The following is a 461,373-nucleotide window of genomic DNA, read 5'->3' on the forward strand; positions in this document are numbered from 1 at the left end:
TACTGCTCGACGTATAAAAAAGATAAATGACAAGGTCAGTCTGATTGCAAGGTGTTGATTAACCTGCCTCCGTGCAATCAGGCTACCTAGTAGGCTTCGGCCCATCTCAGACCTTATATGGATAGAACATCATGAATTTACACGAATATCAGGCAAAACAACTGTTTGCTCGGTATGGCATGCCAGCGCCAACTGGCTACGCTTGTACTACACCGCGTGAAGCAGAAGAAGCCGCATCTAAAATCGGTGCTGGCCCGTGGGTGGTTAAATGTCAGGTGCATGCGGGTGGTCGCGGTAAAGCGGGCGGCGTGAAACTGGTTAACAGCAAAGAAGATATTCGTGCTTTCGCTGAACAGTGGTTGGGTAAAAACTTGGTGACCTACCAGACAGATGCCCACGGTCAGCCGGTTCACCAAATTCTGGTTGAAGCTGCGACTGATATCGATAAAGAGCTGTATCTGGGCGCGGTTATTGACCGTAGCTCCCGTCGCGTGGTGTTTATGGCATCCACTGAAGGCGGTGTTGAAATTGAGAAAGTTGCCGAAGAAACGCCTGAACTGATCCACAAAATCGCATTGGATCCGTTGACGGGGCCGCAGCCTTATCAGGGCCGCGAGTTAGCCTTTAAACTGGGCCTGACCGGTAAGCAAGTCACTCAGTTCACCAAGATCTTTATGGGCCTGGCAACATTGTTCTTGGAACGTGACTTGGCGATGGTTGAGATCAACCCGCTGGTGATTACCAAACAGGGCGATCTGATCTGTCTGGATGGCAAGCTGGGTGCTGATGGTAACGCCTTGTTCCGTCAACCAGAACTGCGTGAAATGCGTGATAAGTCGCAGGAAGATAAACGTGAAGCTGATGCGGCGCAGTGGGAACTGAACTACGTGGCGTTGGATGGCAACATTGGTTGCATGGTTAACGGTGCCGGTTTGGCAATGGGAACCATGGACATCGTGAAACTTCACGGTGGTGAACCGGCTAACTTCCTCGATGTTGGCGGTGGTGCAACCAAAGAGCGTGTGACTGAAGCATTCAAAATCATTCTGTCTGATGACAAAGTGAAAGCGGTTCTGGTTAACATTTTCGGCGGCATTGTGCGCTGTGACCTGATCGCTGACGGCATCATTGGTGCGGTTGAAGAAGTGGGCGTAAACGTGCCAGTGGTGGTTCGTCTGGAAGGAAATAACGCTGAACTGGGTGCCAAAAAATTGGCAGACAGCGGTTTGAATATCATTGCTGCGACCAGCCTGACAGATGCGGCTCAGCAAGTTGTAGCGGCAGTGGGGGCTAAATAATGTCTATTTTAATTGATAAAAACACCAAAGTTATTTGCCAGGGTTTTACCGGTAGCCAAGGGACTTTCCACTCCGAACAAGCTATTGCCTATGGTACAAAAATGGTTGGCGGCGTAACGCCAGGTAAAGGCGGCACCCAGCATCTGGGCCTGCCAGTATTCAATACCGTACGTGAAGCAGTAGAAACTACCGGTGCTACGGCATCTGTTATCTACGTGCCAGCGCCGTTCTGTAAAGACTCCATTCTGGAAGCTATTGATGCCGGTATCAAACTGATCATCTGTATTACTGAAGGCATCCCAACACTGGATATGCTGGTAGTAAAAGTCAGATTAGAACAGTCTGATGCACGGATGATCGGTCCGAACTGCCCAGGTGTTATCACCCCAGGTGAATGTAAGATTGGCATCATGCCGGGCCACATTCATTTACCGGGCAAAGTGGGTATTGTTTCTCGTTCCGGTACTTTGACCTATGAAGCGGTAAAACAAACCACGGATATCGGTTTCGGTCAGTCCACTTGTGTTGGCATCGGTGGCGACCCGATCCCAGGTTCTAACTTCATTGATATTCTGAAGTTGTTCCAGGAAGACCCGCAGACTGAAGTTATTGTGATGATCGGTGAAATTGGTGGTAACGCTGAAGAAGAAGCCGCTGCTTATATTAAAGATCACGTGACCAAACCTGTTGTGGGTTACATCGCCGGTGTAACTGCACCAAAAGGTAAGCGTATGGGTCACGCAGGCGCCATCATTGCGGGTGGTAAAGGAACTGCGGATGATAAGTTCGCGGCGCTGGAAGCTGCCGGTGTGAAAACAGTCCGTAGCCTGGCTGAAATCGGCAATGCCGTTAAAGCTGTGTTACCGCAGTAAGCCATTAGATACGATGTTAGTTTGATAACTAACTCAAGATAGAGGCCACCTTGCGGTGGCCTTTTTTGTGGCTAATCAGAACGTATTCAGGGCGGTGATTAAGATAATATCTGTTTGCGCTTGTTGCTTAGCCTGCTCAGTGCTGGCACTGGTAGTTTGTTGCTGCAACGTAGCCAATGCAGCATCATAACTGGCTCTATCCTTAAACAACTTATCTTTGACGTTAATTGACGCAATATTGGTGTAGCGACCATCTGCTGTTGCTGGTACTGCAATTTTGCCACTATTAATCAACTGTTTGACAATCTTCTGCTGTTTGTCAAAACCTTCCAACCCGATTAAATGCCAGCGCTGCTGAACTTTACCCTCATACTTCCCGGCCTTAATATCAGTCAAATAGCGAATGGTCAGATTACGTATTGTGCCGTCTTCCTCACCGTATTGTGCTTTACTGTCTGATAACACTTGGAATTTCTGTCCTTCCAATGCGCCACCTTTTTGCGTCAAATGCCCCATCCGGTAACTGTTCATTCCCAGATGAATAGGAGTGCTATCGGTAACAGGCGTGCCGTCATTGAGGCGTAGGTCGGTGATGCGCGAACCTGCTGGTTTACGCAAATCGATGGTGTAGGTCACACCATCGAAGAAGTCATTGGTCGAATATTTTGAAGCGCGACGTTGTGGATTAAAACTGTAGGTGACATCACCCGCTTTAACCTGATTAAAGTAATCAGCCGACCACTCCATGTACTGTTTTAACGCTTTACCGGTCAGAGCATAAACGGTGATTTCACCGCCGGCATATTGATAGTTAAATGCAATGTCTTTAGCGGTGATATCACCGACATCCAGTTTAGGATGGTCGTTATCAATCTGTAAGGCAATAACCTGCGCCTGAGGAGCATAATAATGTGCCGCCTCCTGATACAACGCGCTGATACCGGTATCCTGAATATGAACCTGAGGAATACCTTTAATCTCATCGGCCGGTACCAGATTACTGCCGCTCAAGGTTGCAATCACCCGATTAGCATTGGCGCGCAAAATATCATGATAAGGCTGGTAAATCGCTTCCAGCTTTTTATCAGACTCGACTCCCTTGATCGGGTAGGTATAGCTGTCTTTATCCACCAGATGATATTTACCCTCACGCTGCTCAAATTTCAGATCAATGCGGGAGAGCGCGCGGCCATACTTATCTGGTTCAGTGATAATGACACCGTTAACCACTGCTTTATCAATCTTCACATGCATATGACCTGCGACAATGGCTGCCAGCTCTGGATTGGCCTTGGCGATATCGCCAACCCCGGTGCCAGGGCGCTGATTCTCATTATCGACTCCCATATGGGCAACCAGCACGATGGCATCTACTTGTGGCTGGATTTGCTGAATAACCTTTTTCACTTCTTGTACTGGATCGGTGAAATGAATGCCATTGATACGGTCGGTGCCTTGTGCAAACTCCGCAGTCATTGGGGTATCCATGCCAATAATGCCGATTTTCACCCCCTGACGTTCGATGATTTTATAAGAGGGGAGGTAAGGTTTACCTGAATCCCAGAAGATATTCCCCGCCAGTGCCGTGCCATCAAATTGTTTTAGTGAAGTGGAAAGGGCTTTAAGGCCAAAATCAAATTCGTGGTTGCCCATCACCCAGGCATCATATTTTAAGGCATTGAAGCCGAGAATCATCGGGCTGATCGGCTCATTTTTAAAGGTTTCAACAAAGTTGCCCTGAAGGGTATCACCGGCATCGACCAGAATCACATTCGGCTGTTCAGCCCGTATTTTTTGCACTTTCGTGGCTATCTGGCTCAGGCTACCGGCTAAGTTTTCACTGTCACTGGCATAGTCCCACGGCACAAAAGTACCATGTAAATCAGAGGTGCCTAAAATAGTGATATCAACTTGTTGCGCGGCGATGGAAGTGGTACTGACACAGAGTAATGTGGTGAGCGCTATTTTTTTCATTGTAGAGGATTCAATATTTTATCAAGAAATAGCATTTCATCATGCAACAAAATGGCAACACTTGCGAACGCTTCCCTCAAGTTAGACTAATATATTTATATAAAACTCGGAATTGTGATTTAACTCTCTCTGAGTGTAATAAATTTAAACGTTAATCTGGATCGCATAATAACGCAGTAATAAAGCATTAGAGAAACCATAAAATTACATTTCATTAACAGATTGGGGTTATATAAAAACAATCAAACTTTTAATTAACATGAAAAAGAATTAATTGTTCTAAATCAAGTTTTGAATATAGCAATAATGTTCATATGAGCTTAAATTGTTCTAGATCAAACTACGACGGGATGGGCAAATGGCCTGTTTGTTGACCTGTATCCAGAACTCAACGCTGGGTCACGTAAAATCCTATTTATTGTGTGGGATTAGAAGCGTACTATTACCGCGGTGTAATACTGGGTAGTTGATATTGTTATTTTTGTTGTGTTTTTTTGGGCATTCACTGCGGGGTAATTTCAGGGCTTCCAATTTAGTTAGCGGAGGCTCGGTTGCCGCAAGTCGGAGTCTTCCTGCGAGGAGCAAGGAGTCAAGATGTTTGATATTGTCGAACTGTCACGGTTACAGTTTGCCTTAACGGCAATGTACCATTTCTTATTTGTCCCACTAACGCTGGGTATGGCGTTTATGTTGGCAATTATGGAATCGGTTTATGTGCTGTCTGGTAAACAAATCTATAAAGATATGACCAAATTCTGGGGCAAGTTATTTGCTATTAACTTTGCTCTGGGGGTTGCTACTGGTTTGACTATGGAGTTCCAGTTCGGGACTAACTGGTCATATTTCTCACATTACGTCGGTGATATCTTCGGTGCCCCTCTGGCAATTGAAGGTTTGATGGCGTTCTTCCTGGAGTCTACTTTCGTCGGTCTGTTCTTCTTCGGATGGGATCGCCTGAGTAAACATCAGCATTTGGCTGTAACCTGGCTGGTTGCATTAGGCTCTAACTTCTCTGCGTTGTGGATCTTGGTTGCCAACGGTTGGATGCAAAACCCGATTGCATCTGATTTCAACTTTGAAACTATGCGTATGGAAATGCTGAGCTTCTCTGAACTGGTTCTCAACCCGGTTGCACAGGTGAAATTCGTTCACACTGTAGCGGCAGGGTATGTGACTGGCGCGATGTTTGTGCTGGGTATCAGTTCTTACTATCTGTTGAAAGGCCGTGATATTCCGTTTGCCAAGCGTTCCTTTGCCATTGCGGCGAGCTTTGGCTTGGCTGCCGTATTGTCGGTTATCGTGCTGGGTGATGAATCTGGTTACGAAATGGGCGATGTGCAGAAAACCAAATTGGCTGCAATTGAAGCTGAATGGGAAACCCAACCGCCTCCGGCAGCCTTTACGCTGTTTGCTATCCCGAATCAAGAAACCATGGAGAACCGATTTGCGGTTCAGATTCCATTTGCCTTGGGGATAATAGCGACCCGTTCATTGGATACACCGGTTATCGGCTTGCGTGATTTGATGTCTCAGCATGAAGTCCGTATCCGTAATGGTATTCATGCTTACAGTCTGCTAGAAAAATTACGTTCGGGTAACACTGACCCTGAGGTGCGTGAAGCCTTTAGTAAGGCGAAACAAGATCTGGGCTACGGTCTGTTACTGAAGCGTTATACCCAAAACGTTACCGATGCGACTGAAGAACAAATTCAGTTGGCGGCTAAAGACTCAATCCCACGTGTTCTGCCACTGTATTTCGCTTTCCGCATCATGGTTGCCTGTGGCTTCCTGATGTTGCTGATTATCGGTCTGTCCTTCTATAACGTAGTTCGTGGCCGGATTGGTGAGAAAAAATGGTTACTGCGCGCAGCATTGTTTGGTATTCCGTTGCCGTGGATTGCAGTAGAAGCAGGTTGGTTTGTGGCGGAATATGGTCGTCAGCCATGGGCTATCGGTGAAGTGCTGCCGACAGCAATTGCAAACTCGTCAGTCACCGCTGGGGATATTCTATTCTCCATGGGGTTGATCTGTGGTCTGTACACGCTGTTCCTGGTGGCAGAAATGTACCTGATGTTCAAATTCGCGCGCCTTGGGCCAAGTAGCCTGAAAACGGGCCGCTATCATTTTGAACAGCCGACTGCCCCAGTGCAGGAAGCACGGTAAACAGGAGTCCACTTATGTTTGATTATGAAGTATTACGATTTATCTGGTGGCTGCTGATCGGTGTGCTGCTGATTGGGTTCGCAGTAACCGATGGTTTCGATATGGGTGTCGGTATCCTGCTGCGTATCATCGGTAAGAATGATACAGAACGTCGTATTATGATTAACTCGATTGCCCCTCACTGGGATGGTAATCAGGTTTGGTTGATCACTGCGGGTGGGGCGCTGTTTGCTGCCTGGCCAATGGTGTATGCAGCCGCATTCTCCGGCTTCTATATTGCGATGATTTTGGTATTGGCTGCGTTATTCTTCCGTCCGGTCGGTTTTGATTACCGTTCTAAGGTGGAAGATAACCGTTGGCGCAATATGTGGGACTGGGGCATTTTTGCTGGTAGCTTCGTGCCAGCGGTAGTCTTCGGTGTGGCATTCGGTAACTTGCTGCAAGGTGTACCGTTCCACATGGATAGCTACATGCGCCTGTTCTACACCGGTAACTTCTTCCAGTTGCTGAATCCGTTTGGGTTACTGGCGGGTGTTGTCAGCTTGACCATGCTGGTAACGCAAGGTGCTACTTACCTGCAAATGCGTACCCGTGGTGAGTTGCATCTGCGCTCCCGTACTGCGGCTCAGATCTCTGCGTTGGTGATGAGTGTGGCCTTCCTGTTGGCCGGTATCTGGTTAGTTAAAGGTATTGATGGCTTCGTTATAACCTCAGCTTTGGATACGGCGGCTGAATCTAACCCGATGCGCAAAGAAGTTGCACATCAGGCGGGTGCATGGTTGATTAACTTCAATAAGTACCCAAGCCTGTGGGCGCTGCCTGCTCTTGGGGTTATTCTGCCACTGTTCACCATTTTGCTGTCGCGCTTTGAAAAAGGGGCTTGGGCCTTCCTGTTCTCATCACTGACTATTGCCTGTGTGATTCTGACTGCCGGGGTAACTATGTTCCCGTTCGTTATGCCATCAAGCACGGTACCAAATGTCAGTCTGACAATGTGGGATGCCACCTCTAGCCTGTTGACGCTGAAAGTGATGACCGTTGTTGCGATAATCTTTGTTCCTATCATCCTGCTGTACACCAGTTGGTGTTACTACAAGATGTTCGGGCGCATTGATAAAGACTTTATCGAAAACAATAAGCACTCACTGTACTAAGGAGCATAAAGCATGTGGTATTTTGCCTGGATTCTAGGGACACTTCTGGCCTGCTCCTTTGGTATCATTACTGCTCTGGCGCTGGAGCAGAGTGAAGCCAATGCAGCGGCGAAAGCCGCTAATAATGGCAATGATGATGTTGTCTGATAAGTTATACGATTTACTGGATAAGGGCCCGTTCAGGGCCCTTTCACTGGTGCTCGCGTTTGCTGTGGCATTCTGTGTGTTTTGGGACCCTTCGCGTTTTGCGGCGGCAACCAGTTCACTTGAGGTCTGGCAAGAGGTGTTTATCGTGTGGGCGGTTTGTACCGGTGTGATTCATGGGGTAGGTTTTCGCCCTAAGCGGATATGGTTGCGTGCTTTTTTCTCACCACTTCCCGCAATTGTGATCTTGTGCGCGGGATTATTCTACTTTTTTGTCTAATCTGTACACGTTTCGTCTAATCTGAACACAATCTATCCTTATGGGCCATTCGGCCCATAATTATTTTCGTTCTATTCCCTCAAGTGATTCCAAAGCTTAGCGCTCTTCAGTATAGTGTGTCCGTTAACTGCATTACTGGGAAGTAGAGTGAGTAATACGTTGTTTCGATGGCCGGTACGTGTCTATTTTGAAGACACCGATGCTGGCGGCGTGGTATACCACGCACGCTACGTTGCCTTTTATGAAAGGGCGCGCACTGAAATGTTGCGCCAACGCAATTTTCACCAGCAGCAATTGCTCAGTGAGCATGTCGCTTTCGCTGTCCGCCGCATGACGGTAGAATACCTGGCACCGGCACGTCTTGATGATATGCTGGAAGTACAGAGTGAAATTACCGCAATGCGTGGGGCTTCTCTCACGTTTGCTCAACGAATTCTCGACACACATGGCAATCTTCTGAGTAGTGCAGAAGTATTGATCGCATGTATCGATCCACACCAAATGAAGCCAAGAGCGCTTCCTAAGTCTATTGTCGCGGAGTTTAAGTAGTGGCTGACATGAACATTCTGGATTTATTCCTGCAGGCAAGCCTATTCGTTAAGCTTATCATGCTGGTATTAATGGGCTTTTCTATTGCTTCATGGGCGATCATCATTCAACGAACGCGTATTCTGAATGCTGCCACCCGCGATGCAGAAGCCTTTGAAGATAAGTTTTGGTCCGGTATTGAGCTGTCTCGCTTGTATCAGGAAAGCCAGGCTCGTCGCGAGACTCTCGGGGGCTCCGAGCAGATCTTCCATTCTGGATTTAAAGAGTTTGCCCGTTTACATCGCGCAAACAGCCATGCACCAGAGGCGGTGATTGACGGTGCCTCCCGTGCGATGCGCATCTCAATGAACCGTGAATTAGAAGCTCTGGAAACTCATATTCCATTCCTCGGTACTGTTGGTTCCATCAGCCCGTATATTGGCCTGTTTGGTACAGTATGGGGGATTATGCATGCCTTTATTTCTCTGGGTGCAGTAAAGCAGGCGACGTTACAAATGGTCGCACCAGGTATTGCCGAAGCACTGATTGCTACCGCGATCGGTCTGTTCGCTGCGATCCCTGCTGTTATGGCCTATAACCGCCTGAACCAGCGCGTGAATAAACTTGAACAAAACTATGACAACTTCATGGAAGAGTTCATTGCTATTCTGCATCGTCAGGCTTTTGCCAGCGCCGAGAGCAAATAAGTAGGGGGTTGTATGGCGCGAGTACGTGGTCGTAAACGTCGCGAGCTTAAGTCTGAAATTAACATTGTTCCCTTACTGGACGTGTTGCTGGTGCTATTGCTGATCTTTATGGCGACCGCGCCGATCATTACGCAAAGCGTTGAGGTGGACTTGCCCGACGCGACGGACTCAAAAACCGTCTCAAGTGATGATAATCCACCAGTGATTGTGGAAGTGTCAGGGGTGGGGCAATACTCGTTGGTGGTAGATCACCAGCGGATGGAGCAACTGCCTTCAGAACAAGTTGTGGCAGAGGCTCAGGCCAGATTGAAATCGAATCCGAAAACTGTGTTCCTGATAGGTGGTGCTAAAGAGGTGCCTTATGATGAAATTATCAAGGCTCTGAATATGCTGCATCAGGCGGGTGTGACGTCGGTGGGCTTAATGACTCAACCGATATAAATTTGCGTTGATATTGGTTGGATTGAGAGTCACTCCAGCCAGTAGATACCTTGTTTTTAGCAGTTCCGTTTTTTAGCAATAGATGCGGACATCGAGTGTGGAAATCGAGCGTGGGTAAGGCAACCGAGCAAAATGATAAGCTGAATCGCGCCGTTATCGTGTCGGTGGTTCTGCACATCATATTGATTGCCCTGTTGATTTGGGGCTCTCTGACGCAGAAGACTGAAATGGGCGGCGGCGGTGCTGGCGGCGAAGTTATTGACGCCGTCATGGTCGATCCGGGCGCAGTAACAGAACAGTATAACCGTCAGCAGCAACAGCAGACTGACGCTAAACGCGCAGAACAACAGCGCCAGAAAAAAGCCGATCAGCAAGCAGAAGAATTGCAGCAAAAGCAGGCTGCTGAGCAACAACGGCTGAAAGAATTGGAAAAAGAGCGTCTGCAAGCGCAAGAAGATGCCAAGCAGGCGGCTGAAGAACAGAAAAAACAAGCCGCTGAGCAGCAAAAAGAGGCCGCTGAGCAACAGAAAGTTGCTGCTGCCGCTGCTGCAAAAGCGAAAGAAGAGCAGAAACAGGCAGAGGCCGCAGCCGCACAAGCAAAAGCAGAAGCTGATAAAATCGTGAAAGCACAAGCTGACGCGCAGAAAAAAGCAGAAGCCGAAGCCAAAAAAGAGGCGGCTGTAGCAGCAGCAGCGAAGAAACAAGCTGATGCTGAGGCGAAGAAAGCGGCTGATGCTGCCGAGAAAGCAGCAACTGCCGCCGCTGAGAAGAAAGCTGCGGCTGATGCTGAGAAAAAAGCGGCCGCAGAGGCTAAAAAAACCGCTGCTGCTGATGCCAAGAAAAAAGCGGCTGCAGAAGCGGCGGCAACAACCGATGTTGATGATTTATTTGGTGGTTTAGCTAACTCCAAAAATGCACCGAAAAGTGGGGCCGGCGCGGGCGCTGCTGCTGCGGGTAAAGGTGGTGGCAAGAAGAGCGGGGCATCAGCGGGTGATGTTAGTGGCTATTTGGGCCAGATAACCGCCGCGATCCAGAGTAAATTTTATGATGCAGATCTTTACAAAGGCCGTACCTGTGATCTGCGAATTAAATTAGCACCAGATGGTCTATTAATTGATGTTAAAGCAGAAGGGGGTGACCCGGCACTGTGCCAGGCTGCTATCGCTGCTGCAAAACAAGCGAAGATTCCTAAGCCTCCAAGCTCGGACGTTTATGAAGTGTTTAAGAATGCTCCGCTTGTATTTAAACCTCAATAAAGGTTGATTAACAGGGGTATAACTTTGTTGATCAACCGTGGATTATGTAGTTTTGTTTGCGTTGGTTTGTTAAAATTCTGCTAATTATCGCGGGCATCCCGCTCGGATAAGGGAGATAAGATGAAGCAGGCATTTCGAGTTGCGCTAGGCTTTTTAGTTTTGTGGGCTTCTGTGTTACATGCAGAAGTTCGAATTGAGATTACCCAAGGGGTAGACTCTGCTCGTCCAATTGGTGTTGTTCCGTTTAAATGGATGGGGCCGGGTACACCACCTGAAGAGATCGGTGCTATTGTTGGCGCAGATTTACGTAACAGCGGCAAATTTAACCCAATTGATGCGGCTCGCATGCCACAACAGCCTTCAACTGCGGCAGAAGTAACGCCAGCAGCCTGGACTGCGTTGGGTATTGATGCTGTTGTTGTTGGTCAGGTTCAACCGAGTGCTGATGGTAGCTATGTGGTTTCTTACCAGTTAGTCGATACTTCTGGTGCAGCCGGTAGCGTTTTAGCGCAAAATCAGTATAAAGTAACTAAACAATGGTTACGTTATTCAGCGCATACTGCCAGTGATGAAGTATTTGAGAAGCTGACTGGGATTAAAGGTGCTTTCCGTACCCGTATTGCTTATGTTGTGCAAACCAACGGCGGCAAATTCCCACACGAATTGCGGGTTTCTGATTACGACGGCTACAACCAGTTTGTCGTTCACCGTTCGCCAGAACCTTTGATGTCACCAGCCTGGTCTTCAGATGGTAGCAAAATTGCTTATGTCACTTTCGAGAGTGGTAAGTCAGCACTGGTTATTCAGACGCTGGCTAATGGTGCAATCAGACAAGTGGCTTCATTCCCTCGTCATAACGGTGCGCCTTCTTTCTCACCGGACGGGACTAAACTGGCTTTCGCGTTATCTAAAAGCGGTAGTTTGAACTTGTATGTTATGGACTTAGGGTCTGGTCAAATCAGCCAGGTTACTGATGGTCGTAGCAATAACACTGAACCAAGCTGGTTCCCGGATAGCCAGAATCTGGCCTATACCTCGGATCAGGGCGGTCGTCCACAAGTGTATAAAGTGAATATTAATGGTGGTGCACCACAGCGAATCACGTGGGAAGGTTCTCAGAACCAGAACGCAGATGTGAGTCCTGATGGTAAGTTCCTGGCATTGGTTAGTTCTAATGGTGGGGCACAACACATCGCCAAACAGGATCTAGAAACGGGAGCCGTTCAAGTATTAACGGACACGTTCCTGGATGAAACGCCTAGTATCGCGCCTAACGGCACCATGGTTATCTATAGCTCGACACAAGGGCTGGGAGCTGTGTTACAGCTGGTCTCGACTGATGGGCGTTTCAAAGCGCGTCTTCCGGCAACTGATGGACAGGTCAAATTTCCTGCCTGGTCGCCGTATCTGTGATGCATGTGTAAATACGTATGTATGGCAAACTATAAAAGGATCAAAGAGATGCAACTGAACAAAGTGCTAAAAGGGCTAATGTTGGCTTTGCCAGTTCTGGCAATCGCTGCGTGTAGTTCTAACAAAAGCGCAAATAATGACCAATCTGGCATGGGCGCTGGCACTGGTACAGAAAATGGCAGCAACTTGTCTTCAGAAGAGCAAGCTCGTCTTCAGATGCAAGAACTGCAAAAGAACAATATCGTTTACTTCGGTTTCGATAAATACGATATCGGTTCTGACTTCGCTCAAATGCTGGATGCACATGCTGCATTCCTGCGTAGCAACCCATCTTACAAAGTTGTTGTTGAAGGCCACGCGGATGAACGCGGTACGCCAGAATACAACATCGCGTTGGGCGAGCGTCGTGCAAATGCTGTGAAAATGTATCTGCAAGGTAAAGGCGTTTCGGCTGACCAGATCTCTATCGTTTCTTACGGTAAAGAGAAACCAGCAGTACTGGGCCATGACGAAGCAGCGTTCGCTAAAAACCGTCGTGCAGTTCTGGTTTACTAAGAGAATCGCATGAACAGTAACTTCAGACGTCACTTAGTGGGTCTGTCGTTACTGGTTGGCGTAGCGGTCCCATGGGCCGCTACTGCCCAAGCGCCAATCAGTAATGTCGGCTCCGGCTCGGTAGAAGATCGGGTCACTCAACTTGAGCGTATTTCCAACGCTCACAGCCAACTATTAACTCAACTTCAGCAACAGCTATCCGATTCGCAACGCGATGTAGATAGTTTACGCGGTCAGATCCAAGAAAATCAGTACCAGCTCAATCAAATTGTTGAGCGGCAAAAACAGATCTACCAGCAGATGGAGAGTCTGAGCGGTGGTCAGGGGGCGCAGGGTTCAGCTTCTGCGGCTACTGGTGCTGCGACAGATAATTCTGCGGCTGGAAGTTCCGCTACTGCTGCCGCAGGCGCAGCGGCTGCTACAGCGGCACCTGCAGCAAGTACTGGTGATGAAAACAGCGATTATAATGCAGCCGTTTCTTTGGCTCTTGAGAAAAAGCAATTCGATCAAGCGATCACTGCTTTCCAAGGTTTTGTGAAACAGTATCCAAAGTCGACTTACCAGCCTAATGCCAACTATTGGTTAGGGCAGTTGTATTACAACAAAGGTAAGAAAGACGACGCTGCATATTATTATGCTGTTGTAGTAAAAAATTATCCAAAGTCTCCAAAAAGTTCAGAAGCGATGTTTAAAGTTGGGGTGATCATGCAGGATAAAGGCCAAAGCGATAAAGCGAAGGCGGTTTATCAACAAGTGATCAAGCAATATCCTAATACTGATGCTGCTAAACAGGCACAGAAACGTTTATCTGCTCTTTAGCCATTTTCGAGTCCAGGAATTGGTCATATTGACTAATTTCTGGACTTTGGCGAGCGAAGAACAAGCAGTTAAACGCTTCAACAGAAATTTAAGTTGCACTGTGAAGAGAAATTAGTAATATATGCCGCCGTTGCCAAGACAACTTGTAAAACGTTAAAGCAGCAGGAAATTATAGTAAGCAATGCACATAATGGGTCGTTAGCTCAGTTGGTAGAGCAGTTGACTTTTAATCAATTGGTCGCAGGTTCGAATCCCGCACGACCCACCATTATGCAGAGTTATTAGGGTATCAAATCGTAGGGATGAGAGCCGTAAAGGTTCGAGCCGAGCGAAGCGAGACAGCAACGCGTAGCGTTGACCCGAAGGGCGAGTCCGCAGGACGAGTAATCCCGCACGACCACCACTATGTTAAGCAGTACCGCATTACAGCGGGTCGTTAGCTCAGTTGGTAGAGCAGTTGACTTTTAATCAATTGGTCGCAGGTTCGAATCCCGCACGACCCACCATTCTCCCCGCACGCCGGTTTGAATGTAAGAAGTTGAAATCAGCGCAAAGATTTTTCTTCCTGTTTTGTACTAAAAAGTACCCGAAGTGCGAGTAATCCCGCACGACAGGCACTAAATTGTCATTAGTAGCATACATAATGGGTCGTTAGCTCAGTTGGTAGAGCAGTTGACTTTTAATCAATTGGTTAAAGGTTCGAGCGAAGCGAGACAGCAACGCTTTAGCGTTGACCCGAAGGGCGAGTCCGCAGGACGAGTAATCCCGCACGACAGGCACTGAATTGTCATTAGTAGTACACATAATGGGTCGTTAGCTCAGTTGGTAGAGCAGTTGACTTTTAATCAATTGGTCGCAGGTTCGAATCCCGCACGACCCACCATTATGTCAAGTAATCCCGCACGACAGGCACTGAATTGTCATTAGTAGTACACATAATGGGTCGTTAGCTCAGTTGGTAGAGCAGTTGACTTTTAATCAATTGGTCGCAGGTTCGAATCCCGCACGACCCACCATTATGTCAAGTAATCCCGCACAACCTACCATTATACCCCCAGTGATACCTTTTCCCTGCAATGTTACATATACTGCTAATCTCAGTGTCCCAAAGTTCCCCCTATAATTCTCTGACATCCCATCTGTATCTCACTTTTTCATCTCATTTTTAACTCCATTAAACATTTTCACCATTATCAGACAATTTTGGGCGACTTTTAGCTGGATATTGGGTATTTTGTTTAGGATAAAAAACAAATGAAGTCTTACTGGCAGCCAGCAACGTTTGCTGACTCTGGAATAACTGGCAACAGAGATGTGAGCGATGAGTGAAACTTTTGATGTAAATGCGGCTATTTATCCATTTCCTCCACGGCCTGTCCTTTTGGATGAAGAGGAAAAAGCCTTTTACCGTGAGAAGATCAAAACACTGCTGAAGCAGCGCGATGCAGTGTTAGTCGCTCACTATTATACTGATCCCGAAATCCAAGCTTTAGCCGAAGAAACCGGCGGTTGCGTCGCCGATTCCCTTGAAATGGCACGATTTGGTAATAACCATCCGGCATCGATATTACTGGTCGCCGGCGTGCGTTTCATGGGAGAGACGGCCAAAATCTTGAACCCTGAGAAGCAAGTGTTGATGCCAACCCTGAATGCAGAGTGTTCACTGGATTTAGGCTGCCCGGCGGATGAATTTGCCGCATTTTGTGATAGTCATCCAGACCGCACCGTAGTGGTGTATGCCAATACCTCTGCGGCGGTTAAGGCCCGAGCTGATTGGGTAGTGACCTCCAGTATTGCGGTTGAGCTTATTGAGCATCTCGATAGCTTGGGTGAGAAAATTATCTGGGCGCCGGATCGCCACTTGGGCAATTATGTGCAGAAGAAGAGCGGGGCCGATGTATTGTGCTGGCAGGGGGCCTGTATCGTCCATGACGAGTTTAAAACTCAGGCACTGGCTCGCATGAAAGTACTGCATCCTGATGCTGCGGTGTTAGTTCACCCGGAATCACCCCAGGCCGTGGTTGATATGGCTGATGCTGTCGGCTCGACTAGCCAACTGATTCAGGCTGCAAAAACGTTGCCACAGCAAAAACTTATTGTGGCGACTGACCGTGGCATTTTTTACAAAATGCAGCAGGCGTGCCCAGATAAAGAATTATTCGAAGCCCCGACGGCGGGTGAAGGTGCGACGTGCAGAACATGCGCTCACTGTCCGTGGATGGCAATGAATGGTCTCAGAGCGATTGCTGAGGGGCTGGAGCAGGGAGGTGTAATGCATGAGATACATGTCGATGAAGAATTGCGTCAGCAGGCGCTGATACCGCTGAATCGGATGTTGGATTTTGCCAACCAGTTGAAGTTACAGGTCAAAGGCAATGCCTGAGTCGTAAATGACACCGATTGACCTCAATACTTATTATTTCTCCCCAATAAAAGGATTGCCAGATGGATTTCCTCAGTACAAGCAATATATTGGTGCATATTCCGCTGGGTGCGGGGGGGTATGACCTTTCATGGATAGAGGCGATTGGTACCCTGTTTGGATTACTCTGTATTTGGTTTGCCAGCAAAGAGAAGATAATTAACTATTTGTTTGGCCTGATTAACGTGACGTTATTTGCGGTAATCTTTTTCCAGATTCAGCTCTATGCCAGCCTGCTATTACAGTTGTTCTTCTTCGTCGCTAATATCTATGGCTGGTATGCCTGGAGTAAGCAAACGTCTGATAATCAAGCTGAATTGAAAATTCGCTGGTTATCATTGCCGAAAGCATTGATTTGGGGCGCAGTGTGCGTGGCTGGTATCGCTTTAATGACCTTGCATATTGATACTGTTTTTGCCGGGTTGACCCGTGCCGCAGTGGTGGTGATGCAGCGTTTGGGCGCTAATGTGCAAATGCCTGAACTGCAACCTGATGCATTCCCATTCTGGGATTCCACCATGATGGTGTTATCAATTGTGGCGATGATCCTGATGACACGCAAATATGTTGAGAACTGGCTGATTTGGGTGGTGATTGATGTCATCAGTGTAGCGATTTTCGCCTATCAGGGGGTTTATGCGATGGCTCTGGAATACGTGATACTGACACTGATTGCCCTGAATGGCTCTTGGTTGTGGATGAAGAGCGCGGCAAAAAATCATTCACGTCCGTTATCAACTCAGAGTCACTAGCGGCTAAGTCAGGCCACTGTTTTATCGGGCTTATCTCCGTTGAAACAGTGGCCTGTTTGCCCTCAGTGAGGGTGGTAATGGTGCGCGTCGTTACTGGCGGTCTGATTGATACCACAATCGGGTGCGGCGCAATGCTGATATTCCATTTGAATGGTGGCATGCCCAATATTGTAGTGATGCAGTAAATGGTGCTGGATACGATGCAATAATTCATCGTTATCCCTCGGAGGGATCACTTGCACATGCAGCGTCATTAGCCGTTTTTCGCCAACTTGCCATAAGTGAACATGATGAACGTCCCTCACTTCATATATGCTGGCACATAAGTCTTTGCGCAATTTGGTGATATCAATCTCTTGCGGCGCGCCCTCTAACAGTTCGTGAAAACTCTCTTTCAGCAGCCGCCAGGCGCTGCGGAGCACCAACACTGAGACCAATACCGACAATATCGGATCAATAGGTGTCCAGTCGGTAGTCAGAATGACCACGGCAGCCACTATCGCCCCAACGGAACCTAATAGATCTCCCAGCACATGTAAGGCTGCGGCGCGCACATTGATATTCTTTTCTTCCTCGCCACGATGCAGTATCCAGAAGCAGAAAATATTCGCACATAATCCAGCGATGGCGATGAATAACATCGGCATCCCCATCACTTCATGGGGAGAAAAGAAACGCCGTACCGCTTCCCAGACTATCAATACCACAATCAACAATAATGCCGCCGCGTTGACGAACGCCGCCAGTGTGGTCAGGCGCAAATAACCAAAGGTATGGCGAGAGTCAGGTTTTCGCTGCGAGAAATGAACTGCCATCAATGCGATGAATAATGCGGCCGAGTCTGTCAGCATATGTCCGGCATCCGCCAATAATGCCAGCGAACCCGATAGCCAGCCACCAATGGCTTCCACCACCATAAACAGAGTGGTAACCACAAAAGCTATCAGTAGGCGTTTGCTGTTGCTGTCTTGGGGGAAAAATGAAGATACAGCCATAGTTATCCTTGGACCATAAGATGTGTGCACCGAACTGTCGGTTTATGTTAGCTCTGACAGGGTTTGATTCAAACCTTTAATCAACTGTGCTAATAGATTCTGCAGTTGAGTATAGGCCGCAGGAGCGATTTTTCCTTGCTGGCATTGGCTAATTAACTGCTGACATAATGCGGCACCTGCGGCATTTTGCAATATCAGAAAACTGCCCTTAATGCGGTGTAATACCTGTGCACGGGCCGCTAGCGGCTGTGGTACCAGTGCAAGTTGTTGGCGGTCATGCACCATGGAATCAAGCAGCGTCACCACTAATTTGCGCACCATAATTGGGTCTTGATTACCCAATCGTAATAGTATTTCCCGCAGGTTATCGTAAACCGGTTGCTCTGTGGTCATAACGGTTTGTATGCGTAATACCCGCTCAATATCACTGAGTGTCACCGGTTTGGTCAGCCAATGGTCGATAACGATATTCCCAGGCCGGATACGGGTAAATTCTTGTACATCGGCCGAGCAAAGGATGATTTTTACCGCCTTAGACTGAGATGGGCGCTCTTGTCGGCGAATGATTCGCGCCAGGGTAAAACCATCCAGAGTGGGCATATTGTAATCGACAAACAGCACATCGAACGGTTGCTGAAAATGAGCGTGTAATAGCTGGCGGCCATTATCAAACAGCTCGGATTCAATACCAAAATGCCTGAGCTGTTGTTGCATCAATAGGAGGTTACTCGGGTGGTCATCAACCATCGCGACACGAAGAGGAGACCGGCATAACGTGTCTGTAATTTCTGTTGCGGGCCTCAGGATTGGCGGCGATACCGTCTCCATGGCAAGCAATAATTTGATGGTGACCACGGTGCCTTTATTCAGCTCTGAGGCCAGGCTGATAGTGCCATTCATTCGGTCAATAAGCTCTTTGCAGATCGATAAACCCAAACCACTGCCTGGGATCATCAGATTGTTGCTGCTCTCAACCCGATAAAAGGGCTGGAACAGGTGGGGTATTTCCGCAGCGGCTATTCCGCAACCACTGTCCTCCACCTGCAATATCAACTCTCCTTGCCCTTCGTGCTGCGGTTGCCACGCCATCCGAACATTAATTTCGCCTTGGCGGGTAAACTTAATGGCATTGTTAATTAGATTGTTCATGACCTGAAGTAAGCGACCGCCATCAAGCAGAACTGTTTCAGGTAAGTTATCACTGTAACTGACATTTAAGGTTATCGGCCGCATACCCAACAGCGGTTGATAAACCGCGCGAATATGATTAATCCAAGGAATCAACGCAGTAGGTTGTGGTAAAAGCTGTAACGAGCCAATTTCCAACTTGGCATAATCTTGTAGGTCATTGAGTAGACTTAATAACGATGATGCTGAGCTGTAAATAACGGGCAAATTACCCTGCGCGATAGTGTTTTTTTTAAGCTCCAGTTCCAACAAACCAAGGATGGCATTCATTGGTGTTCGTAGCTCATGGCTGATAGTTGCCAGAAATTTACTTTTCATCTGATTAGCGGTTTCGGCTTGCAGGCGCGCCTGTTCCAAGACTTCTCGCTCACGTCGCTCTTTGCGCCGCTGAATAAAACGGCGGACCATCACCACCAAGAGCAGTATCAATAGCCCGCCAAGGGCGCTAAACAACCAGGTGGCAGGGGGCATCATGCGATTTTCATTTACCGCATCAATAATATTGCGAGGATCGGATACCCATTCATCACGCAGTGATTGTAGGGTGGCGGGGGGGATTTGTAGCAAGTTTTTATTGAGAATCGACAGCAGTAACGGTGAATGTTGGGCGACGCCAAAGGCCAGTGGATAAGCAATGTTATCTGCCGCAAATGCCAGTTTGATGACCCCGGAATAGCGGGAAAGAACCATAAAATTGGCGGAGATGACATTATCAATCAACCCGTCCAACTGCCCATTAGCCAGTGCATCATACATTGCCTTACGGTTAGCAAAGACAGTGGCCAAGGTCTGGGGGGGGATCAGTTGCTGACCTAAATCCCCTTCCACCACACCGAGACGCTTGCCAGATAGATCTCCCCACGTTGAGACGTTATGGGTGAACGCGTTGGTATACACCCCCCACAAGGCACGGTGAATGGGCATCGAGCTGTCATATTGCGCTTTGAAACTACCGGCTAGCGGCAGTAAAGCCCGCATCATGGCCCTATTTTGTTGCACCAGTTGATCGGCCAACCGTGGGTTACTGCTCCAGACAGGCGAAAATTGCAGGCCAGTATTTTGCGCAATGGTATTGAGAATATCGACAATATAGCCGCGTGGTTGTTTATCGCTGCCACGATAAGTAAAGGGATAGTCATCATCGATGGCGGCGTAATACACCACGGGATGGGCCTTAACCCATTCTTGCTCCATGCGGGTAAGATCAGCATTACCGGTATCGAGATAGCTGGGAATTTTTTTACTCCAGCGGCCCTGAATGGTATTAAGAACGTCCATAGGGACGTTGCTGATAACGTGATCAAGCGTCTCTATCAATGCCGGATTGGTTGCCGCAAACACCAAAGAGATACTGCCGGGCTTTATATCATTCTCAACCTGATAAATTTGCCCCAGTTGCAGTTGATCAATAATAAAGCTGGCACTGGTTTCATCGGCAATAAAGTAGTCATTAAGGCCGTTTAATAAGGAGTAAATGGCTTGCAGATTATTATCAAACAGCTGGTTATGCGGGGTTTTATTCTGAATTTCATCGACCAACTGCATACCGGCCATTTTACTAATAGCAATGCGCGCATCAGCCGAGTTTAACATTACCTGACGGCTATTTTGGCGGCTACGTAACACCAGTAACTTACTGACATAGTAAGGTTTTGATATATATAAGTTGGGATTTAATGCGCTGCGAGGTAAACCAAACAGTAGGTCGATATCACCTTGTTTTAATGCCTGATTCAGGGTTGTGGTGTCGGAGAAGCCTATCACCTCCACATTGGCCCCGGTTGCTTGCTTAATATAGTTAAGGTAATCGGCATTCAGACCGTACAGGTCACCATCGACAATAATATTATACGGGCTCACATTGTCGTTGAGGATGCCAACCCGCAAAGTGGCATTACGCCATGGATTATTAGGTGTGATAAACGGTGTGCTGGCCGGTATGTTCAAGCTGCTAACTAAATTGTAGTGCAAAGTAGATGTCGCTTGTGCGGGTAGCAGCAGGCAGAATTGGACAATGAATAGCAATACTAACCCGCATTTTCTCATGGTTGTAGCTCGTTAAATACGGCAATTAATGCCAGTAAATTTGCTGCACCGGTTTTATTGAGAATATTTTTCTTATGTGTGCTGACAGTTTTATTGCTGATATTCAGTAACTCAGCAATATGTAAATTAGAATGGCCTTTACTGAGTAATCCCAATATTTGCAGCTCTTTCTGGGTTAAATGGTATTTTTCATCGTTAGGTGTGGAGCTGCTATCCAGCGTACTGGCGGGGAATACTCGTTGGCCGGCAATAACGGCATCAATGGCTTGCAATAGGTTATCCATCGGCTGCCCTTTATGCATAAAACCCTGTGCCCCAGCGGAATAAGCCATTTTGGCATAAACCTCTTCTTCCTGGGCGGTGTAAATCATGATGGACTGCTGTGGATAGTGGCGGCGGATTTTGCGTAAAAACTGCAAACCGTCAAGCTGTGGCAAACTGATATCCAAAATTAACAGATCAAAGTGATATTCCGCCAATAAGGCCAATGCCTGCTGGTCATCAGCAGCGCAATGCAGATGATAACGTGGTGTCGCGCGCATCAGTGCGGCTTCAAGGGCAACATGCACCACGGGGTGATCATCAACTAACAGTAACCTAGGCATAAACCGTATTAACCTTTAGGGATAAGAGGGGGGTGATAACCGAGTATGACTCTTATTAATGATTTTATAACAAATAACAATCCAGATAAAAATTGATGGCTTCATTCAATAAGTTGATACCTAATCGAGTAAACCGCATTATTGCTGTTTATCTGCACAGAACACCAAATGTAATAAAGTAGATTTACAGCGTTCAATTCACCAGCTAGATTGGTTCAACTAGATTGGTACCGATAGACGTTGTGCGATGACCGTCACAAGACTTAATGGAAGAACTATGAATTACCTGAATGATGACCTACGGATTAATGAAATTAAGGAACTCCTGCCCCCTGTTGCTTTGTTAGAGAAGTTTCCAGCCAGTGAGAACGCAGCAGAGACGGTATCCAAGACCCGCACAGCTATTCATAACATCCTGCGTGCCCAAGACGACCGTTTGTTGGTTGTCATCGGTCCATGCTCTATTCATGATACCCAAGCGGCCAAAGAGTATGCGGCCCGTTTGCTAACCCTGCGTGAAGAACTGCAAGGCGAGCTTGAAGTGGTGATGCGGGTTTATTTTGAAAAACCGCGTACCACGGTGGGTTGGAAAGGTCTGATTAACGATCCGCATATGGATGCTAGCTATGACATCAATGACGGTCTGCGTATCGCGCGTAAGTTATTGTTAGATATCAACGAGAGCGGGCTGCCAGCAGCGGGTGAGTTTTTGGATATGATAACCCCGCAGTATTTGGCTGACCTGATGAGCTGGGGTGCCATCGGCGCCCGTACCACTGAATCTCAGGTTCACCGTGAGCTGGCTTCAGGTCTGTCTTGCCCGGTTGGGTTTAAAAATGGCACCGATGGCACTATCAAGGTCGCTATCGATGCCATTAATGCGGCTAGTGCACCGCACTGCTTCCTGTCAGTGACCAAATGGGGTCATTCAGCGATTGTAAATACCGCCGGTAACGACGATTGTCATATTATTCTGCGTGGTGGCAAAGAGCCAAACTACAGCAGTGCTCATGTTGCTGCGGTTAAAGAAGGGCTGAGTAAAGCGGGCCTGGAACCACAGATCATGATCGATTTCAGCCATGCTAATAGTAGCAAGCAATTTAAAAAGCAGATGGACGTCAGTAAAGATGTCTGCAACCAGATTGCTCATGGTGAAAAATCGATTATGGGCGTGATGATTGAAAGTCATTTGGTGGAAGGCAATCAGAATCTGGAAAGTGGCGAACCACTGACTTACGGCAAAAGTGTCACCGATGCGTGTATCGGCTGGGAAGACACCGAAACGGTATTACGTGAGTTAGCAGATGCCGTCAAAGCGCGCCGCCAATAATAGCGAGCAGGCAAATAAAAACCCCCGGCATTGATCATGTTCGGGGGTTTTTTAATGGTACTAATCAGGGATGATTACTTCGCTTTGCCTTGGTTGGCAACAGCGGCGGCTTTAGCCGCGATTTCATCAGCGTTACCCAGATAGTAGCGTTTGATTGGTTTGAAGTTTTCATCAAACTCATACACCAAAGGTACGGCAGTTGGGATGTTCAGCTCAAGAATTTCATCTTCGCTCAGGTCATCCAGATATTTTACCAATGCTCGCAGAGAGTTACCGTGTGCGGCGATAATGACACGCTCACCACTGACAATGCGGGGTTTGATCACTTCATTCCAGTAAGGAATAACGCGTTCGATGGTCAGCGCCAGGCTTTCTGTGGTTGGCAGTTCTGCATCGGTAAGTTTTGCGTAACGTGGGTCATTACCAGGGAAGCGCTCATCGCTTTTTTCCAGCGCAGGTGGGGTGATAGCAAAACCACGACGCCACAATTTAACTTGCTCGTCGCCATACTTGGCCGCAGTTTCTGATTTATCCAGACCTTGCAGTGCGCCGTAATGACGCTCATTCAGTTTCCAGGTTTTTTCCGTTGGCAGCCAGGCCTGATCCAGTTCATCCAGCACACTCCACAAGGTGTGGATAGCACGTTTCAGTACTGAGGTATAAGCAAAATCAAACGCGAAACCTTCGTCTTTTAACAGCTTGCCCGCCGCTTGTGCTTCTCCACGGCCTTTCTCAGATAAATCAACATCATACCAACCGGTGAAGCGGTTTTCATTGTTCCACTGACTTTCGCCGTGTCGTACCAGAACCAGCTTAGTTACTGCCATAGCGTTAACTCCTTTAATGTGAAACTCAATCTCTATACCCCTCGGACTTGAAGACGCTGTCTAACCACGCAATTACCTGAGGGTATAGATTAATATTCAATGATAACTATTATCATTATATTGCGGGATTGCCGCCAACAGCAATGGTTTGTGTTTAACCATAGCCAATTTTTTAGCGGAAGTTAAGCTCATTGGGGTTCCCTCGCTTACCGCCTTCCTGGATCTTGATATTTATTAGGTATCGGTTTATATCCAATTAAAAGAGGGGTACTAAATACCCCTCCGGCTGCGGGGATTAGGCGGCTTTCTTCAGGCAGGTACTCATAAAGGTTTTACGCTCATCACCTTTTAACGCTTTGGTCGCTGCGTCGGCATTGCAGCTTTTCATTTTCTGCTGTTGTGGCGTCAGGGCTTTTTCATCGGGATGAATCTGCGCTTTCAGGCACTGACTCATAAACTTCTTCCGATCATCGCCTTTCAGTGATTGGGTCGTTGCCTGCTGATTACAGTCAGTCATCTTCTTCTGTTGTGCGGCCTGAGCGGGTGACGGTGTTTTCGCCGTATCTGCTGCCATCACATTGACACTAAGCAGTAATCCCGCACAGAGTAACCATAGGGTAGTTAGGCGCATAAACATTCCTTAAATAATATTGAGGGTCGGAAAGGGCGGGAAACAGGTCAGTATCACCGCAGATAGATGCTGTTAAGCGTAGTCGGCAGTGCTCAATATGGGTAGTTATCCCCGTCATCTTTCAAACAGCGTTCAAATCGGTTCCCGACCGATATGTCACCCGAATCACTGACCTATGTCAGCTCATCGGGATCTCGTCTTCCTGCATCTTGAAATCTGTTGGGTATATAGCTTTATAGCGCGATAAAGTGATAAACCGTGGTGGCGCGGTAGGTTTTCCCCGGTTTTAGCCAGCAATCAGGTTGTGGCCATTCGGGGTGGTTAGGGCTATCAGGTAGGAATTCACTTTCCAGCGCTACGCCGGTGTAGCTGGCGTAAGTGCCCCCTTTGCGGGCCGGTGTTCCGCCAAGGAAGTTGCCACTATACAACTGCAACGCAGGTGCGGTGGTATAAACACTCATTTGTACCCGGTTATCAGATGACCACAGATGAGCCGCCGGGCTTTCCGTTGCACCGCAAGTACGATGGAGCAGGTAAGCATGATCATAGCCTTTAACCCGCTGCTGACAACGGTCTTGCAGGAAGTCGCGTGCCAATGTTTTTGGTTGTCGGAAATCCATACCGGTTTTCTCAACATTAGCCAATCCGCCGCTTGGGATCCCCTCACTATCAACCGGTAAGTAACGATCCGCAAATAGCTGCAACCGATGCGCCCGTACGTCCAGCCCTTCACCATCAAGATTAAAGTAAGCATGATTGGTCAGATTCACCGGACAGGTTTTATCGACCTGAGCCTGATAGTGGATCTCCAATCGGTTATCTTCCGTCAACAGATATTGCACTTCGGCGGTCAGATTACCGGGGAAGCCCTGATCACCATCAGGTGAGTGCAGTTGATAAGTCACCTGCCTCTCATCCTGCTTAACCTTTTGCCAGCGGCGAGCATGGAAACCTTCAGGACCACCATGCAGTTGGTTAGGTCCCTGATTAGGTAACAGATTGAGGGTTTGACCCTCCACCGTGATTTGGCTGTTAGCAATACGGTTGGCATAGCGGCCAACGGTGGCACCAAGATAAGCGGCTTGACGTAGGTAGTCTGCGGGAGTCTGGCAGCCCAGCAATAGCTCGCGCTTTTCGCCATCGGTCAGCGGCAGGACCGCAGATAGCCAGGTTGCGCCCCAGTCCATCAGCGTTACACTCATACCGGCTTTATTATGCAATTCGGTCAATTCAAAGGGGTGACCATCTGGTGCTAACTGGTCAACACTGCTTGATGATGCAGCGTCGTTTTTCAGCATAAACCCGCTCCTTGTGAAGCCTGACATACGTAGAAGGTCTCTTTCCTACCGCCGCTATGAGCCGGATACTCCTGGGCTACGGCTGCACGAACCTGCTCAACCAGCGACGTTGGCATCAGTGCGACAATGCAGCCACCGAACCCCCCGCCAGTCATACGAACACCACCTTGCTCCCCAATAACGGATTTCACAATATCCACCAAGCTATCGATCGGCGGAACTGTGATCTCGAAGTCATCACGCATCGAAATATGAGACTCCTGCATCAATTGCCCCATCAATTTCAAATCACCGGAGGCCAGGGCATCAGCTGCCGCTAGCGTGCGTTCGTTTTCGGTAATTACATGGCGTGCACGCTTAGCGACGACGGGATCCAGCTCATCCTGAATAGAGAAGAACAGGGTTGGATCCACATCACGCAAGGCTTTAACACCAAAGAAACGGGCGGCAGTTTCACATTGCTGGCGGCGGGTGTTGTATTCGCTATCAACCAGACCCCGTTTCACATTGGAGTTAATGATGACGACCGCAACGTTTTCCGGCATTGCCACGGCACGGGTTTCAAGGGTACGGCAATCGATCAGTAGTGCATGATCTTGTTTACCCAGCGCTGAAATGAGCTGATCCATAATGCCGCAGTTACAGCCAACAAACTGGTTCTCTGCCTCTTGCCCATTTAGCGCCAGATCGACACCGCTAAGGGGCAATTGATAAAGAGACTGCAACGCTTGCCCGACCGCGACCTCAAGTGATGCTGAAGAGCTGAGACCGGCACCTTGTGGCACATTGCCACTGATCACCAGATCTGCACCACCAAAATCGGCATGGCGCAGTTGCAAGTGTTTCACGACGCCGCGCACGTAATCCGCCCAGCGGTATTCGGCATGTGGGACGATTGGCGCATCCAGTGAGAATATATCCTGCTGATTTTCATAATCAGCAGCAATAACACGAATCTGGCGGTCATCACGTTTGCCACAACTGATGACGGTTTCATAATCAATAGCACAGGGCAGCACGAAACCGTCGTTATAATCGGTGTGTTCGCCAATAAGATTGACGCGACCCGGCGCTTTGATAGTGATGTCAGGTTCTTGATTAAACTGTTGGCGAAAAATAGCCTGGGTATGCTGTTTTAAACTCATTATTTGACTCCGGCTTCTCGATAATGAACATCACTTACTGCCCGCAGGTGTTCAGCCGCCTGTTCTGCTGTAAGGTCGCGCTGGGTTTCAGCCAACATCTCATAACCCACCATAAATTTACGTACCGACGCCGAACGCAGCAACGGCGGATAAAAATGAGCATGCAATTGCCAGTGTGTGTTGTCGCTTGCGTTATACGGTGCGCCATGCCACCCCATCGAATAGGGAAAAGAGCACGAGAATAAGTTGTCGTAGCGGCTGGTCAGCTTTTTCAGGGCAATGGCGAGACAACTGCGTTGTTCCACAGAAAGGTCTTCTAACCGCAGCACATGGGCTTTGGGCAGTAATAATATTTCAAACGGCCATGCTGCCCAATAGGGCACTACCGCCAGCCAGTGCTCGGTTTCAACTACCGTCCTGCTGCCGTCACGACGCTCACGTTCAGCATAATCGACCAGCATGGGGGACTGATTTTGCTGAAAATAGTGCTGTTGCAGGCTGTCTTCCCGTGCCGCTTCATTTGGCAAAAAACTATTGGCCCAAATTTGGCCATGGGGATGCGGATTTGAGCACCCCATCGCCGCGCCTTTATTTTCAAATACCTGCACCCATGGGTAGGTTTGGCCTAATTCGGCACTCTGTTGCTGCCAGGTCTGAATAACATCTTCCAACGCAGGCAAAGAGAGTTGCGGCAGCGTCTTACTGTGGTCAGGTGAGAAGCAAATAACCCTGCTGGTGCCGCGCGCACTTTGGCTCCGCATCAAGGGATCATCACTTTGCGGCGCATCAGGTGTATCTGGCATCAGCGCGGCAAAGTCATTGGTAAACACATAGGTTGATGGATAGTCAGGATTGACATCGCCGGTCACCCGAGTATTACCAGGGCACAAGAAGCAATCAGGGTCGTGCGCCGGTAAATTCTCCGTCGCCGGGGCCTCTTGCTGGCCTTGCCATGGGCGCTTGGCCCGATGAGGTGAGACCAGCACCCATTGATCACTTAATGGATTGTATCTACGGTGTGGATGATCCACAGGGTTAAAATCAGTCATAACAACACCTTAATCGGGATAGCCCTGAGGATTATTGGATTGCCAACGCCAGGTATCTGCCGCCATTTCATCAAGCGAGCGGTGTACCCGCCAACCCAATTGTGCGGCAGCTTTGCTCGGATCTGCCCAGTAAGCCGGTAAGTCACCTTCGCGGCGCGGGGCAAAATGGTAGGCCAGCGGCTTGCCACACGCCTTGCTGAATGCCTCGACCACTTGTAAAACACTGCTACCCACGCCGGCACCCAGATTGAAAATATGCACGCCAGGCTGATTGTGTAGTTTTTTCATCGCCGCCACATGGCCATCGGCTAAATCGACCACGTGAATATAATCGCGTACCCCGGTGCCATCAGGTGTCGGGTAGTCATTACCGAATATGGCCAGCGATTCACGACGACCAACGGCAACTTGTGCAATAAATGGCATCAGGTTATTCGGGATACCTTGTGGGTCTTCACCCATGGAGCCTGACGGATGTGCGCCAACGGGATTGAAATAGCGCAGAATGGTCATATTCCATTGTGGGTCAGCCAGTTGCACATCTTGCAAAATTTGCTCAACCATCAACTTGCTACGGCCATACGGGCTGGATGGCAAGCCGGTCGGGAAGCTTTCGACATACGGAATTTGTGGCTGATCACCGTAGACCGTGGCAGAGGAACTGAAGATAAAGTTTTTGATCTGTGCAGCACGCATGGCCTCCAGCAATACTAAGGTGCCGAAGACATTATTATTGTAATATTCCAGTGGCTTACTGACCGACTCACCCACGGCTTTCAGGCCAGCAAAGTGAATGACTGCATGGATAGACTGCTCAGCAAATATTCGGTCGAGTAAAGCGCGGTCACGGATGTCACCTTGATAAAGCTTCGGTGTATAGCCGCTAAGGGCATGTATCCGGGCTAATACGCTGGATTTGCTGTTGCAAAGGTTATCGAGGATGACCGGTTGGTAGCCAGCTTCAATCAATTGCACACAGGTATGGCTACCGATGTAACCGCTACCACCTGTTACCAGAACGTACATAAAAGACTCCTCGAATGACTTTAGTCTAAGAAAGATAGCACGCCATTATGTGAGAAAAGGTGATCTGCGCTCAATAATGGAATCGTTTACATTTAAATTTCTCCCAGTTTAATCCCAGTAAAAGCATAAAGACAGGGGAATAAGCAAGGATAGGCAAAAACAAGAGATAAATAACAGTCACCACATAGATAACTGGATTGGTAGCGTTCTCATCCATTAATTCAGCAGAAATGTCCTGCCTGTTATGCACCGCCCGATTCCAGTTAAGAATGCTAGCCTCGGGTCGGTAGATAACAGGGTAGATAAAGATTAGTGCGATGAATAAAGAGGATAAGTGAAGAACAATAAATGCATCAAATTCAGGGCGAAGTGAAAGGCAACCGCCACCCATAAACGACCACTCCACAGCCATGCCAGGCCGTAAATTAACCCTGCCAATGCGGCGAACACCATCAATAGCGGGCCGCCTGCAATATGTGCTGCGCCAAATAATAGGGCGGTGAGCAGTAGGGCCGGATAGTTACCCAACCACTGACTTAACCTTTGTTGCAAATAGCCACGAAACAGTGCTTCTTCTGCCAGACAAACAAAAAACACATTAGCGACCACAAAGGAACCTATCCATGCTGGGGTGTGCATCTCAATTTTCAGGCCGCCTAAGGCAACAGCCAGCAACAGCAATGCAGGGATACTGACAATCAATACCAGCCAGCTTGCACGGCTCACTGATGGATGCTTTTTCGCGACAAATAAGGTTGGCAGGCAAACCAGTAAAATAAAAGGTATTAATGCTTTATCAAGATTGTAATACAGGCTGAAGGGTGCGCTGAGTGGCCCTGTCTTCACGTCTTTCAATACATTTAGATTATTAAAACCGGGTACCAGATGCAGAAACAGTGCGATTGCTGCCATCACCAGCAGCAATTCCAGTGCGACGGCCGGCCATTTCCGGTGACGATATTTTTTCAGTAGTAGTGCCACAATCAATGTTAGAAGCAAGAATGCGGCCGATGGTAGAGTCAAAACACCGTGATACAAGGCAATTGACAGTGACGACAGCAAGAGAAACAGGGAAAGTACCCGGTTAATTGATAAGAAAAGTAACGAAGCAGCAAGTATGCCCCACATAAATATCCCTTTAATGTTATGCCCGTCATCTTTCAAATCGCAGGTGCGGTGGCCGCTTGATTCGCTCGGCTTATAGGGCTATACCCCTTTTGAGACTTAGCCTGCGGACTCACGTACATGCAGTTCAAATCGGCTTATGAGCGCTTTGTTTCTTGCGGCTGGCCTGCACCTGAAATTTATAGGGTATAAATCCTGATGGTGGCTGAATATGTTAAGTTTATCGCCGGCTCTGATAGGGGCTGGCAGTAAGAATGATAGCATAAGCCCCCGCCAATAAACGCCGCTTCCGTTGAGGATAGCTCTCATTATCCTCAACGAAATGCCTGAAGAGTTTTAACCTGCTAACTTTTCCTGTTGGTAGTGATAAATATCGCCATCAGGAACAAAGGTCAGACGGTGGGTAATGCACTGTGGTGCATCTTCAGCATGGTGAGAAACGAATAACAGTTGCGTGTCACCCTCACTGATCATTACATCAATAAAACGCCGTACCAATAGGCGATTAAGCGGGTCCAAACCCTGCAAGGGTTCATCAAGAATCAACAGTGCAGGATGCTTAACCAGTGCTCGGGCGATCAGTGCCAACCGCTGTTGTCCCCAGGAGAGACTGTGGAAGGGCTGATTAGCGGTCACGGCGGAAAAACCGAGTAAGTCTAACCATTGATTGGCTAATTGTTGTTGGCGATCAGACACTGCCTGATAAATACCGATTGAATCGAAAAAACCGGAGAGAATCACGGTACGTAGATTGGTGCTGACGCGGTAATCCAGATGCAAACTACTGCTGACATAACCAATATGGCGTTTAATATCCCAGATAGTTTCCCCACTGCCACGGCGGCGGCCAAACAGTGTCAAATCATTACTGTATCCTTGCGGATGGTCGCCAGTAATCAGGCTGAGTAAGGTTGACTTCCCAGCACCGTTTTGGCCAATAATTTGCCAGTGTTCACCGGGATTAACCTGCCAACTCAGGTTATGAAGAATAGGGCGGTCATTGTATTCAACCACGCCATTACGCAAGATAATTAGTGGCTTATCTGGTGCGAAAGGGGCCTGCTGTTGCGGGTGTTCTGTTTCTGGCAACAACATACCATCAAGGTTTTCACTGTGCGCCAGTTGGGCAATCAATGCCTCGGAAAGAATCTGCTGGCGGGGGCCAGTATGGGTTAATTGGCAATCTGCCAGCACACCGACGTATTGCACAAAATCAGGGATATCATCAAAACGATTTAGTACCAGCACCAGCGTGACACCTTGTGCTGAAAGGGTGGATAGCATACCAGCCAACTGCGTGCGGGCTGTCACATCCAGACCATCAAAGGGTTCATCCAGAATCAACAGATCCGGTTGTGGCATCAGCGCTCGGCACAGCAATGTTTTGCGGGTCTCACCAGTAGAAAGATATTTAAAGCGACGCGAGAGTAACTGGCTGATACCAAACTGCTCTGCCAACTGCTGACAACGTTGCGGATCAACGTATTCTTCCTGAATGATCTCTGCGGTAGTACGCCCGGTATCGTCTTCATCTGCGCTGAGTAAATCAGTGTTATTGCGCTGCCACTCTTCGCTGACTAACTGCTGAAGTTGCTCGAACGACAAATGCACGCTGTGGCGAAAATGGTTGTGGCGGCTGCCGCTCAACAGGATTAATTCCCCTGCTAATGCCTTTGCCAACGCGGATTTCCCGCTACCATTGGCACCGACAAATGCCCAGCTATCACCCGATTGAACATGCAATGCTGGCAGGATGAGTGTCCGGGTGTCACTCAGGCGAAAACAACCTTGCGATATTTGCAACTCCGACATCATTCTTTCCATATTTTGCAACACAATAAGGGTGTTAGGGATAATCGGAAAGGGGCAAAATGTCAACAGTAAATACTAAGGTTGTTTTGCATAACTAAGCTGAATTATTTAGCAAAGTGTAGCGATAATGACCCGATCTGCATTGAATTGGGCAATGACGTGACTACCAACATGCAAATTCAGCTTATGTAATTCGCTATTGTTTTGTGTCGAACACAAGCTGGCTCCCCCAGTTAAGGTCACGATAACTTCACTGTGATCGCTGCCGGGTTCAATACTGGCCACGGTACCGGGCAGAGAGTTATCAGCAGCCCCCGCCAGTGCCTGATCAGTAACCAGTTTTACCCAAGGGGCTTTGATCAGTGCCAATACTTCTTTGCCCGCCGAAAGTTGCAAGCGATCAGCACTCTGTTGAGTGAGTGCCGCAGATAACCGGGTTTTGCCGTCTGATAATAGGATATTGACGTGTTGTTGAACCTGCTGATGATCCCGCTCAATCAGGGTGCCGAAAAATTGATTACGGGCGCTGGTTTGTAAAGAGAAGCGCGAAATAGCTGCCAATAAACTATCGAGTGGCAGCGAATCATCTTTCAGCGTGTCAAATGCCTTTTGCTGGATCTTGGCGAGCAAATCATAAAGTTGAATTAAACGCTCGCCGTAACGAGTCAGGTGCGCGCCGCCACCGCCTTTACCACCTGTTGCCCGCTCAACCAATATTTCCTCGGCTAAGGTATTCATTTCGTTAATCGCGTCCCAGGCACTTTTATAGCTAATCCCAGCCAGTTTTGCGCCCTGGCTGATGGAACCGGTATGCTGTATTTGTTTCAGTAATGCGATACGCCGGGGATCAGCAAACAGCCGTTGCTGAAGTTTTAGGGTAAGAAGAATTTCAGCCTGCATGATTTTTTACTCCGGCGGGAAAGGATTATTGCTATCTAAGTGCTTGTATACACCTGAATCGCACGTTTGGCAGGTTACATTCTTTTGCTGTTAGTTAAAATAACAGGGTTCATTCATCGCTGATATAATTTACAGTAAATGATAGATCCTAGTTATTGTGATAACGTAAGTTATCGCTCAATGAGCAGTAATGAGAGGCTGATATGTTGGATTTATTGAAAAGTCTGGTCTTTGCCGTGGTCATGGTACCGGTGGTGATGGCCGTGATTCTGGGGCTTATCTATGGACTGGGCGAGGTGTTCAACGTCATCTCTAAGACCGGTCACACCAAAGAACGCTCTTAATCTGATTTCTGAATGCCCGGCACATAGACGCTGGGCATTTTCGTTTTTCTCCCTCATTTCCTCCACTCCCCCACTTGTTACCACAGCTCAAGATACCTCACATCTTGCCGATAAACTGCATGACCTGCTTATAATGTTGCGTTATATTCCAATGTATATAGCGATTTCATTAATGCGGAGAACAACATGAAGAATCAATACGGTAACGCCAAGGTTTGGGTAGCGAGTGCAACACTGCTGGCAGCATTTTCCGGCACCACGTTAGCGGCGGACAACATTACAGTGTTTGCTGCGGCTTCATTGACCAATGCATTACAAGATATTGCCGTACAGTATAAAAAAGAGAAGCAGGTTGATGTTGTTGCGTCGTATGCTTCATCTTCAACGTTGGCACGCCAGATTGAGCAGGGCGCACCGGCTGATATGTTTATTTCTGCCGATCAGCAATGGATGGATTATGCTATTGATAAACAGCAAATTGTTGCCAATACTCGCTACACCTTATTAGGTAATGAACTGGTATTAATTGCTCCGCAAGACAGTAAAATAGATAAAGTCGTAATCGATAAAAAAACCGACTGGAAGAAATTATTGGATGGTGGCCGTTTGGCGGTGGGCGATCCTGATCATGTTCCTGCTGGGATTTATGCCAAAGAGTCACTGGAGAATTTAGGTGCCTGGTCAACTTTAGCCCCTGAAATGGCGCGGGCCAATAACGTGCGCAGTGCAATGGCACTGGTCGAACGGGCAGAAGCGCCGCTGGGTATTGTCTATGGTTCAGATGCGATAGCCAGTAACAAAGTTAAGGTTGTGGGGATATTCCCGGAAGCAAGTCATAAGCCGGTTGAATACCCGATGGCAATTGTTAAAGGTCATGAAAACCCGACCGTGAGTGCTTTTTATGATTACCTGAAAAGCCCAGCAGCGGCGGTTATTTTCAAAAATTATGGATTTACCCCACGCTAATGATATTGAGTGAGTATGAGTGGCAGGCAATTATTCTTAGTCTGAAGGTTTCAGCGGTTGCGGTGGCGTGCAGTTTGCCGTTAGGCATTTTAATGGCGTGGATTTTAGTGCGCTGCCGTTTTCCCGGTAAATCGTTGTTAGACAGTATTATTCACTTACCACTGGTGCTGCCACCCGTGGTGATTGGCTATTTATTGTTGATAAGCATGGGGCGGCGCGGTTTTATTGGCGAGTGGCTCTATAGCTGGTTTGGCATTAATTTCAGTTTTAGTTGGCGTGGTGCGGCGTTAGCCTCGGCGGTGGTGGCCTTTCCGCTGATGGTGAGGGCTATCCGGCTGGCGTTGGAAGCAGTTGATACGCGTCTGGAACTGGCGGCCCGCACGCTAGGAGCCAATCCGTGGCGGGTGTTTTTCACCATTACGTTACCGCTCTCTTTACCGGGGGTGATTGCTGGCACCGTGCTTTCTTTTGCCCGTTCACTGGGGGAGTTTGGGGCGACCATCACTTTCGTCTCCAATATTCCCGGTGAAACCCGCACTATTCCACTGGCAATGTACACACTGATTGAAACCCCTGGGGCGGAAGCTGCTGCTGCGCGTTTGTGTGTCATTGCCATTATTCTGTCGTTGGTGGCGTTGCTATTATCCGAATGGCTGGCCCGCTGGGGTAAAAAACGCATGGGGGCACCATGTTAGAGCTGGATTTCAGTCAGCAACTGGGCGATTTGGATTTACGCGTTTCCACCAATCTGCCCGCCCAAGGTATCACCGCTATTTTCGGGTTGTCGGGGGCCGGTAAAACCTCATTAATTAATGTTATTGGTGGCCTGACCCGTCCGCAGCAAGGCAAAGTGGTGTTAAATGGCCGGGTGCTGGTGGATGCCGAGCAGCAAATCTATCTGCCACCGGAAAAACGCAAAGTCGGTTACGTATTTCAGGATGCGCGCTTATTTCCCCATTATCGGGTGCGGGGCAATTTACAATACGGCATGGCCCCGTCAATGCGTGGGCAATTTGACACAATTGTCGGTTTGCTGGGTATCGAGCCACTATTAAGTCGTTTCCCACTGACCCTCTCTGGCGGCGAGAAACAGCGTGTTGCTATTGGGCGCGCATTATTGACCGCCCCCGAACTGTTGTTGATGGATGAGCCACTGGCCTCTCTGGATTTGCCCCGCAAACGTGAGCTGCTGCCTTATCTGGAGCGGTTGGCGCAAGATGTTAACACCCCTATTTTGTATGTTAGCCACAGCATGGATGAGATCCTGCGGCTGGCAGATCAAGTGGTGGTTATGGATGGTGGCAAAGTGCGCGCGGTCGGCGGGCTGGAGGAAGTGTGGGCCAGTAGTGCATTGCGCCCGTGGCTGCAACGGGAAGAACCGAGCAGCATACTGCGGGTCAGTGTCATTGGTCACCACGACCGCTATGCCATGACCGCGCTGGCGTTAGGTGATCAGCGATTGTGGGTGGGTAAGCTTGATGCGCAAGAGGGTAGCTCAATGCGTATTCGGATTAATGCAGCCGATGTTTCGTTGGTATTACAGCCACCGCAAAGCAGCAGTATCCGTAATATCTTGCCGGTAAAAATTGCCGAATGCCTTGAGGTGGATGGGCAGGTCGATGTCAAACTCGCGGTTGGTGATCAATGGTTGTGGGCGCGGATCACGCCGTGGGCACGGGATGAATTGGCGCTTAAACCCGGTCAGTGGGTGTATGCACAGATAAAAAGTGTCTCGTTTAACCGCAAGAATTGAGGGCGATAACCGCTGGGTTCACCCGACGATAAAACGCCCGTCAGCCGGGCGTTTTTTACTATCAAGCCAGGACATGCTGTCGGATGACGCCAGCAATACCGGGTTGTTCGTTATCGGCAATCACCAGGTCAGCCCGCTGTTTGATAGCATCGGCGCTATTCCCCATCGCCACTCCCAAACCAGCGCTTTCCAGCATGCTCAGGTCATTAAAGTTATCACCAAAGGCAACCACATCTTTCATGCTCAAACCCTGAGATTCAACCCATTGCTGTAGCCGCTTACCTTTGCTGTTACCCGCCTGTGCGATATCAACTTGATCATGCCATGACCATTCGCAAGCCAACCCCATGTCATTCTCAATCTGGGTTGCGAGCGCTCTCAGTTGCTCAATATCCGAGTGTGAAGTGGCGAATTTCCAGATAGAACTGGCAGTGTGAGCAGCATCAAGCAAGCTATCAACGTGGAGTAGCGTTGGGCGCTGAGCGGGTGGTAATGACTCAGCCCAACTGAGTGAGCGAATCACATGCCCGCTGGTTTGCTGATAGAGCATGGCATCGTCCACATACATTAGCCCGTGGATACCGGTTTGCTCCAGCAACTGCAACACCTGAACCGCTTGTTGAGGCTGCAAGGGGTTTGAATCTAATACCTTTTTGGCATGGTAATCATAAATATAGGTACCGTTACAGCAAATTGCAGGTGTATCAAGTTCTAGTGCCTGATAAAACGGGTGAATAGCAACATGATGGCGGCCGGTCACCACTACCACTTTGATGCCTTCAGCACGGGCTTGCGCCAGTGCGGACAAGGATTCTGGCAGAATACGTTTTTTGTGATCCAGTAGCGTTCCGTCTAGATCCAGTGCAATTATGCGATAGGTCATGGCAGCAATAGTCTCGTTAATAAGGGCATTAATAGTATGGTTACATAGTATTACCCGATGGTACACCGGATGGCGGGTTGATTAAACCAAGCCTGGGAGTGGGTAGCATAATCAGCTAAAAATAAGCAGGATAAGTTTTAAACAGCGCGACAGCAGACTGTTGTTATGTCCGCCGAGTCAGGTAAGCTAGGCTAAAGAGTGTTGCCTAATAGGTTCGACTAAGGAGTAGAGATGAAGCAAGTGGTTTACGTGGCAAGCCCAGACAGTCAGCAGATCCATGTTTGGCAATTAGATTCCGCCGGTGCATTAACCTTATTACAAACGGTGGAGGTGCCGGGGCAAGTGCAGCCGATGACAATCAATCCAAACCAGCGCCAGTTATATGTAGGGGTGCGCCCCGATTTTGCCATTATCAGCTACAACATCAGCGACGATGGCACATTGACCGCCGCTGGCATGGCACCACTGCCAGGCAGCCCAACGCACATTGGCACTGATTTACAAGGCCGCTTCCTGTTCTCTGCTTCATATAGCTTTAACTGTGTCAGCATTAGCCCTATTGATGAGCAGGGTGTGGTACAGGCACCTATTCAGCAATTGGATGATTTGCCTGCTCCACATTCGGCGAATATTGATCCGACCAATCAAATATTACTGGTACCTTGCCTGAAAGAAGATAAGGTGCGGTTATTTGATCTGAGCCTTGAGGGTAAACTGACCCCACACGTTCAGGCGGCGATACCGGTTGCTGCCGGTGCGGGCCCACGTCATATGGCCTTCCACCCCAATAAACACGTCGCCTATTGTGTTAACGAGCTGAATAGCTCGGTAGATGTGTATCAAATCAATAAAAACGGCCAAGAATACCAGCTAATACAGACGCTGGATGCGATGCCAACAGACTTTACCGGCACTCGTTGGGCGGCTGATATCCATATTACGCCAAATGGCCGTCATCTCTATATCAGTGACCGTACTGCCAGTCTGCTGGGTATTTTCAGTGTTTCTGACGATGGGCGTGAGATTACGTTGGTCGGGCACCAACAGACTGAAGCACAGCCACGCGGTTTTAATATCGATAACAGTGGTAACTTCCTGATCTCTTCCGGCCAGAAGTCGGATCATATTGCCGTGTATCGTATTGATCAACACAGCGGTGAGCTAACCCCCCTGAAGCGCTATGCAGTAGGGAAAGGGCCAATGTGGGTCACTATTTTGGCACCAAGAGCTTAAAAAATAATATTGCAGGGCGGGGAAATGTGTCGAAGGGGTCGTAACGGCGTAAGCCGTCGCAGCGCCCATCGGTGCAGTTGCCCGCCAATTTGCGAACGATATTGTCCACCACTGCTTTAGTGGATATTTACTATCGCAGCTTTCACCGCATCCGTTAACCGCGTCAGTGATTGCGGCGAGATAATATAAGGCGGCATCAGGTAAATCAGTTTACCAAACGGGCGGATCCACACACCGTGCTCGACAAATTGCCGTTGCAAGCGCGCGACGTTAACCGGCTCTTTCATTTCCACTACCCCAATTGCCCCTAATACCCGCACATCGGCTACTGCTTCATGTTCTGCAAGTGGCATTAACGCGTGTTTCAATTGGTTTTCTATGGCGGCAACCTGCTGTTGCCAGTGATTCTCAGCCAACAGACTCAAGTTTGCCGAGGCGACAGCGCAAGCCAATGGATTAGCCATAAATGTCGGGCCGTGCATAAAGCAACCCGCATCACCGTTACTGATGGTTTCTGCCACCTTACGGGTAGTTAAGGTAGCCGATAAAGTCAGGTAGCCGCCGGTCAACGCCTTACCCAAACACAGAATGTCTGGCACGATTTGCGCATGTTCGCAGGCGAAAAGTTTACCGGTGCGGCCAAAACCGGTAGCAATTTCATCGGCAATCAACAAAATCTGGTGCTGATCGCACAATGCTCTGACCTCACGCAAATAGGCGGGGTGATAGATACGCATTCCACCGGCACCTTGCACTATCGGTTCCAGAATGACTGCGGCTATCTCGCTGGAATGTGTGGCTATCATTGCAGCAAAATCAGTGATGTCTTCCGGGTTCCACGGCTCGTCGAAGCGGCATTGTGGCGCGCGGGCAAACAGATTTTCAGCTAAATACCCCTGATACAAACTGTGCATTGAATTCTGGGGATCACAAACTGACATCGCACCAAAAGTATCACCATGGTAGCCGTGGCGCAGGGTTAAAATCCGTTGCCGCCGTTCACCTTTGGCCTGCCAGTATTGCAATGCCATTTTCAATGCCACTTCAACGGCCACCGAACCCGAATCAGCGAGAAAAACACACTCTAGTGCCGAAGGGGTTAGAGCAACCAACTGTTGGCAGAGTTCCACGGCGGGCGGGTGGGTGATACCTCCAAACATCACATGGGACATTTTATCCAACTGCTGATGTGCCGCGTGGTTCAGTACCGGATGATTATAGCCGTGAATGGCCGCCCACCATGATGACATGCCATCGATCAGACGTCGGCCATCAGCCAGTTGCAGCTCAACGCCATCGGCTGCGACCACCGGATAGCAGGGAAGCGGGTCAGTCATTGAGGTGTAGGGGTGCCAGATATGACGTTGATCAAAAGCCAGGTCAGAAGGTGTCATGAGGATTGTTGTAAACCAATTCATTGCAAGAATGGTTGACAGTATATCGAGTTTATTTACACTGGCGAAACTTTTTTCTCTTCCTTGGAGAAGCCGTAATGGCAAATTATATTCGCTGGACAGTCGGGCAAGCCCAGGCCTTGTTTGAAAAACCACTGCTGGATTTATTGTTTGAAGCGCAGCAGATTCATCGTCAGCATTTTGACTCGCGTCAGGTGCAAGTCAGTACTTTGCTGTCGATTAAGACCGGTGCTTGCCCGGAAGATTGCAAATATTGCCCGCAAAGCTCGCGTTACAAAACTGGCTTGGAAAGTGAGCGCTTAATGCAGGTTGAACAAGTGCTGGCGTCAGCGAAAAAGGCCAAAGCCGCCGGCTCAACCCGTTTCTGTATGGGCGCGGCCTGGAAGAATCCCCATGAGCGTGACATGCCTTATTTGGAGAAAATGGTTGAAGGTGTCAAGGCCATGGGGATGGAAACCTGTATGACGCTTGGCTCGCTGGATAAACAGCAAGCTCACCGGTTGGCAGAGGCTGGGCTGGATTATTACAACCACAATCTTGATACCTCGCCGGAATTCTACGGCAGCATCATTACCACCCGCAGTTATCAGGAACGGCTCGATACCCTCAGTGAAGTTCGTGACGCCGGTATCAAAGTCTGTTCGGGAGGCATTGTCGGGTTAGGCGAAACTGTTCGTGACCGCGCAGGGCTACTGGTACAACTGGCGAATTTGCCCAAACCGCCTGAAAGTGTGCCGATCAATATGCTGGTAAAAGTGAAAGGCACGCCGATGGAAAATAACGACGACGTCGATGCTTTCGAGTTTATCCGCACCATCGCTATCGCACGTATCATGATGCCAACCTCTTACGTGCGTTTATCTGCCGGTCGCGAACAAATGAACGAGCAAACGCAGGCGATGTGCTTTATGGCAGGGGCTAACTCTATTTTCTACGGCTGTAAATTGCTTACCACGGCGAATCCTGAAGAAGATAAAGATCTGCAACTGTTTCGTAAATTGGGGCTGAATCCACAGCAAACCGCCACCGAGCAAGGGGATCGCGAACAGCAGCAAGTATTGACTGAGCAACTCTTGCAGCGTGACTCATTGCCCGGTGAGAGCACACAATTTTATAACGCGGCAATCTGATGAACTGGCAAAGCAAGATAGAGCAGGGGCTGCAACAGCGACGCGACGCCGCGGCCTACCGTAGCCGTCAGGTTAATGAGGGGGCGAGTGGGCGCTGGTTGCAATCAGCAGAACGGCGTTATCTCAACTTCTCCAGCAATGATTATCTGGGGTTAAGTCAGGATCCCGACGTGATTGCGGCGTGGCAGCAGGGGGCGCAACGCTATGGTGTTGGCAGTGGTGGCTCTGGCCATGTTACCGGCTATAGCCGGCCTCATGCCCAACTGGAACACCAATTGGCGGACTGGCTGGGTTATCCGCGTGCATTGTTGTTTATCTCAGGCTACGCGGCAAATCAGGCGGTGTTGGCGGCGTTAACTGCCGCCGACGACAGGATACTGGCCGATAAACTCAGCCACGCCTCTTTGCTGGAGGCGGCTGCACACTCTCCGGCTCAATTGCGGCGCTTTGTGCATAATCAGCCCGATGCGCTACAAAACCTACTCGATAAACCCTGTGCGGGCCAAACATTGGTGGTCACCGAAGGCGTTTTTAGTATGGACGGTGATAGCGCTCCACTGGCTGCTTTGCAGCAAAAAACTGTGGCGGCGGGTGGCTGGTTACTGGTGGATGATGCGCACGGAATTGGGGTGTGTGGCGAAGGTGGCCGTGGTAGTTGCTGGCAGCAAGGGGTAAAACCTGAACTGTTAGTGGTCACTTTTGGCAAGGCATTCGGCCTAAGTGGGGCGGCAGTGTTGTGTCAGGAACCGGTTGCCGAGTATCTGCTGCAATATGCCCGCCACCTGATATACAGCACCGCGATGCCGCCAGCACAGGCTTGTGCGCTGCAAGTGGCACTATTACGTATTCAGCAAGGTGACGACTTGCGACAGCAGCTTCAGCAACGTATTGCGCAATTTCGGCGTGGAGCGGCAGACTTACCGTTGCAATTAGGGGCATCTGAAACCGCTATTCAGCCACTGCTGGTGGGTGACAATCAGCAAACACTGACACTGGCGGAGCAACTACGCGCCGAGGGGTTATGGGTAACGGCGATTCGCCCTCCAACAGTCCCGCCGGGGGGCGCCAGATTGCGTATTACCCTGAGTGCTGCGCATCAATATGATGATATCGACAGATTGCTGGAGGTGCTGTATGGCGTTTGTCGCTGATAATCCACGATTACCCTTGGTTGATAAACCGGCGATTGCGGCTGCATTTAGCCGGGCTGCTGGCAGCTACGACTCAGCGGCAAGTTTGCAACGGGAAACGGGGAATACCTTATTGGCGCTGGGTTATCAGCACCCTGGTGCGTCGGTGCTGGATGCCGGGTGCGGTACTGGCTATTTCAGCCGCCGTTGGCGTGAACGAGACAGATATGTTACTGCGCTAGATTTGGCCGCCGGAATGTTGGATCACGCCCGGCGACAGCAGGCTGCGGACAGCTATTTATTGGCTGATATTGAGAATATACCGCTGCCAGATCAAAGCGTTGATATTTGTTTTAGTAATCTGGCGCTACAGTGGTGTGCTGATTTACCGCAGGCGCTAGCTGAGTTATATCGCGTCACGCGAGTTGGCGGCATCATTCTGTTTTCTACCTTGGCAAAGGGGTCTCTTGACGAGCTGGGGCAGGCGTGGCAACAGGTAGATGGCCAGCGCCATGTGAATGATTTTCTCCCCTTTCAGCATATCAGTAACGCTTGTCAGGGGTATCGCCATCACCTGACAACCGAGTTATATCAGCAACAGTTTCCTGATGTAATTGCGCTTATGCGCTCTCTGCAAGGCATTGGTGCTACGCATTTACATCAGGGGCGTCAGTCTGGGTTAAGTGGTCGCCAGCGGCTGGTGGCCCTGCAACGCGCTTATAGCACCCAATCTGGCACCTACCCGCTGAGTTACCATTTAGTTTTTGGGGTTATATATCGTGATTAAACGTTGGTTTATCACTGGCACGGATACCGATGTCGGTAAGACAGTTGCCAGTTGTGCCCTACTGCAAGCCGCAGCCCAGCAGGGCTATCGCACCGCCGGTTATAAACCGGTGGCATCCGGCAGCCAGATGACGCCTGACGGATTGCGCAACAGTGATGCTTTGGCGCTACAAGCAAACAGCAGTACGGCACTTAGTTATTCACAGGTGAATCCGCTCACATTTCTGGAGGCAACCTCGCCCCATATTGCCAGTGCCAGCGAAGGGCGTGAGATTGATTTGTCAGTTTTATCGCAAGGACTACAGCAGCTTGAGCACTCAGCAGAATGGATATTGGTCGAAGGGGCTGGCGGCTGGTTTACCCCACTGTCGCCACAGGCAACTTTTGCCGATTGGGTTTTACGAGAGCAACTGCCAGTAATTATGGTTGTTGGCATCAAATTGGGATGTATCAATCATGCTTTGTTGACCGCTTTGGCTATCCGACAAGCTGGGCTGAAACTGGTAGGGTGGATCGCTAATGAGGTGATACCTGCGGGGGGGCGACAAGTTGAGTATATGGCAACATTGACACAGATGATCAGTGCCCCGCGATTAGGTGTCGTCCCCTATCTGACGGACCTTGACGTGTATCCCATCACCCAGCGGCGTGATCTTGGTGGCTATTTGGATTTAGGACTTTTGGCTGAGGTGCCACTGAGCTGAATTTTTGACGGCGATATGACCCTAAAGGGCTAATAGACATTATTAGCCCTGAGTTTTTTGCGGAGTATGGCCGCTATCATCGGCTTTAGTTTGCATGAGGGAGAAACCACTCTGCGCCATATTAACTGGCCAAATGCGTAATAATCATCTCTTCATCCAATTGCGCCAATGTTCCTTGTGCCACATTTCGGCCATCGGCCATCAAACAGAATCGATCTGCCACATGCTGAATAAAGGGTAAACGGTGTTCAACCAAAAGTACCGTCAAACCCAGGCTACGACTGAGCTGATGTAGGATATTGCCAATATCCTCAGTCAACGGCGGTAAAATACCACTCCCCGGTTCATCAAGAATCAACAGTTCTGGCTCTGTCACCAGTGCTCTGGCAATGGCCAACTGCTGTTGTTGATTACGGGTTAGCTCCCCACCACGTTGGGTGCGTTTGTCATACAGTTGCGGGAATATATCAAAAATCCAGCCCGGAATTTGGCGCGACTTATGGCGGCCCGCCAGCACGGCTATCAGCATATTCTCCTCTACACTCAGTTGAGAGAAGATCTGCTGCCCTTGTGGTACATAGCCAATACCCAGAGCAGTACGCCCCTCAACCGGCTGCTGTAGCAAATTCTGCGGCGGTTCATGATTAGGTTGCCAGGTCATGGTGCCACTCTTAATTGGCAGATGCCCCATGATGCAATTAATTAACGTCGTTTTTCCTACGCCATTACGGCCAATCAGGCAGGTACACTGCCCACGGGGGATCTCGAGATTAATATCCCAAAGGATATGATTCTGTCCATAGTATTGATTCACAGCGGTTAAACTCAGCATCAGTGCTTCTCCTCAGTCGATCTCAGTAGTTCACAGGTGGCCCGGTGTTCTGTAACGGCTAGTGAAGGATTAACCAGCAAATCTGCATACTTGGTAGCGGCAGTACAGCATAAAACACCACACTTCTAACGGGTGGTTGTCGGTGTAAATTGAGGTGAAATGGGCGAATTGCGGCATTAAATGGCATCAACAGGCTATTTTTATCCTTAATCACCCTGCGATAGGATGATTTTTAGTCTATTAATGCGTTGCACCGCTTTAGACCATTTCCCCTTTAATCTCTCCGTTTCACAGAGATATAAAGCAACTCTTGGGCCAAGTTGCTATACAGAGAGTAAAATCTGTTTGTTAACAGGCTGTAAATGGTTTTAACGCGCAGCGTGGGGTAAAAATAGCTCAGCCTGGCGGGGGGCGAGCGTAGAGTGATGGCTAGCTTGCACTTAAGCGGTGCTTTGGTGGAGAAAATGGTGCAGTAGAAAAAGAGAGAGGTCAGAGGTCATTAGATACAGGTGTTAACTAGTGAAAATTATAGAATTAGCAAGCTACATAGTTAGCACTAATTGAAATATGCGGTGAAATAAAAATGTAAAAAAAACACTAAAAAAGCCAGTTAGTCCCCATTTATCCCCCAAGCTTTGCTTTTCGCCAACTCCCAGCCGCTGTGGGGTTGAATGAGTTATCCACCATTCCTGTGGATAACCTTGTGCATTAGCCATAGAAAACTGATGGCAAGCGAGAGCGGGCGCGGCTTGCGCTCCTGTTGTCCGCATTCTCTACTTTTTAATAATTTATTTTACTTTCAATGGGTTATTTAAAATCAAGCGCTGAAAAATCATAACTGGCGATGATGAGTGATCTTTAATCGATTAGTTATCACTAATGTGTTTATGTTAACAGTTGGGGATAAAAACGCTTTTACAGTGCAGCTGTCGTTTAGATGTCACTGTAACGAGGCAAACAATCTCCTGGTGAAAGACATTCCTACATTTTGGTGCTTGAAGCTGGTTTTATATCCAGTATCATAGAGGTGGCAAAATTCTATGGGGCTTTCATAATTAGCCTCCTGATAGTGTGTGTTTCTCCAGTGGGTAGCAAATTCATGAGTAAATTATTCAAACTACATTCTGAGTTTAAGCCAGCAGGCGACCAGCCTGAGGCCATCCGTAAACTGGAAGAAGGGCTAGAGAATGGTCTGGCTCATCAGACACTGTTGGGGGTAACGGGGTCAGGTAAAACCTTTACGATAGCCAATGTTATTGCTGATTTGAATCGCCCAACCATGGTGCTGGCACCCAATAAGACATTGGCAGCACAGCTTTATGGTGAGATGAAAGAGTTCTTTCCCGATAACGCGGTAGAGTATTTCGTCTCCTACTATGACTACTACCAGCCTGAAGCCTATGTCCCAAGCTCTGATACGTTTATTGAAAAAGATGCCTCGGTAAATGAGCATATCGAGCAAATGCGGCTATCTGCGACCAAAGCACTGCTGGAAAGGCGTGATGTTATCGTGGTGGCGTCGGTTTCTGCGATTTATGGTCTGGGTGATCCTGATTTATACCTGAAAATGATGCTGCATCTGACTAAGGGTATGATCATCGATCAGCGCTCTATTTTGCGTCGCTTATCCGAATTGCAGTACAGCCGTAATGATCAGGTATTCCAGCGCGGTACCTTCCGGGTGCGTGGTGAAGTTATCGACATCTTCCCCGCAGAATCTGATGAATGGGCGTTGCGGGTAGAGTTGTTCGATGAAGAGGTCGAACGGTTGTCCATCTTTGATCCATTGACAGGCCAGTTACAGCATGAAGTACCGCGCTTTACGGTCTATCCTAAAACGCACTACGTTACCCCGCGCGAGCGTATTTTGCAGGCCATGGAAGAGATCAAAGTCGAATTGGCCGACCGCCGTCAGGTGCTATTAGCCAATAATAAGTTGTTGGAAGAGCAACGTATTAGCCAGCGGACCCAGTTTGACCTTGAAATGATGAATGAGCTGGGCTATTGCTCCGGTATTGAAAACTATTCCCGCTACCTTTCGGGCCGTGGTCCAGGCGAAGCACCACCGACGCTATTTGACTATCTACCGGCTGACGGTCTGTTGGTGGTTGATGAATCCCACGTCACTATTCCGCAAATCGGCGGGATGTACAAAGGTGACCGCTCACGCAAAGAAACATTGGTGGAATATGGTTTCCGGCTGCCATCGGCACTGGATAACCGGCCAATGCGGTTTGAAGAGTTTGAAGCACTGGCACCACAAACTATTTATGTTTCAGCAACTCCAGGTAAATATGAGCTGGAGAAATCCGGTGGCGATATCATCGATCAGGTCGTGCGGCCGACGGGCCTGCTCGACCCATTAATTGAAGTACGGCCGGTAGCCACACAGGTTGATGACTTGCTGTCAGAGATCCGTATTCGTGCAGCGATTAACGAGCGGGTGCTGGTGACCACGCTGACCAAACGTATGGCTGAAGACCTGACCGAGTATCTTGGAGAGCATGGCGCCCGTGTTCGTTACCTGCATTCGGATATTGATACCGTTGAACGGGTAGAGATCATTCGTGATCTGCGTTTGGGTGAGTTTGATGTATTGGTGGGAATCAACTTACTGCGCGAAGGTTTGGATATGCCAGAGGTTTCTCTGGTCGCAATTCTTGATGCTGATAAAGAAGGTTTCCTGCGTTCTGAACGCTCTTTAATCCAGACCATTGGCCGTGCGGCGCGTAACCTTAATGGTAAAGCAATACTGTATGGCGACAGAATTACCGCCTCAATGGAAAAGGCTATTGGTGAAACGGAACGGCGCCGTGTCAAACAGCAAGCTTACAACGAAGAACGTGGCATCATTCCGCAAGGGTTGAACAAGAAGATTGGCGATATTCTGCAATTGGGCCAACCCTCTTCCCGTGGTAAAGGGAAAGGGCGGGGCGGCAAAGTGGCCGATCCCAATAATTATCACGCCTTGCCACCAAAAGCGCTTGATCAGAAAATCCGTGAGTTGGAGTCTAAAATGTACACCCACGCGCAAAATCTGGAGTTTGAGCAGGCAGCAGAACTGCGTGATCAAGTCCATCAGTTGCGCCAGCAATTTATCGCGATATCTTGATGCTCATCAGCCCTGCATTATGTGGGCGGTAAGCAATGGTGCGACAAATCGGGAATTTATGCTTGTCGCATCAACCTATCCTGATTAAGGTGTGCGACTAATAAAATCATCACCTAGATAGACTCAAATAACCTGGCGTTGCAGGTTGGTGGCAAACCCACAATTCAGCAGCCCCAAGTCGGAGAGTAAAAGTGCGAGATAAATAATGAGTGATCACTTGTCGAAAGATCCATTACACGGTATTACCCTTGAACAACTGCTGACCAAACTGGTTGAGCATTATGGCTGGGAGGAGTTGGCATACCGTATCAATATCAACTGTTTCATCAGCGATCCCAGCATTAAATCCAGCCTGAAGTTTTTACGCCGTACACCATGGGCTAGAACTAAAGTGGAGGCGCTGTATATCCATATGAATGACAGCGCAAGGTTGCAAGCTCAAACTCAAGCTAAGCCTCTTAGCTAGTTTGCCCCACCGAGCTGTTGCAGGGTGTTTTCCAGTGCCTGGCGCAGTAGCTCACGGTCATGGCGGTAAGGGATATCTTTTGCTTCCAGTGGCTGCTGGATAATAATCCTGTCTGTTACACCACTGATATCAATTTGTGGACTGACAATTGCCGCATCAATAATTTTGCGGCCAATCTTGCTTTCCATTATCGCCAGTTTTTCTTGCAACGATAGCGCGGCCGCCGCCACACTGAGTTCACGCCCCAGATTACCGATATAAATCATACTGGCAGAGCTGCGTCGTAAGGCCTGAGTTAAGTCATCTAGCAGTAACAAGGGCATCAGACTGGTTAAGAAACTACCTGGCCCAATCAAAATAACATCGGCCTGGCTAATTGCTTCCACGGCTTCCCGCGTGGCGTGAACGTGCGGTGACAACAACATCTCTTGTGGCATTTTTGCCAGTTGGTCGATATTCACCTCACCATAAACGGGGTGCCCTTCATGATCGATGGCCAGCAGATCGACCGGCTGCTCAGACATTGGGATGAGCCATGCCTCAACCTTCAGCAAGCTACGTACCAGATTGATTGCCTCGATAGGTCTGATGCTGAGATGGTCTAACGCTTTGAGCATTAAATTGCCCAGATTATGGCCCGAGAGTTCGCCATTACCGCTAAAACGGTATTCAAACATTGCCGAAGCCACACTCGGCTCAGTGATCAACTGATTAAGGCAATTGCGGGTATCACCCCAGGCAATCCCTCCTTCTGAACGGCGAATGCGGCCAGTCGAGCCGCCATTATCGGTGGTGGTAACAATACCTGTCAGGCGTGAACCCAGTGGCGAAAGGGCTGACATCACGCGCCCCAGGCCATGGCCTCCCCCTAAAGCAACCACTCGATCGAGATCCGCTAATGTGCGATTTCGCATATTTTTCCTGTCTAAATATTGTTGCCTGGCTCTAATAGCGTAGCTAAGGGTGAAATTGCTGCATAAGTTAACGGATTTGTCGCGAAAACGCGATAAAAGCCATTGTTTTAGTGATTTTAAACAAAGTATTAGCAACGGATTACAATAGACTGAATAACAGTGAGTTTTGTTAGATAAGTCGTTGTATATAAAAATATATAACGAAAAACAGCCATTGGCTATCCTGCCGTTTTAGCGTTAGAATCTCTAGGAAAAGTAGGGTTTTTAGCGACTCATCTGCCACTAAGCGCTTTACTTTTTAAACCATGGTTCGGTGGGCAGTAGGTAAACTGTCACTGAACATAAACTCCTAGCCTTGGCGTCTACGTTGTCTCGTCCGCGAACAATATGATGCTCTGGCCGTGGCTTTAAGCCGCCAGGGTGCGAGGTAGAAATGCCTGCATCTCCCGTATTTGGAAAGGTGTTATGGTACAACTCACTGACGCATTTGCGCGCAAGTTCTATTATTTGCGCCTATCAATCACCGATGTGTGCAATTTCCGTTGCACCTATTGCTTGCCGGATGGCTATCGCCCCGACGGATTAAAAAGCTTTCTGAGTCTGGACGAGATAAGCCGCGTCAGCCGCGCCTTTGCTCTGTTGGGAACAGAAAAAATTCGTCTGACGGGCGGCGAACCTTCTATGCGGCGCGACTTCACCGATATCATCGCGACTATCAAACAAAATCCGGCGATCCGCACACTGGCAGTCACCACCAATGGCTACCGTTTAGCCCGTGACGCCGCCCAATGGCGGGAGGCTGGATTGACAGCCATTAACGTCAGTGTCGATAGCCTTGACCCGCGACAATTTCATGCCATAACCGGGCAGGATAAATTTCATCAGGTCATGCAAGGCATTGATGCTGCTTTCGATGCTGGTTTTGAGAAAGTCAAAATCAATGCCGTACTGATGCGTGATGTCAATGATCGCAATCTGAATGCCTTCCTCAGTTGGATAAAATCGCGACCGATTCAACTGCGGTTTATCGAATTAATGGAAACCGGCGAGGGGGGGAAGCTGTTTCGTCAGCATCATGTCTCCGGTGGTGTCATCCGCCAGCAATTACTCCAACAAGGTTGGCAACAGCAAGCGCGGGCGCGCAGTGATGGCCCGGCGCAGGTGTTTTATCATTCGGATTATCTGGGAGAGGTCGGGCTGATTATGCCGTATGAGAAAGACTTCTGCGCCAGTTGTAACCGCTTGCGTGTTTCAGCGCTGGGAAATCTGCATTTATGCTTATTTGGCGAGCAAGGTATTACGCTACGTGACTTACTGGGCAGCGATGACCAGCAAGATGAGTTAATGGCACGCATCCAGAGTGCATTGCAAACCAAGAAACAGACTCATTTTCTGCATCAGGGCAACAGCGGTATTACCCAGAATTTATCGTTTATTGGCGGTTGATAGCGGGCAACGTTAAGAACAGAAGAGAATATATGACCCAACTAACTCACATTAACGCCGCAGGCGAAGCCCATATGGTGGATGTTTCCACTAAAGCAGAAACTGTGCGCGAAGCACGGGCAGAGGCTTTTGTTGAAATGCAGGCCGCGACGTTGGCGATGATTATCGAGGGCAGCCACCACAAAGGTGATGTCTTTGCCACTGCGCGTATTGCCGGGATTCAGGCGGCTAAAAAAACCTGGGAATTGATCCCACTGTGCCACCCACTGTTGCTGACCAAAGTTGAAGTTCAACTGGAAGCACAACCAGAACACAACCGTGTGCGTATCGAAACTTGCTGTCGCTTGACCGGTAAAACCGGCGTGGAAATGGAAGCGCTGACGGCAGCTTCCGTTGCCGCCCTGACAATTTACGATATGTGCAAAGCGGTACAAAAAGACATGATAATTGGCCCGGTGCGCCTGTTAGCAAAAAGTGGCGGGAAATCCGGTGATTTTAAGGTGAACCCATGATTCAGATTCTCTTTTTTGCTCAGGTGCGTGAACTGGTCGGAACCGACAGCCTGCAATTGGCGGCGGAATTTCCCACTGTCGAGGCACTGCGCCAATCCCTGTGCCAACGGGGCGAACGCTGGCAATTAGCCCTTGAAGAAGGCAAATTACTGACTGCAGTGAATCAATCACTGGTCAATGTTCACCATCCGCTGGTGGCGGGTGATGAAGTGGCGTTCTTCCCGCCGGTGACCGGAGGTTGATAATGGAGCATACCCGTATTCGTGTGGGCACTGAGACCTTCAGTGTGGGTGATGAGTATCACTGGTTGTCACAGTGTGATGAAGATGGCGCGGTGGTGACCTTTACCGGCAAAGTCCGTAATCACAACTTGGGTGATAGCGTCAGTGCACTGACGCTGGAACATTACCCAGGCATGACAGAAAAGGCGTTAGCTGAGATTATTGATGACGCCCGCAGCCGTTGGCCTTTACAGCGTGTTAGCGTTATTCATCGGGTAGGGCCACTGTTCCCCGGCGATGAAATCGTCTTTGTCGGGGTGACCAGTACCCATCGCAGTATGGCGTTTGATGCGGCTGAATTTATAATGGATTACCTGAAAACAAAGGCACCATTTTGGAAACGGGAAGCCACAACGGATGGCGAACGTTGGGTTGAATCACGCGACAGTGATCATCAGGCGGCCAGGCGTTGGTAAATTGAGCGTAAACCAGTGTAAAGATCACTGCTAAATGTCTATTTTTACTCCCTTGTTGACTGTACTTCTGTGGTACCCTTAAAAAGTCGGTGGGCTGTCAATTTAGATGGCCTGTATCATTATTTATATGCATAAGGTAACTACCATGGATCGCTATCCACGCTCTAATGGTTCGATTGTCGAACGTGCCAACACAGGCATTCAGGCATACATGGCGCAGGTATACGGCTGGATGACCTGTGGTCTGTTATTAACGGCGGTTGTCGCTTGGTACGCAGCGAATACCCCTGCGATACTCAACTTTATATTTTCCAGTCAGATCACTTTTTTCGGGCTGATTATTGTTCAGTTAGGTCTGGTATTTGTTATTTCTGGCATGGTTAACCGCCTGAGTGGCTCGATGGCTACCTCGCTGTTTATGCTCTATTCCGCATTAACCGGCTTGACGATATCCAGCATTTTCATCATGTACACCAGCTCTTCTATCGCCAGCACATTCTTGATTGCTGCCGGTATGTTTGGTGCCATGAGTTTCTACGGCTATACCACCAAGCGTGATTTGAGTGGTATGGGCAGCATGCTGTTTATGGGCCTGATCGGTATCGTGTTGGCATCGATTGTTAACATCTGGCTGAAAAGCACGGCGCTAATGTGGGCAGTGACCTACATCGGGGTGTTAGTGTTTGTTGGTTTGACTGCTTATGATACCCAGAAGTTGAAAAACATGGGCTCACAGTTGGATGCCAATGATAAAGATAACTTCCGCAAGTATTCCATCGTGGGTGCTTTGACGCTGTATCTTGATTTCATTAACTTGTTCTTGATGTTACTGCGGATTTTCGGCAACCGCCGTTAAGCTGGCTGATTCAGGGCTGCGACGCGGCAAACTTGCTCGCCGTACGCTGCTCGAAATGCTCATTGACCGATGTCAACTGCGCTTTCTGCGCTGCGGGCGTCGGTCAATTTTTTGGTCTCGCCACTGAATCAAACTCAGCTTAAGCTGGCTGATTCAAAGTTGCGATGTGGCAAACTTGCTCGTTGTATAAGTTGATCAAAATTTTAAAGGACACCCCTGTGGTGTCCTTTTTGCTTTTTGGTGAATGCAGGTAAGTCTTGCTACCGTTTAATGTCGCTATGCAATTTTCCGCCTAAACATCCCATAGGCGGCACTCCCCGTGGTGGCGGTTATCACGAGTAACGGCCACAAACTGTGCCAGATAATATCGAAACTGGCATCCTTGAGGTAAATCTGTTTGGTGATATCTGTAAAGTGGCGGATAGGGTTGATCCACGTAATATTTTGCAGCCAGATAGGCATATTCTCGACCGGCGAGACATAACCGGACAGCAAGATAGCGGGCATCATAAAAACAAACACGCCAATAAAAGCCTGCTGCTGAGTGGAACATAACGAGGAAATCAGCAAACCGAAGCCAACGAGCGACAAGCCGTAGAGCAGCATGGTGCCATAAAACAGTGCCAACGAACCAGCAAACGGAATTTGGTAAAAAAAGATACCGATAAACAAGACGATACTTGCCTGGAAAGTCGCGACAATCAGTGCCGGGACAGCTTTACCAATAAAAATCTGCCAGGTGGTTAGCGGTGAAACTAACAACTGCTCGAGTGTCCCTTGCTCCCGCTCACGAGCCACCGACAGTGATGTCACAATAAGCACCCCGATAGTCGTAATCATCGCAATCAATGATGGCACCACGAACCATTTGTAGTTCAGATTCGGGTTATACCAATTGCGGATGACCAACTCGCTGTTGTTGGGCTTTATCTGGCCTTGGGTTAATTCTAATTGATAATTTTGTACGATTTGCTGAATGTAATTGGCGGCAATTTGCGCGCTGTTGGAGTTACGCCCATCCAGCAATAATTGCAACTGAGTGGTTTTGCCATTAGCCAGGTCAGCACTGAATTGCTCTGGGAAACGTATCAAAAGCAGTGCTCGCTGGTTATCAATCACTGGCTGAATTTCTTGCGGGCTGTGGAGCAGTAAGACATGAGAAAAAGCCTCTGCTTTGGCAAAGCGTTGGGTCAGCTCTACAGATGCTTTCCCGCTGTCTTCGCTATAAATAGCAATGGTGGCATTGGTCACTTCCAATGTAGCGGCGAATGGGAACAAAATGACTTGTAATATGACCGGCATAATTAATATTGCACGTGTCTGTGGTTCCCGCAGCAGTGACTGCAACTCTTTGATAATCAATGTGTAGAGGCGGTGAAACATATCTTGCTTCCTTCCTTTAATCTAATCGGCGCCTAATCTAATCGACGATTAGTTTTCCATGCCGTCAGGCCGATAAATACGGCTGCTGAGGCGACCAGGAACAACAGGTTAATCACCAGCACGGTGCCGATATTCCCCGCCAGAAACAGGGTTTGCAGACTGCTGACAAAATAACGGGCCGGAATGATATAGGTTACGGCGCGCACGATAGCGGGCATGCTGTCAATTTCGAAAATGAAGCCAGACAGCATCACAGCCGGCAGGAATGCGGCATTCAAGGCCACCATTGCGGCGTTAAATTGATTGCGGGTAATGGTCGAAATTAGCAATCCCATACCCAGAGTGCTGGCCAAAAATAGGCTGGTCATAACAAATAGTATCCACAATGAGCCACGGAAAGGCACATCAAGGATAAATACCGACACCGCCATGCAGAGTGTCATGGCTATCATGCCCAGGACGTAATAGGGGATCAGTTTCGACAACAGCAACTCGCTGCGCGTGACCTGGGTCGACAGCAGCGCTTCCATGGTTCCGCGCTCCCATTCACGGGCGATCACCAGCGAGGTTAGAATCGCGCCGATAACCGTCATAATAATGGTAATGGCTCCGGGAATAATAAAATGTCGGCTGATGGCGGCAGGGTTAAACCAATAACGGACCTGAATCTCAATCAGAGGATCGTTTTTTTGCCCTAGGTTTTGTGCCTGTTGTTGTTGCCAGATTTGCCACACCCCTTGTGCGTAGCCTTGCACAAAGTTGGCGGTATTGGGTTCACTGCCATCAGTAATCACCTGAATGGGGGCTTTACTTTCGGGGCGCGCAAGCTGCTGCGCAAAATCATTGGGGATCACAATTAGCCCACGAATTTTTCCGGCTTGCATCGCCTGAATTAGCGCCTGGCGATTATCACTGATTTGCGGTGAAATATAAGGTGAACTGGCGAAGGCGTTAGCCAGATCCTGAGCCGGTTTGCTCTGTTGCTCCATTAAAATGCCGACGTGCAGTTTGCTGGAGTCCAGATTGATGCCATAGCCAAAGATAAACAGCAGCAACAGCGGGATGACGAATGCGATCAATCCACTGCTCGGGTCACGCAGTATTTGCCGGGTCTCTTTACGGCATAAAGCCCGTAGGCGACGCCAGGAAAACCCCGTGTCCTGATAAGTTTCGCTCTCATTTACCGACGATTTATCCACTGGCAATAGATGTGGCTCGGTCATGACTGTTGCTCCTTATCATTTTGCTGATCATAGCGCTGCACCAGCCCAATAAAGGCCTCTTCCATGGAGGGATTAAGATTATTATCACTGGCAACCTGTTGTTTTAACTCATCCGGTGTGCCGGCTGCGATAATTTTGCCACGGTAAACCAGCCCGATACGATCACAGTATTCCGCTTCATCCATAAAGTGGGTGGTAACCATGACGGTGACACCTTTATCTACCATCCCATTGATATGCAACCAAAACTCACGGCGGGTGAGGGGGTCGACACCGGACGTTGGTTCATCCAGGAACAGAATGTCTGGTTCATGCATTAACGCGCAGGCCAATGCTAAACGCTGTTTAAACCCCAGAGGCAGTGAGTCCGGGGTTTGTTTGAGGATTGGGGTAAAGTTAAAGGCTGAGGTCATGTCAGCTATTTTATCGCGTTGTGTTTTGCCTTGCAGACCATAAACGCCGGAGAAAAACTTCAGGTTTTGTTCAACGGTCAGATTGCCATACAACGAGAATTTCTGCGCCATATAGCCCAAATGTTGTCGTGCTTTACCTGAACTGGTTTTCAGATCCATTCCCAGTACCAATGCTTTGCCTGAGCTGGGGACTAACAAACCGCACATCATTTTAAAGGTAGTGGATTTACCCGCCCCATTCGGACCGAGTAGACCAAATATCTCACCGCGTTTGACCTGAAAATTTACATGATCGGTAGCAGCAAAATCGCCAAATTTTTTGGTTAACTCTTGGGCTTCAATCACGGTCTCCTGATGGCTACCTGCGACTTTGGGCATGATCTTCGCCAACGCGGACTCACTGGCGGGGCCGCCCCCCAACAGGTCGATAAAGGCATCCTCAAAGCGCGGTTCTGCTTCAGTTATCTCGGCATTCGGTTGATTGAGTAGTGGCAATAGTTGGCTGTGATCCACGTCGGGTTTGAGGATTAACCGCACATACTTCCCCTGAATAACCCCATCACTCACTTGGGGCAATGCCAGCGCATGTTGTAACAGTTTACGGTTGGTCCCGGTTTGCGCTGCCAGCAAAATTGTGCGCCCACTCATCCGTTGTGTCAGGCTTTGAGGTGCACCGCTGTACAGCAACTTCCCTTCATTTAGCAACAACACTTCGCGGCATTGCTCTGCTTCATCCAGATATGATGTGCTCCACAGGATAAGCATGCCATCGCTCGCTAACTCATGCACCATGCGCCATAGCTCGCGGCGTGAAATCGGGTCAACGCCGACACCCGGCTCATCGAGCAACAGTACTTTGGGCTGACCGACCAGAGTACAGGCCAAGCCCAGTTTTTGCTTCATCCCGCCGGATAGTTTTCCCGCCAGCCGGTCAGTAAAGCGGGTTAAATCGGTAAACGTCAGCAGGCGCTCAAATGTTTGGCGGCGAAGCTCACCGGTAACCCCGCGTAGATCGGCATACAGCGTCAGGTTCTCCATCACCGTGAGATCTTCATATAAACCAAATTTTTGTGGCATATATCCGAGAATAGAATGTAACTGGCGATCGTTTTCTAACGGGTCCAGCCCGACCACCGTCATCTTGCCTTGACTGGGTTTGAGTAATCCGGCGAGCATACGGAGTAGGGTGGTTTTACCGGCCCCGTCCGGCCCAACCAAACCAGTGACTGCACCACTGCGGATCTCTGTCGTCAGGCTGGCGACGGCGGGGTTATCCAGTCCGGGGAAGCGTTTTTCAACACCCTCCAAAGTAATAAGATGCTGGATTCCATTCATAGCTCATGCCGCCTTAAGGTTGTGCGAAACGAACGGTGACGGGCATACCTTGTCGTAACGATTCATCGGGATCAGTGATAATGATACGTAAGCGATAAACCAGATCGGTACGCAGCTCAGGCGTTTCGACACTTTTAGGGGTAAATTCCGCCGTGGGTGATACGAAACCTATTTTGCCGTGATATGACTTGTCCGGGCGGCCATCGGTAAATACGTCGACTTCGGTACCGGGAATGGCCTGATTCAAGTGGGGCTCACTGACGTAGGCCCGTACCCATACCGGATCGGTCAGTGACAGGGTAAATACGGTGTTACTGGCGGATAAAATGGTCCCCGGCTCAACCGCGCGAGTGAGTACGGTACCCGCTGATGGCGCGAGCAGGGTAGTGTCTTGCAGGTTGAGTTGAGCTTGAGCCAGTTCAGCTTCACTTTGGGCCAGATTTGCTTCGGCTTGCGCAATTTCCTGTGGCCGGTTACCACTCAAATATTGTGCGAGCTTATCTTTGGAGGCTTGCAGATTAGCCTGTGCTTGATTACGAGCAGTTCGAGCATTCTCTAGCTCGTTGGCCGAGGTGGCTTTACTTGCCCACAACCCTTGTTGACGTTTTAGGAAGCTATCGGCATAGCCAAATGCCGCTTCTCGCTGAGCAACTTCAGATTTTACCTGTGCTATCTCCTCGTCACGGTATCCTGCCTTCAATAAAGCCAACTGTGCTTGCGCGCTTTGAACATTGGCTTGCGCTTGTTTGAGTGCATTGAGATAAGGGCCGTCATCCAGTTTCCCCAGAACTTCCCCTGGCTGGATTTTATCCCCTTCATCGACAGCCAGAGACGCCAGCCGACCACCGACTCGAAAGCCTAAATTCACTGTGCGAATATCCACATTGCCGTACAGCGTCAATGATGCGTCGTGTTGTTGACGGTAGTAGTTCCAGCCATAACCTATCGCCGCCAGTAGGGCAACAATAACGACGGCCACTATAATCTTCTTGCGATTCATAATGCTCCCTATCGACCATGTCTATAGCTACAATTTTATAACGACCCCTTCAATACGCTCACCGTACTGATTTGTCCCGCAATCCGTAAAGCAGCAGGTCAATGTGTTCGATAAGTACCTGATTGATCATTTCACTTTCAGCCTCACCAATATCCAACCAACCGGCCTGGCGGCGGATAGTCTCGCGCCCCATGCGAAAGGCCAACACTTCACCAATCAAGGCATGGGTATGAAGAATCGTTTTGGTTGCACTGGCATCAGCACCAATAAATGCGGCCAGCAGCAGATTGAGTTTTTGGTGTAATGGCGCAATAGCCTGCACATGAATCAGTGGGTAAGCATCGCTAGGGGAGAGTTGCTCACGCGCCATGATTTTGCTCATATTCAACGTTTCTGGCTGGGTCATTAGATGGCTGAATTCCAGTAACCCACGGCGAATAAAATGCAACTGTTGCTCGGCGGTTTGTGCGTGAATCGGTTGTTGGAGAAACTGGTCAATCTCTTGTGCCAGCGGTGAGAAGGTCTGCTGAATGAAATCCGCTATTTGTTGCGCGACCGCCAGATACAACCCTTCTTTAGAGTTGAAATAGTAGGTGATGGCCGCAATGTTCTGTCCTGCCCGCTGGGCGATATCCCGAGTTGTTGCCCCTTTCAGGCCTAACTCACCGAATAATTCGGTAGCCGCCTGAATCAATTGTTGGCGGGCTTGCTCACCACGACTGGTAACGGGCGTGGATAATATTAAGGAATGAGGTGTGGAATGAGACATCGTCACCATACTTAATAAATTGAAATTAGTTAAATGCTAAGAGGTAGTCGAACAATTAATCAATCATATGATTAACTTTAGGTCGTCCCAAAGAATATGTAAAGTTAGCGCGGATAAAAGCCTGGTTTTTGCGATCGGGGATGGATAAATGACAAGTAATAAATCAATTCTCTTGATGTTTGCGCTAATAAAAATCTTAAGAAATGTGTAAATATCCCTTTTCTTGCTAAAGATCTGCTACAATCAGCCGCAATGGTGCACTGCAGTTTGTGCCAATCCTCGTGGTAATGCCTCAATTCATGCCTCGTCTGATAATCTTCCCTTGAAACTGCACCTGACGATATCGTTGGGATTGGGAAGATCTGGAGCTTCTTGTAATATGTCATTTGATTCTCTCGGCCTAAACGCCGACATCCTGCGTGCTGTTGAAGAGCAGGGCTACCTTGTGCCGACACCGATTCAACGTCAGGCAATCCCTGTGGTACTGGAAGGCCGTGATTTAATGGCCAGTGCGCAAACGGGTACCGGTAAAACCGCTGGTTTCACCTTGCCATTGCTGCAACTGCTTAGTCAGGATCAACAGCCAATTAAAGGCCGTCGCCCGGTACGTGCGTTGATCTTAACGCCTACCCGTGAGCTGGCTGCGCAGATTGACGAAAACGTACAGAGTTACAGTAAATATCTGAAGCTACGTTCGCTGGTGGTATTTGGCGGCGTTAGCATTAACCCCCAGATGATGAAACTGCGTGGTGGTGTTGATATTTTAGTCGCGACGCCTGGCCGTTTACTGGATCTGGAACATCAGAACGCAGTAGATTTGTCCAAGATCGAAATTTTGGTATTGGACGAAGCTGACCGCATGCTGGATATGGGCTTTATTCACGATATCCGTCGCGTATTAGCCAAACTGCCCTCTAAGCGCCAGAACTTGCTGTTCTCCGCCACCTTCTCAGATGAAATTAAAGGTCTGGCGAGCAAGCTGTTGAACAACCCGGCTTCCGTTGAAGTAGCGCGCCGCAATACAGCTTCTGAACAAATTGCGCAAAGTGTTCATTTTGTGGATAAAAACCGTAAACGTGAATTATTGTCTCAGATGATTGGTGAGGGCAACTGGCAGCAAGTGTTGGTGTTTAACCGCACTAAGCATGGTGCTAACCATTTGGCTGAACAACTGAATAAAGACGGCATTACCTCCGCGGCAATTCACGGTAATAAGAGCCAGGGCGCGCGTACTCGTGCATTGGCTGATTTTAAAGACGGTAAAATCCGGGTTCTGGTAGCCACTGATATTGCTGCCCGTGGTCTGGACATTGATCAGTTACCCCATGTGGTTAACTATGAATTACCTAACGTACCAGAAGATTACGTGCACCGTATTGGTCGTACGGGCCGCGCGGAACGCACAGGTGAAGCGATTTCACTGGTTTGCGTTGATGAGCATAAACTGTTGCGTGATATTGAGCGTTTACTGAAGCGTGAAATTCCGCGCATCGCGCTGGATGGCTATGAGCCGGACCCAAGCATCAAAGCTGATCCGATTCAAAATGGTCGCCAGGGCCGTGGCGCACAACGTCCAGGAATGGGGCGTGGTAGCAGCGCAGGCCGTCCACAGAATGGTGGTGGTGCAGCCGGTCGCGGCGATAGCCGTAACAGTCGCCCACGTAGCCAGGCTGATGGTCAACGTCGCCCGGCTGGCCCTTCTTCACGTGGCCGTAGCAGTAAACCAGGCGAATAAGCGGTAATCCCTTTCGCTGATCAAACCGCTTCTTTGAGGCGGTTTTTTTTCATCTGAATTGGCGTTCCTGCTGGGTTATTCCTTGTTTTACACCTCAATTCCCCCGTATCATTGCCGATCTTTTTTACGTTTATACTGGGCGAGTGCGGATAATGGATCAGGGTAATTAGCATGCGGGTATTATTGGCGCCGATGGAAGGGGTATTAGATTCACTGGTGCGCGAACTCCTCAGCGAAGTGAACGATTATGACCTTTGTATCACTGAGTTTTTACGGGTGGTCGATCAACTTTTGCCAGCAAAATCCTTCTATCGTCTCTGCCCTGAATTACATCATCAAAGCCGTACTCCCTCCGGCACCTTAGTTCGTATTCAATTATTGGGTCAATATCCCGAGTGGCTGGCGGAAAACGCGGCTCGCGCGGTAGAACTTGGCTCATACGGTGTCGATCTCAATTGTGGGTGTCCTTCAAAGTTGGTGAATGGCAGTGGCGGTGGTGCCACATTGCTGAAAGATCCTGAATTGATTTATCAGGGAGCCAAAGCGATGCGTGAAGCCGTGCCTGCGCATTTGCCAGTCACAGTCAAAATTCGTTTGGGCTGGGATTCTGGCGCTCGTCAGTTTGAAATCGCAGACGCAGTGCAACAAGCGGGCGCGACTGAACTGGCAGTACATGGCCGCACCAAAGAAGATGGTTATCAAGCCGAACGAATTAATTGGCAAGCGATTGGCGAAATACGCCAGCGGCTGACTATCCCCGTGATTGCTAATGGTGAGATCTGGGATTACCAGAGCGCGCAGGAGTGCATGAAGGTGACGGGCTGTGATGCCGTGATGCTAGGGCGCGGGGCATTAAATGTACCGAATCTGAGCCGGGTGGTGAAGTATAACGAACCGCATATGGCTTGGTCTGAAGTGGTAAAACTGCTGCAAAAATATGTGCAGTTGGAAAAGCAGGGCGATACCGGCCTGTATCATGTTGCCCGCATCAAACAGTGGTTGGGTTATTTACGTAAAGAATATGCTGAAGCAACAGATTTATTCAGTGAAATCCGTGCGTTAAAAAACTCAAAAGATATTGCGTTGGCTATTCTGCGGGTATGAATTTTCTATTACTTATATATTAGCCATATAAATCCTAACCCTAAATATAGCTTAAACAAGAATAGTTATTCTTTTGATTTGTTTTAAGTATCGCGTTTATAGTGTGCCTGCATTTTAAATGCAGTATCTCGTTAGGCGAGGCTCCTATACAAACACAGGTTACTGATCTGACGACGTCCAGAGACGCCCAAGGTTAGGACAGGTTATATCGGATTAAGGTATAACCCAAAGTAACTTCTGAGAAATCAGATACGTTGTATAGTGCTAAAACTTAGACACGGAGATAGCCATTGAGCACTCTCTAATCTGGTTACGCCCCTATGTGAGGACTGTTTAGTTAATTTATAACAGTAATAGGGTCATTTATGAGTTCACATTTCGATTTAGCAATACCAAAGCAATCCAATCAAGGCGAGGATAAAGAGTCCACCTTAGGTGCCTATATGAGCGATACTTATATTACGGTATCGGCTGATATGTCAGTCACTGAGGCTAAAGCCTATTTCTTGCAGAATATCTCAGATAGTGAAATACCAACGCAATTGTTGGTAACAAATGGCAATCGGCATTTGGTCGGCTTACTCTCGGTTAAAAATCTACTGACGGAAGAACAGCCTGATATAAAAGTATTTCAAATTATCAATCAGAGTTATTTCTCGGTATCTCCAGAGCAGGATCGTCATGAGGCGGCAAGTTTACTGGCAAAAAGCGGCCTGGATATTGTTCCGGTATTAAGCCACGGAAAATTAGTGGGGGTATTACGGGCGAAAGATATTGCCGAATTGATCGAAGATGAAAATACTGAGGATGCCCAACGGCAAGGAGCCAGTTTACCTCTCGACGAGCCTTACTTGCAAACTAGTCCGATAACATTATGGCGTAAACGCGTTATATGGTTATTACTGTTATTTGTGGCAGAAGCTTATACCGGAACAGTATTGAAAGCGTTTGAAGAGCAATTGGAAGCCGCTATCGCGCTGGCTTTCTTTATTCCATTACTGATTGGAACCGGTGGTAACAGTGGTACGCAAATTACCTCGACTCTGGTACGGGCCATGGCTTTGGGGGAGGTGAGTCTGCGCAATGTGGGGGCGGTATTGCGTAAAGAGGTCTCTACTTCTCTGATGGTGGCAACGACGATTGGGCTGGCGGCCTGGATCCGCGCTTGGTTCCTGGGCGTAGGGATGGAAGTCACCATTGTGGTGAGCTTAACTGTTGTTGCTATCACCGTGTGGAGTGCCATTGTCTCTTCTATTATTCCGATGGTATTAAAACGGATGTCAATTGATCCTGCGGTGGTCTCCGCACCTTTTATTGCTACCTTTATTGATGGTACCGGCCTGATTATTTACTTTGAAATCGCACAATTAGTGATGAGTGATTTGGTATAACAGGCTGACAATGAAAAGGCCGTGCGCGGCCTTTTCTGATAAATATCACTGCTATTTCTTCTTACGCCCGATAAACTTTGCAATACCCAATAGGAATACTGCACCAACAAGAATCAGCAATGCGTCAACCCAGAAGGTTAGTGATGCTAGATTTTCATCATGAATATCCGCTAAACCTGCCGCTATTAGAAATACACCAAAGAGAATACCAAAGATTGTTGTTCCCATATAAATACCTATGAATCAGTTTTATATCCGTCATACTTCAAGCTGCATTGGCTACGTTCAATCACCCGAATCACTTACTCATGTAAGCTCATCGGGGTTAATGAGCCTCACCCTGCGGGCAGCATAAATGCTGTTCAAATCGGTTTCCGACCGATTTGTCTCTCGCTTGCCGACTTCCTGCAACTCGAATTATTTAGGGTATATCTAAAAATTATGTTGGCAATTATAGGGTAATAATTAGTCTAGCAAGCGTTTTTTTTGTCATTATTGATAATCTGTTTAGATTTATAGCGCTAATCTTTCCGCCAATTAACGTCACATCCCGCGTAATTTAGCAAAATTGAATTATCCTGACCTAAATTGAGCCACGATGGCTGCTTGCTTATTTTATAAACAATCACTATCTTTCAAAATAATGCTCACAATAAGTCTTTGTTCCTTTCTTTGAAAAGTGTTTACCGGTGAGTAGCAATTAGGCAGCTTTAATCTTTGTAACAATCATTTGAAGAATGTGTGGTGCGCCGTGCATTACTGTAATTTATAATGCGCCAAACCAACCACAATCACTCCCGACAACCTATCTAAGCTGACGAACATGCATGTGAAAATCCGTTTTGCACTATTAAGTTTTTTGCTTTTATCTACCGGTATCAGTGTTGTTCCTTTAGCCTCTGCCAGTGGTGGGACGGCTGAAATTAAAGGGAAAACGCCCTTGGAACTGGCATCCGGCAGCGCGATGGTGGTTGATTTACAAACAAATAAAGTGATTTACGCTAACAATGCTGATGAAGTGGTACCCATTGCGTCAATCACCAAACTGATGACCGCAATGGTGGTGTTGGATGCCAAATTGCCACTGGATGAGATTATCTCAGTAGATATTCATCAAACTAAAGAAATGAAAGGGGTATTTTCTCGGGTTAGGGTAAACAGTGAAATCAGTCGCAAAGATATGCTGCTATTAGCATTAATGTCATCGGAAAACCGCGCTGCGGCGAGTCTGGCGCATCACTATCCCGGAGGCTATAACGCATTTATTAACGCAATGAATGCGAAAGCGAAATCTTTGGGAATGACCAAAACACGTTATGTTGAGCCAACAGGTCTGTCGATTGATAATGTCTCGACCGCGCATGATTTGACCAAGTTGCTGGTGGCGACCAAACAATACCCGCTGATTGGGCAACTAAGCACTACCACTGAGAAAATGGCAACTTTCCGTGACCCTGATTATACGCTGCCATTTCGTAACACTAACCATTTAGTTTATAACGATAAATGGAATATTCAGCTCACTAAAACCGGCTTTACGAATCAAGCTGGGCACTGTTTGGCAATGCGGACCGTCATTGGCAATCGTCCTGTAGCTCTTGTGGTGTTAGATGCCTTTGGTAAATATACGCATTTTGCCGATGCAAACCGCCTACGCAGTTGGATGGAAACCGGTAAAGCCGCGCCGATCCCTGGGGCTGCCAAAAGCTATCGTCAGCAAAAAGATGGGCAAGGGCGTTTAGCTCAGGTGTCGGAATAGGTAGAGAACACAGTCAGTAGATAGCAGAATTTGCAGACGGGCTGCAAATTCTGCTTAAAGCAATTGGCGGATATTTACATCTCTCTGATAATCATTAGAAAATCAATTTAAACACACCAGTAATCGTCAACAACCCGACAATAAAAATAATGGCGATAATCCACAGTATTATTTTCATTCTGTCTCCCAGACTTAGCATTAATACCGACTAACATTTGTTAGCCGCACCAACCTCGTTGGCTCTAGACTATGACTATAGTTTGTTTGGCAGAATTCAGGAGATAGAGGACTTGAATTCAGATAATGCCTAATTCGACTTGATATGGAGCCCAGTATCGGGGTGATATTATTCTTTCTGCCAGGATTTACGTTTTGAGGTTTTACCAATCCCAGGATTAAAGCTGTTGGTTGGGTCTATCTGTTGGTAAAAATCCTTTAAGGCAGGTTTGGCTATATAGAGATGCCCCACATTGTGCTCAGCCGGATATTCCGCCCCTTTGTCATTCAGCAGTGCCAGCATTTTTTGTTTTAATGCCTGAGTATCAACACCTTTTTTCACAATATAGTCCTGATGGAAGACATGGCACAAGAAATGGCCGTAATAGAGTTTGGCGACCAGGCATTGGTCTATTTCTGCCGGGAGGGTCTCAAACCATTGTTCTTCATTGCGCGGTAGCGCAATATCCAGAGCCAGAATATCCTCCACTTTATCAGCGTGAACAGCGTGATAGCGCACAGCAGCACCTGCTGCGGCAAAGCGGTGTAAAAAGGCTTTCTTGCCTTCATCAGCGGTACAGGTAATGAAGTTACCTTCCGCCGTCGCAAAAAAGTCCTTCAAAAACTGCTGTGCTTCAGGAATACCTGCACCTGACATTTTAAGCATCAAATGATGCTCATATTTACTCCGATATGTTTTGAGGCGTTTAGGTAAATGGTTGGGCAGTACCTGGCTGAAGCCTTGCATTATTCGATCAGTTAAATGGTCGATTAAAAAAGGAACTTTGCTAAGCCGCGCATCAATTTTGCCCTTTAGGGTAAAGAAACGAGGCATATTATTGGTACCCATGCTATTTATCATGACAAAGGTATCTTTGCCGTACACTTCAGCAATATCAAAAATATCGCGATGCATATATTCACCAGCGACGGGCAAATGTTTAAAGTCACGTAAAATTGCACGGCGTAATTCAGTCAATACCTGAGTCTGATTGGTGCCGATATAAAAGACTTGCTGTTGTTTTTCACTGGGAAAAGTGTCAAGCCGTACTGCAAATACGGCCAATTTACCGGCACATCCCGAGGCTTCAAATAATCGTCTTGGATCGGCATTGAAACGTGAAGGGGTTGGCGCATCAATATCTCTTACTCGCGTAGCATATTCGTGGTCGGAGGTTTGTTGTGTACCTTGTGCAATATCGCTGGCACGATATTTACCCCGTTCCAGCCGTTGCAAAATCTCTTCTGGCGTATTGCCTAAATTAATCCCTAAATGATTGATTAACTGTAACTCACCCTGAGCATCAATCTGTGCGTACAGTGCCATTTCGGTGTAGGCAGGGCCTCTTTGAACCAATGACCCCCCTGAGTTATTACAAATGCCCCCCACCACCGAGGCACCGATGCAAGAGGACCCAATGACCGAATGGGGTTCACGATCATAAGGTTTCAGACGTTTTTCCAATTGATTCAGCGTACTGCCAGGAAAACCAATAACCTGCTTTCCATCATTTAATAGCTGGATTTGATTGAGGCGCAAAGTATTTAATATAACAATGGGTCGATCATAATCATTACCACTGGGGGTTGAGCCTTCTGTCAGCCCGGTGTTCGCTGCCTGCATGATAACAATGGTATCGGCGGCCACACAGGCTTGTAGCAACTGCCATTGCTGTAATAACGTTGAAGGAAACACTACCGCAAGAGCAGATCCTGTTCCTGAGCGGAAACCCGTACGATAACGCTCTGTCTGCCGTTCGCCGGTTAGCAAGTAGCGCGCACCCACAATCTGCTGCAACTGGTTCAGCAAGGTTTGCCTTTTTTCATCATTGGATTGATTCATTGGTGCCGCTCCCTGTAATGGCATTGACTTTTGTTAGCATTCATCCACGTATCGGCTGATAGCAAACCGCTCTTCGGATGCCATGAAGTAAACATGAGGGAGGAAAGGGTTTCCTGATGAATCGTTTGCTTTGTGAGCTAGCTCTCGTTATTAGTGCTTAAATTGTCTTCAACCTTCATCATTCCCGCCGTTTAAACATTACTAACATTAATGATTTATCAGAAAATTATTCAGCGTATCAAGGCTAGGTTGAGTCATTGGGATATTGATAAGTATTTTGATCATTACGTGATGAGGTATAGGATCGAGTTTAATGATTACACTGATTAGTAAGGCATTTATGAGTGAGCATTTTGTTGGTAAATATGAAGTTGAGTTAAAGTTCCATGTATCGAACATCAGCCAATTACATGAACAACTAGCATTACATCAAGCATTGCCATTTACCCTCAATAATCATGAAAAAGATATCTATCTGGAAGCCAACGGCGGTGATTTAGCGGCTAAACAGGTCAGTATGGTTTTACGTGAGATGAACCCGTCAGGTATTCGTTTATGGATAGTAAAAGGGCCGGGAACTGAACGCTGTGAGGCCAGCAATATTGAGGATATAACCAAGGTTCAAAGCATGCTGGCGACGTTAGGCTATCAGCCAGCATTTATGCTGGAAAAAATACGGAGTATCTACTTTATTGGGAAGTTTCATGTCACAGTTGATAGCTTGGCGGGTCTTGGCGACTTTGCCGAAATAGCCATCATGACTGATGATGCTACGGCCCTGGATAGCCTTAAAGTCGAATGCCAACAGTTAGCCGATAAATTAGGGCTATTGCCACAACAACAAGAAACTCAATCTTACCGGCAGCTATTAGGTTTTTAGTCCGATGGTGATGTCATGTCGGCCGTGTTGCATACCACGGCCAGACAGCGTTATTTCTTCATCAAAGACTTTAGGTTGGCGAATGGATTATGGGTAGCAACACCCTGATCATTCTGGGCATCATCCCCGGCAATCACAGTCGACCCATATTGGTCTGCTTCGGTGTATTTAGAGTGTTCATGATCATGGCAAAAAAGGCATAACATCTCCCAATTGCTGCCATCTTCTGGGTTATTGCTATGATCATGGTCAATATGGTGAACCGTCAGCTCTCGCAGATTGGAATAAACAAACTCTCGTGAACATTTACCGCAAACCCACGGAAAAATTTTCAGTGCTTTCTCCCGATAGCCACTTTCCAGCCGGGTGTAATTCTTCGGTATATATGCCATGTGAACCCTCAATTCTGCGAGAAATAATGGTTTTATTTTAGCGTGAATTCAGGCTGTAGACTATCAACTATTGGTTATAGGTATTGAGGTGACAGTCTATAATTACGATCGGTCACTATAGGATCATATTGAATCGATTATAAAAAATAAGATTCAAATAATAATCGCATTCGGCGTATTTTTGAGACTTTTGCTGATGATTTAAAGGGATAAGACGTTTTACACTATGCCATGCTTTACACTATCAGTATTAAAGTTATTAGCATGAGATTATCTGTGTTCCGCTAATAGGCTTATTTTACAGCAGGCAATACAGTATGTTTCGCCTGAAACCCTTTGCCGATACAGTTGAGGCGATATGAAAGAATCTGAGGTACTGGCCGAAGTCAGTAATGAAAACCAGACATTGGTTGCTGTGGTGCAACAGGATAATCGGGTAGTTTACTTCTATATTTATCCGCAGGAGGCATTTGAAGAGCGTTTTCCCGTGCGTGCCTGCTGGGTGAGAAATCTGGTTGCTGCGCCACCATCGGCTGATAATACCGCCCTTGAACAAGGGTTGGCCCCACGATTAGCCGCAGAGTTCTGCCGTAATGTGGCGGGCGAGGCGGAGCTGGTTGCGCAGTATATTACGATAGTCTGGTCTGAAAGTGACGACGGTGCGGCATTGTGGTATCAGGGACAACTGTTGGCAATTATTCCTGGCTGGAGCCTCTATATTGATCACTCAATTTGCTATTCCGCCAGTTGTATTAAAGATAATCCACTGACATTACCTCTGGGGTCAGCTTCAACCAATACACAATATGCCAATGCGCAACATACTCGTCAATTTTGGCGGGCCTGGCAACAGGAAGAGGGAAATCCGTGGCCTGCATTACAAGCTGAATATATTCAATATTATGAGCAGCACTTCGGTCCATCGGTAAAATATTATGCCATCGATCAGGGGACGTGGCCGCCAATGGCCATCTCCCAACATGAGAAAGAGGGAATATATTACTTTCTGACCGTGGGGGTCAGTATTCGTCCTCAGCCATGGGTTGAAATATTATTTAATGATGATGCAGCTAAATACCGGCGCTTGGAGATGGCGATTGCAATTGATAGCCAATATGTCAACGAAGACAACGCTATTCACATGGCCAGTGCGCTGGCAGGATTTGCCCACGTTCCCTGGAGTAAAATAACCTGGCTTGGCGAAGGGCATACACTGGAGTCGGCTGTCGCCCCTAAGGGTTATGAAGGCTATATTTTATCATCAGCGTTATATGCTGATGCAGACAATCTTACTCTACCTCTTCAACAAGGTGATCCGGTTAATATGTATTGGGTCAGCCCTGTGTTTACAAGCGAACGAGAGTTTGCGCATAGTGTGCCAAATGGTGGATATGATTTATTGAAAAAGCTACAACAGCAGGGAATTAATCATGTTTTCACCCCGCGACAGCCGGTTATTTGATTTATATTTAACTTGGCTGGTCTGATTTGCAGATTTTGTTAATCGGGTCTTAACTTAATGATGTTAGCTGTTTTAAGACTGTCAGGTTAAGCCCGTTATGTTTACCTGAGACCTATGTTTAAGATTGAACGCAAAGCTGAAAGGCGGATCAACAATAGTGGGTAGTCAAATCAGTTATCAGCAAATATTAATTTTATGGAGGTGTTTATGGGCATACTATCTTGGATTATTTTTGGTCTTATCGCCGGTGTTTTGGCTAAATGGATTATGCCCGGAGAGGATGGCGGTGGCTTTATTATGACCGTAATCCTTGGCGTGGTCGGTGCCCTGGTGGGGGGCTATATTAGTGTCTTCTTTGGTATGGGCAAAGTTGATGGGTTTAATTTTGGCAGCTTTGTCGTGGCGGTTATCGGTTCACTGGTTGTGCTGTTCGTCTACCGTAAATTAAGAAGTTAGATACTCATCAATATCCTGTAATTGAGTAAAGTATAAGAAAGGTGGCTATTTTTTGTCACCTTTCTCTCATAAAACTTTCATCAAGATGCAATAGAATTATCCGTTAATAGCTCATGACGACAGGCAATCTGAGAGACATGTTATGGGCCAGGCATTACGTAAATTCACTGTGGCTGACTATCCGGCTGCGGTGCAAGAACCGCGTAAGAAGGTACTTGCCGTTAAGGGATTAGTTAAAGCGTACCAATCACAACACCGTGTGCTGGATGATATTAATTTTGAACTCCATGCAGGTGAGTTTGTTGCAATTATTGGCCGCTCCGGTGCCGGAAAATCAACATTGTTACATGTTTTAAATGGCACTATTCCCAGCAGTGCGGGTGAAATTATTAATTACCATGACAATGGCGATACGCAAAATATTGCAGCACTAACAACCAAGCAGATGCGTAAATGGCGCGCAAAATGCGGCATGATCTTCCAAGATTTCTGTTTGGTCCCCCGTCTTGATGTTATTACTAATGTTTTGTTAGGCCGCCTGAGTTACACCTCCACGTTTAAATCATTTTTCAAAATATTTGCTGATGAAGATCGGGCTAGAGCAATTGAGTTATTACAATGGCTTAATATGTTACCCCATGCGTTGCAGCGTGCAGAGAATCTCTCTGGCGGCCAAATGCAACGGGTGGCCATTTGCCGCGCCATGATGCAAAACCCCAAAATATTATTGGCTGATGAACCTGTCGCTTCTTTAGATCCAAAAAACACAACCCGCATTATGAATACATTACAGAAAATAAGTGAAAACGATATTGCTGTAATTGTGAACTTACACTCTGTTGATTTGGTGAAAGACTATTGCACCCGAGTGATTGGTATTGCCCACGGGCGGATTGTCTTTGATGGGCATCCTTCACTGTTAAATGATTCTATTATTCAAGATATTTACAGCGATGAATCCACTGAACTTTTGCATTAATCCCCACTTATCCCTTTATCAGAATAGGTTATTTTAATGAAAAAAGTACTTTGTCTTACCTCATTAGTGGCAAGTTTTATGGTATTTAATGCTACAGCAGCGGATGCACCAAAAGAAATTAATCTGGGTATTCTTGGTGGGCAGAATGCGACACAACAAATTGGCGATAATATGTGTGTCAAAGAGTTTTTAGATAAAGAGTTAAATGTAAAAACAAACTTGCATAATGCATCAGACTATTCTGGCGTAATACAAGGCCTATTAGGTGGGAAGATTGACTTGGTATTAAGTATGTCTCCTTCCTCTTTTGCCTCTGTTTATATTAAAGATCCTAAAGCCGTTGATATTGTAGGTATTGCTATCGATGATACTGACAAATCACGCGGTTATCACTCTGTGGTTGTGGTGAAAGCGGATAGCCCTTATCAGAAAATTGAAGATTTGAAAGGTAAAGCGTTCGGTTTTGCTGACCCAGATTCAACCTCTGGTTTTTTAATCCCTAATCAAAGTTTTAAACAGAAATTTGGTGGAACACCGGATAATAAATATAACAACTTCTTCTCTAGCGTGACATTCTCTGGTGGTCATGAACAAGATATTCTGGGTGTCATTAACGGGCAATTCGCCGGTGCTGTCACCTGGGCTTCCATGATCGGTGACTATAACACCGGTTATACCAGTGGTGCATTTACGCGCATGATTCGTATGGATCACCCGGATTTAATGAAACAGATCCGTATCATCTGGCAGTCGCCACTGATCCCCAACGGCCCGATTCTTGTCCGCAGTGCATTACCGTCTGAATTTAAAGCGCAATTAGTCGCTGCGGTTAAAAAACTGGATAAAGAGGATCACGGTTGTTTCATTAAAGCGATGGGTGGCAAACAGCATATTGGTGAAACATCCCTCAGCGAGTATCAAACTATCATTGATATGAAGCGTGAATTAACCAAAGGTGATCGTTAATTCGGTCCGGCGGATAAAACGAAATAGCTCTGGCTTGCCGGAGCTATTGCTTTTAGGTGGTAGCTTATTTTGAATACTGATTTTAACCACTACTACCAGCAGATTCGCGGTAAACAAAAACGTGAAACGTTGATTTGGTCATTAACGCTGGCAATTATTTATCTGGGTGCTGGAAGTATTGCTGAGTTTAATTTACATACTGTTCTTATTTCCATCCCACATTTTTTTGATTATCTAGCCGAAACGATACCGGTACTCTATTGGCACAATTTATTTGCCGATGGTCACACGGAGGGGTCTCTGGCTTATTGGGGTTATCGGTTACCTATACAGTTACCGCTGATTTGGGAAACGCTGCAATTGGCGGTGGCAGCCACTATTTTATCCGTGGTGGTTGCGGTTATCCTGGCCTTCCTGGCTGCGAATAATACTCAAAGCCCGCCTTGGTTACGGTTATCTATTCGAACTTTTGTGGCATTTTTACGCACCATGCCGGAATTGGCATGGGCAGTGATGTTTGTTATGGCTTTTGGTATCGGGGCAATTCCCGGTTTTCTGGCACTGGCATTACATACGATTGGCAGTTTGACTAAGTTGTTTTATGAATCGCTTGAAACGGTATCTGATAAACCGGTGCGTGGGCTGGCGGCCTGTGGTGCGGGTAAATTACAACGAATGCGTTTTGCGCTGTGGCCACAGGTAAAACCGATATTTCTCTCTTATAGCTTTATGCGTCTGGAGATTAATTTCCGCCAATCGACCATTCTAGGACTGGTTGGTGCTGGTGGGATTGGGCAGGAACTGATGACGTCAATAAAATTGGACCGTTATGATCAGGTGAGCATGACATTGCTGCTGATTATTATTGTGGTATCGCTGTTGGATTATACCTCGGGTAAATTACGTCAGCACGTTGTGGAAGGAGCTTCATAATGTTGGCTCATCATTTAACACCGTCACAGATATTGACTTTAAAACAGCAATATCCGCAATTTTTCTTACAGCAAAAACGGTATATCAGGTTAGTTACCGCCATTACTGTCGGTATTTTTTTATATTATCTATTTTTCTTTAAAGTCTTTGGTATCCCTTGGCAGACATTTGCTAATGGAAGCCAGCAAATAAGCCGCTATTTTTTGCGTATGTTTGTTTGGCATGATTTCATTAATTGGCCATTTAAATACTATTTCAGTCAGATATTTATTACCTTGGCAATTGTATTCGCAGGGACTTTAACCGCGACGGTGCTGGCTTTGCCGCTATCATTTTTAGCCGCACGCAACGTAATGTCGACACCGGGATTACGTATTATTTCCTTTATAATTCGGCGCTTTTTGGATGTTTTTCGTGGCATTGATATGGCAATTTGGGGACTGATTTTTGTTCGTGCCGTTGGTATGGGGCCGCTTGCCGGGGTGTTAGCTATTATTATGCAAGATATAGGGTTGTTGGGTAAACTCTATGCTGAAGGGCATGAAGCTGTTGATAAATCGCCTAATCGCGGCTTGACCGCCATGGGGGCTAATGCTTTGCAAAAACACCGTTTTGGTATTTTTACTCAGTCCTTCCCAACACTGTTAGCGCTAAGCCTTTATCAAATTGAGTCAAATACGCGTTCTGCCGCAGTATTAGGTTTTGTGGGGGCGGGAGGTATTGGCTTGGTTTATGCCGAGAATATGCGTCTATGGAACTGGGATGTTGTGATGTTTATTACCTTAATAATGGTTGTGGTAGTTATGATTATGGATAAAATATCTGCCACATTACGTAGAAAATACATTTCCGGTGAGGATATCGCCCTTTATCAATCCAGCTATAACAGTAAGATGAATAGCTGATCTTTAATAAAGTAGAAAGATGAAGGGAATATTAATTTATCTTAGCCCTTCAAATTTCATTATTATTGAGTTTTATGTATTCTACCGGAATGCATACTTTTCTCATTAATCAGATTTGCATTGAGAAAATCAACGTAAATCTATACAATACTGCCCGCTAGACGTGAAAGAAGCCTTTTGTTTTTCTTGCGATATTCGCCCACGTCTACTCTAAATAATAGGAATAGGGCAGTAATATGATGAACAACGATGTGCTCCGTAGTGTTCGCTACATGCTTAACGTAAACGATATCAAGATAGCAGAAATCATTAAGCTGGCTGATTTTGAAGTGAACAATGCGGATGTCGTTAATTTTCTTAAAAAAGAAGATGAGGCCGGTTATCAAGATTGCCCTGATCTGGTAATGGCACATTTCCTTAATGGTTTGATCTTCTTTAGACGTGGTAAAGATGACAAGTTCCCGGCCCCAGCGGTAGAGCCAGTCATTACCAACAATATTGTATTGAAAAAACTACGTGTGGCATTTGAGTTGAAAGATACCGATATGCACGATGTTTTTAATGCGGTTGAATTCCCAGTATCTAAACCTGAGCTAAATGCACTGTTCCGCAAAGAGGGCAGCAAAAACTTCCGCCCATGTGGTGATCAGGCTTTGCGTTATTTTCTGAAAGGTTTGACGCTACGTATACGTGGCCCTAAAAAGTAAGATTGATCATATCGATATAACTATCTGATATAGATTATTAATAACAAAACAGGAGTGGCAATTTGGCACTCCTGTTTTTCGTTAAAATTAAGCTACACTCTTCTCACCAATCTCTGAATTAACACCATTCTGTTTTTTAATTACCTGCCCACATACTTCCTCTCATTGTTGCACTATCTGTGCCCGTGCGTTGTGCATTATTGGTGCAGACAATTAGGCCGTTTATCCGGTTATTTGGTAACGTTATCTATAATCTTCAATTAAATTATTAAGATATAAAACTGGCATGGCGATTGCGCAGAGTAATCCGATCTTGTGTGTTTTACTCAACGACCAGAGGTTAACGCTATGCAACATCGTAACTTGATTAAGGTTTTTGCTCTTTCAGCTTCAGTTATCAGTATGGGTGTGGCTTTTGGCACGCTGGCTGCCGACACCATCAAAGTGGGTATCTTGCACTCGTTGTCCGGCACGATGGCTATCTCTGAAACACCATTGAAAGATATGGCTTTGATGAGTATTGATGATATCAATGCTCATGGTGGTGTATTGGGTAAACAACTGGAGCCGGTTATTGTCGATCCGGCCTCTAACTGGCCACTCTTTGCCGAGAAAGCGCGGCAATTATTAACACAAGATAAAGTCGCCGTCGTATTTGGTGCCTGGACGTCGGTTTCACGTAAGTCTGTCTTACCGGTATTTGAAGAGTTAAATGGTCTACTGTTCTATCCGGTACAGTATGAGGGGGAAGAGATGTCGCCCAACGTCTTCTATACCGGTGCGGCACCAAACCAACAGGCTATCCCTGCTGTGGAATACTTATTAAGTGAAGATGGGGGTGGTGCAAAACGCTTTATTTTGTTAGGGACGGATTATGTCTACCCGCGCACTACCAACAAAATCCTACGTGCCTTCCTGCATACCAAAGGTATTCAGGATAAAGATATCGAAGAGATTTATACCCCGTTTGGTTACAGCGATTACCAAACTATTGTGGGTAATATTAAGAAATTCTCTGCCGATGGCAAAACCGCCGTTATTTCCACCATCAACGGCGATTCAAATGTTCCCTTCTACAAAGAATTGGCCAACCAAGGTATCAAAGCGACTGATGTGCCTGTCATTGCGTTCTCTGTGGGTGAAGAGGAACTACGTGGCATTGATACCAAACCACTGGTGGGGAATCTGGCGGCCTGGAACTACTTCCAATCGGTGGATAATCCGACGAACAAGACGTTTGTTGAACAATGGAAAGCCTATGCCAAAGCGCATAAGTTGCCGAATGCAGATACTGCTGTCACCAATGATCCGATGGAAGCTACTTGGGTAGGTATGCACATGTGGGCCCAGGCAGTAGAAAAAGCCAAATCAACCGATGTGGATAAGGTTCGTGCTGCGATGGCCGGACAAACCTATCCAGCACCATCAGGATTTACGCTGACAATGGATAAAACTAATCACCATCTGCACAAACCGGTGATGATTGGCGAAATTGAGGCTAACGGACAATTCAACGTGGTATGGCAAACCGATGCGCCAATTCGTGCTCAGCCATGGAGCCCGTTCATCGCCGGAAATGACAAGAAACCGGATCATCCAGTGAAAAGCACTCAGTAGCGATGACTCTCCAGGGCCAGATTTTGCTGGCTCTGGATCTTTTTTGCCATATATCAGTGATGAGCGGGCCTATGAAATTGTTAATTCCTGTTTGGAGTAGAGCAGTCAATCTTTTGCTCAGGCCGCTGATAGGCCTGTTACTGAGCTTTTCAGCCTTGGCAACAGCAGGGCCAGCCCATGATTTTGCTGTGGCTAATCGTTCACAGCAAGCCGCTATGTTGCAGCAATGGGCGACCGAACCGGATGCTAGCCGATTACCCTTATTGCAGGCACTGAAACAAGAAACGTTGGTGGTCGATAGCACAGGGCAGGCATTCATCCAGCATAATCAGAGTTTCACCCCGCTGGAAGGGCAGTTACAACCTGTCGGTACACCAAAGAAAATCTGGCTCAATAACCGCTTACGTATTCTGATTGCTAATGCACTGACGGCTCAACGGCTGGCAAGTGAAGACGAATCAGTGCGCTTGCAAGCGGCACTAGAGTTACAGCAGCAAGCGCAAAGTGATCAATTACCGTTACTTAATCAGCGTCTTAAATTGGAAACAGACAGTAAAGTCAAAGAGGCGCTAAGTATTGCTTTGGCTAATTTACAACTGACCGATAGTAACCCTTTGGTGCGCCTGAATGCTGTGCAATTGCTCGGACAATCAGGTTCGCCACAAACCCAATCTCGTTTGCAAAGCTTAACCGATGCTAAAACCGAGCCTGATGCACAAGTGCGTGCCGCGGCAGCCAGTAGTTTGAAACAGGTACAAAATCGGTTGATGGTCGGGGATATTATTGGGCAAGTATTCAGCGGGTTATCACTAGGCTCTATCTTGTTGCTAGCAGCTCTTGGGTTAGCCATCACTTACGGCCTATTGGGTGTTATCAATATGGCCCATGGTGAAATGCTGATGTTGGGAGCCTATTCAGCTTACTTGGTGCAATCACTGTTTCAGCAATTAGCTCCGCATTGGCTAGCCCTCTATCCGTTGGTCGCCTTGCCGGTCGCGTTCTTTATTACGGCTGGAATCGGCATGGCTTTGGAACGAACGGTAATTCGGCATCTTTATGGCCGCCCGCTGGAAACGCTGTTGGCAACCTGGGGAATTAGTCTAATGCTGATTCAGAGCGTGCGTATGATTTTTGGCGCGCAAAACTTGGAAGTCGCTAACCCTGCGTGGCTGTCTGGCGGGGTACAGATTTTGCCAAATCTGGTTTTGCCATGGAATCGTATCGCCGTTATCGCCTTTGTGATCATTGTTCTGTTACTCACTTGGCTGTTGCTAAATAAAACCCGCCTCGGTCTACAGGTACGGGCAGTGACGCAAAATCGCGCCATGGCTGCTTGCTGTGGGGTGGCAACCGGCAGGGTTGATATGCTGGCTTTTGGTCTGGGTTCGGGTATTGCCGGATTAGGAGGGGTTGCCCTGTCACAACTGGGAAATGTTGGTCCGGAATTAGGGCAGGGCTACATCATCGATTCCTTCCTGGTTGTTGTGCTTGGTGGTGTCGGACAACTGGCTGGCAGTGTTGTTGCAGCACTGGGGTTAGGCATGCTGAATAAAATTTTGGAACCGCAGATTGGCGCAGTATTAGGTAAGATTTTGATTTTAGTGCTAATCATATTATTTATTCAAAAACGGCCGCAGGGTCTGTTTGCCCTCAAGGGCAGGGTGAGTGATTAATGAATCAACCTTTAGCTATAACCTTGACGCAAAAAGCACCTGTTATCAGCTTATCATTGGGGGCTGTAGTTGTTACTGCACTGATTATTTTGCCTTTTTTAGCACTGCTGCCGGCTGATAATCCCCTCGCAATATCAACCTATACCTTAACGCTTATCGGTAAGATTCTATGCTATGCAGTAGTGGCTATCGCACTTGATCTGGTATGGGGATATGCCGGTTTACTGTCTCTTGGCCATGGCCTATTTTTCGCACTTGGTGGTTATGCCATGGGCATGTATCTGATGCGTCAGGCGGCTGGTGATGGCCTGCCTGCATTCATGTCTTTTCTATCCTGGTCTGAGTTGCCGTGGTTTTGGAGTGGTAGCCAATATTTTATTTGGGCATTGTGCCTGATCGTCTTGGTTCCCGGTTTACTGGCTTTTATTTTTGGATATTTCGCCTTTCGTTCCAAAATAAAGGGCGTCTATTTCTCTATCATGACGCAGGCGCTGACTTACGCGGGGATGTTACTGTTTTTCCGTAACGAAACGGGCTTTGGCGGTAACAACGGTTTCACCGGATTTACCACTATGCTGGGCTTCCCGGTATCGGCAACCTCTACCCGTATTGCCCTGTTTCTGGCCTCACTCGCTTTGTTAATCGCCAGTTTGGTATTGGGCTTTGCATTGGCCCGCACCAAGTTTGGGCGAGTGTTGACCGCCGTGCGTGATGCTGAAAATCGCCTGACATTTTGTGGCTATGATCCGAAAGGTTTCAAGCTGTTTGTCTGGACATTATCAGCCGTACTCTGTGCTCTGGCGGGAGCGTTGTATGTACCTCAGGTTGGTATCATCAATCCAAGTGAAATGTCGCCAACCAACTCTATTGAAGCTGCTATCTGGGTAGCACTTGGGGGGCGCGGGACATTAATTGGCCCGGTATTAGGGGCTGGCATTGTCAATGGCGCAAAAAGCTGGTTCACCATGGCAATGCCAGAATATTGGCAGTTCTTCCTCGGATTGATATTTATTTTGGTTACGTTGTTCTTACCTAAGGGTGTTATCGGGTTACTGCGGCGGGGGAAAGACAAATGAGCCGGTTTCAAATTACGGAACAACTGATTTATCCCGAGATAATTGCTCAGGAACCCGGTGCGTTAGAGCATGCGGCCGACAAGCATCGCCAGCAACGGGATCCGGTGTTAACCCTCGAAAATATTAATGTTAGTTTTGATGGCTTTCATGCTTTGCGTGATCTCTCATTGCAAATAGGTGTTGGCGAGCTGCGTTGCATTATTGGCCCGAATGGTGCGGGTAAAACCACGCTGATGGATGTGATAACCGGTAAAACACGTCCCCAGGCCGGTAAGATGACCTATGACCAACACCATGATCTCTCAATGATGAATACGATAGAGATTGCTCAAGCAGGGATTGGCCGGAAATTCCAGAAACCGACGGTATTTGAAGCGCTAAGTGTGTTTGAAAATCTTGAGTTGGCACAAAAAAGCACCAAAACGGTCTGGGCCAGTCTGCGCGCCAAGTTGAACAGTGAGCAGCGGGATCAAATTGATGAAACCCTTACTATGTTGCGCCTTAGTGAGATGCGACAGCGGCAGGCAGGCTTGTTATCTCATGGTCAAAAGCAGTTTCTTGAAATTGGGATGTTATTGGTGCAAGACCCGCATTTGCTACTGTTGGATGAGCCCGCCGCTGGGATGACCGATGCCGAGACCGCCTATACCGCCGAGTTGTTTAATCAATTAGCCGGGAAGCATTCACTGATGGTCGTGGAGCACGATATGGGGTTCGTCGAGTCTATTGCTGATCATGTCACGGTGTTGCATCAGGGCCAGGTGTTGGCCGAGGGGTCATTGGCAGAGGTGCAGGCCAACGAGCAAGTGATCGAGGTATATTTGGGGCGCTGAGCCGTTCTGACTCGGTGTTGCTTCCCCCCTCATTTGGGTTGACCAAACTTCGGGGGATTGCGCCTTGATTCATAGCGGCTGATCGGCGTTGTTTCTCCTGCCATATCATGTGATCGGGTTTTGGTGACTAACAGTTAACTGGATATTTAAGGTCAATATATGCTGCAAGTGAATGAACTTGATCAATATTACGGTGGCAGCCATATCTTGCGTGGTTTGTCATTCGAGGCTGCGATAGGTGAGGTTACTTGCTTATTGGGCCGTAATGGCGTTGGTAAAACGACATTACTCAAATGCTTGATGGGACTGGTGCCGGTCAAAAACGGTAGCATTACATGGGAAGGTAAAAATATTAGCCATCAGTCACCACACCAACGGGTGAAAGGAGGCATTGCTTATGTGCCACAAGGTAGAGAAATTTTCCCCAGATTAACGGTTGAGGAGAACATTCTATTGGGGCTTTCTCGTTTTCCCGGCGCCCAGAGCAAGTTAGTACCTGAAAGTATTTATCAGTTATTCCCAGTGTTACAAGAAATGAAACATCGCCGTGGTGGGGATCTATCTGGTGGGCAGCAGCAGCAGTTGGCGATTGGGCGCGCATTGGCTTGCCAGCCTCGTTTGCTCATTTTGGATGAGCCAACTGAGGGAATTCAACCTTCGGTTATCAAAGAGATAGGTATAGTTATCAAAAAACTGGCTGTTCAAGGGGATATGGCTATCTTGTTGGTTGAGCAGTTTTATGATTTTGCCGCAGAGCTGGCGGATAACTATTTAGTGATGTCCCGTGGCAAAATTATCCAGCGTGGCCACGGCACTGATATGGAGTTAGACGGTGTCCGTGGCCTGGTTGCTATCTGACAGGCTCTTATGGGAGGCGGGTATCCTCGATGGGCAGTGAATCGAATGCCCCCCATTGCGCCCAAGAACCATCATAGAGTGATACTGATGGTGCGTTTAATGCCGCCAGCCCCAAAGCTACCACTGCGGCTGTTACGCCAGAACCACAGCTGGTAATAATGGGCTTGGTTAAATCCACGCCTTGAGCGGCAAAAATACGTGCCAGTGCTTGTGGCGATTTCAAATTACCATTTTCTACCATGCTCCCCCACGGGACATTAATACTGCCGGGGATACGGCCAAGGCGCAGACCAGGCCGAGGCTCAGGCTCTTGGGCTTTAAATCTGTTGGCTGGCCGAGCATCTATAATTTGTACTTCACTATTTCCCAGTACGGCGACAACCTCATCAACGTTTTTGACCGCAGCACTATTGAAAGCCACATTGAACACTTGCGGGGTTGATTTTGCCTGGCCGCTTTCTAATGCATAACCCGCTTGCCGCCATCCGTTGATACCACCGGCCAATATACGCACATTTTTGGCACCAAAAGTACGGAACGTCCACCAAACGCGTGGTGCGGAAAACAGGTTACCGTCGTCATAAATCACTAAAGTATGTTGCTCACTTCCCCCTAATTGACCAACCCTCTCACTGAATTCCTGTGGCGATGGCAGCATATGTGGCAATTCAGTACTGTGGTCTGCAATTTCATCAATATCAAAGTAAACGGCTCCCGGGATATGCCCTTGCTCGAACTCAGCCTGAATGTCTCTTTTAGGTATCAATCCCGGCGGTGACATTCTGGCATCCAGAATAACGATATCGGCATCATTAGCATGTTCTGCCAGCCATTGTGCTGTAACCAGAAAAGGTGAGTTCATAGCAAGTTACCTGTCAACATTATAAAGGAGCGATGGGATTTATCGCTTCATCTTGATGCCCACTATATAACGAAATTACGCTATTGAAACCCCGACTTGCTCATGATGCGTGACGCTTCGCATTTATTGAAATTTATTATTCAATAAATTACATAATGAAAATATATAATTAATTAATTTAATTTGGAATTCAATCTGTGAACTACATTCTGATAGAAGTATCCTGCTTGTGTAAGCTTTCATTAGCTTGACCCTTTTCTTCGTAGCGCCTCGCAAAAATAACTTTTAATTTCATATTGACTTGATAGTGAAATTTTAATTTCGTATAACCAGTGGCAAGTAAAGCTACCTTATCGGGGCTTTAATTTATAAACAGGTAAGGGGAATAAAATGAAAAAAGTTCGAATTGGCCTTATTGGTACTGGTTATATCGGCCGTTGCCACGCCATTGCTTACGCGCAGGTTGCGACTGTTTTTCCACTCAAGGGTCAGCCAGTATTAGAGATGTTGGCAGAAGTGACTCCTGAATTGGCTCAAAAACGTGCTGCAGAATTTGGTTTTTCCCGATCTACCTCCCATTGGCGCGAACTGGTTGCCGATCCTGATATTGATGTGGTGGATATTTGTGCACCAAATTTCTTGCATAAGGAGATGGCTCTAGCAGCAATTAGCCACGGCAAACATGTTTATTCAGAAAAGCCACTGGCGCTGAGTGCTGCCGATGCTAAAGAAATGGTCGATGCTGCACGTGCAAAAGGGGTAAAAACGTTGGTGGGTTTCAATTATATGAAAAATCCAACGAGTCAGTTAGCGCGAGAAATTATTGCAAACGGTGAGATTGGTGAGGTCGTGCATTTTTATGGTACTCATAATGAAGATTATCTGGCTGATCCACTCACACCTTTGGACTGGCATTGTACCAAGGCGCAGGCAGGTCTGGGGGCCTTGGGGGATTTAGCCGCACACATTGTTAATATGGCTCATTATCTGGTCGGCGATATCACCCGTGTCTGTGGCGATATGCAAACTATCATCAGACGGCGCCCTGACCCGAAAGATCCCTCATCGCTTCTTGCGGTGGAGAATGAAGATCAAGCCAGTGCATTGGTGCATTTTAGCAATGGTGCTATGGGGACCATAGAAACTTCACGGATTGCTTGTGGCCGTAAAATGGGGCTGACATATGTAATCACCGGCACTAAAGGTGCGATCAGTTATTCTCAAGAACGCATGGCGGAATTACAGCTCTATCGCCATGATGATCCACAGGCCAGACAAGGGTTTAAAACATTACTTATAGGGCCACAGCATCCAGACTATGCGGCTTTTTGTGTCAGTGCAGGACATGGTATTGGATTTAACGATCAAAAAACGGTTGAGATCCGCGATTTGATTAACGGCATTGCTGCCGATGACCGTATGTGGCCGGATTTTGAAGAAGGTTGGAAAGTATCGAAAGTATTGGATGCTATTGCCGTTTCTGCCGAGGAACGATGCTGGGTAAATGTCTTAACAGATTGACCATTCAGCTACAGCTAACATTTTTAATTTCTACAATGTCAATGCGAAGAGAGGTTATCTAATTCTCAGATTTACATAGCACCTTAAGTTAGTTAGTGGTGAGCATCATTTAGCTGATACTGGCCCGAATTAGGCCATGTATGAGTTTTAAATATGCCCACTGCTGACACTAAACGTAATAATCACGCGACAACTACTGCTCATTATCTTAGTGAGCAGCAACGGGCAAAGGTAAAGCAGTTGTCCCGTTCTTGGCTATGGCGTCTGGAGATCCCTACTTGGATATTGATCGGTGTCATTTACACTGGGTGGTTTGTTGGTGTTATTCATTGGCAGCAATTAGGGCCAGTGATGGGAAGTGTTCTGCTGATCTTGTTGAGTGCGTGGTATATGTCTTTGCAACATGAGTTGATTCACGGCCATCCAACCCGTTGGCGGAGGGTAAATCAGCTATTTGGAACTTTGCCACTGGCGGTATGGTACCCCTATGGCCTTTATCGTGATTCTCATATTCAACATCACCGCGATGAGGATTTGACTCACCCAGAAAAAGATCCAGAGTGCTATTACTACACGGCAACACAATGGCAATACTTCCACATATTACTCAAAGGTATTATACGTGCGAGTAACACCTTTGTGGGGCGGCTAGCCCTCGGGCCATCACTAGACATCATTAATACTCTTCGCAGCGCAGCCCGGGCTTTTATTTCCGGCGATCGCTCGGCCATATTCATGTGGCTGATTCATTTAGGGCTACTTTACGGGTTACTTCACTGGATGGCAGGCTATGGTATTTCTGCCGTTTTCTACCTACTGGCGATTAGCTATCCGGCACTTAGTCTGACTAAAGTAAGATCTTTTTTTGAACATCGTGCAGCGCCAGAGAGTTCGGCGCGCTCAGCCTTGAATGAAGCTGCATGGCCATGGCGTCTGTTATTTCTAAACCTCAATTACCACTTGGTGCATCATGATTTGCCAGCCTTACCTTGGTACGGGTTACGCCAGATTTATCTGGAAAACCGCGTTCAATATCAGCAGCGCAGCGGGCAATTTGTCGTGAACGGCTATACTCAATGGTTTGACGCATTTGCTTTTACTGCGTTGGAAATAGAAGTACACCCATTTTACGATTGCGAGAATAAAACTGTTGCGGCAGAAGAGCGGTATGGTGTGATTAAAAGTAGTAGCCAGCATTCTGAATCAACCTAAATCAGCCCGCTGAGGTTAAAACGGCTATGGATTCAGGTGAAAAAATTCTTAGCGATCTCTTCTGTTATTTGAAAATTGCTGTTGTTATATACAGTATTTAATGTAATCTTAACTGAAAATTTTGCTGTTACAACACAGCTTAAATACTTAGCTATCAAACTGTTACGTATTATAGATACAAACCTACAAGCCTAATGTAACGCTAATAATATATTTAATATCAATTGGTTATTTGGTTTGTTTTGGACTAAATCTAATATGGTTACTCATCTGTTAAAGATGTCTTGGCCGCACACCCTGTAAACATTCAGCTACTACAAGTATGCAAGAATGAACGTTAACTCACCCTTGAGCACATGAGAGGTAAGCATGGCAATGACCCTAACCCGTGGCCGGATTTTTGCATTGGCGGCAATGGTGCTAACGGCATCAACCGGTATATCACAGGCCGCAGATACTGTCCGAGTTGGCTCAAAAATTGATACTGAAGGTTCATTGCTGGGCAATATTATTGTGCAGGTACTGGATGCTAACGGGATAAAAACCACCAATAAATCACAATTGGGCACCACCAAAGTAGTGCGTGGTGCTATCACTGCGGGTGAGATTGATATTTACCCTGAATATACCGGTAATGGGGCTTTTTTCTTCTCGGATGAAAAAGATCCCGCTTGGAAAAATGCGAAAGCAGGCTATGAAAAAGTCAAAGCGTTAGATTACGAGAAGAACAAACTGGTGTGGCTCTCACCTGCTCCAGCGAACAATACATGGACCATTGCAGTACGCCAGGATTTAGCCCAAGCGAATAACTTGAAAACGCTGGAGGATTTGGGGAAATGGATTAATGCTGGTGGTAAATTCAAATTAGCGGCCTCCGCCGAGTTTATTGAACGGCCAGATGCCTTGCCTGCTTTCCAGCAAGCTTACGGCTTTAAATTGAATCAAGACCAATTGTTATCATTAGCCGGTGGTGACACTGCGGTGACGATTAAAGCTGCGGCAGAACAGACCTCTGGTGTTAATGCTGCCATGGCGTATGGCACTGATGGCCCGGTTGCTGCTTTAGGCTTACAAACACTCGAAGACACTAAGGGTGTGCAACCTATTTATGCGCCGACGCCGATCATTCGTGAGGCCACACTGAAAGCGCATCCAACGATACCTGCTTTACTCAATCCTGTATTTGCTACCCTTGATGGGCCGACGCTACAAAAACTGAATGCCCGCATTGCGGTTGAAGGTCAGGATGCGAAAAAAGTGGCAGCTAATTATCTGAAAGAGAAAGGGTTTGTTAAAGGATAGTGGTGGGTGTCAGAGATGGCGCTGTAGGCATCTGATTTATAGCGCTATTAAAGAAACAGGTCACTCGTTATTACAACAAAGGTTACCTGTCATGGAGATGGATTTTTATGGCTGTCAAAAACCGGGTCCTGCTAGTACTGGCTATTTTATTGGTTTTATCAGGTGCTGGGCTGTCTTTTGTGAGCCATGCACCTAACCGATTGATTTCCGGGCAAGGGATCTCGTTGTTATCGCTGATAAGTGGATCAAATGGGGCAGTGCTAATTCCTATTCTGATCCTGCTTATTTTTGCGTTCTTAAAACAAAATATCGTGCTGTATTGGCTAACAGTATTATTTGCCGAGTTGCTGCTTTTGGGTTTGTTGTTATTGGCTGGCACGACCGCCATACAGCTTGCCGGAGGTGGCGAGAGTCTGGCACGTACCTCATTAGGTGGAGGGTTCTGGCTGATGAGTGGGATGAGTCTATTGATTGCCGTCGATAGTTTATCTCGTGCCATTGTTAACCCTGTGTGGCGCAGTGTGGCTAATGTCTTACTGCTTCTGCCGGTAGTGATATTGCTCATGATGGGGCAGTTGGATCAACTATCGTTAATGAAAGAGTACGTTAACCGGCAAGACGTATTTAATGATGCGCTATGGCAACATCTTCAGATTTTACTCGCAACATTGATACCCGCCACCCTTTTGGGGGTCCCACTCGGCTTACTCTGTTTTCGTTCTCGTCATTTTCAAAGCACCATTTTTTCGACATTGAATATTATTCAAACCATTCCATCTATTGCCTTATTTGGCCTGCTAATTGCACCTTTAGCGGGGCTGGCTGCGGCTCTTCCCTGGTTGGCAGAGCATGGTGTCAGCGGTATCGGCCTGGCCCCGGCTATTGTCGCGTTGGTGCTTTATGCATTGTTGCCATTAGTGCGTAATGTGGTCGCAGGGCTAGAGTCGGTGCCTGACAGTGTTGTCGAGTCGGCCCGAGGTATGGGGATGACTCGCAGCCAGTTGTTCTTTCAGGTGCAAATACCTATTGCGATGCCACTTATTTTATCCGGTATCCGCATTGTCGCGGTACAAACAGTAGGGCTGGCTGTCGTGGCTGCATTGATTGGTGCGGGTGGGTTAGGAGCGATTGTGTTCCAAGGTTTGCTTAGCAGCGCATTGGATCTCGTGCTGCTTGGCGTTATCCCCGTGATTGTGATGGCGGTTGTGGTTGATTCGCTGTTTAAATTTATGGTTATTTTTATGGATACTTCACGTCGATGATTCATTTCCATCAGGTAAGTAAATATTTTGCCGGTAAACGAGCGGTCGATAATCTGACGTTGCAGATAGCCAAGGGTGAGTTTACTGTACTCATCGGTACCTCTGGCTCCGGTAAATCGACCACATTAAAAATGATTAACCGCCTTATTGAACATGATGAGGGGGAGATTCATTTTGCTGGTGAAGAAATTCGTAACTATAAACCTGAAGATATTCGGCGGCGGATGGGATATGCCATCCAATCGATAGGTTTATTTCCACACTGGACGGTGGAGCGCAATATTGCCACTGTGCCACAGTTGTTGAAATGGCCCCAGGACCGTATTCGCCAACGCGTCATTGAATTACTTGAGCTACTGCATCTGGAACCAGAACAATTTCTCCACCGCTATCCTCATCAATTGTCTGGTGGGCAGCAACAGCGTGTCGGTGTCGCTCGTGCCTTGGCAGCAGATCCTGAAGTCTTATTGATGGATGAGCCCTTTGGCGCGTTAGACCCGGTGACGCGCTCGGCACTCCAGTTTGAAATTACCCGTATTCATCAATTATCGGGTCGGACTATCGTGCTGGTGACTCATGATATTGATGAGGCGTTGAGTCTGGCTGATCGCATAGTTCTGATGGATGAAGGCCGAGTCATTCAGCAGGGAACGCCTCTTGAAATGCTAACTCAACCCGCCAATGATTTTGTTCGTGATTTCTTTGGTCGCAGTGATCTCGGAATTAAGCTGTTATCACTGGGGTGGGCTGAACAACGGGTCAGGCGCGGTGAAACGTTGATAGGGCCGCCGATTCTCGGTACTACCAGCCTGCGCGAGGCGCTTTCCCTGTTTGTGTCTCGTCAGACCGATAAACTGCCGGTGGCTGATGAATATGGGCAATCACTAGGTGTGCTTTATTTTGCTGATTTGGTGGCAGATAAGGGGAGCGTGTGAAACCTGATACCGCTCATACCCGTGATACGGCCCATACTTATAAGCCAACAAAGAAAGCGTTTAAATGGGTAGTGTCCGATGTACTGCGCTGGCTAAAAGACCCTCTGTGCTGGGCGCTGCTGCTGTTGACCGGTTTGGTTTTTGGTATGACCTCTCTACACGGTTTCTTTGCCGCGTTATTTCCTGATCTCGATCGGCCTGTCTACCTGCAAGATACATTCTGGTCACTGGTGGTTGCTCATGTCTTATTGGTGCTGGTTTCCAGTGTTATCGCTGTTTTGATAGGAGTGATTGCGGGTATTGCTGTGACACGTCCCATGGGGAAAGAGTTTCGCTCAGTGGTGGAAACCGTTGTTGCTATGGGGCAGACTTTTCCACCGGTGGCGGTGCTGGCTATTGCCGTACCGGTGATGGGATTTAGTGAAAAACCCGCCATTATCGCTTTGGTGCTTTATGGTTTATTGCCGATTTTACAAGGAACCATCACCGGTATCGAGTCTGTCTCCCGCGGCATTCATGAGGTGGCAGAAGGGGTGGGAATGAGTGCCAGGCAGATTTTGTGGCAGGTTGAATTGCCACTGGCAGCACCTATTATCGTTGCAGGTATCCGAACCTCGGTCATTATCAATATAGGTACTGCCGCAATAGCATCAACTGTTGGGACGAAAACCTTGGGTTCTCCGATCATTATCGGACTTAGCGGTTTTAATACGGCTTATGTTATCCAGGGGGCGGTTGTGGTCGCACTATTGGCTATTATTACGGATATGATTTTTGCTCGTTGGGCCAGGCGGCTGTCACGTTGGCGGGAATTACAATCTCTTCCGATAGACCGGCACGATTAATGTTTTGGCTGTTTTGCGCTCTGATTAGTAACAGGTGCCTATGCTAATTTCACTTCCTATGTATGGTGTCGAGCCGCAGGATGTTTTGCCTTTTTGGCGGTTATTATCGCAACAACTGCACCGTCATGGGGTTATAGGGGTAGATGGTGCTCCAGGGATAAGTGATCAACTCATCTGGCCTACTGATTTACTGCAACATTGGCGTGATCCTAATTTGCTGTTGAGCCAAACCTGCGGTTTTCCTCTAGTGACGTTATTGCAACAGCAGGTGCAATTGATTGGGGTATTTAGCTATCAATCACCTTACTGTTCGGGGGAATATTACCGTAGTTTGGTTGTGGTCCGTGCTGATGAAAAAGGCCAACAACTGGCAGATTTTCGCCATAGAATAGTTGCCTATAACAGTATGGATTCTCAGTCTGGATACAATGCACTACGTGCTTTAATTGCACCATTGGCGATCAATGGGCATTTTTTTTCTCACAGTTTGGCCTCTGGCGGGCATTATCATTCGATCTCGATGATCCAACAGCGACAGGCCGATATTGCCGCAATAGATTGTGTCAGTTTTGCACTATTACAGCGGGCCAATCCCTCAGCCGTTGCCGGATTAAAAATAATAGCGCAAACCGACGCGGCTCCTGGTCTGCCACTTATCACTTCATTGTCAACTTCAGCACAACAGCTTACCCAGATCCGCCAGGCTATTACGGCTACCGTTAATTCTCCTGAAGCCACGTCTGCCAAAGATAGGTTATTAATAAAATCATTTAGTGTTTTACCAATTTCGGCTTATGACGTAATTAGAAGGATGCAAGAAAAAGCGTTCTCCGCAGGAGTAATAACACTTTGATAAGACGTGTTATTAGTGTGAGTAAACAAGCCAATCTCCTGCTGAAGCAATCGCCGAGATAAGCACTTTACTGTTCAGTACACGAGGCAGTGATTGCCCCGTGTATGGCTCAATAGAAAAACTAAGTGATATTAATTACAACAAGCCGCCACCTTCAACATCAATCACGCTACCGGTCATAAAACTGTTTTCCAGCAATAACACAAAGGCACCCGCAATATCAACCGGTTGGCCGACTCGACCGACAGGTAGTGAGGCTGCCATTTTTGTAAACATAGCCTGTCGCTGCTCATTACTCATACTATTATAAGCTTCAGTGGCGGTTACGCCTGGGCTGACTACATTGACCCGTCGTGGGGCCAGTTCTTTGGCTAACTGCTTACCGACTGCTTCCAATGCAGCATTAATAGCTGTTTTGATGAACTGGCCGCTGACAAACTTACGTGACAACAAACCTGACGTCAGGGTTATCGAACCCTGTTGGTGCAGATAAGGTAACGCTGATTGTATCGCCCGCAGTGCTCCCCACAGTTTTACATCAAAATTTTCCTGAGCTTCGCTTAAAGAGGTGTCCGCCAAAGCGTGTGCTTGCACCGCAGGCCCGGCGGTAATAACCAAGTGATCAAAGGCTCCGATCTGTGCAAACAGACGCTTGAGTGATTCTGCATCAGTCATATCAGCAGATAAGCGGCACATAGCACTATCGTGATCGATAGATTGTGAGCCTGCCGAACGGCGCGAAACCAAGACGACTTTGGCACCTCGACTGATGGCGGCATAAGCCACGGCTGCGCCAATACCACTGTTGCCCCCAAGAATAACCAGTTTTTGTTGATTGAGTGGAGAACTGAATTGATGCTGAGATAACGTTGTGATGTCCATAATGAGTCCTGTATTTAAATAAGGGTTTCACTCTTCATCTATAGTCATCTATTGAAAGTTGTCTAACAATCGACTAAAAAGACAATCACCTGTAAAGGAAATTTACTAATGATCTCATTTAGTGATCTGGATGTTTTTGTTCGAACGGTTGACTGCGGTAGTTTGTCTGAAGCTGCTCGTCGGCTCGATATCACACCCGCAGCAGCCAGTATTGCGGTAAAACGCCTGGAGTCTCAACTGGGTGTGCGTTTGTTGGTCCGCTCAACTCGCAGTTTGCGCCTAACAGAAGCAGGGGCCAGCTATCTTGATAGTGCACGTATTGCGTTAGGGGCATTAGTTGAGGGAGAACAGGCAATTCAGAAAAAAATGACGGGCTTATCTGGAGTATTACAACTTTCAGCCCCTTCAGACTTTGGCCGTAATTTATTAGTCGATTGGTTGAATGATTTCAAACAACAACATCCGCATATTCAATTGCATTTGTTACTCAACGACCGCCACGCTGATCTTTTCCGCGAACCGGTAGATATTGCTTTGCGTTTCGGGGTGCCTACCGATTCCAGCTTGGTGGCATTGCCCGTTCTAACTCAACATCGGCGTATGTTATGTGCCAGCCCTGCCTATCTTGCCCGTTACGGCGTGCCGCAGACACCAGCTCAATTGGCCGACCATCATTCGGTGTTATATCAGCGCAATGGTCGACTTTATAACCAATGGCGGTTAATGCGACAGGGGGAAGAACAAGAGGTAACGATGTCCGGTGAATACGTCAGTGATGATGGTGAGATAGCGCGACGTTGGGCACTGGCGGGGTTGGGTATTGCCAATAAGGCTGCTATTGATGTAGTCGATGATATCCGGTCAGGGCGTTTGGTTCAGGTATTGCCAAGCTGGCAGGGCGAAGTCTTACCCTTAAATCTATTGTGCCCCCACCGCTCGCAGGTGTCAGAGCGGGTCAGGGGTTTACAGACTTTTTTGCAACAACGATGCCGCGATTGGATGGGCGCTTACGGTGATTCCTGACCATTGTTGGATAAGCCCGCAGGGCCAATATCAGACAGTGGGGAGGATTCGGTCGTTTCAGTTTCATGTGGGGTGGTTGAACGAGTATAGATGTTCAACCCGGCGAGAAAAACGCCACCTAATGAACTCAGTGCCATTATCGCAATCAGGATAATGAGTGCTTTTCTTAGCATAATTTTTTCACTTTTTATCGAAACAGAGGGAATTATAATCTGTTCACTGAATGAAACAACCATGTTACATGGTTGATGCATCTATATTCTGGATAAAATAAACACGTCGGCCGTTGCAGCTTAACGAGGCTTAAACAGAAATTTCCCCAATGTGACCAATATTACCGCAGAAACAATCACCGCTAATGCACACCATTCAGTAGTTGATAAACTTTCACCGGCAAAGCCAATACCGAGCAACACCGCAACAACCGGGTTCACATAGGCATAACTGGTGGCGACCGCCGGGCGCACATTTTTTAGCAAGAACATATAAGCGCTAATGGCGAGCATTGAGCCGAAAACAATCAGGTAAAGTAACGAGAGAATGCCACCCATGGTCGGCATTTGTTCCAGTTGTTCACCACTTAGCGTACTGGCAAGTAACAACACCACACCTGCAACCAGCATCTGTGCGGCACCGGACATGGCACCACTGGGGAGCGCCAGCCGTGAAGCCCAGACCGAGCCAAATGCCCAACTGGCTGAGGCCAATAATATCAACATTGCCCCCACCGGATTACCTAATAAGTTGCTACCAGTATTGAGCAAGATGATACCTACCAACCCGAGAGCAATCCCAGACCATTCCAGTTTTGTGTTACGCATCCCCCATAACATACTGAAACACAAAGTGAATAGTGGAACAGTCGCCACCATGACGGCGGCAATCCCTGAGGGAACATGTTGATGTTCGGCGATGGTAACCAGCCCATTACCGATAGCCAATAATAAGATACCTATCGCACTGGCGCCCAGCCATTGGCGGAATGTGGGCAGGGCGTGACCACGAATGGCTAAAAAGCTGAACAGCAATACACCCGCAATCAGGTAACGTAAGCCAGCCATCATCAATGGGGGCCAGCTCTCTACCCCGATACGTATGACCAGGTAAGTCGAACCCCAAACGAAGTATAAAGTGAAAAGTGAACCAACCAGCAACCACAGATTACGGCTATTTTGCTTAAGCATAATTATTCAATAAAAAAGGGAGCGGTGAAACATCGAGGTATCAGTAAACATGAGAATAGCTGCCATTAGCAAAGGTTTTTATCATTTTTTTACGTTTTAATTTTTCGTCTGAAATTTACGCAAAAACAGTGAGTTATTCTTGAATATAATAACTGATGAGTTAATAAACAACTGATAGTTTCAGTGCTTCCCATGCAAGCTAAGGTTGCTTCAGGCATGATGCATAAAATCCGATGCTTATATTGTTAATTATCAGATAAGGTGAATTACTTATGACATCAACAGCTTTGCCAATCACTCGCCGGTTTGATTTTCGAACACTAAATCCGGTGCGGAGATACGCCGGGTTGATGGTGCTATTTATTTTGCTCGCAATCCCGTTTGCCGATGCAGCGCAGAGTAATTCGCTAAACAGTGACTATGCTTTTTTGTCTGCCAGTGAATTGCAGCATAACCAGCAGAGTATTGCGCAAAACCAGGCGCCAAAGGAGACCATACGGGCTTACCAGCAGTTATTACAGCAGGCGGATAAAGCGCTGCAACGGCCCGATCAAAGTGTCACAGACAAGAGTATTATGCCGCCCAGTGGTTCGAAACATGATTATCTCAGTCTTAGTGCCTACTGGTGGCCTGATAGCCAAAAAAGTGATGGGTTACCTTGGATGCGCAAAGATGGGCAGATAAATCCGGCCAGTAAAAATGCGGATAGCGACGGGGTGCGTCTGGCTGATTTTACCGCTCAGGTACAGGCGTTGACGCTGGCCTGGTATTTTTCTGGCCAGCAGAAATATGCTGATAAAGCGATTAGCATGATTCGAACCTGGTTTATCAACCCGCAAACGCGCATGAACCCGAACCTCGATTATGCTCAGGGCGTGCCGGGTATTGCTGCGGGACGTAGCACTGGTATTTTGGATGGACGCTACTTTGCCACTCGTATTGTCGATTCACTGATTATGTTGCGGCAGAATAAACGTTGGACGGCGCAAGATGAAAAGCAGATGCAACAGTGGATGACGGAATACTTACACTGGCTACAGCACAGCCCGGCAGGTAAAAAAGAGGCGGCGGCGCAGAATAATCACGGTAACTGGTACACAGTCCAGGTGGCTGGAATTGCCTGGTATTTGCAACAACCACAACGGGTTACCGAGATGGCTGAATTATTGAAAACCAAACTGGATACTCAACTCGCTGCGGAAGGCTCGCAACCCCTGGAATTGGCGCGGACCCGTTCTTTTCATTACAGTTATTTCAGTTTGCAGGCGGCGACGCTGATGGCGCAGTTGGCGGATAAAGTGCAAATCGACTTGTGGCGTTATCAAACACCGAATGGCAGTAGTTTGATTAAAGCGCTTGATTTTATGGCTCCCTATTCTGATGAACAGACAAAGTGGCCCTATCGCAGTCTTGATCACATGGGAGTGCGGTTGGTACCACTGATGGTTCAGGCAGATAAAGCGCTAGGCGAGAATCGCTATCAGCGGTGGATCAAACAAGCCGACTTTACTGTTATGCCGAGCAAGGAAGGGGCGAAGCGCAAAGGGGCGGTAACTGAAGCGCGGCGAGATATCTGGTTATTGGCCGTGACTACTCAGCAAAGTGAATAGTTAATTAGAGTATAAATAACAAAAAAAGCCGGGAGTTATCCCGGCGTAATAACAGGTAATAAATTCACAATGAAGCATTCAAACAGTAAATTAATGAGGGTCATACTAAGGCGAAAAATTTAGAACTGATAAACCAAACCAACCGCAACAACGTTGTCAGTATTAAGTTTCAGTTTATTATCATCACTCAACTGGTTAATTTTATAATCAACATAGGTGGACATGTTTTTATTGAAGTAATAAGACGCACCGATATCAACATATTTAACCAGATCAGTATCACCGATCCCTTCGATATCTTTCCCTTTAGATTGAACATACGCCAGCGATGGTTTCAAACCGAAATCAAATAAATATTGTGCCACTAATTCTACGTTTTGAGTTTTATTAGCAAAACCACTTACACCAGTTGACACATTATTAATGGTTGCCGTACCTGAGATAGGGGTCATATTACGGGTTTCAGCATAGGTTGCGGCCAAATAAACACCGTTGTCATCATATTTCAGACCCGTTGTCCAAGCATCAGCTTTATCGCCTTTACCAAAGTTGCCGTTCTTCTGCGCCGTAGTTCGGTTAGAAGAAGCATATGCAGCAGCCACGCTCACGCCAGCACCAATTTCATAACTGGAAGACAAACCGAAACCGTCGCCATTTTGTTTGGTGGCATCTGCGCGGCCGTTATTGCTATCGGCTTCGCTGCCATTTTTGCCTTGGTATTGTAGCGAGAATTTCAGCCCATCAACCAGACCGAAGAAATCAGTGTTGCGATAAGTAGCCACACCGGTAGTACGACCGGTCATGAAGTTATCGGTTCTGGTGTAGCTGTCGTTACCGAACTCAGGCAACATATCGGTCCAGGCTGCCACGTCATATAACACACCGTAGTTACGGCCATAATCGATTGAACCTAATTTGCCGTAACGTAAACCAGCAAAAGCTAAACGTGTCTTATTGTCTTTTGTTTCCTGGCTTTCTGCGTAGTTAGCGGCAATGTTATATTCCCACTGGCCATAACCGGACAGTTGGTCAGTAATTTGGGTGGCACCTTTAAAACCAAAACGCACGTAAGATTTATCGCCGTCACTTTTATTATTATCAGAAAAGTAATGCAGTGCTTTGACTTTTCCATATAAATCAAGTTTATTACCGTCTTTGTTATAAATTTCTGCTGCATGTGACGTAGTGGCAACTAATAAAGCCGGTACCAGGATTGCCAGAAGATTACGTTTCATATTTTTGCCCTGTTTCTCTTATTTAAAAAGACGCGAGTAGAAGATTTTTTTGCTGTATTCAATATCTATCTGAATTCGGCCAGCGCAGAATTTTTACCGCATCTGTGTGATATATTTATGACAAATCATAAATAACTGCGACATTGCGTAAATTTCATCACGCGGTGATTTGCCAGGTCAGAGGATTTCAGCTACTACGGCGGTGCTTTCGGGCTGACGCCAGCGTTGTGGTGTGGGACAATAGGGCAACACTCAGTTTAGATAAGATATGCATGGCGTTGTCCCCGGCAGTAAAAGAACAAATCAGTCAGTGGTATAAGGCTCTCCAGCAGCAGATCCCGGATTTTATCTCCCGGGCACCGCAGCGCCAGATGATCGCCGAAGTGGCGAAAACGCTGGCCGGTGATGCTGGCCGTCATTTGGCTATTGAGGCGCCGACCGGTGTTGGCAAAACGCTGTCTTATCTGATCCCTGGCATTGCAGTCAGCCGAGCAGAAAGCAAACCATTGGTGGTGAGCACCGCTAATGTGGCGTTACAGGATCAGATTTACAGTAAAGACTTGCCGCTATTGAAGAAAATTATTCCCGACCTTAAATTTACCGGTGCTTTCGGGCGTGGGCGATATGTGTGTCCACGTAATCTGGCGGCTATGTGTACGGATGTTTCTGGCCAAGGGGATTTATCGCTGTTTCTCGGCGATGAATTGGCCCCCGCCAATGGTGAGGAACAAGCAACTTGTCTGACGCTGTCTAAGCTACTGAGCAGCCATGTCTGGGACGGGCTGCGTGACCATCATCAGTTGGCGCTTAGTGATAGCCTGTGGACTAAATTGAGTACCGATAAGGCGAATTGCCTTGGGCGTAACTGCCATTATTATCGTGAGTGTCCGTTCTTTATTGCGCGCAAAGAAATCGAAAGTGCCGATGTTGTGGTTGCCAACCATGCATTAGTGATGGCTGCATTGGAAACTGAATCGGTGCTACCCAATCCGAAAGAATTACTGTTGGTATTGGATGAAGGCCACCATTTGCCTGATGTAGCGCGCGATGCGCTAGAAATTGAAGGTGAGATCACCGCGTTCTTTGCCAATATGCAGTTGGATATGATTGTGCGGCTGGTGGATCAATGCATGGTGCAATACCGGCCTAAAAATCCGCCTGGTTTAGCTAATCCAGAGCGCTTGAAAGACCATTGCGAGCAGTTGCGCGAGCTGATGTTGAGTGTGGAACAACAAGTCAGTCAACTGCTTCCTGCCGATGCCAATCCGGCGGTGTACCGTTTTGAAATGGGTGAGTTACCGGGGAGTTTGACAGAAGATTGCGCCAAATTATTCAAACTGACCGATGCTTTGCGCGGTTTGGTCGAATTTGTACTGAACGATTTGAGTGAGCAAACCGGTAAGCACGATATTGTGCGTCTGCATCGCGCCATCCTGCAAATGAGCCGTACACTGGGTTATCTGGAGGCCATGAGCAAACTTTGGCGGCTTGCGGCAATGGAAAAAGCCTCGAATGCGCCGATATCCAAATGGGTAACCCGTGATTATCGCGAGAATCAAACGCACCTCTATTTCCACTGTGTTGGCATCCGTGTCAGTGACCAGCTAGATAAAATGTTATGGCGCAAAGTCCCCCATGTGATTGTGACTTCAGCGACATTACGTTCACTCAACAGCTTTGCCCGCTTGCAGGAGCTCAGTGGCCTGAGTGAGAAGGCCGGCGACCGGTTTGAAACACTGTCATCCCCGTTTAACCATATTGAACAGGGGAAGTTGATTATTCCCAAAATGCGCTTCGAGCCAACTATGGCCCATGAAGCTGAACATCTGGCTGAAATGGCGCAATTTTTCCGTGCGCAGCAGGCCAGTGGGCGGCATAAAGGAATGTTGATTTTGTTCAGTAGTCATCGGGCGATGCAAACCTTTCTCAGCCATGTGACCGATCTGCGTTTGATGCTGTTGGTGCAGGGGGACCAACCCCGTTACCGACTGGTGGAAGAGCACCGTAAGCGGGTCAATAACGGTACTGCCAGTGTATTGATTGGTCTGCAATCATTTGCTGAAGGGTTGGATTTGAAAGGTGAATTGTTGACCCAGGTTCATATTCACAAAATTTCGTTCCCACCGATTGATAGCCCGGTGATTCTCACTGAAGGGGAGTGGCTGAAGTCGTTAAAACGTTATCCGTTTGAAGTGCAAAGTTTGCCAAGTGCCTCGTTTAATCTGATCCAACAGGTTGGTCGTTTGATTCGTAGTAATCAATGCCACGGTGAGATCGTTATTTACGATCGGCGTTTATTGACTAAGGGTTATGGTTCACGATTGTTGGCGGCACTACCGGTCTTCCCAATTGAACAACCGGAGATGCCGGCGGAGGTGATTATGCCGGCTGCGGTAATAAAAGCCCCGGCGAAGGCGGCGGTAAAAAGAGGGCGGCGGAAACGGACTGTTTTATAAGTATGTTTTCTTTATTCATTAAAACGATATGTTTTCGCGAAGACCAAAACACTCGGTATTCTGTTGAGATAAAAGGCCGGCATCACCGGCCTTAACCTTTAGTTAAACAGTCGGAGTACGTGATCTAGAATTAACGAAGACAATGTAAAGTCTGGATCGGCGAAAGTAACCCCCTGAGCGCCCAAATGAGAGAACAAAGGCAATGTTAGTGCTGGTAGCACGCATAAAAGCAGCCCGTTAATACCACTGGCGATAAGTGCTCCACGGAACCCCCCCGTCGCATTGCCAAAAATAGCGGCTGCACCGCCGGTAATAAAACTGGCCATAATGCCTGGTACGATAATGGGCAATCCAATAAATGGGAAGATAAGGATACAAACCAGCTCGACGGAAAAACTCATCAAAAATCCGATTAGTGTCGCATTAGGTGCTTTGGTAAATAGCACCATAACATCAACGGCAGGTACAGAGCCTGGTGCAAATACTCGCGCGAAGCCTTTAAAGGCAGGGACGATTTCAGCGGTAAATAAATTAACTCCAGCCTTAGCTAAATAGAGTCCGCATGTAAAAATAGCCGACTGCTCCAAGATGAAGATAATCACATTTTTATCAGCAGCACCGGCCCCATAAACCAATTTCATTGCATCTGTAATCTGCGGTTGTGTCGCAAAAATACAAGATATCAATAACAAAATTAACATGGTTAATAGTGTGGCAATATTGGGTTCGCGCAGGAAATCAAACTTATTACTGATTTTAATGTTTTCAGTATCAGAGTTTTTATTACCGAACCATTTCCCCATGTAAGATCCTATTACGTAAGAGGAAATTGCGGCATGGGAAATAGCATACTCATTTGAACCAATGATTTCACGACTGAATCGGCTAAGAATATAGGGTGATACGGCCATATAAAAACCAATAATAATTGTGGCGATAATAACTATTGGATAATGGCTGTAGCCCAGTTGCATAAGCACGGCAGTCAATGCAAAAGCCATAAATAAAACAAGGTGTAATGATAAATAGATAAATTTGAACCGGGTAAATCTTGCCAACAGAATGTTGAGTATCATAGAAAATAGCAGAATAAGTGCTGCTGTTGCACCAATTTTATCAATTGTTGCCGCCATGATAGCTTCATTACTGGGTACGACACCGACAATATTAAATGCACTGGAAAATAGTGTGCTGAATGCCGTAAGTACCTTCATTAAAATACTGCCACCGACTTTTATCATCGTAAACCCGATAAAAGAGAGGAAAGTACCGGTAATTAAACGAGAAACAGATGCTTTTTGAAAGAGTAAACCTAAAAATGCCACAATGGCAATTATTACTGCTGGCGTTTTTACTAAACTAAGCAATATATCCAACTTACCACCTCACCCCGAAGATATGCATATCGTAAAATATGTTTTTATTAACATTTTTATGACAAATGATGTTGTCACAAATAAAGTATCCCTTTAATGCTAAAAGTTATTCGAGCTGCGCATCACATATTTAAAACATAATTCCATTTTATATGGAATGCTATTTTAATTTTGTTTTTATTGTGTTCTGAATTTGTTGTGAAAATGCATATAAATACAGTGAAAACTGTTTTCATCTGAAATCTTTTTCTATGCGTATAAATCCAATGACTAAGATTATATAAGCCGCTGGTGAGCTGACTCTAACAAGTCATGCCTGGCAGTACCTCCGGTGTAAATTGCTGGTTATTGGTTAGCGGCAACGTTAACTGTTATCGACATGTTTAGCAGGCAGGGGTAAAGCAGAATGAAACAGCTAATGGCAGAGTTTATTGGCACTTTCTGGCTGGTGTTAGGCGGGTGTGGTAGCGCAGTATTGGCTGCAATGTTCCCGGTGGCGGGTATTGGATTTTTGGGGGTGGCATTGGCGTTCGGGCTGACTGTCGTCACGATGGCGTATGCACTGGGGCATGTCTCAGGTGCGCATTTTAACCCGGCAGTGTCACTCGGTTTATGGGTGGGTGGGCGTTTCTCTGGCGCACAATTAGTGCCTTATATTGTAGCGCAAGTGCTGGGGGGGCTGGCCGGGGCCGCCATTTTGTATTTAATCGCCAGTGGCAAAGCCGGGTTTGATGTTAGTGCCGGGTTCGCCAGTAATGGTTTTGGTGTTCGCTCGCCGGGGGGATATAACTTACAAGCGGTACTGGTGGCTGAAGTGGTTCTTACCATGGGGTTTGTGATGGTTATCATGGGGGCGACCGATAAACCTTCTCATGCAATTGCAGCGCCGTTGGCTATTGGGCTATGTCTTACACTGATCCATTTAATCAGTATTCCAGTGGATAATACTTCGGTAAATCCTGCACGTAGTACCGCTGTGGCTATTTTTGCCGGTGGAATAGCATTGCAGCAGTTATGGGTATTCTGGCTGGCCCCGTTGGTAGGAGGAGCCTTAGGTGGCGCTATTTATCGGGTATTGTTTAGCCCACCGGAAGAGTTAAACAAACCACTGTAGTTTGCCTGTCACTGCCGCAAGTTGTTCTGGCAGTGGCGGGTTTCACCCGCTAGCCTACCATCAGTACGACTCATCTCTATTAGCCTAGCCGCGCAGTTCTAATTATTTCGGGTATCGATATCACTATTAGTGATAAAGTTTCAGCAATAAGTTACCTGATTTATGTTTAACCGCGACGGACAGGGGAAATGCCGCACCATGGATTACAGTAAAATTATTAAAGAGATTGGGCGCGGTAAGAATCATGCGCGTGATCTGGAAAAGCTTACCGCTTATGAACTGTATAAAGTCATGTTGGCAGGGCAGGTCCCTGAGTTGGAGCTAGGGGGGATCCTGATAGCCTTTCGTATTAAAGGTGAATCCGAACAGGAGATTCTGGGCTTTTATCAGGCGATGCAAGAACAGGTGATGCCACTACGCGCGCCAATGGATTATCCACTCCCCGTGGTGATCCCAAGTTATAATGGTGCACGCAAACAGGCTAATCTGACCCCGTTATTGGCATTATTACTTTCACGCCTAGGGTTACCGGTGGTGGTACACGGCGTGACTGAGGACAGCAGCCGGGTAACCAGTGCCGAGATTTTCCAGCAACTGAATATTCCGTGGTCACTTGATGCCGCTGAAGCCCAACAACGGCTTGATAGCGGGTTGCCGGTATTTATCCCTGTATCAGCATTATCGACTCAATTAGACCAACAATTACAGTTACGCTGGCGGATGGGGGTTAGAAATAGCAGTCACACATTGGCGAAACTGGCAACACCGTTTATTCACGATAATGCATTGCGTCTTGCCAGTGTTTCGCACCCAGAATATATGCAAAAAGTCGGCGGCTTCTTTCAGGCGATCGGCGCACCGGCACTGCTACAGCAAGGGACCGAAGGGGAGGTTTATGCTAACCCATCGCGTTGCCCACCAATTCATTACATCAATGGGGGGGAACAGCAAATTTTACTGGATCGCCAGTTAGAGCAGGGCGAACTGGTGTTACCCTCGTCGAAAGATGCCGCCATAACGGCCCGCTGGATTGAAGGTTGTTTGGCTGGTGAATGGCCTATTCCTGATGCTATCCAAAAACAGTTAGCATGTTGTCTGGTGGCAGTCGGGCGGGCTGATACCCTCGAGCATGCGCTGCAACAGATTGAGACTATGTGAGTTTTTGCGCGAGCAACGGGGTAAAGTGGTATCAGAGAGTGGCACTGAACTAAGCCCATTTATTCTGAGTAAATCGTGGTGATGACATCAAATGAAGTCGCCTACCGATAGGATTCGCTTTTATTTTGATGGCAATACCCACCACCCGTTCTGCGGCAATTTATGCTATCTTACGCGCCAGAAAATGCCGATCAGAGAGCCAGACGATGGAAAACAAAAAAATATTCCCCAAAGAAAAAAGCGGATTGCATCCCCGAAATCGTCATCGCTCACGCTATGATTTTGATGCTCTTTCAGTAAGTTGCCCGGAGTTAGTTCCTTTTCTGGCAGCTACCGCCTATGGTGATATTTCTATCGATTTTGCCGATCCTCTGGCGGTCAAAATGCTCAACCGGGCATTGCTGAAGCATTTCTACGGTATTGAATATTGGGATATTCCAGCTGACTTTTTATGCCCACCGATCCCAGGTCGTGCTGACTATGTGCACCATCTGGCCGATTTATTGGCCAGTTGTAATGACGGGGTTATCCCGCAGGGTAGAAATATTGCGCTGCTGGATATTGGCGTCGGTGCCAACTGTATTTATCCGATTATTGGTCAGCGGGAATACGGCTGGCGTTTTACCGGGACTGACATTGATCCGCAAGCACTCAGTGCGGCAAAAATGGTGGTGTCAATGAACCCGACGCTGAAAAACACCTTGCGACTTAAACAGCAAAAAGACTCACAAGCTATTTTCGACGGTATTCTGGCGGTGAATGAACGTTACGATGCCACACTATGTAATCCGCCGTTCCATGCCTCCGCAGAAGAGGCCGCAGCAACCACGCGTCGCAAGTTGCACAAACTGGGTAAAAGTGAAGTTGCCGCTAAACCGGTACAAAACTTTGGCGGGAAAAATAGCGAATTGTGGTGTGAAGGTGGAGAAGAAGGGTTCGTTAGTCGCATGGTGGCAGAGAGCGCAACTAAGGCGCAAAACTGTTTTTGGTTCACTTCATTGATCTCGAAGAAGACCACCTTACCGGCAATCTATCATGCCCTGCGCTATGCCAACGCCGTTGAGGTCCGCACCATTGATATGGCACAAGGGCAAAAAGTCAGCCGGTTTGTGGCATGGACGTTCCTGACGCCGGAGCAGCAGGCGGCGTGGAAAGTTGAACGTTGGTAATACCCTTCGTCCTTGACGCCGCAGGGGTGTTGGCTGCGCGCACTTACCCGAATCACTGACTTGAGTCAGCTCATCGGGGTGCGTTTACTGGCCGCCTACCTGCAACGTCAATGACTTTGGGTATGTCCTTCTTCGTCCTTGACGCCGCACGGGTGTTGGCTGCGCGCACTTACCCGAATCACTGACTTGAGTCAGCTCATCGGGGTGCGTTTACTGGCCGCCTACCTGCAACGTCAATGACTTTGGGTATGTCCTTCTTCGTCCTTGACGCCGCACGGGTGTTGGCTGCGCGCACTTACCCCAATCACTGACTTGAGTCTGTAATATCTATGGGCAATATTCTATTATAGGGATATTGCTCTATTTCCCACGGTTTTATTTCCCTCTCATTGCACTAACAGCAAACCCCCATATTTTCGTCTATGCTAATTAAGATAAATCTTAGTCAGGCGCTATAGCTGACAAATCTTGCTTATATTGTGATGATTTTTTCTTTTTGATTTTATTAACTCAGCTACCTCATCGTCCAGGGTGAAGAATAAAACTTACACCTGCCCTCTTTCACGGGGCAGGGGTTTTATTGTGCAAATAGGTTGATAGCCACATGACTTATTTGCTGCTTAATCATTCGCCATAAGGACTCAATTTATGTTGTTCAATTTCAGCTCATCTCAGGCATCCCCTCGTGCCGAACTGACATCGATTGATAGTGCTGTCCCGATGATTATTTTCAAGCCAGATGGTACGGTAAAACACGCTAATACATTATTTTTACAAGTAATGGGATACCAACAGGATGAGGTGGTCGGCAAACATCATAAACTGTTCTGTGACCCACAATATGTACTCACTGATGCCTACCGCCGCCACTGGCAACTGCTCAATGAAGGGCGACCGATTACCGATAATATTAAGCGTATCCGCAAGGATGGTAGCATTGTTTGGTTGCAGGGAACCTATACACCGGTACTCGATAGTAGTGGAAATGTGATTGAAATTATTAAGCTCGCCAGTGATGTGACCGAGCGTATTTTGCAATCTCAGGAGCACCAGAGTTTGCTAAAAGCACTTAACCGTTCAATGGGGATGATCACTTTCACACCACAAGGCATTATTTTGGATGCCAACGAGAATCTGCTGAAGGTTATTGGTTATTCACTGGCAGATATTCAACATAAATCTCATCAGATACTCTGCACACCAGAATTTGCACATAGCGATGAATACTACCAGCACTGGCAGCGGTTAGCCCATGGTGAGTTTATTATTGGCCGTTTTGAGCGTCTTAATAGACATGGCAAACGGGTATGGCTGGAGGCCAGTTATAACCCGATTATGGATAACGAGGGACAAGTGATTAAAGTGGTGAAGATTGCTCAGGATATTACACAATTGATGTTGCAGCAGGAGCATGAGGAGAACCTGATCCGCGATGTGCACTATTTATCATTAACCACCGACCGTTCAGCGTCACAAGGGGCTGAGATTGTTCAACAGGCTGTTCGTGGTATGCAAGAGGTTGAGTCTATTGCACGCGAAACCTCTGATGTGGTCAGTGATTTGGGCCGCTGCTCACAAGAGATTGGTACCATGGTGGAAGCGATTCGTAAAATATCGTCTCAAACCAATCTATTAGCGATCAATGCCTCGATTGAAGCGGCTCATGCCGGTGAGCATGGCAAGGGTTTCTCGGTGGTGGCAAGTGAGGTCCGTTTATTGGCGGACCAGTCACGCAAGGCAGCGACTGAAATCGAGCAGATGACAAAGAGCATACAAAATGGGGTGATGGCGGCTATCAAGGGTATGGGGACTTGTGTCGAACAAGCGGGGGGCGGGGTGACGCTGACCCAAGATGCCGGTGAGGTTATTAATCAGGTCAATATTGGGATGCAGGATGTGGTGAAACTCATGACCGCATTTGCTCAGGTCAAGAATCAACAAGCGCCGGTATGATTGGCCTATCAGCATAAAAAAATCTGGCGGGGATCATCAAGATGCCCGCCAGAGGTATTTTAGGGTAATGTCAGCCTGCGCCTCAGGAAACGTGTTGGAGGAATTCCCGTAAACGTTCACTTGGCGGATTTGAGATAAGGCTATCCGGGTTGCCATCCTCAGCGACCCGACCTTTATCAATGAAGATAAGACGCGATGCCACTTTCTGGGCAAAACCCACTTCATGGGTGACGATGACCATGGTCATGCCTTCTTCGGCCAAGTCCTTCATTACCGTCAATACTTCGTGACGTAATTCTGGATCCAGTGCCGAGGTCGGCTCATCAAACAACATCAACTTGGGTTTTACCGCCAGCGCACGAGCGATAGCGACACGCTGCTGTTGGCCACCCGATAGCTCTGCGGGAAAATGATGTGCGCGTTCTGCCAATCCAACTTTGGTTAACAACTCCATAGCGAGTTTGTTGGCTGCTTCTTTAGAAGCACCACGAACGCGAATCGGACCAAAGGCGACGTTTTCCAAGGCCGTCAGGTGGGGGAACAGATAAAACTGTTGGAACACCATGCCAGCTTCCTGACGGATCAGGCGCTCATCGACTTTGGGGTCATTGACATTCAGACCATCGACAATCAACTCACCACTGGTGATAACTTCCAGCTTATTGATACAACGCAGCAGGGTGGACTTACCCGAGCCGGAAGGGCCAATAATAACCACCACTTCACCCTTGGTGATATTCAAATTGATGTCGTGAAGCACTTGGGTTTTACCAAAGTGTTTAGAGACGTTTTTGAATTCAATCATATTATTTTCAGCTTTCTTTCTAACCGGCGCAGAACGAAGCTCAGAGCCAAGGTGATAATCAGGTAGATCACCGCCACCGCACTCCATATCTCCATGGCGCGGAAGTTGCCGGCAATAATTTCCTGACCCTGACGAGTCAGTTCTGCTACGCCAATCACGATAAACAGTGAGGTGTCTTTAATACTGACGATCCACTGGTTACCGAGTGGTGGCAGCATACGGCGCAGAGCCAAAGGGGCTATTACGTAACGCAAGGTATCGCGTTTGGATAAGCCGAGAGCCAGACCGGCCTCGCGAAATCCATTGTGGATTGACAGCACCGCACCACGGGTAATTTCTGCGATGTAAGCCCCTGAGTTAATAATAATGGTCACAACGGCTGCTGAGAAAGGATCGATGCGCACCGGCATCATCATCGGCAACGCAAAGTAGATAAACATCACCTGCACCACAATCGGCGTGCCACGGATCAGTTCAATAAAGACTAATGCGATATTTCTGCTCAGCCAACCGCCATAAGCGCGGGCAAACCCTGCTATAACCCCAATAATCAGGCCGCCAAGCAACCCCAGGACCGAGATCCATAGGGTTAACTTGGCGCCTTCAAGCAGGATTGGGATGGCGGGCCAAATAGCGCTCCATTCAAACTGCATGGATATTCTCCTGGTCTAAAAACGGCAAAAATGAATTACTTAGGTTCTACGCCGAACCATTTTTTATAGATTGCAGCGTAAGTGCCGTCTTCTTTCAGAGATTTCAGAGCAACGTTAACTTTGTCACGCAGGTCACTGCCTTGTGGGAATGCAACACCATATTGCTGAGCTTTGATAGATTCACCCACCGCTTTGAACTGGCCATTGCCGGCAGTTTTGATGAAGTAAAGGATGTTTGGCGTGTCATGCAAAACGGCATCAGCGCGGCCAGTACCTAACTCCAAATAGGCGTTATCGATATTCGGGAATTGGCGCAGGTCTTTGGTTTTGATGTTGGCTTTAGCATAATCGACAGAACCGGTGCCGCTTTTTACTGCCAACACTTTACCTTTCAGATCAGCTTCGCCTTTGATGTCATTGTTGTCAGCTTTTACCATCACCAGCAGGCCGCTGTTGTAGTAGCCATCAGAGAAATCAACGGCTTTTTTACGTTCGTCGGTAATAGTGATACCGGCTAGTGCCAGATCCACGTTCTTGGTTTGCAGTGCTGGAATGATACCGCTGAAATCCATTGGTTTCAGGGTGTATTTCAAATCCAGTTTCTTCGCGATGGCATCCCACAAGTCGATATCAAAACCGACATATTTATCCCCTTGTTTGAATTCAAAAGGGACGAACGCGGTGTCGGTAGCAACGATCAATTCTTTTTCTGCGGCGTGAGAACTAACAGCAAAGGCCAGCGTAAGTGCGACCAATGAAACTTTGACAAGTGACTTCATAAGTGGGAGTTCCTTTGTACTTTTGTGGATGGAGATCCGTTTTTTATATTTCAGATAGCAATATGAAAAGATCGTGCCAGAAATGCAAGTTATTTAAAAATAACGAAATTATTCTAAGTGATTAGCATGCAATTACTTAGCTAACATTGTTTGCACCATCATGACTCACCAAAATAGTGCGTTAATATCATTTTGGTGCAACTAATCCATTATTTACTTATTATTAACTAGTTCGTTAATAATGTACAATCGATAATCAACATCAATGTAACAATATTGTTAACTATCTCCGATTTTTGTTCGATAATGGTGCAATAAGGGGGATGAAGGGGAGGGATTGCTATCTGAGTTGGCTATCTTTACTGCCACGGCGGTTATATCCGGCATGGCTGGCCTGATGCTTGTCTAATTGATTCTGGCAGTTCAGGCAATATTTTACCCCCGCCAGAACTTTACGCCGTGCTTCTGGAATGGCTTGACCACATTCAAGGCAATATAGCTCACTTTCACCACTGCCAAGCGCCTGTCTTGCGCGTTGTACCGCATCTTCAACGGTGGAGTCAATTTGATCTTGTACTGCGCCGTCGCCGGCCCATCCACTTGCCATATGACCTCCGTGCGTAGGGCCGGATAACCGGCCCTGTACCCATCTTCGTTAAAATTGCAGGTGTATTGGCTATTCTCATTACCCGGTCTATCTTTCTGCCATTTTACGATCTATTGGGTATCATACTGAGGATTACTCAATATTTGACTCGATAAACCACAGGAATTTATCCAGATCACGTGATGCGGCAGTAAACATATCAGCACTGTCTTCATCTTCTACTTCTGAAATTGCCTTACGAATATCATTAGCAACCACGGCGTAGCGGTCTGCCAGCGCTTTAAGATGTTCTTGCACGCTATGGATATTGGTTGGGTAACTTTTCAGCGGTGTTTTATCATTAATGACTTGTGTGGTTCCGAGCGCGACACCACCGAGTTGTACCGCTCGTTCTGCGAAGGTATCTAGGTGATCAGTGAGGGCTGTGCGGAAGCCATCCAGCATTTCATGCACCGCGATAAAGTTGGCACCGCGCATATTCCAGTGAGCCTGTTTGGTCATCAGCGACAGATCAATAAACTGAATAACCATACGGTTTAATACTTTCACTGTGTCAACTTTGACATGTTCTTCAACATCGTTGCGAGTGTAGAGCAGTTCGGAAGATTTTGTTTTTACCAGTTTTGCTGTACTCATAATAGGTATCCCTTTATTGAGTTGATTACCAATTTCTTCACCGCAATAAGTATAACAAAGATATTTAAGTTTGTAGGGTAGATTCGGCCTATCAATTAAATAGTTGATAGTGGTGTTTATTTGTAAATGTAATTTATTGTTTCTTTTTAATAATATTATCATCGCGGTGTTTATGGCTAATTGAAAATAACTATTGCTGTGATTTGTATGGTTTTTATGAGACCAATATCCATTTGGATGCTTTCAATAATATTTAATGCCACGGATGAGGCGAAGGTGTTATTAATTAATAGCTTGGCGAACATGAGTAATATATATAATGCGATGAATAGTTCCATACCGGAACGAATCAGCAGGTATGCCAGTCAATAAATTCAACCAGCATACCCGGTATGACTACTGAGCGTGGGCAACAATAAACAAGCGGGGGAATGCCAACAAACGGCGACCATCGGCCTGTTGCGGATAGGCCACATCAATGATTGCCAGATAGTCTTGCAAAAAATCCAATCGCATTGCTTCAGAGAGCGGTTCAAGAAAAGGCCGTAAACCTGTGGCTCGCAGCCAATCGACGATGGCTTGCGCTGAAGGCATCGGGTGGTAATAGGTAGTGCGCCAAATATCTATCCGCTCTGCATTGGGGGCCAGTAAGTCATAATACTGATTGGCTGACAGAACCTTCGCCCGTATTGCCCCCGCCTCTTGTAGTGTTTGCTGCCATGGACCGTTTTCTGCAACTTCACGCATAGCTCGATGGCTGGGCTCCTCCAGATTATCTGGCATCTGGATCGCAAGTATGCCGTGGGTAGCCAATTTGGAGAACAAATAGGGAAAGAGTTGCTGATGATCGGTTAGCCATTGTAACGATGCGTTAGCATAAATAAGATCTTGTGGCTCAGCGGGTTGCCACTGGCGAATATCCGCTTCAAGAAATGCACATGCCGGCAGGCGCTGTTGCGCACTGGCCAACATCGCCACCGAGTTATCAATCCCAACCAGCTGCGCCTGCGGAAAACGCTGGTGCAGCAATTGGGTAGAGTTGCCTGGCCCACAACCTAAATCGCTGATGCGCTGTGGCTGGGTAGTGCTGATATGTGCGAGCAAATCACCGGCAGGGCGGGTACGTTCTGCTTCAAATTGGCGGTATAAATCAGGATCCCAGTCTTGCATGGATAACCTCCGGTAGAAAAAGATCAGTAATGCGGATAAGTGATAGCCGCTGACGCGTGCATATTTATCTATTATAGATTCTGCAATGGCCCGCTAAACAGCACCGCACCGGTTGGCTGGCCAGTGGGCGAGCCGCCGTGAGGCTCCAGACTGATTGCTAATAACGAATTCGCCATTAACTGGTTTTCAGTCAGAGTCAGTTGTGTTGGCCCATGGGTATTGAGTAACCCCAGTGAGTGCGGTTTTTCACCCGCCGGAATACTCCATAATTCAAGGCTATTACGCTCACTGACTACCACGGGGTTAAGGGGAGTTAATGTCAGGCTACGAGTCGATTTCTCCAGACTGACCACCCATTGACCACTTTGCTGACTATTGGAGAGCACGGCCACCGGGACGGATGTTGGTGGCTCTACCAATAAACGTGGGATCACCAGGACTGCGGCCAGTGCGGCGGCGACAGCCCACCCCAAATAAGACCAACGATTACGTTTGATATGGCGCAGGTTGATTGGTGGTAACTCTAACTCCAGCCGCTTCCATACGCGTTCAGGAGGCTCCAGCGGGGCCAATTGATTATCCAGTTGGGTAAACAGACGCTGCCAACTGGCAACATCTGCCGCCAACTGTGGGTCACGACGGAATCGGCGTTCAAAATGCAGCCGGGCAAGTCCGCGCAGGGTTCCCAGCGCATATTCAGCGGCCAATGCTGAGTCATATTCGCGTCTGTTTTTCATAAGCCTACGCAGCCCTTCAAGTGATCGAGTGCACGACGTATCCAGCTTTTTATCGTACCAAGTGGTTGTTGTAGATGAGTAGAGATCTCCCCATGAGAAAGCCCCTGATAATAAGCCAACATAATACTTTGTCGTTGCTCAACCGGCAGATGTGCCAAACAGTCTGCCAATTGTTTAGCTTCACTGTCTTGCTGCAATTGAGCCAGAGGCGTCAGTGTGTCATCGGTCAAATAATCGGTTTGGTCATCGTTCAACGTTTGCAGACGATTATCACTGCCGCGCATCAAATCGATGGCCCGATTACGCACAATATGGGTCAACCAGGTTAATGGGGCACTGAGTTGCGCATTGTAATTATCGGCCCGATGCCAGACGGTGAGGAAACAGTCGTGCAAAACCTCCTCTGCCCGAGCAGGGTTGCGCAGCATTCTTAAGGCGACCGCGAATAGTCTGGGGGAAGTGAGCCGGTATAGTTTTTCAAACGCGGACTGATCACCTTGAGCAATGGCATCGATCAGCCCGATTTGTTGTTCCAGTGAGTATTCATTCATGCGCCAATCCCTAAAAAAGCCGTCAGGTGCAGTGAGACACTGCACCCAGTATAGACGGGTTTTATTTAGGCATCAGAACAGTATCAATCACATCGATCACGCCATTTTTCTGTTGTACATCATAGGTGCTGATATTGGCGATGTTCCCTTTTCCATCTTTAAGCTGAATGTTATGTGGCCCGTTGTTCATAATCCATAGTGATTGGCCATTGACAGTTTTCAGCTCGGCAGTACCCCCTCCGGCTTTAATTTTACTTTCTAACTGTTTCATATCGTAGTTCCCGGCCACCACGTGATAGGTCAAGATTTGGGTGAGCATGGCTTTATTTTCTGGTTTGACCAGACTTTCAACTGTACCGGCGGGCAATTTTGCAAACGCGGCATTGGTGGGCGCGAACAGGGTAAATGGCCCAGGGCCTTGCAGGGTATCAACCAACCCCGCAGCTTTAACCGCAGCGACTAAGGTCGTGTGATCTTTTGAGTTAACCGCATTCTCGATAATATTTTTACTCGGCAACATCGAAGCACCACCTACCATAACAGTTTCGGACATCATGGCGGCCATAGAGACAGTACTGAACAGTAAGGAAGCACAGATAGCAGAACGAAGAAGCGTTTTCATAATGTATTCCTTTTAGGACGGTTGAGGTGAAGTCTTGCCTCACATCTACCTATACGAATCAGCCTGGTGTTTTGGATGCAAAAAAAAGGAAAATAATTAATAAAAAACGCCAACCCGTGCAGTGCTGGGCTGGCGTTTGATAAATAACAATAGGATAGAAGGTGAGAGGGCTGAACTAGCCCTGATGCGCGCAGCACCCTTCAGGCAATTTGATCCAGTTGTGGCTTGGGTTTGATAGTCAGTGTGGCCCCGATAGAGGCACTGATAATTGATGCCAGAGCCAACCATTGAACCCATGTCAGATGTTCATTTAAGAATACCAACCCTGAAATGGCCGCCAGTGCTGGCTCCAGACTCATTAACGTGCCAAATGTGCGCGTAGGGAGCCGGGTCAGTGCGACCATTTCTAGTGAGTAGGGTAATGCCGTCGACAAAATAGCGACAGCCAGAGCAACGGGGAGAATGGCGGGATCGAACAGGGCAAGGCCGTTATATGCTACGCCAATTGGGCAAAATACCAGTGCTGCGATCAGAGAACCTACCGCGACAGTCCCAGGACCGTGATCACCGCCGGCTTTCTGCCCTGAAATAATATACAGCGCCCAACAGGCTCCAGCACCCAAGGCACAAGCCGCGCCAAATAAATCAATGGTACCAATGTTATGTCCCAGCGGTAATAAGAACCATAGCCCCAGAACGGCCAACCCTACCCAGATAAAGTCCACCGGGCGGCGAGAAGAGAACATGGCAACCGCCAACGGGCCGGTGAACTCCAATGCGACGGCAATACCCAATGGCACCGTTTTTAGTGACAGGTAAAACAAAAAGTTCATTCCACCTAATGTCACACCATAAATAAGCAGGGGTAAGCGGCTGCCTGAGGTGAATCGCATTCGCCAAGGTTTAAAGATGACAAACAAAATAAGTGTGCCGATACCGAGCCGCAGCGAGGTTATTCCTTGCGCGCCAACCAGTGGGAACAAACTTTTCGCCAACGATGCACCACTCTGGATGGAGATCATGGCAATCACCAGTAACAGAATAGGGACTAAGGGAAGTGAATGTTTGGATGAAGGAGACAAAGACATCCTGTTAAGCCTCAAAGAAAATTATTAGGTAGCTATTTTTGCCAGTGTAAATGAAATGTCAGCCAAGTGTTTGAAAATCACCAAAGGAGCGAAAAAAGAAACGGAAAGCAGTGAAAGAAATAATAAATTTTAAGCATTGCGGTTTTTTAACGCTATTTCTGCTGGTTATTTAAGCGCTAAAACTAAGAATAGTCTGGAATGGCTTTTGGTGATGGGAGTCACAAAAAGGTGTAGAATGGCGGAAATTCGTAAGCGTATTAGTAAGATGGAAGATTCTTGAAACCCTTTGTTACACCAAATAAATGATTAGACAATCATATGTAGGCAGAGTTTCCTACTATTTATTGTTATAATTTCATGGTGTTTTTGTTTCATCTAAAAATTTGCGTCTTTCGAGGTGGTTATGAATAAAATTGCATGTCTTTCAGCAGTAGCAGCTTGTGTATTAGCAGTGACCGCAGGTTCAGCCTTTGCCGGTCAAAGCACCGTTTCTGGTGGTTATGCCCAGAGCGATTATCAAGGTGTTGCTAACAAATCTTCAGGTTTCAACCTGAAATACCGTTACGAGTGGAGTGATTCTCAACTGGGTTACATCACCTCTTTCACTCACACTGAAAAAAGCAGCTTCGGTGACAGCTCGTCGGTATACAACAAAGCACAATACAATGCTATCACCGGTGGTCCAGCTTACCGTATCAACGATTGGGCTAGCGTTTATGGCCTGGTAGGTGTGGGTTACGGTCGTTTCAGCCAGAACTACCCAACTTCTGCTAGCGATAAAAGCAGCACCAGCGATTACGGCTTTACTTACGGCGCAGGTATGCAGTTCAACCCAATGCAAAATGTTGCCCTGGACGTTTCTTACGAACAGAGCCGCATCCGCAACGTTGATGTCGGTACTTGGGTTGCTGGCGTAGGTTACACTTTCTAAGCGACCGCTTAGAATAGTTAGCACTCATCTTTCACGGTGTTATGCTGTGTCTGATAAAAATCCGCTTTCGGGCGGATTTTTTTCGCCTGTCATATGATGCCGATGTGAGGCTGGCGTGTGATAACTATTTAACCGCATTTACGGCATCGACAATCAGCGCGATTATCTGCTGTGGATGAGAGAGTATCGAGGCGTGGCTGGAGGGTAACTCAATCACCTTTTGGGCCTGAATTCGAGCAGCAAAACCGCGTTGTGTTTCGACCGGCAGCATTCTGTCTTCCGTTGAAACCTGATACCAGCAAGGTTTGACCCGCCAGGCAGGCTGAGCAGACTTATCAGTAAAAGCGCGAGTTGCTAAGGGTTTTTGCACCATAGACATCACCAGTGCTTCATTCTCATCAATGTCCTGACACATATTTTCGTGGAACTGGTCAGTGTCAATCCATAGAAATCCATTATCATCCGGGCGAATATAAGCGGCGCCAACAGGCGGTTCACGCAGTGCAAAAGTACTGGATAAGCTCTCTCCCGCATCGGGGGCAAAAGCGGCGAGATAGACCATACCGACCACATTTTGCAGATGCCCGACTTGTGTAATGACCATGCCACCATAAGAGTGGCCCACTAATAGGGTAGGGCCATATAAGGCGGTAGTTAGCTTAATGGTCCGCTCCACGTCATCTGCTAATGATGTCAGCGGATTTTGTATTGCAATGACCCGGTGCCCCATGGTGTGCAGGGCTGGGATAATATAGCGCCACTGTGAGCCATCAGCCCATGCGCCATGGACCAATACAATATTAAGTTTTGTCGCCATATTTCCTCCTGAACGGGTATTAGTCCAAGCGGTGCATAATATCGTTATGCAGAAATAGCATTCTTGACGAATAACAACTTCTACTCATTTACCTGCATTAATGAAAAATCTTGTTTATAGCCAGATGTTATTAAAATTAAACAAATCTGTTATTAGGTTTAAAGTATAAAGCGCTGAGCGCTGATGGCTTTAGGATAAGGATGAAAATGAAGTACCGAATAATCCATTTGGATATCAATTGGCGATATAAAATTCCTGCGAATAGGATTCGCTATATTTTAAATTAATAAAAACAAGAGATTAACAAGGTTCTCTGTTTGGGTGTTACTGCGTAATTTACTGGTAAAAATGAGATAATATGACACACTACTATTAGTGCGGATTAACCTTCAGGCTCTTATCGTGATTCACGCATTAAGCTAAATAAAAAAATTGATGGTCATAAAACAGTTGGTTGTAATAAACGATAGGTTGTAATAAAACAATAGGTTGTAATAAAAAATGGGTTTAAATCATGACGACACTCAGTGAACAGGCTCCACCTCTGTTACATGACACCAAGCTTGAACAGCAGATTTTAAGACGTTCAATTTTTTGCACTTTGTTTATCGCCATTATGGGGATTGTTTTTGGTATCGTATGCGGTTCGATGTCGATTATTTTCGATGGTATGTTCTCTGCTTTAGATGCTGGAATGTGCAGTTTATCGCTATTGGTTTCCCGATTACTTGGTCAGCCGCACAGTCGGCGTTTTCAATACGGTTTCTGGCATGTTGAACCACTGGTTCTGGCTTTCAATGGCAGCTTGCTGGCCTTTCTTTGTCTTTACGCATTCGTCAATGCCATTAAGGGGATTTTCGACGGCGGCAGGGAATTGGAGTTGGGGTGGGCGATTGTTTATGCATTAGTGGTCAGTATTTTCTGTTTCACCCTCTTTTTAAAACAACGTCGTTTAAATAAACGAGTCAAATCCGAGCTAATTGCATTGGATACCAAAAGCTGGTTAATGTCGGCCTGCATCAGTTCTGCGTTATTAGTAGCCTTCTTGCTTTCATGGTGTATGGAAGGTACCCGCTATGCGCATTTGATTGTTTATACCGACCCCGCTGTATTGGCCTTGTTAACCTTGGTCTTAATACCTGTGCCAATAAAAACAGTCATTTCGGCAGTTCGTGAAGTATTACAAATGACGCCAGACAATCTGGATAATGCCATTGAGAGCTTAATGGATAAGTTAATGGCAAAATATAAATTTATTGATTACTCCCACTATGCCACCCGCATGGGGCGGGGGTTGTTTATCGAGATTCATGTGGTTATTCCACCAGAGATGGAGACGAATGGTGTCAGTTATTTTGACAAATTACGCGATGAAATAGCCAAAGAAATTGGCGAGTCCGGCCCTCATCGGTGGCTAACGATCTCCTTTACCCGCGATGCAAAGTGGTTATAGCATCAACATCAATAGCGGGTATGGCGGCGTGTAAATAAATTAATCAAGGTAATGATTCTTATGAACAAGATGATTATTAAGCGTCAGATAAAACTTAACGCTATTGATACGCCGCCAAGGTTTGATGCTGTTACTAAGGTAGCCATTAATGATGAAACCATCGAATATCGCAAAGCTAAAGTTATTAGTAATATGCGCCGTGCCGCTATCGATTATTTATTGGTGTATGCGGACAAAGAGCATGGGGATAACTTTGAATATCTGGCGGGGTTTATTCCCCGTTTTGAAGAAGCGGCTCTGGTGTTACATGTCTCGGGCGAGGTCTATTTATTATTAGGTAACGAGAATTTAAAGTTATCTGACTATGCCAGAGTCAGAAATACCGTGATTCATGTCCCCTATTTTTCATTGCCAAATCAACCAATGGACAACAGTAAAACGCTTACTGAATTATTGGCAGCAACCGGGATTCAGCAGGCTAAAAAGATTGGGGTTGCAGGATGGAAACTGTTTACCAGTAAGCTGGACGATAACAGTCAGCTATTTGATATTCCCCATTTTATTTTGGATGCGATTAAAAAGTCTGCTTCACCGGTAGCAACGATTATTAACGCTACCAGTCTATTTATTGGCAGTGATATTGCAGCTAGAGTGACCAATAATGCTAATGAATTGGCGCACTATGAATATGGCGCTAATTTGGCGTCGAATTGTATTCTTAATGCATTGGCTGCGGTTGATATCGGCATAACAGAAAAGCAACTGGGCAGTTATCTGGCAGATGAAGGCCAACCAAACACTGTTGTGATAATTGCTGCGACTGGCGCCAGATTTGAACAGGCAAATTTATATCCCAGTGATAAAGCGGTACAACTCGGCGATAAAATATCATTGACCACTGGGTTTAAAGGCGGTTTGAGCAGTAGAACCGGCTATGCGGTTCATCATGTAGATGAACTACCGCGCGCGGAAAGAGATTATCTTGATAAGGTTGCGCTACCTTATTACACAACAGTCGTCGCTTGGCTGGAAAATATTCGTATTGGTATGCCAGGAAAAGAGATGTACGCATTAGTGGAAACGGTTTTCCCTAAATCACAATACCATTGGTCGCTAAATCCCGGCCATTTAGTTGCTGATGAAGAGTGGTTGTGCTCTCCCATTTATAGCGATTCTGAAGAGATAATTCGCAGTGGGATGATATTCCAAATCGATATCATTCCTTCGGTAAAAGGTTATGCCGGAGTGAGTGCTGAGGAGTGTATTGCACTGGCTGATCAGCATTTACGTAATGCGCTCGCTACACAGTACCCTGATGTTTGGCAAAGAATACAAAAACGGCGTAGTTATCTCAGCGATATCCTGAATATCCATCTCAGCGAAGAGGTGCTACCGATGTCTAACACAGTTGGCTATCTGCGGCCATTCCTGCTGGATAAATACAGCGCATTGCAATGTATTGATGAGTAACAGCACGAATAACCTAGGGTTTAGGGTATTTATTTAAGGGGCTAATAGTCCCTTTTAGTAGCATCAAGCTTTTATTGCCGCAGCCACTTAGCGTCAGATTTAAGCGCTTGCTGAGATTTCGTGCAAAACTGAAGGCGATACTCTTGCCATCTTGTGGCATAATGCGCGCCGAATCACATTTTCTATAATTCTTGAATATCCCTATTCAGTAATCCAATCGAGAGCGAGCTCTGTGCTAAGTACTAACAATATCACCATGCAATTCGGCAGCAAGCCGCTGTTTGAAAACATTTCAGTAAAATTCGGTGGCGGTAATCGCTATGGTCTGATCGGCGCTAATGGCTGTGGTAAATCCACCTTCATGAAAATCCTTGGCGGTGATTTAGTTCCTAGCGGCGGTAACGTATTCCTTGACCCGAATGAGCGTCTGGGTAAGTTACGTCAGGACCAATTCGCCTTTGAAAACAACACAGTGCTGGACACCGTTATTATGGGTCACGGCGAGCTGTGGGAAGTAAAAGAAGAGCGCGACCGCATCTACGCTATGGCTGAAATGAGCGAAGCAGACGGCTATAAAGTGGCTGATCTGGAAGTTGCCTATGGTGAAATGGATGGTTACAGCGCAGAAGCCCGTGCCGGTGAATTATTGCTTGGTGTAGGTATTCCGGTTGAACAACATTATGGCTTGATGAGCGAAATCGCTCCTGGCTTTAAATTGCGTGTATTGCTGGCGCAAGCCCTGTTCTCAGACCCGGAAATTTTGCTCCTCGACGAACCGACCAACAACCTGGATATTGATACTATCCGCTGGTTGGAACAAGTGCTGAACGAACGTAGCAGCACCATGATTATTATTTCCCATGACCGTCACTTCCTGAACATGGTGTGTACCCACATGGCGGATCTGGATTATGGCGAACTGCGTGTTTATCCGGGTAACTATGACGAATACATGACGGCGGCGACGCAAGCTCGTGATCGTCTGTTGTCAGATAACGCCAAGAAAAAGGCCCAGATCTCTGAGCTGCAATCTTTCGTTAGCCGCTTTAGTGCCAACGCCTCTAAATCCAAACAGGCGACGTCTCGCGCCCGTCAGATTGATAAAATTCAGCTTGATGAAGTGAAAGCATCTAGCCGCCAGAACCCGTTTATCCGCTTTGATCAGGATAAAAAACTGTTCCGTAATGCGCTGGAAGTTGAACTGTTGACCAAAGGTTTTGATGACGGCCCGCTGTTTAAAAAACTGGATTTGCGCCTGGAAGTGGGTGAAAAAGTGGCTATCCTCGGGCCAAACGGTATCGGTAAATCGACTTTGCTGAAAACCTTGGTAGGGGATTATGAGCCGGATTCTGGCACCGTAAAATGGTCTGAAAACAGTAAGATTGGTTACTATGCACAGGATCATGCCAGCGATTTTGAAATCGATCTGACGGTATTTGACTGGATGAGTCAGTGGAAACAGGAAAAAGACGACGAGCAGGCTGTGCGCAGTGTGCTGGGCCGTTTACTGTTTAGCCAGGACGATATTAAGAAGAAAGTACAGGTCTTGTCTGGTGGTGAGAAAGGGCGGATGTTGTTTGGTAAGCTGATGATGCAGCGCCCTAACATCATGGTAATGGATGAGCCAACCAACCATTTGGATATGGAATCGATTGAAGCGCTGAACATGGCATTAGAAATGTACGAAGGCACGCTAATCTTCGTTTCCCATGACCGTGAGTTCGTCAGTTCTTTGGCGACCCGAGTGATTGAAATGACACCAGGCAAGCTGATCGACTTTACCGGTAACTACGAAGACTATCTGCGTAGCCAGGGTATTCAGTCCTGATTAGTTGATGGTGTGTTGATAAGAGAGCTGATGCATTGCATCAGCTTTTTTTTTGCGCTAAATAGGCGGCTAATCTTTGCCACAGACTTCACAGTGGGCATCTTTGGCTAGCTTCATGGTCCGAAACTCTGCCGTTGCGGCGTCATACATCAATATGCGCCCAGATATCACCTGACCATAATCAGCTAACAGCTTTATGGTTTCCATCGCTTGTAAATTACCAATAATCCCCACCAAGGGCGACATTACCCCGGCTTCAACACAGGTCAGTGCATTGTCACCGAATAACCGACTGAGGCAGCGATAGCAGGGTTGGTTTGGCTGATAAGTGAAAACACTAATTTGCCCCTCCATGCGAATTGCTGCACCTGAAACCAGTGGTTTACGTTGTGCATGACACAGTCGATTGAGTTGCTCGCGGCTGGTGACATTATCGGTACAATCCAACACCAACTGATGTTCAGCAATGGTTGCCGCGAGTTGTTGGTCATCTAACTGACCATCAATGGATTTCAGTGCCAAATGAGGGTTCATTTCAGACAGCGTCAGTGCCGCAGAGGCCACTTTTGACATTCCGATACGATTATCGCGATGCAAAACCTGCCGCTGCAGGTTGGAAAGCGAAACCGTATCAAAATCCAGCAGGGTAAGGTGGCCCACGCCTGCTGCTGCCAGATATTGTGCGGCTGCGCATCCTAGCCCCCCTAATCCAACGATTAACACCTTGGCAGCATTCAGTTTTTCCTGGCCGTCAAAATCAAAACCGCGCAGCACGATTTGCCGGTTATAACGCAGGGCTTGGGCATCGGTCAGTTCTGGCAGCATCTCAGCCTCTCCACCATGTACAATTTATTGCCCCAATAGCCCGTTAAACAGTTCGATTTCAACTGTTTCACCGACCGAGACAGAACCGCGTTCTCGTTCCAGCACAATAAAGCAGTTACCTTGGCTGAATGAACTGAATACGTGAGACCCCTGATGACCTGTGGTGCGTACTTCCAATTCACCGTTAGCATTGGTGGAGAAAATACCGCGTTGAAAATCTAAACGGCCGGGGGATTTCTTCAATTTTGTCGCCGCGACCGCGTTGAGGCGCAGTGGTGGACGCCACCCCGCATGGCCGGAGAGTTTAGCAATAAGGGGTTGTACCAACTGATAGAATGTTAGCGCCGCCGAGACCGGATTACCCGGTAAGCCGCAGAACCAGGCGTTATCCAATTTGCCGAAAGCAAACGGTTTGCCGGGTTTTATCGCCAACTTCCAGAAACCGATATCGCCTAACTCTTCCAGCATCTGTTTGGTGTAATCCGCTTCACCCACCGAGACACCACCACTGCTGATAACAAGGTCAGCGGCGGCATCGGCTTGTTCAAATGCTTTGCGCAATGCGAGTTGATCGTCACGGATCACGCCAAGGTCAACTATTTGGCAGCCTAACTGTTGCAGCATCAACCGTACCGCGAAGCGGTTAGTATCGTAAATCTGTCCTTCGCCTAAGGGCTGCCCGACTGGTTGCAATTCATCGCCGGTAGAGAAAATAGCCACTTTCAGTGTGCGAAACACGGCAATCTCTGCAATGCCTAATGAGGCGAGTAGCGGTAATTGCGCCGCGCCTAATTTTACCCCCGCGGGGAAAACGGCAGCACCCTGTTGGATATCTTCACCCGGCAAGCGGATATTTTGCCCAACCTGCACCTGGCTATTGAATATGACACCTTGTTCGCCAGCCACGGCCTGTTCTTGCATGATGACGGCATCGGCTCCCTCAGGAATTGTGGCACCGGTCATGATTCGCACGCAAGTATTGGCTGGCCACTCACCTTTAAACGGTGCACCGGCAAAAGCCTTGCCGGCCACCGGCAGCGGTAATGTGCTGCTAAGCTCATTACAACGCACGGCATATCCGTCCATGGCTGAATTGGCGAAGGGGGGCACAGCAATCGGTGATGTAATTGCACTGGCGGTGATACGTCCCGCCGCTTCGGTCAATGCGATGATTTCTGTTGCCTGCAATGGCGTAACCTGCGACAGCATTTTAGTCAGAGCTTGTTCGAGAGAGAGTAAATCCGAGGTATTACTGTGATCCATGCTGGACTCCGTGGTCAGTGTGCACCGTTAGCTAGAGATAATTATGGGTGCTGAGCTACCATCAAATAATGAAACCATTATGGCAGAGATTGTCAGGTGGGTGAATGGATGGCGGCGCAAAGAGACGATAGATTGATACTGCCTTGATCAGTGCTATTATTTTCATGGGTATAAACCTTCGGCAGGCAACACAGGGGTGTGACATGGAGTATCAATCGATTCTGGACTTTTGGTTTAACGAGATGGACCCGGCGTTGTGGTTCAAAAAGGATGAGGATTTTGATGCTCTGCTACGCAAGCGGTTTGGCCCGGTTTGGCAAGCGGCATCAAAGGGGGAATTGGCCCACTGGCGGTTTAAAATTGAAGGGCGTTTGGCGGAAATATTGATACTGGATCAATTCAGCAGAAACCTGTTCCGTGATTTACCTGCATCATTTTCTTGTGACGGGATGGCGCTGGTGCTAGCGCAGGAAGCAATCAGCAGTGGTCAGACGAAACAATTATCTGATATTCAACGCGGCTTTCTTTATCTTCCTTTTATGCATTCCGAATCGGCGCTTATTCATAAACAGGCATTAGAACTCTTTACCGAATTGGGTAATGACAATCAGCTTGATTATGAGTTACGCCATAAAGCGATTATTGATCGCTTTGGCCGTTACCCACACCGCAATCATATCCTCGGGCGAGTCTCAAGTGCAGAGGAACAGGCTTTTCTTTTACAGCCAGGATCTGCTTTCTAGACAGAAAAGGGCAGACGAATACAGGGTCAGCAAAATCGCTGTGCTGGCCACTTATCGTCACTTTGACTACGTACTGTTCCCGTTTTTTTCTGTCGTGCCGCTCACAAAAAAACCTTCACCAAACAGTCGACTTAACATATTTATGTAATTGACATCACAAAGGAAATTGAGGTTTTTCCTAAACTACTCTCTGCGCTATAACTCTCATTGAAACGATAATGTTACCAATATATAACAATCTAACAATATAAAAATGAGAGTTCAGTGTCTGTGATTTCTCGGTTCTGAGCTTATATGGCATGGACGTTTAACAATGTGGCAGACGCATCATTATGGTTGAAACAACTTCATTAGACACTACTGTGGTAGAAGGTCAGGGAACATCAGCACGTCTGACAGATAAAGCAGATACCCGGCAACGGATACGAGCCATTGTTGGGGCCTCTTCTGGGAATTTGGTTGAATGGTTTGATTTCTATATTTACTCTTTTTGCGCGCTCTATTTTGCCCCGCTTTTTTTCCCCAGTGATAATCCAACCACCCAATTAGTGCAGACTGCCGGTGTTTTTGCTGTTGGTTTTTTGATGCGGCCGATTGGCGGCTGGTTATTTGGTTATATTGCTGACAAACATGGCCGCAAGTTATCCATGTTGATTTCGGTCTATATGATGTGTGCCGGTTCGTTGATGATTGCTTGCCTGCCAACCTATGCGTCAATTGGTAGCCTGGCACCGGTCTTACTGTTAGTCGCCCGTTTATTCCAGGGGTTATCTGTTGGGGGCGAATATGGTACCAGTGCCACCTATATGAGTGAAGTCGCAGTGAAAGGGCACAAAGGGTTTTATGCTTCGTTCCAATATGTCACATTAATTGGCGGCCAATTGCTGGCATTATTGGTGCTGGTTCTATTACAGCAAACACTTTCATCAGAGGTATTGCACAGTTGGGGCTGGCGTATTCCTTTTGTTCTGGGCGCACTGTTGGCAGTGGTTGCTCTTTACTTACGCCGTTCACTGAATGAAACCTCGGATGAGAAGAACCGTAATAAGAAAGATGCGGGTAGTTTGAAAGGGCTATGGAAGAACCGTCGCGCATTTATTATGGTACTAGGCTTCACCGCGGGTGGCTCTCTTTCTTTTTATACCTACACCACTTATATGCAAAAGTATTTAGTCAATACCGCCGGAATGGATGTAAAAACCGCCAGTTTGGTAATGACGGCTGCATTATTTATTTTTATGCTAGTGCAGCCCTTATTTGGTGCATTATCCGATCGTATCAGCCGGCGTACATCTATGTTAACGTTTGGCCTATTATCAATGTTATTAACAGTACCTATTCTGCACGCCCTTAAAGGGGTAACCAGTCCATATATTGCGTTTATGCTGATTATTACCGCCCTGATTATTCTCAGTTTTTATACCTCTATTGGCGGATTACTAAAAGCAGAGATGTTCCCACCGGAAGTGAGGGCACTGGGTGTCGGCCTGTCTTATGCAGTTGCAAATGCCATGTTTGGTGGTAGTGCTGAATATGTGGCGCTGTCTCTTAAGTCTTTTGATATGGAAAACAGCTTCTTTTGGTACGTTTCGGCAATGTGCTTCGTCACCTTCCTGGTTTCATTGCGCCTGCACCGCAAAGGGCAAGAGGTTGAGTTATAGTGCGAAACCTACATTAATTGCTTTTACCTCCATATGATGAGTTAACTCTTTATTAAATAGAGTTAACTCATCACCAGCCAATAATTGGCTAGCAGGGATCTTCCCGATGAGATAGGCCGATAATGCTTTATATTCATGCGAGGTTAATTCCTCCAGTTTTCTAATATTTACGTCTCTAATATTAACGCTATCTATGTTTACGATGGGTATTATATCACGCATGTTGCGCTCCTATTTTTAAGTTAATTTTCCATCTCTCATGGTTATGATTCTATTACCATATGTGGCGGCTTCATCTGAGTGTGTAACCATTATTATGGTTGTTCCGGTCTGATTTATTCTGCTTAATTGTTCAAGTACATTTCGGGTGTTTTTACTGTCCAAATTACCGGTTGGTTCATCAGCTAACAATAATGCTGGATTGGATACCATGGCACGGGCAATGGCGACTCGTTGTTGCTGACCACCCGATAATTGCATTGGTTTATGATCTCTACGATTCTCGATAGCAAAAAGGTTTAAAATCCGATTAACGCGTTCAATACGTTCTTTTTTTGCAACATGGCGATACTTCAGTGGTAACTCAATATTATCGAATATTGATAAATGTGGAATAAGATTAAATGATTGAACAATATAGCCTATCAACTCACGCCTTAATATAATTCGTTGTGAGTAACTTAGGGATACGACATCCTTTCCTGTTAAGGTAAGTGAGCCACTATCAAGTGAGTCAAACATGCCTATAATGTTGAGCAGAGTCGATTTCCCCGATCCTGATGGACCCATAATTGATACGAATTCACCTTGTTCCACAGCGAGGTTCAGGTGATTAAATACCCGGGTTTTAATCGTTTTTGTTATGAAACACTTTTCTGCATTTTGTATGTTTAGCATATTATTTAAACTCAATTATATTATATTGGTTACTGTTTGAATATGAAGGGATGATAATACGTTGACCTGAATTTAGTCCTGCTGTTATTTCTGTTTTTTCTGCGTTGCGGCGCTTAATTTCTACTTTAGTTTTAATCGCATGATCATGTTTTTGTTGGTAGATATAGAGGTAGTTACCCCCATGTTTATCTGAAGTAATACTTTCATTGGGTACTAATAATATCTTCTCTTTCTCATCTTGCAATGAGATTTCTATTTCAATAGATTGGCCTCTTTTTAGCGGGACTTTGTTTAATTGAGTCGGTGTCAGCTTTGCCTTAAACTTGCCATTATCAATAACTGTGGAGACCGATTCAATAAGCAGTACAATATCCTGGCCATTTATTTTTGCAATAACACGAGTTTGTGGTTTTATCTTATCCAAGTAATATTCACTCAAAAAAACATTGAAATAATATGAATTGAAATTATCTACGACTGCTATTTTTTCACCAGGCTTTATTTGCTGGCCTAACTCAATGTCCAAAACAGATAAAGAGCCGTCAATAGGTGCAGTTATTACTAATTGATCGATGCCCGTTTCAATCATTCCCATCATTCGTTCAAGTAATAAAATAGAGTCATTAATATTATTTAATTGCTTAGGAAGTGATTTTTGGTTTTTGTTATTATGTTCTAGTAATATCTCACTCTTAGTTTTCCAATTTTTCAGTATATCTTTTTGGTTTTCTAACTCTGATTTTGCAATCATCGATTTTGTATCGAGGACTTGATGCCTGACAAGGTTTTTGCTAACAACCTCGATCTGGTGTTGAGCTTCTTGTAGGCTGAGTTTGGTATCTCGATTATCTTGTTCCAATCGCATTTTCATATTACGCAGATTATTTATTTGTTCGGCGATATCTGCCATTCTGGAGGTTGTTTCTAACATGAAATCATAATTGGATAAACGAACGATAACATCACCTTTGTTAACCGCTTCAAAAGCTTTTTTGGCAATTTCAATGACTTTCCCCCCACGTTCACTTGATATAATCGTGCTTTCCTTCGGTACCGTAATGGCACGTGTAATTAATACGTCCTGAAATTCCTCAGGCTTAACCGTAATGAAAATAGTGTTTTCCCGCGCAACTAATAACGTATTTTGGCTTGTGAATAAAGAGTAAATGTAAAAAAAACAGGCAATCAGTATAAGTGATACACCTATAATAATTAACGTTATGCGTAAGTTTGTATGTGCATTTTTTTCAATTTTTATATCCATGTATTTATTGTTTCTTTTTGGTATTTATGTTGTCATTATTAAAGATCAGCGTAATAGTCATAATGACAACTATGCTAATTATGAAAATAAAAAGTGTAGCAGTGGCATTGACGTATGAAAGATTATCCACAGCATGGTATTGAACCAACCATCGATGCAATAAAAAGAAACCCATCGAGAATGCTATTATAGCAGCAAAAATAATGGGGGCGATATTTTGCTGTATAAAGAAAACGATATGGGTATAAATAGAACCACCAATAGACTCCATTATTCTTAATGTCTTACCGATTTGTTTGGTTTCGGATATACTGATGATTACCGTGCTTATTAATAAAATTGAAAGTATGGCAACAAAATTAGCTGTTTTTTGCATAAGTCTATTCGTATTGAAATATGCTTGATGTAAATGTTCCACTGTTTGTATTTGCGTGGGGTTAACCCGATATCGCTCAAGTGTTTTTTTAACTTCCCCAAGATCCTGTATATATTGCAATTTTAATGCGCCATATCGTTGGGACTTGTTTTCAATAAATATCAATAGTGGTGTGGTGTTTTTATTGACATCTGCAAGATAAAAATCATTTATTATTCTAAGGATTCTTATTTTATGTTCAGAGTCATTATCATTAATGTAAAATATGCTATTCAATGTTTCATCATAGGAATGTTGCCCCATTAAAGTCATAAAGGATTGAGTTGCTACCGCATGGACAATATTATTATCATCACTCGGCATTAGCACATTATCATACCCTGCTAATACCTTAACTCCCCAGGTATCAAGGAAGTGTTTATTAGCATTAAGTGTATTTACTGTTACTAACTTATCTTTCTCTTGCTGATTAAGATGAAATATTGACGTGTTTGTCCTCGACATGTCAAAGGGTTGCCAGCTACTAAGTGCGATAGACTCTATATTTACAGTATTCTTCAATTCATTTTGTAAACTATTTATTGCTGCTTGATCAATTAACTCATCACTTAAAGTAAATGTCACTATATTGTCTTTTTCATAACCAAAATTATGATGCTGCATAAAATCATTCTGTGTCAATATTCCTGCCCATAAGTAAACTATTATGCCTGCGATTGTTATTTGTATGCACAGTGCTCCTTGATGGACGTAGCGTGATATTGGCTGTTGATTATAAATATTATAATGGCCAGATTGATTGGGAAAAACGGTAACATATAGATATGTTATATGAGAATTGCTGTATAAATTGAAATCAATGTAAAAAAGAAGGAGGCTAGTAATGTTTTAGTTTCTTGAATGAGAATTAACTCTTTAACGCCTGTAGATAGCTGTATTAAAACAATCAGAAAGAGGATTGCTAACAGGAGTACAAAAAAGGCTTGAAGCAGTGCGATGGAAAGTGCTTCAGTCAATAGTTGATAACGAGAGGCTCCGAGCGATTTCTTTATCTGGAAACTGTTTTTTTTATTGGTATTTATTACATTGTTAACATTAAAAAAGTTCATGGTGGTTGTTAGAAATATAAAAATACCGGCTGCATATAAGCTGTATAAATAGGATTTTGCAATAACTGTGCTGATCTCATCAGGTAACCCATTATCGTAATGGATATCGGTAATATTACGTGCAGATAATTGAATGAACTCTTCGGGGCTGAATGGTGCTCCAGGGAGTTGGGGGGCGTAACGGGTAACGAGTGTACCCAATTGTTCAGAATCGGGTTTTTCTCCTGCGTCCATTGTAATAAAGGCATAAGCGTGCATATCGTACCAATCATGCCTTTTATCATGATAGCCATCTATGAGTTCGGGAGAAAATGCAATCACGGCGTTGGTTTTAAAACGGCTATCCTTATGCAAACTAACCATATCTTTAATGACGAATTGGCCTTTGTTCCCTAAGGTGATAACGTGCCCGACCGGATTATCCAGATGAAGATATTGACGATTAAATTCTGGCGTAATAATAATTTCATTCTGGGTCAGATGAGGACGGTATTGAGAAGTATTTGGTTCATATAGATTAGGTTGATCATTACTCAGTTTATAGGGATTAATGACATTGAAGAAATTCGGACTAACGGTATAAATCTCTACTTTGCTGTGAGTTTGGTCATTCACTTGTAAGTCTGTAAATAGACGTAGTGCATAGATAACCTCTTTAATGTTCTTTGCATTCTGCAATGCTGGAATCAATGGAAAAGGTACTTGTGCTGATTTTACATCGTCACCGTTTGGCAAGTTAAACTGAGTTTCTATGCGATATATTTGTGCGTGGTCATTGTGGTAACTTTCAATACTTCTATCCGTTAAATAAAGCAGTAATACTAAAAATGATGAGAGCATACCTAAAGCCGTTATTATTATCGCTAATATACTTGCCATCGGGCTAAGCTTTACATCATTAATGAATTCACTTGTAAACATACAAGAATATCTCAATTTATTTATCCCCATGATTTCAAGACGTAAATGTGTTGGATGCGTTTATTTCTGCCTTCCTTCCTACATATTGAAACCTATAAGGTGTATTGAATTGCTTTCATTGTTACTGCTATGTGGAGCAAGGTTAGGCCATTAATGATTTATGGCCTAACCAATAATTTCTGAATGGTTCATGTTTTTCTATTCTTCAGCAAAGCTTCTTGACCAGTTCCATGCTGTTATTTTGCTTCGCAGGGTATTGTTTTTTATTTTTTCTATTTCATTGTCATTTATATAAAATGCATTACTCTTAAATGATTCTTCTAATGATTGCAACTTACCTTTTAGTGCTATTAAGTGGCTGTATTTTATTTCTTTATCATCTGATTGCTTTGAAATATTCATATAATACTCCATTTAAATAATTATCTTTGAATGTAATTAAGTACCAAAAAGATTCTTACTGTTTATTTGTAATTCTATTTTTGGAATTTATCAATATTTTTATTTATAGATATGTTTGTATGGAATGTGATTAGCTATCATGTTTTTTTAATTTTTCGATTGTTAATTAGCTATAACTGTAACGGGAATAACTATGCATTTCTACGTTAAAATAAAAAAGCCCCGTAGGGCTTAAAATAGTTATGATTGATAGTCACGTTAATTACATCGATTACGGATGTAAGAATTCCGCATGGAAGCGTAAGTGATCTTCAATAAATGTGGCTATGGTGAAATAGCTATGGTCATAACCCGGTTGAATACGAAGTGTCAGTGGCCAATCGCGCTGTCGCGCCAATTCAGCTAATTTTGCCGGTTGTAACTGGTCAGCCAGAAACTGATCACCATCACCTTGATCTACCAGCATCGGCAGTTGGGTGTGCGCATGTGTAAGTAAGTGGCAACTATCATATTGCAACCACTGACTCTCATCGGTACCCAAATACGCAGTCAAGGCTTTGCGCCCCCAAGGCACCTGACACGGATTGACTATCGGCGCAAAGGCCGAAGCTGATTGGTATTGCTGCGGGTTACGCAGTGCTAGCATCAATGCCCCGTGCCCCCCCATTGAATGGCCACAGATAGACTGACGGTCACTCACTCTGAAATGTTGGGCGATCAAAGCCGGTAACTCTTGGCTGATATAATCATACATCTGAAAATGTTTAGACCAAGGGGCTTGTGTTGCGTTGAGGTAGAACCCCGCGCCTTGTCCTAAATCATAACCTTCGTCATTCGGCACATCATCGCCACGTGGGCTGGTATCCGGCATAACCAGTACCAGACCCAACTCAGCGGCCACCCGCTGAGCACCGGCTTTCAATGTAAAGTTTTCATCATTACAGGTCAGACCCGACAGCCAGTAAAGCACCGGTGGCGGGTTGTCATCCCGTAAGGGGGGCAGATAGATGCTGAAGGTCATATTGCAATTCAGGCTGCTGGCGGTGTGGCGATAGCGTTGCTGCCACCCGCCAAACATCCGGTGCTCTTCGAGAAGTTCAAGTGACGTATTCATGCGTTGCCTGCCTCCTTGCCTTATTTGTTTTGTGAAGAATGATTAAAATGGATCACGGTACGGATAGATTTACCTTCATGCATCAAATCGAAGGCTTCGTTGATTTGATCTAGCCCCATGGTATGGGTAATAAAATCATTCAGAGCGAATTTACCGTCCAGATATTGCTGCACGATGCCCGGTAACTCGGAGCGTCCTTTAACGCCACCAAATGCTGAGCCACGCCATACGCGGCCTGTGACCAATTGGAATGGACGAGTCGAAATCTCTTCACCGGCACCAGCAACACCAATGATGACTGATTCGCCCCAGCCTTTATGACAGCACTCAAGCGCTGAGCGCATAACATTGACGTTACCAATACATTCAAAGGAGAAATCTACGCCGCCATCGGTCAGCTCGACGATCACATCCTGAATAGGTTTATCATAATCTTTCGGGTTAATCAGGTCTGTTGCGCCCAGTTTGCGGGCCAGCTCGAATTTACTGGTATTGAGATCAATACCAATGATGCGGCTAGCGCCAGCCATTTTCGCCCCAATCACTGCCGATAAACCAATGCCACCCAAGCCGAAGATGGCGACAGTGTCGCCCGGTTTGACTTTTGCTGTGTTCATCACAGCCCCCATGCCGGTGGTGACGCCACAACCGAGCAGACAAACTTCTTCTAATGGCGCTTCTTTATTGATTTTTGCCAGTGATATTTCCGGTACCACTGTCAGTTCAGAGAAGGTTGAAGTCCCCATGTAATGGAAGATCGGCTGGCCATTTTTAGAGAAACGGGTGGTGCCATCAGGCATCAAACCCTTGCCCTGAGTGCTACGGATCGCCTGACACAAATTGGTTTTACCGGAGCGGCAGAATTTACATTCACCGCATTCTGGTGTGTACAGCGGAATGACGTGATCACCCACAGCAACGCTGGTAACACCTTCGCCGATTGCTTCTACAATCCCACCACCTTCATGGCCGAGGATCACTGGGAATATCCCTTCGGGATCTTTGCCTGACAAGGTGTAGGCATCGGTGTGGCATACGCCACTGGCGACAATCCGTACCAGCACTTCGCCTTTCTGCGGTGGCATCAAATCAACTTCTTCAACCGATAGCGGCTGGTTTGGCCCCCATGCGACTGCGGCGCGAGTTTTAATCATCTGCATGGTGTTGCTCCTATAGCTTCTGTGTGGTGACTGTTATATAAATTAATTGTTTATGTGTCTAATATGTTGCATCTGGCTGTCTGGACGTAAGTCAACATGGTTTGTATAAATTATGGCCGATAAGCGGCAAGCCGTCAGATAAGTCACTGAATTTCAATCTGCTCGATAATCAGTTCTTTTAAGGTGCGGACATTGGGGCTAAAGGCATCTTTACGCCAGATAAGCCAAGTTGCGGTATCGGCAATATCAGCCGGTAAGGCATGAACTTGTACCCGTTCATGGCCCGGCAGTAGCGCCAATACGGAATGGGGTATCAATGCCAGCCCGGCACCACTGGCAACACAGGCCAGCATGGCATGGTAAGACTGGATTTCCATAATATGGCCCGGTAAGACACCGGCCTGACGGAACCAACTCTCCAGGCGCAAGCGGTAAGAGCAGCTGGGGCGAAAGGCAAACAGTGTCTCATCCACCGCATCGCGGGCTTGCATAATCGGAGGGTGGTCCAAACAAGAAATGATCACCAATTGTTCGTCGAAAGAGCGACAACCGTGCAGTTCATCATGTTGAACTGGCCCATCAACGAGTGCTGCCGCCAGTGTTCCGGCCCGTACCTGTTCAATGATTTCACCCGATGTCCCGGTGATCAGCGATAAGGACACCTGTGGGTAGCGCTGATGATAGGCCGCCAGCAAATTAGGCAGACGGGTGGCAGCAGTGCTTTCCATCGAGCCTAACGGGAAATTACCCGCCGGTTCGCCAGCATGCGTAATGCGCATTGCCTCTTCGCTTAGCGCCAGGATCCGGTTGGCATAGCAGAGGAAGTTATGTCCCATCGGGGAGAGCCGCAGGCGCTGTTTTTCACGGATAAACAGGTCGGCACCCAGCTCAACTTCAAGTTGGCGCAGGCGGGTCGTCAAATTTGACGGGACGCGGTGCATCTGCTCCGCTGCCCGGGCAACGGAACCGGTTTCTGCTACACAGCAAAACATGCGTAGCTGGGTCAGGTCCATAGGTGTTCTCTTTTTGTGATGAACTTAGTTAGTATTATTCATTTTTTGTGATTCTAATGCTCAGGCATGATATTGGCAACTTTCTTTTAACCGTCTGGCAGGAATTATCTGTCAGCAAACAATGGGCAGGGCAGATGGCATTAAGAATTGCATTAAGTGGTTTTCTCGCGTTAGTGGTGGCGATGGGAATTGGCCGTTTTGCTTTTACGCCGCAAGTACCGCTAATGATCGCAGAGCATCAGTTCACCCTAACCGGTGCCGGGCTGGTGGCAGCCTTTAATTATCTGGGATACCTGTTTGGCGCTTTTGATGCTATGCGTGCCAGCCGCCATGTGGAGCGCCGTTTATGGCTCGGATTGTGGGGAGCGGTAACGCTTACGCTGCTATCCGCAGTAGTTGATGGGCCGTGGTGGCATGGCGTGGTACGTTTTGCCATTGGCTGGGCCAGTGGTTGGTCGATGGTACTTATCGCCGCCTGGACCAATGAACGTCTGGCCCACTTTGGCCGTCCGGCACTCAGTGCCGCAGTATTTGCCGGACCAGGCGCGGGCATATTCATCAGCGGTATGTTGGCAGTGGTTATTCATAGCTATGGCTTATCGGCCGCAGAAGCCTGGCTGGTCTATGGTGTATTGGCGTTAGTTATTATTGCCATGATCAGTATTAATCTGCCGCGAAGTGGGGAACTACATCGCCCGCATATTACTGCGGTTCCGCTGACCTTAACGCCAGCACTCAAGCGCCTGGTGTGGAGCTACAGTCTGGCGGGATTCGGTTATATTCTGCCCGCAACATTTTTATCGCAAATGGCAGCAGCGCGCTTCCCAGAGAGCCTGTTTGCCCAGTTTGTCTGGCCGGTGTTTGGTGGCGCGGCGGTGATAGGGATCACTATCGGTATTTTGACCCGCCATTGCCTGAGTTCGCAAACCCGCTTGGCATTAACACTCTGGGTACAGGCATTGGGGGTATTGTGTGCGGAGCTAGTGCCGGGAGTTAGTGGGTTGGCATTAGGGGCATTACTGACCGGTGGCGGTTTCCTGAGTGTGGTGCAACTTTCATTGCAGCATGGCCGGGAGCTGGCACCGCAACACACCCGCTATATGGCTGGTTTACTGACCACCGGTTATGCTATCGGACAACTGGTTGGCCCAATATTATCCGCTATCTCAACAACCTTGACTCACCGGTTAGAGCCTGCGCTGTACGTGGCAGTGGTGGCACTGTTCATTGCTGGAGGGTTGGTTATCAAAACGCCACGTCGCGCTCAGGAAACAGTTACCGGTTGATTTACGCTACAGTGGATGCACCAAATGCAACTATTTCATCATGATGTAAATAACGATTCGATATGAATAACAATCACTGGATAATCATTTTGCTCTCAACTAAAGTGGGGAGCAAAATCCGAACGTGATCTACATCATGTTTATACTGTTCGGATGTGTACGCCTGCTGGAGAAAAGAATGTCATCGCTAAGTAAAGAAGCTGAGTTGGTTCATGAGGCATTGCTGGCCCGTGGTCTTGAAACCCCGCTGCGCAAACAAGAGTTAGATGCCCAAACGCGTAAAACCAAGATTCAAGCGCATATGACTGAAGTCATGCAATTGCTGAATCTTGATTTGTCTGACGATAGTCTGGCGGATACGCCAAGACGTATTGCCAAAATGTATGTTGATGAGATTTTCTCTGGACTGGATTACGAAAATTTCCCCAAAATCACCCTGATTCAGAATAAAATGAAGGTCGATGAAATGGTCACGGTACGAGATATCACCCTGACCAGTACCTGCGAACATCATTTCGTCACTATTGATGGTAAAGCCACTGTCGCTTATATTCCCAAAGACAGTGTGATTGGTTTATCTAAAATCAACCGTATCGTGCAGTTCTTTGCTCAGCGCCCGCAAGTGCAAGAGCGGCTGACACAGCAAATCCTGTTGGCACTACAGACACTGTTAGGCACTAATAATGTCGCAGTTTCTATCGATGCGGTGCATTATTGCGTTAAAGCGCGCGGTATTCGTGATGCTACCAGTGCGACCACCACGACATCATTAGGCGGGTTATTCAAATCTAGCCAGAATACGCGCCAGGAATTCCTGCGTGCTGTTCGTCATAATAGCTAACGTCACAACGGCTAATTAGCCTTTTCCAGAGAGGGTACCAGTGGGTGCCCGTACACAGGATGTCGGGTATGCGTCAACGCATCGCAACGTTAGACAGTGCGCGAGGGCTGGCCATCCTTGGCATTCTGCTGCTTAATATCAGCGCCTTCGGTCTGTCAAAGGCTGCTTATCTTAATCCGGCCTATCTGGGCCTTCCTTCGCTATCCGATGCCTGGACTTGGGCCATTCTCGATATTGTGGCACAGGCCAAGTTCTTATCTATTTTCGCCATTCTGTTTGGTGCGGGCCTTGAGCTATTACTTAAACGCGGCAAGAGCTGGATTCGGGCGCGACTTTCCTTATTGCTATTACTGGGATTAATTCACGGTATCTTTTTCTGGGATGGAGACATTCTATTTGCTTATGGTTTGATCGGTCTGGTGTGTTGGCGAATGATTCGTGATGCCAAAGATGCCGCCAGTTTGTTGCGTACCGGTGCGGTGCTTTATTTAGTGGGTGTCGCGGTATTGCTGTTACTGGGGTTTATCACTAATGGCGAACCGGGGCGATTTTGGCAGCCGGGGCCTGCGGATCTGCAATATGAGCAATTTTGGAAGTTGCAGGGGGGCATGGAAGCCTGGAAGAATCGGTTAGATCTGTTGTCATCCAATTTGATTGCTATCGGCGCCCAATATGGCTGGGAGCTGGCTGGCTCGATGTTATTTGGTGCTGGGTTAATGCGTTCTGGCTGGCTACGCGGTGATTTTAGCTTGCGCCACTACCGTTTGCTTGCGGCATGTTTGATACCGCTTTCATTAGTTATCCAAATACCGGGGGTGGCACTGCAATGGGCAGTGGGCTGGGATTACCGTTGGAGCGGTTTTTTGTTGCAAGTTCCCCGTGAGTTAGGGGCTCCATTACAGGCTGTGGGCTATCTGGCTCTGCTGTATGGCTTCGGTCCCACAATATCCGGTTGGCGTGTCAATCATTGGTTGGCACAGGTAGGGCGCATGGCTCTGAGTAATTATTTACTGCAAACATTGATATGTACGTTGATTTTCTATCACTTCGGCTTATATCAACAGCTTGACCGCCTACAACTCCTCGCGATTGTTCCACTGGTCTGGCTGTGTAATATCCTATTCTCCCTGCTATGGCTGCATTACTTTGCCCAAGGGCCACTCGAGTGGTTATGGCGAAAATTGACCGCCTATGCTTGCGGTCAATCGTTACAACCACGCAACACTAAGCCCTGAATGCGTCTGTAAAGTAAAAATGATCGAGCGGGTTGCAAATTTGTATGTAAACGTTTTCTTTCTTGTGACGCATTTCACGTGGCAAATTCAACAAACTGGGTAGGATAAGCCACCTGCCATGCCCAGTTCACATCAACACGCGCATGGTTACTTATTCACAGGATAAGGTCATGGCTGCTCTGCATTCATCTGGAAATAGTATCACCATTCGTGATGTGGCCTCGCGGGCTGGCGTTTCGCTGGCTACGGTATCCCGTGTCCTCAATAACAGCGCTGCTATTCGGCCAGAAACGCGCGCCGCAGTGCTGAAAGCGGTGTCAGAACTGGGCTACCGCCCAAATGCTAATGCACAAAAACTGGCAACACAAAGTAGCGATACTGTCGGTGTGGTGGTGATGGATGTCTCTGATCCCTTTTTTGGTGCCTTGGTGAAAGCGGTAGACACCGTAGCCCAACGACATCAAAAATATCTGTTGATTGGTAATAGCTACCACCAGGCCGATAAAGAGCGTCATGCCATTGAAGTGCTACTGCGTCAACGCTGTAATTCATTGGTTGTTCACGCTAAGGCATTGAGTGACGGTGAGTTAATCGCTTTTTTAGACCAGGTTCCAGGTATGGTTCTGATTAATAGGATTATTCCTGGGTTTGAGCACCGTTGTGTAGGATTAGACAATGTTAGCGGTGCGCAAATGGCATGCCGTTTACTGCTTAAACAAGGGCACCAACGTATCGGTTTTCTCGGTTCCAACCACCCCATTGATGATGTTATCCAGCGTCAAACGGGTTACCTAAATGCGCTTGAGACCGCCGGTATCACTGCTCCTGACAGTTGGCGAGCATTTGGTACTCCTGATCTGGTTGGGGGGGAGCGTGCCATGATTGACTTGCTGGGGCGCAATTTACAGCTCAGTGCGGTGTTTGCCTATAACGACTCAATGGCTGCTGGTGCGCTGGCGGTGTTGAAAGAAAACGGTATCAGTGTCCCTGAGCAGTTTTCGCTGGTGGGCTTTGATGATATCCCTATAGCCCGCTATACCAGCCCCAAATTGACCACAGTGCGTTATCCTATTGTTTCTATGGCAACTTTAGCCACCGAGCTGGCACTTGAAGGGGCCAGTCATCCGCCAGACCCGCACGCGGCTTATTGTTTTAAACCCACATTGGTACCGCGTCATTCTGTCGCAATTTGTGGGGTCGCTCACTAGTTACGTATTTATTCTTGTGTAACCGTTTTCAATCTGTGAGAAAATTCACAGATTCTTAACAACGGCCCGTCTATGCTCTAGTTGTTTTCTACCTGAATGTATCAATATGTCATCGGTTACCGGATAAAAAAACACACGGTAGCGGGTTTTAGAATAGTAATTTACAAACACGCGTTCCGCAGATGTTGAGTTTGTAAGTGGCATGGTTTTTGACGACTCAGGCGGCTTTCTCGGAGTGGAGTGCGCTCAAGGACGATAGATATTCAGTGTCAGCAGCTTTGAACGATGGGTCTTTCTCACGTTAAGGCGACGGTGTTATCACCCTGTACTACCCTACATAAACCCGGAGATACAAATGAATAAGAAGGTTTTCACATTAGCGACCCTGGTTGCCAGCATGATGTTTGGCGCGGCTGCTCAAGCTGATACCCGTATTGGTGTCACTATTTATAAATATGATGACAACTTTATGTCCGTGGTCCGTAAAGCTATCGAGAAAGATGCTAAAGCATCTCCTGACGTTACCTTACTGATGAATGACTCCCAAAATGACCAGTCCAAGCAAAACGATCAGATTGACGTATTGCTGGCTAAAGGTGTGAAAGGGCTAGCCATTAACCTGGTCGACCCAGCAGCAGCACCGGTTGTTATTGATAAAGCACGCGGCAACGATGTGCCGATCGTGTTCTATAACAAAGAACCTTCACGTAAGGCATTGGATAGTTACGATAAAGCTTACTATGTAGGGACTGACTCTAAAGAGTCTGGTGTTATTCAGGGTGAGCTGATTGCGAAACACTGGAAAGCCAACCCAGCATGGGATCTGAATAAAGATGGCAAAATCCAATTTGTGCTGTTGAAAGGCGAACCGGGTCACCCAGACGCTGAAGCACGTACAACTTATGTCATTAAAACGTTGAATGAAAAAGGTCTGCCGACTCAACAATTGCAGTTAGATACTGCAATGTGGGATACCGCGCAAGCTAAAGATAAAATGGATGCCTGGTTATCTGGCCCTAACGCCAACAAGATCGAAGTGGTTATTGCTAACAACGATGCGATGGCGATGGGTGCAGTAGAAGCCTTGAAAGCCCATAACAAAACCAGTATTCCAGTATTTGGTGTTGATGCCTTGCCAGAAGCGTTAGCGCTGGTGAAATCAGGCCAAATGGCCGGTACCGTATTGAACGATGCCAACAATCAAGCTAAAGCAACTTTCGATTTAGTTAAAAATCTGGCTGCCGGTAAACCTGCTGCTGAAGGGACTAACTGGAAAATCGAAAACAAAATCGTACGTATTCCGTATGTAGGTGTTGATAAAGATAACCTGGCTGAATTTACTAAATAACAGCCTGTCGTGATAGGTGGTGCCCAAAGCCGTGTCAGTGCTAAGGGTAAAGCAGTAATTATTAACCTTCTGGCCCCGATATTGGGTAACCAGCACCGGGGCCGAAGGTTTTTTTGCATTGATCCTTATTTTGAATATGCACTTATCGGCGAATAAGGTATTTATTTCGCAGGTGAGTGGCAATTCTTAGCCAGGTATAACTATGGCCGATATTAATACAGCACAACCCCGTGAGTGGTTGCTGGAAATGAGTAATATCAATAAATCATTTCCGGGTGTAAAGGCGTTAGATAACGTAAATCTTAAAGTGCGGCCAAGTTCGATCCATGCATTAATGGGAGAAAATGGTGCAGGTAAGTCAACGCTATTAAAATGTCTGTTTGGTATCTATAAAAAAGACTCCGGGAGTATTCTCTTTCAGGGGCAAGAAATAGAATTTAAAAGCTCTAAAGAAGCATTAGAGCACGGTGTCTCTATGGTTCATCAGGAATTAAACCTGGTGTTACAACGTACAGTGATGGACAACATGTGGCTGGGTCGTTACCCAACCAAAGGTTTTTTTGTCGATCAAGATAAAATGTACAAAGATACCAAAGCTATCTTTGATGAATTGGATATTGATATTGATCCCCGCGATAAAGTCGCAACATTATCAGTATCTCAAATGCAAATGATCGAGATTGCCAAAGCATTCTCTTATAACGCCAAAATCGTCATTATGGATGAACCGACCTCTTCATTAACTGAGAAAGAGGTTAATCATCTATTTACGATTATTCGTAAATTGAAAGAGCGTGGCTGCGGCATTGTTTATATCTCTCACAAGATGGAAGAAATATTCCAACTGTGTGATGAAATCACTATTTTGCGTGATGGTCAGTGGATTACTACCCAGCCGCTGGAAGGGCTGACCATGGATCAGATAATCTCAATGATGGTGGGGCGCTCACTGAGTCAGCGTTTCCCTGATCGCCTGAACACGCCGGGTGAAGTCATTCTGGAAGTGAAAAATCTGACCTCGCTGCGCCAACCCTCGATCCGTGATGTCTCCTTTGATTTGCATAAAGGCGAGATTTTGGGGATTGCTGGCTTGGTTGGGGCCAAGCGCACCGATATTGTTGAAACCTTATTTGGTATCCGCGAAAAAGTGGCCGGGACCATTAAGTTACATGGCAAAAGTATTAATAACCATAGTGCCAATGAAGCCATTAATCATGGGTTTGCACTGGTAACTGAAGAGCGCCGCTCAACCGGGATTTACGCTTATCTCGATGTGGGTTTTAATTCCCTGATCTCTAATATCCGTAACTATAAAAATAAATTTGGGCTGCTGGATAATACGCGCATGAAGAGCGATACCCAATGGGTTATCGATGCGATGCGTGTAAAAACGCCCGGTCACCGTACCAGTATTGGCTCTTTATCCGGTGGTAACCAGCAGAAAGTAATTATTGGCCGTTGGCTACTGACTCAACCAGAAATATTAATGTTGGATGAGCCGACTCGAGGTATTGATGTCGGTGCTAAGTTTGAAATCTATCAGTTAATGACTGAATTAGCGAAGAAAGACAAAGGGATTATTATTATCTCCTCTGAAATGCCTGAGCTACTAGGGATCACTGACAGAATTTTAGTAATGAGTAATGGTCAGGTTGCGGGAATTGTTGATACTAAGCAAACCACGCAAAATGAAATATTACGTCTTGCATCCTTGCATCTCTAATCTAGTCGAAGGTTCTTATTATGAATGCGTTAAATAAGAAAAGTATGCTCACTTACCTTAAAGAGAGCGGGATTTATGTGGTGTTGTTCGTATTACTGGCAATTATTATTGTTAAGGACCCGACGTTTTTAAGTCTGATGAACTTAAGTAACATTCTAACCCAATCATCGGTGCGTATTATTATCGCACTGGGTGTGGCAGGGCTGATTGTTACCCAAGGGACCGACCTGTCAGCCGGGCGTCAGGTAGGTTTGGCGGCGGTAGTTGCGGCGACCATGTTGCAAGCAATGGATAACGTTAATAAAGTTTTCCCTGATTTACACACAGTGCCGATTCCGATTGTTATTTTAACCGTCTGTCTGATTGGTGCGATTATTGGTTTGGTCAACGGTATTATCATTGCTTACCTGAATGTGACTCCATTTATTACCACATTAGGTACGATGATTATCGTCTACGGGATTAACTCCCTGTATTACGATTTCGTTGGCGCATCACCGATTGCAGGTTTTGATCCGGCATTCTCAACCTTTGCTCAAGGGTTCTTACGATTTGGTGATTTCAAACTGTCTTATATTACCTTCTATGCTTTGATTGCTATCGGCTTTGTCTGGGTGCTGTGGAATAAAACTCGTTTTGGTAAGAATATTTTTGCCATCGGCGGTAACCCGGAAGCGGCAAAAGTTTCTGGTGTGAATGTGCCACTAAACTTGATCATGATCTATGCCTTGTCCGGTGTGTTCTATGCTTTCGGCGGTATGTTGGAAGCAGGCCGTATCGGTAGTGCGACTAACAACCTTGGCTTTATGTACGAGTTGGATGCGATTGCCGCCTGTGTGGTGGGCGGTGTGTCCTTTAGTGGTGGTGTTGGTACCGTTATCGGCGTAGTGACAGGGGTAATTATCTTTACCGTTATTAACTACGGATTAACTTATATCGGTGTGAACCCTTATTGGCAGTATATTATTAAAGGTGCGATCATTATCTTTGCCGTCGCATTAGACTCACTGAAATACGCTAAGAAGAAATAATCGGTTATTGTGAATTAACGTAACAGCCAGTCAGGGGTAAACCCGACTGGCTGTTCTGTTATGGGTGTCACTTTTATTCATGTCATTTCGTCAAATTTGTCGATATCAATGGCGCTATTGACTCAATGAGCTGGATTGCGCAGATAAATAATCCAATAGGTCAGGCCAACCAATAACCCACCACCAATAATATTGCCGATAGTCACCGGGATTAGATTATCGATAATAAAGTTATTTAGGGTCAGCGCAGAAAATTGATCCGGGGTAGCATTAATTGATAGCCAGAACCCCGGTGATGCATAATCGCGGATGACAATAGCTAATGGGATCAAAAACATATTGGCAATGCTGTGTTCAAAACCGCTGGCGACAAACATGCCGATAGGCAGTAACATCACCACAATTTTATCCGTCAAAGTATGGCCGGAATAGCTCATCCATACTGCCAGACAGACCATTAGATTAGCCAGAATCCCCAAACACACCGCTTCTACAAACGTATGATGCAATTTGTGTTCGGCAGTTTGCAACACATTCAAGCCCCATAAACCATTTGCCGCCGTATGCTGACCGGCAAACCAAATCAATGCCACAAAGAACAGTGCACCAATAAGATTACCGAAATAGACATTCACCCAATTACAGATTAATTGCCGCCAACTGATTTTGCCACTGGCTTTAGCCACCACAATGAGTACTGTGGATGTGAATAAATCAGCCCCACAGATAATCACTAAAATCAGACCAAGAGAGAAACACAGGCCGCCTACCAACTTTGCCAACCCAAATGCCACCACGCCAGCAGTGCCGGTTGTTGCTGTAATGTAGAAGACAAAAGCGATAGAGATGAATACACCGGCAGTCATGGCTAAATAAAAGGTGGAGGCCGGATTCTTAGTGGCCTTATATATACCGACTTGCTCTGCCAGTTTTGCCATATCAATCGGAAGCCGCAGATCAAAGGGATTTTCAATGCTCATTGATAACTCCTTACTTATTATTTTATCGGTGTAGGGGAATGAAAACTAAATATTAATAAATTATTTTCCTGACCTAAATGTAATGCATTTTTCATACCAGGCATTCATTGAGCGGTTTTTACTGTTGCATTTTGTATTTTTCCTAAAATTGCTTTTTTTCGAATCAGATATTAATACGTATCTTTTATTTCGATATGTATTTATTTATATAGCGCCAGTTGTGATTTGATACTCCATATGTGGTGAGTATCACATGTAACTTAATGTTTTTATTTATCTTACGATGAAAATGAGACGTAATTTCAACTGATTGGTAAGATGGATAAATTGCGGAGAAATAGTTTGTTAACCCAGATCAAGCTTATCGGCTGTTGATATATATTTGTTCAGTTTAATACCTTAAAGTAGTGATCATTTTTCTGGGCTTAATAACGACGTTTATGGATAGAGCAAAAAAACTACCCCGTCCCACATTGGCTCAAGTTTGGCAAGATACACTGTTCACGGTATCAAAAAAGTTATTATTGCTACGGGATATAACCGATTTAGTGAATGAACTCAGAAAGCTCTCTTTTTCTGTGGTGCGTTTTCAGCGGGTCAATTTATTATTGCTTAACCCTCTTTATAACCAAAATACCCTTTATACCCATGACGATGCGACCAACAGGGTGCAGGGATCGCAAAATATCTTGTTTGCCGAAGGCCCCGGTGGCTTAGCCTGGCAGCAGCAGACGCCTTTGCAGACTGACCATCGCCGTATGCAAAGGGAGTTTTCTGCTGTTTGTGATTTGATTCCCTATCAGGAATTGCACTCTGGCTGCCATTTTCCCTTGGGCCATGACAATCATTGGTCAGGCTGTATTGAATTTATTAAAACTGATGACAGTGAGTTTGATGAACAAGCAGTTACTTTTCTGGGGTTACTGGCAGATGTAGTGGCAATTGCCGTTGATAATATTGCTGAGATTAATCGGGCATTTTCTGAGCGTGAAAAACTGCGCTTTGAGCGCGACCATTATCGGATTTTAGTGGATGTGACCAATACGGTTATTTCTAAGCTGGAATTGGATGTATTAGCGGCAGAGGTTTCAAAAGAGATACATCGATTTTTTAATATTGATTACATTAGCTTAGCGCTGTGCGGTACCCATAAGGATAAAAATAAGTTAAATGTATTCTCTACCCGCTACCAGAGTGGTAAGGCCGTACAGTATCAGCAGGCATGGGGGGATATTACCGGCACTTTGGCTGGGCAGGTTTTACAGAGCAAAGCGTTATTGTTGGTTAATTTGGCTGATATCTCTCTTTTAGCACCGGATGATAAGCAACTGGCAAATATGCTGGATGAAGGGTTACAAGTTGTTTGCCTGTTGCCGCTTTTTTTCGGTCACAAAATGTTAGGTGTTTTGAAACTGGCACAATGTCAGAGTGATATTTTCACTGATAGCAATGTAAAACTGTTGCGCCAAATTGCAGCGCGTATTGCCATTGCGGTTGATAACGCGCTGGCCTACAACGAAATTACCCGCCTAAAAGATTCGTTGGTAAATGAAAATCTCTATCTAACGGACCAGATTATTCATAATGAAGAGTTTGGCGAGATAATAGGTAATAGTGCAGGGATTAAAGCAGTACTGGAACAAGTTGAGATGGTGGCTTCCAGTGATTGTACCGTATTGATCCTGGGGGAAACCGGCACCGGCAAAGAGCTGATTGCCCGGGCTATTCATAATTTGAGTACCCGCAAGAATAAACGCATGGTGAAAATGAACTGTGCAGCCATTCCATCGGGTTTGATGGAAAGTGATCTGTTCGGTCATGAGAAGGGGGCTTATACCGGTGCATCATCACAGCGTATTGGCCGGTTTGAAATGGCTGACGGCGGTACACTATTTCTTGATGAAGTGGGCGATATTCCTCTGGAACTACAGCCTAAATTATTACGTGTATTGCAAGAGCGGGAAATAGAACGCCTTGGCGGCAGTAAAATTATTCCGGTGGATGTTCGCCTAATTGCTGCGACCAATCGTGATTTAAAATTGATGATGGTGAATCGCGAATATCGCAGTGACCTCTATTATCGGCTTAATGTTTTTCCGATTGTGATCCCTCCGCTGCGTGAGCGGCCGGAAGATATTCCGTTGCTGGTAAAATTCTTTACTCAAAAAATAGCCAAACGGATGAATCGCACTATCGACACAATTCCTGGTGAAACATTACGTTTGCTCAGCCGTTTACCGTGGCCGGGCAATATTCGTGAATTGGAAAATGTTATTGAGCGGGCGGTCATCCTTAGCCGTGGCACTACGCTGAATTTGCAGTTACAAGAGCTGGAATATCATTTGTCGCCGCTAGAGGTTACTAAACCCGTGGCAGAGAGGGTTGTGCATAAAACCTTATTACCCGAAAGTGAAGAGCCTGAATCTTCAGAGTCTGAGCGCGCGCGAATTGTTCGGGTATTACGTGAAACCAATGGCGTGGTTGCAGGCCCCAAAGGGGCCGCCATTAAGTTAGGGCTAAAACGCACCACCTTGTTATCACGGATGCAGCGGTTAGGAATATCAGTAAAAAGTATCGAAGATGAAGATGGGATGGATTAACTCATTTATTTGCTTCGAATAAAACTAATATCTATTTACCGAATACCGTGTTGAACCAAGCAGTGCCAAACCCTTCTACCTGAACGCGGCGTCGCGAGCAAAGCCAGTCTGGGCGCGCTCAGCGCACAGCCACCGGAGTGTACATATAAGTACATGACGGTGGCGAGCACTGCGTAAACCCAGAATGGCAAAGCGCAGTAGCCGTTAACCGATCACCCCACTTCGGCTTCTCTACGTAACCGCGCCTTCAACTGACTGTATTCCTGTTGCACATAGTTTTCTGCCCACGTTTGATCTGGGATGGCTTCCAGCTTCACCGCGCAATATTTATATTCCGGTGTTTTGGAAATCGGATCCAGATGGTCCAGCGTCAGCTCATTACAGGCACCAATCCACCACTGGTAGGTCATATATACCGCACCGATATTAATGCGTTCACTGACTGAGACCCGCGTGATAACTTTACCGCGACGCGATTCTACCCACACCAGTTGTTGATCCTGCAAGCGCATTTTATCCGCATCCTGCGGGCTGATTTGCACATAACCTGGTTCATCGGCCAGTGTTTGCAGTGCGGAACAGTTGCCAGTCATCGAACGGCAGGAGTAGTGGCCGACTTCACGCACGGTACACAACACCAGCGGATATTGCTCATCCACCAGTTCCATTGGCGCACGCCATTCACTGGCAAATAACAATCCTTTGCCGCCAGGGCGGTCAAACTTATTACCGGCATACAACCAGGGGGTTCCGGGACTGTCTTCAGTGGTACATGGCCATGGGATATAGCCCAAACCTGCCATTTTCTCGTAGGTTGCGCCATAGTACAGCGGGCACAACTCACGCAGTTCATCCCAAATCTCTTTGGTATTGTTATATTTCATCGGATAGCCGAGTGCGGTCGCCATCAGACTAATAATTTCCCAATCTGGTTTTACATCACCTTGTGGCTCAACCGCTTTTTCAAACCGCTGGAAACCACGGTCTGCTGCAGAATAGACCCCTTCATGTTCGCCCCACGAGGTGGCGGGGAAGATAACATCCGCCTCGGCTGCGGTTTTAGTCATAAAGATATCTTGCACAATCAGCAGTTCTAATTCGCTGAAGGCTTCACGCATCATGGACAAATCCGGTTCGGTCTGGAGTGGATCTTCGCCCATCACGTAGTTGGCTTTAATTTTCCCCTCTTTCACTTTATGTGGAACATCGGTCAGCGAGTAACCGACTTTATCGGACAGGGATGGTACCCCCCAGGCTTTGGCAAATTTTTCCAGTGTGGCGGGATCGGTCACAGATTGATAACCCGGATACATATTTGGCAATGCGCCCATATCGCAGGCACCCTGCACGTTGTTTTGCCCGCGTACCGGACCAACACCGACATTCGGGCGCCCCAGATTACCGGTTAACAGTGCCAGTCCTGACAACCCTTTCACGACATCTACGCCCTGGCCCCACTGAGTGACACCCATCCCCCACAAGATGGTGGCTGAAGGGGCGGCGGCATAGATACGCATGGCTTCACGAATTGATTTCGCCGGCAGGCCAGTAATGCTTTCGACATATTCCGGGGTGTATTTGGCGACGATTTCACGGTACTCGTCGAAGCCCTCGGTATAGCGGGAGACATAATCTTTATCGTACAGCTCTTCAGTGATCAACACATTGGCAAAGGCATTTACCAGTGCCATATTGGAGCCGTTTTTCAGGGGTAACCAGAGATCTGCAATACGCGCCGTTTCGATATGGCGTGGATCGCAGACAATCACTTTCGCGCCTTTTTCTTTGGCTTTCAGAATACGGCGGGCCACGATCGGATGGGAGTCAGCGGCGTTGTAGCCAAACACTAAAATACATTTGGTATCTTCAATCTCACAGATTGAATTACTCATCGCGCCATTACCCAATGTCACTTGCAGCCCGGCGACCGACGGGCCGTGGCAAACACGGGCGCAGCAGTCAATATTGTTGCTGCCGGTAACCGCACGGGCAAATTTCTGCATCACATAGTTGGTTTCATTGCCTGGGCCACGGGATGAACCGGTATGCATAATGGCTTCCGGGCCATATTTTTCTTTGATTGCCCGCAGTTTACTGCTAGCAAACTCAATCGCTTCATCCCAGGATACCGCCTCCAGCTTGCCGCCTTTTTGGCGACGGATCATCGGCTGTTTAAGGCGCGGAGTTAGCAATTTGGTGTCATTGAGAAAGTCCCAACCATAGTAGCCTTTCAGACACAACTCACCCTGATTGGTGACGCCATTTGCGCCTTCAGCGCCAACCACTTTGCCATTCTCAACCAGCAAATTGATTTTGCAGCCGGAGCCACAGTACGGGCAGACCGTTAATGCTTTTTTCATAATAATTACCCTTCGTTCTTGGAGCCGCAGCCTTATTGACTAAAAGCTCATTTCGTTGGCTTCATCTAAAGCAGCACGCATCTGTTTTTTGCGCAGCATGGCCTGCATGGTGTCGCGGCCAATCATGTGCAGCGCCTGCGTTGGGCAAACGGAGATACACGCCGGGCCGGAGGCTTGCCCTTCGCACAAGTCACATTTCTGTGCTTCGGCTTTCAGGCAGAATCCTTGTGAGAGGCCGTTAAACATCACTTCGACCTGTTTGGTCACAACGCTCATCGCACCATACGGGCAGGCAACGACACAGGTTTTGCAGCCAATGCATTTTTCCTGCAACACTTGAATACTGTCCGCTGCCCGAACAATTGCGCCGTTCGGGCAAACATTGGCACAAGGGGCATCTTCACAGTGCCGACACATAATGGCGGTACTGACATTTAGCCCTTTAACCACCTTCAGCCGAGGCGCGAAATTGGCTTTAGTTAGCGTGTCCAGCTTGCCACCGTTGTGTGCCAGCACGCAGGCCACCTCACAGGTGCGGCAGCCAATACACTTTTTGGGGTCTGCGATTATGAACCGGTTCATTGTGTTCTCTCCTTCCCCTTCATCTTTCAAGTTGCAGATGTGTTGGCTGCACTTGCTTACCCGAATCACTTACTTGAGTAAGCTCATCGGGACTCACTCGCTTGCCGCCTTCCTGCACCTTGAAATCTATTGGGGATAAATATCTTCATCTTTCAAGTTGCAGATGTGTTGGCTGCACTTGCTTACCCGAATCACTTACTTGAGTAAGCTCATCGGGACTCACTCGCTTGCCGCCTTCCTGCACCTTGAAATCTATTGGGGATAAATATCTTCATCTTTCAAGTTGTAGGTGTGTTGGCTGCACTTGCTTACCCGAATCACTTACTTGAGTAAGCTCATCGGGACTCACTCGCTTACCGCCTTCCTGCACCTTGAAATCTATTGGGGATAAATTGATAGATCTGGCAGATTCACGTTTAGAACAGCTAATCTGGCTCATTACCTTACATACTGCATGGTTTATGCCAACTTGAAGTGGTCAGGTAAAAGTGAATAAATGTGATTGTTTTATAAAGGATTAGTGGATATTGATGCGGGAGGGAAGGTTAACGGGAAATTGTCGGCAGGCATGACGTCGGCAAATTTGACGACGCCATGCCGTCATTTAGCTATAAATGCGCGAAACCGCCGTCACCTTGCCAGTGTGGCAGTTGTTGATACACCGTTTCTACCGCCTGTTTTACTGGCTCGGTCATTGGGAAGTAAAACGCTACTAAGGTGGGTTGAATCCCTACAAAAATGACTTCACTAATATCTTCCTTTAACTGATCAATTAGAAAGTTGAGCGGTAAATTATGGGTGCTCATGATAAACATTTCGGCAATTCGCTCAGGGTCAATGATGCGAATCTCACCCGGCGGCAGCTCCATATCGGCAGCATCGACAATAACTAATCGCGTCGGTTGCAATGCGCGAATACGATGCACCACATTTTCCGGTGCCGAACCACCGTCAATCACCTGCCAGTCAATCAGTGGTTGTTGTGTCATGCGTTCAGCCAGTAGTGGGCCTGCGCCGTCATCGCCCATCATGCTGTTGCCAACGGTTAACACTAGATTGAGGGCGGTGGTGTGAGTGGCGGGGAGATGTGGCATGTTCATGGGCGGCGTTTCACCATTAAATAGATGGCAGGTTCCTGCTCGATATCGTACAGGGTTTGCAGCAGTTGTTGGCTCCATGGCTGGTGGAGTGAGGCGGAGTTTTCAGCCAGTGGTGCGAAGGCTTTTGCCAATAACTGGGTATGGGTACTGTCGATGGTGATTTCACCAAACTTCAGTAAACCGGCCATCTTGCGGTGAGCCTCGCCGGCGGGCAACTGACCAAACCATTGTTCATATTCTGCCAGCGGGCATTCCATGATGGCTTTTAAGCAATCAATCACCCCCACATGGTGGCCGATAGCCAGTGAGTAATACATCACTTGTTGTGCTTGCTCGGGCATATCGTCATCACTGTCGAGGAATTTCTGATTCAGTGCATAGAAAATAACCTTAGCGGACATCAGCTTTGCCTCCCGCCAATTGTATCAGGGCAATGTGTTGCAGGTTGGCGAATATCTCGCTCAGACGCGGATCATCTTGTTGGCGCAGGTAGTTCTGGCAGCGCTGTTCAAATTCCGGTAATGGCTGATTGACCAGCAGCGACAAGAAACTGTCGGTGATTTCCCGCCCCTGGCGATAGCCGGCCATACGGCGCGCTTCACGCTCCAACAGCACTCGCAGATTGAGCGGTGCATCGGGGTGAATCAGCGCGACGCGTTCATCGGCACTCTCCTGATGCTCTTCGCCTTTCAGTTTTTGCTCCAGCAGACCCAATGCCACGGCAAAACCATAGATGGTTGCGGCTGGGGTCGGCGGGCAACCGGGAATGTACACATCAATCGGTACGATGGTATCGCTGCCACCCCAGACACAGTACAGGTCATGGAAGATGCCACCACCACAACCACACGCGCCGTAAGAGACGCAGATTTTTGGGTCCGGTGCCGATTCATAAGCGCGCAGTGCCGGTGTGCGCATGGCGCGAGTAACCGCACCGGTAAACAGCAAAATATCCGCGTGGCGGGGGGAGGCGACTACTTTGATACCAAAGCGCTCGGTGTCGAACAGTGGGGTGATTGAGGAGAAAATCTCAATCTCACAGCCGTTGCAGCCACCACAATCCACCCGATAGACATAGGCGGAGCGCTTGATATCTTTCAATAATTTACTTTTTAACTGGGCAACCGAGGGATCAAGTGCGATCGGCTGGCTAACATGGTGCCCCCAGCCCGGTTTTAATGAATGTGGTTGGCTCATAGCTTGCCCCTCCCTTCGCTATGCTGATCCAGCATGACGTTGTTATTAATAACGATATTCTGTTTGCGCTTACACTCAGGGCAAGTTTCAAAATGTGGCCGCTGCTGCTCGACATCCTCGGCCGCCATCCCGGAATGAATCAGCAGTGCCATGACATAATCCACTTCTTTTTTCGGTGCAAAGGGTTGCTGGCATTGCTGGCAATGGGCAAGGGTAAAACTGGCGCGCTGATACAAATCCGCTTTGTTGAAGACGGCCAGTTCAAACTCTTGTGATAACACAATGGCGCGGGTCGGGCAGACCTCCTCACAGCGGCCACAAAAAATGCAACGCCCGAGAAATAACTGCCACTGACGAGTGCCGCTAGCAAGATCGGTTTCCATGGTTAGCGCATTGGCAGGGCAGGCCATGGTACAAGCACCACAGGCGATGCATTGCTCGGCATCATATTGCGGTTTGCCGCGAAAACCGTGGCTGACCTCAAGCGGCTTAAACGGGTATTTCACCGTGGTGTCGCCCACTTTCAGGATGGTTTTAAACAGTTTGAACATTCTTCATCCCTCTATTTGAGCGGCGAATGGGTGCGCTCAATGCCATAACGCTCGATCTCTTTGTACGGCACAGTGACGGATTTTTGCTTGCGCACATCCACCAGAGTGACCCGGTCAGTACAGGAGTAGCAGGGATCGAGGCTGCCGATAATCAGGGGCGCATCGGAGACGGTATTGCCGCGCAACATATAACGCAGCACCGGCCAATTGGCGTAAGTTGCCGCACGGCAACGCCAGCGGAATAGCTTCTGGTTGTCGCCGGTCATGCTCCAATGCACATCTTCGCCACGTGGTGCTTCCGAGAACCCGAGGGCGAACTTGTAAGGTTGGTAATTGACTTTTTCTTCCAGCAGCGGCCCGCCAGGCATATGGTTCAGGCCATATTCAATCATCACCAGCGAGTCAAAGAACTCGCGCACCCGCACCAGCAGGCGGGAGTGGACATCGCAGCCATCAAGGGTAAACAACTCTTTGGGCACATTGGCATAGTTGGCGTAGCTGTGGTCATGGCGCATATCACGCGCATAGCCACTGGCGCGGATCATTGGGCCGACCGGACTGAAATCGCGGGCGATTTTGCGATCCAGCAGGCCCACCCCCACGGTACGTTGTTCGATATTGGCGGTGCTCATCAACATATCCACTAACTGGCCGATATCGGCACGCATCTCCGAGACCAATTGCAGCGTTTTGATGCGATCCGCTTTCAGGATATCGCGGCGGACGCCACCAATCAGATTCAGACCATAGGTTTTACGTGCGCCAGTGAGCATCTCAGCAATCGTCATCGCTTTTTCACGCACGCGGAAGAACTGCATAAAACCGGTATCGAAACCAACAAAGTGACAAGACAAACCGATATTAAGCAGATGGCTGTGCAGCCGCTCTACTTCAAGCAAAATGGTGCGGATCATCTGCGCCCGTGGCGGCACGATAATGCCCAAAGCATTTTCAATGGAAGAGGTGTAGGCCACGCTGTGGGTGAAGCCACAGATGCCGCAGATGCGATCTGACAGGAAGGTGACGTCGTTGTAACCCATGCGAGTTTCGGCCAGTTTCTCCATGCCACGATGGACATAAAATAGGCGGTAATCGGCATCAATAATATCTTCGCCGTCGACAAACAGCCGGAAGTGACCCGGTTCGTCAGAGGTAATATGCATTGGGCCAATAGGCACCACCCGGCTACTGCTGCCTGCTTCGTTTTCAAACTGATAGGTTTCTGTATCGCTGGTGGGCATGGGGCGCTGGCGATAGTCCATGGTGTCTTTACGCAACGGATAGAGGTCATCTGGCCAATCATCGGGCAGCACTAAACGGCGCTCATCAGGCAGACCAACCGGTTGCAGACCATACATATCGCGTACTTCACGCTCGCCCCAGACGGCGGCAGGTACCCGAGGTGTGACTGACGGGAACTCCGGTCGTTCGGGGCTGATAAGTGCTTTGACAATCACCCAGCACTTATCGCCATACTGCTTACCGGTCTCTTCGCCATATTGTTCACGACCTTCCATCGACAGCACATAGTAAATGGCAAAATAGCCATTCAGGCTGCGTTCATCATTACCAAACAGCACCGACAACCAGCCACCTTGTTGATAATAAAGGTGCTCTACCACATCGGGCAGGCTATTTAGTTTGATGGTAATGGTCAGTTGATCAGGGGTTTGCCACTCTTCATCTAAAATCGCCGCAGGAAATTGTTCACGCAGGCGGGCTACATAGGCTGCACCCAGCTTTTCACCGCTGTGTGGATGGCTTGACACCGGCTGACCTGAACCCGGAATAGCTGAAATAGGGGTTTCGCGAGTCACGTTACATCTCCTGACGATTCGGGGTTAGTTGCACCGCACTATGGCTCTGTGCAACGGATGGAATGGGCTGAGTTACGGGTTGCGGTGGAGAGAGGTGCTGCCACGGCAGCATAAATTGTTGCTGGGTTGGCTCACTGCCATCGTTATTGAGAACAATCTGGGCCGCATCGGTCAATAAACGGGTCACTGGAGCCGGAATATGCACGCCAAGCAACAGCATCAACAACAACAGTATCGCCATCGGCGCGGTGGTCAGAATACCCAGTTCGCCTTTGCTGACCGCTGCCGGTGGTGTTCCCAACACGGTGTTGGCTATCATGCGTACCAATCCGGCCAGTACCAGTGTTAGTAGCAAGAGCAGGGCGATAACCAGCCAAATATGGCCGGCGCCAATCGCGGCAGCCACCACCATAAACTCACTGATAAATACGTTAAACGGCGGCATCCCGGCCAGCGCTAATGCGCCACCAGCCAGTAACACCGCAGTCAGCGGTGCGACGCGGATAATGCCTTTAATCGCGCCCATATCCCGCGTGCCGTATTTCAATAACACATTGCCGGAACCACAGAACAGCAAGGTCTTAGCCAGGCTGTGATTCAAGGTGTGGAACAGTGCTGCCAGCACACCTAGCGGGCCGCCAATGCCCAGCGCAACCGCAATTAACCCCATATTCTCGACGCTGGAATAGGCCAGTAAACGCTTCATATCGCGCTGAGCCAGAATAAAGAAGGCGGATACCGCAACCGACATCATGCCGAACACCAACAGCAGCATTTGTGGGAAATGTGGCCCGATGGCGGCGCTGATAATGATGTAGTAACGGATGATAACCAGCAGGGCGCAGTTAAGCAGTACGGCGGATAACAGGGCGCTGGTGGGGCTAGGAGCTTCACTGTGGGCATCCGGTAGCCACGAATGCATTGGGAACAGCCCGGTTTTGGTACCGAAGCCAATCAGGATAAAGACAAACGCCAGATGCATCAGGCTGGGGTCCAACTCTTTAGCGTGTTCAGAAACCACGGTCCAGAAGATAGCACTGCCCGGATCTGCCAGCACATTCGCGGCATTGGCATATACCAGCACTGTGCCGTACAACCCGAATGCCACACCGACGGTACAGATAATAATGTACTTCCACGCCGCCTCCAGTGAGGAGCGCTGCCCGTATAATCCCACCAAAAAGGCTGAGCTGAGGGTAGTGGCTTCAATACCAACCCACATCAGGATCAGGTTATTACTGGTGACCACCAACAGCATGGTGAACAGGAACAGATGGAAGAAACCGTAGTAGTTGCACAGCGTGCCAACTGTGATTTCGCCATTATTCACTTCATGGCGCATATAGCCAAGGGAATAGAGACCGGTGATAAAGCCGATAATGCCCAGAATAGCGAGGAACAGCGCGCTGAGACTATCGATATGCAGCCAATTATGCGCCGCCAGAATCTCCCCGCCCAGCGCAACCCGACACACTACCGTCAGCGCCACCACTAGCAACACAGTGATGCCGGTAAAATGCACCCAAGTGGTTGCCATCCGTGCGGCACTGCCTAACGCCCGGCAAGCGAACGCGAGCAATGAGGCTATTAGAGGTATCGCCAGCAGCAACAACAGCAGGTCAGTATTACTCATTTCATTACCCCTTTAGCGCCGTCAGTTGTTTAACATCCAGCGTGTGCAGCGTGCGGTAAATCTTGCGCGCCATGAGCGTCATCACAATCACCGCGAAGATGGCATCGGTGGCAACGCCAATCTCGACCAATTCCGGTGCGCGGAAGGCCAGCAGCGCCAGCATCAGATGAGCCCCGTTCTCCATCAGGCAATAGCCAAAGATATTTTTCAGAATATTGCGTTGGGTGACGATACACAGCAGGCCAATCAGGAAATGCCCCAATGAGACGGCCAGCGCCGGTTTCAGTGCGCTGACCATGGGCAGTTGCACCGGTTCAACCACGAAGTAGCTCAGCAAGATAATGATGGCGGCGATAAAAATCAGGCTGGCGGTACCAATGATGCCGCCATTGGCTTTGGGATCGTCCATTTGGCGAAAAGCGCGATACATAATCCACGGCACCAGCACCACTTTGGTGACAAAGGCACTCAGCGACCACAGGTACAGCTCGTGGGCACCCAAGGTTTCAGCCAGTACCAGAAAAATCAGCACCAGTACCAGTGACTGCAAGGCATAAAGCAGCGCCGAAGTGGCGGGTTTCTTGGCGATGATTACCAGTAGTGAGGTAATGATCAGCAGCCCTGCGAGGTTATTTACGACCAAATTATTGACAAGAAGTGTTCCGGTCATTTTCTACTCCCTTATCCGAGCCAGGCGACAGCAATAAAGCTTGAGCACACCGACATAATCACCAGAATCACCAATACCCCCTGCATCGCCAGTGGCAGCGGTTTGGCGCAGGTGACCTCTGGTGATGGTTTACCGGGTACGGTTTGCCCGAACCAGTAGAGGAACCAGCCAAAGCTCGCTACCGATTCAAGTAGTGCCAGCACCAGCAGAGGTATCAGTAGCCAATGTTCGTGAGAGAGCGAGAAGCCAGCGGCAAAAATAGGGAATTTGCTGAAGAAGCCATTAAAAGGTGGCACCCCAGTGATTGCCAGTGCAGCGACACAGAACCCCACGCCCAGTAGTGGCATTTTGCCCATGATGCCTTTGAGTTTGGGTAACATACGAGTACCGCAGCTATAGCTCAGCGCACCTGCCACTAAAAAGAACAGACTCTTGGCAAACGCATGGTTAAAGATGTAGGCAATGCCGCCATCAAAGGCCATTTTTGAGCCATAGATAGCCAACGACAGAGCGAAGAAGATGTAAGACAACTGGGTGATGGTGGAGTAGGCCAGCAGCCGCTTCATATCTTTTTGTGGCAGATACATAAAGAAGCCATAGATCAGCGTAATCACTGCCATCACCATGCCCACGGTGCCAATTATTTGGGGTACATCGCCAGCGGAATAAATAGCGCGGGCAAAGATATAAACCCCCACTTTGACCATCGAGGCGGCGTGCAGGTATGAACTGACCGGCGTCGGGGCTTCCATCGCATCCGGTAACCAGATATGCAGTGGCAACTGGGCGGATTTCCCCCAAGCGGCAAACAGGATGCCGCCGAACACTATGATTTTGGTGCTGTTGTCTAATTGCGCCAGTGCCGTTAGGGCAAAGGTGCCGGTATTAACCAGTAACACCGCGGCCGCCAGATACAGGCCGATAGCCGCAACATGGGTTACCAGCAGCGCTTTGAGTGCCGAGCGCAGTGACTTCTGACTCTGGTAGTAACCAATTAATCCCCACGAACAACCGCCGGTGATTTCAAAGAAGAACAACTGACCCAGCAGAGTGGATGACAATACCAACCCGGCCATTGCACCGATAAATACCAGCAACAGGGCGTAGTAGCGGTTAGTGCCTTCGTGCGGGTGCTCGCGATTACCCAGGGTCAGATAACCGGTAGAATAGATACTGACCAGCAGCCCAAGAAAGACGACGGCGAAAGCAATCAAGGTACTGATGCGGTCGATAGTCAGGCCAAACAGCGCCATATCGCCGTAGTGAATTAGATCAACCGTGACATCAATCTTCCCGCCACTTAAGTAGATATAGGCCAGCAACAGGGTTCCGAGAGTTGCCAGTAGTGAAAAGAAAGTACAGGACCATTTTGCCCATTGCTGTGGCAAGCAGGCCGTGAGGATGGCACCGGCAAATGGGACCAGAATGGTCGCAAGGGCGATGTTCATTAGGGCGATATTCATAAGAGCCATGTTCTCCATGATGGGTTTATTAGCTCCTTAAAGACCTGTGAGATAGAAAACCAGGGACAAGGCAGCAACACCAAACCCCAGCCAGGTAACACGGGAGGTCAACAGGAAGCGCCCACGGGCGATACTGTTTTCCACGATGGAGGCCAGTACAAACACCACCACCAGCTTGATAATGCAGGCCAGTAGCGCCCACAACAGGCCAAATCCAGTGAGTACTGCCAGCTTGCCGAACGGGATAAACACGGCGAGGAACAGTTGTGCCACCACCACTTGTTTCAGGCTGATGCCCCATTTGACCAGACCCAGCGCGGCACCTGAGTATTCGGTTAGCGGCCCTTCTTGTAACTCTTGCTCAGCTTCGGCGACATCAAACGGGATTTTGCCCATCTCGATAAACACGGCGAAACCACAGGCCAGTAACGCCAGCGCGGTTGCGGTCGGCGATTGCCAGTGGCCGGTCGAGAGTGCAGTACTGATGGTGCCGATATTGGTCGAACCGGCGATTAACCCCACTACCAGTAGCGACAGAATCAGTGTCGGTTCCACCAGCACACCAAGGGTTAACTCACGGCTGGCACCGATACCGGCAAAGATGCTGCCGCTATCCAGACCGGCCAGTGAGAAGAAGAAGCGGAACAGCGCGAACAGATAAAGCAGGGCTATCAGGTCTCCTGCCACGCCAAATGGCGATGCTAGCGTGAAAATGGGCAGCGCCATCGCAATCAGCAACATGCTGCCTAATAACACATAAGGCATCAGACGGAAGATAATGCCTGCATTCGCCGGTGCTACATCCTGACGTTTTAACAGTTTGGCTAAATCACGATAGTCTTGTAGCACGCCCGGCCCGCGGCGTGAGTGCATGCGGGCTTTTACCATGCGCGAAATACCCGACATCAATGGTGCCAGCGCCAGCATGAAAAGCGCCTGCCCAATGGCGAAGGCAATCATAGAGACCGCAGGCATATCAGTAGTTGGCATTGCTCGTCTCCTTAAATAGCCGCGATTATCAGCAGGGTAACCAGTGCGGCGACCACATACAGACAGTAGAGGCGGAAATCACCCTGTTGTAGCCATTGAATACGCTGGCTGAGCCATTGGATCAGGCGAATAAGCGGGGCCACAATTTTGTCGTCCCATAGCGGCTCTACCCGCCCGGCACCACTGATCGAGTGCTCAAGAGCACGTTGCATCATCGGTGCGGGGGAGAGGGTTTTACGCATTCGATAGAGTGGGGCAAACATCATCCGCAAGGGTTGAGTAAAACCACCGGCGGAGACGGTCATTGCTTGTTCGTAGGCATAACCACAGGCCCATGGGTCACCGCCATGGCGAAATGCCAGACGGCTGCCTTTGTAGAGACTGGCTATCAGTAAAATCACCAGTGGCAGGATTAATAAGCCGAAGAAGATGTAGAGGGTAGACAGCATCGCTTGAGAACTGTGTTGTGGGAACAACAGCGGCCCTTGTGCAACCTGTAAAGTCTGTGCCGCAGGGGCCGCTATCAGGCTACTGGCAATGCGGGCAATCACCGGTGCTACCTCGGTGGCACCAATCCCCAATGCCAGGCACAGTAGGGCCAGCAACAGCATGGCTGCCGTCATTGGCCACGGCACTTCCCGCGCCTGTGCGGCTTTTTCCGTGCGCGGTAGGCCGCAGAAGCTAATGCCGTAGACTTTAACGAAGCACATGGCCGCCAGCGCGCCGGTAATTGCCAGCATGACGATGGCAATCGGTCCGGCCAGACGAATAATAAATCCACCATCTTTGGTCATAGTAAATAACGATTGATAGGTGAACCATTCACTGACAAAACCATTGAAGGGCGGCAGCGCTGAAATTGCCATACATCCCACCAGAAACGCCAGTGCGGTATACGGCATCATCCTTGCCAGCCCACCCATCTTTTCCATATCTTTGGTGTGCACCCGGTAGATAACGGCGCCAGCGCCAAGGAACAATAACCCTTTGAATACTGCATGGTTAAGCAGATGGTAGAGTGCACCCAGTAGGCCAAGGGCGGCCAATATAGGCTGGTGGCCCGCGATACCTATCATGCCAACCCCAACGCCCATCAGAATAATGCCGATGTTTTCAACTGTGTGATAAGCCAGCAGCCGTTTGATATCGTGTTCGGCTAATGCATACAGCACTCCCAGTACCGACGACACTGCACCAAAGGCCAGCACCACCACTCCCCACCATATTTGGCTGGCACCGAGTAAATCGATACCAACCTTGATGATGCCGAAGATACCAATTTTTACCATCACGCCGGACATCAAGGCCGAGGCATGAGATGGGGCTGCGGGATGGGCGCGTGGGAGCCAGCCATGTAATGGCAGCATCCCAGCTTTGGCACCAAAACCGAAGAAAGCCAGCAGGAAGATAACGGAAGCCATCACCGGCTCTGGATGCACCTGCCGGAAGGCGGAAAATTCCAGGCTGCCGCTCTGGCGGTACAATAAGAAGAAGGCAATCATGATTAACACGGAACCGGCGTGGGCAATCAGAAAGTAGAGTAGGCCGGCGCTGATAGCATCGTCGTCTTGATCGGAAATTACCAAGAAGTAGGAAGCCAATGACATCATTTCAAAGAAAATAATAAAGTAGAAGGCGTTATCCACCACCACCAGTGCCACCATCGAGGCGATGAACAGGTTCATAAATACCCCCATTCCCCATGCCCCACGCCCTTTGTATTCCTGCACATAAGCCAGTGAATACAGCGAAGTGACCACCACTAGCAGTGAGATGACCATCAGCATAAAGGCCGCCAATGGATCAAGGCGCAGACTGAAGGCCGCGAAGGGGAAGGGTCCGGCGGTGATAAAGGTAATGATATCGCCCCCCAGTAAGGTTGGCGCGGCGGCAAACAAGCCAGCAACCCCACCCAGCAATGAAGCCAGCCCAGCGGCATAAATCGCCAGCGTTTCCCGGCGAGCCAAAAGTAGCGAAAGTAGCGCACCAGCCAGATAGAGCAGTAAGGAGAGCCACAGTAGCTCCAGAGAGTTCATCATCTTTTCTGCTCCTCGTGAGAGAGGGTGGGCGAGCTGTCCCCGGTGATAAAGGGCAGGTCGTTGGCAAACCCACGGGCCGCAGCGAGCCGTTTAGCCTGATTGGCTTGCTCGATGCTGTGTTCATCCACCAACATCAGTGCGTTAGTGGGGCAGACCCGTACACATTCCGGTCCCTGTGGTTGGAAGCTACATAAGTCACACTTCACCGCAATGGCACGAACACCGGCGGTCCAGGCCAGGAACGGGTTCATATTGGCCGGGCTGAATGGCACATCAGACAGCTCGGTCATCGGAATATATTCAGGAAAGCTCTCCGGCACGGCTAATGGCTTACTGCCAGCGGGCGTAATTGCGCCAAACGGGCAGGCGATACCACAGAGCTTGCAGCCGATGCAGGTGGTTTCATCCAACTCAACGGCGTTATTGGTCAACGTGATGGCATTGACCGGACAAACTCGCGCGCACCATGCATCCTCGCAGTGGCGACAGAGAATCGGTGCTGTGACCGTGGCATTTCGCATCACGGTCAATCTGGGGTGCTCTTGTAAACCCTTGGCTTTATGCACCTGGCTGCAAGCAGCCATGCAGGTATTGCATCCAATACAAAGCCTCGACTCCGCAATGACAAAGCGGTTCATAGCCATACCCTCCGGGACAAAAATCTGGTGACAGTCAGGCTGATAGCAATCATTTCTAAGCTGCAAAGCATATTCTGTGCCAGCACGCCTGCTGCTGCTGTAAAAGAGCGGTGAAGGCACGCCTGCTGTGCATTGGGGCGGGGGGAGTAAATAGCGGAGATTTAAACGGCAGTGAAAATGGCGTAATTACGGTGGTTAAGTGTCGACATTAGTGACGAAACCGCCGCTCATCAATGACACTTCGACAGTGATTGCTCACCTTAATCATCTGGTCGCGGCCACATCTAAATAATAGTGTTATTTATTAGTTGTTTAGATGATTTTTCGAACAAGTGAAAATCAGCGCGTGGCTGGCATCTTCTTTGCATCGCTATTGTCAGGGATACGCCACAGGAGCAGCACGGTCATGCATGAAATAACCTTGTGCCAACATGCTATTGCCATGATGGAACAGCAGGCTCGCTTACATGGCGCGCAGCGAATTACGGGGGTGTGGTTAGAAACCGGCGCATTTTCCTGCGTCGAACCGCAGGCGTTAGAGTTCTGTTTTGAGTTGGTATGCCGAGGCACGCTGGCGGAAGGTTGTGTGCTGCATCTTAGCCAGCAGCCGTCACAGGTGTGGTGCTTTGATTGCCAGCAGCAGGTTAATTTGCTGAGTAGCAAAGTGATACGTTGCCCATTGTGTGCCGGGAGCCATTTACGCATCGGCGCATCTGATGATGGCGTCATACTTAAGCGACTGGAGGTGGAATGAGTTTACTTTTTTTAACTGAAATTGGGCGATTGAATAACGCAGAGGCTAGGCTATGTGTATAGGCATCCCCGGTCAAATTGTCGCACTGGATGAAACTCAGCCCGGTACTGCCTGGGTGGATGTGTGCGGTGTGCGGCGTTCGGTGAATATTATGCTGGTGGCTGCCGACTCGCAGGCCAGTCTGGCATTAATCGGCCATTGGGTGTTGGTGCATGTCGGGTTTGCCATGAGCAGGCTGGATGAAGAGGAAGCACTGGAAACCTTGCAGTTGTTACAGCAGATGGGGGAGGTTGAGAGTGATGTAGGGGCATTCTTGGGGCAAAGGGGTTAACCGGACGGGTGTATTATTAAAAACAGGATCGGATTAGATTTCGGTTGTTAGTGCCTCATAGCTCACTTGACCTTTGATAAACCCAATCCAATAGCAAAAGCTAATTCAAAATCATGGTGCTGGTGCAGGATTTTTCTGCTTTTCTTCTGCCAGCCGGTGTTCCAGTTCAACCAATTGTTCCGGTGAGACGGCCGGATAACCTTGTGCGTCATCGGGGATCACATGTATCGCAGGGATAGGGATTAATGGCCCAAGAAAACGTGGTTCGCGTTTCAGAATATAGAGATCCGACAATGCGCCGAGACGGGCAAAAATCTCACGCACTCGCACATTGAGCATATCTTTGGGGGACGGGACGGCAAAACACTGCGCCTGAATCCCCATATGGAGGGCGATAAACAGTGCCCGTTCGCAGTGGAAGCGCTGGGTAATGATAATAAAATCGTTGGTGTCGAATACCTTACGGGTGCGCACGATGGAGTCCAATGTACGGAAGCCCGCGTAATCCAGCACGATATCAGCGGGGGCGACACCGGCGGCGATCAGGTCGCGGCGCATGGTCATCGGCTCATTATAACTTTGCAGCGCATTATCGCCGCTAAGCAGTAAATAACTGACTTTGCCACTGTTATAGGCGTTTATCGCCCCTTGGATCCGATATTGATAAAACTGATTAATACCACCAGTGCGATAATATTTAGCTGTACCCAAGACCACACCGACCTGCCGGTGGGGCAAGTCTTGTAGCTCATCATAGATAAAGGGGGCTGTTTTCCAGCTAATCCAGCGATCGAGCGCAATAGCAGTCACCATCAGCAACCCTACGATGGTAATCAAGCTAATAATCAGGCGTTTCCACATTCTCAGGCCTTTGATGCATTCAATCTACTGGTCATATTTGCAAGGCTACTTTACCTGCGCATGCGGCGCAAGCCTTATACCCTTCGTCCTTGAAGCTACAGCGTTGTTGGCTGCGCGTGCTAACCCAAATCACTGACATGAGTCAGCTCATCGGGATTATTTCACTGGCCGTCTAGCTGTAACTCCAATGCCTTTGGGTATTATCTTCGACCTTGAAGCTACAGGGGAATTCGTTATTCGGCCCATACCGAAGTACAGGCCGAATAATAACTAGAACGATGTGCGCTTATAAGTGCGGTACTGCGGCTGCCAATAGTTATGCTCAATGGCTTTTGCCAGCGCTTCTTCTGAGGTAACAATGGCGACACCTTGCAACTGCGCCGCTTTGCCCACCTGCATTGCAATGCTTTTTGACACAGCCTGAATATCGTCGATACGCGGCAGCAATGCCCCTTCACCGTTCGATGCTAGTGGTGAACAGTCAGCCAATGCACGACTGGCTGCCATCAACATACCGTCGGTCACCCGCCGGGCGCCCGATGCCAGCACACCCAAACCAATCCCTGGGAAGATATAAGAGTTATTGCATTGTGCAATCGGATACAGCTTCTCCTTATAACTAACCGGTGAGAATGGGCTGCCCGTGGCAACCAGTGCGGCACCATCGGTCCAGTTAATAATGTCCTCTGGCCGTGCTTCAACCCGTGATGTCGGGTTAGACAATGGCATTACAATCGGCCGTGGACAGTGCTGGTGCATCTCGCGGATCAGCTCTTCAGTAAACAACCCCGGCTGGCCTGAGACACCAATCAGCACGGTCGGTTTAGCATTGCGCACCACATCCAGCAGTGAAATTGAGTCACTGGCCAGATTCCAGCTTTGTAGCGAATCACTCTTTTGCACCAGTTTACTTTGGAAATCCAATAAGTTAGGTAGTTTGTCAGTCAACAGACCAAAACGGTCAACCATAAAGACTCGCGCCCGTGCCTGATCTTCACTCAAACCTTCTGAAATCATCTGTGCAATGATCTGTTCAGCAATACCGCAACCTGCTGATCCGGCGCCGAGGAAGGTGACGGTTTGGTCGCGTAACTGGCTGCCTGCGGCATGGCTGGCCGCAATCAGGCTACCCAGCGTGACCGCCGCGGTGCCCTGAATATCATCATTGAAACAACATAGCTCGTCACGGTAGCGGTTCAGCAGCGGGGTGGCATTGTTCTGCGCAAAATCTTCAAACTGCAACAACACATTTGGCCAGCGGCGTTTGACCGCCTGAATGAATTCGTCAACAAAAGCATAATATTCATCACCGGAAATACGCGGATGACGCCATCCCATATACAGCGGGTCATTCAGGCGTTGCGGGTTGTTGGTCCCGACATCTAACACTACCGGCAATGTATAGGCTGGACTGATACCACCGCACGCGGTATACAGCGACAATTTACCAATGGGGATCCCCATGCCGCCAATACCCTGATCGCCAAGGCCGAGAATTCGCTCACCGTCGGTTACCACGATAACTTTCACGTTCTGTTTAGTGGCGTTTTGTAACATATCGTCAATGTGTTCACGGTTTGGGTAAGAGATAAATAACCCACGCGCACGACGATAGATATCAGAGAAGTGTTCACAAGCCTCGCCAACGGTAGGCGTGTAGATAATTGGCATCATCTCGCTGAGATGGGCGTCCAGCAGGCGGTAAAACAGAGTCTCATTGGTGTCTTGAATGTTGCGCAGATAGATATGCTTGTCGTCGTCATTTTTAAAATCTTGATACTGGCGGTAAGCGCGCTCAGCTTGTTCTTCAATAGTTTCAACCGCTTCAGGCAACAATCCGTGTAAGTTAAAGTGGTTGCGCTCATCATTAGTAAAGGCGCTGCCTTTGTTAAGGAGAGGGAATTCTAACAGGATCGGACCAGCGTAGGGGATATAGAGGGTGCGCTTACTTTCGTATTCAAGTTCCATGAGTTTTACTCTTATATGACTATGGGTATTGATAGCAATTGTTGCCCTGATCCTAAAAGATAAGAAGAATATGTACAGCTTTTGTTAGTTAAATATGTCTGTAATCGGTAAAAGTGCGAGTTAACTTGCAGATTTAGCTGAGCAGTTTATTGGAACTAGGCGTCATTCGTTGCGAGGTCTTGGTGCTATGATCGGCATCGCTCAGGCCAGCTTATGGCTTGGAATACCAGATGACTTATCAGGTCGTACACGCGGGAATGAGTTTCACTGCTATTTAGGGGAATCGGTAGGATTAGCGTGATAACTGGGGGTTAGCCATGTAACCCCCAATTAGTTGGGTGTTATTTAGGCAAAAATGTCACGTGTTTTACATCATCGCAACCTAAGGCTGCCAGTGTTGCCAGTGTGGCATCCCACTGAGTCAGTGTCGGATTACTGCCCTCAATTAGCACCGCACGGCGAATGGCCGCGCAATCCCCACCGGTAATGTTGGTCAGGATCAATGCAGCTTGCAGCGGTGGTAGGCTGGGGTTGAAGGCGGCATTTTCTGCATAACGGCCCACATAGATAGCACCATCAGCCGCTTCCAATGCAACACCGCTATGAGCATTGCTATAAGGAGCATGACTGTGGTTCGCACCTTCGAGGGCTGCCTGAGTCAGTGCATCGGTTTCAGCTACGGTGTAGCCATGAAACACCGGATCCATCAGCAGCGTGGTGATATCCAAATCTTTCGGGCCGAAAGAGTCAGGCAAATAGTGACCCAGGGTTGCGGCAGGGCGGCCCGGCAAATGGATATGCAGGTCGGTTCCGCTATTCAGCTCATTCATAAACTGGCGGCAATGACCACAGGGAGTGTAATTAACAGTAATTGCGACCAGGCTGGCTTCGCCGCGTAACCAGGCATGAGTAACCGCACACTGCTCGGCATGAATGGTTTGTTGTAGCGGTACACCGCTAAACTCCATATTGGCGCCAAAATAGAGGTTGCCGCTGCTCCCCTGAGCGATAGCACCAACCATAAAATGAGAGATTGGCGCCAGCGCACACGCGGCAGCCAGCGGCAACAACGCGAATGCCAGCGCATTGTCATCCAACCCACTGATGCTTTTTACCGTTTCCACTTGCTTCGCTGTCAACATGGCAGGGAAATCGTTTGCGCTCAGAATAGGTTCAAGTGCTGATTGCAGTGAAGCGGGTAGCTTAGCCCAAGGGGCATGAAAACGTGCTTGCATAGGGAGTCTCTCCAAGAGTAACGGGAAACTATTTTAGGCAGCTTAGGGGCTTCTTGATGTGATTAAGATCTCATTACCAATGAAATCGATGCAAGTAAAATCTCAAATGAGAGATGTATCTCAAATTTAAACCTGAAAACAGGCGCTATTTCACCTTGTTACTGTAGACCCTGATATGCGTTTGCGCGTCAGGGTCTCACGCCATTAGCCGAACAAATGGAGTAACACCGGGAATAGGAAAGGAGCCAACAGTGAAGTGATAATCCCGCAGATTACCAGTGCCAGTGAGCTAAATGCACCTTCCTGAAAGTCCATTTCAGCACAACGGGCGGTGCCCAGTGCATGGGAGGCGGTACCCATGGCTAAACCTCGCGAGGCCTTAGTGGTTATCTTTAATAAATTTAGCAAGCTATGGCCAAATACCGCACCCAAAATACCGACAAAAATGACGCATACTGCGCTGATGGCGGGTAAGCCATGGATAGACTCAGCGACGGCCATGGCAATAGGTGTGGTGACAGATTTAGGCAATACCGAAGCCGCAATCTCCGGGGTTGCTCCCATCCACAGGGCGACCGCCGTACCACTAACCATGGCGGTAATACTGCCAATAAAACAGATACTGATAATGGATTTCCAGCGGGCGCGAATTTGATGCAATTGTTCATATAGCGGGAAAGCTAGCGCCACCACGGCGGGTTGCAGTAAATCATTCAATACTTTGCTGCCAGCAAAATAGTTGGCATAGGGCATATGCGTGACCAGCAGCAATGGAATGATAACAACCATCGATATCAATAATGGGTTAAGCAGTGGCATTTTCAGCCAGCGGGCTAAGCGACGCGCACCAAAGAATACGATTAAGGTGAGTGGCAGTGACCACCATAAATTGCTGATCATTTGTCGTCCTCGGTATGGGTAGGAGAACCAATGACTTTGCGTTCGCGGTGAACATAATGAGAACTGTAAGCCACCACCAACATGACAATTAGGGTGCTGACAAAGCAGGAAACTACGATGGGACCAAACTGTTTAGTCAGTTGGTCGTAGTACTGCATCACACCGACACCAATCGGCACAAACAACAGCGCCATATAACGGATCAGTAGGTGGCAACCGGGTTTCACCCAGATTGAAGGCAATATCTGGGATGCCAGCAGAGCAAATAGAATCAGCATCCCAATGATACTGCCAGGGATGGTGATAGGCAGCAGCAAAGCCAGTGCTTTACCCGCCCATAAGCACAGATAAATAATGGAGAAAGCCCGCAGGTACTGCCAGCAAAGTGAAGTCACATTGCGCATAGAAAAGGTCCTGAGTTACGGAGTGCATTCATCATACAATTAAGTTTGATTATGTGCTAGCTGTCACACTATGAATAATAGACTCATCATGTATCAAACTGTGAGCGTGTTGATTTGCTACTACACATAACTTATTCGCAGCCCGCCTTGCTGCATCTGGGCGCCTATTGGGTATGTTCTGATACCTGATGGGGTTGAGCCGACTGCGTCTTAGCCAATCGATAGCCACGATAGAAAAATGCCAGCCCCAAAATAGCCGCGATAATCAGCATATAGAACATCATCTGCGGTGCGGCCCAGGCTAGCAAGAAGCCACAAAGTACCGGATTAATCGCTCCGCCTAACTGACCGAGATTTTGTACCCCATAGTAACTGCCTTTGAGATTCGCTGGAGCAATAAAATCGATAAACAAGTATTCGACTGGGATAACAATAATTTCGCCCAATGAGAAAATCGCCATTGCCAGCATCCATAGTGGAATTGAATCTTGAGCCGCCATAAATCCGAGTAGGCCAATGATAAAGAACAGGGTGCCAAACATCAGCCAGCGCATTAAGTTCTGCTGATTCATACGGCGACTTAATAAGTATTGCAGGGTAATCACAATAGTTGCATTAACGGTCATTACTGCACCGATCACCTGATAGGCAAATTTAGCATCTGACACCGTAATCAGATATTGAGATAAATAACCCGAGAATTGGCCAAAGACAATGGCACTGAGCATACTGCCCAGGGTGAAGTAAATCAGCCGTTTATCACAACGTAAGATAGTAAATGTTTGGCGGAAATCCGGTACTGATTCGCTGGCTGAATGTTCTGTTGCTAACATATCGGTACTGCTTATTCTGAATTTCAACGCCACCGCGACCAGCAACGCCAATACACCCGAAATGATAAAAGGCAATTGTGAGCCAAAACCAACCACCAAAACCCCCATCGCCGGCCCCACCGCCCAGCCGACATTGACCAGTGTGTAGTTAGCTGAAAAGGCTTTAATACGTTCATTTACTGGCAGCCAATCAGCAAAACAGGCTTTGAGCGCGATACTGTAAACCGAGTAGGCCGAATGCAGCAGCGCCAAAATCAGAATGATCCAGGCCGGATGCTCAATCCATGGCAAAGTAAAAAATGTGGCAGAAAACAGACTTATTGCGAGCAAAATCAATAGCTTTTTATTGAATTTGTCCACCAGATAGCCACCATATAGGCTAGTGAAAATACCTAACGTCAAACTTGCCCCTAACACCAGCCCGACTTTATCGGGAGCCAACTGAAAATGCTCAGCCAAATAGATAGTTATAAAGGGCAGGGTGATAGCTCGCCCAATAGTCAGGACCAGCGAAGCAATCAATAAATTGGTGACACGTGATGGAAATCCTTTCATGGCATTTTCTTTTTTAATTATTTGGATAATAAGATATATCTATGCGGATTATTTCTAATAAAAAGAATGACTCGCACAGCGCTACGACAGTGGCTCAACCAACTACATTAGACTATTGCGGCGATAAAGAGAGGGGGGAGGGAGGAAAAATTTTTGTAAGCAGCAGATCGGCCTGAATCGATCTGCCAGTAATTGATATCGCCAAGGTCATGGGCGTTACCGCTAACATAGCAGTAACGTCAAGGACGAAGAGGATAATTAACCTAAATATTCGATGATTGACAGCCCAGCGTTATAATCGGTGCTGTAGATAATCCCTTGTGCATCAACAAACACATCACATGACTGAATAACTTGTGGCCGACCAGGGCGTTTATCCACCATTTTTTCCGGGGCTGCAGGCACTAATGCACCGGTTTCCTTCGGTTGGTATGGGTTACTGATGTCGTAAGCGCGCACTCCGGCATTTTGATAGGTAGCAAAAATCAGTGACGAACTGATAAAGCTGCCTGGGCGGTTCTCATGCAGGTTGTGCGGGCCGAAATGCGCCCCTTTTGTGACGTAATCCCGCTCATCAGGTACCGGAAAAGTTGAGATACTCACCGGATTGCTTGGCTCACGAATATCGAACAGCCAAATATGCTTTTCACCATCTTCCTGATTATCCAGCACCGCCTCATCCAGCACCACTAATAGGTCGCGGTCTGGCAATGGGAGTGCGGTATGGGTACCGCCGCCAAAGGGAGGGCTCCAGTTGCGATGACTTATCAGTTTCGGCTCATGCCGGTCAGAGACATCCAGCAGGGTCAGTCCACCATCGCGCCAACTGCCATAGGCTGTATCACCGCTGATAATGGCATGATGCAATGCGTAACGTTTGCCTTCTGGCCAGCTTGGTTGCTCACCCGCCGCAGTGTGCATGCCGGGTAAAGCATAACGCCCCGCCACCTGTGGTTTTTGCGGGTCAGCCAGATCAATGGTCAGGAAAATATAATCACTGTAGCCATCCAGCAATGCAGAAACATAAGCCCAGCGGCCGCCAACATACCAGATGCGATGAATACCAATACCATCAAGCGGCAGGAAGCTAATTTCACGCGGTCTATCCGGTATCGAAATATCAAAAATACGTAAACCGGCACTCCAACTGCGACCTTCCTGCCGGGTACTGACGGTTTGTGCCACGGAGCGGGTGTAATAGACTTTCTCTTGCGCAAAACTGGCGTCGGCAAACAGGTCGCGTGCGTTAATCACCAGCAGCAGGTCATCATGGACTTGTAAGTGTACGTTCCAAGTATTGGGGGGAGCGGCGATAAAACCTGCCGGGCGCGGATTTTTCGCATCCCGCACATCAATAATTGATACCCCTTGCGATACCATATGGCCGACATAGGCATAGCCACGGTGCACCATTACCTGTACACCGTCGGGTTTTCCGCCCTGATTGCTATGGCCAATCAGCCGCATATTGCGGCTGTATTCGGGTTGTGGCAAGGAAGCTTGCGTTGCCATCTATTTCACTCCCAGTCGGTTAGATTTACTGGCCGTTTTTGGCGGCAAGGGTGGCGAACCAGGGTGAGTTGAAATCATCGGATTGGCCCCAGCCCGGAATGATTTTACTCAAGCCTGCCACGTTAACCGCGCCGGGTTGACTGGCCAGCAAGGCTTGTGGAATGGATGCAGCACGGAACTCATAACTGGCAGGCGTCTCTTCCCCAGCAATCTTCTTGGCGACCAAACGTAAGTTAACGGCTCCAATCAGTTTAGGATCGACGGCAACACTGACTTTCCATGGGCTATTGGCTTCACGCATCAGTTGTAAATCCTGATTCGATATATCAATGCTGTAGAGTTTGATCTCGGTACGGCCATTTTCCTGTAAGGCTTTATAAGCGCCTTGAGTAAAGGCATCCCAAGTTCCCCAGATTGCGTCGATTTTGCCTTTCGGATATTTTGCCAATACGGCACCGACTTTATTGGCGGTATCACCCTGCACATCAGAAGACACGGCTCCGATAGACTCCAGTTCATGAATACCCGGATTCTGTTTTAGCAGTGCCTGATAAGCGGCCTGGCGACGTTCCATCGGTGGGAAACCGGCAACCCAAAGCTTGATGATATTGGCTTTACCGTTGAAGTCTTTGACCAATTGGCCAAAGGATTCATTGGTCAGGGATGCATCATCCTGCTGAGTGACGGTCAGGCCGGGAATCTCGCCCTGAATAGCGGTATCGAACACCGATACCGCAATGCCGCTGGCTGCAATCCGTTTAACCAGTTCGGTTGAGTACGGGTCACGCCCCTGAGAGAGAATGATGCCGTCATATTTTTGGCTGATGGCCTGATTCACAAAGTCTTGAAAACGGGCGTCGTCACCGTTGCTCAAGAAGGTATCGACTTTGAAACCGAGCTTTTTACCTTCTTTTAATACACCGGACAAAAATTGAGTGGTGTTGTCATCAGATCCCAGGTTACGGATCACGGCAATTTTAATCTGCCCTGGATGTTTGGCGATAGCATCTGGGATCGGGGCTACCGTGGCGGTGTTCGCTGCGAATACCGGCAGTGCTGTCAGTAGGCTCAGGGCCAGTAAAGGGGAAGCAATTTTTTTCATCCAAAACTCCGTCATGGTGTCGATAAGTTATGCAAAGTGAGTGGTGTTGTCGTTGTTATGGCTATCTTTATGTCTAGACGTCTATTCGCCGCTGTACAGCATCATAACCATAACTATTTTGATTAGGAATTAACTTTGTTATGAATTTTTGGATTGGGTTATATCTTTTAGTTTGGATGGCTTAAATAAGCAGCAAAATAGGGCTAATGGATTATTATGCTGCGAGGAAATAGGCTTAATAACCTTTCTATTGCAATGGTTTATTCTTGCGTTGAGTATTCCCTTATTTTTATTAGGATTAATTTTTTATTTCGTTGTTTGCTCAGTACTGATACCCTAATGAAAATGTGTAGTAATCAATAATAGAGGTTCAATTCCATAATATAGATAGGTTTTGCAATTTTAAAGTTAATGATATTTAAAGGATTAAAGTCACTATGGAAAAAGTTAGCAGTCTATATAAATTCAGGCAGGAGAGTGCTGATAGAACACAACTGAGTTTGTGCTGTTTTACCTATAAGAATATCTATTTTTATCTGTCACGCAGTGAGTTTTTATTTCTATTTATTCGCTATTTATTAGCATTGACGGTACTCATTTTTTTAATAATAATACTATTTCCTGATTTAGCAGATGAAGTCTTGTCTTTATCGATTCAGGTTTTCCCCGCAGTCTACTCATTAGTCTTATTGCTGCCTTGCTTCAATCGGTTAACCTACCAAAATCTGACGCCTTATTGGTTGGTTTTTCATCTTTTCCCCATTATTGAAATGGTTATACACAATACAGTTACCTCATTCTTATCAGATTTATTTTTACTGTATCTGATATTTATAAATATTTATGATGTGAAGCTGCCAGATTGTGAGCGAAAAAAACAATTTGCTGCTGTTATAACGGAAGAGTATCCGTTTGGTCTCGCTATTGCTTGCTTTAGTGCATTATATATAAGTTTCTTTCTATTATTTGAACTGGATGATGCCATTATTTCCCTGATGTTACTGTCGTGGATTTTCTTTTTACTGGCAAGGTGGCATTGGCCGGTTGTGATGTTAAATTTATTAGGCGCCATCGGCGTATTTTGGTTTTTCGCATCAGGTTTTGTCGAGATGAAACATCATAAGAATATTATTATTAATGCGCTAATTAAGGTTTCTTTGCTGGACAGTATTCTGTTTCTTATTTTCTCATTAAGCTTATTTATTAATATGCTGTTTTGGTTGGAGGCATGGCAACGGGAGCGGTTGTCCACCATTACCAATATTGTGCGATAAAAAATGCCGGTTAGGTTTCCCCTGACCGGCATTTTTGCTATTTCCTGACAATTTAGTTATTCCCTGACAACCACTTTCGTCAGAGAACACTGTCATACATCAAATCATTTCACTTGCATGCCGGGTTGGGCACCACTGTCTGGGCTAAGCAGGAAGATATCTTTACCGCCAGGGCCTGCCGCCATCACCATACCTTCTGAAAGACCGAAGCGCATTTTGCGTGGTGCCAGGTTAGCCACCATCATGGTCAATCGGCCTTCCAATACTTTCGGGTCAGGATATGCAGAACGGATGCCAGAGAAGACCTGGCGAGTTTGGCCGCCGATATCCAAAGTCAGTTTCAATAACTTATCAGAGCCTTCAACAAATTCTGCCTGCTGAATCAGCGCAATACGCATATCCACTTTAGCAAAATCATCAAAACTGATGGTTTCCTGAATCGGAGAGTCAGCTAATGGCCCGGTGGCTACCACTGTTGGTGCCATATCCGCTTTAGACGAAGTAACCATTTCGTTAACTTTATCTAACTCGATACGATTGAACAGGGCTTTAAAGGTATTGATCTGATGGCCTAACAGCGGTTGTTGAATGCTATCCCACGTTAGTTCGGTATTGAGGAAAGCCTCAGTACGTTCAGTCAGCGATGGCAATACCGGTTTCAGGTAAGTCATCAGTACGCGGAACAGATTGATACCCAAGGAGCAAACCGCTTGTAGGTCGGCATCGCGACCTTCCTCTTTCGCTATCACCCACGGGGCTTGTTCATCAACATAACGATTGGCAATATCAGCCAGTGCCATAATTTCACGGATAGCTTTGCCTGATTCGCGGCTATTATAGGCATCTGCAATGCTGATAGCCGCATCAGTGAAGGTTTTATACAGCACTGGATCTGCCAACTGGTCGGCTAATTTACCGCCAAAGCGTTTATTGATAAAACCTGCATTACGCGAAGCCAGATTCACAACTTTATTGACGATATCGGTATTAACACGCTGGACAAAATCTTCCAGATTTAAATCAATATCATCAATGCGCGAAGAGAGTTTCGCGGCGTAGTAATAACGCAAGCAATCGGCATCAAAGTGTTGCAGGTAGGTGCTGGCTTTAATGAATGTGCCGCGTGATTTCGACATTTTCGCGCCGTTTACCGTGACATAACCATGAACAAAGATATTGGTCGGTTTGCGGAAATTGCTGCCTTCCAACATGGCAGGCCAAAACAGGCTATGGAAGTAAACAATGTCTTTACCAATAAAGTGATAAAGATCGGTTTCAGAACCCTCACGCCAGAACTCATCAAAGTCCAGGTCGCCGCGCTTGTCGCACAGATTCTTAAACGACCCCATATAGCCGATTGGGGCATCCAGCCAGACATAGAAATATTTACCTGGCGCGTCCGGTACTTCAAAACCGAAGTAGGGCGCATCACGGGTGATATCCCACTGTTGTAGGCCAGACTCAAACCATTCCTGCATTTTGTTCGCAACTTGCTCTTGCAGCGCGCCAGAACGCGTCCAGGCTTGCAACATATCGCTGAAGGCCGGCAGGTCGAAGAAGAAATGTTCAGATTCGCGCATCACCGGAGTCGCACCAGAAACTGCCGACTTTGGATCGATAAGTTCAGTCGGGCTGTAGGTTGCGCCACACACTTCACAGTTATCGCCATATTGATCTGGCGCTTTACACTTCGGACAGGTGCCTTTGACAAAACGATCGGGCAGGAACATGCCTTTCTCAGGGTCATAGAGCTGAGAAATGGTGCGATTCTTGATATAACCGTTTGCTTTCAGACGGCTGTATATCAGGCTCGACAGTTCACGGTTTTCATCACTGTGAGTGGAGTGATAGTTATCATAACTGATAGCGAAACCGGCGAAATCCTGTTGGTGTTCCTGGCTCATTTCGGCAATCATCTGCTCTGGTTCGATACCCAGTTGCTGAGCTTTCAGCATGATCGGGGTGCCGTGGGCATCATCTGCACAGATAAAATGAACCTGGTTGCCGCGCATTCGCTGGAAACGGACCCAGATATCTGCCTGGATGTGCTCGAGCATGTGGCCGAGATGTATAGAACCGTTAGCGTATGGTAGCGCGGACGTCACCAATATTTTTTTCGCGACTTGAGCCATAGTGGGAAATTGCTTTCTTTATGTCGATTAAAGGGTCTTTGATGTTAACCGATATGCTGGCTTGCCGCTAGGGTAAGGCAACCTGCACTTTGCCTTAAGTCATAATCGGTTTACTTTGGTGACACAGGGGCAACTGAGTTCTGGTACACTATCATTGGTTAATAACGATAAATTCAAGGAGCCGGGATGAGCCCAAAATCCCCCGAGCAGACCACCCCTGACCTGCTGCAATCACAAATTTCAAAGGTTCTTACGGCCTTTACTCACCCAACCTTGCAAAAGGATCTCCATACCCTGCGTGCTATTCACCATTGCGCCTTATTGGACAATGTGTTGCATATCGAGCTGGTGATGCCGTTTGCCTGGCAATATGGTTTTGATGCATTGAAAGAGTCGGTCAGCGGGGAATTGCTGGCAGTGACTGGTGCTAAAGCTATTGATTGGAAGCTGTCACATAATATCACCACGCTCAAACGTGCCAATGATCAGCCGGGTATCAAAGGCGTGCGTAATATTGTGGCTGTCAGCTCGGGTAAAGGTGGTGTGGGGAAATCCAGTACCGCCGTTAATCTGGCACTGGCATTGGCGGAAGAGGGGGCCAAAGTCGGCATTCTGGATGCCGATATTTATGGCCCTTCCATTCCCAATATGCTTGGAACCATGAATCAGCGACCAACGTCCCCTGACGGCAAGCATATGGCACCGATCATGGCTCACGGTCTGGCGACTAACTCGATTGGTTATCTGGTCACTGATGAGAACGCTATGGTGTGGCGCGGCCCAATGGCCAGTAAGGCATTGATGCAGATGCTGCAAGACACCTTATGGCCGGATTTGGATTATTTGGTGATTGATATGCCACCGGGTACCGGTGATATTCAGTTGACGCTGTCGCAAAATATTCCGGTGACGGGAGCATTGGTGGTGACAACGCCACAAGACATTGCCTTAATCGATGCCATGAAAGGCATTGTGATGTTTGAGAAAGTGCATGTGCCAGTGTTGGGTATTATTGAAAATATGAGCATGCATATTTGCAGCAATTGCGGCCATTTGGAGCCTATTTTCGGCACCGGCGGGGCGGAGAAACTGGCGCAGAAGTACCATTGCAAACTGTTGGGCCAAATTCCATTGCATATTTCTTTGCGCGAAGATCTTGATCGCGGCGAACCAACGGTTATTAGCCACCCTGACAGTGAATTTGCTGATATCTATCGCCAACTGGCATCAAATGTGGCGGCAGAGATGTACTGGCAAGGGGAAGCTATCCCAACGGAAATCTCATTCCGCGCGGTGTAACAGCCGCTAACACCCCTGCGGCGTCAAAGACGCAAAAATATGCCCAAAGTCATTGGCGTTGCAGGTAGGCAGCAAACGAATAAATCCCGATGAGCTGACATAAGTCAGTGATTCGGGTGCGTGAGAGCCGCTAACACCCTTGCGGCGTCAAAGACGCAAAATTATGCCCAAAGTCATTGGCGTTGCAGGTAGGCAGCAAACGAATAAATCCCGATGAGCTGACATAAGTCAGTGATTCGGGTGCGTGAGAGCCGCTAACACCCCTGCGGCGTCAAAGACGCAGGGTATAGTGCTGGCATCAAACCCGCTAACTCCTTATAATTGCCGCGCTCGAAGCACCTAGCGTGCTTTGTCTCCCCTCACACTTCGTAATCAGGTCTTTAATTTTATGACTGACAAAGCACACCAGTGCGTCATTATCGGGATAGCGGGTGCCTCAGCCTCCGGAAAAAGTCTTATCGCCAGCACGCTGTATCGCGAATTACGCGAGCAGGTAGGTGACCAACATATCGGCGTTATCCCTGAGGATGGCTATTACAAAGACCAGAGTCATCTGTCAATGGAAGAGCGGGTCAAAACCAACTATGACCATCCCAGTGCCATGGATCACAACTTATTGCTGGAGCATTTGCAATCGTTGAAAGCAGGCCGGTCGATTGAGCTGCCGCTTTACAGTTACACTGAGCACACCCGCAAAAAAGAGACCGTCCATTTAGAACCCAAAAAAGTGATTATTTTGGAAGGGATCTTGTTGTTGACCGATATCCGTCTGCGTCAGGAGATGAATTTCTCGATCTTTGTTGATACCCCGCTGGATATCTGCCTGATGCGCCGTATGAAGCGTGATGTTAATGAGCGTGGTCGTTCGATGGATTCTGTGATGGCGCAATATCAGAAGACTGTGCGTCCAATGTTTCTGCAATTTATAGAACCGTCCAAACAATATGCTGACATTATCGTTCCTCGCGGTGGTAAGAACCGAATTGCGATCGATATTCTAAAAGCGAAAATCAGTCAGTTCTTTGAGTAATGTTCGTCTGGACCTTTGCTTCTTAATATGGCAGCTTGCGTAGTAGATAAGCTGTAACATACGAATTTTGATGGAGATTTTAGCAATGAGACTGTGCGATCGTGACATAGAAGCCTGGCTGGACAGCGGTAAATTAGGTATTGATCCTCGCCCACCGGTAGAACGTATCAATGGTGCCACAGTCGATGTTCGCTTAGGCAACCAATTCCGTGTATTCAATGGTCACACGGCGGCATTTATTGACTTAAGCGGCCCGAAGGATGAAGTCAGCGAAGCGCTGGAACGCGTCATGAGCGATGAAATCAATCTGCCGGAAGGGGAGGCATTCTTCCTGCATCCAGGGGAGTTGGCGCTGGCAGTGACACTGGAGTCGGTGACAATCCCTGATGACTTGGTCGGCTGGCTTGATGGTCGTTCCTCATTAGCTCGCCTTGGATTAATGGTGCATGTTACCGCACACCGTATAGATCCGGGTTGGCAAGGCAGGATTGTGCTGGAGTTCTATAATTCAGGTAAGCTGCCATTAGCGCTACGCCCAGGGATGTTAATTGGCGCGCTGAGTTTTGAACCACTCTCCGGCCCGGCAGCGCGCCCTTATAATAGCCGTCAGGACGCAAAATATCGCGGTCAACAAGGCGCTGTAGCCAGTCGTATCGATAAAGATTAGCCATTTCTTGCGGAAAGTTTAGCCTGTTTGGACTTTTTAGCCTGATTAGACAAGAGGATGTCATGAGACGATTACTGACGACGTTAATTATCCTGCTGGTTGTGTTAGTTGCAGGGATGAGCGCATTAGTATTGCTGGTTAATCCTAATGACTTTCGCGCCTACATGGTCAAACAGGTAGAGAGAAAAAGTGGTTATCAGTTGCAACTGGAAGGGGATTTGCGCTGGCATGTCTGGCCCCAGCTTAGCATTATTGCTGGCCGGACCGCGCTGACTGCCCCCGGTGCGGCGGCACCGGTTGTCAGTGCTGAAAATATGCGCCTGGATGTCAAACTTTGGCCTCTATTATCACATCAACTTGAAGTAAAACAGGTGATGTTGAAAGGGGCGGTTATCCGCTTGACGCCCGACAGTGAAGCCCAACAACAGCCTGACGCTCCTGTTGCACCATCCGGTAATGTGCCTGTTAATGAGCACCGTGCCTGGAAGCTCGACATTAATAAAGTACAAATCGCTGATAGCCTGTTGATTTGGCAGCGGGCAGACAATGATCAAGTCAATGTACGTGATATCAATCTTGAACTTCAACAAGATGCCCAACGCCAAGTACATATCTCTCTCTCCAGCCGTGTTAACCGTAACCAACGTGATGTGACTTTCTCAATGGTCGCGGATGCAGACATGCGCCATTATCCACAGCAGTACAGCGCCAATATCAGCCAATTCAGTTATAAATTGGAAGGTGCGGATATTCCTGTTGGCGGCGTGAGCGGCGAAGGGACACTACAAGCCAGTTATCAACACGATATTCAACAATTATTGCTGAACCAACTGAGCTTCTCAGCTAATAACAACCAGTTGACGGGGACCGCCAAGGCCACCTTGGGGAAGGTACCTGATTATGTTATCAATTTGGCTGCCGACAATCTTAATCTGGACTCTATTTTTGGTTGGGAGTCTAAAAGTACGGTTGTCAGCAAAGAAACGGCCAAACAGCTTGCCGTGACAGCGCCGGTGATTGCGATTCAGGCTGAGGATGATGTCGGGCAGGACTTGCAAGCATTACGCGACTTTACCGCCCAAATATCGCTAACGGCGAATAACCTGGTCTATCGGGCGATTAAAATCAGTCAACTCAATCTTCAAGCCTCTAATCAGCGCGGGAATGTAGAGATTAGCCGCTTAACCGGTAGTGCGGTTGAGGGCGATTTTTCGTTGCCAGGCTCACTGGATGTGACGGGCAAGAGGGTTCTGGCTACCGTTAACCCAGTGATAAACCATATGGAATTGGGGCCGGTTCTATTGGCCGCCGGTTTGCCGCCGATGATGACGGGCAAATTTTCCATGAAAGCGCAGTTGTCTGGTGATGGTCTTAATGTTGAGGCATTCAACCACCGTTGGCAGGGGGATGCGCAGTTCGGCATGACTAATGCGCGGCTGGAAGGGCTGAATATTCAACAGCTTATTCAACAGGCGGTGACTCGCAGTTCCAGTGATGTGAAAGGTCAGGATCGTTATGAGCGTTATACTGAGGTTACACAGCTACAAGCGAGCCTGGCTTTGCACCGAGGATCAATGAAAGTCAGTAATCTTAGTGCCGATTCGGCGTTGATTTCCATTAAAGGTAACGGGTCACTTAATTTACCCGAACAGCAATGTGATATGAATCTGGCGGTACGGGTTATGCAAGGCTGGAGCGGGCAAGATAGCCTGGTAAAAATGTTGCAAGGTACTGATATCCCTCTGCGCATTTATGGTCCGTGGACTCAGCTTAGCTATCAATTGAATGTCGAACAGTTGTTGCGTAATGAATTGCAGCAACGAGCTAAAAAAGCACTCAATGACTGGGCTGAGCGTAATCAACAAAACCGTGCTAGCAAAGATCTTAAAAAGCTTATCGATAAGCTTTAATTACCCATTATCTCCGATAGGCATGGCTGTTTATCGGAGATAATGACGGCATACTGTTATCTATTTGTTGTGTAATTGTTCGCCAATCTCGCCATTCAAAACATAAAATCCTCTCTCTTGCTCACAAACTACTATTTGTTTCTAAAATCTCTGCGAATCATTGATAGATGTCATAAACTCGCCGATGGACTTTGGGCAGAGTGCAGAGCCATTTAAGTATTTTAACGATAATAATGCTGAAGCAATATTTAGCAACACACAGCAACAGGCAAGATTCAGAGAGGGTATATGTTAGATCTTTTGATTGGGATAGTCGTGGCCGTAGGTGTAGGCCGTTATATTATTAAAGGCTATTCAGCAACAGGTGTGCTGATGGTCGGTGGTTTACTGCTATTAATTATCAGTGCCTTAATGGGCAAGAATGTATTACCTGCCAGTGCGACCTCAACCGGCTGGCGGGCGACGGACATTGTTGAATATGTCAAAATCTTGCTGATGAGCCGTGGTGGCGATCTTGGCATGATGATCATGATGCTATGTGGCTTTGCGGCTTATATGACCCATATCGGTGCCAATGATGTCGTGGTTAAGATTGCCTCTAAACCACTGCAAATGATCAATTCCCCATACTTACTGATGGTTGCGGCTTATCTTGTGGCCTGCTTGATGTCGTTGGCGGTATCATCGGCAACCGGGTTGGGCGTGTTACTGATGGCGACCCTGTTCCCAGTGATGGTTAACGTCGGTATCAGTCGGGGTGCCGCAGCTGCAATCTGTGCATCACCGGCGGCAATTATTCTCGCGCCAACCTCAGGCGATGTGGTACTGGCAGCGAAAGCCTCTGAGATGCCATTAGTCGATTTTGCTTTTAAAACCACCTTACCTATCTCTATTGCCGCGATTGTCTGCATGGCTATCGCTCACTTCTTCTGGCAGCGCTATCTGGATAATAAAAGTCAGGAAAAGCATGAGATGATGGATGTTAATGACATCACCACCAATGCGCCGGGTTTCTACGCCATTTTACCCTTTACCCCGATTATCGGCGTGTTGATATTTGACGGTAAATGGGGGCCGGAACTGCATATTATTACGGTGTTGGTGATTTGCATGCTGATTGCCGCCGTCATTGAATTCTTACGCAGCTTCAGTGCTAAAACGGTATTTACCGGCCTTGAGGTGGCTTATCGTGGCATGGCCGATGCGTTTGCTACTGTAGTAATGCTTTTGGTTGCCGCCGGGGTATTTGCACAAGGGTTGAGTACCGTTGGTTTTATCAGTGGTCTGATTGGGCTAGCTCAATCTTTTGGTACCGGTGGCATTATTATGATGCTGGTACTGGTGGTGATTACGATGCTGGCGGCCATGACCACCGGGTCAGGCAATGCGCCGTTCTATGCGTTTGTTGAATTGATTCCAAAACTGGCAGCTCAGATGGGGATAAATCCAGCCTATCTGGTTATTCCGATGCTACAGGCTTCAAATTTGGGGCGTACTTTATCCCCGGTTTCAGGCGTGGTGGTTGCTGTTGCTGGTATGGCAAAAATTTCACCATTTGAAGTGGTGAAACGCACCTCGGTACCGGTTTTAGTCGGGTTGGTGGTGGTGATTGTTGCCACTGAGATTCTGGTGCCTGTGCACTTGTAATCACAATCTATCACGATAAAAAAGCCGGGCGAGTTTACCCGGCTTTTACGCCAAATCACGACGGTTTATTACACTTCATAATCTGGGTCAGGCACTTTCAGCGGTGTTATTTTTACCTTCAAGATACGATGGCTGCTGACTTCCAACGGCTCAAATAGGTAGTCACCAATTTTCATCTGTTCACCGACCTGTGGGATGCGCTGGGTATACTCCATGATTAACCCGGCCAAGGTGTGATATTCACGTTTATCATCGATAGGTAGCGGCAGATAGAGCACCAAATCTTCCAGCGGCATATAGCCATTCGCAATCCAGCAACCATCCTCGGTTTGCTGAATATCATGACGGGCATCCAACTCTTCACCGGCCACGGGCAGATTACCAGCAATGGTTTCCATCACATCGGTCAGGGTAACCACCCCTTCGATGGAACCGAATTCATCCACGACAAAGGCAAAATGCGTCTGTGCCTGACGGAACTGCTCTAATGCCATCAACAGCGAAACCTGCTCGGGGAAAATCAACGGTTGGCGAATCAATGCGCGTAAGTCGAGCTTTTCATCTGCTAACTGTTGCCTTAATAAATCAATGACGTGAATAACGCCCAAGGGTTCATCTGTCGAACTATCTTCAGTAACCACAATTCGGGTATGCAAATTTTTTGTCAGCAACTGAGTCAGTTTCTCTGGCGGATCGTTAAGATCCAGATACTCAACATCATGCCGTGATGTCATGATGCTGCTCACGGTACGTTGCGCCAGCCCCAACACCCGTTCAATCATGCGGCGTTCCTGCTCATTGAACACCTCTTGGCCGACACTGGTATTATCAGCGATCAGGTTAGCAGTATGGTTATCCAGCTCGGCCTCTTCGTGTTTGCCACTTAGCATACGTAACACTGCTTCTGCGGTTCTTTCACGTAACGGTCTAACCGTTGACAAAAAGCGACGGCGATTGAATTGTGCGAATTGATTGAGCGATTCAATAATGACGGAGAAACCAATCGCAGCGTACAGATATCCTTTTGGAATATGGTAACCAAAGCCTTCAGCCACTAAGCTGAAACCGATCATCAGTAAGAAGCTCAGACAGAGTATGACAATGGTTGGATGCGCGTTGACAAAACGGGTTAATGGCTTACTGGCCAACAGCATCAAACCTATGGCAATACAGACCGCAGCCATCATGACCGCGAGGTGGTCTACCATACCGACGGCAGTAATAACCGAATCGAGCGAGAATATGGCATCCAGTACCACAATTTGTGCGACGACCGGCCAGAACCGTGCACCTTTGCGCTGCTGACCTTGATGCTGGTCCTTGCCTTCAAGCCGCTCGTTTAACTCCATGGTGGCTTTAAAGAGCAGGAATACCCCACCGACCAGCATGATTAAGTCACGGGCGCTGAACGGGTGGCCAGATAAGGTGACCAAGGGAGCCGTTAATGTGGCCAGCCATGAAATACTGGCTAACAGCACCAAACGCATCAACAGTGCGCACAGTAAACCGGTAACTCTGGCTTTATCTCGTTGATGACGTGGAAGCTTTTCTGCCAAAATGGCGATAAATATCAGGTTGTCAATGCCTAATACAATTTCGAGCACTACCAGCGTTGCCAGTCCTGCCCAAATAGTAGGATCTGCGATCCATTCCATATATCCAATTTCACCTTTGATTTCTACGGCTTATGCCGCCAAAGTGAATAATGGGCGCTGATAAGCTAAAATTCAACATCCAATCATGTAATAACCTACACTGATTGCAAATGGCGCAAATAATCAACAGTAACAAAAAGTGGAAAATTATTGCTTAAATAGATTGAAAAACAATCAATTAAGCAGTTAAAGCATCCAGTCATGAAATATATTTGTTCGGTTTATTCTTAAAATAGCTAAAAGAGTCTTATAAATCGGCAAATTACGGAAGGTTGGCTGAACAAAATGTTAATGTGGAATATAATACGGCATTAGGGCGTTAATTTTTTATTTTTCCTTGTTAACATGTATTAGTAACACATTGAAATAATATATAAATATAGGATAAGTAGGATTTGGAATACAGTCTTGCGCGGTCATATTGCTCGTATTACCAGATCGTATTTGTATCTATTCAAAGGCCTGCTTAATGGCCACCCCAGAAAAGGTATGGTAGATGGAAAAGAAATTGAAGGCTGTGATCCCTGTTGCCGGGCTTGGTACCCGAATGCTGCCAGCGACTAAAGCGATCCCAAAGGAAATGCTGCCGGTGGTGGATAAGCCTCTGATCCAATATATCGTTAATGAATGTGTGGCCGCCGGAGTAAAAGAGATAGTGCTGGTCAGCCATTCCTCTAAAAATGCAATAGAAAACCATTTTGATACATCATTTGAGCTGGAAGCTGCACTGGAATCACGTGTTAAGCGGCAGCTATTGCAAGAGATTAAAAATATCTGTCCGCCGGATGTCACTATCATGCAAGTGCGCCAAGGCCATGCCAAGGGCTTGGGGCATGCGGTATTGTGTGCCCAACCGATGGTGGGTGATAACCCATTTATTGTGCTGCTACCAGACGTTTTACTTGATGATTCAACAGCAGATTTATCTAAAGAAAATCTTGCCAGTATGATTAAGCGCTTTGAAGAGACCGGGCGTAGCCAGATCATGGTGGAGCCGGTGCCTAAAGCTGATGTTTCCAAGTACGGTATTGCTGATTGTGATCATGTGGCTTTGTCTCCGGGTGAAAGTACCCTAATGACGGCAGTGGTAGAGAAGCCCTCACTTGCTGATGCGCCTTCTAATCTTGCCGTGGTTGGGCGTTATGTATTGTCAAAAGACATTTGGCCGCTGTTAAAGAAAACGCCACGCGGGGCGGGTGATGAAATTCAGCTTACTGATGCCATTGCGATGTTAATGGAGCAAGAGGATGTTGAGGCTTTTCATATGACCGGTAAATCGCACGACTGCGGGGACAAATTGGGTTATATGAAAGCCTTCGTCACTTATGGCGTGCGCCATAACACCGAGGGCGAGAGCTTTACCGCCTGGCTGAAACAGCAAATTGACTAACTTCACCTTAGCGGCTGAGTAGGAATAGATTTTAAATTCGCTTCAAGAAATCAGTAGGTTAATTATGACCAAATTGAAAGCAGTGATCCCAGTTGCCGGTTTAGGTATGCGAATGCTTCCCGCGACTAAAGCCATTCCAAAAGAAATGCTGCCTATTGTCGATAAACCATTGATCCAATATGTGGTGAACGAATGTGTTGCTGCTGGTATTAAAGAAATCATTCTGATAACCCATTCTTCGAAAAATGCGGTAGAAAACCATTTCGATACGTCTTATGAGCTGGAAGCCATGCTGGAAGCGCGTGTGAAACGTCAGCTATTGGATGAGGTACAATCTATCTGTCCACCGGGTGTGACTATCATGCATATCCGTCAAGGGCATCCTGAAGGTTTGGGGCATGCGGTGTTATGTGCCAAACCGCTAGTGGGTGACTCACCCTTTGCAGTATTGTTGCCGGATGTCTTGATTGATGACGCCAAGTCGGATTTAACCCGTGATAATTTGGCTCAGTTAGTTAAACGATTTGAAGAATCTGGTACCAGCCAGGTATTGGTGCATGCCGTAGAACCTGAAGCATTATCCAACTACTCGGTTATCTCCTGTGAAGTGTCAGATTTAGCACCTGGTGAAAGTAGCCGGATTAACGCGATGGTTGAGAAACCGCAAAGCCCGGCTGACCTCAAATCCAATCTGTCGGCTGTAGGGCGTTATGTTTTGTCTGCTGATATTTGGCCAATGCTGGAAAAAACCAAGCCTGGTGCTTGGGGTCGTATCCAACTGACTGATGCTATTGATGCATTAGCCGCTGAGAAACAGGTAGATGCCGTCGCTTTAACCGGTCAATCCTATAACTGTGGTGAGAAGCTCGGATATATGCAGGCTTATGTCGCCTACGGTCTGCGCCATCCAAAGCAAGGTGCAGAATTTAAAGCCTGGTTGAAAGAGTTCGTGGCATAAGCCAATTTCAGCAGCAATGAAAAGCAATCCATGGGGTTGCTTTTTTTGTATATAAGCCAGCCAGGTCAATTGAGTCAAATCGGTTTGCACTTTACCAAAGCAAACGTGTGCGAACAGCAACTGGTCAGTTGTGCTATCTATCGCACCAATCACTACCCAGCTGACATAATCCTGAGTTAACATGTTTCCCACATCAAAAACCTGTTGGCCTCAAGGCCGGTAACAGGTGTCATCCTTCAGACAGGAGTTTTTTAATGTCCAAACAACAGATTGGCGTTGTCGGTATGGCGGTGATGGGCCGTAACCTGGCGCTCAACATCGAAAGTCGTGGCTATTCCGTTTCTATCTTTAACCGTTCATCAGACAAAACCGACGAAGTGGTTGCCGAGAACCCAGGTAAAAATCTGGTGCCGAGTTATACCGTGGAAGAGTTTGTTGATTCATTGGAAAAACCGCGTCGCATCCTGCTGATGGTGAAAGCGGGTGAAGCCACTGATAAGACTATCGCTTCACTGACTCCACATCTGGATAAAGGTGACATTCTGATTGATGGTGGTAATACTTATTACAAAGACACCATCCGCCGTAACCGCGAACTTTCTGCACAAGGCTTCAACTTTATCGGTACTGGTGTTTCCGGTGGCGAAGAGGGCGCATTGAAAGGCCCATCTATCATGCCAGGTGGCCAGAAAGAAGCCTACGAACTGGTTGCGCCTATCCTTGAGAAGATTGCTGCCCGTGCTGATGACGGTGATGCTTGTGTGGCGTATATCGGTGCCGATGGTGCCGGCCATTACGTTAAAATGGTTCACAACGGCATTGAATACGGTGACATGCAATTGATCGCAGAAGCTTATTCCCTGTTGAAACAGTCTTTAGGTTTAAGCAATGAAGAGCTGGCTAGCACCTTTGCTGAGTGGAACAAGGGAGAGCTGAACAGCTACCTGATTGATATCACCAAAGATATCTTCACCAAAAAAGACGAAGCCGGTAAATATCTGGTCGATGTGATTCTGGATGAAGCGGCGAACAAAGGCACCGGTAAATGGACCAGCCAAAGTTCTCTGGATTTGGGTGAGCCATTAACACTGATCACTGAGTCTGTGTTTGCCCGCTATTTGTCTTCTCTGAAAGATCAGCGCGTAGCTGCCTCTAAAGTACTGACTGGCCCTAAAGTGCAGCCTTTTGCCGGTGATAAAGCTGAATTTATCGAGAAAATCCGTCGTGCGTTGTATCTGGGTAAAATCGTCTCTTATGCTCAGGGCTTCTCTCAACTGAAAGCCGCTTCTGACGAAAATAACTGGGATTTGCATTACGGTGAGATCGCCAAGATTTTCCGTGCGGGTTGTATTATCCGTGCACAGTTCCTGCAAAAAATCACTGATGCATATGCAGAAAATGCAGATATTGCTAATTTGCTGTTGGCACCTTACTTCAAGCAGATCGCTGATGAATACCAGCAAGCACTGCGTGATGTAGTGTCTTATGCAGTTCAAAACGGTATCCCAACACCAACATTCTCTGCGGCGATTAATTATTACGATAGCTACCGTTCAGCCGTACTGCCAGCCAACTTGATTCAGGCACAGCGCGACTATTTCGGTGCGCATACCTATAAGCGTATTGATAAAGAAGGTGTGTTCCACACTGAGTGGCTTTAAGTTAACGGCTACTGCGCGTTCGTATTTTGATATTGGGCAGTGCTCGTCATCCTCACGTACTGAGTGTACGCTCCGGTGACTGTGCGCTGTCTGCAATCAAACTCCTTTCGCTCGCGACGCCTCAGGTGGATAAGTTGTTAAATTAAGTGAGTCGCCGAGGTGACTTTAGGTAGGGTAGGTTGGAGTAACCCGCTCGCTGATTTAAAAAGTTTGTCCTAATAAAAACGCCCTCGATGCTAAGTCGAGGGCGTTTTTATGCCAATAAGAAAGCTAACTCGAAAATTACTTCTCGTGGCGTTCGCGCAGGCGTCCAATCACTTTACTCAGATTCAAATCTTGGTCTTGCAGCAACACCAGTAGGTGATAGATCAAATCCGATGCTTCGTTGGTCAACTCTTCACGGTCATTCACTGTTGCGGCGAGGGCGGTTTCTACCCCTTCTTCCCCCACTTTTTGTGCGATACGCTTAGTGCCGCTGGCATATAGCTTGGCGGTGTAAGAACTCGCTGGATCGGCTGATTTACGTGAGGCCAATAACTGTTCTAACTGGTACAAGAAGCCCCAATCGCTGGCCGCCGGGGAGAAGCAACTGTTATTGCCTAAATGACAGGTTGGGCCAATAGGATTAGCCAGAATGAGCAGGGTATCATTGTCGCAGTCGGGATAGATATTAACTACATTCAGCACGTTACCGGAGCTTTCGCCCTTGGTCCACAAACGTTGTTTGGTGCGAGAGAAAAAGGTTACCTTGCCGGTTTGCTGTGTCACCGTCAGTGCTGCCTGATTCATATACCCCATCATCAGAACTTCACCGGAAATGGCATGCTGAACGATGGCTGGCATCAGATTGTCGACTTTATCCCAATCCAGTTGGGCAATTTGTTGTTCGCTTAACACACTCTTATCTCCACGCCTTGTTCAGACAAATACTTTTTCAATTCGCCGATATTAATGATTTGTTTATGGAACACCGAGGCTGCCAGCGCACCATCGACATCTGTGTCACGGAAAGCCTCAAGGAAGTGTTCTGGGGTACCTGCACCGCCAGAGGCTATCAACGGAACATGGCAGATGGCCCGCATCTGTTTCAACTGACGTAAATCGTAGCCGTTGCGCACACCATCTTGGTTCATCATATTCAGCACAATCTCACCGGCTCCACGTAACTGGACCTCTTTGATCCAATCCTCGGTCTGCCAGGTGGTGGCTTTGGTCCGTTTTTCATCGCCAGTAAATTGATAAACCTGATAACTGTCACTTTCCGCGTCATACCAAGTATCAATACCGACGACAATGCATTGTACGCCATAGCGGTCGGCCAAACGGGTAATTAAGGTCGGATCTGCCAGCGCCGGTGAGTTGATAGAGATTTTATCGGCACCGAAGGTCAGGATCTGACCTGCATCTTCAACGCTTTTAATCCCACCCGCCACGCAGAAAGGAATATCAATCACTTCTGCGACCCGCGATACCCAGCTTTTATCGACCACACGGCCGTCAGATGACGCAGTAATATCGTAAAACACCAGCTCGTCGGCACCTTCTTGTGCATAACGCTGCGCCAGTGGCACGATGTCGCCGATGATTTCGTGATTACGGAACTTGACGCCTTTGACCACTTGGCCGTCTTTCACATCCAGACAAGGGATTATACGTTTTGCCAGCATGCGATCGCCTCCTTCACGTTAAACTTGCCGTCCAATAGCGCGCGGCCCACAATCACACCTTGCACACCACTGCCACGCAGGCGGGCAATATCATCCAGACAACCGATACCACCGGAAGCCTGGAATGCCACTTGTGGGTAGCGCTGGCACACTTCCTGATACAGTTCTACATTGGAACCACTCAGGGTGCCATCGCGGGAAATATCAGTACACAACACATGTTTTAGGCCAAACGGCAGGTATTGCTCGACGATTTGTTCCAGCGTAGCATCTGAGTTTTCCTGCCAACCGCTGATAGCCACCTGTTTGCGGCCCGCCTCATTAATTCGGACATCCAGCGCTAATACGATGGCTTCAGCGCCATAGCGCTCAAACCACTGTTGCACCATTTCTGGCTGCTTAACGGCTGTTGAACCCACGACAACCCGTGTTGCACCGGCTTCCAGCAGTGCGACCACATCTTGTTCGTTACGGATGCCGCCGCCCACCTGCACCGGGACATCTACACCGGCCAGTAACTCGCGCAGCAAGGGGATCTGACGGGCTGCCGGATCTTTGGCTCCGGTAAGATCGACCAGATGTAACACCTGAGCGCCTTGCTGCTGATAATCCTGTAAGCGGGGCAGTGGGTGATTACCGTAATCACGCTGCTGGCCGTAATCGCCTTGATGCAAACGCACTACCTTGCCTTCGATCAAATCCAAAGCGGGAATAATCATGGTGCTCACATCTCCAGAAAGTTTTTCAGCAATTGGGCCCCAGCCGCACCGGAACGCTCCGGATGAAACTGCACGCCAAAGAAGTTGTCTTTTTCTACTGCGGCGGTAAATGGCTCGCCGTAATTGGCCTGGGCGATGGTATCTGGGCATATTGGCATTGCATATCCGTGCACAAAGTAGAAATAGGTCCCATCCGGGATCCCACGAAACAGATGATTACCCGCCTGTGGGGTAATCTGATTCCAGCCCATGTGTGGCAGCGGTAAACCAAAATCCATCATCTGTTTTACCGGCGTATCAATAATACCGAGAGTTTCAATACCGCCACTCTCCTCGCTGCTGGTCGCCAGCAACTGCATTCCCAGGCAGATACCCAATACCGGTTGAGTACAGCTCTTAATCAGTTCGATAAGTTCGCGTTCTTTTAACTGATCCATTGCCGCATGGGCAGTACCGACACCTGGCAGGAAAAGCTTATCTGCACGCAGTACAATCTCAGGGTCACGGCTGATAACTGGCGCGTACCCCAAACGCTGCACCGCATAGGTGACAGAGGAGAGGTTGGCGCACCCCGTATCCAGAATCACCACATTCATTACAGTACTCCTTTGGAACTTGGCAGGGTATTGCCCTCAACACGGATCGCCTGACGTAAAGTACGACCAAACACTTTAAACAGGCTCTCGACCCGGTGGTGATCGTTACGGCCTTTGGTTTTCAAGTGCAGAGTACAGGCCATGGCATAGGAGAGGGAGCGGAAGAAGTGCTCGACCATCTCAGTGCTCAGGTCACCCACGCGCTGGTAATTAAATTCCGCTTTGTATTCCAGATGCGGGCGGCCAGAAATATCCAGCGCGCAGCGCGCCAGGCACTCGTCCATTGGTAAGACAAAACCAAAACGGCCGATACCGCGTTTGTCACCGAGCGCGTTGTTAATCGCTTCGCCCAGTGCCAGTGCCGTATCTTCTACGGTGTGGTGGTCATCAATGTAGAGATCACCGCTGACCTGAATATCCATACGGAAACCGCCGTGAGTGGCGATTTGATCCAGCATATGGTCGAAGAAGCCCACGCCGGTTTTGATCTTGCTGCCCCCTTCGCGATCGAGCCACACATTTACGTCAATGGCCGTCTCTTTGGTGACACGGTTAACATAGGCATGACGGTCTCGCTGGGTTAGCTGTTTGGCAATCTGCGACCAGTTCAGGCCATCACGCTGGTAACGCAAACCGCTGATGCCCATATTGTGAGCCAATTGCAGGTCAGTTTCGCGATCGCCGATAACATAGCTATTGGCACTGTTCATCACGCCTTCAGCCAGATAACTTTCTACCAACGCGGTTTTCGGCTTACGGCAAGTACAATTATCCGCAGGCAGATGCGGGCAAATTAGCACTTGCTCGAAATTGACGCCCTGCGAGCTAAATATTTGCATCATCAGGTTATGGGGAGGATCAAACGTTTCCTGTGGGAAACTGTGGGTACCTAAGCCATCTTGATTGGTGATCATCACCAAACGATAATCCGCTTTTTGCAGTGCCAGCAAGGCCGGGATCACTTCTGGCTCCAGCGCCAGTTTGTCCAGCCGGTCAACCTGAAAGTCTTCCGGTGGCTCGGCAATCAAGGTGCCGTCTCTGTCAATAAAAAGAAATTTCTGGCTCATATCGTTTCCTTACGGAGGCTGGAGGTATTAGTGCTATTGGGGCTATCAATACCGGGCAGGGGAGCAAGGGCGGCAATCACTCGCTCACATTCCTGACGGGTGCCTACCGTAATGCGCAGGCAGTTGGATAACCCCGGTTGCTTATTTTGGTCACGCAGAATGATGCCTTGATCCCACAGTGTTTTGAACACGCTGCTGGAGGCGGTAAACCGGGCCAGTAAATAGTTACTTTCACTGGTAAATACCTGCTCAACACAGGCACAGTCTTGCAGCGCGCTTTGTAACCATGCACGGTTAGTTCGTACTTCGTTTACCCGCTGGCGCATTTGCTCAAGACCTTGTGGGCTGAGCGCTTGTGCAGCAATATCGGCCACCGGTGTAGATAACGGATAGGGCGCGATCACTTTAAGCAACAATTGGATAATATCGCTGTTGGCCAAGGTAAAGCCACAACGTAAACCGGCCAATGCAAAAGCTTTCGATAAGGTGCGCAAAATGACTAAATTCGGATAATCTTTTAGCCAACCGCTTACCGAGGCCTGTGGGCAGAACTCGATATAGGCTTCATCGATAGCCACGATAGCGCGACCTTGCGCCAGTTCCAGCACTTCACGCAGAGAGGCTGGGTTGATTAAATTGCCAGTTGGGTTATTTGGGCTGCAAACATAGATCAATTTCACTCGATCCAGGTTTTCTTTAATTGCTGGTAGATCTAACTGCCAGTCCGTGGTGGTTTGCACGGTACGCAGTTCCACACCAAAGGTTTCGGCGCTAACGGCGTACATACCATAGGTTGGCGGGCAGAAGAGTATCGCATCCTTACCTGGTTCACAGAATGCACGGATCAGCAGCTCAATACCTTCATCGGCACCACGGCTGACTAACACTTGATCAGTTTCTAAACCGGCATAGGCGGCATAACGCTCAATCACCTGTTTCGGCTGACATTCTGGATAGCGATTGAAGTTTTGTGTCGTAAGTTGGTATTCGGTTGCTAGCGGGTATTCGTTGGCATTAAGCCATACATCGCCATTACCGCCCAAACGGCGGGCAGACATATAAGGGGTCAGGGCACGGACGTTGGCACGGGCCAAATCGGTGACGTTGGTAGATTGGCTCATGCTTGCTCCTCTTGGGCGGCTGTCAAGGCCGCAACACGTAGGGTAACGGCGTTTTTGTGGGCGGTGAGTTGTTCGGCTTGCGCTAAAATTTCGATAGTCGAAGCCAGACCCAGCAAGCCCTGCGGTGTTAATTGCTGTACTGTCATTCGCTTAACAAAATCGGCCAGACCCAAACTGGAATAAGTTGAGGTATAACCATAAGTCGGTAACACGTGGTTGGTACCGGAGGCATAATCACCCGCAGATTCCGGCGACCAGTCACCCATAAAGACTGAACCGGCATTATCAATCTGATCGATAATGTCTTCCGGCTGACGGATTTGCAAAATTAAGTGTTCTGGGCCGTATTGGTTACTGATATCAATACATTGTTGCAAATCTTTGGTGACGATCAAGCGGCTGCTTTCCAGGGCCTGACGAGCGATATCAGCGCGCGATAACAATTTAAGTTGCTGCTCTACCTCAACAGCGACTGCTTGGGCAATGGCGGCATCCGGGGTCAGTAATACCACTTGTGAATCCGGCCCGTGCTCCGCTTGAGACAGCAAATCAGAGGCAATAAACGCCGGTGTAGCACCACTGTCGGCAATAACCAACACTTCTGACGGGCCAGCCGGCATGTCAATTGCAGCACCATCCAAACGTTGGCTTACCTGACGCTTCGCTTCAGTGACATACGCGTTGCCGGGGCCAAAAATCTTGTTCACTTTCGGTATTGATTCGCTACCGAATGCCATGGCCGCAATCGCTTGTGCTCCACCAATCTGGAACACTTCTTTAATCCCACACAGTTGCGCGGCATACAGTATTTCATCGGCAATCGGCGGCGGGGAACATAAAATGACCCGCTGGCAACCGGCAATGCGTGCTGGGGTACCGAGCATGAGTACGGTAGACAGCAGCGGAGCGGAACCACCGGGAATATACAAGCCGACGGAGGCAATCGGGCGGGTGATTTGCTGGCAGCGCACGCCCGGCTGAGTTTCAACATCTACCACTGGCATTTTCTGCGCGTTGTGGAAGGTTTCAATATTACGTACCGCTTGCGCCATGGCTTGTTTAATGTCGTCATTCAAGCGCCCGGCAGCGGCAGCTATCTCATCGCTACTGATGCGGATATCGGCAACCTGCACCGTATCAAAGCGTTGGCTGAAATCACGCAAGGCACTGTCACCCTCGGCTTTCACCCGATCAAGGATTTCGCTGACGGTTGCGGTGATTCTGTCAGAGGCATTAATTGCCGGGCGGCTAAGCAGCGCCTTTTGCTGCTCTTCACTGCATTGCTGCCAGTCGATTAGGGTATTGAAATTCGTCGGCTGCATCAGTTACTCCATCATTTTTTCAATCGGTAATACCAGAATGGAGCTGGCACCTAACGCTTTCAGCTTTTCCATTGTTTCCCAGAACAGCGTCTCGCTACTGACCATGTGCATGGCGACACGGCTCTTATCACCGGCCAATGGCAGAATAGTAGGGCGCTCGGCACCGGGTAGCAGCGTAATGATTTCGTCCAAACGTTCACTAGGTGCATGCATCATGATGTATTTGGATTCACGTGCTTGAATCACACCTTGAATACGGGTCATCAGGCGATCAATCAGTTGTTGCTTATCGGCTGGCATTTCGCCATCACGCTGAATCAGGCACGCTTTGGAGCGGTAAATGACTTCAACTTCGCGCAGGCCGTTGGCTTCCAGCGTGGCACCGGTTGACACCAAATCACAGATAACATCCGCCAAACCGGCACGTGGTGCTACTTCAACAGAACCGTTCAATAAACAGGATTTAAAGGTAACCCCTTGTTTGTCTAGGTATTGCTTTAAAATGTGCGGGTAAGAGGTGGCGATGCGCTTATTTTGCAGACATTGCGGGCCGGTATACTCGGTATCCAGTGATGCTGCCAGTGAGAGGCGACAGCCACCGAAATCCAGGCGGCGTAATGTGAAGTAACGGGGATCTTCGCCTTGAGCACGGCGGCTCAGTAACTCTTCTTCCAGCACGTTTTCGCCAATAATCCCTAGATCAACCACCCCATCCATCACCAGTCCTGGGATATCGTCATCACGTACTCGCAGGATATCGATTGGCATATTTTCTGCAAAAGCGATCAGGCGCTGTTGTTGCAAATTGATTTTAATCCCGCAGCGCGATAACAATTCATGGCAATCATCACTCAGGCGGCCTGATTTCTGCATCGCAATGCGTAAACGTGTTTTATCCAGCATGGTAAATCCTCAATCTATTAATTAATCATATAAAATGATGAGCAACAAAAAAGCCCTCGGAAGATAATCTTCCGAGGGCTTTCTCTATTGCGTTCTACCGCCACCTGGAAGATTCGTTAACCGTCTTCCAGCACACATCGGCCTGCAAGACTAGTCAGGATGATGGTGATGATGGTGATTAAATTGAACGCAGTTCATAATAATTTCTCTGTTTGGGCGGTTTTGAGCAAATCAAAATAGCCTTGATGTATACATATAGCCATACGTGGCATAACTTCTGTCAATCAACCTAAACCATCTGCTCGGTAGCGCGCAACCTTTTTTTCGCCTGATGCATTTATTTCACCCTGGAAGGGTGCGGCTTATCAACCAGTAATGGTTTTCTACTTAGTCATTATCACTTTGTTTTATGTCAGTATAAGCATGAAATATTTACCCAGCGTCATTACACCGATTTATAGAAAGAGGCCCATAATAGAGAGTAATTGTTAGGTAACAGTAGTTGGCGTAACTTATGCGTATTACGTGTGTTATCGGTATACACCCGTCATACTTCAAGCTGCATGTGTATTAGCCGCCTTCCTGCAACTCGAATTATTTAGGGTATAGGTTATCGGTATGAATCCGTGGAGAGCAATTGAAATGAAGAAAGTAGCCATTATTGGGTTGGGCTGGCTGGGGATGCCATTGGCGCAATCATTAATCCGTCGTGGAATACAAGTGGTTGGCAGTAAGACTACGTCAGATGGTGTCGATGCCGCCAGAATGAGCGGAGTTGATTGTTTTCAATTGCAACTGACACCAGAACTGATTTGCTCTCCAGACGATCTGGAGCAACTGATGACCGCTGATGCTTTGGTCATTACCTTACCTGCCAGCCGCACCGCCGAACGTGGGGAACAATATCTTCAGGCGGTACAGATGGTGGTCGATAGCGCATTGGCTTTCGGTATGCCGCGCATTATTTTTACCAGTTCTACCTCGGTGTATGGCGAAACCCGTGGCCGAATCAAAGAGAGTTCACCGCTACAACCGGTGACCACTGCCGGTAAAACGCTGATGGAGCTAGAGCTTTGGTTGCATAAGTTACCCAATACCTCGGTGGATATCTTGCGCCTTGCCGGGCTAGTGGGCACCGATCGCCATCCTGGCCGTTTTCTGGCAGGGAAATGCGGTGTGAAAGGCGGCTCATTGGGGGTTAATCTGGTGCATCAGGAAGATGTTATTTCAGCCATCGAGTTGTTGCTTAAGCTGCCAAGGGGCGGCCATATTTATAATTTGTGTGCACCACACCATCCCGCCAAGCGTGATTTCTATCCTGAGTGCGCGCGAGCATTACAATTGACGCCACCGGAGTTTGCTGCCGAGGATATTGAGGAAGCACCACGTGAGATTGATGGCAGCAAAATTTGTAGCGAGCTGGGGTTTGAGTATCAATATCCAGACCCAAATCGAATGCCTTTGAATTAATTATCTTATCGGCTACTGCGCGTTGTCATACTGAGATTGTGCAGTGCTCGTACTCCTCACATACTGCGTGTATGCTCCGGGTACTGCGCGCTGTACGCACTCAGTCTGACTTAGCTCGCTACGCCTTGAATGTATGAGTCGATAAAACATTCGAAATAAACATCAAATATAAGAGGGCCCCTAGGCGCGGCTCGCCCTTTCACTCACTTATCTCGCGCCCTATCACCGCTTTTGATGGATATAGGTCAGCGCCAGCGCCATCGCCAATACCAGCCCTTTGATGATATCCATGGCATAATAAGGTACTGACAGCATCACCAGGCCGTTTTGTAATACACCTAAGATCACCGCGCCAATTAAGGTGCCAAAAGCATTAGGCTTGCCAGAACCGGCCAAAGAGAAACCGATATACGCTGCTGCCACGGCATCCATTAGGTAGCCCCCCCCGGCGTTCACCTGCGACGAGCCGATACGTGATGCCAGCAGAATGCCACCCAGTGCCGCTAACAGGGAAGAGAGCACATAGGCCAGCACCCGATAACGCACGGTACGGATACCCGCTAATCGAGCCGCTTCTGGATTACCCCCAATTGCATACATGCGCCGGCCATGCTTGGTTAGCGACAGATACAACTGCACTACAATTGTCACCGCCAGCATAATCAGCACAATTACCGGCACTTGGCCCAGCGCTGAAAACATCTCAGGAATGACGCCTTCCGCCATATCGCCGCTGGGTAGCAACATATTTTGCGTGATAGACCCGCCATAACTGTAGGTCATCGCCACGCCCTGAATCACAAATAGACTGGCAAGGGTGGCCAGCATGTCAGGGATCTTCAGTACCACGATCAGAAACGCGTTAAACAGGCCGACCAAGGTACAAATCAGTAGCGTTAAAATAATGGCGCCAGTGGTACCAAAACCGTACCAGACAAATAGCGATACCACGATGGCATTGGCCAACGAAGCGGTGGAACCCACCGACAGATCAAAACCACCAATCGACAGCGAAATTGACACTCCAATGGCAATCACCGTCACGATGGCGATAGAGCGCAAAATATTGATAATATTGTTTGGATCGAGGAAGTTATCCGATGCCAAGCCAAATAACGCGATTAGCGCCACAACGGTGAGTAACATCCCCCATTTGTAGAGAAAATCAAAGAGCTGATGACGCCATGGTTGTGCGTCGGCTAGGGGGATTTCTTTGTTCACTGAGGGGTTCCTCCAGTAGAGAGTAGTAATAATGTCTCTTCATCAACATCGGCGGCGTTCAGTTCGGCGACAATACGCCCATCCCACAACACACAGATGCGAGAGCATAAACCGACCAATTCTGAGAATTCACCGGATGCATAAATAATGCCTTTCCCACTCTGTGCTAAAGCGTCAATCAGAGTGAACAGGTCTTGCTTGGCTTTGATGTCGACACCTTTAGTCGGTTCATCAAAAATCAGTACCTGCGCATCACCGCGCAACCACTTGCCGATCGCCACTTTCTGCTGATTGCCTCCCGATAGGCGCGCGAGTTTCTGTTGTGGTGAAGAGGTACGTATCCCAAGACGCTGAATTAACTCTTTGGCCCAATTTAGCTCCTGACGGCGGCTAAAAATACTCCAGCGGGAAAAACTGTCATCGGCCGCCACACTGAGATTCATCGCAATCCCTTCGTGGATAAAAATACCTTCTTTGCGCCGCTCTTCCGGTACCAATGCCAATCCTTGTGCGACAGATTGGTCGGGCGAGCGTGGTTTCCAGGCTTTCCCTTGTAATTCGCCACTGTCGACACGGCTGGGTGTTGCGCCAAACAACGCTTTGCACAGTTCGGTTTTCCCCGCACCGGCTAACCCGGCAATACCCAGAATTTCGCCTTCATGCAGTGTCAGGGAAATATCGCGCAATTTGTGTTGATCATGTAAACCACGTACTGCCAGCAGTGTTTTACGGCTGACCGCCGCTCGTCGAGGGGGGAAAATATCATCCAGCGTATGGCCAAGCATTTTTTCCACAATCTGCTCGCCGCTTAGCTCACCCATGGCATCATGGCTGACACGCCGCCCATCACGTAACACCGTTAATTGATCGCAAATTTCGCGTAATTCATGGATGCGATGTGAAATGAAAACGATTGCCATGCCTTCCGATTGCAAACGGCGGACTACGCGGAACAAGCGCGCGCTCTCTTCTTGATCCAGTGGTGCGGTAGGTTCATCTAAAATCAGGAAACGGCATTGGTGGGAAAGGGCGCGGGCTAATAACACCTGTTGTTTCTCTGCCAGCGTGCAGGATTCCAGACGTTGGCGCACATTTAATTTAACATCAAGTTGCCCGAGTAGCGCTTCTGCCTGACGGTAAAGCTGCGGCCAGTTAAACAGATGTCCCTGCTCCGCCAGCGTATCCAGCATAATATTTTCCGCCACAGACAGGGTGGGGATCAGTGCGACATCAACCTCTTGCTGAACCACATGGATACCCTGTTGCTTAGCTTGTCGGGGGGAATGAATATCTACCTGTTGGCCATCAATATAGATCTCACCACGATAGTGACTGTGAGCGCCGGAAAGAATAGCCATCAAGGTTGATTTTCCTGCACCATTAGCACCGACCAGTGCATGGGTGGAACCACCTTCTAGTGTAAAATCAACTTGTTGTAGTGCATGGAATCCAGAAAACGAAATAGAGATATTGCGCATCTCAAGGCGGGAGGAACTGATGCTGGACATAAATTTCTGTGACTGCCCTATAAAGTATTTTGGCGACCTACCCCTTTTTGCTATTCAGAAATAGGCTTACGATTTTTCTCAGGTCAATCAACCGGAGAAACAGGCAGTCAATAATGCTGCTGATAGCTTTCTTTTTTAACACAGTTTCTATTATTCGCAACAAACTAAAGTAGTTAAGGTATATCAAAAAATTATTAAACATTGCTAGCTTACCCCTTAAGATGAGAAAAACAGCGATAAGAACGTAATTTAAAAGGAACGCGCGATGAGCACGAATGCAATCCGGGTACAGGTAGGTCCGGCCAACTATTTTTCTTTTCCGGGTGCTATCGACAAACTGAGTGAGTTCTACCCTCCGGCGGCCCTGGATAAGGCACTGTGGATCTTTGGTGAGCGTGCTTTGGCGGCAGCCAGTGATTACTTACCCGCCGCGTTCCACGGGCCGCAAGCGGTGCGTGCTGCGTTTTCAACCCATTGCAGTGAGTCTACTGTTGCGGATTTGGTGAAAACAGCGGGCAGTGATCGCCAGGTGGTGATCGGTATCGGCGGTGGGGCAGTATTGGATACCGCGAAAGTGGTGGCACGTAAGCTGGGGTTGCCACTGGTCGCTATCCCGACTATCGCCGCAACCTGCGCCGCCTGGACGCCACTCTCCGTCTGGTATAGCGACGCCGGGCAGGCACTGAATTTTGAAATTTTCAAAGATGCTAATCACTTAGTCTTAGTTGAACCGCGCATCATTTTGCAAGCACCGGTGGAATATCTGCTGGCAGGTATTGGCGATACCTTGGCAAAATGGTACGAAGCCGTGGTACTTAGCCCACAGCCGGAAACTTTATCTCTCACTGTTCGCCTCGGATTACAGGCTGCGTTGGATATTCGTAATGTGCTGCTAAAGCAAAGTGAAGCCGCGTTACGGGCGGTTAAGCAAGTTGAACTGACACAGGACTTTCTGGATGTGGTGGATGCGATTATTGCCGGGGGCGGCATGGTCGGTGGGTTGGGGGAGCGTTATACCCGGGTGGCGGCGGCACATGCAGTGCACAATGGCCTGACTCTGTTGCCCCAAACCGAACATTTTCTGCATGGCACCAAAGTGGCCTATGGGATTTTGGTCCAGACAGCCCTGCTGGAGCAGGATGAGGCATTACAGTCATTGATTGTGGCGTTTAAAAAGTTGGGTTTGCCAACCCATTTAGCGGCGCTGGATGTTGATATTAATGATCGTGATGCTATTGAGCGGGTGATTGGTCGAATTCTGAAGCCGAGTGAATCAATTCATTATCTGCCTATTGCATTGAATTCAGACAAACTGTGGGCGGCAATTGAGCGAGTAGAAATGGCCGCTCAGCGCTGATAGCACGCGGGAATAGCTGTTTAGATCAAACTGTCATAAGAATATTGTTTCAAGTGCTTTAACATCTTGTTTTTTGCTCTCAACTTAGGGCAGAATACGCGCCATGCAATAACCGACGTTTAAACGCGTCGGTTATTTTTTTGCATTCATGTTTTCACAAATCAAGAGGCCGGACAACGATCCGGATAGATAAACAGGTCCGCGAGCGATTATTCACATACTGAAATCGCCGTTATGAGGAAAGAAAGATGGGGCAATTATTCACACTGGCACCGGTGCCCACCGGTATGCGCTGCACATGCAGCGATTATGGCGCAGCAGGTATGGCAAATACCCGTTACTCCGCTCTTATTTCCCCACTTACGTATCCCAGGCAGATACGAAGTTTCCCCGTCACCTCTAACCTGTGCGCTACACTTGCGAATCGGGTTAAAGGTATGGGGAGGCTGAATCATGACGCATAACGCTACTGTTGCAGTCGGTACTAACCAAACGGGTACCAACAACCGCGTCCAACTCAGAAAAACACTGACACTGGTCCAAGTGGTGATGATGGGTCTGGCTTATTTACAGCCGATGACCATTTTCGATACTTTTGGCATTGTTTCCGGTTTGACCGATGGTCATGTCGCGACCTCTTACGCCATTGCGTTGATTGCGGTGCTGTTCACGGCAATCAGCTATGGCAAACTGGTTAAACGCTTCCCGTCTGCGGGGTCGGCGTATACTTACGCCCAGAAATCCATTAGTCCGAATGTTGGCTTTATGGTGGGTTGGTCATCACTGCTGGACTATCTGTTCATGCCGATGATTAATATTCTGTTGGCAAAAATTTACCTCGAAGCGATTTTCCCTGGTGTGCCATCGTGGATTTTTGTTGGCGCGCTGGTCAGCCTGATGACGCTGTTTAACCTGCGTGGCATCAACGTGGTGGCAAACTTGAACTCGGTTATTGTTGTGGTTCAGGTAGCTATCATGGTGGTCTTTATGGGGCTATTGATTCATGGTGTTTATCAGGGTGAAGGTGCGGGCACATTGGTAAGCCCACGCCCGTTCTATTCTGAAAATGCCCATTTGGTGCCGATGATAACTGGGGCCACGATACTGTGCTTCTCATTCCTGGGTTTCGACGGCATCAGTTCATTGTCTGAAGAAACCCCCAATGCCGGTAAAGTGATCCCGAAAGCGATTTTCTTGACGGCATTGATTGGCGGCGTGATCTTTATTGTGGTGTCTTATTTCTTACAGCTCTATTTCCCGGATATTTCGCGCTTCACTGATCCTGATGCGTCACAGCCGGAAATTATGCTGTTTGTTGCTGGCAAATTCTTCCAGTCAGTTATCTTGTGCTTCTCCTGTGTCACGGTATTGGCATCAGGGATGGCGGCACATGCTGGCGTTTCGCGTCTGCTGTATGTGATGGGCCGCGATGGGGTATTCCCAGAAAAAATATTTGGTTACGTACACCCGAAATGGCGGACTCCGGCAATCAACGTACTGTTGGTTGGTGGCGTGGCATTGTCTGCTATTTCCTTTGATCTGGTGACGGCGACCGCATTGATTAACTTCGGTGCGCTGGTGGCCTTTACCTTCGTGAACCTGTCAGTGATTTCACAGTTCTATATCCGTGAACGCCGTAACAAAACGTTTAAGGATCATTTCAGCTACCTGATTCTGCCAATGATTGGTGCAGGAACGGTGGGGGTGCTGTGGATGAATCTGGAAAGCAGTTCAATGACACTGGGACTGGTGTGGGGCGCGATTGGCCTGGCTTATATGGTCTGGAAAACCCGTGCTTTCCGTCAGGCTTTGCCTCAGTTTAATGGCGAACTGGCACAGTAATCGCATTTAATATTGCGCAATTGCTGACTAAAACGGAGCCTGATGGCTCCGTTTTTTATTGGATAATTTGCTGCCACAGCCCTAGCTCACTAAGCCTCTGGCATACTCAAACAGTGCTTTCAGCAGTGCCAGCTTCTCTTTATCATCTTCATACTGGTTATAGAATTGTTCCAGTTGCAGCACGTAGTCCTGCACTCTTTCAGGATTGAGGGCTTCGCGGCGATGTTCCAGCCAACGCTGTTGCTCACTGTCAGTCAGCGTATTGGGGTAATTACGGGCGCGAAAGCGGAAAAATAGCGCTTCCAGCCGTGGATCTTGAAAGGTCAAATCCAGTGCGGGCAGGTTTTGCGGTTCAGTTTGTAAAATGATCTTCATGGTGGCGCGGTCGGCATCGCTGAAGAAGCCATTATACAGTTGTGCATCGACATCATCGGATACCGCAAAAGGTTCGGCTTCGGCGAACAGTGCCACCACTTTTTCACGTACTTGCGGATTTTGCCGCAATAATTGCAAATTTTGCAGGCAACGTTGGCGATCAATGCCCAAACGATCAGCATTTTCCGGTAATAAAGTTTTAGCGGGAGCCAGTACCGGGCATTTATTGATGTGCACCAGTTTCAGTGGCACCGCTGCATCTTGTGCATTGAGTTTGTCGCGGCGGGTATATAGACGCTCGCGCAGTGTATCGCTATCCAACGCCAGCAATGGCGACATATCACCGGCCAGGTCACACATAATCACCGCATTTTTATTCTCAGGATGCCATGCCAGCGGCGCAACCCAACTGGTATTGCCTCGTGCCGCGCCAAACATGCCGGAGACATGAACCAACGGCGTCATCTCCGCGATATCAATCAGTGCGTTTATTTTATGCTTACTGCGGTGTTGATATAAATAGTCGAATAGGCGGGGTTGCGCCTGTTTGACCAATTTCGCCATCGCAATGGTGGCATGCACATCTGACATCGCATCATGGGCATGCAAATGCTCAACACCATTGGCTTTGGTCAGATGCTCAAGCTTGAAACTCGGCAGGCCATCTTCATTTTCCGGCCAGACAATACCTTCTGGGCGCAGGGCGTAACACGCCCGCATCACATCTAACAGATCCCAGCGGGAATTCCCTCCTTGCCAGCTATAGGCATAGGGATCGTAAAAATTGCGGTAGAAAATATTGCGACTGACTTCATCATCAAAACGAATATTGTTGTAACCGAGGATACAAGTGCCCGGCACATTGAAAGCCTGATGGATTTGGCGGGCAAATTCTGCCTCATTCACGCCATTGGCTAAGGCATGCTGTGGCGTGATACCGGTTATCATCACAGCCTCTGGCTGTGGCAGATAGTCATCGGCGGGAGCACAGTAAATGACCAATGGCTCTTCGATAATGTTGAAATCCAAATCGGTGCGCACCCCGGCAAACTGGGCCGGCCGGTCCAATGCCGGACGCTGACCAAAGGTCTCGTAATCGTGAATGTAGAAAGTAGGTTGCTTATTTTTATCTGACATTATTCGGTTTAACCCTTTTTACTATGGTCATTCTTTAGTGATGGGCCACCGTTTTGGTGGTAAGCCGCAGTGACCAATAACGTTAGTGTTAGAATATCATTTCAGATGCGCCGAGACGTCAGGATTTATTTCGACATACTTATGTTTTGCCAGAAACATGTCGATCTAATTAGTATTTACCTACCGTTTACTCAGCTATTCATACAATTCGCCTACTAAATGACACGGTAGGACTCATGGTGAAAAAACTTCTGCTAACCGGCGCAACAGGGTTTCTGGGCGGGGCAGTGCTTGAAAAGTTATTATTGGCAGACGCCGATTTTAATTATTTATTATTAGTACGGGCGACTACGCCGGAACAGGGGCTAAACCGTATCCGTGAAAATCTGGCGAAATTTTATCTCCCCAGTCAGCGGCTGAATAAAATAAATATCAACCATATTTTATTAGGCGATTTGGCAGAGCCGGATAGCTTTATTAATGACCCACGTATTGATGATGTGACCCATGTTATTAACTGTGCTGCTGTCGCGTCATTTGGTAATAATCCCTTAATCTGGAAAGTAAATGTAGACGGCACTCTGGCATTTGGCAAAAGAATGGCAAATGTAGTGGGTTTACAGCGCTTTATCCACGTGGGTACCGCCATGTCGTGCACACCAGATGCCGGAGCGGTGGTTAGCGAGCAAGTATTATCAGCGCAAGATGATGCGCATTTAGTGGAATATACCAAGTCCAAATCAGCTATTGAGCGATTGTTGGCAGAGCAATGCCCGAATTTACCGCTGGTATTAGCCCGGCCATCGATTGTCGTTGGGCATACCCGTTTGGGGTGTCAGCCCTCTAGCAGTATTTTCTGGGTATTTCGCATGGCATTAATGCTGCGTAAGTTTATGTGCTCATTGGATGACTATATCGACGTTATCCCGGTCGATTATTGTGCGGATGCTCTGTTGTGTATTTTGTTCCATCCCCACTTGACCGAAAATATTTATCATATTTCTGCCGGAGAAAAAGACAGCGTCAGTTTTGCCGAAATTGATCAAGCCATGTCCTCGGCGGCACGGCAAAAACCGATGGGTACAGATTATTGCCAGGTAGACTACGGTGCTTTGGTGCAGATGCGTAACCAACTAAAAAGCATTTTCGGCCCCTGCAATGAGCGCTTAATGTTGAAAGCCATGCGTTTATATGGCTCTTTTGCCGTGTTAAATGTGCGGTTCAGTAATGAACGCCTGCTCAGTTTGGGTATGGCAAGATCACCACGCTTCACCGATTATATTGCCTGTTGTGTGGAGTCCAGCTATGGAATAACTATCCAGCAACAAATGGCGGTTGATTTTAAGTAAGCATCTCTCCCCGCGTGACGACAGACTGCGGGGAATAACTTTTCCCGTTTATGTCTCGTCACTGATTATTCGCTACTTTTGCAAACTTTTAACCCCGTGCCAGCCGGTTATAACTCAGCTAAACTTAGGTTTTAGTGTTTTATTGGACGTAGGTATATTGTGCGCTTGAATAAAAAAATCTCGCCACTGGATAACTTGATTTATAGTCACTATCGCCTTACGCATGCTTTGCGAATTACGCTGGCATTTATCTTAACTTTCCTGATTATTCGCTTATTGGCCATCCCAGAAGGGACCTGGCCGTTGATCACGCTGGTCGTGGTTATGGGGCCGATATCTTACTGGGGAAATGTGTTATCCCGAGCGATGCAACGTATTGGCGGCACGGTGTTTGGCGCGATATCTGGCCTGATTGCCCTCTATCTTGAATCCTATTCGCTGACGTTCATGCTGGTCTGGTGCGGGGTTATCATGTTTCTGTGCGGCTATTTGACGTTGGGTAAACGGCCCTATATGGCACTCTTGATTGGTATCACGCTGGCGGTAGTTTGTGGATCTGCGCCGGGTGATATGAATACCGCACTGTGGCGTAGTGGCGATGTTATTTTTGGCTCCCTGCTGGCGTTAGTCTTTACCAGTGTTTACCCACAACGCGCCTTTACGCATTGGCGCATGCAGATGAGCGATAATCTGCGTGCTATCAGCCAGGTCTATGCCGCTTACCTGTCACCGAATGTGGTCGAACGCCCACGATTAGAACCTAAATTGAAAACCGTCCTGAGTCAGTCGGTTAAAATGCGCACTTTTATTGCTCCTGCCAGTAAAGAATCCCATATTAATAAAGATGTTTTTGAAGCCATCCAAACATTGAGCCGGAATTTAATATGCACACTGGAATTGCTGGTGGATGCTTACTGGTCGTCACGTGAAAGCCATTTTATTATGCTTAATGCTAAAGGGTTACGCAGCACCCAACTGATGACTATTCGCACTCTGAATACGTTGAGTGACAGTTTGCGTGATGGCTCACCAGCACGTGAGCGAGAGGTTGTCGCCGAGTTAAGTGAAATTGCGGCCGAACTGAAATCATTGATGCTGGCGGTAACGCAGGGGCAGCAGGTAGAAACGCCCATTTATGGCTATGTTTGGCTGAGTATGGAGCTAACCAAACAGCTTGAGGAACTCGACGATCTGATTAATATGACGTTGCGCAGGTGATCTCTCGCCGCTAAAGGCAGATGAAATTTCTGTCTGGCGGGTAAAGCAGGTAAGATAAGCCAATGAATCTTGTCACCAGGTACGACAAAGCGGTATGGTGCAGGTAGCCTGGTCACCAGCAATTGAATTTGTGTAAAACTTAAGTGAAGGTGTAAAAATGGATAATGCAATTAAGCCGACTTTCCAGGACGTTTTGGAGTTTGTGCGTATGTTTCGTCGCAAAAACAAGTTGCAGCGTGAAATCGTTGATAACGAAAAGAAAATCCGTGATAACCAAAAACGCGTTCTGTTGCTCGATAACCTGAGTGATTACATCAAGCCAGGGATGAGTATTGAAGAAATTCAGGCCATTATCGCGGACATGCGTACTGCTTATGAAGATCGTGTTGATGATTACACCATCAAAAATGCCGATCTGTCTAAAGAACGTCGTGAATTGTCGAAAAAACTGAAAGCGATGGGCGAAGTTAAGTAACTTCACCACGGTTTAATAGCTTATTTTAACGCTATTAAGAGAAAGGCTGGCATCAATTGCCAGCCTTTTCTTTTGGCTAAAATGGCCCTAACTTGACGGTTTGTTCTGCCGCAAGAAACTAAACGCTGGGATTTTCGCACCTTTGACAAAGATAAACGCCAGCAGTAACGAGCCCCACAGCGCCATAGTGATATAACTACTGACACCCATGATATTCAGCCCGCTTTCCAGCATTTGCAGCAGGAACAGCGCCAGTACAATGCCGAAAACTTTGCCAAATCCACCATCGGGATTTACCCCACCCAGTACGGTTGCCAAAATTGTGATAAGTAACAGCGACTCACCGTAGGATGCTTTGGCTGAGTTCAGTTTTGACATCATTAATAAGGCCGCTACCGCACACAGTAAAGATGAAATTACATACACCCAAACCAGTGTGCGGCGCGTGTTAATCCCAGAGAAGAAGGTGGCTTTCTCATTAGAACCGGACAAATAGATTTGGCGGCCCAATGGCGTTTTAGCCAGAATCAGCCAGATGGTCAGTGCTACCGCGACGAATAGATAAAGTGGCACTGGCACACCGAGAAAGTTGCTGCGATCCAGTGCCAGTACATAGTTCGGGAAGTTTGAGATAGCCGAACCTTTGGAGATAAGTACATTCACGCCTTTGAGCAACGTCATGATGCCCAGAGTGGCCAGAATAGGGGATACTCGTACCACCGAGATAAGTATCCCGTTGATAAGCCCCACAACCAATGCCACCGAGGCACCCGCCAGTAACATCAACATCATTGAACTAAAGGTTGGCGCAAGATGGGTACAAACCCATGCCATCACCAGGGCGCAGGCATTCGCGGTAGCAATAATCGATAAGTTAATCCCACCGGTCAGCATAGTAATCGCCATTGCCAGAGTTAATACCCCCGCGACAGGGATTTGCGAAGCGATGGATTGGAAGTTAGCCGCCGACCAAAATACCTGTGGAATAAATAGGCTGAATCCTACGCCGACCAGCACCAGCAGGGCAACCAGCCAGCGTTCGGTATGATCACGTTGCGTTGTTTTCGACATGGTTATATCCCTACCTTATGGCGTTGGCCCCAGGCCGTCACACTGATACTGATGACAATTACCAGCCCGATAACCACGGTATGCCAGTACGACGAAATGCTCAGTAAATTCAAACCATTTTGTAATATTGCCAGCAAAATCACCCCCAGCAAGGTACCGGTAAGTGTTCCACGGCCACCCACAATACTGGTACCGCCGAGCACCACGGCTGCCAGCACTGTAAGCTCATAGCCCAGTAATGAATCAGGCGCTACGGTTAATACGGTATAAGACTGTACTACGCCGGCGATGCCGGACAAAAAGCCCATATAGCCATACACGAACAGTTGCAGTTTGAGAATACTGAACCCCATGCGTGACGCCGCTTCCTGATTGCCCCCTAAGGCATAGATTTGCCTGCCAATACTGGTGCGGGTCATCAGTAGAGCGGTAACAATAATGGTAATTAGCAGCGTTAGAATAGGGAGCGACAGGCCGTAGTCATAACCATCGGCAGCGGTAAAGGCGAACAGCATTGGCCCGTGTTCAAACCATTCAGGGTAGCTATACAGCCAAACACCACGGCTGAGATACAACAGTAAGCCATAGAAAATATTCAGTGTGGAAATGGTGATAATGATCGACGGTACGCGTAAGCGGTTAACCAGCAGGGCATTAACCAAGCCCAAAAGTAGGCCGATACCACCAGCCAGCGCAAAAGCTACCGGGAAGTTGCCACCAAACTTCACAATTAATGTCACCATGACATATTGCGAAATAATGGTCATCGCCGGGAATGAAATATCAATACCGCCAGAAATCAATACGATAAATAAGCCACAGGCCAAAATGGTTAACATGGCATAGTTATTTATCAGATCATAAATATTGGCAAGGGTCAGAAAATCCGGGCTGGTGAACGCAAGATAAGTCGAAATAAGCAAAATAGTGAATGCCAGCATCACTTCATGGCGTTTTAGTTGTTCTTTATTGAATAAACCTGTTTTACCTACCGCAGATTTATTAACTGCATGGGGGTTAGCCATTTACTACCTCCGCAATGGCTGCTTCGCTACTGTTACCCGGTAAAAACTCTTGTACCAGTCGCCCGGCCCGCATCACTAAAATACGGTGGCTATTGAAATAAGCTTCATCAATTTCATCGCAGACCATTAACACTGCGATACCGCGAGCTGCCAATGCATTGATAATATTATAGATACCGGCTTTGTTAGCGATATCCACACCTACGGTGGGGGAGTCAAGGATCAAAATTTGCGGATCGGTTGCCAGCCATTTAGCGATAGCAATGCGCTGCGCATTGCCGCCAGACAGCGTATTGACTGGAAGGTCGCTGTTGCCGATTTTGATCGACAGGTGTTTCACCATATCCTCGACCAGCGTATCGACCCGCTCACTACGCATCAGATGGAACACGTTTTTCAGGCGATGCAGAACAGTGGCACTGATATTGTCACGAATGGATTGTTCCATAATCAGCCCGGTGCTCATTCGGTCTTCTGACACATAACCGACCCCCGCCGCAATAGCATCACGGTTACTGCTGAAATACATCGGTTTATCGTTAATTCGGATGGTGCCTGACTCCGGCGAGGTCAAACCGAATAAACTAAGACACAGTTCAGTGCGGCCAGAACCGAGCAGGCCCACCAACGAGACAATTTCCCCCGGATGCAGCGTCAATGAGATGTTGTGATATTCATTACTACGGCAAAGCTCCTCCACGGCCAGCACCGGCGGGTGGGCGGCACTGTAGGGCGGTAGCACCTGAAAATCAAATTTCATGCCGGTCATCAGCCACGCCAGTCGCTGGTTGTCCACTTCGGTGGCCGGGTAAGTGCCAACCCAATCACCATCCTTTAGCACCGTGATGCGGTCTGAAATCTCCAACACTTCACTTAATCGGTGGCTGACAAAGACTACGCAGATATTGCGTGATTTCAGTTCATGTACCACCCGCAGCAAGCCATTAACTTCTTGTCGGGTGAGGGAGGCGGTAGGCTCATCCATCACAATCAACCGGGCATCCTGTGCCAAGGCACGGCAAATAGCCACCAGTTGCTTCTGGGCGATGGGCAAATTCTCAACCAGTTCATCCAGATTGAGATGCGCATCAATGCTGCTGATCACCTGCTCAGCCGTGGCGCGCATCTGGCGTTTGTCCACCCACAGGTGATGGTGATAATGGTTCATGGCGATATTCTCAGCCACAGTCAGGTTCGGGAATAACGACAAATCCTGATAAATTACCTGAATCCCTAAGCGAACGGATTCAATCGGGGTCAGGCTTGAGTAAGTTTTGCCATCAATGGTAATCGTGGCATCAGCATCGGGCTGATAGACACCGGAAATAATCTTGATGAGGGTCGATTTGCCACACCCGTTTTGCCCTGCAAGACAATGTACTTCACCGGGTAACAGGGTCATAGCCACTTTATTTAGCGCTTTGACGCCATAAAAGGTCTTACTAACATTTTCCAGGGTAATAAATGGCTGCATATATCCTGTGTCCTTTTGATTCTTAATTAATTAATTGCGGAACCAGACAGGGCGTCCGGCTCCGCAATAACTTAGTGAATCAATACAGCGAATCCACGTTGTCTTTGGTTACCCGTAATACATTGTGGAACTGGATCAGATGCTTATCTTGGTCAACTTCAGCTTTACCCACGCCAGGAATTTCCATACCTGACTCAATTTTTTCACCTTTCAGCACTTTATCCGCCACTGCGGTCAGTGCATAACCGGCAGAACCTGGGTCATAGGTCACGCCCATTGCGATATCACCGCTTTTAATCAAGGATGCAGCCTGTGAAGGGATCATCATACCGAACACATGGACGTTGTTTTTCGCACGTTTCTCTTTCACGGCACGGCCAGCACCGATCGGACCTTGCGAACCGAAGGCGACAATACCTTTCAGGTCACTGTGCGCTTTCATTAAATCGAGCGTGGTACGGCGTGAATCATCAATACTCTCGGCAACAGGCATGCGGCTGGTCACCTCAAACATATCGGGGTAGTGCTCTTTCTGATATTTAACAAACAGATCGGCCCACAGGTTATGCTGTGGTACCGTCAGGCTGCCGACATAAATCACATAGCCACCTTTACCACCCATGGCTTTTGCCATCTCTTCTACGTTATCTGCGGCAAATTTGGCGTTATCGATGATTTCGATATCCCAGTTGGCGCTGGGTTGCCCTGGAGATTCGTTGGTTAACACCACAATACCGGCCTCACGGGCTTTCTTGAATACCGGTTCCAGTACATCGGCATCGTTGGGCACAATACTGATAGCACTAACTTTTTTCGCGATTAAGTCTTCGATAATTTTAACCTGTTGCGGGGCATCGGTACTGGAAGGGCCGATTTGATAGGCTTTGATAGCCAGATCTTTACCGGCGCGATCCACACCTTCGCCCATGCGGTTAAACCACGGCATACCGGCGATTTTTGAGATATTAACCACTTCGACTTCCTGCGCCAGTGCACTGCCCGAGCACACCATCATGCTGAACAGACTGGCTGCCAACAGGGTTTTCACACTCAATTTTTTCATTTAAGGCTCCCGGAACTCATGTAGGTTGAGGTAATTGTTATTTAAGGTATTGGTGCAATAATCAGCATGCTGTATTACATGAATTTTATTTATGTTTTTAAAAAAATGAAGATTTAACAGGAAACAGATTTTACATCTTCACTAGATTTCCTGCTGGTGGGATCTAATACCTTGATAGCAGTTTCCCCCATATACATGAATGCTATTTACATGGACAAAATAGCTGCATTCCCTGTTTGTGACTGAAGTCATGATTTTGAGGGGCAAGACAAACAGAATTACATAAAAATGGTAAGCGGCAGGTTAATAACAGTGAGGTTTACATGGATATTCTGGTTCAGATGATTCTTAATTTTTTGCTATCATGGCCTGATGCTGAATGACGGGTTAACGCACGCCCCCAGGCACCATGGTTAACAGGTGTTGGCGGGGGTAGTGGCGATTGATATTGCGCTGCTGCAATTGCCAGAACACCTGCTCCACGTCATGCCGTTGACGGTCAAGCAATAATCCAACCACACTGCCACTGTGGGCTACGTTCAACCCGTATAAATCCAACTCCTCCACTAGCCTCAGCAGGGCGCTAAAGTCAGGTTTTACCAGTAAACGCTGGCTGGCTTGCGCACTCAATGTGGTGGCCTGACCCAGCAGTGAACAATCGTGGCGCTCGGCGGCTTGGATAAACAGTTGCCATGCCCGTTCCAGTGAGGTGGCACTGGCTAACAGCGCCGGTTGACGATCACGGCGGTGGTAATCCTCGGTTTTGAGAATCTGTGGGCTTTCCAGTAACAAAATATCTACCACTGGCTGCCAGTTATAAGAGATTTGTGTTGCGGCAGTTTGGTGGTCAAACAGTGTCAGTTGTTGAAATAGGGTGCTGTCAGTGGGTTCCAGCCTGACGCACAGTGCTGCCAGTGCGGCTTCATTGAGTGTTTCACCGAGATGGCGGGCGGTTGCCAGTGCGGTGGCGGCGATATCGGCGGTACTGCTGGCAAGTCCTTTTGCTACCGGAATGGTGGAATCAAAACTGATGTGCAGGCCATTAGCCATCTGTGCAGGTTGGCCAAAATAGGCCAGTACCGCCGCCAACATCTGGCGCATGCGTGGGCGTTCATTCTTGCCCGGTACGCCATCGGTCACCGAAACCGTACTAAACCAGTTGACCGGGCAGGAGATAAGCTTCTCCCCCCCCAGTATCCAACCCTGAATCAGTTCACCACAAGAGGCCGGGCAACGGGCTTCAGCCATGACCAAAGACCTGCTGTAAGGCACTGATCAGCCGTTGGTTATCTGCCGCGCTTTTAATGGCTACACGATAGTGGTCGCGGGTTAGACCGGGGTAATTAGCACAATGGCGGATCAGAATATGGTGCTTTAATAGCGCGTGTTGCAGATTAAGTTCAGGTTTAAGGCAGCGCAGGAAAATGTAATTGGCGCACCCTTGCCACACCTGCAACGCTGGCAGGGCGGCTAAATGCTGATATAACCAAGGTCGCTGCTGCGCCAGCCATTGATGTGTGGCTTGAATATAAGGTTGGTCGTCGAGAATAATCTCACCCGCCAGTGCGGCAAAAGCATTGATAGTCCAAGGCTCGCGTTGCTGTTTCATTTGCGCCAGCGCCGCCAGATCGCCACTGAGCAGATAACCGAGGCGCAACCCTGGAATGGCAAAGAACTTGGTCAGTGAGCGTAACAAGTATAAGTGTGGGAAATCCGCTAATTGAGGGGTAAGCCCCGGCGCATCTGGCAAGAAATCGATAAAAGCTTCATCGATAATTAAAGCAATATGGTACTGATGGCAACATTGCACAATGGCTTGCAGCAATTTGGCATCAGGCATCAGGCCGGTCGGGTTATTGGGTGTCGCCAGAAATAGGCAGTCTGGGCGCTGTTGGGCTAATAGCGCCAGTAGACGTTCATCGGGCTGATAGCCGTCTGACTCACTCATCTGATAATCATGAATCTGGCAGCCGACCCGTTGCAGGGCGCGGCGGTATTCAGCAAAGCCCGGAGTCAACAGTACCGCAGTGCGGGGTTGCAGATGCTGCACCACTGCGTAAATCAGCTCAGTGGCACCATTGCCTGCCATAATATTCTCTGGCAGGCAGTGGTGAGCACGGGCCAGCGCTGCATGTAATTGGCGATACTCAACATCAGGATAGTGTTCGGCACGGGCCAATTGTTCGATAATCGCCGTTTTCAAGGATTCCGGCATGCCCAGCGGATTAATATTGGCACTGAAGTCAACGATATTGGCTGCATCTGTGCCGATTTTCAGTGCCATTTCCAGCACATTCCCACCATGCTCACTCATTGCTACTCTATTCCCCTATATAGCTTGTGCGTTTAGAGTACCATACCCTTCGTCCTTGATGCTGTAGGGTTGTTCGCTACACTCACGCACCCGAATCACTTACTTGTCGTTGACCCTATATGAATAAGCTCATCGGGATGCGTTTACTTGCTGCCTACCTACAACGCCAATGACTTTGGGTATATCAGCGAGGGAATGGCGTTTAGCGACAATAGCTCCGGCGTGAAGGCGAGCACATCTCGTAGGCGAACCACGTCGCCAATAACAATCAGCGCCGGTGCCGATAAACCCTGCGCGGCAACCTGATCGGCTAATGTAAGCAGTGTGCCGCTGGCAACTTGTTGCTGCTGGTGGCTGGCGTACATCACCACGGCGGCAGGGGTGGTGGGGGCTTTCCCCCCGGCGACCAATTGCTGGCAAATGGTCGTCAGTTGTGTCATTCCCATCAGGATAATCAGCGTACCTTCCAGCTTGGCTAATGTTGCCCAGTCCTGTGGCTCATTGCCTTGGCGCAAATGGCCGGTTATCACATGAAAGCCTGAGGCATAATCACGATGTGTTACCGGAATACCGGCATAAGCCAACCCGCCAATGGCGGAGCTTATCCCTGGAACTACCTCAAACGGAATACCAGCCAACGCCAGTGTTTCAGCCTCTTCACCGCCACGGCCAAAGACATAAGGATCACCACCTTTGAGTCGCACCACATTTAGCCCACGTTGGGCGCAATCAACCAGAATTTGATTGATTTCTGTTTGTGGCACCAAATGGTGGTTGGGGTTTTTGCCCACGTTGATCATTTCACAACCATCAGGGGCTTCTGCCAGTAACTCAGCACACACCAAACGGTCATAGACCAACGCGTCAGCGCGACGAATAACATGTAATCCCTTCACCGTAATCAGCGCGGCATCCCCTGGCCCAGCGCCTACCAACCAAACTTTCCCACTTTCCATATTGCCTCTTATTGTGCGGCGAGGGCCGGTTGTACCGGCAGATTCAGGGCCACGCGAATGACATCACGGGCAATCATTAATTCTTCATTGGTATTGACGATAGCAATCTGTACCGGCGCAGAGTCATGTTGGATAAACGGCTGATTGTTGATATTTTTCTCTTCGTCCAACTCGATACCGAGAAAGGCTAAACCACGGCAGATTTGCTGGCGGGCTGTGCGGGCATTTTCACCGATACCGCCGGTAAATATCAGTGCATCAATTCCGCCCAGTTGCACGATATAGCTGCCAATCACCGCGCGGATACGTTCGGCAAAGAGGTCGAGCGCTACTTTGGCGCGCGGGTTGCCGTTGGCGGCGGCTTGTTCGACATCGCGATAGTCATGTGAGATGCCGGATACGCCCAGTAAACCGGATTGGTTGTTAATTAAATGGTTAATTTCACTGGCATTTTTTCCTTCTACTTGCTGAATAAATGGCAGGATGGAGGGGTCAATATCACCGCTCCGGGTGCCCATCATGATACCGGCCTGTGGGGTGAAGCCCATCGAGGTATTCACCGACTGGCCGTTGCCGATAGCACAAATGCTGGAGCCGTTGCCAAGATGGCAGGAGACAATGCGCAGTTCTTCCAAGGGGCGCCCCATTCGTTCGGCGCAAACGGCACTGACATATTTATGACTGGTGCCATGGAAACCATAACGGCGAATACCCAGCTCTTCATAGTAGCGCCACGGTAATGGATACAAATAGGCCGTCTGGCTCAGTGTTTGGTGGAATGCAGTATCAAATACCGCCACCGCGCTGGCATGGGGTAGGGCATGTTGGAACACCCGGATACCGAGCGCATTAACCGGATTATGCAGGGGGGCCAGTGCGCCAAGCTGTTCTATCTTATCCAGCACCTCGGGGGTTATCACGACCGAATCGGCGAATGCTTCACCGCCGTGCGCGACACGATGGCCGACACCGGTAATTTCATCCAGTGAATCAATAATATTGTGTTCAATCAGCGCGTGAAGTAGGTGTTCAGCACCTTGGCGGCAATCGGCGATAGGCAGAATCTCGCGCCATTTCACATCTGTGGCGCGGAGGTTAAATATCGCATCATCCATACCGATACGTTCAATTAATCCCTGACAGATCACTTTTTCATCAGGTAAAGAAAACAACTGAAACTTCAACGAAGAACTGCCGGCGTTAATCGCCATAATCTTACCGGGCATGCGACTCTCCAGAATGATTCAAATAAGTAATAAGGTCGGTTAATCCCTCACCGCTCAGCGCTGAGGTCACAAATAGGTGTTGCGCCCCCGCCTGCGTGAGGCTGTCAGCAGCCCAACGCAATTGGTCTGGCTGGTTAACGGTGTCGGCTTTACTGATAATGCCAATTACCGGCTGGTTGAAAACCTGCGCCAACATCGGGGCAAACCAGCTTTGGGTCGCATCCGCATTTTGTACCAGCCCCACCACATCCGCTTCACAGGCGCTTGCCAGTAACGCACTGTATAAACAGCGGTTTTCCAGGTATTCACCGGGAGTATCAATGGCATTGTCCTGCCAGATAATGGCTTGGGTTTTCTGGTAATTAAGCGCCTCACCCTGCAAACGCTGGATAAGCGAGGTTTTGCCGCACTGGCTAGGGCCAATCAACATGATGCGTTGCATGGCATCAGGTCCGGGTCATCGGGCAGGCGGTAAATTTCATCATGTCGCCGAGGGTGTGGATCACCTGTTTCAGCGCATATTCCACCGCTGACACATCACCGGTAAACACCACCGCACCGGTGAAACGGTCGATAAAACCAATCTCAACCGCACCGGATTTGGTGGCGATATCACTGGCAATAATCGAGGCTTCGCTAGGGGTAATGGTCAGGATGCCAATGGCGCTACTGACATCATTCAGCCCCAGTTTTTTGTAAAGTGCCTTATTAGGATTGGCTATCAGATGTGCCAGGGTTATCTGTTTACCGGGAACATATTCCTGAATTACGCGCTCGGGGGTGCTGCTCTTTTCCATCATGCCTCCTGAACTAACTGACGCCATAGCGCCTCATGGGGCCGTGGGATCACTGAGCTGTAAACCAATAATCCCTTCTCACCGGCACACTGGCTGGCAACGTCCACGGCAGTTTGTACATCAGCAATATCGCCGCTGAGCACTTGATAACATTTGCCGCCGATGCCAAACGCCATATGGATGCGCACCAGCGTGACATTGGCCGCTTTAACCGCACGGTCGGCAGCAGTAATACAGGCCGCCACACTCCAGGTTTCCACCACACCCGCCGCTTGACGATTTTCCACCGTATTCAGGCCGCTGATCGCCGGCAATACGGATGGATGAAGGTTGGGCAGGACGATGCTATCGACCAGCAGATGCCCGCTGTGCCGCTCTCCGTTTTGTACCGACTGGGTGACGGCACCGATATCGCCACCGACCATCAACAGATATTTACCGGGGCACAGAGTTTTGCTCACCAATAGGCTGACGTTAGCGCTTTTCAGCATCAAGTCGCAGACCTCCATGCCCTTGGCGATACTGCTTAATTCAACAATTCCAATGGCTTGTGACATAGCCCTTCCTTTTAATAAACATCAGCCCGTTTAATGGTGATGGCATTTGCGCTGATGGCCGTGACCGTGCCGCTGATACTGGCATGCACCGGTGCGCCTAACGCGTTATTCGGAATTTGGCCAATAAGTTGACCGTGATCGACCCGTTCGCCGACCGTGACCACGGGTTCGGCGGCAGCCCCGATATGCTGGCGCAATGGCAATACCACCTGTTGTGGTCGGTAGCCTTGTTCGCTGAATGGCGCGGCCTGATACCAGTCGGTGAGATCCAGACGGGCAATCAGCCGTGATATCGGTACCATACGGTAATTAGCCATCGGATCGGCCTCACGTAGCGCCCCTTGATAGCGGGCACCTTGCGCCCGCAACTGCGTTTTCAGCAGGCGGTTTATGCGCATCGGTGAGATATCTACCGGGCAGGCGTAGCTTTCACACAGCCCGCATTCCGAGCAGGTCAGAGCGCTGAGTAAAATGTCTGGTGTGGCAACTTGTTGATAGGTTATCGCGCGCACCAGCAGATGCGGGGGTAGCTCATGGCCAATCAAGTGACGCGGGCATAACTCGGTACACATGCGGCACTGCTCACATACGGTACGAGCAATGGCTAACACATCCTGGTCGCTGCGGGCGCGGCGGGTAATCAGTAAGTGATCAGCGGGCAGTACCAACAGGCCGCCGGTAGTTTTGGTTACCGGTTGGTCAAGGTCATGCAGGGCATGGCCCATCATCGGCCCGCCATTGATATAGGCCGGATTGTTGATGGTAGCCCCTCCTGCCAGCGCCAGAACCTCGCGCAGCGGGGTACCCAGCGGTACCGTCAGGGTTAAGGGTTTCGCCACCGCACCATTTACGGTCAGGGTGCGGCGAGTCACCGGCCATTGCTGTTCCACCGCCCGCGCCACATTGAGTAGCGTTTGCACGTTGTTCACCACCACACCGATGCTGACCGGCAGCGCGGCAGGTGGCACCCGGCGACCGGTTGCCAGCCAGATAGTGATAACCTCATCACCGGCGGGATAGACATCGGGCAGAATGTGCAGCCGGATTTGTGATGGTAGCAAGGGGGTTAGTGCGGCAATCGCCTCACTATATTTGGCTTTCAAGGCGATGATGCCTTCGCGTGCGCCGGTGGCTTTCATGCCATACAGCACACCGCGCACCAGTCGGGCTGCCTGGCGCGGCATCAACTGCTGATCCACTTTCAGCATTGGCTCGCACTCAGCCGCATTGACCAGAAAAATCTCGGCCTGCGCTTGTAGCTTCACCGCCGTTGGGAAACCCGCACCTCCGGCACCGACCACACCCGCGTGCTGAACCCGTTGCTGAATAGTCACGGCATCACAATCAGCCAGTTCACCGTAGGCGGGTAGCAAGCAGGTATCCGCACTGTGTAGGTCACTCATAAAGCGCCTCGATAATCCCACGGATATCATTGCCGTCAGCCGCACGCGGGTTAGTGCGCAGTGTCACATCGGCAAGTGCGGCGGTAATTATGTCGGGAATACGTTGCTCTAACTGGCCCTCATTGATTTTCATCGCGGCCAGCGGCTGAGGTAATCCGCATTGGCGTTTGAGTTGTTCAATCTGATGGACCAATTGGTTAACTGCACTGCGCTCATCGCTATTTTCTGCACTGAAATGGCACAGTTTTGCCAATCGCGCATAGCGTTTACATGCCCGCGCATCAAGCGCGTTAAAGCGAATCACCGGCACCAATAGCAAGGCATTCGCCAAACCGTGCGCGATATGAAATTGCCCCCCCAACTGGTGTGCGATAGCATGATTGATGCCCAGACCAGCCTGGCTGAATGCCATGCCAGCCAGCGTGGAAGCATTGTGCATCTTGCCTCGGGTAATTAGGCAATCGCCTTTGCGGCAAGCGGTGGGCAGATGGCGGAACACCAACTGCACCGCTTTTTCTGCCAGCGCATCAGTAAAGTCACTGGCACGTGGTGAAACATAGGCTTCCAACGCGTGAGTCAACACATCCAACCCGGTATTGGCGGTGATAACTGGCGGTACGGTAACCACCAGAGCCGGGTCCAGAATGGCGATGTCCGGGTAAATCTCATCGTCAAACAGGGGGTATTTAATACTCTTTTCCGGGTCGCTGATTACACAGGCACTGGTCACTTCTGAACCCGTGCCGCTGGTGGTTGGGATAGCAATACAGGTCTCGATCTCTATCCCCTGTTTACGACTAAACCAGACAATGGCTTTCGCCGCATCTAGCGCGGAGCCACCACCAAAACCAATCACCACATCGGGGCGCAAGGCATGCATCTGCTCAATGCCCTTAACCACGGTGTTAATGTTCGGGTCCGGCGTAATGTCGCTGAACAGACTGATTTGGTTATCCTCTGCCAGCACTTGTTTCAAGCGATCCAGCAACGGCGAGGTGGCCAGAAAACCATCGCAGACAATCCAGATTTTGCGCTGATGGAAGCGTTGCAGCACCTTAAGGCTGCCTTCCCCGCTGTAGATACGTGTTTGCAGGAAAAAAGTCTTCATACGTCCTCGCTCAGCGAATGGAAAAACCGTTAGTCAGCACACAGCGACGCTGGCGCGCAAAGGTGCGAGCCGAGGTGGTGCCTTCGCCGGTCGGGGTGGCGATGGTAAAGGTGGTAAAGCCTTCACCGCCGACGCCTATCCCGGCATAGGACGGGCCGTTTTTAACAAAAATAGAGGTTTGTAACAGTCGGGCGGCCAGATTCAGGCGTGAGACATTTTGTGAGTGCATGGTGGCGGTATGGTGCAGGCCACCTTCCACTTGCAGTGCCAGCGTCAGGCCGGCATCAAAATCCTTTACCCGGACCACCGGTAACAGCGGCATCAGTTGTTCGGTAGTGACCAGCGGATCGTCACCAGCCACTTCAACCAGCAGCAAGCGCGGTGCTTTGGCCGGACAAGCGATGCCCGCCGCTTTCAGCAGTTCAAGCGGGCTTTTACCCACCAGATTCTTATTGGCGTGGCCTTGAGGGGTCAGGCAGGCTTTGCGCAGGCTGTCGACCTCTTGCGGATTACTGATAAGTAACGCATCGAAGGCTTGCATCTGTTGCAACAACCGATCGGCAACACTTTCCACCACGATCAGGCTCTTTTCAGCGATACAGGGCAGGTTATTATCGAATGAGGCTCCTGCCACGATATCCTGCGCCGCTTTTACCAATTCAGCCGTTTCATCCACCAGACAAGGTGGGTTACCGGCCCCCGCCCCAATCACTTTTTTGCCGCTCTTCATGCCCATTGCCACAATGGCAGGCCCGCCAGTGATAGCCAGCAAGGCGATTTTGTCGTGCGCCATCATCTGCTGAGTGGCTTCAACGCTTGGCTCTTTCACGGTCACCACCAGATTGCGAATGCCGCAACTGTTGAAGATGATTTCTTCAATTTGGGCGATTAAATCCAGTGATACCGATTTAGCGCCTGGGTGTGGGCTAAAATAGATGGCATTACCGGCAGCTAACATACTGATGCTGTTATTAATAATGGTTTCGGTTGGGTTAGTGCTAGGGGCAACCGAACCTATCACGCCAAAAGGCGAGTATTCGAATAACACCATGCCGCCATCGCCGGTCAGCGCCGTGGTAGACAAATCTTCAATACCTGGGGTGTTTTCTAACGCAGCTTTGTTTTTCAGCAATTTATCTTCTTTATTCCCCATGCCGGTTTCACTGGCACCGCGTTCTGACAGTGAAGGCAACTGTGCTTTTAGCTGTTCACGCAGGGCGCGGATAATCGCGCTGCGGGTCTTCATCGGGCTTTGTTGATAACGCAAAAATGCGTTATGAGCGGCATTGACAGCTTCATCCACGCTGGCAAAAATGGCGCTGGAGGCAGACGCGGGTGTGGGCGTCAGTTGCTCAATGAGGATAGTGCGAATGAGAGATTCAAGGTCATTGGTATTCATTATTCATTCCTCAGATGTAAAGCCGATATGGCCGCTTCTGCTATGTGCATATCTTGTTCGACGCTACCGCCGCTGATGCCTAACCCCCCCGCCAATTGGCCGTTACGCCATAGCGGGTAGCCACCACCAAAGCTCACTACTTTGCCACCGGTACTGGCCTCAAGCTGGAACAGGTCGGCCCCCGGTTGTACGGCATCGCTAAGTTGGTGAGTTGCCGTTTTCATCGCCACCGCGGTCCAGGCTTTTTTCGGTGCCAGTTCGCTGCTGACCAGCAAGGTGTCGGGCATGCGGTAGGTCATAATCATGTTGCCGTGGCGGTCAGCCAGTGCTATGACCACGGCAATTTGTAATTTCATAGCGGCATCGACCGCCAATTTAACTAACTGATGAACATCAGAAAATCCCAGAGAAGCCGCTGTTTGTGGCTGACTTGTGGCTGGGGGGAGTGCTGTTGCCGCCAGATAACGGGCCACCACGGTTTGCGTGGTGTGTTGTAACTGTTGGCGCTGGTCTTCATCACGAGCCAGTGCATACAGGCAATCCGATAAACGGTTTAGGTATTGCAATAACACCGGGCGTACCGGGACTTGTTCAGCCAGTTCAATCAGCCGCCGTTCACAGCGCCGTGCCAGAGTGCGGGCAAAATGCAATCGGCTACCGGCTTCACTGCTACCCGGCAGAATAAAACCCTGTACCGGTGGCAGCCCCGCCATACAGCGGTCTACGGCTTGCTCCAGCGCTTGGATCTCGGGTTCATTAATACTTTTGCGCCCGGCAGGCGGTGTGGCGATACCTTCGCTTGCCAATTCAGCGCTGAAATAAAACAACTGATGTTGTATGGCATCGAGTAATTGACGGTTTTCCTCACCCTGCGTCACGCGGGCACACAAGCTCAGTGCTGCATTGAGTTCATCCAGCGTGCCGTAAGTTTCCACCCGGGGATGGCTCTTTTTCACACGTTGTCCGGTGAACAGGGCGGTGGTGCCCGCATCGCCGGTTTTGGTATAAATGCTCATAAGGTCCCCGTTCAATCAGTAACAACATTAATCATCAGTAAGAACATTCATCGACGATGGCGACAATCGCCAAATCGATGGCATCATTCGGCTCGGAAAATACCCGTCTGGCACTGGAACCGCCTGACAGCAAGACCAAATCGCCCTGACCGGCACCGACCGAATCGACGGCCACTTCGTCCGGCGTTTTGCTGTCGGGTGGCAGTGAGCCATCACCGGCAACACGGCGTACCAGCAGCAGCTTCCTACCGATCAACGTGGGTGATTTTTGCGTTGAGACCACGGAACCTACCACTCTGGCCAGTTGCATGATTTACTCCTGCCTTAACAGTTGAATGTGACGGGCTGACACGGTGTCCTGCGCCAGCGGTGTAACCAGCGTGTGGCTTGCAATGAGTAGCCAGCCGGAGTCGAGAGTGGCGATATCGCGATAACTTAGAACCTTGCCCGCGTGTAACCGTATAGCAACGCCCTGACTGTCGCTGAAACTGAGCGGCAATGAATGCAGCGCGGCACAGGGCAGAGCAGCCAGCAGTTGGCGATGTAAGCTGATATGCACTTTCATGCCCCATGACCATGCCTCGTTTAGCGCCGCCACCGCAGGGCAGGTGGTATTGAACTGCGCCAGCCGGTGGATAAATGCCAGGTCTGGCAACATCAGATGCAGCGTGGCATGGTGCACGAATACCGATGGATCAAGCCCGGCGCGCAATTGAGGCAGTAGCAGGGCGTGAACCCGGCGTTCGCGCTCAACTAACCGCGTGACAATCTGGCTGACCAGTTGTTCGGTTTGCGCCTGAGTCAGATTCATGGCCGCGTTGTCCCTGATGACGTTAATATCGTGGCAAACGCCGCAGGGTCGTCGGCACCCGCCGCATTGGCCTCGTCGGTATCGATATGCATTTCCAGTTTCATTTGGGGTGAAACGCGGATCGCCACATCATCCAGTATCAGGCGACGGCCACTGCCCTGAATGGCAACTTGTACCCGGTCACCGTGTTTTACCCGATAGATAAGGGCATCCAGCGGCGACATATGAATATGGCGCAGTGCCACAATCACCCCGCGGGGTAACGTCAGCTCAGCGAACGGGCTGACTAACGTGATGGCTGGGGTATCGTCCAGATTGCCAGACATCCGCAGGGGAGCATTGATACCCAGCGTGCGTGCATCGGTACGGGAGATCTCCACTTGGCTGTGGCTACGCAACGGGCCAAGAATACGCACATTTTTCAGGCTGCCTTTCGGCCCGACCAGCGTTACCGTTTGTTCGGCGGCGTACTGGCCGGGCTGGAGCAGCGCTTTCTTTTCAGTAATCGGCTGCTGCGGGAACAGCCGTTGGTAGTCCTGCACCGAAAGATGCAGGTGTCGGTTAGAAACCCCAAGTGGGATCGGACGAAGACGCATTTCGTCGAGGATCTTATTGACAACGGGTTCCAGTAACGCTTTTTCCATCAGACTTTTCCTCGTTTACCCAAGTGGATACAGCGAAAGCGAGGCTCGCCTTTATGGCGTCGGCAAGCCGGATCGAGGCAGAGATTACAGCTCACCCGGGGAGCGATTAGAGCCTCACTTTCCACACTACTTTCTTCGGTGCTGATTTTTTCAGCACTAAAGACAGGTTCAGGTACATCATCTGTGGCGGTCGCCGCAGCGGGCTGAGGCTCTGCGGCTTCCGTCTCCTCGTTAATGGGGGCTGTAGCGACAACTGGCTCTATCGCCACGGCGATTTCGGGGGCCGCGACCTCGACAGTCTCTGTCAGCCAATAGGCCAACAGAGCTTTTGTTGGGCGAGCCAGTACCGCGCGCGACACCAATCCGTGATGCAGTTCGGCAAAGGCGGCACCAGTACTGATTGCCGCCTGCACCGAGGCCACATCACCGGTCAGACGAATTAACATCCAGCCAGAACCATTGGTTTTTTCTATACCTATCAGGTTGATAGATGCTGATTTTGCCATCGCATCCGCCGCACTGATCGCCAGCGCTAGACCGCTAACTTCAAGTAAACCCAGTGACGTTTTCACGCTGTGCTCCTCTTCTTACCCTTAGGCAGAGGTCGGTAAAATGGCTTCTACATCGCTGTGTGGGCGTGGGATCACATGGCAGGATTTCACTTCACCCACCGCGCTGGCAGCCGCAGAACCGGCATCAACAGCGGCTTTTACTGCGCCGACATCGCCACGTACCATCACGGTGACCAGACCGGAGCCGATTTTTTCGTAGCCCACCAGTTGTACGTTGGCGGATTTGACCATGGCATCAGCCGCTTCGATAGCAGCGACCAGACCTTTGGTTTCGACTAAACCTAATGCGTTATTCATGTTTCATTTATCCTTGTTATCAAGTAAGGGCTATCTTGTTTGCCATTTTGAACCAGGGCAGTGCTCGCCATCCTCACGAACCTTGGCATTTACAACACCAGGTGTACGCTCCGGTGGCTGTGCGCTGGCCAAGTCCAAACTGCCTGCACCGACAACGCCCTGAGATTTGTATGGGGTTACTTAAATGGTAAGCCTTTGACTAACCGGGCCGCGTTATTGCCAAGCTGCCGTAGTTGGTCCTCGTTCTGCCCGCGCCGCTGTCGAAATAGCGGGTTGGCGGGCGGTAAATTACGAAAATGCACGACTACTTCGTCGCCGGAACAGGCCAGCCCGACCAATAACGGAGAGCGGGTGGCGGCCTGCCAGGCGCGTTGTGCTACATCACCGTCGTCGTCTTGTTGCCAACGCCAGGGAATGCCTTCCTCCTCAATACCCAGCAGCACCTGATGCCAAACGGCTTCGGGTGTCGGTGTCGTCAGACTGATCACTATTGCGGGGGCGTCATGGGTGAAATTCATCCGTGATTCTCCCGTTGATAGGCCAGAATCAGCCCGGTGGCTACCGCATTACGTGGCCCCTCGCTGGCGCGAATGTTGCCGCGCCCCGCCACCAATTTGTAGTGAGAGAGCGCATCGGTGACCAATTGCGGAATTTCAAAGTCCAGCGACGAGCCGCCAACCAACACCACGAAGGGGATATCGCGGATATTGCCGGTCGGGCTGACTTGACGCAGGGCGCGAAGCGCATTGGTAACAAACACCCGCTCTTTGGCGGAGCGGCGGATATTGCGCACTTTTTCCAGCGCGTAATCTCCCGGCAGTGGCACTAAACCTTCCGGCTTGACCACCACCAGTCGGGCAAAAACCTCTGGCGGCAGCGGTTGTGGGAAGAACTGAACGCTGCCATCTTCATGGCGCAGGTGGAACAAGCTTTCCACTTTTGCCAGCGGGTACTTTTTGATGTCCTCTGCCAGATAGCGGTCTTGTAAATCTAATTCAGAGGCGATGATCATCGTGACCATATCGCCAGCTCCCGCCAGATGGGTGGCGACGATTTGGCCCTGAGCATTGATGATGGAGGCGTCGGTAGATCCCGCCCCCAAATCGAGGATGGCGAGTGGCCGTTGCGTCCCTGGTGTGGTCAGCGCGCCGAGTATCGCCGCTTCGGCTTCTGCCCCCCCAACCTGAACATCAATATTCAGTGTCTTTTCGATTTCTCTGGCGATATGCGCCATTTGCAGGTGATCAGACTTCACCATGGAGGCGATGCCCACCGCTTGTTCAAGCGAGAATTCGCCCGCCAGACCGCCGGTGACATTGACCGGCACGGCAGTGTCTACTGCCAGCAAGTCTTGAATGAAGATCTCATTGGTGGGTTTGTTGGTCAGTTCCGCCATGGTTTGGCGAACGTGTTCGAGCATGCCGCCGATATTGGTTCCTGCTTCACCACTGACATTGTCCAAATGACGGAAGCTGTTGACCGCCGTCATAATGGCTTCACTTCCGGTCGCCACATCAACTCGTACCGTGCGGCCGTCAGCGAATAACTCCAGATGACCGGCCGGTATCGAGCGTGCTTTAACATCCCCTTCTGGGGTTTTCACTACCACCGCCGAGCGGGTACCAATCAACGCTCGCGCCACCGGCACAATGTTTTTGGTTTCTTCGGCAGTCAGTTCAAATACGGTGGCAATGCCATAGGGGTTAGAGAGGGTTTCAATCACTTGACCCGGCATAGCAACTTCTACCGCCGCCAGCATGCCCATCGGGATGCGGTCGATATGTAGCACCTCATCAACGATTGGTAGCGGGTGCGCCAGCCGATTACTGACCAGCACGCCATCGTCTCGTTGCAAGATAACCGCCGTGATACGATAGCCAGCGCCGTTGGCAGCATTCACCACCGCCGCAACATCGGCGAAATCCACCGCTGATGGCACCACCAGAATATAAGGTTGGGCAGGGTCACGGGTGACCAACTCGTCAATAGTAATGGTCAGCCCAACCCCCAATCCCAGTCCACCGGGGGTTTTCGGGTTATGACCGATCATGGTGGATTCGGTGATGATGGTTTCGGTAATTGTCTCCATCGCCACATCACCGATCACCGGTGTGGCCTCGTTAATGCGGATCAGGCTGATATCGCTTAGTGCAATACCGGCCTTTTCCACCAACATATTCAGCGCCTTGTTGATGCCGAAAATATTGCGTTGAGTCCCTTTGATACCCGTCGTCTCGGTCAGGGTACTGGTAATAAAGTGCAACTGACCACCAGCCGTGCATTGTGCTAATGCCACTTCTGTTGACGAGTTACCAATATCCACACCGACGATGTAATCCATATCCGATCCTTAAATGACTAATAACGGGATGTCGTGATCAACGGGGCTATCGTACCTAGGGGCGCTCCGGCGGCTTACGCCGCTACGACCCCCACGGCACGCTTCCCCTTGATTGATATCACTGCGTTAATCGTCGCCTTTTAGCTTCTTACGCTGGACATACAAAACGGCAGCTTCACGGACGAATGCCGCACAGATGGTCGCTTTGTAGGTCTGTTCCAGGTCGTCGGCGATAGCGTTCAGCTCCTCTTTGCTGGAGCGGAATGGACGTAGGGCGTTATAGATATCCAACACCTTGTCATCCGGTACTGCCGTCAGCTCGGCTGCACGCTCGAAGTTAATTGCCAACAGTGGACGACCTGCATCACGGGCAATAGATGCCTGAATACGCAGGATTTCCGGTGTAATCCGCAAATCTTGCGAAGTGACACTGCCGTTCAAAACGTTAGCCAACGTGAGGTCATCCAGCGTTTTGTTAGTGGCCGTTTTGACCCAATCAGGGTGTTTATTTGCCAGCGGATAATCAGAGACTTTGGCATCATTGCGCGAACTGGCTGCTGGTGCCGCACAAGCAGCCGCAGGTGTCTGGCCTTGCAAGCTGTTCATCTTGCTCAGCACATCGCGAACCATGGATTCAATAGCTTCGGAATTCATTGTGTTTTCCTTTGTTAAAGCGCCACCCGGAGTTCCTGAGGATTCTTGCCGGTCACCACATATTTGGTTTCTTTAATATGCAGAATCGCTGATTTGGCCTGATATTTTGGCCGTGCCATTTGGTCGTTCAGGGTAGGAACCGGTTGTGGTGATTCCCGTTTGGCATAACGCGCGGCGTTTTTACCAATTTGGCGATAAGTTTCCAGCGTCAACAGCGGGGCCTGCGGGAACAACTCCAGATTGGAGAGCGGCGGTAAGCCTTGCTGATGAATCACCGTAGTGCCTTTGGATTGAATGCCGATGGAGATACCGGAACCACTCAGGCGGTTACCCTCGACGGCAACAAACGCCACGTCGGAGGATTTAAAGCAGCGGATAACCCGTGCTTTAATGCCTTCTTCTTCAATACCGGCGATCAGTTCGCGCAGAATATTTTTGTGCGGGATACCGACGATGTTAGCCGTTTGTGATAGGCCAAATGCCGGGCCGACGGCAATGATCACTTCATCCTGATTGCTGCCAGGGCGGGCTTCACCCACTTCGGTCAGGAAATTTCCTTCAGCAACAGTAGCCGTAGCCGCTGCGGGTTGGGTATCCTGCTTAAAGGAGACGGTATTTTTGTCTCCCTGCATTTCCTGCAATACGCCTTCGATAATTTGACGTAACAGTTTTTCGTTAATATCCACCATCTCGTGAACCCCTTAACCAAGCTCATTCGGATCAAGCGCGTTTGGAATATTTTTGATCTCTTCCCAACGTGCACCTTCCAGCCGGTAACCGGTAGCTGGACCCGCGTAGTCATTGACGTCATTCACCGCTGACAGCACTTGGTTGTCACCTTTAATGATCGCCGAGGTATGCAGGTAGTCACCGGCAATTTTGGCTTTCTGGATGTTGAGCATGTCTTGCGCTACATCTTCGAAACCGCCTTGTGCCAATGCTTTTACCACTTCCAAACCGGTGCGGTTTTTGCTGATGATTTCCTGAGCGAACTTGATGTCTTCAACGATGTTACGTTCCGGCATATCTTTCGAGCCGTGTGCATATGTCGCCGCAATCACTTCTTCGTCAGTAATGGGTGGCAGGCCCATACCGGCAAATACTGCTTGCAGCGCACGGGCAGCTTTATTACGAATCGCCACCACGTCAGCTTCCTGCACCGGACGCAAGCCACCATCAACTTTCAAGTCGCGCTGCAATACGTTGTAATCGTCAAAGTCTTCGGCATCTTCGTTGGAACCGGCGAACATGTTGTCGTAGTTAGGTACCGCAGAAAAACCAGAGGAGATAAAGTCAGTACCCGGCAGGAACTGCATCAGCAGACGGGCGGTACGGCGCATATCGGAGTGGGTAAAGGTCTGGTCGTTACTGGAAGCACATTCCAAATCCAGTGCAGAGCAAATCAGGTTTTCTGCCAGGATGGCCCGGATGCCTGATGGCACCGCAGACGGCACGCCGACACAACTGACTGAACCATTTTGCAGCCCCTGAACCCCGGCAGCTTTGGTGATATAGATACAGCGAGCTTCCAGATACAGCATGGATTTGCCTTCGGCATAACCCATTTGCACCTCGGAGCCTGAACCAGAGGTAAAACGCATTTTCAAACCGCGTGATGCATAGGACGAGGCGAGGAAGCCTTTGGACCACGGCGTGTCATCACCGTCGGTAAATACCGGCTCAGTACCGTAAACCGAAATGGTTTCGGCATAACAGGTATGGCCCAGCATCCCCAGTTTCAACTCGGTGGCTTCTTCCAGCGAACATTGCGTCAGCACACCAGGGCGACCCACTTGCGAACCGACTAACAGCGCGATGGCATTGAATGGCGCATAACGGGCCACGGCCACAGTAGTTTCCTGCTCATCGAAGCCACGGTATGCGCCTTCGGCGGCATCGGCGGCAATCTGCACTGGGTTATCTTTAACGTTAGTGACGTGAGCCTGTTGTGATGGGGTACGACGTGCGCGCATTTTCTGCATCGACATCATCATTTCCACCACGTTCATATGAGAAACCACCTCGACAATTTTGGCCGGGGTCATCGCTGTAGTGAGTGGCACAATGGTGCGGCGCGATACGTTAGGATCACACAGCATATTGGCCAACTTGATGGAGTCCATCTTCATCACTTCTTCCGCATGCGCCAGATTGATACCGTAGCGGGCGATAAAGTGGTCTATCAGGTCGAAACTGCTTTGTGGCTTACCGTCTAATTCGGTCACCACACCGTTAACAATCTTGATGGAAGGTTTTGGATCATTCGGGCTTTCCATGGCAATAAAGCCTTCCTCGATCCACTCTTTGACAAAGCCGTCCTGATTAACCGGGCGTTTCGCCAATGCTTCAAATCTTTTCGATTTCATGAAACAGCCTCACTGTGGCGTCAGATATAAGAAGGGCGGTCGTTTTTCGGTTCAGAACCCAAGGTCGCTAATACCGTTTTGCCAATCTCACGGGCAGAAATCACTGCCTGACGAACTGCGCCAGAATCACCGGAGATAACCAGAATCACTTCGTTACTGAAGCTGGTGCCATGTGCAGGGGAGCTGTAAGCCACCACGTCAACGTTGGCAGATTTCACGGCGGTATCCGCCATCAAAACACCAATCGACGCCGGTGCACCGACTATCACTCCGCAAGAACGGCCCAATGGCGCGCCAAATGCTTTTTCCAATGCGTGGCTGGCACGTGCGCTGTACTGCAATTCAATGTGACCGGCTTCATTGGCGTAAACATCGCCGAAGGTCCGATCCAGCTCTTTCAGCGCCACTTCGACGGCACGTTTCACATCAGAAACATCATCACCACCGAAGATGATCAGCGAGCCATGACCGGCACCGCCCTTGGTATCGCGGGGTAACTCAATACTGACCACTTCAGTATTAGTGGCTTTGACAGCTTCATCGGCCGCCATGATGTGCGGGCCAGCGCCGGTACGTGCGCCCAAAATACCGATGGAGCGATAGCGTTTTTCCAGCTTCATTGCGTCCAGTAGGGCGCTGTCGACGTTGGCGATCACCAGTCCGACCGTGTCACCGATCGCGGTACCAACAAATTCCGTTAAACTGCAAGTCTTCTCAGCCATAGCCGTATCTCGTTGTTTATAGGAGGGTTGTTTAGAAGACGCCGGAGCGTGTTCGCTGACTTTTGCTATCACCTGCGCCATGATTTGGTCGACCAGGTCATTGCTTTTCATTAGCTATTTCCCTTTGGCAAGAACTTCTCGACATCGGTGTGTGGACGTGGGATGACATGGGTCGATTTCACTTCACCCACTTTCGCAGCCGCACTTGCACCGGCATCAGTGGCTGCTTTAACTGCGCCCACATCACCACGTACGATGACGGTGACCAGACCAGAGCCAATTTTTTCATAGCCGACTAATGTCACATTGGCCGATTTCACCATGGTGTCCGCAGCCTCAATGGCTGCAGTCAACCCTTTGGTTTCCACCATTCCTAGTGCTTCTTGTTGCATAAATACCTCGACGGGGATGTCAGGAACCTGATGTTTGTGCGTTGGAAATGCAGCTATTACGGTTTCAAACGCGCTTCAGGTTCTAAAATAAAAACTGTCGTGTTGGTGCCATTCAGTAAATTTAAAAAAATAAATTCGGTAAGTTTAAAAATAAAGTTGTCAGGTTCGTGCTGAGAACGAATATACAAACAAGCAATGAAAAAGAATGGCTGTATTGAATTTACTGACGGGAATGGTTAGTGAGGAAATAACAAATTATTGTCATGGCTATAACTTAATGTTATGTTTTAAAACGTTATTTCGTTGATATTGGGTGGTAATAACTGGCTATTGCATATTCAGAATTACAATTTATTAGGTGACAGTAGGTATTAAATCTGCTAATTGCGCACCCGCCCGATTAATAGTTCGCGTGATCGCACGCATAAATATAATGATACACCTGAGGGGGGAGTAGCCACAAAAGTGCGAGCTTGATAACAATAACGGAAAGAATAAATGGCAAGAAAGTCATATAGCTGAATAAAGCATAAAAGTGCCTGTTAACACGGTGTTGGCGCTAACTTTTCTGCGCAAATGACAATAATTTGTTATTGAAGGTCTATTTTTTGTTTAATTAATGGCACATCACGACAACACTTTCATTTTTGCTCTCTTTATAGTGGCTGGGTCATGGGCCGTGCATTTCCATACCCGTCATACTTCGAGCTACATGTGCGTTGGCTGCCTTCGTTCACCCCAGTCACTTACTGATGTAAGTTACTGGGGATTTACTCAGTTGCCGCCTTCCTGAAACTCGAATTATTTAGGGTACATAACGTATTAATTTAATAACAAGCAGGGTAACCCTATGAACGACTCACTAAAAGCGCAGTGTATTGCGGAATTCCTCGGTACCGGGCTGTTTTTGTTTTTTGGTATTAGTTGTTTAGCTGCATTGAAAGTAGCAGGTGCCAGTTTTGGTTTGTGGGAAATCTGTATCGTGTGGGGGCTGGGTATTTCACTGGCGGTCTACCTGACGGCAGGAATTTCCGGTGCTCACCTCAACCCGGCCATTACTATCGCGTTATGGCTATTTGCCTGTTTCCCCGCACGGAAAGTCATCCCGTACAGCATTGCTCAAGTTGCCGGTGCTTTTGGTGGCGCGGCACTGGCCTATATGCTCTATCATAATTTATTTACTGATTTTGAAGCCGCACACCAGATGGTGCGTGGCAGCATGGAAAGTCTGCAATTAGCCAGTATCTTCAGCACCTTCCCATCACCGGCAATCAGCGTATGGCAGGCTGCATTTGTTGAAATTATTATCACCTCGATTCTTATGGGGCTGATTATGGCACTAACTGATGATGGTAACGGTGTGCCACGCGGTGCATTAGGTCCACTATTGATCGGTATTCTGGTGGCGGTTATTGGTGCTTCTACCGCTCCATTAACTGGTTTTGCCATGAATCCAGCACGTGATTTTGGTCCTAAATTATTTACCTTCTTTGCTGGTTGGGGAAAAATCTCAATGACCGGCGGCCGTGATATCCCTTATTTCATTATTCCGATTGTGGCGCCGATTATTGGTGCTTGCCTCGGGGCCGCAGTTTATCGCTTCCTCATTGGCAAAAATCTACCTTGTAATACCTGTAAGTTAGAGGATGAGAAAGTTAATTTATAAAGCAACGTGGATTCCTCATCTGACACTGGGTGAGGAAATTTCGTGATCCATTCTGGTTAATGGCTCATTAATGGTCCCCTGACGTTTATGACTCTGGTAGAGTAAATTGTTACTTTACCTTTTCAGGGAAATAGATTTTAACCTGGTGAATAGGAATGACTAAATAACAATGTTCTAACATATTACTTATTACAGGGATGCTTTATAACAATAAAATAAAATTTAATAACAATAAATTAACTGAGAGGTTTTATCATGATTTCTGCCAGTTCTCTTAACTCAGAGCTCATAAATAAAATCGCCCAGGATTTTGCCCAAGCCACCGGATTGGCGGTGGTGGTGGTGAATATTCACGGTGAGGAAATCTCTGACCTGTTTAATTTCACCCCATTTTGTCAATTAATGCGTCAAGATCCGGTTAACCATCTGCGCTGTCGGATGAGTGATCGTTGTGGTGGCCTTGAAGCGTCCAAATCCAATGAGCCCTGCATCTACCGCTGCCATGCCGGATTAACTGATTTTTCTATTCCTTTGGTGATTGCCGGCCATCTGGTGGGCTTTGTGTTATGTGGTCAGGTCCGGCTGCATGCAGATGTTTACCTTATTGATATTCTGAATGTCGATAATAACTGGCAGCAGAATCCGGCGCTAATGGATGAGTTCCATAATGTACCGATAATGGATTTTTCTCGAGTAATAGCCTCGGCTGATTTGCTGAAGCTGATTGTTGAGAACTGCCTGAAAAAACACCTCAATTTTGTTGTAATCAATGACAATATGGGGAGTAAAGAGCCGGGCAGAATACGGCCGGTCCACCCGCATGACAGCAAAATGAAGAAAGCACTACGCTATATAGACACGCATTTGTCAGAAGAGCTCCGGTTGGAAGAAGTGGCTGGCAAGGTGTATCTCAGTCCTTACTATTTCAGTAAATTATTTAAAAAATATCAGGGGATCGGCTTCAATGCCTGGGTCAACCAACAACGCATGGCCAATGCCAGAGAGATGTTGCAGCACAGTGATTGGAGCATTGCCAGTATTGCCAAAAATCTTGGATTTTCCCAAACCAGCTATTTTTGCAAGGTGTTCCGCCAGACCTATAATGTGACACCGCAGGTATTTCGTTCACTTTCTTCTGAACGCAGTGAAATGGAATGACAGTTATTGATCTAATAACAATTAGTCATGCTCTATGCTCACGTTTATATATTTAAGAACTGTGATGGGTATTAATATATTAAATAAATAATGACAATTTTTTGTTATGCTCTTAAATGTCGTTATCTTTTTAACTGATTGTTTTTAAATTATTTTTAATAATGCAGTGGCAATTATTTGCTGTGTTGACACCAAAAAATAATCCCCAAAAAATGAAATTAACCATTTTTTATTTGTGGAAAAGAGTATATTAACGTTAACCGGATTTAATAAATCAGTTGACGTTACAACTGTGTAAATAAAGAGATAAATTCTATAGCGAAATAGAAATAAAATAATCTACTGTATTAGATAAATACATACCCCAACGTAGTTGGCGTTGCAGCAAGGTAGCAAACGAACAAACCCGTGGAGCTGACTAAGGTCAGTGATGCAGGTGCGTGAGAGTTGCTAACAACACTGTAGCTATCAATACGAGGGAGAAGTTACTGAAATGGTTATGTCGTGTACGCATTGGCACTTAATACACGACAGGGAAGGGGGTGACAATCCCCCGCAGCCCCCGCTGCTGTGATGCCGACGAACCCGCTGAAACCACTGATCCACCGGATTGGGAAGGTGCGGGAGAGGATGACGCTAAGCCAGAAGACCAGCCAAATCGGTAAAATATATTCAACTCCTTCGGTGGGAAGTGGGTTGTCATTAGATGCGCGCTGCGGTGACGTTGCGCAGACGCACCTTTTTGACACTGCATATCCCGCTCGAAATGGCGGGATTTTTTATGCAACGGTCTGGCAAACAAGCATTTATTATCGCAGGTACCGGCAGTGGATGCGGTAAAACAACCGTGACGTTGGGTATTCTGCGGGCGCTGATGGCACGCGGATTATCTGTGCAGCCGTTTAAGGTCGGGCCAGATTACCTGGATACCGGCTGGCATAGCGCCGTCAGCGGTGTTACCTCGCGTAACCTCGATGCTTTTATGCTACCGGCTGCGACCTTGAATGGGTTATATAACCAGCACATGCGCCATGCTGATGTGGCGGTGATCGAAGGTGTGATGGGCTTGTATGACGGCTACGGCACTGATCCCGATTATTGCAGTAGTGCGGCGATGGCCAAACAACTGGGCTGCCCGGTTATCTTACTGGTGGATGGCAAGGCGGTATCCACCTCGGTTGCGGCTACCGTGCTGGGGTTCTGCCAGTTTGACCCAAATCTCACCATCGCAGGCGTGATTGTTAACCGTGTTAATTCAGAAAACCATTATCAGCTAATCCGCCACGCCATCGAGCATTACTGCGGTATTCCCGTGCTGGGGCGCTTGCCGGTGATGGATGATATCGCGCTGCCATCACGCCATTTAGGGTTGATACCGGTGCAAGAGCAGCGTGAGGGCGTGGCGGGTAGAACCCATCAGCCCGACAGCTCGCCCCGCTGGCAACGGCTGGCACAGCAGGTTGAAGCCTTTATCGATCTCGACCGATTACTGGCACTGACGCATTGTGCGGCACAGCCTGCCGGCACCCCGCCTTCCTTACCTCTGTCTACACTGGCTAACGGCCTGACACTGGCCTTGGCCGAAGATGAAGCATTCAATTTCTATTACCCCGATAACCTTGACCTGCTAGAGCAGGCAGGCGTGCGCATCCAACGTTTCAGCCCACTTCATGACCGCCGGTTACCCGATTGCCAGATGATTTATCTCGGGGGAGGTTATCCCGAAATTCACGCGAGCCGCTTAGCGGCGAATACAGCGATGCATGCAGCGTTACAGCAAGCGCATCGCCAACAGATCCCGCTGTATGCCGAATGCGGTGGCCTGATGTATCTCGGTGATGGCTTAACGGATGAGAGTGGTCAGCGCCACCCGATGGTTGGCATTTTGGCCGGTGAGAGCCGGATGGGGAAACGGCTGACTCGCTTTGGTTACTGTCAGGCACAGGCCCGCAGTGACACCTTATTGGCTGCACAAGGTGAAATTCTGCGTGGTCATGAATTCCATTATTCCGATTTTACTAGCCCATTGACGCCGGTATTTGATAGCAGCAAATGGCGTGATGGTGTCGCTATTCAGCGCTGGCACAGTGGCTATCAACTTCAGCGCACTCAGGCCAGCTATCTGCATATCCATTTTGCCCAGCGCCCCGGTTTACTGAATGGCTGGCTGACCGCTGCCCGGAGCGTGCTATGACCCTGAGCGCATGGTTTGTCGCTTTCTTGCTTGATAGCTGGCTCGGCGACCCGCCGCACTGGCCGCACCCGGTGCGCTGGATGGGTAACCTGATCTCTGTCATGCAACGTGCTATCCGTGCGGTTTGCCATAGCGAACGGGCACTGAAGTGGGGGGGAGCAGCGCTGTGGTTGGTGGTGGTCGGCGTGACATGGCTGCTGAGTTGGGGGTTCTTATCACTGATGACACACATCAATCCGTGGCTCGGCTGGTTGGCGCAAGTGTGGATGATTTACACCCTCTTAGCCGGACGTTGCCTGAGTGATGCGGCGCTACTGGTATTTGATGCCCTGAAGCACGGTTCGCTGGCACAAAGCCGCGAGAAGCTGTCATGGATTGTCGGGCGTGACACCTCACAACTAGAGAAGCCACAAATCACCCGTGCGGTGGTAGAGACAGTGGCCGAAAACAGCGTTGATGGCGTGATTGCACCGCTGTTCTTTTTGATGTTAGGCGGCGCCCCGCTGGCAATGGCTTACAAAGCAGTCAATACCCTTGATTCGGTGGTGGGTTACAAAACGCCAAAATACCGCGCGATTGGTTATGTGTCGGCACGGATGGATGATGTGGCGAACTGGATCCCAGCCCGTCTGAGCTGGTTATTACTCAGCGTAGCCGCGTGGTTACTACGAGCCGATTACCGTCAGGCATTGCGCATCGGCTGGCGTGATCGTTATCAGCACGCCAGTCCTAACTGTGCCTGGTCTGAAGCCACGGTTGCCGGTGCGCTGGGCGTGCGGCTGGGGGGGCCGAATGATTACTTTGGCGTGCGGGTTGAAAAACCCTGGATCGGTGATGAACGGCGCGAGGTGGCGCTGGATGATATCCCGCGCACTATCCATTTGATGCTGATGGCGTCGTTATTAGCACTATTACTGTTTGCCCTGATTCGTCTGCTGCTGGTCGGCATTTAACAAGGATAACCTGATGAACTATATAAAGAACCCGCAGGAAATAGAGCAAAACAGTTTTGCCATCATCGGTGACATTATTGCCGATGAGCACCCGGACTTTCGCTTTGTCAGTGAGATGCAAGAAGCGGTGATCAAGCGGGTTATCCATACCACGGCGGATTTTGATTGGCTGGATATTCTGCATTTCTCACCGCAGGTACTAACCCATATTGCCGAGGGTATCCGCCGGGGTTGCACCCTTTATACCGATACTACGATGGCGATGTCCGGTATCAACAAAGTGCTGTTAAAGCAGATGGGATGCGAATGCCGTTGCTACATCAGTGACCCACGGGTGGTGGAGAGTGCGCCGCTACAGGGTATTACTCGCTCGATGGCCGCAGTGGATGTTGCTCTGGCAGAGTCAGGAGAAAAGCTGTTTGTCTTTGGTAATGCCCCGACTGCGTTATTCCGCTTGTTGGAACGCCACGCCACACCGATCGCGGTCATTGGTGTACCGGTGGGGTTTGTCGGGGCGGCTGAATCCAAAGATGCCTTGGTTGCCAGTGACCTGCCATGCATTGCAGCACTTGGGCGCAAAGGGGGCAGCAATGTGGCAGCAGCCATCATCAATGCCATCCTCTATCAGTTGCGGGGGGCGCTATGAGTGAGGCTACTGTCAATGACAGTCAGATGCTGCAAAACCAGCAATTAGACAGCATTTGGCATAACGGCAAACAATATCGCAAAGGTTACACCACCGGTTCTTGTGCGACGGCGGCGGCTAAAGTGGCGGCGCTAATGGTGTTGCGCCAGCAAGTGATTGACCAGATTTCAATTGTGACGCCTTCCGGTGTCACGTTATGCCTGAATGTAGAACAACCCCTCATTGAGGGCCAGCAAGCTACGGCGGCCATCCGCAAAGATGGTGGTGATGATGTTGATGCTACCCACGGCATGCTGATTTTTGCTCGCGTCACGCTGCGTGAACAGACGGAAATTACTCTGCGTGGTGGCGAAGGGGTCGGGACAGTGAGCCGTAAAGGTATTGGCCTCCCCGTCGGCAGCTCAGCCATTAATCGTACGCCACGCCAAACCATCGAGGCAGCAGTGCGCGAGGTCATCGGCCCGTTACGCGGTGCTGAAATAGAGATCTTTGCTCCCGAAGGGCAAGAGCGGGCGAAAAAAACCTATAACGGGCGGTTGGGGATCCTCGGTGGCATTTCCATCATCGGCACTACCGGCATTGTGACACCGATGTCGGAAGAGAGCTGGAAACGCTCGCTGGCATTGGAATTGGAGATGAAGCGCGCGGCGGGTGAAGATCGCGTCATTCTGGTACCGGGCAATCATGGCGAGCGCTTTGTTCGCGACCATCTGGGCCTCGACAGCCAGCGGGTGGTGACCATGAGTAATTTCGTCGGTTATATGTTGCAGGAAACCGTGCGACTGGGCTTTCGTCAGGTGCTGCTGGTAGGGCATCCCGGCAAATTAGTGAAAGTGGCCGCCGGTATCTTCCATACCCACAGCCATATCGCGGATGGGCGTATGGAAACATTGGTTGCCCATCTGGCGCTGATGGGGGCGCCGCATGCGCTACTGCTTGAAGTGAATCAGTGCAATACCACTGAAGCGGCGATGGAATTGATTGCTGAGCAGGGGTGGCAGGCGGTCTACAGCCGTATTGCCGAACGTATCTGTGAGCGAATTGCTGAAATGATGCGTTTCTCCGTTAATCCGCCGCAGTGCGATGCGATTTTATTCTCTTTCGATAATCAGGTGTTAGGCAGCAGTCGGCCTCTGGATGAGATTGTGGAGGCATTGCGATGATTACAGTTGTTGGCATCGGCCCAGGTGATATCGACTATCTGACCCCTGAAGCCCAGTGGGCTATCAGCCAGGCTGAGGTATTGGTGGGCGGGAAGCGCCATCTGGCAACATTTAGCAGCAATGTTCGTGAGTCCCGCTTGTTAGATGCGGATCTGCTGGGGTTACTGGAGTGGCTGGATAGCAACAAAACTCGCGCCATTGTGGTACTGGCTTCCGGTGATCCTCTGCTGTATGGCATTGGCAAACTGCTGGCGGCGAACTTCGGCACTGACGAGCTACATATCGTGCCCGGCATCAGCGCTATTCAATATCTGTGTGCCAAAGTGGCGCTGGATATGAATGACCTTTTTCTTACCAGCAGCCACGGGCGGGTACCCGATTTTGACTGGATTTTCCAGCATGACAAGGTGGCGATGGTGACTGACAGCATTATCGGCCCGCGTGCCATCGCCGATGCATTACATCAGCGTGGTCTGTCCCGCACCTTGATTATCGGTGAAAACCTGTCACAACCCAATGAACGTATTCACCGTCTGTCGCAACAACAGGTAGCGGCGCGTTATGACATGAATGTGGTGGTGATCCTCAATGAGAGATGATCTGTTCTTACGTGGGCAAAAAGTCCCGATGACCAAAGAAGCGGTGCGCGCATTGGCACTGGAACGGCTGGAGTTGCCTTGTTATGGCCACCTGATTGATGTGGGCGCCGGGACGGGCAGTGTGGCGTTGGAGGCGGCACTGCGCTTCCCCGATTTGCAGGTCACCGCGATTGAGCGCAACCCAGCGGCACTGGAACTGATTAGCGAAAACCGCCAGCGGCTGGGTTGCCACAACGTGGCGATCATCGCAGGCGTTGCCCCCTTGCCTAATACGGCCGCAGCCGATGCCATTTTTATTGGTGGCAGCGGCGGGCATTTAACCGATCTGATTGATTGGGCGCTGATGACACTTAAGCCCGATGGCCGTTTGGTACTGACCTTTATTTTGCTCAATAACCTTAATGACGCGTTGGCTCACTTACAGCACTGCGCTGTCAGTCAGTTAGATTGCGTGCAATTGCAACTCTCCACCCTGACCCCTTTGGGCAGCGGGCACTATTTTAAACCTAATAATCCTACTTATCTTATTTCCTGCCACAAGGAGGCGCGCAATGTCTGAGCATCCTGATGCTGCATCAACAGCGGTACTACAACCCTGGGATACACAAAAAATCTGGTTTGTCGGTGCAGGGCCGGGCGACAAAGAGTTGATCACCCTGAAAGGCTACCGGTTGTTACAGCAAGCAGAGGTGGTTATCTACGCCGGCTCGCTGATCAATACCGAACTGCTGGAATATTGCTCGCCAGAGGCGCAATGCCACGATAGCGCGGGTTTGAATTTGGAACAGATCATCACACTGATGGTTGATGGTGTGCGGGCTGGCAAGTTGGTGGTGCGATTACAAACCGGTGACCTCTCTTTATATGGTTCGATCCGTGAGCAGGGGGAGGTGTTGAGTGAGCACGGTATTGGTTTTGTGTCGGTACCGGGTGTCAGTGCTTTTCTTGGCGCAGCAGCGCAACTGGGGGTGGAATACACCGTACCGGAAGTGGCGCAGAGCTTGATTATTACCCGAATCGAAGGGCGAACCCCGATGCCGCCGCTGGAGCAACTGGAGGCGTTTGCCGCGCACCAAACGTCGATGGCGATTTTCTTGTCAGTGCAAGAGATGGACCGCGTAGCTGAACGTTTGATTGCTGGCGGATACCCAGCGACGACTCCTGTTGCGGTGGTGTACAAAGCGACATGGGCTGAAAGCCGCACTGTGCGCGGTACGCTGGCTGATATCGCCGAATTGGTTCGCGCCGCTGCTATTCATAAAACTGCACTGATTTTGGTGGGGGCGTTCCTCGGCGATGAATACCACTATTCCAAACTCTATGATGCGGGGTTTAGCCATGAATATCGTCAAGCCTGAATCCATAGCGGTATTTTGCCTGACTCCGGGCGGGGTGCGGTTGGCGCGGCGTTTGCAGACCCACTTGCCGCTGACCTGCTTTACCAGTGAAAAACTGTTGGAACCGGGTTTTCTGCCGTTCAATGGCAGTTTTGGCGACACCCTCCGTGAGGCATTTAAACAGTATTCGGCACTGGTGGTGGTCGGGGCTATCGGCCTGACAGTGCGGGTTATCGCCCCGTTGGTGAATGACAAAATGAGTGATCCGGCGGTGGTGGTGATTGATGAGCGTGGGCAACATGTCATTAGTCTGTTGTCTGGTCACGTGGGGGGCGGCAATACCTTAACCCGTTATTTGGCGGGCATTCTCGGGGCCGATCCGGTGATAACCACGGCAACCGACGTTAACCAGATGGCGGCATTGGATACGCTGGCGACCCAACTGGACGGCGAAATGCAGGATTTTCGTCACGCCGTCAAAGTGGTCAATCAAATGTTGGTCAGCGAACAAAAAGTGGGTTTGTGGTGGGATACGCCTCTGCTGGCTGAGCGTGAACGCTGTGACACTCGTGGTTTTGTAGCGGTTGATTCGCTGGATCAATTGCCAAAACTGGATGCGATAGTTTGTGTCACGTTGCGCGACAGCCTGCCTCCATTACCGTTACCGGTGTACAAACTGGTGCCACGCCGGGTGGTCGCGGGTATCGGTTGCCGCCGGGCCACCTCGCTGCAAACCTTGGTTGAATTGTTACAACAGCAAATGGCCGAGAATCACTTTGACCTCATGGCGCTGCGGGCTATTGGCAGTGTCACTATCAAAAAAGATGAACCCGCGCTACATCAATTGGCTCAGTGCTGGCGAGTACCGTTCGAACTGTTCAGTGTCGGCGAACTGAGCCGCCATGAGCAACGTTTCCCTGCTTCTGATTTTGTCCGCCAAACGGTGGGTGTCGGCAGCGTTTCACAACCGGTCGCCTGGCTGATGAGCGACGGTAAATTGGTTGGCAATACTCTGCGTCAGCAGGGCGTCACCATCACTCTGGGAGTATCGCATTAATGTTAACCGTAATTGGCATCGGGCCGGGCAGTGAATCGATGATGACGCAGGAAGCTATCGCCGCAATCCGCGACGCGGAAATTATCGTCGGTTATAAAACCTATACCCATCTGGTGAAACCCTTGACCGGGGATAAGCAGGTGATCAAAACCGGCATGTGTAAAGAGATAGAGCGCTGCCAAACCGCCATTGATCTGGCGCTGGCGGGCCATAACGTGGCGCTTATCAGCAGTGGTGATGCCGGGATCTATGGTATGGCGGGCTTGGTGCTGGAGCTGGTAACGCAACAAAAATTGGAGTTGGAGGTGCGGTTGGTGGCGGGGATCACCGCCAGTATTGCTGCTGCCTCGTTACTCGGTGCGCCGCTAATGCATGATTTTTGTCATATCAGCCTGAGTGATTTGATGACGCCGTGGGCGGTGATCGAAAAGCGCATTATCGCGGCAGCGCAGGCTGATTTTGTTATCTGTTTCTATAACCCACGCAGCCGTGGCCGTGAAGGGCATCTGGCCCGCGCGTTTGAGTTAATGCAGCCGTGGAAGCGGCCTGAAACGCCAGTCGGGGTAGTGAAAGCCGCCGGGCGTAAAAAACAGGAGAAATGGATCACTACGCTGGGTGAGATGGATTTCGAACCGGTGGATATGACCAGTCTGGTGATCGTCGGTAATCAGGCGACCTATTGCCGTGATGGGCTGATGATCACGCCACGGGGCTATTCATTGTGATGGGCCATCACCCTTATCCACCGATTCATGTCTTTGGCGGTACCAGTGATGCGCGGCTGATTTGCCAATTGCTGGATGCCGCAGAGCAACGCTATAGCCTGTCGGTTGCCACTGATGCCGGTAAACAACTGGCGGGAGATATTGGCGGTGAGGTCATGGTTGGGCGGATGGATGCAGGGCAGATGGCTGATTTTTTGGCGACCAGACAGGTCCAGTGGGTGGTTGATGCCTCGCATCCTTATGCCTGCATGCTCAGTGACAATGTGGTGGCGGCCTGCGAACAGTCAAATGTCACGCTGACCCGTTATCAACGGCCAAGTGAAATTGATGTTCTGAGCCACCCTCTGCTGCACAAGGTCGATAGCGTTGCTGCGGCCTGTGAGGTGGCCAAACGGCTGGGGCCGCGGGTGTTACTCACGACTGGCAGCAAGCAGTTGGCTGAATATCAACGTGGGCTGGTGGGTAAAACCTTACTGGTTCGGGTGCTGCCCACGGCGCAAGTGCTGAACCAATGTGAGGCGCTGGGGCTGGGGGTTGACCACATTATTGCGCTGCGCGGGCCATTCAGCGCGTCTTTCAATCAGGCACTGTATGAGTTTTGCCAGCCGGATGTGGTTATCACTAAAGAGTCCGGTGCCCAGGGGGGATATCAGGAAAAAGTTGCCCCCTGTCTGGCACTGAATATCCCCTGCATTGTGGTGTGTCGCCCCGCCAGCGTGGTATTGGGCGGTATCGGTCAGCAAGTGACGTCATTAGATGAATTTAGCCAACATCTGATCCACTGGCAGCAACAACGAGGGCAATAAAATGAAAAAAGCACTGTTGGTGATCAGTTTCGGCACCAGTTATGAACAAACCCGCCAAAAGAATATTGATGCTTGCGAGCAGCAACTGGCGGCAGCTTACAGCGATCGTGATGTTTTTCGCGCGTTTACCTCGGAGATGATCATCCGCAAATTGCGCAAACGGGATGGTTTGCTGATCAACAACCCACGGGAGGCGCTAAAACACCTGGCTGAACAGGGCTATCAGGATGTCGCCATCCAATCGCTGCATGTGATAAACGGCGATGAATACGAAAAAATTGCCAATGAAGTGCGCACCTTTAGCGACTGTTTCCATCGTCTGGTATTGGGTACGCCGTTGTTAAGCAGTTTTGCCGATTACCAACAACTGCTGGTGGCGTTACAGGCTCAAATGCCGGTGCTGGCCGCTGATGAGCGGGTGGTCTTTATGGGCCACGGTGCCAGCCATTATGCCTTTTCAGCCTATGCCTGTCTGGATCATCTGATGACCTCGCTGCATTTCCCGGCATTGGTGGGCGCGGTAGAGAGTTATCCAGAAATCAGCCATATCATTACCCGGCTGCAACAGCAGGGGGTGCGTAAAGTGCACTTAATGCCGCTGATGTTGGTGGCAGGTGATCATGCCATCAACGATATGGCCTCTGATGAGCCGGACTCATGGCAATCGCAACTGGAGGCCGCCGGTATCTGTGCTCACTCCTGGTTACAAGGATTGGGTGAGAACCCATTGATACGTCAAATGTTTGTCGAACATCTGGACCAAGCCTTACAACAAAAACAGCAGGAGGCAGCGTAATGAGCGGCAGACTTTATGCATTGGGTGTTGGCCCAGGTGCTAGTGATTTAATTACTGTACGCGCAGCACGGCTGATAGCCAAACTCGATGTGCTGTATGCGCCTGCCGGGCGCAAAGGTGGCGACAGTCTGGCGCTCTCTATCGTGCGCGAATACCTTTCACCACATACCGAAATCCGCACCTGTCATTTCCCTATGAGCGCTGATGATAGTGAGAAGCAAGCGGTATGGGATGAGGTGGCACAACAGTTGCAATCTGAAGTGGCCAATGGCCGTCAGGTGGGATTTATCACCCTCGGCGATGCCATGTTATTCAGCACGTGGGTGTTTTTATTGGAACGCATCGGGCGGCCTGATTGGTTGGAAATCGTACCGGGCGTAACCTCATTTGCCGCCATTGCCTCGCGTGCGGCGCTACCGCTGGCGATGGAGCAGCAGTCACTGGCCATCATGTCCTGTACCGCGCCGGAGGCCGAATTGGAGCGCGCACTGCGGGATCACGACTGTGTGGTGCTAATGAAAGTCTATGGCCGTTTTGCTCGGATCCAGGCGCTGCTGGCACGGTTGGAGCTGTTCCCACATGCGCTGTTGATGTCGGAAGCCTCATTGCCTGGCGAAGTGTGCTGGCGTCAGCTTGATAGCATCGCCGCTGACCAGCCATTGCCCTATTTCTCGACCATTTTAGTGAATAAGCAGCAACGAGTTAATGGATAACAGGTTAGTTAAATAGAGGGTTAATTAATTTTAAATTACTCCCCAAAGTGATTGGAGCAACTAATGGAAATGGAAAAAGAGTTAAAGAAACTGTCTTATAGCGGAGTGGCAATGGCAATCTTGCTCACGCTGGCACCGAATGACGTTTTTGCCATGCACATTATGGAAGGTTTTCTGCCGCCGATGTGGGCGCTGGCTTGGTGGGTATTGTTTCTGCCATGTCTGTTTATGGGGTTGGTGCGCTTAAAGCAGATTGTGGCTGAAGACAGCAATCAGAAAGTGTTATTGGCGCTGTGTGGCGCGTTTATTTTCGTGCTCTCAGCACTGAAAATTCCGTCGGTGACCGGCAGTTGCTCACACCCTACAGGGGTAGGGCTGGCTGTCATCTTGTTTGGGCCGGTGGTGGTGGCGGTGCTGGGGGCGATTGTACTGCTGTTCCAGGCGCTATTGCTGGCACACGGCGGGCTGACAACGCTCGGTGCTAACGGTATGTCGATGGCGGTGATCGGGCCGGTAGTGGGTTATTTGGTGTGGAAATTGGCCTGTAAAGCGGGATTACGCCGCGATGTTGGGGTTTTCCTCTGTGCCATGTTAGCGGATTTAACCACTTATTTTGTCACCTCAGTACAACTTGGCTTGGCGTTCCCCGATCCACAATTTGGTATCAGCGGTTCAGTTATCAAGTTTATGGGGGTGTTCTGTATTACCCAGATCCCGATTGCGATTGCTGAAGGGTTATTGACGGTCATGATTTACGACCAATTGACCAAACGGCGCTTAATTCACGCGGAGAGCCACTAACATGAAAAAGACCCTGATCCTGCTGGCAATGGTGATTGCACTGGTTATTATGCCGTTCTTTATTAATCACGGCGGCGAATACGGTGGCTCGGATGGAGAGGCTGAAGCGCTGATCCAGCAAACGGCACCGCACTATGAGCCTTGGTTCCAGCCATTATATGAACCTGCCAGTGGTGAAATTGAGAGTCTGTTGTTCACGCTGCAAGGTTCCATTGGCGCAGCGGTGATTTTCTATATCTTGGGTTACTACCGGGGGAAACGCGGTGAGCATGCTGGGGATTGATAAACTAAGTTATCAAAGCCGCTGGCGGCAGGTTGACCCAATAGGGAAACTGGTGCTGTATGGCGTTTTCCTGTTGCTGGCGATGCTCAGCCCGCCGCTCTATCAGGCGTTATTGCTGATATTTATCGCCGCGCTGACCTGCTACTTGTTACGCGTTGGCCCGCGCCGTTATCTGCGCTGGCTGGCTATTCCGCTGTCATTCCTGTTGGTGGGGCTGGTGACCATTGTGTTATCCCTTTCTCGTCAACCGGAGAGTATGTGGTGGAGTATACAAATCGGTAATTGGTGGTTCGGTATCGATAAAGTCGGTCTAACCACTGCCAATCAGACCTTGTGGCGTAGCCTGGCTGCATTGGCCGCGACTTTCTGGTTTGTGCTGAATACGCCATTCCCACAGCTTATTCAGATACTTAAACGCTGCCATGCCCCCCGTTTGCTGACTGAGCAAATTTTGCTGACCTGGCGCTTTATTTTTATTTTGGCTGAAGAGGCTGCTGCTATCCATCATGCGCAGTCCCTACGGTTTGGTTATATCTCATTGCGTACTGGCTACCATTCGCTGGCTATGTTGGTGAGTATGCTATTTACCCGCGTGATGATTCGCTATCAACAGATGGTTATCTCGCTGGATATGAAACTTTATCAGGGTGATTTCCACCTGTAAGGCAGGATTTGATGTTAGCCACCAGACAGTTAGGTTTCAGCTATCAGGATGAGCAGGTATTGCACGATCTGACGCTGGATTTCAGTCAGCACGCGGTCACTGGTGTCTTGGGCGCCAATGGCTGTGGCAAATCCACCTTATTTATGAATCTGACCGGTATTTTGCAACCCCAACACGGGACTGTGCTGTGGCAAGGAGAGCCGCTGAGTTATAAAAAGGCCAGCCTGCGAGAGCTACGCCAACGGGTGACAACGGTATTCCAAGACCCGGAACAGCAGATTTTTTATACCGATATCGACAGTGATATCGCGTTCAGCCTGCGTAATCTCGGCGTGGAGGAAACGGTGATCGCCGCGCGAGTGGATCGGGCGCTGACACTGGTTGATGCGCAGGGTTTTCGCCATAAATCTATTCAGCACCTTAGTCACGGTCAGAAAAAGCGGGTGGCAATTGCCGGTGCACTGGTGATGGAAGCAGAGTATCTGTTACTCGATGAGCCGACCGCAGGGCTGGATCCGGCCGGGCGTCAACACATGATTACCATCATTGAACGCATTGTGGCAGAAGGGAAACGGGTTATTCTCTCCAGCCATGATATCGATTTGGTCTACAAGGTTTGTGACTATCTGTATGTCTTATCTCATGGTCGCTTAATGATGGCCGGTGAAACGACCGAGGTGTTTCTGCAACAGGATAAACTGCGCGCTGCCGGGCTTATCCAGCCATGGTTGGTCAAAATGCACTGCGAGCTAGGGTTACCGTTATGCAAAACGGAAGAACAACTTTTCGCGTTGATGCGTCAGCGTGAAACCGAGGAGGCGCAATGAGTTTATCGGTGATGGTGCAAGGTACCGCATCTGATGTAGGTAAGAGCGTATTGGTGGCTGGGCTATGCCGTATTTTTATGCAGGATGGCTATCGTTGTGCTCCGTTTAAATCGCAGAATATGGCGCTCAACTCAGGTATTACGCCACAGGGTGAGGAGATGGGGCGGGCACAGATTTTTCAGGCAGAAGCCGCAGGCATCACCCCTGATGTGCGCATGAATCCGGTACTACTCAAACCCACCAGTGACCGTAAGGCGCAGGTGGTACTGATGGGCAAAGTTGCCTGCAATATGGATGCGGTGGAATATCATCAATATAAGCCGCAATTGCAGCAACAAATCAGCGAGGTCTACCAAAGTTTAGCCCGTGAATATGACGTCATGGTGCTGGAAGGGGCGGGTAGCCCGGCAGAAATTAACCTGCGTGACCGCGATATCGTCAATATGGGGATGGCGGCAATGGCCGATGCACCGGTGATATTGGTGGCTGATATCGATCGCGGTGGGGTGTTTGCGGCTATTTATGGCACCTTGGCCCTGTTGCATCCGCATGAAAAAGCGCGGGTCAAAGGGGTGATAATCAATAAGTTTCGGGGTGACATTGCGCTGCTTAAACCTGGGTTGGAACAGATTGAAGCGCTGACGGATGTGCCGGTATTAGGGGTAATGCCGTGGCTAGATATTGATTTGGAAGATGAAGATGGTGTGGCATTACAAAATGGCAAATATCAGGATGCGGTGGAAAAAGCGCTGGATATCGCTGTCATTCACTTGCCACACATTGCCAACTTTACTGATTTTAATGCGTTGGCGGCCCAGCCCGATGTGCGTCTGCGCTATGTTTCGCAGCCCTCAGCCTTGGGGCAACCGGATCTGATTATTCTGCCTGGCAGCAAAAATACCTTGGGCGATTTACAGTGGTTGCATCACAGTGGGCTGGCCGCCGCGTTATTGGCACAACATCAACATCAGGTACCGGTGCTGGGTATCTGTGGTGGTTATCAGATGTTGGGAAAACGTATTATTGATGGTGTGGAGTCTGGCCTGGAACAGATGGCGGGCCTTGGTTTGCTGGATGTGGAAACGCAGTTTGCACAGGACAAAGTGACCACGCGGGTCAGTGGCTATTGTCTGATGGGCCTGCCGGGGATGCTGGAAAGCTGCGGCGAGCAGCAACTGGAAGGCTATGAAATTCATATGGGTGCATCCCTGCTTGGAACGGCCGCCAAGCCTTTCGCACAATTGACATTGCGTAACGGGCAAGTGGAGCAATGGTTGGAAGGGGCGGTGAACGCCGATGGCAGTGTGCTGGGCAGCTATATTCATGGCCTGTTTGACAGCCACAACTTCACTCGCCCACTGCTGGACAATTTGCGCCAACGTAAAGGGCTGGCGGCGTTTGACGGTGTGACGGTGAATTACGCCGAACATAAGCAGCAACAGTTTGATATTCTGGCAGCACATATGCGACAAAATATTGATATTGAAAGTATTTATAAAATAATGAAAACACATCGACAGGAGTGCGCGCAGTGATTTTGATTACCGGAGGTGCGCGCAGCGGCAAAAGTTCGCTGGCTGAACGGTTGGCGGCACAGGCGGCTGAGCGGGTGTTTTACATTGCCACCTCAGTGGTAACAGATGTGGAAATGGCCGCGCGGGTTGAGTTACATCGCGCCAGTCGCCCGGCACACTGGCGTACCTGGGAAGGTTATCGGGATCTGGGAGCAGTGTTGGATCAGCAAGTGGAACCCGGCGAAGCGGTGATGTTGGAGTGTATTACCACCCTTATCACTAATCTGCTGTTTGAACAGGCCGGTGATACGCCGCCGGAGCAGATGGATTTCACGTTACTTGAAGTGGGGGTTCAGCAACAAATTACCGATCTGCTGGCCGCCTGTGCCCGAAGTTCAGCACCGATTTATTTGGTGACGAATGAACTGGGGATGGGCATTGTGCCTGAAAATCGTTTAGCGCGACATTTTCGCGATATCGCCGGTCGGGTCAATCAGCGCCTGGCTGCTGCCGCTGACCAAGTGTTTCTGGTGGTTTCCGGCATTGAGGTAAAAATTAAATGAGCCTGCGTCTATTTCTCGCCACCTTGCAGTTTATGACCCGGATTCCGGTGCCAGAGCGCTGGACGCAAGGGTTGGCGATGGATCAGTACGAACGCGGCATTATCGGTTTCCCGCTGATCGGGCTGATTGTCGGTATCATCGGCGCGCTGGTCTTTACCCTACTGGTACCTTGGTGTGGCATTCCGTTAGCGGCACTGGGTTATGTGCTGGCACTGGCGCTGGTCACTGGCGCTTTCCACCTTGATGGTTTGGCAGATACCTGCGATGGCGTGTTTTCCGCACGTAAACGCGAGCAGATGTTGGAGATCATGCGTGATAGCCGCCTTGGGACTAACGGCGGTTTAGCCTTGATTTTTATCGTGGTGGCGAAAGTGCTGGTGGTGAGTGAGCTGGCACTGCGCGATGTACCGATGCTGGCAATACTAATGGCAGCTTCAGTGGCGGGGCGTACGGTGATTGTGTTGTTGATGTACCGCCAGCGTTATGCCCGCGCAGGCAATGGCTTGGGCAATATTTACATCGGTAAAGTTACCGGCCGGCAAACTGCCGTCACATTAGTGGGTGGCGCAATACTTACCCTGTTACTGGGGAAAGGGACTGCGCTGTTGGCACTGGTGATTACCATGGCGGTAGTGCTGTTGTTGGCAATCTATCTGCGTAGCCGTTTAGGCGGTCAAACCGGTGATACGTTGGGCGCGGCTGCCGAAATAGGTGAGTTGGTGTTTTTGCTGGCGCTGTTGTAGCTGCTTTGCAATAACAGCGTTATTTCCTGAATAATCTCAATATTGAGTCATTCTATGCGACTTTTTCTGGTACGCCACGGGCAAACCGAGGCCAATTTGCGTGGCGTTTTTTGCGGCCTGACTGATTTGGCGCTAACGCCACAGGGCGTGGAGCAGGCCGGATGGGTGGCCGATTGGTTAGCGGATGTGGATTTTAGTCAGGGCGTCAGCAGCCAGTTGCTGCGCGCCCGCCATACCGCTGACATCATACTCGCCGGGCACCGGGTGAGTGCCGATAGCGACGGGCAACTAAATGAAATGAATTTTGGTGACTGGGAAATGCGCCATCATCATGATTTACAGCGGGAAGACCCGGATGCATGGGCACAATGGGTGGCCGATTGGCAACAGGCAAGTCCCACCGGAGGAGAGTCATTCCCTCAGTTCTCTGCCCGGGTTGAAAAAGTTATCCAGCCACTGCTGTTAGCGTCGGGTACTTCACCACAAAGTAGTGATAACAATCGGCTACTGGTTGCTCATCAAGGGGTATTAAGCCTGATGTTGGCTCGTTTGCTGGCCATGCCAGCGGCGGCTATGTGGCATTTTCATTTTGATCAGGGGGCATACAGCGTATTAGAGATCCACGATGGATTTGTCACGCTGCGTGCGTTTAACAGTCGGGCTGTTTGGCAGCCTGCAATACGAGGTTAAGTACATGCAAACACTTTCATCGATTCTGCGCACGATTGCGCCGCTGGATAGCAAGGCGATGGCCCGAGCACAGGTGCGGTTGGATGGTTTACTGAAACCACCAGGTAGCTTAGGTCGCCTGGAACAACTGGCGGTTCAACTGGCTGGAATGCGGGGGTTATACGGGCATCAGGTTGAGCGCAAACAAATTATTGTGATGGCAGCAGATCATGGCGTCTACGATGAAGGCGTGGCTATTTCACCTCGAGTGGTCACGCTGGTTCAGGCGTTGAACATGGTGAAGGGGGTAACAGGTGTTTGCGTGCTAGCGGCTAATGCCGGTGTTGAAGTAAAAATTGTCGATGTGGGTATTGATAGCGAGACGCTACCCGGTGTGGTGGATATGAAAGTGGCGCGTGGCAGTGGCAATATCGCCCGTGAAGCGGCAATGACTCGCCAGCAGGCAGAGGATTTACTTTGTGCCAGTGCACTGCTGACATTACGGCAGGCGGCTGAAGGCGTGAAAGTGTTTGGCGTTGGTGAGTTGGGTATGGCGAATACTACGCCAGCAGCGGCGATGGTCAGCGTGTTTACTGACAGCGATCCTGAATTGGTGGTAGGGATTGGGGCGAATTTTCCTAGCGCGCAGTTACATCATAAAGTGGCGGTAGTGCGCCGTGCTATCGAAACCAATCATCCAGATGCCAATGATGGTATTGATGTGTTGGCGAAAGTGGGTGGTTTTGATTTGGTAGGTATGACCGGCGTGATGCTTGGTGCGGCGGCGGCGGGGTTACCAGTGGTGTTGGATGGTTTCCTCTCATATGCTTCTGCGTTAGCGGCTTGCCGTATCGCACCGGGAGTCCGTGACTATTTGATCCCCTCTCATCTATCAGCAGAAAAAGGTGCAGTCATTGCGCTAAGCCATCTGCAACTCGAGCCATACTTGCAAATGGGCATGCGGCTAGGTGAGGGCAGTGGCGCCGCAATTGCCATGCATTTAGTGGATGCAGCCTGTGCCATGTATAATAATATGGGGTTGTTGGCTGAAAGTAATATTGAATTACCCACCCCCCTTCGTCCTTGAAATTACAGGGGTGTTAGCTACGTTCATTCACCCGAATCACTTACATGAGTAAGCTCATCGGGGTTCATTCTCTTGCTGCCTACCTGTAATCACAATGACTTTGGGGGCCTTAGTCCTTGAAATTACAGGGGGTGTTAGCTACGTTCATTACTCGGCCCATCCTTGGGCCTCGTCTCGTTGAGGCCGCCGCAAGCGGCGTTCAAATCGGTTCCTGACCGATTTGTCACCCGAATCACTTACATGAGTAAGCTCATCGGGGTTCATTCTCTTGCTGCCTACCTGTAATCACAATGACTTTGGGGGGCCTTCGTCCTTGAAATTACAGGGGGTGTTCCCTTTATCCTTGAAGTTGCAGGGGATTGGCTACATCTACCTGCAACTCGAATGGTTTTGAATTGTTCGGGTGGTTTTTAGTCGTTGAATAATCAGATAGTGTTATTATCAAAAGATAAGTTAGGTTACGCATTAACATAATTGGATAGTGGCATGCAGAAGCTTCTTTTTTCCGGTCGTATCAATTTGAAAATGATCCGCTATTTCTTAGCCGTATCAGAAGAACTGCACTTTGGAAAAGCCGCTGAACGCCTTCATATCTCGCAACCACCGTTAAGCCTGCAAATTAAAGAGCTGGAAGATGCTTTGGGTTTCCCTTTATTTATCCGGGACAGCCGTAATGTGGTATTAACTCTGGCGGGTGAGATGATGCAGGCTGAGATGAAAGAAGTCTTTGAGAATATAGAAAACTCATTAAGCCGTGTGTCTTATATTGCCCGCCATGAGCAAAGCCACCTCAATATAGGCATTATTGGTTCGGCGCTTTGGCACCAATTATTAGAGAAATTCAAACTTTTTAAAACGCTTAACCCTAACACCACGTGGTCTTTGCATGAGTTTCCGCCCAGCAAACAGTATGAAGCGCTATTAAGTAAGAAGCTTGATATCGGCTTCTGGCGTTGTGCTTCCCTAGAGCAAAGCCCGGCGCTGGTCTATCAGTGCGTTGAGAAGCAGCGGGTTGCGGTTGCGGTGTCTAATGAGAGCGTGCTGGCAGATAAAAAAATGCTCACTTTGAAAGAACTCTCCGGCCAGAACCTGATATTCCTCACTTTTGCTAACTCTGGCTACTCCAAAAATTTATATAATAGTTGCCTCGCCGCAGGTTGTAAGCCGCTGACTATTTATCAATTTGATGAACCACAGACCCAACTGGCTTTTGTAAACAGCAATCTTGGCATCGCTCTGGTTCCTGAAAGCATGCAGGAAATCCCATGGCCTAATATTAAATTCATCCCGCTGATAGACAATCTCTCCGCTGATCTGTTTGCCGTTTATCATCCCGGTAGCATGACGCGGCCGCTGGAACGGTTGCTTGCGTTATTTTAATGCCGCTGTCACTTAGCTTTAACCAACATGACCATCGCAATAACCACTAAAGTGACCCCAGCGGCGATCTCCTGCCAATTTATTGCCTGCCCTAGCACCACATTGGTCGCAATAACCGACAGCGGTATCAGATATACATAACCTGATACTTTGGCCGGAGAGAGCACAATGCAAGCTTTTTGAAACAGGAAGAAACTTAACGCGGTGGCAAAGGTTGCAAGATAGAAAACCCCACTCCAGGTTATAACGCTAATATTTCGCCATTCTATTTCTGGCAGTTGATAGGCGACGACTGCGGTTAACAATAGCGTGGCACAGATCAAACTCCAGCCAGTGAGAACCAACGCCAGTTCGCCACGATGTAACTTCTTTACTACGATGGGATTAAGCGCCATTCCTAAGCAGCCGAACAGGAATAAATAATCAGACGGCATAAGCGACAGATGTAAAAGCTGAGATAAATCGCCCTTAAAAATAATAAGCAACGCGCCTAAAATCCCCATTAATAAGGCCACCAGCACTGACCATGTCGATTTCGATTTGAGTAACAGCATGCTCATTATCAGGCTCATTAATGGCACGGTGGTATATAACGCACTCGAATTTAATGCGCTGGTGGTCTGTAGTGAAAATATCATGCAAGCAAAATAGAGTAATGGCGGCAAACTAATTAACGTGTAGCGGCCTAAATCGCGCAATTTAGGTAATTTAAATAACCTCTGACTCACCAGTAACACCATAAAAAGCAAGCTGGCGATAGCATATCTTAACCAAGTGATAACCATGGGGGGCAAGGCATTGCTGATGGTGGCGCTGGCAATAAAAGAACCTCCTAGCAGGGCGGTAAACCCCAGCATTTGCAGATGTGCTTTAACTATTTTTGTTGTCATGTGCATACTTATTACCCTCTTGTGATCGACGATAATTGCGTGGAAATGCACCATGAACCATTACCTTTTCAGTATGGATAAGCGGAATTTTAGTATTGGTTGTGTCATAACCCCCTGCATATGATGGAGAGGAATATCTATCTCGCTACCTATTTATTATTTAGCCGGTTTATTGGATGACCCGTTTATTTGATAAATAAAAAATAATTAAGGGGTTTTATTATGACGACAGTAAATTCAAACAGTAATGCTGATTTCAGTGAATTACCCTTTCAGGCTGCCGCGTATATTCAGAAAATAAAGCCCGGATTTAAGCCTCAGGCGGCGTTTATTTTAGGCTCAGGCTTAGGCGATTTGGTGGCACAAATTACCAATGAAACCACCCTCAGTTATGCCGATATTCCCGGCTTCCCGGTCAGTTCGGTGCACGGGCATGCGGGTGAATTGGTTCTCGGTGAGCTGTTTGGTGTCGCTGTGATGTGTATGAAAGGCCGTGGTCACTTCTATGAAGGGCAAGGCATGAGCATTATGACCAATCCGGTACGCACCTTTAAACTGATGGGATGCGAGTTCTTATTCTGTACTAACGCCGCCGGCTCATTACGGCCAGAAGTATTACCGGGTTCAGTGGTGATGCTTAAAGATCACATCAACACCATGCCAGGAACACCGCTGGTTGGGCCTAATGATGACCGTTTTGGCCCACGTTTCTTTAGCCTGGCGAATGCCTATGATAAAGGCTTGCGTGCCGAGATGGCCAAGATTGCCCAACAGCTTGATATCCCTCTGACCGAAGGGGTGTTTGTCTCCTATCCCGGTCCTTGCTTTGAGACGCCAGCCGAAATCCGCATGATGCAAATCATAGGGGGAGATGTGGTGGGGATGTCGGTGGTGCCAGAGGTTTTGTCTGCGGCCCATTGCGGCTTAAAAGTGATTGCGTTAACGGCAATTACCAATCTGGCAGAAGGCTTGTCTGATGTGGTTCTGTCTCACGAACAAACCTTAAAATGCGCCAAATTGGCCTCGGTTAATTTCACCAAACTAATTGAAGCTTTTTTGAAAAGCAAAGCATCAGCCGTTCGATAAATACACTATCAACCTTTTGGTTAGTCCCCTATTGGCGTCATTGCGGCTCGCAGGCAGTAGGGGATACCGCTGAAGAGGGAAGTACCCTACAGACTCAATAAGCAAATCATATTCCCTCGACACCTTTGTATCACGGAGAATAAAAATGATAATAAAAAAACGGCTTAAAGTTATGTTCTTCCTCCAGTTCTTTATCTGGGGTGCCTGGCTGGTGACCTTGGGTGCCTATATGATGAATACCCTCCATTTTACCGGTGCGCAGGTGGGGCTAGTCTATGGTGCGAAGGGAATTGCCTGTATTTTAATGCCAAGCATTATCGGTATTATTGCCGACCGCTGGATTAAAGCCAATATTCTCTATGCCTGCTGCCACCTATTGGGTGCTGTCGCGCTGCTAATTGCGGCCAATGTTTCCGATCCTAAGATCATGTTCTTAGTGATGCTGTTTAATGCGATGGTTTATATGCCGACAATTGCATTAGCGAATACGATTTCTTATATCTGTCTGGAAAAGGCCGGGCTGGATACGATTAAAGATTTCCCGCCGGTACGTGTTTTTGGCACGGTGGGTTTTATTTTTGCCATGTGGGCTATCAGTTTATCCGGTTTTGAATTGAGCAATATTCAACTCTATATTGCTTCAGGTGCGGCGCTGGTATTGGCTATGTATGCACTCTCATTACCCAGTTGCCCCACCTCTAATGCTAAGAAAGATCGCTCATGGGTTAACCTTTTAGGGCTTGATGCTTTTGTTTTGTTTAAACAAAAGAAGATGGCTATTTTCTTCTTATTCGCCATGTTACTGGGTGCTTCATTACAGATTAGCCATACGTTTAGCAGCCCATTCCTGCACGATTTTGCCAAGAATCCACTTTATCAGGATAGCCTCGTGGTGCAGTACCCGTCGCTCTTGTTATCGATGGCGCAAATTGCCGAAGTCTTTTTCATTCTGACCATTCCCTTCTTTTTATCTCGCTTTGGTATTAAGCGTGTGATGATGATCAGTATGATTGCCTGGACTCTGCGTTTCACCTTGTTTGCCTATGGTGACCCGTCCGCCAGCGGCATTGTTCTATTACTGTTATCCATGGTGGTCTATGGCTGCGCCTTTGACTTCTTTAATATTTCAGGGGCGATTTATGTCGAAAAAGAAGTCGACCACAATATCCGTGGCAGCGCACAAGGTTTGTTTATGACGATGGTAAACGGCGTTGGGGCGTATGTTGGCGCGATAAGCAGCGGGCATGTGGTTGATTACTTTACGGTCGATGGCGTAAAAGATTGGAATAGTATTTGGTTATCTTTTGCTGCTTATACTGTCGTACTGGCGGTTGTTTTTGTCTTTGCTTTTCACTATAAGCATGAACCGACTGAGTTGAATGAACGCCAGCTATCTAATTGATTATATATTATATTTTTACTATTCATGGCTCTGATTGAGGGGCGTGGCATAGAAACAAAAAAACCGCCAGGTAGGCGGTTTTTTGTGCTGGTCAGGTAAGCGGCCTTTCCAGCAGGGCTTTGTTAGCAACGTAACGCAAGCGCGATCTAGTGCCGATATTTGGTCTGATTGCTACTCACTGTCAATTTTAGTTCAAGAGAATAATTACTTACTCTTGTTCTGAATACCGCGTGCACCTAAGTTGTTATTATCAACTTGTGGCAGCCCAGTGGTTGCTGAAGAGGACAATAAACCGGTTTCAACATAGTTAAACAGCTTCTCACGGGTGTCGGTGATATCCAGATTACGCATAGTCAACTGACCGATACGATCATCAGGTGAGAATACGGAATCCCCTTTCTCCATGGTCAGCCGCTCTGGTTTGTAGGTCAGATTGTCAGATACAGTATTGAGAATCGAATAGTCATTGCCACGACGCAGTTCCAGTGTCACTTCACCGGTAATCTCGCTCGCAACCCAACGTTGTGCAGAATCGCGCAGCATCAATGCTTGTGGATCAAACCAACGGCCTTGATACAGCAGACGGCCCAACACCCGGCCATTGGCATGATATTGCTCGATAGTATCTTCGTTATGAATACCGGTCAGCAGGCGCTCATATGCGATATGCAACAACGCCATCCCTGGGGCTTCATAAATGCCACGGCTCTTGGCTTCGATAATACGGTTCTCAATTTGGTCGCTCATCCCCAAACCATGACGGCCACCAATACGGTTGGCTTCCATCATCAGCTCAACACTGTCGTCAAACACTACGCCATTTAGAGCAACCGGATACCCACGTTCAAAACGGATAGAGACTTCTTCCGCTTTCACTACCACGTTTTCATCCCAGAACTTCACGCCCATAATCGGGTTAACGATTTTGACGCTGGAATTAAGGAATTCCAAGTCTTTGGCTTCGTGAGTGGCTCCAAGCATATTGGAGTCAGTGGAATAGGCTTTCTCCGTCGACATTTTATAGTCGAAACCGGACTGAATCATAAACTCGGACATTTCATGACGGCCGCCCAATTCATCAATGAAATCAGTATCCAGCCACGGTTTGTAAATTTTCAACTCAGCATTGGTCAACAAACCATAACGATAGAAACGCTCGATATCGTTACCTTTATAGGTACTACCATCACCCCAGATATTGACACCATCTTCTTTCATCGCGGCAACCAGCATGGTACCGGTGACAGCACGGCCCAGCGGGGTGGTGTTAAAGTAGGTCACACCGGCGGTGGTGTTATGGAATGCACCACATTGAATGGCTGCGATACCCTCAGCAACCAGTTGTTTGCGGCAATCAACCAGACGGGCTTTCTCTGCGCCATACTCCATTGCCTTACGCGGAATTGCATCGTAATCTTCTTCGTCAGGCTGACCCAAATTGGCGGTATATGCATAAGGAATTGCACCCTTTTTCTGCATCCATAACAGTGCTGCGCTGGTGTCCAGGCCACCAGAAAAAGCAATACCAACACGCTGATTAATAGGAAGGTGTTTGAGAATAGTTGTCATCAATTAAATCCTGTATGAATTAGGTCTGTCTGGCAAAGGTTTCAATGCCTACATTGATATCGCAAAACCCCTATTCTAGTCAAAGACATTTTGCATATTTATGTATGTTTCATTGCATAAGTATTTCATCACCACTTTGGTGAAATGATGTTTCACTAAAATTTATCGCATGTTCTATTATGAGATCTGCAAGGATTTTTTACCGCGGACAAAACGTTAAAATTTAACGCGGGTAATCACCATTGTAAATCAGCGCATCGGGATGTTTCACCATAGTGGTGGAAAGCGTTGATGTATGCAAATGGACGTGATTCCAGGGACTGTTAAGTTGAAAATCTTTCACGCAAGCGCGTGGTATAAAAAGCGAAAATCCTATCGGGTACTGTTTTGGCGTGAGATAACGCCACTGGCTATCCCACTGTTTATTGAAGGGCTTTGTGTGCTGCTGATGGGGGTGTTTAGCACACTGCTGGTGAGTTGGTTGGGTAAAGAGGCCATGGCGGCGGTGGGGCTGGCGGATAGCTTCAATATGTTGATTGTGGCTTTTTTTGCCTCTGTTGCGCTGGGAACATCGGTTGTGGTGTCATTTAGTCTTGGTCAGCGTAAACGCAAACAAGCACAAACGGCAGCGCGTCAATCGATCTCTCTACTGGTGCTCATCTCATTATTTTTGGTGTTACTGGTGCATTTTACCGGTGAGACGATTATTAATCTGATGGCCAGTCAAGCCGATCCCTCCGTTAAGGCGATGGCGCTGACCTATCTGCATCTGACCGTCTGGAATTATCCCGCAATGGCCATCACCTTGGTGGGTTGTGGTGCACTGCGCGGAGCCGGTAATACCCGATTACCCATGGTCATCAATATTATGATGAACATTCTCAATATTGCTATCAGTAGCATATTGATTTACGGCCTATTTAGCTGGCAGGGCTTAGGCTTTATTGGTGCCGGTATCGGTATCACGCTTTCTCGCTATATCGGCGCGTTGGTGGTGGTGCTAATGCTAATTTTTGGTGCCAATCACACTCTGCGCATCCCGTTCAAAGCATATTTTATGCCGTTTACCTCGGCGATTATGTTTGAGGTGTTGAGTATTGGTATTCCCGCGAGTGTTGAATCAGTGATGTTTAGCATTGGTAAGCTGATTACTCAGCGTTTTGTGGCGGGGATGGGGACCGAAGTGATCGCCGGTAATTTCATCGCATTCTCAATTGTTGGGCTGATTAACTTGCCGGGCAACGCGTTGGGCTATACCTCGACGATTATTATCGGCACGCGGTTAGGGAAAGGGCAGATCTTGCAACCGATCCGCCAACTCAAGCATATCTTCTGGTTATCGACGGTTGGGGTGTGTTTTATCGCGCTATTATCGATCCCCAGCGCAGGTTTTTTGGCTTCGTTGTATACCAACGAGCCGGGCGTCATTACTGTCGTTAAACACCTCATCTGGATAAATGCACTGTTTATGCCGATTTGGGCCGCCTCTTGGGTGTTACCATCCGGCCTAAAAGGGGCGAAGGATGCCAGTTACACGATGTGGGTGGCACTGGCCGGGATGTGGGGTTGCCGGATTATCGCCGGTTACATTCTGGGTGTGACGCTAGGATTTGGCGTCATTGGCGTGTGGATGGGCATGTTCCTCGACTGGATAGTGCGTGGTGTGCTGTTTTATCGGCGAATGTCCTCTGGCCGTTGGCTATGGCGCTATCGGCCCACAGCCTGACCACTAAAGTTCATTTGCGCCCGTTTGCGGGCCAGCGCATGGCGACTTTTATCGCATTTCCCAGTGGACGCAGATGGTCGTTAAGTGATGTGCAGCGGCGACGTCAGGCAGTGTTCGGTGCCGCGTTTTTCTCTTAAGTCGAATTATTAAGCATTTTCTCCCACGTGCCGATAACACTATAAGTTCCACCATGGTGAGAATGAGAAAAGGCAATGGACAGACGTGGGACGAGAGGGCACCGTGCGTGCTGTATTTTCCTGTTCCCGAATGAAAGGGTGAAGCATTAGTTGCCGCTGAGCAGAATGTTATTCCTTATTTTCCGAATGGCTGATATCGCCTTGTTATTGCACATCAACAATTATTTGCATTGGGGAAAGTATGGATAATTTTCAAAAAGAGATTGAAGAGAGAACAAATCTCACCTCATCAAACCGATTTGAACTTTTGTTGTTCCGACTGGGGGTATCTCAAGAAGAAGAGAAATCCGAGTTATTCGGTATCAACGTGTTCAAACTGCGCGAAATTGTACCCATGCCTACGCTGACCAAAGCCGCGGGTATGGCATCTCCGATGATGGGTATTGCGAATATTCGCGGAGAAATCATTCCGGTGATTGACCTCCCGTCTATCGTCGGTTGCGTGCCAAAAACTGGACTAAATATTCTGCTGGTGACTGAGTACGCCCGGAGTACACAGGCTTTTGCCGTGGAATCCGTTGACGATATCGTGCGCCTTGAATGGAGCCAGGTACTGGCTGCCGACGCGGGTGTTAAGAGCCGCAATATTACCAGTATCGCGCGCTTGGATAACGATCCTACGAGCAACCGATTGGCACTGGTGCTGGATGTTGAACAGATTCTATATGACATTATTCCTGCTAATCGCAATGTTCAAATCGACAGTGAGAAGACCAAGGCATTTGAACTTAAGCCCGGCTCAGTCGCGATTGTGGCTGAAGATTCTAAGGTGGCGCGTTCGATGCTTGAACAGGGTCTGAAGATGATGAATATCCCTGCCGTGATGCATATCACTGGTCTGGAAGCGTGGAATAAGATCAAGAAGATGGCCGATGAAGCGCGGGCCGAAGGGGTACCTATCTCGGATAAAATCGCCTTTGTGTTAACCGATTTAGAAATGCCGGAGATGGATGGTTTTACCTTGACGCTGAATATAAAACGCGATGAGTTCTTGAAAAATATTCCGGTGATAATCCATTCGTCATTATCGGGTAGTGCCAATGAAGACCATGTCCGCAAAGTGGGGGCAGATGCTTATGTGGCAAAATTCGAAGTCAACGAATTGGAAGCCGCCATCCATAGCGCTCTGGATTCAAAGAAAGCGATAAACGCGTAACCACCATGATACCTACGGCCTTTTCCTGCCTGCTCATATGAGCAGGAACGGGCCGACTGATCACCCTTGCCTAAAACCGTTATGGCACTGTGCTATTTAACGACCCGCGATACTTCCCTCTACTCACAATTTTAACTCTCGCACATCTTCTATCATTTTCTCCACATTTCTTTCTTCGCCAGAAATAGCCAATGGCAATAATTTGACCTTCATCACGAAAACAACAAAACAAAATAAAACAACAAAATGCCAATTTGTGATTTTTAATTTCTAATTATCTTAATTTAATGGAATATTAGTTTGATTATATGATTTTTTAATTAAATTATTGGTATTAATCACTGTTGTGTTAGTGGGGTTAATGGATGGTTTTATGTTGTTTAATGTTGCTTTGAATTATTATTTCTGTGATGGTGAATTGCAGTTAAAAACATAATAACACTTTCTAATATTTCTTATCTTTTGAGGCCCGACATGAAAAATGTAGCAATACTCGGAAGCAGCGGGGGAAATCTGTTCAATCTCGGTGGTGCCTACCCCGAAAGACTTCTACAAGAAATCTATACCCAACTCCACTCTGCTGGGTTAGGTGTCAGTGCGGTGCAATTTATTGCAGCGGAAGAGTCGATGGATGTGGCAAAGCCGACCACCGCCGCCGCCGTTTATTCAATAATCGCGGAAGAAGGGGATAAACCACGGATTAGCTTCCAGGGGAAACTCTCCGAGGTGAATGACGCGGTAAAATCATCGGATGCGGCCATTGCGGCACAAATTCGAGCCGGTGATATTGATGGCATCATTATCATGAGTGCCGACCCTGATCGCAGTAATAAAGACGCTATTTTGGCGGCGATAGAAAAGAAAATCCCTATTGTGGGCACTGGCGGCACCTCGATGGCAATTATCACCTCCAAAGGTGCCAATGTGATTGCCACCTCTGGCACAACTGGAACCAATAGCCGCACACGGGCTATCTCTTTTACCGCCTCGCTATGCAAACACTGGCAGATAAAATATACCCCAGTGCTGGGCAGTAGCGAGGCCAACATGCCGGGCAGTGACAAGAGCCTGCTAAAAAGAATCAATATCCGTAGCATCATGATCCCAGCTCTGCCTGGTTTTATCGCCATGGCTATTGTATTGGCGCTAAGCCATATCCCAGGGTTGCAATCACTCAATGCCATTTTTGAACTGCTGTTGAAGGGGTTGCCGGTTATTGTCGCGGTTATTGCGGCTAAACAGGTTTCTGAGCTAGATGAAGTCTCGATTGTGGCGGGGGTTGTCGCCGGGGTGCTGTCGGTAGAAGGTGGCTTAATCGGCGGTATTTTGGGAGGGATCGGCGCCGGTATTATGGTGCGTTACCTGTTCGGGCTCTGTCTGAGATGGCAATTCCCAATGACCACCATCAATATCGTAGCGGGTGGTTTGTCCGGTTTATTCTCCGGTTTAGTGATGTATTACCTGCTTAGCCCATTGGCATTAGCCGCTGGTGACTATATCAAATTGGCTATCGAAGCCACTCTGGCTTTTAGCCCGATTTTAGCCGGATTACTGGCCGGTCTGGTTATTTGGCCAGCTATTCTGGGTGGAGTTTATCACGCAGTTATATTGCCACTGGTATTACTGGAAATGGAAAAGTCCGGTGTCAGCTTCCTCGGCGCGGTCGATATGGTCGGGCTGGTGATGGTGGCAGCCGGTATTAATCTGGCAAACGTGATTGCTCCGCGCGAGAAAAGTGAAGCCGCAGTAGCTGCCCCAGGGTTGTTAATTAACCTCGGTTTTGGGACGTTCGTCGAATCTGCTTACCCGTTCATGTTTTCTAATAAAGTCGTCTTTGCTGGTGCAATATTCTCCGCCGGCGTTGGCGGCATGTTGCTGGGATTATTAAATATTAAAGGCGTGGCATATGTACCTGCATTCGCCTCCCCATTCTTGTCGAATAACGCTTTTTATATGGCGATAGTCATGGCGGTAACACTGGTGTTGACCTGTGTAATCACCCTATTAGCCAACAAGTTTGTCGCAATTAAAAAAGCAGTACCCGAATCACCAACACCAGGGATCTCGGGCTAAGAGTTAACAATTAAAAAAGCCGTTTTATATAAATCAAGTAGAGGTAAATATGTTCAACGCTGATATGAGTAAGAAACGTTCCGTCGCTATGGATAAAGTACGAAATGCAATTTCATTACATGGCGGTCAAACTATTCTCAGTACTGGAATAACCGGAGATGATGCTCGCTTAGCGAAAGCAGTATGCGATTCAGGTGTTAAATTATTGGAACCTAATCACCCGGCGTTGGCACTGGCTCGCGGCCATAATGGCGTGACGAATATGCATGCTGCGGAGCGTATTCGTCATGAGATAACCATCGGCCAAATGGCACAAGCCGTGCGGGGGGTGCGTAATGTGGTGGCTGACGATATTTTTATTACCGTCGGCATCGCCGGGGGCTTTACTGAAACTGTACCTACACCCGTGACAGAACAAGATATTTTATTGATAGCTCAATCAGGGGCTGATGGTTTACATACCCATAAGTCCAGTTTTGAAGATTTAAAGGAACTGGTGGATTTAGCCCATAAATATGGTCTGACGGTGGATGCTTATATTGGTCATCCGAGTGACTTGCATACCTTCGGTATTGCCGCTGAAACCCCCGCTGATGTTGCGCAAGTGGCTAAAACGATGGAAGCACTGGGTGTTGATATGATTGGTTTAATGACTGGCATGAGCTACGAAGGTGTCAGTGCGGGTGATATTCCTGATGCTATCAAACAGCGGCTTCTGGCGTTGGTCGGTGCGGTTTCGGTACCAACATTAGCAGAAGGGGGGATCAATCTGGAAAATGCCAAAGCATTTAAAGATACCGGTGTAAATATTCTGGTGGTGGGCACCGCCATTGATAATGTTGTCTGCAACGCGGCAAAGGATGTGGTATCGCGCTTTATTACCCACTGATAGTATAATGTGAGCAAGGAGGGAGAGTATATTAGCAATAATATATTCTCCCTTTTTTATTGGAGTCAACGTATGTATAAGTTATTAGCACTTGATCTTGATGGCACGTTACTCACTCAGTAAAACCAGCAATCATTATTATGAAATAATGAAACATGGCATCAGTAAGGGGTAAGGATTGCATTATTTATCTCAGCACTTAAATATCAGTGCTCAAGCCATGGTCAGTATTGGCGATCAGCAGAATGATATCAGTATGTTTCAGTTTTCTGCTGTGGGTGTGGCAATGGGGGAATGCCAGTGATTTTGTCAAATCTTGTGTGGATAGGGTAAGTCAGGATAATAACCAACACAGGGTCGCTTTTACCATTAATCAACTCTGGCCGGTGTGATTGAATCGCCTTTTGTTTCATAAAATTATTCAGTAGAATGACACTATGTATCGCACAGTTTCGGGCCGCTATTCCTATGAATCAGATCAAACGTAAACAGTTTATTTTAGAAAAGCTGGATAGTCTTGGTGAGGTTTCGGTTATTGGTCTTTCCGAAGAGTTGGGTGTGACGTCTGAAACCATCCGCCGGGATCTTTCCTATTTGGAAAAGAGCGGTGAGGTCACTAAAGTCCATGGCGGTGCGATAAAAGTTCAGAATATACAAGAGGGCAGTTTTGCCCAACGAATGGATTTAAATCGCCAGGAAAAAATGCTAATTGGTCAATATGCTGCATCGTTGGTGACTGAAAACGATACTTTATTTATTGATTCTTGTACCACCACACTTATTTTTGCTTCATTCTTACCATTAGTGAAGTTTACTGTTTTTACTAATTCATCATTAATTGCTGATCAAATTAAAAGTAAAAATAATATGGCTGTCGTGCATGTATTAGGTGGTGAATATAATCATACCTACAAGGCTAACTTAGGCATTCAGACCATTGAACAAATGAACGATATTCATACTGATTTCACTTTCGTCGGAGTTGGCGGAATAGACAGTGATTTTGGCGTGATGGTAAAAAATTTAGATGAAGGGCGTATTGCCAAGAAAATGTTGGCGATGGGCAGACAGAAAGTTATTTTATGTGACACCAGTAAATTTGGCCAAAGTGGGTTAATGAAAATAAGTGACATCAATGATATTGATATTATTGTCACCGATAAAAAGAAGAATATTCATAAACAAGCAATTGAAGCTATCTATTCAGATAAAATCATCTACGCCAATTAATATTATTTTACAACACCCACCGCAATAGCGGGTGTCTTTATATGTATTACCTCAGCATTTTTCAACGTGCATTGCACTACGAATACCCGGTTTGAACCCGTATTGTTGAGCCTGCCAGACAATAATCAACCCAAGGAGTAATAACCCCAACACTGTCCACGGGAAACTTACTGCTCCGGCGCTTTGTAACAACAGGCCACCGATGATCCCGCCCCCTGCAATGGCTAAATTCCAAGCCACCACAATCATTGACTGCGCCACATCGGCATTTTGTCCTGCGGCATCCGCCGACGCGGTTTGCAATAGTGTGGATGCGCCACCAAAACTGAGGCCCCAGAGCAACATGCTGCCATAAATCGCGGAGGGGGATCCCCCGGCGATTGCCAATATCAATGCAGCCAGAATAAAGGTACCAAGACTCAGTAATACCGCGCCACGTAACCATCGATCCACGACTAATCCGGTGAAGCAAGTTCCCGCTAGCGCACTGACACCAAATACCAACAGCACTTTATCGAGCTGATTTTCCAACCCGACTGGGGTGATAAAAGGGGCAATATAGGTATAAAGAATATTATGTGCCAGCATCCAAAGGACAATAACCGACAAAATGGGGCGTACGCCAGGGGTGGTGAACACTTTGCGCACCGGTTGCTGCTGTTTGGCCGATTGCCCTGGATAATCAGGTATTTTCACGATAACCCAGACAATCAGCAGCAAAGTTAATCCCGACATAATGGCAAATGCATTGCGCCAACTGAGCACCATACCCAGCCATGCCCCCAATGGTACCCCTAGTGCCAGGGCGATAGGGGTGCCGGTCATGGCGATCGCCATTGCGCGCCCTTGTTGATGAGGTTGTACCATACGTCGTGCGTAACCTGCGATAAGCCCCCATGCCAGTCCAGCGGCAGCACCGGCCATAAAACGGGCCAGTAAGGTTAAACTGAACCAAGGCGAAATAGTGGTTAAAGTATTGAATATGAAAAAACCGACAATGGCGCTGAGTAAGGCTTTACGCCGCCCCCAACTGCGGGTCAAAGTAATTAAGGGGATCGCAGCCAGTAACGAACCCAGAGCATAGAGTGTCACCAATTGGCCGGCCAATGCTTGTGAAACCCCCAACCCTTGGCCGATCTGCGGCAATAATCCAGCTGGTAATGTCTCGGTCATGATGGCAATAAAGCCCGTCATCGCGAGAGCCAATAATGCCGAGAGAGGAAAGGGCGCTGCTTTCATTATTGTTTCCCGACGCCATAGATGGCGTCCCGCAGATCGTTGACAAATTGCCCGGACATACCTTCGTATAGGGTATTAGTTAATGCGACTGCGGATATCCCTTGAATCCTATCAACAAACCATGAGTGACCATATGCACCTCCCCAACGCCATGTACCAACGGACTCAGGTGAATCAGCCTCGTGTGGATCGCGCAAGACCGAAAAGCCTAACCCGAAGCCCAAACCGGGAGAGTCAGGTAAGATAAGACCCTGAATTTGGTCTCGGCCCATCTCATCGACTAAAGCCGCTGGAAGCAGTGGTGAGCCACCCCGACGTAGCGTTTCCAGCAAGCTCAACAGGTCGTTGGCACTGCCTATCATCCCCGCACCGCCAGAAGGGAAAGCATGGCGATTGAGTGCACGGGCAGGGGAAAATCGAATACCGATGGTATCGGGGAACGCGGCGACAAGTTCATCTTCCTGCAAGGGGTGTGGCGCAGGTGTATCACTGACATAAGGCGTAGCTAGCCGACTGACATCATGGGTGAAAAAATCCGTGTCCTGCATATGTAGTGGCTCGGTGACCAATGCCCTTACTGCTTGATCTAATGGCCGACCACAAACTTGCTCGATAACTGCACCTAATACATCAATTGCCAATGAATAAGCCCATGCAGTTCCTGGGGCATAATATAGTGGCACATCGGCTAACCGACGTAAGTTCTCGTTGAGTGTGATTGCTGATCGATCCATGCCATCGGAGATCCCCGCGCGAGCATAGGGCCCATCCTCATCAGCTTCACAAAAGCGATAGCTCAAACCGGCGGTATGGCTGAGTAATTGGCGTATCGTAATGGTTGGTAATTCCTCATTTGCCAGCCGGGGTTGAAAGTCAGGTAACCAGCGCCGGATATCGCCATCAAGGTCGAGCTTACCCTGTGCGACTAATACCATTGCTGCTGTAGAAACGATCGGCTTACTGATGGATGCCAAACGAAACAGGGTATTGGAGGTCATCGGTTGTCCGGTTTCGCGATCCGCCCATCCTGCTGCCCGGCTGAAATGTGTCTCGCCGTTAAGCGCCACCATGACCACGGTACCCACCAAGCGCTGTTCGGTGAGCGCCTGATCAATCACTGTATTAATTCTGGCTGCCAGATGCACTGGCTGTATTGGCACTAACGAACTCGCAGACATAGTAATTCCTTAATCTGAATGAAGACTTAACCATAGATGGCCATCTAACAATAGATAACTACGCAATCAGGAAAAAGTGGGGTAGATTTCCAGTATTAGAGGATAAAAATGTCCGCAATCGGAGCCGTGATGGATAGCCTAAGCAGTCTGAGTGTTTTTGTTCAAGTGGCCGAGACCCGTAGTTTTGTGATGGCAGGGCGTATATTGGGTGTTTCCGCTTCGGCGGTTGGTAAGAATATCGCACGGCTCGAGGGGCGGTTAGGCGTGAGATTATTTCACCGCAGCACTCGCAGCATAGCACTGACTTCCGAAGGTGCGCTTTTTCTTGAACGTAGTCGGCGGATTCTTGCTGAGGTAGAGGCCGCAGAGCTTGAGCTGTTACAACTTACCGATAAGCCGCGCGGCAGGTTGCGGGTCAGTTTGCCACTGGTGAGCACATTGTTGTTACCCGTATTGGCCGATTTTATGCTCGCATACCCCGACATTGAGCTAGATCTGGATTTCAGTGATCGGATTGTTGATGTGGTCGAAGAGGGATTTGATGCCGTCGTCCGCACCGGTGAACTGACTGATTCCCGTTTGTCAGCACGTAAGTTGGGGCAGTCCACCATGCTACTGGTGGCATCGCCCGCCTATCTGGAGCAGCATGGTGAGCCTATGCACCCTGTTGAACTGGCGAATCATATCTGCCTGCATTATCGTTTCCCTAACAGCGGAAAATTGGAAACCTGGCCCTTGCCTAATGAGTCTGATTTGCGGATCCCAATCTCGATGGTATGCAACAACATTGAAACCAGAATGTGTTTTGCTTTAAGAGGATTGGGCATCGCCTGCTTACCGGATTTTTCGATGGGAAAGGCAGTGGCGGAAGGCAAATTACGAAGCTTGCTGGATAGTTATGTAAAGCGCACAGTGAGCTTGCATGTGGTGTGGCCTTCCGGGCGTTATATCACGCCTAAATTACGGGTATTTATCGATTTCCTTAGTGACAGGATGTTTGCGGGCAAATAGCCACTTAAGCTATAGGCGAAAAGTTTTTAGCACAGGATGATTGGCACCTTGATAATCCGGCCGTGGGGACATTACTTTTCTTCAGTCAATAAGGCTTTTTTGGCTGCTTCAAGAAATTCATCCGACAACTTATCCCCGGCGGTGGCGCGCGCCAGTGTTAATGCACCGGACAACATAGCAAGCTGTGCCAGCGCGTGTTGCCTGCGTTGTTCTTCATTTTCTATATCAGAAACAGACATTAATCTGTCTAGCAGGGATCTCACGCCACTGAGATAAACCTCTCGCACCGGATTCTCATCATTCTCACGTGCCACATCGCTGGCTAGCGCAGTAATTGCACAGCCATCTTCTGCATGGTCACGGTGGGTGGTTGAGAGATAAAGTTCGACTAACGTGCGCAGATTATGATGCTCGGGCTGGCTGCTGATTTGCTGCCAACGGGTGCTGGAATCGTCGAGCGCTTTGCGACTGGCGATAGCCGCCAATTCATCTTTAGAGGTAAAGTGTCCATAGAACCCGCCATGAGTCAATCCGACCGCAGCCATTAAATCGTTGACGCTGACACCATTCAAACCCCGGGCACGGAGGAGTTGTGAAGAGGTCTGTACGATTGACTCGCGATTGAGTGCCATCTGTTGCTTTGATACTCGGGCCATACATTTCTCCTGATTGAACAGGCAGCATCATAAAGTATGCCATGCTAGCACATCAATAGATGTTGCCTCTCATCAATACAGACCTTGATTCATGCCCGCGGTGGTCGGGGGGCGATGATACGCGTACTATCGCCGCCCTGCGCCCGTGCCAGAGTGTTGGCGATTTGTTCGTGTGGCGTTCCCAGAGTAATGGCGCTGACCTTATCAAGACGTGCCACTTGTTCATCACTCAATATCACATCTAATGCTGCCAGTGTGTCATCCAGTTGGGCTTGGGTACGGGAGCCTAAAATAGGGATTAGGCTGGTAGGGGAGTTTGCGGCTTTATGGCGCAACCAGGCAACAGCAATATGTAATGGTTGCACGTGGTGTTCCTGTGCTATTGCGATAACTTCATCGAGTAGCGCAGTATCTTGCTCGGTATGCACCAATCGGCCCGCAAAACCAAGTAGACGACCTTCATCGCTTTGACGATATTTTCCTGTCAGCAATCCTCCCCCCAGAGGTGACCACAGTGTGGCTGCTAAGCCGAGTGCTTCGGCCATCGGCAGTAGTTCACGTTCAGCCGTTCGCTGTACCAAACTGTACTCTACCTGAATACCGGCAATACGTGACCAGCCGCGTAATTCTGCCAAGGTATCTGCCCGTGCAATGCGCCATGCCGGGAAATTGGAAAGCCCTGCATACTGTATTTTGCCTGCACGAGTCAGGTCGTCAAAAGCGCGCACAATTTCTTCAAGAGGCGTTAACTGGTCATCAAAATGGGCCCACAATAAATCAATGCGGTCGGTGTTAAGCCGTTTAAGGCTGCTTTCCACGGAAGCAATCATATTGCGGCGGCTGTTTCCGGTTTGAGCAATCCCCGCATCCGGTTGTGCTCCCAGCGTATATTTTGTTGCGACCACAAAACGATCACGTTCCGCAGCAATAAACTCTCCTACGATCTGTTCAGATTGACCGAATTGGTAAGTATCTGCGGTGTCGATGAAATTACCCCCGGCCTCGGCATAGCGGTCAAATACCTGTTTTGCTTCCTCTTTTTCCGAGCCATATCCCCAGGCAGTACCAAAGTTACCGGTACCCAGTGCCAGTTCGGAAACCCGTAGGCCGCTATTACGACCAAAAGTGGTGTATTTCATATTGATTCCCCATCCCAACAATTATTTATGATGACCAACATCTATTATATATGACATGCATAATCTATTTGTGCAAGTGAATCCTCTTTGACGCTTAGATGATGATTTTGGGGGGCTATTGTTATTATTGTTAGGCGACACATTTTATTAGAATAAACCCATCAATAAATTGTGGATTAATGACAGCGTAATCTTGCGTTACCGACAAGTTAGCCTATTATTTGAACAATTTAGCGTTGTAAGTGCTGCTTTGTCTGGTTTTCCCTCCATCCGACATTTTTTCCATCGATTATCAAAGTTTCCTTCAGAGGACGTCACGCACAACTTCGTATTCAAGCGTGGGGTGGATTTACCGTGGGCATTTGGATACCGAAGGCCAATGTTGAACTTGAATGCGACCTTAGCCAGCTTGAACGAGCTCCAAGCATCATAAAATCAAGATGACCTCCAGTATGAATAATGGGTCCGATCGTCGGTCTGGCACCGGAATTCGGTATATCAATTTATGGCGCGACGAAGACTTTTGTGTTGTTCCTCTCTCAGGGACTGAACCTGGAGTTATAAATAGCGCTAAGAGAATCACATATTTTAATCGGATAAAAGTGTCTGAATCGCCATGGAGCGAATACACTCTTCTACGATGCCGTTTTTTATTTGCATTACGTTCATCATCTAATTGTTGAGTGATATCACTGCCGTCCGAATGACGTTTCCTCTCTCGGGAACGCTCTGGTTTTAGTCGGTGACGATCCTGAGTCGGACTTTCTTTTATAGGCTGTTCGTTCGCGAACGGTCCCTGCATGCAACCAAGGAACGAAAGATGGCCTACGCAACAACCAATCCCTACACCGGCGAAACGATCAAGACGTTTTCTGACGCCACTACTGCCGATGTTGCTCTTGCTCTGGATCAAGGCGATGGGGCATTCAAGCAATGGAAAAATACTACAATCGCCGATCGTGTTGCCGTGCTGCAAAAGGCGGCCGACTTGCTCCGAGCCAAGCATACCGAATACGCCAAGTTGTTGACACTGGAGATGGGTAAGCTACTGGGAGAGGCCGAAGCGGAGGTTGAACTGTCGGCGGCTATCTTTGAGTACTACGTCGAGAATGCGCAGCAGCAACTGGCGCCGGAGAAGCTGCATTCTAAAGACCCTGCGGTAACCGAAGCGTGGCTGGTGCATGAGCCTCTAGGCATCATCCTGGCTATCGAACCGTGGAATTTTCCTTACTACCAGATAGCTCGAATCATCGCGCCGCAGTTAGCGGCCGGGAATGTCGTGATACTCAAGCATGCGTCTAACGTACCGCAATCCGCCGATGTGTTTGAGAAGCTAATGCTTGAAGCCGGCCTGCCGGTAGGCGGATTCAAAAACCTCTACGCTAGCCGTGAGCAACTCGAAACCATCATTAACGATCCGCGTGTACATGGAGTTGCGCTAACGGGTTCGGAGGACGCTGGCGCTGTGGTTGCAGCACAGGCCGGTAAGGCATTGAAGAAGTCAACGATGGAGCTGGGTGGTGCTGACGCCTTTGTGGTGTTGGAAGATGCTGATCTGGACAAGGCCGCTAAGTGGGCGGTGTTTGGCCGCCACTGGAATGCCGGCCAGGTGTGCTGCTCGTCCAAGCGTATTATCGTGGTCGAGGCTATCTACGACGCTTTCCTTGATAAGTACACAGCTGGCGTTGCCCAACTCAAGGCCGGCGATCCGCTGGACCCTGCCACGACTCTGGCGCCGCTGTCCTCACAGGGTGCGGCCGACGATGTGCGTAAACAGGTGAAGGAAGCTGTCGGCCACGGCGCGACCCTGACCGTGATTGGTGCTGAGGTGCCGTCGCAGGGCGCCTTCGTGCAGCCGGTGTTGCTCACCGGCCTGACTAAGGATAACCCGGCGTATTACTGGGAATTCTTTGGCCCGGTATCGCTGGTCTTTAAAGCCAAAGATGAAGCGGAAGCTATCGAGATTGCGAATGACTCGCCTTTCGGCCTTGGCGGTTCGGTGTTCACTCAAGACATCGAACGGGGCCGCAAGGTTGCAGCTCAAATGTCTACCGGCATGGTCTACATCAACCATCCGACTGCGGTGAAGGCTGACCTGCCATTTGGCGGTGTGCGCCGCTCAGGCTATGGCCGCGAGCTGATTGGTCTCGGACTGAAGGAGTTTGTCAATCATAAGCTGATTGGTGTGACGGATATCGATGGCGGCTTCTGATCTGCTCTGCAATTTTTAGTTATTCAGAATAAGATTTTATTAAATTGTTCGGAGATCAATAACGGTGCCGAAGCACCGTTATTGATGAGAGCTAATAACGATTAGAAGTTGTATTTCACCCCTAACATCACTGCAGTATCGCTGTAACCTTTGTCGCCCAATTGCTGGCCGACGTTACCCCAGACATTCAGTTGCTTGTTCAATTGCCCCTCAACACCCACTTTCAGTTCACCGATATTCTTCGCGCCAGCTTGTTTCACTTCAACGGCGTTCATATTGGTGCCAAAATCTTTGGTGTTGTGGATCCAGTTGGCTTCCACAAACGGTTGGAACTCGCGATCCTTGCCATTATCACTTTCGTGGTGGCCTTTCATATAAGAACGCAGCCCCAGACGGGTCTGGATATTACCGTCGCCTTGACCACTCACCTGAGTACCGTTTGCTTCACGGTGCTCGTCAGCCTTCACACCCATCCAGGTGATTTGGGCTTTCGGCTGGATAAAGTACGTTTCGTTCTTAGACTTATTCTCGCCGATCTTAAAGGTGTAGCCGCTCTCGACCGACGCGGTGATCCCTTTCGATTTATACTCTTCCGTCGCCAGACCGTCGCCCTGCACGCTATTGTTAAACCAGCTGTACTGCGCCCAACCGTCAACATACAAGCCCGACTTGTCTTCGTCGTTGGCATACCAGGTGCTGTACACCCCGGCGGTGTAACCATCAACCGAACCACTCGACTTATAGCCCGATTTCGCGTGGGTGTCGCTCTTGCTATTACCGTAACCGGCCATCACACCCAGGTGTAAACGGTCCAGACCATCGTTGCTCCACTGGGCGATATCGCCACCCAATTGCATCACATAGCGGTTGCTTTGGGTTTTCAACTGACCACTGGTGTCACGTGAACGGTTATGTCCGCCTTCGTTACGCAGCCACATGCTGGTCACTTTCTGCTCGCCAGTCAGGGCGTCGATATACTGTGTTTCACCCAAACGATCGTGCAGACGCGTCACAAACATAGTGTTGGCTGCGGCCAGGTTCGCGGTGTAGCTGCCGGCTTCAGGACGTTTAGTTTCCTCGCCTGGACCCGCCGGGTTTTCCGGGTCGACCGGATTTTCTGGATCAATCGGCAAATTGCTCAGGCTGGTCAAATACCAGTTACTGGCGTTTGAACCCACCCCACGTACGAGTGAGTAATCATATGCACCCGCTACGATACGGCCAGGGTTCACAAACTCACCGTCGGATTGACCATTCACCTGAATGAGCTCAATACCGTTTAAGGTTTTAGCGCCCGTACCGCCCGCATTATCCACACTAACATTGGTGGTGCCGCTGGTGTTGCCGTTCACAATCATGCTGTCGGTGGCCGAGCTGTCGTCGCCCAGCGCGGTGTTGAAGTGCAGCAGACCGTTGTTGCCAATATAGTTGCCGTTGACCACTAATTGGTTACCGGTGGTGCCCGTACCGTCACTGGTTTTGTTACCGATAAATACCGTGCCACTGTTGGTTAAATCAGTACCAACGGTAAAGATGTTACTGGCCGGGGCCAGACGGCCCATCGCCGGTACCACCGGTGCCGTTGGGTTGCCCACAAACAGCACGCCCTGGTTATCAACCGCGCCCGCTACGCCACCAAAACCGCCCATAAAGGCACCGCTGGCTATATTCACCTGCTGGCTTGCCAGCGTCATGGGGTCAGCACTGCTGCCTAACATCAGGCCACCCGCATTGATATCTGTCTGGCCGGTATAGGCCGCCGTTTGAGTCAATGACAGCGTACCGTTGCCGTTTTTAGTCAGGCTGCCACTGCCGCTAATGCTGTTGGCCAGCAACCAGTCACTCGCACTATTGAGCACCAATGCGCCGTCGTTGGTGACCGCCGCCGTCCCCAGATGTTCTGCCTGAGAAGCAGTTAACTGGCTGCCGTTCGTGATAGCAAACAGGCCACTGAACAGGCTGTTATCACCGCTCAATGTGATGTCGCTGCTATCTTCCAGCACCACACTGCCAGCATCACTGATAGCATTTGCTAACTGGCCCGCAGCCCCTTTCAGTGTCAGCAGACCGGCGTTAACGATATTGCCATCGCCCAGACCCGCTGCATTGTTCAGTAACGCTTGTGCGCCACTGGCAATATTAGTCACCGCGCTCAGGCCAGTATTGGCACCCTTAACGCTCAGCACATTGGCGGCAATTGTCAGCGCGCCACTGCCGGTCAGTTCACCCTCAGACACACCGCCCTGACTCAAGGTTAAGCTGCCACCATTGAGATCAACCGTTGAGCCCGCAGTACTGTTCAGTTCGCCCACGGTTTGGCTGTGACCCTTCATGTCAAAGGCGGTATCTGCTGCCAGTGATAACAGCGAGGTATTCCCCAACACATTATCATTCAGCATCTGTAAGGTACCGCTGCGTACATCGGTAGAACCGGTGTAATCATTGTCCAGATTGGACAGTGTTACCGTATTTCCTGCACCGGTATCAATCGCCAACTCACCACTGCCCGTCACTTTGGCACTCAAATCCGCCGCAGGACCGGTTTTATTGGTGGCATACAGCGCCAGTGCATCTGCACCGCTGCCCAGCAGTTCAACTTCGGTCAGGCCGTAACCGATATACAAACCGTCGTTACCCGTACCGCTGCTCAGGCGATAATCGTAAGTGCCTTTGGCGACCGTGGTGCCATTCTGTGCAATATCGGCCGTGGTGGCATCGGTAATGACATTACCATTCTGGTCTTTCAGCACCAGATTGCCGCCATTGCCTTGCACGGCCACATCACTCACCGCCAGTTGCAGCAAGGTATTGGCGTCATCCTGCTCCATGATGGGCAGCACAGGATTGACCGGCGTCTGGCTGTTGTCGACGCTGTCGATGTCCACCACCACCGTCCCGGTGCCCAGTAGGTTCATCTCTTTGGTGGTATGGATAGTGCTTTTCGCCACCGTCTCACCCGGAGTGCCGGTGTTAAATTTCACCGTACCGCCGTCAAAGGCCAACCCACCGATAGTTTGCACACCGTCACCGACGGTGGTGATACTGTCCGCGCCCAGTTTCAGGGTGGCATTCACTAATGCTGCGGTGTTATCCGCCGCCAGTTCAAAGGTGGCGTGACCTAATGCCAGTACCCCGTTAAAGGCGTTCTGTGCCGCATTGGCCGTAAAATCAAAGGCATTACCGGCGGTATTAACGGCCATCGTGCCGAGGCCGTTCAACTTGCTGTTAAAGCTCACGGCATTCAGGTTATTAACCTGCAACAGACTGCCGTCACCCAGATTAAAACCGGTGTTGGCATTGTCATCCTGACTGTCACCCAGCGCCAGCAGCACATTGTCCAGTGTCAGCGTTGAGTTATTGATCAGGTTGATGTATTCCATATTCTGGATGGCATCAGCATCACTCAGGGTATACAGCGAACTGTCCAGCGTCAGCGTATCGCTGCCGGTACCGCCGTTCAGTGAGCTGAACACGCCGGTATCGGCTAATGTCAGCCCTTTCAGAATGAAGGCATCATCGCCGCTGCCGGTGGTGAAGTCAGTGCCTTTACTGCCTTGCATCAGGGTCACGGTGTTGTTGCCCGCTAACAGATCCACCTTGCCAACAATTGTGCCACCCGTGGCGTTGGTAAATGCCAGACCCGTCCCAGTATTGGTTACGACAGCCTGCTGCGTGGCGCTGTTGGCTTGAATGGTACCGCTGTTGACGAAGCTGGTGACATAACCGTTATTGATGTCCACCACCGGGCTGGTGAGTGATGTTGATATCAGGTTACCGGACTGCTCGACACGGCCGGTAGTGCCTTTGACAATCAGGGCTGCACCGCCTGCGGCATCATTGACGTTTACGCTGGCACCGGTTTTCAGATCCTGACGGGAGTTGGTGACAATCCCTTTGCCCGCGGCTGAATTGACGTTAATCACCAGACCGGCCGAGTCGGACATGTCCAGCGTATTATCGGTGATGGTGTCGCCGGTGTTGGCAAACAGAATACCGGTACCGCTGCCGTTGACATTGATCGTGCCAGAGTTGGTTGCCGCCAGGGAGGCACCGGTACGAATACCTGCACCATTACCCACCGTCAGCGAGGTGTTTTTTAACTGAATGCCGGTAATTTCCGCTTTGTTTTCAATCGCATTACCTGTGCCGCCCGCCGTCATGGTGATGGTTGCGCCATCCACGGTCAGTGCTGTGGCACCGGTATCAAGCAGTACGCCATGGGCAGTGCCGCCCGCTTTGGTTTCACCGTTACCGGATAAGGTCAGGCTCGCACCCGCACCCAACAGATAAGCGGCGGTGCCGTCGGTTGCGTTAACGGTACCGCTGTTATTCACGGTAGAGTTAGCGCCCTGAATATTGACCGCAGTCCCATTGACTGTGATGAGGTTTTGGTTGGTCAGAATCCCGCCGTCTACCAGCACGCCAGTACTGCCTGCTTGTGTAAAATCAATGGAGCCATTGTGGATAAGCTCACCGCCATTACGGGCGATATAGCCATAGGCACCAGATGCGGTGTTACCGGTAGTCAATACCGCCGAACTGGTTAAGACAGATTTTCCGGTAGCACCGGTGGCAATACCATCCAGGCCGTAGTAGTTGCCATCGACGATCCCGGCAGTAGCCCCATCACCGCTCAATTCTAGGCTGGCATCTGCTGTGATGGTGCCGCTGGCGCCACCCTCGACTTTTACCCCAGTAGAGCCCTCGCCAGACAGGACCATATCTAACGCGCCGGAGTTAAATGTACTGCCAACACCGGTGACTTGAATAAGAGAAGAATCTTTACCGGTGGCATTCATGGTTGAGGCAGTGGTCCCGATAAAGCTGGCACCCTTATCAACGCGATACAGTGTAGAGCCTTCGGTTGAAACCGTTTCATCACCCGTGGCAATGTTATTGACGCTAGAGCCGGTACCGTAAATCAGGTAGCCCACCTGTTTGGTGCCGGAGACAAACTCAACCTGGCCGGTACCGGAGACATTAATGGTACCTTTATCTTCAGCAACCACCCCGATAGCCCCATCGCCCGCCAGCTTTACCTCACCAGAGAGATTAGCCACCGCGCCCGCACCAACCGCCTGAATACCGTAGTTCGCCAGTTTAGTGGCAGCATCAAGCCCGTTATTTACATAAACGTTACCGGCGTTAGTGGCTGAACTGTTGGTCAGTACTTTAATACCGACGGTATTGATACCATTTATAACGATATCACCATTATTGAAGATATTCGTGGCGTTAGCGCTGGAAGAGATACCGATATTCTGTCCTGCATTTTGTCCAGATACAGCACCAGCACCGTTGAGCTCAATAGTGCCGTTTTGATTGACTACTGTTCTCGCTCCTTGTGCAGCAATAGCTGTAGAGTTTTCAGTTTTGCTGCCAATCACGATTTTACCGGTCGCACTATTGGTAAAGGTGGCGATATTGCTCAAGTTAACGGTATCTTGCAGTAATCTAACGGCATAAGACTGAGTCTTAATGGCCAGGTCAGTGACCACGTCAGTTAACGAACGTTGTGATTGACGGCCCACATAGACGGTACCGTTATTTTCAAAGGTAGAGCCTTTCTGAACACTCACCCCCTCATTCAAATAACCTGCTGCAGGAGACAAATCGATAGTTGAAGCAATATTGATCGCGCCGTTATTGACGAAGGATGAGTTGCCATCGATCACCGCCGCGCGAGTATAAGCGCTTGCCCCACGAGAAGCGGTATTAATCACACCATTGTTGGTAACTGACGAAGCTCCATTAGCTAAAATAGCGGTATGACTGCCGTTAGCTATGTACAACGGCAATGTTGAGGTAGGTGTGGGCTTGAAGTCCAGCATCTCAGGATTAGTCCCTGCATCCAGTACCCCAGTAGTGTCAATAATAACCGTACTGTCAGTGGCAAAAATAATATTGGTACCACGAACTGTTGCAGAAGTTGACCCCAAAGTCCCGGCGTTATTCAGGGTTGCACCGTCTTCCAGCCGCACCAGTGAAATATCCGTATTGAACGCCTGAATATTGGCATCAGCACCAATATTCACAATGGCATGCTGACCATCACCATGAATAAAGGCAACACGGTCAGAATCGACAATGTGATTTACGGCATCATTAGCATCAATCCCCATATCAAGATAGATCGGGGTGACTTTTGGTGAAGTATTGGAACCGTTAGTGAAATAGGCCCGCGCCAGCTCGGCTTGATAACCTTTGCTGTCCAGCACGATCGCACCACTTTTAATACCTGCAATCAAGTCATTGTTGTATTTTTGGAAATCAGCAAAATTTTGAACATTTTGGGCCCCTAAATAGGGACTGGTGAAGGTACCGACGAAGTCATCAAGCACCGAATTGGCCACCGCGGTACTACTATCGCGAATGTTATTATTGTTATTACCCAGGTTGACTACAGTTTTGGCGTTATAATTTAAGACTGTATTCTGGGCCGATGTAGTAGAGTCAACATAGAATCCTGAAGAAGTTGTTGTCGCCGCTTCACTTTTCAGGCTGCCTTTAAGAATGGCGTTAAAATAGTTATTGCTGTCATTAACCCAACCTGCGGCCGTGCTACCGACAGCCACGGTCAGATCACTGCTATCCTGCACATGGAATAAGTTGCGATTCACATACTGGCCATTTTCACCAACCGCATAAGAAACAGGTACCACAAAATCGGCAAGCGGTTTAATTGACATCGCAGTACTGCTATACACATTAATAGTAATTAATGCGCCAGTGCCTTTCGGGTCAAGGAAAGTTTCAGTAACCATCTCACCTAAGTTGAAAATGTTTTTACTGATCAGATTCTCAGCACCATAGAGGAAGTTCCCCGGGGGAATATCACCCAGTTTACTGTTTTTAAAACCAATATCGCCCTTAGCGATATTGCTAAAACTGCCTACTAAGGTATTGCCAGTCCCTGTGAAGGTCTGTTCAAATTCTACATCAGGCGTAAATACCGGTACGCTAATATCTGCGGCAAAGACAGAACTCGCCCCTAATGTGAACATCAAGGTGATGGCAATTTGGCTCAGGCGAGAGGGGGTCGTTAAACCTAAAGTTGTATCGACAGTTCCCGAGCAAAGTGACTTAGTTTTTTTTCCTGATTTAGAGATTTCAGATGCAACGTCATAGCGGCCTAAGGCACTATTCCAAATGACTTTAAATACTTTATTCATAGTATTACTCTGATTAGATGCGTAGACCTGATAATCTGGTCTATCCACAAGGGTGTTGGTTTAGAACTGAGTAGGATTGTTTAAAATGTTAAATTAACAATGTTGACCTTTTAATCAGCACAATATAACTCACCCCACTAATTACGAATATAGGAGGGCGATAGGGGTGTTGTAGGAAATTTCCCTAAATTGATTTAATTTATTTATTAAGTGCAGTGCGACTTATTGTAAATGTAAGATGTTTGCTTTTTAATTTTTACTTGTTATTTTTCATGCTGTTATGTTTTTTATTATGGTTTTGGTGGCGTGGTGTTTCGGATTTATTGGGGCGCTATCTTTATATTGATAGCGGTTGAGTTAACCATAGTAACTGAGGGGGTAACTTGCTGCTATTTTTTCGTCGCAATTATCTCAGCCACAGTTTTATATCTATTCTTATTTCAGGTTACGGATACAATGCTCAATGCGTTTAGTGTGTGATAGTTAAATAAAACTGAATCATTGTTAGATGTGTAATTGATAATCTTAATAAGATGGGAATGAAAAAATGTTTTTAATTATAAATTTAAACTGGAGTGAATTAATCTAGTTATTCAGCACCATTATTATCTTTTGTGTGCAGCTGAATTTATGAATGTTACCAAAAGCGCCGGACAAAGATGCTTTAACTCGTTTTTCTGCAGGTAAGGTTTCTGCAAACCAGAATAGAGAAACCAGCATCAATGCACCGATAATTGCCAGCAACCAGAAAATGGCGTGCCAGGAGGTGATGCTAATCATTTTTCCGCCGACCAGTGGCCCGGCAATGGGCGCAATAGCCATAATGATCATCAGGGTAGAAAGCATCTGTGCTGCACGAGTACGACTAAACAGATCGCGTATCATTGCCCGTGCCAGCATGGGGCATGTGCATGCTCCCAAAGCCTGAAAGACACGCCAGAAAACGATTTGCACAATATCAGTCGATAATGCGCAGCCCACCGAGCCTATAACGAACAATATCATGCCGGCAGGCGTCGACCAAAGTGGTCACTAATTGACCCTAAAATCAGTTGGGCAAGACAAAAGTCGGTATAGTCAATTCCACATCGCCCTGCAAATCTATTGCTATGACTGGCATGGTAGGTAAATAGATATCGGTTGATAAGGATGTGATAGCCATTAACGCACTGAGAATTAAAACAAGTGTAAGGCCGCTGGTTTTTCCGGCAGCTAGTTGCGATCGTGTCTGTGAGTTGGTCATGATCATCTATCTGAATATTAAGAGGTGAAAGCATGTTAACGGATTTATGCAAAAAGATAATTGCAGGTAGCAGGATAAGCACTATGAGCAGTATTCATGAATACACTAAATAGCGGGTCCATTGAGTATCTTTTACCAGGCAGCCAATAAAGACATGACTCCTGGATACAACTAAAAGATAGTTCTCATGACTGTAGAATTTGGTCCGCACCTTCGGCAAATAACTTAGCCTGAAGGTGAGTGCGACAGCTTAAAGAAGAAGGTGTTGGGAAATCTTCGAAAGTGGCACCCATTTGAGGGGTTATTTTTTACGTATCCCATTACTCATAAATTATTCTCATTATTAACCATAATTGCCGGATTGTTCTACAGTTAAAGGGCGTTAATGCTTTCAAAAGGAAATAGGGTTAGGCTGATAAATAAATACTACCCCTTTTTATTGGCAAGTAATTTTTGCGGGTGATTGGATGATTCACGCATTTTCTGTACTTGAAGATAAATGTAGGACAATACTTTCTTGGGCAAAATCGTTTCGTTATATATCATCAGATAAGCGTGATTTAAGGATTGATCTGCTGCGGGGCATTGCTTTGGTGATGATGGTTGTAGCCCACATTGAAGTGATGTCGCTATTGAATATCTTTACTTGGGAGCGTTTTGGCCTGACAACCGGCGCGGAAGGGTTCGTTATTCTCTCGGGATTTATGTTGGGTGTAATCAATCGCCAGCGTTTAAAAAAAGAAGTTCTGCTAACTATAAGCTATGCACTATATCGACGAGCAGCAAAAATATATGTGGTTAATATAGTGATCATCCTTAGTATTTTACTTCTAACTAAACTGACGTTCATAAACACTTTCGAAGTAACCCATTTTACCGATCGCTTTTCAAACGTAAGTTATACGTTATATCCACTTTACGACCAGCTAAAAGAATCTTGGTTTAACATGGTGCTCTACTTACAAATCGGGCCTCATCAGAACCAGATTTTGGGGCTATATTTCTATCTGCTGTTGGCCAGTCCTATTTTTATCTATTTATTGCAACGCCGATGGGTAGGTGTATTGCTGCTGTTATCTCTGGCATTATATATTATCTACCATATTACCGGGATACGAGTTACATCAGCGGAATTTGAGTTTGCTTTTCCATTTTTGGCTTGGCAATTTATTTATGTCTTGGGGATGACGATTGGTTGGTACAAAGAAGAGTTGCTTTCTTTAGCCCATACTCAGGCTGGATTCTGGAGTTTGTCAGTTGTTGTATTATTTACATTAGTAATGATGTTTATTGCACAGAATCATACCAATCCATTTATGCCCTATAACACGATGCTCCATATCATAAATACGAAAAATTTCAATTGGTTCTATCTGAACTTTGCTGAAAAGAATGCATTAGGTCCACTGCGTATTATTAATGATTTTAGTCTGCTAACAACATGTTATTTGGTGTTAAGTTATTTTTGGAAACCAATAAATAAGGTGTGTGGTTGGTTTTTAATAACATTAGGCCAACATTCTTTGTATGTTTTTATTATCCACGTGTATGTGGTCTTATTGGTTAGTCAGGTAGTTGATTTTGGTTTATGGCATCGGGCATGGTTGCTAAATACATTGGTTCATCTCTGTGCCTTAATGATGTTATGGCTATTAGCAAAATATGATGTCGGTAGGAGATTTATTCCTAACTGATTTGTATTTTTTTGACTCAATCTTATAAATAGGCTAGAAATGAAAAATACTCCATCGACTTCAGATAAGAATCAGATTAGCAAGCTACGTAATAGCATACTTTATGAACTGAAATATTCTCTCGGAGTGATACTATCAACAGCATCATCCAGTGACATTTTTAGTGCATTAGCACTGGTCGTGCGACGCAACCAAACTGATGATTATTTTAACACTCGGGAACGACATCACCAGGCAAGAAAAAAACGTATCTATTATATTTCTATGGAGTTTTTAATTGGTCAATCTCTGCGGAATAACTTAATAAATCAAGGGATAATGGAGATAGCTAAAGCCGCATTAGAATCTCTTGGGGTAGATTTTGAAGTTATTGTAAAAAGTGAAGAAGATGCAGCATTAGGTAATGGGGGGTTGGGGCGCCTGGCTGCATGTTTCATTGATTCAATGGCAACCTTGGATATTGCTGGCTCTGGTCACGGTATAAAATACGAATATGGCTTGTTTCACCAACAAATTCAGGATGGACAACAAATAGAGAAGCCTGATGATTGGCACTCTGCACACTCACCCTGGCTAATAGAACATCAAAGTCAGGCAATGATAATTCCGCTGTATGGGCGCATAGTCGAAATAGAGGACCAGCAAGGAAATTACAATCCAATGTGGATGGATTGGAAAATAATTATTGGTGTGCCTCACGACTATCTGGTCTCAGGTTATATTAATCATACCGTAAACTCGTTGCGTTTATATAGTGCTTGCGCTTCAGATTCATTTGATATTCATATCTTTAATCATGGTGATTATCTGAATGCTGTTAATCAAAAAATAGCATCGGAAAATATCTCTAAAGTGCTTTATCCCTCCGATGAAGTGTTGGCAGGGAAGGAATTACGCTTAACACAAGAGTATTTTCTGGTGGCTTGTACATTACGTGATGTAATGCATGATTTCTTCATACTTTCCAGTGATATTAACCAGTTGCCGGATTTTGTAGCCATTCAACTTAATGATACCCACCCGGCCCTAGCTATTGTTGAGCTAATGAGAATATTGGTAGATGAACATACTGTTGATTGGGATATCGCTTGGGATTTGACACAACGGGTTTGCGCCTACACCAATCATACTTTAATGCCAGAGGCGTTAGAGAAGTGGTCAGTTAATTTATTCGAGTTGTTGCTGCCTCGACATCTACAAATTATTTATGAAATCAACCGCCGTTTCTTACTGGAAATACATAGATGGCGTCCTGAACGTGCAGATTTATTAGCATCAATGTCTTTGATTGAAGAGACGCCTGAAAAGAAAGTTCGCATGGCCTACCTTGCTATTATTGGTAGTCACAAAGTGAATGGAGTGGCTAAACTTCATTCGGAATTAATTAAATCGAATCTTGTACCCGATTTTTATCATTTAATGCCAGAGAAGTTCACTAATCAAACCAACGGTGTTACACCCCGTCGCTGGATTCAGCAGGCTAATCCCCGGTTATCGACTTTTCTGGATTGTCACTTAGGCCATGAATGGGTTACCGACCTGACTCTTTTGACTAAACTTAAATCGTTAGCGAACGAACGTGACATTATTGCCGAACTGGCTGAAATTAAAAAATTTAATAAATTAAAATTAAGTCAGATAATTACGCGTCAGCAAGGAATAATTATCAATCCCGAAGCTATGTTCGACTGTCAGATTAAACGAATTCATGAGTATAAACGGCAATTACTCAACATCCTCTATGTGATAAACCTTTACCAGAAAATGCTGAATGGAAGAGGAACTATTTCGCCGAAAGTCCATATATTCTCGGGCAAAGCTGCACCGGGTTATGCCATGGCCAAATTGATCATCCAGTTAATTAATCAAGTTGCTCTTAAAGTGAACAATGATCCTAGAGTCAATGAGCAACTAAAAGTGGTTTTTTTAGAAGACTATAAAGTCTCGCTAGCGGAAAATATTATTCCAGCCGCTGACTTATCAGAGCAGATATCTACTGCGGGTACTGAAGCATCGGGTACCAGCAATATGAAGCTGGCGATGAATGGTGCTTTAACTATCGGAACGCTAGATGGCGCTAATATTGAAATTAGAGATGCTGTGGGTCATGAGAATTTCTATGTTTTTGGTTTATCTGCGGAGCAAATTGCTGAGCAAAGAGCTAAAGGACGGTCATCATATGATGAGTATTTATCTAATACAGAACTTAAAGAAACTGTTGATTCACTTATTTCAGGTGCTTTTCATGCCGATAAGAACCTGTTTTCACCGATATTTCATATGTTGGTGAGTCACGGTGACCACTATTTCCATTTGGCTGATTTTGATAGTTATTGTTACGCACAATATCAAGCATTGACCGATTATAGCGATACTTACAGTTGGCACAAGCGAGCATTAAACACGATAAGTGGCATGGGAGAGTTTTCCAGCGACAGGACTATTCGTGGATACAGCAAGGATATTTGGAGGGAGGACAACCTTAAGTGAAACATTACAAATCACTCACGGTATTACTTAGTGGACTCTTTTTCTGCCCGCTGGTGACTGCGAGTGAAACGACTAATCCACCAGCTGTTAAATTATTTACCAGCCCTTGGTCACGCCTTTTTTCTGGTGATGAGAACACATTTTCAACGGCATTAACCTATAGTTCGCCACTTAAAAAAAAGATGGTTAATGTGCCTACAGGGAAATATAGCTCGGAGGAAGTATATAAACTAAATCAGCGGGGGCTTTTTAGTGTGCAGTATTCCCCAATAAGTTATCTTTTTGCCAATATGACGGTTCGGGTTCCATTACAAAATACCAGTAAATACAGTACCGATTTTGTTTATAGTTTTGGTTATGACGATTGGCATCCGGGTACTTTTAGTTTGGTTTATGGTAATTACAACGATAATAATAGTTTCTTCCCTACGACAGGTGCTCAAAGAACACGGTTTGAACAAGGCTCTTGGACTTTGGGCTATAAATTTACCTTACCCAAGACGGTGGAGTCTGCATTATTGATTAACAAAGATGACTCACTGATTTGTCAAGTTGGCTATAGCTATGTGCCTCGTTATTACTCTGACGCTTCATCAACTATCAAAGAAAATAAGAACAGTTTTTTAGGGAGTTGTGGCTATACCTTACAACAACACTATTTTTTGCGTTTGTCCGCGTTTTATTACCCTAACAAGAATCAGCAGCAACCTTGGAATTATGATTATACCTATAGTTTTGGCTATACGTCTGGCTACGCTCCGGGGTCCTGGTCGCTTTTTTATGGCAATTACACCGGGACTCGCTACCCGTGGCGGCAGAATGCAAATGCTAATTTTCGTAGTGGGACAATAAATCTCAGTTGGACATTACCCCTATAAATTGGAGGTGTAAGAATCTGTGCTACGCTTAATTACGCTATTAATAGTTAAGTGAGCATAATGTTTTTGTGGGTATGAAAGGTTCAGGGACGTTGAGCATCCTCTATCGACGATGATGTTTGATAAATTATGTTTACACGAAGCTCTTGGGTAACTTATGCAACCACATCCTTCCGCTACTGGTGTGACATCTATTCTTGTTGTTGATGATTCAGCAAGTTATCGCTTTTTACTGGTTAATCTACTAAAAAATTGGCAATTTACTGTTTTTGAAGCAGAAAATGGCCAAGATGCTTTGGCTATCCTTGATAATAATGCCATCAATATGGTGATCAGTGACTGGGAAATGCCAGTTATGGATGGGTTGAAACTCTGTACTACTATCCGTAAACATTATTCCGATAGGTATATTTACTTAGTATTGATAACCGTGCGGCAATCCGTCGAGGATTTGATCGCAGGATTAGATGCGGGCGCCGATGATTTTCTGTCAAAGCCGATAAATCAAAGTGAGCTACGCGCCCGATTACATGCAGGTGAACGGATATTAATGCTAGAGGCAACCCTCGATGCCCGTAATCAGAAACTGTCCCAAGCCTACCAACAAATAGAAGATGACTTGCAGGCTGCGGCAAAATTGCAACGTAGTGTTTTGCCAGCAGAAAAGCTAATGGTGAGTGGTTTTCAAGCCGAATGGATGTTTATACCCTCCGCGTATGTTTCGGGTGACTTGTTAAGTTTTTTCCAACTGGGAAATCAACACATTGGTTTTTATAGTATTGATGTTGCAGGGCATGGCGTGGCTGCGGCGATGCTCTCACTGTCAGTTGCACGCCAATTTCTTAATGGGCGCACGGTAGATAACTTACTGATTTCACTGGCAGATACTCCCTCTGGTTATCTAATTACCCCGCCACACAAAGTTGTGAGCGAACTTAATCGCCGTTTTTGTATAGAGAATGATGATATAGCCAGCTATTTCACTCTTATTTATGGCGTTATCGATGTTCAAACAGCGGGTGGGGTGCTTTGCCAAGCTGGGCATCCGACCCCCTTTATTGTCAGTAGTTCAGGTCAGATTACCCCTATTGGTGACGGTGGTGCACCGGTTGGACTTATTGATTCGATGGACTATCAGGACACTGCGTTCACTCTTGCTTCGGGTGATCGGCTCTATTTATTCACCGATGGCATTGTTGAGTGTGAAAACCCTGAGCAAGAGCTATTTGGAGAACGACGATTACAAGACTTACTGGCCGCAAGTCAACGTGACTGTGTGCAAACTGTTTTTGGGCAAGTACAGCAGGCACTGAAATACTGGCATCCGGTACAAAAAGATGAACATCAAAGTGATATTCAGAATGGGCGTTCTGTATTTAGTGATGATATCTCGTTACTGGTGATCGAACGCAATAACAATTCCCCTCTCCTGGCAGCATTGTAAGGAAGAAAAAATGAACTTTGAAACTCAGACAATTGACAATGTATTGGTGATAACCCCCTTGATCAGGCGACTCGATGCATCAGTTTCCCTGAAATTTAAGGAAGATATACAAGCAATGATCGCTCAGGGAGCCAAAAATATTTTATTGGATTTTAGTCGGGTAGATTTCATCGACAGTAGTTGTTTAGGTGCTCTGGTTTCGTTGTTGAAGACCTTAAATGGGAAAGGTGAACTGGCTATTTGCTCACTGAATAATAATATCCACGGAATGTTCAAATTAACCCGGATGGATAGGATATTTACTATCGGTGCTAATCAACCCGATACATTACAGCAGATGCATTCCGTAGCACCTTAATTTGTAAGGAATACCTATTTATGAAAGCCATGATCCTTGCTGCAGGGAAAGGAACCAGAGCCAGACCACTGACCACCATACTGCCAAAGCCAATGATTCCATTGATTCGAAAACCTATTATGGAATCGATTATTGAGCATTTAAGAAAATATGGTTTTAATCAGTTAATGGTGAATACCAGCTATCTATCTGTGGACATCGAGAATTATTTTCGTGATGGCCATGCCTGGGGAGTAGAAATAGGTTACTCCTACGAAGGTATTATGGAGGGTAATACTTTTGTTGACAATGTTCTGGGGTCAGCGGGTGGAATGAAACACATCCAAAATTTCTCAGGTTTTTTTGATGAAACTTTTGTCGTTGTCTGTGGTGATGCATTAATTGATGTAGATTTCGATAAGGTATTGGCTTTCCATCGAGCCAGAAAAAGTGTGGCAACCTTGGTGATGCGCCCAGTCTCAGCAGATCAGGTAAACAAATACGGTATTGTTGTTACTGATGAGCAGGGTAGAGTTAGTAAGTTTCAAGAAAAACCTAAAACCGAGGATGCATTATCAAACAATGCCAATACCGGAATCTATGTTTTTGAGCCAGAAATATTCGATTATATTCCTGATGGCGTTGAATACGACATTGGTAGTCAGTTGTTCCCCAAACTTGCTGAATTAGGTGTTCCTTTCTACGGTATTGCCTTGCCCTTCCAATGGGTTGATATTGGGTCTCTACAAGATTTTTGGCATGTAAATCGCATGATCCTTAATCAAGATTTACCCGACTATCCCATGCCGGGAATTAAAATTGCACCTCAAATCTGGTGTGGACTTAATGTTAAAGCCGACTTTTCGACCTTAGATATTGAAGGGCCAGTCTATATTGGTAGTAGTACAGAAATACAGTCTGGCGTAACGATTAAAGGGCCTACAATTATTGGTGCGGGGTGTTTATTAGAGCAGGGAGCTGTTATCGATCAAAGTTTTATTGCTGATTATACCCGGGTCGGGGGTATTGCGCATTTGCATCAACAGATGATTTTTGCTGGGAAAGTTATCTCACCAGACGGTATGTCCATTGATTTATCTGAGGCGGGTTTAAACTGGCTCATTGATGATAAACGGCGTAAAGATATTATTATGGCAGAGAAATCTTTGTTCGATGAATTCCTACATAAAGATACGTTGATATGAGTTATCACCAGCGTGACTCACAGGGCTGGTTAATGAGAATATGTTTGCCTGCTTCCTTGTCTAGCCTGAATGTTTTACATGAAAAGTTACTACAATTTATTCAACCCTTAAAGATTGATTCATCTAGCAGCTATGCTATGGAACTTGCATTAAATGAAGCATTTATCAATATTGTAAAGCATGGTGTTAACTATGATGCCACCCAAGATATTACTATTGTGATGCATTATGGCAATAATCAACTAGCTGTGACCTTACAAGATAAAGGAAAGCCTATACCTACAAAATTTTTGCAAAATAAAAGTGGGTTGTCTCATATTCCTGAGTTGTCAGCGCCGGATTCTTGGCCAGAAAATGGGATGGGATTGATGATGATGTTTAATGCCGTTGATGACATCAGCTATAAAGTGGAAGAGGGCATCAATTATCTATCGCTGATAAAGAAAATAGAAGAGTAGGCGTAAAAATTATGTTTATTCATAAAATAATGCTCTTCGAACTCCCCCTTAAAATGGGCTGATTTATCTCACTTATCTTCATGGATTGACTGAGGTTGTGATAATGGCTTTTTATTTCTCTTCGTTTGAAAACAGGAAACCACCATCACCACTCAAAACTCATTGGGCTACTGAGTTTTTATGGCAAAGTCTGGCGGTTGCAGCGCTTATCTTGGGGGCAAATTATATCCGCTGGCGCTGGATGAATTCACTGAATTACGATGCGCTTTGGTATTCCATCCCTTTGGTAATGGCTGAAACACTAGCCTATATTGGTTCTGCTTTATTCACTATCAACCTCTGGAAAGTCAGAGATATTCCTGTACTCCCAGTACCTGAAACAATCGATGACTGTATAGCCGCGGAAGAGATGCAAGAAAGGCGTCAGATAAAAGTTGATTTGTTTATTGCCACCTATAATGAAGATGTCGAATTAGTGCGTTTATCGATTCGGGATGCACTCGCCGTAACTTATCCCTTCTCCTTGGATTATCGCATTCATGTATTAGATGATGGTAAACGAAGCGAAATGGAGGCTGTTGCAAAAGAAGAGGGGGTTAATTACTTAAGTCGGGAAAATAATATCGGTTACAAAGCAGGTAATCTCCGCCACGGGCTGGATATGACGGACGGTGACTTTATTATTATCTGTGATGCAGATACCCGAGTTTTCCCCACAATATTGACTCATACTTTGGGTTATTTTCGTGATGTTGATGTTGCCTGGGTCCAGACTCCTCAGTGGTTTTATGATTTACCACAGGGCAAGCGATTACCTGAATGGGCAAAGAAAAAATTAGGTTCAGCAGGTTATTTTGTTGGTAAAGGGATTGAAAAATTGGTTGGCCCGCTTACTGTGGGGCATGATCCCTTTTTTAATGATCCGCAAATGTTTTACGATGTTATTTTACGCCGACGTAATTGGGCTAATGCGGCTTTTTGTTGTGGCGCCGCATCAATTCATCGTCGTGAAGCTATTATGCAAGCTGCACTGCGTCGCTATGTAGATAATATAGAAGATGAGATCGAGCAATATACGGGCGACCTAACTGATAAAGAAACCAAAGCAGACTTGGCTAAGGCCATGTTACCTCATGTGGTGCATGATACCGAGCTGATGCCATATAAATTTCATGTTTCAGAAGATATCTATACTTCTATCGTTTTACATGGTGATCCAGGCCGTAAATGGCGATCTGTCATGCACCCGCAAATAGAATCAAAAATGCTTTCACCGCAGGATTTGTTGACCTGGATGATCCAGAGATTTAAATATGCGGCTGGTTCAATGGATATTGCCTTGCATGACAGACTTTTCACTAGTAAAAGGATTAAGCTCAGTGCAATACAAAAATTAATGTACGGAACTACTTTTTGGTCCTATTTTGCCTGTATCTGGAATACGGTATTTTTGATTGCCCCATTAATTTATCTTTTTACGGGGATCCCCCCCGTTTCGACTTACTCATCTCCTTTTTATTTGCATTTTTTGCCCTTCATGATTGTCTCTGAATTAGCATTTATGTTTGGCACCTGGGGTATATCAGCGTGGGATGGGAAATCGTCTTTTCTTGCTTTATTTTCCATGAATCTACGAGCTCTTGATACAGTACTAAGAGGTGAGAAAATCAAGTTTCATGTGACGCCCAAAGAACGCCAGCAGGGCAATTTTTTATCCTTAGTTAAACCTCAGCTCGCCATTATTGGGCTGACGTTATTGGGGTTGATTTGGGGGGCGATTCAGATAGCCGTAGGGAACATAAAAGATCCCTCAGGTTTTGTGATCAATATCTTTTGGGGAGCTGCAAATATTGCAGCCATGATGCCGATGGTTTTAGCCGCATTTTGGCAACCCGAGCATGCTGAATCCACCGGACAGGAGGGGGCTTGATGTCATTCAAATATAACCTCCTCAAGGCGAGAAGTTATCTGGCGATGGTGATCGGTATTTTAATCGCATTTTCTATTGTGTTGTATGTCGAAAAGAACTCTCAAGATATGGAAGATTCTCGTGTCCATATCACCACCAGTATTGGCAGACCATTAACACCGGTTCCTCGACCATTGAGTTCCGAAGAAGTAATTTGGGCTAAGGCTGCATGGCAATATTTTATTAATAATACTCAGCCGAGTGGTTTAGTGAATTCCGTGGATAAATTCCCATCGTCGACAATGTGGGATACCAGTAGTTATTTTATGGCGCTGATTTCAGCGCAACGAATTGGTATTATTCAACAAGATGAGTTTGATACCCGAATCAGTAATGCATTAGGTGCATTGGCTAAATTGCCACTATTTGAAGGTAAATTACCTAATAAAGCCTATAATACACAGACTCTATCTATGGTTAATTATATTAATCAGCCCAGTACGAAAGGTATAGGCTGGTCGGCTATTGATATCAGTCGAATGATGGTGCCATTAAATATATTGGTCTGGAGTTATCCCCAGCATGCTGTCGAGGTCAATAAGGTTATTTCACGTTGGCAATTAGATGCGCTAGTGGTCGATGATCAATTACAAGGTTCGGTAGTTGATGATAAAACTCAGCTCATTTCATTGCATCAGGAAGGGCGTATGGGGTATGAGCAATATGCGGCACGGACCCTGCAACTAGTAGGTATTAATGCTAGTTTAGCCCTTGATTACACTGCACATCTGCAATTTATTAAAGTTGAAGGGATATTGGTGCCTGATGATGATCGTGTCTCGCAAAAAGAGGGGGCAAATACATTTATCGTCAGTGAACCCTATATCTTGACCGGCTTAGAGTTGGGTTTTGATCTTTATTCATCAGAACTAGCCTGGCGGGTTTTTAAGGCTCAGGAAAATCGTTTTTAGCGTACTGCTATATATACCTCTGTCAGTGAGGATCATGTGGATCAAGCTCCTTTCTTTATTTATAGCACACTCCATTATGCTAATGAAGATTGGGCGGTAATTACGGACAAAGGTGAGCGTGTCAATCAGTTACGACAGTTATCAACCAAATCGGCATTTAGTTGGTATGCCTTATGGCGCACACCTTATAGTGAACAGACACGGAATCAATTAAATAGCTTGATGGATTCGAACAAAGGTTGGTATAGCGGAATTTATGAAGTTAACAATAAAATAAATACTTCACTAAATGCCAATACCAATGGCGTGGTGTTAGAAAGTTTGGCTTTTATCAAGGGTGGAAAACTACTTTGTGCTGCCTGTACTCAGGTGATGCAATCCGTTGGCGCAACAGATAAACAACTAAGGTAGGAAGGTTTTATGATGGGAAATCAGTCATTTTTGATAAGGTTAAGTCTCATTGTTAAGGCTGGCTGCTTGATTTTGATACTCCTGGCCATACCGTCTTTTAATACCTTTGCTGAATTACCTGGCAATAAATTAGCGTCTGAAAACTACCCTGTGCGGCACGGTGAGTTAACGCCCAGAGAGATGGCGGTTGCAGTTAATGCCTGGCAATATTTTGTCCATAATTTACAACCTACAACTGGGCTTGTTAATGCAGTTAATAATTATCCTTCGACCACAATGTGGGACAGTGCATCTTATTTGGCGGCACTGGTGTCGGCGCGCGAGTTGGGTATTGTTAATAAGGAAGAGTTTGACCACCGAATGTTACCTTTTTTAAAGACACTGAATAATATTTCACTATTCCAAGGGCAATTACCCAATAAAGCTTACAACACCATAACTGCTGAAAAAGTTAACTATATGAATAAATCCGGTGAAATAGGATTTTCAGCTATTGATACTGGCCGTATGTTAATTTGGCTGAAAATTATTAAAGAACGTTATCCTGAATATGCCAATAGCATTGATAACGTGGTCTTAGGTTGGGATTTTTCACATGTTGTCGATGATTGCGGTACGTTATATGGTGCGATATTAGATAAAAATAACACGCCTCAGTATGTACAGGAAGGGCGACTGGGTTATGAAGAATACGCCGCCAGTGGTTTCCAACTTTGGGGTTTTTCTACCTGTCAGGCATCGCGCCCTGAACCTTATGATTTGGCTAAAATTTATTGTGTATTAGTCCCTTATGACTCTAGGGATGCACGCAAAACGAATCAACACAACTATGTAGTTACCGAGTCGTATATCTTACATGGCCTTGAGATGGGGTGGGATCGCAGTAATGATCGGGCTAATAAAGCAGCGAGCTACAGCCATCCGTGGATGAAAGACTTCGCCAATCGCGTCTATCAGGCACAGGAAAACCGCTATCGTGAAACGGGAATACTGACAGCGCGTTCGGAGCATCAGTTAGACCACGCCCCTTACTTTGTTTATGACACGGTTTTTTCCGATGGCTATAACTGGAACACAATTACCGATCAGGGCTTTTTTGTCCCTGAAAATGCGGCAGTGTCATTAAAAGCTGCGCTAGGCATGTGGGTATTATGGCATTCGCCGTACACTGACCGATTATTTGATGCAATAGAAAATGCTAACGTTAAGGATATCGGCTTTAACGAGGGCCTCTACGAAAATGGTAGAGGGCCAATTAAAGAGTTTACGGCAAATAATAATGGCATCATGTTAGAAGCGCTATTATTTAAAAAAGCAGGGAAAATACTCCGTTTCACCAGTGGTGATCCTAGCCATAAAGATTATATTCCCTCGTTGTGGGAACGGCAGTTAATTAATGCTTTTGATGATAATAACAGTAAAAGGAATCGGCCGTATATTGATGCAACACCGAGCTTAGCCGCATTTTGTGATCAAACGGGCATTGCGCTACGTAAAGCACCAGATTGTAAGAGCTGCCAGTGTGCTCAGTGTCAGGATGAAAGCAGCAGTAATAATTTATTTAAATTACCGGCGGCAACATCATCATGCGCAAAACAGTGAAGTCCGCCGCTTTTGCCTGGGTTATTGGTGCTGGGCTACTGGGTGCTGCATTTACGGGCGGTATGTTTGTGGCAAGCAGTATTACTCACAGCTCTGTTGCCTATTCTGCCCGTAGTGGTGTGCTATCTGATAATGAACAATTGTGGGCGAAAGTAGCTTGGCGTTACTTTGTTAATAATACGCAAGTGAGTACTGGGTTGGTTAATTCTTTGGATAATTACCCGGTTGTTAATCTCTGGCAAATCGGCGACACACTTGTCACATTAACCGCAGCAGCCCAATTAGGGTTGATCAATCGTCAGGAGTTTGATCAGCGCCTCACACTATTATTGGCAACAATAAGTCATTTACCTTTGGTGGAGGGAAAAACGCCAAATCTGCTTTACAACACCGCCAACGGACAGATGATTGATTATGCTCACCAGCCAAAACCACTGGGGTGGTCTGCACAAGATATCGGCCGCTTAATGATAGGTTTGAAAGTTGTTGTGCGTTTTTATCCTGAATATGCTGAGTATTTGGATAAGGTCCTATTACGATGGAATTTCTGTCAGATTATTGATGGTCATGGTGAGTTACTGAAATCAGCGACTGTTAATGGCAGATTTATAGCCAAACCCGAAGGCGTTTTGGGTTATAGCGAATATACCGCTGGTGCGTTTGGTCTGTGGGGTTTTCCTGTAGGAATATCAGCTAATCTTCCCTATAACACCACGTTTATTTATGACATACCTATCGATTTTGATATCAGAGATGCTCGAACAACCTATGTACCCTCTATTGTCGTCAGCTTGCCTTATTTACTTACTGCAATGGAATTAAAAAGCACCCCAATATTTAAACAGCAAAAAAAACGGATAGATAATATCTATCGGGTACAAGAAATACGGTGGCAAAAAGAACATATATTGACGGCACGTAGTGATTATTTCACCTCAGTTGCGCCATATCACGTTTACGATACGGTGTTCGCTAACGGTTATCATTGGAATACGATTAGCGAAGACGGGCAATTTCATCCTGACCTGGCGTTGGTATCAACCCGTGTAGTTTTTGGCTTATGGGTTTTGTGGAATAGCCCTTATACCGATGCATTAATGCAGTTGACTCAGATGCAGTATGATGAACAACGCGGATGGTATGAGGGGCGTTATGAAAATAATGGTGCCTATAACAAAACAATTAGTCTGACGACAAACGCTATGGTATTGGAAACGCTGCTCTATAAAGCGGCGGGGAGTTTAATTAATAGCGACTCTACCGCGGGATATCTGGATGTGCGCATGAGTGATATTTTTTCACGACCACAATTATGCCTGCCGCAAGAAAGAGTCATCCGTCGACAGGCGGCATCGAAATGAACATTAATTGCTGGTGCAGGGCTTCTATTTTAAGTTTGGGATTTCTTTTACAACTTATCTCGTCGGTTGTTGTTGCTCAGTTGCCATCCACTTTAGATTTGTCCGGTCAGTGGCGAATACGGGATGGCAATCCGCCAGCTTCTGACGCCTGGAGTGACACCCTGGATGACAGCCAGTGGCAACAGTTGAAAGTGCCCGCTAATTGGTACAGTGAGGGCGTCGATCATCAAGGCGTATTATGGTATCGCACCCGGTTTACATTACCGGTTTTAGATACCGATGATATGGCGACCTTGGTATTCGATGGCGTCGATTATCAAACGGATATTTGGCTCAACAGTCAACGAGCGGGGCAACATAAGGGGTATTTTCAGCGGTTCAGTATCGATATCACCGATATAGCCCGAATAGATAATGTGCTGGCTATGCGTGTAGATAGCCCTTACGAGACTCCGGGCAAAATTTGGTCATTTCGTAAGCAACTGATTAAGGGCGTGTTCAACCATCATGATACTCGGCCCGGTGGCGCGTGGTCGGATCACGGACAAGATGCTAATTCAGGCGGTATCTGGGCTCCGGTAACGTCACATATCAGCCGTGGCGCTGTTATAGACAATGTACTGGCCGTGCCTGACTGGTCACGGGGGCTTGCACATCCGATTCTGAAGGTGAGTTTGGATTATCGTGCTAACCACAACCGCCCCGTTGTTATGTTGCTACGCCTGATACCCGATAATTTTATCGGCCAATCTTATCAACTGGAGAAAAGTGTTTCATTGGTTGCCAGTCAGCATAATGCACAAACTCTCACCGCTAATTTTCTGCTTGATAACCCCGCATTGTGGTGGCCGTCTGGTCATGGGAAACAAAATCTTTATCGGCTGGAGGTCAGTTTCTCAGACCGTTTAGGCATGATGGATGTGACTCATGTTCGCACTGGCTTACGGCGAATTGCGATAGACCCCCAACAGCAAAGTTGGTCAATCAATGGCAAGCGACTATTCATAAGGGGGACGAACTATATTGGTAGCCCGTGGCTGGGAAGCCTGACACCGACAGATTATCGCCATGACTTACTCATGATGCAGCAGGCAAACATCAACGCCATACGAGTACATGCCCATGTGGCTGGGCGGGCGTTGTACGACCTGGCTGATGAGATGGGGATACTGCTCTGGCAAGATTTTCCACTGCAATGGGGATATGACGATTCAGCCTCTTTTGCCAGAGAGGCTGCCAGGCAGGCCGCGGATATGACACAGCAGTTTGGCAGCCATCCAGCGATTGTATTGTGGTCTGGGCACAATGAACCGCCCTGGGATGCCACATGGATGCAATATCGTTATTCAGACTGGCGGCCTGACATCAACCGGGCGTTAACCGCGAGCGTCGCGCAGGTGCTCAGTCAGGACCATAGCCGGATCACTCATGCTTACTCGTCCACTGCTGAACACTACTGGCAAGGGTGGTACTCAGGGCAGAAAAGTGATCATCTTAAACCGGCAACTACCTCAATCATCAGCGAGTTTGGCGCACAAGCCTTACCTGACCTGGCAACGTTAAAAACGATAATTCCGCACGCTGAGCTGTGGCCCAAAACGGCGGATAAACAAGATGAAGGCTGGCGTATCTGGGCATACCATAACTTTCAACCTCATGAGACATTTGAATTAGCTAAAGTGACTCGCGGGCCAAATATCAATACGTTTATCAAGAACAGCCAACAGTATCAGGCAAGTTTAATCCAACTCGCCGCAGAGAGTTATCGACGCCAACGTTATCAACCCGTTGCTGCATTATTTCACTTTATGTTTACTGAAAACTGGCCGTCAATTAACTGGGGCGTGGTGGACTATCTCCGCCATCCTAAGCCGGGTTATTTTGCTTTGCAGCGAGCTTATCAGCCCGTTTTACCCTCTATAGATCCGAAAACAGAAAATTGGGTGCAGGGGCAGAGAGGGCGTATTGATTTATGGGCCATCAACGACCGTTGGTTCAACTATCAAAAGGCATCATTACATTGGAAAATATTGCAAAGTGGTATGATTTTATCTAAAGGATCGCGGAACATAAAATTAATGGCGGATAGCGGTCAAAAGGTGATTGAATTGCAAGTTATACCTCGTAGCGTTCAACCAATGAATGTAATGAGTGACATTATTAACGAACAGGGTGAGATATTAGGCCACAATGAACTACAAATTTACATTCAACCCTAACTAATACTGTTTATTATTAGCAGAGAACACTTAAGCTAGATTTGATTGTGGCCAATACTATCTTAAATTACAGAGTGATCCTATGCTTTAGCCAATAGTGATTATAAGGGTATAGATATTATATGAATCCTTCTCCATTCAATGCCCATACGCAGCAATTGTCCTCATCTTGGCTTTCATTTAAGTTACAACAAAATATTTTACTGCCACTGGTTATTTTCATTATTGGACTGGTTATTTCAGGTGCGGGAGCATGGTGGCTTTATAACGAAATTGAAGCCAATGCAAAAATCGATTTTCAACGTAATGTTGATAGGGTTTCTGGAGAAGTTGAGCGACGTTTCTCTCAGCCAATATATGGGTTGAATGGGATAAGAGGTGTTTATGCTACCAACAGTCATTTAACCCGCGAGCAATTTAATGCTTATGTCGCTTCGCGTAATTTGCCGGTGGAGTTCCCTGGCGTGAGGGGATTTGGTTTTATTCAACGGGTGTCGCGCAGCCAGTTAAATGCGTTTATTACTGATACCCGAGCTGACGGTGCGCCGACGTTTTCTTTGCGGCAACTTCAGGATAAACAGCATGATGATTTGTATATTATTAAATACATTGCACCAGCAGAAAAAAACCAAGGCGCAGAGGGGCTTGATATTGGCTCTGAGTCGGTCAGACGAGAAGCCGCATTGTTGGCAATAAACAGCGGAAAACCCACTCTTTCTGGCACTATTCATCTGGTTCAGTCTAATGTTAAAACTCCCGGCACATTACTTTTTGTCCCGGTTTATAAGTCGGGTACCTATCCTACGACACTTGCTGAACGGCAGGCGTCATTGGTCGGTCTACTCTATTCACCCATTGTGATTGCTGATCTATTACGTGATATTCCCGAGTTTATGAATGGGCGAGTGGATGTTGAATTGTTTGATAGTCTCAATGATTTATCTAATAGAACGATGATCTTCGATGCAGATGGCAGTAAATACGCCAATTTCATACCGGACGAAGAGCATGATGATGAAGCCATAGCTGCCAGAATATTTCACAATACCAGCGTCTTGCCACTACCTGGTCGAAAAATGACACTGCGAATCAGCAGCACACCAGTGTTTGAAGCGCTAACCGAACGTTATGCACCTTGGTTGGTGTTTGCTTTTGGTCTTTTGCTAAGTTCGGCATTGGCTTTACTTATTCGCCAGCAAATCAGTGGACGTAATCGGGCAGAGATGCTGGCGCGGAATATGACCGCAGATCTTGAACGTCTGGCTTTAGTGGCCAAGAACACCTCTAACGCCGTCGTTATTACCGATGTAAAACGTAATATCGTCTGGGTTAACGAGGGCTTTGAACGTATTACCGGATACAGTCAAGCCGAGGCTTTCGGCAAGTCGCCGGGGAAATTACTGCAATGCAGTAATACAGACCAAGGCGTAGCAAGTGAGATGAAAATTGCGTTAGATGCCGGAGAGCCATTTAAAGGTGAAATAGTCAATCGCGCTAAATCGGGGCAAGAATATTGGATTGAGCTGGAGATTCAACCGCGTTATAACGATAAGAGTGAACTTATCGGCTTTATGGCGATTGAGTCGGATATCAGTGAACGTAAAGCGACTTATCAACGTCTTGAAGCGGCCTTACGTGAAAATAATGCCTTACTCAGCACCCTTAATTTACACGGTATTATCTCTACTGCAGACCGGGATGGGATAATCACCGATGTTAATGACGCATTTTGTACTATCAGTGGTTACAGTCGCGAAGAACTTATAGGGCAGACTTACCGCTTAGTTGATTCTCATACACATTCGACTGATTTTTGGCAATCGATGTGGCATAACATTGCTAATGGGATCTCGTGGCGTGGAGAAATCTGTAATAAAGCTAAAGATGGCTCTTTATATTGGGTCGATACCACGATTGCTCCGTTTAACAATAGTACTGGCCAGATTGAGCGATATATTTCCATTCAAGTTGATATTACAACCAATAAAAATCAGCAAGCCAATCTGATTATTGCTCGAAATCAATTAGTCAGAGCGGCGGATGTTGCTGAGTTAGGTATTTGGACCTGGAACATTCCAGAAGGTACGCTTTCTTTCGATGAGCGGATGAATAATATCTATGGGATCCCTGAGGAGTTACACAATGCCGATATCCCGTTGGCGTATTGGTATAGCCTTTTGTATCCAGAGGATATTCCCGACGTTAAAAGTGCAATAAAAGCAGCGTTAGAAAATGAAAGTGTCTATCGTCAGGTTTTCCGTATTGTGGTGAGAAATGAAGTTCACTTTATTCAATCAACTGGAACGGTTGAACGGGATGAAAGTGGCAAAGCAATGTTGATGATGGGGATTAATCGGGATATTACTCAACAACGCGAGGCCGAGAATATCCTGAAAACAGCAAGAGAAGCTGCTGAAGAAGCCAATAAGGCCAAATCTGCATTTTTGGCCAATATGAGTCATGAGCTACGGACCCCGATGAATGCCATCCTTGGCATGCTGACATTGCTACGTAGGACGGGTCTTGATAGGAAACAAGCTGATTATGCGGTTAAAAGTGAAGCCGCCACGCGCACCTTGCTGCGCTTGCTGAACGATATCCTGGACTTCTCCAAAATCGAATCCGGTAAAATGGAACTGGAATGTATCCCGTTTGATATTCATGTGATGTTGCGTGATTTGGCGGTTATCTTATCGAGCAATCTGAAGGTTAAAAAGGTTGAGGTCTTATTTGATATTGACCCTTCACTACCCCAGTTTGTTGAAGGCGATAGCATGCGACTCCAGCAAATATTAACCAATCTGGGGGGCAATGCGCTGAAGTTCACCGAACTTGGTGAGGTGGTGCTTTTCATCAAAGTTATCACACAGGATAGCCATCACGTTACGTTGCATTTTGGGGTGCGCGATACCGGAATTGGCATTGCACCAGAGAATCAAGAAAGTATTTTTAGTGGTTTTACACAAGCAGAAGCCTCGACAACGCGCCGGTTTGGTGGCACGGGCTTAGGGCTAGTGATAAGTCAGCGCTTTGTTGCACTGATGGGCGGGACGCTCACCTTAGAAAGTGAACCGGGTAAAGGGAGCCTATTTCATTTCACCATAACGCTGTCGCTACCTTCTTATACCAATCTGGTTATTAATAATGAAACACCAAACACTTTGGTAAACAGAGCACAGGCATTGAATAATTTACGAGTCTTGGTTGTTGATGATAATCCGACGGCCTGTGACCTGATCAAACGGATGGGGGAATCACTAAAATGGACCGTTGATGTCGCAACCAGTGGCAATGATGCATTGCAATTGATGAGACAGCAGCATGATAGTGGTATTACCTACGGGGCGCTCTTTATTGACTGGCAAATGCCGGGGTTAGATGGTTGGCAGACCAGTAAATGTGTGCGTGAACTGATGCCAGTAGATAACGGCCCTATGATTGTCATGATAACCGCCCATGATCGCGAAATGTTATTACAGCGCAGCGAAGAAGAGCAGGCATTACTGGATGGTTATTTGGTTAAGCCGATCACAGCATCAATGTTGTTGGATTCAGTGATTGATGCATTAAGCGAACGCAAACAACCTGATGTTGCGAAACCGGCAATAACCGAATCTTTACACCGACTGTCTGGTGTAAGGCTATTAATTGTTGAAGATAACTTGAATAACCAGCAAATAGCACGTGAGTTACTTGAGGATGAGGGAGCAGAGGTCAGTATTGCCAATCATGGCAAAGAGGCAATTGAGATATTAGAACATCATCCGTCTTCATTTGATCTGATATTGATGGATTTACAAATGCCGGTCATGGATGGCTACAATGCGACGAAATATATTCGAAAAAGTCTTGGGTTAAAAAACTTACCGATTATAGCCATGACAGCTAATGCGATGGCCTCTGATCGTGATGCCTGCCTTGCTGCTGGAATGAATGACCATATTGGTAAACCCTTTGACTTGAATAATCTAATACACATCATACGGAAATACAGTGGGCAAACTGATGTTGTCGCTACGATTAGCCATATAACTCCTGTTTTGTTATCTGCTGAATTAAAAAATGTCGCGGCAACGGCAGGAATTGACGTTGATACCGCCCTTAATCGATTAGGTGGCGATATTACGCTGTACCAAAAAATGTTATCGCTGCTTAGTGAGGATTTGGCTAATTTCCCTACCCAGTTGGAGACATTATTGACTGAAGGTGACCATCTGTCGGCATCTCGTCTGCTACATACCATCAAAGGACTTGCCGCACAGCTGGGGGCCACTGGCCTTTCTTTGAGTGCGGGGCAGGGGGAGAAGTTATTTAGCCAGGGCGCTATACCTACGGCAGATACGATTAATCAATTACTGAGTGAGATGCGAAATAAAGTATCCGTTATACAATCTGGGATAATGATACTAATCCCAATGCTATCGAAAGATAACACTAGTAATGTCGTGGCAGAGGCAGTTGATATAAAACCTATCGAGTTGGAACTGAATCGTTTGATGCTGTTATTACAAAACTCAGATATGGCTGCGTTAGAGCTGATGAATAAATTGATGATGACTTTTGCTAAGCAACTTAATGGACAATTATCTCCTCTTAATGATGCAGTAAACCAACTAGATTTTGCCAACGCTATCAAGTTATGCCAAGCCTTGATGGTTAATCTTCCTACTCAGAGAGATAAGAAGATATGACTATAATCCATTCTTTTTCGCAAGATTTGACCTTAGATCTACCCGGCACGGGGAAGCCCAAGATCCTTATTGTTGATGATCATCCGATAAATATTCAGATGCTCTATCAAGCATTCTCTTCCGATTATCATGTGTGTATGGCCACCAGTGGTAAACAGGCACTCGACGTCTGTATTAGTCAACATCCAGACTTGATTCTACTGGATATTGAAATGCCCGGTATGAATGGTTTTGAGGTTTGTGCCAGACTCAAGGCATCGCCAGACACTCAGGATATTCCTGTTATCTTTGTCACTGCGCATATTGATGAAGAGACCGAAACTCGCTGCTTTAGCGAAGGTGCCGTAGATTTTATCAGTAAACCTATTAATAGGAACACCGTTCGGGCTAGAGTGAAAACACACTTATTGCTTAAAGCTCAATCCGACTTATTACGCCAACTAGTTTATTTAGATGGATTAACCGAAGTACATAACCGGCGTTACTTTGATAAACAGTTAGAATTGGAGTGGAAACTCTCAAATCGTAACCAGACTCCACTTAGCATGATCATGATTGATGTTGATTTTTTCAAAAAATATAATGATTTATATGGGCATCAGGCAGGGGACGATTGTTTACGGAGTATTGCAAAAGTTATCCGAGAAACTCTCCGACGCCCTGCGGATTTGGTGGCCCGCTATGGTGGTGAAGAATTTGTTTGTCTGCTCCCCGACACCGAGTTAGCCGGAGCAATGGATATGGCAGAAACTATCAGGCTGCAAATTCTTGAACAAAAAATTCCACATTCTGGTTCCACAGTTTACCCCTTTGTCAGCATTAGCCTTGGGGTTTGCTGCAAAGAAAATCAAAGCGTCGGTATGTCAACGGCACTTCTGCGTCAAACTGACCTGCAATTGTATCAGGCAAAGAAAAATGGCCGAAATCAAACTAGTGGTATGCTCTATCAACTGAACGAGGGGTAAATTAAATATATCTCGGCATTGGATCAGGCACTTAGTGATTCGGCCTGATTATTTATCCATCTGTATTATTAATCAGAATATCGAAAGCAGTAAGGCAACTGGCAGGCTCAAGGGCCACGTTAATCCGATAAGAGATGATGATAAGCACCTTACTGCTAAGCTCTGATCACGTGTTAGTGGAAAGATGATGAGGGTAGAGGCAATAGCCCCAATTCCGTAAATGCAGAGCAGGATAAATCCGGTATTCATGGGGCAATTTTCCTTTTGACCATGTCATTTACTCATTATCGCTGAAAGTACGTGTATTTTTGCAAGATAATTCAAATTATAGGGCTGCACTATTGTGGGTCTTCTCCAATATTTTAAAAGGGTATAGGATAATGACTTCTCTGAATTGGGGGATTGATGCTCAAGAAAATTCTAAACAGTAAGCTAGCAGGCTATATCGTGGGCGTTTTTATTGCGATTGGTTTTGGCGAAAGCTTCATCACTACTCACGAAGAAGCTGAGAAATTCGCTAAATAATTCAGGGGGACTGGAACTACAGGGTCTGCAGTTATCAAAGAGTTATCGGTCAGGCTGTTCCAGCCGTCTTATGTTGCGCATGAACGTATGATGCAACATATCTTTCTCGGTTTATATCCAGATAATCCGACCACCACTGCATCATCGCTTTACGGACATCGAGATATTCTGCTTTATGGGTGTAAGCCGCCCGCAGGCTGTTGTGTTCCTGATGACTCATCTGGCGTTCAACTGCATTCTATGACCACAGACCAGATTCTATCAGGGCACTACAGGCCATGGCATGGAATCCGTGGTCAATGGTCCTGATTCGGTTTGATATTTAAGATACCAGAAACGTGAACCACTTGGATTGACCAAAAGGTACAAACCGTGTGAATCGGAAACTTTTAAAGGTTTTTCAGAAGGCTTGAGACTGCGGATTTTAGTGTCGTTCAGAGACATAGTGTGGTCACTCCATAATCGAACTGAAATGACCCCAAATCAGACCACCAATCTTGCCCGATGCGGAGGGGGAAATGAAAATGCATCGGGAAGACTTTTCACACTAACTCGTTGAATCTAAATCTTATAAAGATTCGTGAAGATGCATGAAAACACAAATTTGGCTCCTCTGACTGGACTCGAACCAGTGACATACGGATTAACAGTCCGCCGTTCTACCGACTGAACTACAGAGGAATCGTGTGAACGAGGCGAATAATAGCGAGGGTGGTGACGTTTGTCAAAGTAGAAAAACACTAAAAATGTGCGTTTGCTGAGAGAATGAGCTTATTGGCTTGTTTTTCAGCAAACTTGTTTATTTTCCCGTGAGTTATCCCGCCAAATGAGGTTATTTTTAATAAGGCGGAGAGGCGAGTTTGTATTGGGGAAGGTGATTGGCTCGGTAGTGACCGAAAAGCGCACATTACACGCCGAGGTTATGTATTTAACCCCGCTAATCAGTAGGAAAGACACTTTTAGTAGTGTGTTTTAGTGACATAAGCAACATAAGTGGGACATGTGTAAAATATCCCCTAAATTCAATAGGGTAATAATTTCGGCGGCGGGTAGCCAGCATTGTCAGAGGAATTACATGAGCGCTGCAATTCCTCTGCGATTACCCGTGAAAATAGCAATTCGTTACAATGTCACTTTTATTAACTGGCTGTTTTTTAGCTGATTACCAGCATCATCAAAATAAACATAGTTCAAGGTTACTTCACCATTGAGTGAGGTAGGCTGCTGTTCAAAATGATATTGGCGCTCAGCAAAGGGTGTGACCATCATGTCCATCTCTTGTGCTATCAGAAAGCGTTGTTGTTGGTTTTCTAGCTGAACCTGACCAAAAGATACATGGTATGGTGTGGGGTTATGGGCAGTGAGAATGTATTCTTTGTTTTTCTTCTTAAGGGTAAAACTAACTTTTTTCATTGCCTCAGCCGGTTTCGGCGTTAGCCCATCAGGCCGGTAGAATATTTTCATTTGGGTATTCATCGCCATAGCAACCTGGGCTTGAGCATCGATGTTGCGCCGGGATTTAGGCGGAATTTCATACAGATTGAGCCAATAAACAGACTCTCGATCTGTCGGCAGATTGTCACCTTTATTGATAATGCGCAGCCCTTGAGCCGCTCCTGCCTGCATTTTAAAAACAGCAGGCAAGACAATGAAAGGCGCTTTGCTCTGATCGGGAGTGCTGTCCACATCGCCATCATCAATCCAGGTCTGCACCACGACCGGATAATCATTGGTATTAGCCAACATCAGGGTGCGCTCACGCGATTCAGGCTGATAAATCATGCGGGTTGAACCGGCCACTAAACCGGCCATGGTGTGTTGGCTGATGCTCAACATCAGTAAAAATAGGCAGAGGAGTCTCATTGTATCTTCACCAAAACGTAAGCGGTCGCATCGACTTTGCCAGCAGTAGGCGTGCCGTTAGGTAATTTTTTCAAGGTGGCGACAAAGTGATGTGAATAGTTATCATAACCAGCACCATTGCTGCCATTAGCGCTGGCACCCGTGAGTACCGGGTACCAACCCGCGTTGGTATTGGCATTGCAATTACTGACACATCCTCCCCAACCAACAAAATTCATTGCCGCACCGCTGCTGTCACTCAGGCTGATTCCCACGCCGGTGGCTATATTTTTGTCAGTACCATAGTGGTCTGATAAAAGATAACTCACGCCGCCGGCTGCGTTTACTAACCCGAGTCCTTGTGCTTTCAGATAACCGGGTAATGAAGTTTGGATGCCCAGCGCAGTTTGCCCACTATTAATGCCAGATTCCGTACCCGACTGGCATTCGATATCGACAGTGATATCCGCGCTGCGTGATTGATTATCATTAAGTTCGTTCACGGTGATAATAGGGAAAACCACATAAGGTGTGACGTTACGTACTACGCAGGTATTTTTGCGTGTCAGGACAGAGACCGGAGAGGTATTCATACCAAATGCCATATAGCGGCCACTTCCCCATGTTTGGTAATTGGTTGCTGAGTCATAGCCGGTTTCCGGTACTGGCATGCCAGGCCCTTTGAATACCACGTAACCGTTGGGTTGATTGCAGGAATAGCTACCCGAATAGTTATCAGCCGCAGGACCAGAACATCCCCAACTGGAAGGGCCGGGCGTGCGGTCTACAGAACCTACTTTTTTTAGCTCAGCACGAATTTGGCTGAAATGTTTACCCTTAATTTGAATTTTATTCCCGACTACGTCGTACTTTCTCAACGGGACCTGCTGCCAGATGCGGGTGAATTCGACGCCAGTATCAACATGAGTCAGTTTCAATGCGGTATAGGGGAAGAAAGTCTGAAAATAGTTATCACCCATATTGCTGTAGCCGCCGACATTACTGTCGCCATTAGTCGCAAAAACTTCAAATAAACTGTCTTTATCGGCCACATCACATTCATAGATAACCGCTTCTGGGTCTGACCAGAAACGGGCGGGTACCAAGCTGATAATGCTGGAGGCCAGGATTGAATCGACAGGCTGAATGTAATTACTGGTTATATTGATATTACCTAATTGCAAGGACGCACCGTAGTTATCACCACCGATATTGGCGCCTTTCCAAACACATTGTGCATAACTGGGTAAGCTGGTGCTCAGTAATGCGAGTGAAAAGAATAACCCCATATAGTGTGAGAATAGGGGCTTGTATCGGTATAACCTGGCGTAGTGAGTCGTTATAGGATTCATACTGTTTCTCTGATTCAATGCTGGGTAACGACACACAAGGCATCGAGTTTATATAACTGTTTATCGTTATTGGGCGTGCCTAAGTCGTAATTTAACTGGCAGCGTTCATCGGTAGCATCGCCCCATACTAAAATGAGTGTGCCTCGGGTTCCTTCAGCCCGAACATAAGCCTGGCTGGCCTGACCAACCATACCAACCTCGTTCTTTTGCTGCTGAGCACTGTTGTCGCTGTCGGCAGTCGTGCTGTATACCACGGTGCCCATAGGTAACTGACTACCATCAGCCAGCCGGACGGTAATGAGTACCGGGTAACCGCTGAGAGTGCGGAAAGTGACTTTCACTGCTGAGCCGGCAAAGGGGGCAACTTGCCGCTCACCATCCTGAAGCTCTGTATTGAAATCCATGCCATCAGGATTGAGCGTAATGGTGTTGTAGCGATACGGGGTGAGTGTTGGCACCAGTGCATAGCCAAATCTGTCAATACTTGAACCTTGGCCATACATCACTTTGGCACCACTGGCGCCTTTGGCCTCGATCAGGGCAAAAGTATCACTCAGATAAGGTCCCAGTGTGACACCGCCACTATGGAAGGCCACTGCCCCACGGGCGCTGGCTGAACCTTGCCAATAACCAGGGCTGCTGGACGCACTGCCGCTCAGACTAGTGACAGGAAGCCGTTTTTGTAAACTGCCACTAAAGGTGTTTTCTTTCGTTTGTTCACTGCGGGCAAAATCCATACTGTAACTGGAGGATTGGTCCTCGCCCATCACACCGGATAATGAGGTCTGATAGCTGGCGCCACTGAGCTTACTGTTGACAGCACCGGCGGAGATATACGGCGCATGCGCACTACCACCTAATGGGAATGAGACCGACATCTGCACCACAGTCTCGCTGATGCCAAGAATATTTGCACCATTAGCCGCTGGCATGCCGCTACCGGGGTCGACAAAGGAGGTTTCGTTGCTGCCGCCCCCGGTTTTTTGTCGTGAGACCGCAATATTGAAACTGGTATCGCGCCACAGAGTATTGGCATAGCCTAATTGCAACTGTGTATCCCGCTTGCGGTCATTGCGATAATCCTGTGAAGACGCGGTCAAATACAGAGAACCGTAGCTGTTAAAACTCTGATTCATCGATATTTCTGCCCGGCTGCGTTGCCGGTAAGTATCTGAATTCCAGACTTTGCCATTACGGGCTGCACGTACCCCCAAAACATCACTTAAATCGCGATAACCCTCGGTAGAATAGCGGTAACCCGCCACGGATAATGTGGTATTGGTAGCTTCGAACGTGCGGCTGAAGGAGGCTCGCGCCATCCAGCCCTGCTGCCGTTCATCACCATCACTGTTGTCATCCGCTAGCCTGGCATTCGAATAGGTAGCATCCAGCCCTAAGGCACCAATATAGTGGGTAAAGACTCCCCCCAGCATGATGGCCTGATAACCTGATGCCACGCGTAGCCCGGTATTGGCGGTAATGGCGTTACTGACCCCTCGTTGATAAGTCAGTTCACTGAACACTTCATTACTGCTCAGATCCCGCACTTGCCCAGCGGCGAAGCTATAGCGGGAATAACCGGGGCGCAACGACTCCGGCACGGAAGAGAATGGCACCTGAAAGGTGCTTACGCTGCCATCCGCTTCCTGAATTTCTACCGTCAGGTCACCGCCGAAATTGGTGGCTGATAAATCATTAAATTCAAACGGTCCTGGTGACACAGTGGTTTGGTAAATAGACCGATTGTTTTGATAAACCGTGACTTTGGCATTGGTTCTGGCAATCCCTCGCACAATAGGGGCATAGCCGCGTTGCGATTCAGGCAACATGCGGTCATCAGTGGCCAATGCGATGCCGTTAAAACCCAAGCTGGAGAAAAACTGACCAGCGCTGAACGTTTGGCCCAAGGTCACTTCACTGCCTATGGCGGGCAGCGCGCGTTGGCTGTATAGCCGGTTAGAGGTCCAGTCGGCTCCTCGGGTAGGGTCATAGCGCAATGAACCCTGTTGACGCAAGCGCCACATGCCAGCATTGATACCATTAGTTAGGCTGAGATAAGTTGAGTTGGTTGAACGCTTAATTCCATCTTTGTTATAGCCCACGTGATATTGGTTCAAGTTGTAATTGCTGAAACCAATGGTATCCCCCGAGGTTAAATTATGGGGGTCAACATAGCCACGCGGCACTTTTTTAACGAACAGCTGTGGTACCGACAAGTCGAAGCGCAACTTGGCGTAATCAAAGCGATAGTCACTGGCCGGCAAGGTGGTTTTAAAATCCAGACAGTCATCTTTTGGGTCGCTGTTCTTCAGCGCCTCCTCAGTGACGCCGGCTTGTTGCAGTAGTGCGACTGACAAACAGGGAATAACCGCATCATTTTTTGCAATAAATATCATTTCTATACGATCAACAAAATTGTTGTTCATATAGAGATCAACCTGATATTTGCCTTCTTGATAGGAGTCTTTTTTATTAAAGCGGGAGATGGAGCCTAAGCCGAGCGCTGAGCCGCGGACTAACGCATCCTCAAATACATATTCGTCTTGATTACTCTGCTCTGCTGCTGACACGAAATGGCTCGCCAGTAAACCGTGCGTTAGCAAATAGGATAACCAGGGAGCAAACCTCACTGGTTATCTCTATAACTGGGCACCGTCTGGATTATCATCACGGCTGGACTACAAATGATAATTCGTGGAAATGTTGGTGCCATAATCATTAACCACGTTCAGCGTCAGCACTTCGCCCTTTTTGGCCTTAACCCCAGCGGGTAAGGCTAAATCAGTGGTCGAATTGGGCGAGAACATCTCACTGGTGGCGAACGAAATCGTTTTCCCATCACTGACCAATTTGGCATCACGCAGGCTGATATAATAACCCGTCGGGTTACTTATCTTGATTTTATCACCGCTAGTGCCATCCAGAGTAACGCGTATCTTTTCACCTAATGTATCGACATTTTCTTTTAATGCCGCAGGGCGGTAAAAAACTTTCATTCGGTTATTAACGATCAAAACCAGTTTGTTTTCGGTCTGCTTATCTGCTTTTAACGCGGGGATCTGCAAGAAGTTAAGATAGAAAACTGATTCACGATCTTTGGGTAAATGGCGCTCAATATATGACAATCGTACCACTTGCCCACTTTGGGCTTCCATACGGAATATCTGTGGTGTCAGTGTGAAAGGGACATCACTTTTTGATGGCGAAGACTGGTTATTACCGTCGTCCATCCATAATTGGACTAAATTCGGATGGTCATCTTTGTTACTGAGCTGTATTACTTTTTCCCGCGTACCTTCGGGATAAATAATACGAGTACCGGTCATGACAACACTGGCTTGCGTCCATAAGGGTACGCCGCTGAGCAGCAGCAACGAGCAGGCGATCATTCTGTGGGCAATCAGTGTCATAGCAATTACTTATCCTTGATACTTCTGGTTTGTTTCGGCTTCGTTACCGATTGGCAACGTATTCATGATATGGCTTGGATCTCATGAATAGTCAGGGATAGGTGATCGCGTATTGTGCGGAAGCAATAACGCTCCCGGCGGTCGCACGACCTTCTTCCGTAATATATTGAGCCGCCAGATCCTGTGATGCTGAGGTTGCACCGGCGACCAAGGTGATCCCCGGTACTTCAACACTGCCACCAGACATGCGAATTGGGGCACCATTGGTATCAAGTAACTGAATAGCAACATTTTGAGCTGTACCCACATTGCCCAAATTACCCGCCGAAGTGACGTTCATCCCCTGAAAAACCGAACTGATCTTGGTGTCTTGAATGGCGATATTGCAGCCGGTTAGGTTAATCGTAAAATTGGTTTTACCTGCAACTGAATTAACTTGATTCAGGTTGCTGGTCGAAACTGTTGGTAACAAAACTACCGGGGTGTTAGCTGTGCCATTGATATCCACCATGCAAGTCTGTTCGGCTACCTCTCCCTGAAACTTGATAGTGTTATTTGAGGTTGCAGCTAACGCCATACCCGGCAGGGTAAGTAGCACCAACGTCATTAGAGTCTTTCCCATTTAATTCCTACTTAATTTTATAATTTATATTTCGTTGTACGGAGACCTCTAGCATTCATCACAATGAGCGATCATTAAGTTGAATAAAGTCAGCCGCGATTGAGCTGTGCTATTTGGTATCCGGGCCGAGGCTAGTGTAGGGGGAAATAGAGACAGATAAAATGAGAGGCGTCCTTGTTTTATATGTGAAATTTCCCACAAAAGGTGTAGGACTTAGTCGATTAAAAAAAGTAAAAACTATAAATTATTTTAATTTCAATATCTTATGTTGTTTATTTTAATTAAATATGAAATTGTGTTTTTGCTATCACGCAGGAATGATTACTTGATAAATAAAAAAGCCCACCAAGTATGTACTGGCGGGCTTTAGATGAAAGCACTCTTTAAATATTTATTTAATCGGGGGTATCGCTATCTATTTCGGCATATGAGGCAACCAGCTTAACTAATAACTGATTAGTCTCCGTTAACTGTTTCAGATAGTCTGCTCCAAGTGAAATGACTGCTGGCCTATCATGAGCGAGTAACAGGGATTCGAATCTGATACAACAATCTACCAGATCTTGCGCATCAATCAGTTGTACCGCGCCTTTGATCCGGTGCACCAACGTTGCCATTTCGTTATAAATATCGCTAGCATTCGTACTGCTATCATCCGTTATCAGATGGTCAAACAGTTTCGTTAGCGCGGCAGTATCCTGCACATTGCTTTCCAGCAACGATTGTAATAACTGCAACTCTACCTCAGCTCTGCCACCCGAGAGCGATTTCAATTTATCTTGTGCTGCGACAATAGGGGGCTGTTGCGTTTTTGGGGTCTCACTGTTGTCCGCGGCTGAGTTCCTATTTTCCTGATGGCTCATCTCCATCGCATTGGGACCATCGTCGCCGGTAGTGTGATGATAATTCGCCTCGACATCGTTACCGACAATCTGTTGATGGAGCAAAACAGTGCGTAAGGTGTCAATAGTCACCGGTTTAACCATGCAATCATTCATACCAGCATCAGAACAGCGAGTTACGCTCTCTTCCCGCGCATCTGCGGTACAGCCAATGATTATCATCTCCTTCATTGCCGGACTATTGCGGATATGGGCGGCAAGTTCATAGCCATTCATCAGCGGCATGTTGTAATCGGTGATGACGATATCAAAACTGTAATGTTGCAATATTTTCCAGGCTTCTGCGCCATTTTCTGCGCTCATCACCTGTTCGATGCCGATAAAGGCCAATTGCTGCTGAAGTAACTGGCGGTTGGCCGGAAGGTCATCCACCACCAGAACACGTAGATTTTTCAACTGGTCCAACTGCTTTTCATCGGCATGCAGAATAGTCGCATCTGGCGGTAAATCCTCAGCAGTGGCAATCTCCAGTGGTAAAGTAATAAACAAACTGGTGCCTTTGCCGAGCTGGCTTTCTAAGCTGATTTGCCCGCCCATTTTATGAATCAATTGATGGCAGATCCAAAGCCCTAGCCCTGAGCCGCCAAAACGGGGTGATTTACCTTCATTCGCCTGGCTAAAGGGTTGGAACAGCGTGGCCTGTGCCGCTGGAGAAATACCAATACCGGTATCGGTAATATCGATATTCATTACGCCATGCTTATCATCCGTCGGCTCCCAAGTCACATCCACCGAAACACTACCTTGTTCGGTAAATTTCAACGCGTTACCTAACAGATTACCCATCACTTGTCGCACTCTGAGCATATCTGCCATCAGCAGGTGAGGGATTTGGTCATCCAGCCAACCCGAGAATTGAAGCCCACGCTCATCGGCGATGGGTTGATAGATAGTCAGCATCCGTTCCATTTCCTGGCGGAAATCTACCACCGCAGGGTGAACACTCAGTTGGCCGGCTTCAATTTTGGCAGAGTCGATGATGTCATCAAGCAGTAACATCAACGATTGAGCTGATTTGGACACGGTAATCAGTGTATCTTTATCAACCGGCTGGGAGCTGCGGATCTCCAGCTCCAATAAGCCCATAATGGCGTACATTGGCGTTCGCAGTTCATGACTGATTGTGGCAAGGAACGTACTCTTGGTCCGGTTGGCGCTTTCGGCTTCGACACGGGCCGCTTCTAACTCACGCTCAACGGTTTTACGTTGGCTAATGTCCAGCCAGCCGCCCAGTAAACTGCGTTCGGCATTGTCCAGTGGAATAATCCATAGGAAGATATCCCGTAGCTCACCATTGATTTCAAGAGATAAATCCACCATTTGTGGTTTTCTGTCCTGTAATACATAACGACAGTATTTATCTATCTCGCGATCAAGCGGACTGGTCATCGGCCAGTTGGCTTGTTCAATATCCTGATTGAGCAAATCGTGAAGCTTATCTTGGTGAGCCGCAGCAAAGTGGCTGTTATAAACGGCTAACTCGGCATTGGTTGTACGAATAAAGACCGCAAAGGGCAATGCATTGATAATCGATTCTTGCTGTAGCAAACGGGCATGTAGCAACTTGGCCTGGCGGCGCTTATTGAACACCAGATAGCACAGGTATAGACCGAAGACCAACAATAGCCCTGAACTTATTTTCAACGCCATCATCAGCCATTCATTATCTGATGAGTCTTCATCAAAACTTATTGGCTTAGGCTTGAAGGTACTCCATTCACTAATTAAGTTGTCTAACTCTTCTGGTGGAATAGATTCAATTACTTTATCAATAATGGCTTTTAATTCGGGCAGGTCTGGGCGGATGGCAAATGCCATCATCAGCGGTTCTTCACCTGCAACCGCGACCGTTTTTATATTCGGGCTAAAATTCTGAGCTGACAGGTAGTTGGCGGTCATCATATTCTTAACGACAGCATCCACTTTACCTTGCTGCAACCAACGCACCAGTGTCATGGTATCCGGGGCTTGGACAAAGGTAATCTTTTGAGCTAACAGGGGGTTACCAATAATCCCGCCAGAAGCACTACCCGCTTGTATCCCCACGCGCTTTCCTGCTAGATCTGCCACATTGTTGATATCCAGGCGATCTTCGCGCGTCAATATTCCCCATAAGGATTGAGCTACTGGTGAGGAGTAAAGGTTGTTACCATACATACCGTTGCGAACGGCTACAATCGGCAGTAAATCGGTTTTACCGGCGATAAAATCACGCACCCCTTCACCGGTATCTTTGGTATAAACCGGTTCAAATTTAATCCCGGTTCGGCGTGCGATAATATCGATAAGATCGACTGAGAAACCGGCCATTTGTCCGGTTTGACGATCGCGGAATATCAGTGGTGCCAGATCAAGTGGGGCGACATAAGTCACCACCGGATGGTGCTGAATCCAGCTCACCTCTTGTTCGGTCAACAGTAACTTGGCATCAATATTGTAATGATGTTTGCTACCAAACCAGCGTTGCTGAATATCACCGGTCGCGCGGGTCGGTAATAATTCTAAAATCTGATTAATGTAGTCAATCAGCTTTTGATTACTTTCCCTCGCCAGGAATGTGTAAGGGGCAGGGTGATAAGGCGCAAAGTTACGAATTTGCAACGTCAGCAATTGTAACTGATCAATCAGATAGTTAGCTGTTGTGGCATTCGCGACAAAGACATCGGCATTACCATAGGCGACAGCCAACAACCCCTGCAATTGGTTGGGGTAGGCAACAATTTTATCGGCATGATAATTAAATAAAAACTCAGGGGAGAGTGGCTCGTTATTAACGATAGCCACCGTTTCTGGGTGGGTACGTTTGGTCGGGTCCCAATTTTTGCTGCGAACTTCGACATGCCGGTTGGTAAAGAAGGCATGGGAAGCTATCAGCCCCGGCTGAGGGGGCATAGGTGTCCCGGCCATTAAGTCAATCTGGCCATTTTCCAATGCATTCAAAACTAACCCGTAATCGCAATAACCGATCATCTGGAAAGATAATTGGCTGGCATCACTGATTATTTTCAGGTAATCCGCAACAATACCTTCAATGGCATTATCATCACGGTTAACGACAAAAGGAGTATTGGCATCCATGACCACCCCCACTTTCACCGTGCGCCGGCTTGATTGGCGAGTGTCCGTGGAAGGTGTCAGTAATAGGTCTTCACTGTAGCTATTAGCGATACTGTGTATCGTCAATGGCTGCCCAGTATCGCACCCCTGACGACCGGTCATCATTGCGGCATTAAGCTGCCCGCTAAGCAACAGCAAACAGTAAAGAAGAATTCGCAAAGATAACCTACTCGGTAAAGATAAGATTGCCCGTGGTAAACCTGAGCCGCCTGAATTATACCAAATTATGGGTATGCGCATAATCTGCCAGTTCAATTACGGAACTTAGCCCTAATTTGGTCAAGATGCGGGTTTTATAGGTACTGACAGTTTTGTTACTGATAAACATTTCGTCGGCAATCTGTTTATTTGACAAACCATTCACCAGATAACGTAAAACATTAATTTCTCGTTCTGACAACAACCGCGCCCGATTGACAGGATCATGGCTGGAAGGTTGCCCGGCTAATTGGGTCAACGTTTCAGAGGGGAAGAAAGAATACCCACGTAATACGTTCTGTGCAGCAAAAAGAATTTCGCTAATATCTTTATTTTTACTGATGAAACCGTTGGCACCGGCCTGTAATGCCCGTACCGCAAAAACTTGCTCATTCTTGGCGGACAAGAATAATGATTTGCCTGTAAATCCACGTTGCTGTAGTTTTTTCAACAATGAGAAACCATCGAAGTTAGGTAACTCAATATCGATAATAACCAGATCAACAGGGTTGTTTTTTAAAATCTCTAAGGCTTCACTGCCATCAACCGATTCGTAAATGGTTGAAAATTCGTTACTTTGTGATAGTAATGCACGAATGGCGACACGAATAGCCGGGTGGTCATCAACTATCATCACTGATTTTGTCATGTTCTCTCCGTAAATCGTTATATCTTGGGATTCGCAGAGTTAATTCACTGCTCCTCACTCGCACCGATCGACTCCAAATGATTACCCAAGACGAGATAAACAAGAACCACGCTGCCGATGCCCAAAGTACTATTTCGGTGATTCTAATCTCTAATTATAGATTATCAAGAAAAGATTCTTACTCATGTATAGCCCGCTGAAGTCAACTCATCACCGCAACCTTATTCTGCCTAGTGAATTGATTATAAACGAATTAGGAATTTTTTTATTAAATTTAAAATAGATTATTCAGAAAAACAGAGAAGAAATAGTTAATTTATAATTCCAAATGTAAATATATACGACTTTTCAGAGTAGGGTGTAGGAAACTTCTATAATCTATTGTGTGGGTTATTCTAGTATGAATATCAGGGAGATAGGTCCTATCTGATAATGGTTTGCGGATGGTAACCTAATGCAATTAATGATAATACATTAACTATCGCAAAACTGCGGCGGAGCGTGAATCTACAGGATTAAAATAAAAAGCCCGCTTAGTTGCCTAAGCGGGCTTCTCTAATTTGGCTCCTCTGACTGGACTCGAACCAGTGACATACGGATTAACAGTCCGCCGTTCTACCGACTGAACTACAGAGGAATCGTGTGAACGGGGCGAATAATAGCGGGGTATGAGGAACATGTCAAAGGGGAAACAGTAAATTTGGATTGTTTGCTTACAGTTTGCGCAACTTATTGAGAATTTTGGCTTTTAGCTCAATCCTTGCGCAAAAAACGGCCGATTGTTTAACGAAAGAGCGAGCAACGTATTGTTACGCTGCTCGCCAACAAGTCTACTGGGGCGTATCAGCCAGAACAAACATGCCATAGGGATGGATTTGCAGATAATAACTGTCACCGGGGGCGGGTTGCAGTTGTGTGGCATTTACTTGCAATAGCAAAGATTGACCTTGCCAATCCACCAGTACCTCATATTGCGGCCCCATATAAGCCACTTTATTAATAGTACACCGCTGGCTTGGCTCACCTTGCTGACTTAGCGTGATAGCCTCTGGTCGTACACCTACGGTGGACTGTTGCCGTTGGGCGGCAAATCCCTGTGGTTTAGGGATGTGATAACCGAAGATTTCAACGCTACTGCTGTGAATAGTGGCTGGAAAGACGTTAGCGTCACCCATGAAACTGGCCATAAAATGCGAGGCGGGATGGCGATACAGTTCTTGTGGCGCACCAATTTGCATTATTTTACCTTTATTCATCACCAGCACGGTATCAGACACGGCAAAGGCTTCACTTTGGTCGTGGGTAACATACAGCGAGGTAATATTAAACTGCTGCTGCAATTCTCGAATTTTATCACGCATGCTGCGGCGCAAATTAGCATCCAGATTACTGAGCGGTTCATCAAAAAGCAGCACTTTAGGTTTGAGGATTAGTGCCCTTGCCAGCGCAACACGTTGCTGCTGCCCACCGGATATTTGATCCACGAAGCGATCGGCAAAGCCGTCTAAATCTACTAACGCTAAGGCTTCTTGTACACGATCTCGAATCTCATCTTTCGGCAGGCCCAGCATTTTCAGACCATAGCCAATGTTTTCGCCCAGTGACATGTGCGGGAACAAGGCATAGGACTGGAATACCATGCAGATATCCCGTTGCTGGATAGATCGGTCAGTCACATCTTCACCATCGATAAAGATTTGTCCACCGGACGGTTTTTCTAGCCCGGCAACCAGCCGTAATACCGTGGTTTTACCACAACCCGATGGCCCCAGCAGGGTGACCATTTCCCCTTTAGGGATAGCCAGATTGAGACTGTCAATCACGATATTGCTACCAAAACGCTTGGTGACGTGTTTTAGCTCGACGAAATGTTTCTTATCGCCAGTGACTGTCTTTTGCTCTGACAGATTATTTTGAGTAGATACTGTATTTATAGTAGACATAGCATTCAGCCTTATCAGTACGTCATTATTCAGCATTACTGGCTTTCGAGCGGGCAGTACGCGCTTCGCCAACCAGATAATCAAACAGGAAGATGATGGCGAGCATGACCACAATCAGAATCGAACCATAAGCGATGGCAATACCGTATTCGCCATCTTCTACCCGGTTAAGGATGTAAGAGGTGGCGACCCGTGTATCAGGTGTTACCAGGAAGACGATGGCACTGACGGTAGTCATGGCGCGCACAAAACTGTAAATCAGCGCCGATAGAATCGCTGGGCGTAGCAACGGCAGCAGAATATAAATCACCGTACGCAGCGAACCCGCCCGCAGACTAAGTGATGCCTCATCCAATGATTTATCCAGTTGTCCCAGCCCGGCAATCCCCGCGCGTATCCCTACCGGCACATTACGCATCACCATAGAGATAATAACGATGGCGGCAGTACCGGTCAGGTACACCGGGGCACTGTTAAAGGCCAGAATATAGGACACCCCCGCGACCGTACCCGGTACCGCGAAGCACAACATGGTGCTGAATTCGATGGTTTTTTTACCACGGAACTGTTGGCGCACCACTATATAGGCAATCAGCAGACCAAAGGCGGCGGTGATAGGGGCAGCAATACCCGCATAGAGCAGCGTATCGAGCAGAGAAGGCCATGCGCCGTCACTGAAACCTTGACCAAATAGCTGATTAAAGTTATTCAGCGTCAGGGTGTAATCGACCCCCCAGTTGACGGTGAAACTGCCGTAGAAAATGCTGCCATACAGTAAGACGTTAAAGGCAATCCACACATACAGCATGGCGGTGGTGCCCCACACCAGTGATACCGGTAATGGCTGGACATCGCCCCGAGAAGACTTACCAGAAATGGTGACGTAAGAGCGTTTACCTATCCACATATACTGAATGCAGAAGATAAACAGTGAAAACATCAGCAAGATAACCCCCAGCGTGGAGGCTGCTGGATAGTCAAGTTGTGCACCAGTGATATAGAAGTAGATTTGGGTAGCCAGCACGTCAAAGTTACCACCCAACACTAATGGGTTACTGAAATCAGCCAGTGATTGCACAATGACGATTAGGAATGAGTTGGCCAATGCCGGTTTTAGCAAGGGTAAAAACACCTGCATAAAGGTCTGCCAACGGCTGGCCCGCAAGGTATAAGAGGCTTCCTCCAGCGACGGGTGGATAGTTTTGATTGCGCCATCGAGGATCATAAATGACATCGGCGTAAAGGCTAAAACTTGTGCCAGCCAGATGCCGGTGAAGCCATATAACCAGTTGGTATTGGTCAGTCCGAACCAAGTGACCATCAACTCTGTCACATAGCCGGAGCGGCCCATCATCAAGGTTACACCCAGCCCGACGACAAAGGGTGGGGTAACAATAGGCAGAATTGAGAAGATGCGCCCCAGCAAAGCGGAGCGTTTGGCAATACGTGTGGTATAGATAGCCAGCACCATACCGAAAAAGGTACAACCTATGCCAACCGCCACCGACAGCAGGAACGAATTCCAGATAACTTGCAGGATATGCGCTTGACCGAGGATTGCCATAAACTGCCACGGTGCAAAAGCGCCACTCTCATCGGTAAAGATCGGGATAAAAATGGCAATACTGGGGAACAGAATAAAAACGGTGATCAGGGCAATGATAGTCACCAGTGATCCGAGTACAAAACGGTCACCACCCAGCCATTCAAGGCGCGCCAGCGCCAGAGTAATGATTGCCCCCAGAGCGATAAACAGCCCGATAGTGGCAAATCCTAACCCGCGCCCGAGCCAGGCTGAGCTTACCACCACCACCAGTGCGCAGAATAAGGCATAGCCTGCATCAAACAGATGGCGGTAGCGATGTTCGCGACCAACGGGTGACAATGGCCTGAAAAGCAGCAGTAACGGCAGGCCAAACCACAGCGTACTGATATTAAGGCCAGACCAACCATAAGAGGCCAGTAGCTCCGAACGACTGGCCTCAAGCAGGCCGTAATCCAGGCTAAACGCGGGCAATAGGGCAAAAGCAGCCACGGCGAAAGCCAGCCAATAGAAAATGGCATCCCGTGTCTGCGGGAGCCGCAGAGCATGTGCATGTGTCATGGTGTTCCCCAGATACCCTTTGTCCCTGGCGTTACAGCAATGTTCGCTTACCTTGCGAACCGGCATAAATGCTATGCAAACCGGTCCCCGACCGATCTGTTATTCATTTGCTGCCTTGCTGCAACGCCAATGACTCGGTTATAGAAATAAATTATTTATATGAGTCGGAGTCCTTTGTGGGCTTTTATTGGCCCATCTTGACGTCGTTGACCCACTTGGTGATCAGCTTCTTACGCATTTCTGTGGCACCATAAGTGTCCATGTCGTAGTTAATCAGCTTCAGATCATCCAACTTGAGCGAGTTAGGTGAGGTTGCCGCCGTGGTATTGGTCAGAATCTGGTAGGACTGGCCCTTCTGCCATGCCAGTTCTTGTGCCTCTTTTGACAACACCCAATCAACAAATAACTTGGCATTATCCAGATTACGAGCGCCCTTTAGGATACTGACTCCGCCGATTTCATAGCCGGAACCCTCACATGGCGAGATCAATTTCAACGGTGCACCTTTCTCTTTTTCCAGCGAGTAGTCGTGCAGGAAGCCAATACCAATTGTGGTTTCGCCACGGGCAGCATTCCGGGCCGGGGCAATACCGGATTTGGTGTATTGCGACACGTTGGCATTCAGTTTTTTCAGGTAATCGAAGGCGGCATCTTCACCCCATAATTGTGAAAAAGTTGCCAACGCGGTGTAGGCGGTACCGGAGCTTTGTGGATCAGCAATCTGAATTTCACCTTTGTAAACTGGGTTGGTCAGGTCTTTCCAACATTTTGGCTCTGGCAGACCTTTTTCTTTCAAGCGGTCGGTATTCACGCCCATGCCTAAAATGCCGATGTAAACCGCTGAAGAGTAGTTACCTTTGCGTTTGGCCGGATCACGGAACTGCGGCATTATTTGCGCCAGATTAGGTGACTGGTAAGGATAGAGCAGGTCCATTTCACCCGCTTGAGATTGTGGATCCAGAGTGCCGCCATACCAAACATCGGCCTGCGGGTTCTTTTTCTCAGCATCCACTTTGGCCAGCGTGCTGCCGGAACCATTACGAATAAAGCTGGTTTTTACATCGTATTTTGCCCCAAAGGCTTTGGCTTCTTCTTCACACATCGCATTGGTGGCACTGCAATAAATCACCAGACGGCCTTCGGCTTTGGCGACAGTAGTCAAGGCGCTCAGGGCGAGGCCGGCGGCAATCAGAACTGAGAGTGGTGCGAGTTTCATAACATTATCCTTTTATCCCTTTTTGTCGCCGATACGGGGTGACAGGTCGGGCTGATGTTGTAGGGTAGAGGTCGTGCTGACTTCACGTAAGGTACTGTTTTATTTTCTTTTTTAGGTGCTACTCACCTGCGTTCCATTGCGGGCTAAAGATTATCTTTATCTTGTGGGGCGAATCTCTTTTGCGCGGGTTCCAACCCCGACAAATTCATACAGGTCATTAATAGCGGCATTAATAGCAACCCAACCCCGGCTGATGCCAACGTCAGTAAGGCAAAAAAGCCTTGCCAGCCATAATGTTGCAATACTTGCGCCAGTGGCCATCCCGCGAGTGCTGCACCGAGGTAGGCAAATAATCCGAGAAATCCAGTGACCGTACCGGCGGCGTCTTTATGGGTATATTCCGTTGCCGCCAATCCAATGAGCATTTGCGGCCCGAAAACAAAAAAACCGATACTGAAAAATGTCACTGACAGCAGCGGATAGTTATGTACCGGTGCCAACCACAGCGCGGTCATAGTCAGAAATAACCCCAGCGCGAATAACAAAATCATCGGTGCCCGCTGACCACGAAATAACAGATCTGATCCCCAGCCAGCAAACAGCGCGCCAAATAATCCACCTAACTCAAATAACGACAACGTGGCATTGGCACTGAGCAAATTGACCCCATGGCTCTCCGCCAGCCAGATATTGCCCCAGTCGTTGAGAGCAATGCGGATCAAATAGACCAGCACATAAGAGACCCCCAGCAACCAGATGGTGCGATTACCTAAAATGGCATCACGTAAAATACGCCCCATCGGCATCGGCGGGCTTTGTTGCTCCTGCCATTGATCCTGTGGATCGCGCCGCCATTGGCCGATAGTCGGCAAACCTTGCTGTTGCGGCTTATCGCACAACTGCCAGCACAGCCAAATCCCTAATACGATGCCTATCGCACCCGGTACCAGTAGTGCGGCTTGCCAGCCATAGTGCGAAGCCAGAAAGGCAGACAGCAGAGGCACTGCCGCCCCCCCGATGCTGATAGAGGTATTCCAGCATCCCCACCAGCTACCGCGTTCACTGCGTGAATACCATGTGCTGAGCAATTTGGCGCATGGCGGCCAGCCCCATCCCTGAAAGAAGCCATTCAAGGTCCACACAATTAACAGTGCGGGTAGGGTGTGGCATAGGGTGAACACCACATTCAGCACCCCGGTCATCATCAGGCCGATGCCCATAATCCAGCGGGCTTGAGTCCGGTCGCTGACGATACCGGAGACAAATTTAGAACCGCCGTAAGCCAGGTAAAACAGGGTGCCGAGTAAGCCGATATCCCCTTTGTCCAACCCCAGTTCCAGTTGCATCACTGGCATCGCGTAATTGACACTTTTACGCGTTAAATAAAAGGCGGCGTAACCCATCACCATGGCGGCCATCAGGCGCGGCCGCCAATAGCGATAACGCGCATTCACCTGTTCCGGCGTCAAAGGCTCGGGGGGTAAAGTCTTCGACGACGTGTACGATGCAGGCATGGATTCCTCCAGTAAGTGAGTTGAGTGTAGGGAAGGTGAAAGTGAAAGAGATGAGACAAGGTTTTAGGCGGCTAGGAATAATGCTTATTTATGAAGACTTTTGATTCAATTTTGTGGGCAGGTTCACAGTGTCATTACTGCGGACGTGAGTGGGTAGATTGACCACCACCCGGGTACCTAGCCGGCGTTGCAGTAACCAGTCTCCCCCCAGTGCACGCACCCGTTCTTCAATGCCACGCAGGCCAGAACCACCTCCAGGCGGTTGTACCGGAATACCCATGCCATCATCGCGCACGTCCAGCGTGATGATATTGTTACCGATGCGCAGGCTGACGTGAATATTGTGTGCCTTGGCATGCTTATTAATATTGTTCAATAACTCCTGCACCAATCGATACAGGGTGAATATCACCGCATCTTCACCAGGGTTGGGTGGCAGCGCATAATCCAGTTGGAAGTTGATACCTTGCTCGGCAAAAGCAAATTCTTCAGCCAGATGGTGCAGTGCTTGATCCAGCGGCATTTCATCCAGAACTGGCGGACGTAACTGGCGTAACAGTTGGCGCGTGGTTTGATGAATACGTTGCGACAGGGTACTTATCTGATTTGCTGCGGATTGCGCTGCCGCGGAGGGGGCGCTGCGGTTGACTAACATCGCCTGGATTTGAATTGCAGTGATATTCTGACCAATCTCATCATGCAACTCGCGTGCAATCTCTTTGCGCACATCCTCCTCGGTATGCACCAACCGCTCCATTAGTTTGCGGCGAGTTTGTAATTCTTGTTCTAACTGATTGCGGTAACGGTGCAGATGTTGTGTCAGTTGCTGCTGACGGCTGATAGCGATACCCAGCGTCATCCCCAGCAGGGCTTGGGTCGAGAGGAACAGCTCCAGTTCCGCCAGGTCATGAAACGCGCCACTGGCCTGACGGGTGACTGTTATCATCAGGCTGCCTAATACCGCAGCCAATACCCCCCCTTGCCAACCGAATTTGTAAGCCATAAACACATTGGGCAGAAAAACAAAAATCAGCAACAGGCGCTCCATATTCGGCGTAATAGCAACCTGTATACACACGCCAATGGCAAAAATAAGCGAGCACCAAATCAGTAGCGAGGTACGCAGCGGCGGATCGGGCATCTGTTGGGAAAACAGGTTACGGATGTGCTGCTGCTTTAAATATTCATAGATAAGATAGGTAAAGGGGACTAGCAAAATACCGCCGGTAAAGGTGGCAAGCAGGGTCTGCGTTAACGATAAAGGTAGCCAAAAACCCAGTACGAAGCCGTGCAGTAAGCTGTTGCCCGTCACCGCAGTGAGTAAAAGTAACAGCCGTTGCCAATAAAGGGTGTAGTGATGCCAGAAACGTTGACTCAGCCAGGCGGGCAATAAACTCAGCGCCGATGAAAGCACAATTAAGGCCGTAACTTGTAACTTTTCGCTATACAACCACCACAACATCCCAGATTCGGCCAGCAGCAGTACCGGCCAATAACGGCAGGGTAGCAGAATCATTAAGGCCAGCCGTAGCCCTTGCGGCAGCAGTAAAACGGCGTGTAAACCGTCATTACTGAGATAAAAACTGATGGTCCACAGGGCGAGCCAACTCAGAGAATAGAAGATGGTCAGAAACAGCGATAGCCCCACCGACCGTAGCTGCAACATACTTAGTTACCTGCCAACAACTGATGCTGTAGGGCAAAATGCACCAGTTCGACAGTGGTTTCACAGTTGAGTTTGCCCAGAATATTGGCTCGATGGACGTGGACGGTTTTGTGGCTGAGTGACAATTGCTCGGCAATGGATTTAACACTGATTCCATTGATTAACAATTGGAAAACCTCTTTCTCGCGTGGCGTTAATATTGCCAGTTGTGGCGGATGTTGTGGTATATAACGCAGTGCTCGCAGTGCGTCGGCACACAGATAGAGGCCGCCTCCATTGACCGTCCGCAGCGCCTGAACCAATTCATCCGGCCCACAGCGTTTAGTCAGATAGCCGCTGGCACCCGCATCCATCGCACTTTGCACAAAGGCGGTGGTGTCATAAATACTCAGAATAATTGCGCGAAAATGAGGCATGGTTTGACGCAGACGTTTGAGCAGACTTAGCCCGCTTTCATCCGGCATCGAAATATCCATAACGGTAACATGCACATCGATATTCGGTAGTTCGGCCCACGCCTGCGCTGCCGAACCATATTCACCAATAATGCGAATATCTTTTTCCAGCGAGAGCAGTTGGGCAAACCCAGAACGGACGACAATATGGTCATCTATCAATGCAACATTAATCATGATTTTTCTGTATTACGGAACCTAGCCTGCATGATGCTCATCAATCTTTGTTGTAGCAATAATTGTTATCAAAAATGTTAGAGGCTTAACAGATGCAGGAAAAATCTGATTATTAACTAGGCAATTATTATCTGAGAAATGAAGCGCTCCACGTGATTGACGGTGGAACGCCTTTGCTGTCGAGTGGAGAGCCGTGCCAACTACGCTGATTTTTTACTGCGATAAATCCGCTGTGGCCGACCCACCTTGCCATAAATAATTTCTGCCTGTAGGGCCTGATTAGTGGCACAGAACTCCAGATAACGGCGTGCCGTAGTACGGCTTAATCCCAGAACCTGGGCGACAGTTTCTGCGGTGTACTCCGCCGTGTTATCACTGAATAGGGTTTGGATTTTGTCCAATGTCATCTGGTCTATGCCTAATGGTAGCGTCACTTTCTGTTCACCACGGGCATAGGTATTATACATTTCATCGATCTGGCGCTGATTAACCTTGGTACCATCTTGTAATACCTGATGGCGGTGGCTGTAACGGGCTAATGACTGCTCCAACCGCTCATAGGCTACCGGTTTAATCAGGTAATCAAAAACCCCATAACGGATTGCTTCAGATACCGTCTCACTATCGCTGGCAGCAGTGACGAAAATAATGCCACCAGAGAAACCCTGTAAGGTCATCTCACGCAGTAATTCCAGGCCACTACCATCGGGCAGATAGTTATCCAGCAAAATCAAATCAGGCTTGAAACGCGTCACCATGCTGCGGGCTTGTTGCAAGTTACCCGCGAGCCAAACTTCGTGGCAATAGCTGCTTTGTTTGATAAATTCTGCATGCATCTCTGCCAGCGGTGTTTCGTCTTCTACCACTAAAATATTAAGCCATTCCATGGGATCTCCTCATCTTTGAGATCAACGCGTCTTCGGAATAAAGACCGTAAATAAGGTGCCGCGCGGCGGATTTTCTTCTATCGTAATGGTGCCGCCACTTTGCTGAACATAGGTGGCTACCAGGTACAGGCCGATCCCGTGTTCGTCTGAATTTTTAGAGCTGATACCGCGTTCGAATAAGCTATCTTGCAGTTGTGGATCGATACCGCAACCGTGGTCGGCAACCTCCAAAATCAAGTTATCCCCTTCATCAGAGAGGTAAATCTCAACCTGTTTATCGCATTCCGGGTTCTTCAAGCTAGCCTCAAAAGCGTTATCCAGTAAATTCCCCATGATGGCAGCCAATTCGTTCTCCCCGATGGTGGGCGGCAGTATGCCCAACTGGCAACCGGGAATAAAGTTCAAGCTCAGCCCTAACTCCTTGGCCCGGTGGTATTTACCGAAGAGTAAAGCGGCAATTTGCCGGTTACTGAACGCGGTACGTAACATATCAATCAGAGCCTGATGGGATGAAGACTCGGTTTTTACCATCTCAAGCGCCCGATCAAACTCTTTCATCTGCAATAACCCACTGATGGTTGACATCCAGTTCAAGTGTTCATGGCGTACCGTGCGCAGATTCTCGACATATTGCTTAATCTGGCTCAGTTGGACGCTAAGAGTATGAATATCATCCTGGCTACGAAAGCTCACCACCCAGCCTTGAAACACCCCCTCTTCAGACCAAATACCCGCCCGATTGGCGATAGTATTCAAGCCATTAAAGGTACATAGCTCATCCTGACGGTTATCGCCGGTTTGATCGAGGAAGAAATGGTCAGGTGAGACCACTTCACTGACGTTGCAACCTATTAACTGTTGTGGTGTGGCGGAGATGTGCAGCATTTTACGCGCATTTTGATTGATTGCAGTGATCCTTCCCTCAGGATCAACCGCCAGCAGCCCTTCAAATACGGCACCAAACAAGGCTTCTTGTTGGCGCAATACCCGCGCTATCTCTTTCGGCTCCATTCCCATCATTTGTCGGCGGATGTGGTGTGCAAACAGCCATGACAGCAATAGCAATACAATCAGCACCATGATAAACGAGTGAGTGAGTGGCAGCAGATAAATGAGTCGCCAGTGGTCAATCTTGCTGATGAGGTAGCCCAGAGAAACGACCCCGATGATTTGTCCTTGTTCGTCGCGGATCGGGGTTTTGGCCCGCATCGCTTCCCCCATCGAGCCTTTACCGAAAATGATATAACTTTCACCTCGTTCCAGCGCACCGGGTTTCGTCCATTGCATCGGATAACCAATCATTTGCGGATTAGGGTGATACAGACGAATCGACTGAGTATCGCCAATCACCAGATAATCAAGATCTGAGGTATCACCTAACCGCCCCACAATTTGTGCTAACTGAGCTTTATCGCGGCGTTTTACTGCATCCACCACCGAATCCATCGCGGCGATAATCTTGGCCTGATTCATCGCGGTTTTACTGACCTGATCCAGTAAATATTGTTCAAAACTGTGGCTCAGAAAACGATCAAGTGTACCAACCAAAATGATCGAGACGGTTAATAGCAGCAAAAATATACGCAGCGGGAAGGCAATATTCTTCAAGCGACTCCATTTCAGGCCGTGCCATTTTAATTTGCGTAATGGGGAAGAACCTGAAGAGGAACTGGGCATGCTACTCACCTTAATTAACATATGGACCATTAGCACAGGCATTAACATAAGTGAATTTAAGCAATAATTAAATAGCTAAGAGAAATAAAAAATAATATTAATAATTAAAGAAATTAAAACCATTAAATAACTTATATTTACTCTCTTATATGTGAAATAGGTCAATTAACCACGCTATTTTTATGTTTAGCATGTGGTCGTAAATTAATTGGAATTAAAAATCAGTTTTTAAATGGTTATTTTATATTGTTGTTTTTATGTGAATTTTTAATTTAAATCGCACGCTTTGACTTGCCTGATTATCGGGAGTTTAACTTGTGTTTTATTTGTTATATAAACGTTATGCTAGAGAGTGAATTATGGATACGGTATTTAGTCAAATTAATCGTTCAGAGCATCAGCAAATTGCAGAAATAACACGTTTCTTGCGTGCAAACGATCTGAATATAGATACCACTGTTGACGTATTTATTACCGTAAGCCGTAATGAACAACTCGTGGCCTGTGGCGGGATTGCCGGCAATATTATCAAATGCGTGGCAATCAGTGAGCAGGTTAGGGGGGAAGGATTGGCGCTGACCCTGGCAACCGAACTGGTCAATTTGGCCTATGAACGTCACCACAGCCATCTGTTTATTTATACCAAGACCAAGAATGAAGACTTATTTAAAACCTGTGGCTTTTATCCGATAGCCAGTGTCCCCGGTATTGTGGTGTTGATGGAAAATAGCGCCTGCCGCTTGCAGCGTTATGCCAAACAACTAAGCCAGTTACGCCAACCGGGACAAAAAATTGGCAGCATTGTAATGAATGCCAATCCGTTTACCCGTGGGCATCAATATTTAGTCCGCCAGGCCGCGGCACAGTGTGATTGGTTGCACCTGTTTTTGGTGAAAGAAGATAACTCGCGTTTCCCTTATGAAGATCGCCTGCAATTAGTGCTCAGTGGCACCGAGGATATTGCCAATCTTACCGTGCATCCTGGCTCGGAATATATGATCTCTCGTGCCACTTTCCCGTGTTATTTCATTAAAGATCAAGGTGTGGCCGATGACTGTTATACCGAAATCGATCTGAAGATATTCCGTCAATATTTGGCCCCGGCATTGGGTGTCACTCACCGCTTTGTTGGTACCGAACCGTTTTGTACCGTGACCGCCAAATATAACCATGACATGAGCTACTGGCTGGAAACCCCGTTATTAGTCTATCCCCCCATCTCACTGGTAGAAATTGAGCGCCTTAAATATCACAACACCGCTATTTCTGCCTCTTGGGTACGCAAATTACTGGCTCAGGGGGATGGCGAAACCATTCGTAAATTGGTCCCCCCCGCCACCTGCCACTATCTACAACGCCTGCTGGCGCAGCGGGCAAAAAAGGTAGCTTCAGCAAAGGATCCAGCCCTGTTTTAGTCGAATAAAGCAGGGCACAAAGATAGGTGCAGATACGTAGATCAGCAATCTCGAATTTGAAGACAAGTTAATCAGGTGAAAAATGAAAATTATCAGAGAGGCCGTCGCCGGAACACTGGAGTCGAGCGACGTGATGGTGCGCATTGCGCCATTAAATCCACCCGAAATAGATCTGCAAATACATAGCAGTGTGGATAAGCAGTTTGGTGAAGCTATTCGTTACAGTGTTTTGGCACTGTTGGAACAGTATCGGCTAAGCGGAGTGCAACTGATTATTGACGATAAAGGCGCACTGGATTGCGTGTTGCAGGCTCGGTTGGAAACCGCGCTACTCAGGGCAAGTGACGAAAAAATTCTGCCATGGAGAGTATCGTGATGAAACCTGAAATGAAAAACAGAATGCGTCGCAGCATGTTATTTGTTCCTGGCGCTAATGCTGCAATGGTAAGCAATGCCTTTATTTATCAGGCTGATGCATTGATGTTCGATCTGGAAGACTCGGTTATTCTGCGCGAAAAAGATGCCGCCCGACGTTTGGTCTATCACGCCTTGCAACACCCGCTTTATCAAGATGTGGAAACCATTGTGCGAGTCAATGCGTTGGACTCAGCCTACGGACTGGCCGATTTGGAAGCGGTGGTCCGAGGGGGGGCCGATATTGTACGTCTGCCCAAAACTGACTGTGCGCAAGATGTGACCGATATGGCGCGCGAGATCAGCCGTATCGAGTCGGAATGCGGCCGTGACGTTGGCAGTACAGGTCTGCTGGCCGCGATTGAGTCAGCACAAGGGATTACTCAGGCACTGGCTATTGCACAGGCATCTCCGCGCCTGATGGGGATTGCATTAGGTGCAGAGGACTATGTGCGTAACTTGCGTACCGAGCGCTCACCAGAAGGTATTGAGCTGCTGTTTGCGCGCTGTTCAATTTTGCAGGCGGCCCGCGCTGTTGGAATTCAGGCTTTCGATACCGTCTATTCCGATGCCAACAACGAAGCCGGTTTTTTGCAGGAAGCCGCATTGATCAAACAACTGGGCTTTGATGGCAAATCGCTGATTAACCCACGGCAAATCGAACTGCTACATAACCTCTACGCCCCGACCGAGAAGGAAGTCCACCACGCACAACGCGTGGTCGATGCGGCGGCGGCGGCTGAAGCCGAAGGACGTGGGGTGGTCTCCCTGAATGGCAAGATGGTAGATAGCCCGGTGATTGAACGGGCACGGTTGGTTTTGCAACGTGCGGTCAGTGGCCTGCGTGAGGAATAAAAGATGAATAGGCAACAACGAGTAGAAAGCTTAAGTCGCACTCAGGATAACGGCCCGGCGTACCACCTGTATCAAAACACCTCGAAAGCGAATTTACAGGCGCAGAAACCCCGTGATATCAAAATATGTGACTCACTGGAGACAGTTATCCGCCGTTGCGGGTTGCAAGATGGCATGACTATCTCCTTTCACCATGCTTTTCGTGCTGGTGATTTAACCCTGAATCTGGTGATGGATACCATTGCCGCCATGGGATTCAAAAATCTGCGTCTGGCCTCCAGCTCGCTGAGCGACTGCCATTCACCGCTGGTGGATCATATCCGCAATGGGGTGGTCAGTGAGATCTATACCTCTGGTCTGCGCGGGCCGTTGGCAGAGGAGATCTCTCGTGGGTTACTGGCTAAACCCGTACAGATTCACTCCCACGGTGGCCGGGTTAATCTGATTGAATCCGGCGAACTGACTATCGATATTGCCTTTATCGGCGTACCGGCCTGTGATGAATTTGGTAACGCCAATGGCTTTAGCGGTAATGCCTGTTGTGGCTCGTTGGGCTATGCCAGAGTCGATGCAGAATATGCACACTGTGTGGTATTGCTGACAGAAGCGGTGGTGACCTATCCCCATCATCCAGCCAGTATTACCCAAGATCAAGTTGACCTGATTGTACAGGTTGAAAAGGTCGGTGATGCCGACAAGATCGGTGCTGATACCACCCGAATGACCTCGAATCCTCGTGAGTTACTGATCGCCCGCCGAGCTGCCGAGGTGATTGCCGGTTCTGGCTATTTTATCGATGGATTTTCTTTGCAGACCGGGACCGGCGGGGCATCGCTGGCAGTGACGCGCTTCCTTGAGGATAAAATGCTGCGGCGCAACATTACTGCCGCTTTTGCCCTCGGTGGCATTACTTCAACAATGGTAGAACTGCACGAAAAAGGGCTGATTACCAAGTTGTTGGATGTGCAAAGCTTTGACCGGCAGGCTGCCTCCTCACTGGCCCGTAATCCACGTCACATCGAAATCAGTGCCAATCAATACGCCAATTTTAGTTCGAAAGGTGCGTCAGTCGACCGACTGGATGTGGTGGTGCTCAGTGCTCTGGAGATTGATACCCGTTTTAACGTCAATGTACTGACCGGCTCGGATGGCGTGTTACGCGGTGCCTCTGGCGGCCATTGCGATACGGCGGTCGCCGCCCGACTCTCTATCATCGTCGCTCCCTTGGTTCGTGGCCGGATCCCGACGCTGGTCAATGACGTCACCACCTGTGTGACGCCCGGCTCCAGCGTCGATATTTTAGTGACCGATCATGGTATTGCGGTTAATCCAGCCCGGCCCGAATTGGCAGAACGCTTACAGCAAGCCGGTTTAGCCGTAGTCACCATCGAATGGCTGCATCAGCGCGCGTTACTGCTGACTGGCGTGCCACAACCTATTGCATTTACTGATCGCGTCGTAGCGGTGGTGCGCTATCGCGACGGCTCAGTAATTGACGTTGTGCATCAAATACAGGAGTAGGCGATGAACACACTCTCTCCTGCGTTAGCGGCCAACCGGCCCATCAGCTTACCGGAGTTACTTACCAGCCGTGAGTCCCGTCAGAGCAGACAACAGGCGTGGCTGGCTCGCCATCAGGTGACGTTGATTTCACTGACGTTGGTGGCACCCGGTGCGGTGAAAGATAACCCATTGACGCGCAAATTATTTGCATTGGCATGGCAGGCGATCACCTCGCTAAGTCAACAGCAGTGTTGGCCAGTGTTGCAACAAGAGATTTTTCCACTGCCGACCGGCTGTGAAGGTTTGATTGCGGTGGATTTACCTGCGGAACAGGTGAAGGACGCCGCGTTGTTACTTGAGCTAAAGCACCCGCAGGGCCGGTTATGGGATATCGATGTGCTTGATGCATCGGGGCAAATCTTATCGCGCCGTGATGTGGGGTTAGCGCCGCGCCGCTGTCTGCTTTGTCACCGTCCAGCCAATGTCTGTGCCCGCGCGCAAACTCACAGTATTGACCAACTATTGGTTCAGATGGAGTTGATGCTCAATGCCACAACTGCAACGCACTGACAACAGGGCGGCTCAATCACCTGTCGCCTCCTCTGACTTTGCCAAAAAATATGGCGCACTGGCGTATCGCGCCATGCTGGCAGAGGTGAATCTGACACCGAAACCGGGCCTGGTGGATCGCTTCAATTGTGGTGCACATAAGGATATGGCGCTGATCGATTTTTATCACAGTGCCGATGCTATTGCGCCGTGGCTCCCGCGCTTTATAGAACAGGGCATCAACCACGCTCAGCTTGGTGGGCAGGCAGCACTGAACAGCCTGCGACCGCTGGGACTGGCGTGTGAAAATAGTATGTTCCACGCCACTGGGGGGGTGAATACCCATAAAGGTAGCGTTTTTTCGCTGGGATTAATTTGCTGTGCGTTGGGGCGGCTGAAAGCGCGAGGTGAATGGATTAGCGCTGATGCTATTTGCCAGGAGGCGGCACGTCTGTGCTCTGGGCTGACAGAGCGTGAGTTGTGTCAATCCAATCCACAACAAACGGCGGGCCAACGGCTGTTCAATCACTATGGCCTGACCGGCGCACGCGGCGAGGCCGAATCTGGCTTCGCTACCGTGTTGAATTATGCCTTGCCGGCTTACCAACGCTTATTAGTTAACGGGGCGGAATCCGACCATGCCTTATTGCACACTTTGCTGATTTTGATGTCCGTCAACCGCGATACCAATGTGGTATCCCGTGGCGGTATGGCCGGGCTGCAATGGCTGCAACAGCAGGCGACAGAGATTCTGGCCTCACTCGCATCGGCAGGGATGGGTTCTCCTCTCAGCCTGAGGCGGGTGCGAATGTTTGATACCCAATGTATCGCCCGCAACCTTAGTCCCGGCGGCAGTGCTGACCTGCTGATCCTAACCTGGTTTCTGGCGCAGTTCCCTCATCATCTCCCTCACAAAAATAATAGCGTTGTTATTGAACCAGTAACAGCTATAGGAGTATCTCTATGTTGAAGTCGCAAGAGAAATTATGGAAAGCGCTCGCGCCTTTTGTGGTGCTGGCTGTTCTGCTGTTGATTCCCACCCCGGAAGGAATGCCACCTCAAGCCTGGCGCTATTTTGCGATTTTTGTCGCCATGATTGTTGGGATGATTTTAGAACCGATTCCAGCCACCGCGATAAGCTTTATCGCCGTGACGATATGTGTACTGAGTTCAGATTGGGTGCTATTTAGTGCGGCTGAAGTGGCTGATGCCAGCTTTAACGGCGGTAAAGAGTCTTTAAAATGGGGGCTGGCCGGGTTCTCCAGTACCACCGTCTGGCTGGTGTTTGGGGCATTTATCTTTGCGCTGGGTTATGAAGCCACCGGACTTGGCCGCCGTATCGCCCTGTTCATGGTGAAATTCATGGGCAAACGTACCCTGACGTTGGGTTATGCCATTGTTATTATAGATATTCTGTTGGCACCCTTTACACCATCAAATACTGCCCGTACCGGGGGAACAGTGTTCCCGGTAGTAAAAAATCTGCCACCCCTGTTTGATTCATTCCCCAATGATCCGTCGTCACGGCGTATCGGGGGGTACCTAATGTGGATGATGGTGATCGGGACCAGTATCAGCTCCTCCATGTTTGTCACTGGCGCGGCACCTAACGTGCTGGGTATCGAGTTTGTCAATAAAATTGCCGGTGTCCATATTGGCTGGATGCAGTGGTTTTTGGCGTTCCTGCCCGTTGGGTTAATTTTACTGATAGTGGCACCCTGGCTCTCTTATGTGTTGTATAAACCCGGCGTGACCAAAAGCGATGAGGTAGCGGCTTGGGCGCAAACAGCACTGACTGAGATGGGGGCGTTAACGCGCAAGGAAGCAATCCTAATTGGTTTGGTGCTGCTGAGCCTGTGCTTATGGGTGTTTGGCGGTAAATTCATTGATGCGACGGCGGTAGGGTTGCTGGCAGTATCCCTGATGTTGGCACTGCATGTGGTGTCGTGGAAAGACATTACTAAATACTCAAGTGCCTGGAACACGCTGGTCAATCTGGCCACACTAGTGGTGATGGCCAATGGCTTAACGCGGTCGGGCTTCATTGATTGGTTCGCCAATACCATGAGTACCCATTTGGATGGTTTCTCGCCGAATATGACGGTGGTCGCGCTAGTATTGGTGTTCTATTTCTCTCATTATCTGTTTGCCAGCTTGTCTGCCCACACGGCAACCATGCTGCCGGTTATTTTGGCGGTCGGTAAAGGTTTAAGTGGTGTGCCGATGGAACATTTATCTATGCTGCTGGTGTTATCCATTGGGATCATGGGTGTCCTGACGCCGTATGCGACTGGCCCTGGTGTGATTATCTATGGCTGTGGTTATGTGAAATCGAAAGATTATTGGCGGCTGGGTGGCATCATGGGGGTGTTCTACATCTCAATGTTGCTGCTGGTGGGCTGGCCAATCATGAGCCTGTGGTATTGATGACAAAGTAACCGTGAGAAGGGCCGGTCAGCGGCCCGACTCATGATTATCGGTTTATCAGCCGGTGTACACGCCAAATACCCTTGGCAGCCACAGTGATATTTCAGGAATATAAGTGACCAACATCAGCACCAGGAACAGTGCGCCGTAGAACGGCAACATCGCTTTCACCACTTGTTCAATCTTCTGTTTACTCACCGCACTGGCGACAAACAGCACCGACCCCACCGGGGGAGTGATCAGACCAATTCCCAAATTGATCAACATAATCATACCGAAATGGACCGGATCAATACCTAATGAATTGGTCACTGGCATCAGTACCGGTGTTAGGATCAAAATCAGCGGTGCCATATCCATCAAGGTGCCAATCAGCAGCAGCATGATATTGATACACATCAGAATCACGTATTTGTTATCAGAAACCGAGGTAAAGAATTCAGTGATACGTTCTGGCAACTGCATGTAGGTCATGATAGCGCCGAAACTGGCGGCAAAACCTATTAAAATCATCACGATAGTGACAGTTTTTACTGTGCGATACATCAGTTTAGGCAATTCGGACCATTTATAGTCGCGATAGATAAACATAGTGACGAAGAATGACCACAAACAGGCAATCGCGGCAGATTCTGTGGCGGTAAATACCCCGGAAAGAATTCCTCCCATGATGATGACCACCGTCATCAACCCCCATAATGTATCGACAAAGATTTTGAGCGCCTGACGGAACGGCACTCGTTCACCTTTAGGGTAACCTCGCTTATAGGCAAAGCCGACACACATTAGCATCAGGGTAAAACTGAGCAGCAAGCCCGGTAAAATCCCGGCAATAAACAGTGCCGCGATGGATACGGTGCCGCCGGTTGCCAGTGAGTAAATCACCGAATTATGGCTGGGTGGGGTCAATATCGCCTGCACTGAACCACTGGCGGTGACTGCGGCGGCAAAATCACGCGGATAGCCTTTTTTATCCATTTCCGGGATCATTACCGAGCCAATGGAGGCGGTATCTGCCACTGATGATCCTGAAATGGCACCGAAAAATGTTGAAGCCACAATGTTAACTAGCGACAAACCACCACGGATGAAACCAACGAAAATATAGGCGAAACTCACCAGCCGCCGTGCGATGCCACCTTCGGCCATAATGGCCCCCGCCAGAATAAAGAACGGAATGGCCAGTAATGAGAATTTATTGACGCCACTGGTGATTTGAATCATCACCGCTTCCAACGGTAAATCAATCCAAAATGCACCGGCGATGGCACTTAAACCGACGGCATAAGCCACCGGGACACCAATAGCCAGCAAGATTGCCAGCGTAAAAACTAAAATAAATGCGTCCATAAGGCAAAGTTCCCCAAATTATGAATTGCCGATCATCACTACCGGGCGGTGGGTCTGCGGGCCAAAAAATAGCCGCTCGATGATAAACATCAGCGTAATCGCGGAGCCGATTGGCAGAGGAATATAGCTTTGTCCGGCTGTCAGTAATGGGAACTCAGCCACTGGTTGTGACCAAAGCTCGCTACACAGAATGTAGCTATAGACCAAAATAAACAGGCTTATCAGCACCATCAGCAAATCAACCAATAACAGGCATACTTTTTTACCGGTCTCAGAGAGCCGATCAGTGACCATACTGACGGCAATATGTGAACCAGAACGATAACTGGCGGCAGCACCAATAAAAGTAAATGTCACCATACATAATATGGCGACGGGTTCTGGCCAGGATAAGCCATCGTTTTGGACATAACGGGCAAATATCCCCATAGGGATAACCACAACCATAATGATTAAGGCAATACCAGCGACCCAGATTGACAGGCGATATAACGCATCCATCGTTGATAGATAATAGCGAGCCATAGCGGAGACCTCAGTGTACCCAGGGTCATTGGCTACAACCCCCATGACCTTGGGTAAATATCAGTAGTATTAAAATATTTAATACTGTCGGAAAGATGTTATTGCACGGCTGCAATCTGCTTGATCAGTTCTTGATGATCCTTACCGAATTCATCACGAACGGGTTGAGTGGCTTTATAATAATAGTCATGGTCCATTTCATGATATTGCACGCCACCGGCTTTCATTTTGTCATGGGATTGCTGCACATAGGCTTGCCATAATACGCGCTGCTCAGCCTGTGCTTCTTTGGCCAATTTCAGAATGGTTTGTTGATCTTCAGCAGATAATTTATCCCATTTTGTTTTGGAATAAAGGAACAGCTCAGGAATAATAAAATGGCCGCTCAGGGTATAGTTTTTGACAACCGGCAGATAATTGTGGGCGATAAAGGTCGGTTCGTTATTTTCGGTACCATCAATCACCCCGGTTTGCATCCCGCTGAATACCTCGCTTACACCCATACTGAGTGAGTTGGCACCCATGGCCTTAAGGGTAGCCAGTGCAATCGGGCTGCCCTGAACGCGGATTTTCATACCTTTGAGATCTTCTGGTTTAACCACCGGTTCTTTGGTAATCAGATTACGGGTACCCGCATCCATCCAGCCGAGAAATACCAATTTTGAGTTCTTATTGTTAGTGATTTTATCACCGATTTCTTGGCCGATTTGACCATCAATAACTTTATGTAAATGGTCTTCGTCGCGGAACATATAGGGCAGGGTAAAGACACTGATCTCCGGCAGAATAGAGGCAACAGGGGTCATAGAAACACGAATAATATCAATTGCTCCCATTTGAGCCTGTTCTATCATTTGCTTTTCATCACCTAAGACGCCACCTGGGAATGTTTTAATTTCCAGGCGACCATCCGTTGCGGTCTTTAGTTTGTCACCCATATTTTTAACAGCAACAACATTAGGATAATCTTTGGGATGAACATCGGCAGCTTTAATTTGTTGAGCAGAGGCCATTTGACTAAATAATATGGCAGAAATAGCCAGGCACAGTGTGGGCAAAGGCTTTGGGAATTTCATTCAGTGTTCTCCAGAAGTCGCTATACAAAAGATAAAATGGATTATTTTTAATAATGGGATAGGTATATACCCAATAGAATTCAAGCAGCAGGTGCGTATCTGTAACCTGTAACCTGACGGATATATCAATATATAAAAAAAGGTTATTCCTTTATCCCTCTGGTAATTAACCTAGCTGTTTACTTTTTCTTTTAAATTGACCATTGTCACAGAAAAAGAAACGTCAGGAACTGCGTTTCAATAATTGTGAAGTGACATTTCATAATGAATTAAGTCGTATTGGGTTATTTGTTGATGGGATTGGTGTTTTGGCTTTTGGTAGCAACTTGCTTTCACTGATGTGTTTTAGCCATCGGGATAGGTTCGGATATTGTGGTGCTGTGGGTTAACTACTATTATAAAGGCCTATGAATCCAGATGATTAGGATAACGCGTGACGTCGGTATTTATTCGTAACTTTACCTTTGCCGCACTGCCAGCCAGCGGTTTAAATGGCCAACCATTGTTTCACGGCCTGTTGGCAAAATGTGATTTTGATGTCAATGAATACCGGGATGAGCTGTTTGCTGCTTATGGCATTGCCTTTCCCGGCAGTTTACAAAAAGCAGTGGCAAAACGGCGTGCCGAATACCTGGCGGGCCGTTTTGTCGCCCGACAAGTGCTGAATATGCTTGAAGTACGCAATTATCCGTTAGCGAATGGGCTAGATCGCGCGCCACTATGGCCCGCCGGTTTGATTGGCAGCATCAGTCATAACAACCAACGTGCTCTGTGCACTGCGCAAATTATAACGCCGGCTACAGAGTATTCTGATCAAAGTGCCCATGTCCACGGTGTTGGGCTAGATATTGAAAGCCTGATTGCAGTTGAAAGGGCGAATGATCTATGGCCCGGAATCCTTAGTGAGCAGGAGTACCGCGATCTTCAGGAAGGCCCATTAGTATTCAACCATTTACTGACATTGGCTTTTTCAGCCAAAGAGAGTCTATTTAAAGCGGTGTATCCACAGCTAGGGCGTTATTTTGACTTCCTGGAGGCCCGTTTCCTGAGTTATTCCATGGCATCAGGGCGTTTTGAGTTGCAGCTATTACGCGATCTCAGCAGTGACTTCCCTGCAGGCCGCATTTTTACGGGATGTTTCACTGTTAATGACAGTGATATTCAAACATTTATTGCTTACTAAGTTGGGGCTAGTCACTTGTTGTAATAACTTTTTATTTTTTTAAGTTGGAAATTTCAATCGATATAGACTAAATATTTGACTATCAACCATATTTATTTGATAGGACATCATGAAATATATAGTGCTATTCGCTTTTATCTTATGTGTAGTCTATGTGCATTTTCGTGGCAAAGTTCGCTACAAGTTCTGGCGTCAGCTCTCAGATCATTCGACATTTGTTTCACCAATCAATGTGTTTATGTATCTGTTTTCACGGGTACCCACCACGCCCTATTTAAAGCAGGATCTCTTCCCTGAATTGACCGTGCTGCGTGAAAACTGGCAGCAAATCAGGGATGAAGGTAAGGCGCTGATGGAAATCCAGCAAATCAAAGCATCGGATAAATATAATGATGCGGGTTTTAATTCGTTTTTTAAAACTGGCTGGAAACGTTTTTATCTGAAATGGTATGAAGATAGCCATCCCTCGGCGATGACACTTTGCCCTTATACCACCTCGTTATTACGCGGATTACCTTCGGTAAAGGCAGCGATGTTTGCTGAATTACCGCACGGTAGCCGCCTGCCTCGGCATCGTGATCCTTATGCCGGTTCTTTACGTTATCACCTTGGTTTAATCACCCCGAATGATGACCGCTGTTTTATTGATGTTGATGGCACCACTTACAGTTGGCGTGACGGTGAAGGCATTTTATTTGATGAAACTTATATTCATTATGCCGAGAATCAGAGTGGGCAGAATAGGCTGATCCTGTTTTGTGATATTGAGCGGCCAATGCGTTACCGCTGGGCGCAATGGATTAACCACTGGTTGGGGCGCAATTTAATGAGTGCAGCCACAGCCCCCAACGAAGAGGGGGATCGTACCGGTGGTGTCAATCGTATGTTTAAATACATCTATGCAGTGCGCAAGGTGGGGAAACGGTTGAAAGCCTGGAATCGTAGGATCTATTATTTGATTAAATGGATATTATTCGGTGGTATTGCCGTATTGATTTTTTATGCACTGTAAAAGAAAACAGCTCACAGAACAGACTATCAAATAGCGAAAGCCCCGCCCAACCTTAGCTATACGGGGCTTTCTCATCAATTATCTTGATCACTTTTCTTTTTTGACGCCCGCAACCCCGCCACAAATCCAGACTCAGACCAACATCACACCCAAAATTGATACTTAGAGTCGTCAAAAACCAATGAAATATTTTATTCTATTGATGGCTTATTTTGAAATAATATAGTTATCTAAGTCACAAAATTGTAAATTTTTTTGTAATTATAGCGTGAATAATGCATCAGTGCCGTCATCTATTCTAAGTATAATATTACTTATATATCAGTGAGATAATTGTGTGTTTGATGATGAGATACCTGTATTACCTGAAATTCCCCTCACCAAAAATGAAATTATAATGCCATGTTGTGATCGATATGGAATTTTAATTTCAATCAAAATGATATGTTGTGTCACAGTGAGTTAACATACTTATCAGTGATAACGCCAGTTGAGGATCGCCAGAAACCGCTAGCGAGCATTCATTGATAGTCTATTTTTGTCTCGTCAGGAGGATATAGATGAAAGAAGTCAGTGTTGGATTGATTGGTGGTGATTATTGCAGTCAAGCCGTCGGTTGGTTTCAGGCCGCAACCTTTGTTTGTGCTGTCAGCAGAATGAGGGGCTGGGACGTCGGTTGAGGCGGGGTAGCAAAATATAACGTATTACCAGTACCACCATGGTAATCGGTACATTTTAAAAATTGGGAGCGCAAAAGGATCATGCAAAATAAAAACCGTAGCAAGAATCATATAATATCGCACTCTGGAATAAAGCTTATTTGTCTTCAATAACTGCATTTATCTTATTAATAAATCAGAGTGTCAAAAAGTTCTTCATCACCTCCATGTTTTAAGGTGGAGAAGGAGTTACTTTTGTTTTTTGAAACCCTTTTTGACATTAAATGGATAATCAAATAAAAAGGTAATGATATGTCGTTAATGATGAATCTCAATGCACAACAGAGAAAACGATTACATCAAATAACATTAGTCGCTACATTTGGTGGCTTGCTCTTTGGTTATGATACCGGTGTTATTAATGGTGCATTTTCTTCATTGAAAGAAAATATGGCCCTGACGCCGACGACAGTGGGCCTGGTAATGAGTGTACTATTGGTCGGTGCCGCCATTGGTAGTGTTTTTGGCGGAAAATTGGCTGACTTTTTTGGTCGAAGAAAATACCTGCTCTATCTCTCCTTCGTTTTTTTCTTTGGTGCGTTATTGTGTGCATTATCACCTAATATCACCACTCTTTTAATTGCCAGATTTTTGCTTGGTTACGCGGTAGGCGGGGCATCGGTTACTGCACCTACATTTATATCCGAGGTTGCACCGACAGAAATGCGGGGCAAACTTACCGGGTTGAATGAAGTTGCCATTGTTATTGGACAATTAGCAGCATTTGCAGTAAATGCGGTAATTGGTATTGCCTGGGGCCATCTACCTGAGGTCTGGCGTTATATGCTATTGGTTCAAACTATCCCTGCTATTTGCTTGTTAGTGGGAATGTGGCGTTCGCCAGAAAGCCCCCGTTGGTTGATCAGTAAAAATAGGCGGGAAGAGGCATTAGTAATTTTAAAACAAATTCGCCCTGAGCCACGGGCTATTAAAGAGTTTAATGATATCGTAACGTTGATTGATATCGAAAAAGAAAAGAAATTGTATGCTAAAAATGATTTGGCTATTATTTTTCAAACACCGTGGATCTTAAAATTAATTTTGGTAGGTATTGCCTGGGCAGCTTTACAGCAAACTACCGGTGTTAACGTCATTATGTATTATGGTACGGAAATATTAAAAACTGCCGGATTCTCGGAAAGAATGTCGCTAATCTGTAACGTGTTAAATGGCGTTTTTTCTGTCGGGGGGATGGTTATTGGGGTTATGTTCCTGGTTGATCGTTTTAAACGGAAAACACTGATTGTGTATGGTTTTGCCCTGATGGCAACGCTGCACTTGATTATTGCTGGTGCGGATTATTATCTGGTTGGTGAAATAAAGGCCACTGTTATTTGGTTGCTGGGTGCACTGTTTGTCGGGGTCATGCAGGGTACGATGGGCTTTCTGACTTGGGTCGTATTAGCAGAACTGTTCCCATTAAAGATTCGTGGCCTATCTATGGGGATCTCAGTATTTTTCATGTGGATCATGAATGCCATTGTGAGTTACTTGTTCCCCGTGCTTCAGGCGAAACTTGGCTTGGGTCCGGTCTTCTTGATTTTTGCTCTTATCAACTATCTGGCGATTATCTTTGTGATTACCGCCTTACCAGAAACATCCAATAAATCATTAGAACAACTTGAAGAAGAACTGTCTGCCGGTAATTAATAACATAATTTTTATATGAGATAAAAAAGATCATATCGCAAAGGGGACAGATAATGATAGATAATATTACCGTTGATAACCTACACTTAGGATGTCATGCAAAAAATAAAGCTGAAGTTTTAGCAATGATAGGAAAAGAGTTTAAATTAAAAGGTTATATTAACCAAGACTGTATCTCTTTTCTTAATGAAAGAGAACAACAAGTCTCTACATTCTTAGGGAATGGTATTACCTTACCTCATCTGCCTAAATCAGCCACAAATATCATTGTTAAAACCGGTGTTGAGATTTTTCAATTCCCTGATGGTGTCATCTGGGATAGAAGTAATGTTATGTTTATTGCCATTGGGGTTATTGCTAAAGAAAAGGAGCATATTGATGTGTTAAAAGATGTAGCCTCGATTTTTAGTGATGAAATTATTGCCAATGCGCTCTCATTAATCTCAAATAAACAGGATTTTCTCCGTATCCTTAATCGTAAATAGGGGGAGGGTCGTGTAAGCCTGGAGTTGTAGGGCTTATTAGCAGATTAAATAGTAAAAAGCTCACTTGAGGTTGCTTAAGTGGGCTTTTTTAATTTGGTAGTTGTAAAACCATCTCAATGTGCTGGCTGACGCTTAACAGTAGTGATTTTTATTAACCATTTCGGCATAAAGTTATTAAGGCGATTTGATGCCATTCGCGCATGTTCTCATCCTGAAAGAGAACCTAGGTACTCAGAAAAAGAGTAGGTTACTATCGCGTATGCCTCTATATGACGTTAATAGATAACGATAGATATTTATGTTGTTTGCATAGCATGAACTTTTGGCAGTATAAAATAATAATATTATCGCAAGTCACTTATGCATAATAATATTTTCATTCATTAACAGTACAAGGAGGTAGTGTGAGAATTATTCCTATTCCTGACTATAAAACTCTACTTATATAGTGAATTATATTCATCCAGTAAACTAATCGCACAGTGGATGTGAGGGTTATTTTTACGTCAAAATTAAAATCTGATATTTAAATATATTATTATAAATAACAAAACGGAATAACCTAATATTTACATTAAGACGTTGGTGTCGAATAAATATACTTTATTCCTAATGGTGATTAAGGAAAAAGTACGGGGTGATTATAGCTAAAGGCTGTTTTTATTTATTATTACTTTACGATTATTATTAATCAAGGACAGTGTCATGTTGAAACCTATCGCGTTTTTTTTGGGATTAACAAGTTTATCCCTACTCACTTTTCATGCTCAGGCAGATGAACCATTACCCGATGAAGTTCGCGTGGCCTACGGTGGTAGCTCACAGGTTCTGGTTCTGGCGAAAGTCGATGGTTCGTTGGAAAAAGCACTCAATACCAAGGTGAAATGGGTGCAATTTGCCACCGGTGCTGATGCATTAGGTTATTTTGCCAGCGATGCGATTGATATTGCCAATATAGGTTCAAGCCCTGCGGTTGCGGGTTTGGTGCGAAAACTTCCAATAGAAATATTTGGTATATCAGGTGTGATAGCTACGTCTGAACGCCTTATTGCTAAAGATACGATTACCTCTTTGAAGGATATTGAAGGTAAACGTGTCGCTTATCCGCCTAATTCAACCGCTCAATATGCATTAGATGCCGCGATAGTGGTCAATCATATTGACCGTAATAAGGTGACATTAATTCCATTGCGACCCGCAGAAATGGTTGCTGCGTGGAAACGGGGAGATATTGACGCGGGCTATGTTTGGGCTCCTTTTGCGCAAGAGCTCGAAGTCTCTGGCGGGCATCCCGTATTCGAGACCAAACAGCTTCAGCAGGACGGTTACCTCATTTATAACAATTATGTGGTCAGAACTGCGTTTGCTAAAGCGCATCCCGAGTTATTGAGCCAATTCTTGCAAGTACATCAACAAAAAGTTGATGAATTTAAGCGTGATCCAATAAAAGCGGCGGCTATCGTGGCGAAAGATGTTGGCGCCCCGGTGACTACGGCAACCAATACCTTATCTGGTTTGGAATATCCAACACTTAAACAGCAGGAAACAGCGCAGTGGTTAGGCAACGGTTCCGATACTGATAACAGTGGTATTGGGCAGGCCGTGCATAAAACTGCTGGGTTCTTGGAAAGCATTGGTGAAGTGCGTAAACGTGACATTCCCAGCTCGTTTGAAAAGGGAATTAATGTCAGTTATTTAAAGGATGCGATCGCCGCACAAGTACAGCAATAGGGTATTTATGAATCGAGTGCAGCAGGTTGGGTTAAGCGTTGGGGCGGTTATTTCATTCTTCTTATTGTGGCAGGTGGTGGGGGCTGAGCAGTGGATCGATCCATTGCTGTTACCGCCATTATCGGATATTGCCCTCACCGCCGGCGAGTTGCTACAAGAGGGATACCGGCAAGTGCCATTGTGGCAACACATTGCTGTCAGTGTTGCCCGGGCATTGAGTGCATTCGCCGTCGCTATCTTGGTTGGCGTGCCATTGGGATTGGTTATGGGCCTGTCGCAACCTATTGCAGCGCTGCTTAATCCATTTGTGCAGTTCTTACGGTCATTACCCAAGATAGCATTGATCCCCTTAGCGGTTGTCTGGCTGGGTATCGGTGAGTCATCCAAGTTTTTCCTGATTTTTATTGCCACATTTCTCAGTGTGGTGGTCGGGGCTTGCGCTGCGGTTGAACGTATTGGGCGAGCCCGAATTCGTGTCGCCCAAACATTAGGTGCTAGCCGTCGTCAGATTTTTTTTCGTGTAGTACTACCTGAAACGCTACCTGAATTGTTTACCAGTGTGCGTTTATCCATTGGTGTTGGTTGGACGTCGCTCATTGCTGCTGAAATGGTTGCTGCGACATCAGGGCTAGGCTGGATGGTTATCAATGCCAGCTCGTATTTACGTACTGACATTGTGATGCTGGGAATACTGTTACTGGGTGGTATTGGTTATCTGCTTGATCTGCTGATTGTAGGTTTACAGCGATTAATGGTGCCATGGGCAGGGAGAGAGTAATGCGAAAGGAACAATCGGCATCTATTACGGTTAATCGGGTCAATTTGGGTTTTGCCACTAAGCAGGGGCGACAGCAGGTGCTGGAAGATATCTCTTTGAGCATCGAGCCGGGTGAATTTGTGGTCCTGCTCGGGCCGTCGGGCTGTGGTAAGTCAACCATTCTTAATTTGATAGCCGGCTTTGAGCACCCCGACAGTGGCAATATTCAATGCCAGGGAAATGTGGTGTCAGCACCTGGACCGGATCGAGGGATGGTATTTCAGCAGGCAAATCTATTCCCATGGTTAACGGTGCGCGATAACGTCTCTTTCGGCCCACGGATGCAGGGGGCGACGCCTGCGGAAATCCTACCGGAAACACAGGCATTTCTGAAACTGGTGGGTTTGCAAGGGTTTGAAGATCACTATCCATGGCAATTATCCGGTGGTATGAAACAACGGGTCGCGATGGCCAGAGCCTGGTTACCCAACCCCGACATATTGCTGATGGATGAACCTTTTGGTGCGTTGGACGCGCAAACCCGTCTCATGATGCAGGAATTGTTGTTATCAGCCTGGCAGCAAACGGGCACCACGATTTTGTTTGTGACACATGATGTTGAGGAGGCTCTGTTTCTGGCCGACCGGATCCTTATCATGTCAGCACACCCCGGTTGTATCGTAGATGAAATAAGACTGCCTTTTGGCCGTCAGCGTGACATAGAAACGTTGGCTCAGGCTGAGGGTTATAGCGAAATTAAACAGCGGGTATTGCATCGAGTTCGTAGTGAAGCCCGCCGTCATTTCAATAACTAATATAATATTATTAAGGAATTACTATGCATCTCGCTCGGTTTCCTCGCCTTTCATTGGGCCATTTCCCTACGCCGTTAGAGGCGTTGCCCGCGTTATCACGTTATTTAGGTGGTCCTAATATTTATATTAAACGTGATGATTGCACGGGGCTGGCGACCGGTGGCAACAAGACGCGTAAATTAGAATTTCTGCTGGCGGATGCGCTGCAACAAGGGGCCGATGTGGTGATTACGCAAGGGGCTACCCAGTCAAATCATGTCCGTCAGACGATTGCTGCGGCGGCAAAACTGGGTTTGGAAGCGCAAATTTTGCTGGAGAAACGAGTCAGTGATTTCGGCGATGATTACCAGTTTTCGGGCAATATCTTGTTGGATAATTTATTAGGGGGAACGATAGCGGCTCACTTGCCAGCGGGGACGGATATGCAGCAGGCGATGGAGCATTTGGCAGAGACATTGCGGGCACAAGGGAAAAAGCCTTATATCATCCCGGGTGGTGGGTCTAATCCGATCGGTGCTTTAGGTTATGTTGCTTGCGCGCAAGAGTTACTTTATCAGTCTAGCCAGCAGCAGCTACGAATTGATCATATCGTACACGCAACAGGCAGTACGGGAACACAAGCCGGGTTGGTTACAGGGCTGGTTGCCAGTAATAGTGGTATTCCGGTACTGGGCATCAGTGTTCGCGCACCACAAGATAAACAGGAGCAAAATGTTTACTCTTTGGCACAACGGACTGGGGAACTGCTGGGGCTAAAGGGGGAATTCCCTCGGGAAAGCGTGATCGTTAATAGCGATTATGTCGGTGCGGGTTATGGTTTACCGACTGATGGCATGCTTGAAGCGCTAACGTTGGTGGCACAATTAGAAGGGATTCTGCTTGATCCCGTCTATTCAGGAAAAGGAATGGCGGGGTTGATCGATTTAGTGCGTCAGGGGTATTTTTCACCAGATGATAATGTTGTCTTTATCCATACCGGCGGTTCTGCCGGGCTGTTCGGTTACCGCCAGGTATTGGAGCAGGTAGGCAAGGATGACTAAACCTCTTTTATTTGGTGTGCTGGGTGGGATGGGACCCCTTGCAACACTGGATCTATTGCACAAAATTATTGAAGTAACGCCAGTTAGTCGGGATCAGGACCATTTACCGGTAGTGACATGGAATGTCCCGCAAATACCTGATCGACAAAAAGCATTGGCGGGATGTGGGGAATCACCATTGCCACAGTTGTTACATGCAATACAGCAACTGAATCAGTTAGATGTCAGTCATATTGCTATACCCTGTAATACGGCACATCATTGGTACCCACAACTGGCCAATGCTAGCCGGGCACCTATCCTGCATATTGTCGATATTGCCGTAGCCCACATAGCTAGTTTGCACCCCCGACCACAACGGGTCGGGGTGATCGCAACCGAGGCAACACTGCAAGCTCAGTGGTATCAGCAGCGATTGGCGGCATTAGGGATCAGCGTCATTTTACCGACCGAACAGGCATTAAAAACCTTGTTTGTCCCAGGATGTTATGCGGTAAAGCGTGGTGAGGTAGCTCTTGGGGGCCAACTCTTGCAACAGTTGGCTACAGAATTGGTAGGGCGTGGTGCCGAAAAGTTAGTGTTGGCTTGTACTGAAATTCCGCTCGCGTTTAACGCTATTGAATCGCCACTACTGGCTTTGAGTATTGACCCTGCATATGCCTTAGCTCAGCATTGTGTGACGTTATGGCAACATTCACAATCGGCTAATAGTTTTCACATACAATAACGCCCTTTTTAAATAGGGCGGTTTAAATGATTAATTTCGGCGCATTACGGGGATGTTGTGGTAAATAACTATTTTAAATTTTCTGGAACGGATTGCAAATTGGATAATTGCTGCCAACTGACATCATCAATAAATATGCCATGAGTCGAACGTTGTTGATGATTTCTTTGTTCCCATTCTCCAGATAATGTCAGATTATTATCAGAATGGGAACTGCGTACCCAGTCTAACAGGGCTGGTATTTCCTGCTGATAACGCTGTGCTCCGCCCAAACGCTCAGGGTCAATTAATATTGTCAGCATATTATTGATGATTCTCTGCTTCCCCGGCTGTAGCGCGCCGAAAAAAATGAGAAAACGATTCAGATAGTTTGATAATTCAAAAGCTAGATTGGTTTTCTCATTTTACATGATTTTTATATTAACCTGTGACGCTCTTCTGCTGGGATGTATTTGTAGATAGTTTTAGGTGATACATCGAGCACCAAAGCCACTTGATGCATGCTTGCGCCATTTGCAAACATTCGTCTAGCTCGCGCAACAACTTCAGTTGTCATTATCCTGCGCCGCCCTCCTACTCGGCCCTCAGCCCTAGCAACAGCAAGGCCAGCAAGCGTGCGCTCCACTATTAGCTCGCGTTCCATTTCTGCCAGTGCTGACATGACATGAAAGAAAAACCGGCCCATCGCAGTGCTGGTATCAATGCTATCGGTCAAACTGCGGAAGTGCACACCACGGTTTTTAAGCTCTTCAATCAAACCAATTAGGTGGCGAACGCTACGGCCCAGCCTGTCAAGCTTCCACACAACCAATGTATCCCCTTGCGACATGGTGCGCATTGCACGCTTCAAGCCTGGTCGATCAGATGATTTCCCACTTATCTTATCCTCAAAAATTTGTACGCAATTTGCACTAATTAATGCATGACGTTGTAACTCTGTGTTTTGGTCATTTGTTGATACCCTGATATAGCCTATAAGCACCTTATTTCCCTCATAAAATAAGTGGAGTTTGTCACAAATAAGCTATAGGAAAAATGAGTTGGTAAATATCCAAGTCTCTTAAACCTTGGTTTGGGCGACGCAGCAAAACAAGGGGTTGCGACTAACGCACAAATGGCAGCCGGTACCGCAACAAATTTGCTGCCAACTGTCGCAGCGGTCATGAGTCTATTTAACAAACGGACTTTCACAGCGAATGACTATATTCGAATCCCTGACGTTCCTGGCGGGCTAATTGTGCAATGGGGGCTGGTAACGTCAGGGGCCAGCGGTGATGCCCCATGGATTTACCCAACGCCGTTTCCAAATGCGCGCTTGGGTACGTGGGGGATATTTCACCGATTTGGCGTTGCGGGTACGGATTTTCCGACTATCTCGTTTAACAACATTTCAGACCCAACGCCGAAAACTCTGACCAACTTTCACTTACGCGCTAATGGCGTGGCGGGTGCCTTTTCAGCATTTGTATTCGCAATAGGAAACTAAAATGACAACTGCTTATTTTTCACCATCATTAAAATCATTTATTCCTGCTGCATGGAAAGAAGATGGAACTTACACAGAGGATTCGTGGCCCGTTGATGCAGTTTTGGCGACAGACGAGGAAGTCGCGATGTTCTGGAAACAGACGCCACCACCGAGGAAAATGCTAGGCGTCATAGATGAACGTCCTGCATGGGTAGACTTACCACCACTGACAGATGAGCAGCTTGCAGAGATAAAAGCGATCAATGTAACGCAAACTCAAGAAACTAAAATAAAGCTGATTAGCGGTGCAAGCGATAAGATAGAAACCCTAAAAGACCGTATCGATGCAGGACAAGACAAAGCTGCCGAGTTGAAACTGTGGAAGTTATATCGTATTGCGCTTGATGATATTGATGTGAACTCTGCGCCGGATATTGAGTGGCCTTTAGCGCCAGAGTAATAGTAATAACCGGGCTAATTAGCCCGGTTATATTGCATATCTAACGTTGAAGTTTTGATAGAAATATCAAGTATCTTTCGTCGTTTTCTTCAACTTCTCCGAGATGATGAAAATACTCTGATGATTGATGTTCAGGAAAAACGCTAGCAACTTCCGTTTCAGTATCATCTGTAAAATCAACGTAAACTTTTTGCTTTATTACTTTTGCCATGTTTAATCACCTAAAAAGAATAACCTGATATATAAATTACGGCTGGTGATGGCGCTGATAGCGTTGTGCCGTAGATATAATAAAGCGCTTGCTGCTCTGTTATGTCGATACTGTAGCTACCTACAATGTCCTGCCCGGCTGTGACTGGTAATCCAGCGCGAATTTCTTGGTTGCCACACATCGAAGCATCGCCCGAAATTTGATACGAAGCGAATCCTGGTGAAGTAGTGCCCCCGCCGACCTGCGCTGAGCCTTTTATTGCAATAGCGTTGCGTGGTACTGACGATGCTATTGCTAATCGCGTTGCTACACCTGATGTTGTTGTCGATAACGCAATTACGCGCTGGAAAGAGAGATTACGCCCAACAAGCTGACTAACTTTAAACTTGCTCGCGGCGATCGGATTGACGCTGACAAGTGCTGATGCTGTGTAACCGGCTGGCATCACCCCAGCGCACACTTCAGGCGCAACTGCTGATGTTGCGTTGACTGCAAGCAATGCGGATGTTTGAGTTGTCGGGTTATAAATCGCATATAGCGCTACAAATCCAGTCACAGGAACCGTGCCAGTATCCATACCGCCCACGCCAGTAGTCGCAAGGTTAATTACGTTGCTAAAACCGTTAAGTTTGTATTGCAGCCCCCCAATCGCATCTTGAACAATTAATTCATCGGCGGTAAATGTTGCTGTTGCCAAAGTCACTGGGATGTTCATTTTTGCATTGCGTGATGTGCCAACGATGCCAGTTAGCTGTGGCAGATGGACGACGTCGCCCAAACCAAGGTTTAAGAGAGTTGCAGCAACAGCTACGGGGCCAGCGGTGGTAATTTCAGATAAATTATTGGCAATTTTTAACGCCGCAACATCAACCGCTCTAACAGCTTTAGGGGTCGCGGCGAATATTTCGCTAGTGCTGTTGGTTGCATTACTTAATTGAACAATACCTTTTTGGGTTAATGAGGCATCTTTAAGATCAGGGACACCTAAAGTAATGAGATACTGTATAGCCTCACTAAGTTGAGACAAATTTTCTTTATCGGGAGGAATGTCCGCCGCAGCTAAAACATTCAGAATTTCAGACTGAATGATGTTGAACCACGTCGAACCTGGCCAGCTCGGTGGAACGCCATTGCCACCTTCAGTAAACCATTTCGTGGTATTACTCTGCACCGGCGGTAAATTTGGCATAACCGGTACGCCTGTTTCGTTATCTAAATGAAACATTAAAAATCTCCTTCATATATAAATTCATAACCCGTTCCCGCCAGCCGATATTTATTTAAAACGCATTCGAGCATCATGGCCTGGTCGCTGACAAGGGGGGTAAGTACGTTATCAAGCACCGTAAAACGGCCATCAGGTATCTGATAGACATGTACTTTCAATACAAATCGATAACGGGCGGGATACAGCGGATAGGTACAGCTTCGCAAGCAGTGATGGGGTAATATCACCTCAACTTCAATAGTAAATCCCAGCGCGGCGGCTACAGCTTCAATCTGCCAAGGGGCCAATCCACCTTTTCGGTAGTATTTCTCAATAACAGCATTGCGACGCGAATCAAAAGTAATATTGGGAATATTGCATTCAGGGAGTGCTAAGTATTCTTCCCACTCGGGCAATAATAAAACCGTTGTATCAGGGCGCATTTCCAGCAATAACAAATCAGCACTACTTTCAGCACGATTTAAACGCCCGCTAAAGCCCCTTAGAAGTGCGCTTAAATTAGCGGTTACATCGCGTGGCCAAGCCTTTCCCCTCGGCATTAATTGCTGTAAGACATTTTGCCAAGCCGTTACGCTGTGAGCCATGTAACTTCTCCAATCGTAATTAACTCTTCATCCTGGCAAGTAATATCAGCAGCAATATTAAGTTGATAATCCTTAACACCATTAGCAGTACCAATGGCAGTGCGTAACGCTGATAGCAATAATGTTTCGCCTGGTGATAACTGGCGTTGTAATAGATTCAGGTTAGTCAGCGTTGACGCGCGGGTTTCTGCGGTATCCGGTGTTAATTTTATATTCGGATTGAGTGGTTTTAACGTAAGGTCAAATATCCATACCTCAGTGCCACCAGGCTTACCGACATATTCGCCCGTTGCTGGGTCAGTATGGCGAAACAGATATTCATGCATCGCGGCTTTATCGGCAGACGTTGGGGTGATGTCTGTACGGCCATCATATACCCACGCTAATCCTACTGTTCCTAAACCATGCCATAAGTCTTCAGCCCATGCCCGACTTACACCCGGCACTTCACGCGCCCAGCCGACATAATCATGCACAGCCCCCCCCACAGGGGGATTACGTTTACGAAATAACAAACGGTCTAACAACTCACTGATTGGTTCAATATCGGTACCGTTCATGATACCGTCATCACCCACAACACCAATGCTCTCTACACCTGGTATCGGTTGGATTAACGTTAATGAATTTCCACCATCTATGTTGCCTGTGGTGCCAATAATATCGGCCTGCACAATAACAGTGATAACCCCATTAGCTGCTTCACCGGCATCAATAACGCTGTAGCCTATACCGGTTGTCGTCTGCATTTCTGTATCAAGCGGAATCGGCCTATTGCCATTAAATACCACTGGCCCAGTGGCAAAAGTGGCTTGTTTTTGAATAACACCTTCATTACGGGCAGTATCAATAATTGTTTGATCATCTGAGTTCGGTGAAGGAATTATTTGTGCCACAATCCAAGATTGATAATCATACAAATCACGAATACTACCGCTTACTGCAATATTTAAAGCACGTTCAACACCGACAATCGGTAATTGCTCGTCTAATTCAATTTGAATATCTTGCGCACCGGTATTAATAAGCTGGCGAATCGTTGGCACATTAAATGGCATATTCAATCGCCTCCCAGCGTTTTTTTATTTCTACTGTCAGTGAAGTTTTATCAGGGCGAGTTAACAGTACGGATAACCAAATCCAGTTGGTTTGCGGGATAGTGGCTTCAACTTGAATTGACCTTACCAGCCCGGCACGTGCCAGCGGTTGAAGGGCTATTCCTGCGTAATTCTGAGCTTTAAGGCGAACTTCTTCAGTGAGTTTTTCACGCTCAAGCAACCACAGCCAGGAACCCCATTCAAACTCACTGAATGAATCACCAGGCCAACCGCGCCGGTCATCCGTTCCATCCGGTATTTCATCGCTGGTCTTAGCTTTAGCATCAGTAAACAGACAAATCAGGATTAAAGTAACAAGCCCTTCGTCAAGCGAAAGGCCATTGTGGGTTATTTCAATATCACCGCCCGCGGGGACGTGCCAATTTAATCTGATGGTCATAGCATTTTCGTTGTTTCAGCACCGTCGCCATCCTCATGAATATGGTCAAATATACTTTTTCCTTTAACCGTAATATCATCTTCAAAGTTTGTCGGGCCGGTGACATTGATGAGTTTACTATTAATGTCACATTGTTCTTCAGCAACCAGATTAACTCTTTTCCCCCTTAGTTCTATTAACCCGTCTTTCTTCAAAATAATGGTATGCCCCTCTTTGTGATAAAGGCAAACATCGTTAGGATCCAACCCTTTTGGCCGACTGTTTTTATCTTCTACAGCAATGGCAATCTGACCAGAACGGCGACCACCTACGGCAATGACAATGGCTTCAGAGCCAGTTGGAGGGACAGAGGTTAATCCGTAGTTTTGAAAGCGTTCAACCTCGTCATTGGTTTCATCGGCAAGAGATTGGAGCTGAAGGTTTTGACGGCCCAAACTATCAGTGACCATCCGTACTACGGCACGATCAACAATTAGTCGCATACGCCTACCAAGGGCAGTGATTGACCGGCCAAAATTAGCAATATCTAATCCCATGTCACCCCCACTTCAGTGCCTTTTTTACCTTTCTTGCTCTTCGTGTTTTCGGCTGGTATATCCATAGACTCAGGGGGAACTAAAGACAGTATTGTTAATCGACCATTATCCCCTTCTGAAAAGGAAACGGTTTTAATTAACCAGGTCGCATTCAATTGCTGAATAGCGTCTTCTACTTGAACAAGCTTATTTGTCTGCCAGAGTGGGCCGCTATCATTATTCTCCCGCCAACCCGCCAGAGTTATTTCAGAGGTGTTGGCTTCACCCAACGCGCTGGCCTTGAGCCATTCCCCACGTGCACTGGCTCCGCCTACGGTGAGGTTATCTTCATTAACCAATATCTTTGGGCGATAACGAGTAATTTCAGGGTCACTGATAATTATCTGGCGGCCACCAACCACTTTAACCGGCTGCTCGCCCCATGTGGTGCCACCTGCTGATGCAGAGCCTTTTATAATGTATTGGCTAGCCCGTTCGCGCCAACTGAAACGGCCACGGGCGGCAAGAATATTTTGACCAAGGACAAGAGACACACCGGCACGCTTTGTTGATGCGCGGGTAATAATTAACCGGCCCCAAGCATCTGACGTCATCAGTACACCCCGTTGCTTGGCCATACGATCAAGTAACTCGAATCCGGTTTCACCTTGTTCCAAAGTGATGTTGCTGAACGTCTCACCAGTATCAGTTTCAGTGATGACCTGAATGCCATAAGGCTTACATATAGTTGCAGCTATTTGTTCCAGTTTCTGTCCACGCCACTGGCCCGACTTATCAACAACAGAGCTATCAACCAGGTCACCGGTCTTATCACGACCAAGCACCCGCAAAGAAACAGAAGTTGCATCATAACTCGGGATGAAATCATCAATGTAACCGGTTAATACACGGTCTGGCCCTATGTCGACACTGCAAGGCATACCTGGCTTAATGGTGCGAGGGGCGGCATCTGACCACTGGGCGGTGACAGTAAGATCAAACTCGCCAGCGATACTTTCCAGCGAACGGTTAATAACCATATCAGTCCAGCCACCAAAAATGGTGCCGTTAACACTCAATGTCAGTGGTTCACTCATTGCCAACGACCTCTATAATTTGGGATGGAAGAATGAAAGCGGGATAACGCAAGCGGTTACGAATAACCAGGGCATCACGTTGTTCGGCATCGCCGGTTTCGCGCCAGGCTAACAACATCATCGGCACCGAATGGGTTGGGGACACACGCCGCAACTCCGGTAACTGGACGCTGCGAATACGCACATCATTCACCACGGCAAATCGCAGATCACGTAATGAACGCCAAAGTTCACGCTGGCCTGATTCAACGGCAATATTGGCTTGCTCTCCCAGCCGTTCTGCCAAGGCATCACCGATAGTTGTCGCCTGCTGGCTGGTTTCAAATGTGGTTGTGGCGACGGTTTCAGCCTGAGCAACTAGCGCAGAGGTGATAACCACTGCGCTAAAATCATCGATATTGGCTTGCATCGCATCCGAAATATCAACCAGAGAGGCAGGAGTAACACTGCTGGCCGTTCCTGCATCGGCATTAACCGCAACATTGTTTGCTAAGGAGTTTGTGGCCGCTCTTGCTGCTCTGTCGCCATCCCAACGGTCACGCAATTGGTCATACACCCGCAATGCCCAAGGTGCCTCGGTCACCAAATCTTTCATATCACTAACCAACCCAGTGATATCTCGAATCATTTCGCCTGGCGCGGCGATAACGATGCCAGACAAGTTTTTAAAGCGGTTTAGCCTGTCCATCCATTCATTCAGCGCTTCGGGCAAGGTTGGCAAATTAGCCACAAACCCTTGCAAATCATCAAGCAAGGTATCAACCATGCTACCCAAGCCATCAAGAGCGGCAAAGTAATCACCGTTGGCCAGTGCATCTTTCACTGCGTCAGCACCACTTAACGTGGTGGCGGTAGTATCTTCTTGCTGTGCTGGAAAAAGCTGCTCACCTGCTTCATAAACCTCAAAAGAAACATAAGCAATGCCTCCCTCTTCGGTGGTCAGTTTATGGGTAACTTTGCCTACCTGTACCTGCTGAATACCAAACCATGGATGAACCAAATCCCCTGGCCCAGGGGTATTCAGCGCGGCCAATAGCTGGTTTAACTGGGTTTTGTAATCTTTCCCCAACAGCTTTGCATTAATTTGCTGCTCAGTCAGTACCGCGCCATGGTCTTCAGTCCAGCCCACTTCCTTTTTCGGGTAAGCATGAGGGATTGCCCTACGGCCACCGGTACCCTCAACATCAACAAAAAAGAATGAAACACCACGAAATGAAGCAGGTAGCAGGTCTTCCCATTGGGTTTTAGCCATCAGTCTTGCCCCACATTACGTACACCAGATTGCGCACTGAGCGTCACGCCTGGCTGATTCATGGAAACGCTTTTGACTCGGGCGTCACCCTCAACGACCACCCGAATTTCGCCTTGCAGCTGCGGGGGAACCATCGGATAGATTGACGCTTGGTTTTGTGACTGAAGGGAAGCCCAAGGTGACGGGTCTTTATATTCAGGAGTCGAGTTTATCCATTCTTTGAGTTCCGCCCATACTGATGATGGGTCAACTTGAGTGGACTTAATATTGCTACTTTGGGCTGCTTCATCAGCCCATGACCGGACGGAAGAATTTTTAGCCCACTCGCCAGCGCCTGATGAATCGTAAATGGTCTTTGCACCCCAGTGAGCTAATTCATTCTGCGCATAAACCATCCCAGCCCCCGTTAAAGCGCGGGTTGCTGCTCCCCAAAAACCGCCAGAGGTTGGAGCCGGTGGTGCTGGGTTTCCTCCTGGTAAAGGTTGTTTTGGACCATTTGGGTTACCACCTGCGGGGAGTCCACCGGCTCCCATATTCACGACGTAAACAGGCATAACACCGGAACCAAAGGCATCCGTTACGCCTTTTGGTACCCCTTTTTTACCTGGATTAAGGAAGTCATAAGCGCCTTTACCAATCTGGTATGCCTTACGGGCGGCAAGGAGTCCACCAACAGCAAGAGTGACGTTTTTCCCAATTTCTAACCAGTTCTGCACAGTTTCCTGGTCTACAGAATTCAATGCATCGGCCAGTTCCTGAACCGGCTTGGCCAACTGCGCGTTAGCAAACTTTTGGCCGATGGTAGTTAAACTCTGTAAGGAGGAGGTGAAATCCTGTGCTGCATAGTTGGCATCAGCCATAATGCTCGTGCCATCGGCAACCACACCCATATAAGTCTTTAATTTTGCCGCCCCAGCCTCACTGGATACACCGGCGATCAAGTCCATACTCTCTTGACCAAACCCCACTTGCATCAACTCGCCACGCTGACCTTTGCCACCTTTCTTGCCGCCGCGCATAGAACCGGTTGAAATCTCGCTCAGCAAGACAGGCAAGTCACGAATCGTGCCATCTTTGTTAAAGACATTTACCCCTTTTTGCTTAAGGGTATTTACCACTTTGGGGTTTTGCAGGTCGCGAATAAAGTTCTCAACCATGGTGGCGGTTTTATCTCTATTGGCGGTAACGTCTTGTGCCGCTTCGGCAGTGGCCGCAACCGACATAACCCCGCGCACCCCTTTACCACCCGCCGCCGCATACAACGATAGCGAGGCTGGCAGCTTTTCAGCCATGTCTTTTAGCTCAAATGCACCTTCTTTACCAAGCTTGTTCATGCCATCCAGCGCCAAACGAACAGTGTCTGAATCCTGAATAAGAAACTTGCGATACTCAGCAATCAGCCCACCGATGCTTTCACCGGAACCACCCGAGCCTGCAACGGTTGCACCAATATTCTCACGGTTTTGCACAGCAAAATCTAAATCGCCAGTTCGCCCGTTAATCTCTTCATATGCACCAAAAATCTCGCTGCTATCGACTTTAAACTTGATTGACACATCTTGAATATCGCCGAAAACAGCTTGCATATCTTGCTTGGTTTTATCCGCAGTAATACCTAACCGGGTTAACCGGCGGTCTACAGTAGCGTATTGTTTTAGCATTGCGCCGCCAGCAAAACCGGCAATCGCCGCGCTATACCGATTACCCAGTTGGTCTAACCCACGACCTGCTGCTGCACTGGTTGCCTGAATAACCGACATAGCCCGTTTATTATTTTGAGCAAAACCAGACATGCTGCTGCCATACTGGCGAGCCTTCGCCACAAGGTTACCCGCCAAATTGATGATGATTTCAGTGTCAAGACGGCTTGCCATGCGACTTCCTCAATTGTTCGGTGATACGAAACAGTTGTCGTAACGGCAACTGTTCCAAATAGGCGGGATTAAATCGGGCAGATAGATTCACAATTAAGCTAATTAGCGCCGCCGCCATCGGCATTAGCTCGCCCCCGTTCAGCTACCTCCGTGAGCATGTCATCCATGGCTTCGGCGTTCTGAGTCAACAATTTGAAGTCATCAGGATGGAGCTGCAAAACCTGCTTTAAGCTTAAAGGCCCAGGGATTGAACCAATACTGGCGATTTGACGGCGTAATAACTCCAACCCCATCATCACTTCCGAGCAATACGCCACTGCTTTACCGGACTCACCGATAACAACACGCTCCGCTGCAAGCTGAGCATCAACGATATCTTTGGTGGTCAACTCACGTAATTGCACTTCGGTATGAAGGGTTTCATCGGGTGAACCCTTAGCTGTCACCAAACCATTAGGTAGCGTCATCGTCATTTGAGCCATGAGTTACACCTTAACCAAACGTGTGCCGATGAAATTAGCTTCAATCTCACCAGAGTCTTCACTGAGAGGTGTCGGGTTATCGGTGGCCGCACCGGTCAGCATGTAGGACAACCCGTTATCACCTTCAAACATGACAGTGACATTTTCCCAATTACTGATTTCAATCACGTCCACATCTTCAGCAGCGGCAATCGTTAACTGAATCGACGGTACCGCCATTTTGCGCGAATACCCCCAATGCTTGCCGCCGCCACTGTGCATAGTACGGGCGAACCCACCTGGGTTAAGGGTGGATTTACCCGCTGTTTTAATCTCACGGCCATTAACCCGAATCGATGCCATGCCTAAAATCATGATGCCCCCTTAGAGCTTGAATTGAATCAAACCAGCCAGAACGCGCAACTGATTGATGATGTTGGGATGGATGACAAAGTTCAGACGGTTCATATCGGTGGTGTCGCGGTAGACCTCTAACGTGTCCTTGTAGTTGTCGAAATCTTCTACAAGACCAACCGGCTCCAACTCTGTCAGGAAGATATCAAGCAACTCTTCTCGGCCTAGCTTAGGGGTCATGACTGGTTGACCTGGTTGCAGATGTTCCAACACATCATCACCGGCTAACTTGTGGCGGGGATAACGATTAGTGAAGCGGTTTTTAATGACATAACGGATATGGCCAAGGGTCGCCGGTGACGTGATATCAAGGTATGAAGTATCTGCATCACCAAAGCTATTAACGCGGTAAGTGGTGATTTCACGCTCAATACACACATTACTGCCGGCATCGACAAAATGTGTGGCCACACCATCGAACAGATGAAGATTGCGTTCAACAGGATCCCAGCGAACTTCTTTAGCCGCAGGAAGGATGCCGGTTAATGCGAGAGTTTGCAGGGGGCGAGCGGGGTCAATGGCCAAAGAATATGCCGCCGTTCCCGCATAAGCCGCCGCCCACAAGTAGGCTGGTTGTGGCGCAATGTTGGTTCCCATGCTGGTGATCAGGAAGTCATTACGATTGTTACCCCAGGTGCCAGTTTGGGCATGAGTACCACGAATGGCGGTATACGCAATGGCCTCCACCATGCGCAGTGGCCCCCAACGATCAAGCAGTTCATCACGTAAGGTATTCAGGCTGGCTACATCATTAAACGGGCAAACAATATGATTGAACCAGTCATCACCCAAAGCTGCAATAACACTGGTCATATCCGGTGTTCCGGTGCCGCCCGTGAATGCCGCAGTGGTAATACTTAAACCGGCAGGCGTTTGCTCACCCACGTAGTAATTAAGCCGTACATCGAGATCGTTTGTGGTTTGTCCACGCCACTTGGCAGTGAGTACCACGGTACCCGTTTCACCGGCTTTAACCGCAGCAATAACTGGTAACGATGGCAGTGCATTAATGGCTGCAACGATAGCATCAGCAATAGCAGTGGCCGCTTGCTCAGCTTTAACGCCGACTTGTACCGACTCACCACAGACCAATAACGATAATGTCCCAGCGGCGGTAGCGGTACCGGTAACAATAAGCTGAGAGGTTGCCGCAGCACCGGCGGCGATATCGTCAATCCCCATAGCCCAAGTTTCTGTATAGCTGTTGGCCTTACGCAAGGTTTTAAGCATTTCAGCCAACATAGAACCACGCCCAAACAACTGATTGGCCGTGCTGTCACTGGTAATGCGGTTTTGTGTCAGTGGTTCGGCAGCTCCGCTGGTCAGTTGCTGACCGATAACCAAAATCTTATGTTGTTGCGCCGGTGCGCCATTCAGTGCCAGGGAGTTATCAATTTCGATGTAAACCAGTGGCACGCGAATATCATTAGGAATTGAGCCTAGCGACATATTATTTCTCCACTTTTACAGTTTTAGCAGCCGGTGTATTGCTAACGGCTGGCTCAGTTTCAGCGACAGTGGGCGCGAGTTCTGTTACCTCTCTTACCTCAAGATCACCTTCAGAAATCCGGCGCAACCAGAACGCATTCAGGATTACCGTTTCCCCGTCAGCCGCCAGAAGCGAACCATCGGGCTTGCGTACCTGTAAGTTGGCCTTGGGTTTAAGCATTTTCATTTTCATTACTTTCTTGTCCTCTTACGGGGATAACGGCTTCAATGACAGGAACGCCAGATTTAGGCGTGGCGTGCATACCAAGCCGCAGGAAATCAGGTAACTCACTGATATCAAAATCAGTATCGAGTTTATATTCCTGATTCCACATTACGGCCCACATCGTCAGACCTAAATCATCCAGGCTGCCGCTGTAGATGTTATCGGCGGAAATAGCGTCAGCGCGCTTCTCGGCCCCCATACCTTTGGTCGATGCCATCTCAGTGATGCGGCGTACAATCTTGGCCACGATAATTTCACAACGCAGGTCACGGCCATATCCCCACGTATCAGTAGCCATCACATAAGCTGCAAAGGTTACAAGGCCCACAGTGCCACCGGCCTCATGCCGAATATCTCTGATGCGTAACGCAGCAATACGAACACAGCCATCACGATCAGATAAATATCGCTTCACTTCCGCTGGGGTATTGAACTGGCCAATGTGCCGCTCAACGACGGGAACCTGGTCAGGGTTATTGCCTTGAATAACTGGGTTTAGCCAGGCTGCAATTTTATCCGCTGCCGCAACTGTACTGCCAAGTGTGACCAGGCTAGGGCGTTCATTACTCACGGTAATACCTCTTTCCAAAAGTCACCGATAACATGCAACAGCTCTTTACTGTTGCTGCTCGAAAGGCCAAGAAACTCACGTTGTGCGATTGACATCATGCGGCTGTGAGCACCAACTGTTTGCCAAACGGGATGTTTAAGCACCCGTCCAAACGCCTGTTTAATCAGGCGTTGATGTGAGCCAACGGAAACGCTGCCATTAAACCCTTCCTGATGAACTCGGGCATATTCCAACGGCGTACCAACCCGTACCTGATTACGTTCAACAACATAGGTAATGCTATCGTTCAAATTCCCGTCACCTTGCAACAGGCTTTGATTTCCATGACGGGTTTTAGCATAACCGTCTGACCAATCCTGCCAGGCAGTGCCACTGGGTGATTCTTTCTCATCCGTGATACGCCTGCGGGTTTGGGTCTCGACAATCGCACCAAGGCTTTCCAGTAATTCACCACGCAAACCGCTATCCGCTAAACGCTCCACGGCCTGTTGAAGTTGGGCGAGTTTTTCTGTGCCGAACACTTCAACCTGAATCCCCATCACAACACCCCTTTCAGGCTGTTACGGGTGAATATGCGGGGGTTTTCACCGGTCATAATGACCTTGCCGCTGGTTGTTTCAGTCGGTTGCTCTAAGGTCGGTAATCCCAAATCACGCGTGCCATTCGCAATCTCTTTAATCACTTTGATAGCATCTTCATAGCGCTTACGAACCAGCTCAGTTGCCTGATTGTCTCTGTCAGCCAGCCAGTAAAAAGCGATTGAAATGGCTTGCCGGTTCAGCATTGACGGGACGGTCGTTTCCAACGGAACTTTAAAACGCCGTGACAAGAGCGAATTGATCTCTTCATCGGTAGCCGTCAGAGCCTTGGCAATGGCCACTTCATCGAGTGCGTTGGTTTCCCGATTAATGGCCACGTTCCAAACATAAGAACCGTCCGTATCAATCAAGTCCTGGCGGGTTACGTAAGCGCTCATCATTACTCTCCAGCCACAACAGGTACGACAGTCACGCGCAAATGAGGATCACGTTTTAAACGGGCCGCAGTATCAGCGCTGATAAATGGCGCAAGATTGCTGGTATCCGTTTTACCGCCATCGTTATCAGCAACAGACTCATCACTGACAAACACATTGATACCGGAATGAGGCCAGAACTGACCGCAACGATAAAACCCATTAACATGAACCGCTGAAACCAACAGCACTTCAGTCAATGCAACTTCACCAGACTGAGACAGGTCATTCATCAGCGAGCCGATTTGGGCTTGCGAAAGCTCAAGTTGGTCGGCGTCAAGTTGCGTCCCCGCTATGCTGGCTGATTCATGTGATTGGCGATTGTCTTCAATCACAATAGAAACAGTGCGAGTGGTATCACCCGTCACTCCAGTAATTGACTCATCCGGTTTCTGTGTCGCACTGAGTTGCTCAAGCTGAAGATTTCCTCCCGCATCCAGCGCTGTAACAGCCGACGCTGTAGCGTGTTTATCTTCCGGTGAAAGAACCGTTTCGATTTGCTTTTGCTTTGTTTTTCCACTCACTGTTCCGTCCTCTTTAAAGGGGGTTTTAGCGGGCGTTAAACACCCACTAAAGTTGGATAATATTGACTTAGCAAAACGGTTATGGCGTAACCGGTGGTGTGACGATGAATGGGCTATTCACAATTTCAACATCCTGGTAATAGATGTTGGAGTCACCACCGTCGACCAACATGGCATCAATCAAACGCTTAGCGGCTGCACGATTGCTTTTGCCCACAACCAAGGTGGTTGGTGTAATACCCAGCGGCGTGCCATTGTCCTTCAGCATTCCTTGCATCAGTTCCACTGCTTTCTCGTAGTTGGCGGCTGTCAACGGAGTGCGGGAGGCCACAGCGGTTTGCCAGAAACCAAAACCGACATTGGAACGCGCATCGACACCAAACAGGAATTCGTTGTTCTTGAAGGTATGCTCATTGCTTAAATCATCCAGCGCAGTGAAGTTAAAATCACGACGGTTCTGGTAGATGATTGGCTTAAGGATTTGAGAACCATCAATAAGGAACCACGGTTCACCCAGCTCTTCACCCGTGCCAACAATGTTGCTGTAGGTTTTACCCGCCATCGGATGGTCGGTATCAAAGAAGTTTTGGCCGTCGAAGCACAGCGTATGGAAACCAGCCACCAACAGCGGGAATGCCAGTTTGTCTGGGAAGATTGCAGTATCCTGGCCAATGCGCTGTGCAATGACCGAATACTGACCAACTTGATCATCTTCAATCGATTCGCGTTTAACTTTGATCGAGCTTTCCCAAGTCTTGTTGAAAATGGTGTAACCATTTTGGGCTAACTCCGCGAACTGGCGCGCACCAATCCACTCTTTGATTTCCGGCCATTCACCTAACCAGGCATAGGTATTGGACGCACCACCACTGGGGATGATCGTTGCGATTGCCTGATACAAGGGCTTGGCCCCATTAAGGCCTTTGGTATATGACGCATTTAGCGAAGTGCTGATTGCGTGCAAGATTTCAGCATTAGGAGTTGGCATTGCTGTTATTCCTCAGTGGTTTTCGGTTTAGCTGCCAGGAATTCATCTTGACTGATGCCCATACTGCGACACATCGCCAGCTCGGTATCAGTCAGTTCCGGCGCGTCGTTCTGACCATCTTTTTTCGGGACTGGTTTGGTATTAACAATCACCGGCGCACCCTTGACGAACTCAGTGAACTGTTGACGTCCACTTTCACTGCGGCAGGTGGCGAGGTACATATCGCGGTTTGCGGGAGCGACCTTGCCGCTGGCAATTGCTGAATCCACCAGAGAAGCAACGTCTTTCTCCGCCAGCACATTCAGTTTGGTTTCTGCTTCTGTGGCGCGGTTCAAGGCCAACTCATAGGTTTCCTTTGGCACAAACGTGCTTAGGTCAGGGTTTTGAGCACGGTTTAATGCCACTTGCTCTGCGGTTTTCAGGCTCTGGATAGCAGTGACACCGCTTTCAACGGTGGCATCTGCGCTCAGGCCCAACGCTGCCGCAATCAGTTCAGGCAGTTTCATATCGGTGTTCTCCGAGTTAAGGGCAGGAAAATCTAAATTGGGTTTGTTGGTCAGTCCGGCACTGGACAGCTTGGTAACCAATCCATCAGGGGTGTTATAAAATGCGGGGCTGTAATAGCGATATTTACGACCACGGACTTGCGCCGCGCCATCATCGTTCCAGTTGAATTTACCCATGATATAAGCACCCTCAATTCTTAGGTCTTCTATCCAGGCATAAGCGGGGGCCTCTTCGCCTTTTGGGCCTTTCAGTTCTGTGGCATGTTCAACATCAACAGGAATAAAGAGGCCAGCCAGCGACTTTGCAATTACCGCTTCAGGTTCATTGTTTACCCAAACACGGCCATCGCGCCCCTTAAACAGGCCAATAGGCAGCACAGGAAGCCATTCAGGAAGTGGCTCATCTTCTTTGCCAATATTCAGTTCGAAACAGAGAGCCAGGTAATTCGCAGGCATGGAAGTTATCCGCATAGGAGATCATGCAGACAGTGTGAAATGAATGGGGGGGATAGGTGGATTAACCGCTTTCCCTCTAATCGAGGTGCGGAACCGTGTTTAAAACACGTTTAAAAGCGCACAGGAACGTTTAACAAAAATCCTGTGCGTCATCGTATCACAATGCGGGTTAAGGTCACTACGGTAGGTTCAGGTGGGTTTCCCTGTGAAACTAACTATCACCATCGAATACTTGCTGTTTGGTATTGAGCTGACGCTCTAACGCAGCCTGTCGGTTGATTCCAGGATTGTAATTCCAGCCTGGGTCAATCCCTTCTGGGATTAACTCTTCTTCACCTGTTCGGTTATTCAACCACTTCACATTCTTGACAGGTGGAGCCTCAGTTTTTAATGGTGTCTTGGTTTTGCTGACCTGACCGGTAGGTAAACCATTATCATCATAGACAGCGGTGGTTTGTGTTGCGCCGTTCTCAAGCAACTGCTCATATTCATATTTACTGACCTGGCGAATACCGCATTTACAGCCCCAACCATTTGGCCCTGTGTGGGTTAACCAAAATGGATCATCAACCGGCAAACAGATATTGGCCCATTTCAAATGGTCTACACGATGTTCACGGGAGGGGCCAAGTGTATAGATCAAATATGGCATAGCACGTTTGGTTCGCTCTATGCGTTGCCACTGTCCTGCCGTTCTGGCGGTACGCATGTTGGTATCATAGATGGTCCGTAATCGACTTTCGCTCCCCAACTGTACTGTTTTAGTTTCATTGGTTAGTGGATCAACCATATCGCGGATACCCCACCACCCCCGCTTTACCAACAATGGCTCTAACACTTGCTGAAACTCTCTGAAGGTCTGGCCTGTTGCCAGTGCGTTGGTCACCAGCTCCTTTACGTCATTGAGTAAATCAAGTTGCGTCATCTTTGCAACAGTAAAGGCCGCGCTATGCTCTTCAAGCCAAACATCACGGAAATCAAATCCAGGCTGAAGTTTTTTAGCCTTAAACCAGGCCAGAGCTTCTTTCGGTACAATATCGGGAATTTTATCCGGCATCACTCACATCCCCCATGCCCCGAGCCTGAAAACAAAGCCGCGCTAGTTGGTCAATAAATTCGTCTGCATCCAGGCTGGCCTGTAATTCAGGCAAACGAGCAAGAAAATCTTCATAACTGGCGGCATCACTGGCTAGCGCTAACACCGGATTAGTGAATGCAGAGCCAACACGCTGCCAATCGCTAATCCCTTCACGGGTCAGCGAGTCAATATCATCAGGGGCAGATTGGCGATTAAGGGCGATATTTTCACGGTTTAGTGCGGTGAACATACCAGCACTACTATTCAGACTACTGGTAGGCTGAAGAATATCGGAACCGGCTTCCGGTTCGGGTAATCCGAATTTGTCACGTAATACTGACGCCTGCACTTTCATGCCACGATCAATCAGTGGGATTAACGCATCCACTAAGGCTTTCAGGTTCTCTGGCTCGTTAATACGCAGACAGACGTTCGGATAGTTATCTTGAGGGCCATAGTTGAGCATGATGAATGGCCGTACCAGAAACTCATTCAGCGTATGCTCAAGCTGACGGGCATCCCAACGGGCTATATCCATCCGAACCTGATTATGAACATTAGCCTGACTCTGGCTGCTACCATCATCAGTGGTCATTGTCTGGCCCAACACCGCTTTACTGGTTTGTGCGTCGCACCATTCGGCCATCCCCTTGAACAGGTCACCGCCCCCCTGACGGCTGGCCGTTTCAACCATATCAATCTGCATTGATGCTGGAATGGCGCACCCCGCATCCGATGCCAAGGATGCTATAGCATCTATCAAGGTCTGGATATCTTCTGTGCTGGCGTTCGGACCATACTTTCCGAGCGTGATCGGCAAACCAAATTTCTCACCGAAAGCCCACCAGTCACGGACGGTAAAGGATTTCAGCATATACATTACCGCCACCAAACGCGCCAGACCATTACGCAACGGCAAGCCAGATTTCAATCTTGGCTGATGGACGATGTACTTGTATGCGGCCAATGGTTCGCCATGGAATGGTTGCGCTTCGGTCAGAACGTGAACTTGCCGTAACGTCTCGGCATCCATCTTCAGAAACCGTGGGTCAACCCACGAATAGTCACGCGGCACCCATTGGGTGCTTGATGAGATATCCCACAGGATTTCTACTACTGCAATGCCTTTTCCTAAGCCATCGAGTAAATCAAATAGCAGCTCTGGTATTTGTGGCCGTTCAATCATCATCCGTACTGCATCGGCTATTTCAATATCACGGGCATCATCACTGGCGGCTTCTACTGTAGGTTCTATCCCAGCCACGGTCAGCTTTCGGGTACGCAGCACACTTGAATAATGCAGGTCACGTTCTTCCATCTCTTCAGCCAGGATAAAATAATCCAGTGCATTACCTTCAGCCGCCTGGCGCAGTACACCTGCTAGTCGTCGAGGATTCAAGGTGCTGGCCACGCTGATACCTGAGTTAGCTCGGCGCATACCGGTGGAGCGAGCGCGGGTTTGCTCTTCCTTAAGTTCATCTTTATTCACCGTTACCGCTTCGCCGGTAGCAGGATTAAACAGATTGCGGATAGCACCGGTCAGTTTGTTTAACATCAGAGTAGTCCTCGCTGATTTTTCAGCCCACGGGTGGTATGTAACTGGCGGCGTTCTTCGCGCTCATCTGGTCGTTCGGGTTTATTGAGCTTGTGCAGTTCGTAGCGACGGCAGTCTTCTTTACTGGCCAGAAATGCCAGGAAGATTGCAATAGCTGCATCGCCATGGCGTTTCTTGCCGTCAGTGCCGGTGGTGCGACTGTCATCAATGCCTGGTACACCGCGCAATATCTGAATAGCGCCCAAGTCGTTAATCACATCTTCATGTTTCGGCACTACCAGTTCGTTATCTTCAAACGCCGATTTAAAGCGCGGCATATTTTCACGGTAGTGCGGAACAGAAAGCATCACTTGTTCCACTTCGTTACCGTAGCGATAGGCCGCTTGCTCGGCCAGATATTGACCATTACCACGCGCATCCAGCTTGATACCGTCACGACGTGGCAAGCGATCACAAATGAAATACAGTGCCTGTTCTTGCTGCTTGAAAGGGACGTTAGCCAGTTCGACCAAGAAAGGAATCTCACGGGTGGTATCGTCATTGACCGTGATCGGCGCAAATACAGTTAAGTCGCCATTACGAGCAAAGTCTTCACCCAGCGCATGACGTAAGTGGGTAGGTAAACGGTTGAGCACAGGTAATACAATTTGCTCTAGCCATTCCTGCATCTCCAGTGCACGCATAGGCTCGGATAAGGCATTGAATTCAGCGGAGCCAGTAAAGCGTAGAACAGGGCCAGCCCCCCGCGCAGCACGCTCACGGATGGAACGCGGTAAATACACACCGCTGCCGCTTTTCGGCTCGCAGTAATATTCTTCCCTGGCATCTTCCGGCGTGGCGGTGTCTTTCAATAAGTTGCCTTTCCACTCGTCTTCAGCCACCTGGCTCCACTCTTTACGTGTGACCTGACAGATACGACGATAAAGCCCCTCGCTACAGGCAATATCAATATCAATACGGTGAACGGAGTAGCGTTTTTTACCTGCGCGGCTGTCGGTGATAATGGTATTAAAGAGGTTATCAATACCATTATGTGTAGAAATAAGCCGTACTTTAGAACCCCACATTGTCAGTGCCAGCGCCGCTTTAAGTACTGCCGCAAGGTCACTCTGGAATGCCGACTCATCGATAATGACATTGCCCTGCATCCCACGTAAATTCGAGGGATTGGACGACAGCGCCTTAATTTTGAATCCGCTGGCAAAATTGATGACATAAACCAGAATGTCCTTATCTTCATCTGCCAACACCTCTTCACCGATATCAGACGCCGCCCAATCATAAGCTTTCGCCCACATCGAACAGGCATCGATAAACTCCCGTGCCATGTCTTTCGTCGTGCCGACATAGAAAGTGTCACAGCCACCGGCACTGGGAGCCATTGAACCGTTAAGCGCAGCGTCTGCCGCTTCTGCCCAAGTCAAACCGGTACGGCGTGACTTCTCGGCAATTTTCAGTTGGGAAGTATCAGCAATCCAGCGCCGCTGATAGGGAAGCAGCACTTGGTCAGCATCGAACTCACCCGATAAAATGGCCGATGCAGACTGATTACGCAGTTGCTCATGTTGTGGCGTTAAGGGGGGCATTATGCAATCCCCAAAATCTGGCGACGAATATCAGCCGCAGTTTCAGCAGAAAGCCCAGCTTGCTTGGTGATTTTTTCGGTTTGAGCGGCAACCTCTTCAGCAAATGCTTGGCGTATCTCTTTTTCGCGCTTATGGCTGACCATCTGCGCCTGCTCAATGCGCTGCGCCACCAGTGCCAATTGCCCCAAAGCTTTCGGCTCTACATGTTCCTCACCTTCAGCCAGCTTCATCGATGTTTCAAAAGCCAGCGTTTTGACAAACTCCATCAACAACTTGCCGATATCAGTGGTGGGGGTCTCACCAAATTTTGTTACCCATACATCAGCCATCTCCCGCGACTGACGGATACGTGATCCAATGGACTCCATACGGCTGGCATAGCGGTTTAACCCTGTACGACTCACCCGCATCTCTTCAGGTAATGCATGGCCATCAATCAGCTCGTTAACCGCTTCCCTGATTTGTTCCTGGGTATAGCGTTTATCGCGCAACATCTGATGGAGTGCATCGCGAATAGGTTCAGGTAGCAAATCAATCTTTGATGGTCGGCCACGGGTTGGGCGTTCATCGCTCATGCTTGCTCCTTGCTATTTCTAACTGATTTTTACGCTGTTTTTTTATGGCTCTCGCTAGAGTTTTCCAAACGCGGTCATATTCAGGATGGGACGATAGAAAGGTGTTGAGAAAACCATCTGGGGCTGTGGCATCGTATGGGGTACCCTTTGCCTTTTCATAGGCTTGCGCAATAACTTCCCGCTCTATTTCGCTGCAAACCAGAACGGCGGCAAGCTTATCAAAAATACCTCGTTGCGCTGCGGTATAGGGTTTTAATTTTGACATATCAACCCCTTGCCCGTGGTTTCTTAACACCCGGAACAGACGCCAACCCATTCGCCACATCTTCACCACGGCCAGTCATTCGGGCGACAAAGCAACCGGCTACATCGGTCAGACTGACCAACCGTTGCTCACTGAGCCAGCTCAAGTGGGTACGAACTGAATCGCGAGAAAGGCGATGGCCATAGGCTTCCAGGCACGTTTGCAAAACTGACTCGTTGGCACTTTCGCCGCACTCCAACAGGGAGCGCAAAATAACCAACCGTTGATCGCTATCGAGAATGTCACGCATCGCCATTCCTCACTTATCCTTTAATTCGTTTTCTAACAGCAGGTCACTGATACGCTGTACTTGCTGTAATTTAGGCCCGAGTGACAGTAGTTCGCCGCGCAAGCTACTAATTTCCAACTGAAGCTGGTGAAGCTCTTTCTGGCTTGGTAATGCCGAAATAGAGGATTGAATCGATTGAATTTGTATTTTAAGTAATTCAATCTCTTCACGTTTCACATAAGTCTTCGCCAAAAACATTTGAATAAGATTGACCGCTGACATAAACAGCGCCCAGACAATGGCCCAGTTACTTCTTATAAACTCCCACTCCATGCTGGGCCTCCTTCAATTCTTTGATTTGCTGGCATGTCACACATCGAACAGCATCAAGTGCTAAACGCTGTGGGGGAATATTCTCCCCACAGTCGTTACAAAAACCGTATTCAATTGGAGCTTCTTTAACACGGTTTAAATGGGCGTTTAACGCCCGTTGTCGGTCATTAATTTCAATGTCACTTGCGCGGTCAAAATCATCCATTATTTGACCGCCGGTAACTTGTGTTTACTGGATTTGCTGAATCGGGCAAAACCATCAAGAGTACGAAAGCCTAGATAACCCAATGCTGGTGTTGCTAGCATCAGTGCAATATTCCAATCAGGTTCAGGCATAGATATCAGGTGACCCGCCGCAGAAGCGACAGATGCCGCCTGTAATCCGATTGACAGCAACAGAACGTAAAAGATAGAGCTATACAGTGACAATCGGGCCATGAGGGGACGGGTGCGACGCACATATTCATCAACTGCGTTATCGCCGTTCCTGATAGTTTCTTGCGTCTCATGATGTTCAGCCTGGCCATCAGCCAACACCATCTTCTGACGATCAAGTTCAATCTGTTGCAATTGCACTTTCAACGCCTCTAACTGAACAAATTGCTCAGGGGGCAGGTTTGCTAGTTTCTGTTCCAATATGCGTTGTCGGTCTTCTGGGTTTACCGCCTGGTTAATGCTTTCAACGATACCAGCGACACCATCGGCAGTGCTCGCCGTGCCGCCGCCGAACCATCCTCCCACCGTGCGTAAAAAGGTTGGGCCAGCTTTAAGCAATACACTGGCAACGGCCGAAAGTGTTATCGGGTCCATAGTGCTCCCCAATATTTAATGGTTTTGCGAAATAGTGGGAAAGCAATAAAACCTAATACCGCAATAGGCAGACTTACCCAACCAATGAAATGCCAACCAACCAACCCAGCAATCCAAATGCAACCACCACTAATACTTCCCATCCCATAATCAAACAATCTTGTATGCCATTGGGTTTTAAATGGCTGCGAATATATGAATTCTGAGAAAATCACAAATCCAGAAATAAAGGCCCCACACCACACAGCCACGACATACCAACCTGCAAAGAGTGTTAAAGCCAACGGAACAAAAATAACGGCCACAGAAAGCAGCAACATGAAATATTTAGATTTGAAAAGGCTAAGAAGTTTTACCATAGTATTTTTCCTTGTAACGCTGGCATTGCCAGGCAATATCTGTAGGGGCTACTGAATCCCATCCTCGTTTATAGAAAACGGCATGAGTCCCATCGCATCCGGTGTAATCAACTGGCTCAGGCCTGGGGCCATTTGCCAGCCTAAATAACACTTCTTTTTTGAGCCGGTCGCGGCGACCAGCACGACAACTGTCATCCCAGCCTTTACCCATGATTAGCTTCGGGTTACTGAATGAGAGCCGCCAACAACTTCCCAACAAGCGTTGGAAACCGCATCCAAACGATTGAACCAACCGTTCAGATATTTAGCCTGGGAAGAATTGGATTTAATAATTTCAGCGTAATAGCGGCTGCGGCGTAGGATGTAGCGAGTTAAAAGCCACTCAGGATCAGCACTGATAACAGCGGCGGTTGTTTTAGGGCCAACAATGCCATCAGCCACAACCCCCGCAGCCTCTTGTAGCAGACAAAGGGCTTTTTTGACGCCATGCTGTACCGCTGAATCAAAGACCAGCAGGGAAATGCCATCTGGCCAACTAGGGCAGTAGGAGGGATACCAGTAGTCGCGGTAATAAATTTGCGTGGCCTGGTCTAACGTGAGGTCTTTGATGCGCGTGTCGGGTTTGCTATCACCATCAACATCGGTCATGCCATCAGCCAAACCATCACGTTTATCGGAGATCCCCCAATGGGTTTCTCCACCTTTGTCCGTAGGGTCATTGACATAGCCCCCTTCGGAGCCAAGAACAAAAGCGATAGCATGAAGTAATGCAGGGGAGGAAATAACAGCGTTCATTTGCACCTCTGGAACATGGAAACCGGTTAATCCGGTATTTGTTCCAGTGTGCTACGGGCATAAAAAAAGCCGGATTAACCGGCTTCATTGTATTTTTATGGTTTTAATTCCAGGTAACAAACCCTTCAACCATACAGGCTAATGCAGGGACATTACCGATAGACAAATATTGTGTGGTGAAGTTATAGCCATCAACAAGGTCGGAGCCTTCGTTGAGATTTAGCGCTGACTGTTGAATTAGTCCTTTAATTTTGTTTGAAGCATCTACAGTAACATTTTGCATAGCGACTTCTGCTAACTTCAAACAAACGTCAATAACATGCTGTGCTTCAGTGTCCGTATTTTTCTCTGAAATAAGACTGAATACAGTAACTGAATCATCAGCGATAGAGTAGACGTCGCTACCAACCCGCGCACTTTTAATTGCTGTGCTATCCGGGGCTTCAGCATTTTTCCACTTATCGGCCTTAACCAATCCTAATGACTCAAAGCGTTTAATTAGTGTATTTTCATCCGGTAAGCGCGTGTCAGCAATAGCAAGACTCATACTGAATGATAACGCTAATAAAAGACCGATCAGCTTAGTCACAAACATGTCCATTGCTCCTTAAAATAGTTCCGGTTGTCTTTTCTTGCTTTCTAACTTTCTCATCCGTCGGATAGCTTTATACACTGTTTTATAAGTTACATGATAGCGCTCAACCAGTTCATGAATGTTATGCCCATCAAAATCGCGCCAGATACGCATATCACGTACCAAGTCCTCTAACACCTGACCGCGCGGAAAATAGACCTGACTACCGCCAATCTGCTTGCTGATGGCTACTACCAATTCCAATGAATGCTTACCGTTACCGCCCAACCGTTCCAACTCACAGCGCAACAGTTCATTTATCTGCTTCAATAACTCAGGGAAACGGCCACGTTCAGAATCTCCCCCTTCCAAATGCTCCAGAATAGAATCATCCTGACTATCGTCGAATAGCTCTAAGTTATCAGCCATTTTGCTCACCTCGATTACGCGCTAACCACTCTTTCCCGCCAGGCATGGTTGATACATCTTGGCCAAGCCGGTTCATATGGCTCAAATATTCATCACGCCGACGCTCATGATCGACTACATTGCTAGCCGCGTTTTTTTCACGGGCGGCAATATTGCTGGATTGTGCAAATACCTGTTCAGATGACTGATAGACCGTCTTCAAATAGTTATGATTTGATAACGGTTTTTTATCCCCAAGCGCACGTTTCTCACGAATACGCTCAACAGTTTCACTAAGTGCATGGGCCAGAACGCGACCTGGCGCGTAAAGCTCTAATACTTCGGATGCCAACTTGAGGGCGCGGCTATTGCTTAGGTTAGATTTTTCACGGCGAAATAGACCGATATAAGCAACAAGATGCCGCGCACAGCTACCAGGTAGGTCTGCAATTATTTTCAGTAGCTGACGGCTGGCATCATCTTCACACAACGCCTCAAGATGCCAATCAGTGTGACAAATAGGGCAACGGCTGAGTTTCATAAGCTGGCCTCATAGGCATTTGCAATAACGGGATAATCACGCGACTCATCACCGGTCATAGGGTTAACAGGCAGAGCTTTACGGCGAGCCACCATTGATTCGAGCATCAGCCGGATATGCCACTGTTTGATGCACTCAAGCACACGGAACGCCAGCCAGCCATCAAGCCAACCCACTTCGGCAACACCTACACCTTTATTGAGCTGCGAGGTCATGCGTCTAACATAGGCGTTCAGTGCCAGTTCATCATCACTACCGACAAATCCATGTAAAAACATGGTATTCCAAACGGCCCGAATTTTAGGGATTTCCGCAGCCCGTGAAAGGCCTTTTGAATTGGGTTTAACCCGAGGTGTTGGCTTCTTAAAATGGCGTTTAAACCCCCGTTGCTGGAACTCGGAATACACATCTTGCAGTTCCTGAAAAGACATCACGGAGCAGCTTGTTTTGCCATTGGCGGCATTGGCCAGTAATACCCGATACGTATCGTCATCAAGTTTTAATTGGCTTTTGGCAATATGAATCAGGCGTATAAGTTGAGGCTTATTCATAGTCTTTCCTCGATTTAGGCGTAAGCCAGCCCTGACGGGTTTACGCCATATTTAAAGTGGTTTAATAAAGTTTTAAATTATCCTGCGGGAGTTAATGCCTTAATATTGGCAAACCAAGGTTCAAGACTTATTTCAACAATAACCCCCTGATTAAAGTCACCCGCTGCTGCAACTGTTCTGACTGCTTTACCACCCCGTAATACTTTATTGGGCTGATAAATAAAGCCACTGCCAACAGGGTATTTTTTATTAAACTCTTTAGCGTTCATTCAAACCCCCGCGATATCTAAGCTGATTTGCACATATTTACCATTTCCCAGACGCTCATAAATCCGCAAATACTGACTGGTGCCACTAATCTGGATTGAATCAGCGATAGCATCCATCGCTTCCAGCCAGCGTGGGTCATCAATATCAACCTGACGTAATCTTAAAACTTCATTGATATCAATGCGGCCTTGTTTATTGACGCGAAAAGCATGATCCACCAGAGCTTTGATTTTGTCATCTGCACCATCTGACCACTCAGTTACACAGTCATCAATCAGCTTTTTTGCTGCCTGAATCCGCTCATCGAATACGCGATGGTCGCCCACAGCACGCAATATTTTAAACTGACCATCAAAGCTCGGCAGTGTCACATTGCCCTTGGTGCCACCATATTCCACACCGTACTCTTTGGATGACAAGTCAATGAAGTCCTCTATTTGCTTCATTGATGCAGCTTTGAAAGCTGCCATGGCCACGCGCAGCGCCTTAGCCGCTTCAACAATACTTAACACCGTATCATCACGCAGATTATCAATAGGCCGAATTAAATTTTCTGGTACAAGATAGCCTTGACCATTCCGACGATAGCCAGATTGTTCGATTTCTTTATTCATGGTTATTTCCTTTGTCCAGAATACTGCAATATGTTTTAAAGACTCTCTGAGTGAAATGAATCAGTGCATCGCACCCCTCACGTTGGTCATTAGCTTCAGGTACACCCGGAACAAGTAATTGTTCATTAATTCGCGAGTGACGTGCATTTATCTCAATAGATTCACGCACTTCTTTTTCTAATCCTTTAATTACCGGTAAAGCTCCATTGGGAAGTGTTTTGCCAAATTCAATTAGCCCACTGGCCCAGGCATATGCAATGAGTGTCATTTTCTATCTCCAATAAATAATGCAACCTTGAATTGTTGTGGCTGAGACTGCGTGATAGTTGTGCGCTTTACGTTTAAGGTCGGCATCAGGTGCTTTTACTTCCACGATGGGGCGGGAACGGCTCACATTCACATGTTTAATTTCAACATTTCGCCGTTGCAGCCAGCCGAGCGCATTAACCAGTTTGGTTGGATTAATCATATTGAAATGCCCTCTAAATCTTTTACCGCATCACGAATATGTTTTTCGCCAAGCCTTTCATTGCTACCGGTGGCAAACATAGACGCTAACCGCAAGGTGTGTGAAATAGTCCGTAATGCCCCTGGTTTCTCTGACAGCATTTGGATCAGTTCACGCTCAGCCTTATCAAATAAGCCCCAAGCATCGGCGATGGCATCAACATCAGCCTTTTTAGTTTTTAGGATAGAAACCTTTTTAGCTATACGGCTAAATAAACGAGCAAAGTCCATATTGCGGCTATTACCGCCCGTTAACTTGCTATATACCTGATGGTTACCAACCAATGTCAGACCAACAGCGGTTTCTTCCTGCAAAATACGCAGTTCTTCTAATACCGGATATTCCAGATGGTCAGCTTCATCGATAATAATTAAACCATTTGTTCCACGTAATTTGCGACGAATAGCGCGACCTAATTGACCGGAACGACGAGGGGCATCACCAATACCAATTTCTAGTGCCAGCTCATATAGACACTCACTGAGGCTGGCGCGGGATGGTGAAACCGTAATCAGCCAGACGTTAGGACGATCGGCAACGAACTGCTGCAAAGAGCGCGTTTTCCCTACACCAGAATTGCCATAAATAACCGTGATGCATTGTGCTATTTGTGAATATTGCAGCGCATTCCAAATTTGTTTTACTGTGCGGGTTTCAATGAAATCAGGGGCTGCTGGCATTTCAGTGGTACGGCGTTTACGGTTATCAAGCCAGACGCTTAATTTAGTCGCGATATTATGATTGTCACCCTTATATTCACCTTTCATAAACTGTGAGATAGAGCCGGTTGAAATACCAACTTCACGCGAAACCGCAGCATAAGTGACGTCAGAGCTGTCAACAATAGTGCGAATAGTTTCCCGAATATCGGCAATTTTTTCTTGCTGTTGTTCTAAATCAATTACGTTACTCATTATATATCTCCGTTAAATCTGTTTATTTTGAAATGCGCTATAAAGCTGTGTTATTGCATTACCAAAAGCTTCTTCTGATTCATCTGCGTCAATATCTTCCTCCACTAATTGCCGCCTCATGGTATTGCCATTAGGGCGTAAGATTTCTACCACCCTTGACTCTGGCGGAGCGGGTGGAACGGTATCAGGCATAAGTTCTGCGGCTTCCAGCGTAGACATTCTTTTTTGTGCTGCTGCCGCTTCTTTAGTTCGTTTAATAAATTGAGTGCGATTTCGTTTATGTTCACGCGCCGCTTGAGTATCACCAAAGCCTACATTTTCAATACATTGAGCTTCGCCAATAAATCTGCCATCCAGCGTGTAGCACAGAACGCTGTTATGCAGGTTTTGTGGATCAAAACGGATAATGACTTTATTCGGTTTCATGCCAATCAGACGTTCACTGTAATAACGGTTACGACGCTGATTAATTTTCCCACCGGCTTCCATGACAAATGTGCCAGATTCACTGATTCGAACCGCTTCTGCTGGCAACAACAATAAGCGGCGCTGTTCAGCGGTAGCCTTGCGAATTAGGCTCTGCTGATAGCTTTCTTCAAACGCCTGATCAAACGACATAACACCACGGCAAATCTCGGTTTGGCGATTAGGGCGACGATTCCAAAAAGCTATCCCCTCAGCTAATGCCTTGAGGAATATATCGGCATCAACGGCCCGTTCACCGTAATTATCGGGCTTATCCATTGGGTTATCGCCGGTATGAGCGCCTGATAATAAAGGATGTTTATCTACCGTTTCACCCAAGCCACCATGCGAGAACGCACGTTCTACTGGCTTAGCCTGACCATGACCACGGCCAAATAGGACGCTAGTCCAATGCAGTTTGATACCTAGCAATGGGATAATCCCCATAGGGTCATCTTCTTTAACCTTGAATCGATAACGGTTAGGAACACCACCCGTAAGCCACTTGTTTGCCGCTGCGCGGGTGTTATCAATGGTCAGTTGTTGCGGTATACCGTAGTTTTCTATCAAGTCGGAAAGTGAAAGCCGAATTGAATCAGAGTTCTCACTTACATCTGTACGCCAAGCTAATATTTTACGGGTGCGTATATCTTGCCAAATCCATGTTTTCGGCCGCAGTATTTCGCCGTTATGCCAACGAACAAATACGTTATGTTGATATCCATCGCCATTTACCCATTCCATGGCGGTTAGATCAGCGACAGTACGCTCTTGAGCTGGGTAAAGACGCATGACAGCATGTTGCCCTTCGCGTAAAAGAACTCGCTGTTCAACGGGGATTTCGCGCTCCATCTTGCGGCGCATAGAAGACATGCTTGGAATCATCCAGCCATGAGAAAGCGCAACTTCCTCCAATCGAGCAAATGCGGTACGGAAAGCTGGGCGCTCGGGACGCAGAAAATCTGCTAAAAAGAAATCCCAGGCTTCCAGATCACAATCAGCTTCTTTCTTTTTCCGTGCTTCAATGCTTTTTCCGTACTGGCCAATCAAAGCCGCCATCCAGTCTTCACGGGCGAATTTACGTGCTGTGTAGTACCAGCGACGAATTGAAGCTACAGAAGCACCATGTGTTTCAGCCACAGCATCAAAAGCAGTAACAACATCAATGCCGGTGTCAGTCAATGTCGCCACCGCCTGAACAGCCTCGGTTTTCTTTTGCGCAGCATTGCGTTGCTTTTCTGTTGCTATATCCCAATCACGCCACAAAAGCTCACGACAATAGTTATTAACCGGCTCAGATTTCGGTAAGAAAAAAGGTTTGTTATTAATTTCAACCGCACCACGGGCTTTCAATACCATTGACCTGGCAACCGGCGATAAGCAATTAATATGGTACTCAATCGCTTTTGAACCCTGACGCTTGCGCATCTGGCTCTCAGTGGCATTCTTTTTCAAACGATTACTGATATTGAAGGGTGCCGTCGGCATATTCGGCAGACCGACGCATTCTTGTGCTGTTAGCCAAATATCCATTGGTTCAATCCGTAATCTGTTGTGGATAACGGCTTGGCCAGATCACCGCTGGCGAAACCTTGAGAACATCAGCAACCATCTGCTCATATTTCGGACACTTACGGTCTAACACATTCCGTAAGGTATCTTGGTTTAATCCGGCTTCACGTGACAGCTTGCGTAGATTTGTACCCCGAATTTCTAACTCAGCGCGTATTTTTGCGCGATGCCAATCAAGGCTACCTTGCGCTTGTTCACCCATCATGCGATCCTCACTGGTTTGTATGCAGGCCGATAACACACGCGCGTTATCGGTATGCATACAATACTAGGGTATAAAAACACGCCTGTAAAGTTTTAAGCGTGTTTTTATACGCGATGATATTTTTCAGTTTAAATTGGATGGTGCTAGATATGGCGGGAAGTAACACTGAAAAGCACGCTGATAATGATAAAAGTACAGAGCATACTTTTAGTGAGCGTGGAATAACACGCTTTGGTGAGAGGCTTACGCAGGTGATCAATGGGGAGTCATACAAGTCATTTGCGAAAAAATGTGAAATGTCAGACAAAGCAATCAGAGACTATGTTAGTGGCAAGACATACCCAGCCTTAGACCGTATCGCTCATATAGCAAAAGTAGCAGGTTGTTCATTTGAATGGCTAGCTACGGGCATTAACCCTCAAGCATTGGTAGTTGATGCTATCCAGGGCGTTAAATCTATCGATGAATCAGATTGGTCTAGGACGCAAAAAGATCTCTCAAATATTTTGGGGAGACTGACAGAAGATGAACAAGAGAAAATCATTCAGCATATAATAAAAAATGGAACTAACTCATTGATTCCAGAAGAGTTAAATCAGAGGGCTATGGCGATTGCGAGTCTCGTGATATCTCTGTCAGACAAAGACCAGAGAGAGATATTGCACCTCATTGAAACGAAAAAACTTGGCTCATTGTTAGATAATACACTGAAAAGTAACAAAATATAATCTAGCCCAAAGATTATAAATACCTTGGGTTAGATTATTTTATTTATGGATGTGTAAAACATTCTAAGGTTTGAATTTCGATTGGCGTGCTTTTAAACGCGGTTTAAAGAGTGTTTATAGCTTTACGTTATTTCTCACAATAAATGGATTTTTTTATAACGAACCAAAGTTTTCTCATTTTATTATTTTGGCTTTAAACTATGATTTGCTAGAAGCTGCTTCGAACAAACCCAGTACCCACAAGGCCTTGAGCCATATCCGCCAAATCCCGAAAAATTCCGCCAAATCCCTTATTTCTTTTTCATTCTTTCTGGATCAATACACCGGCTGCGTATTTCGTTCGGTGTTGCCCCCGGTTAATGCTGCTCCCAGCAAAGAACAGATGAGTGCCAGCCCCGAACCTTTATGTTCGCCGAATGCCCGCAGTGCCCCAAAGGGTTCTTCCATCAAATAACGTGGGTCGACCGTGGGCATGCCTTGGTGGTCTACCGCGCAACCAGGCTCTAATTGGCGCCCCTCATTCCATGCAATACGTGCTTTATTACCCGCAATAACGCTAGTGGCAAAGTCCAGAATGATTGGCTCGCCGGATAATAAGGGAACGCCTGCGCAGAAGGGATTGGTTCCTAGTCGGGCTGATTGCCCTTGCCAGGGGATGACATTGGCACGATTGTTTACATTCGCAAAATGCAATGAGACTAACCCCGCCGCAGCAGCTTGTTCAGCCCAGGCACCGATGCGGCCTAAGTGGTGTGCATTTGCCAGACTCAAAACCGTGACTCCGTGCTGTCGGGCGCGTTCAATACCCAGTTCAATCACTTGTTTTCCAATGACCTGGCCGAAGCCATGCTGCCCGTCAAATGAAATCAACGCTCCAAAATCTGTGGTGATTTTAACCTTTGCTGCAGGATTTAATCCTCCCTCATGAATTGCTGCGATATAGCGGGGCAACATACTAACACCGTGGGAGTCATGGCCTTTGAGACTGGACTCCACCAAATTATCAGCCACGTTAGCGGCGATGCCTGAGTCTACTGAAATATCGACCAATCGATCATGCAGATATTGCCGAAGAAAATGATGACTGAAAACGGGCATTTCTAGCTCCGAAAATAATAATGGAATATCGGGAACTATAACGCTTTCAATGTTCGATACATATATAATATATAGCTATCGTTAGCTTAAAATAAGCTACAAACTTTAAATGTTAATGTGATATTAATTTTTATCATCGCTCTGTGCTTTTTATTAAATATCGCATCTACCTTATTCCAAAAAATAATTTATAAATGGCGTCATTTACCCCCTAGGATGATTAAAGTTTTAATTCGGACATATAAGAGGCAGGGAAATGAATAAGTCACTAACAGAAAAACGGATAAAAAAAGTTACAGGTATATTTGCGTTCACTTGTCTTGCTCTAAGTACCTTTGGTGCACATGCAGAAGGGTCTATTAGTATTGCACAGCAGTTTGGTATTGGTTATCTGATTCTTGATGTGGTGCGTGATCAACAACTGATAGAAAAGCATGGTAAACAGCAAGGGCTGGATATTAACGTTGACTGGCGCACTATCTCGGGAGCAACAGGAATGAATGAGGCACTGCTTTCTGGTGCTCTTGATGTTGCGGCAGCGGGTGTACCCCCGATGCTTACCGTGTGGGATCGTACCCGTGGGCGTCAGAATGTGAAGGCGATATCGTCACTGGGTTCGATGCCGAATTACCTGCTGAGCAACAATCCAGCAGTAAAAAAGATAGCAGATCTTAGTGAAAAAGACCGTATCGCGGTACCGGCTGCCGGTGTGGGTTTCCAGTCCCGTACCCTACAAATTGAAACCGCCAAACTGTATGGCAATAGCGATTATAAACGCTTTGATACCATCACGGTAAGCTTGCCCCATCCTGATGCCAATGCCGCGTTGATTGCCGGTGGCTCTGAAATTTCTGCTCATTTTTCCAGCCCGCCGTTCCAATATCAGGCGCTAGAGCACGGCAACGTACATAAGATTCTTAGCTCCTATGACGTTCTGGGAGGGCCGGCAACATTTAATGTGCTATACACCACGCAAAAATTTCATGATGAAAATCCTAAAACCTATCGGGCTTTCTATGATGCGCTGGCTGAAGCTTCTCAGATAGTTAAAGCCAACAAAGCCGCAGCGGCTGAAACTTATATTCGGGTAGAAAAGTCGCGTTTATCACCTGAATTGGTGAAGAAAATCGTTGAAGACCCAGAAATTGATTTCACTATCACACCACAGCGCACCTATGTGTACGCTGACCAGTTGCAGCAATTAGGTATCCTCAAGAATAAAGCCGACTCGTGGCAGGACTATTTCTTCGCCGAAGCTCATAACGGGGCCGGTAGCTGAGTTGTTGGTTTCTTTGGAAAACGCTAAACAGACGGTCTTTTTCCCAATTACGCCGGAGGGGGCATGAGCCGCATCATTAATGAAATATCACCACAGCCGTTATTACAGGCTGCGGGTGTGGGTTTGGAGTATCGAACCCGCCAGAAACGAGTTCGTGCAACACATGACGTCAGTTTTGATGTCTATCCTGCCGATCGTTTTGTTCTGCTGGGGCCATCGGGTTGTGGTAAATCCAGCCTGCTTAAATCGATTGGCGGTTTTCTGCCGCCGGTTGACGGAGAGATACGCCTTGACGGTGAGGTCATTGTGGAGCCGGGGCCGGACCGCATGATGGTATTTCAGGAGTTTGATCAATTGCCCCCGTGGAAAACGGTGCTGGAAAATACGCTGTTCCCGCTGGTTGCCAGTCGTCAGGCTACCCATAAGCAAGCACGAGAGCGGGCATTACACTACCTGGATAAAGTGGGGCTTGCCGGATTTGCCGATGCTTATCCGCATATGCTATCGGGCGGTATGAAGCAGCGGGTAGCCATTGCTCGCGCATTAGCGATGCAGCCCAAGGTATTACTGATGGATGAGCCTTTTGCCGCGCTTGATGCACTGACGCGCCGTAAAATGCAAGAGGAGTTACTGGTGCTGTGGGAGGAAATACGTTTTACGTTGCTATTTGTGACTCATTCTATTGAGGAAGCGCTGGTGGTTGGCAGCCGGATATTACTGCTGTCACCACATCCTGGGCGGGTTTGTGCCGAGGTGAATAGCCATCAGTTTTCTCTAGCTGACTACGGTAGCGATGAGTTTCAATTCGCCGCACAGCGTATCCATCATCTGTTGTTCCCCACTGAGCAAGCACAAGTTGCTCCGTCGATCCCACTGCAAGGTAAACCATATGAGCACTCAACCCCCGATCCGCTGCGAATATCAGCGTGAACTGGCCCCACTACCAGAAGTGGTGTTGACCCAGCCATTGCCCATTATTACCCGCTGTTGGAACCAGCAGTGGCTACGCCAGTTGACGGTATTACTGGTATTACTGGCGCTGTGGGAACTGGCTGCACATTTGCAGAATAATGACCTAATGTTCCCGGGATTTATGCAAACACTACGGGCATTTACCCAGGATATGGCCAGCGGCGAGTTGCCCGCTAAGGTTGCTATCTCGCTCAGCACCCTTCTTAAAGGGTATGCCATAGGTAGCGTGTTTGCATTAGGGCTAAGTGCTTTAGCGGTGTCGACCCGTTTTGGTCGGGATCTGCTTAATATTCTAACGTCGATGTTTAATCCGTTGCCTGCTATTGCACTACTGCCTCTGGCGTTGCTGTGGTTTGGGCTGGGAGAAAAGAGTCTGGTTTTTGTGTTAATCCATTCGGTGATGTGGCCGATGGCGTTGAATACCTATGCCGGTTTTCTCGGTGTTTCGGACACATTACGGATGGCCGGTCGTAACTATGGGCTACGCGGTGGGCGCTATGTGGCTCATATTCTTATCCCGGCAGCACTGCCTTCTATTTTGTCAGGACTTAAAATCGGCTGGGCCTTTGCATGGCGCACGCTCATTGCCGCAGAGCTGGTTTTTGGTGCGTCTAGCGGTCAAGGCGGGCTTGGCTGGTATATCTTCCAAAATCGCAATGAACTGTATACCGATAGGGTATTTGCCGGTCTGGCGACCGTAATCGTCATTGGTTTACTGGTCGAAGTGCTTATCTTCGCCACTATAGAGAAACTGACCGTCAAGCGCTGGGGTATGCAGCGCTAATACTATTTACAGGAGTTAACCATGCTGGCAATTAAAACCCCACAAAATTACCTGAATCAAGATGGCGTGACTGAGAAAGTGGGGCAGTTTATTGCACCACTGGCTCAGAAGGTGCTTATCGTGACCAGCCCACGCGCCTGGCAGTCGGTGGGAGTAAGTGTGATAACGAGCCTGCAACGACATCATATCTCTTTTCATATCAGCTATTTGCCAGGAGATTGTACCCGTACAGCTATTGATGCATTGGTTGTACAAGCACAGCAACTAGGCTCAGAACTTATTCTGGGGGTAGGCGGTGGTCGAGTATTAGACAGTGCGAAAGCGGTAGGGGAGACATTGGGGCAATTGCCGGTCATCACACTACCGACAATAGCGGCGACCTGTGCAGCATGGTCACCGATTAGCGTTATTTATGATGAGGCTGGGGCACATATCGGCCCTTTATCCTTAACGCGGTTACCGGTCTGGGTATTGGTCGATAGCCAGACGATTGCCAGAACAGCGCCACGCTACCTGAATGCAGGTATCGTCGATGCATTAGCTAAATGGTATGAGTTTCTTCCTTATCTGCGAAAGGGTGATGATGGATTGGCACTGATACTAAAGTCACAGGTCGCGAAACAGGCACTGGATACCTTTAATACCTATGGACAGCAGGCTATCGCAGCTAATCAACGCCAGGAAGTCAGTGTTGCACTGCGTAAAGTGATCGATGCAGTTATCGCACTGGCAGGCTTAGCCAATAGCATGGCTGATGATATTCCACGAATCGGAATTGCTCACGCGATCCATAACAGCATGACCCATCTGCCAGAGCTTCACCATTGGCTACACGGTGAGAAAGTCGGCTTCGGGCTGGTGGTACAGTCATTTATCGAGCACGAGCAAGAGGCTGACCGTGATGAGTTATTGTCGTTATTACCCCGTTTTGGCTGCCCGTTGACGTTAGAAGATTTGGGACTCAAGCATAATGATGAACAGGTGAAAAAGATTGCTAAGGGCGTCGTTATTGCTCCGCATATTGCAGCACGATTACCCTTTTCGCTGGCATGGGAACGCATAGAACAGGCCCTGCTTTCTACCCAAAATTTACATCTGGAAGCCCCTTATCATTGAGTTAGGCTAGGGGACGACTGCGATATAGCTCTGTTCTGTTTGTCGGGGCTAATCGTATTCTTATTTCTGCCCCACTGACGGGGTGAGTCAACAATTTCAATGTACCAATAGCCAATTTCGTTATTTTCCTGGCAAGAAAATGGAGATATTGCAGAACACGAGCTAGGTCTGTAGCAAGCTTTTGCTTATGGTGTTGCGGTATTTGGTGCCCGGGTTGAGCAGGCCATCCAGTAATAGTGATTATTATTAAATTCAAACTTACTCAATACCTGTAATCCCAACTTACGTGAATGCGCAACGTATGAGCGATGATTTATTTCATTAATAAAGGTTATCAGAATAGGAAAGCGTGTAGACATTTTTTCCAAAGAGAAAGCAAAAAGCTGCTGAAGTACACCGCTACCGCGCATGGATTGGTCTATACAAATAGGGCCATACTGATAGGAGTTTTCGACGGACAATGTTTGTCCAGCAAAGGTATTCTCATCTAATTTATTTATCATATGTTCGAACAATGGCCAGGGAGACCAGAATTGCCAGGATGCAGCCATAACAAAAGCCACCACATTCCCCTCTTTCTTGGCGATAAATAATCCTTGTTCCTCCGTCACCAGTGATAACATCTGTTGTTGTGTCATCTGTGTGGTAACAAAACCCTCTTTTTTATCATCTTCATTAATCGTTGCTACATGGTATTTTTTTAGTAATGCCATGACTTGTTCAATATCAGTAACACTCGCCACACACAATTCCATATACATATCCTTTTTTAAATTGAGCACGTTTACCGTGCTGGGACTGTTATCCGCAGCTGTTTCTAACTTTATGTCACACTCGTAATTCAGGCTGACATTTTATCTTAAAGATGCCGTTTAGTTTTAACACGGCATAAGGTGTTTTTCCACTCTATGTCTTACGAACACTAGCTTTATGAACATGGTGACAATTTAAACTTGGTGTAAGAAAGATTAAGCAGAATTTCAGCAGTACCTGAAGACAACGGCGTTGTGTTTATATGCCCCTTCACGACCTCAGACAGAAAAATAAAATAAGCGCCTATAATTTATAAAGACATTTCAAACTCAAGAGAACAATTGGTGACATTATTTTTAACATTTGTGATGACTTTATATTTTTAGTGGCTATAAAATGAAATTTATTCATATGTATCGAAATTAAATGAGTTCAATTAAAGCTACTTGGAGTTAAATATCCGTAAACTGAATTAAAGATACCGAAAATAGCACTTAATCCTGTTAAATTGATTATTATAGTTTAAAGTTACAGAATTCTTGATTTATTTCGGTTTATTAATTTTTACTATTTAATTTCAATTAGTTATGTTTATTCTTTATTTTTCCAATCAGGGTTGGGTATGTGTTTCATTATTTGTTTTAGGAAAATGTCCGATTAAATGTCCCATTTTCTATATTATTGATGGGACTTTAAATATGTTTAGGGTGAATTGATTCGTTTTGATGAAAAAAATCAATCCTTTAGATCTATTTTATAATTTGTCGATGATACATATCAGCAGTATAAAGTCGTCATCAATTTAATTTATTGATACTCAGGGTTGAAATGCAGTGGCATAAAATAATAATTAGTGAACAGATAATCAGTGATTTTTTATAAGGGAATTTTATGAAATCAGTAGCAATAGTGATATTGATGGCCAGTACATTTTTAGGAGGATGCGCGACAAAAGAAAAAACCGAATCAGAAAAGCAAACGGCTACCATTATTAAGAACAATACAAGCAATCAGTGTGTAAACGATTTTTCAGTTCTGAAAAAATTGAACACTGATGAGTTTGGCGTTTTTAGAGGACAGTTTGAGCAGATTAATCACATGTATGCTTTCCTGGATCAGAATAGAAATATTCTTGATGATGACCCAAAACAACTTATTTCTCTGGAGTTGAATTCTAAGCTAAAAATGGTGTGTGCCAGAGTTAGGCATACTACTTTTAACGAGGTTCAAAGAAAAGTAAATGTAATCGCTAAGTTATAATTGTGATTAAAATAGTAATGTTTAATTATTCTTAATAATTAACAGGGTGGTGTTGATTTTATTTTGATGTTCATTGTTCATTAAAGCTAATTAAGATGTCTATTGTAGGGTGGTTTGGCATGCTAAATCACTCATTTTTAATTGAGGGTTATACAAAGAATAGAGTTTATATTATTGACGTTATTTTAAAGTGTGCTTGTTAATTTTAAGTTAATTAAGTGGAGGTGACGTTAATTTAAAATTACTGGGGTGATTATCTCATATCTTCATCATCATTTATGTCGTGCATATAGCGTATTCGAGTGCTAGTTGCTTGCTCTCAAAATGGAATTTTTACTCACATGAATCAATTTAATTCTAACTGCGTGTTTATGCGGGGAGTGGCATTTATCACTTTAGTGGTTCAAATATGCTTACTTCTTACCGCGACCATCACACCTATTATTTCACTGTCCGCGCATGCCGATAGCTTAGATGATGCAATGATAAATATGAGAGCATCAGATATCTTGAATGAACACACTTCGGCAGCAGTGACTATTGATTCAAGTCGATCTAAGACTCCACCGCAAGAGACAGTAAATCCTCCTATTTTTTCGCCATCTTCACCTTTAAATGAGCCCGCAGAGCCCTTGATTGCATCACAGCAAAATGGGTTACCAGATTTAGGCTCAGATAAACATGAAGTTGGCGACATCCGTACTAATAATAAATATGAGATCACGGAAAATAACGTGGCGAGTGCGTTTTCCAATTTTGGCAGTGTGATGAGCAGTAGTGAGCCTGGCAAAGCAGGCGAAAATGCAATAAAAGGCGTCTCCTCAGGTCTGGCCTCACAAATGGCTTCAGATTGGTTGGGGCAATACGGTAATGCCAGAGTGCAATTGAACTCATCAGGTACCGGTAATGCCGATGTATTGCTGCCACTAGCAGAATCAGAAAGTGCATTGTTATTTGCTCAGCTAGGGGTCCGTCATAATGGACAACGCGCCACAAACAATAGCGGCATTGGCGTACGTGGATTTACCGATGACTGGACCTTCGGTGTTAATACCTTTTATGACTATGACATGACCGGTAAAAATAGCCGTTTGGGGGTCGGGGGTGAGGCTTGGACAGATTATCTCAAATTCTCTACAAATGGTTATTTCCGAATAACCGACTGGCATCAGTCGGTATTGTCCGATATGGAGGATTATAACGAACGCCCGGCTAACGGGTTTGATGTGCGGGCAGAGGCCTATTTACCCTCTCATCCCCAATTGGGTGGACGGCTAGTCTATGAAAAGTATTTTGGTAAAGGCGTTGCATTAGGCAGTGGAAATACCAGCCCTGATGATTTAGGTCATTCACCCTCTGCCATTACCGTTGGGGTTAATTATACGCCTATTCCATTGGTAACTTTCGATGCTTCCCATAAGAAAGGGCGCAATGTCGATAATGATTTTCAGCTAGGGATCAATTTAAATTACCGTTTTGGCGTACCGTGGATTGATCAAATTAGCAAACAGACAGTTGGTTTAATGCGCAGTGTGGCGGGTAGCCGTTACGATATTATTGACCGTAATTACGATATTGTTATGCAATATCAAAAGCAGGACTTAATTCATCTGAGTTTGCCTGAGCAGATTACCGCATATGCTATGGAGGATATCTCACTAACGGCAAAAGTGGCCTCGAAATACGGGGTGAAAAATATCGTATGGCATGCCCCTGCATTGCTTGCAGCCGGTGGCAGTATAACGATGTCAAGTGTGGGAACAGTGTTAATCACTCTCCCAGCCTATCAACCATCCGTTAGCCTGAATAATTATCAAGTTAGCGCCACGGCATATGATGTCCGGGGTAATAAATCCAATACGGCTACCACAACCCTGCTGGTTGAGCGCTCTCTACATAATATTACCCTTAAACATATTGGTAATCACACAACGCTGGCCGATGGTTTATCTACGGTGGCTTTTGAAGCCACAGTGATTAATACCGCGAATAATGCTAACCAACCGATAACGGGTATGGCCGTTACGCTCAGTTCTACCCTAGGAACAATCACTCCGCAAACTGCGGCAACCGACAGTAACGGAAAGGTCAGTGGTATTGTCACAACCAGTATTCGTTCAGGGAGTGGGACAGTTTCTGCCTCCTTGATGAACGGCAACCATGATACAAAACCGGTCAGGTTCACGGCAGACAGTAGCACGGTAAGCATTATTAATGGTGACCTGACTGTCGTTCGTGACAAGGCGATTGCCAACGGCGTTGCGACTAACAGTGTGAAGGCCATTATCAAGGATGCTAACGGCAATCCAGTATCCGATCAGGCGGTCAGTTTCTACGCCAATAATAATGCTGTTATTGCCAGCAGTGGCATTACTGATGCTGATGGTAGTGTGATCATGACACTCACCAATACCATCAGTACTGTTGTTACTGTAACCGCTAGCGTCAATGGCAGTAGCCAAAGTGTCAATGTGACATTTGTTACCCCCGCCAATATTGCCAGTGGTAACTTGAAAGTCGTTACTGACGGCGCTGTTGCGAATGGTACGAAAACTAACAGTGTGAAAGCCATTGTTACTGATGGACACAATGCACCAGTATCAAATCAAGTGGTTAGTTTCAGTGTTGCCAACGGAAGCGGTGCCACGATCGCCACTCAGGGCACGACGGGCCCAGATGGTTCGGTCACGGTAATGCTTACCAGTATCAAAGCCGGTGTTGTTACTGTGACGGCAACTATTAATGGTAGTGCTCAAACGGTGGACGTGACCTTTATTGCCGATGTGAGTACTGCGCAAATCCAGACGCTAACGGAAGTCACCGCACTAAACAGTGGCATTGTGGCGAACGGCAGCCAGACCCACAGGGTACAGGCACGGGTGACGGATGCGCAGGGTAACCCGCTGGTCAATCAGACGGTAACCTTTGCTGCCAGCAGCGGCGCTACACTGGTGCCGTCGGTGGTGACAGTCACCGACAGTGACGGGTATATCCCAATGGCACTGACCAGTCTCCGGGCTGGGGTGATCACCGTGACCGCTACCCTCAGTGGGGGCAGCGGTAACAGTAAAACAGTGGATGTGGCCTTTATTGCTGATACCAGCAGTGCGCGGCTTGAAACGCTGACTGAAGTCACCGCACCGAACAGCGGCATTGTGGCGGATGGCGGCCAGACCCACCGTGTGCGGGCGCGGGTGACGGATGCGCAGGGTAACCCGCTGCTTAATCAGACCGTGACCTTTACCGCCAGTAATGGTGCCACGCTGGTGAATCAGGCGATGACGGTGACCGACAGTGATGGTTATCTCTCGATGGCACTGACCAGTACGCTGGCCGGGACTGTCACCGTTACTGCCACTCTGATTGGGGGCAGTGGCAACAGCAAAACGGTGGCTGTGGCCTTTATTGCTGATGTTAGCAGTGCGCGGCTTGAGACGCTGACCGAAATCACGGCGTCAAACAGTGGCATTGTGGCGAACGGTAGCCAGACCCATAGCGTGCAGGCGCGGGTGACGGATGCGCAGGGTAACCCGCTGGTCAATCAGACAGTGACCTTTAGCGCCGGTAATGGTGCCACGCTGGTGAGTCAAACGGTGACAGTGACCGACAGTGATGGTTATCTCTCGATGGCACTGACCAGTCTCCGGGCCGGGGCAATTCCTGTGACCGCTACCCTGATTGGGGGTAGTGGCAACAGCAAAACGGTGGCGGTGGCCTTTATTGCCGATACCAGCAGTGCACACATCGCGACGCTGACTGAAATCACGGCAGCGAACAGTGGCATTGTGGCGGACGGCAGCCAGACCCATAGCGTGCGAGCGCAGGTCACCGATGCGCAGGGTAACCCGCTGGCCAATCAGACGGTGACCTTTGCCGCCAGTAGCGGCGCTACCCTGGTGAATCAGACGGTGACGGTGACCGACAGTGACGGGTATATCCCAATGGCACTGACCAGTATCCGGGCCGGGGCGATCACCGTTACCGCCAGCCTCAGTGGAAGCAATAGCAAAACGGTGGCGGTGGCCTTTATTGCCGATACCAGTAGTGCGCGTATCACGACGCTGACTGAAATCACGGCGGCAAATAATGGCATTGTGGCGGATGGCAGCCAGACCCACCGCGTGCAGGCACGGGTGACCGATGCGCAGGGTAACCCACTGATTAATCAGACGGTAACCTTTAGCGCCGGTAACGGTGCCACGCTGGTGAGTCAGACGGTGACAGTCACCGACAGTGACGGGTATATCCCAATGGCACTGACCAGTATCCGGGCTGGAGCCATCACCGTGACTGCCCGCCTGAGCGGAAGTAACGACAAAACGGTGGACGTTATCTTTATTGCTGATGTCACTACCGCACAAATCGCCACCCTGACTGAAATCACGGCGTCAAACAATGGCATTGTGGCGGACGGCAGCCAGGTCCACAGTGTGCGGGCGCAGGTTACCGATGCGAACGGCAACCCGCTGGCTAATCAGACGGTAACCTTTAGCGCCGATAACGGTGCCACGCTGGTGAGTCAGACGGTGACGGTGACCGACAGTGATGGGTATATCCCGATGGCGCTGACCAGTATCCGGGCCAGAGCCATCACCGTGACCGCCAGTCTCAGCGGGGGCAACAGTAAAGAGGTGCAAGTGATCTTTATTGCTGATGTCACTACCGCACAGATCGTGACCTTGAGCGAAACCACCGCGCCAAACAGCGGCATTGTGGCGGATGGCAGCCAGACCCATACCGTACGGGCGCGGGTCAGCGATGCTAACGGTAACCCGCTGGCTAATCAGACGGTGACTTTTACCGCCAGTAATGGCGCCACGCTGGTGAGTCAGGCGGTGACGGTGACCGACAGTGATGGGTATATCCCAATGGCACTGACCAGTATCCGAGCCGGAGCGGTCACCGTGACTGCCAGCCTCAGCGGAAGTAACGACAAAACGGTGGCTGTCACCTTTATTGCTGATGTCACTACCGCACAAATCGCCACCTTGACTGAAATCACGGCGTCAAACAATGGCATTGTGGCGGACGGCAGCCAGACCCACAGTGTGCGGGCGCATGTCACCGATGCAAACGGCAATCCGCTGGTGAATCAGACGGTGACCTTTAGCGCCGGTAATGGCGCCACGTTGGTGAATCAGACGGTGACGGTGACCGACAGTGATGGTTATATCCCGGCGGCACTGACCAGTATCCGGGCCGGGACCATCACTGTGACCGCCAGCCTCAGCGGAAGTAACGACAAAACGGTGGCTGTCACCTTTATTGCCGATGCTACTACCGCACAGATAGTCACTCTGAGCGAAACCACCGCGCCAAACAGCGGCATTATGGCGGACGGCAGCCAGACCCATACCGTACGGGCGCGGGTCAGCGATGCTAACGGTAACCCGCTGGCTAATCAGACGGTGACTTTTACCGCCAGTAATGGCGCCACGCTGGTGCCGTCGGTGGTGGTGACGGACAGTGACGGGTATATCCCGATGGCACTGACCAGTATCCGGGCCGGGGCCATCACCGTGACCGCCAGCCTCAGCGGAAGCAATAGCAAAACAGTAGACGTAACCTTTACTGCTGATACCAGCAGTGCACGCATCGCGGCGCTGACTGAAATCACGGCGGCAAACAGTGGCATTGTGGCGGACGGCAGCCAGACCCATAGCGTACGGGCGCGAGTGACGGATGCACAGGGCAATCCGCTGGCCAACCAGACGGTGACCTTTAGCGCCGGTAACGGTGCCACACTGGTGAATCAGACGGTGACAGTCACTGACAGTGACGGGTATATCCCGGCGGCACTGACCAGTATCCGGGCTGGGGCCATCACCGTGACCGCCAGCCTGAGCGGGGGCAACAGTAAAGAGGTGGAAGTGATCTTTATTGCTGATGTCACTACCGCACAAATCGCCACCCTGACTGAAACCACCGCGCCAAACAGTGGCATCGTGGCGGACGGCAGCCAGACCCACAGTGTGCGGGCGCAGGTCACCGATGCGAACGGCAACCCGCTGGCCAATCAGACGGTGACCTTTGCCGCCGATAACGGTGCCACGCTGGTGAATCAGACGGTGACGGTGACCGACAGTGACGGGTATATCCCGATGGCACTGACCAATATCCGGGCCGGGGCAGTCAATGTGACTGCCAGCCTGAGCGGGGGTAACAGTAAAGAGGTGCAAGTGATCTTTATTGCCGATGCCACTACCGCACAGATAGTCACCCTGAGCGAAACCACCGCGCCAAACAGCGGCATTGTGGCGGACGGCAGCCAGACCCATACTGTACGGGCCCAGGTCAGCGATGCGAACGGTAACCCGCTGGCTAATCAGGCGGTGACCTTTAGCGCCGGTAATGGTGCCACGCTGGTACCGTCGGTGGTGATGACGGACAGTGACGGGTATATCCCGATGGCACTGACCAATATCCGGGCCGGGGCAGTCAATGTGACTGCCAGCCTGAGCGGAGGCAACAGTAAAGAGGTGGAAGTGATCTTTATTGCTGATGTCACTACCGCACAGATAGTCACCCTGAGCGAAACTACCGCACCAAACAGTGGCATTGTGGCGGACGGCAGCCAGACCCACAGTGTGCGGGCGCGGGTCAGCGATGCGAACGGTAACCCGCTGGCCAATCAGACGGTGACCTTTGCCGCCGGTAATGGTGCCACGCTGGTGAATCAGACGGTGACGGTGACCAACAGTGACGGGTATATCCCGGCAGCACTGACCAGTATCCGGGCCGGGACCATCACCGTGACCGCCAGCCTGAGCGGAAGTAACGACAAAACGGTGGACGTTATCTTTATTGCTGATGTCACTACCGCACAGATAGTCACTCTAAGCGAAACCACCGCGCCAAACAGTGGCATCGTGGCGGACGGCAGCCAGACCCACAGTGTGCGGGCGCAGGTCACCGATGCAAACGGCAACCCGCTGGCCAATCACACGGTGACTTTTAGCGCCAGTAATGGTGCCACGCTGGTACCGTCGGTGACGGTGACCGACAGTGACGGGTATATCCCGACGGCCCTGACCAGTATCCGGGCCGGGACCATCACCGTGACCGCCAGCCTGAGCGGGGGCAACAGTAAAGAGGTGCAAGTGATCTTTATTGCTGATGTCACTACCGCACAGATAGTCACCCTGAGCGAAACCACCGCGCCAAACAGTGGCATTGTGGCGGACGGCAGCCAGACCCACAGTGTGCGGGCGCAGGTCACCGATGCGAACGGTAACCCGCTGGTGAATCAGACGGTGACCTTTGCCGCCGGTAATGGTGCCACGCTGGTGAATCAGACGGTGACGGTGACCGACAGTGACGGGTATATCCCGACGGCATTGACCAGTATCCGGGCCGGGGCGATCACCGTGACCGCCAGCCTCAGTGGAAGCGCTGACAAAACGGTGGACGTTATCTTTATTGCTGATGTCACTACCGCACAAATCTCCACCCTGACTGAAACCACCGCGCTAAACAGTGGCATTGTGGCGGACGGCAACGAGATCCATACCGTGCGGGCGCAGGTCACCGATGCGAACGGTAACCCGCTGGCCAATCAGACGGTAACCTTTGCCGCCGATAACGGTGCCACGCTGGTGAATCAGGCGGTGACAGTGACCGACAGTGACGGGTATATCCCGACAGCACTGACCAGTATCCGGGCCGGGACAATCACCGTGACCGCCAGCCTCAGTGGAAGCGCTGACAAAACGGTGGACGTTATCTTTATTGCTGATGTCAGTACCGCACAGATAGTCACCCTGACCAAAATCACTGCGCTTAACAGTGACATCGTGGCGGATGGCAACGAGATCCATAGCGTGCAGGCGCTGGTCACCGATGTTAAGGGTAACCCGCTGGCCAATCAGACGGTGATTTTTACCGCTGATAACGGCGCCACCCTGATAAGTGAGACGGTCACTGACAGTGATGGGTATATCAGGACAGATCTGACCAATACCCGGGCTGGGGCTGTTAATGTTACCGCAACCCTGACTGGGGGCAGTGGTAACAATATGACGGTGCAAGTCATCTTTATTGCTGATGTCAGTACCGCACAGATAGTCACTCTAAGCGAAACCACCGCGCCAAACAGTGGCATCGTGGCGGACGGCAGCCAGACCCACAGTGTGCGGGCGCAGGTCAGCGATGCGAACGGTAACCCGCTGGTCAATCAGACGGTGACCTTTGTCGCCAGCAGTGGTGCCACGTTGGTGCCGTCGGTGGTGATGACGGACAGTGACGGGTATATCCCGACGGCATTGACCAGTATCCGGGCCGGGACCATCACCGTGACCGCCAGCCTGAGCGGGGGCAACAGTAAAGAGGTGGAAGTGACCTTTATTGCTGATGTCAGTACCGCACAAATCGCCACCCTGACTGAAACCACCGCGCTAAACAGTGGCATCGTGGCGGACGGCAGCCAGACCCACAGTGTGAAGGCGCAGGTCACCGATGCGAACGATAACCCGCTGGTCAATCAGGTGGTGATTTTTACCGTTGGTAATGGTGCCACGCTGGTGTCATCGGTGATGATGACTGACAGTGACGGGTATATCCCGGCGGCATTAACCAGTATCCGAGCTGGGGAGATCGCGGTGATTGCCACCCTTATCGGGGTCAGTAATGACACCAAAAAGATAGACGTGCTCTTTATTGCCGATGTTAATAGCGCGAAAGTGATTTTGGAAAAGAGCGTAGACAATCAACCTGCTGATGGGGTGGCAGATGCTGCAATAAAAGTGACGGTAACAGATGCCAACAATAATCCATTGCCAGGCCAGAATATAACCGTTGTTGCGGATAATGGCGCAATTATCAGCAGTAATAGTAATGGTACCAGCGGTGCCGATGGGACTTTTGTTATAACACTGAAAAGTTCAACAATTGGTAACAGCACGGTGACCGCAGCACTGGATAATAACAGCAGCGCAATGGTTGTGATGACATTTGTTGCTGTACCTTTTGAGATCAGATTGACCTTAACCACGGGGGGATAACCGTGCTGTAGCTGATGACACTTTATGGTGGCGGCGTTAGGTTCTTAACGCATTGAGAGACATGTGCAGGAATAGACAGAAGTATGTATTAGTAGGCGGCAGGGAAAAGATGAAAGCTAAAGGGCATCTAATTAAATAGAAGCCCTTTAGCTTAAGTATCATTATTTCGGTTTCGATAAATTATTGTAAACGTTATTTAGTATAAAACGCTTTCCTTTAGTTATCACTGTTCCGATATTGCGTTAGTGGACTGATATTATGGAAATAGATTAAGATGAGATTATTAAATCTACTGGTGTTTATTCTGCTGATGACGGTGTTTCCTGGTACTGTTTATGCGGAATTTATCATAAAAAACCTGCAAACAAGTTTGTCAGAAATGAGTATGGATGTGGTATTCCAGCCTGGAGGTCTTGCGTATGTTAATTATTGTCGGCCACAAAATGTTAGCCATACTACATTAGAACGTTGTTTACTAACATATAAAGTCAGAGCAGTTACCTCCGGAGGTCAAGGGGTTGACTTATACACTGGCGCGTTTGATTTACGGGGGGATGGTACATATGACCAACAATTGTTAGCTGCTTCAACAATGGACGAAGCACTAGTGATCGCACAATCTCACGGGGTAATACTTTCTTATCACATAGTGATACCACGCTCAGCACTGGTTTCGATATCCGGTACATCGGGGAATTTTGCAATGATAACTGGGGCTGAGGGAAAACCCTGCAATGCGGCGGGTACCTCATGTTATACATTTTCATCTGTTCTACTAGGTACATATAGCTTTAACCTTAAAACAGCTAATATTGATGTTGTATGTGAGGCGAGTAGTTTGTCACAACGTTCAGCGACCCTAAGTGGGCCACATATATATGTGCATGATAGTAATGGGACGCGGTTATCACAAGCCATTAATCCTATTGATGTATCTATGAACTGTGTTAATTGGAGTCCAACGGCTAATACCAAAATGGTCGACTTTGTCGTCACACCGAGCGAAGGGATCGCCACCGGCAGTAATACTCAGGTAGCTTGCGGAGTTTATAAAAATACACTTGCCGGGACAGCTTCAGGTTATACACATACTCAGACAATCTCCTTGTCTGGTTTTGGTGATACTATTTCAACGTTCTCAACACCGGCACTTTATTTTGGTATTTATGTTAAACAGCCATCTAGCTCCGCAGAAACCTCGTTACCGCAATTAAATTGTGAGTTTTCAGGCGAGTTTAGCGTACGGTAATCGGCGATTTTTATGAGTGTTCTTTCTGTGAGAATTGTAGGAGATATTAATGGTTTCCTGCTCTTTTAATTCGACCTAAGTAAAGTAAGGTTAGATATTCAAATACAGTGAGAATGTTCCATTTTTATCGATTTGAAATGGAGAGTGTTATTGTGCATTAATACTATGGTGCTTCTGAATAATAATGAATTTTCTTAGGTGTCTATTTGATGGATTACGCCCTATAAAGGTTGAGGGTACTTTATTAAGGAGATATCATGCTTGACATGACAGTGCTTGTTGTTGATGAACATCCTATAATTAGAAGTGTTATAAAACGTATTGTAGAGTGTAAAGGAGGTGAGGTTTTAGAAAGTAATTGTCGAACAGAATCGGTTAGGCTAGCCCATACGCATAAACCAGATTTGATTATTCTCGATATTCTTACAAATGAATATTCAGGTCTTGGCCTGATTGAACAAATATTAAGAGTTTCACCTGATTCAAAAATAATAATTTTTACTGCGATGGTATTTAATGATTATGCTATAAAATGTATGGACTGTGGTGTTTATGGTTATGTCTCTAAAACCGATAGCATTGATAATTTGGAAAGTGCCATTAAAGCGGTTATGTCGGGTTATTGTTATTTTCCAAAGCTCATTATTAGTTTTAAAAATGATGATAATGATGAACAAAGAAATGAATATCTTATAATAAAAAGTCTAACGCCTAATGAAATTGCTGTTATGCAAGGAATTAGCCAGGGTTTGACGATTAATGATATAGCCAATAACATCAATGTTAGTCGAAAGACAATTAGTGCATATAAAAGAAAATTGCATGAAAAGTTCAATGCGAAGTCTATTATTCAGTTGTCGATTATTGCTAAGCGTCATGGGCTCCGACAATGACAGGCTCTACTTCACTCAGTAAGAATCATCCTCATCATCCCCCCTAAAATCCCTCCTACAGTTAACGGTGAATCTGTATCCTGACTTTCACCTATTGCCCATGTTGTTTAATGATTTTTTGGATTGTGAATTTAGAACCAGGTAATAAAATCTACCTCATAAGCATAACTATTTCTTGTTACATCATAAAGTTATGCAGCTGTAATGGATAGAGCTATACGAGCTGCCCTCCAAATGTTGGGAAAACTGACACTTGGAGGGGGGGTATTATTTACTAATCAAGTTATCCCTATCATTTGACTGATTACGTTCTGTTTTTTTATTAAATATGGAAATTATTCTATTAGCAGCCATATACAATATAGTGAATATAACCACGGTACCTATTATTCTTAAAATAAGAACTGTCAGTCGGTAAGTGTCATTGAATGACTTACTCGCCATATTGATATATCCATTGGTTTGATTGTTTAAAGAGTACTTTTCAGCATTCTCATGAAAATATTGTGCAAACGTTCCTGATCTTTGTTTTGTTACATGAAATGGCACTGCTTTTGAGCCAATGGGTAAACGAATCTTATCTCCATTGCTGGTACTGAGCAATGTATCATCAATAAGAACAATAACGTTGTTTCCATCGGGTAACTTTGCAATATAGAATCTGGCGTAGTCTAGCTCATTAATAAGTGTTTTTATTTTACTTTGTGTCCAATAAGGAATGAATTTGGTCTTTTTTTTCCGCCCAGACCCTGAAGTAATAAATCCACCACGTTGAATATCAACAATACCATATAATTCGGTTGGTTTGAGAGACTCGGTTTCTATAGTGAAGTAACTACCCACTTTGATATCCGCTAACGTTTTAATGGTTGGAATAGTATCTCCGGCTTTTTTCCCCTCATACTGTTCACCTGATTTTGCATTTCTAATGTTGCCTTCAGACACTTCACTTTCAAAAAGATAAAAAAACCGTTGGTAAGGCGTGATGGCAGAAATGTAAACGGCAATAAAGAAAAGGACGATAAATCCTGTATATTTTAAAACTTTCATTTTTCAAAACACTCCATTTGTATTAACACTATCCAAAAAAATATAAATAAAATTTGATGTGTGAGAGTTAATATAAAGAATTAAATCGTTTCAATACACGACAACATAAAGTATCAACACTAGTGAGTTATGGCTCATTGACAAGGACTCTTTGCGTGAAAGGTATTTATTCATTTTTAATACAACATAGTATGCCGACGATCAGCATAGGTACCCAGCAAAGGGTAATTAACAAGAATATTCTTATGTAATATAAATTCCGTGGGCTAGCGAGTTCAAAAGCCCAAATAAATCGATTCAAAAAATAAAACAAGAAAATAAAGATGTAAAGCATACCAAAAAACCAGCCAGATAAATTAATGTCATGCATTCTTCTAATGCCAACAGCAAGCAGTGGTAATGGCATTACAATGTTAATAAATATATTTATGGTCAATAAATGGTCTACTGAGTCGATTGTTTTTGTTACTGATAATGTGGCAATCATTATGATTAATACACTTTTAAGTAAAGAATTGGTTAAAAAAATATCCAGAACTCTTGCCTCGATGAAACGCCTTTAAAATCAAAGGTACGTTTCCATCCATTTAAGTAGCATTGCCAAAAAGCCATAGTGTTATCCTTTTTTGGAAGCATAAAAGTTATAGTTTACGCTGCCAAAAAAATACGATTAATTATGAATTTATTTTTATCTTAATTAAAGTTCTAACAAGAAATAATGATTTTTCACTCCAAACTAATTTATTAAAAGTGAATGTGACCAAATTATTGTTTTTTTTTGATGATTATAGTCAGACCAACTAGATAGAAAATAAAACTAAGATATTTGTTAAGTTTTACTTGATTACGTTTAACGATGATACGCATATTTATCAGATATTTCTTGTTTTGTTTCTCAATGTAAAATGAGTTGTTTTATTTCATACACTTTTAAACTCGGACAGTGGAAAAATCCGTGTTCTCTGGACGATTGTTTATATTCCCTATATGGCGCTATTCACTAGCATCTTATGCTAGTGTTTTCCTTTAAAATGGAATAAGTGCAAATTAAGCTGCTACAGATCTTGTACTAGATGCTGGGGTATTTTTAAAACATTACCATTATTTTCAATTTCACTTCACATAAAAAAATAAACTTATTGACAATAAGTTTAACGGGTTCTAATTTCGAAATACCATTTAAGAACTTGGTTCCATATAATGGAACAGGTGTGAGATGACGACATTAGAAAATGCCACTGCGGTATTGAAGTTATTTTCTCATCGATGCATAACGCACGGTCAGCCGGGTATTTCATTCAGCGATGTGGTTGAACAACTGAGTTTACCGAAAAGCACAGTTTCGCGCCTATTACAAACGATGGAAAACCAAGGCTTGTTGGAGCGAGATCCTCAGACTCGCTTGTATAAAATTGGTCATTTACTGCTTTCCGTTGCTAGCCACTATTTGTCAACGCCATTGGTGGACAATGCGGCAGTCGCTATGGCGCATTTAGGCCAACTGACTTTTTGTACCGGTTATATATCGGTACTGGAGGGGCGAGATATCAGGGTTATGCGAACCTTTCCTGGCCGTCATTTCTTACATGTGGTCACGCCGGTTGGCGGATGTTCACCCGCCGCGGAAACCTCGGTAGGCCGAGCCATATTGGCACGAGAAAGTGATGATGATGTTCGGCAACGCTTTATAGCTGACTATCAAGGTGCCCTGCCGGACTCTGGACAAATGCTCGATACATTGCTGCCAAAACTGGCGCAAATCAGGGGGCAGGGGTGGTCTTTGGCGCGTAACGAAACCCTGCCTGGGATCAGCTCACTCGCGACTGCGGTAACCAATAAACACCGTAGTGAAACGGTGGGGTTATGCTTATCTTTCCCCTCTCAGTCCGATGATCAGCCTTATCCACCTCAGGTTTTGGCTGCATTGATAACGGTTTCCCGGCAATTAGCGAAAAAACTCGGTGATGAATATTGGCAACAGATCAAATAACTCACCACGAATAGAGTTTTGTTTTTGATTAATAAATCAGTATGCCAACACCAGGGCATCTTACCGATTATTTAATTGCACTGTGAATAAGCACGGTGCAATTAAATAAGCTAAGTCAGGCTATAAATAATAAATTTCATTGTTGGTTCCAAATATTGGAACTGCGACGGCATCCTATGCCTGAAATATTATTTTAGCCAAATACCAAAGATAGACAGGGGCTTATGAAACCAGAAAAAGCGATAAATCCGTTGAAAGATATCAGCACGCTGCTGGTTATGGTGCTGTTATCCGTTATGGGGGCAATTATCGGCGTACAACTGATAACGACCTTGGGTGTAACGCCTAATACCTCGATTATCGGTGCGCTTATTGCCATGCTGCTTGCGCGCATTCCATTACAGATGTTTCAGCGCTATCGTTCGATACATACCCAGAATCTGGCGCAAACCGTTATTTCTTCAGCCACCTTCGGTGCTGCTAATAGTTTGTTGATGCCGATTGCTGTGCCCTATGTCATGGGTCAACCGCAATTGATCCTGCCGATGCTATGTGGTGTTGCGGCAGCGATGTTGCTGGATGCTTATCTATTGTATCGATTATTTGATACCAAAGTCTTTCCGGCCGCTAATGCCTGGCCTCCCGGTGTGGCTGCTGCGGAAGCAATCAAAGCTGGTGACCGAGGTGGTAAGCAAGCATGGCTGCTCGTGGTGGGTGTTCTGGTGGGTATCGCCGGTTCAATGCTAAAAGTTCCGATGGCGGCCTTTGGTACCGCTTTTATTGGCAATATTTGGGCTCTAAGCATGTTTGGTGTCGGTTTGTTGCTGAGAGCTTACGGCCAGCCAATGACCGGAGTCGATATCAATGCACATTTTATTCCACACGGGGTGATGGTTGGGGCCGGTTTGGTGGCCTTGATTCAAGTTGTACAGGTGATTCGCAATAAGAATGGTGAGAGCAAATCCACTCATGCGCAACCTGACAGCGAGGTGCGTAAAGCACTGGGACTGGGGGCGGTAGGGTATATCATTATTGCTGCACTGCTGGCTTTGGCCGGTGGTCTATACAGCGAAATGTCATTGGTCATGCTGTTACTGTTTGTGATTTATGCCGCTTTTGCTGCCTTTGTACATGAATTGATCGTGGGTATCGCAGCGATGCACTCTGGTTGGTTCCCTGCCTTTGCCGTCGCGCTGATTACCCTGATTATAGGTATTTTAATTGGTTTCCCCCCGCTAGCATTATGCATTCTGACAGGCTTCACTGCGGCAACCGGGCCGGCATTTGCCGATATGGGATTTGATCTGAAAGCCGGTTTTATCCTGCGAGGTTATGGTAAAGACTTGCAGCAAGAGTTGTGGGGGCGCCGCATCCAGTTGATCGCTGCACTTATCGCTTTTGTGATTGCCATTCCGGTAGTTTATTTCTCTTACACCAGTTATTTCCTACAGGGCTTGGTTCCACCAGTGGCGCGGGTATATGCCAAGACTATCGAGGCCGGTGCACAACCGGGCATTGCATTGAACCTGCTTATTTGGGCTATTCCCGGCGCTATCGTGCAATTCATTGGTGGGCCAAAGCGCCAACTTGGGGTGCTGCTGGCCACTGGATTGCTGATTAACAACGCGATGGCAGGGTGGGCGGTAGTGGTGGGTATCGCACTGCGTATCCTAATTATTAAACGCTGGGGTGATAAAGGCCGCACGCCGATGGAAATTATGGCGGCAGGCTTTATTGCCGGCGATGCACTGTATAACTTCTTTAACTCCATTTTTTCCAGTAAAGGGAAATAACCAGTAGCGGCTGATGCAGGATGCATTGATTCATCCGGCAACATGATTGAGGTATAAAAATGAGTTTGAAACAAACAATACAAGCCTATGAATTAATTGATAGTGCATATGTTAATGGACAAGAGATTGTCGCGTTGTTTGCCCAATACCCGGCGGTAAAAGCCACGACCCATCGCGTCGATGGCGAGAAGGGGGCAACTGATTTTGTGCGCATTGAAATTGTGGGCAGTGAAGGCAAGACCCTGAGCGGCAAGGCTCCTACCTTGGGTATTATTGGCCGCCTCGGTGGGGTTGGTGCGCGGCCAACACGTATCGGGCTGGTTTCCGACGGTGATGGTGCCATCGCGGTAATTGCCAGCGCACTGAAACTGGCACAGATGCAACATAACGGAGATGTATTACCGGGAGATGTGATAGTCACCACCCACATTTGTCCAAATGCACCAACTCGCTCGCACGATCCCGTTGATTTTATGGATTCGCCGATTGATGACGTGACGATGAATAATAATGAGGTGATCACGCAAGCCGATGCCATTTTGTCGATCGACACGACCAAAGGCAACCGTATACTCAATCACAAAGGCTACGCACTTTCACCGACAGTGAAGGAAGGCTACATTTTGCGGGTGGCGGAAGATCTTTTACGCATCATGGAGATGACCAGTGGTCGTCCGGCAGTAACATTCCCTATCACGACGCAAGACATCACACCGTATGGTAATGGTGTGCATCATATCAACAGTATTCTCCAGCCCTCTACCGCCACAACTGCGCCGGTGGTCGGCGTCGCAATTTGCACCGAGTCGGTTGTTCCGGGATGTGGTACCGGGGCCAGCCATGAAGTGGATATTGCATTGGTGGTAAAATTCGCCGTTGAAGTGGCCAAAGAATATGGACGAGGTACCTGTAATTTTTATGATACGACTGAATACGCACATTTGCTGGCGTTGTATGGCAGCCTAAATCATCTGCAAAAGAGGGGATAGCCGAATTGCCATTCGACATTAATCGACACGCGGCGACATTGTGCTGCTGCGTGTATTAATTGCCAGTTGCCCACCAAGGATAGTCACTTCAATCTGCGTAAACCACGACACAAAGAGTGCAATTTGTCGATCAGCAATAATCACTCGTAACGATGGTCAGGGTGACGCTATTCTTAACGTTGCCGATGCTAAAACCGGCCTATGATATCAAATTGTTGATCAAGGTGGACGACCAGGGAATTATTTGGAATCTTCCGCGAATTTTATGATTATTAATGCTATTGCCAAATCACTGTGGAAAGATTATTTGAAGAATGCATCTCATTGGGATGCTGTATTAAACAGAGCCTACACAAATGGTGTAGAGCAATTTATAACAGTGACGCAGGATGGTCTTAGGTATTTGAACGCAAAACCAATGCCTAAAGTGGCTTCATTATAATAATCAGCCTTTTATTTATAGTTTTATGAAGTTCATTTTATAGAGTGTTAGACGACGCGGGCATGCCGAATAAACCGGAGTGGCAGGGTATCAACCCACCGGACAGTAACTCTGGAAGATAGCCGCGCACGTCTGGATCAGTTCGGGGAATTGCCGGTAAAGGCTATTCCCCGCAACCGCGGTTAATCTATGAGGGAGATGTATGATGAACGGCAATAACATCAGTAATGTCGATCTCGCCCCTATTAACTTGTGCGACCTTGCGTTCTGTCGCTGAGTTTGATTCTGCCGAGTTGTGTTGAATGGGGTACCAGTTATTCAGCTTATCAACGTAGGCGATGACATTTGTGTGTATTCTGTTGTGACTGAATGACATCTCAGGATGACTTATATCGTTGCCCTGTGTTGCTATCAGGTGTACTACCAAATACATGCATAGGGCTTGCGATACGTTACTGCGATAGTTGTTGTAGCCTTGAGCGTTGGAAAAGGACTGCTGAGCAGGCCCAGACATGTTGTAGTAGTACTCGTCGTTCTCATAATAGATGAAATACGGGGCTAAGCCTGGGCGGCTTATCATGACCTCCATGACCTTCCCACCAAACCAATTGCGTGGTCGGTCTTGCAAGCTGTCTGCCGTCATAACGACTTTCCCTGATTGCGTTATGAGGAGGACCGATGCCCCCATCTGCTCAAGATTAACTGCGATTTGTCTCTGAGTTTGCTCGACCTGAGACTCCCGCTTCCTGGCAGATAAGTCCATTTCGTTGGCATGACTCTCGCGTGATTCAGCTAATAATCCTGCATCCTCGATAAAGAACGTATCTATACCGCGAAGCGGCTGAGAATGCTCTCCGTAGGGTGATTTTGCAATGATATGTCCCACGATAGAGCAACGGGCCATGGCAGCGAGCTTTTCACTTACACCTGACGATCTCATCGCAGCATGTAACTGATTTAGGCCATCAACGATTTGATCCGCGGCTGAATCGGGTTTTAACCGGTTCAAACCCCCTTCGTAGAAGTCCTTGTTTATGCCAGTTCGCTTGACGAATGAATGAACGAAATCAAAATTGCTCATTGTGGCTGTATCCAATTCATAAGCGATAACGTCCACCGTAGCGCCGTATTTTCGGCAAATCACATCATAAAAGCGGGCGGCACAAACCATTATCGAATATATCAGGCTATCCCCAGAATTCGCGTCTTTGGCAAATTTAGCGAGATTATTTGCTCCAAATCCACCTCGATCCGCTGCCTCCAACTGCCAGAGAATAGCTTTGGCTCGAGGATGACCGGCTTCCGCTGCTTTATACCAACAGTCTGCCGCCAGATCGAAATCATAGGGTGTCACACTGCCTGACCCCCAAAGAAGAGAAAGATTGAATAATGCCGAAACGTGACCTCCCCGAGCAGCATTGCCTAAGTGTCTACTTGCAGCGTTGCAATCGCCTGCCCGTAAGGCCTCAACACCACAAACGTATTCGGCTTCCACGTCTTCTGATGTGCTGGTGAAAAACGGATCCTGAAACTCAGCCATATTCATATTCCTTCGCGTCGACTAATATTCATCTCGCACTTTTGTACGGATGTCTCCGTTGCACACAACGTTGTAATTTCCAGGATATCTAACAATTAACATATCAAAATGTCGGCCTGGTACGATAATAGCCGCACAGGATCAATCCAAATATAGGCTGGTGGATAACGGCAAACGAAGCAAAATAACGTATTCCAAACCGCCATTAGCAGTGGTGTAATCTGCTTTTTTTACGGCTAAAAAGCCAGTTTAGTACACTACACTTCTTGTTATTTGTTGAGCAAGGTGAGTTGCAGAAAATTCTGATTACAGGAAGGTTTAGTGTTTATGGTTGCAGCATCATCGCCACCATTCTCTATTTTTAACCCTCTTTTTTCGGCCAACACTAACATATTGATTTTATACAGGATTTGTCGAGAGTATTAAAAAAGCCTTTTTTACCCTCGCAGTCTATTTTTCTTTTACCATCAGCAAGTTATGTGTATTTTATAACTGTTCACTGCCGTATCGGCAGGCTTAGAGAAGAGGCTTCGGCCAGTAACACACAAAAACGATCAAAAAAACAAAAGCAAAAAGCCCGCTTAGTTTCCTAAGCGAGCTTTTCTAATTTGGCTCCTCTGACTGGACTCGAACCAGTGACATACGGATTAACAGTCCGCCGTTCTACCGACTGAACTACAGAGGAATCGTGTGAACGGGGCGCATGATATCTAGCATGCCCGATACTGTCAACGCTAAATTAGTACATTGCGATTGACTGCTCAGCATCTGAGCAAAGAGGGTGGATATAGCGGCTAAATAAGGCCAGTCCGCGATTTATTATTAACTATCGACTCTTTACTGCTTCAACGAAGGTATAGGTAATTAACTTAGTGGCTGCATATTATAGGTATTTTGATTATCCGCTAACCCATTTTCCCAACGTTTTAATCTGGCGAGTGGGTCCTGACGATAGAATGCGCAGAAATGCTGATAAACAACAGGAAAACGACTTTCTAATAGTTCAGGCGCACTGAAGAAGTACTCTGATAATACCGCAAAACATTCCGCCGGATCACTGGCGGCATACGCATCCATACTGGCAGCCTCGACACCTACCATATCTATCTCATCTTGAATACTGTCCATCGCCTGATGCAGGTCATATTCCCATGCAGCTACATCACGCATAGCAATAGGAGGCACCCCGTTAGAATTGCCACCATTACGCATATCCAGCTTGTGTGCGGCCTCATGAATAACCAGATTAAAGCCTGATAAATCAAAGGAATCTTGAATATCTTGCCAGTTCAAGACAATCGGCCCTTGTTCCCAACTTTGACCCGATTGTACCGTTTGACCAGAGTGCACCAAGCCGAGATCATCTTGCCAGTCGTCGTCAACCACAAAAGGTGAAGGATAAATAAGGACTTCATGAAAGCCATCTAACCATTTGGCGCCGAGTTCCATCACTGGCAGTGCGAATAGCAGACAAAGGCGGGCTTGCATCAGCGGTGTTAGTTCTAACCCCTGCAATGGCACCAGCCGCTTTTGTTGCAGCAAATTACTGGCAACAGAAACCAGCCGCTGCTGCTCCTGCTCATTCAGCGGAGCCAACAGTGGGATGTTCAGTGCTTCCTGCCACTGCGCAAGCATCTCCGCTTGCGGTTGATTTGCTTTCCACAGCCACTTAATCATCAGGTTGCCCACAAAGTGATAATTCGAATATCTAAAGCAGGGAGGTGTTGCCATAAACATGCCGTAAAAAGGTGCATGATCGCAACCGTTTCATGGAGAGATACCGGAGCGGCTGAAGAGGTTGCCCCGAAAACGACTGAGAAGATAACCTTTCTAAGGGGAAAACCCCGCTTGCTCCGCCATTATTCAAGCACTTATAGAAAAAAAATTCAGCGATCCTTATCACACTAAGTTGGCGTGGCAAGATGATAAATAATAGATCAGGGTTGTTGATTGTTTGCTGCTATTTAGGCCTATATTTAATTATGACATCAGAGAGTTCTGACTGATGAATCCCAAATGCAGGAGAAGGCTATTCGCGGCTTAACCGGTTTCATTGTAATACTGACGGCACTACTGCTGCCGGGCAGTGTTGCCTATGCAGCGATGGCGGGTGATGCCAGCCCGATGTTCATGCCAATATCGAGTCTCCTTACCTCTGACCCGATTCGGGTCGCTCAACACCATTTTGAGCAGATTGAATCCTATCAGGTCATAATTCATTCTCTGTCAGCACAAGGCGAGGCTACGGTGATTCGTTATAGCTATCGTAAGCCGGGATATGTGCGTATGGATTTTACTGAACCCCACAATGGCGCCGCGCTGGTCTATAGCCCTGACAGTGGCAAAGTTCGATTATGGCCCTTCGGTGTAAACACGCTACCTGTGCTGAGCCTTTTGCCCACCAATACCTTAATACGCGATAAAAATGGCCACCGGGTGGATCAATCAGACATTGGAAGGTTGTTAGACAACATCCAGCGCCTGCAACAAGGTGGCAAGACCGCAATTCTTGGTGAGGAGGTTTTCGCGCAACAACTGGTATTGCACCTCTCAATAACTGGCCCGGCCGGTTTCACTGTGGATAAGGTGCATCGCTGTGACATCTGGCTAGATAATCGATCCCATTTGCCTGTCAAAGTGATCAGTTATGGGGTGGATGAAAGGCAACTGGAAACGGTCATTATGGAGGCAATGATTATCAATTTGCATTTTCCTGAGCGTTTTTTCACCCCTTGATGCGGAGTTCGCTGGTATGGCTGAGTATCGGTTTTCCACCATTTGGCAGGTCAAGGCACCGCTTCAGGCAGTATGGGATATTTTATGCCACCCGGATATGTGGCCGTATTGGTGGAAAAGCCTGGAGCAAATCATTGAGATAGAAAAAGGCGATCTACAGGGTATCGGCGCATTACATCGTTATACCTGGAAAGGTGTACTTCCTTATCGGATAACCTTTGATATTCATGTAGTAACCATTATGCCTTTACATTTGTTAGAGGGGCAGGCGAGTGGTGAAGTTGAAGGGATTGGGCAGTGGTCATTATTTTACAATGGCAGCGACACCATTGTTCGTTACGATTGGCATATTCGAACCAATACGCGCTGGATGAACTGTCTGGCACCAATAGCTGCCCCATTATTTCGCTGGAATCATGATAGCGTTATGCGAGAAGGTGCCAAAGGGTTAGCGCGTAAATTAGGCACACAGGTGGAGATGAGGTGATGCTATCGCTCCATAAGATGGCATTACGTACTGGCTTACAATGATTGGCAGAGTCAAAAAAGATAACAGTAAGTGATAATTATTTCTGTTTATAAGATAATAAAAGTGGCTATTTTTGTTTCTTTTTGTCATGAGATTTGTTGATATTAATTTAATTTTTCGATAAATAGATATTTTTCACTTAAATATTATAAATAATTTGTAAAGATCATTTTTGGCTAAATTTATGTTTGGCATTTTTTGATGTGTTATATCTAAGAATGGTATTTTTTTAAGATGTCCTCATCTATCAGCGTAAGAAAAGTCCCACAAGCCTGTTTTATATTGTTTTTTTATTTATGAGTCATTCACGTGTTTAATATCGAATATAACTTATTTTTATATGTTATCTATCGATTGTAGGTAATTTCCCACACGGAATGAGATATGTCCTGCCGTGAATTTCCACTCTTCTTTTGTTTGTATTCTGTGATTCTTATTATTTGGTAATGCATTTATAACATCACGTTTTGGACTGGATTGACAATATTTAAAATGCTGAAATAATAGCCGTACGAAATCGGATGTCACTGATTCAGGATATTAATCCTAATTAATAGTATTGGTCTAAAACCTTATTTTAAAGCACAGGGAAATAAACATGAAAATTAAAACTAGCAATGCATTAATCGCTGCTATTGCAAGCGTATTTATTGCACAATCAGCATTTGCTGCTGATGGAACTATTACCATTAACGGTCAAATTACAGATACGACTTGTGGTGTCTCTGTCAACAACGGCACTAAAGATGGGACCGTTAACTTACCGACTATTTCTGCAAGCGCACTGAGTTCAGTCAACTCCGTTGCGGGTACCACTCCTTTCAATATCTCGTTGTCTGGTTGTACTGGGGCGACACTGAATAACGCTTATGCTTACTTCGAACCAGGTGCTTTTGTTGAGACCAGCACTGGCCGGTTGAACAACAATAGCGGTACAGCAACTGGTGTTCAGGTTCGTTTGTTAGACAAAAGCAGCACAGCAATCATGGTAGGCGGCGCTAGCCAGGGCGGCGTGGTGGAAGATATTTCCACTGGTGATGCAACATTGGGCTACTACGCACAATATTATGCGAATAGTGGCACTGTTGGTGCTGGTACCGTTGTAACACAAGTCGACTATACTATTGTTTACGATTAATCAAAGCGTGTGATATAGCGTAGCTGGTGGCAAGTTATTGTTATAGCTAATGTTATCTGTTGCCAAATGGGAGCTTAATGCTCCCTGTTTCATTCGCTCTATAATTGGAAACTCTTATGCGCAAAACATACTTTATAGCCTTTGCTTTTGTCACATTACTGGTTGCAGCAACGGTTACCCGTGCTGAAGTAATGATCACGGGTACGCGTGTTATTTATGACGAGAAGCAGCGTGAAGGTGTGGTTAAGGTTTCCAATACCGGTAATATGCCGGTTCTTCTTCAAGCCTGGATTGATAACGGTGATGCGAATGCGCGTCCTGATACCATCAAGGTGCCTTTTAGTGTTACGCCACCAGTAGTGCGTCTGGATCCTAAACGGGATCAGACTATTCGCCTGTTCCGTACTGGCAGCGGCTTAGCAACCGATCGTGAAACGCTTTTTTGGTTTAATTTGCTAGAAATTCCGCCTAAACCCACTAAAGGTGCCACGGGGGAAGATAATAAATTGCAATTGGCTTTTCGTACCCGAATAAAAATGTTCTATCGCCCAGCAGAATTAACGATGCCGATAGAACAGGCTATTACGAATCTGACCTTTTCTAAAAAGGGCAATCAACTGGTTATAAAAAATGCATCACCGTATTATATAACCTTTAGAAAATTGGAGTTACGGGCATCAAAAGAGAGCCCGGCGGTGGCGAACTTGAGCAAAATAAATAATAAGATGATTGCACCTTTTGCTGAGCTTAGCTTACCGGTTAGCGCTAACGGACCAATAAATAATACTACACAAGTTTTTTATTCTGTTATCAATGATCAGGGTGGCGAGACGCAGGGTGTTCAAAAGTTGGCGCAATAAAAACATAAATATAATTAATTAGTCTTTCTCTGCATCCACCGGGTGCATATTTATTAAATGGCCTCGATATAATGTTTAATTATTACATGTATTATCAAAAAAACGAGCGCCCGAAATATTTGTCGGCATTCTCCCTTGTTATTTTTAGCTTGGGCGGCATGCTATTTAATTTACCCGCCTGTGCTGAAGACCCTGAACATGTTGAGTTCAGTGATTCTTTCCTCCGTTTTTCTGTTGATGCCAGCCGCTATAGTGAGGGCAATCCCGTTGCTCCAGGTGAGCGTAGTATTGATATCTATTTGAATGAGCAATGGATCGGGCGTCAGGCGATACGCTTTGAGTTGCCGTCGCCAGAATCTAAAGTGGCTCTTCCGTGTTTTGACTTAAAGTTGTTTGATGAACTCGGAATTGATACCACTAAGCTCACGCCTGATGTACTGAAACAACTGGAAACTGCCAGTGTTTGCTCGTCATTGAGTACTCTGCTGGACGGTGGGAATGCCATTTTTGATGAGAATACCCAGCGGTTGGATATTCAGATCCCACAGGCTTCCTTAATCCGTCAGGCGCGTGGCTATGTTAATCCCAAATATTGGGATGACGGTGTGACGGCGGCAACGCTGAAATATGATTACACCGGTTATCGCAGTAATCAGAGTGATGCCAGCAGCCAGACTTATCAATATCTCGGGCTGCTAGGCGGATTCAACTGGCAAAGTTGGCGTTTATACTATCGTAGCGCATTAAATCGAAGTGACAGTCAGGGATTTGATTATCAAAATCTGGCCACCTACGCGGAGCGTGCGGTGCCATCGTTATATAGCAAAATGACGATTGGTGACTCCAATACTGATGGTCAGGTATTCGACAGTCTCAGCTATCGTGGCATTGAATTAAGCTCGGATGATCGTATGTTCGCTGACTCTCAGCGTGGTTATGCACCCGTAGTGCGCGGCATCGCCCGTACTAACGCCCGTGTCGTGGTGCGTCAACAAGGCCAATCTATTTATGAAACCACGGTGCCACCGGGGCCTTTTACCATCGACGATCTCTACCCTACAGGTCAGGGCGGCAATCTGATTGTCACTATTACTGAAGCTGATGGTAGCGAGCAGTCGTTTACCGTGCCATTTGCATCAATTGCCGAGCTATTGCGGCCGGGAACCACGCGCTATTCTTTAATGGCCGGTGAGTATCGTGATAATTCAATGGCGGAAAAACCGGCTCTCTTGATGGGAACCTTGCGCCATGGCTTATCCAATTTAATCACCGGTAACGGTGGAGTGGTTGCAGCCGAAGGGTATCTATCGGCCTCTGCCGGGCTGGCGTTTAATACTCCCGTAGGCGCGGTGGCATTTAGTTTGACACAAGCACAAACCAGGTTACCCGGTGAGAGTGATCAGAACGGTCAGAGTATGGGCATTACCTATGCGAACTCATTACCGGAAACGAATACCAGCCTGACCATCGCCAGTTACCACTATTCCAGTGACGGTTTTTATACGCCGTCAGAAGCGATGCGCATGCGTGACTATTTGCAACATGGCGAAGTTAATAACACTATTTTCAATTCAAGCCTGCCAGATGGTAATACTCGCTACGATGACAGTTTTAAGTATCGTCGCCGCAATCAGGCGCAAATCAGTATTACTCAAGGTTTGCCAGAGGGTTATGGTTCGTTTTATGCCAATGCGAATGCGCAGGATTATTGGGGCGGGCAGCGTCGCGATATGAATTTCCAACTCGGTTATAATAATAGTTATAAGTCACTGAGTTATAACCTAGCTCTTAATCGGCTGCGCAATATGTCCAGTGGGGATTGGGATAATCAACTGAGCGTCTCTTTCTCCATTCCGTTGGGCAGCAAACGGGGTTCACCGCGGTTGAGCACCAGTTACACCAACACTCGTGACAGCAGTTCAGTTCAAACCGGGGTTTCAGGTTCTGCTGGCGACGATAATCAATTTAACTATGGTGTTTCAGCGGCGAATAACCGTACTGACGTGAACGGTAACTACAACACTGTAGGCGTGACGGGCAGTTGGCTGGCGCCTAAAACGACTATTGGTGGCAGTTATTCGAAAAGTAATGATTACGAGCAGGCCAGTGTCAATATGTCTGGTGGCATTGTCGCCTACGGTGGTGGTGTGGTTTTTGCCTCCTATCTGGGCGATACGGTAGGGATTGTTGAGGCCCCGGATGCTGCCGGAACCCGTGTGGCCAACTATTCGGGGATGCGTCTCGATAGCAGTGGCCGGGCGGTGGTGCCTTACTTAAGCCCTTACCGACAAAATGATGTAGAACTGGATCCAAAAGGCTTATCGTCGGATGTGGAATTTAAAACTACCAGTCAACGGGTTGCCCCTACTGCCGGTGCGGTGGCACTGGTGAAGTTTGAGACCTCCAGTGGCTATTCGATGTTATTGACCGGACATCGGGCGGATAACACACCACTGCCGTTTGGTGCCGAGGTGAAAGATGCCACTGGTGCCAGTGTGGGCTATATCGCTCAGGGCGGGCAAGCCATGGTGCGGGTGAACCAGCAAGATGGACATCTGCGCGTGATATGGGGTGAGGGCGTTGGTGATAGTTGCGGCTTTGATTATAAATTACCCAGCAGCACATTGGTTAAGGGTGAATTCCGGCAGTTAGAGGTGATATGCAAATGAGTTCTTATCGGAATATAGCGCAATATTACATGGACAGGTTCTGTGGTGCAGCCAGTGATTCGATAGCGCGCGGCTGCCGTCAACTAAAACAACTTTTACTGTGGTTACTGGTGATGAGTAGTTTAGCGATCAGCCATAATGCTAATGCATTGGGCTCTGCCATGGATTGTGACTATAGCGGTACTTACTATATTTATGGCCCGACAACCACACTGCGAGTTCCGCCCAACACCGCGGTTGGTTCGCCGATTGGTTCATGGATAAGCTTCCCCGCAGGGGGCTGGGTGTGCAAGATATTATCCACCTCAATGAATGACAGTATTAAGGCTGGGGCAGGGCTGTTCTCGCCGTACAGCATCGACCGGACAATCAACATTGATGGCAATAGTCACAGTGTATTTTCTTATACCGGTAAAGCTGGCTTAGGCTATGCACTGCGTTTTCGCGTGACCGGCGCAGGTTTCAGCAGCGACTGGAAGCCGATGAATGGCTTTAGCGCGGCAAATATAGTTTATTCCTCACCGCTGTTAGGCCCTATTCCTTACAACAATGGGGCTAATTTTAACTTGAACGTAGAACTACAAATCAAGTTTGTTAAGATTGCCACGACATTAACCAGTGGATGGGCTGCCGCTTTTGACCCTGCTTATGCCTATAACTATCGCACCTATAACAATGGCGCCAGTAGTTATCTTGAATCAACCCGCTACCGATTATTTGATTTTGCGCCAAATTCCCTGAATATCCAGTTAATGACACAGACCTGCACCACACCGGATGTGATTGTCAATTTACCGGATGTCGCCAGCAATAAATTTACTGGGATTGGCAATATTGAAGGGTTAAGATCATTTAATCTCAATTTTAATAACTGCCCTGGTGGATTGGCGGGTATTAATTATACGTTTGGCGCGGCAACTAATGTGCTGAATGCGGCAAATGGTGTGGTAGCGTTGAATAGCGGATCTACTGCCAGAGGCGTGGGGGTATTATTGCGTAGCCAGACAAATACACCTATCGTGTTGAATACCGAATACACCTTGAGCGGCTATAATTCAGCGAGCACGCAGAGCTACACCGTGCCGATGAACGCCGGGCTTTATCAAACTGAAAGCACCGTGCAAAGTGGTTCCGTCAACGGCGCATTTACTTTTACGTTGATCTATAAATGAAAACGCTATCGTACTGGCTCATGCTGTATATCCGCAGGTTCACGCATCGGTATCACGTGTTTGCGGCGGTGACCCTTGCCTCCTTCTTGCTCAGTACCACAGCGCTGGCGGGTATTGCTATTGGTCTGACCCGAGTGGTGGTTACTGGAGATGATAAATCAGGCAGCGTGCAGATCCTCAATAAGGGCAATCGCCCAGCTTTACTGCAACTGTGGGTTGATAACAATATTGCTGAAATGGATAAATCAATTGAGCAGATAAAGGTACCGTTTGTTGTTGATACTCCAGTGTTCCGCCTTGATCCCCAAACCAATAAATCTGTTCGCATTTACTATACCGGTACTGCCGGTCAACTGCCGTCTGATCGCGAATCGATGTTTTGGCTGAATGTATTAGAAGTGCCTCCGAAAAGCGCCTCGTCGCAGACCACCAACAATGAAGTACAAATTGCCTTCCGCTCACGCATCAAACTGTTTTATCGCCCGGCGGGTATTCCAGCCAGTTCAGAGGGGGTGCTTAACCAACTCTCTTTCAGATGGGTTCCAGAGGGCAGTGGCGGGGTTTTTCGTGTCACCAATCCGACGCCATTTAATGTGACATTCCAGACTGTGGAGATTGCGCAAAGTAAAAGTGCCGCGAGAACCCCGGTTAAGTTGGGGAATGACGATATGGTCGCGCCGAAAAGTAGCATCGATGGTGGGCTAGTCGGTAATCAAATTCCGGCTAAGAATATGACGGTATTCTTCTCAATTATTGATGATTTTGGCTCGACAGTGGAAGGTCAACAGCCACTACAATAACCCGCGTTGTTACTCCTTACTGCTGCGGCGAGACTAACGATAGCCCGCAAACAGGCAAACAACGTGGTCATAAGAAAAATCCTACAAATCAAACGGATACAATTCATTCCTGCTTTGCTTTTCCTATTGGTCTCTCCGGCCACAAGTGATACCTTTCTATTATCACGATGATAAACAGGCGTTTCGCACAGAATTTCAGCAGCGATTTATCATTTTGCAACAACTTGCCACAAGGAAAATGCCGTGACTCAAGGAAACCGTATCGCGCAGGAACTGGCGTTTAGCACCAGTGATAATGTTCCGTTATTCTACCGTTATTCTACCGTTGTTGGGTTGGCCTGTTCGGTACAAGATGCTGATGAGTTTGTCCGTTTCGCCGCCGTTAACTGACCTGTTCTTAGCGCGTTAAATCCTGAAAAAGCAGGCGGTGTCGCCTGCTTTTTTTGGCGTAAAATTTAGATAGTGGGTTCCTGATTACCTAACTGTGTGACCACCAGTTCTACCTGTTGTTGCTGCAACAGTGCGGCCAGTTGTGACGGGGGGGAAACATTGGTAAACAGCGCTGTAGCTTTGGCAACATTACCAATTTCGACGGCGGCGGAGGCGTGGAACTTGGTATGATCGGCTGCCAATAAGATGTGGCGGGAGTGTGCCATCATCGCTTTCACCACTGTCGCCTCATTAACATCAAACTCCAGCAGGCTGCCGTCGCTATCAATTGCCCCCATGCTGGTAATCAGATAGTCGGCGCGGAAACCTTCAACGAAAGAGACCGCACTGGGGCCAATAATGCCACCATTGTTTGGTCGTAGCGTACCGCCTGGCACCATCACTTCAAAATCGGTATTTTTATATAAAATGTGTGCCACCCTCAGGCTATTAGTAATAATCCGCAGGTGGCTGTGATTTATCAATGCGCGGGCGATATGTTCAACAGTGGTACCAATAGTGATAAACACCGTTGAACGATCGGGAATGTAATCAGCAATCGCCTCAGCAATGGCCATTTTCTCTTTAGTATATGAAAGCTCTCGCTGTTCAAACGCGGTATTCACGACGCTAGACGCTCGCCCGGCCCCACCGTGATGACGGGTAATCAGCCCTTGTTCGCTAAGCTTACGGATATCGCGACGCACGGTTTGAGTCGAAACATCCAGCAATTGTGCCAATTCATCAATATTCATATAGCCACGACTGGCGATCAGTTGAATCAGTTGATCGTGGCGCGGGTTACCGGTTAGTTCGGTCAGACTCATGCTTTGCTCTCTCTCATTCATCATACTATTGTTTATTTTATACAAAATGCGTCAGGAAAGAGTCAGTTTGATCACAATCAGGTATTCCGGCCCGCCCACCGGGGCGGGTACATTTTAATGCCGCCACGGCATTAGCATAGCGCACTGCCGCAGTAATTGTGTGTTGTCGGCCCAGCGTTACCGCTAATGCACCATGAAAAACATCCCCCGCACCGGTAGTATCGACCACGGCTACCTCAAATCCCGCTTGATGTTGCTGTTCGCCGTTCTCCAGCCAATAACAACCTTTTTTACCTCGGGTGACATACACCTGTCCGTTTGTGTCACTGGCGGCTAATAAGAGCGCAGCGTCAGTGTCATTTTTGCCCGTCATTCGCTGTAAACCCGGCTCGGAGAAGACCGCGTGGTCCGCAAGAGCGACCAACGGGCGGATATCTTGCGGCGTGACATCGGCATCAAGTAGGGTGGTGATACCGGTTTGGCGGGCCAGTGTAAATGCAGTTAGCGCCCCCTGATGCCAACGGACATCCGCCAACACGACATCATAGTGGCTGAAATCTATCCCCGTCAGCCATTGGGCATCTTCTGGCAGGTCAGGACTGGGATGGTTAATGATGATGCGCTCCCCATGACGGTCGACTAAGATCGCCGACTGCGATGAACGGGCATTGGCGTAGCGGCGGCTAAGGGCGGTATTTACCCCATAGTGTTCCAGCTCATCGAGCAGAGTATTGCCCGTGGCATCATCACCTACCCGGCCAATAAAATCGACTTGCGCGCCCAGTCGAGCCGCCGCTACCGCTGCTGTTGCCGCCGGGCCTCCACCAATCTCACGATAATCATCCGCCACATATTTACCGCCGCTATCGGGCAGTTTTGTCAGGTAATAGAGGCGGTCCTGCACCGCAATTCCTACACATGCAATCCGGGTCATGGTTTCAGTTCCTTGGTTAGCCAAAAAAGGGCTGTTGATCACGATGTGACCATTTTAATTCGTTCAAATGTTAAAAGAGTGACGGATGTCAATTTTTTGACCATAAATTACAAATACGATCAAAAACAGACAAAATATTCCAATCAAGTGACTAAAAATGACATCAGGTGACAGGAGAGAATAATGGCACAGGTAGCATTCATCGGGTTAGGGCAAATGGGATCGCCCATGGCGCGTAACCTCATTAAACACGGGCATCAATTACATGTTTTCGATACTAACCCCGGCGCGGTAGCGGCGTTGGCTGCGCTGGGTGCCACGCCATGTGGTAACGCAGGGCAGGCCGCCGAAGGAGCAGAGTTTGTTATCACCATGCTCCCTAACGGAGAACTGGTGCATGCCGTGCTGTTCGGCAACGACGGCGTTTGTAGCCGCTTGTCACCAGAAGCACTGGTGATTGATATGTCCACTATCCATCCGTTACAGACTGACCGTTTGGCGCAACAGATGCAGGCCAAAGGGTATGGCTTTATGGATGCGCCGGTGGGGCGTACCTCTGACCATGCACAGGTCGGCACCTTATTGATACTGGCGGGGGGAACGCAAGCGCAGGTTGAGCGGGCAACGCCATTACTGATGGCAATGGGATCTGAACTTATCAATGCGGGCGGGCCGGGGATGGGGATCCGCGTGAAGCTTATCAACAACTACATGAGTATTGCGCTCAATGCGTTGTCGGCGGAGGCCGCCGTACTATGCGAAGCACTGGGACTGTCTTTCGATGTCGCACTGCAAGTGATGAGTGGCACTCCGGCGGGTAAAGGGCATTTCACTACCACGTGGCCAAATAAGGTGCTGAAGGGAGATTTAACGCCAGCGTTCATGATTGATTTAGCACATAAAGATTTAGGTATCGCTCTTGATGTGGCTAACCAATTGCACGTCACCATGCCGATGGGGGCTGCTTCCCGCGAGGTTTACAGTCAGGCCAGAGCCTGCGGGCGCGGGCGCCAGGATTGGAGTGCCATTTTACAACAGGTTCGCAGTCAGTCTGGTCTGCCAACAACCGAATGATTTCCGATTAATTGATGGTTTTTAAAGCGGCTGTTATCAGCACGCAGAGGGAGAGAAAATGTCTTATGTATCCGGTAACACCTTAATTCAACACGCATGGCAGCATGGCTATGCCATCGGCGCTTTTAGTGCCCACAATGCTGAAACAATCCGCGCGATCTTGCTGGCTGCCGAAGAGGAGCAGGCGCCCATCATGCTGCAAATTGGGCAGAAAGTGATTAGCGTCATGGGGTTAAAACCCATGAAAGAGATGGTTGATGCCTTTATGCATGACATTACGGTACCGGTCTGTATCCATCTGGATCACAGCCGTAGTTTTGAGCAGACCATGGCGGCAGTTCAGGCCGGTTTCCAGTCGGTGATGTTCGATGGCTCTCACCTGCCATTCGATGAAAATGTGCGTATTACCCGCGCGGTGGCAGATGTCGCTCATGCCTTGAATATCGGCGTTGAGGGTGAAATTGGTAAAATCGGTGGTACTGAAGATGATATCTCAGTTGACGAAAAAGATGCCCTGATCACCGGTTGCGATGAAGCGCTACAGTTCGCCGAACTGACCACCGTTGATTATCTGGCGGTATCGATTGGTACCGCTCACGGGATGTATAAGCAAGAGCCGAAACTGGCATTTAAGCGCCTGCAAGAAATCCGCGAAATCGTCAAGAAACCTATCGTATTGCATGGCGGCTCTGGGGTGCCGGATGAGCAAATTCGCCGCGCGATTACCTTGGGGGTTGCCAAGGTCAATGTCGATACCGAACTGCGTCAGGCCTTTACCCAAGGGGTTAGCGAAGTATTGAATCAATCACCAGAGGAGTATGTCTTGGCGGTTTCGTTGGGCCACGGGCGTGATGTGATGAAACAAAAAGTGATTGAAAAAATCCGCTTGTTTGGCAGCCAGGGGAAAGCCGCTGCTTTTGCTGGCTAATCCTTTCTATCTATCGTACGGCATGGTGTTTTGCACTTGAACGGGCAGGCGACCAAAGCCGTACGAAATACGAGGTTGAGTGTATGACGACAATTCAACGCCAGCAATTTGGCGAGCATCAGGGGCAGGAAGTTTCGCTGTTTACACTAACTAACCGCAATGGTATGCGGCTCTGCGTGACCGACTACGGTTGTATCATCACCCAACTTTGGGCGCCAGACCGCCACGGGCAACTGGAGGATGTGGTGATGGGGTTTGATGATTTGACCTCCTATCAGGCCGGTCATCCGTTCTTTGGTGCCATTGCCGGTCGCTGTGCCAATCGCATTGCGGGTGGGCGCTTTAACATTGACGGGCAAGAGTATCTGCTGGCAACCAATGAACTGCCGACCGGGCAGCATTTGCACGGAGGCCAGCGTGGCTTTGATAAGTATGTCTGGCAGGCGCAGGAAGAGGGCGATGGTCTTATTTTTAGCCGCACGTCGCCCGATGGTGAAGAGGGATATCCGGGGAATTTACAGGTGCGCCACCGTATCGGCCTGACGGATGACAATGTCATGACCTTCAGTTTCGAGGCGCAAACCGATAAGGCAACCATCGTCAATCTGGTGAATCACAGCCATTACAATCTGCGCGGTCACACTCATTTAATTCACGACCAGCAACTGAAAATTGACGCTGACTTTATCACGCCAGTGGATGAAAGCAGCATGCTACCGACCGGCGAGATTGTCCGTGTTGCAGGCACTGCATTTGACTTTCGTAATGCCCGCCGCTTGGGTGATGCGATGCAACAGCGGCCAGCGCAGGATTTTGACATCAACTATGTGCTGAAAAAAAACGATTTATCGCAGAAAAATAGCACCACTCTGCAACCGGCGGCCACGCTGATTTGCCCACATTCAGGTCGGGTGATGGCGGTTCATACCACCCTGCCAGGTATTCAGTTTTATAACGCATTCAAGCTTTCTAACAAGGTATGGAATGGCAAAGCAGGGCATCGCTATCAGGCATTTTCAGGAATATGTCTGGAGACACAGGCCTTCCCTGACAGCATTCATCAGGGGCACTTCCCCGATGTCATTCTGCGACCAAATCAAAATTATTCTAGCTACACCGAACACCGTTTCAGTGTTGTCGCTTGAGCTGCGCCAACCGATAAGTCATTAAATTCACTGGAAGCAATATGATGAATAAAAAAGCAAAAGTGGGCGTGTTGGCCTTGGGCCGTAGTACTTTTGATGTGCCGTATGCGCAGGAAATGCTGGCGCAGGCGTGGAATACCCTGAGAGCAATGGATATCGAGTTGATTGGGGAACCGGCATTACAGTTTGATGCCGAGTCTGCGTTACAAGCGTTGCCCGCGCTGAAGCAGGCCAATCTTGATTTACTGCTAATTTTACAGGTGACGTTTACCGATGCTTCGCTGACCTGTGAAGTGGTGCGTGACTTCCCGGTCCCAACAGCTATGTGGTCCTTCCCGGAGGCTCGTACCGGTGGTCGTTTACGGCTCAACTCCTTCTGCGGGGTTAATTTGGCCTGCCATGCATTGAGCCGCGAAAATATCAAGGTCCAGACTGTTCATGGACTGCCGGATGATGCCCATGTGGTCAGCGAGCTACAACAATTGGCGCAGGCTGCCGCGATCGTCAATCGCTTTAAGTGCGCCAAAGTGATGGTAATAGGCGAACATCCACTGGGGTTCGATGCTTGTAACTACAACCAACAACAACTGACACAACACTTTGGTGTCAGCGTTGATCGCCAACCCGTGTTGGAATTTATCGATGAAGTAAAAGCGCTACCGGACAGTGCCGCCGATGCACCCTATCAGCGCCGCGCTAAAGATTTCCCGAATTTGGCGGAAATGGACCAAAGTGCGACCTGTAAAACGCTGAAAGTCTACTCAGCGTTGCGTGAGAAAGCGCAACAGCAGGGTTACTCCGGTATTGCGGTGCGCTGCTGGCCAGACTTCTTTACCGATTATGGGTGCGCTGCCTGTGGCGCATTGGCGCTGATGAATGAAGACCTCGTTCCATGTGGCTGCGAGGCTGACATGTTCGGTGTGCTCTCGTCATTAATGGCGCAGTGGGCCTCTGGTAGTGCCGCGTTCAATACCGACTTGGTCGATATCGACCCGGTGAGCAACAGTGTGGTGTTCTGGCATTGTGGTCAGGCACCGATTGAAATGGCTGATCGCGACGGGCCGGTGCAAGCCACCATCCACTCCAACCGCAAGTTACCCCTGCTATCCGAGTTTGCCCTTAAACCAGGCCGCATCACCCTATGCCGTATTACGCAGGGTGAAGGCAAGTTGCGTCTGATGCTGGCAGGCGGCGAGATGATCAAAGCTCCGCTGGCATTCTCTGGCACTGCCGGGACGGCAAAACTGGATATCGATGCTGATAGCTATCGTCAACGGCTACTGGATGCCGGAATGGAACATCATACCTCGCTGGTCTATGGCGAGCATCGCCCGCTGCTGCGCAAGGTGGCTCGTTTACTCAACCTTGAGGTGATTGAGCTGACCTGATAGGGCAACCATTCTGATAATAGGGGTTCTGATGAATGTTAAGAACCCTAACTAAATCAACAGTATTTATACTTTTTGGGGATTTTTATTATGACTTATCAAGCGGGCAACCTGCCGGGAGTGGTATTGGTTGAGCACGATGGCGGTTTCACTCTTTCATTCCAACAACGTTTGTTACTGCAACACAGCGCACAAACGCCGTGCCTGTGGATTGGCCGGGGTAAAGCGGACATCGATATGTTCCGTGGCAATTTCAGTATCAAAGATTGCTTGAGTGAAAAACTGGCATTGACCGATGCGGTTATCATCCCACAACAGCAGGGGTGGGAGATTCAATTTAGCCGGGGAGAGGTAGCCCAAGCCACATTACATATTACCTACGACGCGGCCGGGCGGTTGGAGATGTCCCTGCGCAATGGTGATAAAGAGAATAACCGAATGTGGCTACGGCTCGCCGCGCAATCGGAGGACCATATCTACGGCTGTGGTGAACAGTTCTCCTATTTCGATCTCCGTGGCAAGCCATTCCCACTGTGGACCAGCGAGCAGGGGGTGGGGCGCAACAAGCAAAGTTATGTTACCTGGCAGGCCGACTGTAAAGAGAACGCGGGCGGTGACTATTACTGGACCTTCTTCCCGCAGCCCACTTTTGTTAGCAGCCAAAAATACTACTGTCACGTTGATAACAGTTGCTATATGAATTTCGATTTTTCAGCCCCTGACTATCACGAACTGGCGATTTGGCAAGACGTAGCGGTGCTACGGTTTGACTGTGCTGACAGTTATATCGGTCTGTTGGAGCAATTGACCGCATTATTAGGCCGCCAGCCTGAGTTACCGGATTGGGTATATGACGGCGTGATTCTGGGGATTCAGGGCGGGACCGAGGTGTGCCAGCAAAAGCTGGAGGTGATGCGTGAGCATGGGGTGAAAGTCAGCGGTATTTGGGCGCAGGACTGGGAGGGCCGTCGCATAACATCTTTTGGTAAACGCCTGATGTGGAACTGGCGCTGGGACAGCGACCTCTATCCTGAGCTGGATAAACGGATTGTGCAATGGAAGAAAGAAGGTGTGCGCTTCCTCGGCTATATCAATCCCTATGTGGCGATTGAAAAAGAGCTGTATGCCGAAGCGGCAGAGAAGGGCTATCTGACCAAAGACTACAGCGGCAATGACTACCAGGTGGAGTTTGGTGAGTTCTATGCCGGGGTGGTTGATCTGACCAAACCGGCGGCCTACGACTGGTATAAGGAAGTGATTAAAAAGAATCTGATCGCGTTTGGCCTTGATGGCTGGATGGCCGACTTTGGCGAATACTTGCCGACCGACACCGTGATGGACAATGGTGTCGATGCTGAAATCATGCATAACGCCTGGCCCGCGCTGTGGGCCAAATGTAACTACGACGCCCTGGCCGAAACCGGCAAATTAGGCGAAATATTGTTCTTTATGCGGGCCGGTTATACCGGTAGCCAAAAATACTCGGTGATGATGTGGGCTGGTGACCAGAACGTGGATTGGAGTCTGGATGATGGGTTGGCATCTGTTATACCTGCGGCGTTATCACTGGCAATGACCGGTCATGGTTTGCATCACAGCGATATTGGTGGTTACACCACGTTATTTGAGATGAAACGCAGTAAAGAGTTGTTGATGCGCTGGTGTGAATTCTGCGCCTTTACCCCACTGATGCGTACTCATGAAGGTAATCGCCCGGATGATAACTGGCAGTTTGATAGCGATGTCGAGACTATCCGTCAGTTTGCCCGGATGACCCAAGTCTTTACCACGCTGAAGCCGTATATCAAACAAGCCGTGGCGCTTAACTCACAATCTGGCTTGCCGGTAATGCGCCCACTGTTCCTGCATTACGAGAATGATGCTCACACCTATGGCCTGAAATACCAGTATCTGTTTGGCCGTGATCTGTTAGTTGCACCGGTATATGAAGAGGGGCGCACCGATTGGTCACTCTATTTGCCATCAGACAACTGGATCAATCTGTGGACCGGTGAATCACACTGTGGCGGGGCTGATGTAACTGTCGCGGCACCAATGGGACAACCGCCGGTGTTCTACCGGGCGGGCAGTGAATGGGCTGAATTGTTTGCATCATTACGGGCGTTATAACACAGGCAGAGGCCCGCGGGTGGCGGGCCTCTCAGGAGAGTGACATGAGTGAAATACATCAAGATCCAGTAAAATTGACACTGCCGCTGCGCGAGAAATTCTCCTACGGGATTGGCGATGTGGGTTCAAACCTACTGTTGTGTGTGGGTACATTGTACTTGCTTAAGTTTTATACGGATGTGTTGGAAATCCCCGCCGCTTGGGGAGGATTAATCTTTCTAATCTCGCGTTTCTTTACTGCATTCACCGATATTGGTACCGGTGTCATGCTGGATAACCGCCGCAATATCGGGCCAAAGGGTAAGTTCCGCCCCTTTATCCTCTATGCATCGATGCCGGTGGCCTTGCTGGTGGTGGCTAACTTTATTGGTACCTCATTTAGTATTACCGGTAAAACCATCACGGCCACGTTGATCTTTATGAGCTTTGGCCTGTTCTTTAGCATGATGAACTGCTCATACGGTGCAATGGTTCCCGCCATGACCAAAAACCCACAAGAGCGAGCTCAACTTGCCGCATGGCGTCAGGGGGGGGCAACCGTCGGACTACTATTGTGTACCGTCGGTTTTGTACCCATCTTGTCGCTATTTGAAGGGCAGGCGCAGACCGGTTATCTGGTGGCTGCATCCATCTTCGCTTTTGTCGGCATGCTGTGCATGTGGTGGTGTTATTCCGGCGTTAAAGAACGTTATGTCGAACTACCAAAGCCGGGAGCAGCCAAACCTGGTCTGTTGCAATCATTCAAAGCCATTACTGGCAATAAGCCGTTGTTTGTCCTCTGTATTGCTAATCTGTGCACCTTGGCTGGTTTCAATATAAAACTAGCGATTCAGATCTATTACACCCAATACGTACTCAACGATGTCACGTTACTGTCATATATGGGGTTCTTCAGTATGGGGTGCATCTTACTGGGGGTGCTGCTGGTACCAACGGTGGTGAAACGCTTTGGTAAGAAAAACGTCTATTTGGGTGGGCTGAGCTTGTGGATCTTGGGGGATGCCATGAACTACATGTGGGGCAGCACCTCGACTTTATTTGTTCTGTTCTCTTGCCTGGCTTTCTTCGGCACGGCTTTTGTGAACAGCCTGAACTGGGCGCTGGTTTCTGACACGGTGGAATATGGTGAGTGGAAAACCGGCGTGCGCTCAGAGGGGACGGTATACACCGGTTTCACCTTCTTCCGTAAGATTTCCCAAGGGTTAGCAGGCTTCTTCCCCGGTGTCATGCTGGCGTATATCGGCTATGTGCCTAACGTGGCACAGGGAGAAAGAACGCTGGAGGGGCTAACGCAGCTTATCTTCTTGTACCCATGCGGGTTGGCGATACTTACCGCACTGACTATGGGGTTGTTCTACCATCTGACCGAGAAAAATTACATCAAGATTGTCACCGAGCTGGAAGAGCGCAAACGCGATGTCAGTCCGGCAATCTAGCCTTGATCTGTTTAATCAGATGAATTAACACCACCAAAACCCTACAACCCGCTTATGGCAGGATCCGGTGCGAGTGAGATTTAACCGGAGGTAAGCGGGTTAAAAAATAAAAAGGACCTGTCAGATGCCGAATTCAACTTACCAGGATCCCGTAACACTTCGATTACCGCTGCGGGAAAAAATAGCTTATGGAATGGGCGATTTTGGTTCTAACCTGATGCTGTGCATCGGGACACTTTATTTACTGAAGTTTTATACCGATATTCTGGGGCTCCCGGCTATTTACGGTGGCGTGATTTTTTTGATTGCCAAGTTCTTTACCGCCTTTACCGATATGTTTACCGGCGTACTATTAGATTCTCGCCGTCACATTGGTGTGAAAGGGAAGTTCCGGCCATTTATTCTGTATGCCTCATTACCTGTGGCATTGCTGGCTGTCGCGAACTTTCTCAATACCGGTTTTAGTCTAAATATCAAAACGGTATTGGCAACAGTGCTGTTTATGTTATTCGGTTTATTCTACAGTTTGATGAATTGCTCTTATGGTGCGATGGTCCCGGCAATGACCAAAAACCCAAATGAGCGCGCGCACCTGGCAGCCTGGCGACAGGGTGGGGCGACGGTAGGGCTATTACTGTGCACGGTAGCTTTTATGCCAATTCAACTGCTGTTTACGTCCTCACCTGAGATAGGCTATCTGGTTGCAGCGCTAATATTTGTCACGTTCGGCCTGGTCTGCATGTGGTGGTGTTATTCCGGTGTCAAAGAACGCTATGTGGAACCGGTATCGGTACACCATAAACCGGGTATTTTTAAATCATTTTGCGCCATCTTTAAGAACCCGCCGCTATTAGTGTTATGTATTGCCAATTTGTGCACGTTGGCAGCATTCAATATCAAACTGGCGATTCAGGTTTATTACACTCAGTACGTATTGCAGGATATTCATTTACTGTCCTATATGGGCTTTTTCAGTATGGGCTGTATTTTGATTGGTGTATTGCTGGTCCCCACGGCGGTGAAGTATTTCGGCAAGAAAACCGTCTACCTTAGTGGCTTAATGTTATGGGGCATGGGGGATGTACTGAATTATATCTGGGGCACCAGTTCGGTCAGCTTTGTTGCATTCTCCTGTATGGCCTTTTTCGGTACTGCATTTGTCAACAGCCTGAACTGGGCATTAGTCTCCGATACGGTGGATTATGGTGAATGGAAAACAGGGATTCGCGCAGAAGGGTCGGTGTATACCGGCTATACCTTCTCACGAAAAATTTCTGCCGCACTGGCTGGATTTCTGCCCGGTATCATGCTCACTCAGATTGGTTATATTCCCAATGTTGCCCAATCGACATCAGTATTGGAGGGGTTGCGCCAATTGATTTTTATTTACCCTTGCACTCTGGCAATGATTGCAGCCATAACCATGGGGCTATTTTATAAGCTCAATGAGCAGCGCTTTGTTAAAATTATTGCTGAATTGAATTTACGTAAAATGGCTACGTCGGGGTGATTTCTATTTTTAGTGGTAATAAGAAATGCTATTAAATATAGAGTGATGTGACGTTAAAAACTGGCATGTTGTTATTTTGATTGTGTTATTCCTCTACCGGTTATTTATGGCAGAGGAGTAGCCATGATAACTATTTGTCATTTTTCATGATGTAAGAAAAATAATAAACCTTCATTTATTGTTATCAATAGGGATTTGTCATGAATAAATATAATTCAATTATCTTGATTACCTCGTTGGTTTGCTCTGCCAGTGCCTTTGCCGGTCGAGCTTATGTTGAAACCCGTGAAGCATATAATACGGCCTCTGAGCTGCATGAAGTTATCCTGCGCGGTGGGTATAACTTTGATAATGGTTCCGGCCTGATGTTAACGAATGCTTATAACACAGGGAAAATGGATCAATTCAAACATAGCTATAACGAACTGGAGGGTTGGTATCCATTATTTCGCCCGACAGATAAATTCACTATTTCCCCTGGCGGCTTAGTGAACTCCAATAGCTCAGGTTCGGGTGGTTCCGTCTATATGGATTTTAACTACAAATTCTTACCGGTATTTAATTTGACTGCGCGCTATCGTTATAATCACAATAACTATGAATCAAAAGATCTCAATGGTCATTATGCTCACAATGACAGCCATGAGTTTGCTACTTATTGGAATTTCAAACTGACTGATGCGTTGTCATATACTTTTGAACCTCATTACTTTGTGCGCGTCAATGATTTTCACGGTAAAAATGGCAAAAGTTCTCACTGGGAAATAACCAATAAATTCAGTTATAAAATTGACACTCACTGGATGCCCTATTTTGAATTGCAATGGTTGGATCGTTGGAATGAATACAACAGCGAGCAATATCGTTTCCGCTTAGGGTTACGTTACACCTTCTGATCGATAATGAGATTGTTATCACAAAAAAAGACGGCACATTGATGCGCCGTCTTATTCTATCAATACCCGTCATACTTCAAGCTGCATGTGTGCTGGCTGCGCTCGTTACTCGGTCCATCCTTGGGCCTCGCCTCTGCGAGGCCGCTGCAAGCAGCGTACAAATCTGCTCCCGACCGATTTGTATCTCGCTTGTCGCCTTCCTGCAACTTGAATTATTTAGGGTATATTCTGACAACTGAAAAGGTTAGCGGTCTTTCTTCTTACCAAAAATCCTCAGTAACGCGCCAACGGCACAACCAATAACCACACCCAATATGACCCATTCAGTAAATGACATAATCAGACCTTTTGATTTGTTTGGTCTGATTATATAAATTATTCCTCACTTGTCCATGTCAGGCCACCTCTGTCCTTACAGCTTTGCCAGCATCTCGCGGGTGACTAATACAATGCCACTCTCTGAACGATAGAAACGACGGGCATCTTCATCTGCATTTTCGCCAATCACCATCCCCTCGGGGATAGTACTGGCACGATCGATTACACAACGGTGTAGACGACAAGAGCGGCCCACATTGACGTCGGGTAGCAATACGCAAGAATCAATATTGCAGAAGGAGTTGACCCGCACTCGGGAAAATAGCACTGAGTTGACCACCACTGAACCGGAGATAAAGCAACCGCCGGAAACTAAGGTATTCATGGTCATCCCGTGACTGCCAGAACGATCCTGAACAAATTTCGCCGGTGGTAAGGGCTCGGCATAGGTACGTATTGGCCAATGGGGGTCATACATATCCAGCTCGGGTGTGATAGCTGCTTGATCGAGGTTAGCCTGCCAGTAGGCATCCAATGTTCCTACATCACGCCAATAATCAGGGGCATCGGGTGACGTTGAGACACAAGACAGTGAGAATGGATGCGCCCAGACATGGCCTTGTTCAGTAATTTTCGGCAAAATATCTTTGCCAAAATCATGGCTACTGCCTTTATCTGCGTGATCGCTTTCCAGTAAATTGAACAGGAACTCAGCATTAAAGACATAAATTCCCATACTGGCCAGGCTGCGCTCAGGTTTGCCGGGTAACGTTGGCGGATCCTCCGGTTTTTCCCAAAACATTTTTACTTGTAGATCTTCAGACACTTCCATTACACCGAAGGCACTCGCTTCCTCTTTGGGCACTTCAATACAGGCTACGGTGCAGGCAGCGCCGCTTTCCACGTGATCTAACAGCATGCGGGAGTAGTCCATTTTATATATATGGTCCCCGGCGAGGATCACGACATATTCAGAACGATAACGGCGGATAATATCCAGGTTCTGGAAGACGGCATCAGCGGTGCCGGTATACCAGTGCTCTTGTCCTTGGCGCTGTTGTGCAGGTAACAAATCAACAAACTCGTTCATCTCTTCACTGAGAAACGACCAACCATGCTGAATATGTTGCACCAAGGTATGAGATTGATACTGCGTTATCACGCCGATTCGGCGAATACCTGAATTGAGGCAGTTAGAGAGTGCGAAGTCGATAATGCGGTATTTTCCGCCAAAGTGAACTGCGGGTTTCGCGCGAACGGACGTAAGATCTTTAAGGCGTGAGCCACGGCCTCCTGCAAGAATCAGTGCTACGGCTTTGTTTGGAAGTTGTCTGGCCGACATGACTCTGTCGATATCGCCTGTTTTCCGCATGTCAGACTCCTTATGATGTGTATGTATAGCTGCCGGATTACGGGCTATATTCTCCAATCCTAATGTGCCAAATGCTTTTATGCGCTTAATGCTTTTCGGACAATAGCCGGAATGATAAAGCGGATTTGTACCCTCCCTCCTTTCAATATAAATATTGTTAATGACATAATCGGCTAATTATCGTTCTAACACTGAGAAGCGAATCAAGTTTAGCGCCAATTGACATAATTTTTTGCGCTATAGCACTTATTAGCACTCCTACTGCTTATTGCTTTCGCACATTGTGGGGGCGTCGATCGTCGACCATACTCGTTGAGGCAAAAGTATTCGTAGTTTTAATAAGGATATAAAATTATGACAGTAACAGTAGATAGTCTGCGATTATCCGCACTGGTCTTGATGCTAAGTAGCAGCGCGATTAGTGCCGCACCGGTTGCTATCCCGCCTACCGGTTACACATTGGAGCGCGTGGTTATTTTGAGCCGCCATGGTGTCCGCTCGCCGACCAAACAAACACAGTTAATGAATGATGTAACCCCCGACAAGTGGCCGCAATGGCCGGTCGCCGCAGGATACTTAACCCCCCGAGGTGCACAATTAGTAACATTGATGGGCGGATTCTATGGCGATTACTTCCGTAGCAAAGGGTTACTCGCGCCAGGGTGCCCAACTGATACGGCTATCTATGCGCAGGCCGATATTGATCAACGAACGCGTTTAACCGGGCAGGCATTTCTTGATGGAATAGCACCGGGGTGCGGCCTGAAAGTACATTATCAGGCTGATTTGAAAAAAGTGGATCCGCTATTTCACCCGGTCGATGCGGGGGTGTGTAAGTTAGATTCGACACAGACCCATCAGGCTGCTGAGGAGCGACTGGGTGCGCCATTAAGTGAACTGAGCCAGCGCTATGCTAAACCCTTTGCCCAGATGGGCGAGGTATTGAACTTTGCAGCATCGCCTTACTGTAAATCACTACAACAGCAAGGAAAAACCTGTGATTTTGCCCAATTTACAGCGAATGAAATCACGGTGAATAATACCGGGACAAAAGTCTCGCTCAGTGGACCATTGGCGCTATCATCAACCTTGGGTGAGATCTTCCTGCTACAGAATTCACAAGCGATGCCCGATGTTGCCTGGCATCGGTTAACGGGAGAAGAAAATTGGATCTCGTTATTATCGTTGCATAATGCGCAATTTGATTTAATGGCCAAAACACCTTATATCGCTCGTCATAAGGGCACTCCATTATTGCAACAGATCGAGACCGCACTCGTCCTTCAGCGCGATGCTCAGGGACAAACACTGCCGTTATCACCACAAACCAAAGTTCTTTTCCTTGGTGGGCATGATACGAATATTGCCAATATTGGCGGAATGTTGGGTGCCAATTGGCAACTACCACAGCAACCCGATAATACACCGCCCGGTGGAGGGTTAGTCTTTGAGCTATGGCAGAACCCAGATAATCATCAACGCTATGTCGCGGTGAAAATGTTCTATCAAACCATGGAGCAATTACGAAATGCTGAGAAACTAGATTTGAAAAACAATCCGGCAGGTAGGGTTCCTGTTGCGATTGAAGGTTGTGAAAACAGCGGAGAGGACAAACTTTGTCAGCTTGAGACCTTCCAAAAGAAAGTGGCTCAGGCGATTGAACCGGCTTGTCATATTTAAATAACGCTGATCCGACGGGCGGCCATTAACACCCGCCGGATATATTATTGGGAGTTGATGATAATAAGTGTTGGCTAGGATTCCACTCTCTATTGTTATAGTTGATGGCTATCATGGTTGTGTTGTTAAATGCCATAATTATATAAATAGCAAGGTTATATAAAAATGATGGGGCGACCTTTTAATACAGGTGCCCCAGCATATTAGTGCCACTGCTAATAAATTAGCTTTTCAATTTTTGCCAAGAAAGTCGCATGTCTAAATCTATTCATTATATGCACTCACGACTATTAGCCTAGTCTGACTAAATCGAAAGGCACATAACGTTCACCTGTTTGCTGCAATTCAACCACTCTTTCCCGTTCGGCCTGTACTGGGGCCAGCCCGTCGGCATGGATAGCTTTTGCCACGTCAATATCACCGGTTTGTGCGACCATTACACGTTTTCCCGGGATAATTTGGTTTCTGTTTCTGTCATAGACCTTAACCATATTAACCTCCAATCGCTATCTGATCAGATTCCATGATTATAAGCTATATAATAAAACTGCTATCTAAAATCACAAACAGAGCAATAATATACCCTATATGGATTGTGCTCGATGAGGCTAATCTATTTACCTCAAGTAAAACCATTGCGGAGTTGGCTTACATAACGTGAGAAATTATATTTATTTTTTATCGAGGATCAAGCTTAACAATGATTTTTTTTGCTAATTTACTCGCGATATAACCGGTGCGGTTTGGCAATGATATTTTTAATCACTAATCCGCCGAGTTGGCGGATTAGTGGAATCTCTGTATGGATTATATTAGTGCTTTCTGTGTCAATGATTCCAGTATCTTTAACGGGGATTGCTCAGGGTGTTTCATGCCGGTAACCGGCAATAGGAAAGTTTGTTCTAACATATATTGCCCACCCATTGCGGCATGGGGGGTTTGATCAGAAAAACAGATCCAACTGCTGCCCGATGGGAAATCAATCGCTTGTTGTGAGCCATTCTTCTGATAATCCAAATCGGACTTCATTTTGTCGTGTAACTGAAGCATCAAATGGTCGTAATGGCTGCGACGGCGTTTAGTGATACCCACTTTATTTTGTAGCCAACTACTGATAGGGGAGTAGTCATCCAGTTGCGGTAAATAACGGCTGGCCAACTGGGTGAAATTTTCGCCAACACGCCATGACCGGGGTTCACCCTGAGGGTTGATATTGGTGAAGATACGGATGATACGTTCGCCATAATTGGGGCGTGAAGGGAATGCATCAACATGTAGGCGGCTATCGTCTTTACGCCATGATGTGTTATCACGCCAGGCCGCAACCGGGTGTAAACGTAAACTATTGGTTGGGCTGTGCAGGGCAGATTTATACTCTGGCAATAGTTGATTAATTAAATTTAAGCAACGTTGGTAATAGCGTTCAAGTAACTGACGGGTTAAGGTAATTTTGCTTTCATCAATAACACCCGTTAACGTGCCTTCCACTGGCTTGAAGCTGATATTTTTACGCTTAACATCAACCAATGCAGGGTTGAGCAGTTGTTTCTCCTGTTCACTTAGTGCAAAGGCCAGATGAGGTAAAAATAGCACTTTACCTTGTTCTAGAGCCTCAATAGCGCGGGCATTTTCTGTTTCACTCTGATCCCAACTGCTGTTGGGGAGTGTTAGAATCAATGACTCCGGCACCTGGCTTAGGGTTTCACTGCTCATCAACTATCCATTTTTTGATATCTATCTAATGGTAGGAAGCATAACTCTTTATTATAAATAAAGTGAGCCTGGAGGCACATATTTTAGATTTTTGTGCCCCTGATTGGCTGCATTAATGGGGGTAATCGCCGCATAATAGGGGATGATTTTACGATTGAGGTATGAATTTCGGCGTGTTCAGACCAATGGTCAGTGATGGCATCTAATTGCTCCAATGACTGAAGGTATAGACGGCTAATAAAGCAATCGTCACCGGTTACTTTGTCACACTCAACACATTCTGGTGTCTCCTGGATCATCTTTGCAACGCTATGCAGCATTCCCGTCAAGGGCTTGACCCGGACAATGGCTTGCAAGTTATAACCGAAAGCTCGCGGGTCTAAGTCTAGAGTGTAACTGCGGATGATATTACGTTCTTCAAGACGCCGCAGACGTTCGGATGTACTCGGAGAGGAGAGGTCCACTTGTTGTGACAGATCTTTTAGAGATATCCGAGAATTTTCCGCTAAAATAGCAATCAGTTGTTCATCAATTTTATCCATACCTATTAGCCTCTTTTTATTAGGAGCATTAACCTTATTATAGGCAACATTTTAGCGTATTAACGATATCTGCCTAACAAAACTAATGAGTATGCTGGATAAAAAGGCTACTTTGATATAACGATTAAAGCCCCATACGGGGCATAAGTGTTATGAATACGGGTATTTACTGCCCAATAACTGACGAACTGGCTAACGAGGAGGTGACGTTTGGTTCATTAAACTGTGAGGGCTTTTTTTGTAAATAAGCCAAATCATAGACATCATAAAAATCTATTTCGCCTTTATTATTAATAATATGCTTAAAGCGAAGTTTAAAGTCATCACTGATATTCTTGTTATTTAATATTTCATCAATTGCTTGTGTTGATAACGCACGACTAAAGAACCACTCTCCGTTGTAGCAAACGCGTAAGTCAAGAATGCCAATATCCTCAAACTTAAATACAGGTTTGATTTCCATCATAAGGATGGCTGACATCAGGACAAAGAAAGCGGTAAATGCAATCATGTAGCCTGTGCCAAAGTATGGCGTTAAGTACATCAAAACTAAGACGAAAAAATATGACACTAGCATTGCTAGGCAAAGGTAGGGATGTTTGTAGACAAAATCGCTGTTAAATTTTAACCGGCCATCTCTTTTTTCTTTTTGATTTATTCTTGCGATGTCGTCAATTAATATTTTTTTAATTATGTCCATAATTATGACCTTGTGATTAATGACTCATAAAAATTAAACCATAATGGTTTGTTATAGATTAACATAGAAGATCAAATCTAAAGTATATCAGTTCAATAAATTAGTTAGCTAAACTGTTATAGGCTGATAAGGGATAATAGTGATGTATATTATTTACTCATCCGCAGAAATCAACCCTTGAGTGTCGATTTCTGCGGATGAGTATAAATAATAGCGGTTTTTATCGTTTTGCATTGCTTTAAACGGTCAAAACTATTTTCCCGATATGTGTACTGCCTTCCATCAACTCATGCGCTTTCGATGCTTCTTCCAGTGGGAATGTCTGGCAGATTTGCGGCTTCATATTGCCCTTACCCAGTAAAGGCCAGACTTGCTTTTCCAGTTCTTGGGCGATCAGTGCCTTTTCTACAACGCTACGAGAGCGTAATGTGGATCCGGTGTGTGTCAGGCGTTTTAGCAACATTAACATCAGGTTAAGATCTTTAGCATTACCATTTTGTGTACTAATTTGAACAATACGCCCATTCATGGCCGCAGCTTCATAATTGCGCCCGACATACTCTCCAGCAATTAAATCAACAATAACATCAGCCCCTTTACCGGCAGTAGCGCGTTTAGTTTCAGTGACAAAATCTTGGGTGTGGTAGTTAATAGCAACATCTGCCCCTAACTTCAGGCACGCTTGACGTTTTTCCTCTGAACCCACAGTGACAATCACTGTCTGTGCGCCAAATGCTTTGCTCAGTAATATTGCGGTGGTCCCAATACCCGAAGATCCGCCGTGAATTAAGACTGTTTCGCCGGCGCTAAAATGGCCTCGTTGGAATAGGTTGGTCCATACGGTAAAGAATGTTTCAGGTAACGCCGCTGCTTCAATATCAGTAAGGGGGGAGGGAATAGGTAAGGCATTGGTTTCATGTATGACACAGTATTGCGCATAACCCCCACCAGCTATCAGCCCACAGACTCTGTCTCCGATCTTAAAACGGCTCACATCAGCTGCAATGGCGACCACTTCGCCGGCAACTTCTAATCCAGGAATATCTGAGGCCCCCGGCGGCGGCGCATACTGACCACGGCGTTGCATCACATCAGGGCGGTTAACACCTGCGGCTGAAACTTTAACTAATATTTCGCCCGCAGCAGGCATCGGTGTTGGACGCTGTACGGCCACTAAGACTTCTGGTCCACCAGACTGAGTGATTTCAATTGCGACCATATTCGCCGGGAGGTGCGTTAACGATGTCATAATATTCCTCTTGTCGCCTAAAAGTGGTAAGTCCGATGCTATGCCGGTGACTACGAGACTATCTTAGTCTGGTAATGGAAATAATTCATGACGAGAATGTGCTTAAGTGATGACAAAAATAAGCGTCAGAAAACATCAGTGAAGTAGAAAACAAAAAAAGCGCCCAACAGAGTGGGCGCACAAATTTGCAAAGGAGTCGTGCATGTATGGCTTACTTGCAGGGCTACAATCAAGACTAAGAGATGTTTGGAACGCTTTGATTGTATGAACATTACTTTTCTTACGCTATAGGTATAAATCTGAAATTGTGGACCAGGATAACCCGCGGCATACGGTGACGAGATAGCCACCGTACGCCGCGCTAAGCTTAAGCCTAACCCTTATAGTGCCAGCAGACCTGATAGTGATAGCTTTCATCCGTCAGCAAGTGATCAGCGTGAACACTAGGGCTCCATGAGTCGTCACCACCGACCCCCATATGAAAACCATCGATATTCAACCAAGTACCTTGATCGGGTTTTAGTAAGTGCTGGTGGCTGGTTATCATCAGTTGCTGCGTGCTGTAACGGCTGATACCAAAATGGAACCGACCGGTTAATTGCCAGTTTCCGTAACGCAGAGAGTGGGTATTACAGCGTAAGCCATTTTCACTCGGGAAAATGTAGGGTGTGTGCATCTGCTCAAGCGGCTGTGACCACTGACCATATTGTGCTGAAAGCTGCCGGTCAGGATAGTTTTCATGTGGCCCTAACCCTTGCCAGTCAGCATATGGAGCGAGATCTGATAGTTGGCAGCACATACCGATTCTGGCCGGAGGGGGAAGTGATGTTGCCACTTCAACCTGAACATCAATGGTCATACGGCCTTGCTGATCAAAACGGTATAACCAATGTGAATGCAATAGCACTTCATTGGCAAACTCATAGCTGTAGTCGGCACAGATTTGTATTGAATGGGGGAGGCTATCAGCGTGTAATGATAGACAACGTTGTTCCAACTGATACATTCCCGCCTTTTTCCAGCGTTCGACCCAGGCGTTGGGGTCGATACGGGTTGCTTCGCTAATACCGATATCGTTATCCAGTGGCGCCCGAACAAATTGATCACGCAGCGGGCTAAGTAACACCGGTAATTCACCCACCCACCATTGTTCCAGCAAGCCAGTCTGACGATTGAACTGCCAACGCTGTTGCTGGTGAGTCACCATAATCGAGTGCGCATCTTGGATGAGCTGAAGCTCGCTTGGCTCGGTACTATTTAGCTCAGTGCTATTTGGCACAGAGCGGCGGGGTATAGATAGCGCCCGAGGTAAACGCCATTGATGCCAGGCGCTGCGATGGTTGCTGGCTGCCCAAGGTGTTTCTGTTCTCAGCCTGACGTCAACGTTTAACCATAAATGGCCGGGTTTATCTGTCAGGGGTAATTGCTCTGCCAGCCTGTAGTGCTGCGTAGTCTCAGGAGATAAATCAAGAGAAAAGTCACCTTCCTGTATCAATTTGCCGTCTAATTCAATTCGCCAATAGAGCTGTTCATTATCACTGTGTCTGAACAGATATTCACTGGTGACACTTATCACCAGTGGCGTGGTACTCAGTAATGAAAATTGGAAAAACTGCTGCGCGCATTGTGCTTCGTACAAGCTGGGATGAGGGCTGCGGTCAGGGAAAACTAACCCGTTCATACAAAATTGGCGGTCATTGGGGCTATCACCAAAATCACCGCCATAAGCCCAGTAAGGTTCACCATTCTCATCATCGCGGATAATGCTTTGATCTACCCAATCCCAAATAAAACCACCCTGTAACCGAGGATATTGGCGGAATGCCTGCCAGTAACGGGCAAACCCACCAAAGCTATTACCCATTGCATGAGCGTATTCACACAGAATCAATGGGCGAGATTCATCAGGCAAACCAATCCATTTCTTGATTGCCCACTTGGGCACCGCTGGGAAAGGTTGGTCCTCATCCACGCGAGCATACATTGGGCATACAATATCGGTCGCGAGCGTATTTGCGCCGCCGCCTTCGTATTGTACCGGACGTGTCGGGTCATTGGTTTTAATCCAGCGATAGAGGGCATCATGGGTTGCGCCATGGCCAGATTCGTTGCCCAAAGACCAAATAATGATACAGGCGTGATTACGGTCACGCTGAACCATACGCGTAACCCGTTCGCTGAAAGCAGAGAACCACTGAGGATCATCCGCGAGACGCCCCATCGGTTGCATACCGTGTGTTTCAATATTGGCTTCGTCCACAACATACAGACCATAGCGATCACACAGGCGGTACCACAATGGATGGTTTGGATAGTGTGAGCAGCGCACGGCATTAAAGTTATGCTGTTTCATCAGAATGATGTCTTGCCGCATGCTCTCTTCATCGATGGTCTGACCGGTTTGCGGATGATGTTCATGACGGTTCACCCCCCGAATCAATACCGTTTTACCATTAACCTTAAGCAGACCCTGGTGGATGGTAACTTGTCGAAAACCGACATCATAGGCTTCTGACTCAATCAATTCTTGCTGCTGAGTGAGCAGCGAAATCACGGCGCGATACAGTGTGGGTTGTTCTGCACTCCATAAAGAGGGGGATTCCACCCGCAGCTTAAGATGGGTGCGATCAGTGTATTGCCCGCGTTCATCAATGGCTTGGGTACCTAGCGGTTGCTGCAAACTGCTAATTAACTTATCTGCCAGCCACAATTGTACGCGGACTTGATAAGCCCCAGTTATCTGTGGATCGTTGATGCTGAGTGGAGGAATATTTATCGCTGCCATTACCTCTAAATTGGCAGAGCTGAACTCCGGGGACAAATGTGTGGCGATATGGATATCCCGCAAATGGATCGCTGGTTTGTGAAGCAAACTGACATCACGGAAAATACCGCTCATGCGCCACATATCCTGATCTTCCAGATAACTGCCATCACTCCAACGTAAAACCAGAACGGCGATACGGTTATCACCCGCCTGTAAGTAAGGAGTGAGATCGAACTCAGCAGGCAGGCGACTGTCTTGGGAATAACCCACCCATTTCCCGTTACACCACAGATAAAATGCGGAACTGACACCATCAAAAATAATGCGTGTTTGGCCTGATGAGAGCCAATCTGGCTCTAAAACGAAATTACGCGAATAACAACCGGTCGGGTTCTGTTGTGGTACTCGCGGCGGGTCGACCGGAATAGGGTATTGGACGTTAGTGTAAATCGGGGTGTCGTAACCATGGCGTTGCCAGTTGGCGGGGACTGGCAGTAATCTCGCTCCCGATAAATCGTGCTCAACCCACTCATCTGGTACTCTTTCTGGCTGGTCGAAATAGTTGAATGACCATTGTCCGTTGAGTAAACACCGTTGTGGCGAAGGGGTATCATTTTTTGCGCTGTCGCTATCACGCCAACTGTAAAAGGGAGGATGTGCTTCAAGGCGGTGATACTGCGTCACCTGCGGGTTCTCCCAATCTCTGCGTGACAAAATCTGCGATAGGGGCGGTTGAACCTGCTGTTGAACCTTCTGCTGTGACGTCATGATATCAGCCTCATTTCTGCGATGTGCGTGGATACTTTTTGTGCTGGTAAGTGATCAAAGGGTAAAAATGTTATGCGCTCACAATTGTGTTGGGGTAAAGATGAATTCAACGACAGATAAAGTAAATAGTGGTTGGATAAATAGTCGAGAGTGATCGCATTTATTCGTTTTTAAGGATAGAGCGCTTAAAGCGTGCTGTTGTTTGGCGTATTGTCAGTTCAGTGGCTAACAAGAGAGACTCAGAAGGTAGCTCAATTGAGTGGTGCAGCCTGACAATCAGGCGGGAAACGCTCTCTTCACCTAATTGCTTGAAGTCCTGCCTGACAGTCGTCAGTGGCGGTTGGAAATAGGCGCTGTCTGCGGTGTCATCGTAACCAATGACCGAGACGTGCTCAGGGACATTGATATTATGCTCATGCAGAGCGCGTAATACACCAAGAGCCATTTGATCGTTAGCGACCAAAATGGCGCTAAAAGGGATGTTGCTGGTAATGAGTTGCAGTGTGGTCTGATAGCCGCTTTTGGCATTCCACTCACCGTGATAGACCGCCTGCGGTATTAACGAGGCATCATTGAGTACCTGTAACCAGCCCTGATAACGTAACTGGGCTGAAATGGCATTTTTGGGTCCACAGATAAGGGCAATCTGCTGATGGCCTAAGCTAATTAGGTGTTCAGCCCCCTGAACTGCCCCGACCTTGGCATCAAACAGAACACTGAAGGCGGTAGATTGTGGATCAACATCCAAGAACAGCACTGGAGTATCAGCACACTGTTGGACAATTTTCTCGCAGCCTTTGGGCTTCAGCGGAATATTCACTAAGATCCCGTCCACCCGTTGAGCTAATAGCTCATTTATGGCTTGCTGGCAGGCTGGGCCAGTTTGATCATCAACCATGGCAATCACTATTGCGTATCCCAACTCGCGGGCTTTGCTTTTTATCGCTGCGGCTATTTGAGATGGGGCATGCAACGCGAGATCTGTCGTTGCCAGCCCAAGCGTAAGGCTATGTTTCCCCGCTAATTGCTGTGCTACGCGGTTCGGAACATAGTTTAAGTCAGCCATGGCCTGTTCGACCTTGCTGCGGGTTTTTGGCGAGACATGAAGGGCCTGGTTTAAAACACGTGATACGGTTTGATATGACACTCCCGCCTGACGTGCAACATCATCTAAGGTGACAGACTTCGGCCTCATGTGTTCCTCTCAGGGGTCGGTGGCTGCATATTATAGCAAACTCATGAGATAAACTTTCAGTACCCATCGGAAAACATGACGTGAAACAGCCTATTTAATATATTTTGCTCTTTTTATTATCGCCAGCGTTTGGGCAGCAGTAGTTTAGTAACAATAAATTTTATGATTATTCTGCGTAAAAGTGGGCATCAAGAGTATAATTAATAGCTTTTTTGGTTTTATTTTAGCCATGCAAACAAGAATCTGTAGTTTGCCCGCTAAAAAGAGTTGCTATTAAAAGCCGGTCATGAGTTAATGCGTCTCGGCCTGTGGTACAGACCTATTTATGCACGACATCTTGAGTAAAGTGGTTCATATTTAAAGCGTTATCGTTGATAGCTCTTCACTGACGAATTTCCTTCATAGTGCCTCCATAAGTAACGACTGATAACCGGCTATAACACGCCCATGGTGGCAAATTTTTTTAATAAAGGAAATACACATGTCTAACATGATGAAAGGTCAAGTAAAGTGGTTCAACGAGTCTAAAGGCTTCGGTTTCATCACTCCAGCTGATGGCAGCAAAGACGTGTTCGTTCACTTCTCTGCAATCCAAGATCAAGGCTTCAAGACCCTGGCTGAAGGCCAGAATGTACAGTTCTCTATCGAGAACGGTGCTAAAGGTCCGTCTGCAGCAAACGTAACTGCAATCTAATTGGCCTTTGGCTGATTATAAAAAAACCCGCTAAGGCGGGTTTTTTACTTTCTGGCATCCAGCAAGATCCTCTGCTTTATCCCCTCGATTCTGATTAACTCAGCTTCTCTTACTCAGTAAGCCAATACTGTTCTGCCCTCGAATATATTCGCCAAAAGCATACCGTTGTTTATACGTAAACCTTATCATTCTCACCTTATTCTGTACTACACTAGCAGCATTGATTTAATTGAAGGTAATATCATGAAAGTGAATGATCGGGTGACAGTAAAAACCGATGGCGGCCCACGGCGTGAGGGGGTTGTGTTAGAGGTTGAGCAGTTTAGTGAGGGTATTATGTATCTGGTTTCGTTGGAAGATTACCCCGCAGGTGTCTGGTTCTTTAACGAGATTGATAGCCATGATGGCACCTTTGTCGAGCCGCTTCACCCGTAACATTGGTGTTCTGTCTGTTGTGCTGCGAGCGACGCAATAAAAAACCGGAGGAAGGTGAGTACACCTTGCCTCCGGTTTTGCTATCTAAATATCGTCACTATAGTTTGGTTGAACGGTTTCTGGTGTTAACTCAGAACGTTTCCCAGTTTAGTGAGTCGTCACCGGACTTCTTATTCCCGACCGCGCTCTTCTGTTTGGTGGACATAGGTGCCGGAGTTTTCAGTGACGGGGCAGGGTTGCCGCCTTTTAAATGGAATACTGCAACGGCTTGAGTCAAGATTTCAGCTTGTTGTTCCAAAGAGGCCGCCGCCGCTGACGCTTCCTGAACTAAAGAGGCATTCTGTTGCGTGACATTGTCCATTTCTGAAACTGCCTGGGCAACCTGACTAATACCACGACTCTGCTCATCAGAAGCAGAAGCAATTTCACCCATAATATCAGTTACATGACTAACGGCTGTCACGATCTCATTCATCGCTTTACCGGCATCGGACACCAGAATGGATCCATCACCAATCAGGTCAACCGAGGCCTCAATCAACGATTCTATCTCTTTGGCAGCATCGGCACTGCGCTGTGCCAGATTACGGACTTCACTGGCCACTACAGCAAAACCACGGCCTTGTTCACCCGCCCGGGCAGCTTCAACCGCAGCATTCAGAGCCAGAATATTCGTTTGGAATGCGATACTATTAATTACATTGGTAATTTCAGCAATTTTCATTGAACTGAGGGATATCTTATCCATCGTGCTAACAACATCATTAACGATATCGCCACCCTGGGCAGCTTTACCTGATGCGTTGGCTGCGAGCTGGCTCGCATGATGGGCATTCTCCGCATTTTGTTTTACGGTTGCGGTCAGTTGCTCCATGCTGGCGGCGGTCTGTTCAAGTGATGCGGCTTGTTGCTCGGTACGTGCCGAAAGGTCGGTATTACCCAGTGCAATTTCACTCGATCCTTGGTAAATAGATTCAGCACTGCTGCGCACAGCTTCCACAGTCAGGGATAACGAATCCTGCATTTGTTGAATATTGTTACCCAGCACACCAATTTCATTGCGGCCAAATGAGACCGAACTTTGTGTCAAATCCCCCTGAGCAATACGCTGAATACGTGCTACCAGCCAATTAATCGGCTTGATGATGACTTTGCTGATCACTAAAAAAGCAATTAATGTCAGTAAGATGGCCAGAATAAAAGCGCCTCCCATCAGCATATAACCAAGACGGGCTTGTTGTTGGGCGGTCTGATTAATCTGGTTAGCCCGTTCGGTACGATACTTAACTGCTTTCAGCAGTGGTTCATTATAAGCATCATCCAACTGATTAAGTTTTTCAGCTTCAAGGGAAATAACTTCTTCAAAATGACCTTCTTTCGTCGCGTCGAGCATGAGTTTCATTCCCTCGTCGCGATACTGTTCATAGGCTTTTTTCAATGGTGCATCTAATGCGCTATCCGTTTCGGATTTAACCGGACGGTTATAGTAGAGATTAAACATTTGCTGCGATTGAGCGATACGGCTCTCAGCGTTTTTTAGCCCCTGCTGATAACCCTCGGTATCACCGATACGTGCCGCTGATGCTGCTTGAATCAGAATAAGGCGTGCAGTACGCAGGTGGTTCGAACTGTTAGACAGACCCAGGCGGATATCTAGTTCTTGCGTCGCCTCTTCCAGTGATTGGTTACTCTGTTTTAAGAAGTAACCTGACGTCCCAATCGCCGCTGCAAATAAAAGCAGTATTCCCGCCAAGATGGCGATAAACAAAGTGACCAGACGCATATTATTAATAAACAATACTTTCGTATTTTTATTCTGTTCTGGCGCTATTTTTATATCCAATGGCTGATGCGTACTTCCACGTTTCATTGTTAGTTCCGTTTCTATAGTCGCTCGAGGAAAGGTCCTTGCCTGATGTACCCGGTATGGTTGAAGCTATAGCCTGGTTCGCTGTAACGCCGATTTACGGTGGGTACAGGCATCGCTACTTAAAGTTAATCCACCCCTATATCTAAAAAAATTTCAACAGTCCTTTAAGAACCTATCGGCAACGGAGCTAAAATAGTTAGGGTTATAAATGGGATCACGATCGCAATTTGGATTAAAGATTGATGGAATTTCTGTAATTGCGTCAATGACTTGATGGTAAGGACAGGGGGATGCTCTCAGTTGGTTGAGTTAGGGGGTATAGGTGTCATTGTGCGCGAGTCTTAGCGAAGGTGATTGAGTATGGGCGCCGACGCGGGGAATGGCAGGTAAGAGTGTTTGAGTTGATTCTCTTATCTCTGTTTTATTCTTATATGCCCCTGACGCATGCTCAATGGCTTGAGTAGAGTATGATGTAATTAATCGATATATTATAAATATTAAGTTTATTGTTTAATTCATTGGGGCTGGTTTAGGTTTTGTTTAGAAATATAGACTTTACATAATTATCACACGCAACTATACTCTTGAAAAATTTCGGTGGAGAAAATAATGGATACGCAAAGTAGTAGTCAAATAAGCAAGGCAAGCTAACCTATCTCTCTACAGATTTGTTGCTTGCCGAAAATGGCGGGCAGCACCCTCTCTTATTTCCTGAGTTGTGCATACCCAAGTAGACCCTTATTACTTGACGTTATCGTGGCGCTGGTGGTGTTTGTTCACTTGAAGCCCATGTTTTAGTCAGCGCAACGAGATTCATTCAATCGTTGTCTGGTTATAACGCCAATGAGTGTGGGTGTAATATTTAACTCGATGTTTAATCATCGAGGGTAATAATTCGGGTTTTTATTATGGTATTTAACAACCACGCACTTTTTCCTCCTGGCAGAAACACAGACTATTGCTGATTTATACCCTCGGGTTATATATCTCAGCACAATTACCTGTGTGCTAAATAGCACATGATTATTCTACCAATGATTAATTCATGGAGAGAATCATGGCATTAACTCCTTTTGTCGTAAATTTATTACTGGCGATGTGTTTGGGCGCATTAATTGGCGCTGAAAGACAATGGCGCCAGCGTATGGCGGGCTTACGTACTAATGCATTAGTCGCGACCGGTGCTGCAGTATTTATTCTCAGCTCTTATGCCACATCCCCTGATAGCCCTGGTCGTATCGCCGCTCAAGTTGTTTCAGGCATCGGTTTTTTGGGTGCAGGCGTCATTATGCGTGAAGGCATGAATATTCGTGGCCTGAACACCGCAGCTACACTCTGGTGCTCGGCGGGTATTGGTGTGCTTTGTGGCTTGGGACTGTATTGGAATGCAGTGGCCGCCACTGCCGTTATTCTGTGTGCCAATATATTGTTACGGGAGGCGGCGCAACGGATTAATATGCAGCCTCAACAACAAGCCATAGACCTGGAAGTTCGTTACCGGATTCAGGTCACTTGTGGTGCGGAAGATGAGATATTGGTTCGCACCCTTATTTTACAGGCGTTAAATGGTGTGGCATTACGATTACAGTCACTTTGCAGTGCAGATATTGCCAAACCCGGTCAATTGGAAGTGTGTGCAGAAATAATGGCGACACCCGCAGCGCAAAGAGAAATTGAAAGTATTGTTTGCCGTGTCAGTCTGGAGCGGAGCGTCAGTGCTGTCCATTGGCGTATCGCATCTGAATTACCTGCTTAATAATAAAGTAATTTACTCATTAATAAATTGCTCAATTTTTTGCAATAAATAATTAAATACTGACCCACGTGGTAGTAAGGAGTTGTTATGGACGATCACCCCGGAGTTAACCAAATTAGTCGCTGCTAATTAAATATAAATACAAAGTTGGCAGCGCAATAATAGTTCAGCACATTTATCTCTCAATAATTGAGCGGATAAACCCTGTGCGTTTAGAATTAAAAGAGAAGCGTTATGACCCAATTCAAAAAAACAGTTACCAGCCGTAGCAGTAATAAAAAAACTTTTGCTATCGCGCAAGAAGCCAAGAATAGTTTGGATCAAACATTATCCAAGTTGAATGCTAATTTAAATGGGCTGACAGAAGAGGATGCCAGGGAGCGACTGGAATTATACGGCATTAATCAGGTAGCACATGAGAAAGCGCCCCCAGCGTTGCTTCAGTTATTGGCAGCATTTAATAACCCTTTTATTTTTGTTTTGATGGTATTGGCGGCAATCAGTTTCTTTACTGATTATTGGCTGCCATTACAACAGGGTGAGGAGACTGATCTGATTGGTGTCACAATTATTGTGACGATGGTATTGATCAGTGGTTTATTGCGTTTCTGGCAGGAGTACCGCACCAATAAAGCGGCTGAAGCCCTGAAATCGATGGTGCGAACCACCGCCACAGTATTACGCCGTAGTAGCCATAGTGCCCAACCGGCAAAACAAGAAATTGCGATTAAGCAATTAGTGCCGGGGGATATCATTCTGTTATCCGCCGGAGATATGATTCCGGCAGATTTACGGCTCATTAAATCCAGAGATTTGTTTATCAGCCAGGCGATCCTGACCGGAGAAGCTATCCCTATTGAAAAGTACGACGCAATGGGGGCCATCAGCTCAAAATCAGTAGATGCGGATGCCAATAGCGAGAGTGAATTACTTGAATTATCTAATATTTGTCTGATGGGAACTAACGTTGCCAGTGGAACGGCAATGGCTGTGGTTGTGGCTACCGGCGGGCATACTTATTTCGGGTCGCTTGCTAAGTCGATTGTTGGCACTCGCGCACAGACGGCATTTGATCGTGGCGTCAACAGTGTCAGTTGGTTATTGATTCGTTTTATGTTGGTAATGGTACCGATTGTATTGCTAATTAATGGTTTTACAAAAGGTGATTGGACTGAAGCGGCACTATTTGCATTGGCAGTTGCGGTTGGGTTAACCCCTGAAATGTTGCCAATGATTGTCAGTTCTAACCTGGCGAAAGGCGCAATTGCTATGTCACGGCGAAAAGTTGTGGTTAAGCGATTGAATGCAATACAGAACTTTGGTGCTATGGATGTGTTGTGCACAGATAAAACCGGCACATTAACCCAGGACCGCATCATTCTTGAACACCACCTGGATGCCAGTGGCAGCAATGACAATAAAGTGCTGCAATTAGCATGGCTTAATAGTTTCCATCAAAGTGGTATGCGAAATCTGATGGATCAGGCGGTCATAAAATTTAGCCGCGGTAAACCTGAAATAGATGCTTTGCGCGGCTTTAACAAGGTCGATGAATTACCGTTTGATTTTATCCGTCGTCGTCTGTCAATTGTGGTAAAAGATGAGCAGCAGCACCAGCGCTTAATTTGCAAAGGTGCGGTGGAAGAGATGCTGAGTATCTGCACCCAAGTTCGCGAGGGAGATAAGATATACCCACTGGATGAAGCCCGCAGAGCCAAATTACTGGCGTTAGCCACACAATATAATGAAGACGGTTTTCGTGTTTTGTTACTGGCAACCCGTGAATTAGGGACTCAGCTCAGTGAATTACCGTTAAATATTAATGATGAACGTGATTTAGTTGTTCAAGGGCTACTGACTTTCCTCGATCCGCCAAAAGAGAGCGCGGAGGCTGCTATCACCGCACTGCGAGAAAATGGTGTTGCAGTAAAAGTGTTAACGGGCGATAACCCGATTATTACGGCAAAAATCTGCCGCGATGTCGGGTTGGAGCCGGGGGAGCCGCTGAGTGGTCGTGATATTGAAGGTATGGATGATGAAACGTTAGCGCGTGAAGTCGAGTTGCGCACAGTGTTTACCAAACTTACCCCTTTGCAAAAATCACGGGTGCTAAAAATGCTGCAAAGCAATGGGCATACCGTTGGTTTTCTTGGCGATGGCATCAATGATGCACCGGCATTACGCGATGCTGACGTGGGGATATCGGTTGATACTGGCACTGATATCGCTAAAGAGTCGGCAGATATTATTCTGTTAGAAAAGAATCTGATGGTGCTGGAGGAGGGGGTTATTATAGGGCGTGAAACCTTCGGTAATATCATCAAATATCTGAATATGACGGCTAGCTCGAATTTCGGCAATGTGTTCTCAGTGCTGGTTGCCAGTGCATTTATTCCCTTCTTACCCATGCTTGCCATCCACCTGCTGTTACAAAACCTGATGTATGACATTTCTCAGCTCTCCCTGCCGTGGGATAAAATGGACAAAGAATTTTTACGCAAGCCGCGTAAGTGGGATGCTAAGAATATTGGCCGCTTTATGCTATGGATTGGGCCAACTTCCTCAATTTTTGATATTACGACTTATGCACTGATGTGGTTTGTTTTTGCGGCTAACAGTGTTGAGCATCAGGCTTTGTTCCAGTCCGGTTGGTTTATTGAAGGTCTGTTGTCGCAGACGTTGGTTGTCCATATGTTGCGCACACAAAAAATACCGTTTATTCAAAGTACCGCCGCCTTACCAGTGCTATTGACGACCGGATTGATCATGGCAATAGGTATCTATATTCCGTTCTCACCTTTGGGAGCATTAGTCGGATTGCAACCATTACCGTGGCAATATTTCCCTTGGTTGGCAGGTACCTTAGTCAGCTACTGTATTGTTGCGCAAATGATGAAGCAATTTTATATTCGCCGCTTCGGTGAGTGGTTGTAATTGCTTCGATTAATGTCTAGGTTTTATATCCGGCAAGACTATTTGTTGCTATCAGGGCATTGATATAACAGTTTCCGGGGCGAGTTGGCCCCGGAATTATTTCGACTATTCATTACTGACGCGAATCACCAACTTGCCAAAATTCTTGCCTTCCAATAGGCCGATAAAGGCTTGCGGCGCATTTTCTAGTCCTTCGACCAAGTCTTCACGGAACTTGATTTTGCCCTGATCAACCCATTGGGTCATTTGCTGTAGGAAATCACCAAAATGATGGCCATAGTCATCAAAAATGATAAATCCTTGCATCCTAATCCGTTTGCGCAAAATGATGCTTTGTAACAGTGGCAAACGATCCGGGCCGTCCGGTAATTCTGTATCGTTATAGCGTGCTATCAACCCGCATACTGGAATACGGGCGCGTGGGTTCAGCAATGGCAATACCGCGTCAAATACCGCACCACCTACATTTTCATAATAAATATCAATGCCGTCAGAACAGGCTTTTTCCAATTGTTGCGCAAAATCTGTTGCCCGGTGGTCAATACAGGCGTCGAAGCCCAATTCTTCCACCACATAGCGGCATTTCTCCGATCCTCCGGCTATCCCGATAACTTTGCATCCTTTTAGTTTACCGACTTGCCCGACAACTGAACCAACCGCGCCACTGGCAGCGGCAACGACCAGGGTTTCGCCCGCTTTGGGCTGACCAATATCCAATAGTCCCATATAAGCCGTGAAACCAGGCATGCCCAAAACGCCCAGAGAGCGTGAAGGATGGGAGAGTTGTGGCCCCAAATTGCGGATACCAGCACCATCCGATAACGTATAGTCTTGCCAGCCACTGTTGGCCAAAACCCAATCACCCACTTGAAACTCCGGATGATTAGAGGCTTCAACGCGTGAGACGGCCCCGCCTACCATGACGTCACCAATTTCAACCGGCGCGGCATAGGAGGGGGCGTCGCTCATACGGCCACGCATATAGGGGTCAAGCGACAAATAGCGAGTGCGAAGTAGCACCTGACCTGCTGCGGGTTGCGCAATAGGTTGAATATCTAAGGTGAAATTTTCGCTGGTTGGTGTGCCATGTGGGCGTGAAGCCAGCAGAATACGGCGGTTACTGGTTTTATCTTGAGGCATCAAATTCCCTTACTTGGACGGAGTAAAAAGGCCGGTAGTGAACATAGCGAATATTAAAAATAACGCGTGTTGAGAATAATAGTAGAACTCGGCGGGATGATTTCAGCTAATAGTGCGGCAACACAGTGAAAGGCATTACGGTGCTGACAGAACGGTTGTCGCAACGCACAGCTACGGGTTAATTAAAGTGGGACGATCAATACGTCGACACTACTGGTATTAATCAGCTTGGCAGCAGAACAGGAGAGTTTATTCATCAGGCTTGTACTGTGGTTACCGCAGATAACTAAATCAATATGCTGCTGTTGGCAAACGTAAGCCATGCTATCAGCGAATTGCCCGTGCACAATGGATCTATCCTCTATGGGATAATCAGCATTAATCGCTAACTCCTCCATAAATAGTTGCGCTTCTTCTTGCAACACAGAACGCAAGTCTCCCAGCATGGGGGCAGCATAACTGCTGTACATTTCTGGCTCAGTTGTCAGGGTGATTAACGAAACCCTGCCATTATAGGGCCGCACGATAGAAACGGCTTTATTAACCAATTGTTGGCTATCGGGTGAAAGGGCAACTGCGACCAGTACATTTCTGTATCCCATCATTAAGCTCCCATAAGCGCGGCTATAGATTAAAGGTTAGGGGAATACACCTTTGATAAATGGGATGTCAGTCACATTTGGTTACGACCAGCCAATAATGCGAGCCGTGATAGGGCGTTAATTAAAATAGTCGCTAATAAGCAATATTTGAAACTTATGTTTCAAACATTATTAATTATTTTTAATTACATTTTATTCACAAATTCCTTGTGAAAACGCGGATATGAACCGCAGTTGAAACTGCGGCAGAATGAAATGTGTGCAATAGCGTTGAATTGAAACATGCAGTTACCTCTGTTGCCTTTTTTAATACATGTTGTTGGGTTTTTTAACGTTAAAAGGTAAATAGGTTAATAAATGGTCGGTAGGCGGTGTTTTGTGAAATCGCATAAATATTCGTTAAAACAAAATAGTTTCGGAAGGGTACTTATAGGATAACCGAACTATAATCCTCTGCTTTAGTCCTTACTGCTGATAATTTTGGGTTATAACAGATTTATGTTCTGCTATTTTGCTTTAGGAATGCTTTTGTTCGAACTGATCTAAAAACACTAAGAATTGGGCCTATATATCTAGTTTTTTAGCTCTTTTCTGACTTGTGAGTGTTTTTTAACCATGAGTGTGAGTGAAAAGTGAACAATTATGAGTGTAAGAAACAGCTTTATATTTTATTTTTGTGATCTATATCACATTACATTTAAAATGAATCACTAGTCACATTGTATGTGCTAACGATTCGGGAGTAGAGTTGGGCCTCTTTAGGAATAATCCTAATATTTTGTAAGAAAAGTTGCATAGCAAGATGCACTATCAGAGCAGCACAAAATCGAGCTGCCAAGTTTACGACATGTTATTTCATACCAAAATGGTATTTTTGTAATGTAACACCAGTAGGTTTTAATTACTTTTAGTTCTATGGGTTTTAATTAACTGTATAGCGGGAAGGATCCCAGGTCTTGGGTGAAGAATTCTATCATCCAACTTATGTTTTAAAACATAATCAGTCGGGATGTATAAAATGAGTACGTCTGAATTACTCAAACATATTTATGATATTAATTTGTCTTACTTGCTTTTAGCACAACGGTTAATTAACGATGAAAAAGCCTCAGCGATGTTTCGTCTGGGTATTACAGATACTATGGCCGACGCATTAGCGCAGTTAACTTTACCGCAAATGGTTAAATTAGCTGAGACTAACCAATTAGTCTGTCATTTCCGTTTCAGTGACCACAACACTATTCATCATCTGACGAAAGAATCTCGTGTCGATGACTTGCAGCAAATCCACACAGGGATCCTATTGTCGAGTCACTTACTCCACGAGCTATCGTTACAAGACGGTAGTGCGCCTAAAAAAAGAGCATGACTGATGGTTGTGAAAAGTATTGTTCAGGAAGCTAAAGACATTCATTTGGCAATGGAGTTGATCACTTTAGGTGCGCGTTTGCAGATGCTTGAAAGCGAAACGCAACTCAGCCGGGGGCGATTAATTAAGCTCTACAAAGAGCTGAGAGGGAGTCCGCCACCTAAAGGAATGCTGCCGTTTTCGACTGATTGGTTTATGACCTGGGAACAAAACATTCATTCATCGATGTTTTATAACGCTTATAGCTTCCTGCTAAAAAGCGGGCAATGCACCGGTGTTGAGGCCGTTATTAAGGCCTATCGTCTTTATCTGGAACAGTGTCCTGATCAGTCTGGAGTACCGCCATTACTGGCGTTAACTCGTGCCTGGACCCTGGTTCGATTCGTTGACAGTGGTATGTTGCAACTCTCAGGTTGCAGTTGCTGTGGTGGGACTTTTATCACCCATGCGCATCAACCACGAAATAGCTTTGTTTGCAGTCTCTGCCAGCCACCTTCCCGCGCAGTAAAAAAACGTAAACTTTCTCCGCCATCTGCCGATATTACTTCACAACTGCTGGATGAGCAGGTTAGACGCGCAGTTTGAGTCTCTTTGAGTTGTCAGAATTTTTTGGTTACAGCTGCGGTATGGATACCGTTCCTGTAGCCAGTTAATGACAATTCATTGCACTCAAAGGGTGCTAACGCCTCACCTTCCACCCACACACTTTGCTAAGGATGTCGCGTGTTAGTTATTTTGGGTTATATCGTGGTCTTAGGTGCGGTCTTCGGTGGCTACATGATTGTTGGTGGCAACCTTGGCGCACTGTATCAGCCAGCCGAATTTTTAATTATCGGCGGTGCAGGTATCGGTGCATTTATCGTGGGTAACAACGGCAAAGCGATAAAAGCGACAATAAAGGTCATGCCAAAATTGATGCGCCGTTCTAAATATAACAAAGTCCTGTATATGGACTTAATGGCGTTACTTTACCGTTTATTAGCTAAATCCCGTCAACAGGGAATGCTGTCACTGGAACGGGATATAGAAAGTCCGCGGGAAAGTGAAATTTTCTCTAATTATCCTCGGATCTTGGCCGATAAGTTATTAGTGGAATTTATTACTGATTATTTACGGTTAATTGTTAGCGGAAATATGAATGCTTTTGAAATCGAAGCACTGATGGATGAAGAGATAGAAACTCACGAACAAGAATGTGAAGTTCCCGCAGGTAGCTTGGCGATGGTGGGGGATTCGTTACCCGCATTCGGTATTGTTGCTGCGGTTATGGGGGTGGTACATGCCCTGGCTTCCGCCGACCGACCAGCCGCAGAACTTGGGGCACTAATTGCCCATGCGATGGTGGGGACGTTTCTGGGTATTTTGCTGGCATATGGTTTTATTTCACCTTTGGCCACCTTGTTGCGTCAACAGAGTGCAGAAACCACCAAAATGATGCAGTGCATCAAGGTGACACTGCTTTCCAGCCTGAACGGATATGCGCCACAAATTGCCGTGGAGTTTGGTCGTAAAACGCTCTACACCACTGAGCGTCCATCGTTCATTGAGCTGGAAGAGCATGTACGCAGAGTGAAAGCGCCGGCACCGCAAGCGACAGAAGAGGACGCATGAAGCATCAGAACCACCCCGTTATTGTGATTAGAAAGCGAAAAGCTAAGCATGGTGGCGGTCATCATGGCGGGTCATGGAAAATTGCTTACGCTGACTTTATGACAGCGATGATGGCCTTCTTTCTGGTGATGTGGTTGCTATCGGTTTCCAGCCCGCAGCAACTGACGCAAATTGCGGAGTATTTTCGGACACCGTTGAAAATAGCGTTGACCAGCGGTGATAAGAGCAGTGCCAGTACCAGTCCGATTCCAGGGGGCGGTGATGATCCCACCCAGCAAGTGGGCGAGGTACGCAAGCACATCGATTCAGAAGAGAGTCGCAAAGAAGAGTATCGACTGAACAAGTTGCGGGAAAAACTGGATCAATTAATCGAATCTGACCCGAGATTGAGAGCATTACGGCCACATCTGTTGATTAACATGATGGAAGAAGGGTTAAGAATTCAGATTATTGATAGCCAGAATCGGCCGATGTTTAAGATGGGCAGTGCGCAGGTAGAGCCGTATATGCGTGATATTTTACGTGCTATAGCCCCTATCTTGAATGACATACCAAACAAAATCAGTCTGTCGGGGCATACCGATGATCTGCCGTATGCCAATGGCGAACGAGGTTACAGCAACTGGGAGTTGTCGGCTGATCGTGCTAATGCTTCACGGCGTGAATTGCTCGCCGGTGGTTTGGATGAGGGGAAAGTGCTGCGGGTGGTGGGTATGGCCTCGACGATGCGCTTGAAAGAGCAAGCAGCGGATGATCCGGTTAACCGTCGAATCAGTATTTTAGTGCTGAACAAACAGACGCAACATGATATTGAGCATGAGAATTTAGATAACAAAGCGCTGGATATAGAAAAAGCCGCGAGCTTAAAGCAGCTTGAGACCAGTGGGACTGTGCCAACCGCGACGCCTGCTGCTGCGACAGCGCCAACGGGTACGGCAACCTCCACCGGGCAACCCGCGACTGGGGCGGTAACAGTATCGGCGGCGGCAGTACCGGTAACGGCAGCACCTGTGAAAACGATAACGCAGCCTGCAACAGCACCACAAACACAACAATCGAGCACGGGGAGCATCACTCCAGCAACCACTGGGCCAACGACATCGTTGCCAGCGGCACCTGCAAGTAATGCACCGGTCTCTCCGACAAGCCGCGACGCACAGTAGAGGTGACACCGTGAGCATGGATATTACCGCGTTTTATCAGACTTTCTTTGATGAAGCAGATGAACTGTTGGCAGATATGGAACAGCACTTGTTATTGCTGGACCCACTGGCACCAGATAAAGAACAACTCAATGCCATTTTCCGTGCTGCTCATTCGATCAAAGGTGGTGCAGCGACGTTTGGCTTTACGGTATTACAAGAGACAACCCATCTGTTGGAAAACCTGTTGGATGGTGCTCGTCGCGATGAAATGCGGTTGAGCACTGATATCATCAACCTGTTTTTGGAAACGAAAGATATTATGCAGGAACAGTTGGACGCCTATAAAACCTCTCAGGAACCTAATGCGGAAAGCTTTGAGTATATCTGCCACGCATTGCGCCAACTGGCATTAGAGGCTTTAGAACAACAAAGCACAGGTACCAACACATCAGTAGCACAAGGGAATGGCGTTGTGATGACTGACACCAAAGTGGGTGGTAAGTCACCGGCATTGGTTCAGGGGGGAATGCGCATTCGCTTGTCTGGCCTGAAAGAGCAAGAAATCCCACTGATGTTGGAAGAGCTAGGCAATTTGGGTGAAGTTAAAGATCCACATCAAAGTGCTGATAGCCTGGAAGCCACCCTGATTACGTCTGTCAGTGAAGATGATATCAGCGCCGTGCTCTGTTTTGTGTTGGAACCGGAACAGATCAGTTTTATACCCGCTGAATTGCAACCAGAAGCTACAGCTGAAGTGGCTGTAGTGGCGCCGGTTATCGCAGAATTACCGCCAACGGCGGTGGCCCCAGTGGCTGAAACCAACAGTTCCTCTAAAACGGGTGTTATTGCCGCACCGACCAGCCCGGAACATGTAAAACCAAAAGCGAAAGCCAGTGAGTCAACCAGTATTCGCGTCGCGGTTGAGAAAGTTGACCAGTTGATTAATCTGGTGGGCGAGTTGGTGATTACTCAATCAATGTTGGCACAGCGCTCCAGTACGCTGGATCCCGTCATCAACGGTGATTTGCTCAATAGTATGGGGCAGTTGGAACGCAATGCGCGTGACTTGCAAGAGTCGGTGATGTCGATCCGTATGATGCCGATGGAGTATGTGTTCAGCCGCTTCCCTCGTTTGGTGCGCGATTTAGCCAGTAAACTCAATAAGCAAGTCGAACTGACGCTGCTTGGCAGTTCTACAGAACTGGATAAAAGCCTGATTGAACGCATTATCGATCCCCTGACCCATCTGGTTCGTAACAGTTTGGACCACGGTATTGAAGATGCTGAAACCCGTATTGCTGCCGGTAAATCGCCGGTGGGGAATCTGACGCTGTCCGCAGAGCATCAGGGCGGTAATATCTGTATTGAAGTCTTGGATGATGGCGCAGGGTTAAACCGGCAGAAGATTCTGGCAAAAGCGCAGTCTCAAGGAATGGCCATTAATGAGCATATGAGCGATGAAGATGTTGGGATGCTGATTTTTGCTCCCGGATTCTCCACCGCAGAGCAAGTCACTGATGTTTCCGGCCGCGGTGTCGGTATGGATGTGGTTAAGCGAAATATTCAGGAGATGGGCGGCCATGTGCAAGTCAGTTTCCAGGCCGGTCTTGGCACTTCAATCCGTATTTTATTGCCATTGACGCTAGCTATTCTTGATGGAATGTCAGTAAAAGTCAGTGATGAAGTCTTCATCTTGCCATTGAATGCAGTAATGGAATCACTGCAACCTTTGGCTGAAGATTTACACCCGCTAGCCGGCGGTGAACGGGTATTACAAGTGCGCGGCGAGTATTTACCTTTGGTTGAATTGTACCGGGTATTTGATGTTGAAAACGCCAAAACTGAAGCCACTCAGGGCATCGTTGTGATTCTGCAAAGTGCCGGGCGTCGTTATGCACTCTTGGTAGACCAGTTGATTGGTCAGCATCAGGTGGTGGTGAAAAACCTCGAGAGTAACTATCGCAAAGTGCCAGGTATTTCAGCCGCAACCATATTGGGTGATGGCAGCGTGGCATTAATTGTTGATGTGTCGGCTTTGCAGGCATTAAACCGGGAAAAGCGTGTAACGGCTGATGATGTGGTCGCTGCCTAGCAGGTGGACCAATTGAAGCCTGTATGGAACCCGTATGAAAACAGGTATAGGGCACGGAGTGTTCCGGTCCTGAAAACAAACATAAATTCAACCTATTGATTGAAGGGTAAAAACATGGCAGGACTAGCAACCGTCACGAAGCTGGCTGGCGAAACGGTAGGACAAGAGTTCCTGATTTTTACGCTGGGCGATGAAGAGTACGGGATTGATATTCTGAAAGTACAAGAGATCCGTGGCTACGATCAGGTGACCCGTATCGCTAACACCCCGACGTTCATTAAAGGTGTCACTAACTTACGCGGCGTCATTGTCCCTATTATTGATTTACGGGTTAAGTTTGCACAAAAAGGTGTGAGCTATAACGAAAATACCGTAGTGATCGTACTGAATTTTGATCAGCGCGTGGTGGGTATTGTCGTTGATGGTGTGTCAGATGTGCTGTCATTAACCAATGAGCAAATACGTCCTGCACCAGAGTTTGCCGTCACTCTGGCAACTGAGTATCTAACAGGTTTAGGTTCACTCGGGGAAAGAATGCTGATTTTGGTGGATATCGAAAAGCTGTTGAGCAGTGAAGAGATGTCGTTGATTGACTCTGTCATTAAAGGGTAAGTTTCGGTTAATTTGCCTATCGGGTTTCGGTTGATATTCGTTCAGTGATCAGGTGATCTCCTGTCTCATGTCAACCGAACCAATCACCACGCCGCTCTCCATCGAAACCGTGGTCCGTTCTTGTCCGGCCAAAACCTGATGAGGCCGGTTTTCACCTCGATAATAACAAACTGCTAACACTCATCCTCATCTCGTTAAAATAATGTCTCTCTCCGGTAAAGTTCCCCCTCCCAGTGCCGATAACACAGTTAATTAGACGTCCTATGTTTTGGCGTACCTGTGTTTTGACGTACTTATGAAGGGATAACATGTTTAAGCGTATGAAAGTGGTCACCAGCCTCCTGTTGGTGTTAGTGCTATTTGGTGCCTTACAGTTCGTTTCCGGCGGGCTTTTCTTCAATTCCCTGAAAAATGACAAAGAGAACTTTGCGGTTTTACAGGTTATTCGTCAGCAACAGTCGGTGTTGAATGAAAGTTGGGTAAATCTGCTGCAAACCCGTAATACGCTGAACCGCGCAGGCATCCGCTACATGATGGATGTGAATCATACCGGTAGTGGCCCTACGGTGAATGACCTGTTGGCATCAGCCAAAGGGACATTAGGTGTGGCGGCGGAGCGTTTTAAAAGCTACGAACAGATCCCGTTGGATAGCCAGCAAGACGCCGAATCAGCTAAAAAATTAAAACAGACTTATGACCAATATTTTGGTGCGTTAACCGAACTGATCCAATTGATGGAAGCTGGCAAGATCAATGAGTTCTTCGACCAACCCACCTCTAGCTTCCAAAATGCTTTTGAACAGGATTACAACACTTACCTGACACAAAATGATCGCTTGTATGCCTCCGCAGTGGAAGACAGCAACCAGTCATTTAGCTTCGCGATGGGGGTGATTGTTACCGTACTGATTGTGGTATTCGCGGTAATTATTGTTGTTTGGCTTGGCATGCAACACATCTTGATTAATCCGCTTAAACACTTGATAGAACATATTAAACATATCGCTAACGGTGATTTAACGCAGACTATCGAAGTGCATAGCCGCAACGAAATGGGCACATTGGCCGCCAGCCTGAAACACATGCAATCTGAATTGATTACCACCGTCAGTGATGTGCGTTTAGGTGCCGATGCTATCTATAGCGGTGCCTCAGAAATTTCCGCCGGTAACAACGATCTGTCAGCGCGTACAGAACAACAAGCCGCCTCACTGGAAGAAACCGCCGCCAGTATGGAGCAGTTAACCGCCACAGTGAAACAGAATGCTGAGAATGCTCGTCAAGCTAGCCAACTGGCCTTAAGTGCATCGGAAACGGCACAGAAAGGTGGCAAAGTGGTGGCGAATGTGGTGCAAACCATGCATGAGATTGCCGGTAGTTCACAGAAAATTGCAGATATTACCAGTGTTATCGATGGTATCGCTTTCCAGACCAATATCCTGGCGCTGAACGCCGCCGTTGAAGCAGCCCGTGCCGGTGAGCAGGGTCGTGGTTTTGCCGTTGTTGCCGGTGAAGTACGTAACCTGGCACAACGTAGTGCGCAAGCTGCAAAAGAGATTAAAGGCCTTATCGAAGACTCGGTTAGCCGTGTCGATATGGGGTCAGTACTGGTTGAAAGTGCGGGTGAAACCATGGGAGATATCGTTAATGCGGTAACCCGCGTCACCGACATCATGGGTGAAATCGCTTCTGCTTCCGATGAGCAAAGTCGCGGTATCGATCAAGTGGGTCAGGCGGTCACTGAAATGGACCGGGTAACCCAGCAAAACGCCTCTTTGGTGGAAGAATCAGCCTCTGCCGCCGCCGCACTGGAAGAACAAGCCAGTATGTTAACCCAATCCATGTCTGTATTCGTTCTGCGTATGGATAACGGTAGTACTACAAGAGATGTTAGAAAAATAAAGCAGCCGACACAGGATTTGAGCGGAACTGCTAAAAAAACACTGGGAAGTGACCTGCAAGACAATTGGGAAACTTTCTAGTCCCCTACAACCCTTCATACTTGAAATTGCAGGGGTGTTAGCTGCGCTCACGAACCCGAATCACTTACTTGAGTAAGCTCATCGGGGTTCGTTTGCTGGCTGCCTACCTGCAACTCCAATTATTTTGGGTGAACAAAAATAGATAAAGCTGGCCAATGAGCCGGCTGAGAAGAGGTTACGATGTTTGGCCGAATTCGGATTTCTACCAGCTTTTTCCTGTTACTGATATTAATTTGCTCGATACAGTTAATTTCAAGTGGTCTGTCATTTACTGCTTTTCGCTCAGACTACCAAAATTTGAACCGGGTGGATCTCAGTAGCCAGCAACGGGATGCATTAAGCCTCAGTTGGGTATCCTTGCTTCAGGCGCGTAATACCTTAAACCGGGCGGGGACGCGCTCGGCTCTCAAAGTACCTCAGGAGCAAGTCAACGCATTAATGGGCAATGCGCGCAGCTCATTACAGAAAGCGGACCTCTACTTCAATCAGTTTATTGCGGTGCCACGCCTTGATGAGAGTGATAACGGTGGCGAATTGTTGGATGCCACTAAAAACAGTTATCAGAACTTACGGACGTCGTTACGACAACTAATCGATTTTCTGGAAGCCGGTAATTTACAAGGCTTTATGGACCAACCCACCCAGAAAACACAGGATTTGTTCGAAGCCGATTTTTTACAGTATTTGCAGTATGCCAATGAAGTGATTGCTGAGGCCGGTACCCAAAACCAGCAGGCGTACCATCTCTCCATGTGGATATTTGGTGCGGCGATTGTAATGGTAATAGCCATGGCGATTTCGTCGCTTGTTTGGCTGCGCACCATGTTTGTCAGGCCGCTGAAAATTATGCGCGCGCATTTTGACCGCATCGCACGGGGGGATTTATCAGCGCAGATTCATGTCTCCGGGCGTAATGAAATCAGCGAGATGTTTGCCAGTTTACGCATCATGCAGCAGTCGCTTATCACCACTGTTAGTCATGTCCGAGATGGCACTGAAGCAATGCTAACGGGGATTCAGGAAATTTCTGCGGGTAACAATGATTTGTCAGCAAGAACCGAACAGCAAGCGGCGTCTCTGGAACAAACTGCGGCCAGCATGGAGCAACTGACCGCGACGGTCAAACAGAATGCGGATAATGCTCGTCAGGCAACATTGCTGGCGAAAGACGCATCAGCAACCGCTGCCAAAGGGGGTGAGTTGACGGGCAGTGTGGTGACAACTATGCATGATATCGCCACCAGTTCACAGAAGATTGGTGCCATTACCAGTGTTATTGATGGTATTGCCTTCCAGACCAATATTCTGGCGTTAAATGCTGCTGTTGAGGCTGCTCGCGCTGGTGAGCAGGGGCGCGGTTTTGCTGTCGTCGCCGGTGAAGTTCGTAATCTGGCCCAGCGCAGTGCACAAGCAGCAAAAGAGATTAAAGGGTTGATCGATGAATCGGTCAGCCGTGTTCGCCAGGGCTCCACTCTGGTTGAAAATGCGGGTACTACCATGGAAGAGATTGTTCGCTCAGTGACTCGGGTTACCGACATCATGGGTGAAATCGCTTCCGCCTCGGATGAGCAAAGCCGAGGTATTGAGCAGGTTTCACTGGCAGTAACACAGATGGATCAGGTCACTCAGCAAAACGCCGCATTAGTGGAAGAGGCTGCGGCTGCGGCTAACGCACTCGAAGAGCAGGCAAGTATGCTCTCCGATGCAGTGTCTGTTTTTCGTTTGGAGCAGGATAGCGACAGCGGGGAGGGGCAGGCAGCAGACGGCAGTGGTAAACAACCGGCTGTTAAGGAAATTCCAGATTGTCAAACGGCGTAACGAAGACTTTGTTGTGGGGTGAGGCCGGATGAAACCATCATCGATGAAACAGCCATCGCCCCAAGAGTCTGGGTCGATCCTGACTCAGATGATTCAACGGCTCCCGTTGCCGGATGTTCACTTCCGGCGCATATGCCAACTTATTTATCAACGAGCCGGGATAGTACTGGCCGATCACAAACGGGAAATGGTCTATAACCGCCTGGTCAGGCGGCTGAGATTGCTAGGGATTAACGATTTTGGTCAATACCTTGCTTTGCTAGAGACCGACCCGAACAGTGCAGAGTGGCAGGCATTTGTTAATGCCTTGACCACTAATCTGACGGCATTTTTCCGTGAGGCACACCATTTCCCGATTCTGGCTGAACATGCCCGCCAGCGGCCGGGAAGCTATTCGGTGTGGAGTACGGCGGCATCGACCGGTGAAGAGCCGTACTCTATCGCGATGACACTGTGTGATGTGTTGGGAAATAGAGCGGGTTCGTGTCAGGTGTTAGCCAGCGATATCGATACGCAAGTACTGGAAAAAGCGACCAGTGGTGTATATCGGCAAGATGAATTGCGTTCATTGTCGGCACAACAGATGCAACGCTATTTCTTGCGTGGCACCGGCCCACATCAAGGCATGGTGCGAGTGCGCCCGGAATTGGCCAATATGATCCATTTCCAGCAACTCAATCTGTTGGCACCAGAGTGGGCATTACCCGGGCAGTTTGATGCTATTTTTTGTCGTAATGTGATGATTTATTTTGATAAAGAAACGCAGGAGCGCATTCTGCGTCGCTTTGTCCCTTTGCTAAAACCAGGTGGTCTGATGTTTGCAGGCCACTCGGAGAATTTCAGTCAAATTAGTCGGGAATTCTATTTGCGCGGGCAGACCGTTTATGGGCTGACCAAGGAGAGGTGATGAGTAAAATCAGAGTATTGTGCGTTGATGATTCTGCATTGATGCGCCAACTAATGACCGAGATTATTAATAGTCACCCGGACATGGAAATGGTTGCAACGGCTCCCGATCCGTTGGTTGCCCGTGATTTGATCAAAAAATTCAATCCGCAGGTTTTGACGCTCGATGTCGAAATGCCGCGGATGGATGGTTTGGATTTTCTTGAAAAGCTGATGCGGTTGCGACCGATGCCGGTAGTGATGGTCTCATCATTAACCGGTAAGAACTCTGAGATAACCATGCGTGCGTTGGAGTTGGGAGCGATTGATTTTGTTACCAAACCTCAGCTTGGGATCAGAGAGGGAATGCTGGCTTACAGTGAGTTGATTGCGGAGAAAATCCGTACGGCTGCTAAAGCTCGCCTGCCGCAGCGCGGCCCAGAAAACGCGCCGGTTATGCTTACGCATACACCACTGCTCAGTAGTGAAAAGTTAATTGCAATTGGTGCCTCTACCGGGGGGACAGAAGCTATCCGTATGGTATTACAGCCGTTGCCACCGACCAGCCCGGCACTGTTAATTACTCAGCATATGCCACCGGGTTTTACCCGTTCATTTGCTGAGCGACTTAATAAGCTGTGTCAAATCACTGTGAAAGAAGCAGAAGACGGTGAGCGGGTCTTACCGGGGCATGCCTATATTGCTCCCGGCGATCGGCATATGGAACTGGCGCGTAGTGGGGCGAACTATCAGGTTCGCATTCATGACGGGCCGGCGGTTAATCGCCATCGTCCCTCGGTTGATGTCCTATTTCGCTCAGTGGCGCAGTATGCCGGGCGTAACGCCGTGGGGGTTATCCTGACGGGGATGGGCAATGATGGTGCGGCCGGGTTGTTGGAGATGTATCGCGCCGGTGCTTATACCATCGCGCAAAACGAGGCCAGTTGTGTGGTTTTCGGCATGCCGCGTGAAGCGATTGGTATGGGGGGCGTTAATGAAGTTCTGGATTTGAACCAGATAAGCCAGCGTATGTTGGCGCAGATTAGCAGTGGTCAAGCCCTGCGAATTTAGTAGACATTTTCCGGTGGAAATCGGGCGTTGATAGTTAATCGCTCAGCGGTGAGCAACAAACCTTAGGAGTTGGTATGGCGGATAAGAATCTCAGATTTTTGGTGGTAGACGATTTTTCGACCATGCGTCGTATTGTCAGAAACCTGCTGAAAGAGCTGGGTTTTAACAATGTGGAAGAGGCCGAAGATGGCGTCGACGCATTGAATAAATTACGTGCGGGTGGCTTTGATTTTGTGGTTTCTGATTGGAATATGCCGAATATGGATGGCCTGGACCTGTTGAAAACTATCCGTGCCGATGGTGCTCTTGGTACTTTGCCGGTTCTGATGGTAACCGCCGAAGCGAAAAAAGAGAATATCATCGCAGCAGCGCAAGCAGGTGCCAGTGGTTATGTAGTGAAACCTTTCACTGCCGCTACCTTGGAAGAGAAGCTCAATAAGATTTTTGAAAAGTTGGGTATGTAAGGAGGCGAGATGAGTAACCATCAAATGCCCGCAACAGATGCGGCATCGGCCAGTGATATAATAAGCCGCATTGGCCAATTGACGCGGATGTTACGCGACAGCCTGCGCGAATTAGGTCTTGATCAGGCGATTGCACAGGCTGCGGAAGCCATTCCAGATGCGCGTGATCGACTGGATTATGTCGTTCATATGACGGCTCAGGCCGCAGAAAGAGCACTGAACTGTGTTGAGGCAGCACAGCCGCGCCAAAATGAGCTGGAGTCATCGGCGAAGGCGCTTAAAGTTCGTTGGGACGAATGGTTTGCTAATCCTGTCGAGCTGTCAGATGCCCGCTCTCTGGTCACTGATACCCGTGAATATCTGGAAGTCGTACCGCAACATACCTCATTTACCAATGCACAATTGTTGGAAATCATGATGGCGCAAGATTTCCAGGACCTTACCGGTCAGGTTATCAAACGCATGATGGATGTGGTGCAAGAGATTGAGAAGCAGCTATTAATGGTACTGATGGAAAATATCCCAGATATGCCATCTAAACCGCAAAAATCTGCTGACAGTCTACTCAATGGGCCACAACTGGATAAGAATGGTGCTGGTGTTATTGCCAACCAGGATCAAGTTGATGATCTGCTAGACAGTTTAGGCTTCTAAGCCGACTGATCGACCATAATAGGCAGGTGAGGGGATATCTCATCTGCCATTATTTCTCTCTGGATTTATCGTCGTGATAATCTCATTTAAAACCGGCTATTCCTGGCGTTGCGGCTGATCGTGTTCTTCATCCCTTTTCCTTCATCTATCACTGGCTGTAGACGTTCC

Annotated in this window: 407 protein-coding genes, 8 tRNA genes, 1 other RNA gene, 9 pseudogenes, 3 riboswitches and 1 other annotated feature (1 of these 429 cut by a window edge); of the genes and pseudogenes, 216 read left to right on the forward strand and 209 right to left on the reverse strand. The window is 47.7% G+C overall.

Features of this window, described 5'->3' with window-relative positions; genetic code table 11:
* The 3 genes from odhB to sucD form a co-directional block, all read left to right on the forward strand.
* Positions 1-17, forward strand: partial view of a 2-oxoglutarate dehydrogenase complex dihydrolipoyllysine-residue succinyltransferase gene (gene odhB, locus Q2T72_RS06970; RefSeq protein ID WP_083159597.1) — the 3' portion only. 1,204 nt of this gene lie to the left of the window's left edge; the window shows 17 of its 1,221 coding nt (coding positions 1,205-1,221); its start codon lies off the left edge, out of view; the stop codon is at positions 15-17.
* Between the two features lie 114 nt (positions 18-131).
* Positions 132-1,298, forward strand: coding sequence for an ADP-forming succinate--CoA ligase subunit beta (sucC, locus tag Q2T72_RS06975; protein ID WP_005188956.1), 1,167 nt, complete (start codon positions 132-134; stop codon positions 1,296-1,298).
* Positions 1,298-2,170: a succinate--CoA ligase subunit alpha gene (gene sucD, locus Q2T72_RS06980; RefSeq protein ID WP_083159595.1), complete on the forward strand. Its 873-nt coding sequence runs from the start codon at positions 1,298-1,300 to the stop codon at positions 2,168-2,170. Before sucC ends, sucD begins: the two co-directional genes overlap by 1 nt.
* Before the next feature lie 75 nt (positions 2,171-2,245).
* Here the strand turns inward: sucD and Q2T72_RS06985 are convergent, their stop codons facing one another.
* The gene (locus tag Q2T72_RS06985) at positions 2,246-4,144 is read right to left on the reverse strand and encodes a bifunctional UDP-sugar hydrolase/5'-nucleotidase (RefSeq protein ID WP_083159593.1); all 1,899 of its coding nucleotides are present in this window, start codon (positions 4,142-4,144) and stop codon (positions 2,246-2,248) included.
* A 594-nt stretch (positions 4,145-4,738) separates the two neighbouring features.
* Here Q2T72_RS06985 and cydA point away from each other — a divergent pair.
* From cydA to pnuC, 19 genes are all read left to right on the forward strand, one after another.
* Entirely contained in the window at positions 4,739-6,307 is a 1,569-nt protein-coding gene (gene cydA / locus Q2T72_RS06990; protein WP_083159591.1) for a cytochrome ubiquinol oxidase subunit I, read from the forward strand.
* Positions 6,308-6,321: 14 nt separating this feature from the next.
* Entirely contained in the window at positions 6,322-7,461 is a 1,140-nt protein-coding gene (gene cydB, locus Q2T72_RS06995; RefSeq protein WP_083159589.1) for a cytochrome d ubiquinol oxidase subunit II, read from the forward strand.
* Between the two features lie 12 nt (positions 7,462-7,473).
* Entirely contained in the window at positions 7,474-7,608 is a 135-nt protein-coding gene (gene cydX / locus Q2T72_RS07000) for a cytochrome bd-I oxidase subunit CydX (RefSeq protein ID WP_025383069.1), read from the forward strand.
* Complete coding sequence (gene ybgE / locus Q2T72_RS07005) at positions 7,598-7,885, forward strand: cyd operon protein YbgE (RefSeq protein WP_193784831.1); 288 nt, start codon at positions 7,598-7,600, stop codon at positions 7,883-7,885. Before cydX ends, ybgE begins: the two co-directional genes overlap by 11 nt.
* Positions 7,886-8,032: 147 nt before the next feature.
* Positions 8,033-8,434: a tol-pal system-associated acyl-CoA thioesterase gene (ybgC, locus tag Q2T72_RS07010; protein WP_032907060.1), complete on the forward strand. Its 402-nt coding sequence runs from the start codon at positions 8,033-8,035 to the stop codon at positions 8,432-8,434.
* Entirely contained in the window at positions 8,434-9,120 is a 687-nt protein-coding gene (gene tolQ, locus Q2T72_RS07015) for a Tol-Pal system protein TolQ (RefSeq protein ID WP_005188971.1), read from the forward strand. The genes ybgC and tolQ overlap by 1 nt, the downstream gene beginning before the upstream one ends.
* A gap of 12 nt (positions 9,121-9,132) precedes the next feature.
* Complete coding sequence (gene tolR, locus Q2T72_RS07020) at positions 9,133-9,561, forward strand: colicin uptake protein TolR (RefSeq protein WP_083159585.1); 429 nt, start codon at positions 9,133-9,135, stop codon at positions 9,559-9,561.
* A 110-nt stretch (positions 9,562-9,671) separates the two neighbouring features.
* Positions 9,672-10,817 carry a cell envelope integrity protein TolA gene (tolA, locus tag Q2T72_RS07025; protein ID WP_193784696.1) on the forward strand — a complete coding sequence of 382 codons (1,146 nt, stop codon included), beginning with the start codon at positions 9,672-9,674 and terminating at the stop codon, positions 10,815-10,817.
* Between the two features lie 120 nt (positions 10,818-10,937).
* Positions 10,938-12,230 carry a Tol-Pal system beta propeller repeat protein TolB gene (gene tolB, locus Q2T72_RS07030; RefSeq protein WP_083159580.1) on the forward strand — a complete coding sequence of 431 codons (1,293 nt, stop codon included), beginning with the start codon at positions 10,938-10,940 and terminating at the stop codon, positions 12,228-12,230.
* 48 nt (positions 12,231-12,278) lie between these two features.
* Entirely contained in the window at positions 12,279-12,785 is a 507-nt protein-coding gene (gene pal, locus Q2T72_RS07035) for a peptidoglycan-associated lipoprotein Pal (protein ID WP_004393299.1), read from the forward strand.
* Positions 12,786-12,794: 9 nt separating this feature from the next.
* Positions 12,795-13,604 carry a cell division protein CpoB gene (gene cpoB, locus Q2T72_RS07040; protein WP_083159578.1) on the forward strand — a complete coding sequence of 270 codons (810 nt, stop codon included), beginning with the start codon at positions 12,795-12,797 and terminating at the stop codon, positions 13,602-13,604.
* 192 nt (positions 13,605-13,796) lie between these two features.
* A tRNA-Lys gene (locus Q2T72_RS07045) sits at positions 13,797-13,872 on the forward strand.
* A 12-nt stretch (positions 13,873-13,884) separates the two neighbouring features.
* Positions 13,885-14,010, forward strand: a non-coding RNA gene (locus Q2T72_RS07050) — RtT sRNA.
* Between the two features lie 24 nt (positions 14,011-14,034).
* Positions 14,035-14,110: transfer RNA gene (locus tag Q2T72_RS07055), tRNA-Lys, on the forward strand.
* A gap of 139 nt (positions 14,111-14,249) precedes the next feature.
* Positions 14,250-14,342 (forward strand) — tRNA-Lys (locus tag Q2T72_RS07060).
* 69 nt (positions 14,343-14,411) lie between these two features.
* A tRNA-Lys gene (locus Q2T72_RS07065) sits at positions 14,412-14,487 on the forward strand.
* Positions 14,488-14,544: 57 nt separating this feature from the next.
* A tRNA-Lys gene (locus Q2T72_RS07070) sits at positions 14,545-14,620 on the forward strand.
* 305 nt (positions 14,621-14,925) lie between these two features.
* Positions 14,926-15,987 (forward strand): quinolinate synthase NadA, encoded by a 1,062-nt coding sequence (gene nadA, locus Q2T72_RS07075; RefSeq protein ID WP_372568868.1) that lies wholly within the window; start codon positions 14,926-14,928, stop codon positions 15,985-15,987.
* A 62-nt stretch (positions 15,988-16,049) separates the two neighbouring features.
* Complete coding sequence (gene pnuC / locus Q2T72_RS07080; RefSeq protein ID WP_372568869.1) at positions 16,050-16,778, forward strand: nicotinamide riboside transporter PnuC; 729 nt, start codon at positions 16,050-16,052, stop codon at positions 16,776-16,778.
* A 62-nt stretch (positions 16,779-16,840) separates the two neighbouring features.
* Here pnuC and zitB read toward each other — a convergent pair whose 3' ends face one another.
* From zitB to Q2T72_RS07095, 3 genes are read right to left on the reverse strand one after another with little or no spacing between them, the layout of a single operon-like run.
* Positions 16,841-17,773: a CDF family zinc transporter ZitB gene (gene zitB, locus Q2T72_RS07085; protein ID WP_372568870.1), complete on the reverse strand. Its 933-nt coding sequence runs from the start codon at positions 17,771-17,773 to the stop codon at positions 16,841-16,843.
* A 42-nt stretch (positions 17,774-17,815) separates the two neighbouring features.
* Positions 17,816-21,007, reverse strand: coding sequence for an ATP-binding protein (locus Q2T72_RS07090; protein WP_372568871.1), 3,192 nt, complete (start codon positions 21,005-21,007; stop codon positions 17,816-17,818).
* The gene (locus tag Q2T72_RS07095) at positions 21,004-21,612 is read right to left on the reverse strand and encodes a response regulator transcription factor (protein WP_083159570.1); all 609 of its coding nucleotides are present in this window, start codon (positions 21,610-21,612) and stop codon (positions 21,004-21,006) included. The genes Q2T72_RS07090 and Q2T72_RS07095 overlap by 4 nt, the downstream gene beginning before the upstream one ends.
* Positions 21,613-21,889: 277 nt before the next feature.
* Here Q2T72_RS07095 and aroG point away from each other — a divergent pair, with 277 nt between their 5' ends.
* Complete coding sequence (gene aroG, locus Q2T72_RS07100; RefSeq protein ID WP_083159568.1) at positions 21,890-22,942, forward strand: 3-deoxy-7-phosphoheptulonate synthase AroG; 1,053 nt, start codon at positions 21,890-21,892, stop codon at positions 22,940-22,942.
* A gap of 74 nt (positions 22,943-23,016) precedes the next feature.
* Here the strand turns inward: aroG and gpmA are convergent, their stop codons facing one another.
* From gpmA to modE, 9 genes are all read right to left on the reverse strand, one after another.
* Positions 23,017-23,769: a 2,3-diphosphoglycerate-dependent phosphoglycerate mutase gene (gene gpmA, locus Q2T72_RS07105; RefSeq protein ID WP_083159566.1), complete on the reverse strand. Its 753-nt coding sequence runs from the start codon at positions 23,767-23,769 to the stop codon at positions 23,017-23,019.
* 295 nt (positions 23,770-24,064) lie between these two features.
* Positions 24,065-24,400, reverse strand: a complete 336-nt coding sequence (locus Q2T72_RS07110) for a PsiF family protein (RefSeq protein ID WP_372568872.1) — start codon at positions 24,398-24,400, stop codon at positions 24,065-24,067.
* A 233-nt stretch (positions 24,401-24,633) separates the two neighbouring features.
* The gene (gene galM / locus Q2T72_RS07115; RefSeq protein ID WP_083159562.1) at positions 24,634-25,698 is read right to left on the reverse strand and encodes a galactose-1-epimerase; all 1,065 of its coding nucleotides are present in this window, start codon (positions 25,696-25,698) and stop codon (positions 24,634-24,636) included.
* Positions 25,692-26,843 carry a galactokinase gene (gene galK / locus Q2T72_RS07120; protein ID WP_083159560.1) on the reverse strand — a complete coding sequence of 384 codons (1,152 nt, stop codon included), beginning with the start codon at positions 26,841-26,843 and terminating at the stop codon, positions 25,692-25,694. Before galK ends, galM begins: the two co-directional genes overlap by 7 nt.
* Entirely contained in the window at positions 26,843-27,892 is a 1,050-nt protein-coding gene (galT, locus tag Q2T72_RS07125; protein ID WP_083159558.1) for a galactose-1-phosphate uridylyltransferase, read from the reverse strand. The genes galK and galT overlap by 1 nt, the downstream gene beginning before the upstream one ends.
* A 9-nt stretch (positions 27,893-27,901) precedes the next feature.
* Positions 27,902-28,918 carry a UDP-glucose 4-epimerase GalE gene (gene galE / locus Q2T72_RS07130; protein WP_372568873.1) on the reverse strand — a complete coding sequence of 339 codons (1,017 nt, stop codon included), beginning with the start codon at positions 28,916-28,918 and terminating at the stop codon, positions 27,902-27,904.
* Between the two features lie 309 nt (positions 28,919-29,227).
* On the reverse strand, positions 29,228-30,046 hold the full coding sequence (locus Q2T72_RS07135) for a lysostaphin resistance A-like protein (RefSeq protein ID WP_372568874.1): 819 nt from the start codon (positions 30,044-30,046) through the stop codon (positions 29,228-29,230).
* A 333-nt stretch (positions 30,047-30,379) separates the two neighbouring features.
* Positions 30,380-31,855 (reverse strand): molybdate ABC transporter ATP-binding protein ModF, encoded by a 1,476-nt coding sequence (gene modF, locus Q2T72_RS07140; RefSeq protein WP_083159552.1) that lies wholly within the window; start codon positions 31,853-31,855, stop codon positions 30,380-30,382.
* A 108-nt stretch (positions 31,856-31,963) separates the two neighbouring features.
* The gene (gene modE / locus Q2T72_RS07145; RefSeq protein WP_083159550.1) at positions 31,964-32,755 is read right to left on the reverse strand and encodes a molybdenum-dependent transcriptional regulator; all 792 of its coding nucleotides are present in this window, start codon (positions 32,753-32,755) and stop codon (positions 31,964-31,966) included.
* A gap of 203 nt (positions 32,756-32,958) precedes the next feature.
* Here modE and Q2T72_RS07150 point away from each other — a divergent pair, with 203 nt between their 5' ends.
* The 4 genes from Q2T72_RS07150 (at position 32,959) to modC (ending at position 35,818) form a co-directional block, all read left to right on the forward strand.
* On the forward strand, positions 32,959-33,099 hold the full coding sequence (locus Q2T72_RS07150; RefSeq protein ID WP_083159548.1) for an AcrZ family multidrug efflux pump-associated protein: 141 nt from the start codon (positions 32,959-32,961) through the stop codon (positions 33,097-33,099).
* A 186-nt stretch (positions 33,100-33,285) separates the two neighbouring features.
* Positions 33,286-34,065, forward strand: a complete 780-nt coding sequence (gene modA / locus Q2T72_RS07155; RefSeq protein WP_083159546.1) for a molybdate ABC transporter substrate-binding protein — start codon at positions 33,286-33,288, stop codon at positions 34,063-34,065.
* Positions 34,065-34,760: a molybdate ABC transporter permease subunit gene (modB, locus tag Q2T72_RS07160; protein ID WP_032907071.1), complete on the forward strand. Its 696-nt coding sequence runs from the start codon at positions 34,065-34,067 to the stop codon at positions 34,758-34,760. The genes modA and modB overlap by 1 nt, the downstream gene beginning before the upstream one ends.
* Complete coding sequence (modC, locus tag Q2T72_RS07165; protein ID WP_083159544.1) at positions 34,754-35,818, forward strand: molybdenum ABC transporter ATP-binding protein ModC; 1,065 nt, start codon at positions 34,754-34,756, stop codon at positions 35,816-35,818. Before modB ends, modC begins: the two co-directional genes overlap by 7 nt.
* A gap of 61 nt (positions 35,819-35,879) precedes the next feature.
* Here the strand turns inward: modC and Q2T72_RS07170 are convergent, their stop codons facing one another.
* Positions 35,880-36,701, reverse strand: a complete 822-nt coding sequence (locus Q2T72_RS07170) for a pyridoxal phosphatase (protein WP_083159542.1) — start codon at positions 36,699-36,701, stop codon at positions 35,880-35,882.
* A 231-nt stretch (positions 36,702-36,932) separates the two neighbouring features.
* On the opposite strand from Q2T72_RS07170, the gene pgl reads away from it, so the two are divergent.
* Positions 36,933-37,934, forward strand: coding sequence for a 6-phosphogluconolactonase (pgl, locus tag Q2T72_RS07175; RefSeq protein WP_372568875.1), 1,002 nt, complete (start codon positions 36,933-36,935; stop codon positions 37,932-37,934).
* Between the two features lie 116 nt (positions 37,935-38,050).
* On the opposite strand, the gene bioA is transcribed toward pgl, so the two are convergent.
* On the reverse strand, positions 38,051-39,328 hold the full coding sequence (gene bioA, locus Q2T72_RS07180) for an adenosylmethionine--8-amino-7-oxononanoate transaminase (RefSeq protein ID WP_083159538.1): 1,278 nt from the start codon (positions 39,326-39,328) through the stop codon (positions 38,051-38,053).
* Positions 39,329-39,426: 98 nt separating this feature from the next.
* Here bioA and bioB point away from each other — a divergent pair, with 98 nt between their 5' ends.
* The 4 genes from bioB to bioD are packed head-to-tail and all read left to right on the forward strand — an operon-like array spanning position 39,427 to position 43,099.
* Positions 39,427-40,479, forward strand: a complete 1,053-nt coding sequence (gene bioB, locus Q2T72_RS07185; protein ID WP_083159536.1) for a biotin synthase BioB — start codon at positions 39,427-39,429, stop codon at positions 40,477-40,479.
* A complete protein-coding gene (gene bioF / locus Q2T72_RS07190; RefSeq protein WP_372568876.1) occupies positions 40,479-41,630 on the forward strand; it encodes an 8-amino-7-oxononanoate synthase in 1,152 nt (383 codons plus the stop codon). The genes bioB and bioF overlap by 1 nt, the downstream gene beginning before the upstream one ends.
* Complete coding sequence (gene bioC, locus Q2T72_RS07195; protein ID WP_372568877.1) at positions 41,614-42,396, forward strand: malonyl-ACP O-methyltransferase BioC; 783 nt, start codon at positions 41,614-41,616, stop codon at positions 42,394-42,396. Before bioF ends, bioC begins: the two co-directional genes overlap by 17 nt.
* A complete protein-coding gene (gene bioD, locus Q2T72_RS07200; RefSeq protein WP_102970446.1) occupies positions 42,389-43,099 on the forward strand; it encodes a dethiobiotin synthase in 711 nt (236 codons plus the stop codon). The genes bioC and bioD overlap by 8 nt, the downstream gene beginning before the upstream one ends.
* Positions 43,100-43,220: 121 nt before the next feature.
* On the opposite strand, the gene Q2T72_RS07205 is transcribed toward bioD, so the two are convergent.
* Positions 43,221-43,931, reverse strand: a complete 711-nt coding sequence (locus Q2T72_RS07205; RefSeq protein ID WP_083159528.1) for an ABC transporter ATP-binding protein — start codon at positions 43,929-43,931, stop codon at positions 43,221-43,223.
* Between the two features lie 1,099 nt (positions 43,932-45,030).
* Between Q2T72_RS07205 and uvrB the strand changes: the two genes are divergently transcribed.
* Together uvrB and Q2T72_RS07215 are read left to right on the forward strand one after the other, a co-directional pair.
* On the forward strand, positions 45,031-47,043 hold the full coding sequence (gene uvrB / locus Q2T72_RS07210; protein ID WP_050087533.1) for an excinuclease ABC subunit UvrB: 2,013 nt from the start codon (positions 45,031-45,033) through the stop codon (positions 47,041-47,043).
* A 205-nt stretch (positions 47,044-47,248) separates the two neighbouring features.
* A complete protein-coding gene (locus tag Q2T72_RS07215) occupies positions 47,249-47,509 on the forward strand; it encodes a VF530 family DNA-binding protein (protein ID WP_083159526.1) in 261 nt (86 codons plus the stop codon).
* Here Q2T72_RS07215 and yvcK read toward each other — a convergent pair.
* Complete coding sequence (yvcK, locus tag Q2T72_RS07220) at positions 47,506-48,423, reverse strand: uridine diphosphate-N-acetylglucosamine-binding protein YvcK (protein WP_083159524.1); 918 nt, start codon at positions 48,421-48,423, stop codon at positions 47,506-47,508. The genes Q2T72_RS07215 and yvcK overlap by 4 nt on opposite strands.
* A 334-nt stretch (positions 48,424-48,757) precedes the next feature.
* Positions 48,758-48,902: riboswitch (molybdenum cofactor riboswitch) on the forward strand.
* Between yvcK and moaA the strand changes: the two genes are divergently transcribed.
* The 5 genes from moaA to Q2T72_RS07245 all read left to right on the forward strand — a co-directional run bounded on the left by moaA (position 48,889) and on the right by Q2T72_RS07245 (position 51,934).
* Complete coding sequence (gene moaA / locus Q2T72_RS07225; RefSeq protein ID WP_372568878.1) at positions 48,889-49,869, forward strand: GTP 3',8-cyclase MoaA; 981 nt, start codon at positions 48,889-48,891, stop codon at positions 49,867-49,869. It overlaps the preceding riboswitch by 14 nt.
* 32 nt (positions 49,870-49,901) lie before the next feature.
* On the forward strand, positions 49,902-50,381 hold the full coding sequence (gene moaC / locus Q2T72_RS07230; RefSeq protein ID WP_372558386.1) for a cyclic pyranopterin monophosphate synthase MoaC: 480 nt from the start codon (positions 49,902-49,904) through the stop codon (positions 50,379-50,381).
* Entirely contained in the window at positions 50,378-50,623 is a 246-nt protein-coding gene (moaD, locus tag Q2T72_RS07235; protein WP_032907188.1) for a molybdopterin synthase sulfur carrier subunit, read from the forward strand. The genes moaC and moaD overlap by 4 nt, the downstream gene beginning before the upstream one ends.
* 2 nt (positions 50,624-50,625) lie before the next feature.
* Entirely contained in the window at positions 50,626-51,078 is a 453-nt protein-coding gene (moaE, locus tag Q2T72_RS07240) for a molybdopterin synthase catalytic subunit MoaE (protein ID WP_193784695.1), read from the forward strand.
* 145 nt (positions 51,079-51,223) lie between these two features.
* On the forward strand, positions 51,224-51,934 hold the full coding sequence (locus Q2T72_RS07245) for a Bax inhibitor-1/YccA family protein (RefSeq protein ID WP_083159520.1): 711 nt from the start codon (positions 51,224-51,226) through the stop codon (positions 51,932-51,934).
* Between the two features lie 276 nt (positions 51,935-52,210).
* Here Q2T72_RS07245 and Q2T72_RS07250 read toward each other — a convergent pair whose 3' ends face one another.
* The 5 genes from Q2T72_RS07250 to cecR are packed head-to-tail and all read right to left on the reverse strand — an operon-like array spanning position 52,211 to position 58,057.
* Positions 52,211-53,317 (reverse strand): ABC transporter permease, encoded by a 1,107-nt coding sequence (locus tag Q2T72_RS07250; protein WP_083159518.1) that lies wholly within the window; start codon positions 53,315-53,317, stop codon positions 52,211-52,213.
* A gap of 32 nt (positions 53,318-53,349) precedes the next feature.
* The gene (locus Q2T72_RS07255; protein ID WP_083159516.1) at positions 53,350-54,540 is read right to left on the reverse strand and encodes an ABC transporter permease; all 1,191 of its coding nucleotides are present in this window, start codon (positions 54,538-54,540) and stop codon (positions 53,350-53,352) included.
* A complete protein-coding gene (locus Q2T72_RS07260; protein ID WP_083159514.1) occupies positions 54,537-56,288 on the reverse strand; it encodes an ATP-binding cassette domain-containing protein in 1,752 nt (583 codons plus the stop codon). The genes Q2T72_RS07255 and Q2T72_RS07260 overlap by 4 nt, the downstream gene beginning before the upstream one ends.
* A gap of 13 nt (positions 56,289-56,301) precedes the next feature.
* On the reverse strand, positions 56,302-57,288 hold the full coding sequence (gene hlyD, locus Q2T72_RS07265; protein WP_372568879.1) for a secretion protein HlyD: 987 nt from the start codon (positions 57,286-57,288) through the stop codon (positions 56,302-56,304).
* Between the two features lie 58 nt (positions 57,289-57,346).
* Positions 57,347-58,057, reverse strand: a complete 711-nt coding sequence (gene cecR, locus Q2T72_RS07270) for a transcriptional regulator CecR (RefSeq protein WP_372558389.1) — start codon at positions 58,055-58,057, stop codon at positions 57,347-57,349.
* Between the two features lie 379 nt (positions 58,058-58,436).
* Between cecR and rhlE the strand changes: the two genes are divergently transcribed.
* From rhlE to mgtE, 3 genes are all read left to right on the forward strand, one after another.
* Positions 58,437-59,792 (forward strand): ATP-dependent RNA helicase RhlE, encoded by a 1,356-nt coding sequence (gene rhlE / locus Q2T72_RS07275; RefSeq protein ID WP_083159508.1) that lies wholly within the window; start codon positions 58,437-58,439, stop codon positions 59,790-59,792.
* A gap of 171 nt (positions 59,793-59,963) precedes the next feature.
* Positions 59,964-60,896: a tRNA dihydrouridine(16) synthase DusC gene (gene dusC / locus Q2T72_RS07280; RefSeq protein WP_083159506.1), complete on the forward strand. Its 933-nt coding sequence runs from the start codon at positions 59,964-59,966 to the stop codon at positions 60,894-60,896.
* 120 nt (positions 60,897-61,016) lie between these two features.
* Positions 61,017-61,186: riboswitch (M-box (ykoK) riboswitch) on the forward strand.
* A 75-nt stretch (positions 61,187-61,261) separates the two neighbouring features.
* Positions 61,262-62,287, forward strand: coding sequence for a magnesium transporter (gene mgtE, locus Q2T72_RS07285; protein WP_083159504.1), 1,026 nt, complete (start codon positions 61,262-61,264; stop codon positions 62,285-62,287).
* A 51-nt stretch (positions 62,288-62,338) separates the two neighbouring features.
* On the opposite strand, the gene Q2T72_RS07290 is transcribed toward mgtE, so the two are convergent.
* Positions 62,339-62,515: a hypothetical protein gene (locus tag Q2T72_RS07290; protein ID WP_005189574.1), complete on the reverse strand. Its 177-nt coding sequence runs from the start codon at positions 62,513-62,515 to the stop codon at positions 62,339-62,341.
* Between the two features lie 595 nt (positions 62,516-63,110).
* Between Q2T72_RS07290 and pbpG the strand changes: the two genes are divergently transcribed.
* On the forward strand, positions 63,111-64,046 hold the full coding sequence (gene pbpG / locus Q2T72_RS07295; RefSeq protein ID WP_083159502.1) for a D-alanyl-D-alanine endopeptidase: 936 nt from the start codon (positions 63,111-63,113) through the stop codon (positions 64,044-64,046).
* 346 nt (positions 64,047-64,392) lie between these two features.
* On the opposite strand, the gene dld is transcribed toward pbpG, so the two are convergent.
* Positions 64,393-66,105, reverse strand: a complete 1,713-nt coding sequence (gene dld / locus Q2T72_RS07300) for a D-lactate dehydrogenase (protein ID WP_372568880.1) — start codon at positions 66,103-66,105, stop codon at positions 64,393-64,395.
* Between the two features lie 340 nt (positions 66,106-66,445).
* Here dld and Q2T72_RS07305 point away from each other — a divergent pair, with 340 nt between their 5' ends.
* Positions 66,446-66,985 carry a class IV adenylate cyclase gene (locus tag Q2T72_RS07305; RefSeq protein WP_372569865.1) on the forward strand — a complete coding sequence of 180 codons (540 nt, stop codon included), beginning with the start codon at positions 66,446-66,448 and terminating at the stop codon, positions 66,983-66,985.
* A gap of 50 nt (positions 66,986-67,035) precedes the next feature.
* Here Q2T72_RS07305 and yajD read toward each other — a convergent pair whose 3' ends face one another.
* The gene (gene yajD, locus Q2T72_RS07310) at positions 67,036-67,377 is read right to left on the reverse strand and encodes an HNH nuclease YajD (RefSeq protein ID WP_005189583.1); all 342 of its coding nucleotides are present in this window, start codon (positions 67,375-67,377) and stop codon (positions 67,036-67,038) included.
* 358 nt (positions 67,378-67,735) lie between these two features.
* Here yajD and Q2T72_RS07315 point away from each other — a divergent pair, with 358 nt between their 5' ends.
* The 12 genes from Q2T72_RS07315 to urtE all read left to right on the forward strand — a co-directional run bounded on the left by Q2T72_RS07315 (position 67,736) and on the right by urtE (position 79,842).
* Positions 67,736-68,839, forward strand: a complete 1,104-nt coding sequence (locus Q2T72_RS07315; RefSeq protein ID WP_372568881.1) for a suppressor of fused domain protein — start codon at positions 67,736-67,738, stop codon at positions 68,837-68,839.
* A gap of 207 nt (positions 68,840-69,046) precedes the next feature.
* The gene (locus tag Q2T72_RS07320) at positions 69,047-69,295 is read left to right on the forward strand and encodes a GlsB/YeaQ/YmgE family stress response membrane protein (RefSeq protein WP_083159496.1); all 249 of its coding nucleotides are present in this window, start codon (positions 69,047-69,049) and stop codon (positions 69,293-69,295) included.
* A gap of 142 nt (positions 69,296-69,437) precedes the next feature.
* Positions 69,438-70,274, forward strand: a complete 837-nt coding sequence (gene phnC / locus Q2T72_RS07325; RefSeq protein ID WP_083159494.1) for a phosphonate ABC transporter ATP-binding protein — start codon at positions 69,438-69,440, stop codon at positions 70,272-70,274.
* A gap of 36 nt (positions 70,275-70,310) precedes the next feature.
* Positions 70,311-71,240 carry a phosphonate ABC transporter substrate-binding protein gene (phnD, locus tag Q2T72_RS07330; RefSeq protein WP_372568882.1) on the forward strand — a complete coding sequence of 310 codons (930 nt, stop codon included), beginning with the start codon at positions 70,311-70,313 and terminating at the stop codon, positions 71,238-71,240.
* Between the two features lie 69 nt (positions 71,241-71,309).
* Positions 71,310-72,173: a phosphonate ABC transporter, permease protein PhnE gene (phnE, locus tag Q2T72_RS07335; protein WP_193784694.1), complete on the forward strand. Its 864-nt coding sequence runs from the start codon at positions 71,310-71,312 to the stop codon at positions 72,171-72,173.
* The gene (phnE, locus tag Q2T72_RS07340; protein ID WP_083159490.1) at positions 72,173-73,078 is read left to right on the forward strand and encodes a phosphonate ABC transporter, permease protein PhnE; all 906 of its coding nucleotides are present in this window, start codon (positions 72,173-72,175) and stop codon (positions 73,076-73,078) included. Before phnE (Q2T72_RS07335) ends, phnE (Q2T72_RS07340) begins: the two co-directional genes overlap by 1 nt.
* 236 nt (positions 73,079-73,314) lie before the next feature.
* Positions 73,315-73,785 carry a DUF1456 family protein gene (locus Q2T72_RS07345; protein ID WP_083159488.1) on the forward strand — a complete coding sequence of 157 codons (471 nt, stop codon included), beginning with the start codon at positions 73,315-73,317 and terminating at the stop codon, positions 73,783-73,785.
* 348 nt (positions 73,786-74,133) lie between these two features.
* A complete protein-coding gene (urtA, locus tag Q2T72_RS07350) occupies positions 74,134-75,402 on the forward strand; it encodes an urea ABC transporter substrate-binding protein (protein ID WP_083159486.1) in 1,269 nt (422 codons plus the stop codon).
* Positions 75,403-75,473: 71 nt separating this feature from the next.
* On the forward strand, positions 75,474-77,075 hold the full coding sequence (gene urtB / locus Q2T72_RS07355; RefSeq protein ID WP_083163796.1) for an urea ABC transporter permease subunit UrtB: 1,602 nt from the start codon (positions 75,474-75,476) through the stop codon (positions 77,073-77,075).
* Positions 77,075-78,151 carry an urea ABC transporter permease subunit UrtC gene (gene urtC / locus Q2T72_RS07360; RefSeq protein WP_083159484.1) on the forward strand — a complete coding sequence of 359 codons (1,077 nt, stop codon included), beginning with the start codon at positions 77,075-77,077 and terminating at the stop codon, positions 78,149-78,151. Before urtB ends, urtC begins: the two co-directional genes overlap by 1 nt.
* Positions 78,148-78,984 carry an urea ABC transporter ATP-binding protein UrtD gene (urtD, locus tag Q2T72_RS07365; RefSeq protein WP_372568883.1) on the forward strand — a complete coding sequence of 279 codons (837 nt, stop codon included), beginning with the start codon at positions 78,148-78,150 and terminating at the stop codon, positions 78,982-78,984. The genes urtC and urtD overlap by 4 nt, the downstream gene beginning before the upstream one ends.
* Positions 78,985-79,143: 159 nt before the next feature.
* Positions 79,144-79,842 carry an urea ABC transporter ATP-binding subunit UrtE gene (gene urtE, locus Q2T72_RS07370; protein ID WP_083159478.1) on the forward strand — a complete coding sequence of 233 codons (699 nt, stop codon included), beginning with the start codon at positions 79,144-79,146 and terminating at the stop codon, positions 79,840-79,842.
* Between the two features lie 7 nt (positions 79,843-79,849).
* On the opposite strand, the gene sseA is transcribed toward urtE, so the two are convergent.
* Positions 79,850-80,704, reverse strand: a complete 855-nt coding sequence (gene sseA / locus Q2T72_RS07375) for a 3-mercaptopyruvate sulfurtransferase (protein ID WP_372568884.1) — start codon at positions 80,702-80,704, stop codon at positions 79,850-79,852.
* Between the two features lie 390 nt (positions 80,705-81,094).
* Between sseA and Q2T72_RS07380 the strand changes: the two genes are divergently transcribed.
* The 7 genes from Q2T72_RS07380 (at position 81,095) to Q2T72_RS07410 (ending at position 88,634) form a co-directional block, all read left to right on the forward strand.
* Complete coding sequence (locus tag Q2T72_RS07380) at positions 81,095-82,225, forward strand: Gfo/Idh/MocA family protein (RefSeq protein WP_083159474.1); 1,131 nt, start codon at positions 81,095-81,097, stop codon at positions 82,223-82,225.
* 153 nt (positions 82,226-82,378) lie between these two features.
* Positions 82,379-83,437 (forward strand): fatty acid desaturase, encoded by a 1,059-nt coding sequence (locus tag Q2T72_RS07385; protein WP_083159472.1) that lies wholly within the window; start codon positions 82,379-82,381, stop codon positions 83,435-83,437.
* 369 nt (positions 83,438-83,806) lie between these two features.
* A complete protein-coding gene (locus Q2T72_RS07390) occupies positions 83,807-84,739 on the forward strand; it encodes an ABC transporter substrate-binding protein (protein WP_083159470.1) in 933 nt (310 codons plus the stop codon).
* A 107-nt stretch (positions 84,740-84,846) separates the two neighbouring features.
* A complete protein-coding gene (locus Q2T72_RS07395) occupies positions 84,847-86,001 on the forward strand; it encodes an ABC transporter permease (protein WP_083159468.1) in 1,155 nt (384 codons plus the stop codon).
* Positions 85,998-86,936: an ABC transporter ATP-binding protein gene (locus Q2T72_RS07400; protein ID WP_372568885.1), complete on the forward strand. Its 939-nt coding sequence runs from the start codon at positions 85,998-86,000 to the stop codon at positions 86,934-86,936. The genes Q2T72_RS07395 and Q2T72_RS07400 overlap by 4 nt, the downstream gene beginning before the upstream one ends.
* Positions 86,937-87,082: 146 nt before the next feature.
* Positions 87,083-87,781: an ABC transporter permease gene (locus tag Q2T72_RS07405; RefSeq protein ID WP_372569866.1), complete on the forward strand. Its 699-nt coding sequence runs from the start codon at positions 87,083-87,085 to the stop codon at positions 87,779-87,781.
* A 58-nt stretch (positions 87,782-87,839) separates the two neighbouring features.
* Positions 87,840-88,634 (forward strand): PhnD/SsuA/transferrin family substrate-binding protein, encoded by a 795-nt coding sequence (locus Q2T72_RS07410; RefSeq protein WP_193784829.1) that lies wholly within the window; start codon positions 87,840-87,842, stop codon positions 88,632-88,634.
* 135 nt (positions 88,635-88,769) lie between these two features.
* Here the strand turns inward: Q2T72_RS07410 and Q2T72_RS07415 are convergent, their stop codons facing one another.
* On the reverse strand, positions 88,770-89,516 hold the full coding sequence (locus Q2T72_RS07415) for an SDR family oxidoreductase (RefSeq protein WP_372568886.1): 747 nt from the start codon (positions 89,514-89,516) through the stop codon (positions 88,770-88,772).
* A gap of 108 nt (positions 89,517-89,624) precedes the next feature.
* Here Q2T72_RS07415 and Q2T72_RS07420 point away from each other — a divergent pair, with 108 nt between their 5' ends.
* The gene (locus Q2T72_RS07420) at positions 89,625-90,539 is read left to right on the forward strand and encodes a LysR family transcriptional regulator (protein ID WP_372568887.1); all 915 of its coding nucleotides are present in this window, start codon (positions 89,625-89,627) and stop codon (positions 90,537-90,539) included.
* On the opposite strand, the gene Q2T72_RS07425 is transcribed toward Q2T72_RS07420, so the two are convergent.
* Both Q2T72_RS07425 and yedA read right to left on the reverse strand, forming a co-directional pair.
* Entirely contained in the window at positions 90,524-90,712 is a 189-nt protein-coding gene (locus tag Q2T72_RS07425) for a hypothetical protein (protein WP_032815427.1), read from the reverse strand. The genes Q2T72_RS07420 and Q2T72_RS07425 overlap by 16 nt on opposite strands.
* Before the next feature lie 120 nt (positions 90,713-90,832).
* Entirely contained in the window at positions 90,833-91,723 is an 891-nt protein-coding gene (yedA, locus tag Q2T72_RS07430; protein WP_083159458.1) for a drug/metabolite exporter YedA, read from the reverse strand.
* A 272-nt stretch (positions 91,724-91,995) separates the two neighbouring features.
* Between yedA and Q2T72_RS07435 the strand changes: the two genes are divergently transcribed.
* On the forward strand, positions 91,996-93,333 hold the full coding sequence (locus Q2T72_RS07435; protein WP_372568888.1) for an alginate lyase family protein: 1,338 nt from the start codon (positions 91,996-91,998) through the stop codon (positions 93,331-93,333).
* A gap of 119 nt (positions 93,334-93,452) precedes the next feature.
* Here the strand turns inward: Q2T72_RS07435 and ompF2 are convergent, their stop codons facing one another.
* The gene (gene ompF2, locus Q2T72_RS07440) at positions 93,453-94,568 is read right to left on the reverse strand and encodes a porin OmpF2 (RefSeq protein ID WP_372558412.1); all 1,116 of its coding nucleotides are present in this window, start codon (positions 94,566-94,568) and stop codon (positions 93,453-93,455) included.
* A 272-nt stretch (positions 94,569-94,840) separates the two neighbouring features.
* Between ompF2 and dinG the strand changes: the two genes are divergently transcribed.
* Positions 94,841-97,024 (forward strand): ATP-dependent DNA helicase DinG, encoded by a 2,184-nt coding sequence (gene dinG / locus Q2T72_RS07445; RefSeq protein ID WP_083159452.1) that lies wholly within the window; start codon positions 94,841-94,843, stop codon positions 97,022-97,024.
* Positions 97,025-97,122: 98 nt separating this feature from the next.
* Here the strand turns inward: dinG and Q2T72_RS07450 are convergent, their stop codons facing one another.
* Positions 97,123-98,400 (reverse strand): PTS ascorbate transporter subunit IIC, encoded by a 1,278-nt coding sequence (locus Q2T72_RS07450; protein ID WP_083159450.1) that lies wholly within the window; start codon positions 98,398-98,400, stop codon positions 97,123-97,125.
* A 406-nt stretch (positions 98,401-98,806) separates the two neighbouring features.
* Between Q2T72_RS07450 and aqpZ the strand changes: the two genes are divergently transcribed.
* The 4 genes from aqpZ (at position 98,807) to Q2T72_RS07470 (ending at position 103,794) form a co-directional block, all read left to right on the forward strand.
* Complete coding sequence (gene aqpZ / locus Q2T72_RS07455) at positions 98,807-99,514, forward strand: aquaporin Z (protein ID WP_083159448.1); 708 nt, start codon at positions 98,807-98,809, stop codon at positions 99,512-99,514.
* 198 nt (positions 99,515-99,712) lie between these two features.
* Positions 99,713-100,672 carry a DNA-binding protein YbiB gene (gene ybiB, locus Q2T72_RS07460; protein WP_083159446.1) on the forward strand — a complete coding sequence of 320 codons (960 nt, stop codon included), beginning with the start codon at positions 99,713-99,715 and terminating at the stop codon, positions 100,670-100,672.
* 206 nt (positions 100,673-100,878) lie between these two features.
* On the forward strand, positions 100,879-101,841 hold the full coding sequence (gene rlmF, locus Q2T72_RS07465; protein ID WP_083163791.1) for a 23S rRNA (adenine(1618)-N(6))-methyltransferase RlmF: 963 nt from the start codon (positions 100,879-100,881) through the stop codon (positions 101,839-101,841).
* Between the two features lie 648 nt (positions 101,842-102,489).
* Complete coding sequence (locus Q2T72_RS07470) at positions 102,490-103,794, forward strand: PAS domain S-box protein (RefSeq protein WP_372568889.1); 1,305 nt, start codon at positions 102,490-102,492, stop codon at positions 103,792-103,794.
* Between the two features lie 82 nt (positions 103,795-103,876).
* Here Q2T72_RS07470 and glnQ read toward each other — a convergent pair whose 3' ends face one another.
* From glnQ to rhtA, 10 genes are all read right to left on the reverse strand, one after another.
* The gene (gene glnQ, locus Q2T72_RS07475; RefSeq protein ID WP_083159444.1) at positions 103,877-104,599 is read right to left on the reverse strand and encodes a glutamine ABC transporter ATP-binding protein GlnQ; all 723 of its coding nucleotides are present in this window, start codon (positions 104,597-104,599) and stop codon (positions 103,877-103,879) included.
* Positions 104,596-105,252, reverse strand: a complete 657-nt coding sequence (gene glnP / locus Q2T72_RS07480; protein WP_004709093.1) for a glutamine ABC transporter permease GlnP — start codon at positions 105,250-105,252, stop codon at positions 104,596-104,598. Before glnP ends, glnQ begins: the two co-directional genes overlap by 4 nt.
* A gap of 35 nt (positions 105,253-105,287) precedes the next feature.
* Positions 105,288-106,031: a glutamine ABC transporter substrate-binding protein GlnH gene (gene glnH / locus Q2T72_RS07485; protein WP_083159442.1), complete on the reverse strand. Its 744-nt coding sequence runs from the start codon at positions 106,029-106,031 to the stop codon at positions 105,288-105,290.
* 340 nt (positions 106,032-106,371) lie between these two features.
* Positions 106,372-106,638: a DksA/TraR family C4-type zinc finger protein gene (locus tag Q2T72_RS07490; protein ID WP_083159440.1), complete on the reverse strand. Its 267-nt coding sequence runs from the start codon at positions 106,636-106,638 to the stop codon at positions 106,372-106,374.
* 132 nt (positions 106,639-106,770) lie between these two features.
* Positions 106,771-107,274, reverse strand: a complete 504-nt coding sequence (dps, locus tag Q2T72_RS07495) for a DNA starvation/stationary phase protection protein Dps (RefSeq protein WP_083159438.1) — start codon at positions 107,272-107,274, stop codon at positions 106,771-106,773.
* A gap of 396 nt (positions 107,275-107,670) precedes the next feature.
* Complete coding sequence (gene tam / locus Q2T72_RS07500; RefSeq protein WP_372568890.1) at positions 107,671-108,444, reverse strand: trans-aconitate 2-methyltransferase; 774 nt, start codon at positions 108,442-108,444, stop codon at positions 107,671-107,673.
* A gap of 71 nt (positions 108,445-108,515) precedes the next feature.
* Complete coding sequence (locus Q2T72_RS07505) at positions 108,516-109,181, reverse strand: anti-sigma factor domain-containing protein (RefSeq protein WP_083159434.1); 666 nt, start codon at positions 109,179-109,181, stop codon at positions 108,516-108,518.
* Entirely contained in the window at positions 109,178-109,732 is a 555-nt protein-coding gene (locus Q2T72_RS07510; RefSeq protein ID WP_083159432.1) for a sigma-70 family RNA polymerase sigma factor, read from the reverse strand. Before Q2T72_RS07510 ends, Q2T72_RS07505 begins: the two co-directional genes overlap by 4 nt.
* Positions 109,733-109,793: 61 nt before the next feature.
* The gene (locus Q2T72_RS07515; protein WP_083159430.1) at positions 109,794-110,354 is read right to left on the reverse strand and encodes a fasciclin domain-containing protein; all 561 of its coding nucleotides are present in this window, start codon (positions 110,352-110,354) and stop codon (positions 109,794-109,796) included.
* Between the two features lie 200 nt (positions 110,355-110,554).
* On the reverse strand, positions 110,555-111,442 hold the full coding sequence (gene rhtA / locus Q2T72_RS07520; protein ID WP_083159428.1) for a threonine/homoserine exporter RhtA: 888 nt from the start codon (positions 111,440-111,442) through the stop codon (positions 110,555-110,557).
* Positions 111,443-111,845: 403 nt separating this feature from the next.
* Here rhtA and ompX point away from each other — a divergent pair, with 403 nt between their 5' ends.
* Positions 111,846-112,373: an outer membrane protein OmpX gene (gene ompX / locus Q2T72_RS07525; protein WP_083159423.1), complete on the forward strand. Its 528-nt coding sequence runs from the start codon at positions 111,846-111,848 to the stop codon at positions 112,371-112,373.
* A gap of 124 nt (positions 112,374-112,497) precedes the next feature.
* On the opposite strand, the gene Q2T72_RS07530 is transcribed toward ompX, so the two are convergent.
* Positions 112,498-113,190, reverse strand: a complete 693-nt coding sequence (locus Q2T72_RS07530) for an alpha/beta fold hydrolase (protein WP_372568891.1) — start codon at positions 113,188-113,190, stop codon at positions 112,498-112,500.
* Positions 113,191-113,704: 514 nt separating this feature from the next.
* On the opposite strand from Q2T72_RS07530, the gene Q2T72_RS07535 reads away from it, so the two are divergent.
* The 3 genes from Q2T72_RS07535 (at position 113,705) to Q2T72_RS07545 (ending at position 117,941) form a co-directional block, all read left to right on the forward strand.
* Complete coding sequence (locus Q2T72_RS07535) at positions 113,705-114,643, forward strand: cation diffusion facilitator family transporter (RefSeq protein ID WP_372568892.1); 939 nt, start codon at positions 113,705-113,707, stop codon at positions 114,641-114,643.
* Between the two features lie 60 nt (positions 114,644-114,703).
* Positions 114,704-116,113 carry a Xaa-Pro aminopeptidase gene (locus tag Q2T72_RS07540; RefSeq protein ID WP_372568893.1) on the forward strand — a complete coding sequence of 470 codons (1,410 nt, stop codon included), beginning with the start codon at positions 114,704-114,706 and terminating at the stop codon, positions 116,111-116,113.
* Positions 116,114-116,345: 232 nt separating this feature from the next.
* Positions 116,346-117,941 carry an ABC-F family ATPase gene (locus Q2T72_RS07545; RefSeq protein WP_071843536.1) on the forward strand — a complete coding sequence of 532 codons (1,596 nt, stop codon included), beginning with the start codon at positions 116,346-116,348 and terminating at the stop codon, positions 117,939-117,941.
* 69 nt (positions 117,942-118,010) lie between these two features.
* Here Q2T72_RS07545 and moeB read toward each other — a convergent pair whose 3' ends face one another.
* Both moeB and moeA read right to left on the reverse strand, forming a co-directional pair.
* Positions 118,011-118,766, reverse strand: coding sequence for a molybdopterin-synthase adenylyltransferase MoeB (moeB, locus tag Q2T72_RS07550; protein WP_193784691.1), 756 nt, complete (start codon positions 118,764-118,766; stop codon positions 118,011-118,013).
* 24 nt (positions 118,767-118,790) lie between these two features.
* Positions 118,791-120,029: a molybdopterin molybdotransferase MoeA gene (gene moeA / locus Q2T72_RS07555; protein WP_372568894.1), complete on the reverse strand. Its 1,239-nt coding sequence runs from the start codon at positions 120,027-120,029 to the stop codon at positions 118,791-118,793.
* A 203-nt stretch (positions 120,030-120,232) separates the two neighbouring features.
* Between moeA and Q2T72_RS07560 the strand changes: the two genes are divergently transcribed.
* On the forward strand, positions 120,233-120,772 hold the full coding sequence (locus Q2T72_RS07560) for a DUF924 family protein (RefSeq protein ID WP_372568895.1): 540 nt from the start codon (positions 120,233-120,235) through the stop codon (positions 120,770-120,772).
* A 332-nt stretch (positions 120,773-121,104) separates the two neighbouring features.
* Positions 121,105-122,433 (forward strand): MFS family transporter, encoded by a 1,329-nt coding sequence (locus Q2T72_RS07565; RefSeq protein ID WP_372568896.1) that lies wholly within the window; start codon positions 121,105-121,107, stop codon positions 122,431-122,433.
* Here the strand turns inward: Q2T72_RS07565 and Q2T72_RS07570 are convergent.
* The 8 genes and pseudogenes from Q2T72_RS07570 to Q2T72_RS07605 form a co-directional block, all read right to left on the reverse strand.
* The gene (locus tag Q2T72_RS07570; RefSeq protein ID WP_372568897.1) at positions 122,428-122,655 is read right to left on the reverse strand and encodes a hypothetical protein; all 228 of its coding nucleotides are present in this window, start codon (positions 122,653-122,655) and stop codon (positions 122,428-122,430) included. The genes Q2T72_RS07565 and Q2T72_RS07570 overlap by 6 nt on opposite strands.
* A 15-nt stretch (positions 122,656-122,670) precedes the next feature.
* Positions 122,671-123,330: a darobactin export ABC transporter ATP-binding protein gene (gene darD, locus Q2T72_RS07575; protein WP_083159409.1), complete on the reverse strand. Its 660-nt coding sequence runs from the start codon at positions 123,328-123,330 to the stop codon at positions 122,671-122,673.
* 1 nt (position 123,331) lies between these two features.
* A complete protein-coding gene (gene darC, locus Q2T72_RS07580; protein ID WP_372568898.1) occupies positions 123,332-124,594 on the reverse strand; it encodes a darobactin export ABC transporter periplasmic adaptor subunit in 1,263 nt (420 codons plus the stop codon).
* Positions 124,595-124,598: 4 nt separating this feature from the next.
* Positions 124,599-127,000 (reverse strand): annotated as a pseudogene (darB, locus tag Q2T72_RS07585) (darobactin export ABC transporter permease subunit).
* A gap of 198 nt (positions 127,001-127,198) precedes the next feature.
* Positions 127,199-127,402: a darobactin family peptide antibiotic gene (gene darA / locus Q2T72_RS07590; protein WP_083159407.1), complete on the reverse strand. Its 204-nt coding sequence runs from the start codon at positions 127,400-127,402 to the stop codon at positions 127,199-127,201.
* A gap of 271 nt (positions 127,403-127,673) precedes the next feature.
* Positions 127,674-128,516, reverse strand: a complete 843-nt coding sequence (fghA, locus tag Q2T72_RS07595; protein ID WP_083159405.1) for an S-formylglutathione hydrolase — start codon at positions 128,514-128,516, stop codon at positions 127,674-127,676.
* Positions 128,517-128,536: 20 nt separating this feature from the next.
* Positions 128,537-129,676, reverse strand: a complete 1,140-nt coding sequence (locus Q2T72_RS07600; protein WP_050311956.1) for an S-(hydroxymethyl)glutathione dehydrogenase/class III alcohol dehydrogenase — start codon at positions 129,674-129,676, stop codon at positions 128,537-128,539.
* Between the two features lie 143 nt (positions 129,677-129,819).
* Positions 129,820-130,689, reverse strand: coding sequence for a LysR family transcriptional regulator (locus Q2T72_RS07605; RefSeq protein WP_083159403.1), 870 nt, complete (start codon positions 130,687-130,689; stop codon positions 129,820-129,822).
* 134 nt (positions 130,690-130,823) lie between these two features.
* Between Q2T72_RS07605 and Q2T72_RS07610 the strand changes: the two genes are divergently transcribed.
* The 7 genes from Q2T72_RS07610 (at position 130,824) to mglC (ending at position 139,361) form a co-directional block, all read left to right on the forward strand.
* Positions 130,824-131,975 carry a YbfB/YjiJ family MFS transporter gene (locus Q2T72_RS07610; protein ID WP_372568899.1) on the forward strand — a complete coding sequence of 384 codons (1,152 nt, stop codon included), beginning with the start codon at positions 130,824-130,826 and terminating at the stop codon, positions 131,973-131,975.
* 178 nt (positions 131,976-132,153) lie between these two features.
* Positions 132,154-132,816 (forward strand): GTP cyclohydrolase I FolE, encoded by a 663-nt coding sequence (gene folE / locus Q2T72_RS07615; protein ID WP_042569448.1) that lies wholly within the window; start codon positions 132,154-132,156, stop codon positions 132,814-132,816.
* 68 nt (positions 132,817-132,884) lie between these two features.
* Positions 132,885-134,051: a DUF418 domain-containing protein YeiB gene (yeiB, locus tag Q2T72_RS07620; RefSeq protein WP_083159389.1), complete on the forward strand. Its 1,167-nt coding sequence runs from the start codon at positions 132,885-132,887 to the stop codon at positions 134,049-134,051.
* 170 nt (positions 134,052-134,221) lie between these two features.
* Positions 134,222-135,259 carry an HTH-type transcriptional regulator GalS gene (gene galS, locus Q2T72_RS07625; protein ID WP_372568900.1) on the forward strand — a complete coding sequence of 346 codons (1,038 nt, stop codon included), beginning with the start codon at positions 134,222-134,224 and terminating at the stop codon, positions 135,257-135,259.
* 355 nt (positions 135,260-135,614) lie between these two features.
* Positions 135,615-136,607: a galactose/glucose ABC transporter substrate-binding protein MglB gene (gene mglB / locus Q2T72_RS07630; RefSeq protein ID WP_372558441.1), complete on the forward strand. Its 993-nt coding sequence runs from the start codon at positions 135,615-135,617 to the stop codon at positions 136,605-136,607.
* Positions 136,608-136,809: 202 nt separating this feature from the next.
* A complete protein-coding gene (gene mglA / locus Q2T72_RS07635; RefSeq protein ID WP_372568901.1) occupies positions 136,810-138,330 on the forward strand; it encodes a galactose/methyl galactoside ABC transporter ATP-binding protein MglA in 1,521 nt (506 codons plus the stop codon).
* 20 nt (positions 138,331-138,350) lie between these two features.
* Entirely contained in the window at positions 138,351-139,361 is a 1,011-nt protein-coding gene (gene mglC, locus Q2T72_RS07640) for a galactose/methyl galactoside ABC transporter permease MglC (RefSeq protein ID WP_005187595.1), read from the forward strand.
* A 122-nt stretch (positions 139,362-139,483) separates the two neighbouring features.
* Here mglC and focA read toward each other — a convergent pair whose 3' ends face one another.
* Positions 139,484-140,341: a formate transporter FocA gene (focA, locus tag Q2T72_RS07645; RefSeq protein WP_372568902.1), complete on the reverse strand. Its 858-nt coding sequence runs from the start codon at positions 140,339-140,341 to the stop codon at positions 139,484-139,486.
* Positions 140,342-140,781: 440 nt separating this feature from the next.
* Between focA and flhA the strand changes: the two genes are divergently transcribed.
* Complete coding sequence (flhA, locus tag Q2T72_RS07650) at positions 140,782-142,941, forward strand: formate hydrogenlyase transcriptional activator FlhA (protein WP_372568903.1); 2,160 nt, start codon at positions 140,782-140,784, stop codon at positions 142,939-142,941.
* 212 nt (positions 142,942-143,153) lie between these two features.
* Here the strand turns inward: flhA and fdhF are convergent, their stop codons facing one another.
* The 13 genes from fdhF to Q2T72_RS07715 all read right to left on the reverse strand — a co-directional run bounded on the left by fdhF (position 143,154) and on the right by Q2T72_RS07715 (position 157,981).
* Positions 143,154-145,301, reverse strand: coding sequence for a formate dehydrogenase subunit alpha (gene fdhF / locus Q2T72_RS07655; protein ID WP_083159380.1), 2,148 nt, complete (start codon positions 145,299-145,301; stop codon positions 143,154-143,156).
* A 39-nt stretch (positions 145,302-145,340) separates the two neighbouring features.
* Positions 145,341-145,883 carry a 4Fe-4S binding protein gene (locus Q2T72_RS07660; RefSeq protein WP_372568904.1) on the reverse strand — a complete coding sequence of 181 codons (543 nt, stop codon included), beginning with the start codon at positions 145,881-145,883 and terminating at the stop codon, positions 145,341-145,343.
* A gap of 608 nt (positions 145,884-146,491) precedes the next feature.
* A complete protein-coding gene (gene hycI, locus Q2T72_RS07665; protein ID WP_372569867.1) occupies positions 146,492-146,977 on the reverse strand; it encodes a hydrogenase maturation peptidase HycI in 486 nt (161 codons plus the stop codon).
* Positions 146,978-146,979: 2 nt separating this feature from the next.
* Positions 146,980-147,384, reverse strand: coding sequence for a formate hydrogenlyase maturation HycH family protein (locus tag Q2T72_RS07670; protein WP_083159378.1), 405 nt, complete (start codon positions 147,382-147,384; stop codon positions 146,980-146,982).
* On the reverse strand, positions 147,374-148,180 hold the full coding sequence (locus tag Q2T72_RS07675) for an NADH-quinone oxidoreductase subunit B family protein (protein WP_372568905.1): 807 nt from the start codon (positions 148,178-148,180) through the stop codon (positions 147,374-147,376). The genes Q2T72_RS07670 and Q2T72_RS07675 overlap by 11 nt, the downstream gene beginning before the upstream one ends.
* The gene (gene hyfH / locus Q2T72_RS07680; RefSeq protein ID WP_372568906.1) at positions 148,177-148,731 is read right to left on the reverse strand and encodes a hydrogenase 4 subunit H; all 555 of its coding nucleotides are present in this window, start codon (positions 148,729-148,731) and stop codon (positions 148,177-148,179) included. The genes Q2T72_RS07675 and hyfH overlap by 4 nt, the downstream gene beginning before the upstream one ends.
* Positions 148,732-148,742: 11 nt before the next feature.
* Entirely contained in the window at positions 148,743-150,548 is a 1,806-nt protein-coding gene (locus tag Q2T72_RS07685; RefSeq protein WP_372568907.1) for an NADH-quinone oxidoreductase subunit C, read from the reverse strand.
* 1 nt (position 150,549) lies between these two features.
* Positions 150,550-152,181, reverse strand: a complete 1,632-nt coding sequence (locus Q2T72_RS07690; protein WP_372568908.1) for a hydrogenase 4 subunit F — start codon at positions 152,179-152,181, stop codon at positions 150,550-150,552.
* Positions 152,182-152,185: 4 nt separating this feature from the next.
* Complete coding sequence (gene hyfE / locus Q2T72_RS07695) at positions 152,186-152,851, reverse strand: hydrogenase 4 membrane subunit (RefSeq protein ID WP_083159369.1); 666 nt, start codon at positions 152,849-152,851, stop codon at positions 152,186-152,188.
* Between the two features lie 11 nt (positions 152,852-152,862).
* On the reverse strand, positions 152,863-154,314 hold the full coding sequence (locus Q2T72_RS07700; protein WP_372569868.1) for a hydrogenase 4 subunit D: 1,452 nt from the start codon (positions 154,312-154,314) through the stop codon (positions 152,863-152,865).
* Positions 154,315-154,350: 36 nt separating this feature from the next.
* On the reverse strand, positions 154,351-155,304 hold the full coding sequence (locus Q2T72_RS07705) for a respiratory chain complex I subunit 1 family protein (protein ID WP_083159367.1): 954 nt from the start codon (positions 155,302-155,304) through the stop codon (positions 154,351-154,353).
* A gap of 11 nt (positions 155,305-155,315) precedes the next feature.
* Positions 155,316-157,343, reverse strand: a complete 2,028-nt coding sequence (gene hyfB, locus Q2T72_RS07710) for a hydrogenase 4 subunit B (protein WP_083159366.1) — start codon at positions 157,341-157,343, stop codon at positions 155,316-155,318.
* Complete coding sequence (locus tag Q2T72_RS07715) at positions 157,340-157,981, reverse strand: 4Fe-4S dicluster domain-containing protein (RefSeq protein ID WP_032906844.1); 642 nt, start codon at positions 157,979-157,981, stop codon at positions 157,340-157,342. Before Q2T72_RS07715 ends, hyfB begins: the two co-directional genes overlap by 4 nt.
* Positions 157,982-158,387: 406 nt before the next feature.
* On the opposite strand from Q2T72_RS07715, the gene hypA reads away from it, so the two are divergent.
* Together hypA and Q2T72_RS07725 are read left to right on the forward strand one after the other, a co-directional pair.
* The gene (gene hypA, locus Q2T72_RS07720) at positions 158,388-158,735 is read left to right on the forward strand and encodes a hydrogenase maturation nickel metallochaperone HypA (RefSeq protein WP_083159365.1); all 348 of its coding nucleotides are present in this window, start codon (positions 158,388-158,390) and stop codon (positions 158,733-158,735) included.
* 52 nt (positions 158,736-158,787) lie between these two features.
* Positions 158,788-159,066, forward strand: coding sequence for a HypC/HybG/HupF family hydrogenase formation chaperone (locus tag Q2T72_RS07725; protein ID WP_083159364.1), 279 nt, complete (start codon positions 158,788-158,790; stop codon positions 159,064-159,066).
* A gap of 111 nt (positions 159,067-159,177) precedes the next feature.
* On the opposite strand, the gene sanA is transcribed toward Q2T72_RS07725, so the two are convergent.
* The 8 genes from sanA to Q2T72_RS07765 all read right to left on the reverse strand — a co-directional run bounded on the left by sanA (position 159,178) and on the right by Q2T72_RS07765 (position 168,436).
* Positions 159,178-159,927, reverse strand: a complete 750-nt coding sequence (gene sanA, locus Q2T72_RS07730) for an outer membrane permeability protein SanA (protein WP_083159363.1) — start codon at positions 159,925-159,927, stop codon at positions 159,178-159,180.
* A gap of 270 nt (positions 159,928-160,197) precedes the next feature.
* On the reverse strand, positions 160,198-161,895 hold the full coding sequence (locus Q2T72_RS07735; RefSeq protein WP_083159362.1) for an NAD-dependent malic enzyme: 1,698 nt from the start codon (positions 161,893-161,895) through the stop codon (positions 160,198-160,200).
* 341 nt (positions 161,896-162,236) lie between these two features.
* Entirely contained in the window at positions 162,237-163,130 is an 894-nt protein-coding gene (gene cdd / locus Q2T72_RS07740; protein WP_372558455.1) for a cytidine deaminase, read from the reverse strand.
* A 204-nt stretch (positions 163,131-163,334) separates the two neighbouring features.
* Positions 163,335-164,030: a CidB/LrgB family autolysis modulator gene (locus Q2T72_RS07745; protein ID WP_032906846.1), complete on the reverse strand. Its 696-nt coding sequence runs from the start codon at positions 164,028-164,030 to the stop codon at positions 163,335-163,337.
* Positions 164,027-164,434 (reverse strand): CidA/LrgA family protein, encoded by a 408-nt coding sequence (locus Q2T72_RS07750; RefSeq protein WP_372568909.1) that lies wholly within the window; start codon positions 164,432-164,434, stop codon positions 164,027-164,029. Before Q2T72_RS07750 ends, Q2T72_RS07745 begins: the two co-directional genes overlap by 4 nt.
* Before the next feature lie 164 nt (positions 164,435-164,598).
* Positions 164,599-165,822 (reverse strand): MFS transporter, encoded by a 1,224-nt coding sequence (locus tag Q2T72_RS07755; RefSeq protein ID WP_083159359.1) that lies wholly within the window; start codon positions 165,820-165,822, stop codon positions 164,599-164,601.
* Between the two features lie 258 nt (positions 165,823-166,080).
* Complete coding sequence (locus tag Q2T72_RS07760; protein WP_372568910.1) at positions 166,081-167,334, reverse strand: LVIVD repeat-containing protein; 1,254 nt, start codon at positions 167,332-167,334, stop codon at positions 166,081-166,083.
* 25 nt (positions 167,335-167,359) lie between these two features.
* On the reverse strand, positions 167,360-168,436 hold the full coding sequence (locus tag Q2T72_RS07765) for a sugar ABC transporter substrate-binding protein (protein ID WP_372568911.1): 1,077 nt from the start codon (positions 168,434-168,436) through the stop codon (positions 167,360-167,362).
* A gap of 437 nt (positions 168,437-168,873) precedes the next feature.
* Between Q2T72_RS07765 and Q2T72_RS07770 the strand changes: the two genes are divergently transcribed.
* Positions 168,874-169,710: a hypothetical protein gene (locus Q2T72_RS07770; protein ID WP_083159356.1), complete on the forward strand. Its 837-nt coding sequence runs from the start codon at positions 168,874-168,876 to the stop codon at positions 169,708-169,710.
* 104 nt (positions 169,711-169,814) lie between these two features.
* Here the strand turns inward: Q2T72_RS07770 and metG are convergent, their stop codons facing one another.
* On the reverse strand, positions 169,815-171,842 hold the full coding sequence (gene metG / locus Q2T72_RS07775) for a methionine--tRNA ligase (RefSeq protein ID WP_083159355.1): 2,028 nt from the start codon (positions 171,840-171,842) through the stop codon (positions 169,815-169,817).
* Positions 171,843-172,028: 186 nt separating this feature from the next.
* Between metG and apbC the strand changes: the two genes are divergently transcribed.
* The 5 genes from apbC (at position 172,029) to dcuC (ending at position 178,395) form a co-directional block, all read left to right on the forward strand.
* Entirely contained in the window at positions 172,029-173,141 is a 1,113-nt protein-coding gene (gene apbC, locus Q2T72_RS07780) for an iron-sulfur cluster carrier protein ApbC (protein ID WP_083159354.1), read from the forward strand.
* Positions 173,142-173,529: 388 nt separating this feature from the next.
* Positions 173,530-174,171: a uridine kinase gene (gene udk, locus Q2T72_RS07785; protein WP_083159353.1), complete on the forward strand. Its 642-nt coding sequence runs from the start codon at positions 173,530-173,532 to the stop codon at positions 174,169-174,171.
* 85 nt (positions 174,172-174,256) lie between these two features.
* Positions 174,257-174,838, forward strand: coding sequence for a dCTP deaminase (dcd, locus tag Q2T72_RS07790; RefSeq protein ID WP_032906849.1), 582 nt, complete (start codon positions 174,257-174,259; stop codon positions 174,836-174,838).
* A gap of 62 nt (positions 174,839-174,900) precedes the next feature.
* On the forward strand, positions 174,901-176,748 hold the full coding sequence (gene asmA / locus Q2T72_RS07795) for an outer membrane assembly protein AsmA (RefSeq protein WP_083159352.1): 1,848 nt from the start codon (positions 174,901-174,903) through the stop codon (positions 176,746-176,748).
* A gap of 288 nt (positions 176,749-177,036) precedes the next feature.
* A complete protein-coding gene (gene dcuC, locus Q2T72_RS07800; protein ID WP_005187706.1) occupies positions 177,037-178,395 on the forward strand; it encodes an anaerobic C4-dicarboxylate transporter DcuC in 1,359 nt (452 codons plus the stop codon).
* A gap of 68 nt (positions 178,396-178,463) precedes the next feature.
* On the opposite strand, the gene Q2T72_RS07805 is transcribed toward dcuC, so the two are convergent.
* A complete protein-coding gene (locus Q2T72_RS07805) occupies positions 178,464-180,050 on the reverse strand; it encodes a TerC family protein (protein ID WP_083159351.1) in 1,587 nt (528 codons plus the stop codon).
* A gap of 496 nt (positions 180,051-180,546) precedes the next feature.
* On the opposite strand from Q2T72_RS07805, the gene galU (Q2T72_RS07810) reads away from it, so the two are divergent.
* From galU (Q2T72_RS07810) to gndA, 3 genes are all read left to right on the forward strand, one after another.
* The gene (gene galU, locus Q2T72_RS07810) at positions 180,547-181,440 is read left to right on the forward strand and encodes a UTP--glucose-1-phosphate uridylyltransferase GalU (protein ID WP_372568912.1); all 894 of its coding nucleotides are present in this window, start codon (positions 180,547-180,549) and stop codon (positions 181,438-181,440) included.
* 64 nt (positions 181,441-181,504) lie between these two features.
* A complete protein-coding gene (gene galU, locus Q2T72_RS07815) occupies positions 181,505-182,398 on the forward strand; it encodes a UTP--glucose-1-phosphate uridylyltransferase GalU (protein WP_372568913.1) in 894 nt (297 codons plus the stop codon).
* A gap of 254 nt (positions 182,399-182,652) precedes the next feature.
* A complete protein-coding gene (gene gndA / locus Q2T72_RS07820; protein WP_372568914.1) occupies positions 182,653-184,059 on the forward strand; it encodes an NADP-dependent phosphogluconate dehydrogenase in 1,407 nt (468 codons plus the stop codon).
* Between the two features lie 282 nt (positions 184,060-184,341).
* Here the strand turns inward: gndA and hisIE are convergent, their stop codons facing one another.
* The 9 genes from hisIE to hisL all read right to left on the reverse strand — a co-directional run bounded on the left by hisIE (position 184,342) and on the right by hisL (position 191,652).
* On the reverse strand, positions 184,342-184,956 hold the full coding sequence (gene hisIE, locus Q2T72_RS07825) for a bifunctional phosphoribosyl-AMP cyclohydrolase/phosphoribosyl-ATP diphosphatase HisIE (RefSeq protein ID WP_372568915.1): 615 nt from the start codon (positions 184,954-184,956) through the stop codon (positions 184,342-184,344).
* Positions 184,950-185,726 carry an imidazole glycerol phosphate synthase subunit HisF gene (hisF, locus tag Q2T72_RS07830; protein WP_372568916.1) on the reverse strand — a complete coding sequence of 259 codons (777 nt, stop codon included), beginning with the start codon at positions 185,724-185,726 and terminating at the stop codon, positions 184,950-184,952. Before hisF ends, hisIE begins: the two co-directional genes overlap by 7 nt.
* On the reverse strand, positions 185,708-186,445 hold the full coding sequence (gene hisA, locus Q2T72_RS07835; RefSeq protein WP_005187731.1) for a 1-(5-phosphoribosyl)-5-[(5-phosphoribosylamino)methylideneamino]imidazole-4-carboxamide isomerase: 738 nt from the start codon (positions 186,443-186,445) through the stop codon (positions 185,708-185,710). Before hisA ends, hisF begins: the two co-directional genes overlap by 19 nt.
* Before the next feature lie 5 nt (positions 186,446-186,450).
* Positions 186,451-187,041 carry an imidazole glycerol phosphate synthase subunit HisH gene (hisH, locus tag Q2T72_RS07840; RefSeq protein ID WP_032906852.1) on the reverse strand — a complete coding sequence of 197 codons (591 nt, stop codon included), beginning with the start codon at positions 187,039-187,041 and terminating at the stop codon, positions 186,451-186,453.
* A complete protein-coding gene (hisB, locus tag Q2T72_RS07845; protein ID WP_032906853.1) occupies positions 187,041-188,108 on the reverse strand; it encodes a bifunctional histidinol-phosphatase/imidazoleglycerol-phosphate dehydratase HisB in 1,068 nt (355 codons plus the stop codon). The genes hisH and hisB overlap by 1 nt, the downstream gene beginning before the upstream one ends.
* Positions 188,105-189,229: a histidinol-phosphate transaminase gene (gene hisC / locus Q2T72_RS07850; RefSeq protein ID WP_372568917.1), complete on the reverse strand. Its 1,125-nt coding sequence runs from the start codon at positions 189,227-189,229 to the stop codon at positions 188,105-188,107. Before hisC ends, hisB begins: the two co-directional genes overlap by 4 nt.
* The gene (gene hisD, locus Q2T72_RS07855; protein WP_372568918.1) at positions 189,226-190,551 is read right to left on the reverse strand and encodes a histidinol dehydrogenase; all 1,326 of its coding nucleotides are present in this window, start codon (positions 190,549-190,551) and stop codon (positions 189,226-189,228) included. The genes hisC and hisD overlap by 4 nt, the downstream gene beginning before the upstream one ends.
* A 3-nt stretch (positions 190,552-190,554) precedes the next feature.
* Complete coding sequence (hisG, locus tag Q2T72_RS07860) at positions 190,555-191,454, reverse strand: ATP phosphoribosyltransferase (protein WP_004388789.1); 900 nt, start codon at positions 191,452-191,454, stop codon at positions 190,555-190,557.
* Between the two features lie 44 nt (positions 191,455-191,498).
* Positions 191,499-191,629: a sequence feature (His leader region), on the reverse strand.
* On the reverse strand, positions 191,605-191,652 hold the full coding sequence (gene hisL, locus Q2T72_RS07865) for a his operon leader peptide (protein ID WP_105877057.1): 48 nt from the start codon (positions 191,650-191,652) through the stop codon (positions 191,605-191,607). It overlaps the preceding feature by 25 nt.
* 444 nt (positions 191,653-192,096) lie before the next feature.
* Here hisL and Q2T72_RS07870 point away from each other — a divergent pair, with 444 nt between their 5' ends.
* A complete protein-coding gene (locus Q2T72_RS07870; RefSeq protein WP_083159329.1) occupies positions 192,097-192,924 on the forward strand; it encodes an SDR family oxidoreductase in 828 nt (275 codons plus the stop codon).
* 222 nt (positions 192,925-193,146) lie between these two features.
* Here the strand turns inward: Q2T72_RS07870 and Q2T72_RS07875 are convergent, their stop codons facing one another.
* Both Q2T72_RS07875 and Q2T72_RS07880 read right to left on the reverse strand, forming a co-directional pair.
* Complete coding sequence (locus Q2T72_RS07875) at positions 193,147-194,145, reverse strand: ABC transporter permease (RefSeq protein WP_050072904.1); 999 nt, start codon at positions 194,143-194,145, stop codon at positions 193,147-193,149.
* A complete protein-coding gene (locus Q2T72_RS07880; protein ID WP_372568919.1) occupies positions 194,142-195,653 on the reverse strand; it encodes a sugar ABC transporter ATP-binding protein in 1,512 nt (503 codons plus the stop codon). Before Q2T72_RS07880 ends, Q2T72_RS07875 begins: the two co-directional genes overlap by 4 nt.
* 265 nt (positions 195,654-195,918) lie before the next feature.
* Between Q2T72_RS07880 and Q2T72_RS07885 the strand changes: the two genes are divergently transcribed.
* The 3 genes from Q2T72_RS07885 (at position 195,919) to Q2T72_RS07895 (ending at position 198,852) form a co-directional block, all read left to right on the forward strand.
* On the forward strand, positions 195,919-197,010 hold the full coding sequence (locus tag Q2T72_RS07885) for an oxidoreductase (protein ID WP_372568920.1): 1,092 nt from the start codon (positions 195,919-195,921) through the stop codon (positions 197,008-197,010).
* Between the two features lie 248 nt (positions 197,011-197,258).
* The gene (locus tag Q2T72_RS07890) at positions 197,259-197,474 is read left to right on the forward strand and encodes a hypothetical protein (protein WP_032906857.1); all 216 of its coding nucleotides are present in this window, start codon (positions 197,259-197,261) and stop codon (positions 197,472-197,474) included.
* On the forward strand, positions 197,464-198,852 hold the full coding sequence (locus Q2T72_RS07895) for an APC family permease (RefSeq protein ID WP_083159326.1): 1,389 nt from the start codon (positions 197,464-197,466) through the stop codon (positions 198,850-198,852). Before Q2T72_RS07890 ends, Q2T72_RS07895 begins: the two co-directional genes overlap by 11 nt.
* Positions 198,853-198,933: 81 nt before the next feature.
* Here Q2T72_RS07895 and sbcB read toward each other — a convergent pair whose 3' ends face one another.
* On the reverse strand, positions 198,934-200,364 hold the full coding sequence (sbcB, locus tag Q2T72_RS07900) for an exodeoxyribonuclease I (protein ID WP_372568921.1): 1,431 nt from the start codon (positions 200,362-200,364) through the stop codon (positions 198,934-198,936).
* 239 nt (positions 200,365-200,603) lie between these two features.
* Here sbcB and Q2T72_RS07905 point away from each other — a divergent pair, with 239 nt between their 5' ends.
* The 3 genes from Q2T72_RS07905 to tmaR all read left to right on the forward strand — a co-directional run bounded on the left by Q2T72_RS07905 (position 200,604) and on the right by tmaR (position 203,406).
* Entirely contained in the window at positions 200,604-201,713 is a 1,110-nt protein-coding gene (locus Q2T72_RS07905; protein WP_372569869.1) for an SDR family oxidoreductase, read from the forward strand.
* Between the two features lie 159 nt (positions 201,714-201,872).
* On the forward strand, positions 201,873-202,931 hold the full coding sequence (locus tag Q2T72_RS07910) for an FUSC family protein (protein ID WP_372568922.1): 1,059 nt from the start codon (positions 201,873-201,875) through the stop codon (positions 202,929-202,931).
* A gap of 157 nt (positions 202,932-203,088) precedes the next feature.
* Positions 203,089-203,406, forward strand: a complete 318-nt coding sequence (gene tmaR, locus Q2T72_RS07915; protein ID WP_005187773.1) for a PTS system regulator TmaR — start codon at positions 203,089-203,091, stop codon at positions 203,404-203,406.
* Positions 203,407-203,493: 87 nt separating this feature from the next.
* On the opposite strand, the gene Q2T72_RS07920 is transcribed toward tmaR, so the two are convergent.
* The 27 genes from Q2T72_RS07920 to pduA all read right to left on the reverse strand — a co-directional run bounded on the left by Q2T72_RS07920 (position 203,494) and on the right by pduA (position 227,614).
* Positions 203,494-204,477 carry an ABC transporter permease gene (locus Q2T72_RS07920; protein ID WP_372568923.1) on the reverse strand — a complete coding sequence of 328 codons (984 nt, stop codon included), beginning with the start codon at positions 204,475-204,477 and terminating at the stop codon, positions 203,494-203,496.
* Between the two features lie 2 nt (positions 204,478-204,479).
* Entirely contained in the window at positions 204,480-205,502 is a 1,023-nt protein-coding gene (locus Q2T72_RS07925) for an ABC transporter permease (protein ID WP_083159285.1), read from the reverse strand.
* On the reverse strand, positions 205,495-206,976 hold the full coding sequence (locus Q2T72_RS07930) for a sugar ABC transporter ATP-binding protein (RefSeq protein WP_193784681.1): 1,482 nt from the start codon (positions 206,974-206,976) through the stop codon (positions 205,495-205,497). The genes Q2T72_RS07925 and Q2T72_RS07930 overlap by 8 nt, the downstream gene beginning before the upstream one ends.
* A 79-nt stretch (positions 206,977-207,055) precedes the next feature.
* Positions 207,056-207,991, reverse strand: a complete 936-nt coding sequence (locus tag Q2T72_RS07935; RefSeq protein WP_227746594.1) for an autoinducer 2 ABC transporter substrate-binding protein — start codon at positions 207,989-207,991, stop codon at positions 207,056-207,058.
* A 435-nt stretch (positions 207,992-208,426) separates the two neighbouring features.
* A complete protein-coding gene (locus Q2T72_RS07940) occupies positions 208,427-209,287 on the reverse strand; it encodes a GHMP kinase (RefSeq protein ID WP_372568924.1) in 861 nt (286 codons plus the stop codon).
* Positions 209,280-210,353, reverse strand: coding sequence for a threonine-phosphate decarboxylase CobD (gene cobD / locus Q2T72_RS07945; protein WP_083159282.1), 1,074 nt, complete (start codon positions 210,351-210,353; stop codon positions 209,280-209,282). Before cobD ends, Q2T72_RS07940 begins: the two co-directional genes overlap by 8 nt.
* 158 nt (positions 210,354-210,511) lie before the next feature.
* Complete coding sequence (gene cobA, locus Q2T72_RS07950; protein WP_083159281.1) at positions 210,512-211,309, reverse strand: uroporphyrinogen-III C-methyltransferase; 798 nt, start codon at positions 211,307-211,309, stop codon at positions 210,512-210,514.
* An 8-nt stretch (positions 211,310-211,317) separates the two neighbouring features.
* Positions 211,318-212,535, reverse strand: coding sequence for an acetate/propionate family kinase (locus tag Q2T72_RS07955; protein ID WP_372568925.1), 1,218 nt, complete (start codon positions 212,533-212,535; stop codon positions 211,318-211,320).
* Complete coding sequence (locus Q2T72_RS07960) at positions 212,525-212,977, reverse strand: EutP/PduV family microcompartment system protein (protein ID WP_083159279.1); 453 nt, start codon at positions 212,975-212,977, stop codon at positions 212,525-212,527. The genes Q2T72_RS07955 and Q2T72_RS07960 overlap by 11 nt, the downstream gene beginning before the upstream one ends.
* 4 nt (positions 212,978-212,981) lie before the next feature.
* Positions 212,982-213,332, reverse strand: a complete 351-nt coding sequence (gene pduU, locus Q2T72_RS07965; RefSeq protein ID WP_032813079.1) for a propanediol utilization microcompartment protein PduU — start codon at positions 213,330-213,332, stop codon at positions 212,982-212,984.
* Entirely contained in the window at positions 213,332-213,889 is a 558-nt protein-coding gene (locus tag Q2T72_RS07970) for a BMC domain-containing protein (RefSeq protein ID WP_005185285.1), read from the reverse strand. Before Q2T72_RS07970 ends, pduU begins: the two co-directional genes overlap by 1 nt.
* A gap of 11 nt (positions 213,890-213,900) precedes the next feature.
* The gene (locus Q2T72_RS07975; RefSeq protein WP_372568926.1) at positions 213,901-215,292 is read right to left on the reverse strand and encodes a 4Fe-4S dicluster domain-containing protein; all 1,392 of its coding nucleotides are present in this window, start codon (positions 215,290-215,292) and stop codon (positions 213,901-213,903) included.
* Positions 215,285-216,400 (reverse strand): 1-propanol dehydrogenase PduQ, encoded by a 1,116-nt coding sequence (locus Q2T72_RS07980; RefSeq protein WP_083159277.1) that lies wholly within the window; start codon positions 216,398-216,400, stop codon positions 215,285-215,287. Before Q2T72_RS07980 ends, Q2T72_RS07975 begins: the two co-directional genes overlap by 8 nt.
* Before the next feature lie 10 nt (positions 216,401-216,410).
* Positions 216,411-217,799: an aldehyde dehydrogenase family protein gene (locus Q2T72_RS07985; protein WP_372568927.1), complete on the reverse strand. Its 1,389-nt coding sequence runs from the start codon at positions 217,797-217,799 to the stop codon at positions 216,411-216,413.
* On the reverse strand, positions 217,799-218,815 hold the full coding sequence (locus Q2T72_RS07990; RefSeq protein ID WP_372568928.1) for a cob(I)yrinic acid a,c-diamide adenosyltransferase: 1,017 nt from the start codon (positions 218,813-218,815) through the stop codon (positions 217,799-217,801). The genes Q2T72_RS07985 and Q2T72_RS07990 overlap by 1 nt, the downstream gene beginning before the upstream one ends.
* Before the next feature lie 34 nt (positions 218,816-218,849).
* Positions 218,850-219,125, reverse strand: coding sequence for a EutN/CcmL family microcompartment protein (locus Q2T72_RS07995; protein ID WP_005185294.1), 276 nt, complete (start codon positions 219,123-219,125; stop codon positions 218,850-218,852).
* Between the two features lie 3 nt (positions 219,126-219,128).
* A complete protein-coding gene (gene pduM, locus Q2T72_RS08000) occupies positions 219,129-219,626 on the reverse strand; it encodes a microcompartment protein PduM (protein ID WP_372568929.1) in 498 nt (165 codons plus the stop codon).
* A complete protein-coding gene (locus Q2T72_RS08005; protein ID WP_083159273.1) occupies positions 219,623-220,270 on the reverse strand; it encodes a phosphate propanoyltransferase in 648 nt (215 codons plus the stop codon). Before Q2T72_RS08005 ends, pduM begins: the two co-directional genes overlap by 4 nt.
* A complete protein-coding gene (locus tag Q2T72_RS08010) occupies positions 220,270-220,842 on the reverse strand; it encodes a BMC domain-containing protein (protein WP_083159272.1) in 573 nt (190 codons plus the stop codon). The genes Q2T72_RS08005 and Q2T72_RS08010 overlap by 1 nt, the downstream gene beginning before the upstream one ends.
* A gap of 21 nt (positions 220,843-220,863) precedes the next feature.
* Positions 220,864-221,139 carry a propanediol utilization microcompartment protein PduJ gene (pduJ, locus tag Q2T72_RS08015; RefSeq protein ID WP_004090424.1) on the reverse strand — a complete coding sequence of 92 codons (276 nt, stop codon included), beginning with the start codon at positions 221,137-221,139 and terminating at the stop codon, positions 220,864-220,866.
* 176 nt (positions 221,140-221,315) lie between these two features.
* Positions 221,316-221,657, reverse strand: coding sequence for a glycerol dehydratase reactivase beta/small subunit family protein (locus Q2T72_RS08020; RefSeq protein WP_032906379.1), 342 nt, complete (start codon positions 221,655-221,657; stop codon positions 221,316-221,318).
* Positions 221,654-223,480, reverse strand: a complete 1,827-nt coding sequence (locus tag Q2T72_RS08025) for a diol dehydratase reactivase subunit alpha (RefSeq protein WP_372568930.1) — start codon at positions 223,478-223,480, stop codon at positions 221,654-221,656. Before Q2T72_RS08025 ends, Q2T72_RS08020 begins: the two co-directional genes overlap by 4 nt.
* A gap of 126 nt (positions 223,481-223,606) precedes the next feature.
* On the reverse strand, positions 223,607-224,134 hold the full coding sequence (pduE, locus tag Q2T72_RS08030; RefSeq protein ID WP_083159270.1) for a propanediol dehydratase small subunit PduE: 528 nt from the start codon (positions 224,132-224,134) through the stop codon (positions 223,607-223,609).
* Positions 224,135-224,148: 14 nt separating this feature from the next.
* Positions 224,149-224,820: a propanediol/glycerol family dehydratase medium subunit gene (locus Q2T72_RS08035; protein ID WP_372559863.1), complete on the reverse strand. Its 672-nt coding sequence runs from the start codon at positions 224,818-224,820 to the stop codon at positions 224,149-224,151.
* Positions 224,821-224,835: 15 nt separating this feature from the next.
* Positions 224,836-226,500, reverse strand: a complete 1,665-nt coding sequence (gene pduC, locus Q2T72_RS08040) for a propanediol dehydratase large subunit PduC (protein ID WP_372568931.1) — start codon at positions 226,498-226,500, stop codon at positions 224,836-224,838.
* Between the two features lie 20 nt (positions 226,501-226,520).
* Positions 226,521-227,333: a propanediol utilization microcompartment protein PduB gene (gene pduB, locus Q2T72_RS08045; RefSeq protein ID WP_004699354.1), complete on the reverse strand. Its 813-nt coding sequence runs from the start codon at positions 227,331-227,333 to the stop codon at positions 226,521-226,523.
* Complete coding sequence (pduA, locus tag Q2T72_RS08050; protein ID WP_032906380.1) at positions 227,333-227,614, reverse strand: propanediol utilization microcompartment protein PduA; 282 nt, start codon at positions 227,612-227,614, stop codon at positions 227,333-227,335. The genes pduB and pduA overlap by 1 nt, the downstream gene beginning before the upstream one ends.
* Before the next feature lie 850 nt (positions 227,615-228,464).
* Between pduA and pduF the strand changes: the two genes are divergently transcribed.
* The 24 genes from pduF to Q2T72_RS08170 all read left to right on the forward strand — a co-directional run bounded on the left by pduF (position 228,465) and on the right by Q2T72_RS08170 (position 249,958).
* Positions 228,465-229,280, forward strand: a complete 816-nt coding sequence (gene pduF, locus Q2T72_RS08055; protein ID WP_083159268.1) for a propanediol diffusion facilitator PduF — start codon at positions 228,465-228,467, stop codon at positions 229,278-229,280.
* Between the two features lie 255 nt (positions 229,281-229,535).
* Positions 229,536-230,438, forward strand: coding sequence for a regulatory protein PocR (gene pocR, locus Q2T72_RS08060; RefSeq protein ID WP_083159267.1), 903 nt, complete (start codon positions 229,536-229,538; stop codon positions 230,436-230,438).
* A 485-nt stretch (positions 230,439-230,923) separates the two neighbouring features.
* A riboswitch (cobalamin riboswitch) is annotated at positions 230,924-231,111 on the forward strand.
* 108 nt (positions 231,112-231,219) lie between these two features.
* Positions 231,220-232,632 carry a cobyrinate a,c-diamide synthase gene (locus Q2T72_RS08065; RefSeq protein ID WP_083163753.1) on the forward strand — a complete coding sequence of 471 codons (1,413 nt, stop codon included), beginning with the start codon at positions 231,220-231,222 and terminating at the stop codon, positions 232,630-232,632.
* Positions 232,629-233,585 (forward strand): adenosylcobinamide-phosphate synthase CbiB, encoded by a 957-nt coding sequence (cbiB, locus tag Q2T72_RS08070; RefSeq protein ID WP_372568932.1) that lies wholly within the window; start codon positions 232,629-232,631, stop codon positions 233,583-233,585. The genes Q2T72_RS08065 and cbiB overlap by 4 nt, the downstream gene beginning before the upstream one ends.
* 13 nt (positions 233,586-233,598) lie before the next feature.
* Positions 233,599-234,231 (forward strand): cobalt-precorrin-8 methylmutase, encoded by a 633-nt coding sequence (locus tag Q2T72_RS08075; RefSeq protein ID WP_083159265.1) that lies wholly within the window; start codon positions 233,599-233,601, stop codon positions 234,229-234,231.
* Positions 234,228-235,394 carry a cobalt-precorrin-5B (C(1))-methyltransferase CbiD gene (gene cbiD, locus Q2T72_RS08080; protein ID WP_083159264.1) on the forward strand — a complete coding sequence of 389 codons (1,167 nt, stop codon included), beginning with the start codon at positions 234,228-234,230 and terminating at the stop codon, positions 235,392-235,394. The genes Q2T72_RS08075 and cbiD overlap by 4 nt, the downstream gene beginning before the upstream one ends.
* Positions 235,391-235,993, forward strand: coding sequence for a cobalt-precorrin-7 (C(5))-methyltransferase (locus Q2T72_RS08085; RefSeq protein ID WP_083159263.1), 603 nt, complete (start codon positions 235,391-235,393; stop codon positions 235,991-235,993). Before cbiD ends, Q2T72_RS08085 begins: the two co-directional genes overlap by 4 nt.
* A complete protein-coding gene (locus Q2T72_RS08090; RefSeq protein ID WP_083159262.1) occupies positions 235,983-236,552 on the forward strand; it encodes a decarboxylating cobalt-precorrin-6B (C(15))-methyltransferase in 570 nt (189 codons plus the stop codon). The genes Q2T72_RS08085 and Q2T72_RS08090 overlap by 11 nt, the downstream gene beginning before the upstream one ends.
* The gene (locus Q2T72_RS08095) at positions 236,545-237,351 is read left to right on the forward strand and encodes a cobalt-precorrin-4 methyltransferase (RefSeq protein WP_372568933.1); all 807 of its coding nucleotides are present in this window, start codon (positions 236,545-236,547) and stop codon (positions 237,349-237,351) included. Before Q2T72_RS08090 ends, Q2T72_RS08095 begins: the two co-directional genes overlap by 8 nt.
* A complete protein-coding gene (cbiG, locus tag Q2T72_RS08100) occupies positions 237,332-238,387 on the forward strand; it encodes a cobalt-precorrin 5A hydrolase (RefSeq protein WP_372568934.1) in 1,056 nt (351 codons plus the stop codon). The genes Q2T72_RS08095 and cbiG overlap by 20 nt, the downstream gene beginning before the upstream one ends.
* The gene (locus tag Q2T72_RS08105) at positions 238,387-239,112 is read left to right on the forward strand and encodes a precorrin-3B C(17)-methyltransferase (RefSeq protein ID WP_372568935.1); all 726 of its coding nucleotides are present in this window, start codon (positions 238,387-238,389) and stop codon (positions 239,110-239,112) included. The genes cbiG and Q2T72_RS08105 overlap by 1 nt, the downstream gene beginning before the upstream one ends.
* On the forward strand, positions 239,112-239,918 hold the full coding sequence (locus Q2T72_RS08110; RefSeq protein WP_372569870.1) for a cobalt-precorrin-6A reductase: 807 nt from the start codon (positions 239,112-239,114) through the stop codon (positions 239,916-239,918). Before Q2T72_RS08105 ends, Q2T72_RS08110 begins: the two co-directional genes overlap by 1 nt.
* A 1-nt stretch (position 239,919) precedes the next feature.
* The gene (locus tag Q2T72_RS08115; RefSeq protein ID WP_083159260.1) at positions 239,920-240,714 is read left to right on the forward strand and encodes a sirohydrochlorin cobaltochelatase; all 795 of its coding nucleotides are present in this window, start codon (positions 239,920-239,922) and stop codon (positions 240,712-240,714) included.
* Positions 240,714-241,427: a cobalt-factor II C(20)-methyltransferase gene (locus tag Q2T72_RS08120; protein ID WP_372558502.1), complete on the forward strand. Its 714-nt coding sequence runs from the start codon at positions 240,714-240,716 to the stop codon at positions 241,425-241,427. The genes Q2T72_RS08115 and Q2T72_RS08120 overlap by 1 nt, the downstream gene beginning before the upstream one ends.
* A 63-nt stretch (positions 241,428-241,490) precedes the next feature.
* Positions 241,491-242,228: a cobalt ECF transporter S component CbiM gene (gene cbiM / locus Q2T72_RS08125; RefSeq protein WP_005185360.1), complete on the forward strand. Its 738-nt coding sequence runs from the start codon at positions 241,491-241,493 to the stop codon at positions 242,226-242,228.
* 1 nt (position 242,229) lies between these two features.
* Positions 242,230-242,511 (forward strand): energy-coupling factor ABC transporter substrate-binding protein, encoded by a 282-nt coding sequence (locus Q2T72_RS08130; protein ID WP_005185363.1) that lies wholly within the window; start codon positions 242,230-242,232, stop codon positions 242,509-242,511.
* Positions 242,498-243,175 carry an energy-coupling factor ABC transporter transmembrane protein gene (locus Q2T72_RS08135; protein WP_032906397.1) on the forward strand — a complete coding sequence of 226 codons (678 nt, stop codon included), beginning with the start codon at positions 242,498-242,500 and terminating at the stop codon, positions 243,173-243,175. The genes Q2T72_RS08130 and Q2T72_RS08135 overlap by 14 nt, the downstream gene beginning before the upstream one ends.
* A gap of 11 nt (positions 243,176-243,186) precedes the next feature.
* Positions 243,187-244,002: an ATP-binding cassette domain-containing protein gene (locus tag Q2T72_RS08140; RefSeq protein ID WP_083159258.1), complete on the forward strand. Its 816-nt coding sequence runs from the start codon at positions 243,187-243,189 to the stop codon at positions 244,000-244,002.
* Positions 243,999-245,537 (forward strand): cobyric acid synthase, encoded by a 1,539-nt coding sequence (locus tag Q2T72_RS08145; protein WP_372568936.1) that lies wholly within the window; start codon positions 243,999-244,001, stop codon positions 245,535-245,537. The genes Q2T72_RS08140 and Q2T72_RS08145 overlap by 4 nt, the downstream gene beginning before the upstream one ends.
* Complete coding sequence (gene cobU, locus Q2T72_RS08150) at positions 245,534-246,079, forward strand: bifunctional adenosylcobinamide kinase/adenosylcobinamide-phosphate guanylyltransferase (RefSeq protein ID WP_042569508.1); 546 nt, start codon at positions 245,534-245,536, stop codon at positions 246,077-246,079. The genes Q2T72_RS08145 and cobU overlap by 4 nt, the downstream gene beginning before the upstream one ends.
* Positions 246,076-246,822: an adenosylcobinamide-GDP ribazoletransferase gene (cobS, locus tag Q2T72_RS08155; RefSeq protein ID WP_083159256.1), complete on the forward strand. Its 747-nt coding sequence runs from the start codon at positions 246,076-246,078 to the stop codon at positions 246,820-246,822. Before cobU ends, cobS begins: the two co-directional genes overlap by 4 nt.
* A gap of 54 nt (positions 246,823-246,876) precedes the next feature.
* Positions 246,877-247,512: an adenosylcobalamin/alpha-ribazole phosphatase gene (locus Q2T72_RS08160; protein WP_083159255.1), complete on the forward strand. Its 636-nt coding sequence runs from the start codon at positions 246,877-246,879 to the stop codon at positions 247,510-247,512.
* A 4-nt stretch (positions 247,513-247,516) separates the two neighbouring features.
* Positions 247,517-248,578 carry a nicotinate-nucleotide--dimethylbenzimidazole phosphoribosyltransferase gene (gene cobT / locus Q2T72_RS08165; RefSeq protein WP_372568937.1) on the forward strand — a complete coding sequence of 354 codons (1,062 nt, stop codon included), beginning with the start codon at positions 247,517-247,519 and terminating at the stop codon, positions 248,576-248,578.
* 486 nt (positions 248,579-249,064) lie between these two features.
* Complete coding sequence (locus tag Q2T72_RS08170; RefSeq protein WP_083159253.1) at positions 249,065-249,958, forward strand: LysR family transcriptional regulator; 894 nt, start codon at positions 249,065-249,067, stop codon at positions 249,956-249,958.
* A gap of 8 nt (positions 249,959-249,966) precedes the next feature.
* Here Q2T72_RS08170 and Q2T72_RS08175 read toward each other — a convergent pair whose 3' ends face one another.
* Entirely contained in the window at positions 249,967-250,815 is an 849-nt protein-coding gene (locus tag Q2T72_RS08175; protein WP_372569871.1) for a DMT family transporter, read from the reverse strand.
* Between the two features lie 255 nt (positions 250,816-251,070).
* On the opposite strand from Q2T72_RS08175, the gene xapA reads away from it, so the two are divergent.
* Together xapA and Q2T72_RS08185 are read left to right on the forward strand one after the other, a co-directional pair.
* Positions 251,071-251,934, forward strand: a complete 864-nt coding sequence (xapA, locus tag Q2T72_RS08180; RefSeq protein WP_083159252.1) for a xanthosine phosphorylase — start codon at positions 251,071-251,073, stop codon at positions 251,932-251,934.
* Positions 251,935-252,079: 145 nt separating this feature from the next.
* Complete coding sequence (locus tag Q2T72_RS08185; protein WP_372568938.1) at positions 252,080-253,336, forward strand: nucleoside permease; 1,257 nt, start codon at positions 252,080-252,082, stop codon at positions 253,334-253,336.
* Between the two features lie 204 nt (positions 253,337-253,540).
* Here Q2T72_RS08185 and argG read toward each other — a convergent pair whose 3' ends face one another.
* Complete coding sequence (gene argG, locus Q2T72_RS08190; protein WP_083159250.1) at positions 253,541-254,905, reverse strand: argininosuccinate synthase; 1,365 nt, start codon at positions 254,903-254,905, stop codon at positions 253,541-253,543.
* 328 nt (positions 254,906-255,233) lie between these two features.
* Here argG and Q2T72_RS08195 point away from each other — a divergent pair, with 328 nt between their 5' ends.
* The 6 genes and pseudogenes from Q2T72_RS08195 (at position 255,234) to Q2T72_RS08220 (ending at position 262,176) form a co-directional block, all read left to right on the forward strand.
* Positions 255,234-256,631, forward strand: coding sequence for an EmmdR/YeeO family multidrug/toxin efflux MATE transporter (locus Q2T72_RS08195; protein ID WP_083163747.1), 1,398 nt, complete (start codon positions 255,234-255,236; stop codon positions 256,629-256,631).
* A 378-nt stretch (positions 256,632-257,009) separates the two neighbouring features.
* Positions 257,010-257,984, forward strand: coding sequence for a chemotaxis protein (locus Q2T72_RS08200; RefSeq protein WP_083159249.1), 975 nt, complete (start codon positions 257,010-257,012; stop codon positions 257,982-257,984).
* Positions 257,985-258,458: 474 nt separating this feature from the next.
* A complete protein-coding gene (locus Q2T72_RS08205) occupies positions 258,459-260,057 on the forward strand; it encodes a PTS sugar transporter (RefSeq protein WP_083159248.1) in 1,599 nt (532 codons plus the stop codon).
* Positions 260,058-260,106: 49 nt separating this feature from the next.
* Positions 260,107-260,946, forward strand: coding sequence for a histidine biosynthesis protein (locus tag Q2T72_RS08210; protein ID WP_372558512.1), 840 nt, complete (start codon positions 260,107-260,109; stop codon positions 260,944-260,946).
* A gap of 106 nt (positions 260,947-261,052) precedes the next feature.
* Positions 261,053-261,338, forward strand: a pseudogene (locus Q2T72_RS08215) (HAD hydrolase family protein); the annotation flags it as partial.
* A 76-nt stretch (positions 261,339-261,414) separates the two neighbouring features.
* Positions 261,415-262,176: a DeoR/GlpR family DNA-binding transcription regulator gene (locus Q2T72_RS08220; RefSeq protein WP_083163745.1), complete on the forward strand. Its 762-nt coding sequence runs from the start codon at positions 261,415-261,417 to the stop codon at positions 262,174-262,176.
* A 51-nt stretch (positions 262,177-262,227) separates the two neighbouring features.
* Here the strand turns inward: Q2T72_RS08220 and Q2T72_RS08225 are convergent, their stop codons facing one another.
* Entirely contained in the window at positions 262,228-263,415 is a 1,188-nt protein-coding gene (locus Q2T72_RS08225) for an MFS transporter (protein ID WP_372568939.1), read from the reverse strand.
* On the reverse strand, positions 263,415-264,593 hold the full coding sequence (locus Q2T72_RS08230) for a serine hydrolase (protein WP_083159245.1): 1,179 nt from the start codon (positions 264,591-264,593) through the stop codon (positions 263,415-263,417). The genes Q2T72_RS08225 and Q2T72_RS08230 overlap by 1 nt, the downstream gene beginning before the upstream one ends.
* Positions 264,594-264,722: 129 nt before the next feature.
* Here Q2T72_RS08230 and Q2T72_RS08235 point away from each other — a divergent pair, with 129 nt between their 5' ends.
* Complete coding sequence (locus tag Q2T72_RS08235) at positions 264,723-265,604, forward strand: LysR family transcriptional regulator (RefSeq protein WP_083159244.1); 882 nt, start codon at positions 264,723-264,725, stop codon at positions 265,602-265,604.
* Between the two features lie 71 nt (positions 265,605-265,675).
* Here Q2T72_RS08235 and Q2T72_RS08240 read toward each other — a convergent pair whose 3' ends face one another.
* Together Q2T72_RS08240 and Q2T72_RS08245 are read right to left on the reverse strand one after the other, a co-directional pair.
* Positions 265,676-266,260: a TetR/AcrR family transcriptional regulator gene (locus tag Q2T72_RS08240; RefSeq protein WP_372568940.1), complete on the reverse strand. Its 585-nt coding sequence runs from the start codon at positions 266,258-266,260 to the stop codon at positions 265,676-265,678.
* A gap of 89 nt (positions 266,261-266,349) precedes the next feature.
* Positions 266,350-267,399 carry an aldo/keto reductase gene (locus Q2T72_RS08245; protein ID WP_083159242.1) on the reverse strand — a complete coding sequence of 350 codons (1,050 nt, stop codon included), beginning with the start codon at positions 267,397-267,399 and terminating at the stop codon, positions 266,350-266,352.
* Between the two features lie 261 nt (positions 267,400-267,660).
* On the opposite strand from Q2T72_RS08245, the pseudogene Q2T72_RS08250 reads away from it, so the two are divergent.
* From Q2T72_RS08250 to Q2T72_RS08260, 3 genes and pseudogenes are all read left to right on the forward strand, one after another.
* A pseudogene (locus Q2T72_RS08250) lies at positions 267,661-267,843 on the forward strand (pYEATS domain-containing protein); the annotation flags it as partial.
* 24 nt (positions 267,844-267,867) lie between these two features.
* Positions 267,868-267,960, forward strand: a pseudogene (locus tag Q2T72_RS08255) (SDR family oxidoreductase); the annotation flags it as partial.
* Positions 267,961-268,219: 259 nt separating this feature from the next.
* Positions 268,220-269,611, forward strand: a complete 1,392-nt coding sequence (locus Q2T72_RS08260) for an NAD-dependent succinate-semialdehyde dehydrogenase (protein WP_372568941.1) — start codon at positions 268,220-268,222, stop codon at positions 269,609-269,611.
* Positions 269,612-269,712: 101 nt separating this feature from the next.
* Here the strand turns inward: Q2T72_RS08260 and Q2T72_RS08265 are convergent, their stop codons facing one another.
* A complete protein-coding gene (locus Q2T72_RS08265) occupies positions 269,713-276,783 on the reverse strand; it encodes an autotransporter outer membrane beta-barrel domain-containing protein (protein ID WP_372568942.1) in 7,071 nt (2,356 codons plus the stop codon).
* Between the two features lie 630 nt (positions 276,784-277,413).
* A pseudogene (locus tag Q2T72_RS08270) lies at positions 277,414-278,026 on the reverse strand (MFS transporter); the annotation flags it as partial.
* Between the two features lie 467 nt (positions 278,027-278,493).
* On the opposite strand from Q2T72_RS08270, the gene opgC reads away from it, so the two are divergent.
* The 14 genes and pseudogenes from opgC to Q2T72_RS08340 all read left to right on the forward strand — a co-directional run bounded on the left by opgC (position 278,494) and on the right by Q2T72_RS08340 (position 300,661).
* A complete protein-coding gene (gene opgC / locus Q2T72_RS08275) occupies positions 278,494-279,720 on the forward strand; it encodes an OpgC domain-containing protein (protein WP_372568943.1) in 1,227 nt (408 codons plus the stop codon).
* 39 nt (positions 279,721-279,759) lie between these two features.
* Entirely contained in the window at positions 279,760-282,210 is a 2,451-nt protein-coding gene (locus Q2T72_RS08280) for a glycogen/starch/alpha-glucan phosphorylase (protein ID WP_372568944.1), read from the forward strand.
* 53 nt (positions 282,211-282,263) lie between these two features.
* Positions 282,264-283,088, forward strand: coding sequence for a hypothetical protein (locus Q2T72_RS08285; protein WP_372569872.1), 825 nt, complete (start codon positions 282,264-282,266; stop codon positions 283,086-283,088).
* Positions 283,089-283,245: 157 nt separating this feature from the next.
* Positions 283,246-284,532, forward strand: a complete 1,287-nt coding sequence (locus Q2T72_RS08290) for a PP2C family protein-serine/threonine phosphatase (RefSeq protein ID WP_083159237.1) — start codon at positions 283,246-283,248, stop codon at positions 284,530-284,532.
* 10 nt (positions 284,533-284,542) lie between these two features.
* A complete protein-coding gene (locus tag Q2T72_RS08295) occupies positions 284,543-284,890 on the forward strand; it encodes an STAS domain-containing protein (RefSeq protein WP_083159236.1) in 348 nt (115 codons plus the stop codon).
* 20 nt (positions 284,891-284,910) lie between these two features.
* The gene (locus Q2T72_RS08300) at positions 284,911-286,074 is read left to right on the forward strand and encodes a sugar phosphate nucleotidyltransferase (RefSeq protein WP_372568945.1); all 1,164 of its coding nucleotides are present in this window, start codon (positions 284,911-284,913) and stop codon (positions 286,072-286,074) included.
* A complete protein-coding gene (locus tag Q2T72_RS08305; RefSeq protein ID WP_227746543.1) occupies positions 286,071-286,532 on the forward strand; it encodes an ATP-binding protein in 462 nt (153 codons plus the stop codon). Before Q2T72_RS08300 ends, Q2T72_RS08305 begins: the two co-directional genes overlap by 4 nt.
* Positions 286,533-286,635: 103 nt before the next feature.
* Positions 286,636-288,462 carry a glycosyltransferase gene (locus tag Q2T72_RS08310; protein WP_372568946.1) on the forward strand — a complete coding sequence of 609 codons (1,827 nt, stop codon included), beginning with the start codon at positions 286,636-286,638 and terminating at the stop codon, positions 288,460-288,462.
* 107 nt (positions 288,463-288,569) lie between these two features.
* Positions 288,570-289,823 (forward strand): annotated as a pseudogene (locus Q2T72_RS08315) (DUF3131 domain-containing protein).
* 12 nt (positions 289,824-289,835) lie between these two features.
* Positions 289,836-291,425 (forward strand): DUF3131 domain-containing protein, encoded by a 1,590-nt coding sequence (locus Q2T72_RS08320; protein WP_372569873.1) that lies wholly within the window; start codon positions 289,836-289,838, stop codon positions 291,423-291,425.
* Positions 291,410-292,786 (forward strand): DUF3131 domain-containing protein, encoded by a 1,377-nt coding sequence (locus Q2T72_RS08325; RefSeq protein ID WP_372568947.1) that lies wholly within the window; start codon positions 291,410-291,412, stop codon positions 292,784-292,786. The genes Q2T72_RS08320 and Q2T72_RS08325 overlap by 16 nt, the downstream gene beginning before the upstream one ends.
* Entirely contained in the window at positions 292,783-295,005 is a 2,223-nt protein-coding gene (locus tag Q2T72_RS08330) for a glycoside hydrolase family 2 protein (RefSeq protein WP_372568948.1), read from the forward strand. The genes Q2T72_RS08325 and Q2T72_RS08330 overlap by 4 nt, the downstream gene beginning before the upstream one ends.
* A gap of 122 nt (positions 295,006-295,127) precedes the next feature.
* Complete coding sequence (locus tag Q2T72_RS08335) at positions 295,128-299,696, forward strand: CHASE domain-containing protein (RefSeq protein WP_372568949.1); 4,569 nt, start codon at positions 295,128-295,130, stop codon at positions 299,694-299,696.
* On the forward strand, positions 299,693-300,661 hold the full coding sequence (locus Q2T72_RS08340; protein WP_083159230.1) for a diguanylate cyclase: 969 nt from the start codon (positions 299,693-299,695) through the stop codon (positions 300,659-300,661). Before Q2T72_RS08335 ends, Q2T72_RS08340 begins: the two co-directional genes overlap by 4 nt.
* 72 nt (positions 300,662-300,733) lie before the next feature.
* On the opposite strand, the gene Q2T72_RS08345 is transcribed toward Q2T72_RS08340, so the two are convergent.
* The 20 genes and pseudogenes from Q2T72_RS08345 to dpiB all read right to left on the reverse strand — a co-directional run bounded on the left by Q2T72_RS08345 (position 300,734) and on the right by dpiB (position 324,938).
* Positions 300,734-300,910: a GhoT/OrtT family toxin gene (locus Q2T72_RS08345; protein ID WP_083159229.1), complete on the reverse strand. Its 177-nt coding sequence runs from the start codon at positions 300,908-300,910 to the stop codon at positions 300,734-300,736.
* 325 nt (positions 300,911-301,235) lie between these two features.
* Positions 301,236-301,481: pseudogene (locus tag Q2T72_RS08350) on the reverse strand (integrase); the annotation flags it as partial.
* Positions 301,448-301,630 (reverse strand): Arm DNA-binding domain-containing protein, encoded by a 183-nt coding sequence (locus Q2T72_RS08355; RefSeq protein WP_372568950.1) that lies wholly within the window; start codon positions 301,628-301,630, stop codon positions 301,448-301,450. The pseudogene Q2T72_RS08350 and the gene Q2T72_RS08355, both read right to left, overlap by 34 nt.
* A 161-nt stretch (positions 301,631-301,791) precedes the next feature.
* Positions 301,792-301,867 (reverse strand) — tRNA-Asn (locus tag Q2T72_RS08360).
* Between the two features lie 441 nt (positions 301,868-302,308).
* A complete protein-coding gene (locus tag Q2T72_RS08365) occupies positions 302,309-303,049 on the reverse strand; it encodes a molecular chaperone (protein ID WP_083159227.1) in 741 nt (246 codons plus the stop codon).
* Positions 303,046-304,380: a fimbrial protein gene (locus Q2T72_RS08370; protein ID WP_372568951.1), complete on the reverse strand. Its 1,335-nt coding sequence runs from the start codon at positions 304,378-304,380 to the stop codon at positions 303,046-303,048. Before Q2T72_RS08370 ends, Q2T72_RS08365 begins: the two co-directional genes overlap by 4 nt.
* A 14-nt stretch (positions 304,381-304,394) precedes the next feature.
* On the reverse strand, positions 304,395-307,010 hold the full coding sequence (locus Q2T72_RS08375) for a fimbria/pilus outer membrane usher protein (protein ID WP_083159226.1): 2,616 nt from the start codon (positions 307,008-307,010) through the stop codon (positions 304,395-304,397).
* 48 nt (positions 307,011-307,058) lie between these two features.
* On the reverse strand, positions 307,059-307,790 hold the full coding sequence (locus Q2T72_RS08380) for a molecular chaperone (RefSeq protein WP_083159225.1): 732 nt from the start codon (positions 307,788-307,790) through the stop codon (positions 307,059-307,061).
* A 91-nt stretch (positions 307,791-307,881) separates the two neighbouring features.
* Complete coding sequence (locus Q2T72_RS08385) at positions 307,882-308,412, reverse strand: fimbrial protein (protein ID WP_083159224.1); 531 nt, start codon at positions 308,410-308,412, stop codon at positions 307,882-307,884.
* Positions 308,413-308,807: 395 nt separating this feature from the next.
* Positions 308,808-312,566 carry an ATP-binding protein gene (locus Q2T72_RS08390; RefSeq protein WP_193784825.1) on the reverse strand — a complete coding sequence of 1,253 codons (3,759 nt, stop codon included), beginning with the start codon at positions 312,564-312,566 and terminating at the stop codon, positions 308,808-308,810.
* Between the two features lie 79 nt (positions 312,567-312,645).
* Positions 312,646-313,278: a response regulator gene (locus Q2T72_RS08395; RefSeq protein ID WP_004705218.1), complete on the reverse strand. Its 633-nt coding sequence runs from the start codon at positions 313,276-313,278 to the stop codon at positions 312,646-312,648.
* Positions 313,279-313,839: 561 nt separating this feature from the next.
* Positions 313,840-313,915, reverse strand: a tRNA-Asn gene (locus Q2T72_RS08400).
* 193 nt (positions 313,916-314,108) lie between these two features.
* Positions 314,109-315,221, reverse strand: a complete 1,113-nt coding sequence (gene fbpC, locus Q2T72_RS08405) for a ferric ABC transporter ATP-binding protein (protein WP_372568952.1) — start codon at positions 315,219-315,221, stop codon at positions 314,109-314,111.
* Between the two features lie 25 nt (positions 315,222-315,246).
* Positions 315,247-317,325 (reverse strand): ABC transporter permease, encoded by a 2,079-nt coding sequence (locus tag Q2T72_RS08410; protein WP_372568953.1) that lies wholly within the window; start codon positions 317,323-317,325, stop codon positions 315,247-315,249.
* Positions 317,326-317,509: 184 nt separating this feature from the next.
* Complete coding sequence (locus Q2T72_RS08415; RefSeq protein ID WP_083159221.1) at positions 317,510-318,541, reverse strand: ABC transporter substrate-binding protein; 1,032 nt, start codon at positions 318,539-318,541, stop codon at positions 317,510-317,512.
* Positions 318,542-318,684: 143 nt separating this feature from the next.
* Complete coding sequence (gene uhpC, locus Q2T72_RS08420) at positions 318,685-320,055, reverse strand: MFS transporter family glucose-6-phosphate receptor UhpC (RefSeq protein WP_372568954.1); 1,371 nt, start codon at positions 320,053-320,055, stop codon at positions 318,685-318,687.
* Between the two features lie 88 nt (positions 320,056-320,143).
* On the reverse strand, positions 320,144-321,721 hold the full coding sequence (locus Q2T72_RS08425; protein ID WP_372568955.1) for an MASE1 domain-containing protein: 1,578 nt from the start codon (positions 321,719-321,721) through the stop codon (positions 320,144-320,146).
* 2 nt (positions 321,722-321,723) lie between these two features.
* Positions 321,724-322,353 carry a response regulator gene (locus Q2T72_RS08430; RefSeq protein ID WP_083159218.1) on the reverse strand — a complete coding sequence of 210 codons (630 nt, stop codon included), beginning with the start codon at positions 322,351-322,353 and terminating at the stop codon, positions 321,724-321,726.
* Positions 322,354-322,553: 200 nt separating this feature from the next.
* The gene (gene dpiA / locus Q2T72_RS08435; RefSeq protein WP_083159217.1) at positions 322,554-323,240 is read right to left on the reverse strand and encodes a two-component response regulator DpiA; all 687 of its coding nucleotides are present in this window, start codon (positions 323,238-323,240) and stop codon (positions 322,554-322,556) included.
* Between the two features lie 21 nt (positions 323,241-323,261).
* Entirely contained in the window at positions 323,262-324,938 is a 1,677-nt protein-coding gene (dpiB, locus tag Q2T72_RS08440; RefSeq protein WP_372568956.1) for a sensor histidine kinase DpiB, read from the reverse strand.
* 338 nt (positions 324,939-325,276) lie between these two features.
* Between dpiB and citC the strand changes: the two genes are divergently transcribed.
* The 7 genes from citC to Q2T72_RS08475 all read left to right on the forward strand — a co-directional run bounded on the left by citC (position 325,277) and on the right by Q2T72_RS08475 (position 332,080).
* Positions 325,277-326,332 carry a [citrate (pro-3S)-lyase] ligase gene (citC, locus tag Q2T72_RS08445; protein ID WP_083159215.1) on the forward strand — a complete coding sequence of 352 codons (1,056 nt, stop codon included), beginning with the start codon at positions 325,277-325,279 and terminating at the stop codon, positions 326,330-326,332.
* An 82-nt stretch (positions 326,333-326,414) separates the two neighbouring features.
* Complete coding sequence (gene citD / locus Q2T72_RS08450) at positions 326,415-326,708, forward strand: citrate lyase acyl carrier protein (protein WP_083159214.1); 294 nt, start codon at positions 326,415-326,417, stop codon at positions 326,706-326,708.
* Positions 326,708-327,601, forward strand: a complete 894-nt coding sequence (gene citE, locus Q2T72_RS08455; RefSeq protein WP_083159213.1) for a citrate (pro-3S)-lyase subunit beta — start codon at positions 326,708-326,710, stop codon at positions 327,599-327,601. Before citD ends, citE begins: the two co-directional genes overlap by 1 nt.
* A 3-nt stretch (positions 327,602-327,604) precedes the next feature.
* Positions 327,605-329,122 carry a citrate lyase subunit alpha gene (gene citF, locus Q2T72_RS08460; protein ID WP_372568957.1) on the forward strand — a complete coding sequence of 506 codons (1,518 nt, stop codon included), beginning with the start codon at positions 327,605-327,607 and terminating at the stop codon, positions 329,120-329,122.
* A 3-nt stretch (positions 329,123-329,125) separates the two neighbouring features.
* Entirely contained in the window at positions 329,126-329,674 is a 549-nt protein-coding gene (citX, locus tag Q2T72_RS08465; RefSeq protein WP_005185535.1) for a citrate lyase holo-[acyl-carrier protein] synthase, read from the forward strand.
* A complete protein-coding gene (citG, locus tag Q2T72_RS08470) occupies positions 329,652-330,623 on the forward strand; it encodes a triphosphoribosyl-dephospho-CoA synthase CitG (protein ID WP_372568958.1) in 972 nt (323 codons plus the stop codon). The genes citX and citG overlap by 23 nt, the downstream gene beginning before the upstream one ends.
* Positions 330,617-332,080, forward strand: a complete 1,464-nt coding sequence (locus Q2T72_RS08475) for an anion permease (protein ID WP_083159211.1) — start codon at positions 330,617-330,619, stop codon at positions 332,078-332,080. Before citG ends, Q2T72_RS08475 begins: the two co-directional genes overlap by 7 nt.
* Positions 332,081-332,137: 57 nt before the next feature.
* Here Q2T72_RS08475 and Q2T72_RS08480 read toward each other — a convergent pair whose 3' ends face one another.
* From Q2T72_RS08480 to Q2T72_RS08490, 3 genes are all read right to left on the reverse strand, one after another.
* Positions 332,138-333,430 (reverse strand): TRAP transporter large permease, encoded by a 1,293-nt coding sequence (locus Q2T72_RS08480; protein ID WP_019080904.1) that lies wholly within the window; start codon positions 333,428-333,430, stop codon positions 332,138-332,140.
* Positions 333,431-333,448: 18 nt separating this feature from the next.
* Positions 333,449-333,955, reverse strand: coding sequence for a TRAP transporter small permease (locus Q2T72_RS08485; RefSeq protein ID WP_083159210.1), 507 nt, complete (start codon positions 333,953-333,955; stop codon positions 333,449-333,451).
* Between the two features lie 98 nt (positions 333,956-334,053).
* On the reverse strand, positions 334,054-335,031 hold the full coding sequence (locus Q2T72_RS08490) for a TRAP transporter substrate-binding protein (protein ID WP_102970435.1): 978 nt from the start codon (positions 335,029-335,031) through the stop codon (positions 334,054-334,056).
* A 433-nt stretch (positions 335,032-335,464) separates the two neighbouring features.
* Between Q2T72_RS08490 and Q2T72_RS08495 the strand changes: the two genes are divergently transcribed.
* The 9 genes from Q2T72_RS08495 (at position 335,465) to Q2T72_RS08535 (ending at position 345,150) form a co-directional block, all read left to right on the forward strand.
* Positions 335,465-336,214: a 4'-phosphopantetheinyl transferase gene (locus Q2T72_RS08495; protein ID WP_083159209.1), complete on the forward strand. Its 750-nt coding sequence runs from the start codon at positions 335,465-335,467 to the stop codon at positions 336,212-336,214.
* 109 nt (positions 336,215-336,323) lie between these two features.
* Positions 336,324-337,226: a lipid A hydroxylase LpxO gene (lpxO, locus tag Q2T72_RS08500; protein ID WP_372568959.1), complete on the forward strand. Its 903-nt coding sequence runs from the start codon at positions 336,324-336,326 to the stop codon at positions 337,224-337,226.
* Positions 337,227-338,197: 971 nt separating this feature from the next.
* On the forward strand, positions 338,198-339,595 hold the full coding sequence (locus tag Q2T72_RS08505; RefSeq protein ID WP_083159207.1) for a sugar porter family MFS transporter: 1,398 nt from the start codon (positions 338,198-338,200) through the stop codon (positions 339,593-339,595).
* 53 nt (positions 339,596-339,648) lie between these two features.
* A complete protein-coding gene (locus tag Q2T72_RS08510; RefSeq protein ID WP_372558574.1) occupies positions 339,649-340,080 on the forward strand; it encodes a PTS sugar transporter subunit IIA in 432 nt (143 codons plus the stop codon).
* Between the two features lie 708 nt (positions 340,081-340,788).
* Entirely contained in the window at positions 340,789-341,811 is a 1,023-nt protein-coding gene (locus Q2T72_RS08515; protein WP_372569874.1) for a glycine betaine ABC transporter substrate-binding protein, read from the forward strand.
* 7 nt (positions 341,812-341,818) lie between these two features.
* Positions 341,819-342,589: an ABC transporter permease gene (locus Q2T72_RS08520; protein WP_372568960.1), complete on the forward strand. Its 771-nt coding sequence runs from the start codon at positions 341,819-341,821 to the stop codon at positions 342,587-342,589.
* Positions 342,589-343,383, forward strand: a complete 795-nt coding sequence (locus Q2T72_RS08525; protein ID WP_372568961.1) for an ABC transporter ATP-binding protein — start codon at positions 342,589-342,591, stop codon at positions 343,381-343,383. Before Q2T72_RS08520 ends, Q2T72_RS08525 begins: the two co-directional genes overlap by 1 nt.
* A gap of 23 nt (positions 343,384-343,406) precedes the next feature.
* Positions 343,407-344,423, forward strand: coding sequence for a D-cysteine desulfhydrase (locus Q2T72_RS08530; RefSeq protein ID WP_372558577.1), 1,017 nt, complete (start codon positions 343,407-343,409; stop codon positions 344,421-344,423).
* Entirely contained in the window at positions 344,416-345,150 is a 735-nt protein-coding gene (locus Q2T72_RS08535) for an aspartate/glutamate racemase family protein (RefSeq protein ID WP_372558578.1), read from the forward strand. Before Q2T72_RS08530 ends, Q2T72_RS08535 begins: the two co-directional genes overlap by 8 nt.
* Before the next feature lie 68 nt (positions 345,151-345,218).
* Here the strand turns inward: Q2T72_RS08535 and Q2T72_RS08540 are convergent, their stop codons facing one another.
* Both Q2T72_RS08540 and Q2T72_RS08545 read right to left on the reverse strand, forming a co-directional pair.
* Positions 345,219-345,452 carry a hypothetical protein gene (locus tag Q2T72_RS08540; protein ID WP_372568962.1) on the reverse strand — a complete coding sequence of 78 codons (234 nt, stop codon included), beginning with the start codon at positions 345,450-345,452 and terminating at the stop codon, positions 345,219-345,221.
* A gap of 113 nt (positions 345,453-345,565) precedes the next feature.
* Positions 345,566-346,132 (reverse strand): recombinase family protein, encoded by a 567-nt coding sequence (locus Q2T72_RS08545; protein ID WP_372568963.1) that lies wholly within the window; start codon positions 346,130-346,132, stop codon positions 345,566-345,568.
* A 90-nt stretch (positions 346,133-346,222) separates the two neighbouring features.
* On the opposite strand from Q2T72_RS08545, the gene Q2T72_RS08550 reads away from it, so the two are divergent.
* The gene (locus Q2T72_RS08550; RefSeq protein WP_372568964.1) at positions 346,223-346,636 is read left to right on the forward strand and encodes a hypothetical protein; all 414 of its coding nucleotides are present in this window, start codon (positions 346,223-346,225) and stop codon (positions 346,634-346,636) included.
* Between the two features lies 1 nt (position 346,637).
* Positions 346,638-347,078: a tail fiber assembly protein gene (locus Q2T72_RS08555; RefSeq protein WP_372568965.1), complete on the forward strand. Its 441-nt coding sequence runs from the start codon at positions 346,638-346,640 to the stop codon at positions 347,076-347,078.
* Positions 347,079-347,118: 40 nt separating this feature from the next.
* Here Q2T72_RS08555 and Q2T72_RS08560 read toward each other — a convergent pair whose 3' ends face one another.
* From Q2T72_RS08560 to Q2T72_RS08765, 42 genes are all read right to left on the reverse strand, one after another.
* Complete coding sequence (locus Q2T72_RS08560; protein WP_372568966.1) at positions 347,119-347,289, reverse strand: hypothetical protein; 171 nt, start codon at positions 347,287-347,289, stop codon at positions 347,119-347,121.
* A gap of 10 nt (positions 347,290-347,299) precedes the next feature.
* Entirely contained in the window at positions 347,300-348,514 is a 1,215-nt protein-coding gene (locus Q2T72_RS08565; protein ID WP_372568967.1) for a phage tail protein, read from the reverse strand.
* Entirely contained in the window at positions 348,514-349,101 is a 588-nt protein-coding gene (locus Q2T72_RS08570; RefSeq protein WP_050158067.1) for a YmfQ family protein, read from the reverse strand. Before Q2T72_RS08570 ends, Q2T72_RS08565 begins: the two co-directional genes overlap by 1 nt.
* Positions 349,086-350,159, reverse strand: coding sequence for a baseplate J/gp47 family protein (locus tag Q2T72_RS08575; RefSeq protein WP_372568968.1), 1,074 nt, complete (start codon positions 350,157-350,159; stop codon positions 349,086-349,088). The genes Q2T72_RS08570 and Q2T72_RS08575 overlap by 16 nt, the downstream gene beginning before the upstream one ends.
* On the reverse strand, positions 350,149-350,598 hold the full coding sequence (locus Q2T72_RS08580) for a phage GP46 family protein (protein WP_050158064.1): 450 nt from the start codon (positions 350,596-350,598) through the stop codon (positions 350,149-350,151). Before Q2T72_RS08580 ends, Q2T72_RS08575 begins: the two co-directional genes overlap by 11 nt.
* Positions 350,595-351,134 (reverse strand): phage baseplate assembly protein V, encoded by a 540-nt coding sequence (locus tag Q2T72_RS08585; protein WP_167311043.1) that lies wholly within the window; start codon positions 351,132-351,134, stop codon positions 350,595-350,597. Before Q2T72_RS08585 ends, Q2T72_RS08580 begins: the two co-directional genes overlap by 4 nt.
* Complete coding sequence (locus tag Q2T72_RS08590; RefSeq protein WP_372568969.1) at positions 351,125-352,210, reverse strand: phage baseplate assembly protein; 1,086 nt, start codon at positions 352,208-352,210, stop codon at positions 351,125-351,127. The genes Q2T72_RS08585 and Q2T72_RS08590 overlap by 10 nt, the downstream gene beginning before the upstream one ends.
* A complete protein-coding gene (locus Q2T72_RS08595) occupies positions 352,203-353,462 on the reverse strand; it encodes a DNA circularization protein (protein ID WP_372568970.1) in 1,260 nt (419 codons plus the stop codon). Before Q2T72_RS08595 ends, Q2T72_RS08590 begins: the two co-directional genes overlap by 8 nt.
* Positions 353,462-355,336, reverse strand: a complete 1,875-nt coding sequence (locus tag Q2T72_RS08600; RefSeq protein WP_372568971.1) for a phage tail tape measure protein — start codon at positions 355,334-355,336, stop codon at positions 353,462-353,464. The genes Q2T72_RS08595 and Q2T72_RS08600 overlap by 1 nt, the downstream gene beginning before the upstream one ends.
* A gap of 98 nt (positions 355,337-355,434) precedes the next feature.
* Positions 355,435-355,818, reverse strand: coding sequence for a phage tail assembly protein (locus Q2T72_RS08605; RefSeq protein WP_372568972.1), 384 nt, complete (start codon positions 355,816-355,818; stop codon positions 355,435-355,437).
* Between the two features lie 3 nt (positions 355,819-355,821).
* A complete protein-coding gene (locus Q2T72_RS08610; protein WP_038892513.1) occupies positions 355,822-356,175 on the reverse strand; it encodes a phage tail tube protein in 354 nt (117 codons plus the stop codon).
* Positions 356,176-356,181: 6 nt separating this feature from the next.
* Positions 356,182-357,660, reverse strand: a complete 1,479-nt coding sequence (locus tag Q2T72_RS08615; protein ID WP_372568973.1) for a phage tail sheath subtilisin-like domain-containing protein — start codon at positions 357,658-357,660, stop codon at positions 356,182-356,184.
* Between the two features lies 1 nt (position 357,661).
* Complete coding sequence (locus Q2T72_RS08620) at positions 357,662-357,892, reverse strand: DUF2635 domain-containing protein (protein ID WP_372568974.1); 231 nt, start codon at positions 357,890-357,892, stop codon at positions 357,662-357,664.
* Complete coding sequence (locus tag Q2T72_RS08625) at positions 357,873-358,496, reverse strand: hypothetical protein (protein ID WP_221872400.1); 624 nt, start codon at positions 358,494-358,496, stop codon at positions 357,873-357,875. Before Q2T72_RS08625 ends, Q2T72_RS08620 begins: the two co-directional genes overlap by 20 nt.
* Positions 358,493-359,035, reverse strand: a complete 543-nt coding sequence (locus Q2T72_RS08630; RefSeq protein ID WP_023160757.1) for a phage virion morphogenesis protein — start codon at positions 359,033-359,035, stop codon at positions 358,493-358,495. Before Q2T72_RS08630 ends, Q2T72_RS08625 begins: the two co-directional genes overlap by 4 nt.
* Entirely contained in the window at positions 359,035-359,475 is a 441-nt protein-coding gene (locus Q2T72_RS08635) for a gp436 family protein (protein ID WP_271293393.1), read from the reverse strand. The genes Q2T72_RS08630 and Q2T72_RS08635 overlap by 1 nt, the downstream gene beginning before the upstream one ends.
* Positions 359,475-360,035 (reverse strand): hypothetical protein, encoded by a 561-nt coding sequence (locus Q2T72_RS08640; RefSeq protein ID WP_372568975.1) that lies wholly within the window; start codon positions 360,033-360,035, stop codon positions 359,475-359,477. The genes Q2T72_RS08635 and Q2T72_RS08640 overlap by 1 nt, the downstream gene beginning before the upstream one ends.
* Before the next feature lie 79 nt (positions 360,036-360,114).
* Positions 360,115-361,023, reverse strand: coding sequence for a Mu-like prophage major head subunit gpT family protein (locus tag Q2T72_RS08645; RefSeq protein ID WP_023160754.1), 909 nt, complete (start codon positions 361,021-361,023; stop codon positions 360,115-360,117).
* 5 nt (positions 361,024-361,028) lie between these two features.
* Positions 361,029-361,985, reverse strand: a complete 957-nt coding sequence (locus Q2T72_RS08650) for a phage protease (RefSeq protein WP_372568976.1) — start codon at positions 361,983-361,985, stop codon at positions 361,029-361,031.
* Between the two features lie 211 nt (positions 361,986-362,196).
* Entirely contained in the window at positions 362,197-363,042 is an 846-nt protein-coding gene (locus Q2T72_RS08655; protein WP_372568977.1) for a phage minor head protein, read from the reverse strand.
* On the reverse strand, positions 363,032-364,618 hold the full coding sequence (locus Q2T72_RS08660) for a DUF935 domain-containing protein (protein WP_372568978.1): 1,587 nt from the start codon (positions 364,616-364,618) through the stop codon (positions 363,032-363,034). Before Q2T72_RS08660 ends, Q2T72_RS08655 begins: the two co-directional genes overlap by 11 nt.
* Complete coding sequence (locus Q2T72_RS08665; RefSeq protein ID WP_372568979.1) at positions 364,618-366,204, reverse strand: terminase large subunit domain-containing protein; 1,587 nt, start codon at positions 366,202-366,204, stop codon at positions 364,618-364,620. The genes Q2T72_RS08660 and Q2T72_RS08665 overlap by 1 nt, the downstream gene beginning before the upstream one ends.
* A complete protein-coding gene (locus tag Q2T72_RS08670; RefSeq protein WP_050131247.1) occupies positions 366,204-366,779 on the reverse strand; it encodes a DUF3486 family protein in 576 nt (191 codons plus the stop codon). The genes Q2T72_RS08665 and Q2T72_RS08670 overlap by 1 nt, the downstream gene beginning before the upstream one ends.
* Complete coding sequence (locus tag Q2T72_RS08675; protein ID WP_372568980.1) at positions 366,769-367,044, reverse strand: hypothetical protein; 276 nt, start codon at positions 367,042-367,044, stop codon at positions 366,769-366,771. The genes Q2T72_RS08670 and Q2T72_RS08675 overlap by 11 nt, the downstream gene beginning before the upstream one ends.
* Before the next feature lies 1 nt (position 367,045).
* Positions 367,046-367,333, reverse strand: coding sequence for a hypothetical protein (locus Q2T72_RS08680; protein ID WP_038892572.1), 288 nt, complete (start codon positions 367,331-367,333; stop codon positions 367,046-367,048).
* Between the two features lie 9 nt (positions 367,334-367,342).
* The gene (locus Q2T72_RS08685) at positions 367,343-367,645 is read right to left on the reverse strand and encodes a DUF2730 family protein (RefSeq protein WP_023160746.1); all 303 of its coding nucleotides are present in this window, start codon (positions 367,643-367,645) and stop codon (positions 367,343-367,345) included.
* Positions 367,620-367,850, reverse strand: coding sequence for a TraR/DksA family transcriptional regulator (locus Q2T72_RS08690; protein ID WP_050131251.1), 231 nt, complete (start codon positions 367,848-367,850; stop codon positions 367,620-367,622). Before Q2T72_RS08690 ends, Q2T72_RS08685 begins: the two co-directional genes overlap by 26 nt.
* Positions 367,850-368,455: a hypothetical protein gene (locus tag Q2T72_RS08695; RefSeq protein ID WP_023160744.1), complete on the reverse strand. Its 606-nt coding sequence runs from the start codon at positions 368,453-368,455 to the stop codon at positions 367,850-367,852. Before Q2T72_RS08695 ends, Q2T72_RS08690 begins: the two co-directional genes overlap by 1 nt.
* On the reverse strand, positions 368,443-368,814 hold the full coding sequence (locus Q2T72_RS08700) for a hypothetical protein (RefSeq protein WP_050158032.1): 372 nt from the start codon (positions 368,812-368,814) through the stop codon (positions 368,443-368,445). Before Q2T72_RS08700 ends, Q2T72_RS08695 begins: the two co-directional genes overlap by 13 nt.
* The gene (locus tag Q2T72_RS08705) at positions 368,798-369,025 is read right to left on the reverse strand and encodes a hypothetical protein (protein WP_372568981.1); all 228 of its coding nucleotides are present in this window, start codon (positions 369,023-369,025) and stop codon (positions 368,798-368,800) included. The genes Q2T72_RS08700 and Q2T72_RS08705 overlap by 17 nt, the downstream gene beginning before the upstream one ends.
* Positions 369,026-369,027: 2 nt before the next feature.
* Positions 369,028-369,609, reverse strand: coding sequence for a glycoside hydrolase family 108 protein (locus tag Q2T72_RS08710; protein ID WP_372568982.1), 582 nt, complete (start codon positions 369,607-369,609; stop codon positions 369,028-369,030).
* Between the two features lie 103 nt (positions 369,610-369,712).
* Entirely contained in the window at positions 369,713-370,204 is a 492-nt protein-coding gene (locus Q2T72_RS08715) for a hypothetical protein (protein WP_050158027.1), read from the reverse strand.
* A gap of 12 nt (positions 370,205-370,216) precedes the next feature.
* Positions 370,217-370,612, reverse strand: coding sequence for a Mor transcription activator family protein (locus Q2T72_RS08720; protein WP_050131260.1), 396 nt, complete (start codon positions 370,610-370,612; stop codon positions 370,217-370,219).
* On the reverse strand, positions 370,605-371,132 hold the full coding sequence (locus tag Q2T72_RS08725; protein ID WP_057630018.1) for a hypothetical protein: 528 nt from the start codon (positions 371,130-371,132) through the stop codon (positions 370,605-370,607). Before Q2T72_RS08725 ends, Q2T72_RS08720 begins: the two co-directional genes overlap by 8 nt.
* Positions 371,129-371,683 (reverse strand): gp16 family protein, encoded by a 555-nt coding sequence (locus tag Q2T72_RS08730; protein ID WP_050158024.1) that lies wholly within the window; start codon positions 371,681-371,683, stop codon positions 371,129-371,131. The genes Q2T72_RS08725 and Q2T72_RS08730 overlap by 4 nt, the downstream gene beginning before the upstream one ends.
* Before the next feature lie 77 nt (positions 371,684-371,760).
* A complete protein-coding gene (locus tag Q2T72_RS08735) occupies positions 371,761-371,952 on the reverse strand; it encodes a hypothetical protein (protein ID WP_050131264.1) in 192 nt (63 codons plus the stop codon).
* Positions 371,953-372,567 (reverse strand): DUF3164 family protein, encoded by a 615-nt coding sequence (locus tag Q2T72_RS08740; RefSeq protein WP_050131266.1) that lies wholly within the window; start codon positions 372,565-372,567, stop codon positions 371,953-371,955.
* The gene (locus Q2T72_RS08745; RefSeq protein ID WP_050131268.1) at positions 372,560-372,835 is read right to left on the reverse strand and encodes a hypothetical protein; all 276 of its coding nucleotides are present in this window, start codon (positions 372,833-372,835) and stop codon (positions 372,560-372,562) included. The genes Q2T72_RS08740 and Q2T72_RS08745 overlap by 8 nt, the downstream gene beginning before the upstream one ends.
* Positions 372,836-372,838: 3 nt before the next feature.
* The gene (locus Q2T72_RS08750) at positions 372,839-373,036 is read right to left on the reverse strand and encodes a hypothetical protein (protein WP_050158023.1); all 198 of its coding nucleotides are present in this window, start codon (positions 373,034-373,036) and stop codon (positions 372,839-372,841) included.
* On the reverse strand, positions 373,033-373,989 hold the full coding sequence (locus tag Q2T72_RS08755; protein ID WP_050158021.1) for an AAA family ATPase: 957 nt from the start codon (positions 373,987-373,989) through the stop codon (positions 373,033-373,035). Before Q2T72_RS08755 ends, Q2T72_RS08750 begins: the two co-directional genes overlap by 4 nt.
* 12 nt (positions 373,990-374,001) lie before the next feature.
* A complete protein-coding gene (locus tag Q2T72_RS08760) occupies positions 374,002-375,987 on the reverse strand; it encodes a transposase domain-containing protein (protein ID WP_050158019.1) in 1,986 nt (661 codons plus the stop codon).
* Positions 375,988-375,991: 4 nt separating this feature from the next.
* Complete coding sequence (locus Q2T72_RS08765) at positions 375,992-376,231, reverse strand: helix-turn-helix domain-containing protein (RefSeq protein WP_229697831.1); 240 nt, start codon at positions 376,229-376,231, stop codon at positions 375,992-375,994.
* A gap of 149 nt (positions 376,232-376,380) precedes the next feature.
* Here Q2T72_RS08765 and Q2T72_RS08770 point away from each other — a divergent pair, with 149 nt between their 5' ends.
* A complete protein-coding gene (locus Q2T72_RS08770) occupies positions 376,381-376,959 on the forward strand; it encodes a helix-turn-helix domain-containing protein (RefSeq protein ID WP_372568983.1) in 579 nt (192 codons plus the stop codon).
* A gap of 327 nt (positions 376,960-377,286) precedes the next feature.
* Here the strand turns inward: Q2T72_RS08770 and Q2T72_RS08775 are convergent.
* A pseudogene (locus Q2T72_RS08775) lies at positions 377,287-378,057 on the reverse strand (Ldh family oxidoreductase); the annotation flags it as partial.
* A gap of 256 nt (positions 378,058-378,313) precedes the next feature.
* Between Q2T72_RS08775 and Q2T72_RS08780 the strand changes: the two are divergent.
* The 4 genes from Q2T72_RS08780 (at position 378,314) to Q2T72_RS08795 (ending at position 382,208) form a co-directional block, all read left to right on the forward strand.
* Positions 378,314-379,336, forward strand: a complete 1,023-nt coding sequence (locus Q2T72_RS08780) for an ABC transporter substrate-binding protein (protein WP_372568984.1) — start codon at positions 378,314-378,316, stop codon at positions 379,334-379,336.
* 63 nt (positions 379,337-379,399) lie between these two features.
* Complete coding sequence (locus Q2T72_RS08785; RefSeq protein ID WP_372568985.1) at positions 379,400-380,266, forward strand: ABC transporter ATP-binding protein; 867 nt, start codon at positions 379,400-379,402, stop codon at positions 380,264-380,266.
* A complete protein-coding gene (locus Q2T72_RS08790; protein WP_372568986.1) occupies positions 380,226-381,092 on the forward strand; it encodes an ABC transporter permease in 867 nt (288 codons plus the stop codon). The genes Q2T72_RS08785 and Q2T72_RS08790 overlap by 41 nt, the downstream gene beginning before the upstream one ends.
* A 21-nt stretch (positions 381,093-381,113) precedes the next feature.
* The gene (locus Q2T72_RS08795) at positions 381,114-382,208 is read left to right on the forward strand and encodes an iron-containing alcohol dehydrogenase family protein (protein WP_372568987.1); all 1,095 of its coding nucleotides are present in this window, start codon (positions 381,114-381,116) and stop codon (positions 382,206-382,208) included.
* 185 nt (positions 382,209-382,393) lie between these two features.
* On the opposite strand, the gene Q2T72_RS08800 is transcribed toward Q2T72_RS08795, so the two are convergent.
* On the reverse strand, positions 382,394-382,951 hold the full coding sequence (locus Q2T72_RS08800) for a GNAT family acetyltransferase (RefSeq protein WP_372568988.1): 558 nt from the start codon (positions 382,949-382,951) through the stop codon (positions 382,394-382,396).
* A gap of 901 nt (positions 382,952-383,852) precedes the next feature.
* Between Q2T72_RS08800 and Q2T72_RS08805 the strand changes: the two genes are divergently transcribed.
* From Q2T72_RS08805 to Q2T72_RS08820, 4 genes are all read left to right on the forward strand, one after another.
* On the forward strand, positions 383,853-384,221 hold the full coding sequence (locus Q2T72_RS08805) for a hypothetical protein (protein ID WP_372568989.1): 369 nt from the start codon (positions 383,853-383,855) through the stop codon (positions 384,219-384,221).
* Positions 384,222-384,955: 734 nt separating this feature from the next.
* Complete coding sequence (locus Q2T72_RS08810; protein ID WP_372568990.1) at positions 384,956-393,220, forward strand: Ig-like domain-containing protein; 8,265 nt, start codon at positions 384,956-384,958, stop codon at positions 393,218-393,220.
* A 274-nt stretch (positions 393,221-393,494) separates the two neighbouring features.
* On the forward strand, positions 393,495-394,469 hold the full coding sequence (locus tag Q2T72_RS08815) for a heme utilization protein (protein ID WP_372568991.1): 975 nt from the start codon (positions 393,495-393,497) through the stop codon (positions 394,467-394,469).
* A 257-nt stretch (positions 394,470-394,726) separates the two neighbouring features.
* Positions 394,727-395,362, forward strand: coding sequence for a response regulator (locus Q2T72_RS08820; RefSeq protein WP_372568992.1), 636 nt, complete (start codon positions 394,727-394,729; stop codon positions 395,360-395,362).
* 267 nt (positions 395,363-395,629) lie between these two features.
* On the opposite strand, the gene Q2T72_RS08825 is transcribed toward Q2T72_RS08820, so the two are convergent.
* Positions 395,630-396,412: a hypothetical protein gene (locus Q2T72_RS08825; protein WP_372568993.1), complete on the reverse strand. Its 783-nt coding sequence runs from the start codon at positions 396,410-396,412 to the stop codon at positions 395,630-395,632.
* Positions 396,413-397,628: 1,216 nt separating this feature from the next.
* Here Q2T72_RS08825 and Q2T72_RS08830 point away from each other — a divergent pair.
* The 3 genes from Q2T72_RS08830 (at position 397,629) to Q2T72_RS08840 (ending at position 401,184) form a co-directional block, all read left to right on the forward strand.
* Positions 397,629-398,402: an IclR family transcriptional regulator gene (locus tag Q2T72_RS08830; RefSeq protein WP_372568995.1), complete on the forward strand. Its 774-nt coding sequence runs from the start codon at positions 397,629-397,631 to the stop codon at positions 398,400-398,402.
* A 224-nt stretch (positions 398,403-398,626) separates the two neighbouring features.
* Positions 398,627-400,195 (forward strand): OPT/YSL family transporter, encoded by a 1,569-nt coding sequence (locus Q2T72_RS08835; protein WP_372568996.1) that lies wholly within the window; start codon positions 398,627-398,629, stop codon positions 400,193-400,195.
* A 59-nt stretch (positions 400,196-400,254) separates the two neighbouring features.
* Positions 400,255-401,184, forward strand: coding sequence for a DUF1177 domain-containing protein (locus Q2T72_RS08840; protein WP_372568997.1), 930 nt, complete (start codon positions 400,255-400,257; stop codon positions 401,182-401,184).
* 629 nt (positions 401,185-401,813) lie between these two features.
* Here Q2T72_RS08840 and Q2T72_RS08845 read toward each other — a convergent pair.
* Positions 401,814-403,166 (reverse strand): hypothetical protein, encoded by a 1,353-nt coding sequence (locus Q2T72_RS08845; RefSeq protein ID WP_372568998.1) that lies wholly within the window; start codon positions 403,164-403,166, stop codon positions 401,814-401,816.
* A 221-nt stretch (positions 403,167-403,387) separates the two neighbouring features.
* On the opposite strand from Q2T72_RS08845, the gene Q2T72_RS08850 reads away from it, so the two are divergent.
* On the forward strand, positions 403,388-403,531 hold the full coding sequence (locus Q2T72_RS08850; RefSeq protein ID WP_127891223.1) for a type I-F CRISPR-associated endoribonuclease Cas6/Csy4: 144 nt from the start codon (positions 403,388-403,390) through the stop codon (positions 403,529-403,531).
* Positions 403,532-403,775: 244 nt separating this feature from the next.
* On the opposite strand, the gene Q2T72_RS08855 is transcribed toward Q2T72_RS08850, so the two are convergent.
* Positions 403,776-403,851, reverse strand: a tRNA-Asn gene (locus Q2T72_RS08855).
* A 179-nt stretch (positions 403,852-404,030) separates the two neighbouring features.
* Entirely contained in the window at positions 404,031-404,843 is an 813-nt protein-coding gene (gene mtfA, locus Q2T72_RS08860) for a DgsA anti-repressor MtfA (RefSeq protein WP_372568999.1), read from the reverse strand.
* A gap of 339 nt (positions 404,844-405,182) precedes the next feature.
* Here mtfA and Q2T72_RS08865 point away from each other — a divergent pair, with 339 nt between their 5' ends.
* The 8 genes from Q2T72_RS08865 to Q2T72_RS08900 all read left to right on the forward strand — a co-directional run bounded on the left by Q2T72_RS08865 (position 405,183) and on the right by Q2T72_RS08900 (position 413,460).
* The gene (locus Q2T72_RS08865; protein ID WP_127891202.1) at positions 405,183-405,902 is read left to right on the forward strand and encodes a DUF1571 domain-containing protein; all 720 of its coding nucleotides are present in this window, start codon (positions 405,183-405,185) and stop codon (positions 405,900-405,902) included.
* A 16-nt stretch (positions 405,903-405,918) separates the two neighbouring features.
* Positions 405,919-406,389 (forward strand): SRPBCC family protein, encoded by a 471-nt coding sequence (locus Q2T72_RS08870; protein WP_083159202.1) that lies wholly within the window; start codon positions 405,919-405,921, stop codon positions 406,387-406,389.
* A gap of 640 nt (positions 406,390-407,029) precedes the next feature.
* Positions 407,030-407,569 (forward strand): fimbrial protein, encoded by a 540-nt coding sequence (locus Q2T72_RS08875; RefSeq protein ID WP_083159201.1) that lies wholly within the window; start codon positions 407,030-407,032, stop codon positions 407,567-407,569.
* Between the two features lie 116 nt (positions 407,570-407,685).
* Positions 407,686-408,429 (forward strand): molecular chaperone, encoded by a 744-nt coding sequence (locus Q2T72_RS08880; RefSeq protein WP_083159200.1) that lies wholly within the window; start codon positions 407,686-407,688, stop codon positions 408,427-408,429.
* 86 nt (positions 408,430-408,515) lie between these two features.
* Positions 408,516-411,098 (forward strand): fimbria/pilus outer membrane usher protein, encoded by a 2,583-nt coding sequence (locus Q2T72_RS08885; RefSeq protein ID WP_372569000.1) that lies wholly within the window; start codon positions 408,516-408,518, stop codon positions 411,096-411,098.
* The gene (locus Q2T72_RS08890) at positions 411,095-412,270 is read left to right on the forward strand and encodes a fimbrial protein (protein WP_227746541.1); all 1,176 of its coding nucleotides are present in this window, start codon (positions 411,095-411,097) and stop codon (positions 412,268-412,270) included. Before Q2T72_RS08885 ends, Q2T72_RS08890 begins: the two co-directional genes overlap by 4 nt.
* On the forward strand, positions 412,267-413,070 hold the full coding sequence (locus Q2T72_RS08895; protein ID WP_372569001.1) for a molecular chaperone: 804 nt from the start codon (positions 412,267-412,269) through the stop codon (positions 413,068-413,070). The genes Q2T72_RS08890 and Q2T72_RS08895 overlap by 4 nt, the downstream gene beginning before the upstream one ends.
* Positions 413,071-413,313: 243 nt before the next feature.
* Entirely contained in the window at positions 413,314-413,460 is a 147-nt protein-coding gene (locus Q2T72_RS08900) for a hypothetical protein (RefSeq protein WP_372569002.1), read from the forward strand.
* A 65-nt stretch (positions 413,461-413,525) separates the two neighbouring features.
* On the opposite strand, the gene Q2T72_RS08905 is transcribed toward Q2T72_RS08900, so the two are convergent.
* Both Q2T72_RS08905 and Q2T72_RS08910 read right to left on the reverse strand, forming a co-directional pair.
* Positions 413,526-414,326: a DeoR/GlpR family DNA-binding transcription regulator gene (locus Q2T72_RS08905; protein WP_083159197.1), complete on the reverse strand. Its 801-nt coding sequence runs from the start codon at positions 414,324-414,326 to the stop codon at positions 413,526-413,528.
* Positions 414,327-414,363: 37 nt separating this feature from the next.
* A complete protein-coding gene (locus Q2T72_RS08910) occupies positions 414,364-415,260 on the reverse strand; it encodes a sugar kinase (protein WP_372569003.1) in 897 nt (298 codons plus the stop codon).
* A gap of 183 nt (positions 415,261-415,443) precedes the next feature.
* Between Q2T72_RS08910 and yihU the strand changes: the two genes are divergently transcribed.
* The 8 genes from yihU (at position 415,444) to ompL (ending at position 425,767) form a co-directional block, all read left to right on the forward strand.
* On the forward strand, positions 415,444-416,334 hold the full coding sequence (yihU, locus tag Q2T72_RS08915; protein ID WP_372569004.1) for a sulfolactaldehyde 3-reductase: 891 nt from the start codon (positions 415,444-415,446) through the stop codon (positions 416,332-416,334).
* 58 nt (positions 416,335-416,392) lie between these two features.
* Positions 416,393-417,262: a class II fructose-bisphosphate aldolase gene (locus tag Q2T72_RS08920; protein ID WP_083159194.1), complete on the forward strand. Its 870-nt coding sequence runs from the start codon at positions 416,393-416,395 to the stop codon at positions 417,260-417,262.
* An 83-nt stretch (positions 417,263-417,345) separates the two neighbouring features.
* Positions 417,346-418,407 carry an aldose epimerase family protein gene (locus Q2T72_RS08925; protein ID WP_372569005.1) on the forward strand — a complete coding sequence of 354 codons (1,062 nt, stop codon included), beginning with the start codon at positions 417,346-417,348 and terminating at the stop codon, positions 418,405-418,407.
* A 41-nt stretch (positions 418,408-418,448) separates the two neighbouring features.
* Positions 418,449-419,795, forward strand: a complete 1,347-nt coding sequence (locus Q2T72_RS08930) for an L-fucose/L-arabinose isomerase family protein (protein ID WP_227746540.1) — start codon at positions 418,449-418,451, stop codon at positions 419,793-419,795.
* A 90-nt stretch (positions 419,796-419,885) separates the two neighbouring features.
* Positions 419,886-421,925, forward strand: a complete 2,040-nt coding sequence (locus Q2T72_RS08935) for an alpha-glucosidase (protein ID WP_372569006.1) — start codon at positions 419,886-419,888, stop codon at positions 421,923-421,925.
* A 44-nt stretch (positions 421,926-421,969) separates the two neighbouring features.
* Positions 421,970-423,361 carry an MFS transporter gene (locus Q2T72_RS08940; protein ID WP_083159191.1) on the forward strand — a complete coding sequence of 464 codons (1,392 nt, stop codon included), beginning with the start codon at positions 421,970-421,972 and terminating at the stop codon, positions 423,359-423,361.
* A gap of 124 nt (positions 423,362-423,485) precedes the next feature.
* Positions 423,486-424,871, forward strand: coding sequence for an MFS transporter (locus Q2T72_RS08945; protein WP_083159190.1), 1,386 nt, complete (start codon positions 423,486-423,488; stop codon positions 424,869-424,871).
* A gap of 200 nt (positions 424,872-425,071) precedes the next feature.
* Positions 425,072-425,767 carry a porin OmpL gene (gene ompL / locus Q2T72_RS08950; protein ID WP_083159189.1) on the forward strand — a complete coding sequence of 232 codons (696 nt, stop codon included), beginning with the start codon at positions 425,072-425,074 and terminating at the stop codon, positions 425,765-425,767.
* 412 nt (positions 425,768-426,179) lie between these two features.
* Here ompL and glgC read toward each other — a convergent pair whose 3' ends face one another.
* Positions 426,180-427,457, reverse strand: coding sequence for a glucose-1-phosphate adenylyltransferase (gene glgC, locus Q2T72_RS08955; protein WP_083159188.1), 1,278 nt, complete (start codon positions 427,455-427,457; stop codon positions 426,180-426,182).
* 354 nt (positions 427,458-427,811) lie between these two features.
* On the opposite strand from glgC, the gene Q2T72_RS08960 reads away from it, so the two are divergent.
* Entirely contained in the window at positions 427,812-429,137 is a 1,326-nt protein-coding gene (locus Q2T72_RS08960; protein ID WP_372569007.1) for an AppA family phytase/histidine-type acid phosphatase, read from the forward strand.
* Between the two features lie 290 nt (positions 429,138-429,427).
* On the opposite strand, the gene ydfZ is transcribed toward Q2T72_RS08960, so the two are convergent.
* The 7 genes from ydfZ to Q2T72_RS08995 form a co-directional block, all read right to left on the reverse strand.
* Positions 429,428-429,628, reverse strand: coding sequence for a putative selenium delivery protein YdfZ (gene ydfZ, locus Q2T72_RS08965; protein ID WP_372569008.1), 201 nt, complete (start codon positions 429,626-429,628; stop codon positions 429,428-429,430).
* A 316-nt stretch (positions 429,629-429,944) separates the two neighbouring features.
* The gene (locus Q2T72_RS08970; protein WP_372569009.1) at positions 429,945-430,850 is read right to left on the reverse strand and encodes a Kdo hydroxylase family protein; all 906 of its coding nucleotides are present in this window, start codon (positions 430,848-430,850) and stop codon (positions 429,945-429,947) included.
* An 83-nt stretch (positions 430,851-430,933) separates the two neighbouring features.
* Positions 430,934-431,392 carry an Lrp/AsnC family transcriptional regulator gene (locus Q2T72_RS08975; protein WP_083159185.1) on the reverse strand — a complete coding sequence of 153 codons (459 nt, stop codon included), beginning with the start codon at positions 431,390-431,392 and terminating at the stop codon, positions 430,934-430,936.
* Positions 431,393-431,558: 166 nt separating this feature from the next.
* The gene (locus tag Q2T72_RS08980; RefSeq protein WP_372569010.1) at positions 431,559-432,092 is read right to left on the reverse strand and encodes a YlaC family protein; all 534 of its coding nucleotides are present in this window, start codon (positions 432,090-432,092) and stop codon (positions 431,559-431,561) included.
* 238 nt (positions 432,093-432,330) lie between these two features.
* Positions 432,331-433,341, reverse strand: a complete 1,011-nt coding sequence (locus Q2T72_RS08985) for an NAD(P)H-quinone oxidoreductase (protein WP_372569011.1) — start codon at positions 433,339-433,341, stop codon at positions 432,331-432,333.
* Between the two features lie 373 nt (positions 433,342-433,714).
* Complete coding sequence (locus Q2T72_RS08990) at positions 433,715-436,876, reverse strand: beta-galactosidase (RefSeq protein WP_372569013.1); 3,162 nt, start codon at positions 436,874-436,876, stop codon at positions 433,715-433,717.
* 160 nt (positions 436,877-437,036) lie between these two features.
* Positions 437,037-438,071 (reverse strand): LacI family DNA-binding transcriptional regulator, encoded by a 1,035-nt coding sequence (locus tag Q2T72_RS08995; RefSeq protein WP_372569014.1) that lies wholly within the window; start codon positions 438,069-438,071, stop codon positions 437,037-437,039.
* 481 nt (positions 438,072-438,552) lie between these two features.
* Here Q2T72_RS08995 and cspE point away from each other — a divergent pair, with 481 nt between their 5' ends.
* On the forward strand, positions 438,553-438,765 hold the full coding sequence (gene cspE / locus Q2T72_RS09000) for a transcription antiterminator/RNA stability regulator CspE (protein WP_002210893.1): 213 nt from the start codon (positions 438,553-438,555) through the stop codon (positions 438,763-438,765).
* A gap of 243 nt (positions 438,766-439,008) precedes the next feature.
* Positions 439,009-439,200, forward strand: coding sequence for a protein DsrB (gene dsrB, locus Q2T72_RS09005; protein ID WP_372558655.1), 192 nt, complete (start codon positions 439,009-439,011; stop codon positions 439,198-439,200).
* Positions 439,201-439,330: 130 nt separating this feature from the next.
* On the opposite strand, the gene Q2T72_RS09010 is transcribed toward dsrB, so the two are convergent.
* Entirely contained in the window at positions 439,331-441,070 is a 1,740-nt protein-coding gene (locus Q2T72_RS09010) for a methyl-accepting chemotaxis protein (RefSeq protein ID WP_083159180.1), read from the reverse strand.
* Positions 441,071-442,127: 1,057 nt separating this feature from the next.
* On the opposite strand from Q2T72_RS09010, the gene Q2T72_RS09015 reads away from it, so the two are divergent.
* Both Q2T72_RS09015 and mgtA read left to right on the forward strand, forming a co-directional pair.
* On the forward strand, positions 442,128-442,826 hold the full coding sequence (locus Q2T72_RS09015; RefSeq protein ID WP_193784678.1) for an MgtC family protein: 699 nt from the start codon (positions 442,128-442,130) through the stop codon (positions 442,824-442,826).
* Positions 442,827-443,060: 234 nt separating this feature from the next.
* A complete protein-coding gene (gene mgtA, locus Q2T72_RS09020) occupies positions 443,061-445,760 on the forward strand; it encodes a magnesium-translocating P-type ATPase (protein WP_372569015.1) in 2,700 nt (899 codons plus the stop codon).
* 105 nt (positions 445,761-445,865) lie between these two features.
* On the opposite strand, the gene Q2T72_RS09025 is transcribed toward mgtA, so the two are convergent.
* Positions 445,866-446,900, reverse strand: coding sequence for an NADP-dependent oxidoreductase (locus Q2T72_RS09025; protein WP_372569016.1), 1,035 nt, complete (start codon positions 446,898-446,900; stop codon positions 445,866-445,868).
* Between the two features lie 182 nt (positions 446,901-447,082).
* Positions 447,083-447,502 carry a universal stress protein UspC gene (gene uspC / locus Q2T72_RS09030; RefSeq protein ID WP_083163715.1) on the reverse strand — a complete coding sequence of 140 codons (420 nt, stop codon included), beginning with the start codon at positions 447,500-447,502 and terminating at the stop codon, positions 447,083-447,085.
* Between the two features lie 1,018 nt (positions 447,503-448,520).
* On the opposite strand from uspC, the gene flhD reads away from it, so the two are divergent.
* From flhD to cheZ, 12 genes and pseudogenes are all read left to right on the forward strand, one after another.
* Positions 448,521-448,871, forward strand: coding sequence for a flagellar transcriptional regulator FlhD (gene flhD, locus Q2T72_RS09035; RefSeq protein WP_193784677.1), 351 nt, complete (start codon positions 448,521-448,523; stop codon positions 448,869-448,871).
* 3 nt (positions 448,872-448,874) lie between these two features.
* Positions 448,875-449,456: a flagellar transcriptional regulator FlhC gene (flhC, locus tag Q2T72_RS09040; protein ID WP_083159175.1), complete on the forward strand. Its 582-nt coding sequence runs from the start codon at positions 448,875-448,877 to the stop codon at positions 449,454-449,456.
* A 138-nt stretch (positions 449,457-449,594) separates the two neighbouring features.
* Positions 449,595-450,482, forward strand: coding sequence for a flagellar motor stator protein MotA (gene motA, locus Q2T72_RS09045; RefSeq protein ID WP_083159174.1), 888 nt, complete (start codon positions 449,595-449,597; stop codon positions 450,480-450,482).
* The gene (motB, locus tag Q2T72_RS09050) at positions 450,479-451,645 is read left to right on the forward strand and encodes a flagellar motor protein MotB (RefSeq protein WP_083159173.1); all 1,167 of its coding nucleotides are present in this window, start codon (positions 450,479-450,481) and stop codon (positions 451,643-451,645) included. The genes motA and motB overlap by 4 nt, the downstream gene beginning before the upstream one ends.
* A gap of 16 nt (positions 451,646-451,661) precedes the next feature.
* Positions 451,662-453,719, forward strand: coding sequence for a chemotaxis protein CheA (gene cheA, locus Q2T72_RS09055; RefSeq protein WP_193784823.1), 2,058 nt, complete (start codon positions 451,662-451,664; stop codon positions 453,717-453,719).
* A gap of 114 nt (positions 453,720-453,833) precedes the next feature.
* Positions 453,834-454,331: a chemotaxis protein CheW gene (gene cheW / locus Q2T72_RS09060; protein ID WP_083159171.1), complete on the forward strand. Its 498-nt coding sequence runs from the start codon at positions 453,834-453,836 to the stop codon at positions 454,329-454,331.
* 308 nt (positions 454,332-454,639) lie between these two features.
* A pseudogene (locus Q2T72_RS09065) lies at positions 454,640-456,191 on the forward strand (methyl-accepting chemotaxis protein); the annotation flags it as partial.
* A 302-nt stretch (positions 456,192-456,493) separates the two neighbouring features.
* Positions 456,494-458,131, forward strand: a complete 1,638-nt coding sequence (locus Q2T72_RS09070; protein WP_083159169.1) for a methyl-accepting chemotaxis protein — start codon at positions 456,494-456,496, stop codon at positions 458,129-458,131.
* A gap of 28 nt (positions 458,132-458,159) precedes the next feature.
* Positions 458,160-459,038: a protein-glutamate O-methyltransferase CheR gene (gene cheR, locus Q2T72_RS09075; RefSeq protein WP_372558662.1), complete on the forward strand. Its 879-nt coding sequence runs from the start codon at positions 458,160-458,162 to the stop codon at positions 459,036-459,038.
* On the forward strand, positions 459,038-460,087 hold the full coding sequence (locus tag Q2T72_RS09080; RefSeq protein WP_083159168.1) for a chemotaxis response regulator protein-glutamate methylesterase: 1,050 nt from the start codon (positions 459,038-459,040) through the stop codon (positions 460,085-460,087). The genes cheR and Q2T72_RS09080 overlap by 1 nt, the downstream gene beginning before the upstream one ends.
* A gap of 74 nt (positions 460,088-460,161) precedes the next feature.
* Positions 460,162-460,551: a chemotaxis response regulator CheY gene (gene cheY, locus Q2T72_RS09085; protein WP_049605622.1), complete on the forward strand. Its 390-nt coding sequence runs from the start codon at positions 460,162-460,164 to the stop codon at positions 460,549-460,551.
* 9 nt (positions 460,552-460,560) lie between these two features.
* Positions 460,561-461,205 (forward strand): protein phosphatase CheZ, encoded by a 645-nt coding sequence (gene cheZ / locus Q2T72_RS09090; RefSeq protein ID WP_083159167.1) that lies wholly within the window; start codon positions 460,561-460,563, stop codon positions 461,203-461,205.
* The last annotated feature ends 168 nt before the right edge of the window (positions 461,206-461,373 follow it).

The organism is Yersinia sp. 2466 StPb PI, assembly GCF_041538325.1.
Taxonomy (GTDB): domain Bacteria; phylum Pseudomonadota; class Gammaproteobacteria; order Enterobacterales; family Enterobacteriaceae; genus Yersinia; species Yersinia enterocolitica_E.

What these genes read in the sequence shown, in the direction of transcription:
- galK (WP_083159560.1), bottom strand. Translation starts at nt 26,843, where the DNA reads ATGAGTTTAAAACAGCATACCCAGGCTATTTTTCGCCAACAGTTTAAT.
- moeA (WP_372568894.1), bottom strand. Translation starts at nt 120,029, where the DNA reads ATGGATCACAGTAATACCTCGGATTTACTCTCTCTCGAACAAGCTCTG.
- Q2T72_RS07920 (WP_372568923.1), bottom strand. Translation starts at nt 204,477, where the DNA reads ATGTCGAAAACAACGCAACGTGATCATACCGAACGCTGGCTGGTTGCC.
- hycI (WP_372569867.1), bottom strand. Translation starts at nt 146,977, where the DNA reads ATGCCACATCTCCCCGCCACTCACACCACCGCCCTCAATCTAGTGTTA.
- Q2T72_RS09015 (WP_193784678.1), top strand. Translation starts at nt 442,128, where the DNA reads ATGGCATTAACTCCTTTTGTCGTAAATTTATTACTGGCGATGTGTTTG.
- Q2T72_RS09025 (WP_372569016.1), bottom strand. Translation starts at nt 446,900, where the DNA reads ATGCCTCAAGATAAAACCAGTAACCGCCGTATTCTGCTGGCTTCACGC.
- Q2T72_RS07995 (WP_005185294.1), bottom strand. Translation starts at nt 219,125, where the DNA reads ATGCAACTGGCCAGAGTGGTAGGTTCCGTGGTCTCAACGCAAAAATCA.
- flhA (WP_372568903.1), top strand. Translation starts at nt 140,782, where the DNA reads ATGGATAGAGCAAAAAAACTACCCCGTCCCACATTGGCTCAAGTTTGG.
- Q2T72_RS07940 (WP_372568924.1), bottom strand. Translation starts at nt 209,287, where the DNA reads ATGGCTGAAGCCCGTTGCCCGGCCTCTTGTGGTGAACTGATTCAGGGT.
- Q2T72_RS08735 (WP_050131264.1), bottom strand. Translation starts at nt 371,952, where the DNA reads ATGAACGCTAAAGAGTTTAATAAAAAATACCCTGTTGGCAGTGGCTTT.
- Q2T72_RS08410 (WP_372568953.1), bottom strand. Translation starts at nt 317,325, where the DNA reads ATGACACATGCACATGCTCTGCGGCTCCCGCAGACACGGGATGCCATT.
- Q2T72_RS08725 (WP_057630018.1), bottom strand. Translation starts at nt 371,132, where the DNA reads ATGAAACTCAGCCGTTGCCCTATTTGTCACACTGATTGGCATCTTGAG.
- Q2T72_RS07530 (WP_372568891.1), bottom strand. Translation starts at nt 113,190, where the DNA reads ATGGCGACAAAACTTAATATTGTATTGGTCCATGGCGCATGGGCTGAT.
- Q2T72_RS07705 (WP_083159367.1), bottom strand. Translation starts at nt 155,304, where the DNA reads ATGCCAACTACTGATATGCCTGCGGTCTCTATGATTGCCTTCGCCATT.
- ompX (WP_083159423.1), top strand. Translation starts at nt 111,846, where the DNA reads ATGAATAAAATTGCATGTCTTTCAGCAGTAGCAGCTTGTGTATTAGCA.
- Q2T72_RS08940 (WP_083159191.1), top strand. Translation starts at nt 421,970, where the DNA reads ATGAGTGAAATACATCAAGATCCAGTAAAATTGACACTGCCGCTGCGC.
- mglC (WP_005187595.1), top strand. Translation starts at nt 138,351, where the DNA reads ATGAATGCGTTAAATAAGAAAAGTATGCTCACTTACCTTAAAGAGAGC.
- Q2T72_RS08565 (WP_372568967.1), bottom strand. Translation starts at nt 348,514, where the DNA reads ATGTTTCATTTAGATAACGAAACAGGCGTACCGGTTATGCCAAATTTA.
- cbiD (WP_083159264.1), top strand. Translation starts at nt 234,228, where the DNA reads ATGAGTGAGGCTACTGTCAATGACAGTCAGATGCTGCAAAACCAGCAA.
- modE (WP_083159550.1), bottom strand. Translation starts at nt 32,755, where the DNA reads ATGCAGGCTGAAATTCTTCTTACCCTAAAACTTCAGCAACGGCTGTTT.
- Q2T72_RS07715 (WP_032906844.1), bottom strand. Translation starts at nt 157,981, where the DNA reads ATGAACCGCTTTGTCATTGCGGAGTCGAGGCTTTGTATTGGATGCAAT.
- Q2T72_RS07770 (WP_083159356.1), top strand. Translation starts at nt 168,874, where the DNA reads ATGGAAAAAGTTAGCAGTCTATATAAATTCAGGCAGGAGAGTGCTGAT.
- Q2T72_RS08370 (WP_372568951.1), bottom strand. Translation starts at nt 304,380, where the DNA reads ATGAATCCTATAACGACTCACTACGCCAGGTTATACCGATACAAGCCC.
- Q2T72_RS07170 (WP_083159542.1), bottom strand. Translation starts at nt 36,701, where the DNA reads ATGACCTATCGCATAATTGCACTGGATCTAGACGGAACGCTACTGGAT.
- Q2T72_RS08205 (WP_083159248.1), top strand. Translation starts at nt 258,459, where the DNA reads ATGAAAAATGTAGCAATACTCGGAAGCAGCGGGGGAAATCTGTTCAAT.
- bioB (WP_083159536.1), top strand. Translation starts at nt 39,427, where the DNA reads ATGGCAAATTATATTCGCTGGACAGTCGGGCAAGCCCAGGCCTTGTTT.
- hisA (WP_005187731.1), bottom strand. Translation starts at nt 186,445, where the DNA reads ATGATTATTCCCGCTTTGGATTTGATCGAAGGCAAGGTAGTGCGTTTG.
- hyfH (WP_372568906.1), bottom strand. Translation starts at nt 148,731, where the DNA reads ATGTTCAAACTGTTTAAAACCATCCTGAAAGTGGGCGACACCACGGTG.
- pduJ (WP_004090424.1), bottom strand. Translation starts at nt 221,139, where the DNA reads ATGAATAACGCATTAGGTTTAGTCGAAACCAAAGGTCTGGTCGCTGCT.
- Q2T72_RS07390 (WP_083159470.1), top strand. Translation starts at nt 83,807, where the DNA reads ATGGCAATGACCCTAACCCGTGGCCGGATTTTTGCATTGGCGGCAATG.
- zitB (WP_372568870.1), bottom strand. Translation starts at nt 17,773, where the DNA reads ATGGCTGTATCTTCATTTTTCCCCCAAGACAGCAACAGCAAACGCCTA.
- Q2T72_RS08005 (WP_083159273.1), bottom strand. Translation starts at nt 220,270, where the DNA reads ATGGAAAAAGCGTTACTGGAACCCGTTGTCAATAAGATCCTCGACGAA.
- Q2T72_RS07315 (WP_372568881.1), top strand. Translation starts at nt 67,736, where the DNA reads ATGAAAGAATCTGAGGTACTGGCCGAAGTCAGTAATGAAAACCAGACA.
- Q2T72_RS08600 (WP_372568971.1), bottom strand. Translation starts at nt 355,336, where the DNA reads ATGGCAAGCCGTCTTGACACTGAAATCATCATCAATTTGGCGGGTAAC.
- Q2T72_RS08210 (WP_372558512.1), top strand. Translation starts at nt 260,107, where the DNA reads ATGTTCAACGCTGATATGAGTAAGAAACGTTCCGTCGCTATGGATAAA.
- sucD (WP_083159595.1), top strand. Translation starts at nt 1,298, where the DNA reads ATGTCTATTTTAATTGATAAAAACACCAAAGTTATTTGCCAGGGTTTT.
- Q2T72_RS08745 (WP_050131268.1), bottom strand. Translation starts at nt 372,835, where the DNA reads ATGACACTCATTGCATATGCCTGGGCCAGTGGGCTAATTGAATTTGGC.
- Q2T72_RS08290 (WP_083159237.1), top strand. Translation starts at nt 283,246, where the DNA reads ATGCAACCACATCCTTCCGCTACTGGTGTGACATCTATTCTTGTTGTT.
- Q2T72_RS07605 (WP_083159403.1), bottom strand. Translation starts at nt 130,689, where the DNA reads ATGGACCTGACCCAGCTACGCATGTTTTGCTGTGTAGCAGAAACCGGT.
- mgtA (WP_372569015.1), top strand. Translation starts at nt 443,061, where the DNA reads ATGACCCAATTCAAAAAAACAGTTACCAGCCGTAGCAGTAATAAAAAA.
- Q2T72_RS07765 (WP_372568911.1), bottom strand. Translation starts at nt 168,436, where the DNA reads ATGAAAAAAATTGCTTCCCCTTTACTGGCCCTGAGCCTACTGACAGCA.
- Q2T72_RS07745 (WP_032906846.1), bottom strand. Translation starts at nt 164,030, where the DNA reads ATGATCAGCAATTTATGGTGGTCACTGCCACTCACCTTAATCGTATTC.
- Q2T72_RS08690 (WP_050131251.1), bottom strand. Translation starts at nt 367,850, where the DNA reads ATGGATGATTTTGACCGCGCAAGTGACATTGAAATTAATGACCGACAA.
- Q2T72_RS08895 (WP_372569001.1), top strand. Translation starts at nt 412,267, where the DNA reads ATGAAAACGCTATCGTACTGGCTCATGCTGTATATCCGCAGGTTCACG.
- Q2T72_RS08305 (WP_227746543.1), top strand. Translation starts at nt 286,071, where the DNA reads ATGAGTTATCACCAGCGTGACTCACAGGGCTGGTTAATGAGAATATGT.
- Q2T72_RS07435 (WP_372568888.1), top strand. Translation starts at nt 91,996, where the DNA reads ATGACATCAACAGCTTTGCCAATCACTCGCCGGTTTGATTTTCGAACA.
- Q2T72_RS08945 (WP_083159190.1), top strand. Translation starts at nt 423,486, where the DNA reads ATGCCGAATTCAACTTACCAGGATCCCGTAACACTTCGATTACCGCTG.
- citF (WP_372568957.1), top strand. Translation starts at nt 327,605, where the DNA reads ATGAATAGGCAACAACGAGTAGAAAGCTTAAGTCGCACTCAGGATAAC.
- Q2T72_RS07320 (WP_083159496.1), top strand. Translation starts at nt 69,047, where the DNA reads ATGGGCATACTATCTTGGATTATTTTTGGTCTTATCGCCGGTGTTTTG.
- hisB (WP_032906853.1), bottom strand. Translation starts at nt 188,108, where the DNA reads ATGAGCCAGAAATTTCTTTTTATTGACAGAGACGGCACCTTGATTGCC.
- dinG (WP_083159452.1), top strand. Translation starts at nt 94,841, where the DNA reads ATGGCGTTGTCCCCGGCAGTAAAAGAACAAATCAGTCAGTGGTATAAG.
- Q2T72_RS08525 (WP_372568961.1), top strand. Translation starts at nt 342,589, where the DNA reads ATGCGAAAGGAACAATCGGCATCTATTACGGTTAATCGGGTCAATTTG.
- cydX (WP_025383069.1), top strand. Translation starts at nt 7,474, where the DNA reads ATGTGGTATTTTGCCTGGATTCTAGGGACACTTCTGGCCTGCTCCTTT.
- moaC (WP_372558386.1), top strand. Translation starts at nt 49,902, where the DNA reads ATGACCCAACTAACTCACATTAACGCCGCAGGCGAAGCCCATATGGTG.
- Q2T72_RS08065 (WP_083163753.1), top strand. Translation starts at nt 231,220, where the DNA reads ATGCAACGGTCTGGCAAACAAGCATTTATTATCGCAGGTACCGGCAGT.
- Q2T72_RS08535 (WP_372558578.1), top strand. Translation starts at nt 344,416, where the DNA reads ATGACTAAACCTCTTTTATTTGGTGTGCTGGGTGGGATGGGACCCCTT.
- Q2T72_RS07405 (WP_372569866.1), top strand. Translation starts at nt 87,083, where the DNA reads ATGACCTCTCTACACGGTTTCTTTGCCGCGTTATTTCCTGATCTCGAT.
- hisF (WP_372568916.1), bottom strand. Translation starts at nt 185,726, where the DNA reads ATGCTGGCAAAACGTATAATCCCTTGTCTGGATGTGAAAGACGGCCAA.
- darD (WP_083159409.1), bottom strand. Translation starts at nt 123,330, where the DNA reads ATGCTAAACATACAAAATGCAGAAAAGTGTTTCATAACAAAAACGATT.
- rhtA (WP_083159428.1), bottom strand. Translation starts at nt 111,442, where the DNA reads ATGTCTTTGTCTCCTTCATCCAAACATTCACTTCCCTTAGTCCCTATT.
- Q2T72_RS08805 (WP_372568989.1), top strand. Translation starts at nt 383,853, where the DNA reads ATGAAATCAGTAGCAATAGTGATATTGATGGCCAGTACATTTTTAGGA.
- yvcK (WP_083159524.1), bottom strand. Translation starts at nt 48,423, where the DNA reads ATGCGAAATCGCACATTAGCGGATCTCGATCGAGTGGTTGCTTTAGGG.
- Q2T72_RS06985 (WP_083159593.1), bottom strand. Translation starts at nt 4,144, where the DNA reads ATGAAAAAAATAGCGCTCACCACATTACTCTGTGTCAGTACCACTTCC.
- Q2T72_RS07565 (WP_372568896.1), top strand. Translation starts at nt 121,105, where the DNA reads ATGGTTGAAACAACTTCATTAGACACTACTGTGGTAGAAGGTCAGGGA.
- fghA (WP_083159405.1), bottom strand. Translation starts at nt 128,516, where the DNA reads ATGAATACGTCACTTGAACTTCTCGAAGAGCACCGGATGTTTGGCGGG.
- Q2T72_RS07670 (WP_083159378.1), bottom strand. Translation starts at nt 147,384, where the DNA reads ATGTCCGCTAAGGTTATTTTCTATGCACTGAATCAGAAATTCCTCGAC.
- Q2T72_RS07960 (WP_083159279.1), bottom strand. Translation starts at nt 212,977, where the DNA reads ATGCAACGCATCATGTTGATTGGCCCTAGCCAGTGCGGCAAAACCTCG.
- Q2T72_RS08340 (WP_083159230.1), top strand. Translation starts at nt 299,693, where the DNA reads ATGACTATAATCCATTCTTTTTCGCAAGATTTGACCTTAGATCTACCC.
- galU (WP_372568913.1), top strand. Translation starts at nt 181,505, where the DNA reads ATGACCAAATTGAAAGCAGTGATCCCAGTTGCCGGTTTAGGTATGCGA.
- Q2T72_RS08170 (WP_083159253.1), top strand. Translation starts at nt 249,065, where the DNA reads ATGCAGAAGCTTCTTTTTTCCGGTCGTATCAATTTGAAAATGATCCGC.
- Q2T72_RS08670 (WP_050131247.1), bottom strand. Translation starts at nt 366,779, where the DNA reads ATGAGCGATGAACGCCCAACCCGTGGCCGACCATCAAAGATTGATTTG.
- cbiB (WP_372568932.1), top strand. Translation starts at nt 232,629, where the DNA reads ATGACCCTGAGCGCATGGTTTGTCGCTTTCTTGCTTGATAGCTGGCTC.
- Q2T72_RS08355 (WP_372568950.1), bottom strand. Translation starts at nt 301,630, where the DNA reads ATGTCTCTGAACGACACTAAAATCCGCAGTCTCAAGCCTTCTGAAAAA.
- pnuC (WP_372568869.1), top strand. Translation starts at nt 16,050, where the DNA reads ATGGATTTCCTCAGTACAAGCAATATATTGGTGCATATTCCGCTGGGT.
- Q2T72_RS08595 (WP_372568970.1), bottom strand. Translation starts at nt 353,462, where the DNA reads ATGGCTAAAACCCAATGGGAAGACCTGCTACCTGCTTCATTTCGTGGT.
- Q2T72_RS08415 (WP_083159221.1), bottom strand. Translation starts at nt 318,541, where the DNA reads ATGAAACTCGCACCACTCTCAGTTCTGATTGCCGCCGGCCTCGCCCTG.
- Q2T72_RS08655 (WP_372568977.1), bottom strand. Translation starts at nt 363,042, where the DNA reads ATGCCGGATAAAATTCCCGATATTGTACCGAAAGAAGCTCTGGCCTGG.
- ydfZ (WP_372569008.1), bottom strand. Translation starts at nt 429,628, where the DNA reads ATGGTTAAGGTCTATGACAGAAACAGAAACCAAATTATCCCGGGAAAA.
- darA (WP_083159407.1), bottom strand. Translation starts at nt 127,402, where the DNA reads ATGAATATTTCAAAGCAATCAGATGATAAAGAAATAAAATACAGCCAC.
- Q2T72_RS08700 (WP_050158032.1), bottom strand. Translation starts at nt 368,814, where the DNA reads ATGGTAAAACTTCTTAGCCTTTTCAAATCTAAATATTTCATGTTGCTG.
- cydB (WP_083159589.1), top strand. Translation starts at nt 6,322, where the DNA reads ATGTTTGATTATGAAGTATTACGATTTATCTGGTGGCTGCTGATCGGT.
- Q2T72_RS08570 (WP_050158067.1), bottom strand. Translation starts at nt 349,101, where the DNA reads ATGGCTCACAGCGTAACGGCTTGGCAAAATGTCTTACAGCAATTAATG.
- modA (WP_083159546.1), top strand. Translation starts at nt 33,286, where the DNA reads ATGAAGAATCAATACGGTAACGCCAAGGTTTGGGTAGCGAGTGCAACA.
- pduM (WP_372568929.1), bottom strand. Translation starts at nt 219,626, where the DNA reads ATGAATCTGACTCAGGCGCAAACCGAACAACTGGTCAGCCAGATTGTC.
- cobD (WP_083159282.1), bottom strand. Translation starts at nt 210,353, where the DNA reads ATGAGTGAGCATGGTGGGAATGTGCTGGAAATGGCACTGAAAATCGGC.
- Q2T72_RS08295 (WP_083159236.1), top strand. Translation starts at nt 284,543, where the DNA reads ATGAACTTTGAAACTCAGACAATTGACAATGTATTGGTGATAACCCCC.
- sbcB (WP_372568921.1), bottom strand. Translation starts at nt 200,364, where the DNA reads ATGTCAGATAAAAATAAGCAACCTACTTTCTACATTCACGATTACGAG.
- Q2T72_RS07395 (WP_083159468.1), top strand. Translation starts at nt 84,847, where the DNA reads ATGGCTGTCAAAAACCGGGTCCTGCTAGTACTGGCTATTTTATTGGTT.
- Q2T72_RS07510 (WP_083159432.1), bottom strand. Translation starts at nt 109,732, where the DNA reads ATGAATGAATACTCACTGGAACAACAAATCGGGCTGATCGATGCCATT.
- Q2T72_RS08685 (WP_023160746.1), bottom strand. Translation starts at nt 367,645, where the DNA reads ATGGAGTGGGAGTTTATAAGAAGTAACTGGGCCATTGTCTGGGCGCTG.
- rhlE (WP_083159508.1), top strand. Translation starts at nt 58,437, where the DNA reads ATGTCATTTGATTCTCTCGGCCTAAACGCCGACATCCTGCGTGCTGTT.
- Q2T72_RS08530 (WP_372558577.1), top strand. Translation starts at nt 343,407, where the DNA reads ATGCATCTCGCTCGGTTTCCTCGCCTTTCATTGGGCCATTTCCCTACG.
- Q2T72_RS08585 (WP_167311043.1), bottom strand. Translation starts at nt 351,134, where the DNA reads ATGGGATTAGATATTGCTAATTTTGGCCGGTCAATCACTGCCCTTGGT.
- Q2T72_RS08925 (WP_372569005.1), top strand. Translation starts at nt 417,346, where the DNA reads ATGACGACAATTCAACGCCAGCAATTTGGCGAGCATCAGGGGCAGGAA.
- Q2T72_RS07490 (WP_083159440.1), bottom strand. Translation starts at nt 106,638, where the DNA reads ATGGCAAGTGGATGGGCCGGCGACGGCGCAGTACAAGATCAAATTGAC.
- urtB (WP_083163796.1), top strand. Translation starts at nt 75,474, where the DNA reads ATGAAATTGTTAATTCCTGTTTGGAGTAGAGCAGTCAATCTTTTGCTC.
- Q2T72_RS08770 (WP_372568983.1), top strand. Translation starts at nt 376,381, where the DNA reads ATGGCGGGAAGTAACACTGAAAAGCACGCTGATAATGATAAAAGTACA.
- Q2T72_RS08765 (WP_229697831.1), bottom strand. Translation starts at nt 376,231, where the DNA reads ATGATGGGTGAACAAGCGCAAGGTAGCCTTGATTGGCATCGCGCAAAA.
- Q2T72_RS08320 (WP_372569873.1), top strand. Translation starts at nt 289,836, where the DNA reads ATGGGAAATCAGTCATTTTTGATAAGGTTAAGTCTCATTGTTAAGGCT.
- moaE (WP_193784695.1), top strand. Translation starts at nt 50,626, where the DNA reads ATGGAGCATACCCGTATTCGTGTGGGCACTGAGACCTTCAGTGTGGGT.
- Q2T72_RS08245 (WP_083159242.1), bottom strand. Translation starts at nt 267,399, where the DNA reads ATGAAATACACCACTTTTGGTCGTAATAGCGGCCTACGGGTTTCCGAA.
- dpiA (WP_083159217.1), bottom strand. Translation starts at nt 323,240, where the DNA reads ATGGAATGGCTTAATATTTTAGTGGTAGAAGACGAAACACCGCTGGCA.
- mgtE (WP_083159504.1), top strand. Translation starts at nt 61,262, where the DNA reads ATGAGTTCACATTTCGATTTAGCAATACCAAAGCAATCCAATCAAGGC.
- ybgE (WP_193784831.1), top strand. Translation starts at nt 7,598, where the DNA reads ATGTTGTCTGATAAGTTATACGATTTACTGGATAAGGGCCCGTTCAGG.
- Q2T72_RS08175 (WP_372569871.1), bottom strand. Translation starts at nt 250,815, where the DNA reads ATGCTGGGGTTTACCGCCCTGCTAGGAGGTTCTTTTATTGCCAGCGCC.
- yajD (WP_005189583.1), bottom strand. Translation starts at nt 67,377, where the DNA reads ATGGCATATATACCGAAGAATTACACCCGGCTGGAAAGTGGCTATCGG.
- Q2T72_RS08865 (WP_127891202.1), top strand. Translation starts at nt 405,183, where the DNA reads ATGCAGGAGAAGGCTATTCGCGGCTTAACCGGTTTCATTGTAATACTG.
- tolB (WP_083159580.1), top strand. Translation starts at nt 10,938, where the DNA reads ATGAAGCAGGCATTTCGAGTTGCGCTAGGCTTTTTAGTTTTGTGGGCT.
- tolR (WP_083159585.1), top strand. Translation starts at nt 9,133, where the DNA reads ATGGCGCGAGTACGTGGTCGTAAACGTCGCGAGCTTAAGTCTGAAATT.
- modC (WP_083159544.1), top strand. Translation starts at nt 34,754, where the DNA reads ATGTTAGAGCTGGATTTCAGTCAGCAACTGGGCGATTTGGATTTACGC.
- ompF2 (WP_372558412.1), bottom strand. Translation starts at nt 94,568, where the DNA reads ATGAAACGTAATCTTCTGGCAATCCTGGTACCGGCTTTATTAGTTGCC.
- uspC (WP_083163715.1), bottom strand. Translation starts at nt 447,502, where the DNA reads ATGGGATACAGAAATGTACTGGTCGCAGTTGCCCTTTCACCCGATAGC.
- Q2T72_RS07425 (WP_032815427.1), bottom strand. Translation starts at nt 90,712, where the DNA reads ATGCTAAGAAAAGCACTCATTATCCTGATTGCGATAATGGCACTGAGT.
- Q2T72_RS07410 (WP_193784829.1), top strand. Translation starts at nt 87,840, where the DNA reads ATGTATGGTGTCGAGCCGCAGGATGTTTTGCCTTTTTGGCGGTTATTA.
- mglB (WP_372558441.1), top strand. Translation starts at nt 135,615, where the DNA reads ATGAATAAGAAGGTTTTCACATTAGCGACCCTGGTTGCCAGCATGATG.
- Q2T72_RS08820 (WP_372568992.1), top strand. Translation starts at nt 394,727, where the DNA reads ATGCTTGACATGACAGTGCTTGTTGTTGATGAACATCCTATAATTAGA.
- Q2T72_RS08715 (WP_050158027.1), bottom strand. Translation starts at nt 370,204, where the DNA reads ATGTTTGTGACTAAGCTGATCGGTCTTTTATTAGCGTTATCATTCAGT.
- aroG (WP_083159568.1), top strand. Translation starts at nt 21,890, where the DNA reads ATGAATTACCTGAATGATGACCTACGGATTAATGAAATTAAGGAACTC.
- Q2T72_RS09010 (WP_083159180.1), bottom strand. Translation starts at nt 441,070, where the DNA reads ATGAAACGTGGAAGTACGCATCAGCCATTGGATATAAAAATAGCGCCA.
- sucC (WP_005188956.1), top strand. Translation starts at nt 132, where the DNA reads ATGAATTTACACGAATATCAGGCAAAACAACTGTTTGCTCGGTATGGC.
- sseA (WP_372568884.1), bottom strand. Translation starts at nt 80,704, where the DNA reads ATGAACTCACCTTTTCTGGTTACAGCACAATGGCTGGCAGAACATGCT.
- tmaR (WP_005187773.1), top strand. Translation starts at nt 203,089, where the DNA reads ATGGATAATGCAATTAAGCCGACTTTCCAGGACGTTTTGGAGTTTGTG.
- galM (WP_083159562.1), bottom strand. Translation starts at nt 25,698, where the DNA reads ATGCTGAAAAACGACGCTGCATCATCAAGCAGTGTTGACCAGTTAGCA.
- flhC (WP_083159175.1), top strand. Translation starts at nt 448,875, where the DNA reads ATGGTTGTGAAAAGTATTGTTCAGGAAGCTAAAGACATTCATTTGGCA.
- ompL (WP_083159189.1), top strand. Translation starts at nt 425,072, where the DNA reads ATGAATAAATATAATTCAATTATCTTGATTACCTCGTTGGTTTGCTCT.
- Q2T72_RS08790 (WP_372568986.1), top strand. Translation starts at nt 380,226, where the DNA reads ATGAGCACTCAACCCCCGATCCGCTGCGAATATCAGCGTGAACTGGCC.
- Q2T72_RS08755 (WP_050158021.1), bottom strand. Translation starts at nt 373,989, where the DNA reads ATGAGTAACGTAATTGATTTAGAACAACAGCAAGAAAAAATTGCCGAT.
- bioA (WP_083159538.1), bottom strand. Translation starts at nt 39,328, where the DNA reads ATGACACCTTCTGACCTGGCTTTTGATCAACGTCATATCTGGCACCCC.
- Q2T72_RS08935 (WP_372569006.1), top strand. Translation starts at nt 419,886, where the DNA reads ATGACTTATCAAGCGGGCAACCTGCCGGGAGTGGTATTGGTTGAGCAC.
- Q2T72_RS07990 (WP_372568928.1), bottom strand. Translation starts at nt 218,815, where the DNA reads ATGAGCATTTATACCAAAACCGGCGATGCGGGCACCACCGCCCTGTTC.
- pduC (WP_372568931.1), bottom strand. Translation starts at nt 226,500, where the DNA reads ATGAAATCGAAAAGATTTGAAGCATTGGCGAAACGCCCGGTTAATCAG.
- Q2T72_RS07385 (WP_083159472.1), top strand. Translation starts at nt 82,379, where the DNA reads ATGCCCACTGCTGACACTAAACGTAATAATCACGCGACAACTACTGCT.
- Q2T72_RS07880 (WP_372568919.1), bottom strand. Translation starts at nt 195,653, where the DNA reads ATGTCCAGCATCAGTTCCTCCCGCCTTGAGATGCGCAATATCTCTATT.
- Q2T72_RS07975 (WP_372568926.1), bottom strand. Translation starts at nt 215,292, where the DNA reads ATGAGTGACCTACACAGTGCGGATACCTGCTTGCTACCCGCCTACGGT.
- Q2T72_RS07415 (WP_372568886.1), bottom strand. Translation starts at nt 89,516, where the DNA reads ATGGACATCACAACGTTATCTCAGCATCAATTCAGTTCTCCACTCAAT.
- Q2T72_RS08120 (WP_372558502.1), top strand. Translation starts at nt 240,714, where the DNA reads ATGAGCGGCAGACTTTATGCATTGGGTGTTGGCCCAGGTGCTAGTGAT.
- Q2T72_RS07255 (WP_083159516.1), bottom strand. Translation starts at nt 54,540, where the DNA reads ATGACCGAGCCACATCTATTGCCAGTGGATAAATCGTCGGTAAATGAG.
- Q2T72_RS07290 (WP_005189574.1), bottom strand. Translation starts at nt 62,515, where the DNA reads ATGGGAACAACAATCTTTGGTATTCTCTTTGGTGTATTTCTAATAGCG.
- Q2T72_RS08645 (WP_023160754.1), bottom strand. Translation starts at nt 361,023, where the DNA reads ATGCCAACTCCTAATGCTGAAATCTTGCACGCAATCAGCACTTCGCTA.
- phnC (WP_083159494.1), top strand. Translation starts at nt 69,438, where the DNA reads ATGGGCCAGGCATTACGTAAATTCACTGTGGCTGACTATCCGGCTGCG.
- Q2T72_RS07675 (WP_372568905.1), bottom strand. Translation starts at nt 148,180, where the DNA reads ATGAGCCAACCACATTCATTAAAACCGGGCTGGGGGCACCATGTTAGC.
- Q2T72_RS07305 (WP_372569865.1), top strand. Translation starts at nt 66,446, where the DNA reads ATGAGTGAGCATTTTGTTGGTAAATATGAAGTTGAGTTAAAGTTCCAT.
- pduU (WP_032813079.1), bottom strand. Translation starts at nt 213,332, where the DNA reads ATGGAAAAGAGCAGCACCCCCGAGCGCGTAATTCAGGAATATGTTCCC.
- Q2T72_RS07515 (WP_083159430.1), bottom strand. Translation starts at nt 110,354, where the DNA reads ATGAAAACGCTTCTTCGTTCTGCTATCTGTGCTTCCTTACTGTTCAGT.
- cbiG (WP_372568934.1), top strand. Translation starts at nt 237,332, where the DNA reads ATGAATATCGTCAAGCCTGAATCCATAGCGGTATTTTGCCTGACTCCG.
- Q2T72_RS08635 (WP_271293393.1), bottom strand. Translation starts at nt 359,475, where the DNA reads ATGATGAGCGCTTACGTAACCCGCCAGGACTTGATTGATACGGACGGT.
- Q2T72_RS08660 (WP_372568978.1), bottom strand. Translation starts at nt 364,618, where the DNA reads ATGTTAAACAAACTGACCGGTGCTATCCGCAATCTGTTTAATCCTGCT.
- moaD (WP_032907188.1), top strand. Translation starts at nt 50,378, where the DNA reads ATGATTCAGATTCTCTTTTTTGCTCAGGTGCGTGAACTGGTCGGAACC.
- Q2T72_RS07215 (WP_083159526.1), top strand. Translation starts at nt 47,249, where the DNA reads ATGAGTGATCACTTGTCGAAAGATCCATTACACGGTATTACCCTTGAA.
- Q2T72_RS08560 (WP_372568966.1), bottom strand. Translation starts at nt 347,289, where the DNA reads ATGGCAAAAGTAATAAAGCAAAAAGTTTACGTTGATTTTACAGATGAT.
- Q2T72_RS08395 (WP_004705218.1), bottom strand. Translation starts at nt 313,278, where the DNA reads ATGACAAAATCAGTGATGATAGTTGATGACCACCCGGCTATTCGTGTC.
- Q2T72_RS08825 (WP_372568993.1), bottom strand. Translation starts at nt 396,412, where the DNA reads ATGAAAGTTTTAAAATATACAGGATTTATCGTCCTTTTCTTTATTGCC.
- Q2T72_RS07560 (WP_372568895.1), top strand. Translation starts at nt 120,233, where the DNA reads ATGGAGTATCAATCGATTCTGGACTTTTGGTTTAACGAGATGGACCCG.
- Q2T72_RS08380 (WP_083159225.1), bottom strand. Translation starts at nt 307,790, where the DNA reads ATGACACTGATTGCCCACAGAATGATCGCCTGCTCGTTGCTGCTGCTC.
- Q2T72_RS07600 (WP_050311956.1), bottom strand. Translation starts at nt 129,676, where the DNA reads ATGCAGATGATTAAAACTCGCGCCGCAGTCGCATGGGGGCCAAACCAG.
- Q2T72_RS07110 (WP_372568872.1), bottom strand. Translation starts at nt 24,400, where the DNA reads ATGCGCCTAACTACCCTATGGTTACTCTGTGCGGGATTACTGCTTAGT.
- rlmF (WP_083163791.1), top strand. Translation starts at nt 100,879, where the DNA reads ATGGAAAACAAAAAAATATTCCCCAAAGAAAAAAGCGGATTGCATCCC.
- Q2T72_RS07735 (WP_083159362.1), bottom strand. Translation starts at nt 161,895, where the DNA reads ATGGAACTTGAATACGAAAGTAAGCGCACCCTCTATATCCCCTACGCT.
- cheA (WP_193784823.1), top strand. Translation starts at nt 451,662, where the DNA reads ATGGATATTACCGCGTTTTATCAGACTTTCTTTGATGAAGCAGATGAA.
- Q2T72_RS08105 (WP_372568935.1), top strand. Translation starts at nt 238,387, where the DNA reads ATGTTAACCGTAATTGGCATCGGGCCGGGCAGTGAATCGATGATGACG.
- Q2T72_RS08630 (WP_023160757.1), bottom strand. Translation starts at nt 359,035, where the DNA reads ATGGGGATTCAGGTTGAAGTGTTCGGCACAGAAAAACTCGCCCAACTT.
- Q2T72_RS08235 (WP_083159244.1), top strand. Translation starts at nt 264,723, where the DNA reads ATGGATAGCCTAAGCAGTCTGAGTGTTTTTGTTCAAGTGGCCGAGACC.
- lpxO (WP_372568959.1), top strand. Translation starts at nt 336,324, where the DNA reads ATGAAATATATAGTGCTATTCGCTTTTATCTTATGTGTAGTCTATGTG.
- Q2T72_RS08160 (WP_083159255.1), top strand. Translation starts at nt 246,877, where the DNA reads ATGCGACTTTTTCTGGTACGCCACGGGCAAACCGAGGCCAATTTGCGT.
- motB (WP_083159173.1), top strand. Translation starts at nt 450,479, where the DNA reads ATGAAGCATCAGAACCACCCCGTTATTGTGATTAGAAAGCGAAAAGCT.
- Q2T72_RS08615 (WP_372568973.1), bottom strand. Translation starts at nt 357,660, where the DNA reads ATGTCGCTAGGCTCAATTCCTAATGATATTCGCGTGCCACTGGTTTAC.
- Q2T72_RS08620 (WP_372568974.1), bottom strand. Translation starts at nt 357,892, where the DNA reads ATGAAAATGAAAATGCTTAAACCCAAGGCCAACTTACAGGTACGCAAG.
- Q2T72_RS07890 (WP_032906857.1), top strand. Translation starts at nt 197,259, where the DNA reads ATGGGGCAATTATTCACACTGGCACCGGTGCCCACCGGTATGCGCTGC.
- Q2T72_RS08975 (WP_083159185.1), bottom strand. Translation starts at nt 431,392, where the DNA reads ATGGATAAAATTGATGAACAACTGATTGCTATTTTAGCGGAAAATTCT.
- xapA (WP_083159252.1), top strand. Translation starts at nt 251,071, where the DNA reads ATGACGACAGTAAATTCAAACAGTAATGCTGATTTCAGTGAATTACCC.
- Q2T72_RS07760 (WP_372568910.1), bottom strand. Translation starts at nt 167,334, where the DNA reads ATGGCAACGCAAGCTTCCTTGCCACAACCCGAATACAGCCGCAATATG.
- fdhF (WP_083159380.1), bottom strand. Translation starts at nt 145,301, where the DNA reads ATGAAAAAAGCATTAACGGTCTGCCCGTACTGTGGCTCCGGCTGCAAA.
- mglA (WP_372568901.1), top strand. Translation starts at nt 136,810, where the DNA reads ATGGCCGATATTAATACAGCACAACCCCGTGAGTGGTTGCTGGAAATG.
- Q2T72_RS08605 (WP_372568972.1), bottom strand. Translation starts at nt 355,818, where the DNA reads ATGGCTCAAATGACGATGACGCTACCTAATGGTTTGGTGACAGCTAAG.
- Q2T72_RS07725 (WP_083159364.1), top strand. Translation starts at nt 158,788, where the DNA reads ATGTGTATAGGCATCCCCGGTCAAATTGTCGCACTGGATGAAACTCAG.
- citC (WP_083159215.1), top strand. Translation starts at nt 325,277, where the DNA reads ATGGATACGGTATTTAGTCAAATTAATCGTTCAGAGCATCAGCAAATT.
- Q2T72_RS08230 (WP_083159245.1), bottom strand. Translation starts at nt 264,593, where the DNA reads ATGTCTGCGAGTTCGTTAGTGCCAATACAGCCAGTGCATCTGGCAGCC.
- Q2T72_RS08225 (WP_372568939.1), bottom strand. Translation starts at nt 263,415, where the DNA reads ATGAAAGCAGCGCCCTTTCCTCTCTCGGCATTATTGGCTCTCGCGATG.
- glnH (WP_083159442.1), bottom strand. Translation starts at nt 106,031, where the DNA reads ATGAAGTCACTTGTCAAAGTTTCATTGGTCGCACTTACGCTGGCCTTT.
- Q2T72_RS07755 (WP_083159359.1), bottom strand. Translation starts at nt 165,822, where the DNA reads ATGAAAGGATTTCCATCACGTGTCACCAATTTATTGATTGCTTCGCTG.
- Q2T72_RS08705 (WP_372568981.1), bottom strand. Translation starts at nt 369,025, where the DNA reads ATGGGTAAAGGCTGGGATGACAGTTGTCGTGCTGGTCGCCGCGACCGG.
- Q2T72_RS08835 (WP_372568996.1), top strand. Translation starts at nt 398,627, where the DNA reads ATGAAACCAGAAAAAGCGATAAATCCGTTGAAAGATATCAGCACGCTG.
- bioF (WP_372568876.1), top strand. Translation starts at nt 40,479, where the DNA reads ATGAACTGGCAAAGCAAGATAGAGCAGGGGCTGCAACAGCGACGCGAC.
- darC (WP_372568898.1), bottom strand. Translation starts at nt 124,594, where the DNA reads ATGGATATAAAAATTGAAAAAAATGCACATACAAACTTACGCATAACG.
- Q2T72_RS08815 (WP_372568991.1), top strand. Translation starts at nt 393,495, where the DNA reads ATGAGATTATTAAATCTACTGGTGTTTATTCTGCTGATGACGGTGTTT.
- citE (WP_083159213.1), top strand. Translation starts at nt 326,708, where the DNA reads ATGAAACCTGAAATGAAAAACAGAATGCGTCGCAGCATGTTATTTGTT.
- pal (WP_004393299.1), top strand. Translation starts at nt 12,279, where the DNA reads ATGCAACTGAACAAAGTGCTAAAAGGGCTAATGTTGGCTTTGCCAGTT.
- Q2T72_RS08075 (WP_083159265.1), top strand. Translation starts at nt 233,599, where the DNA reads ATGAACTATATAAAGAACCCGCAGGAAATAGAGCAAAACAGTTTTGCC.
- glnP (WP_004709093.1), bottom strand. Translation starts at nt 105,252, where the DNA reads ATGCAGTTTGAATGGAGCGCTATTTGGCCCGCCATCCCAATCCTGCTT.
- Q2T72_RS08795 (WP_372568987.1), top strand. Translation starts at nt 381,114, where the DNA reads ATGCTGGCAATTAAAACCCCACAAAATTACCTGAATCAAGATGGCGTG.
- Q2T72_RS07260 (WP_083159514.1), bottom strand. Translation starts at nt 56,288, where the DNA reads ATGAATGGAATCCAGCATCTTATTACTTTGGAGGGTGTTGAAAAACGC.
- Q2T72_RS08970 (WP_372569009.1), bottom strand. Translation starts at nt 430,850, where the DNA reads ATGAGCAGTGAAACCCTAAGCCAGGTGCCGGAGTCATTGATTCTAACA.
- Q2T72_RS08840 (WP_372568997.1), top strand. Translation starts at nt 400,255, where the DNA reads ATGAGTTTGAAACAAACAATACAAGCCTATGAATTAATTGATAGTGCA.
- moeB (WP_193784691.1), bottom strand. Translation starts at nt 118,766, where the DNA reads ATGCTGCCAGAACTGACCGATGCCCAAGCCCTGCGTTATAACCGGCAA.
- Q2T72_RS08335 (WP_372568949.1), top strand. Translation starts at nt 295,128, where the DNA reads ATGAATCCTTCTCCATTCAATGCCCATACGCAGCAATTGTCCTCATCT.
- Q2T72_RS08540 (WP_372568962.1), bottom strand. Translation starts at nt 345,452, where the DNA reads ATGCTGACAATATTAATTGACCCTGAGCGTTTGGGCGGAGCACAGCGT.
- Q2T72_RS09080 (WP_083159168.1), top strand. Translation starts at nt 459,038, where the DNA reads ATGAGTAAAATCAGAGTATTGTGCGTTGATGATTCTGCATTGATGCGC.
- cspE (WP_002210893.1), top strand. Translation starts at nt 438,553, where the DNA reads ATGTCTAACATGATGAAAGGTCAAGTAAAGTGGTTCAACGAGTCTAAA.
- folE (WP_042569448.1), top strand. Translation starts at nt 132,154, where the DNA reads ATGTCATCGCTAAGTAAAGAAGCTGAGTTGGTTCATGAGGCATTGCTG.
- apbC (WP_083159354.1), top strand. Translation starts at nt 172,029, where the DNA reads ATGAGCCCAAAATCCCCCGAGCAGACCACCCCTGACCTGCTGCAATCA.
- Q2T72_RS07400 (WP_372568885.1), top strand. Translation starts at nt 85,998, where the DNA reads ATGATTCATTTCCATCAGGTAAGTAAATATTTTGCCGGTAAACGAGCG.
- Q2T72_RS08365 (WP_083159227.1), bottom strand. Translation starts at nt 303,049, where the DNA reads ATGAGACTCCTCTGCCTATTTTTACTGATGTTGAGCATCAGCCAACAC.
- Q2T72_RS07090 (WP_372568871.1), bottom strand. Translation starts at nt 21,007, where the DNA reads ATGAGAAAATGCGGGTTAGTATTGCTATTCATTGTCCAATTCTGCCTG.
- cpoB (WP_083159578.1), top strand. Translation starts at nt 12,795, where the DNA reads ATGAACAGTAACTTCAGACGTCACTTAGTGGGTCTGTCGTTACTGGTT.
- Q2T72_RS08890 (WP_227746541.1), top strand. Translation starts at nt 411,095, where the DNA reads ATGAGTTCTTATCGGAATATAGCGCAATATTACATGGACAGGTTCTGT.
- galU (WP_372568912.1), top strand. Translation starts at nt 180,547, where the DNA reads ATGGAAAAGAAATTGAAGGCTGTGATCCCTGTTGCCGGGCTTGGTACC.
- Q2T72_RS08590 (WP_372568969.1), bottom strand. Translation starts at nt 352,210, where the DNA reads ATGAGTGAACCACTGACATTGAGTGTTAACGGCACCATTTTTGGTGGC.
- Q2T72_RS07245 (WP_083159520.1), top strand. Translation starts at nt 51,224, where the DNA reads ATGGATCGCTATCCACGCTCTAATGGTTCGATTGTCGAACGTGCCAAC.
- Q2T72_RS07250 (WP_083159518.1), bottom strand. Translation starts at nt 53,317, where the DNA reads ATGTTTCACCGCCTCTACACATTGATTATCAAAGAGTTGCAGTCACTG.
- moaA (WP_372568878.1), top strand. Translation starts at nt 48,889, where the DNA reads ATGGTACAACTCACTGACGCATTTGCGCGCAAGTTCTATTATTTGCGC.
- Q2T72_RS08740 (WP_050131266.1), bottom strand. Translation starts at nt 372,567, where the DNA reads ATGAATAAAGAAATCGAACAATCTGGCTATCGTCGGAATGGTCAAGGC.
- cdd (WP_372558455.1), bottom strand. Translation starts at nt 163,130, where the DNA reads ATGCAAGCACGTTTTCATGCCCCTTGGGCTAAGCTACCCGCTTCACTG.
- Q2T72_RS08870 (WP_083159202.1), top strand. Translation starts at nt 405,919, where the DNA reads ATGGCTGAGTATCGGTTTTCCACCATTTGGCAGGTCAAGGCACCGCTT.
- Q2T72_RS07570 (WP_372568897.1), bottom strand. Translation starts at nt 122,655, where the DNA reads ATGCGTGATATAATACCCATCGTAAACATAGATAGCGTTAATATTAGA.
- cheR (WP_372558662.1), top strand. Translation starts at nt 458,160, where the DNA reads ATGAAACCATCATCGATGAAACAGCCATCGCCCCAAGAGTCTGGGTCG.
- Q2T72_RS08580 (WP_050158064.1), bottom strand. Translation starts at nt 350,598, where the DNA reads ATGACCATCAGATTAAATTGGCACGTCCCCGCGGGCGGTGATATTGAA.
- pbpG (WP_083159502.1), top strand. Translation starts at nt 63,111, where the DNA reads ATGCATGTGAAAATCCGTTTTGCACTATTAAGTTTTTTGCTTTTATCT.
- argG (WP_083159250.1), bottom strand. Translation starts at nt 254,905, where the DNA reads ATGACAACTATTCTCAAACACCTTCCTATTAATCAGCGTGTTGGTATT.
- Q2T72_RS08880 (WP_083159200.1), top strand. Translation starts at nt 407,686, where the DNA reads ATGCGCAAAACATACTTTATAGCCTTTGCTTTTGTCACATTACTGGTT.
- Q2T72_RS08025 (WP_372568930.1), bottom strand. Translation starts at nt 223,480, where the DNA reads ATGGATTACATCGTCGGTGTGGATATTGGTAACTCGTCAACAGAAGTG.
- hyfE (WP_083159369.1), bottom strand. Translation starts at nt 152,851, where the DNA reads ATGACCGGAACACTTCTTGTCAATAATTTGGTCGTAAATAACCTCGCA.
- Q2T72_RS08260 (WP_372568941.1), top strand. Translation starts at nt 268,220, where the DNA reads ATGGCCTACGCAACAACCAATCCCTACACCGGCGAAACGATCAAGACG.
- Q2T72_RS08085 (WP_083159263.1), top strand. Translation starts at nt 235,391, where the DNA reads ATGATTACAGTTGTTGGCATCGGCCCAGGTGATATCGACTATCTGACC.
- urtC (WP_083159484.1), top strand. Translation starts at nt 77,075, where the DNA reads ATGAATCAACCTTTAGCTATAACCTTGACGCAAAAAGCACCTGTTATC.
- Q2T72_RS08110 (WP_372569870.1), top strand. Translation starts at nt 239,112, where the DNA reads ATGGGCCATCACCCTTATCCACCGATTCATGTCTTTGGCGGTACCAGT.
- Q2T72_RS08750 (WP_050158023.1), bottom strand. Translation starts at nt 373,036, where the DNA reads ATGATTAATCCAACCAAACTGGTTAATGCGCTCGGCTGGCTGCAACGG.
- Q2T72_RS07885 (WP_372568920.1), top strand. Translation starts at nt 195,919, where the DNA reads ATGAGCACGAATGCAATCCGGGTACAGGTAGGTCCGGCCAACTATTTT.
- Q2T72_RS08185 (WP_372568938.1), top strand. Translation starts at nt 252,080, where the DNA reads ATGATAATAAAAAAACGGCTTAAAGTTATGTTCTTCCTCCAGTTCTTT.
- Q2T72_RS08980 (WP_372569010.1), bottom strand. Translation starts at nt 432,092, where the DNA reads ATGGACATAATTAAAAAAATATTAATTGACGACATCGCAAGAATAAAT.
- pduA (WP_032906380.1), bottom strand. Translation starts at nt 227,614, where the DNA reads ATGCAACAAGAAGCACTAGGAATGGTGGAAACCAAAGGGTTGACTGCA.
- Q2T72_RS07535 (WP_372568892.1), top strand. Translation starts at nt 113,705, where the DNA reads ATGACGACACTCAGTGAACAGGCTCCACCTCTGTTACATGACACCAAG.
- hyfB (WP_083159366.1), bottom strand. Translation starts at nt 157,343, where the DNA reads ATGATGAACTCTCTGGAGCTACTGTGGCTCTCCTTACTGCTCTATCTG.
- tam (WP_372568890.1), bottom strand. Translation starts at nt 108,444, where the DNA reads ATGCAAGACTGGGATCCTGATTTATACCGCCAATTTGAAGCAGAACGT.
- Q2T72_RS08930 (WP_227746540.1), top strand. Translation starts at nt 418,449, where the DNA reads ATGATGAATAAAAAAGCAAAAGTGGGCGTGTTGGCCTTGGGCCGTAGT.
- pocR (WP_083159267.1), top strand. Translation starts at nt 229,536, where the DNA reads ATGATTTCTGCCAGTTCTCTTAACTCAGAGCTCATAAATAAAATCGCC.
- Q2T72_RS07870 (WP_083159329.1), top strand. Translation starts at nt 192,097, where the DNA reads ATGAAGAAAGTAGCCATTATTGGGTTGGGCTGGCTGGGGATGCCATTG.
- Q2T72_RS08095 (WP_372568933.1), top strand. Translation starts at nt 236,545, where the DNA reads ATGTCTGAGCATCCTGATGCTGCATCAACAGCGGTACTACAACCCTGG.
- dsrB (WP_372558655.1), top strand. Translation starts at nt 439,009, where the DNA reads ATGAAAGTGAATGATCGGGTGACAGTAAAAACCGATGGCGGCCCACGG.
- gndA (WP_372568914.1), top strand. Translation starts at nt 182,653, where the DNA reads ATGTCCAAACAACAGATTGGCGTTGTCGGTATGGCGGTGATGGGCCGT.
- Q2T72_RS07970 (WP_005185285.1), bottom strand. Translation starts at nt 213,889, where the DNA reads ATGTCACAAGCCATTGGAATTGTTGAATTAAGCAGTATCGCCAAGGGC.
- Q2T72_RS08650 (WP_372568976.1), bottom strand. Translation starts at nt 361,985, where the DNA reads ATGCCTGCGAATTACCTGGCTCTCTGTTTCGAACTGAATATTGGCAAA.
- Q2T72_RS07895 (WP_083159326.1), top strand. Translation starts at nt 197,464, where the DNA reads ATGACGCATAACGCTACTGTTGCAGTCGGTACTAACCAAACGGGTACC.
- Q2T72_RS08710 (WP_372568982.1), bottom strand. Translation starts at nt 369,609, where the DNA reads ATGAACGCTGTTATTTCCTCCCCTGCATTACTTCATGCTATCGCTTTT.
- Q2T72_RS08115 (WP_083159260.1), top strand. Translation starts at nt 239,920, where the DNA reads ATGAAAAAAGCACTGTTGGTGATCAGTTTCGGCACCAGTTATGAACAA.
- Q2T72_RS08680 (WP_038892572.1), bottom strand. Translation starts at nt 367,333, where the DNA reads ATGCGTGACATTCTCGATAGCGATCAACGGTTGGTTATTTTGCGCTCC.
- Q2T72_RS08145 (WP_372568936.1), top strand. Translation starts at nt 243,999, where the DNA reads ATGAGTTTATCGGTGATGGTGCAAGGTACCGCATCTGATGTAGGTAAG.
- citX (WP_005185535.1), top strand. Translation starts at nt 329,126, where the DNA reads ATGAACACACTCTCTCCTGCGTTAGCGGCCAACCGGCCCATCAGCTTA.
- Q2T72_RS08845 (WP_372568998.1), bottom strand. Translation starts at nt 403,166, where the DNA reads ATGGCTGAGTTTCAGGATCCGTTTTTCACCAGCACATCAGAAGACGTG.
- pduB (WP_004699354.1), bottom strand. Translation starts at nt 227,333, where the DNA reads ATGAAAAGCAATGACCTGGTCGACCAAATCATGGCGCAGGTGATAGCA.
- Q2T72_RS08480 (WP_019080904.1), bottom strand. Translation starts at nt 333,430, where the DNA reads ATGGACGCATTTATTTTAGTTTTTACGCTGGCAATCTTGCTGGCTATT.
- Q2T72_RS07505 (WP_083159434.1), bottom strand. Translation starts at nt 109,181, where the DNA reads ATGAAAAACAGACGCGAATATGACTCAGCATTGGCCGCTGAATATGCG.
- Q2T72_RS07935 (WP_227746594.1), bottom strand. Translation starts at nt 207,991, where the DNA reads ATGATGGTGTGCTCGGGCAGTGCACTGGCGCAGGAAGTCGAAGTGGTT.
- galT (WP_083159558.1), bottom strand. Translation starts at nt 27,892, where the DNA reads ATGACTGATTTTAACCCTGTGGATCATCCACACCGTAGATACAATCCA.
- cydA (WP_083159591.1), top strand. Translation starts at nt 4,739, where the DNA reads ATGTTTGATATTGTCGAACTGTCACGGTTACAGTTTGCCTTAACGGCA.
- ybiB (WP_083159446.1), top strand. Translation starts at nt 99,713, where the DNA reads ATGGATTACAGTAAAATTATTAAAGAGATTGGGCGCGGTAAGAATCAT.
- dld (WP_372568880.1), bottom strand. Translation starts at nt 66,105, where the DNA reads ATGAATCAATCCAATGATGAAAAAAGGCAAACCTTGCTGAACCAGTTG.
- Q2T72_RS08345 (WP_083159229.1), bottom strand. Translation starts at nt 300,910, where the DNA reads ATGAATACCGGATTTATCCTGCTCTGCATTTACGGAATTGGGGCTATT.
- Q2T72_RS07135 (WP_372568874.1), bottom strand. Translation starts at nt 30,046, where the DNA reads ATGTGGGGCATACTTGCTGCTTCGTTACTTTTCTTATCAATTAACCGG.
- Q2T72_RS08910 (WP_372569003.1), bottom strand. Translation starts at nt 415,260, where the DNA reads ATGACCCGGATTGCATGTGTAGGAATTGCGGTGCAGGACCGCCTCTAT.
- Q2T72_RS07095 (WP_083159570.1), bottom strand. Translation starts at nt 21,612, where the DNA reads ATGCCTAGGTTACTGTTAGTTGATGATCACCCCGTGGTGCATGTTGCC.
- modB (WP_032907071.1), top strand. Translation starts at nt 34,065, where the DNA reads ATGATATTGAGTGAGTATGAGTGGCAGGCAATTATTCTTAGTCTGAAG.
- dcd (WP_032906849.1), top strand. Translation starts at nt 174,257, where the DNA reads ATGAGACTGTGCGATCGTGACATAGAAGCCTGGCTGGACAGCGGTAAA.
- yeiB (WP_083159389.1), top strand. Translation starts at nt 132,885, where the DNA reads ATGCGTCAACGCATCGCAACGTTAGACAGTGCGCGAGGGCTGGCCATC.
- Q2T72_RS08575 (WP_372568968.1), bottom strand. Translation starts at nt 350,159, where the DNA reads ATGCCATTTAATGTGCCAACGATTCGCCAGCTTATTAATACCGGTGCG.
- Q2T72_RS08780 (WP_372568984.1), top strand. Translation starts at nt 378,314, where the DNA reads ATGAATAAGTCACTAACAGAAAAACGGATAAAAAAAGTTACAGGTATA.
- aqpZ (WP_083159448.1), top strand. Translation starts at nt 98,807, where the DNA reads ATGAAACAGCTAATGGCAGAGTTTATTGGCACTTTCTGGCTGGTGTTA.
- pduF (WP_083159268.1), top strand. Translation starts at nt 228,465, where the DNA reads ATGAACGACTCACTAAAAGCGCAGTGTATTGCGGAATTCCTCGGTACC.
- Q2T72_RS07980 (WP_083159277.1), bottom strand. Translation starts at nt 216,400, where the DNA reads ATGAAGACTTTTTTCCTGCAAACACGTATCTACAGCGGGGAAGGCAGC.
- Q2T72_RS07930 (WP_193784681.1), bottom strand. Translation starts at nt 206,976, where the DNA reads ATGCAGCCATTTATTACCCTGGAAAATGTTAGTAAGACCTTTTATGGC.
- hisH (WP_032906852.1), bottom strand. Translation starts at nt 187,041, where the DNA reads ATGAATGTGGTGATTCTGGATACGGGGTGCGCCAACCTCTCCTCTGTC.
- yihU (WP_372569004.1), top strand. Translation starts at nt 415,444, where the DNA reads ATGGCACAGGTAGCATTCATCGGGTTAGGGCAAATGGGATCGCCCATG.
- gpmA (WP_083159566.1), bottom strand. Translation starts at nt 23,769, where the DNA reads ATGGCAGTAACTAAGCTGGTTCTGGTACGACACGGCGAAAGTCAGTGG.
- Q2T72_RS08720 (WP_050131260.1), bottom strand. Translation starts at nt 370,612, where the DNA reads ATGGCTGATAACTTAGAGCTATTCGACGATAGTCAGGATGATTCTATT.
- uvrB (WP_050087533.1), top strand. Translation starts at nt 45,031, where the DNA reads ATGAGTAAATTATTCAAACTACATTCTGAGTTTAAGCCAGCAGGCGAC.
- Q2T72_RS07660 (WP_372568904.1), bottom strand. Translation starts at nt 145,883, where the DNA reads ATGAACCGGTTCATAATCGCAGACCCCAAAAAGTGTATTGGCTGCCGC.
- Q2T72_RS08695 (WP_023160744.1), bottom strand. Translation starts at nt 368,455, where the DNA reads ATGGACCCGATAACACTTTCGGCCGTTGCCAGTGTATTGCTTAAAGCT.
- Q2T72_RS07380 (WP_083159474.1), top strand. Translation starts at nt 81,095, where the DNA reads ATGAAAAAAGTTCGAATTGGCCTTATTGGTACTGGTTATATCGGCCGT.
- Q2T72_RS08325 (WP_372568947.1), top strand. Translation starts at nt 291,410, where the DNA reads ATGCGCAAAACAGTGAAGTCCGCCGCTTTTGCCTGGGTTATTGGTGCT.
- Q2T72_RS08200 (WP_083159249.1), top strand. Translation starts at nt 257,010, where the DNA reads ATGGATAATTTTCAAAAAGAGATTGAAGAGAGAACAAATCTCACCTCA.
- asmA (WP_083159352.1), top strand. Translation starts at nt 174,901, where the DNA reads ATGAGACGATTACTGACGACGTTAATTATCCTGCTGGTTGTGTTAGTT.
- Q2T72_RS08425 (WP_372568955.1), bottom strand. Translation starts at nt 321,721, where the DNA reads ATGTTGCAGCTACGGTCGGTGGGGCTATCGCTGTTTCTGACCATCTTC.
- Q2T72_RS07750 (WP_372568909.1), bottom strand. Translation starts at nt 164,434, where the DNA reads ATGCGCAATGTGACTTCACTTTGCTGGCAGTACCTGCGGGCTTTCTCC.
- Q2T72_RS07985 (WP_372568927.1), bottom strand. Translation starts at nt 217,799, where the DNA reads ATGAATACCAATGACCTTGAATCTCTCATTCGCACTATCCTCATTGAG.
- Q2T72_RS08510 (WP_372558574.1), top strand. Translation starts at nt 339,649, where the DNA reads ATGATAGATAATATTACCGTTGATAACCTACACTTAGGATGTCATGCA.
- Q2T72_RS08730 (WP_050158024.1), bottom strand. Translation starts at nt 371,683, where the DNA reads ATGAATAAGCCTCAACTTATACGCCTGATTCATATTGCCAAAAGCCAA.
- dusC (WP_083159506.1), top strand. Translation starts at nt 59,964, where the DNA reads ATGCGGGTATTATTGGCGCCGATGGAAGGGGTATTAGATTCACTGGTG.
- urtD (WP_372568883.1), top strand. Translation starts at nt 78,148, where the DNA reads ATGAGCCGGTTTCAAATTACGGAACAACTGATTTATCCCGAGATAATT.
- Q2T72_RS08905 (WP_083159197.1), bottom strand. Translation starts at nt 414,326, where the DNA reads ATGAGTCTGACCGAACTAACCGGTAACCCGCGCCACGATCAACTGATT.
- Q2T72_RS08995 (WP_372569014.1), bottom strand. Translation starts at nt 438,071, where the DNA reads ATGAGGCCGAAGTCTGTCACCTTAGATGATGTTGCACGTCAGGCGGGA.
- Q2T72_RS08885 (WP_372569000.1), top strand. Translation starts at nt 408,516, where the DNA reads ATGTATTATCAAAAAAACGAGCGCCCGAAATATTTGTCGGCATTCTCC.
- metG (WP_083159355.1), bottom strand. Translation starts at nt 171,842, where the DNA reads ATGGCTCAAGTCGCGAAAAAAATATTGGTGACGTCCGCGCTACCATAC.
- urtA (WP_083159486.1), top strand. Translation starts at nt 74,134, where the DNA reads ATGCAACATCGTAACTTGATTAAGGTTTTTGCTCTTTCAGCTTCAGTT.
- Q2T72_RS07150 (WP_083159548.1), top strand. Translation starts at nt 32,959, where the DNA reads ATGTTGGATTTATTGAAAAGTCTGGTCTTTGCCGTGGTCATGGTACCG.
- Q2T72_RS08830 (WP_372568995.1), top strand. Translation starts at nt 397,629, where the DNA reads ATGACGACATTAGAAAATGCCACTGCGGTATTGAAGTTATTTTCTCAT.
- fbpC (WP_372568952.1), bottom strand. Translation starts at nt 315,221, where the DNA reads ATGTCTACTATAAATACAGTATCTACTCAAAATAATCTGTCAGAGCAA.
- dpiB (WP_372568956.1), bottom strand. Translation starts at nt 324,938, where the DNA reads ATGTTAATTAAGGTGAGTAGCATGCCCAGTTCCTCTTCAGGTTCTTCC.
- opgC (WP_372568943.1), top strand. Translation starts at nt 278,494, where the DNA reads ATGATTCACGCATTTTCTGTACTTGAAGATAAATGTAGGACAATACTT.
- hisC (WP_372568917.1), bottom strand. Translation starts at nt 189,229, where the DNA reads ATGAGCCAATCTACCAACGTCACCGATTTGGCCCGTGCCAACGTCCGT.
- dcuC (WP_005187706.1), top strand. Translation starts at nt 177,037, where the DNA reads ATGTTAGATCTTTTGATTGGGATAGTCGTGGCCGTAGGTGTAGGCCGT.
- Q2T72_RS08555 (WP_372568965.1), top strand. Translation starts at nt 346,638, where the DNA reads ATGACAACTGCTTATTTTTCACCATCATTAAAATCATTTATTCCTGCT.
- Q2T72_RS08430 (WP_083159218.1), bottom strand. Translation starts at nt 322,353, where the DNA reads ATGATTAATGTTGCATTGATAGATGACCATATTGTCGTCCGTTCTGGG.
- Q2T72_RS08520 (WP_372568960.1), top strand. Translation starts at nt 341,819, where the DNA reads ATGAATCGAGTGCAGCAGGTTGGGTTAAGCGTTGGGGCGGTTATTTCA.
- cecR (WP_372558389.1), bottom strand. Translation starts at nt 58,057, where the DNA reads ATGTCTCATTCCACACCTCATTCCTTAATATTATCCACGCCCGTTACC.
- Q2T72_RS08990 (WP_372569013.1), bottom strand. Translation starts at nt 436,876, where the DNA reads ATGACGTCACAGCAGAAGGTTCAACAGCAGGTTCAACCGCCCCTATCG.
- Q2T72_RS08490 (WP_102970435.1), bottom strand. Translation starts at nt 335,031, where the DNA reads ATGAAATTCCCAAAGCCTTTGCCCACACTGTGCCTGGCTATTTCTGCC.
- udk (WP_083159353.1), top strand. Translation starts at nt 173,530, where the DNA reads ATGACTGACAAAGCACACCAGTGCGTCATTATCGGGATAGCGGGTGCC.
- Q2T72_RS08920 (WP_083159194.1), top strand. Translation starts at nt 416,393, where the DNA reads ATGTCTTATGTATCCGGTAACACCTTAATTCAACACGCATGGCAGCAT.
- Q2T72_RS08875 (WP_083159201.1), top strand. Translation starts at nt 407,030, where the DNA reads ATGAAAATTAAAACTAGCAATGCATTAATCGCTGCTATTGCAAGCGTA.
- Q2T72_RS07690 (WP_372568908.1), bottom strand. Translation starts at nt 152,181, where the DNA reads ATGAGTAATACTGACCTGCTGTTGTTGCTGCTGGCGATACCTCTAATA.
- Q2T72_RS08300 (WP_372568945.1), top strand. Translation starts at nt 284,911, where the DNA reads ATGAAAGCCATGATCCTTGCTGCAGGGAAAGGAACCAGAGCCAGACCA.
- uhpC (WP_372568954.1), bottom strand. Translation starts at nt 320,055, where the DNA reads ATGCCTGCATCGTACACGTCGTCGAAGACTTTACCCCCCGAGCCTTTG.
- Q2T72_RS08985 (WP_372569011.1), bottom strand. Translation starts at nt 433,341, where the DNA reads ATGACATCGTTAACGCACCTCCCGGCGAATATGGTCGCAATTGAAATC.
- Q2T72_RS08960 (WP_372569007.1), top strand. Translation starts at nt 427,812, where the DNA reads ATGACAGTAACAGTAGATAGTCTGCGATTATCCGCACTGGTCTTGATG.
- sanA (WP_083159363.1), bottom strand. Translation starts at nt 159,927, where the DNA reads ATGTGGAAACGCCTGATTATTAGCTTGATTACCATCGTAGGGTTGCTG.
- Q2T72_RS07540 (WP_372568893.1), top strand. Translation starts at nt 114,704, where the DNA reads ATGAACAAGATGATTATTAAGCGTCAGATAAAACTTAACGCTATTGAT.
- Q2T72_RS08330 (WP_372568948.1), top strand. Translation starts at nt 292,783, where the DNA reads ATGAACATTAATTGCTGGTGCAGGGCTTCTATTTTAAGTTTGGGATTT.
- dps (WP_083159438.1), bottom strand. Translation starts at nt 107,274, where the DNA reads ATGAGTACAGCAAAACTGGTAAAAACAAAATCTTCCGAACTGCTCTAC.
- cheZ (WP_083159167.1), top strand. Translation starts at nt 460,561, where the DNA reads ATGAGTAACCATCAAATGCCCGCAACAGATGCGGCATCGGCCAGTGAT.
- focA (WP_372568902.1), bottom strand. Translation starts at nt 140,341, where the DNA reads ATGAGCATTGAAAATCCCTTTGATCTGCGGCTTCCGATTGATATGGCA.
- cheY (WP_049605622.1), top strand. Translation starts at nt 460,162, where the DNA reads ATGGCGGATAAGAATCTCAGATTTTTGGTGGTAGACGATTTTTCGACC.
- Q2T72_RS08130 (WP_005185363.1), top strand. Translation starts at nt 242,230, where the DNA reads ATGAAAAAGACCCTGATCCTGCTGGCAATGGTGATTGCACTGGTTATT.
- Q2T72_RS07470 (WP_372568889.1), top strand. Translation starts at nt 102,490, where the DNA reads ATGTTGTTCAATTTCAGCTCATCTCAGGCATCCCCTCGTGCCGAACTG.
- Q2T72_RS08280 (WP_372568944.1), top strand. Translation starts at nt 279,760, where the DNA reads ATGAAAAATACTCCATCGACTTCAGATAAGAATCAGATTAGCAAGCTA.
- Q2T72_RS08675 (WP_372568980.1), bottom strand. Translation starts at nt 367,044, where the DNA reads ATGTCAAAATTAAAACCCTATACCGCAGCGCAACGAGGTATTTTTGAT.
- Q2T72_RS07420 (WP_372568887.1), top strand. Translation starts at nt 89,625, where the DNA reads ATGATCTCATTTAGTGATCTGGATGTTTTTGTTCGAACGGTTGACTGC.
- citD (WP_083159214.1), top strand. Translation starts at nt 326,415, where the DNA reads ATGAAAATTATCAGAGAGGCCGTCGCCGGAACACTGGAGTCGAGCGAC.
- Q2T72_RS07345 (WP_083159488.1), top strand. Translation starts at nt 73,315, where the DNA reads ATGATGAACAACGATGTGCTCCGTAGTGTTCGCTACATGCTTAACGTA.
- Q2T72_RS07805 (WP_083159351.1), bottom strand. Translation starts at nt 180,050, where the DNA reads ATGGAATGGATCGCAGATCCTACTATTTGGGCAGGACTGGCAACGCTG.
- cobS (WP_083159256.1), top strand. Translation starts at nt 246,076, where the DNA reads ATGAGCCTGCGTCTATTTCTCGCCACCTTGCAGTTTATGACCCGGATT.
- Q2T72_RS07925 (WP_083159285.1), bottom strand. Translation starts at nt 205,502, where the DNA reads ATGGCTAACCCCCATGCAGTTAATAAATCTGCGGTAGGTAAAACAGGT.
- bioC (WP_372568877.1), top strand. Translation starts at nt 41,614, where the DNA reads ATGGCGTTTGTCGCTGATAATCCACGATTACCCTTGGTTGATAAACCG.
- pgl (WP_372568875.1), top strand. Translation starts at nt 36,933, where the DNA reads ATGAAGCAAGTGGTTTACGTGGCAAGCCCAGACAGTCAGCAGATCCAT.
- glgC (WP_083159188.1), bottom strand. Translation starts at nt 427,457, where the DNA reads ATGCGGAAAACAGGCGATATCGACAGAGTCATGTCGGCCAGACAACTT.
- Q2T72_RS08240 (WP_372568940.1), bottom strand. Translation starts at nt 266,260, where the DNA reads ATGGCCCGAGTATCAAAGCAACAGATGGCACTCAATCGCGAGTCAATC.
- galS (WP_372568900.1), top strand. Translation starts at nt 134,222, where the DNA reads ATGGCTGCTCTGCATTCATCTGGAAATAGTATCACCATTCGTGATGTG.
- Q2T72_RS08385 (WP_083159224.1), bottom strand. Translation starts at nt 308,412, where the DNA reads ATGGGAAAGACTCTAATGACGTTGGTGCTACTTACCCTGCCGGGTATG.
- Q2T72_RS08760 (WP_050158019.1), bottom strand. Translation starts at nt 375,987, where the DNA reads ATGGATATTTGGCTAACAGCACAAGAATGCGTCGGTCTGCCGAATATG.
- flhD (WP_193784677.1), top strand. Translation starts at nt 448,521, where the DNA reads ATGAGTACGTCTGAATTACTCAAACATATTTATGATATTAATTTGTCT.
- hypA (WP_083159365.1), top strand. Translation starts at nt 158,388, where the DNA reads ATGCATGAAATAACCTTGTGCCAACATGCTATTGCCATGATGGAACAG.
- Q2T72_RS08485 (WP_083159210.1), bottom strand. Translation starts at nt 333,955, where the DNA reads ATGGCTCGCTATTATCTATCAACGATGGATGCGTTATATCGCCTGTCA.
- glnQ (WP_083159444.1), bottom strand. Translation starts at nt 104,599, where the DNA reads ATGATTGAATTCAAAAACGTCTCTAAACACTTTGGTAAAACCCAAGTG.
- hisG (WP_004388789.1), bottom strand. Translation starts at nt 191,454, where the DNA reads ATGCTGGATAAAACACGTTTACGCATTGCGATGCAGAAATCAGGCCGC.
- Q2T72_RS07955 (WP_372568925.1), bottom strand. Translation starts at nt 212,535, where the DNA reads ATGCCCGGTAAGATTATGGCGATTAACGCCGGCAGTTCTTCGTTGAAG.
- Q2T72_RS08505 (WP_083159207.1), top strand. Translation starts at nt 338,198, where the DNA reads ATGTCGTTAATGATGAATCTCAATGCACAACAGAGAAAACGATTACAT.
- Q2T72_RS08785 (WP_372568985.1), top strand. Translation starts at nt 379,400, where the DNA reads ATGAGCCGCATCATTAATGAAATATCACCACAGCCGTTATTACAGGCT.
- cobT (WP_372568937.1), top strand. Translation starts at nt 247,517, where the DNA reads ATGCAAACACTTTCATCGATTCTGCGCACGATTGCGCCGCTGGATAGC.
- Q2T72_RS08090 (WP_083159262.1), top strand. Translation starts at nt 235,983, where the DNA reads ATGAGAGATGATCTGTTCTTACGTGGGCAAAAAGTCCCGATGACCAAA.
- phnD (WP_372568882.1), top strand. Translation starts at nt 70,311, where the DNA reads ATGAAAAAAGTACTTTGTCTTACCTCATTAGTGGCAAGTTTTATGGTA.
- modF (WP_083159552.1), bottom strand. Translation starts at nt 31,855, where the DNA reads ATGTCGGAGTTGCAAATATCGCAAGGTTGTTTTCGCCTGAGTGACACC.
- Q2T72_RS08020 (WP_032906379.1), bottom strand. Translation starts at nt 221,657, where the DNA reads ATGAATTTCACCCATGACGCCCCCGCAATAGTGATCAGTCTGACGACA.
- Q2T72_RS07610 (WP_372568899.1), top strand. Translation starts at nt 130,824, where the DNA reads ATGGCATTAAGAATTGCATTAAGTGGTTTTCTCGCGTTAGTGGTGGCG.
- galE (WP_372568873.1), bottom strand. Translation starts at nt 28,918, where the DNA reads ATGTACGTTCTGGTAACAGGTGGTAGCGGTTACATCGGTAGCCATACC.
- citG (WP_372568958.1), top strand. Translation starts at nt 329,652, where the DNA reads ATGCCACAACTGCAACGCACTGACAACAGGGCGGCTCAATCACCTGTC.
- hisD (WP_372568918.1), bottom strand. Translation starts at nt 190,551, where the DNA reads ATGCAGCCGACGAATTTCAATACCCTAATCGACTGGCAGCAATGCAGT.
- Q2T72_RS07700 (WP_372569868.1), bottom strand. Translation starts at nt 154,314, where the DNA reads ATGAATATCGCCCTAATGAACATCGCCCTTGCGACCATTCTGGTCCCA.
- Q2T72_RS07205 (WP_083159528.1), bottom strand. Translation starts at nt 43,931, where the DNA reads ATGCTGAGTTTAACCGCTGTGAATCAATACTATGGACAGAATCATATC.
- nadA (WP_372568868.1), top strand. Translation starts at nt 14,926, where the DNA reads ATGAGTGAAACTTTTGATGTAAATGCGGCTATTTATCCATTTCCTCCA.
- phnE (WP_083159490.1), top strand. Translation starts at nt 72,173, where the DNA reads ATGTTGGCTCATCATTTAACACCGTCACAGATATTGACTTTAAAACAG.
- mtfA (WP_372568999.1), bottom strand. Translation starts at nt 404,843, where the DNA reads ATGATTAAGTGGCTGTGGAAAGCAAATCAACCGCAAGCGGAGATGCTT.
- Q2T72_RS08265 (WP_372568942.1), bottom strand. Translation starts at nt 276,783, where the DNA reads ATGAATAAAGTATTTAAAGTCATTTGGAATAGTGCCTTAGGCCGCTAT.
- pduE (WP_083159270.1), bottom strand. Translation starts at nt 224,134, where the DNA reads ATGAATTCCGAAGCTATTGAATCCATGGTTCGCGATGTGCTGAGCAAG.
- urtE (WP_083159478.1), top strand. Translation starts at nt 79,144, where the DNA reads ATGCTGCAAGTGAATGAACTTGATCAATATTACGGTGGCAGCCATATC.
- Q2T72_RS08140 (WP_083159258.1), top strand. Translation starts at nt 243,187, where the DNA reads ATGTTAGCCACCAGACAGTTAGGTTTCAGCTATCAGGATGAGCAGGTA.
- yedA (WP_083159458.1), bottom strand. Translation starts at nt 91,723, where the DNA reads ATGCTTAAGCAAAATAGCCGTAATCTGTGGTTGCTGGTTGGTTCACTT.
- Q2T72_RS08220 (WP_083163745.1), top strand. Translation starts at nt 261,415, where the DNA reads ATGAATCAGATCAAACGTAAACAGTTTATTTTAGAAAAGCTGGATAGT.
- Q2T72_RS08135 (WP_032906397.1), top strand. Translation starts at nt 242,498, where the DNA reads ATGCTGGGGATTGATAAACTAAGTTATCAAAGCCGCTGGCGGCAGGTT.
- cobA (WP_083159281.1), bottom strand. Translation starts at nt 211,309, where the DNA reads ATGGAAAGTGGGAAAGTTTGGTTGGTAGGCGCTGGGCCAGGGGATGCC.
- Q2T72_RS08310 (WP_372568946.1), top strand. Translation starts at nt 286,636, where the DNA reads ATGGCTTTTTATTTCTCTTCGTTTGAAAACAGGAAACCACCATCACCA.
- hlyD (WP_372568879.1), bottom strand. Translation starts at nt 57,288, where the DNA reads ATGAATCGCAAGAAGATTATAGTGGCCGTCGTTATTGTTGCCCTACTG.
- cbiM (WP_005185360.1), top strand. Translation starts at nt 241,491, where the DNA reads ATGGAAATGGAAAAAGAGTTAAAGAAACTGTCTTATAGCGGAGTGGCA.
- cheW (WP_083159171.1), top strand. Translation starts at nt 453,834, where the DNA reads ATGGCAGGACTAGCAACCGTCACGAAGCTGGCTGGCGAAACGGTAGGA.
- Q2T72_RS08475 (WP_083159211.1), top strand. Translation starts at nt 330,617, where the DNA reads ATGTTGAAGTCGCAAGAGAAATTATGGAAAGCGCTCGCGCCTTTTGTG.
- Q2T72_RS08665 (WP_372568979.1), bottom strand. Translation starts at nt 366,204, where the DNA reads ATGCCCCCCTTAACGCCACAACATGAGCAACTGCGTAATCAGTCTGCA.
- Q2T72_RS09070 (WP_083159169.1), top strand. Translation starts at nt 456,494, where the DNA reads ATGTTTGGCCGAATTCGGATTTCTACCAGCTTTTTCCTGTTACTGATA.